Below are 461,373 nucleotides of genomic sequence, written 5' to 3'. Positions count from 1 at the left end.
GTGCCATTGTCCTGCGTACCCCCTAGTATAAAATTGCTACCAGCAGCCGGGTGAAGTGCTGTGGAATAAAACTGGGTCACATTGTAACCGTTGTTTTTGGCTGTTAAGGTAGGTACTGCTGCGGCTGCGTTAAGGCAGCGATACACACCGCCATCATTGCCGAAGACAACCTGATCAGAATTGCCAGGTCGATATACAATGGCATGGTGATCAACGTGTACCCCGGCAACTGCAGTCCAGGTGCCAGCACCATCAGCAGATTGGTACAAATTGTCGCTGCCGATCCAAACACGATTGACATTGTTGGGGTCGACGGCCATGATGAAGGCGTACCAGCAAATGTCGCCCATACCCATAGGACAAGCTCGTGGCGTCCAGTTTGATCCGGCATCTGTACTCACCAGAACATTGAGGCAGGTATCCTTGCTCGCTGCCGAAAAAGCAACATAAAGGGTGTTGGCGTTACTGGGAGCAGTAGCAATTTCTAGCCGCCCTATGTTACTGGTAGGGAAATTGCTATTTGCCAGCCGGTTCCAGGCAGTTCCCGTCCGTTTAAAAATACCACTGCCATTTACCGCTGCGTATAGGGTGCCATCGGCAGCCATTTCCAGGTCTTGCACATTGCCTGCCAGCACTGCTGCCGCTCCAGCATTAAAGGTTCCGTTGGCATCGGTGGAACGGAATAAACCATTGGACGTGGCTACAAATACAAAGCCCGCATTGTCGATCACAATTTTATTGATGGCATTAAAACTGGTATTGTTGAATGGTAATTGCTGCCAATTGTTGCCACCATCTGTACTGCGCCAGATACCCATGCCCCGGACACCTCCATTGGGTTGAATGCCTTCTTCTCCGGTGCCGAAGAAAATGAGATTGGGGTTAGATGCGCTTTGAGCAATGGTGGTAATGGCCAGATTAGAGAAATAGTCATCAATGTTGGTCCAAACCGGCGGGGCTGCATCAATGTCGTCGGTTCGCCACAGTCCCCCGGATACACTGCCGGCCCAAACCCTTTTACCGCTGGGGTCATTGGCATCGATGAGTAAACCCCGGGTACGCCCGCCTACATTGCTAGGCCCCCGCTCGTACCAATAGATGGGGATGAGGCCCGAACGCAGGTGGCTGTCTTTGCGGCGTTCCTGGGCAATACGGGCAGCATTGAGTAAGCGGTCACGCGGCACAATGCCCGTGCTGGGGTCGCGGGTCATCAGCCATTCCTGGTAAAATCGCCCTTCGATTCGTTCTTCTTTGCCTTCATCCTGCCCATAGCCAGGGATCAGCAAACCAAGGGCAAGCATCGACAATAAAGCCAGATGTTTCATGGTTGCAAGTTTATGAATGAAGACTAATTTTTGTTTTTGCTCTGAAGTGCAGTTTGCAGCGCTTCGATTTGTTTTTGTTGCTCCAGGATCAAAAGCAGGAGTTGTTCAACTTTTTCTACCAAAAGCCTTTGGGTTTCACCAAGTGCTACACCATCTTGTTCTTTGATTTGTTGGGCCGAAGGCATCCCTGGCAGGTGACCATGGGCGGTGATGAACTTTTGCCATTCTTTCAAATCAGGTAGCTTATAATTTGGGTCAAAAACGTAATCGGGCCAGTTGCCGCTTAGTTTTACCACTACTTCTTCGGCAATGATGCTACCGCCGACGTAGAGTTCATGGCCTCCAGGAGTATTCGTTGTAGCGATGGCTACCTTTCCAGTCAAGTTAGAAGTGCCGGTTACATTGAGGTTTTCACCGATGCCAACCCCGCCACCTACTACAAGTGCTCCCGTGGTAGCGTTTGTAGAACTTGTCGTGCCATTCACCTTTACCGCATTGCCTACATTGAGGTTTCCACCAACTCCCGCGCCACCAGTTACGACCAAGGCTCCAGTTGTAGCATTGGTAGAGGCAGTATTGCTGTTTACCTTTACCGTATTGCCAACGTTCAAATCCTGACCAATGCCAGCACCTCCTGCTACTATCAAGGCACCGGTTGCAGGAGTTGTTGATGCGGTGAGGTCGTTGATTTTGGTCGCACCACCGATGGTCGCTGTTTTATTGACGTTCAGGTCTTCGTCAACTTGCAGGTCTTTGCCAATTTTGGCGTCGGTTCCTACCATCAAATTGCTGCCAATACCAGCACCTCCGGTAACCACCAGTGCACCCGTAGCCGGGCTAGTTGAGGCGGTGGTATTGTGGATAGTGGCAATGCCATTGACATCCAGTGTGGTGTTAATGAGTACATCGCCCTGAACATCGAGCAATGCGGCAGGAGCCTGGGTGTTGAGACCAAACTTGCCATCTTTGGTGATGATGCCCCGTTTCAGGTCGCTGCTGATGAGTACCACGTTTTCCGGGTTTCGGGTGCCCAAAGTGTTTTTTACCGGGCCGACTACGTTGCCCCCCACATGCCAATCCTGATCGATATTGTCGATGGTGCAGCGGCGTTTTTGTTCCGAAGTAGTGTGCGAAAACACGGTAAAATAGCCGTAGGTTTTCCCCAAAATATCCAGGTCTTCCAAGGCTCCGGGCCAGGCATTCAGCGGGCAGCGGGAGAAAATTTCCGTGGTGCAAGTCGCTCCTCCGGGATCAGTAACTTTAAGGTAAATGTAGGTGTTAAAAACGCCTCCAGGGAGCGCTGATGCCTTGATTGCCAGCAGTTGTGCATTGTTGACACTGGGAAAAGAAACAACGGATTGAGTGAGTTTTTGATCAGAAAAAACTTCCACTTTTACATTGTTGGCACCAAAATAATAGACTTCAATTTCGGTGAAAAAATCCCCAATGCATTCGCAGGAATCTACATCGCAGTCGCTGGCAATGTTTTGGGTTCGTGCATAGGGCAAATAAAACAGGAAACACAAAAGGAAGGGAAATAAAGCACTTTTCATGACTTCGGTTTTTATAGGTTAACAGGTGTAAATGTCAAGATCAGGTCAGGTCTTATTTCATGAAAATGCAAAGACAGTGAAAAGGGTCAAAACCACTGTAGGGACGGGTGAGGACGCGACGTTAATGGGTTAGAATGGATATGGAACTGATTTAAACGAGATCAGCAAATTACGGTCTTTTGGCATCATTATCAAATTTTATTTGTATTCATTTGAATGTCTAGAAATCAAATGTGGTGAGTTGCAAATTGAGAATAATTTGTATTTTCGTTAGTGCTGATCACTGACCACCTAAAAAACACCAATGGAAGCCACACCATACCCTAAGATTCGTTGGACTGGCCTGCAAAAATTTACCTTTCGCTTTTCGGCCATTTATTTTGCACTCCTGATCATTCCAGGTATTATAGGAATGGCTGTGTCGACTTTTCCTGGGGATTACTGGTTCAAACTCATTCAATGGACCGGGAAACATGTCCTGCAAATTCCTTACGAAATCACTGTGCGGCCCAATGGGAGTGGAGATACTACCTACAATTATGTTGAGGTTTTTTTGAATGTTGTTTTTTCCATTTTCTTTGCCCTGATTTGGAGCATTGTTGATCGGCACCGCAGCGAATACCAAAAATTGTACTACTGGTCGCGGGTGATGGTGCGTTACTACCTCTTTTACACCATGCTGCAGTATGGCTTCTTTAAGGTAATTCAACTGCAATTTCCCTTTCCTTCGCAGGGCGAATTGCTCCAAGCTTTGGGTGATTCCTCACCGATGGGCTTAGCCTGGAATTTTATGGGTTATTCCAAAGGGTACAATTTTTTTGCGGGCTTTTTAGAAGTGCTAGGCGGCTTTCTGCTGTGTTTTCGGCGTACGGCTACCCTTGGAGCTTTGATTGTTTTTGGGGTTATGAGCAACGTGGTAGCGATGAACTTTTGCTTCGACATCCCGGTCAAGCTGTACTCCATGCATCTGGTGGCAATGGCTTTGTATGTGTTGTGGCCCGATGTCATCCGATTGATTGATTTTTTAATCCTCAACGAACCGGTTTATGCCCGGCGTTTTATTGCCGTGTTTTCGAGTGCTGGGTTAAACCTGGCCCGTACCATCTTTAAAATAGTATTCATTGGGGGGCTCCTGGTTTACTCCTTCATTCAATCCAAGCAATATCAAAAGCAGTTTGGCGAAAAAGCGCCCAAGCCAGCTTTGTACGGCATGTATGAAGTGGAAACTTTTGTACACAATGGCGACACCCTGCCACCCTTACGCACAGATACTTCCCGTTGGCACAAGTTGATCATCAGTTACAAAGATCGGGCAATGGTCAGAATGGTCAGTGACAGTGTGCGGGGTTTTGAATTTAAGGTGGATGAAAAACAGCAAAGCGTTCGAATGACGCCCTTGCGGGATACCCTGCAAAAGTTCAAACTGACTTATGAACAACCCAGCAAGGAACAACTGATTTTGCGGGGCCAATCCAAACGAGATACCTTATTGATCAAAATGCGGACGATAGACCGGAACTCATTCCTGTTGGTCAATCGTGGGTTCCATTGGATCAATGAATTTCCGTTTAATCGGTAGACCGTGACGCCCGCAAAGCCTGATCAATATCCGCAATGATATCGTCCACGTGCTCCAATCCCACGGAAATGCGTACCGTGCCAGGATTGATGCCCACTGCGGCCCGCTCGGCCTCAGTCAGCTTGCTGTGCGTAGTGGAAGCGGGGTGAGTCACAATGCTGCGTGTATCGCCCAGATTGGAAGAAAGGGAGCACATTTTCACCGCGTTCAAAAAAGCCCGGCCCTGTTCGAGTCCTCCTTTTACCTCAATGGTGACGATTCCGCCGCCCATTTTCATTTGTTTGAGCGCCAAATTATGTTGAGGGTGTGAAGGTAGGTATGGGTAAATCGTTTTGGCCACTTCGGGGTGTTGCTCCAGGAATTGGGCCAGTTTCAAGGCATTGCTGCAATGCCGCTCCATCCGCACAGCCAGGGTTTCCAAACTTTTGCTCAGCACCCAAGCATTGAAAGGTGACATAGCTGGCCCCGTGTGACGGCAAAAGAAACGAATGGGCTCAATGTATTCCGCTTTGCCCACCACGATGCCACCCAGCACACGACCTTGGCCATCCATCCATTTGGTAGCGGAGTGTACGATTAGATCTGCTCCATAATCTGTTGGCGTTTGTAGGCAAGGCGTAGCAAAACAATTGTCGATGTTGAAAATGATGCCGTGTTTTTTACACAGTGCACCAGCTTTTTCCAAATCAATCAGAGCCAGGCCAGGGTTCGATGGAGACTCTAGCACCAACATCCGGGTAGTAGGCTGAATGTGTTGCTCCCAATTGTCGATGTCTTCGGGATCAACATAGGTATAAGTGATGCCCCACTTGGGGAAAATTTGGGTCAAAATCTGGTGGGTCGAGCCAAACACGGCCCGGGAAGCCAAAACATGATCGCCAGAGCGCAACAGGGCTGCCATACTTGCAAACACCGCCGCCATCCCTGAGGCGGTAGCAAAACCCTCCTCGGCGCCTTCCAGCTGGCAAACTTTATTGATGAATTCGTCTACACTTGGGTTGTTGTAGCGGGAATAAATGATGTCGTCGTTCAAGCCGGCAAAGGTGTCGGCCATCAGCTCCGCATTGGGAAACGTGAAACTGGAGGTGAGGTACATCGCGGGGCTGTGCTCGCGGTAGTCGGTGCGGTCCATTTGCCCGCGGATAGCCAAAGTCTCTGAATGCATCTTAAAGTAGTTTTTCAGGGAAGTTGAGGAGTTGAGGCCACCGCGAGCGACCCGGTCACTGAGCGTAGCCGAAGTGTAAGGGTCGCTCGCGGTGGCCTCAACTTCTCAACTTTTCCATTCTCAAAGCACAAAGAACCCATTTTTTTGGAAAATGGGTTCCATTTTGAACTGATTTTAGGAGAATTTTAAGAAGTACTAGGCTTTGGGTTCATTGCCCGCGGCTTTGATGTTGACCAGTTTTTTTAACAAATCGAACCAGAATGGTGCGCCTAAGGATACGGCCAGAGCGGTTACGATCCAGCCCAGGATTTTGATCACCCAATCACTGGGGGTCATGCTTTTCAAATCCTCGGGGTGCCACCCCAAACCGAGTGGAGAATTGGCTTGCTGCAATTCATCCTGAATGAGGTGATTGACCTGATCCCATTGTTGTTGGACGGAGCCGCCAGTTTGGATCTCCAGTTCATTTTTATTGGCGTAGGCTTCGGCCATGGTGACAATTTCCTTAAGCTCTTCAGGGTTGGATTCCAGGCGTTGGTATACGGAAATGGTGTCTGCATTGAAAATAACCGCAACCACCAAACCAACAAAGGTGACCAAAATCTGGATGTTTCGCTTGTACCAGCCGGCTGCGCGATCCATCACATCGTTGTACCAACCTTGCATTTTTTCTTTGAAGGCATCCAATTCGTAGCCAGCATCGTTGAGCAACTGTTTGAGCACCTGTTTGAGCTCATCGTTTTGGATCTCATCAATTTTTTGCGTCAGTTTACCCGCATCCTCACCCTTCAGGATGATGTCCATAAGGATGGATTGGAAGTTTTGAGAGCTGAGGTAGGAGGGAGGCCGCAGCTTGGCGCTGTCGCGGTAATTGCACAATTGTTTGTACAAGGCATTGCCCTTAAAAGCCTGGAACAGTTCCCCTTGCTTTTGCCCATTGGCCAACATATTCAGGATGGCTTTTTCCAGGTTTTTTCCGCGCAGGGCCAGCATGGAGGAAATCAACTCCATAATGGTCGTCACCAACAGGCTCAACAAAAGAAGCAAAAAAACGAGTCCAATGACTACTTGTATCAGTCCAATCATCGTATTAGGTTTTAGATGGTGGAAAGTTAAGATTTATCCATTGGATTCGGTAGCGCGTGGGGTTTATTTTGGGATAGCCGAGTTGTTGAGGTCGCCGATTTTGATCCCGACAAATTCTACATTGCGAATACCATTCAATGGGCCGATTCGGATTGTTTCAGGCAAATAGTCCCTTAGTGGATCAGTCGGATGCTGAAAAATATGATCCACATTGATAAAACGCCAACTGCTGTTGTTGGCAAAGTTGGTGTCGATACCCAGGATTACCTTGCGCAATTGGATCAGGTCCAAAGTAGTAACAGTCCCGGAGCGATTGATGTCCGCCGCAATGTATTGGTAAGGAGAATCAAAGGTTTTGATGTTGAGGATGTGCCTTTGGATTTGGATGAGGTCGAAGGTGCTGACGCCGTTGAGTGGGTCGGTGGTTTTGCTGGGGGTGATGAGGAGGTAGGGAGGGTATTCCCAAAAGAACTCCCAAAAACCAAACAAACCGGTTGGGGCTGAAGTTGAAATTTCAATGGAGCTTTCCTCAGGTCTTTCAATTTTTACTTTTACACCAGCCATCAATGCTCCTGTGGAGGTAGTGACTTTTCCCAAAATCCTTCTGGTCGTACGACAGCCATCACTGGGGCACAACCTTTTTTCATCTTGTATCTCAGCAAATGCTATTACACTTCCCACGGCTGGGCTTGCCGTATCTTTTCGAGCCTGGATGTTCAGCAAGAGTACTCTTCCGGCATCACAACATTCAAGGTCAATACTTTGCTGAAAAGTGTCAATTGCAGAATCAAGTCGCTTCATGTTGGGGATTAAGGTTTTTCTCCCCCAAACATCTGGTATCCCATTTCCATCGTCGCAAGTATAACAAGGGCTCTTTAAAAATTCTTGAACTTTGAGGGGCTCAAGTAAAAATTCACCCTGTGTACCCCCTTTTAAGGTGAGTATTTTAGTGATGCCAAAATAGGTTTCAACAAAAAGGCTAGGGTTGAATAGTTTAAACCATTGTTGGGTGCCCACAGTGACCATCGTATCAATTCCTCGGACTTCAATGAACAAAGAATCACTAAAATCAGTGCAAAACACGAGCAGTGAATCCAAAAATGGACTCAATACAAAATCAATTTCTTGCCGCACTTCGAAACCATCCAATTCGTTCAGTTGGCCATCCTGATTTTGGTCATACCCCAACTGTAGCCAGGCAGCCAAATTCGCTTTTCGGATCGAACGGCGTACTTTAAAGTCCTTAAACTGTGCAAATGAAAAACCCCGGGACAATAAGTTTTTTGCATGAGTTGTTGGCCGAAGCTGAGCAAAGGTTTTTTGTAAAATAAGCTCCAGTGAATCATTCAACCTGATCATGGGCCTGGGGTCAGGGCAAATGCCAGTGCTATCCAGTACTTCAATTTTGGTGATACATCGACTAAAATTCCCCACCTTGTCCCAGGCAAACACACTGATGGGTATGACTGAACCAATGTGGCTACAATTCAATTCAAAGTACCGCTGAGTAGAATCAGGTGTACGTCGATAATAGTCGTTGTACCAGGGTGCTAGGCTGAATTTTTTGACCAAGGGCGCCAGTAAGGTATCCCGTGGAAGTGTCGATTGATAGCAATCATCATACACATCTCCCCGGATTAAATCTTTAGCATCTAGTGTCAAACCAGCATCCTTTTGAGGTAAATATACTTTGATAGGGGCAACGCAATCGATGCCGCGCAGCAACTGATCGCGTTGCGTCAGCAGCCTTTGCACATACACCAGCATACTATCCTTCCCCAATGCTCTCACTTCAAAATAAAAAGGCTCCTTTTCTCCACAAGGCATGGTCTCGATGTAATAATTCCAGGGGGAAAACTTTTCACCATCAACACTTTCAAAGCCATCCAATTGATTGAGCAAACCATCTTTATTGAGGTCGTAGCCTTTTTGCAGGTAAATGGCTTCATGTGCAGGATCAACCGTACGGCGAACACTGAGCTTGCTCAGGTTGGTTTGAACGAGATGTGCTACATCGAGGATGGTTTGGTAAGCATGGGCCTGGAGGACAACGTTTTCCAGGTTTTCAACAAAGCGGATGTACCCATCCTGAGCCGATCCAATCGTGCAAAAACATAATAATACCAATGCCAGAACGGCAGATGAGGAACGATTTTTCATGGGACTATGATCTAAAAGGTTGAAAATAGTAAGTATTGTAAAAGGTCGATCTTAACGATAATATGATGTTGCAAAAATAAGAGAAAGTACGAATATTAAATGTTAAATTTTTATCTGAGGGTACCAGGTTCCAAGGTTCAAGGGTTCCATCCGGTCACTGAGCGTAGTCGAAGTGCCGGATGGAACCCTGGAACTTTGGAACCTGGCACCCAATTATTTCAACGTCTCCTCAAACAACTTGAAAATCCGCTTGTACTCATCCGACCAGCTACTTGGCTCAATAAACCCGTGATCCTCCAGCGGGAAAACGGCCAAATCCCATTTGTCCTTTTTCAATTCAATCAAACGTTGAGACAAACGAACGACATCCTGGAAATGCACATTCACATCCACCATTCCGTGTAACATCAGCAGGTTGCCTTTCAGCCCCTCCGCAAAATAGATTGGCGAACTGCGGCGGTAAGCGATGCTGTCCTCCACGGGGGTGTTCAGGATGTTGGCGGTGTATCCGTGGTTGTAATGCGCCCAATCGGTCACCGAGCGCAAACCCGCTCCACTTTTGAAGGTTTCAGGGGCATTAAACAAGGCCATCAAGGTGATGAACCCACCGTAAGAGCCACCGTAAATCCCGATGTTTTGGGCATTCACTTTGTGGGTACTCACCAGATACTTGGCACCATCCACCTGATCGTCCAGATCCTTGCCACCCATGTGGCGGTAGATGCCCGTGCGCCAGTCGCGACCATACCCCGCACTACCCCGGTAATCCACATCCAAAACGGTGTAACCCCGATCTACCAGGAAATTGTGGAACATGTACTCCCGCGAGTAGCTGCTCCACCAGTTGTGTACGTTTTGCAGATAGCCCGCCCCGTGTACAAAAATAACCGCCGGGCGGCTGGGCGCAGGTTTGCTGGGTTTGTACAAGCGGGCGGGTACTTTTACCCCATCCCGAGCGGTAAACCAGACAATTTCAGGCACCCGCCAAGGGTAAGTTTTGAAAGCAGCAGTAGTAGAGCTGGTCACTTGCTGGGCGATAGCCCCGGCCTGATTGGGCATCCAGTACAATTCCCAGGGTTTGTTGCCAAAAGAATAACGAATGGCCAGGGTGCTTTCATCCGGCGACAATACTGCCTCGTTGCCTCCTTTGAGGCTGGTGATTTTTTCCAATTTACCTCCAGCTACGGGTAAGCGGTAAAAATGGCGCTCGTGCGGGCCATCGGCACTGGCGGTGACAAAAAAGAATTTGCCATCGCGAGACAGGTTGCTTTCCAGGATTTCAAAATTGCCGATGGTCAGTGCTTTTTTAACTCCGGTTTTGACGTTTACCGTGTAGATGTGTGAAAAACCAGTTTCTTCGGATTGATACCACAGGTGTTCATTGTCTGGCAACCAACCGATGCCGCCTCCGCCAAAACCGCTCACTCCCGGGCCGCCAATCCAGGCGTCGTCGTGCTGGCGATCCAGTTGTTTGAGCTGTCCGGTAAGCAGGTCAATGAGCACGATCCAGCGGTCTTTGTTGTCTTGTGCGCGTAGGGAAATGACGGCTTTACCATCATCGGAAAACGAAACATTGGTAAAAGACACTTCGCGGGGCTTGTCGTATTTGGGGTTGTAGGGTTTTTCGCCCTTGTGGTATTCCTTCAGAAAAGCAGGTTTGTCGTAAATGCCTTCCAGCTTTTTAGTGTCTACCATATAAAAGGTGTCGCGGGTACGGTCGTAAATGCCAAACTCGTAGGTATCCTGAGGGGTGCCGACTTTGGAACGGGCCGTCAGGTCGGTGGTGTAACCGGATTCAGTGACGTAGTTGGGTACGTCCGTACTTTTTGGCTCGGCGCGTTTGGTATAGCGGAAGGTGACGAAACGCAGGTCGGGACTGGCCTGTAAGCCGCTTACAAACTTGGTGCCGTAGTTGATTTCGCGGGGCCGTTTGACCTCCAGCGCTTTGTTTTGGCGCTCACGAATATCGCGTTGGCCTTTCCTCCAGCGCAATACTTCAAACATATCCATCTGGTCTTCCTTCAGCCAAGTCTCGTATTCCAGTGGTTTGGCGCTGGGTCGGGAGGGGGTATTGCGGAAATTGGTCAGTTGGGCAATGCTGCCAGTTGCGCTGTCCCAATGGTAGAGATTATTGTTGCTCACCCAGGTCAGGCCTTTGCCATCGCCCGTAAACCGGGGGCTACCTTCATTGTCAAAGGTATTGGTGATTTGCTGCTCCTTGCCAGTAGTCAAATCGAGCAAAAACACATCGCCGTTGCGGCCGAATACCTTGCGGCGATAGTCTTTGCTGTATTCGCCGTTGCCAGGCATTTTGCGTTGTTCATCCAGGCTGACTTTTTCGGGTTTCCCGTTGGGCAATACCACTTTGTACAGGCTACTCAGGGTATCCATCGTCGGGTTCCAACTGAAATAGATGGTTTTGTTGTCTTCGCCCCAAAAGACGTTTTCGGGCGAAAAGCCGGTGAAGCGATCGCCAAGCATAATTTGGTCGATGCTTAGGGCGGCGGGAGATTGGGCCTGGGCCATGAGCAGGCAAAAGACCCCACAAAATAGGGTGGTAGTGATTTTTTTCATGTCAGTTGTCAGTAAAGAATACGTGCTGACAAGATCGAAAAAAAACGGAAGATGAAAAAAGGGAACGCGGGATTGATGCCGAATGAAAGGATTGTGCAGTTAAATGACGGTTATAGCAGTAATTTTCCTCAACTCAACCACATATACGCCAACCAACTGCTCAAATACGCCAGCCCCGTCATAAACCCGAACTGAATCAGTGGCCATTTCCAAGACTTTGTTTCCCGTTTGACCACCGCAATCGTACTCATGCATTGCATGGCAAAAACGTAGAATAGCAATAACGATAGGGACGTAGCCGGACTGTAAATCAACTCCTTGGTGATTGGATCGCGCTGTTTGGCCATTTTTTCCCGGATGGAATACTCGTCATCTTGGTGGCCGATGCTATAAATGGTAGCCATAGTAGCTACAAAAACTTCCCGCGCTGCAAAAGAAGTAATCAGTGCAATGCCAATTTTCCAGTCAAAACCCAGTGGCCGGATAGCTGGCTCAATGAACTTGCCCAATTGCCCGGCAAAGGAAGCTTCCATCACCTGAGCATCGATCAAATCCTGGGTAGCCGTTTCATCCAGATTTTTTAATTGGGCACTGCGGCGGGCCACTTCTTCTGCCCGTTTGATTGCCCCCGGCGGGCCAAAAGAAGACATGAGCCAGAGTACCATACTGATGATCAGAATGATTCGTCCGGCTTCAAAGGTGAAGGTTTTTACTTTTTCCCATACGGTCAGCCATACATTGCGCATGACCGGTAAGCGGTACTCAGGCAATTCCAGCATCAAATAGCTGGTTTCGTTGGTGCGCAAAATCAATTTGAAAACCAGCGCAGCCAACAAGGCCGCAGCAATTCCCAAGAGGTAAAGCCCCATAAAGGCCAAGGCCTGCAAACTGACAAAACCGACCTTGGTAGGCGGCACCACAAATCCAATCAAAACAGTATACACTGGAATCCGCGCCGAACAACTAATGAAAGGTGTAACCAGTATGGTGATCAAACGTTCTTTCCAATTGCTAATCGTACGGGTACTCATGATCGCGGGAATGGCACATGCGCCACCCGAAATGAGTGCGACCACACTGCGGCCATTCAAACCAAAAAACTGCATGATGCGGTCAAACATAAACGCTGCACGCGCCATGTAACCTACCTCTTCCAGTAGGGATATGAGGAAAAACAAGATGGCAATTTGAGGCACAAAAACCACTACGCCACTCAAGCCTGTCACGATCCCTTCCGTCAATAAATCTGTCAGCCAATGTTTGGGCAGGTTGTTTTGAAGGAAAGTATTGAGGCTACCAAATGTGTCCTCAATGAAATTCATGGGCAGTTCAGCCCAGGTAAACAAGGCGTGAAAAATCATCAGCATCAAACCAAAAAACACCACTGGCCCCAAAAAGCGGTTGGTCAGTAAGTCGTCCAGTCTTTCGGTAAAACTCGCAGATTGAGCTGAGTCCCGATCCCGGGCTTGTTGAACAATCGGGGTGAACTGATCGTAGCGCTGCATGGTTTCATACACTTGCAATTGCAAATCCTGAAACCCGGTATTGTTGATGGCCTGCTCAATGGTTGTTTTTTGAGCGGGCGTTAAAAAAGGCAACCACTTAATATGGTGTGCCAAAAGTATCAATTGATAAGGTGTATATCCTGGAAATTCGCCTTGAATTTGGGTAATCAGTTTGGCTTCTTCTGGAGCAAGGCGGTATTGGGTGCTATCGAGTGGTGCGTTTCCGGCAGGTGCCTGAGCCAATAAATCGACCATCATCTGCTTCAATTGCCCCAGTCCTTCGCCCGTACGGCCACTGACCAGCAGGGTAGGGGCCCCCAATTTGCGGCTGAGCTTCTCCAAGTCGTATTGCAAGCCTTCCTGTTCCGCTACGTCGGCCATATTGAGGGCGAGTAGCACTGGAATGCCCAGGTCTTTGAGTTGGCTGAACAGCAGCAAGTGTTTTTCCAACTTGGTGACATCGGCGATGTACACGATGGCATCCGGGTAATTTTCGTTGCCAGGTTGTACCAAACTTTGGACAACCAGCTTTTCATCTTTGGAAGTGGGATAAAAACTATAAGCACCGGGAAGGTCGATCAGCTCGGCACGGGTACCACCAGGGAGTTCCAGGGTACCGGTTTTTTTGTCAACTGTAACACCTGGGAAGTTGCCTACCTTCTGTTGTAGGCCGGTGAGTTGATTAAAAATCGAAGTTTTGCCACTGTTGGGGTTACCAATGAGGGCAATCTTTGGTTCAAGAGCGGGCGATAGAACTGGTTTCAAACCTTTGACAGAACTAGATAACGAATGAAAAAATTAACGAACCATAATGCTACAGGCTTCCGACTTGCGCAAAGCAATCAACAGATTGTCTGCTTTGATGTAGCACCCGCCGCCAAATGGGGCTGCACGTACCACTTCAATTTGGGTGCCCGGCAAAATGCCCATCGACAATAACTTGCAAGCCATGCAATTATCGGTGAAATGGGAAACATGCCCTTTGCTGCCAACCTTTAGTTTGGCCAATTGCTTTCCGGTATTTGTAGTTGCGACCACGAGTACGCTTATTTTGATTTAATCTAAGTAACAATTCTGGTGCAAAATAGATCGTTTTTTTTCTTTTTCTACTAACAAAAATCACCGTTATGCAAAAATTACCTAGCATGAGGTAGCAACCCTTATACCTAATGTTAGGTACTGGGTGAAAGAAGCTATAGAATTATTGGTTTTTTGTTGCTTCTTTGCCAACTCTAGTCTGTGGAATACGTTTTCCAAAAAGAACATGCTTGAATTGCTGGCAACACAAAACCAAGCCTTTTGTGAAACCTCGTTGGAAACTCGACACTTACGTCACACAGCCGACTGGACTGAAGATACTTTGGCTCAAATTTTTGACGATACGCTCAAATTGTTCTATTTTACTTCCAAAGATCAGTGCTATGGGGCGATAAAAAAATAAATGTTCATTTTGCCATAGGGTTAGATAAGTAAACGATTCATTTTAAGTGTCTTATCTAATCCTTTGGCTTAAGAAAAATGAACATTTATTTTTGCCCCACTATTAAGTTGTACTGCGCAAATTTGAACTGTACGACAGGCTTTGACCGAAAATCTTAACTATGCGTAAACTTCACACCCTCCTTTGGGGCATTTTATTGGGTTGCACCACTATGTATGCCCAACAATCGGCACAGTACACTTTACACATGCTTAGCCCATATTATTGGAACCCTGGTGCGGCGGCCATTGATCAGGATTTGAGCCTCACCGCCAGCATTCGGCAACAATGGGGTGGTTTGCCGGGGGCACCGATGTCTCAGTTTGCCTTGCTACAGGTTCCTTTGCCACAATTTAGAGCCGCCTTTGGAGTGAAATTTGAAAACGATGAGCTAGGTGCTCAACGCAACAGCAATTTGATGCTCAGTTACAATTATCAAATGGAGCTGGGTGAAGCCGTTTTGGGGCTTGGTGTATCCGGCGGTTTCATGCAGTATGGCTTGGATGGATCACAGCTACGTGCGCCCGATGGCACCTACCAAGACATTTTAATCAACCACAATGACGCCATTCTATCTGCTGGAGCAATGAGTGGAATGTCACCCACTTTTGATGTTGGGGCATATTTTCAAAGTGAAAAATGGAACTTTGGCCTCGCCGTTCGCAACGTTTCTGCGGCAAGTATCAGGCTCAGCGAATTTGACCTAAAAACGACACGGAGCATTTTTTTTAATGCCCAAACCTCCTTTCCTTTGGGAACCAGTCTATTGTTTCAACCCTCTGCCATTGTACGTACGGATTTGACACAAATACAAACTGACCTAGGTTTGTTAATTCGATATAATGACAATATCTTTGGCGGCGCTTCGTTTAGAGGGTATAATTCCAATAGCATTGATGCTCTTGGTTTGATCGCAGGAGCAAAACTAAATGAGAAGTTGAGCGTGGCATATGCCTACGATTTGGTTCTCTCACCATTGCGTGAAGTAAGCAATGGATCTCACGAGTTAAGGGTGCATTACCGCATCCAACAGGGGATTGGAAAAGGGCGCAAGCCCAAAATCATCTACAATCCTCGGTTACTGTAAGCGGAATAATGGTACTCTAAACTTTTTTTGATTCACTAAAATAAGCAGTGTGGGCTTCGCGTTTGAAGTAGCGGATTGTTAAACTTAGGGCGAAACGCACCAATTAAGTTTTTTTAAATTTCTAAACGATCTATATTTACGCGGCTTTTTATCGAAGCTGTTTAAAGTCTGAAGGAAAACTCGGGTATTAACATGAAAAACGTACTCAAGCTTGCACTAGTTGCGCTGGTATTTGTAGCACTTTCTTGCGGAAAACAAGAAAGCGGAGAACTAATCGGAGTTCTCGACCGTCCAGTTTGGAAAGGAATCAATCCTTACGGTATGGTCTACGTCCCCTCTGGCACCTTGTTGGTTGGCCCCAGCGATCAGGATGTCAGCAACACCTTTGTTCAGCGTCCCAAACAAATCTCTATCCAAGGGTTTTTTATGGACGAAACTGAAATCACCAACAATGAATACCGCCAGTTCGTTTACTGGGTAAAGGATTCAATTGCTCATACGATTCTGGAGCACTTCCTCGAAAGTGACGAAGACGATGCCGACGAAGGTCGCATCGACTGGGAACAGGAAATCGATTGGGAAGACCCCGATGGTGCCCTCGCCGAAATGTACTACCAAGGCGATGACCGTTTTGCGGGCAAAAAAGAAATTGACGTTCGTAACCTGAAGTACAAATACTCCTGGTACGATTGGAAAAAAGCGGCTAACGATCGTGGCCGTTCTCCTCGCAACGAATTCATCAAAGAAAAAGAGGTAAATGTTTATCCCGATACGCTGGTATGGGTGCGCGACTTTGCCTATTCTTACAATGAGCCTCATGCTCGGAACTACTTTTGGCACCCTGCTTTTGATGAATATCCCGTAGTGGGTATCGACTGGCACACTGCCAACGCTTTCTGTTACTGGCGTACCATGTTGTGGAACAAAGCAACTTCCGACAGTAAGGATGGGCAAAACACCGAAAACTACCGACTCCCCTTCGAACACGAGTGGGAATACGCCGCACGCGGTGGTCGTGATCGGGCAATGTACCCATGGGGTGGGCCGTATATCCGCAACGCCAAAGGTTGTTTGTTGGCCAACTTCAAACCAGGTCGTGGTAACTACCCCGAAGATGGTGGTTTCTACACCGTGGCCGCCGATGCTTATTTCCCCAACGACTACGGCTTGTACAACATGGCTGGTAACGTTGCAGAATGGACCAATACAGCATACTATGAGAACGCTTATTCCTTCTTGCACGATTTGAACCCCGACATCCGTTACGATGCCGAGGACGATGATACACCAGAAAATAAGCGCAAAGTTATTCGTGGCGGTTCTTGGAAAGATATTCATCACTTCCTTCAGACGGGTGCACGTAGCTACGAATACCAAGACACCACCAAGTCTTACGTAGGTTTCCGTTGTGCACTTACCTTCTTGGGTCGTTCCATCAACGATTTCTAATCCATATCTGGATCGATAAAGCGAAAGGATACTGCACACCTGTTGTGCAGTATCCTTCCGCTTTGTGGAAAAAAGTTGAATGCTTCGGTTTCGCTCAGCATCCGCTCACTGAGCGTAGTCGAAGTACTGGGTGCCGAGTGAAACCGAAGCATTCAACTTTTTTTTCAACAAAACTGTAACCTTTTCCCAAATCTACATTATTGTGATTGTAACCTGGGTAAAAAATCCCAACGAACAACCATATTCTTTGTCTAACCATCAAAAAAATCCTGAACAATGAGCTTCCTGAAATCGAAAGGATTCAAGTACCTCAAAAACCTGATCATTGGTGTTGGTGCATCTGTAGTACTGCTTGGTGCACTCTTCAAAATTATGTCCTGGACCGGTGCGGATGAAATGCTAATCCTCGGTATGATTACAGAGGCCCTGCTTTTCCTTTTCTTGGGTGTAATCGGCCCTGATAAAGATTACTACTGGGAAAAACTGTACCCAGGTTTGGATAGTTATAATGCACCTATGCAACCAATGACTCCTGGTATTTCTACGGTAACTACACCAGTTAATACTCCAGCCCTGAACGGCGAAGTGGTAGAACAACAATTGGGTGGCATGTTGCAAGAACTGCAAGGTATGTCCAGAAGCCTGGGTTCTTTGAAGGCGCTGCAAGAGGTTGACTTTTCGGGCACCAAAGAACAACTCAAGTCAATGAACAACTTCTATACCAAGTTGAACGAAGCTATGGCTGACTTGACTGATTCTGCTGAAGAAACCAAAGTGGTAAAAGAAGGCTTGACAGAGTTGAACAAAAACATTTCCAAGCTGAACACAACTTATTCTTCGCTGAATAATGTATATGGCTCGGTGATCACGGCAATGGCCAACGTTCGCCAAGGGTAATCGGTCCCGTTTCGGAATCATTTTTCTAACCCGGAAAAAAGAAAAAACATGTCAATTCCAAAGGAGCCGCGGCAGTTAATGATCAACATCATGTACCTCGTGTTAACTGCCATGCTTGCCCTCAACGTTTCTGCGAAGATCATCAATGCCTTTTTTGTGATTAATACAGGTATAGTCAATAGTAGTAATGTATTGAAGACTACTAATGATAAAACTGTAGAGCAGTTGGGAAAGGCCGTAGAAACCGATCCAGCTAAATATAGCAGATTAGTTACTGCTGCAAAAGAAGTACAAACCTTATCCAAAGAGTTCAACGCTTATGTTGAAGGTCTGCGTGAAGAAATGGTGAAACAAACAGGTGGGTATTACCCAAAAGATGATCACCATCATCCAGGTCAGCCTAAAGGATACAAAAACAAGGAGATTACTTCTCGTTTTATGGTCAATCAAGGCAATGGCGATAAATTGTATGCTCGCATTAACGATACCCATGATAAGCTGATCAATATCTTGAATGGTTTGAAAGGTGTATCATTGATCAATGCTCAATCTATTGCAGAAAAAGAGAAAGAAATTACCCTCAAAGTAGGCGAGGGGGATTGGAAGAAGGAGCGCGGTGTAAATACCTGGGCTAAATACACCTTCAACCAACTGCCACTGGCTGCTGCTTTCCCTTTGCTGTCCAAGTATCAGCAAGACATGAAGAGTAGTGAAGCTGCTATTTTGAACTTCTTATTGAGCCAGGTCGGTGCAAAAGAATTCAAAGTAGACAACTTTATCCCGATTTCTTCTGCCAAGAAAAGCTATGTCATTGCTGGTGAAACTTTTGAATCTGAAATTTCAGTAGGTGCCAGCTCCAAGTCAATCAGTGACAACGTAGTGATTTCTGTAAACGGGCGCTCATTGCCTGTTTCGGAAGGTATTGCTAAGTTTACAGAAACGCCTACAGGTACAGGTATTCGCCCGTATAAGGTAGCAGTTACTTTGACAAACCCTTCAACTGGTGAGCGTAGTACCTATACCAAAGACTTTGAATACGAAGTTGGACGTCGTTCAGTAACTGTTTCTGCAGATAAAATGAACGTGTTCTACATGGGGGTTGACAACCCTGTATCAGTAGTAGCTGCTGGTGTTTCTACAAACTCCTTAAGGGTTTCTGGTAGTGGTGTTTCTCTTTCTGGTGGTGGCGGTAAATATACTGCACGTGTATCTGCCCCTGGAAGAGCTACTGTAACGGTATCTGGTGATGGCTTGAAAGCTACTGCGTTTGAATTCCGTGTTAAGCCGATTCCAGACCCAGTTGCGAAAATCAACAACTCTACAGGTGGTGAGATCGGAAACGGGGTATTGAAGGCTCAAGGTGGGGTAATTCCAGTTTTGGAAAACTTTGACTTCGAAGCACGCTGCGACATCTTAGGTTACAACGTGATTTACATCCCACGTCGTCAAGACCCGATTCAGGTGTCTAACCCCGGTGGAGCATTCGGAGGTCAAGCTCGTAACATCATCAATCAGGCCAAGCCTGGTGACCAGTACATTTTTGACAACATTCGTGCAAAATGCCCTGGAGACGCGGCGGGTCGTAAGATCAACCAAGTTACCTTCAAAGTGCAATAATACGGCATGTGTATACATTGGATGCTACATTTTTTTCAACGATGAAATCCATTTGATCGCTTGAGAAAATTTTTAAGAATCCGTTATACTACTGTACCCAATAAACTCGTTTATTGGGTACACTTTTTTGTCAAAGTAAAAAGCAAGAATATGAAAATGGCCGCCAAATTATTCGGTCTTCTTTTTATCCTCTGTATCGCTGTTGCCCCTCTGACTGCGCAACAGATCGATATGATCCAAACGGAATCGGGCCCCACCGATGGTTTGCCCAATCCGATCGACGATGTGGTTGAGAGCAGCATTACGGCCAAAAAACGCGTGCTTCCATACGACCAACCCCGTGAAGCAGACATTTTTTGGAAGAAGCGCATTTGGCGGATCATTGACGTACGGGAAAAAATGAACCTTCCGTTCGCTTACCCCAAACGTCCATTCGTACAAATTTTGCTGGAAGCGATCAACAACAAAGAGAAGCCTTTGCGCATCTTTGCTGATGAAGAATTCAAAACTCGCCTTGATACATCTGCTGTGAATGGCCTGCTGTACAAAATCGATACAGTGATGGTAACTGACCCCGTCACTTACGAGCAAAAACAACAGATCATCAAAAGTGATGTCAATATCACCGAAGACGTACAGCGTATCCGGGTAAAAGAAATCTGGTTCTTCGACAAGGAATCATCTTCCATGCAGGTGCGTATCCTGGGCGTTGCTCCAGTATTGCCTGTAAAAACCTCTACAGGCGACAAGGTGGGTGAAAACGTGTTGTTCTGGATCTATTACCCAGATGCCCGTGAATTGTTGGCACGTGAAAAAGTGTTCAACGACCAAAACGATGGCGCTCCAATGACCTGGGAAGACGTATTCGAGATGCGCTACTTCTCCAGCTATATCTACAAAACTTCCAACGTAAAAGACCTGCGTTTGCAAGATCAGTTTACTGGCCGCGACCTGCTGCTGGAAGCCGACAAGATCAAGCAGGAAATTTTCAACCTGGAACACGACCTTTGGACTTATTAAGCGAATAGCTAAAAGCGAAAAGTGAAAAGCAAAGGCTCCGGCATCGATGAATTCGATACGGAGCCTTTGCTTTTTGTATTATTATTTTTCACTTTTCACTTTTTCAACTCTGCATATACTCCCAAGCACTCCGATACTCACCCACCTCCTCGCAGTACGACAGGAATTCCCCATAAAATTTATTGTTCCCAATCGTAGCACTATCACCCACAATGATCAACTGTTTGCGCGCCCGGGTCATGGCTACATTCATGCGCCGATAATCAGTCAGGAAACCAATTTCTCCCTTCATATTGGAACGTACCAGCGAGATGAAAACCACGTCTTTTTCCTGCCCTTGAAAACCATCGATGGTATTGATGTCCAAATCCAGTTTGCTGAGCATCGGGTCATCTTTCAATTCCTCTTCAATGTGCATGACTTGCTCCCGGTAAGGGGAGATAATGGCAATGGATGGCGGCTCTTTTTCTAAAAACGCGTCCGCCAATTGGTACAAGTGCTCGCGTAGAATCTGGAACTCTTCCGGGTTGTACTTGCTCTGGTAAGCATGATGCACTTTTTCATCAAAACCACAACCCGCAGTATCGATAAAAATAACCGGAGCGTTGAGTTCAATGTCCAATTGCCGGTCTTTCACCTGAGGGGCAGCCATCAGTTCGTTGTTGTAAAACTGGCGATTGCTGAAACCCATAATCGCTTCATTCATCCGGTATTGGATGTTGAGCAAATTGACCTGTTGCAGTCTTTTGAGGCACTTTTCAATCATGGTGATGTTGAAGCCCTTCTTGGCTGCTTCCTGTGATTTTACGGTTGGAGGCAATTGGAAAGGGTCACCAGTGAGTACGACCTTTGATGCCTTGGTAATTGGGATCCAGGTGGCGGGTTCCAGGGCTTGTGCGGCTTCATCAACAATAACGGTGCGGAATTTGCGCTGATCGAGCACGGGGTGGGCTGCGCCAACCAGGGTGCAGGTGATGACCTGGGCATCGTCAAGGATCATATCGATCAGGCGTTGTTCCAGGGAATTGGCCCAGGCAGAAAGCTCTGCTGCCTCCTGTTCCATTTTTTTGCGCTCTTCGTAAGCCTCGTAGCCCCGTTTGCTGCGCAGGCGATTGGCCTGGCGACGGCATTCTGCGGCCTGGATTTTGACTTTTTTAACGTTTTTGCTCTCCGGGTGCTGGGATATTTGGTATTCTAGGGTATGCCTGACGATGCTCTCATCTACCCTGGAAATATTGCCAACCCGAACCACGCGCAAATCCTGCTCAGCCAGTTTTTCACTCAACAAATCCACCGCAGTATTGCTGGGCGCCGTAACCAGCACCGTTTTTTCTCTTTCCGCCAGTAATTTAATGGCTTGCACCAGGGTAGTGGTTTTGCCCGTGCCAGGAGGTCCATGAATGACCGCTACCTCTTGGGCCGCCAGAATTTGGGTTACCGCCAGGTTTTGAGAAGGATTGAGTGTGGCGATTTTGATGGGGGATTCGACCGGATTAAAATGGGCAGGTTTGTGCCCCAGAAGAACGGCACGCAATTCCTGCAAACGCCCCTTAGGCGCAGAGATGACCTTTTGCATGGCCTTCTCCATTTCAATGTAGGTGCGTTCGTCAAAAAGAATATCCACGGAAAGTTGCCCCATGCCAATCCAGTCTGGCAGATCCCGGGTATTGAGGATGATCCGCATTTTGTCTTTATCCACATAATACACCACGCCATTGCGTTCTGGGTTGTGTACATCGCTGTGTTGGGTATAAAAACGTACGGTTTTGCCCGCCCGAAATTGGTGCTCCTGACCTTTCCCCTGGGTACGCTCCACAACTACAAAAGCACGTTCGCCAATGGTATACCCTTGCTGAATGGCATTTAAAGGATACCAGGCCAGGCCTTTGGCTCGCCGCTGCTCTGGACTAAGGCTGTCCATCACTTTGCGGTGCTGTTCAAAATCTTCCTTTTTTTCGATTTTTAACAATTCGAGGATATCGATCAATTCTTGCAGCTCATTCTCCATAAAAGTAAAGGTAAGCAACATGATAAAAAAAGGAACGTATCTGCTTTAAACTTTTGTAGCCTTTTCATTGTAATGTTGAGTTATGAGTACTACATCAAAAAAAGTCAAGCTGGCCGATCAGTTTTCTGCGCTGAAAAATTTACCCGCATTTTTTGCCCTGATTTGGCAAACTGAACCACGGTTGGCGACCATCAATATCGTTTTACGCCTGGTGAAAGCCGGAGCGCCTTTGCTTACCCTTTACCTCGGCAAGTTGATTGTGGACGAAATCATTCGCCTGATCAGTGCACCTGAAAAAGACTTAAGCCAGTTGTGGACCTGGTTGGGGGCTGAATTTGCCATTGTGATTGTTTCAGATTTCCTCAACCGGGGCATTGGTCTGACCGAAAATCTATTGGGTGACCTGGTCTCCAACCGTACCTCCGTCGACATCATGCAACACGCCGCCAAGCTGGACTTGTTTCAGTTTGAAAACCCCGAATTTTACGATAAGCTGGAACGCGCTCGCCGTCAAACCACCAATCGAACGGTTTTGATGTCGCAAGTGTTGACTCAATTTCAGGACATCATAACCATCCTTTTCCTGGGAGCGGGTTTGGTGGCCTTCAACCCCTGGTTGATTCTGATCCTGGTCGTTGCGGTGATCCCTTCTTTTTTAGGCGAATCTTACTTCAACCAACAATCCTATTCCTTATCCCTGAACTGGACACCCGAACGACGGGAGTTGGACTACCTGCGCTACATCGGTGCCAGCGACGAAACCGCCAAGGAGGTCAAAATTTTCAACCTCTCCAATTTCATCATCGAGCGATTCAAAAAACTCTCCCATCAATATTTCCTGGCCAATCGCAAGATTGTGATCAAACGCTCTTTTTGGGGGCTGTTGTTGGCAGCTCTAGGTTCAGTGGCTTATTATGGTGCTTATGTGTTGATTGCGCTTCAAACCGTGGGTGGTTTGATTACGGTAGGTTCACTTACTTTTTTGACGGGTTCTTTTCAACGTTTGCATGGTTTATTGGAAGGAGTAATGACCCGTTTTTCCAAAATTGCGGAAAGCGCCTTGTACCTTAAAGATCTCTTCGATTTTTTCAACATCAAGCCAGAAATCATTTCTACCCCTGGGAGCCAGCTGTTCCCTGAGAAAATACAAAGCGGTTTTGTTTTTGAAAATGTCAGCTTTAAGTATCCCGATCAAGAGCGCTGGGCCATCCGTAATCTTTCTTTTACCCTTCATGCGGGTGAAAAGCTGGCCCTGGTCGGTGAAAATGGAGCAGGTAAAACAACCTTGGTCAAACTCCTGGCTCGTTTGTACGAACCCACCGAAGGCCGTATCCTCATCGATGGGGTAGACATTCGGGATTACAACCTCCAATCCCTGCGCCAAAACATTGGCATCATTTTCCAGGATTACATCCGTTTCCAATTGACTGCTGGGGAAAACATTGCGGTTGGCAACATCCTGCACAAAGATGAACAAGACGATGTACTCGAATCGGCTGAAAAAAGCCTGGCGAATACCGTCATCGAACAACTGCCAGAACGTTACGAGCAAATGCTGGGGCGACGTTTTAAAAACGGCGTGGAATTATCCGGGGGGCAATGGCAAAAAATTGCCCTCGGGCGTGCCTACATGCGCGACGCCCAACTCTTGATTCTAGACGAACCCACTTCAGCCCTGGATGCCCGCGCAGAACACGAGGTCTTTCAACGTTTTGCAGAATTGATCACCGGAAAATCGGCAGTGTTGATTTCACACCGTTTTTCCACCGTACGGATGGCCGATCGCATTTTGGTACTGGAAAATGGTCAATTGGTGGAAATTGGTAGCCACGAGGAGCTACTGGCAAAGAAAGGAAAATACGCCGAACTGTTCACCCTGCAAGCCAAAGGATACCTGTAGGGGCATCCCTTGCGGATGCCCGCTGGGCTGGTACAAGTCTAGAAACTTGTACCAATATTGACACGTCTCTGACGTGTGTTCATTAAATATTTTCGCGTTGCTCGTGCGTCAGAGACGCGAGAATGTGGGTACAAGTCTGGAGACTTGTACCAGCTAACACAAAACTGACCGGACCTGCCTCTATGGGTACTTCGCCCCATCAAAACGACTCACCAAAAGTCAAATAAAACCCCTGGCTCTTCACCCCAAAACCATAATCCGCCCGCAGGTTGATCTTCTGTTTTTTATCCAATTGATACCGGATACCCAGGCCTCCATTGGGCCTCCATTTGATGCTTTCTTCCGGAGTGCCAAACACTGCGCCCGTACCCAAAAACAGCACCCCGCCAAATCGGCCGAAACCTTCCTGGCGCAACTCCGCTTGAGTCAGCAACAGGTGTTTGTCCCGGTATTTGCCCTCAAAATATCCCCGTAAACGGCGAGGACCACCTAATTGAGCCAGATTAAAAAAAGGCACATCGGTACCCAAAGTAAAAGTGCCCATGGCCTGTACCGCAAGAATGGTTTTTTTGCCCAGCGTGAAAAATTTCCCCACGTCCAGACTAGCCCGTGAAAACTGGAAATTAGAACCTGTAAACTGGTCCTCCAGGTAAAATGATGTTTCCAGGTAGGATCCTTTGCCTGGGTAAAAACGATTGTCGCGGGTATCTCGCCACCATACCAGTCCAGCTCCAGCGGACCGCCCCCCGTCCCAACCTCGGATGGATTTTTGCAGCAAGAGTCCGCTTGAATCGTAGTTGACTATTTTTACATCGTCCAACGCCAGGCGTAAGCCCAGAGCGTGCCCTTTTTTCAAATTGCGCAAGAAGGTGAAACGTACCCTTGGATATTGGGCGGTGTATTTTTCCAGATAGTCGTCAGCATACTCGTTTCCGATGCCAAAAAACTGGTACTGATAGCGGTACCAACCCACTTCACCATAAGTCAGGTATTTGCCTTTTCCCAAATACAATTGATAGGGAAACCAGGCCAACAATTGTTTCCGCTGGGTATAAGCAAAACTAAATGTAACGCTGGATGCCTGAGGAGAAAGTGGGGTGCGGAAAGTGGCAATTCCTCCAGCCCCAATTCCAAACCGGGTATCAGGAGAATAAAAAAAGAGCGGCAACCCCACTACTTTGACTTTGTTGCTATCTCGCTTTTCCTGCGCATTCACCACATTCAACAAAGTCGTTAGCAGCAAAAGCTGCAAGACGTATTTTTTCATAAAGGACCTATTGGGAATCTGCGCTTTTTTAACAAGCGCTCAAATCGGGCGCAAAATTACTTCGATTTTTTGCCGGAATCGGGTTCGAAATCCAAAATAATCGAATTCATACAAAATCTTTTCCCGGTAGGCTCCGGGCCATCATCGAAAATGTGCCCGAGGTGTCCATCGCAGCGGCCACAAAGTACTTCTGTGCGAATCATTCCGTAGGAAGTGTCCGTTTCGTAGCGCACACTATTGCGGCGCAGGGCTTCATAAAAACTTGGCCAGCCACAGGAACTGGCAAATTTGGCGTCGGAACGAAACAAGGGGTTGCCACATGCCGCGCAGTAATAAGTACCCAGCCCTTCAAAATCCCAGAACCTTCCCGTGAAGGCTGGTTCGGTGGCTTTTTTTCGTGCCACGAGGTAAAGGTCTTCCGGGAGTACTTTTTTCCATTCCGCGTCAGATACGTTCAGATGGTTAGTGTCGGTACGAGAATAATAAGGGTTATGGCTGTGCATGTCAGCCTGTTTGGCGTTTGTGGCATTTTTGGACTTGGCAACCTGATTTTGGCAGGTGCCAGCGGTAATACTGATCAGGAACAACAAAAAACTCAATCGGATCATTTGCTTATTTTTATAAAAATACGTCTAATTCACCCAATTTGGTTTGTTTGCTGCGTATTTCATGGTCCAAACGTTTCTGTGGCGACAATCAATTGATCAACACTTCATCCACAAAGAGCCAACCCGGTTCCCCTTTCCCTCGATGCCAGGAAGGCAATTTGGCAATGGGTTTGCTGACGACTTTCAAATAGGCGTATTTTCCCGGTTTGACCTTGCAGTCGTAAAAGCGGTTGCCGTATTGTGGCCCCGTAGGGATGGGGAAACTTTGGGTGCCAATTTTTTCCCATTGCCCCTTGGTATTGCTGCCCCATACCTCCAAACTCACGGGCGGCGTAATGTAGGCATTGTCAATGAGCAAGGTGCCGATGCTCACTTTTTGGATTTCAGGTGGATTTTTAAAAAAGCACTCTACGTCCAAATGTGCAGTACTGTGAAAGCCAAGCCAACCATCGTTGACGGTGTGGTTGGGGCCACCTTTGGCCAGGTTAAAAATGACGGAATCTCCACCACCCATGTATTTGGGGTCGGCTGGCACTTTAAGCTCAAATCGATCGGGAACAAAGCGGGTCTTTTTGAAGGCCAATGAATCCATCACGCTGGCGTGCCAACCATCCAACTCAGCCCGGTATTTGATTTGTAGGTCGTTTTTAACCAAAATTGGCACCTTGTATACCTTGCCAATCCCCTTTTCTCCATCGGGATTGCGGCCATCGGTGGTGTAATAAATTTTAACACCCTGGAGGGGATGACTGAGTACCAGTTCGGTGGAGTTTTGAAAATAGGCGACTGGCTTTTCGGCAATGGGTTTGTTGAGTTGCAATACGGCGGTGTCGGGAGGGGTGCCCAAATCCAGTTTCATGCTACCCGCTTTTTTGCGCAATTGGGCCAATTCTTTGTCCTCCAGTGGATTGCCCCAGAGATAAAGGTGCAAGTTTTTGCTGCCCAACAGGGGTTCAATGTCTTTGGCCTTCAACTTATTGGCGTGCAGTTTGAGCACCTGCAAATGTTTCAGTTTAAGCAGGTCGCTGAGGTTTTTACCCGTAATTTTGGTTCGACCCAAACCCAATTCCCGCAAGTTTTCCAAACCCGTTATGGCATTGATTTCCTGATCCGTTACTGGCGCACCGGAAGTTTCCAGGCGGTAAATGTTCTTGCTGATTTTTTGCAATTTTTTGAACACATCGGCCTGATAGTCCTGGTGATTGAGCACCACTACTTCCAGGTAAGGGCTTCCTTGCGCCAATGGCCGAATGTTGCAAAAATTACTTTTGAGCGATTCGATGGTTTTTTCGGATGCGGCGGGAATTTGGGGCAAGGCCGCTGCTGCCGTGGGGATACTTTTTGTCCAAACATCAAGGGTGTCATTGGGCAAATAAGCGCTCACTTTTGCGCCAAAATCAGCTCCCTTTTTGATCCAGAAATGGATGATTTTCAACTCATCCGGGGTCAATTGGGGCTTTCCGGCGGGAGGCATGTGTCGGTCATCATCTTCAGGTAGATGGGCAGCCATAATCATGTGACTGGAATCGGGCTGGAAGGGGATAAAAATGGGGCCATTTTCACCCCCTTTTTTGAGCCCTTCCAACGTGGTCATCAACAGATCACCTTTGGTTTTATTGGGATTGTGGCAGTTGAAGCACTTCTTTTCCAAAATAGGGCGCACTACATCCCGAAATACTTCTGCCTTTTGTACATCCGCTACAACCGGGCTCGCCGCTACATTTGGCCGAACCGGCTCCAGTAAAAAATTGCTCCCATGGGTCAACACCCCACCCTGGTGCCCACAAATGAGGGTAAGGGCCAAAGTTGCCAAACCAAAAGGGACAAAACCCGCCCGCAATGAGCCTTTACCAAAACGCCACGCCAGGTACCCTGCTCCGAGGGTCAGGATTGCCGCTGAATATTTGTGCCAGTTTAAGGTAGCTTCGTCATAACCTCCTTCGCGGGATAAAAACAGCCCAAACAGGGCAGTCAAAGCGGTAATGGAGGCAGTGACCGACCAAAATTCCATCCTCCGAGACCAGGCAGCCAATTCGTATTTGGCAGGAAACAAGAGCCCAATACCGCCCACTGCAGCAAGGGTGATGGGGAAGTGTAAAATCAGGGGGTGCATCCGGCCCAAAACGGCCAGGAAGGCGGGCAGATGGATGTACTTTTCAAAAACCAGCAAAAAAACGAGCAGGATGCTCAGGAAAAAACGCAGGTTTTCGAGTATAGAGGCAAAGCGAGTATTCATTGTGTAAGACTGTTTAATGTCCGCCTTCGGCAAGAGTTTTTGAGCCACAAATGACACAAATTTTTACAAAAAAGCACAAACTCCGTTTGCGCACCGCCTCTAAGGTGTTCTAAGGTGCCTAAGGTGGTTCAAATAAAACATGTTCATTTTTGAACCACCTTAGACACCTTAGAACACCTTAGGAATGATGCATTTACGATGTTTGGTGTGACTTGAGAGATTGACTGGTTTGTTTACGCCATGATTCCCGGCACCACCTTCCCACTCACATCCGTCAATCGATACCGCCGCCCTTGGTGTTTAAAGATCAACTTTTCGTGGTCGATGCCCATCAGGTTCATAATGGTAGCCTGGAAATCGTGGATGTGTACCGGATCTTTGGCAATGTTGTAGCTGAAATCGTCAGTTTCGCCGTAGGTGATCCCTGGTTTGATGCCGCCGCCAGCCATCCAGATGCTGAAGCAACGTGGGTGATGGTCGCGGCCATAATTGTCGGCCTTAAACTCCCCTTGGCAGTACACGGTGCGGCCAAATTCTCCACCCCAAATCACGAGGGTATCTTCCAACAATCCCCGTTGTTTCAGATCGGTGATCAAGGCAGCAGAGGCTTGATCCACGTCTCTGGCCTGGCCACCCATTTCATTGGGCAGGTTGCCGTGTTGGTCCCAACCCTGGTGATACAATTGCACAAAACGTACGCCCCGCTCGGCCAAACGCCGCGCCAGCAAACAATTGGCAGCATAAGTGCCCGGCACCAGACAATCAGGGCCATACAATTTCACAGTATAATCCGACTCATCCTTCAGGTCCATCAACTCAGGCACCGAAGTTTGCATGCGGTAAGCCATTTCGTATTGCTGAATGCGTGCCAGGGTTTCGGGGTCCCCCATTTGCTCGTAGCTATTTTGGTTCAGCGCGGCAATTTGGTCCAACATCTGTCGCCGCTCTGCCTGGCTCATGCCTTCGGGGTCTTTGAGGTACAATACTGGGTTTTTGCCCCCGCGTAGCATTACCCCTTGGTGCACTGAGTCCAGGAAGCCACTGCCCCAAAGGTGGGCGTACAAACCTTGGCTATTGCCCTTGCCCCGACTGGTCAGCACCATAAACGCGGGCAGGTTTTCATTCTCGCTGCCCAGCCCATAACTCATCCATGCACCCATACTTGGGCGACCCGATTGTTGGTTGCCGGTTTGGAAAAAGGTGATGGCCGGGTCGTGGTTGATGGCCTCGGTATGCAGGGTACGGATGACACAAATGTCGTCAGCAACTTTGCCAATGTGTGGAAAAAAGTCGCTGATCCAGGTGCCGTTTTGCCCGTATTGTTTATAGTTGATGTAGGAGGGTGCAATGGGGAAGGAACTTTGCCCGCTAGTCATCCCGGTCAGGCGTTGGCCCTGACGGATGGAAGGTGGGAGCTCCTGGCCAAACATCTCGCGGAGTTTGGGCTTGTAATCAAAGGTTTCCAATTGGGAGGGTGCGCCCGACTGGAAGAGGTAGATGATGCGTTTGGCCTTAGGGGCAAAATGCGAGAGGCCAGGCAACATGGCTGCTACATCATCTTCATCCCCTTTCCATAAATCAGGAATCAATAGGGAACCTAGGGCCAATGAACCGATACCGATGCTCATTTTGGAGAAAAAAGCCCGTCGGTTGATATTGAGTTTGGATTCGAGAATTTCCTTTTGCATGATCAAACTACTTTGTGATGGTTTCATCCATGTTGTAAATGATTTGGACCACTTCGCTGAGGGCAGCGCATTCACTGGGGTTGACACCTTTGGCCTGGGCGACTTCGCCGACCTGGAGCATTTTTTCGGCGCGGGTTTTATCCGCTTGCAAGGTTTTGAGTCGCTTTTGGTAATAAGCCAGGAGTTGCTTCAGCTCCGAGCTTTCCGGACTGCGGGTCAGGATGCGTTCAAAAGCCTTGCCGACCGCTGTTTCCCCATTACCCGTTTTTTTGAGCAGATTGGCGGCCAACCAGCGCGCTGCTTCCAACATCTGTGGGTCATTCAGCATGTTGAGCGCTTGCAAGGGCGTGTTGGTACGGGTGCGTTTGGGGACGCAGTAGTCCCGCATTGGCGCGTCAAAGGTCAACATGAAGGGTGGGGGAGCGGTGCGTTTCCAGAAGGTGTACAAACTCCGGCGGTAGAGTTTTTCTTTTTTATCCTGTTTGTAAAACATCAGCGGCCCGCGGCCAGGGTTGGTGTCTTCCCACAAACCCTCGGGTTGGTAAGGTTTGACGCTTGGGCCTCCTACTTCGGGATTGATTAAACCGGAGGTGGCCAACCAGTTGTCGCGGATCATCTCGGCGCTCATGCGCAGGCGAGGGCCCCGGGCGAGGTAGCGGTTTTCAGGGTCTACTTCCTGTTTGCGTTTGCTGATGGCTGCAGATTGCTGGTAGGTTTCAGAGAGTACAATTTGCCGGATCAGGCGTTTGACATCCCAGCCATTGTCGCGGAAGTCGACGGCCAACCAATCCAGCAGTTCTGGATGGGTGGGCAATTCGCCCTGGTTTCCAAAGTCTTCCGAAGACTTGACGATACCTGTCCCGAAAAACTCCATCCACATCCGGTTGGTGAATACCCGGGCAGTTAGGGGATGTTTTGGGCTGAAGAGCCAGTCTGCCAGTCCTGCACGATCGGCTTTGAATTTTTTGTCAAAAGCCAATACGGATTTTGGTGTCCCCCTTTCCACAGAATCAGCATGGGCGTCGTACTGGCCGCGCTTGAGGATATAGGTGGTGCGTGGCTTGGGCATCTCCTGCATAATCATAACTACGGCAGTATCCGTCGGTTTTTTATTGATGAAAGGCAAGGTGTCGCGCACGGTGGAGTTGTGGATGTACATGCGGGGTGGATCGGCCAGTGAAACGGCGGAAATATCGCCATATAGACCCACTTCGGGCACACTATTGAAGAAGGAAAACAACTCGTAATATTCCTTCTGGGTAATTGGATCGTACTTGTGGTCGTGGCATTTGGAGCACTCCATCGTCAGGCCCATAAAGGCTTTGCTGAAGGTGTTGGTGCGGTCGGTCACGTATTCAATGCGGTACTCCTCCTGAATGACGCCCCCTTCCTGGGTGATTTTGTGGTTGCGGTTGAAACCCGTGGCGAGCAGCATTTCCTTCGTTGGATTGGGCAACAAATCGCCCGCGATTTGCCAACTGACAAAGCGGTTGAAAGGCATGTTGGTATTGAAGGCGTGGATCACCCAGTCGCGCCAGGGCCACATGGTACGTGGCCCGTCGTCCTGATAGCCGTGCGAGTCGGCGTAACGGGATACGTCAAGCCAATGGGTAGCCATCCGTTCGCCAAAAGTAGGTTGTTTCAAGAGGTAATCGACCAGGCGGCGGTAATTGGCGGGAGAATCATCTGCGCCAAATTTTTTCATCACGGCCTCAGTAGGTGGCAATCCGGTGAGGTCGAGGCAAACGCGACGGATCAGGCGTGGCCATTCTTCACGCTCGTTGGGTTCCAGGCGCAGGTCCTGCATTTTGGCAAGTACCCAGCGGTCGATGGGGCTTTCCCAGTTTTTGTTTTTGACTTTGGGCAGTTGAGCTTTTTTGGGCACTATAAAAGCCCAGTGTTTTTGGTAATTGGCCCCCTGCGCAATCCAGCGACGGATGATGGTTTTTTCCGTTTCATTCAGGCTAAGGTTGCTGTTGGGTGGTGGCATTATTTGATCGGGGTCTTCGTGGTTGAGGCGCCGCCACATTTCACTACTTTCAGGTTTGCCGGGTACAACCACAAACTGGTCTTTGTGCTTCTCCAGCGCCTGGAACAGTCCTTCTTTGGTATCCAGCCTCAAATCGGCCTCGCGCTTCTGGGCGTCGGGCCCGTGGCATTTGAAGCAACGGTCGGACAAAATGGGCTTGACGTGAAAATTAAAATCGACAACGTCGGGAAGGGCGGTCCCCAGAGCATCGGGGCCTTTGGCGCATTCCGACAGTAGCACAATACTTCCAATGGCGCCTAATCCAGCCAGCCACAGCCAATGTTTTTTGGTTTTATTGCCTCTCTGCATGATCCTTTGTAGTTTAATCTGTCACTATTGGCGAAAATAGGGAAATCCTTTTGCCCTAGGTGAAGATTAATAAAAAATTTTAAAAATATCCTTTTGTCCAATCAAAAGAATGATATGCTAAGATAGAAAAATTGTAAAAGGAATTATTTGGAAAAATATGGCTAAGACCAAGCAAAGTACTATTGGGGTAAAAGCACAGTATTGGTCCTTCATGGTGAAGCCAATACTTGATGCAGTCAATCCATGTTTCACCGCTTCAACACCTCCCGGTAACTCACCAATTTTATCCCCTTTTTTACCAAGGCCTCCTTCACTTTTTCGCTGGTAAAAATGGTGGTTACATCCTGGCGGCCTTGCGCTACATCCTCATAACCAATGTGGTGAATGGCGCGCAATTCGGCATTGTCGAGGCCGGGGTGTTCAACGTAGACGTAGGTTTTGCCCGCTTCCAACTTGTCTAACATGTCGATGAAACCCTGGATGCGTTGCTCAGTGGTTTTTTTGCCAAAATCAAAACCGGTGTAGCTGATTTGAAAATCCTGCAGGGCATCCACGTCCACCATGGGGAGCTTGTACTCGGCCGCCACCCGGCGCGCCATGGCTTTCACGGCAGGGTCGAAGCCCGTGCTGTTCATGTGGCCGGAGATATGACTCAGGTTGGGGATGTGTTTTTTTGCCATTTCAATCTGCGCCCGCAGTTCTTTTTCAATGTCCTCAATTTTCCAGGCATTGGTCATCACCGATTGCTTGGGGTAGTAGGCATTGGGATATATCATCGGGTAAAAATACCCATCGGCGTTGCGCAGACTCGGGGCATCCGTGAGGGGCCGCCACTTGATGTTGTCCCATTCGCTGGTGATGGCGAAATGCAGGCCGACGTCGGTACCCGGGTTTTGCGCCAACATTTTCACCGCTTCGGGAAACCAGGGGGAAGGCACAATCACTTCGATAGAAGTTTGGATGCCCTCGCGATAACATTTGATCAGTGCCTCGTTGCCAGAGTGGGAATAGCCCATGTCGTCGCCGCGTACAATCAGGCGGGCCGGGTTGCTCGTTTTGGGTGCCAAAACGGCCTTCGCGATGGGCCGTTGGTTGTTGTTTTGATTAAAAATACTTTGAAAATCCAGACTCAGGTAATCTCCATCCAGGCTACAAACTATTTTTTCAGTATGTGGACTTTCGATGTAGCGCAGGGTAAGCTCTATCGTTTTATCGTCCTTCCAAACATAAGCACCCGCTACTTTGTAGGGACCAATGCCGACCCGATTGGATTGTGCGCCCGCCACCAGATAGGGGCCGAGTTTGGTGGTGATTCCTTCGATCCATTGCCCAAATCCAAAGGCGATGCGGTGCAGGGCTGTGTCGGTTTGTAGGTTCAGGTAGGCGATGTTGTCGACAAAATCAAAACTGACTTGTTGCAAGTTTTTGTTGCCCGTAAAAACACCATAGTTTTTGCCATTCAAACTGGCTTGGGTACCCGAAATAGGGCTTTTGGGAGGTAAAGGCAGGTACAACCCTGCAATTTTAGCCCCCAACGCAGCCCGTACCTTGGGTTCAGCAGGCAGTTTTTTGGGCTGAAAAGCGGGCAGCAGGTGTTCCCAAATCAAGTTGATTTCCCCCTGCATATCGGGTGCTTCGGCAGTGGTGATGATCACCGCATCTTGCTCGGGCAACACGAGGATGTACTGGCCATTGGCGCCATCGCCCCGGTAGGAATTGTGCCGACTGCGCCACATCTGGTAACAATAGCCCTGGAGCCAGTCGCTGGATTTCAGTTCCTCGGCGGGTGCTGAGGGGTTTTGCATGATTTTCATGGTACTGGCCTCCTCCACCCAGGTGGCGGGTAGGATTTGTTTGCCTTGCCACATGCCTTTTTGTAAAAACAACTGGCCAAATTTGGCCATGTCTTCAGTTTTGAGCCGCAAACCCCAACCACCTACGTTGATGCCCTGCGGATTGACCTCCCAATCAATGCCCTGAATGCCCAGTGGCGTGAACAAACGGGGCTGGAGGTAGTCGATTATCTTTTGTTTGGTCACTTTTTGCACAATGGCTGAAAGCATAAAAGTGGCTACCGAATTGTAGACAAACTTGGTGCCCGGTTGATGAGGAATCGGGATTTGCAAAAAAGCCTCCACCCAGTTTTTTTCGCCCACTACTGGCCCGGTGGGGTCTTTGTCGTGGCCCACACTCATGCTGAGCAGGTCTTTGATGCGTAGTTCCGCCAGGTTGGGGCTGATGTTGGCGGGTAAATCGTCGGGGAAAAAAGAGACGACTTTATCGTTGACACTCAGGAGTTTTTCAGATACTGCGAAACCCACGGCGGTGGCCGTAAAACTTTTACTCACTGAATACATGGTGTGTTTGAGGTCTGGGCGGTAAGGATTCCACCAGCCTTCCGCGATGACTTTGCCATGGCGCAGGATCATAAAGCTGTGGAGCTCGTGTTTGCTGGCTTTTGCAGCGTCTAAAAAATTGATGATGCCCTGAGAGGATACCCCTTCGGCTTCGGGGGTGCTGCGGGGTAGGGTAGTGGGTTTTTGGGCAAAAAGATTGACGCTGAGCAATAGGAACAGTATGATAGCTCTCATGGTGTAGGTTTGATGATGCGATTGGACAAAGAAAATGCAAATACTGGACATTTTTTAGCCACAAAGACGCAAAGGCACAAAGAATGAAGCTGCTTTGTGCCTTTGTGCCTTTGCGTCTTTGTGGCTAAAAAAATTGGTAGTGGGGCAAAATGAACACTTGTTTTTTATCGCCCCCAAGTTATTTGGCAAGATGACATTTTTGTTTATTAATAGAAAAGAATGCTGCAATAAGCCTACCTTTGCGGCCAAATTACCGTAGGCTTATGACTTTTAATGATTTAAATCTCAACAAACCACTCCTGAATGCCTTGGAAGACCTGGGATTGAGTACTCCCACCACCATTCAGGCCAAGGCTTTTTCCGTCATCATGGCGGGTAAGGATGTATGTGGTTTGGCTCAAACAGGTACAGGTAAAACCTTTGCCTACCTCTTGCCCTGCCTGCGGCAATACCAATTTGCCAAGAAAAAAACGCCTCAGCTCTTGATCATTGTACCCACCCGCGAACTGGTGGTGCAAGTGATTGAACAAATCGAAAAACTGAGCAAGTACATGAGCCTCGTGGCCGTGGGTGTATACGGGGGTGTGAACCTCAAACCCCAGGCTGCCCAGGTGATGGAAGGAGCCGATGTGTTGGTGGGTACACCTGGCCGTTTGAACGACTTGCTGCTGCTTGGGGCTTTTAAAGGCTTGAGTGTCAAAAAACTGGTCATCGATGAATTTGACGAGATGTTGAACCTGGGCTTTCGGGCTCAGCTCAAAAACATCTTCGACGCCTTGCCAGAACGCCGCCAAAACCTGCTGTTTTCGGCAACCCTCACCGAGGAGGTCAGTGATTTGATCGATGATTATTTTCCGGAATTGGTGCGCATCGAAGCTGCTCCCATGGGTACGCCCCTGAGCAACATCGACCAAAGTCGCTACTCGGTGCCCAATTTTTACAGCAAAATGAATCTGCTCCGCTTGCTGTTGCTCAATAATCCTGAGATGAACAAGGTGCTGGTGTTTACCTCCACCAAAAGCCTGGCCGACCGCATCTTTGAATCTCTGGACGAGGAATGGAGCCTCAAGGTGCAGGTCATCCACTCCAATAAATCCCAACCGGCCCGCTTTGCCGCTGTCAAGGCCTTCCAGGCGGGCGAATGCCGGGTTCTGATCGCCACCGACGTGATTGCCCGCGGGCTCGACGTGTCAGAAGTGAGCCACGTGTTCAATTTTGACATGCCCGACACCGCCGAAAACTACATCCACCGCATTGGCCGTACGGGCCGGGTGGATAAAAAAGGTATATCCATCTCCTTCGTCACCCCCAAAGAAATGGAACTACTGGCTGCCACCGAGGAATTGATGAATTTCAGCATTCCCGAGTTGCCCCTGCCAGAAGATTTGGTGCTATCCGAACAACTCCTGCCCGAAGAGCAACCCCAAATCAACATGAAAACGATCGTGGTGAAAACGACCCAGAAGAAAAATGTTGGGGCGGCGTTTCATGAAAAATTGGACAAGAACAAAAAGGTGAACGTGAAGCGGGATTATCAGGCGGAAATGAAAAAGAAGTACGGGAAGCAGTGGGAGAACCGGAAGAAGAAAAATTAGACTTAATGTAAGTTGATAATCAAGCCTCCTTCCACAATTGTTGCACTCGCTCCAGATCCTGGCGCATAGCGGCATACACCTTCCGTTTGGTAGCCTCATCCAGGTCTTTATTGCCATGCTCGGCACCCCCCAGGTCGTATTCAAAATGTAGGGAAATGGGTACCTGGATGTTGTAGCGTTTGAGCAAGCCAAAATAGGTTTTAAAATCCACCATCCCGGTTCCGATGGGCACATTGGTCACTTGCCAGCCTTTGGCCGTTTTTTCCCACACAAAATCTTTGATGGCCAGGGTATTGATGCGCGAATGGATGAGGCGGAGCCCGGTTTGCCAGGATTGCCCACCTTCCACCCAGGCGTGGCGGATGTCGTATTGGCAACCCATCACGCCCGGCGCAGTATGCTCCAACAATTCCCAAACTTCCCAAATAGATGCCCCGACGTACAAGCCGGAGTGATTTTGGTAAGAGCCTTTTAGGCCTAGCTTTTTGTTCAATTTGGCCAGGGCTTGCATGTCTTTTTGCATCTTTTCCAGTGCTTCGGGGAGAGGCAACTGCTCAGGATACTGATACCAACCCAGTCGATAGTGTTGGATGCCTTGCTGGGCAGCGGTTTCCAGCACCGTTTGGTTGAGGGGATCGCGCAAATGGTTGATCGCCGTCACCATGAGGGTGGACAAAAGCCCTTTTTGGCGAATGGCTTCAACAGCCCTTGGTAATTGTTGGGTCACTGCAGTGGGTTCTACATGCCCACCAGGCCGTACGGTAAGGTCGATGCCACTGAAACCAATGTCGGCAGCCGCAGCGGCCATTTCGGCGTAATTCAAAAATTGGAGGTGTTTGGAGAAGACGTGCACTTCCAGGGGAGAGGAAGGTGCAAAGGCCATTTTGGATAAAAAGGGTGCAGCCATGCTGAGCAGGGCGGAGTGGTGGATGAAGGTGCGGCGATTGAGCATAGGTGACTAGTCTTTTTCTAAATATACAGGCAAAGTACCTTTTTTGCAAACAAAATTGTGGGAGATGCGATCTCCATCACTTCCCCTGAGCTCCCCCATACCACTCCCGAAACCCCTTTAACTCCCGCGTCCTGATGCTGTCCATCGTCCGCATGTTGCGCTTCGTCAGGACCCTGGTCAGCGGCAAGTCGGAACGATTCAAAATCATTTCATGGTAAGTTTGTTTGGGCAATACGGACTTGATTTCTTCCCGGGTACTAAAGGGGTTGTTGCTCAATACCACATTGCCGATAGCGATCAAAGGCGCCAGGGTTTCACTCGGGATGCTGTTTTCCATGGGCAGATTGGGTGAATTGGCGGAATAGGTAGGGTGCGTATTCATTAATGCGACCACATAAAAGTTACATTTGGCGGCCAGAGAATCGCCCACTTTGCTGTTTTTCCAATCCTGGCAGGCCTGGTAAATCTCGAAGGCCGTTTTAAGGCCATAATTTTCACAATAACTGGCATCGGCGTAGTTACCCAACTTGGGAATGTGCGCGCTGGCAGACATGAAGGGGAACAATTCCGACAGATTGGCGGCATGCACCAGGGCCAATTCCTGCTTGGTGCTGTCAGCTATCCTTTTGCACAAATCGATGACATTGATGAAACGTTGCTCGCCTGAAAGATTGATCACCGGGTTGATCAGCACCCTGCGCCCGGTTTGTACATGGGTGGAATTGGAGAAAAACAGTGGTAGATCGGTCCGCCAGCCTCGATTTTGGTTTTGGTAAAGTCCACTGAAAGAACCCCAGGCGAATTGATTTTTGGCGTATAGGGAAGAAAGAACGGATTCGCCGGGCTTTTTGCCCCTTTTCAACGCCCGCTCAATGGCGGCACTTTCCTCTTCGCACAAGCGGATATTGCGGTTTTTGAAGTAAAAAAAACTCAAAAACTTGCGTAGGGTTGCCCCAAATACATTACCAGCCAGACCAGAACTGATGAAATTGTGCTGGTAAATCTCGGTGCAATATTCTCTATATTCAGACCCGCTCCCATGCTCCCACCAGGCCAGCGTGGCTACTGTGCCAGGCGAACTACCCGATACCGCGCTGATGGCCAGGGTATGCTGCTTGAGGTCAAGTGCCAGCATGCTATCCAGCCCCAGCAAACAGGTCGAAGACCAATACCCCGCCCTCGAGCCGCCGCCTTCACCTGAAAAAATGAATACGGAATAACTTTTGGTGGCCGGATTTTCTAGTGTATCCCGCCTGGCCTCGGCCCATTGGTCAAGGTATTGGTGGAAACTCAGGCGTTCGGGCTGCGGTTTTTTGTCCAATAAATTGTACTGGGCGGTATAGGAGTTGGACGCAAAGAAGAGTACAAACACGATGATAACCCAAAAAACATAGGCGTATAAGTCCAATCGGTAGCGGCTAAATGCCTGGGCGGTACTGTCCCAGTTGAATTTCAGGAATAGCTTTTGGACGAGATTGGGGATTTGCTCCGACCCTTTGGGCGGATTGGCAGCATATGCCACCACCCGTCTACCCGTGTAGTACATGTAATCGACCAAAATCATTAAAAAGCCCATGCCAGTGTACACAAAAACAATGGGGGAAATGGGCTCCAGATTGGGCAAATAAACGCCCAACAAGGCCAAACCAAGGGTGGTGACAAATAAAACCCGGTAAGAGAAACGGTTGCCGTAAAAGCGGTAAGCATTCAGCCGTTCCTTCGGGTTTTTGGAAAGTTCCTTTGTTTCATCCTTGATGGTGCTCTTTAGGTTGAATTTACCATCAAATCCCGCAACAATCTTGCCAATGCGCAGCCCCAGCCAGGTCTGCATGGATTGAAATTTTTTGATGGACCGCAAAATGAATTGAGTCACTTTTCCTTTTCGCTTTTTTAGGGCAGTGTTGAGCAAACCCGGCTCGTTTTCCTGCTTTTTGCGAAAACCGGGAGCAGGTCCGGTAATGGTCCAAAAAAACAAGGCCCAAAAAACAATGACCCATTTGAACCATCCGTAATGCAGACTGGGGTTCGAAATTTCAACATAGAGGATCGAGCCAAGAAACAAGGACCAATACAAGGTCTGTGCGATGCCACTTTCGTCGATGGTAATTTCCAGGGCCCAATACACCACAAAAGCCAACAGCAGACAGGTCCAGAATATACCGCCGGGAAAATTTTCCCAGCCATGGTCGAGTGCATAAATGCTCAGTAGAAAGACCACAAAGGTGAAAAAACCCAAAAAGCGCAAAACCACCAGGTAGGCCCGTTTGCGCCGCAAGTCCCGATAGGTTGCCACATCCAGCAAATGCCAGGGAATCAACCAGATCGTCAAGGCAAAAATGAGCAACATCACACCACTCAGCCACGCAATGTACCAGGCCGGATTGTTGAGCAACAGTGCCATGATGTCGTGCCCTAAACTGGTAAATATCAAGAGGTAAGCAATGAGCATTTGGATCAGGATCAGGTACCAGGCTTGCAAGAGGGCAAAAAACACCGAAATCACCACCGGTAGCGAAGTTGGAGTCTGGTTGATCCTTATTTCTGGCTTGGTAGCACTGGATCCATGCCGCAGGTTGATAAAAATGAAATAGAGCAAAAAGGCAGTAGCAGCCAGACCTAGTAGGGATATGATGGATTCAGGCATGAAGTGAAGTGTGTTGAGTTAGTGTCAAGGGGCTGTGGGGTGAAGTTACGATAAAAAATTAAAACATGGGGGGGTGGGAGCTGTGAACCTGGGCTCCGTCTTTTTGATGCTGCGCACATTAAACATCAAACGAAAACAAAAGGAAAAAAATGAAAGTGTAATTGCATCAAAATTTTCCATTTATTTTCGCAATTGGTGAGGGTAAAATGAAATCCTGGCCTATTCAACACCGATAAAAAATCGATCATGATAACCGCAATTGGCAAAGCTTTTTTGACTGCTGTCCTGATGCTCGTACTAATCCTACCTTTTCAGATAAACCTTGCCGGACAGTCAGCTAGTAAGGAAGCCAAGCCCCGCATCATTGTCACGGCCGATCCTGAACTGGACGACAACAATTCCCTGATCCGATTTATCCTCTACAGCGCTGAACTGGACATCGAGGGTTTGATTTATGCAAGCAGCCAGTTTCACTGGAAAGGTGATGGAAAAGGAACCCGCTGGTTTGTGCCGGGCCGGGAATATGACCGCTTCAAAATGAACGAGTGCCCCTGCACTTCCTGGCGTTGGGCGGAAGGGGAACGCTTTATCCATGACATTGTGGAAGCTTATGAAAAAAGCTACCCCAATCTTAAAATCCACAACCCCGGATACCCTAGCCCGGAATACCTGAAATCAAAAATCCGGTACGGAAACATCGAATTTGACGGTGATTATTCAAAAGACACTCCTGGCTCGGAATTGATCAAGGCGGCTATTCTGGACAATGAACCCGGCAAACTGTTCATTACTGCCTGGGGCGGCGCCAGCACCATTGCCCGGGCTTTGAAATCCATTCAGAATCAATATGAAATGACCACCCAGTGGGAAGCCATCAAAAACAAAATCAATCGAAAAGTAGTCTTGTTGCCTTCCGGTGACCAGGACAATACCATTGCAACTTACATCCTGCCCAACTGGCCGGGTATAGAACAACGCTCCTTTCGCGAAAGCCCGCATTACGGCTATGGTGCTCAGATCAGGGCCACTGAGGTAAACGCTCCCTTATTGACACCAGCCTGGATGAAAGCCAACGTTTTGGACCGAGGCCCGCTCGGTAAACTCTACCGGGTTTGGGGTGATGGTAAACAAATGGTAAAAGGGGACAAAGTGGACTACTTCGGCCTTGCGGGCTACAGCACGGACGAATTGAAAAAAATGGGTTATTTCGTTTGGATGCCGCCGCAAGAGAAAGGTTCCTGGCTGGGCGAAGGCGACAACGCCACCTTCATGAACATGCTGGGCAATGGCCTCAGAGCCTGGGAAAGCGGCGAATACGGCGGCTGGGGTGGTCGCGCAAATCCAGACCAACGTGCTGCGATGGCAATGTTCTCCGGGGAAGGATCAGCCGACGATATGGCCAATGCACTAGGCTCCAGAAATACCAATTCCGCCAATGCTGATGTTCCTTTCCCCGACTTTTTCCTGCCTGCTCAACAAAGTTTTGCAACTCGGATGAAATGGGCGGTGACGCCGCTTTTCAAGGATGCCAATCACGAGCCCAAAGTGAGCATTATTAGTCCTCAAAAGATCATCGCGGTGGCTAAGCAGAAGGTAAAGTTGTACGGTTTGGCCTCTGACCCGGATGGCAATGAGGTTTCGGTAAAGTGGTGGCAGATGCCTGCTGGAACTTATCCGGGAAAAGTAGTCATCAACAACGCCAATACTCTGCAGGCGGAGCTGGAGATTCCTGAAGATGTGAAGGGGGGACAGACGATACATGTGATCTTGGAGGTGACAGATAATGGGGTGCCGGCGTTGACGGGGTATCGGCGGGTGGTGGTGGAAGTGGGGGGGCGGTGAGCTGACGAGTGCGGGTTTGTTCCATTCCCAAAATGCACCGAATTTTGGCTTTAAAATTGCGGCCTTCCTGGTGCCACTGGCCATTCAGGCCGGAAGGGGAACATTGGTGTTCTTTTTTCAGCTTAACCCGCTGTGGATACAAAGCAGATTCTCTTTTGGAATTGTAGCGGCAACATTGTTGCTAGTGCTTTCTATGGCTGAGCATTTTTGGTAATGTTTCCTTATGGACTTTCCTGGACGGTATCTGTTTTGACCTTGATGGTTATTGGCTGGTTGATTGAGGCGATGATATTGCAGGAAATCACTTTTGCCACCAAACTGGAGCTTTTCCAGAATCAACAGGCGTGGGAAAATCTGACAAAATTCTATGGTGCTATCAATAAGTTTAAATCAACGGCCACTAAGCCCAAGCCCCCAACTGAAAATTGAGGCAAAGCCAGTTAAAGGGCTTGCTAAAATAGGGCAGGGTAAGGAAGATAAAGAACCTGCTTTCTCTAATGATATTTTTTTTTAGGGTGAAGATTGACAGAAGCAACCCGATGTTGAGCCATAATTTGCGTAGGCTTAAGAATCGTTTTCAAGAACGGTATGAGGATTCTATTAAAAAGGCCGAAGCTCGAAAGAAGTTGGGCAAAGCTCCACGTCAAACGACTGAAAAATCAATTCGAGAGAATCAAGAACGGTTGAGAAGGGTTGATTTCATTTTTAACACTTTGCTTAAACAGACAGCATGATAAATCATTATTATAAATTTTCTCAAGCAATCAAGATATATACAATTACTACCCGAGTTCCAAGATGTAATACCCCAATTCTCTTGTGGATTTGGTACTTCATCATAAAAGGGATAAAACCCAGATGGAAAATTAACAATTGATCTTGCTTTTATTATATTGCAGCATATTTATTAACTGACCTAAAGCATATTTAAATTGAACATTATGGAGAAAATATTAAAAATTACTTGTTGGAACTGTGACCATGAATTTCGGGTAATAGTTACACTTATGGAAATTTCTTCCAATAAAGACACCTTTTCCGAAACTTTGACAAAACCTTGTCCAAAATGTAGGGAAGATAATACCGTATTTTTACCACAAAATATTCAATCAAGTAACAGTGAAGTTATTTTGCGTGGAGGAGAGACAAGGGAGGGATAGTCAATAGTTTGTGGAGTTTTGGTTTGCAAGCTAAAATTCAACAAAATTAATTTTAGTAGGGCATCTTAAATGTTAGTCACATTTAGGGTTAACAAAAGATAGAATGGATAGCTATACTTCCTTAATCCTCCAACTTAGTTCTGAACAAAATGCTACTTTGCTAAAAAGTTATGCAACCCTCAGCACCTTTTTAGAAAGAGCAGTCCCCATTCCTAAAAATTTTCATCACACATTGAAGCAGCAACTAAGCATTATTCTGCGAACTCAAAATAGCTGGACTGACTTATTGGAGGACTTTAACTCGCGGCATCTGCTTCACCTACAACACCCTGATAATCGAATCCTTAACCTGCCTTGGGAGTTAGCAATCGAAGATCATCCTCATGTACTGTTGAGCAAAAGTACAATTGCACTTGGAGCCACTTATTCTGCGGATAACCCATTGCCACTTAAAATTTTGGTGATGGTGGCTTCTCCTGAAAATAGCATTGTCCGCCGCCGCCTTTCGTTTGAAGAAGAAGAGCTAGAGATTTTGCGTGCTTGTGGACCTCTTTTTGAAACAGGTCAAGTACATATCGATTTCACGGATGACGGCTCACTGGCCAATCTGCGTCAAAAACTACAAGAAAACTACTACCATATCTTACACTTCAGCGGACACGGAATATACCATAATGGGCAGGGGTATCTGGAAATGGAAGACGAATATAGCCTTCAGAGTGAACTTATTAGTGCCAAAGAGTTTGCTGAAACCCTTATTGCTAGACCTGAGCACTTGCCTGGATTAGTATTACTTTCTTCGTGCCAAACTGCCCAAGGAGGGCAAGATAGCAACTTCAGTGGAGTCGCCAATGAACTATTGCGAGTCAAAGTGCCTGCTATAGTGGCAATGGGCTGGAGCATATCGGATAGCTACGCGAATTACTTCAGTGGATATTTTTATAGTGCTTTAGCTAATCGGAATGGGCTACCTTCAGCTTTTCAACACGCTATATTCAAAATCCGCCTAAAACAAAACCAGGAACTAGCTCAACTGGAAATTCCAGGCCTAGCTGCTCAATGGCTTATTCCCCAGCTCTATTGCTGTGGCCCTATGAACAATATAGTCAACTTAGAAAAAAGGGAAAAAAAACTAAGCATCACGTCTGCTAATTTTAAGATGCATACGCATTTGAAAGGTTACTACTTCGTGGGACGCCGCCGCGATAAGCGTAAGTTGTTCCCTATACTTTTTGACAAACAACCAATATGGCTACACGGCCAGGGCGGACTGGGTAAAAGTAGTTTAGCCGAGCACCTTGTACAGCGCCTGCTTGCTAAGGACAGTCAGGTATACCCATTTGTGTTGGACGAAGGCAAGGCTGACATTCTTTCTTTACAGAAGATGCTGTACGACTATTTTAAAAATGATCGCAAGCGTCTTACCATCGAGGCGGATGCTCATCGCTATTCTGACAAAGCTCCTGATCAGGTTCTATGGCTATTGGAGGAGCTTAGTAAATCATGCAAGCCTGTTATTGTATTCGATAATATTGAAAGCCTTCAGATTGATGATGGTAACCCTGAATTTGCTAAACAGCACCAGGAACTACAGGAACTAATACAATCACTGGTTAATAAACGATTGTATTATTTAATTTTTACCGGGCGTTATACTGCTCCAATTGCTTTGGCTGAACAGGTAGTATTACACCCTCTTCAAACAGTGAGCTTTGGCGATTTTTGGAAAAAAACGCAACAACTTCGTTTAGTAACATTGCGCCAATCTATATTGCAAAAGCCTCAAATTACGTCAACCAATGCCCCTCCACAACCCGCAAGTTATGAAGACCTGATTGGGTGGCTCTATCAAACCTTTGGAGGTAACTACCGAGCCCTAGAATTTTTTGACGAGTATTTTGCACAGGCCCTTGATAAAACTAATGAACTAATGTCCGACTTATATCAATTCCCCAATCTTTATGCTCATGAAGTAAAGGCTACCCTTCAACGTATGAGCTTCAACCTAGTCTTTAATCGGCTATTGGCATTATTAAGCCCTTCAGAACAAAAAACATTGGGGTACTTACGTTGTTTCCGTCGAGCAGTATTACCTCTTGCTCTGGGCATGCAAGACGATAAGTTAAACTGCATATCAGCCCTTCAACGCTTGCAGGATTTGACCTTACTTGAAGAACATTTGCTAGACAATGAAGAGGCTATGCGGGTTTATTATGTTCCACCGTTAATAAAAAATTTATTGAATGAAACAATGGTTGAAATGCCTGATTTTTCGGAATTGCAAGCTGGGGCATACTTTGAATATGTTGGCCAGGAAATTAACCAAAGAGACTATATAGACTTAGAAGAGGCTTTTGATCATTATTTAACTGCAAATGATATAAAAGGAATAAATCGCTGCGGAGTTATCTTGTGCAATGGATACTATAATGCAAATTTGTTTGCTAAAGCTTTACATTTTGCGCTTACTGCCTACAAAAGATTAGGGGAAAATACAGATTGGAAAATTACTAACCGCGCAGGGTTAACCCTAGAATTATTTGGAGATTATGAAAGTGCACTTCAGATGTATCAGCATAATTTGGAATTGACGCGAAAAATCGAAGATCGTCAAGGAGAAAGTACCACTTTAAATAATCTTAGCATAATTCATAAAGTTAAAGGAGAGTTTGACAGAGCACTCCTCTATTTGGAACAATGTTTAGTTATTAATCAAGAGACAGAAAGTTATAGCGCAGAGTGTTCTACTTTAAATAATATTGGCGAAATCCATCGATTGAAAAGTGATTATGATACCGCTCTTTACTATTTTGAACAGAGCCTGACTCTTGGCCGGAAAATTGAAGATGATCAAAGTAAAGGGATAGCCTTGAACAATATCGGCTTAATCTATTTTGCTAAGAGCGACTATGATAGTGCTCTTTACTATTTTGAACAAAGTATGGTTTTTATCCAGAAAGTAGAAGATCGCCAAGTAGAGGCAGTAAACTTGACTAATATTGCAGAAATCTATAGGATTAAGGGGGAAAATGACTTAGCCTTAGGCTATTTGGAACAGGGCCTTAAGGTTCAACAACAAATTGGAGACATACGAGGAGAGATTACAAGCTTTAATAATATTGCAGAAATCTATCGAACTAAAAGTAATTACGATATCGCTTTTTACTATTATAAAAAAAGCCTAGCAATTGCTCAGCAAACTGGAGACCGCCAGGTTGAGGGTGCTGTTTTGAATAATATTGGTTTAATCCATACTAATGGCGGGAAATATGACATCGCTTTGAGCTATTTAGAACAAAGCCTGGATATTAGACAGCAGATTGGAGAGCGTAAAGAGGAGGGTACTGTCTTAAACAATATTGCAGAATTACATCGTCTCAAAGGAGAGAATGATATTGCCTTATATTATTTAAAACAAAGCCTTGATATTGCACTTGAAATTGGAGATTTAAAAAACAAAGCAGGGTTATATAACAACATTGCTTTGAATTATTATGCCAAAGGCGACTATGCCAATGCCTTAACATATTTTGAACAAAGCATTGATATACTAGATCATATAGGAGATCGTTCCCTAATTACTTACTCCTTGCATAATGCAGCCATTATCTATCTAAATCAAAAAAATAACTTTAAAAAATATATTGAATATGAAGGACTAGCATATCAAGCAGCTCAGGAAATTGGAGATATCAAATTGATTTATACGATTGGAAAATATTTTGGTGATGAATTATGTGAAAGGGGGGCTATTGAACATGGTCTCCCGATACTTGAAAATACTTATCAAGTTGGACAAATTGCTAATTATTCGAATTTGGAAGAATTGAGAGCATTGATTCGGAGGTATACACAAGAAAAAAATAAACCTCCAAAACGAAAAAAAGGGTGGTTTGGCTAAAGGTGATTTATTTCCAAGTAAGTTATTTATATCAATAAAAATTGCCAAAAAAAATTAAAGCAATTATGTGGATATTACATTCACTAAAGCAGAAAGCTAACATCAAAAAAAATTGGCCTCAGAGCAATATGGTATAAGTACGAAATTTTATTTTGATTTTGTGCCTTTATATTAGGAACTTAACATTTTAAATTTTTCTAAAAAACTGTACCAGTCATATTTCTTAACACAACAAGAAATCAAAACATGGAAACGGAAAATCCAAACGCAGCACCCCAACCAAGTACTAAAGAGCAGGAAGTCAACCTTGTCGGTATTCAACCCAATGAGGAAGACAAAGCATGGCGTGCCTGGCTTCGCAAAAACAGGGAAGACGCTCCTCAGCGCCTAGAGGAAGCTGCCAAGTATTTATCTGGTATGGTGTCTATTTGTTTCACCATTTTTTTGAGCATACATAAACAAGTGTTTGAAGGGGTAGAAACAGCTTGGCAAGTCAATTGGGCGGTTCCGCTTTGGCTTGGTTCGGTCTTACTGACATTATTTGTATTGTTACCTCTACCTTATGGGGTAGACGCTGATAGCTCTACTTCTATCAAGCGTTCACTGAAGAGGATGGTGCGGGTAAAGTATAGTTTGTTGATTTTGGCAGTAGTACTGTTTGTTATAGCTTTAATTATGTTAGCTGGGCTGTATGTTTATGGGGTGAAAAAGGGCTAAAAAGTCTTTTATTCAACCTTTTAAAAAGTAGAAATAGTACAGTTGGATAAATCAAGTTAACAAAAGGAAAAAATGAACTTTACCTCAACTCAGGATAATCAATTTTTTTAATTTCTAACACATTTCCATGAACATTACCGCCAAAGCCAAGCTGAGCACGATTACGAAAGAGCCAGCAGTGGGTTTCAAGAGTGAAAATGCCTAAAGTTGATGAGGGCAATAGTGAGGAAATTAAACTCCAATGCCAGATGTCGGTACCACTCATGCTGAAAGATAAACCTTCTGAATTTATCTTGCCAGATAAAAGTACGTTCACATTTAAAACGTGAGCGTACAAATCTTGATCAAAGAAAGATTAAGGCCAGAGTCGATTTCTCAACTGTCAAATTCTACACTTTCTTTGATCATTTACTCAGACTTTGTTCCTCCAACAAACATCTTCAATCACTTTCTTAATTTGATCGTTAGTAAGCATCTTTTTATATTTTTTGTGGTTGCACCCATACATTTAACATCGTTTAATTTGAATGTTACTGTATGGGTGCAGCAGGTTAAGAATTTCAATGATTGATGTTCAGCCGCTAAGAAAAATAACTTTTAGCCCAGTTCCAAATATCAATTATTGCATGTCTAATTTTTCTGTAAATCCATTCAAAAGCACCTTCTAACCAATTGGTAAAAGATTCGATTGATGCAATTACAAGTTTCATTGATGCTGTAGCCATTTTGTCTAATGCGTCTACTATTGCATCTTTTTCTTCTTTTGAAAGAGCCATTGTTGAAATTTTTATTTAGAAATTAAATTTACTGTTTCAGGGTAGCCCATTCTAACCAAAAATATCATCAAGGAAATTAAAGAGGCTATTTATTGCATCTTTAATTTTAATATAGATCCAACTTAGTGTATTTTTGAGCCAGTTTGTAAAGCTATCGATGCTTCTTAGAACAAGATCACGCTCATCTTTATCTAAGCGACCAAGCATTTCTAAAACTTTCATTTTTTCGTCATCTGACATTGCCATTGCTGATGTTTTTTTTAAATTTTATGAATTAGTTTTGTTGTTTGAGCCAAATTTTAATTGATTTCAACATTTCAATATCGTCAATGTAATCGCCTTGGCTTGCATCAATAACTAGAAGCACGATGTCAGATTCAGGAATAGTTTCTTGATAAATCTCCATATATCTCTCATCTTCTTCTAAGCTTCGCCCATACCCAGGTAAATCTGTAATTATTAATTTCCCGCCCTTTTCAAGTTCAAATTCTTTTTGTTGAGCATCGTGAGTTCCAACCAATGTGGAACTAGTTTTAAATGTTGCATTAAATAAGTGATTCACGGTAGTAGTTTTGCCTGCCCCAGCTTTTCCGATTATTACGATTTTCGGTGCAATTGCTTCCTCTTCTTTCATTTTATGTTGCACTTCTTCAAACTCTTCAGTACTTAAAATTTCCTTAAATTGCAATATTAACTTTTCAAGGGCACTACCGACTGAAGGAACTGATTTCCCTTTTTGTGCCATTTGTTCTTTGATAAAATCTTTTACCTCTTCATCTTCAACAAGTTCAATAAAATGACCCGGATTTGCTGAATTTAATATCCAACCTCTTTTGCCGAATTCAACAACCTTAGATAGTAACTTTATCAAATTATAGCGTTTTTCGGCAGAATAATAAATGAAATTATCTGTTGATATGTCACATTCAATAGATAACTTTTTAATTATGTCTTTGCATTTTCTTTCAATTTGACGTTCAGCCTCGTCATTGGGAAGATTAAGTTTAGTGTTCCAGCTATTAGGTAGCATCGCATCAACTTTATTTAGTGCGACAACTAACATTAGCTTTCTTCCTTTTTTTGAACCAAAAAGATTTGATAAGAATGGCATAATCGTTTTTTTATTTTTGTTTAAAGATTTTGAACAGAAGGTTGGTAATATTCCAATTGAAATGAGACGAATAGTAACATATATTTGCCTCACTAAATGAGAATTTATTGTTAAACATTACTGAAAAAACTGAAATGATATCATTGGTTTTTTCCTTAAATACCTCGTCATCTTTATACTTTTCCAGATCATTAAATGTGACAGTTTCCAAATGAAATTCAGATTTAATGAGTTCGTCCGATTTATTGGCCCCAAAAACAAAGTTAATATTAGGCTTAAGCATGTGTGAAATTTTATTGAACATCACTTGGTCATGCTTGTAAGCACGGACGTTTGCTTGAGTAATCCATAGTAGTGTGTCAGTTCTTGGGATAACCTCTTGGTAGAAAGGCATATAAATCTCATCACTTCCATACCCTTCTCCAATTCCGGGCAGATCAACAATCTCTAATTCTTCAAAATTGCCACCAAAAGTATTTTGTATAATTTTTGATGAACTCTCAACCGTACAGGCGATAGCAGCATCTGTATCAAAATTAAGGTTAAACAATGTGTTGAGAGTTGAACTTTTGCCAACCCCTCGCTTACCGAAAACTGAAATTGTTATTTTGTTGTCTCGCATGGTTAATCTTTTTTATGTAACTACTTAGTACTTAAACTGCTTGACAATCAATGGAGTAAAAAGTATAATTTTTAAGAAAAATAAAATCAAGCCAATGATAGTTAATGACTTGTAGTTTTTAAATTTTTTTATTTTGTGATAAATGATTGATTGTCAATAAGATTGGGGTACTAAAAAGTTATTTTTTTATTATGATTCTTCCACTTCCTAAACATTGTCCGCACATTATTCGACCAGTTCCGGTACAAATATTACAAACAATCAATGAGGGTTCATTCGAATTATAAACATATGATTTTGCAGGATTTAGAACTTTCCCACCTCCATTGCAACTTTTGCACTCGATGTAGCCACGAGTATTACATAAAAGGCAAGGTGTTGTTTCCGTGTTGCTCATATTTATATTGTTTTTAATTTTTTAAGCGCTGCCAACAAGTATACTACCCTACTTCGCCTCTTACTTATTCACCTCAAGGTTCGTGTATTTCTGTTTAGTTTGTACTTTTTCAATGATCTATTGATCTAGACTAAACCTTTGGGATTAGGGTAATAGATAGTAAAATAATTTAGTCGTGAAAATAAGCAAAAACACCCAGTTTTGCAAATAAACAGGGAAATAACTTTGAAGATCATAAACCGATTACAGATTAAGCGTTGGACTTTGGGGCAATCAAGCCCCTGCTCTATCTCCGATTACTCAGAAACGGCATCCATAGCCTAATCTACTTCTTTAGCAAGCAGGTTGCCTTGCCTATGGTACTCTATCTTCTCAACATAGTTGGCAATGATTGAAGCTTGTCTGCGGGTAAACCCTTTCTCATCTTTGAATGCTTTGTAAGCAATGCCGCCAGTAATTTCAACTGCATCACCTTTTTTCAGGTCTTTGGCAAAATGGGCAGCTTGTGCGCGAAATACCAGTACATCATGCCAGATGGAGTCTTTGTCTTTCCATTTTACTTCACCTGTTTTTTCGTCTACTTCCGGGTAGCTGTCGGTTGTAGCAACCCTTAAAGCAATGAAACTTTTACCGTCTTTGCTGATTGATTTTGCATCTTGACCTAAGTATCCGTTCAGTTCGATTTTGTTGTTGATAGCCATAAATACTCCTTATAATTGATTGTTGTGTTTTAGTGAGTTTTCCGGGAAAGGAAAAGCGTTTTCTCGCTTATGTAGGCCTACACTTTCCTTTTTCGGGGTTGTTGTGGATTTTTGGATGATTGATTAAATTTAGGTTGACCTCTTTTAAGTTAGATTAAGATTTTGTTTGGCTTCGGCTGAAAGCTCGTCTTTGAAGCCTTCTTCTCCGGTCTCAAAGTCGGTATAAAAACTTTCCTGTTTATCACCATTGAGCATGGCAACTTGAAATTCTGAATTGGTCAGAAATACATAGCTGGAATGAGTATTGAACATGATGGTAACTTCCTCTTCGTAAAAATCTTCTGGCAAGCCTTGTTCTCTCCAGGCTTTGAGTAGTTCTTCGGCCATTTGTCTTTCACGGCTTCCGAATTTGGTTAAGTCTGTGGTTGTAGTCATAAATACCTCTTGGGTTTTGGGTTTAATAAGCAAATCGCTTATGAACCCTTGCCCTGTGGCGAACATTGGGTAGCAAATGTCATAGAGGTGGGGAATCACCTGGTCTGCACGGAATGGAGTCAAACGAAGTGGAGGAAGATTGGGGAAACCTCTTGATAGGCGCGTGGGCGAAGCCCTAGCAAAAAAATAAAAAGAAAAGGCCAGGCTATAGCAGAATAGCTTGGGGAATCACCCGGTGTGCACAAAGGAACTTAGCGACTGCGGAAAATTGGGGAAACAGCTTGAAGTGGTGCTGGTAATCAGCAATAGCCCTACATTATGGTAACTTAATGAATTCCGTTTTTCAGGAAATAAGGATTTCATGTTTTGAGTGTTTCAGGCTTTAAGCTTTTACTGATGAGCTGAAATAAAATTTGTGTGATTAGGGATAACAAATTTGAACAATTGGGGCGGAAGCCCGAGAAAAAAAGGGAGGTTTTACCCCCTTTTCTGCCTTATGGTTTGTTAAACTAGTTCGGCACCAAAAGCATCATATTTTCATTTTGAGTTCTTGGGGTGTGGTTATTCAAACCTTCCAGGGTAAAGCTCTAATAATAAATTTTCCTCTTAGCATTTTTTTTATTTTGTGCTCCCAAGTAGTGTTTTAGACGGTCTTTGTCATTTAAAAACGAAACCCATTTGAAATGAGAAAATAGCCATTTGGAACAAAGCTGGGAAACTAATAAGTGAAGATTGGCAAAATGAAATACTTAGCCTAGATTATAAAAAGTCATCACAAGTCGTAAAAGTCGATGGATTGTTAAAAAGTAATTTACTTACATTTTTATCACATTTCATAACAGGTTATTGTAACGGCTGTTTGCCTAAACAATTTCAGGGTTTTACGCAAAAAATCGAAACGTGTATAAACTTTGCCTGCTTTTTAAACATTTAAAAAATTCGAACATATCTGGCAATATTTTTTCCTTCAAATGTAAATAGTAGAACATTGGCGCCTTCAAATCTAAAGGGCTGATGTGTAGTAGTATACATATTTTTATTATCCATTTCAAGATTTCCGGATGCTACGTCATATCGCGTTGCTTCTTTGTTATAGAAAACAATTATATTTTTAGCCCTTTTCCAAGTAAACTGACTCCTTCTTACGACAAAGAGGTCATCATTTTTAAATCCTCTTGACTCCCAAGACCCTGTATTGTCATCAAAAAAAATATATGTGTCATTAAAATATACATAATAATTTCCAGACAGTCCAGATGTATTTTTATTCCAAATCCATTTTCCTACCAACGATTGAGCCTGAATTCCATCTATAGATAAAATGGCAAAAAAATAAAGCCACAAAAGAGAAAGAAGCTTGAAATTGATCATCTTTTTCATATCGCCTTTTAATACACAAAGATAATTTAAAGTATTGACAAAAGGTTAATAGATGCAAAATATTTGCTGAATAAGCATTCTTCTTTTGCAAAAAAATAAAATAAAACCTCTGCTAAGTTTTTATGCTAAAATAGTTTAACATAAATTTAGTTTTAAGTATTTATTTCCTTAAAAATTACCTGAACAAGGGAATTAAGGCATCGAAAAGTGTTGGACATTTTGACTCATAAGCTTCTGATTATAGTCTCCAAAACCTTCATATCTATAGTTTTGTGGCTCAACTTTACCCAAAAATGACTTTGTAAAATCTTCAGTAGCCTCTCTGCCCGTTCGGTCGTTGTCATAAAAAATCATAATTTTCTGATAACCGCCAGATTGGAGAAAAGCTTTAACCCGCTGTTGAAAAGAAAGAGAATTCAAAACCAAAATATCCTCCTTCGCCTTCACCACTCCCTCCTCCGTCAAATAAGTCAAAAAATCCATAAACCCCTCAAAAACCGAAATGACCTTTGTCCCCTCTTCCCCTTTGATCAACGTCATATCCTTCTTCCCAATTGACGATTTAAAAAACGGATTCCGAATCTCAAACCCTTCTGAAAGGTTTTTGATACCTGCCGCAAAATAGGTTTTGCCTGTATTGCGGTTTACAAATTCAATGTCATTGAGGTATGCTTTGGCAACGGCTTCATTGATGCCCCTGCCCTGCACATATGGCCATGATTTTTGCAAGGGTGAAACGTTTTTGAGTTCCAAAACAGGTTTTTCATCGCGTGGCGATTTGCCAAAAAGGCTGTTTTGATTGGGATTGACGGGGATAGGTTTAACTCCCCCCTGGTAGATTTCATCCAAAAACTGTAGTGCATCATTAACCCGGTAAAACCCTTTGTATCGCAGCACAAAATCTATCACCGTGCCACCTATGTCCCCAAAGTCTTTCCAAATCCATTTGCCGCCCAAAAACGAGGTATGAAAGCTGGCGGTCTTTTCACTTCGGAAAGGTGAAGTGTACCAATACTCATTTCCGGCTTTACTGATTTCAGTAGGTTGAAAACCAAGCTTGGCCAATAGATCGGGCAAATTGAGGTTTTTGGCCTGGGCGCTGTTCATTTCAGTATCTCCGTAAAGACTGATTTCAGTTTTTCAGTATCTCCGTATTTCATCCAATTACCTTGTTTCCAATTTTATCCAATTTTTCTGTCACTGCTTGTAGGAAAAAGGTTTTGAGGTCAAACGCTGATTTGTGGCCAAATAGTACCGTATTTTGGCTTTTGGGGGCTGATGGTACTCCTTATGGTGCCCAGGTGGTTTTGTATGATCCTGGAATGGGGAAAAGGCAAAAAAACGGCTGGATACATACAGCTTTAAAGAGCCGCCTCTCCAAAAAATGGCAAGGTTCACCAGAATGGCTAAATAGCTATGAACATGCTCCCAAAATTCCAGTGCCTTTTGGACTGCATTTATTGAAAGAAAGTTATCAAAAGCCTGTTGCTGTCGTTGAAAGTGCTAAAACTGCGGTGGTAATGACAGCTATTCAGCCGACAGCTTTTTGGCTTGCAGTAGGGGGTCTTTCAAATTTAACCGAGCAGAGATTGAGGAAGGTAAAGGACTTTGAAATAGTGCTTTATCCAGATTTGGGAGGGTCTGAACAATGGGGGATGAAGGCAAATATTTTAAAGAAAAAAGGTTTTAAAATAGTTACATCAGAACTATTGGAATTGAACTCAAAGAGTTCAGAGAACAAAGCGGGGTATGATATAGCTGATTTTTTTAATAAAATAGTTAATTATATATTTTTAATTAATTTTTTAATCATTAAAAATGAATTATTTATAAACCATCGTTGTGAAATTGCTCTGACTATATACACAGGTATATTTTTTTTTGCATTAGATGCTCTTGCAACATGTTTAGTTTCTTTACAATTTGCAACAAATTGCTATTTTATCATAAAATCCTTATTTGCACTTATGATTGAAAAAAAATCGCTTTTGAGCTTGTTAGATGCTGGAGAATATAAAAGAGTCTTAAACGAGCTTAAAACCATTAAGAGCCAAAGTGAAAATGTTTCTAAGTTACATAACGATTTAGATGCATTAAATGATAAGCATGAAAATAAGGTTATATCTAGACAAAAATACAGGTCGGAGTTGACGAAGTTAGTTCAATCAATTCGTAAAAATATCGAAGCCCTTACAGCGCAGGAGTTAAAAGAAAGTAGATGGTCCCATGCTAAACAAAAATGGAACCTTAAAAGAATTCTAGTTGGTATCAGCATTCTTGGCCCTACTTTGGTAGTAATTTTAGAGGTTGGTGGAAGCTTCTCAGAGTTCACAGGTTTCTCTTTGCGAGATATTTTCTTTAGCAAAAATGAAGTAAAAAATGACACGTTGAATCAGGTGAATGTTAAGACTTCCGGCGATAAAAGCCCTGCGATTAATGCACCTGGAGGTGAAGTTAAAATTGAGTATCAGGAGCTGCAACCCTTAAAAAATGCTACTGATAAAAAAAATAAAACTAAAAATTAAGCATACTGGATGAAAGCAAAAATAGTTCTTTTCTTTTTACTCAACTCATTAATTGGACTGGCACAAGTTAGAACAACAGGAGAGCAAAGCCCAGCTGTCATAGCTAAAAATTTTTCTGCTGTCTATGGAGTTCGCACCGATGCTATACTCGAAATCTTAAATGTTTTTGAAGAAAGTAGACTTAGTCCTATTGAACGAAAAAACCGAACAGAGGAAATCCTACGAAAATATCAGCAAATCCCAGAAAGAAAACAAGGCGGGAACTCTCTGAGTGAAGCTTCAAAAAAACAGCTTGGGATCGCTCAAAACCCTAAGATAGCTGCTGCCCTTGATTGGGATTTGTTCGCTCGAAAGAAATATTTGTCAGTTTCTACTAGTGGAATAAATAGTCCTGCTGTGAATGCTGAGGGGGAAGTTAATATTTGGTATGGTGTTTCCCCAAAAGTAATTCTGGCGTTGGCAAAAAGGTTAGAGGATAATAAAACCGCTTTAATTGATTTCGAAGATCGATTGAAAGAGCTAGTAAAAAAATACGAGACACTAAAGGCCGAATTTGAATCTTATCGCAAGACAGACCCAATTATAAAAAAAGCTGAAAGGCTTCTGGATGATGGAAATATTCTAGAGGCTGAAAAACTAATGGATTCAGATTACGGTTCCTCAAAAAAGCGACAGGCTTACAAAGGATACCTTTTAGGGAAAACCAAGGAATTGCTTTTGAAATATGATTCTGCGTCGGTTGGCTTTCGAGATGCTGTATTTCTTGAACCAGATAATTCTAAGTACCTTATAGCACTCGCTCGTCTAGAAGTAGTAATTGCTCATTATGATAATGCGCTAACACATTATGAGAAAGCGTTGGAAATAGAAAAACAGACAAATGCTAATCGTCCCGAATTGTATTCTTTTTTATACTCTGATATTGGCGATCTTAGGAGACAAAAAGGAGATTATGACCTTGCAATAAAAAATTTGAAAAAAGCAATAGCAATCGATTCAAGTATTTTGGGTAGAGAGGATGCAAACTTTGCTGTATATTATAATAATCTTGGTATGTGTTACGACTCAAAAGGAGAATATGGTAGTGCAGTAGAATACTATAATCGAGCAATTAAAATTAATCTAGCTTATTCGGGTAACGACTACTCAAAGCTGGCATATAATTATAACAATTTGGGAATTAGTTATTTGAGCAAAGGAGCGATTGATACCTCAATTAACTATTTAGAAAAAGCATTAACATATGCAATTAGTGCCTATCAAGGTAACCATTTGGTTGTAGCAAATATATACAATAGCTTAAGTTCTGCTTTGCAAAGGAAAGGTAGTTACGAGAAAGCAAAAGAATTTCTCGGAAAGTCGCTGCAAATCATTTCTCAAATTTTTGGAGATAAACACCCTGATTTGGCTGTGCAATATAACAATATAGGAACAGTTCTAGAAGAACAAGGTCAATATGATTAAGCTATTTTTTTCTATGAAAAAGCACTTGAAATTGATTCTCAAATTTTAGGGATGAAACACCACCATGTTGCTATTCGATACAATAATTTGGGGCTAGTTTGGGCTCAAAAGGCTGAATATCGGAAAGCTATTGCCTTTATTAACAAAGCACTGAGTATTGATTCTGTTGCCCTAGGTTATGAGCATCATCAACTGGCTAAATATTATGACAATCTTGGTACTATATTTGGGAATTTAGGAATCTATGATTCTGCAATTATTATGCATAAAAAAGCCTTACTTATTGATCTCGCAGCTTTTGGAGAGAATCATTCAACCGTAGGTACTAGATATAATAACCTTGGCGGAGACTTTCAACACTTAGGCCAGCTTGATAAAGCTCTTGATTTTTATGAAAAGGCCTTGTCAATCCTGGAAAATATACATACAGATCAGCATCCTGATTTAGCAGCATGTTTTAAGAATATAGGTTCTGTCTGGCAGGAAAGAGGCGATGTCAATAGAGCATTAGGTTTATTTGAAAAGTCATTAGAAATAACAGTCAATTTTTTTGGCGATAAACATCCACGTACTGCTACTGCCCTAGAAAAACTGGGCTTGATTTATAAAGATAAAGGAGATTATGATAAAGCGTTATCATATTATAATCAAGCTTTTTTAATCGATTCTGTTGCCTTGGGAATAGAGCACCCTATAATTGCTAATCTCTACTACAATGTTGGCGTAGTATGGCAATTTAAAAAATTTAGTAACTTATCAATTAAGTTCCTAGAACAGGCCTTGGCTATTAACTTGAAAGTTTTAGGAAAATCACATGTGGATGTGGCAAAGTGCTATCATGCTTTAGGTTCCGTAAGGTTTGACCTGACAGAATATGATCTAGCAATTTTTGCTTTTGAACAGTGTAAAGCAATCTTATCAAACAATGACCCTCACTTTTTAAGCACTATTCAGATGCTTGCTCAAGCAGCGAATGCAAGAGGTATGCAATTATCAGGAATAGGCCAGTATACATCTGCACTAACTTATCTGCAAAAGAGTTTAGAGAATATAGAAAAATTGAAAGACTGGCCTCTATCAGTAATTTTTTACTACAACTTAGGGTTTACTTATAAGAGCCTTAGAGATTTTGAGAATGGAATATTCTATTTAGACAAAGGACTGACAAGTGCAAGTGAAATTTCCCAACAAGCTACTGGAGAGATTGTAAATAACTCCGAATGGATTGCTCAAATCGAGCAAAACAAAAGAGTATCAAGGTTAATGAAATTTCACAAGCTCAGTTGCTTAGTTGGAATCAAAAGAAAAAAAGAGGCTAAAACTCTAAGCACTGAACTGTATTTAGAAGCAATGGAAATTAAAGATGATGACATTTTGCAAGGCTTAATAAGAGAAGGATGGATTAAAAAGCCAAGAACTTAAACTTTGTTTTAGAGTATATGGTTAGTAAATGATATGTGATTTAACACTCAAATTGATGCTTTAGGTAAACAGCAGATTTGGGCAAAACTATTTCTAATGACTTTAATTTTAGCCTGGAAGGATAAGCACAATGTTTTTGTTGTTGCCGATACAGCGGTAACTCGGAGAAATGTAAGTGATCAGTCTGTCCAAGATGCGCTCAAGAAAGGGCATCTAACACCAACTTTTGGGGAACAATTGCAGATAAGCAAAGAAAAAATGATTACCGAGGAAGTTTTAAAAATTCATAACATTAAAAATAAACTTATTATAGGATATGCTGGGACTGGAGTTATTGCAATAGATGTAATAAATTATATAAGTGAAGAAATTGATTCTGATTTTGAAGATCGTGATTTATTTGACATAATTGAAGAAGCTGTGAAAATTTATGGAAGTGACTTTACAATGGCGATAGGTGTTATGGATGATAAGGCCCCTGCGCTCTTTACTTTTAATGAGAAGAAGGACGGAAAGTTTCTCGATTACGACGAGTATGTTCCTGCAATTTTAGGTAATAAAAAAGATCATCACGTTATTCAGGATGTGTCTAACTCTGTAGTTGATATGTTCTTTCATGGTAAATTCAAAATTTCACCCCATAAGAAGCTAATAATGGCATGTAGTTTATTCCAAGGTATTTTAATTAGAGCAGGCTTTCTTAGTAGTGGAGTGGGAGGTTTAGTTACAGGAGCTTTTCTTAATCGTAATGGCTTTAATTGGCAAAAAGATGTGATGTATATTAAGTACGATTTTGATCCAGAGGAAGCCCTTAAAACGGATGATCCGCAAATCATTTTCCCTAATGGAAAAATTATTTTTCAGCTATACAGAGAAGGGGTTCTTGTTGCCTTTCCTTTTGATCTCTACAAAAGGCTTGAAGATTATAAGGTTTTATACAATTACGTAGGATCGCTAGCACAAAATACAGTAACTCAGGTTTTTTTAAGTGAATGGCGGCAAAAGTATGAATCAGAAATAATCAGTCAAATGAAAAGATTCGACTTTGATTTTTTGATCTTTTTATGTGTCGATAAAAAGGCTCTTAATAAGATGACCTTCGTTGGGAAAAAATCAATTTTGGCTGGAAAGAGGCTGAAGTGGGTAAATGGTGTGCCAACGATTATGATTTCTAAAGAACTTTCAAGAGAAATCAATCCGATGTTTGCAGAGCATTTTAATCAATTTCACTGGATACCGGATTGACACGCTGGTGTAGGCAGGATAATTGTAAACGCAACACAAAACAACACAACATAAAAATAAAAAAAGGCGTAAAAATCTGAAATTCAGATAATTACGCCTCGTGTTAGTCGGGATGACAGGATTTGAACCTGCGGCCCCACGCCCCCCAGGCGTAAAATGACTTGATTTTTATAAGTGTTTATGTATGACAGGCAGTAAGTTAAAGATTTAAAATTATTTAATTTTTATCTTTTTTCTGCACCATGTCTGCACTAAAAATTATTCTGTACAAGAACAAAAAACTTTCTAACGGCGAAAACCCAGTTCGTCTCAGGGTTTATTTTGGTAAAGAGCGCTACATTTCTCTTGGAATGAGTGCCAAACCTACCGAGTGGAATGAGAAACAGGGTAGGTTTAGTGCGAAGTGCTCCAACTACGAAGCTAAGAATGCTATTTTACGAAACCATCTTGCTCGCGCAGAACAACTTCTGTCTGAGATAATCGAATCTGGTAAGCCGTTTTCTATCCATGACTTTAAAAGCAAATTTCAGGGGAACGACAAAAAAATAACGGTTTTGGGATTCCTCGATCAGAGGGTAACGGAACTAATCCATGAAAAAAGTATTGGCAACAGCAATAAGTATAAGCAACTCAGATCAATCCTCCAGCAGTACAAGTCTGGTGAATACCTATTTTCAGACATAGATTATACCTTCTTAAAAGGCTTTGAGTCTTTTCTGCTGGCAAGGGGTAGTAAAAAGTCAAACGTCCACTTTTACATGAGAACCTTCAGAGCCTTAGTCAACGAGGCCATCCGTAGAGAATTGCTGGATGCTGAAGAATATCCTTTTGCTACCCAATTCAATAAGAACAAGTACTCCTTTGCGCACCTTAAAAATGATTACGATCCTAAGCCATTGCCAATGGATGAATTGGAAAGGCTCAAAGTTTTCCCGATTCACCAATACCCACACCTTCAGCACAGCTACGATGTTTTCATTTTCTTGCTTAGGGCAAGAGGGTTGAACTTTGTTGACTTGTGTAACTTAACCGTAGAGAATTTGGTAGCAGGTCGCTTGAACTATATCAGACAGAAAACCGGGAAACTGTACTCGATTAAAATCACGTCTGAAATGTACGAAATCATCAACAAGTACCAGGGCGAATTGTACCTGTTCCCAATCTTGGATGATGCTCCTACAAAGGCAAGCGCAAGATACTGGCATGTAAGAAAGGCATTGCGACTATTCAATAAAGACCTCAAAGAAATCTCAGCAATCATGGGCTTTAAGAAAAAAATGACCTCTTATACGGCTAGGTACTCTTACACGAATGTATTGGTACAGAACAATGTCCCAGTTCCATTGATTCAACAGGCGCTTGGTCATGCGAATATTGCTACCACTCAGCATTACATCAAGAAGTTTGCGAATGAGGAGGTGGATAAGGTGGATGCGTTTATTTAGTAATCTGTATTTTCTGATAAAATGTGGATATGATGATTGTTCTCTAACAAAAAAATCCAGCTTGAGTAAACTCAAAGCTGGAAGTGCCCGAAAGAATGGACGAGAACTATGTGTAGTGACACATATCAAGCATACTAGCTAAGTTACGCAAAAAGTCAATAAATAAGAAAGCCTCCTTATTGCTAAGGAGGCTACGCCCAAAGAATGGACGAAAATTATGTATAGTGATTCTTTTGTCGAAATGTGTTTTGTCGAAATGAAAACAGATTTAACTGAGGTTTTTCAAAATTTTAGAGCTTAAAAATAGCGAAATAGCAAATAAAATTAACAGACAAAAGTTAATATAATATTTGCAAGGGACAAATGTATGAGTTGTATTTGAGTTCTCCAAATTTTTTTAAACAAACTCTTTTAATGTCAAAAAAACGACTTTTATACTTGCACTATTCGTTTATACAATATACTTTTGTGGCACTTTACCCTTTACTTAAGGTAAAATTGTAAAGAAAAAGATAGCTTGGAGAGAATGTACGAAAATTATGTGTAGTGACTTCTTTTCTGACCATTCCCTTCCTTGCCAGTTCTGGCAAAGTTTCCCTTTTTCGTTGCAAATCAATGACAAATCAGTTTAAACAAGTTTGGCTACGTACGGTCTTGCTACCTATATGCCATTCTAAAAGCTCTGCCTATGGCTTTAAGCTAATATTTCATGGTATGCAATATTAGCAGGTAATTTCTATGCTGCAAATACAATGCTATGTGTGTTGTCCAGCGGGGCATTCCTGCCTGTCGTAAAAGGAAAGGGATACAATACTTCTCCAATTTAAACTATTTTAAAATGAGAAATTTAAAGTTAGACAAAATGGACTCACTAATTATCTTAGTGGGATTTTTAAGCGTCTTTTCTTGTCAAAAAGAAGATACCATTTCAATTAGTAAAGACGTAAAAATCGCTACTCCCAGTTTAGCTGCTATAGCTGGCACTTCCCTTGATGCACCAACTGGATGGTATCAAGAACAAACTGCAACGGGAGTACGTTTATTTTCTAAAAGCTATAAGAGGAACGGAAATACTACTAAAGATTTTGTTCAGGTGATAGATTTAAGCAAAGGAGCTAAAATTTACTCATTCTATGGTGGTGCAACTGGAGGATTATCGGCATCGGAAAGTAATCCATCGCCAGCATTTTATAAATATGATATTGATTACTACTGGTGGTCAAGTTTCAAGAATTTATTTTCAATTACAAATGCATCTTTTTTTAATTTTTCCCAATCAACTTTGTACAGTAAAGACTGTCAGTTTGCCTATCCTTTTAAATATGCAGGCACAGTAATTAGTTGTGGATATTCAAACTTAGAAATTGCTGGAAATACAGATGCATTACCCAAAAGAACGCTTAATATTTATGAAAAAGATATGTATGCCTCTATTCAGACTTATAAAGATGCGCCTGCTAAAAGCACTAAAAAAGCTTTATATGCTCATGTCGCAAGTAACTTAACTGCAACAACTGCAATTGTTGGTTTACATCCTTTAGATGCAGATAAAGACAAAACTAGTTACATACCTCGTACTTTAGTAGGGGTTAGAGACTATGATGGAAATGGTAAAGCAGAAACTATTTACATTTTCACATCTTCTTATGCCAATCAAACAAATGCTTGGGAAGTGTTGAATTCCGAGTTTAAGGCATCTCAAACCATTATGTTTGATGGCAGTGGATCAACTCAGATGAAATGTAAAAATATTAAATACATTAAATCAAATGACCCAGTTAGGCTTCCAGTATTGGCACCCGAACGTAAAATCCCAAACGTACTGTCTGTAATTAGCGGATAACTAATTAATGGGGCGGCTTTGTTATGCAGAATCGCCTCATTAATTAAAATAAATTGATTTGTTTTGTATTTTAAATAAATTAATTTTTTATTTCCTCAAAGGCAAATGCTTAAAATTTCGATAAACAGAAATGTTTATAACGCAATCCTCCTATTTTTAGGCTTTCTATTATGATCATTAGTTACGTTTTCGATTTTAGCAAAACATGTATTAGAGGTTTGTATAATCCCTTAGTTTGATCTTCTTCTTTTTCTTTAGAAAAGCCTCAATTGAATTCTAAAATAAAACATGCCTAATTCTCTCCGTTACGTCAATACAAAAACCGTCCATATCATTTTCTTACCTCCTCAACGAAAACAATTGAATTGAAAAACACCCCTAAATTCACTAAAGATAGACCTACTTAATAAAACAGGAGTAAGGCTTAATTATGGCTTTAACTGAAGGTTTGTTCATGGCTAAGGATAAATTCCACCAAAAGATGAAAGAACTCATCTATCCAGCGGGAACACCCACATTAAACGAGTACAACAGCATCGTGCTCTGAACCGCCAAGCTTAAAGATATTCCCAACTGCATAGATGACATCTACAGAATCCGATTTGTCCGCTTCATCAAACGGACAAAATGGTTTTTCTTTCTCAGAAGACTAGTCGAGCAATTGTGCAAAGACTATAGATTTATCAGTCTTACTGAATACCAGTATATTTTCAAAGATAAGGCCAGCACCAAGAACTTTATAGAACTAAAGCGTTTTTACCCAGCCTACAAACTATTCTGAATCAACAATGTAGATTCCTGGAACAGATTCATCAATAGCCACTCCAAGAACCTGGAAGGGTACTTTGAAATGATGAAGCGGAAAAACGAAAAACTTCGAGACATCTTCAATCGCGCCTACCCGGTGAGGTTGCCAGACAACAAAGGGAAGCATTGGTATGTAGTCGGTTGAACGGGGAGTGGCAAGTCGGAACTCCTGAAGCACTTGATGATCCAGGACATTGAAAAGAAAGATAAAGCAGTCATCTTGATTGAACCCAATGGTGATTTGTCAGAGCAAATTGCCAGACAACAGGCGCTAGAAAAGGATAGATTGGTGTATGTCGATTGTAGTTTGTCTACCTATTCACCCTGCATCAACCCCTTTGATTTGATCAACCTGGACAACGAACTGGATATAGAAAAGCAGAGCCAGGTCATCAGAAACGCGATGATCCAAATTTTCGACCGGATTGGACAGCCAATCACCCTGCAAATGCAGAGTCTTTTGCAGCCTTGTTTGGAGATTGTAGCCAAACAAAGGGGCACAATGATCGATCTACAAAGGTTCATGGTGGACGGCCTAAATGACGACCTACTGGAAGCAGGTATCCAAAGCCAAAAGCACGGCGAGTTCTTCAGGTACAAGTTTAACGAAAGCAACCTGCTTATTTCAAGACAAGGTATTTACCAAAAGCTGATGAACTTGCTCAACTTCAGCGTTTTTTCCGATTTCTTTTGTGGCAAAACCACCATTGATATTAAACAGGCCATTGATGAAAAGAAAGTGATCCTTTTCAACCTCAGTAAAGGTAAGTTGGGGGAGTATTCGAGTAGCTACATTGGCATGATGATGATCGCGATCATTCAAAACCTGATTTTCCATAGGGCAAACGTACCCGTAGAGCAAAGGGTACCACTCAGGATTTACATTGATGAGTTCCAAGATTTTGTTTCCGAAAGCTCTGAACAGATTTTTGTGCAGGGAAGAAAGTACCATGTTGGTCTGGCAGTTGCATCCCAAATCGTCGGCCAAAAAATGACCGCTGAAATGACCAAGATTGTCCTCTGAAACACCGACATTAAATTCATTGGTGTAAATGGCTACCAAAGCCTAAGTGTGATGAGTAGGGAAACCTACACCGAAATTGAAAAGCTGAACAAGCTATCGGTAGGAAGGTTCTTTTGTAAAATATTCAATGGTCAAAGCTTTGTACTAGAGGTGCCCAAAGATCACTTGGACACCACAACCTGCATCAGTAAACAGGAACGAGAAACCCTTTTTGAGGAACAGCAGCAGAGGTTTTACCTCAAAAGAATTTCTCTTCAGCAAAAGGCAAGCACTGCACAAATAATAACCCAAGGATTTAGAGGATTATCCATGCATGATGAGGTATTTACTCCCAAGTACTAGCGATGCTGATCATTTGACCAACCGAACAGAAGGTGCTGACTCACCTTTGAAACTACAAGTTTTTGACCGCCCAACAACTATGGAAACTGGTGGGCAATAAAAGCATCCAGGTTATTTACGAAAACCTTAGAAAGCTCTACGCCAAAAAACTAATGGGTAGTATTGTTTACGGTGGCGTTTCGAGAACTGGAACCATGCAAAAACTACATTACCTCACCCGCAAATGAGCCATTTCCCTGGCATGAATAGAGCAGCTTGATTTGGAACAGATAAAATACCCCAAGGCCACCAACACCCTGGTCAAAAATGATTTCCTACACAGAATCAGCACCCTAGATTTGATGATTGCCTATGACAAGTGGGTAGATACAGCCGGGCACCATAAATTATTCTTTGACGTGTATTTTGACACGAATGGAAGCCAAAGAGGTCAAAAGAATGGAGCCCTTAGAAGCAAAACCAGAATTGAATTGGGCAATCAGGGCTTTATTGACCCTGATGGAATTTTCGCGTTTGAGCGACAAGACATGTGCCGCATTTTTGTGATCGAAATGGCCAATGGTTTTGACACCAAAAGGATCGTGGAGCAAATCAAAAGAAACCTTATGGCCAGTTACAATGGCTTGGTTGGAGATAAGTATGGGTTGCCTCATACTGCTACACTTCTTGTAGTTGTAGAGTACGATACAATGCTGAAGAATGTGCTCCAAAGGATAAAAGAGGAAATGTTTTTGAAAAAGTTTGATGGGCTGGAGAGGTACTTTTTTTTGGGGACTCATCAGACACTGATTCGCTCCTGGACTAGTGGTTGGTTTGATGTGAATGGAAACCCAGCCTCTATTTTTTTGTAAAGTGGTCTTGTTTTAGGGGGTGATTTCGGCAAAAGTGGAGTGACAAACAAAAGGAGGTCTCCATGTCAAATTTCACAAGAAAACCTCAGAAAACTGAGGGGAGTTATTTCTTTTCTGGCAGTTTACTTAGTCGATCCTGACTTTGTCAGGGTCGACTAAGTAAACTTGGCGTTTAGCTTTGAATACTTTACGATCCGAGGTTAGACAAAGTTCGTTTATGTTGTATCTTTATCCAAATTAAAAATGAGTAGCAGATCAAAATAGTCGCAATAGGTTATAATTTCTGGACTTGCGTCGAACGCTTTGGGCATAAGAAATTAAATTTTACTGGCTAACTTGAAACTACTACTCAAAATCTTTGATTTTCCAAATCCGGTTAACTGGATCGAAGTAATACCGACCATAATTTACAAAAAGATTTTTAATTTCTGCCTTGTCTTGGATAATTATTTCTTTTGCATAATTTTTTTGAAAGGAAATAGCTTCAGGTGATAGGTCTAAAGGTGTAATAATAGCAGAATTATTAGCTGAAGTCAAATCTCTTTTATACATGAGCACATGTGAAAGGATGGTTTGTTCAATAACATTAAATGGATGCTGGTTAATTGGAGATATTAAAGTCATGAAATCTCCAAAAGTAGTTCTAGAAACTGCAAATAAATCTTTCTGGAAAGTTTTTGGGTTTATCTCAAAAAATACATCTGCTCCCATTTCTGAGTACATTTCGGCGATTAAAATTGAAAATGCATCCTTAGGGATGGTTGTAATAAGATCTGTATTATTACACAAAATATTCAAGAATCTTTTTGAAAAACTGATGATTTTTGCATCGATTTTTTCAATAATAACTTCATCAGGTAATATTAATTTTTCAAATCTCTTCTCTTTCTCCGTATTGTATAACTCAAGAAGTTCATCGTATGAAAGTGTGTACTCTTTTGGAACATTATCAATTATAGTTCTATTGAGCACACCTGAAAAAATAGTTATATTTTTTATATTCACTTCTATCTCACCTGGTGTGTTTCCAAATATACCAAAGCCATATTCTGATCCTAATTGAATAACAACTTTACTGCTATTAATTGCCCGGACAAAATATCCTTTTAAACCCATCAAAGGCCCAGAGTTTATTTCTACGTGATCTCCTTTTTTTAATTTACTGGGATCATTAATATCAATAGTAGTGTTCCAATTCAAATCTACTTCAGTTGATAATACTTTTAATACAATCATCTCCTCAAGAAGAGACTTTTCGTTATATGTATTGAATATTTTTCGAATTGAATGATCCTCAATTATTTCATTTTTTTCTTTATTAGAAAGCGAGGCGAAAAAATACCCAGGAATCAGTGGTTTAAATATTGTAGATCGCTTACCTTCTTTAAATACAACAGTTTTACGCAATGGAATGAAATATGGTATTTGGAGGGATTGAAATTGTTTGCATATAGAATAAATATGATTGTCATATACCCAGACCACACTCCATTCTCTATTCAAATGTTTTGAAAGGGCAATTCCATTGTATTTTAGGTTTCTATATATAGACATTATTTTTCCAATAGTTTAGGAGAGTCAACCCATTTTTCCATACCATTTATTAACAGCCCATTTTTTCCAAATTCATGCGAAAATCTTATATCTTTCCCAGCGCCTAAGGCTTTGAAGAATGTTGAAGAATAATTTTTCTTCGCCTCCATAGGTAGAATTTCTTGTTGGTATATAACGTAATTAATCGACCTTGAAAACAATAAAGCATCTTTGTCATCTAACTTAATATTAAATAAAACACATGCAACCTTGTCTGAAAACATGCTCAAAAGGGCCGAAAATGCACTTAATTTGACATTTTTAGATGTTAAGCGGTCATCGTGCAATAACAAACTGTTTTCAGATGAACTACCTGATACATATATAATATTTGGTAAAAAACCGAGTAACAAATCCTGTAAACTATCTGTTTTTATTGCCAACCCAATATTTATATCAAATTTATCCCTGTGCATTGATTTTAATAATTCTGATTCTAAGTCTCTAACTTCTTCATTTATTTCTTGTCTTGAAGAGTTACTTGGGTTGAATAATAAAAATAATACCTTGATTTTGCTAGATGAAGCTTCAAAGTTGATTTTTACAATTTCAGTTGGTATATAAAGTTTTGAGGATTTATTTACATTGTCAAAATTTTCATCTTCTAGATTCTCTATTAGACTAAGAGCTCTAGACATAATTTGGCTATTGCGCAATATGAAATCAGCATTTGATATAGTCTGATTAATTACTTCCCGCTTAAGTAGGCCATAGTCAGATATAATTAATATTAAACTCTTGATGTAATTCTTGTCAAGGCTAGCGCTACCTTCAATAGTCTCCATTATTTTATCAAGTGCTTCATTGACACTATTCTTGGATAAAAGTACTCTAGCCTTTTGCAAATTATTCTTCACAGTTAATAATTTACTCTAACATTTGTACTAAAAAACGGCGTTGTTGCATGAATCAGCGCTAAAAAAGTAGGTTGATCTTGCTAAATTTGCTTTTGCGAAGAACGAAACCCCACCAAAACAAGGCCATGTCAAAGGTAGTAAAAACAGAACTGGGAAACAATAAGCAAAGCAAAAAAAAATCCAGATCAAAAGCTGGTCAAGTTATAATCAGATCCTGATGAATCGCGGGAATATCACCTTATATATATCTCAAAAGAGGCCATCAAGCATTGGAAAGCAGAGTGTCCCAAACACAGGGGAGGGAAGTATGTGTACAGCGATAGGTGCATAGAATCGATCTTTATGCTCAAGACAGTGTTCAAAATGTCGTATCGGCAAGCGACTGGATTTACCCAAAGTTTGTTGTCGATCATAGGGTTGAAAGGACTAAAAGTACCTTGTTATACCCAAGTCAATCGGCGAGTGAAAGAAAAGGATCATTAATATTCTCCTTTTGGATACTAATGTTAATGCTGTTTGCTGCATGATTTGATGATTTTTGATTTACACAAGCCTCAGTACTATTTTATGGATATAGTTTTCGTTGTCAACTGAAGGAAAGGATGCAATCAAATTTGAATTCCCTTATTGGTTCTAAATCTATTTATGAGGAAGGTGAGCAGTAAGAAATGGTGTTTTTGTAAAGTACGGTACACAAAAAGGATAGTTAGCGCACCCAACCAGCTTTTATTTAGTCAATTTTGTTTTTGTAGTACCAATCCGACAACTTCTCCATAACATGATAGTAAATACCAGCCTGAATAAGCTGACAAGCTGAAGTTCCAGGAAATATGTGGCCGCAAGCTTCTGAAGCAAGCCAAAGATCACTCATGGCAACCTCCAAGACTTCATGGGTATAGATAGGCGTTCGGCTATCGGCAATCTCTGAAATCAAATCAGTGGCTTCGTCATCATCGGTTACTCCAGAACCTTCAAAGAACACAGACTGAAATTCAGCTAAAGCTCATTGCTCCAATTCATACAATGTTTTTGGCATGATGTAGTTGGTTACGAAGTAAAACGAAAAAATAGGTACCGGAGGGTACGCTACTAACCGTTGTAAAGATAAATAGAGAATGAATTAGTTGCTGTGATTTTTTGGGCTGACGGGATATAACCAAAACGATGAGCGGTAAGAAAGGGTCTTTTGTAAAGTACGATACACAAAAAGGATAGTTAGCGCACCCAGCCAGCTTTTATTTAGTCAATTTTGTTTTTGTAGTACCAATCGAACAACTGCTCCTTTAGATGCAGATAGATATTAGTTTGAATGAGTTCAATTGCTCAAATTTCAGAGAATGTCTCACTTAGAAGGAGCTTATCCTTGCATAAACGAGGGTCAAACAAAGCAACTTCAAGGACTTCATGAGGAAGGAACGGAGTTCGATAATCCGCAATCTCCCTAATTACATCTGCTGCTTCATCATCGTCAGAAGCAAGTCATGCTCCCTGGTCAAACAAACGCTTAAATTCTGACAATGCACTCATTTTAAGCCAATCCAGTCTTTGCGGTAAATAGAACATGGTGCTTTGGACAAAAAATAAAAACGAAAAAACGTGCCATAGGGTACGCTACTAACCGTTGTAAAGATATTATCTTTGATTGATTAACGCTAAAATTTGTGTTGCAAAAACCGGATTTGTGATTATCAACCAATTGATTTTATCAAATTGTTGCTATGAATAGAAGCTTTTCATTCTATGAGTTTGCGGGGATAATTGCACCGAGTGTGATTTTTCTCTTCTTTCTCAACCTCGTTATCGATAAGGCTAAAGATTTTTCGCTCTTCGATTTTTCTAAAATTGGTGAATCTGTAATTTTTATTGTTATCGCTTACGGAGTTGGGCACATCATTCAGAGCTTTGGAAATTACGCAGAAAAACCTGTGTGGTGGCTTTTGAACGGCATGCCAACTGAATGGATCACAAAACAACCAAGGCTCTGGCAAAATCTTTTTAAAGACAAGGAAAAACAACTCATACTTGAAAAGCTGCAAAAAGACTTTGGAGACAGTAATGCACTAGATTATGGCCGTTTAGCATTCACCAAAGTGCATGTGGAAGGGAAAACAGACAGAATAGAAACCTTCAATGGAAACTACTCATTGTTTAGAGGGTTGTTGATCTGTTTCTTGTTCTTAATGATCATCACAATTTATCTTGGTTACTATGATTGGTTTTGGCTCCTACTATTACTAGTCATTATGTCCACTTTACGTATGATCCATTTTGGGAAATGCTACGCTAGAGAAGTTTATAGGACTTACTTCTTTTTAAAGAATTAATCGGTAACATAAATACCAAGGGAGTCGTCACCGACAATCAACATAATGCCGGGTAAACCACGACTTTGCATGAAATCAGAAAGCCAAGAGAACAGTATTAGGTCGTCAGAGCTTTGGTTCACTGAGTATCCCTTTGGATGTGAATGCCATTCTCCCAGGTAGGTGATATAGTTGTCTGTGCAGTTTTCAATGTGCTTTAGTTGCTCTTCTAGGCCGTCAATACCTCTATAATATGCAGTTGGGTACTCTTTGCTGTCCGAAGGAGAAAAAATAGTATCGACGATGTAAATATTTTTGGATTGTGGATCAATGGAGCCAATTAGAATTCCTCCAGTTTCACTAGGAAGTTTTTCAAGTCTCTTTTCGTTCAATTGGGAGAGTAAGTTTTCCGTAATATGAATAGTCCAGAGCCCTGACTGGATAGATTCAAACTTTGAGATTGAGCCATCTACTTGAAAATGTGAAACACTCAGGTCATTATTCAATTTCCATAATCTAATAAATTCATGTGGGTGATTACTAAGTTTTTTAACAACGCCTGATGCAATTGAATTGAAAATACCGAAGTGTTCACTTGGGATAAAATTGCTTACATCCCTACAAGAAAGGCCGTAACGAATTCCTTGATGGTCATTAATGAAATGAGTATTTAATTCAGGCTCTTTATAAAGCTGTTGGTAGTAAAACGGCTCCAACTCATTCAATTTCAGTTCCCTGTTTTGATCCTCTGCTATACAAACCAGAGTATCCCCCTTGGGATTAAGAAAAAAAGAAACCCTTCTCGCACCATATGGCATTCTTGATAATGTCCTACTAACCGACAAGGAAGCAGAAGAATCTATTATCAAATCAGCATCTTGAAGCCTTTCATCTAAGCCTGCTGATACGTTTTCAGTTTTTACTTTTTCCACAAAGAAGCTGGAATATTCATTATCCTCTAGGATAGCGTTAGCAGTTTCTGAGACGGCTCTTGCCTTATATTGTCCTACTTGAGAATGCAAAAGTGAGTGTCTGTAAAGATTGTGAGGTAAGAGAACATCATCATCAACCAACGTCCAATGGTGCCCAAATCCTGAACGAGACAATATATTGAATAGCCCAGAACCAATAGCACCTAAACCAATCTGAACTATTTTTAGTTCATTTGCTGCCTTAGAGAGCGCTTTAGCAAGCTGCGTGCTATATGCATCATATGGCCTCAAAACTCCTATTTGAAGATTAGCCGCACCAGCTAAATCTATCTTTGAACCAATTAGTGGGGCGATATTCGTTCCTTCTTTTGAAAGAATAGAAGTGGCCAAACAAATCTCCGCTATGTTCTTCAGACAAAGAAATGCGTATGCATCGACTGTTTCAGCCTCACTATTTTGATCTCTTTTTTGCGGTACGAATAAAACGATGACAAGATGAAGTCCATACAGAGATGAATTATTTGAATATTCTTTGATCTTTTGGCTCAAATCTAATCCGTGGATATTAAACAACTGTATCAAATCAGCAAGATTTTGAGGCTCTTTATTGATAAAACCATGAACTACTGGTTCTGAAATAAAGACCTCTAAATAATGTTTAATTCCATTCCTAGGAGGGTTTTGAGGATCATTTATCAAAAAGTTATGCTCATGCCCATTTTGACTAACTAGGGTCAGATTAAAAACATCGCCAGCTTTCAATGTTTTCGGAAGAATAATATTGCCAATAGAATTAATAAAAAATGGTTCCAGTGGCTGATCATTTTGATGTAGGGTTCCTTTCGCAGACAAAGAAAACCAATTTCTAATTTTTTCAAGAAATGAAAAAGCAGTCCAAGTGGCCAAAATTTCCTCTATTGATTGTGCATACAAGCACAAACATTTTGGCTCCTCAAAAGTCATCAAGTTCTGATGAGGAAGTTTCGGAAAATTGTCCCTTATTGCATAAACCCAGGGAATGCTATCAGTTTCTGGAACTTCAATTAAAACTCTTTCAATATTTTTAATTGGGTTGACTGGAAACTGAGGACGTTGTACATCTACATCAGCAATTATGTACTCCACATTCATCTCCTCGCATTTCCCAACTTCTATTAAGTTACAGTAATCGTGAGAAATTATGGCTAGATAAATCTCCCTTGACCTAGTAAATGCTAATTCACTAGGATCAAAGGAGATTCTATTATGAGGGGGAAAAATATATTTTTGTTCCATTTTTTAGAATTACCCGGCTCTTGGAGGCTCTTTGGCACCAATAAAAACACTTGCACTTGCAACAGCTTTCTCTAGTTCAAAGCCACCATTTGCCAAAATATTAAAAACCATAGGTTTAGGAGTATTTTCATTGGGATGCTCCATAGTCACTTTGAATTCCCCTTCAAGCTCATCTACTACATCGGAGTAATAGTTTGCAGCTTGTTTATGAGGTGGCTGAGTATCATCATAACCTGAAGGGATAGGCTTGCTTGGAGAAACAATACATCCACCTTTTCTACCTTGTTCCTCAAACATCCATTTAATCTCTTCGTCAGGTTCTGTTTTAGTTTTTCCCTTTTCTTCAGAGAGTGCGGTATAGCTACAATGGTGCGAAATATGGAAAATGTCCCATTCTAATCTAGTTTGGTTCCCCTTATTCTTGGTAACGAGAATAATGTCCCTCCAGACATCCCAAGTAATATCAGCACCAAAAACAACTTCGGTCTTTTTACTATTATTGAAAGTAAGATGAAGTGTAATCGCAGATGCGTTTCTATCAATTTCTTTGCCATCAATATGAGACACGAAGGGGCTTTGAGCAAAAAATTCTACACCGTCCTTTGTCAGCGAAAAGGTATTAATCACTGTACCTGCATCAACAATTAAGTGACGCCTAGCTTCAAAATCAACACCATTGTTTTTACACCAATCTTTAAGCTTTTTTGGCCTTGAAAACACTTTTATCCCCTTTCCCTCTTTAAATCTATACCTCGCTTCAGCTTGAATGATTCTATCCTCTTCCTCACATTCATCCTCCAAGATAGCAGAGGCTGGAACCCACATTTCGGCTATTTTCTTTCTACCTTCTGTTTGATACTTTTTGGCATGCAAGAGATGAAAATATTCAGAGCTTCCTTTAATATGGTCATTATCCAAGTGGGTGAAACAAACCACATCGAAAGTATCCTTCTTAACACGACTGTTAAGCTCTTTTTTTAGATCGATCCTCTTGTCATTTTTGTCATTGGGGTCTCTCATATCGGCGTAATCAATCTGGATTACTTTCCCATTGCTAAGTTCTATCAGAGAACTGTCTGCATTTCCTAAAGGAAAAAATGTTATTTTAGACATAATTATTTTGTTTTAAACAATAAATATCACACAACTAATGTGCCAGAAAATAAATTGTGTCTAAATGGCAGCGTTTTGACACAGAAATGAGGCTTTTTCACATTTTTGACATTCTGTCACATTGTCGTTTTGTCATGTGTATTATAAGCCATGTATTTACTTTTAAAAAGTAGATTTTGAAGTATAAAATATTGCATTATGTGTTTAATTTAGAATTAAAATCGTATTTTTAATAGTTCGCATGTCAAGCTTTACTTATCCTTTATCTGCTTTATGTCAAGCTCTTGTTAATCTGCCTATTTCAAAACACAACTTCCCCATTCACCCTCAACCACTCCTTTGCCTCCAAATAGTTCGGCATCTGAATCCTCACCACATTCCAAAAGCGTTCAGAATGGTTCAACTCAATAAGATGAGCCAGTTCATGTACCACTACATAAGCAATCACAAACTGAGGAGCCTTGATTAACCTCCAGTTGAAGTTCAAATTCCCTTTCAAGGTGCATGAACCCCAACGGTATTTCAAGTCAGAGATCAGAATGTTATTGTACGTTAAACCCAACTGCTTTGCATATCGTTCCACCAATGGCACAATTTTCTCCTTTGCTTTTTGCTTATACCACTGCTCCAAAATGGCTTTCCCATCTTGCAAGTTTTGCTGTGAGATCAAAAACTTGCCCTGGAAGGATATTCCATCTATTGGGTCTTGTACAACGTCTAGTTTGTAATTCTTCCCCAGGTACGGTATCGCTTTACCCGATATAAATGGAGTCTCCGGTTTGGGTTCTCCAAACTTTGGGGAATAGTTGATTTTTTCAAAAAGCCAGAATTTCTTTTTGTCCACAAAAGCATCCAGTGTTTCCCGACTAGTTCCTGAAGGGGCAAGTACAACAACTGACTTATCCTTTCGACAACCAGGCCGAGGGTCTTTCTCTTTGCGGAGTATTTGGTAGTGTAGATCAAAGCTGTTTTTTCCATCAACCTATGCGTAAAGGATAATATCGTTGTTTGACTTGGCCAGTTCCATGATTCTGGATACCAAAGCCGACACTTTTTGCACCATACCCGGTAAACCACTGTTCTCAGGAGACAAAAGTAGCTTTTGAATCTCTCCTTTTAGCCTGTTTTGAGCAGTTAATCTATGTGACTCCCAGAATCCAGCCAACTGCAATTCTCTTTCGAGCAGGTTGGTCAAGTGCTGGGTCATGTTCACCAAGGTAGCAATTTGCTCTTCGCTCAGCTCTTTTGTATCGTACAATTCAGAATGAAAAATCCTGAAGAACGGTACTTGCTTCTTATTGTGCAAACCATAGGTAGGTTTGTTCTCTTCGTCCCTGATTTGCTTCAGGAACTTTTTGAGTTCTTCATAAATGGCATCCCAATTGTGCTGGTTCTCTTGCAATATCTTTTCCAGGATTTCAGCAAGTGATTTGTACAATTCCGGGTCTTCAGATATGTGCTCGTCTATGTAACTGCGGATGGCGTGTTCGATTTCGGCAGCCTTGGTTTTCGCCCTTTTTTTCTTGGATACCTCATCCAAAAACTCATCATCGAGAATGGAAAGTGGTGGTACTTTTTGGTCAATGCCCCTTGAAATCAGGTATTCATCGGTGATCGCTCTTAGTTTTGCCGATACCCCTTTCATACTCATACGCCCGTCCCTAAAATGTCTTCCTGCCTGAACATTGATTTCAGAAAGCCAGAAGTAATCTTTCAGATAGTCCAATGCTTTGGGGTTGGGCAATACCACGTCCATCGCCTTTGACACCTTTTTGTACAATTGGATGAACTGAAAACGGGTATCCTCATCGTAAAACAAGTCGTGGAAAGCATCAAAGTCATTTAGGTCTTCGATGCCGTATTTCTTGATAAAATCCATCGCCTCTTGGTGTGCATGAGCCAGATCGTTTATCTCTTCAGCTTCACTACTCAAACAGTCAATGATTCCGTCTACTTCGTCACTGTCTACCCCGGCAATTTCTTTGTCACTGTAATGGAGGATGGCTTCTTTCAGGTGATGCCCTACCCCAACGTAGTCAATGATAAACCCTTTGGTTTTGTCTGCATTGCCCACACGGTTTACCCTGGCAATAGCTTGCAAAAGGTTGTGGGCAACGATAACACGATCCAGGTACATGACCTGCTCAATGGGGGCATCAAATCCTGTCAGGAGCATATTGTTGACGATCACAATACCCAACATGCCATTACCTACGTCCTGCTTTTCGGTGGTGTACCCTAGTTTGAAACGCTCAATGATGTTCTTGTGCTTGTTCCCATCGGTATAGGGCTTCAGGTGAGGGTCATCGTTATTGCTCCCTGACATTACTACATCTGCCTCTACCTTTTCCAACAAGCCCACATCGATACGGTAAGGATTGGACACTCTGAGGGCTGTAATTTTCTTTTGTAGCGCTTCATCGATGGCCTTTTTGTACCTATAACACGCTTCTCTTGAAGTAGCTACAATTTGCGCTTTGAACCCGTTCGCAAAAATATGCTCTACGTAGTGATCCACCATATCTTCAGCCTTAGCCTGAATGGTTTCTCGTGCTTCGAGGTAGGCTTGCTTTGTGGCATGTCCTAAAATCTCCTGCTGTTGTTTGGGGTCATAATCCTGGAAAACGTCGATGAACTTTGCGTTCATTCCCTCTTTGTCCGTAATGGCTGCATTATGGGTTCTACCCTCGTACACAATTTCCAAGGTCACACCGTCCTCAATAGCTTGACGCATGGTGTACTTATCGATGTAATCACCGTAACGTTTTTCGGTTTTTGCAATGGGTGTTCCAGTGAATCCAACGTGGGTAGCGTTCGGCATGGCCTTTTGCAGATTGGCAGCTAATACCGAATATTGAGTTCTATGTGCCTCATCGGTCATTACCAGGATGCGGTCGCTGGCATTCATTTCATCCAGAATACCATAGTTGATGTCCTTTTTGTCCTGGAATTTGTGGATCATGGCCATGATGAGGTCTGCCGTCTCACCAGGGATCAGTTTATTCAATTCACGGATTCTTTCGGCCACTTTTACGGTAAATCCAATCGTTCCGCTGGTTCCACTCAACTGCTCTTCCAGGTCGGTACGATCCGTCACAAAAACGATCTTCCATTTCTGCAACTCCTCGTCCTGCTTCATTTCACGCACCAGGAACATCATGGTCAGTGATTTGCCACTGCCCTGAGTGTGCCAAATGATCCCTCCTCTTTCTTTCGGGTTTTTGCCGTTTTTCAGGCGTTCCAAAATCATTTTGACTGCTCTGAATTGCTGGTATCTACCAACTACCTTGTACATTTTGCTACCGTCTGCCTTGAATAAGGTAAACGATTGAATCAGATCGAGCAGGTTTTGTTTGCTGAACATTCCAGCCACCAAACGCTGTTGGTCATTGGGTGCAGATGAGCCTGTACTGATGTCGTTTACTGTAAGTGGATATGGATCAGTCCAGCGGTAAAAATGCTTTTCGACATGGGTAGTAATCGTACCAAATTTGGCAGTATCTCTACATGTGGCAACCAAGATTTGATTGAAGTAGAATAGCTCTTTATTGCCTTCACGGATGCTATCACTCCTCTGCTCGCTGTACCTCATCAACTGCTCGATGGCTTCCCCCATCGGGTCTTTGACTTTGGGTGATTTGGCTTCGATGAGTGCAACGGGTAAGCCGTTTAAAAACAGGGTAATGTCTGGGTAAATGTGGTTTTCTGTACCAATAATGCGCACTTTGAACTGCGAAACGGCCAGGAAACTATTGTTTGATCGATTTCTAAAATCTATGAATTTGACGGTGGGAGACTTTTGGCCAGTAAGGCGATTTTCAGCAATGCTGATATTACCCAGGAGCATCTCCAGCACGTTCTTGTTGTTCTCCAGTAGGTTCCCTGCGGTATAGGTAGTGAGTTTGCGAATGACTTCTTCAATCTGGTCGTCTTGTAACCAAGGATTAATTAACTTTAATGCCTCTACCAACTTGGGTTTAATGATGACCTGTGAGAAGTTTTCTCTCCATGACTCTTCTGGATACTGGACACCATCTGATGGTGATTTCAGGCGTAACACTTGCCAGCCTAGACCTGTAAGTTGATCGAGGAATGGGTCTTCTACGAAGGTACGTTCGTCTATGTAGTGGCGGTTGCTGCTCATACTGTTTTGAATATGTTAAATTGGTTTTAATCATTTTGGGTTCTTCATTATAATATACCTTTCTCCTTTCTCTGGGATTTCATATTCTTTTTCAACTTCTAACTTAATTTTTTTCTTCTTACCGTCAAGTAAGTAATAACTTGAGTCATTGGTACTAGGATTTTCAACAAGATTTAGATAAACACCAACTTCGGAATAATCAACTTTTGCGGATACAATGTCTGCTAACACTTTATTTTCGTGATCTCTATACAATTTATAAATTGTTTGTTCAACATCTTCGTATTCAACCCAAAACATTATTCTGAGTTCCAAATACCGAATTGGAATTTTCTCTTCTCCCCTTATAAGGTGTACCCCATCTTTTAACTGAAAAGGGGTAATATCTAAATACTTTTCTTTATCAATTTCGTGACCAGCAATTAAAGCGTTTAAAAGGCTGTTGTGTAATCGATTAGCCCAATATGGAAAGATAGATTCAATTAAATTCCGTATCACTATCTTTTCGCCTGAATCTTGATGTAAAACTTCATCTGGGCTTACTGTAAAATTTTGATAATCACCAAGAATTCTCAAATCCTCATCGTGCATCAATACTCTCCAGTTTACAATTTCTTGTCTTTTGATGGATTTTCTAACATTTACATTTTTTTTGTGCCAAGAGCTTATATCTTCTTGCTTCAAATCTTCTAATTTGTAAAGAAGAATTCCTTCTTTTTTTGCAATATTGATAGCACCGCTTTGAAAACCGTTTGTAGAAACGAAAATGGCTTTTTGAACTTGCGGAAGACTCCGAAAGGTAGAAGCAAAAGCATGCATTTGATTAATTTCAACTCCATCTCTACCTTTTTCTTTACATTCAATTATGGCTCTAAAAGTAAATCTCTCATTTTCAAAATATTCAATTAACACATCTATTTGCCGATCATTTCCTGTATCGTCTTTTAGAATAACATCATGGGAAATCTTTACCTTTTCATTTCCCTGAAGAGTATCCTCTATAATTGCTGTTATCTGCTCAATTAACTTTCCTTTGTTCATTCTATATGGTTTTTGAATTGTAAAACGTTAATTTATCTACACGTACTTTTCCAGTGAGAAGGTCTTGCATAAGACCTGTTTTTTTAACTTTTAGTTTAGCAAGATTTTGTTTCTCCATTTGAAGGCATTCTTGTTGTTTGTCAATAATTTCACCTATCTTTTTAAATTCCTTTTCACAAGGCAATGCGATTATCAGGTTACGGATTTTTTCCATACCAAAAGCAGCCTGGGAGGTTGAGTGCGCGGTATTTAATACTTGTCTTTTGACGTATTCTGACTCCAACAACCAAAACACAAAAGATGGATCAATCAACGGTTTAAGAAGAATAACATTTGCACTAATAGCGACTACCTGTTGCTCTTTCAGTCTTTTGGGAAAGCCAACTGTCCCTATTTTACCAAAAATAATATCTCCTTCCCTTATAGTAAAACTCTCCTTCTGTTTCAAGTAGGCTTCTATGATTACTTTACGACAATTATTTCCAACTGTGCCATGTTCATCAACGTCATTGATCCCAATATAGGGGATTCCATCAGGAGATTCCTTTGGTGTCCTATGATCGGGCTGTGCATCAATCGGAAATGCTATACTTTCAAATTTCACTATTTTCCACTCCTTCGGAATCTTCCCCAAAACACTATCCTTAAACTCATGCGTCTCCTCACTACGAATATTTCCCTCCTCATCAATGCCACGAGTAAGTAAGTCTTGCATCAAGCCTATTTTGATGCGCTCGTATTTTGCGATGAGTTGTTCTGTTTTTTCGATAGCTTGGTCTATTGTGATAAGGATAGTTGCAATAAGTGATTGTTCGTCTTTTGATTTCGGGAATTTTAGTTTGATACTTTTTAAGTCAGACTGATTTAACTTCGATCTTGTTCCCCCTTGAATGAAGAATAAAATATTTTTATGTACGATAGAATAGAAGATAAAATCTTGATTGAATCCATTCTTTGCTTTTAAGACATGAGCATGGTTATTAACCCAACTCTTACCCGAGATTTTATAAGCGATTGGTCTTGTAGCAAATTGATCAAAGTTTCCACCATCCTCAGCCATCAAAATTAACTCCTCATCAAAAAGAAATTTACTTATGTAGCCCTGCACCCCATTTGCACCATAATAAGGTATGTTGCCCTGAATTTTCTCTCTTTCCTCTGAATTCAATGGAACTCTGAGGTTATCCAAGATTTCACAGCAATCATTAATCGTATACGTTTTCCAATCTTCTATCATAAGTAATTGAGTTTTACTAAAAAAGTATTCAGCTTCGACAAAACTGAATTTCTGTTTTCTTCTAATGCATTCCTGCTCGTACAATACTTATTCCATAGTTTTTCAATCATTGCTAGGCAGTTACGCTTTTCACGATTTAAATAACGTTCCAATTGCTCTTGCATGAGATCGTGATGTTTTTGCAAAATGAGTTCACGAGCTTGTTCTTCCGCAATCGGTTCACCAATGGCCGCTACCAATTCAACAGCAAGCCCTTTTTTAGAACGTAGAAAATCCACCTGCTTTTGGTACTTGTCTTTTTCTTTGTCCTTGTCTGCTGCCGCTTTTTCCGCTTCACGTAAAATGATCAAGTTGTCCAAATGGGTAAGAAAACCGTCTAAACCGTATTTCTTGGCATCCACCAAGTCTTCCAAACGATTCTCCTTTTCCTTCTGTTCCTTTTTTATGGACTTGATCTGGGTATCCGTTTTTGCAATGCGTTCAGCCAATTCTAATAGTGAATATGCTTCTGCTAATGTTTTTTCAGGCACTTTGCCCGCCAGCGATTTTAGGTCTTTTGCACTGAGTTTTTTCTTCTTTTCAAAACTTACAAAATTACCTAGCAAGTCATTGGCTGCATTGGTAAGCGTATCTGTAACGTACTTTACAGTAGGGTTCTTTTCATTGCCCTCATCATCGGTTTCGGGTTCTACTTCAGCCTCTTCCATTGCCTCTTGCAAGGTGGTTTCAAGCTCTGAACCCTTACTTTCCAACTCATCAAGCTCATCCATTTCTCTCTGAAAGAAAGCTTTTTTGATGTACTCATCCGGGATGAGGTTTACACTCCAGCCATAAGAAGCAATGGTTTTGAGGTCGTAATTGATGGCTTGCCACCAATTTACAAAAATCCCTGCTACTTGGAATTTGTCAAAGAGTGCCAAAGGAACAAGCCTGTTTTGAAAGCTGTCTAAGAGTTCCGTTCTGATTTTGGGCAGGTTATTGTCCATCTCCAGTCCAATAAAATCCTCTTTTGCCTCTTGCCACCAAAGGTTGGTTTCTTGGCGAAAACGCTCCAGGGTTGCGGCCACTCCTTGATGAGCTTCGATGCGCTCTTTGATGTTTTGCTTTTCGGTCAGGTCAGACTTAAAATCAAAATATTTGGCATTTTTTTCTTGAAAGAATACCTCCTTCTCTAAGCCAAATTTGTGGTAAAAAGGTTCTTGGGTAGCTACCTCACTTTTGGGAACACCACCGATCAAGTGTGCGGTCACATCTTCTGGCTCCGGGTCAGGTGTGTTGTCTACATAGCGGCGAATGTTGAGGTTGAAATCATTGGCCTCAATCTCTTTCAAATCCACCAAACGCGAGTATTTCGGTATTTCTAGGGTCTTGGTGAAAGCAGTATCAATTTTCTCAGTGTCTTCCGGGCGAAGGAAATTTTGGGCTTTCCCTTCTCCATACTCAGCATCCGCATTTACAAAAAGGATTTTGTGGCGTAAAGCATCCGGTTTGTTTTTGTTGATCACAATCACACAAGCTGGAATACCCGTTCCGTAAAACAAAGAAGGAGGTAAGGCAATGATCGCTTCGATCAGGTTATCTTGTACAATCTTTTCACGGATCAATTTTTCAGCCCCCCCACGGAACAATACACCGTGTGGAATGATGCAGGCCATTTTACCATTGTCTTTAAGGCAAGCTATCATGTGTTGCACGAACATCAGATCACCTTTCTTACCCGTCTCAGGCGCATAGCCATAACGGAAACGTGCTGGGAACTGGATATTGTCTTTGGAATAGTTCTGTGAAAACGGCGGGTTGGCAATGATGCAATCGAATTTTCTGAGCGAACCACCTTCAGTATGTTGTGGGTCTTCGACAGTATCCCCCAAACGGATGTCAGCATCCAAAACGTTGTGCAAAATCATATTCATTTTGCAAATCGCCCAAACCGTACCGTTGTTGTCCTGCCCGGCTAAGGTCAGGTTGCGTGCATTCTGTCCCTGCTCTTCTACAAACTGAGCGGATTGGATCAGCATACCTCCAGAACCAGCGGTTGGGTCATAGATACCCATTCCTGCTTGTGGTTTTACCAGTTGCACCAACAAACGAACAACTTGTGCTGGAGTATAAAATTCCCCGCCTTTCTTTCCGGCACTATCCGCAAAGTACTTGATGAGGTATTCATACGCTGCCCCCAGCAAGTCAGGAAACTCAAAGTTATCATTGGTAAGTTTGATCTTATCAAAGTGGTCTATCAGGTCTTTGGCCTTGTTGTCAGGAATGACACGCTTGTTCCCTTTTGTTTTGTTGAAGTCGATGTTGTCCTTTAGCACCCCTCTCAATGAATCATTGGCATCCTCCAAGGCTGCCAATGCCTGGTTCAACTGCTCTCCTGCATTGTGATGAAAGTAGCGGATTTTGCTCCATCTTGCTTCTTCAGGCACAAAGAAGGTTTCGCCATAGGTAACAGGGTTGTCCAGGATGCTATCGAGTACAACATTGTCCAGGTGTTGGTAATCCTGGGTGCGCAATCTTGCTCTCCGTTGTTCAAATTGGTCACTCATCCTCTTTAGGAAGAGCATACCAAATATATACTCCTTAAATTCAGAGGCATCCATGCTCCCTCTCAAAATGTCGGCGGCTTTGAGCAGAAAAGATTCCAGTTGAGAGAGCGTAATTTTGGTAGACTGCATGAAGATTTTTTATAATTTAAAGGATTACAAAGATAGCATTTTTGCCCATTTAGTAGACGTTTTCAAACTGTTTTAAAGTTTTAAAAGGGGTGTAAAACTCACAATCTCTTGACAAGCAATTTCATTTGACTATACTGATGGCACAAACGTCCTTCGGGATTCTCTCCCTGACAAGTTCAGGGAAGAGCAAACAAAAAACTTAAAGCACCAATGCTTTAAGTTTTTCTTTTACCTGATTAAAATCGCCTTCTTCCAAAATTACCAACTTATGGGTTAGCCTTTTCTTATCAATCATTCTTATTTGAGACAGTATCACACGAGAAGGTCAATTAAAGTAAGACTCTGGCAAGGCATAATAGAACCGATTATCTTTTCCTTTGGTGGTCATCGGCGCTACAAGAAACATATTTCAGACCTTTTTAAGAATCAATACTGGCCTTTTAAAAGCTTTGCCTTTTCCATCTTCTTCATTCCCTACGTTGACCCCTAATTGTGCAAACCGAATTTCTCTGGGTTTTACAAACAAATCATCTTTAAGGCTATTCACCTTCTTTTTGAGAATGTTTCGTTCATCGAATCTCTTCATACGGAACAAAGGATAAAAATGTTTCGCTTATACTCTCAATAATGTAATTATCAAGGCTTTTTTATGCTTTAAAAGCACTTTAAAAGTTTAAAAGCAAATACCCAATTTGTTATAATAGGTTGAATTTCAGCAGAGTCAATAATTTAATCCAATTGATTTTTGGTTTCGACTGACTATGGATTTGTAGCGTACTACACAACTCAAAATCCAAGTCCATGCAAAAACAAAAATCACTACCCACACCCACTGAGGCACAATTCAATGCCCTAAACGGGGCATATAAGTACTTCAATCGGGTACTGTTCAAAAACAAGCTTCCGGGTTGTATTTTGAACTTTTCGAGGCTGAAAGGGACTCATGGTTTTATGGCTCCAGAACGATGGAAACACGTTAAGGACAAAGAATTTGGAGTCCATGAAATCAGTTTAACTCCCACTACCCTGTACAGAACACCCATTCTAATTTTTTCCACACTTGTCCATGAGATGGTACATCTCTGGCAATGGGAATTTGGAGAGCCATCACGTAGTGGCTACCACAACAAAGAATGGGCGCGAAAAATGCGGGAGATTGGCCTGATCCCCTCCCACACTGGGCAACCTGGAGGGAACGAGACTGGTCAGGCCATGACTCACTACATGGAGGAAGGGGGAAGGTATCAACAGGCATTTGAAAAAATGCCAAAAATCTACATTTTACCTTTCACCTCACTGGAGGGCGAAATGATGAAAAGACTGATCGAGGGAAGCAACGGAAAAGATGAAGACGGCGACGGCACAGAGGATGCAAAGAAAGCCAGGTTACGCAAATTACGGCCACCAAGTCAGAACAAGACGAAATACACTTGCCCTGGTTGTCAGGTCAACGTATGGGGAAGACCAGCGCTGCAAATTCAATGTGTAAACTGCGAGGAAGTTTTCGAGGAAGTAAAATGAACCATTGAGCCTAACGGTATTGACCGGAGGGCTTTTTTTGAAGAAAAAAAATCAAAAGCAACAACTCCTCTACTCGTTTTGTAGTGTTTGTATATGTTTATAACAAATGTTTAATTGTTTAGCTCCGCAAAACTTGCTCTAGCACTGGCGTTTCTCCGCACAATCATAACATCTTGGGTATTTATCATAACAAATTGGGTATTTGGACTCCCCTGCTTTATAACAAATCCGGTATTTGACCCTAACATTTTGGGTATTTCTTTACCCCCTTTTTATAACAAATTGGGTATTTAATTTTGCACTACCCTAACAAATTGGGAAACCGAAAAATCTCTTGAATTTTTGAACGACTAGTATAACATAACAGCACACAAGGTTTTGTTATTTTATTTTGAACCGCTCAAAATGGACACTACAAGGCAGATTTCGCTCTTTGAGGAAAGTGATGCAGTAATGGAAATTAAGAAGCACAGTAGCTTGGTACAAATGAACAACGTAACCACATTGCAGCAAAGAAAAGCAATCAATTCCCTGATTTGGATTGCAAAAGACCAGTTGAAACGCAACCCAGAGGAGAGGAGTTTCAGCATTGACCTAGGTATTATCAAAAAACTTTCAGGAATCAACCGCAATGACAACAATGAACTGAAGCTGGCACTTAAAGCATTGGTTTCCCTGGTGATCGAATATAACATTTTGGGAAAAGAGAAGTACGAATGGTGAGCATTTCCCTTTTTGTCCCTGGTAAAAATCGTTGGGCAGAGGAGGGGCAATACCGCCAAAGTCCATTTTGAATTCCCAACTCCGATCCTGGAGGCCATCAAAAGACCATCCATGTACGTCAAGCTGAACATGTTTATCTGGAGAGGACTGAACAGCAAGCATAGTCTTGCCCTTTATGAGATTTTGAAGGACTACCAGAATATTGGCAGAATTCGTATCGAGGTAGATAACTTCAGAAAACTGGTGGGGATAGAACCAGAACAGTACAAGATTTTCACCATGCTCAAGAAGAGGATCATTGATACCGCTGTACAGGAAATCAACGAAAAAACTGATCTGAAGGTGGTTTACGACTTAGAAAATGAAGGAAGAAGAATATCCGCTATTGTGTTCAGAGTGAGTGGTATGGCTCCTTACGAAACCGAACAAAAGACCAATGAAGAGATTCTGCACAAGTTGAACACAATGGGGATCAAGGAATCAAAGGCCAAAGAGCTGTTGGAAAAGCACGATGAGGACTACATCCTTGCCAACATTAGGGTCATAGAAGAGGAGTTGAAAAACGGCAAAGACATCCGCAATATTCCGGCCTACTTGATGAAAGCATTTGAGGTTGACTTCAGACCCCAGGAAACAGAATTCGATAAAATACAGAGCCACAAGAAACAAGGTAAGGCCATCGCCGAAAAACAAGCAGAGGAGTGGGCGCTTAAAAGAAAAGAACTGCTAAAGCAGTTTGAAAGGCAAAAAACACAAGCAGTGGCCAATGTGCTCGATAAACTAAATGATCAGGAAACCGCAACTTTGAAAGCCGAATTCCTAGCCGAAATTGAAAAAAGCCCCCTACATAAAAGGGTTTTGGAATCCAAGTGATTGGACTCAAATCTGATCCAGATACAGTGGATCAATTTTCTTGCACATAGGTATCTTGAAAAAATGGCTTACGACTTTGACGAATTTTTGAAAATTGCAGGGTACGATACAGAAGGTGGGAAAATATAAGGCGGTGATGCAGAACGTTCAAAAATGAAATTTTTTGCACGGTGAGAACTGGGTTTTCTCATCATTTTTTTATTGCTCCAAACCGAACACTGGGGGCAATACCGTCCGAGCGATAAAAATGATCAAGAGAATGAGGAAGCCCAATAAAAGAAAGTACCTTTTTTCAAAAAGGGCTTTTTCGCGGAAAAGTGATTCTACCTTTTCGTGAAACTCATTTTGAAGTGTATCGTACTTTACAATGACTTCTTTCTTTTCGGCTTTTTCTTCAGTAAGCAGTATCGCATACTTGGAGAGTTGTTCCTGAAGATTGATGTTGTATTTTTCGAGGTCATCTGATCTTTGCAATGCTAGGGTATAGTCCAATTCCATTTTTTCAAAACCTGCTTTAAAGTTTTCAACCTGTTGAATATCCGCTTTATTGCTTGGTTCTTCAATGTAGTTTTCAAAAGGTTTTAAACGGTTTTGTAAAATATTTGTAAAGTCTTCCAAATCGATAAAAGTCTTTCAATGTTCGGTTCTAGTGCGGATTTTGCTACCATGCTTGGAAAGGTAGTTGTAAACCGTTTGTAAAGAGATTGAAAACTTGTTTGATAAGTCCCTTGGAAGAACGAAAGTCATGGGTTTACAGGTTTAAAAAAGAAATTTAAAACTTTACAACCCGTCCATTTTATTGAAAATCGCAGTATATACAAGGTTTTTTAAGATATTTTTACAATACTTTTACAGTTTTAAAAAACTCTTTTAAATCCTTTAAAATCAGTAGAAAATAAGAGTTTTTTTATCAAAACCTCCTATCTTTCACATGCGGTTGGAAGTCCGCATTTTTAGTTCTTTTCCATACTACCATGAAACTTCTTACAAAGGAAATTTTAGCAAAATTTCGCAAAGTTGGCGATCAGTCGAATGAACGTGATCCGCAGATCATTTGCAAATTCTTTCATCCTGCTTCAGTCCGAACACGGTATCCGACTGAGTATGATGAGGAAAGTCAGATTTTCTTTGGTTATGTCATCGGCATCGAAAACGAGCGAGGTACCTTTAGTTTACACGAGTTGGAAAGTTTCAGGGATAGGTTTGGACTTGGAATCGAAAGAGACAAGTTCTTCCGTCCGTGTAGATTTTCAGAATTGGCGAGCATTTAGCTCGCCTTTTCTGGAGATTGGGTAAAGCTTTAGAATATCTAAAAAATATGTCCTCAGGGCATTTGAAAAATCAATATGCCTTAGTTACTAAGCTTTAGAGTTATGAAATTATTCCTTTGTTGTATTCTTTTGGCAGTAAGTTCTGTTGTTGGGAATGTTTTTGCTCAAACAGAATTAAAGCCTAAGCTGATAGACTTTTATGAAACTGCGGTAAGAGAAGACTCTATACCGATGGATTTGTTAAGGCGTGAAATGACTAAAAATAATGATAGTTGTTCTACTTTCATTAATTTCATATTTTCCATACTTGAAAAACTGGAACAAAAACAGCTGGAGTTAGCGGAAAAGCATCTAAAGAATGCCGATCGGTTTTTTAAACAACTTGATAAAAAGAATACTTGGTGTTATGATACATTAGGCGTTAAATATAAAGTTAAATTTGAAGATTTGGTACAAAATAAAGGATACTTGGAGTATTTATGGGCTGCCTATTTTTTTAAAAAGCACTTAATTGCTGAGGGCATTCAGAAGTTAAAATATGCAAAAAAAATATTTTTAATGAAAGATAAGCTCATTTTTGAAAGAAAAAATCATTTTTTGGGGGTAATAACAACATATGATATTGCAAGAGCCTTAAAGTTAAGCGGCGATTTTACAGAATCTGCCAAATATTTTGAAGAAGCTCAAGAATTATTGGAAGAGCAATATTATTTTGAACTTGCACCACCAATATACCTGAAAGATATTGCTGAATTATATCGATATATTAATGACTTCAATGCCGCTTTATTTTATCATCATCGGGAAATTAGCCGGAATGTTGGATTACAGGATGATACAAGATTAACACAAAGCTATATCGAGATCAGTAAGACATTTCAAAAAATGAATTTACATGACTCTGCATTCCTTTATCTAAATAAAGCATTAGAAATAGGCCAAGGCAAAAATAAAAACCCAAGTGCAGATGCGTATTTTGCTATGGGAATGTATCGTTTTAGCATCAACGAGTATAACCCTGCTTCTTTTTATTTGGAAAGTGCGTTGAAGCTCTATACTGATGATGATAAGCTTGAAAGGCTAAATTGCCTTATCGGACTATGCCAAATGTACCTTAAGAATGGCAACAAAGAAAAAGTAAAGAGTTTTTTTAAGGTAATTGAAAGCGATAGAAGTTTACCTTCCTCAAAATACTATTCAGACGTACTTGATTTGGAAAATTTAGGAGCATATTACTTTATTAGGAGTAAGGTAAATGACTGGAATGGTAACTCAGAAGAGGCTTATAAATATTTGGGGCTTTATACTGCTGTCAGAGATACGTTAAGTTATAGAGAAAAAAGACATTTATCTTTAATTGGTAGGCAAGTTTTTGACTCTAAATTAAATGGCGGGAGACCAATTGAACACCCTTGGGATTTTAACCCCAACAACGTAAGCACTGAAAGTTTAGTTGTTACCCCTGAAAAAAAATCTAAATCTTGGAATATTCTCTTTTGGGGCTTACCATTTGCTTTAGTAATCGGGTACTTTTTTATGAAATCATGGAATGGGTCGAGCAGAGATAAAGCTGAAGCTATGGAAGAAGACTTAATAGAAAGTGAAACACTTCTATCTGACGGTATTGACCAAGGTTCGTCTAATTTGCCAAAAGAATCTTCAGTAAACAGAAGCATTATTGAAGAGTTCTATGATCATGCCGCTAATAATGAGATTATTGTTTGTTCCAACAATGTAAAACATGAAGACATATTATACTACAAAAAAGAAGATGACTATGTCTCCTTTGTTGTCAATGAATATGAAAAGGAGACGAAACTTCTGGCTTTTGGCACATTGATTAAATATGAAAAATTATTACCTTATAGTTACTTTTTGCAAGTCCATAGGTCTTATGTAGTGAACATAATTCATGTGTTAGAGTGGACGGACGAACATGTTAGGCTTAAATGTAATAATGACTTAATAATAAAATTTACAAACAAGCATAGAGCTAGAGCTATTGAAGTTTTGAACAATTACATTCCTGATCGTAAAAAAAGAGCCTTCTAGGTAACCCTAGCGGCTCGAATTTTTCTTTTTCCTATTTTTCTTCTCTAAGCGACTAAGACGCTTATCTAAAACATTGAAATTAGATTCGTCAAAGTTTTGTTTTCTATCTGCTCTCACCGATAATTTTTGTATCTCTTTTCGAAGTTTTGTTTGTCCACGAAAGGATAGAAGTAAAAGTGAAAAGCAAAGAACGAGAAGTAGGAAAAGAATTAAGATAGTAGGTACTAAAAACTTAGTCATAGCACTGATTTTTTGTTCAATGAATGCTACATTTTTAAAACTAAATGTCAATAGATTAAAAATAAGCTACACTATTGTTTTGAAAATAGCCCACCCCCACTTAAGGAACGGGATACAACTGCATACAAGGATTTGAGCTTTTTGGCAATGCTTTTTGCACCCATTGTAAATAGCCAAAAACTCCGAAAAAACTCCGAAAAAACTCCGAGGAGTCAAGCCAACTTTGCCAAACTCTGAAAAATTTCACTGAAACTCCGAAAATATAGCAGAAGGTATTTGTTTGATAAACAAGCTTTTGCACATTTGCATTGAAGGGATCATCAAGCCTCAACTAAGATCGGAACCATCAATAATTATTCATTCACGTCCTGTGCTGAAGTGAAATATACTTCGTATGTTTTTTCGCAAGGACACAAACAATAATACCATGAAAACATGCCAATTCTGCGGCGAACAAATGAACCAGAATGCATACCTATGCACTACTTGCAACCACACACAACGCAATCGAGCAGTAGTCCTATCCAGGTACATTCACCTTCAAGCAGTACGATACTTTGCCGTCTTGATTAGCATTTTAGCGCCCCTTGTTGTAGCGCTATATCTATCAATACCAGAAGTGTATTTCTTTGCAGGGCTTTTTGAGGCACTTCAACTTGTTTATGCTTTCGGCTCACTCTACCTATTCGGTATTATCATGCTAAGGGTTACCCCTGATTCGTTTTTTCAGTGGATCAACATGAACCTGCCTGCCTACCTTGAGTCAATCAAACATGTCAAAGGAATGGCTATTTGGAATTGGATTCTTTATCCCATTCTTGGCGGTGTTGCTGTTTACGGCGTACTGAGCTTTGCTGGGGCAAAACCATCTGATGCCGAATTTCAAGCCTACGCAAAAGCAAATATTTCCAGAAGGACAGCTACTGAGCAACTCTATGATTGTTCGCTATTCACGGTATATGGCGTTGCCACGAAGCAGGATAGCACAATCTACTTATGCGCTGGAGGCCGTATTTCGCCACTTGATCCTTCTTACTTTGAACATTTATCTGACTAATCGCAAAGAATAACTAACCGACAGTGCTGGTCTTTTGTGCTTCTCTTTGGTATTCACCAAGGACTGGTACTGTCATAAAATCTTTAAAGCCATGAGCAATCAAAACAACTCAGATTCAGAAAAAGCAGCAATTGCAGTTATCCTATGGGTAGTAGCCATAATCTACTTTAAGACCTTTTTGATACTTTTAAAAGTGACATTATTGCTTGGCGTGGTTGCCCTTGTATTTTATGTCATATACCAACTCAATCGCAAGACAGGGTTCATCAACGCGCTTTTTGACCGCTTTGCGGACAAAGTATCCAACAAGGTGAAAATTATACCTAAAGAACAAGCTTTTTTGGAAGAAGCAGATACTAGTTTCCCTGATTTGAACGTGCCTGCGAGCGAAACTTTAAACTTTGAAGTGATTGAACGAATGGACAAAATGGAGTCTATTCTAACAAATGTTACTTTGGAAAATGAGCGACTTCGTGAAGAAAAGGAGCAAGCTGAACAAAACGCTATCCTCCGAGTAGAAAAGGAGAATAAATCGGCTATTCTGAATGACATTTTTGGAACTCCTGAAAGGAGTGTGCCAGTGAATAGCCAATATTCTGCCTCTGACGACTACGAAAAGCAACAGTTCCAGGACAACTTGCGCAAGCGGGAAGAAGAGCTTCAATTTCGGGAGTTTCAGCAGACCGCAAATGAAAAGTTCTTTCAGCAGGACATGAAAATACATGAAAATAAGCAGGAAATTCATGGCCTACGACAGGATATGGATGGGAAGTTCCTGTTAATTCAGCGTGATTTATTGGACTTGAAAAATGATGTCATTACGATCAGAGTTTATGTGGATCACAAGTTCAACGAGATGGAAATTTCTTTCCATAATGATATAGCCTTAGTAAAAGAGTGCTTAGTGAACTTCAAAGCTGAAGTCTCTCAGAAATTTTCCGATATAACCCTTCGATTTGGTCAAGAAATCCTACGCCTTGATCAAGCACAGCTTAAGATTATAGATCGGGTTGGCATGTTACAGCAAGCTGTAAAAATGAATGGCATTGAGATGATCCAGTTACGTAATCTTTTTGATCGAGGACAGATTCGAGCAGAAGAAATGCTAAGCAGAGCCAGCATTTTACATGAAAAAAGCCAGCTATCAATGCAGGCCATTTCAAAGGAAGTGCAACTCAACTTGCAGCAGATGGCAATCCATAAGCAGGGCTTTGCTAATGAAGTAGGTAGTGCAACATTGAAGCTTGAACGTATTTCTCAAGACCAATATTTGGCACTCAAAGATGTTGCTTATGAAAAGATGGGGGTGAATATGCTCCGACAAGAATTTGATCAAAGAGTGGCACTTGAACAAGGAAAGCTCAATAATATGCTTGCTGATAAGCGTCGCGTTGAAGAGCGGATTCAAGAGCGCATTTCACGAAATCAACAAGTGTCTGATCTAACGCATCAATTGCACATGGCTGAAGAAAAAATCGGCCACGCTTCACAGCGTATGAATTTAATGCAGCAGGAAGCTTCAATCATTCGTCGTCAATCAAATCAATAGTGTTATGGAGTTCTTCAGTAAAATCATCCGTCCTGGTGAGATTGAAGAACTCCTCTCTTTGATCAGAGAGGAGAACACGATACCCATCGGGAAATTAGTGGATATTCAACCAGAAGTACTAAGAGCCTTCACGAATGTTTGGTGCGCAAGGTTGGATAAATTGATACAGTTGGATGTAGATGTTCACGGCGCGCCAACCATGATAACCACAAAACTCAAAGCAGTACGTGGCTTTACTTTCGATGAATACAAAGCATTGTTTAACCAGCATATTGTACCTGAGGATTTTCCTTACTATCCAGTTTTTAACCAAGTTAATAGGCACCGAGGAGGAATAAATACGGAAAAGCAACGCTTGGATGTGACTATGCTGTACGATTTTTCTGATGAAGGCTATCTGCGAATTTTGAGAGATCAAGGCTATATCCAAGCTCTTGATGTATTTGTACAGGATGCGATTAAACCAATGGCAGTTATCCCGATCAAAAAACTCTTCATGCACATGTACTGTGTGGCTCCCACTGGAGAAGGAAAATCAGTTTTGCTGGAATCGCTCATGTATAGTTTACAAAGCCAGTATCAACACATCAGCTTGGTAGTTATTGACCCTCATGGAAGTTTGGCAGAGAACGTCAAAAGATTCAAACTGAATTCAGATCGAGAGCGAGTTATCTACATAGACCCATTTTTTAAAGAAGGTTATACACCAACCTTCAACCCCTTTGCGGTAACTGACCAATCATTGATGAATATAAACTTTGCAGCAGAGCAGTTTATCAAAGCGTTGGATGAAATATTGGATCGAGAAGGAGGAGAATTAAGTGAGAACATGGTGAACATGATGGAAAAATGTGTCTATTTTCTGCTAAAGCGAGAAGGCTCAACTTTTACCGATCTATTGGATTTACTCAGTGGGAATGAACAGATTTTCAAAGAAGCCAGGCTGTTTGACCCTCTCTTTGATGATTATTTTTTAAAACCGACCAATAAGACCCGTGAAGCATTGCACAATCGAATTAGTAGGATTTTAAACTCACCCGCACTTAATAACCTCGTAGGTGGTCATAGTACTTTCGACTTAGAAGCGGCCATGAATTCTGGTAAGATTATCATTTTTGATCTTTCGCGCCTTGGTGAAATGAGTCAAATCACCTTCGGAAAATTCATTGTAGCCAGTATCAAAAGCATCGTGCGCAAACGAAAGAAAAACTGCGACACTCATACCATCTGTATCATTGATGAAGCACAAAACTTTGCAACTGGTAGCTTGGAGTATATCCTAGCTCAACTTCGTGGCTTTGGCTTGCATTTGGTCTTAGCTAACCAATACCCAGAGCAGTTTGAATCTCAACTAAAAGCCGTCATAGAAAACACCGCTATCAAAATAGCTGGTGGTGGAGATGATAACATTGAAAGCATTCGTGAAATCGTAAAGCTGAAGCACGATATTTCGCTAGGGGAATATGAGTTTTTTATGAAGGTCAGGCATAAAGGCTTAGTAAAATTCAAGTCACCAAGTTTTTTGATCGAACATCCTCAGTTGTACTACATGAGTAAAGAGGAGGAAAAAGCTTTTGATGAATTCCAGATTCAAAACTATTACAAACCCTTAGAAGAACATGTAGGTCACGAGGTTGAAATGCCAGTTATAATCCCCCCGGATGATTTGAAAAAAATAACCCCACCTTTCACCCTTATAATCCCTGAAGAATGATAACGCGATTTTCACCTAAGCAAATGGGCATTCTTGAAGCATTGGCTCGTTATAAATTTCTGACCTACACCCAGATGATGAAGCTTGGTATTGAACGCCATCGTTCTAACTTGAGCTTGCTCCTAAAGGGTCTTCGTGAGAGTAAGCTTCCAATGGTTAAAAAAATACCTCATGGCATGGGCGAGGAGGTGAAGCATTACCTTTCAGAGAAAGCAGTACCAATCCTCAAAGAATTATGCGGTTTAGAAGAGCATGAAATTCATTGCCCTAAAGGAACCATTTTGACCCATACCCAAGACGAAGTTCACCGAACCAGTATCATTGATTTTCACATTGCCTTAGACCTGGCTTGTAAGGACGAAAGTGTTTCGTTGCTTTTCTGCGACCGGTATTTTGACACCATTGGCAACAATCGAGTAGAGAAAAACCTAAAATCAAAAACAGCTTTTGAGATGGAAGGAGCAGCATCTATCAAACCTGACATTACCTTTATGTTGCATAGTACGATACAAAATGAACTATTCCTGGTCGAGCTTGAACGAGGTCGTAATGCCAAAAAGTCCATCGAAAAAGCTGTCAAACATGCTGAAGCAATGCTGACTGGAGCAGTGAACAAGCGCTATGATTTTCAAAGAGGGTATCGAATACTTTGGATATTTGAGTATGAAAACGTGATCGATTCCGTCCTCAAAGAATTGAGTAGCCAATCATTGTTTGAACCCCTCACTGAATACTTTCTTTTTAAACCCCTCTCCCAAATTGGAGAAAACATTTTCCTTTCCTGGAGGAATATCGCCGGGAAAGAAAGAAGAATGTTTTACGAAGTTAGTTGAATTGGAAAAGAAAGGGTAGGGGATTGATAATCAAAAGAAAAGCTTATAAGCCGATTTATAGCCAAGATTATAGGCAAGATTAATGTAAAAGGGAAGGTTTTGGTTGGTTGAGGGTATCGGAAATCTCAGAAAAATGATGTACTTTTAGACCTGACAGGGTGGATGTACGACCGTGTATTTTTGCCCACGAATCTTTGATTTTCTGCACTATATCTGCACCGATAAAAAAAAGGGTTCTCGCAAAACCTGCGAAAACCCTTTAGAATCAATAGTCGGGATGACAGGATTTGAACCTGCGGCCCCACGCCCCCCAGGCGTGTGCGCTACCGGGCTGCGCCACATCCCGAAAATAGTGTGTGGGTGTGAGTGTGATCTTCAAACTTCGTTTGAAGAGTGTGAGTGTGTTGGGGCAACCCTAAGTGGTTGCCCAATCTCTGGATTTGAAAAAACCACCAGTTTACTCCATCGAGCGAATCATGCCCAACAGCATTCTGGAAATTTTTTCAAAGCCGGTATACAACTCATCATAGAGGCTTTTCTCTATGGCATTGGTATCGAACATTATTTGCAAGATCGCGACACATTCAAAAACGGAAGAACGTGCCGTGATGTAAAATTTCTTTTTGTCGGGGCTGGTCATGCGGCCGGTTCCTTCGGCCAGGTTGAGCAGCGCACTAAGGCTGGCGCGTTTGAATTGGTCCTGGAGGTAAGGATCGAGGTCGGCTTTTTGGGTAAACAAGTGTTTGAGCACTTTGAGGTTTACCCCCCGCATTTCCTGATACACTTCCAATTTTTCAAAATCAAACACGTCCTGTCGTTTTAGTCCATTAAATTTGGTCTGACTGGGCAAGCACCTAGGGTTGCCCCAACACACCCACACCCACACGTTCCAAACGAAGTTTGGAACTCACACGCTTCGAGCCGCAGGCAACGAAGCTCACACCCATTCTCGTGGGTAATACAGGACTCGAACCTGTGACCTCTGCTCTGTCAAAGCAGCGCTCTAAACCAACTGAGCTAATTACCCGATTTGATGAAAAACGCTACGTCTTTTTTTAGCGCTCGCAAAGATACAACAGTGTGGTGTAAAAAGCCAAGTACCAGACGGCTTTTTCTCTAAAAAAATAAGGCCGGATACGAATGGAACTGAAAACCAGCGGTTTTGGTTCCATTTGTGTCCGACCTATTGAAATGCTACCGGTTAACCGGATGAGAGTTGCTTTACTTAGGGACGGGTTTTCTTCAAGCGTTTGTTCTGGCAACAAAAAGCTAAACAAGCGCTGATTGACGCTGCAAAGATAATGGACATTTTTAAGTCCGCAAACTTTTTGTCATCTAAAATGTCAAATTGTGAGATTTGTGATTAAAAATGTCAATTTAATTAACAAATGTTGCTTTTTACGTCAAACACCCCTACTTTTGTAAAAGCTTGTTTAAAGCTCAGGCTAGCCTGAATGCTTTGAACGATTGTACATCGCTCGAGCACAACATTCCGGCAAGCTGTCAATACTGTATCAATGTTGGAGGAGAAACTAAAGAAGAACCTGGCGGAGAACCTGATCCACTTACGAATGGCACAAGGCTATACGCAGGAGGAATTGGTGATGGCTTTGAAAGAAAAGGATGTTGATATTTCCCGAACGGCCCTGGCCTCTTACGAAAATCAGCGCTCTTTCCCAAAGCTGGACGTACTATACACCTTGTCGCGCTTTTTTGATACCGATATCGAAAATCTTTTGCAAGAAAAAGAGCAATTCGGGAATGTTTCGGGCAAAAATGGGGTTAACTGTCTTGATCTGGATGCATTGTTGAAAGACTTTTCCGAAGTATTGTTGTATTTTAAGATGTACCGCGGAATGTATTTTAACCTGGCCGAAAAGGTCATGAGCACTTTTGGAACCCCCGAACGGCACGATGAAGTGATGAAAATGATCACGGGTGTGTACGCCAACGAGCAGCTCAAAATGCCCAAATTGAAAGACTTATTCAGCGAAAATCTGGACAATCGTGAAGTGTTGGTTTTTCAGGGAATCAACAACGGAATGTCCGTTCAGGAATTGGCCGAACAGCTCAACACCAGCTCAGAGGCCATTACCGCTATTTTCATTGGAGCCAAAGACAAAGTTTTTGATTTGCTATTGAACTAAAAACTCAAACAAGCTCATCAGCCTAAAAACGCTAACAACCATATGCAAAAAGTTTACCCTCATCTAAACAACAGTGCCGATAAGGACAAAAGCAAAGGGATCAAAACGACCCCTGTCCCTGTTAATGACCCAAAAAGAGCTGATAAAATTCGCGAAGCGGATAAAAAGCTTTTTGAAAAACTGAATAAAATTGGTACAGCTATGCTGATCGGCTTCTTGCTGCTCACCAGCTTGTATTATCATGATATGCCAGCGATTGGTGTGATCGGTGTTAACGCCGATCCCGCCAATACTCCGCCACTGCATCAGGATCAGGGACTGGGAGGTTCGTTCCTCCCGGTACCCGATCAGGAACATGCTTCTACTCAACAAACAATTGACTCCAAAAAAGCCACAGACGATACCCGTACAAAACGAGTCGATCTACCCACAGCAAACAATGAGCGAATCAATGTCCGACATGGCTTTATTCTGAGTAGCGACTGGACGACAAACAATGCCCGATCCCCACTTTCAGGGGTGCTCGAGAGAGTCATTCAAAATTGGGAGATGCCTTTAAATACTGAACTTCTAGATGTAAATAAATTAAATATAGAGTGGAAAAATGAGCAGGATTTTATTGAGAAAATACAACAAAAAAACCTGGCCCGGCCCCTTACTTTAGTCACTTTACATTTACAGGAATTTATGGAATCTTCGGGGAAAGACTTATACCAGCTTGTACCTCAAAACAAGGCGCGTATAAAACTAACCATGAGGGGCGTTGATCCTCAATCCAATCAATTGATATTTGAAGAAACCATTGTAAAAGAAGTAACTCAAGACAATTGGGCGCATTATGAATCGGTACATTCCGCAGAAAGTGAACGGCCGGCAGTATACGACCATTCTTTGGCCATGAAACAAGCCCTGACGGAGACTTCAAATGAAATAATTAATTTACTACATAAGTACTTTCCTTAGTTAATTACATCGACCAACTACAACCCCTTCGACCGCCAATAAGTACACCTTACTTGTTGGCGGTTTTTTATTTTATGATTGATGATTCTAACGATTATTATTAGGATTTCATCGCATTTGTACTTACCTTCCTCCAACATCCTTGCTAAGCCAAGAATGTACACCTAACTTAGTCCTATAAAAAATTGCAACGTATGGTACTCATTGTTTTTGGTATTATTGCCATTATCGTGCTCAACGTCATTTCCAATACCAGCCCTAATTTCAAAAAATTGGGCCGTATTGGTTATTTGATTGGTTTTGCATTGATTGTATTGGGTTTTATTTCCTCCTGTTTTGTACAAATCACCGCCGGTTCGGTGGGGGTACAAAGCCTCTTCGGAAAAATTCAGGGCAAGGTACTGACCGAGGGTCTGAACGTAGTCAACCCTATTATGTCGGTCATCAAGTTTGACGTCAAAACCCAAAACTACACCATGTCCGCCATTCATGACGAGGGCGACCAGGAGGGTGATGATGCCATCCGGGTGCTTTCTTCCGATGGTTTGGAAGTAGTCATTGACCTTACCGTATTGTTTCGGGTTACTGCAGACAAAGCGCCTACTATTCTGCGCACCATCGGTGAAGACTACACCAATGTAGTGGTACGACCGATTGTACGCACCAAAATTCGCGATTTGGCCGCCAATTACGAAGCCGTAGCCTTGTATTCCAGCAAAAGAGAGGAGTTTCAGCAACGTTTGTTTACGGCCATAGATAAGGAATTCACCAAGCGTGGATTTTCTTTGGAACAAGTGCTGATCCGCAACCTCAATTTGCCACAATCGGTGAAAGCAGCCATCGAGTCCAAGATCAATGCCGAGCAAGAATCGCAAAAAATGCGCTTTGTTCTGGACAAGGAACGCCAGGAAGCTGACCGCAAACGGGTAGAAGCACAAGGTATTTCCGATTACCAGCGGATTTTGACCTCTACCTTGAGCGACAAGTTGTTGCAGTACGAAAAGATCAAAGCCCAAAAGGAACTGGCTGGCTCTCCCAATGCGAAGATCATCATCATGGATGGAAAGAACACGCCGCTGATTACGACGGGGAATTGAGGTAGCCGCAGACTCATTGCTGCTTAGGCGATTCCTTAAGTGCCTTAGGTTTCTTAGGTGGTGAAAGAATACCCTGCTCCGCAGGTTTTTTCTTTTTTACCACCTAAGAAACTTCAGATTCACCCCAGACTATGCATTTTATACCCCCTACGAAGGCAGCGCCTGGAAATCCGCACAATTCAACTTGATCTCAGCCCTGCCCATTTTAGTTTGATACAGCGCACAATAGTAGCTCTTTTTGCTGCGGTGTTTGATGCTGTGCTGGCAGGATACACAAGACCGTTGCCCGCTCAAAATGCCCAACTCTTTTAACTGAACGGTCAATTGGGTCAATAGCAGGTCCAATTGAGCCTTGCGGGTTTCAGGGATCTCGTCCAACAATTTTTGGAGCGTATCAGGGAATTTGGCTACCTGTTCGGCAATAGCCTTCCCTGTTTCGGTCAAAATTAAATCAAAACTACGTAGGTCTTCAGGATCGTTGTGTTTGGTCAGCAACCCTTTTTTTTCCAAGGTTTTGACAGCATCGCTGATGGTTGGTTTGGTTAGACAAAATTCTCTGGCGAGAGAACCAATGCGGCAAAGTTGAGGAGGGTGATTCTGGCAAAAGATCAGAATCTGGCCTTGGATGGGACTAATATTAGCAGTTAAACATTCTTGCCAAAGCAGGGCACGTAGTGCAACTGCAATATTCACAAAACCCGTTGTAAGTTTGGCCTCCAAAGTGTGTTTTTGATCATCCAGATCAGTAGCTGAATGGTTCATAAGGTTCCATTTCTGAAGAGAGTAGTCAATAGAAGTTAAGTCTTTTCTCCCTCCAAATGAGTGAAAAAATGTTGTAGCATTCTCAGTACAAGTACACACAGTGCAAAAAGGGAGTTTACCAAAAGGGATGTGAATACCAGATAATTACTCAAATGTAGTAAAATTTTTACTGGATGATATTTTTTGCAAAAAAAAACTGCTTTGCCTCCTATATTTAATAAGGAAGAGACAAAGCAGTTGATGTTCAATAAGAAAATGTAGACTTTTATTAAAAAAATCAAATTTCCATTACCCCACGTAGATCTGGATTAAGGGCAATCGCTTGGGCATAATCTTCCCGTGCCTCACCAATTCGGCCCATTGCTTTTAATACAATGGCCCGGTTGATGTAGCCTTCGGCATAATCCGGGTGATTTTGAATGGCCATGCCATAATCGAGTAATGCTTCTTCTTCCCGGCCCAGATCACTCAATAAATTACCCCGATTGTTGTAGGCTTCAGCATCATGCGGATGCAGTTCTATGATGGTGGTATAGTCGGCGAGGGCTTCCTCGTATTGCTCCAGTTTTTTGTACACAATGGCCCGGTTGAAGCGGGCGTCGCTGCCTTCCGGTTTCAGGCGGATTGCTTCACCATAATCAGCTAGGGCTTCTTCATAACGCTCCAGATCGTCCAATACGTTGCCCCGCGAAATCCAGGCATTGATTTCTTTCGGGTTGATGTCCAACACCTCGTTGTAATCTTTTAATGCTTCTTCGGCATACCCCAGCCCATTCAACAAGTTGGCACGATTGAAATGGGCAATCAAAAACCTGGGCCGAATCCGAATGGCCGTACTATAATCATTCAGCGCTTCCTGATAGCGCCGCAAGTCCATGTATACATTGGCACGGGATACGTAAGAATCGGCATGATCCGGGCGCAATTTGATGGTATGCCCCAAGTCCTCCAGCGCTTCCTCCCATTCTCCTTGGCGCAAAAACACCATGGCCCGGTTGAAATAGATGGCAGGGTCCTGAAAATTTTTTTCGACCGCCGCATCGTAATCTTCCAATGCTTCTTCCAAACGTCCCATCTCCGTGAACAGGATGGCGCGGTTGTAGAAGGCATCAGGATCGTGTGGATTGAGTGCAATTGCTTGATCAAAATCCTGGATGGCCTGCTCTGGCTGGTTGAAAAAAATGTAGAGGTTGCCCCGATTGTTGTAGGCGCCCAGGTCTTCAGGATTCAGTTCAATGACCTTTGTATAATCGGCGAGGGCCTCTTCGTAGCGGCGCTCCGAGGTATGGATAATGGCTCGATTGAAATAAGCGTCGGCATAATCCGGGCGCTGTTCAATGACTTCGTTGAGTTCTTCTATTGATGCTGCCATTGCTTACTTAGCCTTTCTTTCCCACGAATAACATGTATTCCCAAACCCCCAAATACGCCGATTTCACCTGATTGACTACTGGCGTAAATTCCTGGCTGAGTAGGGGAGTCAGGTGGCTATCCATCCGCACGTGGTTGTTGGCCATGTGTTTTTTGAACCAAAGGTTGCGGGAATCATGAAAATCGGTCACTGCAATAAAGCCGCCGGGTTTCAAATCCGCTTTGGCTTGCATGATCAGGTCTTTCCAATGCGGATTGATCATGGTCAAAGAGTATGAAAAAAGGACCAGGTCGAGCTGGTCGTTCCAGGTCTTATCACCCAGCATATAAGGTTGTGGGAGTACTGTAACCCGATCAGCATAAGCCTGGGTATTTTTAATGGAAAGATCCACCATGTCGGTAGACACATCCAACCCAGTTAATTTGGCTTTGGGAAAACGTTTGGCCAGGTTGTTCAGGTTGTACCCGGTTCCACAACCTACTTCCAGGATGTTCCATTGACCATTGGCATCCAGGGGAATTTCCCGGATGATTTGATTGCGGCCAAAAAGGAAACTCCAGCGGGTTGCGTCGTAAATCTTGGATTGCAGCTTGTAGTAGCGCTGCATCGTACTGTTTTGCTCTGCTTCGGAGAGCGAATCGAATTTTTCGAAAGCCATTTTATGTTATTAGGGGTTGAGGAGTTGAGAGGTTGAGGAGTTGAGGCTACCGCAGCGACATGCACAAGATCGTGTCCAAGTTGCTGCGGCAGCCTCAACTCCTCAACTCCTCAACTCCTCAACTTATTTCACAATTGCCAAATACACACTCGCATAAGTCCCCACGCGGTCTTCACCATGGGTTTTGGCAGTAAGTTCCTGTTCAAACTCCACTGCATCCAGCACGAATTGTGGGAAGAAATCGACCTGATGCGCTGCAGAGCGCAACAAAATGCGGGTACCTGGGCGGCTGTTGGCCAAAATCAACTGCCACTCTTCCTCCAATACGGGGATGTTGTTGGCAGCCAGCCAATCCTGGTGATCGAGTAAGATGTAATGCGAGTATTTACCCGGATTGTTTTTCAAAAAAGCACTGATGGTACATGTATGGGTTTGGATTTGATCAATCCGATCTTTCAATACCTCAAAGTTTTGTTCCTCCACGTAAGAGGGGCAACAAGTCTTGGTGTATTTGCCATCCAGATACAGGCGGTAAAAGTAGTTGTCGTGGGTAGGGATTTGGGTAAAAACCTTGCGCAGACATTCTTGGATAAAGCCCATCGCCCCCCGTTCATATTTTTTGGCAAACAACAATTGTTGGCTGCGGGGAACGCCTACCATCGACATGGTCAGGTTGCGGTTTACTACAAACTCTACCAGTTTATTGGCAATTTTTGATTCAATCCGATTGTAAATCTTGGTCTGCTCTTCCAAACTGCCAACTTCAAAAATGTGTTTGATCTGGCGGTAGAGTTTCTTGCGGGTTTTCAGGTACTTATTGAAAATCCAGGCTAGTGTACCTGAAGTACTGAAGTGGTAAAAACTTTTCCGAATACCTTTACCATTAAAGTATTTCCAGTTGTCATCCCAATACTCTTTTGCAAAATCGGGTAAAGTGCTGCGCAGTTTCTCTTGATAAAAAGTGTCAAATTCTGGCATCACCCCATCCCCAAACATGGCCCAATGCTCAGCGTAGCTAGCGTTTTGGAAGCTTGATCTTTTGAGCTCAAGCAAGGCATTTTGCCGGGGGTTCATGTCAATGCAATTGATTTTTTTAGGATTGTCCAGCAAATAATCCAATGCATTGCAGCCAGCACTGGTGATCATAACCACCTCGCTGTCTTGATTCAATTGAAGCAACTGGCGGTCGCAACGAGGGTCCTCCCAGCAGGTGTTGTACACCAGGTTTTTAGTGTGTACCTGGCGGAAAACCCAATCTCTCAAATCATTAATTCCTTTCACTGTTACTAAGATTGGTTAGTTAATGGTAAATTACCAAAGGACTTGGGAAAAATTTGTCAAAATTACATAATCCTTGAAATAATCACAGATTTGTAGTGCAGTGGATTGGGATGTGGAAAGAAAAAAATGCAATGAATTGATTGGTAATTAAGTACGTAGTGCTAAATAAATTTCTTTTTGAGCACGAAGGGTGCCTTCACCGCCGGCAATCACTTTGTGGGGGTTGTTCAGTGTGGAATTGAGCAATCGGGCTTTGACATTATCTGCCCATTGGGTGTGCAAGATTTTGACCAGTTCCTGTTTGTGTTTAGGGGTATAAATTGGGAAAATAACCTCTACCCGACGATCCAGATTGCGGGTCATCCAGTCTGCCGAGGCCAGATACAGTTCCTCCTGGCCACCATTGGCAAAATAATAGATGCGGGCATGCTCCAAAAACCGATCAATGATGCTGATGGCCTCAATGTTGTCACTGAGTCCGGGTACTCCAGGCACCAAACAACAGATGCCCCGAATGATCAGTTGGATTTGCACCCCGGCCTGGCTGGCTTCATACAGTTTATCAATCATGGCGGTATCTTCCAGGCTGTTCATTTTGAGCATCATCCAGGCCGTTCGGCCCGCTTTTGCGTGTTGAATTTCGCGCTCAATACAGGCCACAAATTTGCGGCGGCTGTTCACTGGCGAGACCATCAGGTGCTGGAAACTCCCCAGAACAGGTTGTTCTTCCAAAAAACGGAAGACGTCGGCCACTTCCAAACTCAGACGCTCATCGCTGCTCAGCAAAGCATGGTCGGTGTATAAGGTGGCGGTTTTTTCATTGAAGTTACCAGTGCCCAGGTAAGCGTAATGGCGTAGCCCACCAGGCTCCTGCCGGGTGATCAGCATGATTTTGGAATGCACCTTAATGCCCGGCCGGGAATAGATGACTTTTGCCCCTGCGGCTTGTAAGGTTTCGCCCCAGTGTAGATTGGACGCTTCATCAAAACGCGCCTTGACCTCTACAAATACGGTCACCCTTTTGCCATTTTCCTGAGCCTTTAGCAAGGCCTGGGCTACCGAAGAATTTTTGGCAACCCGGTACAAGGTGATTTTGATCTCCTCCACAGCGGGGTCAGCAGCAGCCTCCTCGATCCAGCGGGGAATGTAATCGTATTTTTGATAGGGAAAATGAAGCAACTGCTCGCCTTGCTCCAGGGCCTGAAAAATGGATTCAGCTTCGTCCAATACGGGGTGGGGCAGGGGAGGCATGGGTTCGTCGTACAAATCAGCAGCATCACTAGGGGCGGGAAAAGCAAAAAAATCGCTGAAGTTATGGTATCGCCCTCCAGGGAAAAGGTCATTTTTTTTCAACTGAAAAAGCTCTTTTAATCGGCTGGTCAGTTCGATGTTCATGGCACTATCGTACAAGAGGCGGGTGGGCGCACCAATCGAACGTTCTTCCAAACTAGCCTTGATTTTTTCCCGCAAATCACCGGAATATTCATCGTCGATGTACAACTCGGCATCGCGGGAAATTTTGATGGAATAGGCAGACAGCACCCCTTCCGGGAACAATTCACCCAGGTTGGCACGCATGATCTCGTCCAAAAAGGTCACCTGGAATTCACCTTCAGACCCTGGTAGCGGTACAAAACGCGGCAAAACATCAGAAGGAATATTGACCAAACCCAGTTCGTCAGACTGGGCCAAACACACCACAAAATACAAGCTGCGGTTTTGTAAAAAAGGCACATCGTAGGTGTGGTCGATGCGCTGGTATTGTAAATGGGGCAAGATGTTTTCCTGGAAATAATTCCGGGCGAATCGTTTTTGTTCGGAATTGAAAAGATGGTGGTCATTGAGTAAAAAAACGCCCCGTTCGCGCAGGGCAGGAATGATTTTGCTGCGGAACAGGATTCCGAATTCCACTTGTTGCTGGTGCACAATCTTTTTGATTTCCCGCAGCTCTTTTTTGGGTTTTACTTCCAGGATGGACTTGCGTTCTTTTTTGTCAATCTTTTGAAATTGCCGCAAAGCAGATACCCTCACCCGGAAAAACTCATCCAGATTGGAGCTGTAAATGGCCAAAAACTTGATGCGTTCGTATAGCGGAACCCGTGGGTCCTGGGCTTCCTGGAGTACTCGGTGGTTGAAAGACAACCAACTGATGTCGCGTTTGTGATACATGCCAGCTGAAGGGTAAATGATAAATCCGCGATAAGAAAAGGATTTTCAGTTGAAATTTAGTCAGCCGATAGATTAATTTAATGTAAAGAGTATTGGACAACATCAGTGCACTGCCATCCGGGCACCGCTCGTAGAGACGCACGGCCGTGAACAGCTGAGACGCACAGCCGTGAACAGCTGAGACGCACGGCCGTGCGTCTCTACATGCCCATCGCCAGGGCCTTAGCCTTCTCCTCATTGAAATAAGGATTTGGAAAAAAAAGCTGATAAGTCCGGATTTCCCAATCCAGCACCGGAGATTTTGGACGAATGATCCGCTTGGGGCTGGTATATATGTCTCCTGGCAATGGCAAACTTCTCATATCGAAGTTCTCCAGTTTAAAAGGAGTTCTGCTCACGATGAGTTTCAGATAATATTCCTCTCCCGGCCAATGATAGGCTTTCACATAGTCTCCCGGGCCACATTGGATGTATCTGCCTTCTTCATCTTCTCTGGAATAAAAGACAGCATTTTTTTCCAAACCTTGTTGAGCCTGCATCATGATGCCTGTACTGTCAAATCCAAATTGGTAATCCATAAACGCCAAACTGCAATACAGCAATTGATCTGAACGATTCTCCAGTTCAAAACGAATGGATTTTTGCGGTTCGGCTAAAGTCAGTGGAATCAATAATTGCCCATCTTTCGGAAAAACCCGTTCTTCTGCATTCTCACTTACTTTTAAAAAAACACGCAGCTCGATTGGCCAGTCGTCCCTTAAGCGTTGAGCATTGGCAGAGGAAGAAAAATACTCCAGGTTTTTTAGATAATGCCATTTGGCCATTTGTTCAAAATCCTCAAAGACAGTAACCCATTTGTTGTCAAGCAACTGTCCATTTTCCAGGTAGCGAATGGGTATCAAAAGAGGGCGATAATCAAAGGGATATTGCGTGAACCAATGGCCATCCCGAGCATCAAGAACATAATCCGCCAGGCTTTCATCGGCTACTTCGCGAAACCAGGCCGAGGCCGTCTCTTGAGTCAGTCGGCTTAAACCCAGTCGGGCAAACTCAACTCCCTGAGCATCTCCACTCAAATAAATGTTGACGGGGGGAATACACAAACCTTCAACCTTTGCATACCAGTTTCCATTGCTTGCAGGAACTGCTTGCGGCCAACTGAGGGTGGAATGGTCAGGGTAAACTTTAATGATTTTAGCAGGGAATTCAAGTGTTGGCGTTTTGGGGTCATAAACCACAACTGAATTGCCTCGCTCCTGTTGATTGGGATTGATTCCGTGCAATGCACCTGCACCTAGTCGCCATTCATTGTCCCGGAGAGCATACTCTACCGGAAATGCACCCTTTCGTTCCTGCGGGGCGTTGGACAAAAATTGGTGATAGTGCGCTTCCGGACTGATGCCCTGAACAAAAAGCTGAGGGACTTGGCGCTGATCTCTGACTTCCTTATCCTTGTTGAAAAAAAAGCGCATCCGGTTGAGGATACGGGAATGCAATTCCTGGTAGCTGATCTGCCCTTCGTGTTTTTTTAAAACATTCACCAAGGCATCGGTAAATGCGCCCCCTACATCGGGGTATTCCCAGGCTAACTCCACTTCGCGGCAGGCCGCCAGCATCACGTGTGCCCCCAAAGGCAATAGCTCATTGAGGGGAGCACCTGCATTGAATTTAGCCACAACAGTAGGGTCTTTGTAAAAAATAAACCCTTCTTTGGTGCGACCAGGGATAGCTTTACGGACAATTTCTCGCGCAATGGCTCCTTCCTCAATGTCTTCCCCACCACGGGTATTGTCTCCAGAGTGGCAACAATCAAAAATGGTTACCACATGCGCTTTGGGTTGCCCGTTTTCGTCCTCCGCCAATTTCCGGATGAGGTACCTTAGTTCTTTATCGCTGAGGAGGGATTGCCCGGTATTTGCCTCATTGATGTTGAAGTCGTACGCAGTAATGTTGGCGATGAAACCATCAATTTCTGCTCGGCTGAAAGCCTTGATATCGGTTTTTTCCCGCACTCCGTGCCCGGAATAATAAAAAAGCACGGTATCTCCCGCTTTCGCCTGGCCAAGAAATTGAGTGAAACCCTGGACAATGTTGGATTTGCTGGGCAGATCAGCGGGATTGCTAGCGGGGCTGGTCAATCTTTGGATATGTACCGAGCTGAACAAGTCCTGAGTGTAGGATTGCGCCAGGTAATCTTCAATTTTTTCAAGGTCACCGATTGGGCCAGCGAGCTGTGCACCAGGAGTGTTGGGATAGTGGTTGACGGCGACGAGTAGGGCGTAGAGTTTAGGCATTGTCGAGGAATTTTTAACCAAGGGCTATAAAAAAATAAGTGTTTCATTTTGCTAAAGGATCAGATAAGTAAGTAGTTCACTTTAAGCGCCTTATCTGTTCCTTCGGCTCAAGAAAAATGAACACTTATTTTTGCCCACTACTAAAATACTTAAAACCTCGGACATTCCATAAACTTCGAATATACACTCTTCGACTTTCCCGAATTTTTTATCCGCCAGGAGAGGGTCAAGGCCGGAATCGAATACCAATCATTGTGCTTTCCGCCCCTGGCGTAAGAAACTTCCAGGTTTTCAGTATTGGCCGGATCCAGCAATGGATTACTGATGCGGGCCGAAAGTTCGCCCCGGTTGCTTAGCACGTCGCCGTATTTGACCCTTGCACTGCTGACATCGTCAAGATGATCCGTAAGGGTGGATCGGAGAATCAGTTCAGCGCCAATGGTCAAGCGGTCGTTGATGAGAATATTCACCCCCCCACCAAAAGGAATGTTGAATTGGGTCCTACTGTAGCGATTGGGGTAACCCGCCAAGCCCTGGCCTTCAGTAGTAAGGGCCCGCAATTCCAGGATTTGGCCATTAAAATTGATTTTGGGATTGAAGGCAAAAAGCCCCAAGCCAAAGGCAACATAAGGGGAAATGACCGTTTTGTTGCGGGCATAGCCGATGTGAAAAAGATGGATTTCTCCAAGCATTGAAAATTCAGTGATGTTGCTTTGGAAATTGAGCCCCCGTTCTACATTGTTGCTATTGTTGCGTTCATCGCCCATGATTTTGGCCAGGGTAAGTCCGGTCCGGATGCCCAAAAAACGGGAATAACGATGGCGCAAAAATACCCCGGCTGCATAGCCATAATCATTAGGGTAAATGGCGAACTCCTTGGGTGAAAGATCACCCGAATACAAACCGATGCCCCCAGTAATGCCGAAGTCAATATCTTGGCTAATGCCATAAAAAGGTAAAATCATGGCAAGGGCCAGCAACAATTTCTTCATTGGACTCATTTTTCAATTGGACGAGTATCTATCTTTGAGTAAGCTTATCCAAGCTTTTCCGGGCAACGGTAGTCTAACGTATAACAAAGGTCCTAAAGTATACCCTGCACGAGCTTAAATAGTTTACTTTTGCGCACACAAATTAATCCATCATTATGTCAATGGCTAGAAATCGCGCCGATCGTGCCGAAGGAGAACAACGCAAATTGAGCGGAGAACGATTGCGGCGATCTTTAAAGGTATTCCAATATATCCTGCCTTATAAATGGCCATTTATCTGGGGGATGTTTTTTTTGGTTGTTGGTAGTGGCCTCTTCCTGGTGATTATGAAATTGCCCGGGGAAATCCTTAATATCATCTCTGGGGAATCCAAATATGGCCTCAGCACCAATATGGCCTTTTTTGTGGTCATCGCATTGTTGGCGGTTCAAAGTATTTTTTCCTACTTGAGAGTGCAATTGTTTGCTGTGGTCAGTGAAAAAAGTATGGCGGCTTTGCGTCGGGACTTGTACCAAAAGCTGGTCACCCTGGGTATTCCCTTTTTGGAAGAAAGAAGGGTAGGGGAGCTGACCAGCCGCATCACCAGCGATGTAACCCAGGTGCAAGGGGTTGTTTCATTGACCATTGCTGAATTCATCCGCCAGATCATCGTATTTTTGGGCGGGGTGTTCATCATTGTGTTTACCATGCCCAAATTGGCCTTGATCATGTTGGCCACAGTGCCCATTGTCGTCATTTCAGCTATGTTTTTTGGGCGCTACATCCGCAAACTGATGCGGGCTCGCCAGGATCAATTGGCTGAAACGAATGTAGTGGTAGAAGAAACCATGCAGAGCATTCAAACGGTCAAAGCCTATACCAACGAGGATTTTGAGGTCAAAAGATACGGTGCCAGCCTTACCGAAATGGTCCGCATTTCGCTCAAGGCAGCACGGATGCGGGGGCTTTTTGCGGCATTCATCATTTTTGTGATGTTTGGCGCCCTGTTTTTCATCATTTGGCAAGCGGCAATCATGGTGGAAAAAGGAGAGATGTTGAAAGGGGACTTGCTCGATTTTGCAGTCTTTACGGGCATCATTGGCACGGCCATTGCCAGTCTGGGTAACTTTTACACCGAAATTGTTTCTGCCATTGGGGCCACCGAAAGGATTCTGGACATCATGGATCAGCCTTCCGAGGTGACTGTGCAAACCCTAACTGCACCCGAAGGTAAAGCACGTTTTAGTGGCCAAATCAGCTACCGCGACGTTCACTTTTCTTACCCCAGCCGCCCGGATGTACCGGTGCTCAAAGGGGTGAGTTTTGACATACCGGCAGGCAGCAAAATCGCTCTGGTTGGGGCCAGTGGTGGTGGCAAGTCTACCATCATGCAGTTGCTCTTACAGTTTTATGGATTAGGGAGTGGTGAAATTTTGGTGGACGGTCAGTCTATCTATGCCTACGAATTGAGCCTGTATCGGCAAAATATTGGCATTGTGCCCCAAGAGGTGCTGCTTTTTGGCGGCTCCATCCGCGAAAACATCGCTTACGGCCGCCCCGGCTCCAGCGATGAGGAGATCATTCAGGCAGCGCGTCAGGCCAATGCCTGGGATTTTATCCACTCTTTCCCGGAGGGATTGGATACGCTGGTGGGGGAAAGAGGGGTGAAACTCTCCGGTGGCCAACGCCAGCGCGTTGCCATTGCCCGTGCAATCTTGAAAGACCCAGCTATTTTATTACTGGATGAAGCGACTTCATCTCTGGATGCCGAGTCCGAAAAACTGGTGCAGGAAGCGTTGAACAAACTCATGGTTGGTCGTACTTCCATCATCATTGCCCACCGCCTCGCCACCGTACGGGATGTTGATTGTATTTATGTCCTCGATGGTGGGACCATCATTGAAAAAGGCACCCACGATGAACTGTCGGCCATCCCGGATGGAGCTTACAATGCTTTGGCAAAATTGCAGTTTGAACTAGCGTAAATATTTCTTCGTGCACACGACGGACGTTTTGCTCGGAGGACATCAATTGCCCCTGGCTTCAGCCTGGGGGTAAAGGAACACCCACAGATATGGGCTTTAGCCCAAGCTAAAAAATTAGAGCTTGGGCTAAAGCCCGATCAAAAAGGGAAACCCGATCCACGCGCTAAAGCACGTGGCAATTCATGTCCTCTGCCTCTAAAAAATAAAAATGTCGAGGTGTGCGTGGCTAAATTGAATAAGCATGAAAATAAATATTCCCGAAAGCACCCTGGAACGCATCGTCATCGTCGGCGGTGGTTTTGCGGGTCTGCTACTGGCCAAAAAACTCCTCAAAGCCAATTACCAGGTGGTTTTGATCGATAAAAACAACTACCACCAGTTTCAACCCTTGTTTTATCAAGTGGCTATGGCGGGTTTGGAGCCCAGTTCAATTGCTTTTCCATTGCGTAAGTTTTTTCAGGGCTATTCCAATGTTTTCATTCGGGTCACCGAAGTAACAGCCATTGAATACGACAAAAAACGCCTGCAAACGCCTCTCGGGATCGTCAACTACGATCACCTAGTGATTGCCACGGGGGCAGATACCAACTTCTTTGGCAATGCCGCTTTGGCTGCCAAAGCCCTGCCCATGAAGTCGGTCTCTGAAGCCCTTTACCTGCGCAACCGCATTTTGGACGATTATGAAAAAACCTTGTCGATCACCGATGAAACAGAGCGCCAAGGCTACATCGATATTGTGATTGTAGGCGGTGGACCAACTGGTGTAGAAGTAGCTGGTTCGCTGGCCGAAATGCGCAAATACATCCTGCCCAAGGATTACCCCGAAATGGATTGCTCCGAAATTGAGATCATCCTCATCCAAAGTGGAGATCAATTGTTGAAGGGTATGTCCGACGAGGCAGCCAAAAAAGCCCTGGAGTTTTTGCAAAAAATGGATGTCAAGGTCATTCTCAACAACCGGGTAACCGCCTATGATGGTGAAATCGTGACCATGAAAGACGGTACTCAAATCCGTTCGCGCAAGGTGATTTGGGCCGCCGGAATTGTAGGCGCCCTATTTGAAGGTTTCCCTACCGAAGCCATTGGCCCGGGCAACCGCCTCAAAGTTGATAATCATTGCCGCGTAGCAGGGATGGAAAATGTTTATGCGTTGGGTGATGTGGCCTTGATGAGTGGAGATGAAGCCTTTCCCGAAGGACACCCCCAAGTGGCCCAAGTGGCCATGCAGATGGGCCTTTATCTTGCTGAGGCATTTACAAAAAAACAAAAAGGAAAAACGACTGTCGCTTTCAAATACCGCGATTTGGGCTCAATGGCCACGGTCGGTCGCAATAAGGCAGTAGTGGATTTACCCCGCTTCAAGTTTCAGGGTTTCTTTGCCTGGTTGGTATGGCTTTTCGTGCACCTTTATCAACTCCTTGGAGTGCGCAACAAAGTAATGGTTTTTATCAACTGGGTCTGGAATTACGTGACTTATGATCAGTCATTGAGGTTGATGATTAGGCCGTTTGTGCCAAAGAAAGGTAATGATAAGTGATGAGTGTTGAATGATGAATTGCTACCGCAGTGACAATTCATCATTCATCACTCATCATTCATCACTATTTGCTCGCCACCAGGCTCACTTCCAGATCAAACTCATCGTAGATGGCCTTATCGCCCAAATCCTGGAAGAATTTGCCAGAGCGGTACTTGATATCGTAGTTGGTACGGTCAACTTTGATGGCAGAAGTACCTACAATTTTACCACCTTCGTTTTTCACTACAGCGTCAAAAGTGATTGGCTTGGTGATGCCTTTGATGGTAAGGTCTCCAGTTATACTGAAACCACCAGGTTTGCCGTTAGGAGCAATTTTGGTAGATACAAAAGTTGCAGTTTTGTGCTTTTCTACGCTGAAAAAATCGTCGCTCAACAAGTGGCCTTTCAGTCTGTCCGCCCCCTGGCCACTAATGTCTTCAACAGTCAGGGTAGTCATGTCTACTTCGAAGCTGGCTTTGCTCAATTTGGTTTTGCTCATTTCAATTGAGCCGCTTTTCAAGCTGAGTTTGCCAAAGTGTTTGCCCGTAACTTTGTAAGCAGTCCACTTCACGGTGCTACCTGCTACGTCTACTTTGTAAGCAGCAGCTTTTTCAACTGGATTGGTAAACGCAAGGCTCATCACTGCTGCGAAGGCCATAACAAAAGTCAGATGTTTCATTTTTCTGTTTTAATGGTGATTTGTACAAAAAATATAAAGCACAGGGCTGTTATCCCCGCATTTTATCCAACAATTCATTGAGTTGCCGAGATTCTTCCTCGGTCAGGTGTGCAAAATTACTGCGAATGTTGCCTTCCATGAGGGCGGCTGTTTCATCCAGCAGTTGCAAACCTTTGGGGGTGATGGTAATGTCTACCCGGCGGCGATCCATCGGGCATTCCAATCGTTCTACCAAAGCTTTTTTCTTGAGTTTTTCAACCAAACGAGAGGCATTGGAGTTATTATCCAGCATACGTTCGGTGAGCGTCTTGATCGTTGCAGGTTGATCGCCCATCCCCCGCAAAATGCGCAGGATGTTATATTGCTCCTGCGAAATGCCGAAGGGGCGCAATATGCGGGTAGCCACCTGGTTCCACCACGAAGCCGTATAAACCAGATTCACAACGGCTTTCTGGAATTCCGAGCTAAATGGTTTATTCTGTTTGATTGCTTTTTCAATTCTCATAACGCTGCAAATATATGTCTATACATTGAATGTTGCAACATTGTTTAACGGAAAAGTAATTTTTTTTGAAAATTTGTCTGCACCACCAGGATTTGTACCTTTACAGGCTCGACCAATTTTCTCAACATGCCCTGCCCAAACCCATGACTTTAGTCGTGGGCTGACCACGACCAATTTCTTTAATCATTTGAATTTGAACAAGAAATGAAAATTTTAATCATTGGGGGCGGCAATATGGGGCTCACCTACGCCCAAAGTTTCCTGCGTTCGCACATCGCCACTAAAGAAGACATGATGATTCTGGAAAAGTCACCCGAACGGGCGGCGATTCTGGCGCAAAAGGACATTGGTACGGTGTACGGCACAGCGGAAGACTGTCTTCAGCGGGCAGATTTGATCATCCTGGCCGTGAAGCCACAAGATACCAGTTTACTTTTTGATAGCTTGCGCCCTCATGTACACCCCCAACAGGTGTTTTTGTCGATTATGGCTGGGGTGAAAATTGCCACCATTGCAGAATCCCTGCAAGTGAGCAAGGTGATTCGGGCCATGCCCAACTTGCCTGCCCAAATTGGCAGGGGGATGACCGCCTTTACCTCTTCCGATGCCGTGACCCGAATTGAATTGGTGATGGTGCAAAACCTGCTCAACACTACGGGTAAAACGGTTTACGTCGAAGATGAATCCTTTATTGATGCCTCTACCGCCATTTCAGGTAGTGGCCCCGCCTACGTATGGTATTTTATGGACGCCATGATGGACGGTGCCAAACAAATGGGTTTTTCGCACTCTGAGGCGGAATTGCTGGTGAGTCAAACTTTTTTAGGTGCAGTGGAATTGTACCTGGCGACCAACCTCTCTTGTGAAGAATGGATCCAACGGGTAGCTTCCCGGGGTGGAACGACTGAGGCTGCCTTGAAATCTTTTGGCGAAAATGCCTTGAAAGGAGATATTGTGAGCGGGGCATTTGCGGCTTTGCATCGCGCAGAGGAATTGGGAAAGAACTAAATCAGTTTTAATAAATCACCAACAGGGTTTTGATTTTGTGTAAGGATTTTTTTTATCTTTACAAAATCAAAACATCCTGTATGGTAAACGGCGCTCTTGGTTTTTTGTTGATTGGCCTCTTGATCGGAGCTATACTCGCCTGGATTTGGGCGCGTTTGCGTTTACAAACCCATGCGGTACTCAAAACGGACCTGGACAAACAGTTCGTCAGGCGAGAACTGCACGAGGCCAATGAACGGCAACTCCTGGCCCTTCAACAGGAGCTCCGCCAACGTATGGAAGAGCTCCGCCAACTCTCCGGCCACTTGGCCTCCCGCGATCAAATGATCATCAACCTCGACGACAAACTACACCACCAAAAGCAGGAATTGGAACAACTCCAGACCCGCTTCCGCACTGAATTTGAAAACGTAGCCAATCGTTTATTGGAGGAAAAAAGCCAAAAATTTACGGCACAAAACCAGGAGCAAATCGCTGCCCTCCTGAACCCTCTCCGCGAACACATCCGCGATTTTGAAGATGTAGCCGAAAAACGGTTCATCGAAGAAACCCGCGACCGCATTTCGCTCAAAAAGGAAATTGAACAACTCCGCGAACTCAACACCCAACTCAGCGCGGACGCCAACAACCTGGCTACTGCCCTCAAAGGCGACAACAAAACCCAGGGCGACTGGGGGGAATTGCAATTGGAAGTGCTACTGCAAAAAGCGGGCTTGAGCCGCGATGTGCATTACCGCACCCAGGCTAGTTTTGTGGATGAAAATGGCCGGGCCAAACGTCCCGATTTTATCATCATTTTGCCAGAAAATAAACACCTCATTATCGATTCCAAGGTGTCCCTTACTGCCTATGAGCGTTACTTCCAGGCCAACGATGACCTGGGGCGGCAGGTTGCAGCCAAGGAACACCTGGACAGCCTGCGTCGCCACATCCGCGATTTGAGCGAGAAGAACTACCAGCAATTGTACCAGATCAATACGCCGGATTACCTGATGTTGTTTGTACCCATCGAACCAGCTTTTGCGCTTGCCTTGCAGCAGGATCAAAAGTTGTTTACTGACGCTTTGGAGCGCAACATCGTACTGGTGACCACTTCAACCCTACTGGCGACCATGCGCACCGTTTCCTTCATCTGGAAACAGGAACGTCAGAAAAACAATGTACTCGAAATTGCCCGCCAAAGCGGCTTGTTGTACGATAAGTTTTGTGCTTTTGTGGAAGACTTGAAATCCATTGGGACCCGTTTGGATCAAACTCAACTGGCTTATCGGGATGCGATGAATAAACTATTGGAATCTCCCAAATTTGGCGATACGCTGATTGGCCGTGCTGAGCGCATCAAGGAATTGGGGGCTAAAACCTCGAAGCAATTGCCAAAGGATTTATTGGATCAAGTGGAGGCGCTACCCTTGGATGATGGGCAAGAAAACTTCAATGAGGACGACCTGAGGTGATGCTTAGGTGCCTTAGGTGGTAAAAGAAAGTTGTAACTGCTTTTTTCACCACCTAAGAAACCTAAGGCACCAAAGAGTCACCTTAGGGATTATACTTTTAATTCAAGGATTTGACCAAACCACTTTTAGCGGAAGCTTTGGAATCGCTGACATGTTCAAAGTTGTGAAGCGGAATTTTCAACACAATCATAAAGGTTTCCTCCTCATCAAAAACCTGCAACTCGTACTGATCCTCATACAATAAATCCAGCCGTCGCGATACGTTTTTTAAGCCAATTCCTTTGGTGTATTCCGCCTCGGGTTTGTTGTCGTCTTCCGCTTTGCTGTTTTCCACCCGCAGGCTGAGTTGGTCTTCTTTCAGGGTAAGGTCAATGCTGATGAAAGCTTCTTCGACTTCTTTACTCACCCCGTGTTTAAAAGCATTTTCCACAAAAGGCAACATCAACAATGGTGGAATTTGCTGGGTACTGACGTCTCCCTTGACCGAAAAACTCACCTCCAGGCGATTGCCATATCGGTATTGTTCCAACTCAATGAGGTTTTGCATCTGTTGGATTTCCTTGCGCAAGGGAATCAATTCTACGTTGCAATCGTACAGCATATAATCCAGGAGGTGCGACAGTTTGAGCACCACTTCGGAAGACTTGGGTGAATTTTGCAGGGTTAGTGCATAAAGCGTATTCAAGGTGTTGAACAAAAAATGAGGATGGATTTGCCCCTTCAGAAATTTCAGTTCAGCATCCAGTTTTTCTTTGCCCAATTCCTGACTAAACCGCTCGGTTTGGTAGTTTCTTTTGATCAACTTAATAGCAGAGGCTGCAAAAACCACCAGGTAGACAATACTCGATCGTTGGATGGCTTTAGACAGGCTGGTCAGCGGATATTTTTCGTAATCGTAATCCGGGATGTAGATCGGAACATAAAAAGTGTGCATCAGCAAGCGATCTGCGTACCCAAACAAAATGGCCGAAAGCAAAAACATCAATATCAGGCTAGGGTATTTGCGCGCATCCAAAAAACGGGGAATCAAATAATACAAGGTAAAATACACCGCTAGCATCTTAACGGGCAGGGTTGCAATCACCTCCATGAAACCCCGCCAGTAATCATCACGGGTGGAGCCATAAAGCAACGTGGCGTACAACATGTAGATGGTCCAAAACAAACCATGCGACAAAATGCGGTAACGAGGGGAGAGAAATTTTTGGATCACTGTCATAGGATTCCCTCTTTTTAGCGTTTGAGGAGTTTAGAGCATGTCTAATTTTTTTTGTTTTGCTGCAAATAGCCCAATTTGGGGTGAATTTCGTTCCGAAAATGCTCATGTAGCGCTGCTACACTCCGCTTTTCGTGCCTCATTCACCCCAAATCGGCCTCATTTTCGCTTAAAACAAAAAAATTAGACATGCTCTTAGATTTTGGGTAAAATTAATTCAATTTTTAATCTTCCGTTGGGAATGGCGATCAATGACAGCGCTTTGAGGCTGAATGTCGACAAATGGATTACATCGGCCACTTAACGAATAGGGAAGTGTTGGCTAGAAAAACCGAATGATCGGCTAAAATGGGGGGATTATCGATAGAAAATGGAGGGTCAAACCTTATTTCAAGGGCAATCGAGCAGCTTCGCTGTATCCTGTTTTTCGTCTTGGTAACTTAAACAAGCGCTAAAATTGCAGCGAAGCTACACGATAGCAACGCAGAAAATTAACTTTCCGATTTAGGTTTTGAATAGGAAGTCGAACGCTTCATTTCAAGTGAGCTTCCTATTCAAAAGCCTCTAATAAAATCGGGAAGTAATTTTTTGCGTCATATATAGTTGGTAGGTCAACCATTTACTTTCCCTTCACCCATTTTTTTACCGCCATTTTCCCATCAGCACGCAAAACCTGCACGAGGTAAGTACCTGGTGCAGCACTCAACACGCTCATTTCCAGGATTTGTTGCGGCAAAACCCTTTCCGAGTTGCTTTGGATGATTTTTCCATCCAGACTCAGCAGGATTGTTTGCAGGATGGCTTCTTCGCCCAGATTTTCCAATTTCAACACCTCCTGACCTGGGTTGGGCGAAAGTTGGAATACTTTGTTGGCATCAATCAATGCTTCGCGTACACTCGTAAGTGCGGGTGCGTAAGCATCCAGATTGTCGAAGTAGTAGGTATGGCTCGTAAAGGTATTGGGCTTGAACAGCAGCACGTATTGATCAATTGCAGTGGAAGCAGTCCCCCCGTCGGGCCGATCGAGGTACGCCAACTCCAGGCGTTCCCATTCGTTTTGTTTGGTCGTAAAAGCCTGGTAACGGCTGTGGCGACCAGTTGGGTAATTTTGCGCCGAACGGGCAGTGTTCTCAGCCTGAAAAAGGATTTCAGTGCCTACCGGCGCATTGGTGTATACGTCAATGAAAAACTTCCGCTCCTTAGAGAGGAAGGGGCCCAAATCGCTGATGGGTTTGCCTTGGTAAACGACGACGTCGTATTGGGAACCACCATTGCGCACATACTTGCCCACCAATGGTGTGCTGTTGATGCCAGCAGTATTGGGGTTGGCAAAATTGTCGCTGAAAGTACCATTAGAAAAGGCCAACTTCAGGGGGGAACTGTCGTCAAAATTCTCCAGGGCGCTTTCTTTCGCCAGGCCGGGCTCCACTCTTACATATACACTCAAGGTCTTTTTTCCACAAGCCGTTTCCACCTCTGCTTTTAACTCCCCACTGCTGGATCCCCATTTGATGACCACATCGCTGCTGCCTTGTCCGGAACTGATTTCAGCACCAGCCGGGGCTGTCCAGGTGATCTTGGCTGTATTGTCCACACCATTGAGGGTGTAAACGGTAAAAGGGGCTTTAAAAGGGACCGAACGAGGGCCACTCAAAGACTGGGATTTGGTGTCATAAACCCGCACATAATCCACTTCCATCACTTGTGGGAAAACCGTGCTGCCATCGGGGCTCCCGGGCCAGTTACCACCTACCGCCAGATTGAGAATGAAGTGAAAACGTTGGTCAAAGGGCCAACGTTCGGGGGCCACATCGGTGGTTTTTTTGGTGGAGTACAAATAATCGTCGATGTACCAGCGGATTTCGTTGGGTTCCCATTCTACTGCGAAAAGGTGGAATTCCTTGCTGAAGTCTTCCCGATAAGCATCATAAGATCCGCCTGAAGATTTATTGTTCGGCCAGTCGGGGCCAAAGTGGATCGTTCCATATATTTTTTTTGGTTCGCGGCCAATGTATTCCATGATGTCAATTTCACCACTTTTCGGCCAGCCACCGTATTTGTCATCAGTGGGCATCATCCAAAAGGCTGGCCAGATCCCTTGGCCGTAAGGCATCTTGATGCGTGCCTCCATTCGGCCATAGGTAAAATCAGCCTTGTTGATGCTGCGGATGCGGGAGGAGGTGTAGGCATTGCCGCCGAGATTTTCGCGTTTGGCGGTGATTTTGAGCAAACCATTGCCCACCGAGGTGTTTTCTGGACGGTAATTTTGTAGTTCGTTGTTGCCCCAACCGCCGCCGCCGGTTTGGTGGGTCCATTTTTGCAGGTCAAGGCTGGTTCCATCAAATTCTTCCGCCCAAACCAGTTTTGGGCATTGGGCATGCAGGTGAGTGATATCCAGGTAGTAGCTGCCCAGTAGTAATAAAACTAATCCGAACCGTTTCATGATCATGTAGGTTGTATAATATTGAGCAAAATAGCTTTCAAATATCTTTAACTTTTGCGAATTAAAAATGTTGCCAACGGATTTGTACGAAAACCCCGTCTAACTAAAAAAACAAAAACCATGCGCAAGCTCCTATTTTTTATACTTGTTGTAACCGGATTGCAATTTTGCACAGATGAGGAAGCTGTAGCGAAACTGGAAGGTTATACTGAAAACGAGGCCATTCTACAGAATCAACTGCCAGTTGATGGTTGCGATTGGCATTTTGGGGTGGATCTTGGCGACGAATGGGGCCAATTCGTGCCCAATAAAGCCAGCCAATCCAAGGTGGATGCCCTCATCAAGCAGGCTTCAATGGAATTTGGAATCGCCCAGGTCAGGGTCAAAATGCGTTACCGGCTTACCGGAAACCAAAAAGAAGTGCAATGTGGCTGGAACACAAAGACCAAAATGGAGGAAATTGATATTGCAAGTATTGAAAAACTGTAATAAATAAGGAGTGATGAAAGATGAGTGATGAGTGATGAATTGATGGGAAATTCATCACTCATCACTCATCTTTCATCACTCCTTATCTACTTCCCGAAAATACCTCGCTGGCTGCCCCGCCCAAACTTGCCCTGCTGGTACATCCTTGATCACCAGTGCCGAAGCGCCAACTAGCGCGTAATCTCCGATTTTACAAAACTCAATCACAGTGGCATGCAGCCCGATCGTGACTGCTTTCCCTATGCTGATGCGGGATCCGACTACGCAGGTTGCCGTGATGTGGCACAATGGGCCAATAACCGTGTCGTGCCCCACCAGCGTATGGGTAGAAACGATGGTGCATTTGCCAATTTTGGCATTTTGAGAAATGGAGGCAAACTGCATCACACAAGCACCTGGTGCCAATTCCACCGTTGGCGCAATGAAAGCCCGCTTGCTGATGATGTTGGGTAGTCGGTCATCGGGTAGGTTGCAGCGCAGGAAGACCTCTTCGGTGAGGTAATTGCGATTGGTCATGTGGATGGTGAAGGCAAAGTAATAACCTTCCTCGATGAAGCGGGGAATATCAGCAATGGTACCCAAAACCGGATATCCGTGGATGATTTGCCCCATGTCGTAATCATTGCAATACCCGGCAATTTCGTATTCCAAATCGCCAAAATTGCGTCGATTGTCCTCCACGACCTGAGAAATCAAGGCACCTTTACCAGCGCCACCAATGATGATTATTTTTTTTGCCAAAGCTTCTGGAATGATAAGTGATGAACGATGGGTGATGAATTATAGCCAAATGTATAAAGAATCGTTTTCAAGTTCGTACTGTAGTTTGGCTAAACGAAGTCGAGAGCTAAAGCCGTTGACCATTCCATCTTCTAGATTGAATTCCCAGCCATGCCAGGGGCAACGGAGTACCGGGTGCTCCGAGTCCAAATTAAGGTTTTGTGCCGATTCTACCACCAATTTGGAGGTGATTCTTCCCTGACAAATGGGGGCTCCTGCGTGCGGGCAACTATTGAGGATCACAAGGGGAGCTCCCTGGAATAATGTCGCGCCCACTGAACGATTTGCTACCTCTCGAATGACAAACCGCCCTTCCTCCAGTGCGCCTAGCTCAGCGAAGTAGTGTTTGGTTTTCATAAGCCTGGCTGTTTGAAAAATTTGTACCAGGCGGCAGCATTGTTGTAAAAAATACCCTGCTCCCATTCTTGAGGGATAAAGCGCCGGATAAAATCAGGCTCATCGGCATCCCAATGGGGGTAGTCACTGCCAAAAACCAGGTTGTGTTGCAAGTCCCCGGCTTCAATTACCTTCTGCAATTTATCGGCCTCACTGGGCTCATAAATGGGTTGAATGCCAAATTTGAAATGCTGGTAAATGTACTCCGAAGGCAATTTTTTCAAGGCTGGTGCTAAACGATGTAGCGCTTTGTAATCCTTATCAAAACGCCACAACAAGTGAATGACCCAAATGAATCCACCTTCCATCAGCAGGAATTTCAAATTGGGTAATTCTTCCAATACGCCCGAAGACACCAACATCACCAATTGCGATAGGTAGGGCAAACTCACCAGCGTGTGGTAGTCCATATAATTGAAAGGCATCCCTACGGGTGTGATGTCGGGAGCACTTGGCCCGGGTTGCCGAAAGTGCAAGGCAATGACCAGGTCCATTTCGGCAGCAGCCCGTAAAATCGGACGGTAAAAAGGATGCGCCAGGGGTAGGGTAGTGGCTGTTGGGATGCTTACTTGTACTACTTTGGGATGTGCGCCCCAACGGTAAATTTCAGCAGCCGCGGCTTCAGGATTTTGAACGGCGAGGTGTAGGGAGCCTAAAAAACGTTCATCCTGTTTGAGCCAGGTTTCTACCAGCCATTGGTTGTACGCACTGGCCAAAGCGGCAGGGTATTCAGCATCAGGCATGTAGGAAAGCCCGGAAATACCTTCCCCGGTCAGGACGGCGTAATTGATGGGGAATTTATCCAACAATTGAGTTTTCAGCAGGGCATAATCCGATCCAGCTGGGCCGTTTTCAGGTTTGGCATCCAGTCTTTTTGCCTGTACGCTGCTGTAAAATGTTTCAAGCGGGTACCCAAATCCTTTCTCCTTCAAACGCGACAGCCAGGGCTCCGGCAAATAAGGATAGAGCTCAACCTGAGAGCGGTAAGTATTGTGAACGTCGCAATCAATGATGGAAAGGGTTTTAGGAAACATGATGTCTAGATGAGCGAGTAAATGAGGACAATAACCACAATCACCAGCACAATCACGGTAAGGGTTTGATAGAAGCGACTGTGTTCATACTTGATGCGATAGAGTAGTTCCATGGCATCTGGCCACTGAAGGCGCTTCCCCAATTTTTCGTTGACCATGACGAAGTATTTTTCATTCCCCAAACGCAACTGATCTCCGTGTTTTTGCAGGATGAAAAAGTTTTCATTCATAAAGGACAATTCGTACATTTCGGTACTTTCATAGTCGAGAATCATCCGATTGGGGGCATCCATCAAACGCCAACTGCCATTGCTCACATCGCCATTTTCGATGCGCATGTACTCGCCGCCATCATTGAAAAAATGGAGTACCTGATCGTGAAAGCCATCATCATCCCTGAACTCCAACCAGGATTTACCTACGTAGAAATGTTCTTCGCGCAAGTCTTCACCCCATTGCCGCACCTGCGGAATGATAATGTCCAGGTATTTTTGCATGTTTTCAGCCTCGGGCATCTCTTGGCGTGAGATACTCCGGGCTTCCTTGTAAGCATCTAATAAACGGTTGCGTGCCATGCGTTAGTGGTATACTTCACGCACAAAGATAAGCGCTATTAAATGAAAAGTGAATAGTTAAAATGGAGAGATGAAAGATGGGCAGCACATCAAGTCAGCTTCTTACTTGGTGAGCTTGCTGAATTGGTTGATACATTTTTTTACAAACTCAATAAGAAGGAACATCGCTTGAAAACGCCTTTGCAGCAAATTTTGGATGGGCAGGTTTTTGGATTTGTCTTCCATAGGGACTACATTATGACTTTTTAGAATTTCTCCTGCCAACATACTGCAAAATCCTGATGAATCCTTAGTGTTAGCAGGAGAAATCTTATTTTTCAGCTGCATTTTTCGTTTTCCACTCGCTCCGCTTGCGGAAATACTTGGGATGTACGATCAACAATCCAAAGGACTCGCCATCCTCTTTATAAGTCTTGGAATGGTGATCCCCATGTGCGCGCAGAATGGCGCGGGAGTATTTGCTGTCCAACTGACGGAACCACTTGAAACGTTGGTGGATGTACACGTCGTGGATTAAAAAGTAAATCAAACCGTAAATGGAGATGCCAATGCCCACGAACAACAACCAGCGTTGTGGAGTGGCCAAACCAATTATATAGGAAGTGGCGCTTGGAATAGCAAAAACCAGAAAGAACAAGTCGTTTTTTTCAAAAAAGCCATGTTTTTCATGGTGTGGTTTGTGGTGGTCTTCGTGCCAAATCCACAACCAGCCATGCATAAGGTATTTGTGCGCAGTCCAGGCTACGAATTCCATGCCTAGAATGGTCAAAAGGGTGATTCCAATATAGATGAGCACTTGCATGTGAAGCATATTTTTGTTCAAAAAAAGGTCAAAACTGCAAAAAAGAGCAATTGCATCAATAACAGGGCAACGGCTACTTTGTTGTGAATTTGGCCCTGCAAATAGGCAAAAAGTGAGAGCAAAGGCAGGGAAACCAGGTACCAACCAATGTAGTTTTGCAAAGGTACAACCCCGCCCGGCCATTCCCAAAAATTGTATTGAATGGCTACGGGTTCGATAAATAGGTCAAGAAAGACCATCATGGCTGAGGCCAAGGGCCCTTTTTGCCACCAACTTAGTTTGGGAAAAAACTGGTTGACCGTCACGCCGCAGCAATAACCCAACAACATCCAGTTGACTCCGATCATTAGTGGGGTGTTCCAGAGTTTCCAACCCAGTACTTCTTCATAGGCGTAGGTGCCAAACAACAAACCGGTATTGACGCCAAATACTTCGGCTAAAAAGCCAAAGAGCAACAAAGCACCCAGGGCGATCCCCGTGTTTTTGCTCCAGTGGGGGTGAAACAGTAGCACGGTTCCCAGGGAAACCAAGAGGTTGAGCGGCGTAAGTCGGATGAACTCAGGATGGATGGGCAACAAAATCCCTACGATGCCCACCGCATAGATGATGCCCAGGTAAATGATGCCCAGATTACTTTTGCTGATGCGCATGGATTCAGGGTTTATTCAGGAGATCGTCGACAATTTTTGCCGACAACAAACAAAGGGGAATACCGCCGCCGGGATGCACACTGCCGCCCACAAAATACAGATTTTTGATCTTGGTACTGAAATTGGCATGCCGCATGAAGGCCGACATGCGCTCGTTGGAACTGGTGCCGTATAAGGCTCCCAGGTGCGACCAGGTTTTGCTTTCAATACTGCGGGGCTCCAACACTTCTTCGCAGGCAATCAGGCTTTCCAGATCCACCTGCAAGATCCGATTGATTTTGGCGATGATGTTCCGCCGGGAGCGGGCGATGATGGCATCCCAATCTTGCCCAGCGTTGTAGGGCACATTGATCATCACAAACCAATTTTCACAACCCGCTGGCGCATCGCCAGGACTGTGCTTGGACGTGATGTTGATGTACACCGTGGGGTCGTCGCTCACTTGTCCCTGACTGAGCAGCTGGAATTCCTGCTGGTAATCTTCGCTGAACAAAATATTGTGCATGTTCAATTCCGGAAAATCGCGCTGGACGCCCCAGTAAAAGATCAACGCCGAAGTGGATTTTTCCTGCTGCAACACTTTTTCAGGCTGTGGCGCCTTGGGCAACAAGCGGCGGTAAGCGTGAAACACGTCCATATTGCTGATGACCCGATCGTAGCGCCGCTCTTCCCCGTTTACCCGCAGACCAATGGCTTTGTTGTTGTCCAGCAAAATTTCTTCGACCGTAGAGTTGAAAAAAAAGCGGGCACCTTTTGACTCCGCCAAATGATGGATGGCTTTGGTAATACTGTACATGCCGCCCTCCGGATAAAAGGCACCGATCTGGTGCTCGAAGTGAGGGATGATGGTCAACAGGCCGGGGACTTTGTAGGGGTTGGACCCATTGTAAGTGGCAAAGCGATTAAGTAATTGCACCAGTTTGGGGTGTTGCACCATACGTTCATTGACCCGGTTCATGGTGGTAAAGAGGTCGAACTGCGGGATTTTTAACATGGCTTTCAAGACATCCCATTGGAGCCAGGTATCCCAGCGGTGCAGGGATTTTTCCAAAAATATCCGTCCGCTGAGTTCGTATTTGCGTTGGCTATCGGCCAAGGAGGCTTGTAATTTTTCGGCTTTAACGCCCAGTTTTTCTTCCACTTCTTGGGCAAAATCCGTTGCATCGGCATAGGCGGAGAGCCGGGTTTGGTCTTCCCAAAAGTAATTGCACACTATGGGGAGCCGCTGGTAGCGGAAATGTTCGGCAGGCTCAAGCCCGGCTTCCTCGAACAAGGCATCGACATACTGTGGCATGGTGAACAGGGAAGGCCCGGCGTCGAAGCGGTAGCCCTGGAGTTCAAATTGGGAGAGTTTGCCGCCAGGATAGCTGTTGGCCTCAAAGACTTCTACCTCATGCCCCCGGATGGCCATCCGCGCTGCGGAGGCGAGGCCTGCTATTCCGGCTCCAATAATGGCGATTTTCAAAATGGATGTTTTTGGAGGGGTAACAAAAATGAGTGGAGAAGGTTTTTAGAGATCGGATACTTTTGCTATTGATTGGTTATTGACTCAGTGGCAATTCCACCCAAAACCGCGTCCCCTCATTTTCCACAGTACTAAAACCCATCTTTCCACCCGCATTTTCCACCATCGTTTTGCACATGGCCAAACCCAGGCCCATACCCGATGACTTGGTAGTGAAATTGGGCAAAAAAACCTTGTCCTGAATGCCTGCGGGAATGCCCCGCCCATTGTCTTCCACCATCAAGAGCGCAGTTTTGTCGGCAGTACAAGCGATCGTCACCTTGCCCAGCCGATCCTGTGGGATGGCTTGCAAAGCATTGATGAGCAGATTAGAAATCACCCGCGCCAATTGATCGCGGTCGGCAAAAACCCTGACTGGTTTTTCCGGCAGGCGTAAGTTGATCTCGTTTTGGCCCTGTTCCTGCTGCTGGTACAGGGTGTGGATAGAGCCCAACAGATCGCTCAGGTCAAAGTCTCGGGGAGCAGGACTAGGCATTTGAGCATAATTGGAAAAAGCGTCGGCGATGCGGGTGAGGGTGTCGATTTGTTCGAGCAGGGTTTTGCTCATGCGTTCGACCAATTCGGGGGTATCGGCTGGACTCAATTTTTGTGCCCTTTGCAAATGTTGCACACTCAGGCGCATGGGCGTGAGCGGATTTTTGATTTCGTGGGCCACCTGCCGGGCCATCTCGCGCCAGGCCATTTCTCTTTCGGTTTGTTTGAGGCGCTCTACGCTGGCATCCAGGTCGCTGAGGGCCTGGTTGTAGGCATCCACCAGGTCGCCCAGTTCATCGCGATGCTGGTAACTCAGGCGTTGATTTTGCCCCAAAATCAGTTGGCTCAAGCCCACCCGAATCTGGCTGATCGGTGCCGTAATGCTCCGCGCTACCCAAATGGATACGGCGGCGGCAATGAAGAGGAAAAAGATATAACTGGCGGTGAGGATGTTCAAAAACTCGTTGACACTGGTCTGGGTCGGTTTTTGAAAATAAAAGTAGGTGACCAAAAAGACCAGAATCAAAGCTCCGGCGACCAGCGAAAAAATGGCCAACTGGATGCGCAAACCCCAACTGATGCCCTCGCGCCGCGCCGTACTGAAAACCCAAATGGGCAAATGGGCAATGATGAGCAAAAAGAGATTTGCAAACAAGGTGAATACGAGAGGGAATTGCGCCTTCGTAACGCCCAAAGTAGCCGCACTAAATCCCGCACCCACTCCGGCCAACATCACGAGGGTAACCAATATCCAGGTCAAACTCAGCTCGTCGTCGTCGAGGTACATGTCCAGCAACAAAAAGCAGGCGAAAGTCAAAAAGGGTAAAACGATGATGGGAATACTCAATCCAAACAGCAAATGCAAACCAAAACCCAACAAAGAGCCCAGCGCCATCAAACCCAAACGCTGGTGAAAAGAAATGTTTTGCCCCCGCGCCAACTTAGCCAAACGGTACAGGCATACGAACAACGCCATCAACAACCAGCTCAAGGCCAGCATGATGCCCCAACTTTGCCAGTACAAAAAGTAAGGTTGTTCGAGGCTCCAATTCGCCCCGTATTGTTGTACAACCTCCTTGATGATCCAGGCCAAAATGCTCAAACCCAGCGACCCACTGGCGTAAATTCCGAGTGCAGTCAGTAGTTGTTTTTTCATGAAATAAACCTCGATCGAAGCGTGTTTGATGCGCTTGATGTTTTTACAGTTGTCCAGGTGGTGATGCCTGGGAGGTTGTACGAAAAAGTGGGGGGAAAGGTTGCGTCGGGAGAGGAGAAATATTGGTAAAAAGTAGATTTTGCTCACCATTGCTTCAAATAACCAAAAACCTTACCTTTGTTTGTATAGGCACAAAACACGTCACCATGAGTAACGAACAACTGAAATATTCCATCAGCAATTTATTGGACGAAATAGAGGATACTGAGCTTTTGAACAGCATCTATGTCTTGTTGAAACATACCCAGCCAGCGGAGGATATTGTAGGTTATGAAGTGGATGGAAGCGCCATCTCAGAAGAAGAACTGATCGCGTCCATTTTGGAAGATAGGCCGGGGATTGCAGCAGGGCAGGTGATTTCATTTGAGGACATGAAAAAGGAGTTGGGATTGTGATGGATGATGAATTTGAATATGATATCGCATTTTCGATCAGAGCAGGAAAAGATCTAAAAAATATTCGCCGCTATCTTTCCGAAAAAATCTCCGAATCGACGGCGAAAAAGGTGCTGAACCGAATTTTCCTGGCACTTGAAACGCTTAGAAAACACCCTGAGCGGTATCCCCTGGAACCTCTACTCAAGGACTATGGCAATTATCGAGTGATTCAAAAAGGATCGTATAAGGTGTTTTACGAATTCACTGGGCAGGAGATCATCGTGGTGCGGGTCATTCATGCGCGGCGGAATCTGGGTCGGATTTTAGGGAAGTTTAAACCCTAGATTAGAATCCCTTTACAATCACATCTACTTTTCTCCCTATCTTAGCCACAAAGTACCCGGTATGACTGAATTACCCTTTACCCACATTATTCCTGGCATGGCTAGCTCCGAACTGGTGCTGGTGGAGGGTGGGACGCTTATGATGGGCAGTTATGAAAACAAAGAGGAAAAACCTGTCCATAAGGTGACTGTATCCAGCTTTGCCATCGGGAAATACCCCGTGACACAGGAACTGTGGATCGCAGTGGCAGGCGAAAATCCATCCCGCTTTATTAATCCCCTACACCCGGTGGAGCGAGTTTCCTGGGAAGAAACACAAGTTTTTTTTCAAAAAATAAATCAGGATACGCGCCTGCCCGACAGCCATGTCTTTCGACTTCCTACAGAAGCAGAATGGGAATACGCGGCCAGAGGCGGCAATCGATCCGGTGGTTTTCGCTATGCCGGTGGCGACAAACTGGACGAAGTAGGCTGGTACAATGACAACAGCCAAGGAGAAACCAAAACAGTAGGGCTGAAACTGGCCAACGAACTAGGCTTATACGACCTAAGTGGCAATGTTTGGGAATGGTGTGCTGACCACTGGCATGGTAATTATCAAGGTGCACCAAAGGATGGAAGCGCCTGGATAGATAAAGAAAAAGATGCTGCTCGGGTGCTGCACGGCGGTAGCTGGTACGACGCTTCGCAGTATTGCCGCCCCTCTCGTCGCAACCCAGAACTTCCGGCTGATCGCGACATTATTGTGGGGTTTCGAGTGGTGTTTGGTTCCCCTACAGGCAGATGAGCCGCTCAAAGCCCATGTATTCATTCGTGGGACAGCTGTGCGCAAAGCTAAGGCAACCCATGGATTTACCTTTGGGGCCCACCCAAAGGAACAACGCACGATTTCAATCGTGGGAAGCGGAAAAGGAAGTAAGTGAGTGAAGCTTTGGCACAACCACCCCAATATTTTCAAAAAAACGAATTTATCCTTACTTTAGCCCAAAAGGATGACACAGTATCACCTTACTGCCCATTTTTTTACCCTTAAGCCCTTACAATAATGACAAAACTCGACCTGGAACTGGTAAAAAAACTTGGATTAAGCGAACTGAAATCCGTAGAAGAAGTACGTAGAAAAAACGATAGTTACTACCTCAATGCTAAGGGGAAATTGTGTGCAGTGAGTTTTTCAAATAAAGAAGAATCAGCGTTAACCTTGGAGGAGGAAGCGGCGGATTTGGAGCATTTGTACTTGGCGGAAAACCCGGCTTTAACTACGCTGGAATTTGAGGTAGCAATGCCCAAGCTCAAGTTGCTTTACCTAAACAATTGTGAGCTATCTAGCTTGAGCTTTTCTATTGGCTTCCCAGAATTGCAACAAGTTTACCTTCAAAACAACCAGCTCAAAAATCTGGACTGGACTGGCGATTTTCCAGCCCTGCAATTGATCGATGGAAGCGGGAATCAATTGAGTGGATTCAATCTAAATGGAAGTTTTCCTGAATTGGCATATTTGTTCTTTCAGAAAAACCAGCTTCAGCAATTTTATTTTGCTCAGCCCCTTTCCGCATTGGAAACTTTAGACTTGCGGGAAAACCAATTGCAAGCCTTACCCGATAATTTTTTGAGCCTGAGCAGCCTGAAAACCCTATACTTGTATAAAAACCCATTGCCCAGCCTGCCCAAAGAAATCATTTCGAACGACAATAGGGGAAATTCCTGGGAATCATTAAGGGCCTACCTCGTCGAATTGTCCAAAAAAGACAATGTCATCAACGACCGGGCCAAGCTCATCATCGTGGGCAATGGGCGCGTAGGAAAAACTTGTATTTACCGCATCTTGAAAGGCGAGCGATGCGAGCCCGAGCAAAGCTACACGCACGGGATACAAATTGGGCAATTAAACAAAACCCATTTGCCTGAAGTCAAAACCGATCAACTGCAACTCTGCGTTTGGGATTTCGGCGGCCAGGAAATATTTTATGCTACCCATCAATTTTTTCTCAGCAAGGAAGCCATCTATATTCTGGCCTGGACCAACGAAAAAAATGTGGTACCACACCGGGAGCGAGACAAAGCCATTTTGCCAATCGACGAAAAATGGCGTTCGCGTGAATATTGGCTCGAAAGTATTCGCTTGCATGGGGGTGAAAAAAGTCCAATTCTGATGGTGCAAACCCATAGCGATTGTGCCGATAACAAACTACTGATTGACCCAAGCTACGCCCAAGCACCCTACCATGCCCAATACATTGATTTTAGTGCCACCAAAGGTTATGGCTTAAATGAACTGCGGGATTTTATTCTGGACAAATTGCAAACCGAAATTCCGTTTTTTGGTCAATTGTTTCCTAGGTCTTATCAATCGCTCATTGAAACCATCGAAAGCGACCTGGAAACAACCAGTATTACCCTGGCCAGATTTGATTCCCTATGTCAGGGCGCAAGAATCAGTCCCGGTGGCGAAAAAGCAGCCCTGGAGTACCTGAACAAAACCGGAACAGTGGTTTATTTTAATAAGCCACTGCTGAACAATACCATTTTTACGAACCCGAATTGGCTGACCAAACAGGTTTATCTGCTGATCAACAATAAACTCAAACCACGCGAAGGACGAATTGATCTTGCCTATTTTCAGGAAGTGCTGCCCGATTTTAGTACAGCGGAAAGAGAAAGGTTTATTGCATTGCTGAAAAACTTTGAGCTCATTTTTGAAGAAAAAGTGCAGGAATACATTGCTCCCCAGTATTTGCCCAATACCTTGTCTGGAATGGCTAAATCCTTGTACAATTCAACTTTCAATAGTTTAAAATTGGCTTTCTCCTTTCGTTTTACCCGCTTTATGCCCGACAATGTGATGGTTAATTTTTTGAGTCGCTACGGGTCTTATTCCAATAAAGGATATTGGAAAAACGGCATTCTTTTTTCCAAAGATGGCCAGTCTTGTATCGTTGAATATGTAGAATCGGAGGACACGCTCGGGGTGTATACCGCCAAATACGCCGACAATGAAGCTTTACAACACGAAATCTGTCAGGCTTTTCTTGATCTAAGCAAAGGCAGCAGTGCCGAGCTATCCCTGGATGGACAAACTTATGTTTCCTGGCAACAGTTGCTGCAATACCAGGAGGCCTATTTGCAGAACCCGGAACAGCAGTTTTTGGCCAAGGATGGCAAAAGTTTATTGTGGGTAAAAGATTTTGCCCATTTTTTGGGTTTGGAATCTTCCCTCAGAAAAGGTGGAATAGCAAAAGTCGGAAAAACGCCTGGCAGCCTGGGCATTGAAAAAGAATTGGCTGGATTGACCGAAAATTTGGAATTGCTGATCGAAAAGAAGAATGTGCTGGAAAAAGCGTCAATTTTGGCGTATGATGAAGAGAAAAAATTTGCATTAAAGATACAGTTGGGGCAGTTGGAAAAGGACATTTCAGATTCGCGTCAGAAGATACTCAATCTGCAAAGGGATACCACAGCATTTTTGGGAAAAGAAGCACAGCCATTTCATTTTCCAGACCTATTACAAGTTGCGGATCGCCTCAATGAAGACATCAAACGTCTGGAGCAAAAACTGGAACAAGGTTTCGGCGCAGTCCTGAACCAGCTCAGTGCCCAGGATCAACAACTCATCAAGATCATTGACACATCGGAAGCCCATCAAAAGGAATTGGTCCAAATGTTTGCTCAGGCTGATCAGGCCGATGCTTCCGAAGCCCAAATGCAGGATGTCATCCAACAAATCAATACGCTGGTCGCCGAGCATTTCGCCGAGTTGCCCGATGCCATTACCCAACGCTGGAAAGCCCTCAATGCCAAGGCCGCAGATTACACAGATGTGAAAGGGAAATTTAAACTCAAAATTCCGATCATACTGGGCTTGTTGGACTACGAAAAAGAATTGAGTTGGGACTTGCGCAATGTGACCAAACAGATCTGGAACGACCTGAAAGCCGGGAAAATATTCTTCAAATAAGTAGACGTTAAGTACAAAACCATGCACGGAAGCAACAAAGAACTGGAGGGCCTCCAAGCCAATCTCGAACTTTTGATCGATAAGAAAAATCGTCTGGCTCAGGCCTTGATTATCGCCTATGATGAAGAAAAGAAATTTGCTTTGCAGCGCCAAGTGCAGGAACTGGAAGCTGACATCCAGAAAACCTGCACTCAAATAAGTGCTCTGGAACAAAGAAAACCAGACCATTTGAGCTCTGGCACGACCACGCCCCATGTTTCCAGCGGCAAAAAAATCTTCTTTTCCTACTCCCAGCACGATCGTCCGTACCTGGATCAATTGCTGCGCCATATGGCCAGTTTGCGCCGTTTGGACAAGGTGGCACCCTGGACCGACAGCGATATCCTGCCCGGAGAAGAATGGGACGACACAATCAAAACCACTTTAGCCCAGGCCGATATCATCCTGCTGCTGGTCAGTTCCGATTTTTTGGCCACCGATTACATCTGGAAAGTGGAAATCACCACCGCGATGGAGCGCCACGCAAAGGGTGAAGCCCGAGTGATCCCCATTTTCATCCGCCCTTGTGATTGGAATGGCATGCCCTTTGGCAAATTGAATGGATTGCCCTCCAAGGCCAAACCAGTGAGCTCCTATGCAGATAAAGATCAAGCTTGGGTAGAGGTTGTGGAAGGTATAAAAAGGGTGTTGTAATGGATGATCCAACGATTCTTGAGATCAAAATTACTGAGGATGTCTCCTTTCGCCTTATTTTGGTGGAAGGGGGCTCATTCAATATGGGTAGTGAAGGCGATGAAAGGGAACAGCCGATTCACTTCGTTTCCCTCCCTTCCTTTTACATTGCTGAACATCCGGTCATTCAAATCTTATGGCTAACCGTAATGGGCAGAGAAAACCCTTCCCATTTTCCAAGCCTCCAACGCCCCGTTGAAAGAGTAAGTTGGTACGCTTCTGCTGCCTTTTGTAATCAATTGAGTTTGCACTGTGATTACGCACCAGTGTACTTTAGCGATCCAGCCTTTCAAAAACCCTTAAATTTTGAAGACGCTCAAAAAATAGAATACCCCAACACCCTTTCCATTTTTTTCAATCCAGTAGTAGAGGGCTTCCGCTTGCCAACTGAAGCCGAATGGGAATACGCTGCTCGGGGGGGCAATAAATCTGGTGACTTTCGCTACGCGGGCGGCGACAAACTGGATGAGCTGGGTTGGTACGATGACAATAGCCACCGCCAAACCAAAGCCGTAGGGCTCAAACTGGCCAACGAACTGGGGCTATATGACCTGAGTGGTAATGTATGGGAATGGTGTGTTGATCAGTGGCATGAAAATTACCATGGTGCACCAAAGGATGGTTCCGCTTGGTTAGACTTAGAGGAGGGTACTTTTGGGGTGCTGCGTGGCGGTTGCTGGGACTACGACCCGTCGGATTGCCGCCCTTCTGCTCGCGGCTACTCACACCTTGCTTTTCGCCGTGACCATGTCGGTTTTCGAGTGGTGCTGGGTTCTTCCTCCAGGCAACTGAGCCGCTCAAAGCCCATTGATTCATCGGTGGGAGGCCAGTGATCAAACCCCTAGGCAACCCATGGATTTATCCGTGGGAGCCACCAAAAGAAACAACCCATGAATTTATTCGTGGGGAAGCTAGGGCGAGCCGACAGATGCTGAGAAGTCGATGCAGGAATACCCCCTGTCCACCCCCCGACAAAAAAATCCAACACTCCATTCCCTTTTTACATCTAATTCCCTTATATTTATCCCCACAATCATACCTCTTTTCCAGCCCGGTAGTTTTTTGATCATTCAACAAACTACCATTTCATGAAAACACAAAATTTACACCAAAAAATCAGCCACAGGTTTATTGCAATTGTTGTCCTTTTTAGCCTCCCTTTTAGTCTTCAAGCCTTTTCAACTTTTGCTGTGGCGGACTCCACCAAGCCGGAAATTGTCATTCCAAATCGGTTGTTCAAGTTGGCGGCGCAAAGCAATGTGTGTGGACTGGACATGCGATTCACGCCCGATGCCTTGCAACAAAACTTCGGCGTGGAACTCAAAACACCTTGCGGCTATTTGTCCAGCAAGGTGCAATTGGCTTCCTGGGGGCGCTGGGTAAAAGGCGTTTTGGTACAAAGCGAAGGCTGGGCCATCCTTTCTGAAAACGAAGCTCAATTTGAAATCCGTAACGTTGGCCGTTTTCGCCTGGTGATTAACCTGCTGGATCGCTGCCGCCAAAGAACCCAGGACACCCTTTACTTTGAGATTGAGGATCTCAGCAAGCCGACCATGCTTTGTGCCTCAGCGCTGAACCTTTCCCTGCCGGGCAGCTCCGGGTTGCGCAGCGATGTAGTCACCCTTGACCACGAGTTTTTCAACAAAGGCAGCAAAGACAATTGCCGCATCAGCCAGTATAGGGTACGGCGCGCCTTTTACCCGGCCGTAATTCCCACCATGATCGGAGCCGGTTATGATACCAATGGGGATGGAAAGCTGGATCAACAGGACGGATTCGACCTCAACAAGGATGGCGACATTACAGATCTGGGAGAATACATCGAACGCCGGGGAGCGCGCTATTGGACACCCTTACAAAGCCAGGTGGAATTTTTTCCCGTAGATACCCTGACCAGTGTCACCGTAGAATTGTGGGGAATCGATGGGGTAGGGGCCTTTAATACCTGCAAAACGGAGGTCAGTGTTTCCTCCTCCAGTAGCGCCGATCGGCCTAATCCACCCATTATTAAACTCCCGGGAGAGCCACCTTTATCCAGAGGCAAGGACATTTTACACCCCAATTTGCCCAACCCAGTAGACAAAGAGGCCCTCATCTACTACGACCTGCAACAATCCGGCAATGTGGAATTCAATGTATACGACCAGCAAGGTCGCCGGGTGCTGATCCGGCAATTGAATGGTACTACCGGGCGCAATGAAATTTTACTCCAACGCAGTGAATTGGGCCATTCGAAAGGCTTTTTCCTTTATACTTTGCGCACGCCAACTGCCGTGCTGGTGCAGAAGATGTTGGTGCTTTAAAAGCGAAAAGTGAAAAGTGAAAAGTAAATATACCATTTGGATATAACCGTTTGGTCTATTTTTTTCACTTTTCACTTTTCACTTTTCACTTTTCACTTTTCACTTTTCACTTACTCACTCTTCCTCACCGTCACTTCTCCCTTCAATCCTTCAATATTCACCCGAATCTCATTATACCCCGCTGCCGAAAAGAAAGGCAAAAGGTCGAAATAATAAGTTCGGGAAACCAGCGCTTCACAATCGTCCGATTTGCGGTAGTGCAACTTCAAGCTGGCCAGTGGAGGTAAACTTTTAGACAGGCCACCATTCCAGACCAACTCAGGCTCCTGTTCTACACAACCGCCGCTGTAGGTAACTTCCAGCACCAGGCAGTTTTCGATTTGGTAAGCCTCTTTGATGGTGAAATCACTTTCCTTATTCGCACTGTTGAACAGGCCGATGTCTTTCAAAACCGGGCGACACTGGTCTTCCAGTTTGGCGAAAATCAACTCTTGTCGACTGTTGGCATCGTTGACGAAGGTCATGTTGCTGCCTTCGATGCGGTAATCGCTGGCAGTACGAACACCTTCCATAAACCAGGTTGAAAATGGATTGTCGGCTACCCGGGTAGTCATATTGACTTCCATGCCGATTTTTTTGTCCTCTTTGGTGGTGTAGTTGCCCGCTAGGATGTTGCGTGAGCTATGCCCCCGCATCTTGCCTCCCTTCATGAGGGTGATCCAGGCAGGGCCGCGACTTTTATCGCCGTCCAAAACCAGGCCTATGTCAAGTGGCCCATTGACCAGCAGCCAGGTACCTTCCAGTTTGGGATCTACATCAACCAAAGCATCGGTGTTCTTCAGTACCAGTTCATTCTGCTCACAGCTCCAGCCCAGGAGCATAGCCAGTGCAAAAGAGAGGATATGGAATTTACGCATCATGGTATTGTCTTTTTTTAGGTAGACGGGATTTCCGGGAATTCGGTTGGGAATTTTCTGGAAAAGATTTTATCCCAGCCATGCCAATTAAATATCTACAAATTTTATAGTTTTACCCACTTTCTCTCCGAAATTCCCACTACAAAGCTAAAAAAACGGGCAATTTTACATTCCAAAAACACCTAAATTGTTGACTACTATGCCGAAAGCTACACTACAAGAAAAGTTACGTTACCGTTTTGAAAATTCACTGTCGGCTGGCCCCATTGCCATCATAGGTTGGCTGGCTCTGGTTTCCTTTGTCATTGTGGTTATTGCAGCTGCGGTGCTGCATTTCACAGGGATAGGCCCAGCACCAGATGAAAAACTGGGTTTCGCCGAAGCAGCCTGGCAGAGTTTGATGCGTGCACTCGACTCTGGTGCCGTAGGTGGCGACTCAGGCTGGATTTTCCGCGGTATTATGCTGGTGGTAACCATTGGCGGTATTTTTATTCTATCTACCCTGATCGGTTCGATTTCCAGTGGCATCGACCAAAGCATTGAGGACTTGCGCAAGGGCAAATCGATGGTTTTGGAGTCCAACCACACCTTAATTTTGGGGTATTCTTCCAAAATTTATTCCATCATCTCCGACCTGTGCATCGCCAATGAAAACCAGAAGAACCCCCGGATTGTGATTTTGGCCAATCAGGACAAGGTAGAGATGGAGGACGACATTCGCGCCAAAATCCCGGATACCAAAAACACAAAAATCATCGTGCGCAGTGGCAGTCCTCTGGAAGCATCCGATATTCAGGTAGTAAACCCCACTGAGGCCAGGTCCATCATCATCCTGAGCCCGGAGGACATTGACAACCCGGATGTACACGTGATCAAAGCGGTACTTTCACTAACCAATAGCAAACAGCGCAAGCAAGGCAAATACCACATTGTCGCGGAGATCAAAGACCCGCATAACCTGGAAGCGGCTAAACTGGTTGGAGGAGACGAGGCAGTTTATGTACTGACTGCCGACTTGATTTCCCGCCTTACCGCCCAAACTTGCCGTCAGTCGGGCTTGAGTATTGTCTACACCGAGTTGTTGCAATTTGAAGGGGATGAAATTTACTTCAGTGAAGAAAAACAGCTTTGGGGTAAAAGTTACAAAGACTGCCTTTTCGCTTTTGAAGAGTCCAGCATCATTGGGGTGTTTACAGCTCAGGGACAAGCATTGCTCAATCCCAAAATGGACTACGTGTTGCAGAATGGCGACAAATTGATCGCCATTTCCAAAGACGACGATACCATCAAACTCAGCGGCCTGAACTTGACTGCACCTGATGAAACCCTACTGACCAAAGGTGCCGGTAGCAGTGCCGGTGTAGAAAGTACGCTGATTCTAGGCTGGAACCCCAAGGCCATTCGCATTATCGAAGAATTGGACAATTATGTGTTGCCGGATTCAAAAGTTCGGATTTTGGCCGAGGTGGAAGGGATCGAAGAAGATGTTGAATTTTTAAAAGACAGGCTCAAAAATATCAAAATAGAACTGACCCAGGGAGACATCAACGATCGCAGCACCCTGGAATCTCTGGAAGTGGAAAGTTTTGACCACATCATCTTGCTGAGTTACATCCAAAACATCGAAACCCAGGAATCGGACGCCAAAACCTTGATTTGTTTGCTCCACTTGCGCGACCTCGCGGAAAAAGCAGGCAAGGACTTCTCCATTGTGTCAGAAATGCTGGACATCCGCAACCGCGAATTGGCGGAGGTTTCCAAAGCTGATGATTTCATCCTGAGTGACAAATTGTTGAGCCTGGTACTGACTCAATTGTCTGAAAATAAGGAGCTCAAAAAAGTATACGACATCTTGTTTGAAGCGGAAGGCTCAGAGGTGTACCTCAAAGAGGCGAGCCAATTTGTAAAAACGGGCCTTGAACTGGACTTCTACACGGTTCTGGAGAGCGCTGCCCGACAAGGGCAAACGGCTATCGGCTACCGAATAATGCGCTATTCCCAGGATGAAAGCAAAATGTACGGCGTGAATATCAACCCAAAGAAATCGGAAAAAATTCGATTTGAAGAAGGGGATAAGATCATCGTGCTGGGGGAGGTGTAATCAATAAGCATAAGCCATCCCAAATTTTAGTGTTCTAACGGGCTACAACTTAGTATTGGTTGTCCAACACCTTAGGTGAATCTATGGTTTCTAAAATTTCTTAGGTGGTGAAAAAGGAAAAACCTGCGGAGCAGGTGATTCTTTCACCACCTAAGAAACCTAAGACACTCAAGAAATCACTTAAGCAGCAAAGCAGTTAATCCCTTCCGTATTTGCCCTTACCTTTTGGCGGACAAGAAGACCCCCGTGATCTTTCATATCGATCCCGGTCCCGATAATCCACATAACCTCTATCGCGGTCTCTGGAAGAAGTTGACCTACCATAACGGTCATCATCATGGTGGTGGTGGCATTTGTCGCAAGAGCAGTAACGGTCGTTGTCCCGGTGCTCATATCTTCTGCGATCATCTCCCCGGGAGCCATAATAACCTCCTCCCCGACGATCATCATCCCGTGAGCCATAGCCCCCGCGGCGATCATCATCACAATCGGAGCCCCGGCGGTCTCGGTCATCGCGATCGTTTCGATAGGGATCATTGCGGCCATATCTGCTGTCGTAATTCGGTGGAGGGGTGCGGTAGTCTACTCGCGGTTGGTCATAGCGGCGGTTTGCGCTGTTGATGCTTGGTGTAGTTGTAGTTGGTTGCGAACTGGAAAAGCCAGGCGTAGAGCCTATTACTCTTACTGTTTGTGCCGAGGTAGCTGCGGCAAACATTCCAAGGAATGCTACAGTCGTGGTGATTACTAAAAATCCTTTCATGTTGCATGTTTTTGTTGCTGCAATGAACAAGGATTTTTACAAAGATCACTTATCCCGAAAAGACTTTAGTAGGAGTTTAACTGCTGTTAAAAACGTTTTTAAGATTTTGTTAATCAATGCAATAATCTGCACGTTTTTTTAACGATGCCACAACTTTAATCGGCCCAATAAGCGCAACAATTTAACGTTGAGGGTCAGACCTGCATTAAAGAAATGTCCATTGATTTCGATCCAATCCTCCTTGCGACGCAGGTCGATCAGGTTTGAAAAGAGGACAATTTGAGATTTTTGAAAAGGTGCCTTCCAGTACATCCCCCGGGCCGTAATGGCAAAACCCTCCTTGCCATTGCCCAATAAACTTTGATCAGCCACCAGCAGGATTTTTTCGTCGCGGGGCGGGAAGAGGAAAGCCTGGCTAGCGTTTTTCAACTTGTGAATGGGCATTTGTAACAAATCGGTATAAATTTTTTCAGGCTCGCGTTCGAACTGCAAAAAATCTTTGACCACCTGGAACAGGTTGATTTCACTCATCGGTACGTTTTGGTACTTAAGAATGGCTTCAGGAAGCTCTACCTCATTCAGGTCTTTGCAATAACGAATGATGTAAAAATCGAGCAGTTCCTCAAATAAATCTTCCACAAACCAGTTGAGTTGCGTCGTTTCCAACATGCCCAGAGCTTGTTGGTTGCGCAATCGATCTGCTGCTTGGGTAAAGCGTCGGGCGATCACATCACGAAACCCGGAAGGGTACATCCGTTCGGAGTAGGCCGTATATTGTTCAGGACGATGTTCCCGTTCGATGCGGTCTTTAAGGGCCAGAAAGAATTTTTCGGAAAGTTGGGGTTCAATTTCCAAATCTAGGTCAATACTGGGGACAGTGCTGCGTTGACTGGCAGTCCAATCGGGCTGGGGCGCTCCACAGTTGGAACAGAACCGGGCGTCGTCCGACAAAACCATTTGGCAGCGAATACACTTCTTCATAGTAAGTTTGCACCGCAGTGTAATTAAACACTGCATTTTAATCGTCGAAAATAAACAAAGGTATTCATCAAAACAATCCAGCTTGCTTGCTGTTTGCTACTTTGCTTCAATAAAAATGAAAATATTGGCAAAAAAACCTAAAAAAGCAGACCTTCCTCAAAAAATCTGCCCAGTTTGTAAGCGTCCGTTCAGCTGGCGGAAGAAATGGGAGAAGGTTTGGGAGGAAGTAAAGTATTGCAGTGAGCGATGCCGGAGGGCGATTTAGTGATCAGCTTTGAGTGATCAGCAATCAGCTTTTTGGGATCGCCTTTGGGCTTAAGGTCTTTGTATCCAAAATTGTACAAGATGTCTGAACAAGAACAACCACACAACGAATACGCTTATCTGGCGTTCCACCCCAAAAACATCATTTTGGTGCTTTTGCTGATGGGTTTGAGTACCATTTTTATTGCTTTGTCGCTGGCCTACGTGTACAATCGGGTGAACCAACACCTGCCACCATTGCGCTTGCCCATCCTCTTTTTGTTCAATACGCTTATTTTGTTGGGGAGTAGCACCACGATGGTCTGGGCCAAAAAATCTTACTTGGCCGATCATACCGAAAATTACCAGAGGGCCCTGTGGTTTACCTTGGGCTTGTCTTTGTTGTTCATGGTGGCCCAGGCTCTTGCCTGGTACATGTTGTTCAGCGACGGGGTTTTGATGAGTTCGGACAATTCAGCGGGGTATTTGTACGTCATTTCCGGCCTGCACTTTGCACACGTTATTGCTGGATTGCCGTTTTTGGGCTATTTCATCTACCAGGCGCGGTACCACATGAAGGAACCAGTCAGTGTACTGGTGTATTTTTCTGACCCAGAAAAGCGCCTGAATCTACGCCTACTAGGGATTTACTGGCACTTTTTGGACGTTTTGTGGATTTACCTGATCATCTTTTTTTACATCAATTATTTTATTCGTTAACGGCGCAGGACAATCTTTTCTTTCAAATTAAACCTTTGACCACGGTTCAAAAAGTAAAATGGTCGATTGGCAACCTGAGCCGATCCATTAGCCTGGTTTGCATTGCCCAGGATATTTTTGGCGTCATAAATGGCTACAAAAGAATTGCCAATTACTTCGAAGGTATCTTTTTGCACCACGATGGCGGTACTCTCATCGATGCCGATGCCCAACAATTCGGGCTTTTGGCGAATCACTTCCACCAAATCAAATTGGCGATTGCGCACCAGTAGATGCTGATCAATGGTCACGTTCTGGATAAAACCAAGCCCTTCGGTGTGGTCTCCGATCATCAGGGTATTGCCTTTGGTATCCCCACGAACCATGAAGGAGCCCTGGATAGTTGCACCTGCCGAAGTACCGGCAATGACTCCACCACGTTCGAGCAGGGCTTTAAATTCGCGGTGAGCCAGGGTGTTGAGGTAAGAGTCGGCCAGCCGCCAATGCCGCCCACCCGTAAACCAAATCCCGGTGGCCTTGCGCAAAGGTGCTACAAAATTGGGATCATCGGCTTGTTTGCGGTCGCGGGTATGTAGCACAGTGACATTTTTTACACCCAAATGTTGTAGCAATTCTTTTTCAGCGGAAGTTCCGCCACTAATGTTGACGTCTTCGTTGGCGGTAGGAATGACCACGATACTGGCGCTTTCACCACCCGCCAACTCGATGAACCGCGCCCAAATGTCGGCACCTACACTACCTCCGCCCACAATCATTAGTGAGCCCCGCGCTGGACCAAAACGGGGACTATTGTCTTGAGCATGGCCAATGGTGAAAAATCCCAGTAAAATGAGCCAAAATGAAAGCGATTTTTGAATCAGGTTCATGTGTTGATGATTTTGAAAGTCTGATACCTATTTATACACCTTGCGCTTTTTTTTTACCTGCAGCCAGGTGCCCCACATCTTGTTGTAGGCATGTACATACTCGGTGGGATGGCCTTCCAGGTTGACCAATGCCTGTTTGCGGTTGACCCACTCAAAAATGCCGCCGTACAAATTCGCCGCATGGGGGTAGCCTGCAGCCAGGAGCTTTTCAGCAATCTTTTCGCTGCGGTAACCTACCGAACAATATACAACGATTGGGCTATTTTTGTCTATTCGCTCCAGTCTGGATAGCTCAAAGTCTTTATACCCTACCCAGATGGCGCCTTTGACGTGGCTTACCGCATACTCATTCCATTCCCGGGCATCGATGAAAATGGGATAAGCCGCCAGGTTTTTGGCCACCGTTTCTACACTCAATTCTGGTACGGAGTGTTTCAATAATTTGCTGAGGACAAACTGATAGGAACGGCTTTGCACCTGGGCATTCATGCCCGTGAACAAACCCAGAAACATAATAAAAGCGAACCAGACTTTAGCCTGGAGTCGGGTGAAATTGGGTAAAATGTTGCGCATTGGCGAGACTTTACTGCAAAATACTGCTTTTCTGGGTTTTAGACTGGTCATTGTTTTGAATAGAGACAGACTACTAGACATCTTGCTCGGAGGACATCAATTGCCACGTGCTTTAGCGCGTGGATCGGGCTTCCCCCTTTGATTGGGCTTTAGCCATAGCCTTAACTTTTAAGTGTGGCTAAAGCCCAAATCCGAGGAAGGCGCAAGGTCCCCAGGCTGAAGCCTGGGGCTATTGATGTCCTCCGAGCAAAATGTTGATTAGGGTGGAACAGAGATGTTTATTCCGTCAAAAACTTACGGATATCCCCTGCCAACTTCACCATATCCGGTTCGTGCAGGTACATCATGTGCCCCGCTTCGTAATAGGTTTTGGTGACCCGTTCAGGCACAATTCCATTGCGGGCAAAGGTATATTCTGTATCAAAAAATGGGCAGATCAGGTCGTAATAGCCACTGGCTACGAGCACTTTCATGGCCGTATTGCGCCGCATGGTTTCACCCAGTTGCCGGGCTACGTTGACGGGCATGGGTTCCCAGTATTGGCCGTCGGGCACGGGGCGCCAACGCCATTTTTCACCCACCTCGTCGTTGGAAGTCAGGTAGGGACGATCCATTTCCACTTTTAATGTCGAAGCATAATAGTGATTCAATGCGGCGGTATAAGCCCCACCGATCTGGTAATCGGAAGGGTCGCCCAAATCTGGGCCTTCGGAAACTTTATCCGCTTCATCCCCCATAAACCGCCCGTCGAGACGGCCGATGGCCAGGCCCTGATCCGCCAGCAATTGTTTTTGGAAGCGGTGCATCAAAATGCTGAGGTTCGAGCGCAGGATGTAGTTTTTGTCCAAACCAATGAAATAAGCCATTTTTTCGGCAACGGCGTTTTGCTCCGCTGCGCTCAACAAACTACCTCGGTACAAGGCCGGAGCATAGTTATCATAAGTGAATTTACGGCATTCTTCCACAAAGGCTTCCAGCGTTTTGCCCTGCCCGGCTTTTTTGTGGTACCAGGCGGTAGCTGCCATGCTGGGTAAGTAGGTCAGGTTAGAGGTGATGTTGTCGTGAATGGAGGTGGATCCAGTATAGTCCAAGGCTTGGGAAATGAGCACCAAACCATTAAGATCCATCGTTTGGCCGTCCTTTTCCAGTGCATTGGCGACAGCTGCGGCTCGGGTGGTACCAAAACTTTCTCCAGCGATGTATTTAGGTGAAAACCAACGTTTGTTTTCAGTCACCCAGAGGCGCATGAACTTCGCGATTGAAGCTGCATCCTCTTTCAACCCCCAATAATCTTCATTTTTACCCTTGCCAACTACCCGGCTGTAGCCAGTACCCACGGGGTCGATAAAGACCAGGTCGGTCAAATCCAGCAGCCCCTGCTTGTTGTCAACCAAGGCATAGGGGGCAGCACCATCGTCCTTTTTGGCGTCTGAATCCACCTTGACAATCTGTGGGCCAAACATGCCCATGTGCAGCCAAATTGACGCCGAACCGGGGCCCCCGTTGAACACAAAAGTGACTGGCCTTTTGCTCAAATCCGTGAGGCCTTCCTGAGTATAGGCTACGCTCCAGATGGAGGCTACGGAATCCCCTTTATCGTTCTTCAAATAACTTTCTTTGGCAGTCGCCTTGTAACGGATGATTTTTCCACCAAATACGCCTTGGTGGTTGGTGATGAAGGATTTGGGTGGTGGAACTTTGTTGGAATCGGCTTTTTCCTGGGCACAAAGGGCGGTGGTCAACAAGGTCAAAAAGCAACAATACAGGATTTTCAGGCTGTGGCGCATCATACTAACGGTTTGGTGAAGAAGTGGTAAGGCCTCAATACAAAGTAAATCATTTTTGATCAAACTTTTTTCAGTACACCCACCCGATAACGCACGATTTTGGCAATCAATTCCAGGGGCATGGGTTGATCCAGCGGAAACTGGATCGATCCTTTTCCTTGTTTTACGAACTATTCCACCATCTTTTTTTGGAAAAATTTCGTGTAAAAATAAAAGTGCTGGGCAATGACGAAGCATTCCCAGCACAAAAGGCTTAAAAAACGTTAAATTTTAATCCAGGAATTATTTGGCTTGAGCCTTTGACGCAATCCGCTCGTTGGCGATTCTGCACCATTTTTCGGCCAGCTGGTATTCGATGGTCGGCGTTAAATTGCCTGAATTGACATTGAAGAACTCAAAGCTGGTGTTTCCTTTATTGCTGGTAAAGACCAACTCAAACTTGTCAATCACCTTGCTGCTTTGGTCTTGTCCACCCACCATTCGGCTCGTTTCATTGATCTGGCACTTTTGGACTTCTTCCAACAAGACCCATTGCGCAACTGGAGTACCGCGCAGGTTGCTGACAAAAACAATGGCTTGTTTGGCTTCATCCAGCCCGATAGCGGATTTGAACCAAAGGTCGTGTTGGGAGATAGAGAAATGATTATTGGCAGCGAAGTCCAGAAGGGCCTTCAAGTCTTGTTGTTTTTTCTTTTTGGCAATGTTGCTCAAAACGATAAATGGCACCACACAAAGCAAGGCGATGATGCTCCACAGCAGGATGTTTCCTAAATCCATCTTTAAAAGAATTTGAATGATTGGCATAAATGAACCATGTAGGCATAGCAAGGACTACACGATTTTGAAACCTTAAAAATTGAGAACTACGCGAGTCGCGCAAGATGTAAGAGCAATCACCAAAAACTGTGGAAAGGATAAATAATATCGCAGCTGAAAAAACGCAGCATTAGGTTGCGGGCAAAAAAGCGGTAATGCAAAAATGTGCTTAAAAATACCTGCTCGCTGCTGCGAATAAAGGCGATAAAATCAAAAAAAGGCAGTTTGGAAAAAGAAGGGAAAGCATGCGAAACGCCACTGATTGCGCTTTCAATAGGGTTGCAAGGGCAGAGTAAATTTTTACCGCTAAGGACGCTTTTTTGTCCCGTTTCCGCAACCTGAACTGCCTGTGAAACCACCGTAGGGTCCAATATTCTGCCCGTGTTTGAGCCGACAATACAGCCAAACAGAAGCAGTAAATGGAACAAAGTGGTAATCTTCAAAATTTTCTTCACGGGGCAAAAATATAAAATACTGGATAAATCAGCGTAAAAACCTTCAATTTCAGGAGATCGCCGAAACCGCCAGGATGACTGCCACAAAATGGCTGATGCTGGCTGCCAGTACAAACAAATGCCAAATCAGGTGGTGATAGGTGTACTTTTCCCAGAGGTAAAAAATGACTCCCAGGGAATACAATACCCCACCAACGACAATCAGCATAAGCACATCACTGGGTAAACTAACAAAAAAAGTTTTGCCCGCCGCCAGCAAAATCCAGCCCATCAGCAGGTAGATGATGGTGGACAAATAGTTGAAACGATTGATGAAGAAAATTTTAAACACCATTCCGGCCATGGCCAATCCCCACAGTACGATCAACAGGGTAATGCCTACCTGATTGAACACGAACAACAAAATGAAAGGGGTATAACTGCCTGCGATCAAAAAATAAATGCTGATGTGATCCAGAATCTGGAGCACTTTTTTGACCAGCGGCTCTTGAAACCCGTGGTACAGGGTGGAACAAGTGTATACCATCAAAAAACTGAAGGCATAAATACTGACCCCGAGCGTAGCCACTGAGTTGCCACTTTTGGCAGCCAGCGCAATAAGCAGGGGAATACAGACAATGCTGAATAAAATACCAAACCCGTGGGATACACTATTGGCAATCTCTTGTTTGAGCACTTTGTTTGGGTAGGACGAGGCGTCGGTCGACATGATGATTTTTTGAGTGTGGAAAAGCAAAGTAGCTGGGCAAAAATAAATGTTCATTTTTCCTGAGCCAGAGGATTAGATAAGATACTTAAATTGAACCGTTTACTTATCTAATCCTCTGTCAAAATGAACATTTATTTTTTATCGCCCCAAAGGAACGGAGCAAACGCTGGAGATATTGCTGTCCATCCATTTGTCTACGTTTAAACAGTCCTAAAGTTTTGAAAACACCCGTATTTCTGATAAGTTTGAAAAAAAAAAGTACATGTTATCCCAAACATCAGCTGCTGCAAAAACAACCGACGTATTGATCATTGGGGCGGGCCCTTTTGGCATTTGCCTCGCTGCCCACGTGCAACAACTTGGTCTGGAATACCTTATGGTGGGCAAACCCATGGAGTTTTGGAAAAAAAACATGCCTGAAGGAATGTACCTGCGTTCAGCTTGTGATTGGCATCTGGATGTAAGTGGGGTGTATACCATCGAGCGGTATTTGGAGGAGCAGGGGCTCAAACCCGCTGATGTTGAACCGCTTTCCCTCGATTTTTACCTTGCTTATGTCCAATGGTTTTTGGAGCAAACCCGGCTCAAAAACCTGCCGGAATATGTACAACAACTAAGCCGAGACGAGGGCGGCGATTTTATTGCAAGTCTGGAAGATGGCACCCAAATTCGCGCCAAACAGGTCGCTATGGCCATCGGTTTTAAATATTTCGTAAACCTTCCAGCCGATTTGCTGGCCTTATTGCCGGAGGGGCGGTATGCACACACCTGTGATTTTGTCGACCTCCAGCAAATGCGCGACAAAGCTTGCCTCATTTTGGGCGGCAGGCAAAGTGCCTTTGAGTGGGCAGCTTTGCTGGCTGAGGCGGGAGCCAGGGACATTCACCTGGCCTATCGGCACGATACCCCCGCATTTGTAGAAGCAGACTGGTCCTGGGTCAATAAAATCATCGACGGCATGGCAGATAATCCCGGCTGGTATCGAAACCTGAGTGAAGCAGAGAAAAAAGAAGTAGGCCATCGACTTTGGGCGGAAGGGCGCTTGAAACTGGAGCCCTGGTTGAAAAACCGCATAACCATGGATCATGTTCACCTTTGGCCCAACACCCAGGTAGCGTCCAGCGCAATTTTGCCGGATGGTACACTGGATCTGCAGTTGGACTCGGGCAAACAAATCCAGGTGGATCAAATCATTCTGGCAACGGGCTACAAAGCGGCCATCGAAAATGTTCCCTTCTTAAAAACAGGCAATCTCCTGTCTCAATTGGAGGTAGAGAATGGTTTTCCAAGGTTGGATGAAACTTTTCAAAGCAATATCCCCGGGTTGTTCATCACCAGTTTGCCTGCCGGGCAGGATTTTGGTCCCTTTTTTGGATTTACGGTGGCGGTAAGACTGTCGGCGAAATTGATTGGAGAGGGCTTGCGGATGGCTTATTCGATGTGAATGGCCAAAAGTTGGTTTAGCACCATTAAAAAGTTAAAGCCAGGCTCCAAGGATTAGTTTGAAGCTGGCCCTAACAATAGCGTATTTGTAGTTACTTTATTTTTGTCCCCAGTAAGGACAAATCAACAATATTTTACATCAAGGCAGCGCAATAAAGGGGGCTTAAAAGTTCCGAGAGAACCCGGCTTTTCAGCAAGGTTTTCTCGGACTCAACAAATAATCAGCGTTCTAGTAAATTCCTGAAATTCAGTTATTACTATGATGCAATGTATTGAGATTTGAGGTTTAAAAAAAGGACAAGTTGTGAAATTTCGACACATTAAATCAGTTGCTTTTTTGGGTTATTTTTTTTGTAAAAATTTAAAATTCAATGAGTTAGATTGATTTAAATTTCCCTTTTTTGCCCAAAAGAGATGTTTTAGAAAAATAATTATGTCATATTTGAGTCATGAAAATCGAACAACTTTACGGTTTTTACTGCAAAAACAGCACCCTTTCCCCTTTTTTCATCGGCAATCTCCAGAACGCTTCCGTTTTTTGGAGGTTCTTTTCATGGCCGGCAGGAACTTGCCAATTGCCAGGGGGCAGTTTAATTTGTAAAACCCCACCCTGCTCAGCTAGCACCTGAATCGACTGTGACCTTCCATCTTTTTGAACAGCAGAAATCAAAAACGCCCCCTCAGCCCGCAGGGACTCAAAGGAAATGTCTTCCCAACTTTTGGGCAGGGCAGGAAATACCTCAATCACACCATCGTGGCATTGCAACAACATTTCGTGGATGCCTTGCGCAAAAGCAAAATTTCCTTCCAGTGTAAAGGGATGATAAGTAAAATTGGAATACTGGCCACCTTTTTGATCCCCATTGACGTGAAAACTATTGGCTACACAAAAATTGCGGGCAAATTTTTGCAATAAATCGAGCGCTGCATCACCCCGTTTGGCTTGCGCCATCAAACAAGCTGCCCAGGCGAAGGAATAGCCTGTCCATTCCCGAGTACCTACTTTTTGTAATTGGTCGAGCGATTTTTCGATCAAATATCGGTCTGTCTCTCTTTGGTAATTGAGCACCTTGAGCGGATAAATGGCCATCAAATGGGCATGATGCCGATGGGTATGTTCAAAGGGAAGCTTGGGGGCGATGGTCAAACCATCCTGATTTTGGTCAAAATTGGGCAATTCCTGGAGGATTTGTTGCCAATATTTGGCTTTTGTACCTTTACTCACCTGGGCAGTCATGACAAAGGCATTTTTTACCAAAGCCAGATCGTGGTTGCTGAATGCCAAAAACCAGGCTTGGATGCTGTTGTTGAACACTTCCGGGCTGGAACTCAAGGGGAGTAGGCGTCCCTTGCCTTCATTTTTGGTGATTTGATCTAGGTATTGAGCTACTTCTTGCAGATAGGGGCGTGCTTTTTGTTGTAAAAAGGCGGGGTCCATGCTGTGGCGCCATTGCCAATAAAAGTGTTGAGCGAGCCATGCACTGGTAGTTGGACTCATGGAGTATTGAATCCAGCCGCCCATGGGTTTGCCACTCAAAGTGTTTACTCCCGGCACATTGAGTCCGTCGGTGCCAAAATAAGCCTGGGTCCAGCGTTTGTTTTCAGGGCGAACCTGCCACAACCAATTGGTGAAAGAAGCGGTCAAATCAAGGTGATTGGCGGTATAGCCAGGCCAGTAACTCAACTGGGTATTGAGGTCGTGGTGGTAATCTCCTTTCCAGGGGGGCAGATTGCCATTGTCGGCCGTCCAGATGGCTTGCAAGGAAATCGGTGGAGTATTGTTGCGGGCCACACTGCCAAATTTGTATAGTTCCAGATAGTACTGCTTCTCGAGTAAACTATCAGGTAGCTGCACGCTGGATTTGCTCCAGTAGTTTTGCCACCAGGCCTGATGGCTAGGCCAGGGAGTGGGTTCATCAGATTGGGGTGGGAGAGGGGGCATCACGGCGGGCTGATCCACGCTGATCGTCCATTGGCCTATCAACATGTTTGATTTGTACCACTGCCACTCTACCAACACCTCGTAATAATGCCCCTCCCAGGTAGGTTGGTGATAACGCAGGGATTGAGGGCTTTGGGTCAGACTGCCTTTGGCGTAGCCCAGGCGTTCGAGGCTTTGGCCTTCCACACTATTTCCCGTAGCCCCCCTTTGGCCAGTGTTGTAATTGGGTATGAGCAGTTCCGGCAGTAGTTCGGTATTGCTAAGGTTTTCGAAGCCGAAAAAACCACGCAATTCACTCGCATGTACATAATGGTTCATCTGGACGCCATTGTTGAATTCCACATTGGCGTAGGCGTCTTTGATGTTTAAGGTGGATCTTTTGACCCCCCCAAATGCCCGACAATCAAACTCCAGTGCGGCGCCGGGAATTTTGGTGGGGGCGGCGTATTTTTCATAGGGTGCATCCCCAAGAGCTTGTACCGTGTCATATTGGTTTTTGAGGACTTGCTCTTTTACCCAGGCAAAGCGCAATTTTTCAATTTCAGGCATGGGGCGATCATCCCATAAGTCGACTCGATCCAGGCTGAGGCGGATTTTATCGTTTTTTTGCCACAACAGGCCGCCCAGCCAGCCATTGCCCAAAGGGAGTCCTTCGTACCATTGGGTGGGCATGCCTGGGAATTGTAGGTTGTGTTGGGCTTTGGGCTGGGCCGCCAAGTTGCTGCCGAAGGCGATTAGGAAAATAAAAAGGATAAGTTCGCGAGTTGATTTTTTCATAAACAAGATCTTATGGCTTCGTCAGCCAGAATTTTGTGCACTAGATCAACCAAGATAATGATTCAACTTGTTGTCTTAATATTCTTCGAATGAAAATCTATCCGATGAAATACCGCACCTTAGGGAATACTTCCGAACAACTCTCTGCAATTGGCCTGGGCTGCATGGGAATGAACCATGGATATGGTGAAGCAAACGATGCCGAGTCGATTGCTACCCTGGAAAAAGCCATTGAAATTGGCATCAATTTTTGGGATACAGCCGACATTTATGCCAATGGCAAAAATGAGGAATTGGTAGCCAAAGTACTGAAACCCAATCGCGACAAAATATTTATAGCCACAAAATTTGGTTTCCTGCCCTATGAAAAAGGCAAGTTTGGTGGTTTTGATGGCTCTCCTGCCCGGATGCGGGTAGCCGTTGAAGCTAGTCTGCGCAGGTTACAAACCGAGGTGATTGACTTGTATTACGCCCACCGCATCGACCCCAATGTACCAGTGGAAGAAATGGTTGGTGCAATGGCGGAACTGGTGAAAGAAGGCAAGGTCCGCTATTTGGGCCTTTCGGAAGCGTCGCCCAATTCCCTGCGTAAGGCCCATCAGGTGCATCCGATCAGTGCCTTACAAAGTGAATACTCCTTGTTGACCCGGGATGTCGAAGCGGATATTTTGCCTCTTTGCCGGGAACTCAACATCTCATTGGTGCCCTTTAGTCCACTTGCTCGGGGACTGATGACCAATGCCCTGGATGTGAGCACCCTTGGAGATGGCGATTTTCGTAAAAACTTGCCGCGTTACCAGGAGGAATATGCCGAAAACAACCGGAATTTGGCCGCCGCCTTTGCTCAACTAGCTGCGGAAAAAGCCTGCACCCCCGCCCAATTGGCCATCGCCTGGGTGTTGGCGCAAGACGAAAGCATCATCCCCATTCCAGGCACCAAACGCAGGCAATACTTGTTGGACAATGCGGGAGCGGTAAACGTACAATTGTCTGCAACTGATCTGGATGCACTGGAAGCTTTGTTGAAGCAATATCCAAATGTAGGGCCGCGCTACAATGCAGAGAATGAGCAGTATTTGGATAAGAACTAAAAGCCCTATTTCTTTTAGCAGTTTTCTGACCCAAACAGTCTAAAAAGGCGAGGCCAACTCTGTTTAAAGAGCTGGCCCCTTGCAATAGCGTATATAGTGTGGTTATTGCATTACCGCAAAACACTAAATCGTTCCACTAGGATGGACTTCTCAGTATTCACCCGCAAGAAAAATAAACCAGAGCCCATGCTGGGTTGGATTTTGTGTTGATAAGCACCGGCCTTTTGCGCGCCCAGATTATGCTGTTGGATTTGTCGCCCACTCAAATCGTAAACCTGGATGAATACTTCTTTACTATCGGTATTCAAGGTGTAATTTACATTCAATTCAGCTCGGGTAGGGTTGGGGAAAAGCTGTAAATGGTCCAATTGTGGAAGGTCGGGCTCGGCCACTGAAGCCTCCATTGCCGCTGGTGTAATAAAAGTAGCAACGGGCGACCAAGCCGTGAAGGAAAACAAACAATTGACCCTTACGCTAAATTCATATTGTGTGCCTGGCGACAAACCGCTAATGGTTGTTCTGCCCACTGTGGTATTAATTGGACTGGTCCAAATCAGAGAACCTACCCTGCGGTATTGCCACCCATATGCTTGTGCCCCCGTGACGGAACAATTCAATTGAGCCGAAGTGGCAGCCAGGTTGCTGACTGAAATTTGACTAAGCGAAGGTTGGCCACAGGCCTGGGAAATCGTGGTAAAAGTACCTGAACCGGACCAAACGCTCCAGGCTCCAGCGGCAGTACATTGGACTGACACCTGAAATTCGTAAGTGGTATTGATGCTCAAGGCACTTAGACTTGCTGAGTTTGTTGCTCCCGCAGCAAGGTCGATCCAGCTACTGCTGCCAACTGTCCGATAGCGCCAATCATAGCTGACCATACCCGTCAAAGTACAATTTAAAATGGCCGAATTGGCACTGACATTGCTGGCTGAAATTTGAGCTGTCGTTGGTGCAGCACAAGCTAGGGCCAAAGTGCTGAATGATTTTGACGCCGACCATACTGTCCAGGTTCCGCCAGCGCTACATTGGACGCTTACCTGAAATTGGTAATTGCTGGCTGCACTTAAGCCGCTGATGTTTACACTAGCTGCACTGGTATTGCTCAGTTCAGTCCAAAGGCTGGTACCTGCCAAACGATACCTCCAATCATAACTGACCATACCTGCCAAACTACAACTGAGCGTAGCACTATTGGAAGTGATGCTGGTGGCCGCAATTTGAGTGGTCGTTGGCGTTGAACAAACGACAGCTGATGTTGTAAACGTTTTGGAAACAGACCATGCGCTCCACGCACCTCCAGTGGTACATTGTACTGCTACCTGAAACTCGTAATTGCTGGATGCCACCAAGCCACTCAAGCTGGTACTGCTGGTGCCAGTATTGGTCAGATCTATCCAGGTGCTACTCCCAAGCAAGCGATACCGCCAGTCATAACTTACTACACCAGTTACACTACAGTTTAGGGTAGCCGCAGCTGCGGTGACAGCGGAAGTGGATAGCTGAGCAAGACTGGGTGCATTACATGCCGCAGCCAGGGTTGTAAAAGTTTTCGAAGCGGACCAGGCTGTCCAGGCACCTCCAGCTGTACATTGTACCGCCACCTGGAATTCGTAGTTGCTCCCAGCAACCAAACTGCTCAAGTTGGTACTACTCGCCGTCGTATTGTTTAAGTCTGTCCAGATACTGCTACCGACCAAGCGATACCGCCAGTCGTAACTTACCATACCCGTTACACTACATCCAAGTGTAGCTGTATTGGCACCTAAATTACTGGCAGCGATTTGGGCTGTAGTTGGGGCAACACATGCTGGCGCTGCCAGGGTTGTAAACGTTTTTGAAGCCGACCAGGCTGTCCAGGCTCCCCCAGCTGTACACTGTACACTTACCTGGAATTGATAATTGCTAGCCAAATCCAAGCCGCTGATGTTGACACTGTTGGCACTGGTATTGGTCAGGTTGGTCCAAAGGCTGGTTGCAGCTAAACGATAGCGCCAGTCGTAACTCACTACACCTGCCACACTACAATTCAAAGTAGCGGTAGTGGACGCAATATTTGAAGCTGAGATTTGAGTAGTAGTGGGCGTGGCACAAACAGGGCCAGTGGTGGTAAACGTTTTGGAAGCGGACCAGCTTGTCCAGGCTCCACCTGCGGTACATTGCACCGAGCCCTGAAATTCATAATTGCTACTAGCGGTTAATCCTGTAAGATTGAGTGAATTGGAACTTGAAGAGGCTACATCGACCCAAGTGCTACTTCCTACCACCCGATAGCGCCAGTCATAACCAACCAATCCACTGATATTGGTGACCAAAGTAGCCGAATTGGCGGTGACATTATTGGCTAAAAGTTGAGTTGTGGTAGGTGTACTACAAACGGCTCCCCCTCCGCTTAAGCAAGTAGCGGCAGATACATTAGCTCGGATAAGATCGCCAGGTTGTTGGCCAAAGCCCAGATTCAGATCAATGCCAATAGTGCCCAAAAGGTGGCAATAACTCATGATGGTACCTTTAAATGGAGCCGTAGGTGCAGGCAAAGCAACACAAGTACCTGTTCCTGAATATCCAGCGGCAGGGCCACAACCATCCAATGGGGTGTTGTTGCCATTCCAGGCACAGTCGTGAGTATGTGGCGAGCCTAAATTATGCCCCATTTCGTGGGTGATCACATTGGCCGTCCAGGAATAGGTGGGAAAAGCCGAGTAGGTGCTGTTTACATAACTATAGGCATAACCATAACCATTGCATAATCCGGGGCGATAGGCAATCCCCCCTCCAGTTGGCTGACCCCGCGATACCAAATGGGCGATATCGCCATTGAAGGTCGGTCGGGCGCTGCGGAAAGAAACCAAAGTATTTGAGGTAGAATTGGTAGGATAAGCATCTGGTGTGGTCCAGGCAAAAATTTCAGAAATGACCACTGTAATCCCTTCGTTTTGGTACAACAAAGATACAATATTGAAAATGCCATTGATGAAATTGGCGGCTCCGGTAGCCCCACCTTTTTCGGTGACCAGATCGTACTCACATTCAAAATAGACCCTCACGGTCTTATCAACCGCAGTAACGCCCCGCAACTCAGCCAGCTTGTTTTCAGTTTGCCGGATTTCCTGGGAAACCTCACTCGACCCACAATCAAAGGACTTGTCAAAATCCAGTTCATCTTCGGGGTAAATGGTGTAAGCATCACGCAGGTTGGTACCCTCCAAGCGGCCCAAGACCCAGTTCGAGCTTTCTGCAAAGCCAATCACCCCCATTACTTCATCTTTAAAAAAGCTCAACGCAACGCTGGTTTTTGCTTCATTGCGCAGCACTCCCCGATAGTGAATGCCAGGTTCATAAGCAATCGGCCCATCAGCAGAAGTGTTGAGTTTGAAATCAGGAGTGTGTAAGTCAACCCGGATCAAGTCCATTTGAAAAACTTGCCCATTTTTGTCGCGGGGTAAGGCCAAGGACAGGGCTTCAGGACCTTGTTTATTCAGGTCAGCTAAAGCATTTGGGTCGATTTTTAGCACTATACCTTCGGGAAGGTTTGAGCGTAGAGGTAGCACATTTGCAAGCGCATCCTGATAGCTAAAAAGCGAATAAGGGCGGAAAACCACCCCCTTCTGACGTGCCGATCGAATCTGTTCCAAGACCCCGTTTTGCTGGCCCTGGAGCGGAGTGGTTAGGAAACAGGTAAAAAGTAAAAGGTACATCGTGGTAGCTGAAATCAGCCTGAGGAAACTAGTAAACTTGTGCATAGTTATTTTGATTGTTCATAAGGGAAATAAAACCGCAAAAGGGAATGGAATTCAGGCGTTTGTATATTGGTTAGATGAGAGCTAAACGAAGCTTTTTGGCTAAAAATGTAATCTGAATGGAGAATCGATAAAAGTTCAGGGGAAACCCTAAATTAAACTCAAGGATTTCCCCAAAACATTGAAATGTTTGCGTTCTAGGAAACCTGAAAAACAGGTTATCTAAGGTATCAGCAAGGTAGAGCAGTTTTTGCGCAGAAAAAAGGACAGATCACCCGGTTTTTTTATCGATTTTTATTGCACTTATTTTTGCGTTATTTAATTAAATATTTGATTGTAAGTTGTTTAGTTAGATTGAATTTAGAAAAGACAATTTAATAAAATTAATCCCTGATTAATTTCCCCGGCTTGCTTTCCGGATGCCACAAAATAATGCTTGCTTGTGCATGTCTACATTTTATTTATATTTACCCCCATTAAAGCGACAACTTGTGGTAAAGTGTTGATCAGACGCATAATACAACTATTGACCTCATTGGCATTGGTGCTGGTGATCTACGATTTTGGCTATGTTCAAAATCGTCGTGAAGAGATTTTGATTTTCAACGCCTATTTTGGTCTGACCCTCAGCTTCGCGATTTTAGAGTCCTATCGTTTGTACAAAGGCCAGATTCCCTTTAATCTATTTTATTTCATCCGTTTGGTCTTGCCGTATACCGCCTTTTCAGTGATTGCGGTGGATTTGTTGTTTTGGGGAGAAAGCCTGCGCTCGGCGGTCGCCCGCAATGAAGGCTGGTTTTTTATCAATATCCTGCTCTTGGTCTTTTACGGTATGTCAAACATTGCCAGCCTATTGTATCGGCGCAATTTTTCACCAGCCATTATTTTTGTCAGCAGCTTTATGATCGTGATTTTTTTTGGCACCATTTTTCTCAAGCTGCCAAATGCGACCAATGCCGGGATTACCTGGTTGGACGCCATTTTTACCATTACCAGCGCGGTGAGTGTGACGGGTCTGGCGGTAGTGGATACCCCGACTACCTTTACAATCATGGGCCAAACGGTCATTATGGTGTGTATTCAACTGGGCGGCCTGGGGATGCTGACCTTGACGGCCTTTTTCGCTTACTTTTTTAAAGGTAAATCCTCCTATGTAGAAGGGCTTTTTATCCGTGACTTTTTGAGTTCCGATCAGTTTGAAGGTTTGTTGGGGCTAGCGATGAAAATTGTGTTGCTCACCCTGGGTATAGAGTTTATTGGCGCTTTTTTCATGTACATCAACTTGCCCGAGCAGGAATTTGATTCCTTTTTTGATAAAGTCTTTTTTTGTGCCTTCCATTCCGTATCTGCTTTTTGCAACGCCGGATTTTCAACGCTGAGCAACAATTTTTACGAAGCGCCTTTCCGGTTCAATTACAACATCCACCTGACTACCGCTTTTTTGATCATCATTGGAGGTTTGGGCTTCAGCATCATGTTTAACCTTTTTATGCTGGTCAAATACGCCATACTCAATTGGTACAACCATTTTGTGGTACACCTCGTAGCCTATCGCAAGGCAGTGCGGATTGCTACACTCAATACCCGGGTGGTCATCTTCACCACAATCATCCTGCTCATAACCGGGACCCTTGCTTTTGGCGCATTGGAATGGAACGGGGTACTCAAAGAACATCCTACGCTTTGGGGTAAATTGGTGACTTCCTTTTTTGGCTCGGTTACACCGCGTACTGCTGGTTTTAATACGGTCAACATGACTGAATTGTCGCGGCCTATTGTGCTGGTAACCATTCTTTTGATGTGGATCGGAGCCTCCCCTGCGTCGACTGGTGGCGGGGTCAAAACCAGTACTTTTGCGGTAGCCATTATGAATATTTACGCGGTGGTGCGCAACAAACCACGCATCGATTACGCGGGTAGGGAAATTCCACAGGACTCCGTCAACCGCTCTTTTGCCATCATTGTATTGTCCTGGTTTGTGATTGGTTTAGGTTTTACCGTCATGGCCCAGGCTGAAGGCAATATTCCTTTTTTATCCATTCTCTTTGAATGTGTGTCGGCCTATGCTACGGTTGGCTTAAGTCTGGGCATCACCCCCCAACTGTCCGATATTAGCAAAATCACATTAATTGTGGTTATGTTTGTGGGAAGAGTGGGCGCAATCACTATCTTGATTGGGCTAATCAAAGATGTAGATTGCAAGAATTACCGCTACCCACGGGAATCGGTACTGATCAATTAATGTATGAAACTTAATTTGTTGCCATTGCTGTGCAGTGGCTTGCTGTGTTTGGCTGTAAACCTGTTACAGGCTCAACAAACGAGTGCCTTTGACCTTTCCATTACGGGGGCTTATCAGGAGCGCGCTTTGCCCGAGATTTTGAGCGACCTGGAGTCGCGCTATCCGGTCAAGTTTTATTACATCCCCGAAAGAATACCCTTTTATCCCATCACCATTGAATTCAAGGGGCAACCTTTTTATCAGGTGATGAAAAAGTTGCTGGAAGGCAGTTTGTTGACCTTTACCAAATGGTCACCCAATGAAATGGTGCTGGTGCCTGAAGACCAACGGAACCGCGCTTTTGTGGAAGGTATGATCAAAAAATGGAAAGAAGGGGAGTGGCAAGCGCCAGTCTTATCCAGCATTGCCGAAAAAAGTTTCACCTTCGGCTCAGCCAGTTCAGCACCTACTGGAGGAAAGTTGAGCATCAAAGGCCAGATCAAGGACGATGAAAGCAACGAACCCATCCTGGGAGCGACCGTGCTCGTGCGGGAAACGGGGCAAGGTGAAGTCAGTGATGAAAAAGGCAACTTTCAACTGAAACTGGCTCCTGGAAAATACACCCTGCAAATCACCTACATCAGCTACCAATCACAACTCAATTACGTGAGTTTGTACGCCGATGGTGACTTACCGGTACGCCTGATCAGCATGCCCCAACAATTGAATGAAGTATTGATCAAGGCCCAAGCGGTCGAAAAAGGAGCCCAGAGCACCAACATGGGCATCGAACGCCTCAGCGCCAAATCCCTCAACGAGCTGCCCACCTTGATGGGTGAGGCCGACGTCATCAAAAGCTTGCAAACCCTGCCAGGGGTCACCAATGCCGGCGAGGGCGTGGCCGGGTTTAATGTACGAGGCGGGAATATTGACCAAAACCTGATCATGCAGGACGATGCGCCCTTGTTCAATTCTGCTCACGCCTTAGGTTTTTTCTCCATTTTTAACGCCGACGCAGTGGACCAAATCAGCTTGTACAAAGGGCATATCCCTGCGCAGTACGGCGGTCGCTTGTCTTCGGTATTGGACGTTCAGCTGAAAGATGGCAATATGCGCAAATGGTCAGGCAAGGGCAGTATTGGGTTCATTGCGAGCCGGATGGTTTTTGAAGGCCCAATTAAAAAAGACAAATTATCGATTTTAATTGGCGGCAGGCAGTCTTATTTAGGCCCCGCCTTGCAACAAAGCGCCAGCATCACCATCAAGGACAGTAAAGCTGCATTCAACGATGGCCTGTTGAAACTGACCTGGCGGGTGAATGCCAAAAACACTTTCCGCTTGATGGGATTTGCCAGTGGCGATGATTTTCGTTATGCCAAAGATTTTGGCTACAACTGGCAGAATTACCAATTGGCTGCTAACTGGAACCGGGTGCATTCGGATCGGTTTTTTACCAAAATTCACCTTTCTTATGGTGCTTACCGAGCTGAGCAAATTGACCCGGAAGGCAATGATGCCTTCGCTTTGCGCAATGGCCTGAACAATGTAAAACTGAAAATTGACAATGTACTGTCGGTGGGTACTGCTCATGCCTTGCGGATTGGTGCAGAAGGTAGTCAATATTTTGCCAAACCTGAAGCCCTGCGACCGCTCAGCGATATTTCGGTATTTTTACCCGAGCAGGTTTCCAAAGACAATGGCCGGGAGTTTGCGGTGTATGCGCAGGATGAAATAACGGTCTCCAAGCGCATTTCCATTTCTCTGGGCTCGCGCTACAGTTATTACCAAAACCTGGGGCCGCGCACCGTTTGGTACTACGCAGAAGGGCAGCCCCGCGAAACCTTGAGCGTCCGGGATTCAGCGGTTTTTGGGCAAGGCGAGGTCATCACTTCCTACGGCGGTTTGGAGCCCCGGGCTTCTCTCAAGCTGGGCGTGAGCGACAATACCTCCTTCAAAATGAGTTACAATCGCCTGCGGCAATACATTCACCTGACTTCAAACACAGTGGCACCTACTCCGGTGGACGTGTGGCAGGCTTCCAATTTGTACATCCCACCTCAAATTGCCGACCAATATTCCGTCGGCTGGTTTTTGGACGCCAAAGACAAAAAATGGGAAACCTCAGTGGAATTTTACTACAAGTCGATTTTGAATGTACTGGAATACAAAGATTTGCCCGAACTAATCCTGAATCAACGCCTGGAAACCGAAATTCTGGCTGGCAAAGGAAGGGCCTATGGGGCTGAGTTTTCCATCCGCAAAACCCAGGGTAAACTCAGCGGTTGGTTCAGCTATACCTATGCACGTTCGTTTGCCAGGGTAGTGGGGCCTTCAGCAGAAGAGACGGTCAACGCCGGACGTTGGTTCCCTGCTAATTTTGACAAACCCCACCAGGTCAACCTGATCAGCCGCCTACAGCTCAATCCAACCAACAGCTTCACCTTTAATTTTACTTACAGCACGGGCCGCCCCATCTCCATTCCGGTATCGAGTTATCGTTTGGGCAATGCGGCTTTTGCCAATTTTTCGGATCGCAACCAGTTCCGCATTCCGGATTACCATCGCCTGGACATCGCCTGGACAGTGGACAATCGGCAAACGCGGCTCAAAGGAATCCGGGGTAGTTTTACTGCATCGATTTACAATGTTTACGGTCGGGCCAATCCTTTTTCCATCTTTTTCCGCCGGAATGAAGTAGGTCGCCCTTCGGCCTATCAGTTGGCAGTGGTAGGTGCGGCAATTCCGGCAGTTTCGTACAATTTTACTTTTTAAGCCTTTGGCCAACAAAAGCACAATGGTATGAAGTGGTTAACACATTCCTTTTCCCAATTGAGTGGTCTTAGTTTACTGCTGTGTTTGCTTTGTGGTGGCTGCATCAAAGAACTCAATTTCGAATTGGGCAAGCAGGAAAATTTGGTGGTCATTTTTGGGACTTTGTCTGACCAGCCCGGCAAACATCTTTTTCGGGTAACCCGCACCAATGCTTTTGAAAAACAAGTAGATAGTGAACCAATCAGCGGAGCCAAACTTTGGATAAGTGATGGCCAGGGTCAAAAGTACCAATTGGTGGAACAAGAGCCTGGCACCTATATGCTTCGAGATACTTTATTTCGGGCTAAAACGGGAGAAACTTATCAATTGGAAGCGACTTTGCCAGGTGGGGAACAGTTTCGTTCCGACCCTGAAATGATGCCCGCCCCCGTCAAAACGGTTAAAGCTTACCCAGGTGTTGAAGAAAAGGATAACGACCAAACTTTGCTGGTATATAGCGACGTAAACATTCCTGCCGACCCGCAGGGGGTTTTCCTACGTTGGGAGGTAACGCGGATCTGGCGGCGCACCTCGGTTGATTTGGCGACACTGTTTCAGGATTATTCCAGGTTCGGGCCTCCAGATGTGTGTTACATGACCGAAGACCCTGAACTCAACGCGGTGCGTATTTTTGGGTCAAAACGTCGGGATGCTTTTGCTTTGCGCCGGGAAGTGGTGGCCAGAGTTGAAACGGACTACAAGTTTTTTGAGCGCAATGCCTTTGTCGTGACCCAGTACCGCATTTCGGAGCGAGCGCACGAATATTGGCGTAAAATCAATCTTTTGGGCAACTTGAGTGGCAGCATTTTTGATGTGCCCCCAGCCACCATCCGCGGCAACATTTATCAGGTAGACAAACCTGCTGAGCATATTCTAGGCTATTTTGAAGTGGCAGCCGTAGATACAGCTTATACCTTTAGCGACGCCTGGTTGTTTCCCAACTATATTGCTGACCCTTGTCGGCGCGATTTTACCAAATTTGAATGGGCGCCGACTTATTATTTTGACCCCGAATGTGCTTATTGTATCAACATTAAAGGGTATTCTTTAGAAGTGCCCAAATTTTGGTAAATCTTAATTTTAATTGAATTCAAAAAAACGGTTAGCCGTGCATTTGCTAATAAAAGCATGATGAGGAAGCTAAAAAAATACACTTGGTTGTTATTGGCTTTGTTGTGCAGTGGCTGCATCAAAGAACTCAATTTTGAATTGGGCCAGCAGGAAGATTTGCTCGTGGTATTTGGAACCTTATCCGATCAGCCTGGTAGACACTTGTTTCGGGTGACGCGGACCAACCCCTTTGAACGGCAAGTGGACAGTGCCCCAATCAGCGGGGCAACCTTGTTTATCCAGGATTCCAAGGCCAATAAGTACCCTTTCGTGGCACTTGAAGCAGGAACTTATATGCTGAAAGACACCCTGTTTCGGGCGGTGGCAGGCGAACAATACCATTTGGATGTGACGCTTCCAGATGGTGAACAATACCGCTCGGATGTGGAAACCATGCCTGCTCCGGTGCGGGTGGACAGCGTTTACCCGGGGATAGTGGTAAAGGGATTTGACCAATCCTTACAAATTTTTGCTGATGTCAAAATTCCTGCTGATCCCAATGGCGTATACCTGCGCTGGGAAGTATCCCGGGTATGGCGGCGCACTTCCATTGATTTTGCCACCCTTTTTCAAGATTATTTCAGGTTTAAACCACCGGTAGTTTGTTACATGACCCTGGACCCGGAGCCCAATGCAGTACGGCTTTTCGGATCGAAACGGCAGGATGCCTTCTCCTTGCGTCAGCAAGAAGTAGCCCGGATTGAAGCCGACGAAAAGTTTTTTGAACGCAATGCGTTTGAAGTAACCCAATACCGCATTTCCTCCAAGACCCATGAGTACTGGAAAAACATAAACCTGGTGGGTAATCCCCAAGGAACGATTTTTGATGTGCCACCCGCTACCATTCGAGGCAATATCTACAAGGTTGACAACCCCAAAGAACGCATTTTGGGCTACTTTGAGCTAGCCTCGGTTGATTCAGCTTATACGTATACCGACCGTGGCATTTTTCGCTACACCATCAACAATCCTTGCATGGTTGATTACACTAAACCAGCCTGGGAAGCAACCTATGGCTATAACCCCGAGTGTGCATTTTGTGTAAACATCAAAGGGCATTCTACCAAAGTACCTAAATTTTGGTGAGTTAGGGATGGTTTTGATAGAAAACTGAATTTCCTCACCCTCAATGAAAAAAGATGACTAAGGCTAAAAATTGTGCTTGTTTGCTGGTATTGTTGCTGTGCAGCGCATGCATCAAGGAAATTAATTTTGAGTTGGGCCAGCAAGAAGACCAAGTGGTCATTTTTGGAACTTTGTCTGACCAGCCGGGCAAACACTTGTTTCGGGTGACCCGGACCAACCCTTTCGAACGACAAGTAGACAGTGCCCCAATCGGCGGAGCAACCTTGTTCATCCAGGATTCCAAGGCCAACAAGTACCCATTTGTAGCACTGGAAGCTGGAACCTATCTATTGAAAGACACATTGTTTCGAGCGGTAGCTGGCGAACAGTACCAATTGGATGTGACCCTCCCTGGTGGTGAGCATTATCGTTCGGATGTAGAAGTGATGCCAACTCCGGTTCAGCTGGACCGGGCTTATCCGGGGCTTGAAGTAGAGGAGCGCTCATATGATCAAACCTTCCAGGTATTTGCTGATGTAAAAATTCCTGCCAATCAGGATGGTGTTTATTTGCGTTGGGAGGTATCGCGGGTATGGCGCAGGACGTCCATTGATTTTGGCGCTTTATTTAGCAATTATTTGCTGTATCCCGATTTTCCGATCTGTTACATCACTGAAGATCCCGAGCCCAATACCATCCGGATTTTTGGCACCAAACGTAAGGATGCTTTCACCTTGCGCCAACAGGAAGTGGCCAGAGTGGAGGCGGATGTTCGGTTTTTTGAACGGAATGCTTTTGCCGTGGTGCAGTATCGGATTTCGGAGCGAGCTTATGATTATTGGAACGACATCAACCTGGTCGGGAATCCTCAAGGTACCATTTTTGACGTGCCTCCGGCGACGGTTCGGGGCAATATTTACAACGTAAACAACCCCAAAGAGCGCATCTTGGGCTATTTTGAAGTGGCTGCGGTAGATACGGCCTACACCGCCACCGAACGCAACATTTTTCGGTATTCCATCGATGATCCTTGTCGGCGTGATTTCACCAATCCGGCTTGGAGGGCTACCTTTGGTTTCCATCCTGAATGTGCTGATTGTACCAGAATCAAAGGTGCTTCGGAAAATGTGCCCAAATTCTGGTAGTTTTGTGGCTCAGTATTGGGGCGAAAATTAAGTGTTCATTTTTTGTCGCCCCGCAATTAGGAAATACATGTCACAAACCAACTCCCGGAGCAATTACCAAATGCAGCTCTGGGCCCTTATTTTGGGCATCGCCCTGATGGCCATCAAATTCATCGCCTGGTGGTTTACCAATTCCAATGCCATCCTGTCGGACGCACTGGAAAGCATCATCAACGTGGTAGCTGGAGCATTTGCCTTATACAGCCTGGTCATTGCGGCACAACCTCGCGACCACAATCATCCCTACGGGCATGGCAAAATTGAGTTTGTATCTGCCGGTTTTGAAGGGGCACTGATCTTTTTGGCGGGTATTTCCATCATTGGCAAGGCCATTTATAACCTGCAATTTCCCCAACCCATCGGCGCCCTGGACATCGGGGTAATCTTAACCGTAGTGACGGGTGGCTTCAATTATATGATGGGCATTTATCTGGAAAGGAGAGGCCGCAAGGTGGAGTCCACCATCATGGTCGCCAGCGGCAAACACCTGCAAAGCGACGCCTGGTCCTCGCTGGGGCTGATCATCGGTTTGGGCCTGGTATGGGCCACGGGCTGGTATGTATTGGATAGTGTGATTGCCATCTTGTTTGCGCTGCTGATCATCTACACGGGTTATGGCCTGGTGCGCTCGGCGATGGCGGGCATTATGGATGAAACGGATACGGCTCTGGTAGCCGAAATTGTGGAGCAACTCCAGGCGCATCGCTCGCCCCACTGGATCGACATCCACAACCTTCGCGTGATCAAATACGGGGCCCACTTACACATCGATTGCCACATGACGGTGCCCTGGTACTTCACTACCCGCGAAGCACACCACGAAGTGGATGCCTTCTCCCGACTGGCCAACGACAACCGGGAAAACCCCGTGGAGCTGTTCATCCACATTGACCCTTGTACACCCATCTCCTGCCCGCTGTGTATGAAGGAGGATTGTGCGTATCGGAAGCATGCTTTTGAGAAGCAGGTGGAGTGGAAAATGGAGAATGTGGTGGTGAATGAGAGGCATGGGGTGTAGGTATTCACTCCCCATGTGCGGTGTGAAAAAATAAATTAATCCCCGCAAATTTGCGGTAAATAACCCCTGTATTTACCGCAAAAACTTCCCACCAATGCCAAATATCTAAGAGCACCCAACTGGACCCATTTTTTCGAGAGGACAAAACATTAGTTGTGTTTTGGCAGCTTGAGCCTCGGATTAAAAGTGTGAATAATGTAACTAAAATCCGAATTTGTGTAACACCTTGGGGCATAAATACATTGACCTTGTGTAGGTACCAACCATAGTGTATAATGAACTTCATACAATCAAAAAGGCCCGGCATAAATGTGTATGCTGCCTTTACGACATTGTTTGCCATTGTAGTGTTGCAATCGTGCGATACGACCAAATATGTCTTTTCAATATCATCGATCGTTCCAGCTGCGGAAGGTTTGGTGAAGGTGAAGAAAGACAAAAACAGCAACTACAACATTGATTTAGATGTAAAGAATTTGGCAGAGTCAAAAAGGCTTAGCCCCGCAAAAGAAACCTACATTGTGTGGATGGAAACAGAACAGAACGGGAGCAAAAACATTGGACAGTTGAAAACATCGAGTAGTATGCTTTCCAAAGCGCTTACAAGTTCCCTGAAAACTGTGGCAACCTTTAAGCCCACCGGCTTTTTTATTACAGCAGAAAACGATGCAAATGTTCAGTACCCCGACGGTCAAACTGTGCTAACTACCGGAGTACGACAATAAAAACATTTGCTGCAAAGTCGCTTCCCTCAATGTCAAAACGGCCTGGGAATATTTAGGGCCTCCCTGGAGCATGAGCCATCCTGAATTTTCAAAATAAACCCAAAGCGACATTTTTTTATCACAAAGAAAGCACAAAGAAACACAAAGTACACCAAGCGAAGCGTCGTCTACGTCTAACTTTGTGTCCTTTGTGCCCTCTTTTTTTCCTTTGTGGTAAAAAAATGCCGCTTTTGTAATGCTTTAAGAAATTCAGGATGACGAATGTTTCAAGGACATCCTAAGTACACAAAATAGCTGTGGCCACTTGTATTTGAAATGAAAAAATTATGACGCCTTTTCATTTGGTTGCCAAGGTATCCGGAAAATAATGATACCCCAAATACGCAATTTTCCACTCCCCATCCACTTTCTCCAATACCCTTGTTTCTAGTGATTTGCCTAGCAATTTTCGCGTACCCTTCTCATAGGAAAACTGCTCAAAAGTATACCAGGCCATCTCCGGCGAAATCCGGAAATTTTCATTGGCTCGTTCTTCGCTTGAGCCTTTCCAAATGGTAGCATCGGCTTCGAATTGAGATTTTTTTTCGTTTTTCAGGGATTCAAAACCATTGTTGAAGGTCACTTTTTCAGGAAAACCCTCCCAGTAGCCGTATTTGCGGAACGCGGGAGATTCGAGGTAGGTGCTTTTCCAGGCTTCAAAATCCTGTTTGTAGTAGGATTCGGTTTCTTTGGCGATGACGGCTTGAATGGCGGCTTTTTCTTTTTCGAAGTCAAGTTTTGGTGCCGTTGGTTGGCAGGCCAATACGAATGTGCAGAGCAACAGGGTGCAAAAGGTGTTTTTCATTGGACTGGTTTTTACGAATTAAGAATCAATTGGGTTCACTGTTTGGTAGCTTCTTGTGTTTGTTTCCAGAGGTAATGTTCCTAAAGTAATGAAAACTTTTCAAAATTTAGCACCTCGCCTGCGGCGATGAAGAACAATAATTTTTTTGCCACAAAGACACAAAGGCTCAAAGACGCTAAATTTAAAATTAGTGGGATTAACGGCACTTTGTGTCCTTGTGTCTTTGTGTCTTTGTGGCGAAAAAAATGCTCCTCACCACTCCATCACCACATCTACCCGCCGATTTTGCGCCCGACCCGCGTCAGTCGTATTCGGCGCAATGGGCTTACTCAATCCAAAACCCTGCACCGAAATTTTTACTGATTCCGGTAAACCTCGTGCTTTCAGCGCCGTGGCCACTGCCTCCGCCCGGTTTTGGGCCAGCACTTGATTGTCTTTGGCGCTGCCCACATTGTCCGTATGTCCTTCAATGCGGCACTTGAGGTTGGGGTTATAGTTGAGGATGCGGATGACGTTGGACAGGATGGAATCGGCTTCGGGTTTGAGGGCGAATTCACCCGTTTCGAAGGAAAATTTTTCTGCAAAACGGATTTTCATCGTTTCACCCTCCATTTGCATGTATTGTTTGGCCTCGTCCTCCATGGGTTTAAAATCAAAGGGTTGGAAGGCTTTTTCTTCAGCTTTTTTGTACATCAAGACCAAACCCATGCGGTTGGGGAAGCCTTGGAAATACCAAACCTTGATTTGGTGAAAACCAGCGCTTAATTGAACTTTACCCTGCTTGATTTCCCGGAACTGCCTTAGGCCATCACGGTCAATGACCTCAGTAGAGTCGATCCAGAGGCGTGAACCATCGTCACTTTGCAGCAAAAATTCGTATAGACCGCTATGTTTTACCTCAAAACGGCCAGTGTAAATGATGGCAAACACTTCTTTCCCTTTTGGAACTCCGGGAAAAGGCATGTCCAGTAATCGTTCGGTAATGAATAATTTTTGCGCATAAACATAACCAATGGGTTGGGTTTGTTCGATTTCCGGGTTGTAGCGCATTTTTTTCGCCTCAATGAAGCCTTTTCCATCTGTGGCAACCCGGAAGTCGTAAATGCTGCCTTTAAACCCAACCAAAAAAGGAGTAGTACGGCCAAGGTCATCGGCTCGTTGAGCGGCGAGGCTGAATAAACTTGTACAAATGAGCAAAGAGGGCAGGATTAACTTGTGGGTCATGGCTGGAAATTACTTGGTGATCAGTTTGTTGTGTCACCAGTATAATCCGCTTTGCCCAAAAAGTTACAGACCAGTCAATAGTCTATAATTTGAAAAACCAATTGCAAAAGGATTGCCAAAAAGCAAATTGATGGAAATTCAGCACCGAATAATGGTAAGCCAGCAAAACCACCAAGGCCAAGGGGAAAACATTCCAGCGCCGATGCGAGCGCCAATCCCAAATGCTCAATCCCAGCAAAATCAGATCCGCCAGGGCAAAACCAAAAACGGGTGCAATCGGGTTTCCTTCAATTTGGGGAAAATAGGCCAGCAGACTGGGAAAATGAATGTGGATGATCCGATCCGTAATCGGCGTAACCATCGGGAAGGCCGTACACACCATGAATCGAGCGTGTACCGTAGTTTGTTTGCGGTAATAAATGGCCAGCCCATAAAAAAGCACAAAAGCAACCAAGGCATTGATCACCAGGGCGATAAAATGGTAATCCATGCTGTCCAATGCCGAGTTTTTGCCAATTTTGAACTTCAACAAATCGACGGTGCTGACGAGCATCAAGGGCACCAACAGATAAGAAATTTTGCCAATGCTTTTGTGCAGGCGGTTCTTTTTGGTGCGGATCAAATAAGGTTGTACGATCAGCATCAGGCACCACAGGATCAATGCCAGCCCATGCACGTGCATGCGGTAACTTTCCTGCTCAAAAATCCGGGTAAAATAGGTCAACCAAAAGCCAAAAATGGCCAATAGAAAAAACAGGACAAAATAGAGGTAACTCCTTTGCCAAAGAGCGGCTTCCAGTTTCATGCCTAAGGGTTTAACGGCCAACGACCATTTTTCGTGAAATGGTATTCAAGCCATCCGTCAAGGTAAACACATACAAGCCTGGAGCCAGGTTATTGGCTTCAAATGGAATGCGGTTGATGCCTTGGGTAATTTGTACGGGGCGGCGGGAGATGATTCTGCCCGTTAGGTCGTAAACCCGGAAATCAAATTGTCCCCGGATTTCGGCTTCCACTTCAATTTGGGTTGAACCTGTGAATGGATTGGGTACATTGCCCATGCGCAGTTTAGTGGCGGAAAGCTCCTTGGTAGATGAGGTCAAACAAGCCTTGGAACCTTGGGGCCGCACATACAGGTAGTAGTTGCCCGCAGCGAATTGATCACTGGGAAAGGTCACGGGAACGGGTAAAAAAGAATTGACCAGTCCGTCGATTTTAAGGTCATTTTGCCCCAGATTAATGGCATTGTTGGGCGTGCCAGCAATGAGGATACAACCTTTTTCCCCAGACTTGAATACACAATTGGGTGGATTGCAGGTATAGGATAAGCCACTCGGTAGATTTTTCACTGCTCCAGAGGTAGCAATGGATACACTATTTATGGAGAGGGTTAATCCACTCAGCGTAATTGATTTGGGGATGGCCAGGGTGAATACAAAATCGTAGAAAGTATTCAAACAGGCAGTGTCAGAAATGCCACCCTTAGGGTTGGTTGCGGAATAGGGTAGGGGAATGACACCCACTGCAGTATCTGGCAAAGTAGCGTCGGGCTTACAAGCAACGGTTTGTTGGGCCATGAGCGCAGTGCCCAAGCAGCACAGCGTCAGGATAGAAAGTATAAAATTTTTCATAACACCAGTTTAGGTTCAACGTGCAATTGCACTTGAACTGAAATGACCGCATGCAAAATAATCATTTCGGGTAGAATCGGCAATTTTTTCTGCAAGAATGCAAGGCAACGACCAAGTGCTTGATTTAACAAAAAAATCAAGATTTTCGACTCACTTTACTACAACTCATCAACGTCTTGATTATCTTTTCACTGAATTGAAAAATAAAAAAATGCAGGACTTCTTTCGTTATATTGGCTTTATTGCCCTGATCAGCTTTACTTTTAATCCGATTGATGCCCAAAATGCCATTTTGCGGGGCCAGGTGACCACCATCGACCATGAGCCGTTGGTCGGTGCTTCTGTTTATGTTAGTGCAGAAGTAGGTACAGCTACAGACACAGCCGGGCGTTTTGAACTCAAGCCTACCCCGGGCAACCTCACGCTTACTGTATCGTACCTGGGTTATAAAACCTACACCCAAACCCTGGGCATTGTGGCGGGGCAAACGGTAGATCTGGACATTATCCTGCAAACCGAAGCGACCATCCTGAGCACCCTCACCTTTACTACAGGCCGTTTTGAAAAACGCCTCGGCTCGGAAACCGTGTCCATCGAAGTACTCAAACCCAGCCTGATCAACAACAGCAACAAGTTCCAATTGGACGAAGCCCTGCAAAAGGTGCCCGGCTTGAGCGTCATCGATGGGCAGGCCAATATTCGCGGTGGTTCTGGTTTTTCCTATGGCGCAGGTAGCCGCGTACTCCTGTTGATGGACGATATTCCGATCCTCCAACTCGACGCGGGTTTTCCCAACTGGAACGATATTCCGGTTGAAAATGTGGGCCAAATTGAGGTAGTCAAAGGGGCCGCTTCTTCTTTATACGGCTCGGCGGCCCTGAATGGGGTGATCAACTTCCGCACGGCATACGCGCACAACGAACCCGAAACCAAACTCAGCCTCTTCACTTCCACCGTAGATGCTCCAGCCGATGCCCGTTTCAAATGGTGGGACAAGGCTCCGGTCACCTTTGGCACCAGCCTCTCGCACAAACAAAAAATAGGCAAACTCGATCTGGTTAGCAGCGTATTTTACCTCAATGAACAAAGCCACAACGACAGCACCTTCACGAAATACGGCCGGATTAACCTGAATACCCGTTTCCGTGCCAGCAAACGCCTTACGTTGGGGATGAACCTCAACCTCAACGGGGGCAACAACAGCAACTTTTTCTTCTGGCGGGCCGATTCGCTGAAATACAGCCCATTCCGAGGTACGGTTTCCAAAAACCAACCCCTGCGGTTCAACATCGATCCCTACCTGACCTATTATGATGGGGCCGGGAACCGCCACAAACTCCTCAGTCGTTACTTCCGTGTCGAAAACCGAGTGAGCAATGGGCGCTCCAATTTTTCCTCGCAGTACTACGCCGAATACCAGTTTCAGCGCAAGTTTAAAGCTCTGGATTTGAACTTCACCGCAGGAGCAGTTTACATTGGCACCAACGTGGACGCTGAGTTGTACGGCGACACCACCTTCCAATCGCGCAACCTGGCGACTTATGCCGATTTTGAAAAAAGATTTGGCAGTAAACTGACCATCAGCGCCGGATTCCGCTACGAATCCAACCGCATCAACAACCCGGGATTTACGTACCCGGTTGGGGTGGTTGCTCCTTCCGAGGAAAAGGAGGCCAAGCCCGTGTTGCGCATCGGTGCCAATTATCAGGTGGGGGAATACTCCTTCCTGCGGGCTTCCTGGGGGCAGGGTTACCGTTTTCCAACCATTGCTGAGAAGTTCATCTACACCAATTTGGGAGGCTTTAACATCACGCCCAACCCCGATTTACAGTCCGAAACGGGCTGGTCAGCGGAACTGGGCCTCAAGCAGGGTTTGAAGCTGGGGAGTTTGAAGGGCTTTTTAGACCTAGCCCTTTTTCGCACCCAATATCAGGACATGATGGAGTTCAACTTTATTGATTTTCAACGTGGCTTTAGCTCGCTCAATACGGGTGGAGTGCGCATATCGGGGCTGGACGCGAGCCTGGTGGGCGAAATGCAATTGTTCAATTGTCCGACCACTTTAATGGCAGGTTATTTGTGGATTGACCCCAAATTTTTGGAATTTGACTTGAGTCCTCAAGAGCCGGGTGTACCACCTACGCAGGGACAACGCAACGCCATTGGCAGTTCTTCCACCGAAAACGTGTTGAAATACCGCTCGCGCAACAGCTACAAATTCGACATCGAAAGCCAGATCAAACGTTTTTCCATTGGTTTTGCCGGGACTTATTTCAGCTTCCAGGAGGCGATCGACCGGACTTTTGAGTTCTTTGTACCGGGCATCAAAAGTTACCGGGAAATGAACAACCATGGGGTGACTTTGCTGGATGTACGGGTGGCCTATCGGCCAATTGACAACTTGAAGTTGAGCTTTTTGGTGAACAATGTGGGGAATGCAGAGTATGTGTCGAGGCCGGGGCTGATGGAGGCACCGAGGAATTTTGCGTTGAGGCTGGATTGGAACTGGTAGTAAGCAATTAGGTACGACCTGATCAAAAAATCCCCTCCAACTCTTGCAGATGATGGACCATGTAAGTCGATTGCACCTCTGGCACTACCTGTAAATGGTTGACAAAAACCGTATCTATCCCTGCGTTGGTAGCCCCTTGAATGTCCGCTTCCTGATTGTCTCCGATCATGATGCTTTCGTCGGGGTGAGCCTTGCTTTGCTTGAGGGCGTAATCAAAAATCGCTCGATTCGGTTTTAGGCTTTGAGCAGCTTCAGAAGTAATCACTTCCTGGAAATAGCCTTGCAGCTCAGCGCTTTGCAATTTTTGATCCTGAATTTCCTGAAAACCATTGGTGATCAGGTGCAAGGCATAGTCTTTGTTTTTGAGGTATTCCAGTATTTCGATGGTATGTGGAAACAGGTTCTTTTTGTAAGGCAAACGTTCCAGAAACTCCACCGACATTGCTTTGGAAAGCGACTCGTCTTCAACGCCGAAATCCATGAGTGCCAGCCACATCCGGCGCCAGCGCAATTCAGACTGAAGGATCAAGCCCTTGGTGTACTCGCCCCAGAGTCGCTCGTTGTGAACCGAATACGCGCTGAAAAACGCATCAAAGTCATCGACTCCACGGCCTTGTAGCTGTTTGTCGATGTACAATTCCTGAAAGCATTCCTTGGCGTTGGCTTCAAAATCCCAAAGGGTGTGGTCCAGATCAAAAAATAAATGGCGGTATTTCATAGGTTGAAAGATGAGGGATTTTAGTTTTCTGTTTTATTTTTTTGAAAAGTTTATTTAACCAAATTCCGCCACGCCAAATACTCATTTGCGGCATACCCCAAAAAAGCCATCTGTCCCATCATGGCCAAATAGTACCCCTTCCAGGCGAATACAATGATCAGCAGGCAGTGGATGATGATCCAAAATATCCAGGACTCCAGGAATTTGCGCCGCAGGAGTACTGCTGCCACAATACTACCCGTAGCCGATAGGGCATCCGGGAATACATAAGTGGCAGGTAAGGGAAACAAGCTGGGAAGAAATTGGGATATTTTAAACAACACGATCATTAGGGGCATTCCTGGCGCAATGATGGCAACAACACTGACCGGAAAACCAATCGAATCCAGTTTTTTAATGGGCAAGTCCTTTGCCAGGGGAGGTTTTAAACCCCAAGCTACATTGATGCAGGCCAGAATGACCTGAACTGCCATCAGCGCATACAAACGGATTTGATAAAAAAACAGGAAAAAACACACATTGGCAAGTATGGCCAGCACCCAGCCCAGGCGATTGTTTTGTCGCAAAAGATAAGTGGAGAGCAGACTAAAAATAACGGCTAGAAGCTCAATCAAACTCAAAGTGTAATCGCCAAATTCCAGGAGTGCAAAATCAATGCTCCAAAATGCGGTGGATGCTTCCATGAGTGGTCGGTATCAGGTGCTAAAATATCAACGAAGATAATTCAAAGCCTCAAACTCCCAATCAGGATATGGCCAAAAAAAACTAAATTCACCCCCTCAAACAAAAAACATTCAACGATGCAATACCGCCGTTTTGGACGCACAGAAATGCAAGTCAGCGAAATGGGTTACGGCATGTGGGGCCTGGCCGGATGGAAAGACTCTGACGATGACGAAACCTGGAAATCCTTGCTGCTATCCGTAGAATTGGGCTGCAATTTTTTCGACACCGCCTGGGCTTATGGCGATGGGCTGAGTGAAGAAATTTTGGGCAAATTGTTGCGGCAATTCCCCGATAAGAAGCTTTACGTTGCCACCAAAATTCCACCCAAAAACCGCAAGTGGCCTTCCAAACCCCAGTTCACGCTTGACGAGGTTTTTCCCTCCGATTACATTGAAGAATACGTCAACGACAGTCTCAAAAACCTGGGCACAGAGAGCATCGACCTGATGCAATTCCACGTCTGGGAAGACGCCTGGGCCGATCGTGACGACTGGAAAGAAACTTGCGCTCGCCTTACCCGGGAAGGCAAAGTTCAACATTGGGGCATCAGCATCAACCGCTGGGAACCCAACAATAGTTTGCGTACCCTGGAAACAGGCCAAATCAGTGCGGTTCAGGTCATTTACAATATTTTTGACCAAAACCCAGAGGACCAACTTTTCCCGCTTTGCCGCAAGCTCGACATTGGGGTCATCGCCCGGGTTCCTTTTGATGAAGGCACCCTGACCGGGACCTTGACCAAAGACACGGTTTTCCCTCCTGGCGACTGGCGGGGCACTTACTTTGTCCCCGAAAACCTGATTCCATCCGTCGAACACGCCGAGGCACTCAAACCGCTGGTTCAAGCGGGGATGACCATGGCCGAAATGGCCCTGCGGTTTATCCTCAGCAACCCGGATGTACACACCACCATCCCCGGTATGCGCCGCGAGCGGAATGTCCGCATGAACATGGCGACGAGTGATGGCAAGGGCTTGAGCCTGGATTTGTTGAATGCGCTAAAAGAACACCGCTGGGATCGGGTGCCAACAGCCTGGTCGCAGTAGCGGTTGAGGTGCACCTAAAGTGCCTTTAGTTTCTAAGGTGGTTCAAAAAAAGCCTAATTTGAACCACCTTAGAAACACCTAAGAAGGGTTAAACCGTCTCAGCCACCAAAGCATACTTCAACTCATTTTCAATGAATTGCTCCAGGGTAATTTGACCAATGTAGGCATTGCTCTGGCGATCAAATCCATTTACGTAGCCACTGGAAGCAATGGCCTGATACAGTTCACCATACCCTTCTGCGATGGTCGCTGGAATACCTGCTCCAATCATGCCTTGTACCGTTTGTTCCGTAGTGCTGGTCACAAAGGGAACCTGATTGCCACTTGCTTTGCTGATGAAGGCAGCAGCTTCTCCAAAGGAATAATCACGTGGGCCGACTACGAACTGCACGGAGTTCCCCTTGAAGTCCAGGTTGAGCAAGCGTTGGGCAGCAATTACCGCAATGTCGTTAACGTGTACTAAACTGAAGGCATGATCAGCCGGCAAAGGTTGCGCCAATACGCCCATGTGTTTGATCATGTCCAGTAAACCATATAAGTTTTGGTAAAAATAACCCGGGCGTAAGTGCAGGACGTTCAAACCGGGTACATTGTTGAGCAGGTGCTCCATGTAATACAACGCGCTCACTGGGCCTGCACCTTCAGGAAGATGTGCACCCATCGAGCTCAAATTGACTACGTAAGGTACTTTGGCACTGTGCACGGCTAAGGTAATTGAAGTGGCAATCTGGACTTGGAAAGCCCGCCAGTCCTGCACATCCCATTTTGGTGGCACCAGGCTATATACCGCCGTTGCGCCACGGAAGGTTTGGGTTAAAAAATCACTATCGTGCAAATCTCCAACCGCTACCTTGGCTCCTTTGGCTGCCAAGTCTTGCGCTTTGGCGGCATCGCGACTCACAATCGTCACGGCTTTTCCAGCGGCCAATAAGGTTTCGGCAATTTGTTTGCCCGTGTTTCCGGTTCCTCCAAGAATAACGTACATGTCTTAATGGTTTTGTGTTGAAAAATTTACAATATCATACATACTGGTTGGTATGTATTTTGACCTAAAAAAAGGCAACTTTTGTTGCCGTATTCCCGTAGAGACGCATGGCCGTGCGTCTCAATTTTGAAATAAGAGATCCACAATTGTGCGTTTTCGTTTTGACACAAGAGACGCACGGCCGTGCGTCTCTACGCTCGAAACAATTCCAGATAATTCAACAGTTGTTGAATGTTGCGGTGAAAACTGCTCAGGCTCCTCTGCACTTTTGCAACGCCATAAGCCCCTTCCATCCCGGCCACCATAAAGGAGGCTACTGCGGTACAGTCGGTACCTGCCTTGACTTGACCTTGTGCCAGACCCTGCTCCAGGGCAAGGGTCGAATAATGAATCATCCCGTCCATGACACGTTTGAGTTTCTGACGGAAATCTTCGTTCAGTGGGGACATTTCCTGTACGAGGTTGTTCAAGGGGCAACCCAGGTAAATCTCATCCTGAGTAGCCTTGTCTGCCAATTCTTGTAAGTGCTCTTTGAGCAAATCAATGGGATGCCCTTTGGTTTGTTCCAAATTGCGGAAGAAAGCCAGATACGAGGGCTCAATAATCTCTTCGATTACCGCCAGGCCAATGGCATCTTTACTCGGAAAATAGTGGTACAATGCCCCTTTGGTAATGCCCAGATCGGCAATTACCCGATCGGCGCGCAAGCCCTGGAATCCATTCTTGTGGATGTCCATGAACATTCGTCCCAAAATCCGTTCGCGAGTATCGGTTGCGTTCATGCTACAAATGTATACATACTAGTTGGTATGTGCAAGTGTTTTGACTGATTTTTTTATGCCTCCTATTAAATCGCTGCATTTAGGACGTTTTTCTACCCTTTGGGACATCTGTCTACCTAGTCTTTAAGCTGGGTTTATTCCTGAGGGCTTACTTTTGTCCCATCTAGCATAGTAAGGTCAATTACTTGGAGAAAAGCTCTGCTTTGATCTTTTTTTGACCAAACAGCTATATTTAGAGGGAGTTTATTTAGACCAGAGGGATTACACGAAACAGTGTGTCCCTCTTGTTTTTTTGCCAATCACGTTGAAGAGAAGTCCAGGTGTTCAACATAAAAGTTACATGATTTTTAGGCAACAATAGTTTTGTTGATTACTTTTGCTCCCACCTTGATGAATTTTTGATAGCCCACAATCCACATTTTAGCCTAAAAATAAGTTTATTAAAAGATTCGATTGCAACGGTTCAACCCCTTGTAGCTAACGAAGTATTCGATGCGCCTGAATTATTACATATTCCTACTCCTTGGATTTATCCTCCTGTTCAACTCCATTTGTGCCCAATCCAGGTACAACGCTGAGGTGAATCTGTACACCACCGAGCAGGGTTTGCCCAGCAACCATGTTTATCAGTGTTTTCAGGATCGGAGGGGCTTGTTGTGGTTGCTGACCGAAAGTGGATTGTGCCGTTTTGATGGGCGAAATTTTCAACTCGTTTTAAGCGAAGGATTCCATCCGGATTTCAGTAAAAATTTAATTCGCTTTGAGGATGCCGACCACGACCTCTGGATCAGCATTCATGCTGTAGGTGGCCCTACGAAATACGTACTTTTTAATACAGTAACCAGTCAAGTCCGGACTCCTGAAGAGAAGTTTGGCCCTTCGTTCCCGAATGACATTCTGGACATTGAGTTGGGTAAAAATAAATCCTACTGGATCACAGATAGTAAAGGAAATCTTTTTCAGTATCAAGTTGGTCAAAAGCTAAAGCCTAAATACCAGCTCCAGGACACTACTTTTGGAATCTATTTTGTGGATACAATCCGCAATTTGACCTGGTTGGAACTTCATTGTGATACCAGAGGAGGGTATTCTGTTTGTCGCTTGATCAATGGGCAAGGCAAAGCCGTTACTACTCAAACCATCCTGAATTATCAGAGAGCTTATTTGAGTAACCGTGGGAGCTTTATCTACCACACCCTTAGTAAATTAGGCACCATCGGTGTGAATGGTAGGTCGCGCGAAACCTTGTTTAAGCAAGACATTCCCCAATTTGACCCCCAAAAAGAACGAGCTTACTCCCTGCCATTGGGTTATGATGCCTATACTGGAAACTTTTGGTTGATGTATGCGGGTGGCTTGAGTTATTTTCACCCGGATAAAGGCCTGCTGCTCAATTTTGATCGTCAGAATACCCCAAAACTACCTCATCTGGTTTACAGCATTTTTGTAGATCTACAAGGCATTGCCTGGCTCTGTTCCATTGATGGATTGTATAAAGTAAGCCCTAATCAGATTCGTTTTAAAACCCTACTAAATAGTGATTTGGATAAAAATGAACCAATTCTGCCAACCCGAGGGATTGTAGAAAATGGCCCGAGACAGACCTTATACGTCAATGCAGGGAGGACGATGCTGGCCATAAAAAACGGCAGTGTTGAACAAATCCACCAAAGCCAAATGGATTTTTTTGGAATCGGAATGGATGATCAGATGCGAGTTTGGACGGGCGACTCTCAGCTAAATGTTTATGATCCAGTAACGAAAGCCGTTCAGACTTTTTTAACCAACCGGGATTTGTGCGTCATTTGGTCTATTTTTCCCCAAAAGAAAGGCTTGTGGCTGGGATGCAGCAATGGACTGGCTTTTTTTGATTTTGAACAAAAGAAAATCAACTTTGTCCGAAATAAAAAGGGGCAAGCTATCTTGGATAATGCCATCATCCACAGCATAAAGCAGGCCGAGGAGGGGCAACTTTGGTTGTTGACAGAGCAGGGCCTGTTGAGGTTTGACCCCCAAAAAGGAGTTGTCGCCAGGTATTGGACCGGAGGAAAAGGACAATACTTTTTACCAGTAAACAATCTGCGGCATCATTATCAGGACGCGGAGGGCAATTGGTGGATTGCAACTGCGGATGGTTTGTTGAAGTGGAATCCGAAACAGAATACCAAGCGCTTGTTTACGGAAGAGGATGGACTATCCAACCACAACATCTATAGTGTGTACGCTGATGCCTACGGTTTTTTGTGGCTGAGTAGTGATCGGGGCATCATGCAGTTTCAAAAAAGATCGGGTAGAACCAGGATTTTTTTACCGCAGGACGGCCTTTCCCACCACGAATTCAACCGGGTTTCACATTATCAGGCTAAAGACGGAACCATATATTTCGGAAGTTTAAATGGGATTACCATTTTTAATCCACGGGATTTTTACCAGGATTTTGATCGCTCCCCGAACATTCCCCTGATGCTGACTCAGGCTCAGTTGTTTTCCCAAAAGACCAAAAACCTGGAAGATGCAGAACCCCAATATCTCAAAAACAAGAAGATTGTCTTTGAAACAAGCCACCTCTACCTTACCCTGCACTTTGCCTTACTGGACTATCATAGCCCTGATCAGACATTTTATGAATACAAAATTGATCGGCTGGGAGACCGCTGGACCGCTTGTCCGGGAGGTATACTACAATTGGCCGGTTTACCTTATGGGCAGTTCAAGTTGACGATTCGGGCTAAGACGGAGAAAGGGGTATACTCCCAGCAGCGGTTGGTTATTCCCATCCAGGTGCTGCGGCCATTTTATTTCCAGATTTGGTTTTTGTTTGTATCGGGCTTTTTGATCATCGCTGCAATCGTAACCTTTTTTCGTTACCGAAATCAATGGCTTCAGCAGCGAAAGATTGAACTGGAACAAGAGGTAGCTATCCAAACCGAAAAAATCCGCCAGGACAAGGCCATCATCGAAGAACAAGCAGCGGAATTGATCAAATTGGATGCGGCAAAATCCCGCTTTTTTGCCAACGTGACCCACGAATTGCGCACCCCCATCACCCTGATTTTAGGCCCCATTCATACCTATTTGGAGCAAAATCAGCTCAGCCAGCAGGAGGCCGGTTTATTGTACCTGGCCAAAAATTATACGGAAGCTTTGCAACAAATGGTGAATGACTTGTTGGACTTGAGCCAATTGGAGGCTGGTAAATTGACGACTCATGAAGCCCCGGTTCTATTGCAACAAAAAATCCATTTTTTATTGGCTCCTTTTGAGGTGATGGCGGCCAACAAAGGTATTGAATTAACGCTCGGTTATCAGGCTGACCCGACCTTGGTGAGTCAATTGGATCAAAGGTTGTTCAAAATGATCTTCAATAATCTCTTGTCCAACGCCTTGAAATTTACCGAATCAGGTGGACACATTAGGGTATGGGTTAAAGATTTGGCTTCTAATATCCAATTGGAAGTAGAAGACAGTGGCCGGGGAATCCATCCCGACGATTTGCCTTTTGTTTTTGACCGCTATTTCCAAACCCAGTATCAGGAAAACGCCTACGAAGGAGGCACTGGTATAGGGCTGGCTTTGGCCCGGGAGTCGAGTAAAGCCATGGGTGGCACATTGGAGGTGATTAGCACTTGGGGGAAGGGAAGCACCTTTATTTTCCGTTTTCCCAAAAAGGAATTATCGGATGGAACCATAGTGCCGGAATCACTGGAAACCCACAGTTCAACTTTACCAGTAGAAAAAGCCGCTGTAGCAAAAACAATACGCTCCGTAGGAAAAGCTCAATTGCTATTGGTAGAAGACAATGCTGATTTGCGCCAATACCTGACTCAAATTTTAAGCCTGGATTATCAAATTACAGCGCTTTCCAATGGCCGGGAAGCCTGCGAATACCTCAATACCAATACCCCCGACCTGATCATATCTGACATCATGATGCCAGTGATGGATGGATTTCAGTTGCTGGAGTGGTTGAAAACGGGCGCACTGGCCCAAATCCCGGTGATCATGCTGACTGCCCGGGCCGATTTGGGGGACAAACTGCGGGCCCTGCGCATTGGCGTAGACGATTACCTGGTGAAACCTTTTGTGGAAATCGAATTGTTGACCAGGATCCAAAACCTGCTGCAACGCCAGGACCTTCGGCGCAGTTTGGCCCACTCGAACGAAAACCAAACCCCGCTTACAACTCCCGCCACGGAACCCATCACCACAGATGAACCTCTGTCAGACACTGAAAAACAATGGCTGGAATTATTGGAAAAAACGGTTTTAGCGCATCTGAACGACCTCGATTTTTCAGTGAACGACCTGGCTAAAGCGGTCTTTATGTCCCGCTCGGTTTTTACAACGAGATGGGCAGGACTTTAGGGCTCACCCCCAATGAATACATCAATGAAGTACGCTTGGTCAAAGCCATGGAGCTTTTTCAAGCCAACCCCGGAGGGTACAGCGTGAAGGAAATGGCCAGCAAAGTGGGGTATCGAGACGAGAAATATTTTTCGCGTCAGTTCAAACAACGTTTTGGGGTATTGCCTTCCCAGTTTCGTTCCCAGGCCTACTCATGATGTTTACCTCCATATCTTTTTTCCCCCGCCTGTATGGCCACGTTCAACACATTCTGTGCAGGAGGCAGTGGGCAAGTGGCAAATTCAGTAAAAGCGCAAGGTGGGTTGTAAGCTTTATTGAAATCCAAAATGACGGTATTGCTACCCGCTACTGGTTTTTTGGCGTACAAAAAGCGGCCGGATTGGTAGGTATGCTTTGCATTGGTTTTGTCACCAAACAGGATGAAAAATTGATCCCCCTCGTCAATGGGATCCAAACGGTAGGTTTTCCCTTTGAGCGTAAAGACCAAGGCGACCGAGGAGGGCTGCATACTGGTTTGGCCCAATACATCGGTAATGGCGATCTTTTTTTCTTCCGGAAATTTTTCCAATTTGGCTTCGACCCTCCATTTGGCATCGATGGAGTAAGATTCGATGCCGGTAAAATGACTCAGGTTGGGATGCTCCAGGTCGCGCAGGCGGATGCCGTATTTTTCTCCCCGCTTGATCACAAACCAACGCAGCGAGCCGTGGCGCAATACCAAGGGTGCACTGCCCGGACTGTAGATTTTTAACTTTTCTACCCGGTTTTCTCCTTGCCAAAGTTCGGCTTCGGGATTACTTTCTACCCAAACTTCACCATTTTCCAAAATCAAACGGCCCAGATTCGCGGCACTTTTGCCTTTGGGAAAAACGAGTTGGTTGCTGGCATCGGCCCCGAAACTATTGCTATCTGGCCTTAACCAGAACAAGCCTGCCAAATTCAACCAGCCATCCTCTTTTTTCAAAGATTCGATGCGCTCTTTTTGCCAGTTTTTGATTTCTTCTATATATTTTGGGTCGCTGCCATAGCTGAAGCTCAGCAAAGTTAGGCCCAGGGCCAAAAGCCCTGTATTGTACATCCTGGATTGAAACATACCATTGTTCTTTGGGGTAAAGATAAAAAATCCATCGATTAAGTAGTGTTTCAACAAAATAGCTGCTCATGAAGTTGTTCAACAAACGCCAATTTTTACAAACCATCGCCACGCTCAGCGGGGGAGCCATACTTCCAACCAAATCTATGGAATCATTTTTTCAGGAAATCGAACACATTCAGCCGCAGGAATTGGCAACGGATGATGCTTTTTGGCAAAAAATCCGTGCAGCCTATGGCGTGACCAAGGACTTTATCCACCTCGAAAATGGCTATTACTCCCTGGCGGCAAAGGAAGTATTGGACAACTACCTCGGACACATTCAACGGGTCAATGCCGTTTCCTCCTACTACATGCGCACCCGGCAAGGGGAAGATAAACTGGCTTCTCGACAAGCCTTGGCGCGTTTGTTGGGCTGCCCCATTGAAGAACTCATCATTACCCGCAATACCACCGAATCGCTGGATACCATCATCGCAGGCATCGACTGGAAACCTGGCGATGAAGCCCTGATGGCCGAACAAGACTACGGGGCCATGCTTGACATGTTCAAACTCCAAGCACGGCGCTATGGCATTGTCAATAAGATGGTGTCAGTACCCCTACATCCCGCTTCGGATGAAGAGATAGTGAGCCTTTACGAAAAAGCCATTACGCCGAAAACCCGCTTGTTGATGATCTGCCACATGATTAACATCACTGGGCACATTTTACCGGTGAGAAAAATCGCAGACATGGCCCATCGACATGGGGTAGAAGTGATGGTGGATGGAGCGCACGCCTTTGCTCATCTGGACTTTAAAATCAGTGATCTGGGTTGTGATTATTACGGCAGTAGTTTGCACAAATGGCTGGGCAACCCACTCGGAGCAGGTATTCTGTATGTGCGCAAGGAGAAAATTGCCAAAATCTGGCAACTCTTCGGCGATATGGGTTATGCTGACGACGACATTCGCAAACTCAACCATACAGGGACCCACCCCGTGGCCACCGACCTGGCTATTTTGGATGCCATCCGCTTTCACGAAATGATCGGCATCCAGCGCAAGGAAGCCCGCTTGCGTTACCTGCAACACTACTGGACGGATCAGGTGCGCAATCATCCTAAAATTCTGCTGAATACTCCTGCCGATCCCCAGCGTTCCTGTGGTATCGCCAATGTAGGCATCCAGGGCATTAAACCCGCCGATCTGGCGAAAACCTTGATGGAAAAATACAAGATTTTCACCGTGGCGATCGATTATGCGAATGTGCATGGCGTGCGGGTGACGCCGCATTTGTACGTGGGTACGAAGGAGTTGGATCTGTTTGTGGGGGCGTTGAAGGAGTTGGCGGGGTAATTCTACACCGCAATCTCCTTCCATTTCCCTTTCCTAAAAATGACAATCAAAACCACCGCCAACAAACTTTCACTGGCAGGCACGGCAATACAAATGCCCATCACCTCCAAATCCATGGTTATTGCAAGAAAATAGGCCAGCGGAATTTCAATCAGCCAAAAGCAGACGAAATTCGCAATCATCGGGGTACGGGTATCGCCAGCACCGTTGAAAGCCTGACTGATCACCATCCCGAAGGAGTACATCACGTTGCCTATACTGAGGATGCGCAGGGTCATCACGCCGATCCTGGTAACCTCGGGCAGATCGGTGAAAAAGGTCATAAAAAAGGGCGCAAAAACAATACATATCACTGAAACGCCTAGCAAAAAAATTGTATTGAAATAGCCAGCACGCCAGGCAGATGTTTCCGCTCGATCGGGTTGTTTGGCCCCTAGGTTTTGACCCACCAGCGTTGCGGCTGCATTGGCTAGTCCCCAAGATGGCAATAGCGCAAAAATGATCACCCGGATGCCAATGGTATAACCCGCTACCGACTCGCTGCCAAAACGCGAAATGATACGCATCAGGAAAATCCAACTCGCCGAAGCAATGATGAACTGAATGGCTCCCGACACCGAAACTTCCAACAAACGTTTGATGATGCCTAGGTCAATTTTCATCAGATTGCGCTTGATCTGAATGGCCCCTTTGCCCCAAAACATATTGTAGAGTTGATAAAGTACCCCAATGCTGCGGCCGGTTGTAGTCGCTATAGCTGCCCCCGTAACACCCATCGCTGGAATCGGACCCAGGCCAAATATAAAAATCGGGTCCAAAATGATGTTCAGGCCATTGGCAAGCAGCAGTGTGCGCATGGCGATGGCTGGATCGCCCGCGCCACGGAATACCCCATTGAGCAAAAAAAGCAGCAGGATCACCACATTGGAGCCAAACATGATGCGGACAAAGTTGAGCCCCGTCTTTATTACTTCCGGGCTAGCCCCCATAAAGCGCAGGATGTCTTCAGCGAAAATGAAGCCAAGGATTCCGGTAACTGTCCCGAAGGCTACACCCACGATCAAGGCTTGAAAAGCCGTGAAGGAAGCCGCTTCGGGATTTTTTTCACCAATGCGCCGTGCGACTAAGGCTGTCGCACCAGAACTGCAGCCAATGGCCACGGAATAAATCAGGGTAAGAATTGCTTCAGTGAGCCCAATGGTAGTCACCGCTTCCACACTCACCTGCGAGACAAAAAAGATGTCAACCAGCGCAAACAAAGACTCCATAAACATCTCAATGACCATGGGAATGGCCAAAATGAAGAGAGCTTGGTTTAAATTGCCAGTTGTGTAATCGCGCTCTTTGCCTTTGATCGCGTCAATGATAACAGTCAGTGTTGAATCTTGCATAGTTGAATAAGGTTAGGGTCGGTGGGGCGAGTTCTTAGTAATATTGAAACCTTGGAACTTTGGAACCCTTTACCCCCTGTTTCCGTTCCATTCGTCGCCTAAAAAATTTAGATTAGACAGAATTTTTTATTTTTCCGATTCACAAAATAACGCAGAAATATGAGTCATCCCGAAATTTTGGGATAACAAACCGCGGATGCGGTTGAATTCAGAATAGCCCCGGTCGTCCGGGGTCATTTTGGTAGCAAAGGGTTTCGCAACCGCGGATGCGGTTGAACTTTTTGCCCAATTGAGTTCAACCACTGCCGTGGTTGCCGCCAATTTGACCCAACTATTTACCCCGGACGACCGGGGCTATGATAAATTCAATCGCTCCGCGATTAGGTAAATGCCCGATTTTGACTTTTCAAAAATTCGGGATGACGAATTTTTTGCGTCATACAATGAAGCCAAATATGTCCAGACTTTTACTGTTGTTGTGCTTTTTACCGCTGGTTGTTTTTTCCCAAACACCCGCCAAAAGAATGTTGGAGCATGCCGACATCGCCAAGTGGAAAAGCATTGAATCCTCCAAAATATCTGGAGATGGCCGTTGGGTAGGCTATGTCGTTAAACCACTCGAAGGAGATGGTGAACTGCGCTTGTACGACGGGCAAAGCGACAAAACGCTGAGTGTGCCCCGGGCCGAAAACCTCAACTTCAGCCAGGACAGCCGTTACCTCGCCTTCATCATTAAACCCTTTCGTGACAGCACCATGAACATGCGGCGGCGCAAGGTCAAAAGAGATGACCTGCCCAAAGATACCCTTGGGGTTTACGACCTGCGCACCATGAAACTGAGCAAATATGCCGGGGTCAAATCCTATCAGATGCCCGAAAAATGGTCGGGTTGGTTGGTTTACTTGCGCGAACCTGCAAAAGCCTTACCGAAAGATACTTCCAAATTTGTCTGGAAAAAAGAAAATGAAGAGAATGGCAGCCGCCTGGTTTTACTCGAATTGGGCGCCAATCAAGAACGGCTGATCGGCTATGTCAAGTCGTACCAACTAGCACGCGACAAAGCGCGGATTGCCTGGTACACCACTGGTGGCGATCCCGAGCAAAAGCCCGGCGTATACGTATTTGATGGTGAAACCCGTCAAACCAAACACGTTTTGGCCCAGAAAGGCAACGTCAAACAACTCACGTTTGACCGCCCTGGCACCCAATTGGCCTTCGTGGCGGACGTGGATACCACCAAGGCTAGGGTTCGTCCTTTTGGCTTGTACCATTGGCAAAGTACGGCAGATAAAGCTCGTTTGGTGCTAGGCCAGGGCGCTAGTTTTTTACCAAAAAATTGGTTGCCCAGCGACAATGGAAACCTCTCTTTTGCCAAGGATGGCTCCAAGCTCTACTTTGGCATTGCCCCGCCGCCCATTTTGGCAGACACAACGCTGTTGGAGGAAGAGATTGTCAACGTAGAAGTATGGTCTACCACGGATGAGCGGATTTACCCCATGCAAAAAGTACAATTGGAGCAGGATCGCCGTCGCTCTTATACCTGTGTTCTGCACGTTGCGGACGGTAAATTGGTGCAATTGGGGAACCTGGATATTCCCGAAGTTCGCCTGAGCAACGAAGGCAATGGCAATCAGGTCCTGGGCATTTCCAACAAGCCCTACCGCATCCAGATGACCTGGGACACCGAACCCGTCAATGACGTTTACCTGATCGATGTACAAAGTGGTAAAAATGAAAAAATTGCCACCGCTGCACACGGCAACCCCAACCTGTCGCCCATGGGTAAATACATCTATTGGTACAGCTTGACCGATAGCGCCTGGATGGCCTGGAACATTGCCAAAAAAAGCCTGGTCAAATTGAGCAACAACGAGAAGGTGAAATTTTACGACGAACTGGCCGATAGTCCGGAAAACCCTAACTCCTATGGTTTTGCAGGTTGGACCAGTGAAGACGACTATTTCATGGCCTACGACCGCTACGACATCTGGATGCTCGACCCCACCGGCCAGCTCAAGCCTACCAACCTGACCAATATGCGGGCGGAAAAAACGGAAATGCGCTACATCCGCACTGACCCTGAAGAACGTTCGATCGAGGAGGTAAAACCCTTGTTGCTGCATTTTACCAATGACCTGAGTAAAGAGGAAGGCTACATGTGGTACGACATCCATAGCGGCAAAAAACGCCCATTGCAAAAAGGGGCCTACAATTTCTCCTCGCAGGTACAAAAGGCCAAAAACGCCGATCGTTGGATCTTCACCCGGGAAAATTTCCAAACTTTCCCGGACATCGTTTATTCCGCTGATCTGCAAAACATCAAAACCATCAGTCAGGCCAACCCCCAACAAGCTGAATTCTTCTGGGGCACCTCCGAGTTGACGGAATGGACTGCACTCGACGGCCAAAAATTACGAGGTATTCTGATCAAACCTGCTGGTTTTGATCCCAAGAAAAAATACCCGATGATCACCTACTTCTACGAACGAATGACCGACCAATTGCACCACCACTGGACGCCGGGCTACAACCGCAGCATGCTCAATTTTGCACAGTTGGCCAGTCGTGGCTTTTTGGTCTTTATCCCGGATATCCCTTACCGCATCGGTTACCCCGGGGAAAGTGCCCAAAACGCGATCATTTCCGGAGTAACTGCATTGCTCGATAAAGGCTTTGTGGACAAAGACAACCTGGGTGTGCAAGGCCACAGTTGGGGTGGTTACCAAATTGCCTACCTGGTCACCAAAACGAATATCTTCAAGTGTGCAGAATCGGGCGCACCCGTGGTAAACATGGTGTCGGCCTATGGCGGAATTCGTTGGGAAAGTGGCATGAGCCGCATGTTCCAGTACGAGCATACCCAAAGCCGGATTGGTGGGACCCTTTGGGAAAAACCACTGCGTTACCTGGAAAATTCCCCCATCTTTTTCATCGATAAGGTGAGTACTCCACTGCTGATCATGGCCAATGATAAGGACGGAGCAGTTCCCTGGTATCAGGGCATCGAATTTTACATGGGCCTGCGCCGCCTGGGCAAACCCGCCTGGTTGCTGAACTACAACGAAGAAGGCCACGGTCTGGTCAAACTACAAAACCGCAAGGACTTCCAATTGCGGATGTTGCAGTTTTTTGAGCACTATTTGAAAGGTGCGCCGAAGCCGGTGTGGATGGAAAAGGGGGTTGCGGCGATTGAGAAAGGCGTGAAATAATTGATGAATGATAAATGATGAGTGATGAATTGGTTGTTGAGTAAAATTCATCACTTATCACTCATCATTTATCATTATTCAAGCACTTTCAACACCAACTTCCCATTTTTCTCCCCCGTAAACAACCTCAAGAAAGTCTCGTAAAAGTTCTCAATCCCCTCGTAGACGTCCTCGCGGGTTTTGAGCTTGCCTTCCTGAATCCATTGGGCCATTTCGCGGGCGGCGGTGCCGTAGTTTTTGGCGTAATCGAAGACCACCATTCCTTCCATACGTGCCCGATTGACGAGCAGGGATAGGTAATTGCTGGGACCAGCTACGGGTGTGGTGTTGTTGTATTGTGAAATCGCACCACAAATCACTACCCGGGCTTTGAAGCGCAGGCGAGTAAGCGCGATGTTGAGGATTTCACCGCCGACATTGTCAAAATAAACGTCCACACCATCGGGGCATTCCCGTTTTAAACCGGCTTTTACATCTTCGTTTTTGTAGTCGATAGCCCCGTCGAAGCCCAGTTCGTCCAAAATGTAGCGGATGTTGTGGGAGCCACCAGCAATGCCTACCACTTTGCAGCCTTTGATTTTGGCAATTTGCCCCACCACACTACCTACTGCACCCGCAGCTCCGGAAACCAGCACAACGTCACCAGCTTTGGCCTGTCCCACGTCCAGCAGACCGTGATAAGCCGTTTGTCCGGGCATACCCAGGGTGCCGATGTAAGTGGGCAAAGAAGCCAGCGTGGGGTCTACTTTGAACCAGCCCTTCCCTTCTGTTACCACATATTGCTGCACCCCACCATTGCCGGATACATAATCCCCTACGGCCAGATTGGGATGTTGATTGACGGCAATCACCTGGCCGACTGAGCCTGCACGCATCACCTCGCCGATGCCTACGGGCGGAATGTAAGACTTGCTATCGTTTAGCCAACCCCGCATAGCAGGGTCGAGAGAGATGTAATACTGCTGGATCAAGGCCTGGCCTTCGGCCAATTCAGGCACAGGCTGTGCCTCTAATTTCCAGGTATCAGCTTCGGGTAATCCAACTGGTCGTTTAACCAGGATGAGTTGTTTGTTTGTCATCATGCCTTTGGTTTTGCAGCAATAGGCTGCTAAGCGGAAAAAACGATTTCCACTTCGAAAGTTAGATAAATTTAAATGAATGTAGAGATTGATCTGATTGTTCTGTTGGTAACCAAGGTATGATTTAGTGACTACGTCCAGGCCATTACGTCCTAAAGTATATTTTTTCAAAAGAGCTTTATTGTCTATCTACTGATTCCCTTCAACTATTTCCTGTACTTTTTAATCTTCAATACATGAGAAAAACTACACTTGTTGGTCTTTTACTGGTACTACCGTTTATGGTGATGGCCCAACAAACCCAAAATGCTCCCTCCCTGGCTAAAGAAACCTGGAACGCTGGTTTGTTTTTGGGGTATTCCAATGTTTTGGGTGATTTGGTTGTGCCCAAATTTACGTTCAACAACCCAAACTTTGCCTACGGCTTTTTTATAAGTCAAGATTGGACCAATCGGCTTGCCTGGAGAGCAAATTTTTACTCCGGGCGCTTGAATGCATCTGATTCAGATTACGATGAAAACCGAGTGCGGAATACCGATTTCTCTACAGCACTGATTGAGCTGGGATTTAATGGAGAATATAGCCTGATTAAAAAAATACCTGCCCCTGCTTATGGTGCACCCTTTAAACTTCGACTGGTTCCATACCTGACGAGTGGTTTGGGACTTGGGTTCATCAACCCCTCGGTTTCTTATGGTGGAGTGCTGAAAACTGAAGAAGCACAGGACAGAGCCGCGAAAAAACCAAAAACAAACCTGGTGATCCCCATGGGAATTGGAGTGAAAGCTGATTTGAGCAGGAATATTTACCTGGGGCTTGAATTTGGTTACCGCCTTACTTTTACGGACTACATTGATGGGGTAAAAGTGTCCGGTGATCCGAAAGATAAGGATGCATACAATATTGGTGGCATTTCCCTGGGGTTCCATTTGAGTGAAAAAGATACTGACCGTGATGGGGTAGTGGATACGGAAGACAAATGTCCTACCATTGCAGGAAAGGCTACATTGCAAGGTTGCCCCGATGCAGATGAAGATGGAGTGGCGGACAAAAATGATAAATGCCCCGATGTCGCCGGACTGAAACACCTTGAAGGTTGTCCTGATAAAGACGGTGATGGCATTGCTGATGCGGAAGATACCTGCCCGGATGTGGCTGGTTCAGTTCGTTTTTCTGGCTGCCCTGATACCGACGGCGATGGGATTCCTGACAAGGAAGACAAATGCCCAACTGTGGCAGGAATAAGTGCTCAACAAGGCTGCCCAGACAATGACGGCGATGGTGTAATCAATGATCAAGACCAGTGCCCTGATCAGGCTGGTCCTGCAAGTATGAATGGCTGCCCCGACCAAGATAAAGACGGTATAGCCGACAAGGACGATGAATGCCCTACTATTGCTGGCTGGAAACAATTCAATGGTTGCCCGGATTCCGACAACGATGGGGTTGAAGACCGTAAAGACAAATGCCCAAACACCTTTGGTTTGCAGTCAAACAATGGGTGTCCAGAAATTAAATCAGAGGATAAAGCAATCTTGGCCTTTGCGATGAGCAACGTCAATTTTGAAACCAATAGTGCTAAATTACTACCTTCTTCATTGGAGGTTTTGGACAAAGTTGCGGAAGTGATGCAGCGTTACCCAGAATTTAAACTGATGATCGAAGGCCATACGGATGATGTGGGCGATGCGGCTGCAAACCAACGTTTGTCTGAAAACCGTGTACAAACATGTGCACTGTATCTTCAAAGCAAAGGCATCAACGCAGCAAATCTGCGTACTCAAGGATTTGGAGAAAGTAAACCCATTGCCGATAACCGTACTCCTGCTGGGCGGAAACAAAACCGTAGAGTTGAGTTTCGGGTGGAGCAACAGTGAACGACTGGAAGTTTCAGGATAAGAAGTTAGGTGTATTAAAGCTTTGGAAGCTTTGATACCATTGAGATTTAGGCCTAACTTCTAAGGTGGCCCCTAAGGTGAACTAAGGTGTCTGAGGTGGTGAGAGGGCGTCCTGCACCGCAGGACTTTTTTCTTTTCCACCACCTCAGACACCTTAGTTCACCTTAGGGGCCACCTTAGTGTTTATGCACATTTATCGAGTCCCCCATTCCCACAAACCAAAAGAAACTTTTTTATCCAGCGGGTGCCCAGATTGTTTCAGGGTCAGGGCGATTTGCCCCCGGTGGTGGGCCTCATGGGCAATTAAATAACCAAGGAAACCAGTTGGATGGGGTTTGAAACCCTTGATTCGCCCTTCAACTACACCGATTTCAAACAACTGGGCGATGGCTTCCCCACTTTTTTGCAGTTGCTCGACCAGGAGCAATTTGCTGATGTTTTCCTTTTCAATTTTTTCAGCCAGCGCCAATAAATCGGGTTGAGCTGATTTGAGCCACATCAGGCGGACGTTGTGCAGGTGTGCAAACTGCTCGCCCACATTACGGCCTTTGGAGGCAGAAACATCCACGAAGGAGGTTTCTGCAATGGCGTCGAGCAAGTACAGGTTGATGCGGTTGTTGATGTGCCAGGTTTCGGTGAGTGGGTGCATCTTTTTTTAAACAAGTATACTAAATCTCCCTCCAGAGATTGCCGTTTTTGGTTGATAATTTTTGAAGTTTACCTTGCAAAAAAGTTTTTTCTAACTCCAGCTCGGCAGCTTGAAAATCACGCCCGGTCAATAGCGTAAACTCCTTGGTAGTCAGGCTTGGATAGTGCTGAAAAACTTCATTTGGATCAATGTTTTTTTTGCTGGCTTGAGGGTGTAATTTGAGCAAAGTTTGTTCAAATAAATCATAAGGCCGAAACCCGTAAACCGTCAAACGATTCAGCTCCGCATCCGTAAAAAAGAAGGTGGGAAAACTTCTAACTCCCATCTGGCGGGCAAAAGTTAAATCGGCCTGAAAAAGATCCTGCGCCCGACCTTCGTAATCACTTTTGAACTGGGCCACATCCAGTCCGGTTTCCAGGGCTGCTTGAGCCAAGTGCTCCCAGCGGGTGATGTTCTTTTTTTCCAAAAATACCTTTTCCCGAATGTTGCGCAGAAAGTTTATCGCCAGGGCCTCGCTTTGCAACTGGGCTGCCTTAAAAGCCACCGAAGGTGGGTAAGAAGAGGGGAGGGGGTCTTCCAACCAAACATCGCCATCGATGGGCATTTCGTAATGGGCACTCACTTCATCCCAATGCGGCGCTACGTCACTAGCCTTGCTGATGCCGCCGCTGTTGTAGATCTCCCAGGAAGGCAATAAGCCGCCCATAAAATACTCAATGTCAAAATAATCGCCGTATTCCAGATTGAGTTTACGCAGCTGGGGCTCCACTCCCCAACAAGCGGAGCAAATGGGGTCGGTAAAATAGGTGATGCGGATAGGTTTTACTTCTTTTTCAGGAATTTCACACACCCCTGTTTCCGGGTCGCAAAGCATGGCATTTGTTTTTTTAGTTTCAATATTCATGGTAGTATAACTTTTTGCAAAGGTCGCTTGTTAACCTTTGCAGCACAAGAAGTCAAAAAAATATGACTACCCACAATCAAGAAAATAGTGAAGAAGCTTGCCCAGCTGAAGGGCTTCTCAAACTTTTGGCGGGGAAGTGGAAAGCCCAGATTTTTCGCCTTGCCTTGGAACATCCTTTGCGCTTCAATGCCTTGCTGCGGCAATTGCCAGACGCGAATAAACAGTCCATTGCCTTGGCTCTAAAGGAATTGGAAGAAGCGGGATTGTTGGTTAAAACAACAATCAAGCAAAAACCATTGCACATCGAATATGTACTATCGGAAAAAGGGCTGGCTTTGGTCCCCGTATTCAGAAACCTGGAACAATTGGCCAATATTTAAATTTTCTCAATCAAAATATCCAGTTTGATTCCTGCCGGGCTAAGTTTGGCTTTGGTTTCGGTCATAGCCTCGAGGGCTTCTTGCCGACTCGGGTACAAATCCTCCAAAAACAGGATGTAGTATTTGCCGTTTGGAAAAAAACAGGGCCCCCAGATGCCATTGACGGGTACGCCCAGTCTGCGGAAGCGCCCAATCGCCCGTTTGAGCAAATCGCTGTCGTAAAACACGCCCATACGCACCATGAAGCGTTGATCTCCGACGCTGCGCAAACGGCTGCAGGGATAGTGAATAAAGCCCTTAGACGTATACACTACAATTTTTTCGCGGAGATTTCTGGCTTCTTCGGGCGTCAAACTCGATTCTGGACGATAGATATAAGGCAGACTATTTTTTACAAAAGGTTTAATATCAGTAGAGTCGAGTATAATGTCCTGAATCAAATTTTCATTGCCGTACAGGCGCTGCATGTAGGTGGTCATTTGTTGCTCATACGTGGCTTCATTGACGTAGCGAATGGGTTTCTTTTTGAATTCCCGCGCCAATATCAAGGTCATGGCTCCAATACAAGCCAAAATAACCCCGATTTGTTTGTACACTGGCCGTTCAAAACGCAGCAGGTTTTGGAGATTTTGACGCAAGGGTAAGTTGTTGAGCCAGTCTACAAATTGGGTCCACCAATCGCGGGTGCTGATGTTTTTCTCCACGAATTGGGTGAAATCATTTTTGGTAAAAAACTGCACCACCCGGCGTTTGAGTTGAAAATCCGGATCGTCAATGGAAGGTGCCATGTGGAGTTTCACCTTGAGGTCTTCCCCTACTTCAACCATCCCGAAACCATTGTGAATACACTGCCGCCGCAATTCTTTGAAGTAGGGATCTTCATAACCTGAAAACACATCGTGGGCATAGGCCACCCACTGATCATCGGCAAAATACTGGTTGAATTGGGCAATGGCGTAAATGTAGCGGTAACGAGGCAAGGAGCGCAACAGATAATACCAGGTGAGTCCAAATAAAAAAATGATAACCTGTAGTAAAATTACACCCCACAAAAAGTAATGGGGCAACAAGGCCAACCACTTTTGGACATGGGCTAAAATAAACAACAAGGCTACTGTCAAATAAGCCATAGCTGCTGCATCCCACCCAATCAACTGCTTAAGAATGGTAAAACGCAGTTCATCACGTCTATGATAGTCCGTAGCTTCAAAAGTGATGATAAAATTGCGGCCATCTTCTTCTTTGAAGGCCAGGAACCCGTCGGCTACAATCCCGCCAACTCCACGTAAATCCGAACTGACTTCAATATCACTAGCCCGCGGGCGACTCTTGTAATACCCCCGCAGAAATTTCAGTACCTCCTTCTTGATTTCATCCTCAGTTACCTGATTCATAGTGATGGTTTAGGAGTTGAGGAGTTGAGAAGTTTAGGCTTCCGCAGCGTCTTTGACAAAGACCTTGTCCAAGTCGCTGCGTAAGCCTAAACTTCTCAACTCCTCAACTTCTCAACATTAAACGTAGCCCCTCATTGCATACACCAACATTCCCACCCATTCTTTGAACAACCCTTCCCAATCGCCCAGTACGGCTGGGTCAAACTGAACCCAGGCCCAGCCCCCCAGATCGGTGCTTTTATAATCGGTACAGTAATAGTCAAACTCCAGTCCAGCCTTGCGAAAACAAGCACGCGCTCGCCGCATGTGCCAGGCCGAGGTGATCAGCAGACAGGTGGCCTGAGGGTATTTGGCCTTGATGATTTTCGTGGAGAATTGGGCGTTTTCCCAGGTATTGCGGGCTTGCGGTTCTACAATCACCACTTTGCGGTCAATCCCCATGTCTTCTACAAAGTCAACCACCTCCTGCGATTCTAACTTGCCTTTGGTAATGATGTTTGAAGAACCTCCGGTGAGCAAAATGTTCCTGATTTTGCCTTGCTGATACAACTCTAAAGTTTGCGTCAGGCGATTCACACTGGAGTTGAAATGATGCCGCCCATCCTGAGGGTAACCATTGGAATTGCTGTAACCGCCCAACAAAATACCTATATCGTAAGATTGAGTCAGTTTTTGGGGTGGCAATTCCCACATGCCGCAAACAGCCTCATACAAACCCCTATTGCTGAACAATATCAACACGACCAACAAGATCAAGGCATAACGTCGACGCCGGGCCGCTCGTTTACTGATGAATGCGAGAAACGCCAGAATCATAACCCAAAACATTGGGCGAATCAAAAACAATAAGGCTTTGGATAGGAAAAAAAACATAACACCTATTTTGGTACGGGCAACCCTGCGTGGTTGCCCCAACGATCAAAATGAAAAATAGCTCTGAAAAATGATGCTCAAAACTTCAGGTCGTGTCAATTTCAGTAGGCTGTACACAAAAACAATTCCGTATAAACCGCCCCAAAAATGCGCATTGTGGCCAATGTTGTCATTGCCGTAACGATCCATGTAAGCGGAGTAAGCCAGGTAAAGTACGCCATAAATGCCTGCTGGGATGATCCAAAATACCTTATCCCAGGGATTCATAAAGATGTAACCAAAAACCACTGCGGATACTCCTCCTGATGCCCCGACAGCCCGATAACTCGGATTGTCCCGATGCCGGAAATAATCAGGCAAGGCCGACAAAACGATCCCGCTGAAATAGAACAAGATGTATAGCGTGATGCCAACTTGTGGGCCAAAATAAGCTTTGAAATAATACTCAATGCCTACTCCAAACATCCACAGGGTGATCAGGTTGAACAACAAGTGATTGCCATCTGCATGCACCATTCCGTGGGTGAGGAAGCGGAAATAATCGTTTTGCCGCTTCATTTCGTAGGGAATAAACATGAGTTTGTTGTACATGTCGGGCCGACTAAAGGCTTGCCAGGAGATCAGGCCGGTCAGCACCAACAATGCCAAGGTAAAGTTCAATTGCTCCATTGCAGTTAACTGTTGTGATATGGTTCATTGCGCAAGATAGTCATCGCACGGTACAGTTGCTCTAAAAAAAACAAACGAATCATCTGGTGGGAAAATGTCATCGCCGACAGGGAAAGTTTATAATTCGCGCGTTGATACACCGCTTCGGAAAAACCAAAAGCACCTCCTACCTGAAAAACGAGGCGTTTGTAAGGGGCTTGAAACCACTGATCCATATTGGCTGCAAATTGCTCGGAGGTGTAGACCTTGCCCCGCTCATCCAGCAATATGAGGCAGTCGTCATTTTTCAGGCGTTGCAGAATTTGTTCTCCTTCCTTGATTTTGAGTTGTTCTGGCTCGAGTTTGCCACCGTTTTTGATGTCGGGGATCAGCACGGTTTCGTAAGACAAATAGTGCTTCAGGCGGCGTTCGTAAATGCTGCAGCCCTCTTCGAGGTATTTGTCGGCGGTTTTGCCAATGTAGGAGAAGGTGGTTTTCATTACATCTTGTTAAAACATAAATTCTTTACTCTGCTTGCGCCGTAGGCGCACAATTTCTTAGGTGAACCCCTTAGATGAACTTAGGTGCCTTAGGTGGTGAACAAGGGCCCTGCTTCGCAGGGCATTTTTTTGTTTTCACCACCTAAGGCACCTAAGTTCATCTAAGGGGTTCACCTAAGAAGTTTTTGCGTTCAGCCTAAGGGCATCTGTGCAGCTAAGCTAAGCGATTTTTGCAAAAGAGGCCTTGTTCAAGAACCTACAGCACCTTCCCAAGCACCAATTCCCCCACTTTTTCTCCTTGCTTCTGTCCATTTGTAATCGCATCAATAAAGTGAATCCCACCATATAGCCTCGAAATCCCCGCCTCAGCCGCCGCCTGTTTAAAAGAAGTAAAAGACCGTTTTTTTAAGCCAAAACGCTCTTCGACTGTATCTGTGTAAGCAAAGTTATCGCCAAAAAAATGGGTCAAAATGGTGGCTGCCGCCGAAGAAATGGTGGAGTGCCCGCTGAGGTATTCCGGGAACGGTGGTGTTTGCAGGAAGGGCTTCCACTTTGGGTCGATGTACTTGCGGATGGCCGTTTCCGGGCGGATGCGGTTGCTGCGGTATTTTTCATCCCAGCAGCAGTAAAAGCCGTCCATCAGGCCAATGGCCAGGGCGGTGTACACCTGGATGGTTTTGGCCACACTCGCCTTACTTTGTTGGCAGGCAATCCCGGCAATGCCCATCCAATGTGCGCCAGGAGAGATTTTTTTCATACCCACCATCAAGTGGCCGTTGTCTTGTAGGGCAAAGGGGTTGCAATCCCAAAAAGCGGCAATTTCCTGTTTCTCTTTGGTCAAATCCTGGGCATATACCTCTTGCATTTGAGCATAAAAGCCGGATTTTTTATCCGCTGAAAAAGGCTCTGGCGGTGCGGGTTTGAATTGCGCCGCTGAATCGAGGGTGAAGGGGCGAATGGTATTGAAATAGGGTTCTACCGGAGCAAAATAACCCGGCGGAGTGGGATACCAGGAACCTTCAGTCCCCAGTGGCGTATAGCGCGGATAATTGCTGATGCGGTTGTAGCGGTCGGCCTTAGCGTAGGCCAGGATTTGGGCGCTGATGGCCTGGGCATAAGCCAGGGCATTATCCAATTGAACAGGGTCAACGCCGGATATTTTTAATGAATCCAGCCATTTTTTTCCCAAAGTATCCAGTCTTGGGCCGGAGGGTTGGAGTTTTTTGGCGGTTTCGTACATGGCTAGGGCGGCGGCCAGTTGGTAGTCGTACTCACCAGTGGTACCGGGTTTTTCAATTTTGGGGAAATCGTTCAACCTGCCGTGCATGGAAGGGAATTCCGAGTCGTGCAGGGCGATCACTTCATAAGCGGCCAGACAGGTGTACGAAAAGAATCGGGCAGCGAGGGGTGGATTGCTCACGTCGTGGATCATCACGTCGGTCATTTGGGTGATGACTTTGGAGATGTCACTGGAGCTGATTTCGGGGCTGACTGCTGCCTTTTTCTGACAGCTGATCAAAAAAAACAGCAATAAACAACCATACAAGGATGGTCTTATATGTCGCTTAAAATCAATCATGATTAAAATTTAGTCGGTTAACTTAGTTCGAAGATGTTGCAAAGGTTAACTTTTCGAAAGTCTGAAACTTTCGAAAAGGGGCATAGAGTTGAGTGTAACCTTTAATCTAAATGCGCCTTTTCAAAAGGTTCAGCCTTTTGAAAAGTTCTTTAGCGCAATACTTTGAATAAAAACATAGTGCTAAAGAAATTAAAATTAACCTTTAAAATCAATCCCAGGTAAATGCTTTCACTGGCTGTTGGTGCACCCCAACAATCAACTTGTCCTGCACCACCAGCACACTCCTTACATCCCCAACCAGCCGCAAACCTGCCTGTTTTTGTGGAACTGCACTGAATGCCCCTTTTCCATCTCCCCGCAAGATCAGGCCATAATTCGCATCGTATTTGCCAAATTTCAAACGGGCTTTGCTGATGTTTCCCCCCAGGAACAAATCCTTTTTCCCATCCTGATCATAATCGAGGCTGCTGATGGCAAAAATGGGTGATGCCTGAACCTCCAGGGGCAGCGCTTTTTCCTGAAACTTCCCTTTGGCATCAGCTACAAACAAGGCGGTTTTGAGAAAATTGGCTTCCAAGCGGGTAGCGCCCTTCAGTTCATCAGCGGTAAACACTTCCTTCAGCGTCGCATCCGCATAACTTTTGTAATCCGGGAATCGACCCCGCATGATGCTCATTTGGTCCAACAGTTCATCACGGGTAACGTATGGATAACTGGTGCCCTGTTTGAAAAAACAAAGGATGGGATCCACCGCGCCATTGTCGTCAAAATCTTTGAAGTACAATTCTGCGGGTTCCTTATCGCTAGCTTTGAGCTGGGAGTTTTGGCCCAGGTTTCCAACCAGCAGATCCATTTTTCCATCTCCGGTTAGGTCTTCGAGTAGGAGTTTATTCCAACAGCCTGCGTATTTTTTGTCAAAATAATCCCCACTCACTTCGGCCCATTTTCCATTTTTTTGCCCCAAAACCGTAATCGGCATAAACTCACCTACAATGATCAGTTCCGGCTTTTTATCCCCGTTCAAATCATGCCATGCTGCATCGCTAACCAGGCCGATGTTCGACAGGGTAGGCGCGAGGCTGGAAGTTTGGTCTTTGAACAGCCCCTTACCATCGTTGATCAAGAGGTAGCTGCGCGGGATTTCTGGGTAACGACCTGGAACTACCCGGCCACCAACAAACAAGTCCATTTTCCTATCGCCGTTCACATCTGCTGCGCGAACACAACTTTTGCTGACCAGCATCTTCGGCAGGGCCTTGGCACTTTTGCTGAAATTGCCTTTGCCATCGTTCAGGTACAGGCGGTCTTGCAAGGCTGCATCCTCGGGCATAAAATTGGCATAACCTCCGCTGCACACGTACAAGTCTGCTGACCCATCGCCATTGGCGTCAAAGAACAGGGCATCGGCATCATCGCTGGCTTTGTCGGCTTCAAAAGCGGCCTGGTTTTTCCGCGTGAACGAGCCATTTTTATTTTGCAAAAACAAGGCCCCGGCCTGGCCACTGCCACCTCCAACGTATACATCTTCCAGGCCATCCCCGTTTGCATCGCCCTTGGTCATACAAGGCCCAACCTGGGAGAGCGGGTTACTGAGTAGGGGTTGGCGTTTAAAATCATTGAGGTTGTTACTAGCTGCGGTATAGGCAATCGGGCTGGCTACTTCTTTAAAAATAGCCGGAGTGATTGGTGCTGTTTTTGAAGCTTGAGCCCCCGCATTTTTTTCACTCAAAGTCAATTGTTGGTCGGCCTTTACCTGACGCAAAACCTCAGTTTTGCCACTCAACCAGGTTATTTTGAGGCTGTCAATTGAGCTGCTTTCGCCCAATCCAAAATGCAAAACCGGCGTAACGCTGGATTGATACCCACGGGTTGGCATTTGTTCTAGGTACTGCATTTTATTGCCCTGGAAAATGGTCACTTTGGCACCCAGGCCTAGCTTGTTTTGCCCATCACCTTCCAGTTTAACTTTTAGGTAATGGTGTTTAAATCGTTTGTCTGCTTCGTTTTGATAGATGGCCGCTGCCAGATTGATGTTGTTCACCACCAGGTCCAAATCGCCGTCATTGTCCAAGTCGGAGTAAGCGGCGCCGTTGCTATTGGAAGGTTGGGCGATGCCCCAGGCCTGGCTTTGGTTTTCAAAACTCAGGCCATCCTTGTTTTTGAAGACGTAATTGCTGAGGTTGGAAGCCGGGATTTGCTGCACCAGTTCCAAGACGTTTTGGCGCTGGATATTACCCTGGTTGTTTTGGACGTAATCGCCCATGTATTTCAGGAAGTCGAGGTTGGTGTAGTCGCGCAGGTAACCATTGGTGATGTAGAGGTCTTTCCAACCATCGTTGTCGTAATCGGCAAAAAGCGCAGCCCAACTCCAGTCGGTACTGGAAATACCCGCCAATTGCCCCATTTCGGTAAAGGTCAAAGTGCCATTGACCAGGCCCTGGTTGATCTGGAGCATGTTGCGCATGTACTGGTGACCAAAGCCTACCCGGAGGTTGAAGTCAAATTTTTCGTAGTTGTCCGGGGCCATTAGGAGTTTCTGACGGCGATTGTCTTCGGGCAACATGTCAAGGGTGAAAATATCCACCAGGCCGTCGTTGTTAACGTCAGCGGCGTCGCTGCCCATCGAGAAATGGGAAAAATGCCCGATGCTGGTATTGATTTGATTGACAAAACCTCCCCGCTGATTGTTGATGTACAAAAAGTCGGGAATGGTGTAGTCGTTGGAAATGTACATGTCGATCCAACCGTCGCCGTTGTAGTCGGCCATAGCGGCCCCCAGGCCGTAGGAAAGAGCTGAGCTGAGTAAGCCAGCTTGTTGGGTAATGTCTTTAAACAAGGGTTGCCCATCGGGGCCTTTATCCTGGCGAAACAGGCGCATGCCATTTTCTGGGTCGTCTACTTTGAGGATTTCGGCGGTGGTAGCCTCATCCAAAACTGGGAGCGAGCGCGGGTTGTGGTTCAGCAAAAACATGTCCAGATCCCCGTCCTTATCGTAGTCAAAAAAACTGGCCTGGGTGCTGGTACCAGGGCTGTTGAGGCCGTATTCAGCGGCTTTTTCAGTGAAAACGGGTTTGCCATTGGGGTCTACCCCTTGATTGATGAACAGTTGATTTGCGCGAGCTTCGGGGCTCACGCTACCCGAATAACAAACATAAATATCCAACAATCCATCGCCATTCACATCGGCCATGGTGGTACCCGTTTTCCAGGGCCCTTCCCGGCCCGTTACACCTGCGCCAATGGTGATGTCTTCAAAAACCATGTTGCCCTTGTTCAAATAAAGGCGATTGGATTGCATGTTGCTGGTGAAATACAAGTCGTCGAGACCATCGTTGTTGACATCGCCTACTGCTACGCCGCCACCGTTGTAGAAGTATTCATACATGAGGACGTTGGTATTGAGGCCTTCAGTGATGGCATTTTGGAAATCTACGCCCGTTTTAGCAGGGTCAAGCAAGGTAAACAGGGCATCAGCGGGAGCGTTCCCGGGGGTAGTACTTTTTTTGCATTGGCATAAAAACAAAAGAAGGCAAAGGAAAGCACTTACTTTCAGATAGGTATGGATGGCGCTCATTGTTGGCATTGTTTCAAAAGGTATGTGGTAGGCACAAATTTAGCACAAAGGCCCTAAAAGCAAAGCAAAGGGGCACAAAAGACCATTCGTTCTTTTGCGCCCCTTGCATTTATTTCAGTAGACTAACTCAGGATTAGTACCCTGGGTTTTGAACCAGTTTATTGTTCCGGTTCATCTCATCGCGATGGATCGGCAAGTAGTACTGTTTATCCAACCAGGCGCGGTTTTCCTTACCTGGGTCAATTTCAAAGACCTTGTAAGTATAATCGTAATTGGTCGGATCGTACTTGTACAATGTCACGTTTTTGCCCGCTTTCAAGGTACCGGTGATGTTGATACCATTGGCTTTGCGGCCCAGGGTGGTGGGCGCAATCATCCATCGGCGCGTATCGTGATAACGCTGCTCTTCCAGGTACATTTCGATGCGTTTTTCGTTGCGCATGCGTTGCTTGAGGGCATCACCGGATTCGGTCAGGGCAGGCATACCTGCGCGGAAACGAATCTTGTTGAGCCAGGTACGCGCAGTAGCGTCGTCACCCAATTCGATCAAAGCCTCAGCGTAGTTGAAGATGGCTTCAGTGTAACGCAAAGTTGGCCATGGAATTTGTTGCCAGGTGTTTTGGTCAACAATGGATGGGTTTGGATCGATGAACTTCCGTGCGTAATAGCCAGTGTAGCTGCCATTCCAGTCTTCCACGGTACTCTTACGGGTATCCAAACCGAAGTGTGGCACTTTGCTGGCACCATTCATCACTTCGTAAGTACCCGTTTGAATTTGGTTGGCTGGATCTTTTGATGCAACATCGGAAGTACGTGGCTTCCAGTTTGAACCATCATAAAGAATTGAAGCGTAGAAACGTGGATCACGATTGGTATAGGGGGCTGCAGCGTGGGTTGGATTTGTCCAATCAAATTTGCTGCCATCCATCATTTCGTAATCATCGACCATTAGCTGGATCGGCGTGTTACCCGCCCAGTTGTGGTAACCGTTAGGACCGTTGAACAGACCCTGACGACCACCGTTTTCTTGCTTGGCGTTGATGAAATAACGACCCAGAATGATTTCTTTTTCACCGCCATTGCGGGACAAAGAAGCATTCATGTAGTTGTTTACCGCGTCTGCTTGTGCAGCTGGAGCCGACAAACCAAGTTGGTAACCAAAGCCTGGCAAATCCAGTACTGCTTTGGCTGCATCACGCGCTTTTTCCCAACGTGCTTTGCGGTCTCCACTCACATAGCCAACCAATTCTGGCTTGGCGTAGCTTGCGATTACACTTGACTTCGCTTTGGCGGTTGGAATGTCGTGCAGGTCACTGGCAGCGTACAACAATACGCGAGACTTCAACGCCAGGGCAGCAGCTTTGGTGGCCCGGCCAGCCACCAGCGTTTTTCCGTCCAACAATGCAGCGGCTTCATCACAATCCTTCACGATGAAGTTCACACACTCTTCGTAGGTATTTCTCGCCGACAAAAAGTCGGTGTCACTCAATTCATAAGGCTTATCCACGATTGGAACGCCCCCGAAATAACGCAGCAATTGCTGGTAGTAGTAGGCACGCATAAACTTGGCTTCTCCCTTCAAACGATCTACCAGGGTAGGGTTGTTGAATTGTGGAGCTTCCAGGTTTTTCAATGCCAGGTTGGCAGCGCGAATCCGCAGGTACATGTTGCCCCAGCTTAAGGTGCCATTGATCCATCCTGGATCGGCTGGGTTGGAGCGTCCTTCCGTGATGGTGGTAATACCCCGTCCAGGGTGCGTGAAGATGGTCTCGTCGGTCAGCGAAGCGTTCATTTGCTCGTCGAAACCGCCATTGCCAAGTCCGGCGTAGATTTCAGAAACAAAAGCTTCAGCCAGCGAACCATCCGTCCAAACCGCCGTTTGAGCCAACTGGTCCAGGGGTTGTGTATTGACGAAGTCGTCATTACAACTGTTGATGAACAAAACTGCAATTAATCCTATGATGATGTTTCTCATCGTTTTATTGATTTTTAGGGTGTTAGAAAGTAACAGTTACACCACCGTTGATTACCCGCTGTTGTGGGTAGAACTGGCCAGTAGCACTGCTAGATTCTGGGTCAAACGCATCGAAATCAGAAATGGTAAAGAGGTTCAAACCATTGACATAAACCCGGAAGCTGGTCATCTTTGCCTTTTTGACGATGTTGTCAGGTAAGGAGTAGCCAATTTCTACGTTTTTCAAACGGATGTAGTCAGTACTTCTGAACCAATAATCGTTACCACCGGAGTAGTATTGGTCGCTACGGTTGGCAATCCGTGGGTGTACACTGCTTGGGTTTTCAACCGTCCAGCGATCAGTATACATGCTCAACAGGTAGTTACCGATGTTACCCATTTCACCTGGGCTTACATATTGCTTGGCACCTGCGGAACCCTGGAAGAGGATGTTCAGGTCAAATCCTTGATAGCTGGCAATCACATTCAAACCACCCTGGAAAGTAGGGGTGTTGTTGAAGTCGGTGCGTACACGGTCGTCAGGAGTAATTTTTCCGTCGCCGTTGAAGTCTTTGTACTTCATGTCGCCAGGACGTAGCGTATTGACGATGGCTTTGTAGTCCAATTTTTCTGCATCGATTTCTGCCTGAGTAGCGAATACCCCATCGTACTGGTAAACTTGCTCGGTAAACATTGGGCGACCAGTGGTGCGCTGCCATTCTGGAGCACCAGGTGCTTCATCCCAGAAAAGGATTTTGTTTTTGGCATAACCCCCGTTTACACTTACATTCAACTTCAGTTTGCCAATGTTGGTACGGTAGCCAATCAAGGCGTCGAAACCTTTGTTCTCCACTTCGCCAATGTTTTGAGCTGGCAAAGTCAAACCAGTGGACTGAGGCACGGATGCGTTTTTGGTCCACAAGATGTTGGTCCGCTTGTTGTTGAAGTAGTCAAATTCAAAAGTAATCTTGTCGTTCAAAATCGATCCTTCCAAACCAATGTTGGCATTGGTAGCAACTTCCCAAGTGATCAGCTCATTGGGGATACGCGCTTCAAACAAGGTTTTGGTTTCCACGTTGCCCAAGATGTAGCTTCTGAAGCCATAAGTAGACAGGTACTGATAAGTCGCGATTTGGTCGTTACCCATCTGGCCCCAGGAGCCTCTCAGTTTCAGGTAGTTGATGGCAGGAATAGCATCCATGAATTTTTCTTCAGAAAGCACCCAACCACCCATCACGCCAGGGAAGAAGCCATAGCGGGTTTCTTCAGGGAAGATGTCCGAACCATCATAACGCCACAGGAATTCCAGCAGGTATTTTTCCTTGAAGTTGTAAGCCACCCGGCCAAAGTAGTTCAAACGAGCGCGAGTAAACGCACCACCGCCATTGTTTTTTTCGAGGTCACCACCCGCAAACAATTGATCAAGCGCTGGTGAAATGAAGAAACGACGGAAAGCTTGGAAGTTGGTACCATCGATGGTTTCCCGGTTGGAGCCGGCCAGAACGGTCAGGTTATGGTCACCAAAGGTTTTTTCATAGGTCAAAACTCCACCCAACAAAACGTTCAATTGAGTACTGTTGAACAGGTCGAGGCGAGGCTCTGCTGGACCACGTTTTGCGGCAACCAGTTTGGGCGTAACCCCATCGGCTTCAAAGCCGGTGCCACGCTCGTACAAAGTCCAGGGCGTTTGCCAAAGTTTGCGGTTGGTGTTGAGTTTGTCAATCGCCGCAGTACCCGAGAATTTCAAACCTTTGATGCCAGGGATTTTGATGTCAATCTGGCCATTGGTTTGGAAATAATCGCGCTTGTCCTGGTCATAACCCGTTTGGTTGGTGGTGATCACCACTGGGTTTTCACCGTTTTCGATGTCTGGACCAGGGCGTCCGTCAGGCCAGTAAGCTGGCTGTTGTGGCTTGCCACGGATCAACATCCGGAAGATGGCGCCTGCACCCCGGGTAGGGAAGAAGCGGTATTCCTGACGACCCAACATACCCAAATTGACGTTGATAAACTCGTTGATCTTGGCATCCAGGTTGATGCGCAGGTCGTACTGCTTGTAACCTGTAGCTGAGTTGATGTACACCCCATCCTGATTCTGGTAACCCAAAGACGCAAGGTATTTGAGGTTTTCAGTACCCCCGGTCATTTGCAGGTTGTGGCGCTGTTGTGGCGACCAATTTTTGATGGTTTCGGCATACCAATCGGTATTGGGGTGTCCCCATGGGTCCGAACCATCGCGGTACTTCTGAAAATCCTCAGGTTGGAATGGTGCTTTGCGCACCTGGCCATTTGGACGAGTGTAAGTGCCAGTGGTTTTGTAAGCAGTTGTTGCTGCGGCCCACTCGCTGGCAGGCAATCCGTAAATGTCCAGGTCATTCAACATTTCAGTATACTGAGCCGCATCAGCTACAGCTGGCAGTTGCGTTGGCTGGGTATACCCCTGGTTGAAAGAATAAGACAATTCTGGCTTGCTGATTTTACCTCTTTTGGTCGTGATCAGGATAACTCCGTTGGCTGCACGAGAACCATAAATGGCTGCCGATGCGTCCTTCAATACCGAAATTTTTTCGATATCGTTGGGGTTCAAACGATCCAAGCCCCCTGCACGAGCAGGGATACCGTCGATTACGATCAAGGCATCGTTGTTGTTCAGGGTGTTGGAGCCCCGAATCCGGATACCGGAACCATCGTAACCAGGCTCACCACTGCGGTTTACAGCGACTACCCCGGCCATGCGGCCAGCAATAGAGTTGGAAACGTTGACAGCAGGAGATTTAACCAAGTCGGAACCTTTTACGCTGGAGACTGCCCCAGTAACGGTTTCCTTTTTTTGTACACCATAACCTACAACTACTACTTCGTCGAGCAGCAGGTTGTCAGTAGACATGGTAACGTCAAGATTTGTGCGACCAGCAAGGGCTATTTCTTGCGTGGCGTAGCCGGTGTAGGAAAAAACTAGTGTAGCGTTTGCATCTGGTGCATTTAAACTAAAACTGCCGTCAAGCTCCGAAACTGTACCCGTGGTCGTGTTTTTAACCAGGATACTTACGCCGATGAGCGGCCCACTATCCTTGTCAATCACCTTACCCGAGATTTTGGTTTGTGCAAAAGCACCCGGAGGGAGACACGCGCCTGCTATACATAGCAAGAGAACTAACAGACTGCGTAGATTGGTTTTTTTCATGTGTTCTGCCGTGTTTGATAGGTTATTAAAAAATCAGGGAAATACGCGATAAATGTAAAGAATACTTTTATAGATTTTGAAAATTTTTTAATAAAAAAAGAAAATTTCGTGAATTTAGTAAATTTAGGAATAAAATAGAGGATTTTACTTAAGTTAAATTGTGTTGCGAAAAAAAAAGACTGCCGAGAACAAAAAATCCCAGCAGTCTTTAGCCATTAAAAACGGAGATTAGCCCTTTATTTCATTTTTTCCAAAATCAAATCTATCGCCTTATCCAATTGAGGATCTTTTCCTTCGAGGCGATCTTTAAATGTATTCTTTACGTAAACATCTGGTTTAACACCCGTGATTTCAAGGTCTTTCCCATCCATAGAATAACAGCCCCAGGAGGGCAAGCGGTAAAAGGAACCATCCACGAGTCCCTTGCCACTGGTGAAAATGATCCAGCGGTAGGTTTCTGTACCTACTACCGTACCCAATTTAAGGCGTTTGAAGCCTTCTGTAGTCATTTCAGCATCGCTGAGGCTGGGCTCATTTACGAGGAGAACGATGGGTTTGGCACCAGGAGTGAAGTTGGGCTGGGGCGACAGTTGTCCCTCGCGGTACTTCCACTGGAGGTAGGGCTTTTGAGAAAGGAATTGCAAGACCTTGTCGTGGACATTGCCTCCGGTGTTGTAGCGCAAATCCAGGATCAGCGCATCACGCTGCCAGCCTTCACTCACCATTTGTTTGAGGAAATGATCCAGGGCACCGCCGCCCATGTCTTTCATGTGTACGTAAGCAATTTTTTTGCTGCTGCGCTCGTCTACTCGTTTTTGACAACCGGCTTCCCATTCGTCGTACAATAAGTCATTGATGATAAACGTGCTGACTGGGTGGATTTTGACGGTTCGTTCCTCCTGTCCACGCATAAAGGTCAGGCTGATTTCTTCATCCAGTGAAGGTTGAATCAGGTATTGTTCGCGGTTGTTGCGGGGCACTACAGCGGTACCATTCACCTTGATCAAACGATCACCCGGACGAATGTCTTTGTCGGTGCGGTCGGCTGGGCTACGCGCTACGACGCGCTCTACCTTATAAGGATCGTCATTGGAAAACAGGATTCCCGTTCCTGCGCTGCGCCCTTTGTAAAAAATCTCTTCCTCAGTACCATTAGAAGTGAAGGCAAGGTGAGAGGCATTCAGCTCACCCAGCATTTCATTCAACAACTGGCGCAAATCGCTGCGGGTATTGAGTTGGGGCAAAAAAGCGGCGTAACGATCCCGGATGGCCTTCCAGTTTTTACCGTGGAAAGTTTCATCGTAAAAGTTTTGCTCCAGGTTGGCCCAGGTCTCGTAAAACATTTGTGCAAACTCATCCGACAGTTTTTTGCGGAAGGTGTATTCCATATTGATGGTTTCAACCTTGTTGGCATCGATATTGAGCGTAGCAATGTTTCCTCCCGTCAACACGAAGTGCTGGTTTTTGGCGGAACTAATGCCAAAACCAAAGCCTGTAGCGCCCTGAATCATTTCCGTTTTGGGGCGCTCGAAGGGTTCGAGTACCAGTTTCCACAAATTGCCCCGGCCTTCATCGTGGTTGGAGGCGAAGAGGATGATGGTTTTTTCGCCACTTTGGATCACATAGGGTGCACCCTGGCTGCCAAAACTTGGGCCAATTTGTTCAATTCGCTCGTTGAGGAAAGCCTCGTCGATCTGGATGGGCGTTTTTTTAGCAGTGGAGTCTTTGGCGGCTGGTTTATCCGTTTTTTTCTCCTCCTCCTTGAACAGTTCCTTCACTTTGTCGGAGCGGTAAGGGGCATCATAAGCCCGCAGGGCCATGCTGTACAGATTGGGTTCCTGCAGGCCGAAAGGGTAGGAGGCTTGGGTCAAATTGGCCTGGAAATAAATGCTTTTTCCATCGGGCGCCCAACGGGGAGCGGCTTCGGTAACCCCGGTATTGGTCAGGTTCTGGATTTTTTTGGTGTTGAGGTTGTACACCAGAATGTCGCGTTCAAAATTGCGATATCCGGTGTAGAGGATGTGCTGGTCATCGGGGCCAAATTGAGGTTCATCGCTACCCAGGTCCCAGAATTCATCCTTGAGCAAGCTGCTGCTTGTCATGGTCGTCAAATCCAGTAGGCGCATTTCGTGGCGGCCTGCCAGGTATACCGCCTTGGTCTTATCGCTGTTGAAAGCCAGGTTGCGGTTGTTGTGTACATCCTGGGTGAGTTGTTTTTCTGGTACACTGCCATCGGCCGCCTGGGTAAACCAATTTTGGTAGCCCCCTGCGGTTTGGTTATACAGTAAGGTTTTGTTGTCCTTGAGCCAGTGAATTTCTAGTGCGCGACCATCGGAGCGGGTGGCCAATTGTTGAATGAATTTGCCCTTTACATCGGATACAAAGACTTGCCCCCGTGAAATAAAAGCCAGTTTTTTCCCATCATCCGATACATCAAAATTGGAGATGTTACCTTTGATGCTGAAATCCTGGAGTTTGTTCAGGGTGACGTTTTGAGGAATCCGAATGCCAACAGTTTCTGCTTTCTTTTTCTTTACATCATACACCTGAATTTGATAGTCCCGGCGGAAGGCCACCTTCTCGCCATTGGCACTCACCTGGGGATACCAGATCGAAGTGGAAAAATCGGTCAACTTGAGCTTCTTGTCCTTTTCAAAAGTGTATAGGTTGTACTCGCCATTGGCTTCATCGGAAATGAAATAAAAATTGCCTTGGCGATCAAAAGTTACCCCAAAATCCTTACCGGTCCAATTGGTGTATTGTTTGAACTCACCAGAACGGGGATTGTAGGATTGAATGTCGGGATTGTGGTCACCTTTGTACCCTTTGCGGGTCACAGCTGAGTAACTTTCCCATGACTCGTTGAAGAAAATTTCGCCTCCCCGAGGATGTTCGGCAACGTCGTTGACGGTATGGTGGTAATGGGGGAACAAACGCATCGGCGTACCGCCTTCTACGGAAACCTTGTAGCCACTGAAACGATTGTAGCGCGAAGAGGTGAAGTAAATAAAGCCACTGTCCCAGGACCAACCGTTGACTACGTCATTGGCATCGTGGTAGGTCAATTGGCGGATTTCGCCTCCATCCAGTGGCAGCAGGTACACATCGGTATTCCCGTATTGCTGGGCATTAAAGGCCAGCCATTTGCCATCAGGTGAGGGACGGGGGAAACGTTCGTCACCTTCCATGGCGGTGAGGCGGGTAGCGAGGCCGCCCGCGCTGGGCACTTTCCAGATGTCGCCAGCGTAGGTGAAATACAGGGTGCTGCCATCGGGCGAAAGGCTGGGATGGTCGCTGAAGTAGGCACCGGATTGGTTTTGGGCAAAGGCACCAAAGGCCAGCATTGAAATGAACAACATCGTAGGGGCAACCCTTGCGGTTGCCCAAAACATCATAGGAACAACCCGTGTGGTTGCCCTGACAATAAACAGCCAGGTAGATTTTTGCATGGTTAGTGAAAGGTTTGGGTGATTAAATGAGGACTAAATTAGTAGAAATTTTGAATTTATTCCAAGATGCTACTTGGCGCATAACGCGATATGAACTAGCCCTGAAAGGGCGACATCTGCTCAAGAATGGGTACAGCCCATTCTATTCCAAGATGCTGTGCCATCTGCCACAAGGTGGACTAGCCCTGAAGGGGCGACATACCTTCAAGAATGGGTACAGCCCATTCTAAGCGGGTCGAGTAATGAATGTCTTAAGCTAAGAAGCCCTGAAGGGGCGACATCAGTCGGTGGGATTATGTCGCCCCTTCAGGGCTGGTAGTGTGAATAGAGCTGGGCTGCTGGATCGAATGGGCGTCGCCCATTCTTGATGGGATATCGCCCTTTCAGGGCTAGTTCGCTGTCAACCAAACCGCCGAATATCCACTTCCCCCTCCATCGCCTTCCCCTCCAGCATCACCTCACTTAAATGCCTCGCCCAAAACGGTGCCAATGAAGCTCCTTTCGTCCCCAAACCATTGAAAATCCACAAGTTTGAAAACTCAGGATGCTGCCCCAAAAAAGGCCGTCGATCCTTCACCGTGGGCCGGATAGCCGCCCAATGATCCACTACTTTGAACGGCAGTTTCACCACCGTTTTTAAACGTTCCAGGAGTTCCTCCTGAGCCTGTTCTGTAGGCTGATCGTCCGTGAATTGCCAGGCGTAAGTGGCCCCAACCCAGTACAGGTCATTGCCGAGAGGGGCGAGGAAGGTATTGTTTTGTTTGACGATGTGCTCAAAACCCGCTCCGGGAATTTCCACAATCAACACTTCACCCTTGTCGCCACGAAAGGGGAGGTAGTTGAAAAAGGGGTTTTTGACCCCGCCGTAACCTTCACAAAAAACGACCCTTGAAGCATCAATATCTCCATAGGTGACTCCGTCTGGGTTGACAACCAGTTCATCGTACTGAAAATAATTTTTACTCAGTCGATTTTTTCCCAGCAAATGTTTTTGAAAAAAATCCAAAAAAACGCTGACGTTCAATTGCGCACTTTGTAGGGTTTGGCCATAGGCGAGGGTAGGGTAGAGGAGTGGTTCGAGTGGTGCCTTGTCGGCGTGATCACCCATGTAGGCCTGATAGCCGGGGTCACCTGCGCGGGCGAGCCAATCGTTTTCTTCTTTAGCGGAAGTGAGGGCACGCAGGATGCTGCGTTCGTGGAAAAACGGGCCGCCGAGTAATTGCTCCAACTCCCGGTAAGTTTGTCGGGCAAAAGGAATGAGTTCGTCCACCCGCCAGGATTTGACGAAGTAACGTCCCGTAACAGGATTGATCAAACCGGCAGCACGCCGGGAAGCTGAACCTGCACCATCGGGATCGATGACGTAAATGGAGGCACCAGCTTTTTCCAAAAAGTAGGCAAGAAGAGAACCAGCCAGGCCCTGGCCGACGATGAGGTAGTCAATTTTCATGGGAGTGGGTTGGGGGGGCAAACAGATTTAGGCGATATGGTCGGATTAAGTCTGGGGCTGGCGCTGGTACAAGTCTCCAGACTTGTACCAATATCAGCACGTCTCTGACGTGTAGTTGCTCAATATTTTCGCGTTGCGCGTGCGTCAGAGACGCAAAAATATTGGTACAAGTCAGAGACTTGTACCAGCGTGTCAGACACTTGTACCAGCTAGTTGGGGTTGTTTTTGCACATTTTACTGTAGTCTGAGAACCCCCGACCCCTAAAGGGAAGTACAGCTTACGTAAGTCGAAAATTCGATTTTTTATGCAGAAAGCCAAAATCTTAGGCATACGTAAAATGTACTCCCCTTTAGGGGTCGGGGGTTGGTAGATTCCAGCACAACCTTGCACTGAACCCACCGATAAAACCTTACTTATTGATGCATAAAACTCCATATCATCCTCCATTTTACCCCAAACCTTCCAATTCAACCTTCAACTTCTTCGGTAAACTCTCCACCACCAAATCATACGAATGATCGATCAGCTCCTGTAGCAGTTTATTGCTCAGACCAGCCTCACAATGCACGGTGTTCCAGTGCTTTTTGTTCATGTGGTAGCCTGGAAGTACGTCGTCGGGGTATTCTTCACGCAATTCGATGGCCCGCTCGGGGTCACATTTGAGGTTGATGGTTTGTACATCCACATCCAGGGGAACCAGTGCAAATATTTTGCCCATAACCTTTAGCACCATGGTAGTTTCACCGAAAGGAAAACTTTCTTCAACCCCTTTTTTTGCCAGGCAATAGGCGCAAACTTCTTCGACGTTCATAACGTTAGTTTGTGATTAAGAGCCTGTTTTCGTTTCCACCCAAAAAACTTAAACAAGCTCTAGAGCGGCTAAATTTATGAAAAATTCAGCCTACTTTGCACACAAAACAGGGACAAACATGCAGACCCAAAAACTCATTCAGGGGATTCACCACGTTACGGCCACCGTCAATGACGCGCAGGAGGACTACGATTTTTATACCCGCGTGCTGGGTATGCGACTTGTGAAAAAAACCGTGAATTTTGACAATGTACACGTATACCATTTTTATTATGCCGATGAGGTGGGCACTCCGGGAACTGTTTTTACCACCTTCCCTTACAAAGGCCAACCCAATGTAAAACAGGGAACCGAAGGTTCGGGTATGATCCTGACTACGGCATTATCAGTACCTACTGCTGCCTTGCCTTTTTGGGAACAACGCCTGCATGCCCACGGCGTTTTGTTGACCCACGGTGAACGCTTCGGGCAACCTTTTCTTTGGTTTCGGGACCCATCCGGCCTGCAAATTGAATTGATGGGAGATGATAGCGATACCCGTGCACCCTGGCTGAATCCTTCCGAACCGGAGATTACGGCTTACTTTGCCATTCGGGGTATTCACCACGTGATGTTGTCGGTCGCACCAGAGCATTGGCAGTCCATGATTGAGTTTTTAACTTCTGAAATGAACATGGCAGTGGCGGCAGAGGAAAACAACCGCATCCGCCTCAATGTCAACGGTGGCGGGGCTGGGCATTACCTGGAAATGCGCCGCGATGCCTATAGCCATAAGGGCCGCAACGGCATCGGCACCGTTCACCACGTGGCCTGGAAGGTAGCTGATGATGAAGCGTTGATGGCCATGCAGGCGCGGATCGCTGAACTGGGCCTGAATCCTACCGAATTCAGAGACCGCAAGTATTTTCATTCGGTGTATTTTAAACCTTCTGCGGGCATGTGGTTCGAAATGGCGACCATGCAACCCGGATTTACCGTGGATGAATCGCGGGAAGAGCTGGGTACTCATTTGCATTTGCCCGAATGGGAGGAGCCAAAGCGGGCGGAGATTGAGGCGGTATTGCCAAAATTGAGTTGAGGAATACATTAGAGAACCAACGCTTTCTAAGGTGCATCTTGAGTGCCGGAGGTTTCTTAGGTGGTGAAATAATTTTTTTACCACCTAAGAAACCTCCGGCACTTAAGCTACACCTCAGCTAATGAAGACCATGAAATCAAGATCGACTTTTCTACTTTTACTGCTCAGCGCATTTTCCATTAAAGCGCAAAACCTGAGCAAAGCCTTGCACCTCAACCAGCAGGAACATTTCCGAGGCGCACTACCTGTGATGGAAATCCAGGAAACGTACCAGAACCTGCAAAGCAAAAAACAAACCCGCACCCGTTCGCTTTACGACGCTGAACAAAAAATCATCCTTAAAGCGGTATACGAAAACGATCAACTCAGGGCCAAGGATACGATCACTTATCAAAATGCGGTAGGGGTAAAAAAGGCCACTATTTTTGAAACCTGGGCTGCAGATGGCACTTACGATCGCCGGACCGAAAACTACGTTTACGATACCCGTGGCTTTTTGGTGCGCATCCGGGAGTTCAGCAAAGATGGTTACCTGCGCTTTGAAACCCGCATTAAAAACGTGGGTCGGGGCCAACCTTACGTCATTGACAAATTTGACGACGACGACAACATGACCGGAGGAACCGAGGAGGCAGAGTACTTGCCAGAATTGAATCGCTATGTCGTTAAAAAAATGAATGTGCTGGGCAAAGAATCTTCCCGCGATACTTTTGTGCTTGATCCACAGCAGCGAGCCGCTTTTCCAGCCAAAGGCGAAACCTACAATGAAAAAGGAGACCTGATCAAATCCATCACGCCAAAAGCAGTCACTATTTACGATTATCGCTACGATGAACAGGGCAACTGGATAGAGAAAAAAGGCTTCTTGGTAGAAATGGAAAAAGGTAAGGAAAAAAAGGTTTTGTTGGAGAAATGGGAGCGGAAGATCAGTTATAAACCTAAATCCTGAAGCGATTAAAAGCTGCATGGTTCAATTTTCTCAACTCCTCAATTATCTTTGTCGCCAATATCCAAACAAAGAAAACAACACAACCGTGGCAGGAAGTATTTTTGGCAGTGCCTTTCGCATCAGTACCTTTGGAGAATCACATGGCAAGGCCATTGGAGTCATTATCGACGGTTGCCCAGCTGGACTAGACATCGATGAAGCTTTCATCCAGGCCGAACTGGATCGCCGCAAACCCGGCCAATCAGCCATCGTCACCCAACGCAAAGAGAGCGATACCGTACAAATTCTCTCCGGCATTTTTGAGGGCAAAAGTACCGGCACACCCATCGGCATGCTCATTCCCAACGACGACCAGCGTTCTCATGATTATGGCCATATTGCCGATAAATACCGCCCTTCTCACGCAGATTTCACCTATCAGGAAAAATACGGTGTTCGCGACTACCGGGGTGGCGGCCGCTCCTCAGCCCGTGAAACGGCAGCCCGGGTAGCAGCTGGCGCCATTGCCAAATTGTTTTTGGCACAAAACGGAGTGAATATTCAGGCTTATGTCAGTCAGGTCGGGCCCCTTATTTTGCAAAAAAGCGCGGATGAACTGGACCTCTCGCTGACCGAATCCAACGACGTGCGTTGCCCCGACCCGGAAATGGCTGTCCAAATGATCGACCTGATCAAAGCCGTGCGCAAGGATGGGGATACCATCGGTGGGGTGGTGAGTGCGGTGATCACGGGTTGCCCGGTAGGACTGGGCGAACCTGCCTTTGATAAACTCCACGCCGATCTGGGCAAAGCCATGCTCAGCATCAATGCCTGCAAGGGTTTTGAATATGGCTCTGGTTTCGCCGGAGTAAGTATGCGCGGCTCGGAACACAACGACGTTTTTTACCAAGAAAATGGCAAAATCAAAACCCGCACGAATCATTCTGGCGGCATTCAAGGTGGTATTTCCAACGGCATGGAAATCACTTTTCGGGTAGCCTTTAAACCCGTAGCCACCATTATCCCCGCCCAGGAATCGGTCAACACACAAGGTGAAAGTGTGGAGGTAACTGGTCGCGGTCGGCATGACCCCTGTGTGTTGCCCCGGGCAGTGCCGATTGTAGAGTCGATGGCGGCGCTGGTGTTGGCGGATCACTTGTTGCGGCAAAGAATGACGAAGAGTGAAAAGTGAAAAGTAAAAAATAATTGTATATAGAGGAGAGGCTTTATTTTTCAGGGAAAATTTTATTTTTGATAAAAAAACAGCTATGCCATCTAAAAAATATTTCAAGAACCTTATTGTAGATGCAAAAATAGGGAAAGCATTAGTCGAAATGATGAAGTTGACGGAAGATAATGGCCAAGATGACTTGTACAATGATTTACTACTGCTTTCTTCTCGCTACAAGCGCAATGAGGACCAGCTTAATCGAGGTGTCATTGATACCCGGGACTACGACTTGGCAATCAACCGCATTTCCAATACATTGAATGAATACGTTGAGCAGTTGGAAATAAAAGAGGAAGAGGAAACTGGCACGACTAAGCCTGCCACAACAGCTGTAGCGGATGCCGCTCCGGATAGATTTGTAGCTCTGCCGGCTGAAAAACCTAAAAAAATAAAGTACGTTGAAAAGGCTTTCCGAGAAATTGAGCCTTACTCAAATCAAGGACTCGCCCTAATCGTAACCGCTACTGATACAGAGACTTCAGCCTTACATCAAAAAATGACCCCACTGCCTAATGAAGAAGGGTTATTTGAAGTGAAAAAAGATAACGCTACTTATTTTTTGGGCAAACTAGGGAATTTCGTCATTGCGAATGTTGAATGCGGCAGTATGGGATCTACAGCCTCAATGGGTTCTATCATAACGGTTTCAAATGCCATCAGTGCTCTCCAACCCAAATTTGTATTGATGGTTGGCATTGCATTTGGTGTTGATGCTTTCAAGCAGAACATTGGAGATGTATTGGTTTCTGAACATATCATTCCATATGAAACACAAAGAATAGGCAATGATCAGGACGTTTGGAGAGGTACTAAACCAGAAGCCAGCAACACCTTACGTGATAATTTCAAAAACCTTCGCGATTGGGAATATACTTTGCCAAATGGGGAGGAAGCAAGCTTGGAACTATGTGACATTTTATCAGGTGAAAAATTAATTGACAATCTGAGTCTACGAGATGAAATGATTAAACAGTTTCCAACTGCTAAAGGTGGAGAAATGGAAGGAGCAGGACTCTATGCTGCTTGTCAAAGCAAAAAAGTAGACTGGATTCTGATCAAATCCATATGCGACTTTGCTGACGGCAATAAAGGAAGTGGTAAAAAAGATAAACAAGCATTGGCCATTGATACTGCGCTTCATGCCTGCTTGCATGTTTTTAACAAAAAATATGTGTTTGAAGCCCTTGGATTGAACGCACTTCAGGAAGCTTGATCTGTTTAGGCAGTAGTCCACGTGTTCGAAATGTGGACTATTGCCTAATTTGAATTTCACCAGTGGTATTTTTATCACTCATCACTTGTCACTTTTCCTCTCCCCCGCCTTTCGTTTGAAACTCCGGATAAAATCCGCAAAAGAGTCGTACTCTTTTCTGAAACTCAAGCCTGTGCCCACTTGAAACCTTCGTCCACCCACATCGGGTTGCAGCTTTTGGAAAATGCGCAATTTGAGGTTGCGGTCAGGGGTGATGGCATATTCGATGACCACGTCGGTACCCACAAAAGTATTGACCTCCGTACCCGGCACATTGTTTTGGATGTTGCCCCCCACCTGTACCGAAAGGCGGTCTTTGAGGAAGTAGGGTTTGAGGCTGAACTGAAATTCGTTGCTGCCACTGCTGGTCAGGGCCTGCCGCACATTGAAGTTGATGTCGGAAAGAACACCTTCCCCCACCAGGTCTTTCAACAATTCGGTAACCATTAAGGATACTTGATTGGAGACCAATTCACTCACCGAATTGAGCGCAAAGGCGCGGGCCTGGGTGCCCAGTGCAAAATCTGCGGGCAGAAATTGACCAAAGAGGATCAAACCCGAAACCTGTTTGTTCAATTCGTTTTGATCCTGTTTGAGGACCCGAATTTTACTTTCCACATAACTTTGCAGGTCACCCCGCAGGTTGGGAAAAAACAAGTCAAAATCTATGGTTGGTTTAAGCAAATCGCCCCGCAATTTCATCCGCAAATCGATGCTGGTATTGGTATTGGCTGCTGCTTTTAATTCATCGGAAGCAGCTACGAGGTATTCCTGAATAAAGCTATAAACCGACGCACTCAGATCACGGTACTCCGCTTCCAGGTTGATGATGGCGCCAAAAGGGTCGCCATTCCAGGTAAGGGTACCTCCTTCTTTAACTCGGAATCCTTTGTTGAACAAGTTGTAGAGCGTAAAGAGGTATTCGCCCTCGTCGATCACGATTTCGCCAAACATCTTAAAATCACCACCCCGGGGCACTGAGATTTGTACAGCCCCACGCCCTGCTCCCTTGATGACGTCCCCTGATTGTTCGTTAAAAATGATCTGCATTTCTGCGCCACGTTGCACGGTGATGTCCAGGTTAATGCCGACCCCGGTGAGTTCCCGTTCGTCCTTGGTTTTTTCGGTTTTGGGCGTTTTTTCTACAAAACGGACAAAATTCAATTGCCCCACTTTGCGCTCGTTGCTAACCGGGATGATCAAACGAGAACCTTCACCTACTGAGGCGATCACGGAAATATCGGGCCGCTGGAAGGAGCCAGAAAAATTGATTTTGCCCATCCCAATGGCCTGGCCGTAAAACTGTTCATTGTCGCCTTTTTTGGTGTCAAGCGCAAAGAAGGGTTCAAGGGTATTTAAACTGGCGTTGAAGCCAAACCTTTTGAGGTGATCGTGGCGAATACCCCCATCCAGGCGAGCGCGGTTTTTGCGCTTGTCGTACAAAACCATGCCAGACAAGTCAAAAAGAAAGTTGTCCACTTCCACGTTAGCCCGCTCAAAGGTATAATTCGTTTTGAGGTAGTCCACCGTCATTCCTCCTTTCATCAGGTACATATTGCCCGCAATGTTGGGGTTGTTAAAATCGCCGTTGACATGTATATCTGTATCAAAATAGCCGTATAGGTTTTTAAAAACATCCCCTACGAAATAGTCGGCGATGTTGAGTGGATAAGAATGGATATTGAGATTGGCATCGAAATATCTGGCTTGCTGCTCGGTACTTTCACCAAAAGTGCTGAGGTTGTAATAGCCTTCCAACAACAATTGAGCGGTATCTTTGGTGAGCGAAAAATAGGCCTCCAGCGGGTGTTGGCGGTCTTGCATTTTTACATCCAGGCGCATCAGGCCCCAATCGTCCTGATTGATAAAAAGGGTATCACTGACCAGGGATAAGCCGAGATTTTTTAAACCTAGCAAATCCTCTGCCCGGGCTTCCAGGTTACAACGACCGCTAAATTCCATCGGCTCAAAATTGAGGTAGCCATTGAGCAGACCCATATCCATGTTGTTCATGGCCAGTTTGACCCCTTTGCGGCCCAAACGATCGAGGCGAATGGACTTTTTGCCATCCTGGAGCACAAAGTCCTGGACATCAATGTAATCTTTGCCAAAAACGATGGTGTTGCGCGGGTTGATGGACCAATTGGTATTCAACAGGTGCAAATCGGAGTTGCTCAGGCGCATCAGCATGGTACTGCTGTCGCGGATGTAAAAACGCCCATCCAGGTTGACTTTGGACAAAACCTTGGAGGATTTGTCGGCATAAGTCAGTCCAAAATCAATCGTATCCCGATCGACCGAGGTTTGCAGCGTGATATTGGGTAGTTTTTGTTTGTCATTGATGTTCAGCGAGGCCGTATTGAGTGTGATAAAACCTTGACCATTACTTAAATCAATGCGCAGGCCCAAATCCGTGGCGGCCATAGATCCAAAACGAAACTCTGGAGCATCCAGTTTGGTGACCAATTTTGCCGTGAGGTTGTCAAATTCTCCCGTCAGCGTGAAGTTTTTTAAGGGACCCAACTGGGCATTGAGCAATTCGTGTAAGCCCCCGCTGTTTTTAATTTTGATGTCGTACTTGAATTGTTGAGGCCGCAACAGGGAATCAATTTTATTCAACTTAAAGCGTTGGGCAAAACCAGGGAAATTGTCATAAATAAAAAGTTGAAATGCCGCCGGGATTTTTTCAATATCAAAGCGACCATTCAGATGAGCATCCATCACATCGGAGGCAATGTCCAACTTGCGATTGCCGGTACTATCCAGGGTAGACGAGATGTCAACAATTTTGAAGTGGTAAGTTTGGTCACCTTTGTTGAGGTCAAAGTCTTTAAATTCGGCTTTGCCGACTAAATCCACCAGGTTTTTGGCCTGAATGTTCACATCTACATTCCCGGTCAATACAATGTCTTCTTTGCTGAAATTGAGTTTTTGTAGGTTGAGTTTATTGATGGAAGAGTAAAAATTGTATTCGGGTATCTCTTTGGAAAGGTCAACTTTACCCGTAAAATTCAGATCGATGTTGTCATCGGCGATAACCAGATTCCCGTCAAATTTGCGGGACTTAAGCTCCCCTTGCATTTGGGCGTTGGTGTATTTGTATCCCTTGAATTCAAAACTTTTGATGTCTGCACTAAGCTTGGCCCGGGCGTTTTTACCAGCCAAGCCATACCCGTCGCCTTCACCTACTTTGGCAAGCAGGCTGATTTTCCCAAAATTGTTGTTGTCAGTCCATTTGCCCAGGTCAAAATTGTTGAGCACCACGGTTCCCGAATAAGAGGCCCGTTCGGGGCTTTCGGTATTTTTGAGAGAAACGTTCAGGTTGGCACTCCCAATGCTGGTGGACAATTGCCCGATGGTGGTGAAGCTGTTGAAAAAGCCGATAAAGTCACCCCGGTATTCCAGCTTGCCCAGTTTGTCAAAATTGCGGGGCAAGCTAAAATTGGGCAATAAATCGCGCAAAGTGCGCATGCTGGTGCTGAGCTGATCCATGCGCAATTCGATGGACTCGTTGTCTTTCACGGCCAGATTCCGGGCATCAAAACGGCCTTGTAAAAAAGTGCCATCGGGCAGCAATAGCCTGAATTTACGCCCATTCAAGTTGTTGACCAGACCATAAATTCGGCCATCGAGCGAGAGCGTCGTTTCTTTGTTTTTGCGAAAAAAAGGATTTGTAGTCAAATCCGAAGCAAAGGCCATGATGTCGCGCATGGCAATTTGGGCGCCATTGAATCGGTTGTCCATCCGCACGAGATTGGGGAAATCGCCAAAATCGTCGAAAGAGTCAAACTTCAACTGAATGGTATCGCCGATGTTGGAATGTGGGGTGACGAGGGCAGCCCCGTTGAGGGTGATTTCCTGGGAACTAACAATGGCTTCTTTGGCGGCCAAACGGGACAACTCAAAGCCGCTTTTTTCACGGAGTGAAATGTTCCCCAGGTTGCCCGAAAAGACATTGTTGCTGATTTTGAAGTTTTGGATTTTGATGTCGATATCGCGCACTTCCATGTGGGCAAAATCGATGGTATCGCGGGCAACCTTAATTTTAGGCGATTTGCGGTAATTGTGTACGTTAAAAACGGATTCGGAAAAATCAATTTCGGCCACATCAACTTTCCAGCGGGTTGTATCTACGGCACTACTGTCCACTGGTACTTGTTCTTCAATTTCAGTCAAAGAGTCCTCATAACCAGGGCCATAATCCAGTTCGTCAATTAGCACTCTGGCCCCTTTGAATCGAATGTATTTGGCCTGAATTATTTTTTTAGGCAGGTTCATTTTATCTATGGCGATCCGACCCCGGTAGATTTTGATTTCCATCCTTTGTCCCCGATGGAGGTCATTTTTGAGAAAACTGACCTTGTCAAGGTTGAGTTTTTTAATCGCAAGTGCAAAGGGCTTTTTTTCTTTTTTAGGGGCTTCTGGTTGGGGTGGAAAAAGCCGTTGCAGCAAAATCTCCAAATTGTTCATTTCTGAAGCAGGCGCTTTTTGAATGTTGAAGCGCCCCTCAGCGATGCTCAGTACATCAAAAACCAAACCTTCACGGATTAATGTGATGGGGCTGAGTTTGATTTGAGCGCTCAGACTTTTGCAAAACAGCAAGGTATCGCCTTGGTCATCTTCGATATAGACATCATTGAGCACCACTTGATTGAAAAAACTCAGGCGGAAATGGCCCACTTCGGTGCGGGTATGGGTGGTTTTGGAAATGGCTTTGGTGACCTCATCGATGACCCATTCCTGTATGATGGGGATCTGAAAAAGCAGGAATAAAACCGTTACGCTTACTGCTGTTACAGTAAGCGTGATCCTGAGGGTGGCAGCAACCCGACGGTATATTTGCCAAAGCACCCACCGGATTTCGCGCCAATTTTGCTTCGTTTTTGGTTCCTGATTCTCCATTCTGCAATAAAAACCCAAAACTACGGCAAAATGACAGGTTTGCGCCTTACATTAACAAAAATTTAGTACGGCTTTGTACCGTACTTCGTACTATTTGATATTTTGCTCGGAGGACATAAATTGCCCCTGGCTTTAGCCTGGGGTATCGGGACACCCTCTTGATTGGACTTTAGTCCTGGCTTGAAAATTAAGACTTGGGCTAAAGCCCGATCAAGAGGGCATCCCGATCCACGCGCTAAAGCACGTGGCAATTTATTTCCTCTGCTTCCAAAAGACAAAAATGTTTGGTAATATGATCAAACCTACATCTCATTTCATATGGTAGCTGCCTACTTTGAACAATTCCGTGGCCCCATTCAGCTGGCCACTTTACCAGACCCTACACCCCGAGCAGGTGCAGTGGTCATTCGTGTACACGCCACTGGCATTTGCCGCAGTGATTGGCATGGCTGGCAAGGCCACGATTCGGATGTACACCTGCCGCATGTGCCTGGCCATGAACTGGCGGGAACCGTGGAAGCGATAGGAGCTGGGGTGAAAAAATGGAAACCAGGTGATCGAGTTACTGTGCCTTTTTGTGTTGGTTGTGGCGATTGCCCACAATGCCACCAAGGGCAGCAACAGATTTGCGACCATTATTTTCAGCCCGGGTTTACAGCTTGGGGTTCCTTTGCCGAATACGTAGCCATCGACCATGCCGATCACAATCTGGTGCGTTTACCCGATGAAATGGACTTTAGTACGGCGGCCGTTTTGGGTTGTCGCTTCATCACGGCCTGGCGCGGGGTTACTGCTCAAGGACGAGTTCGAGGCGGAGAATGGGTGGCGGTGTACGGTTGTGGCGGGGTGGGTTTGTCGGCCATCATGATTGCTGCCGCTTTTGGTGCCCAGCCCATTGCGATTGACATTGATGAAGAAAAACTGGCCCTGGCGCTTTCTCTGGGGGCGGTAGCAGCGGTCAATGTGCGCAAAACCCCGGATGTGGTGGCAGCGGTGCGCGAGATCAGCAAGGGTGGCACCCAATTGTCGGTAGATGCCCTGGGCAGCCATGAAACCTGTAAAAACTCCATCCTCAGCTTGCGCAAGCGAGGCCGCCATGTACAAATGGGCCTTTTGGCCGGCGATCAGGCCAATCCACCACTACCGATGGGGGCCGTGATTGCCAACGAATTGGAGATCATCGGGAGCCACGGTATGCAGGCGCATCAGTTTCCCAGCATGTTGGACATGATTGTTGCTGGAAAAATTCAACCACAGCGGATGTTGGGTAAGGTTGTTTCATTGGAACAGGGCATTCAGGAGTTGATGGATTTGAATTCGTTTCGAGGAAATGGGGTGACGGTGATTGGGTTTCCAGGGTGATATTACATGATGAGATACAAATAACCTCTACTCAACTTTTATTTAACATGTGTAAAGTATTTTGTTGCCCAAATGATTTACTCATGAGAATGTACCTTTTTACCATCCTGCTTCTATTGAACACAGGATTGATTTCAGCGCAAAATGTTGCACCTGAGACTAAATTTTTGGTGCAACCCTATCTCCAATTTTCCACCCAAAACGGCATGTATGTGCTCTGGGAAACCAAAGAGCCCGCCAGCACCCTTGTACAATTCGGGGAAGCCCGAGCCAAAGTAGATCAAGTTGTACTCGACCGGGAAGCTCGGCTGGATGGTACCCGCCTGATGCACGAAGTATTGCTCGACAACCTGAAACCCGAAACCAATTATTTCTGGCAGGTGACCGCCATAACCCAATCTGGTGAAAAGATTCAATCGCCTGTTTACACCTTTAAAACGGCGGTAAAAGACAGTAGTGCATACCTGTTTGGCCTGGTTGGCGACACCCAACGCAATAACCGTACGCCCTGGGCCTGGGGTAAAATTGCCGAAAAACTGTGGCAGGATCGCCCCAATTTTGTGGTTCACGCCGGGGATGTGGTGGATCAGGGTATGGATAAAAACGATTGGGTGGACAATTTTTTTCCCAATGGTCAGATCTTGATGAGCCGGGTGCCCGTATACACCGCCATTGGGAACCACGAACAAGACGCGCCTTACTACTACCAATACATGGCGGCACCCGCCCCGGAATACTACTATACTTTTAAATACGGTAATGCGCAGTTTTTTATGATCGACTCCAATCGCGACCTCAGTGAAGGCTCTGAGCAATACAACTGGTTGGAATGGGAGTTGTCCAAATCTACGGCTACCTGGAAAATCGCCGTACACCACCATCCTCCATATTCCTCCGACTCCGACGATCATGGTAACACTGCCAGAGAGTTGTCTGCGTTGGGCGGAAGCAATGCCCGCAACCTGGTACCGCTGTATGAACGTTACGGATTGGATTTTTGCCTCTTTGGCCATACCCACCTTTATGAACGTACCTGGCCCCTCAAGGAAAACCGGATCAACATGAAGGATGGTGTGGTGTACATCAATTCCGGTGGGGCAGGGGGTGGCCTGGAAGAGTTTGCGCCTACCCGGAGTTGGTTTACGACGGACTTACAAATCGTGCACCACTACTGCACTTTCGCCATATTTGAAAACAATCTGGTGTTCAAAGCCATCGACCATGAAGGCCGTTTGTTTGATGCCTTTCAAATGCAAAAAGATGCTGCCAAAGGAAAAACCGCAAGTGTAATCCAGCCGCCTGCGCCGCAAATTAATGCAAGTGCCACCTTGTTTCAGGATCAAACAAAAGTCGCTTTATCGGCTGCTTTTGAAGGATTACAAGTGCGGTATACCCTGGACGGCTCGGAACCCACCCTAAACAGTGCTTTGTACAAGCAAGAATTGGTCATCAGGCAAAGTACTGTACTCAAAACTCGTGCGTATACGCAGGATGGTCGGGCCAGTCGGGTAATGAGTATGGATTTGCGGAAAATGGCCGCACAGCCAGCACAAAAAGTCAAAAAAACGGAAAAAGGACTGAAATTCAGCTACTACGAAGGAGACTGGACTAAGCTCCCCGATTTTAAAACCTTGACGCCAGTAAAAACGGGCATCAGTAATCAGGTGGGCCTGGCAGAAATCGGCCATCGTGACAACCTGTTTGCAGTGGCCTTGGAAGGTTATATTGAGGTGGCTGAAACCGGAGCAAAAACCTTGTACCTCAGTGCTGACAATGGTGCCAAATTATACTTGAATGATCAATTGATGATTGACCAAACTGGTGATCATCCCTCCATCAAAAAAATGGCTCAAACTTTATTGGCGGCAGGAAAACACAAAATCCGGATTGAATATTTTGAGTTGAGTGGCTCTCAGTTTTTGCAGGCGGGATGGTGGGAAGATAAGGTGGGGGCGGTGCCGTTTACACCGTTTCAGTTACACCATGAATAGTTGAGGAGGTTGAGAAGGTTGAGGGAGGTTGAGGCTGCCGCAGCGACTTGGACGTAGTCCTTGTCTAAGTTGCTGCGGTAGCCTCAACATTCTCAACCTCCCTCAACCTTCTCAACCATCACAATCATCACAGTTTGACAATCAATGTCGTCGTAAACGACCTTCCATCCGAAGGCCAAACCCCCGGCCCCGGATAAATCGTAGGCCGCTTGGTGAAATACTGCGTATCTGTGAAGTTGCTCACACTGGCCCGTAGAGAGAAATGTTTGTTGAAACGGTAGGTCGCGTTGAAGTCGAACAAACCGTAGGCAGGAACAGTGCCTTTGGAGCCATTGGGACTTGGATTAACCGTGTTTTCAGGGTCAGAATAACTCATGGCTACCCAGCTGTACTGAAGTGCTGCGCTAAGTTTGTGGTAACGGCCTTGTATTCCATTTCGCGTCATCCACTCTGGCGTAGATTCGATCCGATTACCTGCAATTTCGGTGATTTTTCCTCCCGTTACCAAAGTACCTTGCACATACCGGGCATCAAAATAAGAGGTGGAGGTAAAGACGCTGATGCTGCCACTTTTGGTTTGTAGCACATTCACTTCGGTGTAAAACTCGACCCCACGAGTGATGGTATTGCCCAGGTTGGTTTTGAACACCAGTGATTGGCCATTCTCCTGAATGATGGTGCTGCCCATGCGGTTGTTGTAATGGAGGGCAAAAACGGATACGTCAAAATGTACGCGGTTGCGCCAGTTGCCCCGGATACCCAGTTCAGCATTGAATCCTTTGGCGTCCAAAAGGTTGGTGTCAATTTTTTCCAGCGCATTAGCCGGAATCACATCCGCAAAAATGACCGGGCGGTAAGCTTCGGAAATCCCCGCGTACAAACTGGCAAAGCCATTGAGTTTGTACTGTGCACTGGCTCCAAACAGTGGAAAACGGTGCATGATTTGATTGGGCACTTTAGCTGGCGCCAGATATGAAATGGTGCCCGTCATGTCGGTGGTGCCATTTTCTACCCGCATACCAGCAGACACCGACAAGCGTGGGTTCAACTGCAACAAGTGCTCGGCAAATACAGCGATGTTCCCGGTGCGGAACCACAAATCCCGGCCATAACCAGGCGTAACCAAACTCAGGTCGTAGTCAAAACCAGCCGTACCTTTGCCGATTTGTTGACGGTTCAGGTCATTGTTGATGTAGCGTACGCCAGCAATGGTGGTGTGTTTGATGCCACCCGTGTTGAACTGGTGTTTGAAACGTGCTTCGGCGGTGAAGCTGTTGAAGTTATCAATGTCTACCTGGCGATTGGAATAAACACCTGCAGCATTGGGAACGTCCAGTTTGTCGGCAAAACCTACAAACATCACACTGTTGCGGGTACCGTACAAGCCATTGGCAATAACGCTGAGTTGGGTACGGGGGCTGATTTTCCAATCCAAATTGAGGGAAGGGACCCAGATGTCAGGGGCGTAATAATTGCGGGCACGTGTGGATTGCCGTGGATTGTCATAAAACAACCCATCAGAAAGCGGCCCAGGGATGTGGTAGTTGTAGTAGGAGTGGGCGACTTCCGCTTTGAGGGTCAAATTGGGTGAAAAAGCATAAGCCATGGAAAGGAATTGGCCATTGGATTTGCTGTCGCCGTTGTCGCGGTAGCCATCCGAAGCGCGGTTGTGCGCATAGGCATAATAGCTGAATTTGCCAATTTTGCCACCAATGGCGTGGTACATGCTGCGGGTGTCGAAGGAACCGTAATTGAGCTGGCCTTCGTAAGAAATTTTGCGGGTAGTATCCGCCGTTTTGGTGACGTAATTGATCATTCCACCAAAAGTAGCACCATACTGCAAAGAGGCTGTTCCCCGGATCAGTTCTACTTTTTCCACACTCTCCATCGGGGCGCTAAAGTGACTGGCGGGGTAGCCGTACAAGTCGCTGTTGGTCATCACCCCATTGAGGCGTACGTTGTATTCCCAGGAGCGGTGTGGGTCGAGGCCACGGGTGGCGATGTTGATTTGGTTGCCCGAGCCATCCATGTCGTACACAAAAACGCCGGGGACTTTGGCAAACAATTGACGCCCCGTTTTGTCGGCCAGGTTGACATCCATATCGGCGATTGAAATCACCTCGTTTTTTTTGCCCGAGGCGATGTAGGTGCCGACTACTTCTGGCAAACGTTCAATCACGGTTTGTTGCTGGCTTAACTCCCGTACCGTGAAGGTATTGAGGTCAATACTGGTGGCGGTCAGGCTTACCTCCACGTAAAGATCGGATTTGACGGCTACTTCCTGGGGCAGGTAACCAAGCAGTGAAATGGACAAGATCTGCTGCTGCCCGGGTTGGGCAGCGATTTCAAAACGCCCTTCGGCGTTGCTTTCCACCCCGGTGTTGCTTCCTTTCCAGAGGATAGCTGCCCCTTTGAGCGGCTGGTTTTGGGCGTCGGTGATGCGTCCTTTTACCACTTGGCCTTGGACCAAAAATGGCAAAAAACACAAAAGCCCGAGTAAATACTTGGACATAGGATTACAATTTTTTCAAGAGTTAGAGTAAAAAATGTGTGTTAGAGTAAAAAAGAAAATATAAGTACCCGTAGGTTTTAGGACAAAGATATCTTGCGCCCCAAAAGCCTGAAATGACAAACGTTAGATAATCCTTTGTTAGTGAAGTTGTATGTAGATAGGAATGCTCACCTGCAATGAGTGCAAAAGTAACACAGCATAGGTAAAAATAAAAACGCAAAGTCGTTTTTTAACGCATTTTAAGCACTTTTTAATGTTGTGAGCAGAACTTGTTTGACAAGGAAGAGTGAGAACATTAACAAAAAAGGGTGCAAGCAGTCGAACTCAACTGCTTGCACCCTACTAAAATCGGGATTCATACTTAGAGCCAGTCTAATTGTTTTTTATAACTTTAACGAGGGCGTATTTGCCATTGCTTTTGACTTTGACCAATAAAACTCCCTTATAATCCAGGTTTTGGATCTGGAAGGCATGTTTGTCGGTAATATTGGATGATTTAACCACCCGTAGTACTCTGCCCAGCGCATCGATGACTTCAAGCTCAAGCGGGTTGGACTTTTCCAGCTTTACTTCGATGTTTAAAACTTCATTAAATGGATTGGGGTAAGCATAAACGACTGGCTTAATATCTTCCAGGCTGTTGGTTGATACAATTTTGCCAACAAAGGGATACAAGTTAAAGGATTGACTATCAAAATAGGCCAACCTGTTCGGAATGGTCTGGGTTATCTTGTTGAAATCCGCGGTTGAGATTTTTGAAGCCCTGTATTTGACCATCAACCAAGGCAAAAAGCTTTCAGCAATATCTTCCCTGGTAGGATTATCCCGTGCATAAGTAGAAATAAAATTCCCATCCTTACTTTGAGCGGTTTTCCAACCAGACGAAGCTGCATGCGCAAAATCCAAGGAGGTATGCGCTGCTTCATGAACTAAAGTTTCTTCAATAATCCCAGAAGCTTCATAAGCAGCTGATTGTCCTGTATGAATGAGTATAGAATTATTTCCTCCACCAAATGGTTGTACACCTTGATGTATCCAGATTTGATCCACATCTAATCTCAAGCAAAAAGGCAACTGGCCAATTAAACGGGCATATTTTTCTGCTTCAACTTTTGCTAATTCAAGCGTTCCAAATTCTGGATTAACTACGGCTTCTGAAAATACCCCATCTTTCCATACCACATCAAACAAATAGGCATTAATGTTTATCCAGTTGTTTACTCTTCTATCATAAACTTGTCGCTGACCGCGCCCGGCATAGGTCGTACTTTTAATAGAAGATGAGTCTGACGAGGTGATAATGTCAGGGTCAATGAAAATAGTTCCGGAATAGGGTGGAGTCTGAGCTTCCATTTTGAAAAAACTCAGAGCTGAAAAAACTGCGACAAAAAAAATATACAATCTCATGACAACGTGTTACACTATTTTTCAAAATCAGTTAGCAGCTTCATGTAGCGCATAGGGTTCCCAAACAGGAGCAACCCTTTGCGCTGCATTCAAATTGTAGGTTAATTTTTCAAAACCTTCACCATACCATATTTGCCGTTGCTTTTTACTTTGACAAATAAAATTCCCTTATGATCCAGGTTTTGGATCTGGAAAAAATGTTTGCCCGTAACATTGGGTGATTTAAGTACCCTTAGTACTCTGCCCAGCGCATCGATGACTTCAAGTTCAAGAGCATTAGGTTTTTCAAGGCTTACTTCGACATTTAAAACTTCATTAAAGGGGTTGGGATACGCATTGATTGAATAAATGGGTAAAATATCATGGGTGGGGGTGGTTGTAGCTGGAGAACCAGAGGGGTTGTATCCATTCAAGCGCAAATCCACCGGGGGCATCCAGGTATTGTCTCCATTGAAGATTTTTTTCATAAAATTAGCCCGCTGAGTACTGGTAATGCCAGGTGACTGAAACCATTCCACGGCTCTTGGCCCAGGGTAGGTATAAGTACTAAAACGACTATTGAACCAACTTTGCAAATCGTAACAAAAACATTCAGAGCTTCGGCCCCTTTCTGCATCACACATGTTGTTGGCGTCAATTATTGGAATCCAACCAGCCAAATCCATTAACGCATGACCAAATTCATGTACACCATGATCAAATTTTCTGAATTCCGTGTCCAGGGGACGATTCGTAATTCCGACCTTGTTGGTAAGCTCTTCAGATACCAAAATCCATTTTTTAAAGGCTCCATAACCAGATGAACCTCTCAAGCGGGCAACGCTAGAACTACTAAAACCCGTTGTGAAAAATTGATTGGGGACAGCGCTATTCAGGTCATTTTTATTGATCAAAATCAAACTTTGGCCTTTCATGGCTGCAAGTGTTTTAACCAGGTTTGGATCTACTTTAGGGTCGGAGGGTTTGGGCGCAACAACGGCATTCATCATGTTGTTGATGACAAAATAATAATTGACGATCACCCAGTCGCTGCTGGTATTGGTTGCAAAAAAGGTGACGCCATTGAGTCCTTTGAGGAATTTGTTGTAAGTTGCAGCTATAGCGCTTGCAAATATATTTAAGCTGACATTGGGGTTGTCTACATAATACAAATCAATGTTAGCCTTGGTGGGTAGAGGCAGGAAATAATCTCTAACCATTTGATTAAACTGAAATACCCAGGTCTGATTTTTATTGCCGGTAGCAGGGTTATCTGATTGTACCCCGGTACTGAAAGACAGCGCTTTTGTGGCAGTGACCCCGATCAATTGGAAGGCATTGGTGCCAAACTTGGTGACATCCGATTGCTTCACTTCCCATTCGCGCACGCCTTGACCCGTTGAAAAGGTAAGTGTACCTGAAGCAGAAAGCAAAAGTGGGAAATTTTCTCCTTTGGCCTTGTTGATCAATAGTCGTTTTCCGCCTCCAAGGTCTTTGCATCGCCAAAGGAATCGATCACAATTTCCGGTCGAAGGGATGAGTTCCATCAGCAGCTTGTCATTGCTGTCAAAGGTAAGCCCCTTTTTTTGGTCAACTTGGATTGCGGCACTCTCCAGGAGTATTTTGGATTGTATAAAAAACCAGAACCCATCATCGGTCATTTCCGGGCTTACGCCGATGTACTTTGGGGTTAAATTGGCCCAACTGGTGCCATTCCATCTTTGGTACGCTCCCTGGAGGTCAATTTTAATGAGTTGATTGTCGTTGTCTTGCAACAATTTCGCATTGCTGCCGATTAATGTTGCCTGGTTTCCAGTTCCACTGAGGGCCCAAACGCTGTTGTCTGATTGTTTAATGTAGTAGGTCTTGTTGTCTATAGTGATGATTTGCATGATGTCCAGCCAGTTGTTGGTGCCAAGGCTGCTGAAGAGTTTGATCTGGCTATCATTTTGATGTGCAACGATTTGCCCGTTTTCGCAACGCAGTAAATCACAACCGGAAAGTATTTGGTTGGCACCATCAAACACCAGGTCTCCCGATAAAGAGAGCGTTTTCTGCTGACAAAAGAGCATTTGTTTTAAATAGTCAGTATCAAAATTCTCATTGAGAAAAATTTTATGCCGGGCTTGACCAGTTTTTTTTATGGCCAAAACGTCTTGTTGTTGGCCCGCACCAGTATTGGTATTGGTTACATAGCCAAAATATTTATTAAAAGCTTCTACCCCCGTAGTGATCACCTTGGGTGTTGATCCAGTTTGTTCGTACAAGGTGTTGTCCTGGAGGTAAAAATTCCGAGTAACATTATTGATGGAGATGCTGGTAGATTGCAGCACCAGCAGGTCATAAGTACCCTTGGCCAATTGCCATCCATCTACCACAATGTAGTAAGTGCCGGGGTCTAGATACCGCTTGATCGTAGACTCTTTTAGGCCTGAATTCCCGCCGCCGGAATCAACAAAATCATTGTTGTTGCAGGACCTGAGCAGGATAAGATCCAATGCCGCCGATTTATTGCTGAGTTTGATGGATACATCGCCACCCGTCCATTCCAGTTTGTGCACAACCTCGGGGCCAGTCAATTGCCACCAGGGGTCGTTGTTGTAGGTGGATACATTGCTTTTACCGTTGGTGCTGGTATTGCCCTGGATGGTTTTTCCAATGGTGACCACGGGAGCATTAGTGCAATTCAGCTGGGCAAAAGCCTCTACGCTATTGAGGAGTAATAAACCTGCACATAACATTTTCAGGGTGTGAACGACAAACAAGCAGTACAAGTTGGATTTTTTGTTCGGGCTCAAAAGGCTAGTTAGCGGTTGCATGGTTTTTAGGTGTTTTGATTTTACCATAGTTTTTTATGCATAAAAATAGCCCCTTCCCCCACCTGCATTTGCTTTGCGTAGGGCGATGTTCTAAACGGTAGCCACTATGTTCTGAATGGTAATTTTTACTTCATTTTAATGCAGCGCACATGGTTACCAACCCGGGTATCCTGCCCTTTGATTTTGACAATGCCCAGGTTATTTACTTCGAAGGAATAAGCTTCTTTTTTGGGGGTGTTGGCTACCCGGTCAATGCTCCACCAAAATCCAATGGCATTTTGTAAACCCGAGCCATAACTGTCGATGCGGCCGTTCAGGGTTGCGTTAAAGCCGCTGTCTCCACCGGTGAGTAGTCTTTTCCCGGCCACGCCTAAGCCGCCAAGTTGTTCGATCAACTCCTCCCAATCTGCTTTAGTAGGAATCCTGAAACCTTCCGGGCAAATGGCGCAGTTTTGAATGGTTCGATAATTATAAATGATCCCTTTATTACCCAAATCTTTATTGTCGTAAAAGGCATAGTGCGGATGAAGTGTATCGTAAAAAGCAACGCCAGGGCCTCGTTCCAGGCCATCTGAAAAGATGACTTTCAGGTCATTGTTACATTCAATTTTGTTGTTCCGCAGGTCTTCAGCCATCCAGGTTTGGGTGCCAATTTTGATGGTTTTGTATTGGTTTCCGCCCTTATCGGTGCAAAAGCCTACCAGAGTATCCTTTTTCTCAGAAGTATTCCCTGATTCTTGGGTCGTAGAGGTTGAACAACTTGAGGTAAGAAGATTCCAACAGAAAATGGCAAGGTAAACGAGTGGTACAATAATTTTAGGCAATTTCATGGTGGCACAATTGAAGGAAACAAGCGATTGTTCGAGTAGCTCTGCTTGGTTCTAATCCGTAAAACTACAAAGGAATTTTTATACCTTTCAGGCAACTTCAACAAAAAGGATTAGATGTATGAGAAGGCTGTTCACTTTTACTTTCATGAGTATGATACTGCTCCTGGGAATAAAATGGGCAGCGTTGGCTCAATCATCCAAAGCACTCGTCCCGGTACAATTGCAACAAACCTTACGCAAGGCCAAACAACTCATTGACTTATCCCGGAGCGACAGTGCGATTTATCATCTCTCACCGCTCATCCAACAATTGGAAGAGCAAAATTTAACCCATACTTCTTTTTGTTTAGATGTAAACTTGAATCTGGGTATTGCGCATGCCGATGACAACCAGAATGTGCAAGCCATGCGGATACTCAACACCGTAAAAGATCAAAGTCGCATAAAAGGTCAGTGGCAGATCTATACAGAGGCTTGCCTAGGTTTGGCTCAGTTGCAGCAAAAATTACTCAGACCAAATCAGGCCAAAACCAACCTCGACGATGCTCGGAGCGTGATTGTTCTACATGGTTTAAGTGCCACATATCCTGCTTTGGCAATAACTAGCGCATCCTGGCATTACAACTTTGGCTATCCCGATAGTGTGAGGTATTATGCTTTGGATGCCATCAAAAGTGCCCAAAAATTCAATCTTCCAGTTTTGCTCGCAGATGGCTACACCTTAATGGGGCTTTATGAAGAAGAGGCTCAACCTCGGACAGCAATCACTTACCATCAACAATCAGTGGATGTTTTTCGTAAAATGCACAATTATAAGAGCTTAAGTGAAGAATACCTGCACATTGTGGGCTTATATTTAAAATTGGTGGATTACCATAAAGCCAGCTTGTATGTCGATTCTGCTATTGTAACTGCCTATCAGTCGATAGCAGTTGGAGATGAAAAAAATGCTACTTTACACGAGGCCTATTTGAATAAGGGCGGGATTTTCAAACAAGTTGGCAGGTTTGATTCTGCTTATTTTTATTCGAATCGGGGCTGGTCGCAAAAGGTTTTGTTTATGGAACTGCAAGACCACCATCGCGCGGTAGAAGTGGACGAAAAATACAAAGACGAACAGCGCACGCAGCAACTCAAAATACAAGAACAACTCCTCGTTTTGGAGCGACAACGCTTTCGTGGTGCCTTGATCATGGCCTGCATCACCCTGTTTTTGACCAGCATTTTGGTGTATTATTATTTGCGCTTGCGAAAAGCCAATCGGATTACCAGGCAACAGTCTAAAACCATTCTTGAAACGAACGATAAACTGTCTCACTCCCTTGAACAACAGATCATGCTGCAAGGCGAAATTCACCATCGGGTGAAAAACAACCTCCAGGTGATCATCAGTTTGTTGGAACTGCAAAAAGAAGACATCAAAGACGAAAACACCCGCAATGGATTGGAAGCAATGTCGTCCAGAATCTATGCGATTGCTGCGGTACATGATGTGTTGTACCATGGACAAGAAGGGCAACTGGTCGACTTTTTGAATTACACCAAAAAACTATGTTCACACCTCCAGCAAGCCATGGCCCGGGAAGACTCAACGTTTAAGCTAAAAATCCCGGAGCAGCTCTTCAATTTAGACACCCTGATTCCGCTTGGGATTATGCTGAATGAATTGATTACCAATAGTTTTAAATATGGACATCAAAAGGGCAGCCCAACGCTGATTGATATTCAGTTAAAACCCGAACAAAATGGATTCTATTTGTATTACAAAGACAATGGACCTGGCTTTGCAAGTGGCCACTTAGAGGGGCGGGAAGGCGGCCTCGGGGCCTATTTGATCAGAAGTATGGCTCGCCAATTAAGGGGGCGTGTGGAGTCGCAAAACGATGGAGGAGCCAGTTACACTATTTTTTTTCAGGAAAAAAATGCGCTTAACTTAGCTCAGGTTTAATTTAGGAGAATCCAATTCATTAAACAATGCGATCTTGAGAAAGTGGAAGATTCTAATCGTCGAAGATGAAATCTTAATTGCAGATACGCTTCAAAGGTACCTGGAACAGCAGGGGTATCAGGTGAGCGGTATTGCCATTTCTTATGAGGAAGCGGTAGAACTTTTTACAGCGGAGCAGCCCGACATGGTGCTGATTGATATTCGTTTGAGTGGGCCTAAAACCGGGATTGACCTGGCCCTCTTCCTTCAGCAGCAAACCCAACCGGTACCTTTTATATACCTGACCTCACAAACCGACAAAAAGAATATTGATCAGGCCAAACAAACCTTTCCGGCGTCTTTTTTAACCAAACCCATCCAGGCCTCAGCCCTTTATGCCAATATAGAAATTGCCCTGCACAAACAAGAGACTCAAAACCTCCATGAAACCAAACTCAGTATCTATGATGGGGCGAACATGTACCTGGTACCAGCAGAAGACATTTTGTACTTAAAGGCAGATCATGTCTACGTTGAAGTGTACACAAAACATCAAGGCATCCTGATTCAACGCAAATCTTTAACGGAAATGCTGGAAGATTTACCCCTTCCTCCTTTCCTTCAAGTTCACCGCAGTTTTGTGATCAACCTGAAAGCGATCACGGGCTGGCAACATCATTGCGTTTTTATTCATGATACTACTATTCCTATTAGCCGCTCCAGAAGAAAGGAAATTCTAAAGTATTTGGAAGAGATGGCCTGAACTATTGAAACATTTTTCTACTAGTGGACTTGTTTGACAAAAAACAGCGTATCTACTGCCATCCGAGGGAATTCCAGCGGTAAATCATCAGCGGCAACCCGATCAAAGCCATTTTTTTCATAAAACTTAACCGCTGCTTCAAGGCGGGGAACGGTACCCAACCAAATACTTTTCAGGCCATTTTTAATACACCATTCCAGGGCTATATCCATCAAGGATTGAGCCAGGCCATACGTTTTTCCCCGATACTCAGCTGCTACAAACATTTTGCGCAAGGCAGCCCGGTGTGGTGGGAATTCAATCAAAGCAATCGTGCCGATAACCCGATTTTCTGCACTGGTGGCTACCCAGAAATTGCCCCGACCTTGTTGGTAGACTTCGGGAATGGTGAACAAGTCGGGTTGATCATCAAGGGTGATGGGCACCTTGAATTCAATTTGCTGGATGGGCAAAATCAAGTCGATGATGCCTTGGCAGTGTTCGGGTTGGTAGGTTTGTATGGTGATCATTGGTCTGAACTCATGAATCGGCCAGGAGCTGGTGGTAAACCTCCAAACCCTGTGCAGTTAAATGTGGGGCCAAGGTAGCAAAAAACAGTCGAACGTAGTGCTTGCGTTTGTAATCTGAATCGCCATCCAGCATGATTTCGGCACTTGCCATCCAATAATCGCCAATCAAAGAGGCTTGCTCAATCCAGTCCTGGAATTGGGCCGGGTATCGCTCGGGTTGCACCCAGCCACCCGCTTGTAAGGCTGCAATGAGGGGAAGAAACTGGCTTTGGCGCACTTTGGCCAGTTCCCGGAAATGCTTTTTCAGGGGCTCGTGCCTGCGCATGATGTCCGCAAAATCCAGCATCAAAAATTTGTAGCGCTGGAAAATGGAGAAAGTATGCTCGATGGAATGGTAGGTAAATGGCAGGTTGATGCCCTGGGTACTGGCCAATTGCATACTTTCTGCAATCAGTGCATCCAGCTCCTCTACGAGCCGAAAATACAGGGCTTCTACGATTACATCTACATTGGCGTAATGGTAACTCAGGTTGCCAGGGCTCATGTTTAGCTGATCTCCAATGCTGCGGATGCTTACCTGAGCAACCCCCTGTTCATTGAGCAATTCCAGCGCTTTTTCGAGAATCCTTTCTTTCGTTTTTGACATTTCGGGAAAAATATTTTTAGAACACTTGACCTAATCGTGCAAAGTTAGTACATTTGTTCTAAATTTAAAAACACCTACCGACTCATGAAGATCAACATTATTGGTGCAGGCATTGGCGGACTTACCGCGGCCATAGCACTTGAAAAAAAGGGCCATCAGGTTGAATTGTTCGATGCCGCCGCGGCACTGCGCCCAATCGGGGCAGGCATCATTATGGCCTCCAACGCCATGCAGATTGCCCGCAGATTGGGGTTCGCAGATGGAATTGTCCAGGCTGGTAACGTACTCGACTACTTTGGCGTTGCAGATCACCTAGGGCGGCCTTTACAAATGATGAACATCCAGGCCATTCGGGCAAAATTTGGTGAACCCAGCGTGGCCATCCACCGGGGGCAATTGCAACAGGTTTTGCTGCAACAATTGCCCAATACTACCATTCACCTGAACAAAAGACTTCAATCGATCCAACAAGTTCCTGGGGGCAAAGTAATAGCTTTTTTTGAAGATGGCAGCCAAGGCGAATCCGATTTATTGATCGGAGCGGATGGGTTGCGCTCAGCAACTCGGAAAGCCATTTTTGGTGAAAAACCACTGCGGTACTCTAGTCACACTTGTTGGCGCGGCATCATCGAACACCAGTTCGAAGCCCACCATGAGGCCAAAGAATTGTGGGCAAAAACGGGGGGCAAAAGGGTAGCCATGATTCAAGTAGCACCCAACAAGGTTTATTTTTATTATACCGAAAAACACAAGCCAGGCTTTAAGGTATCTACAACTGATCAGCTCAGTTATTTGCAGGCGCAATTCAGGGAATTTCCGCCTATGTATACCGAAGTGATCACCAAAGCCAAGAATTCCGAAATTTTTCATGATGACTTGTACGACCTCAAGCCGCTCGCCAAATGGCATCAGGATCGGGTTATGCTGTTGGGTGACGCCGCCCACGCCACTACACCCAATATGGGACAGGGCGGTTGTCAGGCCATTGAGGATGCCTGGTATTTGGCGGAATACCTGGAGCGTTACAACAATGTCTCGGAGGCTTTTGCTGCTTACGAACAATTCCGGCGGCCCAAGGTGAATTTTGTGGTGAATACTTCCTTTATGCTTGGGAAAATAAGCAACTTGGGAGGTAGTTTGGGGCATCGTTTGCGGAATTGGGTATTGTCGGCTACGCCGAAGAAGATGGGTGAACGGCAGATGGAGGCTTTGTTTAGGTTAAGTTGAAAAGTTGAAATGTTGTCGTCTGAATCTAAGTTTTATAAAGGCGAAGCGACAAAAAGTTACATCCAAGCAATAGCGCCAAATGAGTTGACCAGCGGCAGCGCCGCCAAACGTCTGTAGGGGAAAGGGAACGAAGGTAGATTTTAAGGTGCGTAGCACCGCAACAGAAGAAAAGTTGCGGTGCTACGCACCTTAACTGCACTGCGTGTTCTAGATACTACAGACGTTTGGCGGCGCTGCCGCTGGTCGTAAACACTAAATATTGAAAATTGTACAACCGTTTACCGCAAACTCATATCCCGTAGCTTCGGCGCCTTCCACCACGTCGTCAACACCACCACCAAAGTCATACTTCCTCCAAAAATGACGGAAGGCACAAGCCCCATGAATTTCGCCGCCAGACCCGACTCAAAGGCTCCCAATTCATTCGAAGATCCAATGAACAAGGCGTTGACTGCCGAAACCCGGCCCCGCATTTCATTGGGGGTATACAACTGGACGATGGTACCTCGGATCACCATGCTGATGTTGTCAAAAAAGCCGGTACCCGCCAGCATCAGCAGGGAGAACCAAAAGGATTTAGAAACAGCAAAAAGAATGGTACAAAGGCCAAAACCAGCCACGGCACCCAGCAGTATTTTCCCCGTATTGGCCAAGGGTGGGCGATAGGCCAAAATCCAGGCCATGATGAAAGCCCCTACTGCGGGAGCTGCGCGCAGCGCGCCAAACCCTTCGGGACCCACCTCCAAAACGTCTTTGGCAAAGGCCGGTAACAAGGCTATAGCTCCCCCAAATAAAACGGCAAACATATCTAAGGCCAGGCTAGCCAGGATGATCTGGTTTTTAAATACAAAATCCAAACCCGTACGGACGCTGACCAAAAAACCTTCGCGGGGCATCTTTTTTCCCTCCGTTTGTTGAGGCGCATGTTTGCTGGGAACCAATAAAATAAAGCCCAATCCCGTCATGGCTAAGGCAGCTGCCAAGGCATAACTTGGCCAGGCACTGTGGCTCGTGGCGCACAAAAGTCCTCCAACTGCGGGGCCGCCAATCGAGGAAAGTTGCCAGGTCATGGTATTCCAGGTGGTGGCATTGGTGTACAATTGGGGGGGAACCAGTTGCGCAGCAAAAGCTGTCTGCGCTGGGCTCATAAACCCTCGGATCAGGCCGGTCAGCCCAATGATGAGGTAGATGGGTGTAGCACCGTATTCATTAAGTACCTCAGGAAATTGATGGGTAATCAGGTACAGACTAAAGGCACAAATGGTATACAGACTGATACACGTAATCATGATTTTGCGTCGATCAAAGATGTCGGCAATGTAGCCACCAATCAAGGTCACCAGCAAAAAAGGCAAAAACTCGGCCAAACCAATCAAACCCAACGCAAAGGGTTCCTGGGTTATTTCATAAATCTGCCAACCCACCGTTGGCCCCAGTACATTTACCCCGAAAGTAACCGCCACCCGGGAAAAGAGGTAGTTTCGGTAATCGGCAATTTTGAGTACCTCGTAAGCGTCCTTTGGTTGCGATTGTGCCATGTGTTTTTGTGCCTGTTGGAAAGTGGGCACAAGATACGGTTCTTGAGCATCTCTGGTAAATCCCACTTACTGCTTTTGCAAATACTGCCGGGCAAAGCCAATTTTATCCACAATTTTGACATCTATCCGCACATCTGGAACAATTCCAGTTTGATTGTACCCTTTACCCAAATGCACTGCATCGTTTAGGCTGTAAGTTGGATAGCCAAAAAAGATACCCTGGGTTTCGCAGCCCAAACTGACCATGTTGATGTTGTTGTAATCGACCACGCCACCCGTGTTTTCACCCATCGTGACGACCTTGCTGCTTACCCCTTTGGAATACAAAATGAAGGTTTCGGCGGCACTCATGTTGCCCCGGTCGGTGAGGATGACTACTTTTTTGAGTTTGGAAGGCAAGGGCTTCAGTTCAAGTGGCCCAAATGCCGGACCCTTCACCATTTTGCCCATTTCTTCCTGCATGGCTGCCACCACTGGAGCATAGGGGTCATTGCTGCGGGAGGTAGCAAATTTTTTAAAATAGTCCAGGTTATCAGCTGAAGCGATGGCAAAACCGACTTGACTCAGAGCCGGTTTTTCGTAGTACAAACCCAACAAATCGAAATAGATGCCATTGCCTCCGGTATTGCCCCGAATGTCGATGATGAGGTATTCCGTTTCGGTCAATTCCTTAAAATGCCCCATCACCACTGCATCAAACTGTTTTTTGTCAATCAGGAATGAAGGGATGGTAAGCAATATCGTTTGATCATCCAGTTTTTTGACACTCGGTAGGGTAGGGTCATACAGCGGAGCATTTTTATCCAATAATTTCCCCCAGGTAAAGCCACCCCAGATGGATAAGAGTTGATTGTCTTTGTAAGGCGTGATTTTGACGTAGCGCGGGGCATAGGCGTTGGTGTAGTAGAGGCCTTCCCATAGTCCATTGCTGAGGCTTACGCCCATCTTGACTTCACCAGCTTTGCTGCTATCGGGAGCTTCAAGCACGACTGCAACATGACTGAAGGGGATTTTTGGGTTGCTGTTTTTAAGGATGGCGAATTTGGAAGTTCCATCCGTCCAGTAGCCTTCGATACCCGTTTTATTGCCAGGATTGAGCTTTTGTAAATCGACTTTTTGAGCCTTAATCAGCGCTTTGGAAGCGCTCAATTCTGCCTCGGGTAACTTCGGAAACTCAGTTACAAAGAGGTGCCCATCTTTAAAAAAACTCAAAAAAGCCTGCATGAGTTTGGCACAGCTGTTTAAAGGAGTTTTAGCTGCCAAGGCTCGATACTGGAGTTTCCTGGCTTGATAGCTTGGGCCAATTTTGTCCTTGGTCAGGTGATAGGCGATGTAATTGGCTTCCAGTTTTTGGTACATGCGCTCAACATTTTCTGCACAGGTGCAGGGATCGGCTTGTGCAAAAAGCATACTGCTGAATGCCATCATAAGGCACAATGGGAAAAATACTTTCATGGTATAAATGGTTTTAGAAACAGCGTAGAATGACGATAGAGCAGGCGAGTATGGCGTAGACTAAAATGTTGACTTAATAGTTACAGCTAAAGACAGATTTTTTTGATCGAGGATTGCAGATAGAAATAGTATTTTCGTGCATTAACCGAATAAGACATGAAAAACCTGATCTTTTTGCTCTTCCTGAGCATCGCTTCGCTGGCTAATGCCCAAAATGCAGAAACGGCCAAACCCAAATTGTACAATCCCGCTGCGGATGCCAAAGCCGACATCGAAGCTGCGGTGAAGCAGGCGGCCAAAGAGGGCAAACACGTGTTGCTACAAATTGGTGGCAATTGGTGCGGCTGGTGCATTCTTTTTCACAACAAAGTGACTACCAATGACACCCTCAAAACGGCCTTGGAGAAAAATTTCATCCCTTACCATTTGAATTACAGTCCGGAGAATAAAAATGAAGAAATTCTGGCATCACTTGGTTACCCTGAGCGTTTTGGCTTCCCTGTATTTGTAATTCTGGATGGTAAAGGCAATCGCCTACATACCCAAAATAGCGCCTATCTGGAACAGGGCAAAGGCCACAGTACGGCTGCTGTATTGGAGTTTTTTAACCATTGGTCGCCAAAGGCGATTGATCCGAAGACGTATCAGAAGAAGGGGAAGTGAGTGGAAGCTAGACTAACAAACATTTTTATTTTTTGCCACAAAGGCTCAAAGGCTCAAAGGCACAAAGTGCAAATTTTCTGATTAACCGGACTTTGTGTCTTCGTGTCTTTGTGTCTTTGTGGTGAATAAAAGGTGTAGTCGCATGATAGAAACATTACCTTAAAGCCTTGATTTTTTGAATAGTGTATTTCTTTTTTCTATCAAAATTACCATCAAAATCCCCAAAGTATAAGCCAATATATCCTGCCACTCAAATGAGCTGCCAATGATGATGCGCGCAGCTCTGGAATGTTGTAATCCCAACACTTCAACAATGCGGAAATATTGCAACAACTCAACGGTATAGGCGAATACCAAAACGCCCAATGCCGTAGGCACCACGGGTGTATTCAAAAATGATTTGACGAAGCAATAAATCAGGATCACCACCAAAAAATCGCCGATGTAAGGGCGAATGAATTGATCGTGAACGAAGAGGGCAATGAGGACTTCGGTGACGAAAAGCAAAATGGTATAAACAAAATACCTGGGATTGAATTTCATTAATTTATGCATTAGGTGTTAAACATTCCCGATTGATCTCTCCAATTTTCCGGCACCCCGCCAAACGCATGGTCAACTCAAAATCGGACATCAAATGCCGCAACACCTGATATACGCCCTGTTGCCCACCCAAGGTAAGTCCATACACATAAGGCCGACCCAAACCAACCGCATTAGCACCCAACGCCAATGCCTTGAACACATCCGCCCCGCCGCGAATACCACTGTCAAGGATTATGGGCACTTGTTTGTTGACAGCCGCTACAATCCCTGGTAACGCCTCAATGGCGCTGATGGAACCATCTACTTGCCGACCTCCGTGATTGGACACTACGATGCCATCCATCCCATAATCCAGTGCTTTGCGGGCATCATCCGGGTGTAAGATGCCTTTAAGTAAGATGGGGAGCTTTGTGTGCTCGCGCAGGAAGGCCAGATCCTCCCAGGTGATGGCTGGATTGGAATAAGTTTGGACAAAAAGTTGCACGGCAGCCATGGGACGACCTGAACGCAATTTGCGTAAGAACCCTTTGCCGGGATATCGACTCACACTGCTGACCAAGCCCTTGATCAAGTCCAAAGAAAGGGGAGGTCTAGCTGGTGCTGCCCCCGGATTTTGCAGCTTTTCATCCAACATTTTTTGAAACACCGGATCGGAAGTATACTGGGCAATACCTTTCCCTTCCAAAAAAGGCAGATAGGCCAATTCTAAATCCATGGTGCGCCAACCGAGTAGGGTCGTATCCAGCGTAAGCACGATGCCACTGCAACCACAAGCCTCAGCTCGTTGGACAAAACTGGCCACGAGGTCCCGATTTTTGGACCAATACAATTGAAAAAAGCGGGGGCTAGAGCCCATTGCTTCAGCACAGGTTTCCATGGGTACGGAGGCCTGATTGGAAAAAACGTAGGGAATGCCCAGTTCAGCGGCGGCCCGTGCTACGGCCAGATCGGCCTCGGGATGCACCATTTCCAAAACCCCAATTGGGCAAAGCCAAAAGGGGGATGGTGTTTTTTGTCCAAATAACTCCGTTGAAGTGTCGCCTTGCTCCACATTGCGCAACATCCGGGGTACAATTTTCCATTGCCCAAAGCCGGAACGATTGCTCACTACCGTGTCCTGATTGCCAGCACCACCCACAATGTACCCAGCTGCCTGGGGGCTCATTTTTTGGATGGCCGCAGTTTCCAGTTTGTTCCAGTCGGGGTTGATGGTATCTTTTTTTCCGGCAAATCCATTGATGTAGATTTTGGATTGCCAATCGATGGCTTTGTGCATGGTAGAGCTTGGTTAAACGGTAAAGCTCTAAAGTAGAAAAACCTGGGCGTTTGGTGTGGTTTTGGAACGAACTTTTTGTGCTGACCTGCGTATATTGGAGATGATTCGGCTGTGCTACAAAATCGGTTTATGCAAAAAATATGGATGATTCCGGATTGTAGAGACGCACGGCCGTGCGTCTCTACGGTGCGTTGCCCTCGATTTTGTTGGGCCCTCAAAGGATTCTTGAAGATAGACGGTATGAAAAAATGGATTTATGTTTGTTTGCTTCTCCCTTTCCTGTGGCAGCAGGGTTTTGCCCAGGAAAGTGACCTGGATCGATTAGGTACCTGGAACGTGCTCAATGTTAAAGCTGACATCGGCGAACGCTGGACTATTTTTGTAGAGCCTCAATTGCGCAGTCTGCGCTGGTACGATCATTTCCACTACTACGAAATCAAGGGGGGAGTGACTTACGATTTGAGCAAGACCTTCAGTCTGACTACCGGCTTTGGGCGTTACGATACCTACCAGGAAGGCGGCGATTTTGTCACCCCCAAAGCCAACAACGAAATCAGGACCTGGCTGCAATTGCAGATGTACCAATACCTCAATCGGATCCGCTTTGAACACCGTTACCGCGCTGAACAACGCTGGACGAGCAATGGTTTTCGCAACCGGTTTCGTTACCGCTTCAATACCTTGATGCCGCTCAATGCCCCAAAAGTAGAGCCCGGTGTTTTTTTCCTGACTGCTTCAGATGAGTTATTCCTGACGGATCGGGCACCCTATTTTGAACGCAACCGCTTTTTTGCCGGGATAGGCTACGAATTTTCTCCCCTTTTTACCCTTCAATCGGGTTGGATGAATCAGTTCGATTACCGCATCAACGATGAAACCGGGCGCAATTTTTTTCAAATCTCTTTTCTTTTTGAACTGCAGTGGCAACAAGCAAAACGAACCACCCGACCCGATTCGATGAATTAAAAAACAAGATTACATATACAAGCTGCGCACAAAGGATTATTTTAGCCCGAAAATAAGATGCATATGGCGACGGGCACCGCAATTGTACTATCTGGAGGAATGTTGAATGAAATCAATGCTAAAACCACGCATGGACTGTTGCGGGGCAGTGAACGCTTTGAAATTTTGGCCGTAATTGACACCAATCACGCGGGCAAAGATGCAGGAGAAGTAATGGATGGCCGCCCCTGTAATATACCGGTATATGCCACAATTGACGAAGCGCTACAAAAGGTAAGTGTACTACCTGATTTTTGTATTGTTGGGGTAGCGACGATAGGTGGTGTATTGCCTCCGAGTATCCTTGACGAAATTCGCGAGGCTTTGATGCACGGCATTTCGATTGTGAATGGCTTGCATGATTTTTTGAGCGAAAGGCCAGACATTCTAAAACTTTCCCAAGCCAATGCAGCCATGCTGATCGATGTGCGCAAGCCCAAGCGCCGCGCTGAATTACATTTTTGGGAAGGAAAAATTTATCAAGTTACCGCGCCAATCGTGGCTGTAATGGGCATGGATTGTGCCACCGGCAAACGCACCACCGCCCGTTTTTTGCGCGATGCTTGCCGGGCGGTAGGCAAAAATGCCCACATGATCTACACCGGGCAAACGGGTTGGATGCAAGGTGGAGAGTACGGTTTTATTTTTGATTCTACGCTCAATGATTTTATCTCAGGGGAGCTGGAGCACGCCATCGTGTCTTGTTGGGAGGAAACCCAGGCGGACATCATTTTCCTGGAAGGGCAGTCGGCTCTGCGCAATCCAAGTGGGCCGTGTGGGCCGGAGTTTTTGATTTCCGGCAACGCCAAAAAAGTGGTGCTGGTAGTGCCGATAAAGCGGGAGTTTTATGATGATTTGCCGGAGTGGGGGAGGATTCCTTCGGTGGAGAGTGAGATTGCGTTGATCAACGCGTATGGTTCTGAGGTGGTTGCAGTGGCATTGAATACGCAGGGGGCAACGGGGGAGGAAATTGAGGCGTATCGGAAGGAGTATGAGGGGAAATTGGGGGTGCCGGTGGTAGCGCCGCTAGAAGAGGGGGTGGGGAGGATTGTGGAGATTTTATGAGCTAACTATTGTGTTTTATGAAAATTATTTGGATATTTGAAAAAATGAAAATTATTACGGTAAAATTATTTGACTACTTCACTTTTGGACCGAACTCTGTATCTAATACTGCTCTATTTAAATATACACGCTAAAACTAAAAAGTAATCTCGAATGACTCTATTTGAGTTGATTGGTGATTATTTAACCAACTAATTCCAGTGAAATGTTTAACGTGCACCTAGCTGAAGGCTATCCCTTGCCTTCGGAAACCCTGAAAGCTGTAAATGAAAAACTATCCAATGATATAGTTATTGGGGAACTTCATGACAACAGTTCACTTCAAAATCAGCTAAAAATAGAAAAGCCTATTCCACAGTTGAAAGAGAGGCTAAATGATCATTCGCTCCAACTTCGACTGTATGAAAATATGCTGCATGAGGTCATTAAAGCAGAAATACATGGCGTTCTGACAATTGCTTGCGATCCATCCATTCGAGAGCGCTTATTGGAATTATTGCATACATGTGAATTGGGGCAGACTTTTATTGATAAAAATTCTAATAATTTATTTAAGCTCTTACACGAAACCGCTTTCCGATTTAGTAGATACTTACATTCTGAGGCAGAAGAGAAATATTTTCATTGGGATATACCCGAAATGCTCAATGATATAATCCTTACCTACGAGCAAAAATACGAACTACTTTTTTTTCTAAGAGAATGTTTGAATAATATTCGAAAGCACTCAGAATTTACTTATGCTAGCATTCGAGCTATGTACACGCCGACTAATGATCGAGTAATACTTTGTGTTGAAGACAACGGGGTAGGTATACCCCATCAACTAGGCTTATCCAAAGATGTACTTAATCTTCGAAGCGATACATTTGCAACTTTTCTAGAACAGCTTGATTCCTACCGAAGATGCGGAATAGTGGAACTGTACCGTAAAACTTTAGAGATCAAAGGCCAATTGGAGATATACTCCTGTTGCAATACAGGTACCACGATAACACTTAGTTTTCCTCTAAACCCTTAGATTCTAAAAATATGGTAATCTTTTTTGAAGACAGTGATTATTTCTTCCAGTTGGAAGCCGTTTTCCAGGAATACAAAATTATCGCAAAAGGTTGGCGTAATTATGACCAATTGAGTGAACATATACGTATTTACCAACCTAAACTTGCTCTTTTGGACATAGAAATTGGGAAAAACAAAGAAGCAGGCCTGGAAGCTCTTCAACTCATCAAAGATCGTTTTCCCCGATTGCGCACTATTGTGTTGAGTGGCTACCCTGAGTACGTATTGAGGGCTTTTCGGATAGGAGCCGATGGGTACTTGCTCAAAGAAGATATTGCTCACTCCATGGAGTACATTCGTGAAGTGATTGGGGAGGTAAAAGAAGGAAAAATCTGCATGTCCAATGAGGTCCGCAGGGTTATTGTGGAGGCTCTGGCTCCCTACGAAAAGGTAGACCTCAATACACGTGAACGACAAATCCTTTGTTTGGCTGCGAGCGACAAAAGTTGCCCACAGATTGCCCAAGTTCTGAAACTGACCCCTCAAACGGTGGAAACCTACTTTAAAAACATCAAAGGTAAATTGAACTGCCATACCATCCAGGGACTTGTGGCCAAAGCACTTCGCAATAATTTGATCCTTATGGAAGAATTTATATCCTGAATCCAGGAGTGGAATTTTTCGGAATCCCGATATTGTAAATAAGTTACTTGACAATATAAAATTTCAGTTACTTCTTTGCACTAAGATTAAAATTTTGAAATTCTCCCAGTACAATGATAGACATTGCCCTCAAACTCATCAGTGCCGAAATGAATGCTGCCAATGTAGCCAGTACCCCTAATACGGTAGTTCTGGCAAATGTGGCAGATCTTGAAGATCCAGGTGCTGGTTTTGAAGGTGATGTATTGCTTACTCTAGTCAACATCGAAGAAGAAAGTACGCTCAAAAATTTGCCCGCAGCTATTAAAAACAGTAATGGCTTTGTAGAATACCGAAACCCCCCAATCTATCTGAATTTGTACCTGCTCTTTGCCTGCAATCAGCCCAACACCCATTATGATCGAGCCTTGCATCAGTTGTCAGAAGTTATTCGCTTTCTTCAAGGTAGGAGAGTATTTAAACTGAGTAGTTCTTCAGTTTTTACGCCTGATCGTAATGAAATAGACTTTGAAGACTTGGAATTGAGTCTCAACCTGTACACAATGACCTTTGAACAGATCAACCACTTGTGGGGCTCCCTAGGTGGAAGACAAATGCCATTTGTAATGTATAAGGCTCGATTAGTAGCTCTTGACTCACGCCGTCCTCTCGGCACAGGCACCTTGATTGAAGAGATCAATACATTAGAAAATGCTGACATCTCATGATTCCTGGCCTAAAACAATCAAGCACTAAACATCCAATTTATGCGAAACATTGTCTTCAGACGGCTTTTTGAACTTCGAGTCCTCCATGCTTATTTTCTCGATAACCGGAAGTGGAGTGGAAAACCGCAGGAGCGATTTTACGATCATCCTGTAGAAGACCAGGCCAGTTTGTTGACTGAAAAATACGACATTCAAAAAGATCTTTACCTGCAACCAACCCGACAAACCGCTCAACTCATCGACGCTATGCGTTTGCGCTGGCGTATGCTACCTACAGGCTTGGTCGTTGGTATTGAGGTAAATAAAATCGGGAACAGGTTTTTCCCTCGATTTCCGATTTCAACAGACAAGCTTACTTTTAGCTTCCTGATCAAGGTTCGAAATGCCTATTGGTATAATTTTACCAATCATGCACTGAACCTGCCCTGGCCTGCAAAATACCATTTTACGAACCAGATTGCCTCTGGAGAGGTGAAATCTGCACCATCCCTTTCCAATAATCCACCAGGTTTTGTGGCCAATTCACATCGAACTTGGGATATGGGAGAACTCAGGATTCAAAACAATCAACTACAATATGCCACAAAAATAAACCCAACAGACAGTGATTTTGAGCCAGTAAATGCTGGTAAACCCAATTACCGTTGGGCCAATACTTCGGATCGGCGCGTACTGCCCAAAAACTTCGAATTTGTTTTTGATGAAAAATCCAAACCTGTTGACAATGTCACTTTCAGACTTGTAAGAATGAGTGATAACGTAGAGCAAAAGGTCATAAATCAAACTTTTAGTACTCCGCCGGATACCTTTCAGGTCAACTTCAGTGATCAACCTAATGATTGGTACCAGCTCGAAACGCAGGTTAATGGAGAAGATTTTGGACCAAGCCAACGTATTCTGCTAAGCGATGAGGTGGCAGGATCTGATGTATTTGGCCTTGTTGAAATGGTTCATGACGCAGGACTACCTGATGAATTTAAACTTTTTGAAGATGATGGGGCTCTACGCATTGCAGAAGATCCACTTCAACCCAATCGTTGGCGGCCACAGGCTGTCTTTGACATTCGCCTCCTCAGCAGGCCTACTTACTGGAGATATCAAATTAAAGGCAAAGTACCTTCGGCTACACCTGTTCAGTCGTTGGGGGCAAAAACGCTGCAAACCCGCTTACCTCGCTACCTCACTCAAAGCACTCAACGGGTTGTTTTGGATGGGGGGGCCACGCCGCCTTTTTTACCGGGCCCGGATAATCTGAACCTACATTTTGATAGGAACCGAAGAGAATATTTTTCAGAAATCTTTGTCTCACTTTAAATTAAAAACAACCACTCGTCATGGCAGTATACAGAACACCAGGGGTATATATTGAAGAGATACCCAAATTTCCACCTAGTGTGGCACCAGTGCAGACCGCTATTCCCGTATTTATCGGCTACACCGAGAAGGCGCGTTTGGATGGTCGCGATGTGTTCATGGAACCACAACGTATTTCCTCTCATCTAGAGTACGTAGATATTTTTGGCCTACCACAACCTGAAGAAAATCTAGTAGTCACCATTGATAATCAACGAGATGGCGCGGGCAATATAACCAGGGAAGCCGTAACAGCTGATTTTGACTGGGCCAACAACCTCTCTCCTTCAAGGCACGTAATGTATTATAGTTTGCAAATTTATTTCGCCAATGGAGGAGGGCCTTGCTGGATCATTTCTGTTGGAGCTTATCTACCTTATGGGGAAACCCTTCCAGTAGCAGGACTTCAACAAGGACTGACTAAAGCCCGAGAACTTGACGAACCAACCTTAATCGTATTTCCAGAAGGACAAGGGATGAGTGTAGGCGAATACCATGGACTAATGCAAGAAGCCCTACTTCAGGCTGTAGACCTAAAGGATAGATTCGTCATAATGGATATTCATCAAACAGGTCGTGGATTTAGTCGCACTCAACAAACGCTTGAGGCAATTCAAGAATTTCGTGATGGTGCTGTTGGTGGCATGAGTGTTGGTGAACTCAAATATGGTGCGGTTTATTTCCCAGGTATTCGCTCAACTGCTGATTACGAAGTCAATAAAAACAGTACCATTATCCGCCGCTTTAATAATGGACAGCCAGCGTCGGAAGAAGCCTACAATGATTTGAATAACCGGGATAAATCCAAGGCAGATCTGGCGATTCGCAATATGTCCATCTATCTGCCGGCATCACCAGCTATGGCTGGCATTTATGCTCGAGTGGACAATACGAGAGGGGTTTGGAAAGCTCCTGCTAATGAAGGAGTTGTAGCCGTTGATGGCATCAATGTCAATCTCAACGATCAACAGCAAGAGACACTGAATGTCGACGATGGCAACGGCTTGTCCGTCAACGTGATCCGGAAGTTCGTTGGTCGAGGCATCAAAGTCTGGGGAGCACGTACCCTGGCTGGCAATGACAATGAATGGCGTTACATCTCGGTACGTCGTTTTTTCAATATGGTAGAGGAATCGGTGAAAAAATCCACTTATCAATTTGTTTTTGAGCCCAATGATGCGAATACATGGGTACGGCTTAAAGGAATGATTGAAAACTTCCTTTTGCTACAATGGCGGGCAGGGGCTTTGCAAGGCTCTACCCCTGAAAAAGCTTACTTTGTAAAAGTTGGACTCGGAGAAACCATGTCAGCACTGGATATTCTGGAAGGGCGTTTGATCGTGGAAATAGGTATGGCCGTTGTACGCCCTGCCGAATTCATCATCCTGCGCTTCATGCATAAGTTGCCGGAAAGCTAGACATGGAAATTGACATAAAAATCGGTTAGTCAGCATTTTACCTAACTATCATTTTAAATATTTGAAAAATGAGTGGATCAACTCAAAACGTGGCGGAAGAATTCACATGTAAAGATACCTACAAGCATGTTGGTACAATAAAGGAAGAATTCCTTGCACCGCCTTCCGAAAAAAAGCTTTGTGAACCTGAAACACCTGAAAAAGGCAAGCGCCGGAGGTTTAGTAAAGCTGCTGAAGATGAAATACTAAATGGGATTGCTGCCTCTAGTGGAAAGATACCTATCGCTTTATCCAATGAACAGGTGCAGCTCAACAATTACCACCTCAAAGTTGAAGACCAAACCAATATTGGATTGTTACTTTGTGGTGCCCTGAATACCCAAGATGCTTATGCCAACTTGAATTATTGCTTGGCTCTCACCCTAGTTTCTGAAAGTGCAGAACTTCCAAAAATCCTTTCCGAACTGACTAAGCTTGCTGCAAGTTCTGGAGGCGAATTTCCAAAAATTGCCGAGTTAATCAAAAAAACTTATGATCAGATTTGTATAACTGATAAGGCATTCAATTCCATGAAGGCTTGCATTGACAAGGTTTGCAACAAGGAAGATAAGATAACCCTTAAAGATGAATTAACTCGCCTTGATGATTTGGAAGATTGTTTAAAAAAACTCAAAACTCAGGCGGAGGAAGCTGTTATGTCAGTGATACAAAGTGCTTCAATTTTTGCCCAACACAATTTACCTAACCTTGAAAGTGTGATAGCTGAAATTAAACCTCAAGCAGAAAGGTTTAAAAAAGACGTTGACGAAAATGCAAGTGCAGCTAGTAAAAGTGCTGCCGAGTGGCAAAAGAAATATGCTGAATCTATTACTTCTATTGCTCAGGCGCACAGCGAATATGGTAAAGCTAGCTCAGCTAAAACAGGCAAAGAATCAGCCTATTGCTTTATTGATCAAAGCCGTGCTGAGATGAAAAACCAAAAAGCTGCCCTACTTGAAATATTTGACCCCACGAACAAAAATGCCACGAGCAATCCACGAGAAGGAAAATCTGGAAAAAGCAAATAACCATCCACTTTATTCACTCAAAGGCCGACTTCGTTTCGGCACCAATCCATCGCACAATGGAAAGTGAACTGACCATAACTAAATACATTAACGATCTCAAGAACGGTAGGGATACCGCTGAGCGCGTTTATCAGGTGCGCAAATCTCTTTGGGAACGTGCCATAGCAGCTTATTCTAAAGCCCAAATGGTGGAAGGTGCACTTAAAGCCGCCTGCGACCGCATAGAAACTACAGTTGATACTGCAGAGGCCATCAACAATACCCTCATTCGAGCAGCTAAAGCTGGGCATAATGTCTTTCAAAACACAAATAAAGCCCGGCAAGCAAGCGAATTGCTTAATTACGAAATGATGGATATCCTTTGCCAGGCAGAAGTTTTTGCTAAAAAAATGGACAAATTTAGAATCGATGTACTTGCTAAACTTGGAGCCGACAAACCAGTAGCCACTTGCATTGACGATCTCATTAAAACCCTTGCTGACATAAGCAAACATGCTCAAGAAGGATTGAATAAAACTTTATCAGGGGTTAGTGTGATTCATGATATCCAGGCTGCTATTGCTGATAATTGTGGTATTAATGCTCGCTTACTTAGTTTGACAGCGCAACTCAAAACTTGTGGTATGAAAGACAACCAATCACAAGAAGAGCTAGATCTAGGAAAAGAATATGTATGTACTGTTCCTGATATTGGTTCAATGGAGGATAAGGATTGTGGTAACCAGTACAAGGCTTACACTTTAGCTGTATTACCAGTTTGCAACCATGACTTTAAATCAAGCTTCAACAAGTACCGAAACGAGACCAAAAACAACTTTGATAAGGCAAAGAAAAAAAGCGAAGCTGCATTAGCTTGGTTGAATTGTACTGCAGAGCAGAAAAACCTTGCCGAGGCCAATTTTAACGCTTGCAAAGCTGCTTACGACGCTGCTGTTGCTGCTAAAAAATGTTGAATCTAATTTTTCATCTATTTCCTTCAATAACACATCATGGCTGTATACCCATTGCCAAAATTCCACTACCAGGTAGACTGGAATGGCACAATCATAAGTTTTTCAGAAGTATCTGGCCTTTCAGCTGAAACTGAGGTGATCGAATACCGCCACGGCGATAGCCCGGAGTATCACAAGATCAAAATGCCAGGCATGCAAAAATTCGGCAACGTAACCCTCAAACGGGGGATATTCAAGGATCGTAATGATTTCCACGATTGGTGGAAAGAAACCCGGATGTTTCAAGAGGGCAACAACGTGGGCTCCTTGTATCGTCGTACGGTTACCATCAGTATCCTCAATGAGGAACATAGTCCTATTGTTACCTACAAGCTTACCAATGCATTTCCGACAAAAGTGCAGCCTTCTGATCTAAAGGCAGATGGCAACGAAGTGGCCATTGAAACCCTTGAGTTGGTACACGAAAAACTGGAGATTTCGTATCAGGCTTGATTGCCCTAATCCAAAAAATTCATGAGCTACTATCCTTATAGCGGATTTTACTTTAGGGTGAGCTTTGAAGGGCTTTCAAATGGCAACAATGATGTTTCTTTCCAGTCTGTCAAGGGCCTTGAGGTACAAGTCGAAACAGAAACTTTCAAGGAAGGTGGCTTGCTTTTCAACGAACACGTTGTTCCGGTTAGGGCTAAATGTAGTCCTTTGATCTTGGAACGTGGTGTTTTTAAGCCTGAAAACTCTGCCATTATCGGCTGGTGCAAAAAGGCTTTACTGGAATTCGAGTTCCAGCCCATTACCATTACGGTTTCGTTATTTGGTGAAAACGGGAGCGCGCTGCTCACTTGGTCTTTGCGTCACGCCTGGCCTAAAAGCTGGAAAATCAAAGATTTAAATGCTCAGCAAGGAGAGGTGCTCATTGAAACCTTGGAGATCAATTACAACGCATTTAGTATTAAACCTTAATCTCAATTGAAACAATGCCCATCGAAATCAGGGAACTCAACATCAAAGTGAATATCAGCGAAGGTGGAAGTGCTTCAGCAGCACCATTAGCAGCACCTGAGGGCGGGAATGCCGGTACAGGGGCTAATGATCAACAAGATGCCCTCATTGCCATGGTTATTGAAAAGGTTTTGGAAATACTGAAACGACAAAATGAACGATAACCATGAGCCTTAGAAAGATAGTCTTAATTGCTTTTGGTGATGAAACCTTGGCCCGATCCGAATTAGGACGCTTTACCATTCCTATTAATCCGGAATCATACACCAGGAAACACCAGATTCATCTGGAAAACTCACAGAATCCAGGTAGCCAGTCTAATAATGCGCGTCATGGCAGTACTCCCGTAGAAGAACTGCGTTTGGAATTCATTTTTGACAATACCAATACCATAGAAGGCAATTTGCTCAATGGTACTGAGGTGAGCAAACAAGTAGAGGATTTTTTGAAGCTAACCTATAAGTTAAATGGGGATATTCGGAGACCCAATTTTTTAAAAATCATCTGGGCCAATGATTTTGTATTTGATTGCCAATTGGCGGAAGCTTCTGTCAACTATACTTTATTCAAACCAGATGGGACTCCGTTGCGCGCCAAAATCTCTGCGACATTTAAAGAACACAAAGCTCCATTCATCCGAGTACAAGAAGAAGGCAAGGTCAGTGAATTGGGCAATGCAGTAGCAACCGTTTCCCAAAATGGTGAACGAGTAGCTAACGTAACTCAAAAGGCCTACACTGCTGCCAATAGTTTATTGCAGGTGGCCAAGGCCAATGATTTGGTCAATTTTCGAAAAACACTCAATGAAGCGTCCCAATTAGTGCTTCCTGCAATCAATCAAGCCCAGAATGCCCTACAAGGAGGAGTGGCACAGGTACAAAATGCAGCCAATCAAGCGAGAAATGCAGCACAAAATGCAGCCAATACTGCACAAAATGCAGTGAATCAGGCAAAAATTGCTGCACAAAATGCCTCTGGAGCTGTGCAAAACACGGCAAACCAGGTCAAAAACGCTGCTCAAAATGCCGCTCAAACCGCACAAAATGCTGCCAATAGTGCTAAAAACGCAGCAGAACAAGCTAAAAATGCCGCTCAAAATGCTCGAAATACCGCCCAGAATACCGCTCAAACAGCCCGAAATGTTGCTAACCAAGTGAAAAACCTTTTTTAACAACTAAATTGGAAAGATCAAATGCCGGATCCCCAAGTCATACCCTCTAATGCAGTAGCGGGCGTCGTTTCGACCGAAATACTGATTGATGGCAACCGAATCCCTGAGGTGATTCAGGTACTTTCCATTAGTATTCATAAGCAGGTCAACCGAATTCCCAGCGCTACTTTAGTAATTCGAGATGGAAGCACTGCTGCAGAAACTTTTGAGGTTTCGGATGGTGACTTGTTTACGCCAGGTAAAAGTATAGAAATAAAAGGCGGGTATGATGGCAATAAAACTACACTTTTTAAAGGGATCTTGATTTGCCATTCGATCAAAATCCGGGAAAATGCCCAGTCTTTCCTCACTATTGAGTGCAAAGACGAAGTAGTTCGACTTAGTCTGGGGCGAAAAAATAAATACTTTACCCAGACCAAGGATAGTGATGTAATGGGTGAACTGCTGGGATCATTGGCTGGAGATATTGAGGATACCAATGAAACCCATGATGAACTGGTTCAACACCATACCAACGATTGGGATTTTTTATGTATGCGGGCTGAAGCTAACGGAAAATTGGTAATAGCCGATGATGGTGTTGTAAACATTAAAGCTCCTGTTACAGAGGCGGCGGCACTCAGCATTCGATTCGGGGCCACTATCCTCGAATTTGAAGCAGAAATGGATGCTCGCAACACCTGGCAAGCAGTAAAAGCAAGCTCTTGGAATTATACTCGTCAGGAATTGGAAACTGCCGAAACTACAGATGTAGATTTTGATGACCTGCAAGGCAATTTTTCTCCCCAAGCACTTGCAATTGCGGCAGCTCCAGAATTTTTTGAGTTAAGGCACAGCGGTCAGTTATCCTCTTCCGAAACTGAAGCCTGGGCCAAAGCAGCCATGCTCAAAAGCCGAATGGCTAAAATACGCGGAAGGGCAAAATTTACTGGTTTTCCTGGCCTTAAACCAGGAAATTGGTTGGGCCTGGAGGGAGTGGGTAGTCGATTTCAGGGCCGGGCATTTGTTTCTGCAATTCGACATGATTTTTCAGGAGGGAGCTGGTTCACCCATGCTCAATTTGGTATGGAGCCAACCTGGGCTGCAGCTCGCGCCGAGGTCGGAGATTTCCCGTCTGGTGGCCTACACAATGGTGTGACGGGACTTCAAATTGGAATTGTTGTGCAGTTGGAAAATGACCCAAATGGAGATCACCGCATTCTGGTCAAGTTGCCTACCCTAGACAATGACGCCCGTGGGATTTGGTCAAGGGTGGCCTGTTTGGATGCTGGTAATGAACGTGGCTCTTTTTTCAGGCCCGAAATTGGAGATGAGGTGGTGGTAGGTTTTATCAATGGAGACCCCCGGGAAGCAGTCGTTTTAGGGCAACTGAACAGCCAGGCAAAACCGGCACCTATCACCGCATCCGACGACAACCACATCAAGGGTTTGTACACCCGCAGTAAAATGAAACTTCAATTTGATGATGAAAAAAAAATCATAACCATCGAAACACCAGGTGGGAATAGTATCGTGATTGACGAGGACGACCAAAGCATTACCCTTAAAGACCAAAACAACAATAAAATTAAGATGGGTACGGATGGCATTGAGATGAGTAGCCCCAAGGACATCAAAATCAATGCTCAAGGAAAAATTGAACAAAAGGCAACTCAGGATATGAGTATCGAAGGGATGAATACAAACATTAAGGCCAACACCGCTTTGGGCCTCAATGGGCAAGCGAGTGCATCCCTGGAATCCTCCGGAGTTGCTAAAATCCAGGGCAACCTGGTTAAAATTAACTAAGCAATGGTTCAAAAAGACAATATCGTTCTTAGATGGAATACTGCGCTGCTCTCAGCAGTCAGGACCTCGGCAGCCAAACCACCGGCAGTGGCACGCGCCATTGCTATGCTCCATAATGCCATGTACGATGCCTGGGCCCATTTTGATGCAGTCGCACTCCCGGTGCGTACCGAACGAATGCGACGTGCACCATTGGCTATGCGAAACGATTTCAATCGGGAAAAAGCACTGAGTTATGGAGCTTTCCGTGTGTTGGTAGATTTGTTTCCGCAGCAAAGCCCCACATTTAAAGGAATCATGCAAGAGTATGGTTTTGACCCTGACTACCCAAACTATTATGATGATACTACTCCACCCAATGATGTTGACTTAAATCCAGGCATGATTGGAAATACTGCTGCAAGAGACATTTTGGAGTATTACCATCAGGATGGATCCAATCAACAGGGTAAATATGAAGACCTGAATAAGGATTACATTCCTGTTAATGAGCCTCAGTTTGCTCCCGTGAAGAACATTAACCACTGGCAAGCTCTGCGCGATCCCAAAAGTAATGAAGCACAGCAGTTTCTTTACCCCCACTGGGGTTGGGTCAAACCTTTTGTATTTAATCCCAAACGCGACTTGTCAGGCATTAAAAAGCCGATACAATATCCTCGCCCTCTACCTCTTTCGAGTGATGATGACCTGGAACAACTTACTCAGGAAGAAAAGAATGCCGCAATTGCTTTTGAAAAACAATGCCATTTGGTACTTGATTACAGTGCCAATCTGAATGATGAGACAAAAACCATTGCGGAATTCTGGGCTGGTGGTGGTGGTACAGAGACCCCACCTGGTATGTGGTGTCTAATGGCCAGGGCTGTTTCTCACCGCGACTGTCATGATTTGAACCAAGATGTAAAACTCTTTTTTGCTTTGGGAATGGCCATGTTGGACGCCAGTATTGCTTGTTGGTATCTCAAAGTAACGAGGGATTACTGCCGGCCAATTACGGCCATTCACACCCTTCTTGAAGGTCGTGAATTTTATTTTTGGGGTGGACCATTTCAAGGGAAAGTTTGTAAACCTGCTGAAACATGGTTACCCTTTCTACCTACCCCTCCCTTTGCGGAATATGTATCAGGGCATAGCACCTTCAGTGCTGCTGGTGGCACTATTCTGAATCGCTTTACTGAAAGAGACTATTTTGGCCACACTGTGCATATTCCTGCCGGGAGCTCAAAAATAGAGCCAGGGGTAACTCCTGCTCAGGATATGAAACTCCATTGGGAATATTTTTGCAACGCTGTGGAACAAGCAGGTATCTCCCGGGTAATTGGAGGGATTCATTTTATGGATGGGAACCTGCAAGGTCAAAAACTTGGTACTCAAATCGCCAAATTGGTCTGGGAAAGAGTACTGGAGTACTGCAATGGAACTTATCAGGAAATGCCTGAATATTGTTAAATTATTTCAGCTCAAATTGAAAACCTTATGCCACCAGCAGCAACCATTGGAAGTATGCATGTCTGCCCGCTTAGCAATCCCGGACCTGTTCCCCATGTAGGGGGCCCCATTATCGGACCAGGCGCCCCTAACGTTTTGATAGGTGGACAACCAGCTGCAGTACTAGGAGATATGTGTGTTTGTACAGGCCCCCCAGATAGCATCATCAAAGGATCAGGAACAGTGCTATTCGGTGGGAAGCCAGCAGCTCGTATGGGTGATTCCACTGCTCATGGTGGTACTATCGCGGTTGGAGTTCCAACGGTGATAATTGGAGGATGATAGATTTTTAATTTATTTATCATTGATAAACATTTTTTTATGGGTGATTTTCTTGGAAGAGGTTGGGCTTTCCCCCCTAGTTTCGATGCTGAAATAGGGGGGATACAACTGGTGGAAGCCCAGGAAGACATCCAGCAAAGCATAGGAATCTTACTTTCCACAGCTTTGGGTGAGCGGGTCATGCGCCCAGATTTTGGCTGCAACCTCAAGGTATTTCAGTTTGAACCCATGAATAGTGGCTTTTTGGCTTACATGCGTGATCTGGTATACAAAGCTCTGGTTTTACATGAGCCACGCATAAGGGTCGATAATATTCAAATTTCATCCGACGAACAATTGGAGGGCAAATTGCTCATCATCATTGATTATTTCATTCGGAACACCAATAGCCGCAACAACTTTGTATACGATTTTTACCTGGAAAGAAACGCTTAAAAAATCAAACTCCAAGCATGCGCGTAAACTTTGGCATCGATCATCCACTTCAGCGCGACGGCAATAGCCAGTCTCAGCGAGAAGTTCCGGCTCAAGCTCCGGAAACTGCGCCTGTTGATGGTCGTCAGGTGCCTGATTTGTTATACTTCTGGCTGAGGCTGTCCAGGGTTTTGTTGCATTGGAATTTAGACGGCCGAGTGCGGGATTGGATGGTTTTTTTTGATAAAAGTGTTCCTTTTAAACTGGCTGAAATTTATCAGGAGCAACCTGAAAAGTGGTGGGCAGGTTATCAGGAATACCGAAATCGTGCTGATCAGGGAGGTGGGGATGCGCTTGAACTATTACTTTCTTATTTGTTTAATGCCTTTTTTCAGCATCAAAACTGGCATCAAATTCTACAACATGATTCCACCGAGGTGAGCCGTACCGTTCGTAACCTCAGTGTTACTAACCTGCATTTCGTTTTAGAGACCTTTGTTGGAATTTACAATACGCTTTATCAGCGCTTTGGGGTTAAAGTAAACCCGCAAAGTAGTATTTTTTTTAACATCAATGCGCGCCAGGAAGTTTGGCAGTTTGAGAACGACGATTGGAGCTATCTGGATCCGCTTTTGAACGGAAAAATTGGTAATCGAGAAACGATTCTTCCACATGTTTTACCGCGCTTAGATAGTATCGCTGAAGTGTTGTATAAATCCAGGATTGCCATTAGGGATGCCTATGGAAATTCCGATCCTGACTGGGAAAGCCTTATTGCCACGGATGCTGAACACCAGCCTCATATTGGTTTGATGCTGGCATTCTTAAGAATATTTCGCATCGTTCAGGGTGATTTTAATGCACTAACTGAACGTCACCTTCAATTCTTTTACCGCCAGGTTTTGCAACTCACCGAGCAGGAAGCAGTACCAGATGCTGCCCATCTCAGTCTTCAGCTTGCCAAGCATGTAGATACTTATAAAATTGAGCAGGGAACTAGTTTTAAGGATGGAAAGGACCTCAACAAGGCTGAAATTGTCTTTTCTGCTACCGAAGAAACGGTTCTTAATCAAGCTTCAGTTGCAGACATACGAACCTTGTTTTTCCCAATGCCGCCTGGTCCTTTAAACGATATATGCCCACCAGAAGTGGCACCTGCCAAGCAAATCCAATTAAACATTCCTTTTTTGAAGAAAAATCTGACCAAGGATTTTTCACCTTTTGGTAATGAACATGGGGATAAAGGACGGATGGGTTTTGTTTTGGGTGGGCCCGTATTGCAAATGACGGAGGGCAATAGAATAATAAAACTTCAACTGGTTTTTGATACAGATGCTGCTAATCTGCCAAGCGAAAAGGACTTCAAAGACTTCTTAAGTTGTGAAATTACGACTGAGAAAAATTGGCTGGCCTTAAGCATAGATAGTGCTATCCCTACTCCTCAGGGTTCAAAAACTTTGGTAGAAATCAAATTTACCGTTGGACCGGATAAGGATTCTATCGCACCGCTTAAAGAGGTCAAACTCAATCCCTATGGTAGTGAATATCCGTTGTTAAGAACCCAAATAAACCTGGATGCGCCTGGATACAGTAATTTTTATGGTAAATTAAAATCAAACACGCTTAGTAAAATCAGTCTACTTACCGAAGTCACCGGGCTTTCTAAAAAAGTTATCTTGAGTAATGACGAAGGCCCTATTAATGTAACCAAAGTCTTTCAGCCATTCGGGACCCGGGCACAACATCGCTTTTATGTACAACACCCTGACCTGGAAAATAAATCAGTTTCTCTGCTCAATTTAAGATTGACGTTTGATGCTGGTTCAACCCGTGACCAGTTAGTAGAAGTTTATCGAGCGTACAGTGGACCAACTGATTTCGATCGTACCACGGTTGATCTTGATTATTGGATGGTTAATGCTGCACTTGAAGAAAAAATGCCAGCTTTGAAAACTGGGCAACTCCTTTTTTCTGGCAATGATAATGCTCAGTCAAATACACTTCAATTGCTTGCTAACCCTCTTACCTTTATTAAGGGTGACTCTATTGGGATTAAAATTGATGGGGACCCGTTTGTACACAATCATTTTCCGTTAATTCTTGCCAGACAAGCAGAAGCGGCAAGAAAATTAGGCTCTAATTCGATCACTGTCGAACCTTTGGCCTGGTATAAAAAAACTGATGGAGGAGGGTTTGAAACTGGAGAATCCCTTTCAGTTCCATTAAACGCGGTCAATTACTCTGTTCCATTCCCGGGGGTTCCTCACAACCCTACAGTCCTTGGTTTTTCTTTGGAATACCATGCCAATCAATCTATACATAAAATCATTCAACTTCTGCCCTTTGATGACAGTACTGAAACCGTTAAAATAGCGGATAAGGCCAATTCGACTAAAAGTGATATACCTTCCACAGTAACGAGTACCTTATTGCCTTTCATAAAGGATGAAGGTCACTTGTATTTGGGATTAAAAAACGCTCCAATTCAAGGGAATGTAGCTCTGCTTTTCCAGGTCAATGAATACACAGGCAATTCTGATCTCAAATTACCCGCCTTGGAATGGTCGGTACTTAAAGCTGACAACTCCTGGAGGGTGTTACAAAAAGACATCGATTTTAGTGACGATACAGAGGGTTTGGCTCAGGCAGGTATCATTCGTTTTGAACTACCACCGGAAGCTGCTCGAGCGGGTTTCAGCGTTCTACCAGAAGGCCACACCTGGTTGCGGGCAAGGGCAATGACCCACAGCGCGGCATTTGATCGGTTGCTGGGGCTTCATATTCAAGCTGTTAAGACCGTTTTTACCCCAGAGCCTAACAACGACCTGGACAGATTAAATCAAGCCTTGCCGGATGGAAGTCTGAAAAAAATAGTGGTTGATACCGCCAATATTGCCAAAATTGAACAACCCTACGCTACATTCGGAGGAAAAGCGCCAGAAAGGCCGGAAAATTTCTACCGCCGCATTGCCGAACGACTGCGCCACAAAGGCCGTGCAGTGAACATTTGGGATTACGAATACCTAGTTCTAGAGGCTTTCCCACAGATATATAAAGTAAAATGCCTGACGCATACATTGGGTCTCCCAGGAATGAAATATGACTTTGAATTCCTCAATGGCAAAGTTACCCTAGTAGTAATTCCGAATGTCAGAAACTTACCTCTATCACAACGTGAAAAACCAAAGGCAAGCCAGAATCTATTGGGTGATATTCAGCGATTTTTGAAGGATCGAATATCGCCCTTTGTATGCCTTCAGGTACTCAACCCAAGGTACGAAACCATTAATGTGAACTTTGAGGTAAAGTTCCGACCAGGAAAAGACGATGCCTACTATAAAAAAGTACTGGAAGAAGAGATCAAAACCTTTCTCTCGCCCTGGCGGGCTGATGAGCCTGCCGAAATTCAGTTTGGAGGAGAAGTCTATCGCTCCAGTCTGATCGACTTTTGTGATAGCCGTGAATACGTCGATTTTGTCCAGAATTTTCAGATGATTGGTAAGCAAGTTAACGGTTCAAAACCTGACGAATACCGTGTAGCGTCCCTTACTGCTCGTTCCGTACTGACAGCTGGAGATATTTCCATCAGAACCTTCTAATTTTTACAATTATGTCAATAACACGTTCTGCCCTTAAATCCAGATTCAATCCCAGTAACAATACTGTACCTACAGGTGCTGATTATTATTCGCTGATTTCTAGTGTTTTAAACTTAGCTGAAGATAAGTTTTACGGAGTTTGGCGATCTACTGCGGTTTATTATGCTGAGGCCATTGTAATCCATAATAAAGCTTTTTACCAATTGAATGCCAAGGCAACTATACCTTTTTGTTCCAATACAAACCCAAAAGATGATCAGGCTAATTGGAATGAATTTCAGGAAACTGCAAAAGACGAGGATTGGATATTTTCCGATGAAAAAACAAAAATCCTGCTTTATGCCAATACAAATGTGCAAAAGGTAGGCATTGGTACAACCAATCCACAGGCAAGCTTGGAAGTAGCAAAAAAAGAAACAGGTACGATAAAATTACAACCTGAGCTTCCCGAGCCTGAACTAACAATTGTTAATGAAGACCCCGACTGCAAAAAGAATAACCTGGTATTGCGGGTAACTACCTCGGCTGTAGAATTGGAAACCAATTCCCCAGAAGGCTTTCAGATACAAAAAATTCTTCCTGATGAAATCAATCAAGACGCCTTAATAATCAGTGCGGATGCTACCAATACAGCCCAACCCAGAGTGGGAATTGGTACTTCAAAAGCTGAAGCTCATTTGGAAGTCAAATTGGAAAAAGCTGGCTCAATAAAGGTGGACGGTGGGGAAAACAACGGAAAGCCTTCTTTGAAAATCCAAAAAGAAGAAGGGGCATTGCTTAAAATTTCAGCAAGCCCTGAAGCTGCCGAGGTATTCACCTGGAGTGAAAAGGGGCTTTTATTCAAAGGGGACCTGAACGATGTAGAAACAACTTTTGTGTGTATTTCTCCCGAAGGAAAACTGGGTATCGCTACGGAAAACCCTAGTGCAGACCTACACATTGCTTCTGAAGATGATCGCGATGGCCACATCAAAATTGGGTTCAACAACACCCTCCCAACACTCAACCTGATCAATCATCGGGCTACAGAGTCCGCCTACAACAATGCCTTTGCTCTAGGTACCAATATGGACGAAGCCATATTAAAAACCGACAGTAAAAATGGTTTTGCTTTTAAGACCAATGCAAAAACTCCATCGACTGAAAAAACAGTTGGAGAATTGACTGAAGGGCAAACCTTGATGCAACTTCATCCCAGCGGCCTTTTAAGCGTAGGTGTAAGGTATACTGGTCCATTTTTGTTAGATGTAAATGGTTTCGACCGAAACTACGGCCATTACACCATCGCAGAAGACGCAAAAATTGATCCACAAAACTGTGCAGAAATTGGAGATGTCACCAGGAGTTTTTGTGATTTGAAACCCTTGCGATTCAAGTGGCGGGACAAGGTTTTTGGAGACGATGAAGGCAAATGGAATTTTGGCCTTAAAGCAGAAGAAGTGGAAAATCTATTTCCCGAAGTTGTTCTCGACAATGCCGTCTCCTATGAAGCACTGGTGCCTGTATTGGTCAAGGTACTACAGGAGCAAATTTCCTATATCGGCACATTGGAAGACCGCATAAAAAAGCTGGAACTCGGCCAGAAAAAACAATCCTGACCCTTTAAACCTTAAGCAAAATGCCCCTGCAGTCACAGGCTCAGTACATAACTCAAGATAGCAACGCCTTCCCGGAATGGCTTGACTTCGAGTATCTTCGTCAACGAGGACTGGAACACCTTGGTCTGCTGTCAGGTAATCTTTGGACCGACCACAACACCCATGATCCAGGCATTACCATGCTGGAAGTATTGTGCTTTGCACTTATGGATCTGGGTTATCGCAACCAATTTGATACCTCTGCTATATTTGCTCGAAAACCTGCGGACCTGCTGGCTTCACCCAAAATAGATGACAACTTTTGGACACCTGCCGAAATACTCTCAGGAAACCCACTCACCCTTAAAGATTATGCGCGCCTCTTGTTGGACATTCCCGGTGTTCGCAATGCCTGGTTGGAAAAAGCTTCGAATCAGGAAGTCAAACTGTATCGTAACAAAAATTTAAAAAATCTGGATTATGGATCTGAAGGTAAGTTTGAAAATCCAGTGAATCTTCATATTTCCGGCCTTTATAATGTATATCTTGATTTGGAGCCATTTTTGGCAGACTCCGATAGTTTTGGAAAAAGTCTTTCACCCGAAATGGTGATGGCTACTGCCCGAGAGCGTTTACATGCCCACCGAAACCTCTGTGAAGATTTTCTCAATATTTCAATTATCCCTAAAGAGAATGTTTGGTTTTGTATGGAAATTGACCTCCGACCAGAGGTTGACCCGGAAGACGTTTTCCTGAATATTTTTGATATGGTTCAACAAATGTTGACCCCTTCACCGCATTTCCACACTTTACAGGAGATGCTTGAAAAGGGGTATGACATTGATCAACTTTTTGAGGGTCGCCCCCTTGTAAAGGGTACAAACGAGCAAGTATATAGCCATGGTTTTTTGGAATCCAATGTACTGGAAACCCTTAGCGCGAAAAAAGAACTCAATTTATCCGACGTTTATCAGCTGATCATCTCTCAGTTACCTAGAAAAGGAGTACGTGGGATCCGACGGCTCACCTTTTTTAGTGATTCCATGCCCAATGGAGCAAGCTGGAATTTGACTTTGGATCAGCTTAAAAGCCCAAGGCTCCTGCTAGAGAAATGCGAAATCCTGTACAGCAAAGGGCAACTCCCCATTCGGTACGATTCTAGTGCAGCAAAAAGAAAACTCAATCAAAGATTAGCCAATTACAACAAGGTACTTCGTGATCCTTATGAACTGGGTGATTTTATTCCTCAGGGTAAACACTATGACTTTGCAGAATATACATCCATTCAGCGGGAGTTCCCGGCCGTTTACGGCATCAATGAGAACGAACTTCCAATCATTAGTGATAAACTTCCCGAAAAAGACCGCCAGGCTAAGGAGATCAGGAAACGGCAATCCTTGCAATTGAAGGCCTACCTTGCTTTTTTTGATCAGTTGTTGGCCAATTACCTTTCCCAATTGGCTAATGTGAGACAACTTTTTGCACTCAGGCCAAAAGAATTGCCCCGCAACACCTATTTCAACACCCTCGTTGAAAACATGCCCGATGCCGGATTGATCCTTAGAGGAGAGGACTATGATCAACAACAAACCGAAAGTTATTCACTTTTTCATGGCCGGGTATTTGCTCGTTTTTTCCCTTTTATTAAAACAGGTAAGCTGCGGTATGAGGATTACCTTGGTGAATTTAACACCAAACCCCTGTTGAAAAATACAGAGAATTTATTCCGTCAGGCTTTTGAACAAAATTTGATTCAGTTAGAAATTTATGATAGATGGAATGAAGAAGGGGGAGAAAACCTGCCCGAAAACAAACTTTTTTACTTCTTATTCAAGCTTGTCGGACAGGGGGCCGTACTCATCAGCGAGCTGTTTTACAAAACACGTAATGATGCAGAAAACGCTGCAAACCTGCTGCGTTACCTGGCCTTTCTTGAGGAAAGTTATAGCTACGAGGAAACCCTTGAAGGTTACATTGGCCATTTGGTATACAAACCTATTGCTTATGCTGATTATTTGAGCCGGATAACAGAGTCACCGGAAATTTTTAACCAACGGAGGGATAAATTTCTTAATCATTTGCTGGCCCGCTTCGGTGAGCAATTCACTGAGTATACTTTGTTGTCCTTTGCATTGGAAGGTGCTCAAAAAGCCATGCCCGAAATATTAGCAGACAAGGCACGTTTTTTATCCCGCTATGATGAAACTGCCCGGAATCGGGGCAAGGGTTTTGATTATACCAAGCCCAAAGTATGGGATACCGAAAATGTTTCGGGTTTTGAGCAACGGGTAGCTGGTTTTATGGGGCTTGACAATTGGAGCCGTCGTACGCTCAGCCATCTTAAACTGGTTGGAGAGCAAACAAGTTCGTACTATCAATGGAAGATTAAAGATCTCCCCATCTTTGAAAGTCATTCTCCTCAGGTTAAGGATGAAACTTTAGCCGAAGCATTCCGCACCGGAACGATTTATCGGCATGATTGCGAAGAGCAAGGGCTTTATAGTTTTACCTTAAAAACCGCAGACAATTGTACCCAGATTAGCTATCTTCCCTTTATAACGAATGCCGAAGAAAGGGAAGAAACCATCAATTATTGGCAAAAATTCTTTGAAGGGCAGATTGTAACAGCCCAAAAAACCGATCAGCGCTTCCGTTTTGTATTGAAAAACCTGGCAGATGAAATAGTGTTGAAAAGCTCAGACTGGTTTATCAATACCTCTTCAGCAATGTTGGGTTTTTATAAGGCAGTTCAACACGCCTTGAACGACAACTTTGGAGAAATAATAGATGGCCGTAGTCAGGGGCAGGAATACGACTTTTCTTTTTACCTGAAAGATGAAAATGGTGTCAAAATTGCCGAAGCTACCCGTTTTTTTGAAACTCCAGAGCTCAAAAACCAATTCAAATCATCCTTTATAGCCGATTTAAAAAACTCTTGGCCTGAGTTCTCTGTCAATTATTCTGATGGTTTCATCGAATGGGCTGTGCGTGATCAGCAAGGAGAAACTTTGTTCCAGAGCAGTAGACGCCATAAAATTGATGATCAGGCTGGTGCCTTTGAAAGGGTATGGCAAGCACTGCTTTTAAGCCGTCAGGTAAACGGTTGGCGCATTTTACCTTGCTCCGAGCAGCTGGGATACTACTTGTCACTTGGAAAAATTGATGCAAAGGCTAGGCTTTTTCTTCCTGCAGATAAACCGGAAAATTGGCTTGAAATAGCCCGTTCACCTAAACACTTTGCTTCTGAAGGGGAAGCTTCAGTTGCATTAAAACTGCTTCAGCAAGCTTTGGAAATTCCCACTTATCTGGAGCGTGCTATTCAGCCCGAAAAAAAGGCTGGTTATCGATTCCTCTGGTTTTCAAAGGAAAGTTCAGATCCATTGTTTAGAAGCAATGTGTTTTTTAATACCCGCACTGAAGCTGCAATTGCTTTTGAAGCTTTCTTGAAAGCGGCCCAGAAAATCGAAAACTATCTTCCCATGCCCAATGGGAGGGTTCGGATTCCCTTTATTTTTAAGCGCGAAATTCCGGTTGGAGACCCTAAACAAGAAGTACCAGTCTTTGATGAAGAAACTTTTGAAGCCCTTTCTTTGATTCCGTTTCCTGAAGGGAACCGAGAGGAATATTGTAAAAAGATCAGGGCCGAAATTGAAGCGGATATCGCCCAAATGAGCACTTTTTTATTCACTGAGGGTCGATATTTTACCAGTATTACCCTAAATGGGGAAGAGGATAAAACCTACCACCTACGCGGGAAAAATGATTATCAGGATGAAATTCAGGCCTATCAGGCTTTGTACATTCAGCTCCAGGAAATGAAGAAAGGAGGGCTAAGTGTGCTCGAAGGACCATCTGATAATTACCGCCTGTTGTTGTCATCAGAAGAAAGGATAATTGCTGAAGCTGATGAAGAATTTGAAAAACTCCCGGTCTGGATTTTACCGCCTTACCTTAAATCACATCCAGAAACAATTGCTGATGCTTATGGGTATCTTATTCCGTTTTGGGATTGTGCAGGCAGTTTGAATTACTTTTACAGCACTAGCGATCAGGTTTTTGAAACTGCTGAGTTGGCGATCACCGCAGGAACCGGGGTATTGCAGCAGTTCAATGACGCTCAGAATCAAGACCAAATTCTGAAAATTGAATCATCTAAAATTGTATTAATTGAGCCCTTAAATGGGAAAGAAATTGCTGAAACGAGTCCCTTTCCAAATCCTGAACAAGCAAAAAGTGCCAAAGAATCAATTAAAGGGAGCTTACCTAAACAACTAATTTTTAAAATAAATGACAATAAGGTGGCTTGTGCCCCTGAAGTGGCTCCAGGTAAAAAGAAAGTAACAGGCTCTCCTCAAAAAGATGAAAAAGTTATTCATTGTTGTGAGCCCGAAATAATCCGTGGTGAACCGGATGCCTTTTTTGGTCCAAACAATCCGAACCTGAGCTGTGCTCCTGATTTGGAGGCAGATAGTCTCATGTCCCTTTTACCCTCTTTTCAGCCTGACTACCCCAATCCCAAATCAGAAAATGATATAGCACCCCATTTTACCCGTTTCCGATTGCGTGACGAAAATTATGTAATTGCTCGTTTTTACACCACCTTTTTGGACGCTGCCTCACGGAATGCTGCCCATCTTGCCTTTTGGCAATATTGGCAATGCGCGGATAAAAAATTCCCTGATTTGCTGGCTCCTGAAATGGTACAGGAAGTGACGCCCCGCATTATGCCCAGTAAAGATAAATGTTCACCAAAACAGGTTCTTCAACCTTATTATTTTCAATTGAGCCTGGCATGCGGAGCATCTTGCTTCACTTTGCGGAGCAACGAAGTATTTAGTGATGAGGAAGAAATCAAAGCAGCATTAAGCGACCAATTACGGGTTTCCTATGTAGCATTGTTGGCTGATTGCAATGCTTTCGTCGTACAAAAAGTAGGAAATGGCCCAAAGCGTTATGAAATCCAGGTTTTCGATTACCGAAAAGTAGCATTAACCCCAAAATTCCATTTGCTAAAGCGGTACAATACTCAGCTTGAAGCAAACAAAGCAATAAAGGAAATCAACAATTGTGCAAAACGTTATCCATTTTTTATTGACAATTCAGGTAAAATAGGAGTTCGACTATACAATGTTTCCAGCGAGGAATACGAATGGATTGGGGTAAATGCTTACAGTACCATCATTGAAGCGCGCAACGCTTTTATGGAGATGCTGCGCCTTTTGGAAGTCCCGGCTAATATTTGCCGCAGGACCAGGCCTTTTGCTTTGGACCTGGGAGAGGTAATGCTCGATTCTGTCTCCTATGAATCTTTAACCGAAGGGGAGAACCCAGGTTGCTTCAAATCGGTACGGCATGAAATAAAAGTTTGGGAAATTGGGGTGGAGAATGACTTATTGAACCAGGTTTTTAAACCAGATGGAGTGGTCGTCGCTCCTGTAGACAATGCCTGTCAATATACCTATAAAGTTGTAAATGACGGCTACCACCTGGCTTTTCACCCCTACCAATACCGCAATGCCAACATACGAGCTGAAAAAAAGAAGGAACTGATGCGTTTGTATGCGTGTGGAAACACACCACAGATAAGCAAACTTATATCCAAACAGTTTAATGACAGTATAGAAGAGAGGATCATCAAAAAAAAGGATGAAGAGTACAAAGTAACCGTTACCATTCCAGGTTATTGCACCTTTACTTTTGAAGGGCAGACTTTCAATTGGCGAAGTCCCTTAACCCATGATGGCAAATCTAAATGTCAGATCTGGTTTGAACAAATGACTCCATGGGTGGAATACCCGGAATTTTACCACATCACCCCCATTGATAAAGAAAAAGATCAGTACCAACTTGAATTGCACAATGAAGATGGTATTACCGTAGCAATTGCTTACGAAAACGACTCCTCATTATTTAGTTTCGAGGAAGCCTCAAGTAAACAAAAAGAGAGCATTTTATTTTCCCATGAATACCCTGTTAAATGGGTACGCCCAACCCGAAAAGAAACAGCACCATATTTTGTTCTCAGGATTTACAGTCGATACTGGCAAGTTTCCAATCAGGCAATCGATGAGGTAACCGGGGCTTATATCTGGGAAAGTTTTAAGCATTTTAAAACTGAAGATGAAGCCTTAAAGTATAAAGACAAATGCTTTGGGCTGCTTTTTGAAACTGAGCAAATAAAATCAGGGTTCGCCTTATTGGATACTCAAGGTGAAGATTGTAATGATTTCAGCTTTGAACTGGTAGACAATAAAAGGACAATTGCCCAATATCCAGGTCGATTCCCAAGCCGGCATTCAGCAGAAGATGGCGCAAAACGGATGTTGAAACTGCTGGATTCAGAAGGTTTTCACGTCGTAGAAAACATTCTGCTTCGGCCTTTTTTGAAGCCTGAAAAGGATGAAAATGAGCTTTTGAAACTGCCACCTGAACTCACAGCTTTATGGGATATTTCAGAAGATCAAGATCTGGAGGCTTTTCGCCCATGTATTGAGAAATACCTCCCGGGAGGAGATCCCTATTCAGCCCAGGTCACGGTTGTATTGCCTTTTTGGGCAAAACGTTTCCGCAATTCCCGTTTCCGTGATTTCTTCGAAAATACCCTCCGCCGTGAGTTGCCAGCACATTGCAAACTTGCGGTGAATTGGGTGAACCCGCGAGAAATGTTTGAATTTGAATACAGATACAAGCAATGGTTGATCCAATTGGCCAATGGTAATTTTGAAGAAGGAAAATCCAAACTTATCCGAGCCATAGAGAAAATAAAAAGCACCTACACCAAGGTATTGGATGACGCTGATGCCTTCATTGACGAAATTACTTTATTGTAAACTTTCCAATCCAAGTTTCATATGAGCACCACACAACCAAACAACCTGGTCTTATTCAAAAAAGGGGCTGTACTCCGCCACGGAGAGCTCAACGATGTGGTCAGCTTTTTTGATCAGGCCCAAAAATTCTCCAACCTATATCTAGATGGTACCGGGATTGTGAGTGGATTGGAGGTAAAATTGGAAAACGGAATAGTAACAGTTTCCCCAGGTGTTGCAGTTATGCCCAATGGCCAATTGGTTCGCCTTGAAAACCCCTGCCATTTAGTTCTAAGCGAGGAAATCACTCCCGATGAAAAGATGAAGCCATACTTCAGCCATTTGAAACTTCTCAGGGTGCGGCAGGATACTGACACTGGAAACATTCAACGAATTGCTCCAGGCGATTGTGTTCTGGTCAAACTGGAAGAACAAGGAGGCTCAAATAATGCTTCAAGTTGTTTCCGGGAAAATGATGTCAATGAAAAACGTACTTATGCGCTGGTTTTTTACATTGCCACACCTAAACCCCAAGATGCTCCTGCCGCAAAACCTTGCTTTCAACATTTGTGCCTTCCTACTTTTACAGGCGAAGACATAGAGTCCCTAAGCTCAAGGGAAGTATTTTATCAAAAATTCATCCAAAAAATCGGGCAAGGTAGTGAAGAACTTTACCAAAGCATTGAGTTGTTTTCGGGATGCTTCCCAGGGCTCTTTTGCTACGAAAAACCTGAGGATTTCAGGAAAATGCTTTTGGATGATAAGGAGAACCAAATAAAAACAAGTCCCAACTATGCTTATGATTACTTGCGGACCCTGGCAAGTGCCTATAATGAGCTAATTTCCTTGCCTTACTTTCACCACAACAAACGCCGCTGGATTCCCCAAAACTATCCAAATGTAATTGGTCTGGGCCGTATTCCAGCCCACTGTTGGGGTGAAGATGATTGCCGCCACGAATGGCAGAGCGCCATAAAACCAGTGGAAGGTAAAGAAGAAGCCCAATTTTACGCTCAACGCCTTTTGGAGCTCTGCAAAGCGGAAAACCTCAATTTCCAGGCCAGTCAAAATCTTACCTATACCCCTTCTCGTTCCGATGAAGTGCCTTTAAGCTTACGTGCCATTCCCTGGTATGCAAACCATGAAAAGATTCGCAATCAATGGAATTTTCTGGCTACTCGGCGGAGCCTTCAAGGCCAAATTCCGCCAGGTGAGCACACATTCTGTTACAACGAGGGTTGTAATTTTGTACAGGTCAGCGGGCATATTGAAAAATCTGGAAGGCTAACAAGAACTTTAAATCAGGACGACCTTTATTTAAATGCAGATCGATCACTACAAACGCTTAAAAAAGAATTGAATCTTCCATTCCAGATCAAGCTCTGTAGCTTTCCAGCATCGCAGCCAGGTGGCATAATACAACTCAGGAACTATTTTTTACAGCATCCTGGACTCCAACCCATGGGCGGGGTACCCAAAGGTGGAACCTTATTGCTACTTGTAGAGCAGGGTGAGGAGGGAGTTAGAGTTTTAGGCGATTTTGCTTTGCCCTATTACGATTGGTACCAGGAACCACCCGCAGTTAACGTGGAAAAAGTAATTGCTCAATTCATCGTGGAGAGTCCAAACAATTTTGGACAGGGTGCTGAGGATGGTATTGAATGTTATGTTTTTCCATTAAAAGAGTTATTGACCAATGGACCTGGAAAAGAACTGCTCCCTTTAGAAGTCAATTTCAAAAGCACCTCTGAAAATGCTACCGAATTTCAGTGGAGCGTTGATGGTAAAGACATTAAAGTTGGTGGAAGATCCAGCGCGTTTAAACATAAATTCGATTTTAACCAGAGAAAAGCATCTTTCATCGTAAGCCTGGATGCCAGTAACAACAATCAGGCACCCGTAAGTATTTCTAAAAAAATTCAGGGTATTTATGCTGATTTTGAACTGGATAAAGATTCTCTTAGACAATGGGAAGAAGTTATTGTTTCAATAGGTGAAACCCTCAGTTTTTACAAGAATGAGAATGTAATCAAAATTAGGCTGGTTCTTTCACCTAGAGTAATAGAAACCGAGCAGGAACTTCTTCTGAGTTGGTCCAATAAATCCCTGCCTGCTGATCAATATGTGTGGAAATGGTTTAAGGCTGGTGATCTTACTCCTGAAGATGTACGGGAAACGGATAGGCGAAATTTGGATTTTACTACCTTATTGCAAAATTTTACTGGCAAGGAACAGACGTACGTCATTGAACTCAATACCATACACCAAAGCACGGGCATTGTTGACCAGAAAAACATCCTGTTGGAAATCAGTATTGACAACAGAGATCAAGCCGTCCAAACTTCAACTTCACTCGAAACCACCCTACGTACCCGCCACAACCAATACCGTAAAGCGGCTAACCTGGCTAGTGAGGCACATCCAGAATTGGTGCAAACCCGAGCTTTCATCAGCCTTATTGGCCTTTTTAACAGCAACGATGGCCCTGAAGACCTGCTCAGGTCTTTCAAAAATGCCGTTACTCAACTCAGCTTCGACAAACGTGAAGCTTCCGTTCCGACCGAAGCTTATCAAGTTTTGTTGGAAAATGCCCTGAATTTTACCCTGGACAAATTGTTTTTCTTGTTCCCAAATGGCCTGCCAGTGGCAACCAACAAAGCATTGGATACCATTTTGAAGGGACTACCAGAAAAAACCGGTTACCAACTTGATTCAACAACATTGGGTAGTTGGAACCCCAAGGCATTAAGCAGCCCGAAGCACAAAAAAGTTAGGGATGCACTCATTAAAAAATTTAAAGCCTAAAATAGCCCTTTATGAAGCACCTGATCAACAAAGTAAGCCTGATGGTGGCCGTCGACCGACGCGCTAAAGGCTATGCCTTGAATCAGGAGCTCGGGCATTGGTTCCTCAGCGACATGGTACCTGAGTTAGAAGCGCTATTTGAACAACTTATTCCAGATAACCAACTGCTGCGTATTGATCAACTGGATCTGGAACTTCCGTTGATCAGCATGAAGGATTGGCGGGAAAAATTGCGTACGGCAATTTTGGAAGCCCTGGAAACGCAAATAAACCTTCTTCTCTCGGGTAAGGGGGCAAACACCAAACTTCTTCCAAGTACCCAGGGGCACTTTGAGGCATGGCTGTATTTTCTGAGTCAGGGTAATTTACCACCCTATTATGCAGCAGCATCTGAACAGGTTCGCCTCGAAGCAGTGCTACAGGAAGTCGCTGCACGTCGTTCGGCTTTGGAGCAATTGTTAAAAACCTTGAGGAATAACCCGCAAAGTGTTGAGCGACTGGTCAAACAACACACTCCAATTTTCCTGACCCGTTTGGCCGGTGCAGTTTGTGGAAAATCCCTTGAACCCTTGTTTGAGGCATTTCAAGCGCTTGGAAATTGGATGCTAGAGCAGGATTTTCAGCGCATGGTATTCAAACATGTCCCTGGCGCTAAATCAAAAAGTGCGGCGCATTCCTCAGATTTTTCATCGCCAGTATCCGTATTGTCTTCTCAGCCACAGCCAGGAACTCCTAAGGTAGTCAGGGCTTTGACCCAAAAATTTTGGGAAGCATTTTTTCAGCAGATTGTTGAAACTGGTGGTCTTATTCATGAAGAACCTTTTTTGAAAAAAATCCTGTGGTCGCTGTTTAAAGAAATATATGGGATTGATGTTGAGTATTTTATACAAAAACTAAATACCTCAAAAGCGACGAAACACAATACCATGGTTCAAACCAGGGTTTTGGCCCTCCATAGCCGTTTTCAGGGTTTGCCAACTTTTGCCCGCCAGGTGTCGGAAGTATTTTTACCCAAACTTTCTATGGAGGCTAGCGAACAACTGGACGATAAGCTGTCCAACAATCCAGGCTTGTCTATGGAAAAAACAGTGAAAACATCTTCCCCCACAACCGAGGCTCTGGAGCCTGAAATTAGCAAACCTACATCAGCAATAAACGATCAGCCAACACAGCATTCAGAAAGTACTTCGCCATTTGATGAAAGCACGCATTTGGGAAATCCCTCAAATTCAGACACCCTTCAGCCTGATTCCCTTCATGGAGGGGCAAACACACCTGCACCGAAAGACACCCACAATTTTGAAGAACTTCCCGATGAAACACCCCAGTTCCTGCAAAACGCTGGCCTAGTGCTGCTTCATCCCTTCCTGACACACCTGTTTGAGCATTGTGCTTATCTGGAAGGGAAAGATTTCAAAAGTGATTACGCCCGTATCCAGGCCATCCAACTGCTGCATTACATCGCTACCGGCATGCGGGAGGCACCCGAATACGAATTGTACCTGCCCAAAATCCTTTGCAGCTGGGAAATGTCGAACCCGGTTGAGCGCGAATTTTTACCGGAGCCTGAGCATGTAGCGGAAGCTGAAAGCATGATGCAGGCTGCCATTCAGCATTGGGGGGCACTTGGAAAAGTGAGCAACGATAGCCTCCGCCAGGGCTTTCTGCAACGCCCGGGCAAAATCAGCCGCCGTGAAGACCATTACCTCTTGCAAGTAGAACCTCAAACCCTCGATATCCTTTTGCAAAAACTGCCCTGGGGCATGGGCATCTTCAAACTACCCTGGATGAAGAACCTGCTCCATGTAGAATGGAATGTATGAACCGTAACTAAAAATCAACCACGTGCCTGTCATCGCTATCGCCATACAAAAAGGAGGGTCCGGAAAAACCACTACCGCCCTCAACCTTGCTGCTGCCTGGCGCGAGTTGGGGCAAAACGTGTTGCTTGTCGACCTGGACCCCCAGTGCAACCTCACCCAATCGATGGGTTTACGGGAAAATCCTCGTCCCAGTATTTTCGACATCCTTGATGCAGAAGCCTCCGGCGATGCGACCGAACTTGCCTCCATCATTCGGCAAATCAACGGCATCCCGTTTATACCCGCTTCCCTGGAACTGGCCAAAGCCGAACTGAAACTCATCAGCGTTTACGGCCGCGAAAAACTGTTGAAAGCTTTGCTTGAACCTTTGCGCAATCAATACGATCACATCATTCTCGATTGCCCGCCAGCTATTGGTATGCTTACCCTCAATGCCCTGGTGGCCAGTGATTATGTGCTCCTGCCCATGCAGGCTGAGTTTCTGCCCTTACAAGGTTTGTTGAGTTTTATGGAGCTGATAATGAAGGATATTATTGGCAAAAAACTCAATCCGGGGCTCGAAATTCTCGGTATTCTCATCACGCGTTACGATCCTCGCAACCTGATGACCCCTCGCATCCTCGAACGCTTACATCAAGACTATGAAGACAAAGTGCTGCTGACCCAGATCAGGCCCAATATCGCATTGGCTAAAGCCCAGGAACAGGGACTCGACGTATTCAAATACGCCCCCGAATCCAACGGTGCCCTCAACTACATGGCTCTGGCTTTTGAACTGAACAACCGACTGAAAAACCTGCAAAAAACCTGAATATAGCCATGCAAAACGCCGATACTAAATCCCGCAGCGCTGCCCCCCGCATCCAACGCGGCAGCGAAACCAGCTCGGCTCAGTCCGAGGCTGCGGAGGCGTTTTTTATGCCCCCCGTTCAGGCCAAACTGACCATCAATCAACCCGGCGACCCCTACGAACAGGAAGCCGACCGGGTAGCGGATCAAGTGGTGCAACGTTTGGAAAACCCATCCGGGCCTGCTGTGGACACGGTGCAACGGATGCCCATTACGCCCTTGCAGCGCAGCGCGATCCCCAGCCATACGGCCATTCAGGCCAAATGCACCGATTGTGAACAGGAGGAAAAACTGCAAAAAAAGGAAGAGGAGGAGCAGCCGATTCAGGAAAAAATTCAGCGCAAGCCGATTTTTGAAAGTGGAGCTGAGCCGCCGGATGAGGGCGGGAGCGTGCAGCGTAAAGCAGAACCCGGGTGGGGAAATGTACAAATGAAATGTGCGAGCTGTGAGTCAGAAGAACAAGTGCAGGAAAAAGAAGAGGAGGAATTGCCAATTCAGGAAAAAATTCAGCGTAAACCAATTTTTGATAGTGGGGCGGAGCCACCTGACGACGAGGGTAGTTTACAGCGCAAAGCTGAACCTGCTTTGGGAAACATTCAGATGAAATGTGCGGCTTGCGAGCAGGAGGAGAAAGTGCAACGTGAAGGAGGCGACGCTGCTCCAAATGTGCCTGACAATTTTTCTAGTCGCCTGCAATCTTCTAAAGGTGGGGGTTCACCACTATCCCCTGATGTCAGCTCCTCTATGGGCCAGGCTATGGGTGCGGATTTTTCCAGCGTACGTGTGCATACCGGGAGCGAGGCGGTAGGGATGAGTAATAGCATCCAGGCGCAGGCGTTTACGCATGGCAGTGATGTGTATTTTAATGAGGGGAAGTATGATACGGGGAGTAGAGATGGGAAAAGGTTGTTGGCGCATGAGTTGGTGCATGTGGGGCAGCAGGGGGGCTCTATTCATAAATCCCTCGATGTCATCCAAAGAGCCATTAACCCAGAAAGGCAACGGCAGCGAAATGAGTTTTTCTGGGTCAGATACAACCTGACCGAGGCCGACCCCTTATCCGGAATTACCCCTTTTTCTTCTGCCGAAACTTATGCCGAAAAAACGACGCAGGGGCAACGCATCATCCGCGAGGCGAGGATTAATTTTAGTGGCGTTCTGCTGGTCGTCGACGGGATTTTAGGCCCCAGAACGCTCATTGCGCTGCGACATGTTGCCATTATGCCCGACGGCACTCCACTCAAGGCGGATCTGATCGCACTCGGGTTCAACTTGAACAATTTGGTCCCAGGGGCTAGTATCAGGGGAGCACTGGCTGATGTATTAAGGCCCACTTTTATTGCTACCTGGCATTCGAGCACCGATATCCATGCCATCGTACGCCACAGCCGGGAAGCATATAGCGGAAGGTATAACCAGCCGTTTAGTCGAGAGTTAAACCAGTATTTATTTCAAGCGGCCAATATTCCCGAAGGCCTGACCATGGATGACCGCCTTGAAATCCTGAGCCAGTTGCACACCGGAGACCAGATTAGGAGTACCTTATCGGTGGTGAGTACAACCCGCGGATTTCTGCATTTTAACGACGTGGAATTGATGCTGGGAAGAGACAGCCGTAAGCCGACTGTGTTTCTCGCTTTTCTTTATCATTTGGCTCAAAACACCGACGTTGCCACGATAGATGCGGCTTTCAATATTTCCTATCCGACGACCGCCGCCAGAAATGCCCGGCAGCACATTTCGGAGCAACCTGGCCCGGAAACCATTTTCGGCACCATTTTGCAGGGCCTACTCGTGGCGCACTATTTGGTCCCTAAAGACCCGGATACTGTGCAGGGGCTCGTCGCAGCCTATCGAAGCGAAAAGACCCGACAGAACGAGGAAAGACGAAGGGAGATCGAAGTTGGCAACCGGGAAGCGGTGAGACAGCGGGCCGACCAGATCATCGGTATCTTGGACGGCGAAAGGCCAATAGCCTGGTGGTTGAGAATAGAAACGATCCTAAGGGAGTTTGTCGGGATGGGGGAAGTATTCGAATATTTGGTGGAAGACTTGGAAAGGCGATCGCAACGGGATTATTATAATTATCTAATCGACGAGATTATCGCAACCAACGCATTTGCCCCCTTGGATCTGATCGTGCGTTTGAGCCTTCCTACACGCTTCGCCAGTGACCCGCGCACAGTGAAAGCTATAGAACGACTGCACGCTATAATAGAGGGTTCTCGCCATCATCGCTACGTTACGGGAGAAACACAAGCCGTTTTGCTGGATGGAATGACGAGGTTGGAAATTGGCGAAATCGCAGGAGAAAAGGACGAGGCTTATATTTACGACACCGATTTTCAAAGACTCAAGCAGGATAAACTCGAAAGGCTCCGGCATGAAGCCAACAGGGCAAGCATGGAGATTTTCGGACGAATACTACGGGGGGAGGACACCACGTCTTACACCGAGGCGCAGCTCACGCAAGTGATTATTCAGGAAGCCGTCAGGCGCATGGGCGGGATTACCGAAGAAGACCTCGAAGATATCCTCTATGAAGAGAGCGTTCGACTCTTAGGAGTGACCGCTTTCACCGACGAGAGCGGCGTAGAACGATACCGCGTCGAATACGAGACGGTTTTCAGAGAGAACGGTGGATCCTGGCGGACCCAGGAAAACAGTCGGAGCGTGCATTCCGACTCGGAGTTTGAGTACAAGCTGTTTATGTACAGCTTTTCTCAAACTGGGGACATCATGCGGACGGCAGCCATGGCGGTTGCCTTCGGTTCGGTCGCCGTGACAGCCTGGGCAACCGGCGCACTGGGTATGCTGATCGCCATGGGCGGTGGCGTGGGCCCGGTCCTGACTTCGGTAGGCTTGTCCGTGCTGATCTATATGGTTACGGCGGAAAGACTGACCCCTGAAGGGTTTATTCAGGCGGTTTTGGTTGGCTATCTCGGGGCAGTAGGTTTCCGATTCTTGAGCCCCGTCGGCGCCGCTGCTGGCAGGAGGATACTGTTTGGCGGCAATATCGGGCCAGCAACTTTTCAACGGGCTTTGGCTTCCTGGGTCATCCAAAGAACCGTCACAGGTGCTCTCGTCGGCGGAACGACTGGCCTGGGGCACGTCTTTATTTCGGATATGATACAAATCCTAGCCGGCAACAGGATGGGATTTTCTTCGGTGGATACCTATCTGAGGTCGATGGGATGGGGTATGCTTTTTGGAGTGGCCTTTGAGATCGGTGCAAATGCGGTGTTAGAGCCACTGTTTCGGGTAGCTGGAAGGACAGCCTTGGCTACCGTTACTGAAGTTACTCAGTTGATCAGGGCTAACAATATTTCCCCCTCCAGGTGGACGATAGAATCCGTGGCCGCCTTGAACAATCTCAGGGTTTGGGCTACCGAAGCCTTCGGCCCCGATTTTTTCCGCCGGGTTTTCAATGGCTTCAAGACAAGGTTCGAAGAATTCGGCGCCCACCTGATGAGCGGCGCTCGCTTGAGGATATACCGCCAGGTACTCGAGATGTCGGAAATGCGCCTGTCGCGCGAAGCCATGCAAGGTTTGGAGCGGATGTCAAGTATCGCGACTTCCGCCGACGACGACTTGGTGGTGTCTATACTGGACCGGCTAAGGTCATCCACTCCCAAAACGGAAATATATCTGCGTTTTATCGCTAATCTTCAAGGTGGCAGGGTCGTTATCCCACACTTAGACGAATTGGTGGCGGCTTTTCTGCGCGCTTCGGTAGACGACGTCGCATTCCAAAAGATATTGGGATTGGTGTTGGACAACGGAATTCCCAGCATCCCGAACTTGAGCAGGGCGCTCAGGCAGCACGCCGAAGGGGGACCGGGGCTGGATACAAGCCTGAACCGTCCGGATCCCAATGAAACGGTAGCTGCTAATATTCTGGTAGGCGAAGGAAGAAGAGTGTTGTCGCTTCCCCGATCTGCGACCGCCGGGGTGCGGGTAGGAGATTTTTTAGTGGATGGGAGCTTATTGGAACTGAAAACCATCCAACCGGGAGCAGGCCGCAATACGATTCAAAACGCCATCGAAGCGTCAACCAGAGGGCAGGGGCAGGCGAGAAATATGCTGGTAAACGCTTCCAACAGCGGCCAGGAATGGGATAGCCTAGTAGTACAGTCCACCTCAGCGAGAACCAACGGTGCCCTGGATTCCGCCCGGATACTAGGACAGAGAAACGTCAACATAGTCACCAGATACCGGATGAACGCCACCCATGGTGAACACGAAGTCAGCGTCAGTATCAACGGCGCCCCTCATTTCATGAGCGATGCGAGGTCGGTCATCAGGATGATGGAAACTATGCGACAATCCGGCCAGTTCGAAGGCGTGGCCGTTCAGTCGCTCAACCTACAGGGAAGAACTTTTGAAACTGTTGTAACTTTACCATAAAAAAGTAAATTATGGCCCGAGACGTTTATATTTTTATCAAAACCGACGCTTCACCGGCAGAATTGGTCAATCAGTTGAATCAATGGATGAACTGGAAATTATCTTATACGAAAAACGATTATGTCGAGTGGCATGAGCAGATTTTTCGTGAAGACAATTTCGTGATTACCCTGCATAAAAATCATTTACTGGACGACATGGACATACCTTTCGAGCGATTCGATTATTATTTAGACGTGTTGGATGTTTCCGACCAATCCTACGAGAAATGGTTGGCATGGATAAACGAGGTGCCGAAATCAATCTTCCTGGACTTGTGTTCTTTAAAAGTTTGGGAATTGATGTTTACGATCGGGACCCAAAATTTTGTCATGATTTGCAATGGTCAAGGTCCTATTTAAAAATAACAATAATTTTTCAGATTTCTTGCAAATTATTGACCTTCAAGATAAACAAATTCTGCTTTTCACTTTCCTTAATTTCCAAAACTTGTATATTGGTATTTATACTCATTAAAAAAGCGCAATTCCTAAACTCAAACAATTTTTTCAAAACATCAAAGTATAACGACCACCACCATGAAATCCATCTTCCACTCCACCCCCCGCAGCCGCCGCGCCAAACCCCAGCCTCAGCACGAAGCCCAAGCTGAGTCACCCAGCGCATTCTTCCAACCCAAGCTCACCATCAATGCGCCCAATGACCAATACGAGCGCGAAGCCGACTTTAATTCAATACAACACCCCATTTTACCCAAAACCATAACCAATTAAACTCAGCACCTATGCAAACCCTCTTTGAATGTTGGAACGGCGGCCAGATCGCTATCCAGAACAACCAACCCTGGTTCGGGTTTCAGTTTCCCGCTCATAACCAGGAAGTACTCTCCTTTTTCCAACTCAGCGCCCGGATATGGGAGACCATGGCTGGAATAGATTGCTACCTAAGTATGGGCGGGCAAGCCTTTGATGTGCCCAATTTCCCCGTAGAGGAAGTCAATTATGTGGTGGCCAATGTACAACGGACCATGGGATATGCCCCCTACGTTATACCTCATATAGCGCCTACCAATTTCGGCAATTCAGTCCCCGTAAAAGTGGTGGTTTGGGTCAGCTTGGGAACCGGGCGAGCCGATATGTACAATCCATTTACCGGGTATGTGTACGGCCAGCAACTGATCATGCCCCAGACTCAGCAATTTCAGCCCACGTTTTACAACCAGTTCAACATGAACATACAAACCAATGGTGGAGTGCAGGGTACAGGACAAAAAAGCACTTTGGCTAAATTAGCTGGAATAATGAAAGACATGAACGCTGTTTTTGGAGAAGCGGGTAAGATGTACGACTTTTTTGACCAACGTTTTGATTTTGGCGGGGGCAATGACTATGGTGGTGATTGGTCTGGCGGCGGCGGTTGGTAGATGGGGTGAATTATGGACATTATACCCCTATACAACAAATGTTCATTAACCCTTGAAACAATCACCTCAAACCCATATATTTGTAACTATGACCACTGGAAAAATGCAACTGCTATATCAGTTGAACAACTCAAAAATACCCAAAGTATAACGACCACCACCATGAAATCCATCTTCCACTCCACCCTCCGTAGCCGCCGCGCCAAACCCCAGCCTCAGCACGAAGCCCAGGCTGAGTCCCCCAGCGCATTCTTCCAACCCAAACTCACCATCAACGCGCCCAACGACCAATACGAGCGCGAAGCCGATGCAGTAGCCGATCAGGTGGTCAACGAACAAAGCTCCAATGCCGCAGGACTCAACGGGCAAGCCACCATCCAACGCAAACCCATCAGCCAAATTCAGCGCCTGGCTACCCCCGCCGAGGAGAAAATGCCAGCTACCAATGACGCCCGCATGGCGGAAGATAAAATGATTCAGGAAAAACCTGAAATCCAACGCATGGACGCGCCTAAGGAGGAAGAAAAGCCGGTGCAAAAAATGGATGCACCCAAAGAGGAAGAAAAGCCAGTGCAAAAAATGGATGCGCCTAAGGAGGAAGAAAAACCCATTCAAAAAGCTGACGAAAAGGAAGAATTACAAGCCAAGGAGGAAAAGGAAGAACCCCTCCAAGCCAAATCACAAGGTGGTACTTCACAAGCATCGCCAAACTTCAGTTCACGCCTGTCGGCGCGTAAAGGGCAAGGCTCGGCCCTGCCAAAAAACACTCAAACCCAAATGGAGCAAGGCATCGGAGCCGACTTCAGTCAGGTGCGCATCCATACCGATTCCGAGGCAGCGAACATGAACAAAGAGATCAGCGCGCAAGCCTTTACGCATGGGCAGGATGTGTATTTCAACCAGGGAAAGTTCAGCCCAGGGAGCGCGGAGGGGCAACGCTTGTTGGCGCATGAGTTGACGCATGTGGTACAGCAAGGAGGTACAGTTCAACGGCAGGCAATCCCAGATGCCTCGTCGCCGCAAGCTGCACGTACCTTTGCATTCAGTTCAAATTCGCAAACTTTCAGCCGTTTTGACGTTACCTATACTCCGGTTGGGCCAAGCCCAGAGATGGGTAGACTGGATGTGACCATGCGCGTACATTTTACATTTAGAGGAGCTTTTAATGAAGCTGAGCGACAACGATATACAAGTGATTTTGAAAACTCCATTGAAACTGCCTGGAGCAACCAACATGAATTGGTCTTAAACGACTCCAATATGGATCCTCATCGTTGTCAGGTATACATTAATGTAGTGACAGTGGATGACCCTGCAAACGCACACTTTCGTGCAACCGTAGCTCAAAGACGATCAAATTTTCGTTCCAATGTCGATGAAGATCGGGTAGCTTTAGGTCAACATGATGCCAACGACAGCACTGAAACAAGAGTGTCTATAGCCGATTTATTTAAAAGAATTGGGGACTTTGATTTTGACAGTGCAGCTATAAATACTGATGTACAAAGTGATTTGGACGAATTGGTTGCTTTTCTAAATGGCGTCCCAGCTTCCATCAGAAGTGCCGGTGACATTTGGATTAATTACACAGGTCTTGCCAGTTCAGAAGGGAATATGAACTATAACAGGAGACTTGCTGAAAGACGTATTAACACTGTTCAAGGCCATATTCAGAGTGCATTTCCAGATTTGATAGCTATAGAATCTACTAATCCCCAAGGAGAAGCCAATACTGAAGCTGATGCCAAATACCGTAGAGTAGATGTATCGATAGACCTTCCAAATACGATTGAACCTGATACGACCAGGCAGAACACAGCCGCACATGAAGCAGGCCATATGTTTGGACTTGGAGATGAATATATTGAAGAGGGAAGAGGGAACCACCGTTTTGAAGGGGACAAACCATCACATTATAATATGGTCAGGGATAATATCGGTTTAGACGCCGCCGAAGAGCTTCGAGTTGGTAACAATGAAAGTATTATGTCTCATGGTATGAATGTACATCGTGGTCACTATATCCTTTTCATGGCAGCAATCAGACGAGTTTCAGGAAATGACCATTGGACGGTTGATTAACTTTTATCTGATATGACACCCAACCTACCCATTACTCTCAGCTTCCTTGCGGCACTTATTCGGCACTGCTTGAATTCCTATTTCCCCAAAACTGAAAGAGATGAAATAGGTTTTGAAGAACCTCCTACTGCCCAAACATACAGCAACCCCATGCCCCCAATCCCAACCCTCGAAGACGACGCCCATCCCTTCACCCGCCTAGTCCTCGACAAAAACATGACCGTAGACGAATACGTCGTCCTTTCTGTCAGCCTGGTTCACCACCTCCAGCCCGATTTTTTCGACAGCATCATCTCCGAATTCATCCAGGAAAAACAGGATTTTTTACCCTTGGGAGGAGTCAAAACCTCAAACATCCGCAGCCTGCAACCCACTGCCGAAACCGCGCTTTTTCTACTTGCTGGCCAAGACCTCGAACGACGAATCAAAGTCATGTCCCTCTTCGATCAAGACCACTTCTTTGCCAAAGAGCGTATTCTCATGCTGGAAGAAATGCGCCCTGGAGAACCCGAAAGCGCCGGAAGGTTGATCCTTGATCCCGAGTGGGTGGACCGTATTTTGTACCAAAAAGTAAAAAAGCCGCGCTTCAACAGCAATTTTCCAGCCGAGCTCATTGAAACCAAAATGGATTGGACGGACCTTGTATTGCCCGGTTCCACTCTTGAGGAAGTACAAGAATTGCTCATCTGGCTTAAACATGGCCAATCCTTGCTTGAAGATACCCGCATGGGTAAACGCCTCAAACCCGGTTACCGTGCTTTGTTCTGGGGGCCGCCCGGAACAGGCAAAACCCTCACTGCGGCCTTGCTTGGTAAAGGAACCAATCGGGATGTATACAAAATCGACCTTTCCTTGCTTGTTTCAAAGTATATTGGAGAAACGGAAAAAAACCTCTCCAATCTATTCGACAAAGCAGAAGATAAAAACTGGATTCTCTTTTTTGATGAAGCGGATGCCCTTTTCGGAAAGCGTACCAACGTCAAGGATGCCCATGATAAATACGCCAACCAGGAGGTATCATATTTGTTGCAGCGGGTCGAAAATTTTAATGGGCTGGTCATTTTGGCCTCCAATTTTAAATCCAATATAGATGATGCTTTTGTACGTCGTTTTCAAAGCATTATTCATTTTCCCATGCCCAAACCTGCTGAGCGACTGCGCCTGTGGGAACAATCCATTCCATTAAATTTCGTCAAAAAAGAAACAATTGATTTTCAAGGCATCGCTCAGAAATACGAACTGAGTGGCGCTTCTATTTTAAATGTTGTGCAATACGCTTGCCTGAAAATGGTGGGAAAAGAAAAAATGGAGCTTTCTGAAAATTTCTTGCGGGAGGGAATCATCCGGGAATTCGGAAAAGAAGGAAAAGTTGTGCAATAGAATGATTTTCAAAAAACAAAAAAAACGTAAATTGGAATATGTTTTGAATCCAAGTGGCGATAACCAAATAAATGTTCATTTTGCCCCACTACCAAGGCATTGAGATGCCACACATGTATAAACTAAAACCACCCCATATGACATTACCATCCAACTCACCATTGCTTACCATTATCTCATTTGGCCTTGGCCTCCTTCTCCTTGGCGGCTTCCTCGGTGGAGAACTAGCCAAAAAACGCCAGGACAAGGTAGAGATCAAAGAAATTCAAAAACAGCAAAATGAACTTTTGGCCAAATTGGAAGAGTCGAGAAAAATTGCACTCCAAAATGAGCAAAGGGCCCTTGCTCATATCGACTCCATCTATAAGGTTATTGATGATTTAGCGATACAAGAGCTAAACGTGCGTACGGAAATCAATCGATTGCGGGAAGGACTTGCGCGCAAGCGAAAAGCGCTCGTAACCACTACAAATAAATTAAGTCAAGAAAGCAAAAAAAGTGCTTTTACTTTTGAAAACGAATAAATTATATCAATATGAAAACTAACCTAAAACCCCAACTTGCCATTGGTATTGGGTATTTCTTGTTGTTTCTATTCAGTATCTGTACAGCTCAAGCTCAGTCTCAATCTCCCCCCAAAGGAGTATTCCCAAAGCAGTTTCACCTGAAACGGGATTCAACTACCGATACAATTGACTACCTGGAAGTACACGACGCCAATGCCTTAAAATTATTGGGGGAAAAATTACTGGCTGAAAACTATCCAATTAGCATCATCAAAAAACCGGTTTTAGACCCATTTTTTGAACTGATTCTACAATATGAATCTCAACTGGATGATTGCGAATTGTTGAGTCATCATCATTCAATTTTGGATACCATTCAACAGGAAAAAGAACTGGAGTTAAAAAAAGTAATTCGCCTTCAGGAGGAGCGTGTCAATAATTATAAAAAACTCAATGAAGACCTTAGCCAAGCTAACACGCAGCTCAATTCTCTGCTAAGCAACACCCTTGAAATTGCCAAAGATGGAACCAGGCACCGAGTGAAAAAACAATGGTTGACCGCAGTACTTGGTGCTGGTGTAGGTTTTTCAATAGCAGGGATCATTGCTTCCTTCAAGTAATATGGCTTTTTGCACTTCTGAAAAATCATGGGATTTACATTTCGATATTTTATAAAACATTTAAACCTCAAAGTATGAAAATCAACAACCATCGATTATGGCTCAATGACCAAAATCCGGCAGAATTTCGTTCCAGCCCCAATCATGCCGGGGTTTTAGATGCCCGTTATTTGGTGATTCATTTCACGGCCGGCAGAAATAAAGAAAGTTCTGTCCAATGGTTCTTAAACCCCAATGCCGACGCTTCTGCACATTTAGTCATTGGTAGAGATGGCACGATTACCCAAATGGTACCATTTGATAAAATCGCATGGCATGCTGGTGCTAGCAGATGGGAAGGTTTAGATCGATTAAATCGTTATTCAATTGGAATAGAATTGGACAATGCAGGTAAACTGACTTACCAGAATGAAAAATGGATGACCTGGTTTGGTGGCACAATTCCCAAAGAGGAAGTGTTGCTCGCTCAACACAAAGATGGTTCTTTAGAGGCAGGTTGGCACATGTATACCCCGGAACAATTGGAATCTTTGGTCCAGGTGGCAGTTTTGCTGGTAAAAAATTACAAGCTTAAGGACGTAATCGGGCACGATGATATCTCTCCGTTTCGTAAAAGCGATCCAGGTCCGGCATTCCCTATGGCTAGCTTTAACGCCAAAGTAATGGGACGCAATGAAGACGAAATGCCCGTTTTTGAAACCACTACCCGATTAAACATCCGACAAGGCCCCGGAGTTGTCTTTTTGACCTTGCCAGAAAGCCCTCTTGATAAAGGAATTCAAATGAATATCCTTCAAACAAAAAATGGCTGGCATATGGTAGACATCCTAAGCGAGGTGAATCAGGAGCATGGTTTACAAGGGTGGGTAAATGGAAATTACATCAAAAGGGTGTGAAAGAATTAAAATCAATTTGGGGGAACAGATCTGCTTCCCCCAATAATTCCCCACCACTACTATAAAAGTTACAATTTTCAGTCTACCTTTGCGCGATTATGAAATTATCGTAATCAGTTAACTGCTCCAAACAGCTAACTGATTTACATTTTAACACGCAAAAGTATCGCACACTTCTATGGAATCCTTAGTGTACTTACTACCAGGTTTTGGTATTTTGGCTTTGCTGTACATGGCTTATTTATCCGCTTGGGTAAGCAAGCAAGATGCGGGTGGAGATAAAATGCAGGAAATTTCGGCTGCAATTGCTGCTGGAGCAATGGCTTTTTTGAAGGCTGAATATAGCCGCCTGGCTATTTTTGCCGTCATCGCCAGTGTATTATTGGTGATTCAATCCCAAATGGTTGAAAACTCCCATTGGTTGATTTTTGTGGCCTTCATCTTTGGCGCAAGCTTTTCGGCGCTCGCTGGTTTCTTTGGTATGCGCATTGCGACCAAAGCCAACGTACGCACTACTCAGGCTGCGAAAACAAGTTTGGCACAAGCCCTTAAAGTTTCCTTTGCCGGAGGTACGGTAATGGGGATGGGCGTTGCAGGCTTGGCAGTATTGGGTTTGAGCGCTTTCTTTATCTTTTTCTACAACTTCTTTATGGGAGGAACCATGGGCGACAGCGTGGATACGGTGATCAGCATGGAGCGCGTCCTGGAAGTATTGGCGGGTTTTTCGCTGGGAGCGGAATCCATTGCCTTGTTTGCCCGGGTTGGTGGCGGTATTTATACCAAAGCTGCTGACGTAGGTGCCGACCTCGTAGGAAAAGTAGAAGCAGGTATTCCTGAAGACGACCCGCGTAACCCTGCCACTATTGCCGACAACGTTGGTGACAACGTAGGTGACGTAGCAGGTATGGGTGCTGACCTTTTTGGCTCTTATGTGGCAACCGTATTGGCAGCGATGGTATTGGGCAACTACCTTATTGTAGATAACCCAAGTGTATTGGCCGACGCATTTGGCGGCATCGGTCCAATTTTGTTGCCGATGTTGATTGCTGGCCTGGGCATTATTTTTTCCCTGTTAGGCAGCTTGTTGGTTCGTGTAGGTGAAGGCAATGCGTCTTCTCAAACGGTACAAAATGCACTCAACCGAGGTAACTGGGGCTCGATTATCCTGACAGCTGTGGTATGTTATCCAGTAATCACCTGGATGTTGCCTACCGATTTGAACATCAACTATTTTGGCGAAGGTGTTAGATCTGTACCTTCTATCAACGTGTTTTTTGCAGTATTGGTAGGTCTGGTCGTAGGTGGCTTGATCTCGCTGATTACTGAGTACTATACCGCCATGGGCAAGAAGCCGGTGAATGACATCATTCAACGTTCTTCCACTGGTCCTGCTACCAATATCATCGAAGGTTTGGCGCAAGGGATGCTTTCCACTGCAATGCCAGTTATCCTTTTTGCAGTAGCGATTTTTGTTACTTATTCTTTGGCTGGTTTCTACGGAGTAGCATTGGCAGCTTCCGGTATGATGGCCACTACAGCCATGCAGTTGGCTATTGACGCTTTCGGACCGATTGCCGACAACGCTGGGGGTATCGCCGAAATGAGCGAATTGCCCAAAGAAGTACGCGAGCGTACCGACATTCTGGATGCAGTAGGCAACACCACTGCGGCCATCGGTAAAGGTTTTGCAATTGCTTCAGCGGCTTTGACTGCACTTGGTTTGTTTGCCGCATATGTGACTTTTACCAAAATTGATGGGATCAACATCTTTAAAGCAGATGTACTTTCCGCCTTGTTTGTGGGTGGTATGATTCCGGTGGTATTCTCCGCCTTTGCAATGCGTGCCGTAGGTCGTGCCGCGATGTCGATGGTACAAGAAGTACGTCGCCAGTTCCGCGAAATTCCAGGCATTATGGAAGGAACGGGCAAACCAGACTATGGCCGTTGTGTAGACATTTCTACCAAAGCAGCCATCAAAGAGATGACCATTCCAGGTTTGATTACCATCGTTACCCCGATTGTGATTGGTTTCTTGTTGGGACCAGAAGCATTGGGTGGCTACATGGCTGGTGTAACCGTATCTGGTGTCATGTGGGCCATCTTCCAGTCTAACGCTGGTGGTGCCTGGGACAACGCCAAGAAGTCATTTGAAAAAGGTGTTGAAATCGACGGTCAAATGTACTACAAAGGGTCTGAGCCACACAAAGCTGCCGTTATCGGTGACACAGTGGGTGACCCTTTCAAAGATACCTCTGGTCCATCAATGAACATCCTCATCAAATTGAGCTGTCTGGTTGGTTTGGCCATTGCTCCAATCCTCGGTGAGCGTTATGCTGCCCAGCAGGAGGAACTTGGTCAAAAACAAGAGAAAAAAGAAATCAAACTGGAATCGAAGTTGGAGAAAGATGCTCCAGCGGAGGTGTTCTAGTCTGAGAAAGTATAAATGAAAAAACGCCTGTTCACATGTGTGTGAGCAGGCGTTTTTTTGTTCAAAACTCATCAAATTGGAAATAATAAAGCATCACTCCACTCTTCAAAGTATGTGGATTCGCCCAATTTATTTCTCAAATCTAAACCCTGCCTCCCGAAAGTTCCAAACTTTCGGGAGGCTCCAAGCAAAGAAAACCTGTTTGTTACCCTAATCCCAAAAAAAACTTTACTTCCAATCCCCCAACTCCCATCCATATTCCGGAGCAACCAACTCCGGCGCATGATGCGGCTTCTTCCGCGCATCCACAATCAGCGGCCCTCGGCAGCCCCAGTGCTTATGCTCCACAAAGGCATCCACTCCATGTACATCATGCGATGGATTGGCTCGAGTGAATGTAACCCACAAGAAATTATTCAAAGTAGCCGCCAAAAACTGTGGATCGTCACACAAAACAATCATTGGAAATCCTTCCAGCCCAGCCTGCCCTTTTAAAGCATCGGCCAGAACCTGAACATCCCCATATGCTTCATTATTGGTAAACGTTGGCCCACTAATCGCCAATACTCCTGGTAAAGCAACTTGCGGTCCACTAAACCCAGTCGGTAAATTAAAGGCCGAAGAGGGTAGGGTAGTGGCCAGGTCCCGGCGTTTTTTCCCCCGACAAGCCATCACCACCTTAGAACCCGCATTCCAGCCCGAACCTGAATAATCCAGGGTATCAATCGTGGTTTTTGTGTAAAAATGTAGGTCCCGCGTCCAGTCGATGCGTTCAAGTACGTGCCTGAGATATTCGGCAATGTGGTGACAATCCAAATTCGGATCGTCATCGGCCGCCGCAATGATCAGGAATTTGGCCAAACTGGTTTGCCCAGAACCCAGAATGTGATTGGCCTGGGTCAAAATCTCCTCCGGTACGCGCTCGCGGAAGGGCATGTAGCGCTCCTGCCCGATGGCCAGCAATAAGGGGTGAACCCCAGCCGCGTCCACAGCATGAATTTGTTTGATCCCTGGAAATTCCTGAGGGGTAAGCAGTTTGACAATTTTATGGATCAGGTACCCAAAACTACTGTCCTCCATCGGCGGGCGGCCCACTACACTGAAATGCCAGAGTGGATCTTTTCGGTAATACACTTTATGCACATCCATCACAGGGAAATCGTGGGTCAAGCTGTAATAGCCCAGGTGGTCACCAAATGGCCCTTCAGGTTTTTTCTCCCCCTTACGAATGGTGCCCGTGATCACAAAATCGGCATCACTGGACAAGACATAACCATCCTGCCAGGTATAACGGAAGCGCCGCCCGGCCAGCATACCCGCAAAAGTCAATTCGGATAAACCTTCCGGCAAAGGCATAATTGCCGAAAAAGCATGCGATGGTGGCCCGCCAATAAAAATGGAACACTTGAAATCTTCTTCGGTCTCATTGTATAAGGTGTGGTGCACCCCAATGCCCCGATGCAACTGATAATGCAGACCAATTTCTTTGTTGGTGACATAGTCATTGCCGTCCAGCTGGATGCGGTACATCCCCAGATTGGATTGCATGATGTTTTTGGAACCCGGAGGCAAGCTGAACACTTGGGGCATGGTTACAAAAGCTCCCCCGTCCATTGGCCAGGATTTGATCAAGGGCAATTGATCGATGGTGGTCTCGCCCCATTGTACCGGTGCCTTACCGAGGCTACGCATGGGCAAAGCACTCAAGGCCGTAAAAGGGGAGCCTAAGTACCGGGTAGGGTTTTTGAAAAAATTAGCCGGATCGGCTTTAAGCTCAATCACCCGTTTGACTTTCTCCAGGGTATGCCGAAAAATGAAGTCGGTCCTGTCGTAGGTACCATATATATTACTCACTGCCTGGAAAGGACTACCTTTTACTTTTTCAAATAAAATCGCCGGGCCACCTTCGTCAAAAACGCGGCGGTGGATTTCAGCCATTTCGAGGTTCGGATCTACCTCTTTTTTGATGCGGAGCAGTTGGCCGTTTTTTTCCAGGTCATTCACACAAGCGCGCAGGCTGGAGTAACTCATAAAAGCTTTGTTTAGGTTCTGTGCAAGCAACAAAAATAAGCAGGAAGAGTTTTTGACCAAGCTCAATTCCCAATAATTGCAGAATCAGCACAAAAGGAGTCGAACAATGGTAAAAATCCGTAATCACATTGAAAAAAATCATTGCATTGCTGCAAATTCCTGCAAAAGCATGACCGTTTTTTCATTAATCCTTTTTACCTTTCGCCGTCCAAACAAGAATAAACAAAAACACCGATATGCAGCAGTACCATACACTGCTTCAGCACATCCTGGAAAATGGAGTACGCAAGCATGACCGTACGGGCACAGGCACCATCAGTGTTTTTGGTTATCAAATGAGGTTTGACCTCAATCAGGGATTCCCACTTATCACCACGAAGAAAGTACACATCAAATCCATTATCCACGAGTTGTTGTGGTTCCTCAAAGGGGATACCAACATCCAATACCTCGTGAAAAATGGAGTAGCCATTTGGAATGAATGGCCATTTCAGTTTTGGTTGCAAAACAATCATCCTGAACTGGCAACTGAAAAATACAGCCTGGCCTGGAAAGACAAGCTGGGTGCATTCGTGGAGCGCATTAAAACCGATGATGACTTTGCGGCCCAATGGGGTAACCTAGGGCCAGTCTATGGTCAACAATGGCGCAATTTTGAAGGTGTGGATCAAATTGTACAAGTGGTAAACGACATCCGGCGCAACCCGGATTCTCGGCGTTTGTTGGTGTCGGCCTGGAATCCAAAGGATATTCCAGTGATGGTCAAATCAGGTTTACCTCCCTGTCACGCCCTGTTTCAGTTTTATGTGGCGGATGGCAAACTTTCTTGTCAGTTGTATCAACGTTCTGCCGATGTATTTCTCGGCGTTCCTTTCAATATTGCTTCCTATGCCTTGCTTACGCTGATGATGGCACAAGTTTGTGGCCTGCAAGCCGGTGAATTTATTCATTCATTTGGCGATGCCCACTTGTACCTCAATCACCTTGAACAAGCCCAACTTCAACTTTCCCGCGAACCACGACCCCTTCCTAAAATGAAATTGAACCCGGAAGTGAATGAAATCTTTGATTTTCAATACAGTGATTTTTCACTAAGCGACTACGACCCTTACCCAGCTATCAAGGCTGAAGTATCGGTGTAAATAAGGCAAGCTTATATTTATTTAGAGATAATCTAAATAACTACGTCTTTCCTTAAAAGTTTGTTAAAAAGATATAGCTAATTATATCTTTGCGCTGACTGAAAAATGACAGTTTATACAATCTTGTTATACTAGGTTATAAAACGCAAGTACGATGATATTTAAGTCTCTGACTAGCCGAGTACTGCTCATTGCATCTCTATTGTTCAGTACCATGGCAATGTACGGCCAGGGTGCGGCAAAGGGCGATGACAAGGCGGGGAAAACCCTTTTCCAGAACAATTGTGCCTCTTGTCACAACAAAAACATGAAGAGCGACCTTACGGGGCCTGCTCTAGGCGGTGTAGAAGAGCGTTGGGCTGCTTACCCACGCACCGATTTGTACAAGTGGATTCGCAATTCCCAATCCATGATCAACAGCCATCCACGGGGCAAGGAACTGTGGGCCAAATGGCAACCAACCGTGATGAACAGCTTCAACGGCTTGAGTGATCAGGATATTGAGAACATCCTTGCGTACATCCAGTGTATGTACGATGGCTCTTGTGATCCAGCTGCTGCTGCCGCTGCAGGTGGTGCAGCAGGGGGTACTACCGGAGAAACGCCAAAGAACAACACTACCTTATTTATCTTGCTTGCAGGTATCCTGGGTATTTTTGCTGTTGTATTGGCGCGTATCCTGTCCAACCTCAAGTACATGTTGGCCGTGAAAGAAGGCCAGGCTGCTGAACGCCAAAGCCTAAAACAAATTCTGCTCAGCAAAAGTGTCATTGCTTTTGCACTGTTTGCAGCAGTTGTACTGGGTGGCTATACCACTGTGAACCAGGCGATTTCACTGGGTCGCCAGCAAGGGTATCAGCCCGATCAGCCGATCAAATTCTCACACACCACTCACGCAGGTGTGCACAAGATCAATTGTAACTATTGCCACGATAGCGCACGCCGGAGCAAACACTCCTCCATTCCTGCAGCGAATACCTGTATGAATTGTCACCGCGCCATCAAAGTTGGTTCCAAGTATGGTACTGCGGAGTTGACCAAAATTTTTGCTTCGATCGGGTACGATCCTAAAGCAGACAAATACATCGAGAATTACGAGAACCTCTCCGAGGACGACATCAAGAGCACTTATACTGCATGGATTGAAGACAATGCGATCCAGGCTGGTAAGTCTCCAGATGCTGCGGTCAAAGAAGGTGGCTTGCAATGGGATGCCATCAAAGAGGCATTGACTGATGCCAAAACTGGCGATAAAAAAATCCAGGGTCCAATTGAGTGGGTACGCATCCACAACTTGCCAGACCACGTTTACTTCAACCACGCTCAACACGTATCAGTAGGTAAGGTAGAATGCCAGACCTGCCACGGTAAAGTGGAAGAAATGGATGTGTTGCAGCAACACGCGCCACTGTCGATGGGTTGGTGTATCAACTGCCACCGCCAAACGGAGGTCAAGTTTGCCGACAACGGATACTACAACGAGTACTACGCCAAGTTCCACAAAGAACTCCAGGAAGGTAAGCGGAAAAAAGTAACCGTTGAAGACATTGGCGGTTTGGAATGCCAAAAATGCCATTACTAGCCCACGACTAAAGTCATGGGTTGGAACCCACCCCACGGATTTATCCGTGGGAGGGCATGTTCCGCCTCAGCCCACGGATTTATTCGTGGGTTCGATATCGCCCGCCCAGCGGGTCTTTGGATAACCAGACGCATCTCAACTCAGATGAAAAACCAAAATAAAGAAATCTGGATCGGTACAGATCAAATTGCCAACGATCCGATTTACAACGAGATTACCAATCAGGAGTTTTACGAGCGGCCATTATCTGAGCAATTGGCTGACGAAAAAACAATGGACCTGAATGCCAATCGCCGCGACTTCCTCAAGTACCTCGGTTTTGGCCTCGGCGCAGCAACCATTGCTGCCAGCTGTGATATTCCAATCAAAAAAGCAATCCCTTACGTCGTCAAACCTGACGAAATTGTACCAGGGGTAGCTACTTATTATGCCTCTTCTTTTGTAAACGGAGGTGACTATTGCGCTATTTTGGTGAAGACCCGTGAAGGTCGCCCCATCAAAGTAGAAGGCAATAGCCTTTCCAGTGTTACGAAGGGTGGTACCAGCGCACGGGCCCAGGCCAGTGTGTTGAGCTTGTACGACTCTAACCGTTTCGATGGTCCTTACCGTGTAAAAGGAGGTAAGGTAGATCGGGCGGACGCCAGATTTGGCAAAGGCCCATCACTGTCGGAAATCGATCGCGAAATTGCAGCCAAGCTCAACAGTGGTAGCCGTATTCGCATCGTGGCGCCTACCATCCTGAGCCCAATGACCAAGCAGGCGATTGCCGATTTCCAGGCAGCCTACGCCAATACTGAGGTCGTCATCTACGACCCATCTTCCAGCTCTGCTTTGTTGCAAGCCAACGAGCAGTGTTTTGGTCAGGCGCTAGTTCCTGCTTACAGCTTCGATAAAGCTGAAGTTATTGTTGGTTTTGAGTGTGACTTTTTGGGCAGCTGGGTTTCTCCAGTTGAATTTGCTACCCAGTACATCCAAAACCGCAAAATCACCGATGTAAACCAAACCAAGATGTCGCGCCACTACCAAGTGGAAGCGCACTTGAGTTTGACTGGCTCCAACGCCGATAACCGGATTTTGGTAAAACCATCTCACCAGGGAGCTGCCGTTGTTGCATTGCACAACGAAGTGGCTGCGTTGACTGGCGGAACCAAAGTTTCTGGACCATCTCTACCTGCTGAAACGGCAGCAAAGTTCAAAGCTGTTGCAAAGGATTTGGTTGCTTCCAAAGGCAAAGCCCTGGTTGTTTCCGGTTCCAACAACACTGGCGAACAAATCCTGGTGAACTCCATCAACGCAATGTTGGACTCCTATGGCAACACCATCACTTTTGCCAATGCTTCAAATCAGCGCCAAGGACAGGACAAAAATGTTCAAAAACTGGTTAGAGACATGGCTGCTGGCCAGGTGGACGCAGTTTTCTTCTTCGATGGAGTTAACCCTGCTTATGACCTGCCTAACAGCGATAAGTTCCGCGATGCCATTGCTAAAGTGAAGCTGAAAGTTTCCTTTTCTATTGCACCCAACGAAACCGTGCTGCTTTGTGATTATGTAGTGCCTACCAATCACTACCTCGAAAGTTGGGGTGATGCTGAGCCAAAGCAAGGCCACTACAGCCTGATCCAACCCACGATCGCTCCTTTGTTCAAAACCCGTCAGGTTGAAGAAACTTTGTTGACTTGGGCGAAAAGCGACAAGTTGAACAAAGATTCCGAGCAGCCAATGTACGATTACCTGGTAGCTTTCTGGGAAGCCAACATCTTTACTAAGCAAAGCCGTTTCGCCACTTTCCAAAGCTTCTGGGACAGCACTTTGCACGATGGTATCTTTGAGGTGCCTTCTGCTGTGGTTCCTGAGTTTGGTTTCGGTGGTGATGTAGCTGCGGCAGCGGCTAAAGTGCGCAAACCTGCGGCAGATGGACTGGAATTGGCTTTCTTCGAAACAGTAAACCTGGGTGATGGTAAATACGCCAACAACCCTTGGTTGCAAGAAATGCCTGATCCAGTTGCTCGTACAGTATGGGGCAACAACCTGGCTGTTCCACTCAAGTACGAAGGTGGCATTCGCTTCAAAGCCCTGAATGACCTCAACCAACGTGAAATGTATGGCTCAGCTGACTATGTGGAAGTTGAAGCCAAAGGACAAAAAGTAACCACAACTGCTGTTCGCCAGTTCGGTCAGATGTGGGATACGGTTGGTTTGGCCATCGGTTATGGTCGCGAATGTACTGGCTATCAGGGCCGCGCTATTGGTGACAAAGTGGGTGTCAATGTTTATCCAATGATGAGCATCGACGCTGATGGCAACACCCAATACTACGCAGTAAGCGCTAAAGTATCTGAATCAGTCGGAAAAGACAAAGACTTTGCTTGTGTGCAATACCACCACGGTATGGGTATGACCGGCAAAGATAAAGATGGCAAACAGATCAAAGCCAGCGATGGCAAAGACCTGAACCTGGACGAACACACCTCTATGACTCTTGGTGCTGGTTACCAGGGCGGTATTGTGGATCGTTCGATCATCTATAAAGGCAACATCAAAGAATTGCCGGAACTAGCTGAGAAAATCAAGGAAAAACGTACCGAGGCTCAACACCTCAACGATCAAACCCTCTATCCATTTGACAAATACGTAGCGGATCGCTATAGCCAGTCACAATGGTGGGCAATGCACGTTGATCTGAGTGCCTGTATCGGTTGTGGCGCCTGCCAGGTAGCTTGTGTGGCGGAAAACAACGTACCCGTTGTAGGTAAGTTTGAAGTATCCCGCCACCACGAAATGAGCTGGTTGCGCATCGACCGTTACTTCTTTGGCGATTACGAAACGCCAAACGTGGTTTACCAACCGATGATGTGCCAGCATTGTGATAACGCTCCATGCGAAAACGTTTGTCCAGTAAACGCCACCAACCACAGTTCTGAAGGTTTGAACCAAATGTCGTACAACCGTTGTATCGGTACGCGTTACTGCGCCAACAACTGTCCGTACAAAGTACGTCGCTTCAACTGGCTGGATTACACCACTGCCGATATTTTCCCAATCAACGAGAACCACATCAACGGTGAAGAACTGCCTTACACTGCTGATAACCTGATGCGGATGGTTTTGAACCCAGACGTAACGGTACGCTCTCGTGGGGTAATTGAAAAATGTAGTTTCTGCGTACAACGCATCCAGGAAGGTAAACTGACTGCCAAGCGTGAAGGCCGCAAACTGAAGGAAAATGATGTTAAAACTGCTTGTCAAACGGCTTGTCCTACTGGTGCCATCGTATTCGGTGACCGCAACGACAAAACTGCCGAAGTGAGCAAGCGGATGCAGCATCCGTTGAACTACCTCGCCCTCGAGGAAATCAACGTACAATCTTCGGTAAACTACCAGGCAAAGGTTGTCAACCGCAACGAAGCAGTATAAAGGTTGAGAAGTTGAGAAGTTGAGGAGTTTAGTACGCTCAACCTCTCAACTCCTCAACTTCTCAACTTCTCAACTTTTACAAAAAGACACACGATTCATCGTGGAATTATAACAACACCATCATGAGTGGACACATTTCTCCAATACGGGAACCCCTGATTACAGGTGCAAAAACGTACCACCAAATCACGGAGGACATCTGTGGGCCTACTGAACGTACGCCTTCCGTTGCCTGGATGATTGCCTTCATTCTTGCCGTAACGGGTCTCGCAGTTTATGTATTTTGTGTAACCTGGACCATCTGGGTCGGTATCGGTTCCTGGAACCTGAACCGGACGATCAACTGGGGTTGGGACATTACTAACTTCGTTTGGTGGGTCGGTATCGGTCACGCGGGTACTTTGATTTCTGCCATCTTGTTGCTGTTCCGTCAGAAATGGCGGACAGGGGTAAACCGCGCAGCAGAAGCGATGACCATCTTCGCGGTAATTTGCGCCGGTCAGTTCCCGCTCATTCACATGGGCCGTCTTTGGCTGGGTTTTTTCATTTTCCCTTACCCCAACACTCGCGGACCACTTTGGGTCAACTTCAACTCTCCGCTGCTTTGGGACGTATTTGCGATCTCTACCTATTTCACGGTTTCTTTGCTGTTCTGGTACACCGGTTTGGTGCCTGACTTTGCAACTGTACGCGACCGTGCTTCTGGTTTCCGTCGCAAAATGTACAACTTCCTGGCTTTCGGCTGGACGGGTTCTGCCAAACACTGGCAGCGTTGGGAAAGTTTGTCACTGATCCTGGCGGGTTTGTCCACTCCGCTGGTACTTTCAGTACACACCATCGTATCCTTTGACTTTGCTACTTCGGTAATTCCTGGTTGGCATACCACGATCTTCCCTCCATACTTCGTAGCGGGTGCGATCTTCTCTGGTTTTGCGATGGTGCAAACGCTGATGATCATTACCCGGAAAGTATTGCATTTGCAAGACTACATCACGCTGGAGCACATCGATAGTATGAACAAGGTAATCCTCGCGACTGGAAACATTGTTGGGGTGGCTTACCTTACAGAATTGTTCATCTCCTGGTATTCTGGGTACATTTATGAGCAATTCGCTTTTTACAACCGCTTGATGGGCCCCTATTTCTGGTCTTACATCGGGATGATGGCTTGTAACGTAATTTCTCCACAGATTTTCTGGAGTAAAAAATTGCGGAAAAACATCACTGTGACCTTTGCGATGTCCATCTTCATCAACATCGGGATGTGGTTCGAGCGCTTCGTGATTATTGCCTCTACCTTGGCGCGTGACTATTTACCTTCTTCCTGGAGCTACTATTCAGCTACCTGGGTAGAGGTTGGTCTCTTCATTGGTACTTTAGGCTTGTTCTCTACCTGTTTCATGATTTTCACCCGCGTTGCACCGGTTGTAGCCATCGCTGAAGTCAAGAGTATTTTGAAAAATGCTGGTGACCAGTATGTAGGGATGAAAAACGCACTGAAGCATGGCCACAAGCATGAATCAGTGGAAGCAAACGGCGGCGACGCGCACTAATCTAAATTTCGAGACAGCAAAAACGAAGTGCAATGACAAGATCTCCAAATAAAGATGTACTCTTCGGTCTGTATGATGACGAGACCAAGATTCTCAGTGCAGTCAGCCAAGCTCGTGCTGCACACCTGGACATTTACGATGTGTTCACTCCATTCCCAGTTCACGGAATGGAAGACGCAATGGGTTTTACCGAAAGCCGCATTCACCAGGCTGGTTTTGTATATGGTTTGATTGGAACCCTGACTGCATTCCTGGGTATGACCTGGGTGTTTACCAGCGATTGGCCCATCATTTTTGGTGGTAAACCATACTGGTCAGTTCCTGCGTTCATTCCGGTCACTTTTGAGTTGACGGTACTTTTCGCCAGTATTGGTATGGTGGTTACTTTTTATACCGTCTGCGGTATGGGCCCTGGCATCCTCAACCCTACACTGCACGACCGCATTACCGACGATAAATTCTGTCTGGCCTTTGATGTAACCGATGTATCAGATGATGAAAAAGCCAAGTTCAAGGCCTTTTTGGAAACATCCGGTGCTGAAGAAATTGATCAAAAGCACATTTAAACCCGGACAGCCGGTCAATGTTTGAACCAAGGAAAATCGAGCAATGATGAAAAACTTAAAATATATTCTTTATTCGGTAGCCGCAGTCAGCCTGCTCTACTCCTGCACACCAGCAGGAGGCAATTATGCTGGCAAGGAATACATGCCGGATATGGCACACTCAGTAGGATTTGAATCACAGTCGTATGCCAACTATTCCCGCAACAACTGGGATAGCGCAAGTGTGATCAACCGCAAATTTTTGTCTCGCCCATTGAATCCTGCTGCAGGGACTATTCCTCGGGGTTATGCGGGCTTTAGTTTTGCCAGCCCAGAGGCTTATGACTCCATCATGAACATCCTCAGAGGGGGCAATCAACTCAATGCCATTGCGGTACCTGTAAACGGGAAAGTTCCTTACCACTACGGTAATACCGAAGAAGAAAGGATTCGCGCCAGCAAGGATATTGTAGGTAATCCCTTCCCGATTTCAGAAGCGGGTTTGGCAAAAGGCAAAGAACTCTACGATATTTATTGTGGCATTTGCCACGGTGAAAAAGGCGATGGTGCTGGTTATTTGGTGCGCGACGCCAACCCTGCCAAGGGCGACTTAGGCGGTGTATACCCAGCTGCTCCAGCCAATTTTATGTTGGACACATTTTACATTTCTACCAATGGACGTTTTTACCATGCAATCATGTACGGCAAAAACGTGATGGGTGGTTATGCTGAAAAATTGAGCTTTGAGGAAAGATGGCAAGTGATTCACTACATCCGCTCTTTGCAGGCAACTGCTAAAGGTTTGGCTTACAGCGCTAGCGCGAATACGCTGAACCCCAGCTTTGCTGTTCCTGCGGCACAAGTGAAAAAACTGGCTACGGCTCCTCCTCCTCCCCCTCCTGCTCCAGCTGGTGGTGAAGGTAGTGGTACCAAATCCAAGAGCGGTAAGTAATTTGATTAACCTTCTTTTGAAGAAAAATAAATAACCGACGAGCAATGAACCAATTCACCTTCGAAGCCAAGCAAAAGACTTTCCTGCTCGGGTTTATGATACTCGGTGTGTTGTGTCTGGTGTTGTCCTACTTTGTGGACTCCGAACCCATGCACGTACGCTTCTGGTCTAACTATCTCCACAATACAGTGTTCTTCACTGGTATTGCAGGTATTTCCATGTTCATTCTAGCTGCATTTACCACTGGTTGGGCCGGTTGGTATACTGGGATGAAACGGGTTTGGGAAGCTTTTTCCCTGTTTTTGTTGCCAGCTTTCTTGCTTTTCATCCCTATTATTATCGGGATGTGGGGGCACTGGCATCACCTCTATCACTGGGCGGATCACCATGCTGTTGAGGCCGATCCAATCCTTAAAGGTAAATCTGGATTTCTAAATCCTGTCTGGTATACTCTCGGTACAGCGATTATTGTACTAGGCTGGTATTACTTCGCCTTCAAAAACCGCCAATTGTCGGTTGCTGAAGACACAGATGGTCAAGGTATTGGCGATAATTTCTGGCACCACCGCAAGATCCGCATTTATGCAGCGATCTTCCTGCCTGTATTTGGCTTCACTAGTGCAGCAATGATTTGGCAGTGGGTGATGTCGGTAGATGCACACTGGTATTCAACTTTGTTTGCCTGGTACAGTGGCGCTAGCTGGTTCATTTCGGCCATGGCGGTTACCATTCTGATGCTGATGTATTTGAAAGGCAAGGGGTATTATGAAAATGTTTCAGCCAACCACTTGCACGATATTGGCAAGTTTTTGTTTGCCATCAGCATTTTCTGGACCTACATGTGGTTCTCTCAGTACATGCTGATTTGGTATGCCAACGTTGGGGAAGAAACCATTTACTTCCGCCACCGTTTGGACAACTATCGTCCTTTGTTCTTTGCCAACCTGATCATCAACTTTGTACTGCCATTCTTTATTTTGCTGCGCAACGACAACAAACGCAAATATGGTCCAATGGCCATTGCGGCTATCCTGACCTTGTTTGGTCACTGGCTGGATTTCTTCCTGATGATCAAGCCTGGTACCCGTTTAACTGCAATCGAAGCAGCAGCAGAACATGCTGGTGGACATGGAGCCGAGGCTGCCGAAGCTGGTCATAAATTCCTGAGTTTTGCCGCTGGTTTTACCATGCCAGGTTTATTGGAACTGGGTATTTTCCTCGGCTTTTTGGCTGGTTTTGTTTACTTTGTATTCAAACAACTGGAAAAAGCTGCGCTGGTGCCTGCGAACGACCCATACCTGGATGAAACCATGCACCACTCAGTTTGGCCTTATCCAGAAGATGGGCATGGAGCCCATGATGCACATCACTAATTTAGACAAAGTCTAAACAAGTGAAAAGCGTCGCAATGGTGGAACACATCATTGAATCTTTGGTTGTAAATTTGAATTCGATAAAATTTAGAGAATAATGACTGCTTTGCTCGTATTCTTAAGTCTCATCCTGATCGTTGTGATTGCCATTCAAATTGGCAAGGTAACCGAATTGGCTGCCAAAATTCGGGGCGAGGAAGAAATGCAGGAGATTGTCAATGGTAGGCAAGGGCTCTACATGTTCATTTTTATGATCGCTTTTTTGTTGCTTACGGCCTATACCGGCTCAGCATACAAAAACTATTACCTGGGTTTTGGTCCGATGCAGGCAGCATCTGCTCACGGTGGCAAGATTGACGCCATGTTTAGCATAACCCTGGTGATTTGTGGGATTGTATTTGTGATTACTCATATCCTGCTGTTTTATTATGCTTGGAAATACTCAGGCAAGCGGAATGGAAAATCCAAGTTCATTGCCCACGACAACAAGTTGGAAATGATCTGGACCGCCATCCCAGCTGTAGTGATGGCATTCTTGGTAATCCGTGGTTTGGATGCCTGGAATGAAATTATGGCCGACATCCAACCGGGTGAAGACTATATGGAAATCGAAGCAACTGGTTTCCAATTTGGTTGGGCCTTGCGCTATCCTGGTCCAGATGGAGTTTTGGGGCCTAAAAACTACAAACTCATCACAGGTGCAAACCCATTGGGCCAGGATTGGACCGATGAGCGGAACGTAGACGATTTCCATGCCGATGAATTGGTGCTTCCTAAAGGCAAAAAGATTCGGGTACGGATTACTTCTAAAGACGTTTTGCACAACTTTTACCTGCCTCATTTCCGGGTAAAAATGGACGCGATTCCAGGTATTCCTACCTACTTCGTGTTTGAGCCGCAAAAAACCAATGAGGAATTCCGCGAGCAATTGCGCAATTACCCTGAATACCAGGTACCATCCGATCCGAAAGATCCAAACTCCAAACCAAAATGGGAGGTGTTTGACTACGAATTGGCTTGTGCCGAGTTGTGTGGCAATAGCCACTTTGCGATGCGCAAGACTGTAAAAATTGTGGAGCCAGAAGCATATGAAATGTGGGCTGCTCAGCAAAAGTCTTACTACCTGAGCAATATTCGCTTTAAGGACGAAGACCCAAATAAAGACAAACTGTTCTCTTCTGAAATTGAAGCTCGGAAAGAAGAGTTTGCCGAAGCTTTGGATACTGCTTTGATTACTGGTAAAAAAACTGTACAATTCAGTTATGTAACCTTTGCAACTGGTTCAGACAAACTGACTGGTGTATCTCGTTACGAACTGGACAACCTGGCGGCAGCCATGAAGGAAAAGCCAGGCTTGAAAGTACAATTGGCTGGCCATACAGACGATACTGGTGAAGATGCTCAAAACCTGACCTTGTCGCAAAAACGTGCCGATGCGGTGCTGAAATACCTGCAAAGCAAAGGTGTAGCAGTTGCTCGCCTAAGCGCTAAAGGTTATGGTGAATCTCAACCAGTAGCTGCTAACGACAGTGACGAAAATCGCGCGAAGAACCGCCGTACGGAGTTCCGTATTGTGGCGCAATAATATAAATGTTGAATTGAACCATATGGGTTCAATTGAGTTGTTATGGAATGGCTCAATTTAGAATTTAGCATTGTAAACGTATTTAAAACATTCAGCAGATGGCTCACGTAGCAAACCATCCAATGACGCAAGAAGAAGAGCTGATTGAAAAACTGGGTTACGATGATCATTTCCACGATCATCACGAAGGTGACCGATATCAGTCCAACTTCATCAATACTTATGTGTTTAGCATGGACCACAAAATCATTGCCAAACAATTCCTCATTACGGGGATGATTTGGGCTTTGATTGGTGCAGGCATGTCTTTGATTTTCCGTCTGCAATTGGGCTTTCCTGAAGAAAGTATGGCCTGGTTGAAACCCCTTCTGGGCAAATGGATCATCATCAACGCGGAGACCGGAATGGGTACTCTTTCGCAAGATTTTTATTATGCGTTGGTGACCATGCACGGAACCATCCTGGTGTTTTTTGTACTGACCGCTGGTTTGAGTGGTACTTTCAGTAACCTGCTCATTCCTTTACAGCTGGGTGCACGAGACATGGCATCGCCCTTCTTGAACATGCTTTCATACTGGTTCTTCTTCATGTCCGGTATGATCATGCTCTTCTCCCTGTTTGTGAGTACAGGACCATTCTCTGGAGGATGGACCGCTTATCCACCTTTGAGTGCATTGCCACAAGCCTCCTCCGGCTCGGGTGCAGGTATGACCCTGTGGTTGTTGAGCTTGGTCTTCTTTGTAGTTTCTGTACTACTTGGGGGGATCAACTACATCACCACCGTATTGAACCTACGTACCAAAGGTATGACCATGTGGCGGATGCCATTGACCATTTGGGCCTTCTTCGTGACGGCAATTATCGGTCTTTTGTCTTTCCCTGTATTGGTTTCTGGTTTCTTGCTGCTGATGTTCGACCGCGGTATGGGCACGAGCTTTTACCTTAGCGAAATTTTTGTCGGTGGTCAGGCTCTGGATCACGTAGGTGGTAGCCCAATTTTGTACCAGCACTTGTTCTGGTTCCTGGGCCACCCTGAAGTATACATCATCATTTTGCCAGCGATGGGTTTGGTATCAGAAGTACTTTCCGTACATTCTCGCAAACCAATCTTTGGTTACAAGGCGATGGTTTACTCGATTTTGGCGATTGCATTCCTATCCTTCATCGTGTGGGCACACCACATGTTTATGTCGGGGGTTAACCCATTTATCTCCAACTTCTTTGTGGTGTTCACCCTGATCATTGCTGTTCCTTCGGCGGTGAAGGTGTTCAACTGGATTTCAACCTTGTATGGTGGTAATATCCGCTTCACAGCGGCAAGTATGTTTGCGATTGGTTTCGTATCGATGTTCATCTCTGGTGGTTTGACAGGTATCTTCCTGGGTAACTCTGCCATTGACATCCAACAGCACGATACCTATTTCGTGGTTGCGCACTTCCACATTGTAATGGGGGTTGCTGCATTCTTCGGGATGTTTGCAGGAATCTACAACTGGTTCCCCAAGATGTACGGTCGTTTTATGAATGAAACACTGGGTAAAATTCACTTCTGGGGTACCATGATTGGTGCTTATGCCATCTTCTGGCCGATGCACTACATTGGTATGGCTGGGGTGCCACGTCGCTACTATCGTTTCGACACCTTTGCTTCATTCTCACACTTCGATGACCTGAACAAGTTTATTACGATCGCAGCCATCGCTACTTTTGCTTTCCAGGTTTTGTTCGTGGTTAACTTCTTCTACAGCATCTGGAAGGGTAAAAAGATGACTACTCAAAACCCATGGGGTGCTTCTACCCTGGAGTGGACTACGGCGATTAACCCTGGGCACGGTAACTGGGCAGGTAAGATCCCTACGGTACACCGCTGGCCTTATGACTACGGCAAAGATGGTAAGGAGTTCATCTCCCAGATCACGCCGATGGAAGAAGGAGAAACAGCTGGTGATCATTGATGAGGTTGTGTTGAACAACAGCCAAGGCTGTTTGAGGTAAGAAAAGATCATTTTCAATAGGAGAGGAGGGTTAAATTGATTTAGCCCTCCTCCCCAATACTTCTCGATTAAAGTGGAGGTAAAAACAGCAGTACTAAAACCTTTGGCGTCTTTTTGGCAAAAGGTGGAAGACTTCAAATTACTGGTAAAATTGCGATTGACCCTCACCGTGGTTTTTTCTTCGGTGATGGCGTACCTGATTGCGGTACCTGGCCCTGTTTCAGGGTTGAGTATTGTGATACTTGCAGTAGGTGGTTTTTTGGTTACAGCAGCTGCGAATACACTCAATCAGGTGCTGGAAAAGGACTTTGACCGCTTGATGAAACGTACGGCCAATCGCCCCCTGGTAACTGGCCGGATGAAAGTTGCTGATGCGGTGCTTTGGGCTGGATTAATGAGTATGGTTGGCATCACTGCCCTTGCTTTATTCAATCCCTGGACGGCCTTTTTTGGTACCTTGGCACTGGTTTCTTATGCTTTCTTGTACACCCCGTTGAAAAGAATTTCCCCCATTGCTGTGGTAGTGGGAGCAGTTCCGGGAGCTTTACCAACCTTAATTGGTGCTGCTGCTGCGGAAGGATATATCTCTGCGCTGGGATTGACTTTGTTTACTATACAGTTCTTCTGGCAGTTTCCCCATTTTTGGTCGATTGCCTGGTTAGGACGGGAAGATTACGAAAAGGCAGGTTACAAATTGTTGCCTGGCCCTGAAGGACAGAAAGAGCAATACACCGCTTTGCAATCCTTTTTGTACGCTCTGGTGCTTATTCCGGTAGGTTTCCTACCCATGAGCCTGGGAGTCGCCGGATGGATTTCGACTACTTGTATTGTGGTATCGAGCGTCCTTTTTGCCTATTTAGGCTGGCGTTTGTACCAGAATAATGATCGCAAATCGGCATTGCACTTAATGTTCTTCTCATTTGTGTACATTCCGCTTGTTTTGCTTGTGTTATTACTGGATCAACTTTAATCTGGAAAACCATGGAAGGAAGCTTCCCTAATGCTTACGGTCGGAATAAAATACATCCTCAGACTTTCGCCTTGCTTGTTGCGTGTGCGAGTATTATGATGATGTTTGCAGCCTGGACAAGTGCCTTTATGGTGCGCCAAGCTGCCGGGAATTGGCTGGAGTTTAGCCTGCCCCAGGTGTTTACCTTAAGCACTGTTTTGATTCTGCTGAGTAGTTTTGCTTTGCACGTTTCATACCGTGCTTTTCTGAAAGGCAATGAAAAAGTATACCAATATGGTTTGGTAGCAAGTCTGGTGCTGGGTTTTTCTTTTTTGTATACCCAATATCAAGGCTGGTTGGCTCTCTCCGCAATAGGCGTAGAATTGACCACCAACCCTTCTGGATCTTTTGTGTATGTGTTTTCGTATGTGCATGCAGCGCACGTAGTTGGAGGCTTGGCCATTCTGCTTTTAGCAGCTCTGCATGCATTTTCCCTGGGCTTAAAAGTAACGCCCAAGCGAAAACATCGCTTTGAATTGAGCATGATCTACTGGCATTTTGTAGATTTGCTCTGGGTTTACATCTTTTTCTTTTTAATGACGCAAATGTAAGCCACCCCAAGGCATTTACCTTGGGAGGCCATAATACAACAACAACCCATGACTTTAGTCGTGGAAAAAAAGCTATCTAATGGCGACTACAGATACCGCACTTGAACACCACGTTCATGAACACGATCACGAAGGCGATGCCTGGGGTGGGGGAGCAGCTCCGTTCAAGGCCAGCTATGGCAAACTGATGATGTGGTACTTCCTTTTATCGGATGCCTTTACCTTTGCCGGCTTTTTGATTACTTATGGTGCGCTGCGTTTCAGCAGCCCTACCTGGCCTGTACCAGACTTTGTGTTTGCTACAGACCCCTTCGGCATTTCCGCTACTCTGGGTAAGGCGCCATTGATCTTCGTAACCTTTATGTCCTTTTTGCTGATCATCAGCTCGGTAACGATGGTTCGTGCCGTACAGGAAGGCCACCGGGAAAACAAAAACGGGGTATTGATCTGGATGATTCTGACCATTTTTGGTGGGTTGGGCTTCTTGGGCTGCCAGGCTTGGGAGTGGACCAACTTGATTGGGGGTGAAAACATGTCTTTGACCCGCAATACTTTTGGCACTCATACAGCCGATGGTTACTATCTCGATCATGAAGGCAAAAAAAGTGCAGAAACCTTCCGTGAGGGAGAAAGTTACCTGATTCACCGCCACGTGGCTGGTGCACATGGCGAAGGCCATGGAGCTGGACATGGTGCTGCTCATGAATACAAACCAGGCGATCAGGCTGGTTATATGATGGACGACCAAGGTTTCATCCACCGCAAATACGTTTATGCTGATGGACCACTGAAAGGTCAAACTCAAACCGAACAATTTGGTCCCCGAGCTTTCGGTGCACTATTCTTCTTCATCACGGGGTTCCACGGTTTTCACGTATTTTCGGGAGTGGTATTCTTGTTGATCATTGCGCTTAACGTGGCCAGTGGAGTGTACGCGGCGCGGAAGAATGGCTACGAAATGGTCGAAAAAATTGGGTTGTACTGGCACTTTGTAGACTTGGTTTGGGTCTTCGTGTTCCTGGTATTTTACCTCCTTTAACATCCAATGGTTGAACCTATTTAATGCTCTATAGATGTCACACGTATCTTACGAACAAAGTAAAAAAAACGTAGTCAAAGGTTTGATCCTTCTGGCGGTAGTCACCCTGATTGAGGTAATTATTTCTCTCTTTGGGAAAGGCCACATTTTCAAGGGGGTTCATGGCAATGTCATTGTACTGGCCATCTGCGGCTTGTTGATCACCGCATTTTCCTTGTACAAGGCCTATTTCATTGTGTATGAATTCATGCACATGAAGTACGAAGTAAAGGGCTTGGCCATGAGTGTATTGTTGCCAACCTTGTTGTTGGTCTGGGCCATTATTGCCTTCTTTCAGGAAGGAAATGCTTGGAAAAACCGCCGCGAAGATGTTCAGAAACGCAACGCGCAACCAATTACTCCGGCACAGGAAGGCAGTTTGTTGTCGCCTGATACCTATCAAATAGACTGGAAGGGTTAATCCTTTTCGAAATAGATTCAAAAGGCGGGCTACAACCCGCCTTTTGTGTTTAAGTGATTTTCTGCCTAATGTTAAGGACTTTTTCTTTTGATCAAAGTATGACCGAATGCTTGAAAACATTTACTCCTTTGGGATGTTTTGCTAGCATCATTTGTGGGGCAAAATGAACACTTACTCTTCATCGCCCCTAAAAGAAAATCGAACGGAATGAAAAAATGGCTACAAACCACGGCACTTTTTTTGATGTTGTTGGTAATGCCTGCGCTGAGTTGGTACTACCTCAAAAAAGGAGAGCGCTACCAGGTCGAAATGCGTGCCGAACTAAAAGACTACGGCAAAGTGCCGAAATTTTCCCTGCCAAAACTGTTGGACAGCGATAGCTTGTCGAGCACAGATTTACAGAACAATGTGATCATTGCGAAAGAACTGGACGCTCGTGAACTGGAGCAGGACAAGGATTTGCTTTTTGCCCTGGGGAGTCTGCATACCCAGTTCGACGATCGTTGGGACGTGCTTTTTTTGCTGCATACCACAGTGCAAGATTCGGGTAAAATAGGTGCCTTTTTGCGCAAAAACAAACTGGCTGATCCCGAACAAATTTTGATTACCAGCAGTTCACCGGAACTGATTCAATCCTATTCCTTCCCCAAAGCAGGCATGGTGGCAATCATTGACACGGTAGGTACCATTCGCCGCTACTACAATTACCGCGATGGCAATGAACTACGCCGCCTGACCGAGCATGTTACCGTACTCATGCATCGCGACAAAAATAACGACCCTTATTTGAACCGCGAAAAAGAAAAATAGGATGGAAGCTAATCTGCAATTGGAAAAGAAGTTGAACGTAGCCGCCTGGATCATCACGGTGGCAGTGTTGGGACTGGTAGGGATGATGCGCAGGGTGAAAATCACTATGCCTGAAGGAGTAGATTTGGGCTTTTTGCCACCATTCCACGCGACTTTGAACGCCTTAACGGCGGTAGTTTTGTTGGTCGCCTTTTATTACATCAAGCAGAAAAAAGTGCAGCAGCACCGCAATGCCATTTATGTGGCGATTGTGCTTTCGGTGCTTTTTTTATTGTCGTATGTGGCTTACCACTTTACAACGCCCGAAACCTTGTTTGGAGATAGCAATCACGATGGAGTTGTAAGCGAAGTGGAAAAGGCTGCTGTGAGTGGGATTCGCCCATTTTATCTGGTGTTGCTCCTCAGCCACATCGCACTTGCAGCGGGCATTTTCCCTTTCATTTTGTTTACTTTTATTAGGGCTTACACCAACCAGATTGAGCGCCATCGTAAAATGGCGCGTTGGGTTTTCCCTTTGTGGCTTTATGTGGCCATTACCGGACCAATCTGTTATTTTATGTTGAGTCCTTATTATTAATTGCTTAATTTTGAACAAAAATTGACGCTATGCGCTCGATGAAATATTTCAAGATTGGATTGATCCTCGCAGCTTTGTTCCTGTTTGCTGCACCTGCTGTGGATGCGCAATGCCCCATGTGCCGTATGGCTGTGGAAAGCAATCTAAAAGCTGGTGGCAAAGCTGGGAAAGGCCTCAATGCGGGGATTCTCTACATGTTGGCTACCCCTTATGTTTTGGTAGGTAGCTTGGCTTTTGTATGGTGGCGTAACCGCCGCAAAAATCAAGATCTGCTGGAGAAAGAAGAGAAAGGGGAATAAGCAGCCAGCAAAGAATGATTAGCTGTCAGCAATCTGCAAGAATTATATTGTTTTGCAGGACGGCACTAATCTGAATCCTACTCCCCGAAAGTTCCAAACTTTCGGGGAGTTCAAGGCAACGATGAAATGATAGACATTTGGGTCAACTGATTTTTAATCAATTTTCCCTACGCGGTCATAATGAAAAAAACTCGAATAAAACAAGGCCCCCCAACCCAACAAATAACACAAGCCTCCCAGAGGGGTAATTGGCCCTAACCACCCAACTGAAATATGGTGCAAGTCTCTTGTACTCAACGCATATAAGGAGCCAGAAAACAGCAGCACGCCAGCCGTAAAGGCCCAACCTGCAAAACGCAGTGCACCCTTGCGGCCAAAATGGCTCAAAACTGCAACTACCAAAATGGCGATTGCGTGGTAAAATTGATACCTTACCGCCGTTTCAAAAGTCTCAAAATGTTTTGGACTCAGGTGCGGCCGCAGGCCATGAGCGGCAAAAGCCCCTAAGGCTACCGCAAAAAAGCCAATCAGGCTACCAATGCGTAAAAATAAATTCCTCATAGATCGTGGCTTAAGTCTAGTCGAGTGGCAAAGATACTTCAATATCAGGTTTTGCAAAGATTCTACCCTGGGGTACTCAGTCTGTTTTTGGTCATTTCTCTACTTTCCTGTCAGCATCGCCAAAACCTGGAGCCCCTGGTGCCTGCCAATGCCTTGGCAGTGCTTACTACCTCAAAAACTAACATTGAATTGCCCTTCCCAGCCCTTAACTGGAGTAAAGTATTGATGCCATTGAGCAAAAATCAAACTGGAATTTTATACATCAGCACCACCCAAACCACGATTAAAATTTCCCAGATAAAAGGTTTAAAATGGATCACTCAGACCCAATGGCGAGGCGTGCAATTTGAACATTTTGAAGATGGCAAGGGCCAAAAATGGGTGTTGACTCAAATCAAAAAGGTCAAATATCTAGCGCATGAAGCTGTGTTGGTGGAAGAAGCTGCATTGGCGTTTAAAGCGGGAAAACGCCCTGCCTGGATCACTTCATTATCCGCCAATCAGCTCCAGTTTAACTACGCTGCCCTGAGTGATTTTTATGGGCTTAAAGGGGACGCACTGGCAGACCTTTGCAACAATGTTAGTTTGGACCTGGGAACTCAAGTAGGGCATTTCAAGGGGCAGTTGCAATTTGTGAATACTCCTGCCCTGGTTGAACAAGACTTAGCAGCTGTTTTAAACATTGCTCCAGGATCGGCGCGGAGTTTTGTCCCATATTTTGGCGCTGATAGAGCTTTGCCCCAATTAAAGCCCGAATCGGCCTTTTTACTTCATTTTGGACGGGGAAAAATCAGCCAAGCCGCCCTGATTTTGCCCTTTGCCTCGAATGCTTTGGCTCAAAATGCCTTGCAGGAACTGGCCGGAAATTATGGAGCATTAGCTGCCTTAAACTATCAAACTTATACCCTGCAACCCGTCCTGGATATCGGCTTAAATGCTTTGAATATCCGCCAGGCTACGCTTTGCGTTTTTGAGCGTTTTTTGGTCATTGGAGCTTCCGAAAACCTGATGGAGCGCTGGATCGATGCAGTTATCGTGGGCAATACCATTGCCAAACAGTTGCGCCAGCCCCCCAGTGGTTTGTGGATGCGCTTGAGTGCTGATCGAGGCCTCGGCATCTTGATGGCCCAACTCAATCAAATTTTAAACCTGCAATTGGCACTTCCCGATCCCATACAGTGGGAAGGCGAAATAAACGGTAAGAGCTGGACATTTCGGAATGCTCCCAACCTGGAATCCAATAACCAGGCTTCGGCTGAACTTTGGCAGCTGGATTTGCCGCAAGGCAAGGTCACACAACTGTGGGCCATCGAAGCCTGGGACTTGTGCCTGCTTGAAACCGACCAACAACATCTGCTCGTACTGGACCTGGAAGGGAATGTGCACTGGGATAAAAAGCTGGAATCTTCACTCGTAGGCCCTGTGACATCGGTATTACGCCCGGAATTGGGGCAGACTCTGGTTTATTTCAGCACCGAAAAATCCATTCATGCACTACAACCTGATGGTCAGGAAGCGCCAGGTTTTCCCCTGGCCCTAAGTAAGGCTACCACTTCGGGTTTGTGCGTGGGTGGACGCGAGCAGTTTTTGTTTTATTCCAGCGAAGATGGCCGGGTATACGGCATGGACCGGAATGGACAACCCCTAAGTGGCTGGAACCCGGGGCCAAAAATTGGAATGGTAAAACAAGCCTTGAGCTATTTTCAATCGGCCACCGAGGATTATTTACTTGCCCTGACTGAGGAAGGGAAATTCTACGTGTTGGATCGGTCTACCCAGATGCATTTTCCTGCCCAAACGCTTAAAGGGCCTTTTACCAGCTCTCCCCAGTGGCAATGGGACCAACTGAGCCAACGGATAGTGGTTGCGGATGGGCAAGGTAAGGCGCAGGTGTTTACTGAAAAAGGGGAGTCTTTTTCACTGGCGATCGCGGCTGGTTTGTCTGGCGCAACTCGGTTTTGTTTTGCTGATTTAATTGGGGATGGGCGAAAGGATTATTTGACGGCGAATGGGGCACAGTTGTTTTTGTACGCCTATAACCAGGATGATGGATTCCAATTGGTGTTTAAAAAATCTTTCAAGGGGCAAATTGACGGGCTTACTGCCGCAGGGCAAAAGGAAAATGCCAGGATTATTTGTAGCATTTCAAGTGAACATCAGGTATGGTGTTTTTCTGCCAAAGGGAAGGCGCTCAACAGATTCCCGGTTGCTGGGGACCATTTTTCTTTTTTCCCAGCACAAGAAATTATACTTACAACAATTGATAATCGGGTTTATGCTTATGCGTTGTAAAATGGAATGCAATTACATGGCGCCCCCATTGATTCAAAATTAATCTTAACTTAGGAAGTATAAAAACCTAAAACCATGCAAAAATACATTTTCCTTCCGACCTTCCTCTTGTTCCTCCTGGCCTGTGAGCCACAAAATGCGCTCCCCGACCCTGCAAAACTCAAACAGGAAATCGTCGACGCCGAAGCTGCTTTCGCCAAAATGGCCGACGACAAAGGTATTGCCGAGGCTTTTTATACCTTTGCTGCCGAAGACGCCGTCATCAAACGCCAAAACGATACCTTGATCATGGGGCGCGATGGCATTCGACAATACTACAGTGCGCCTTTTTACCAAAGTGCAAAAGTAGATTGGAAGCCCGACTACGTCAAAGTGTCCGCTCATGGTGATTTGGCTTATACCTACGGAAAGTTCACCTGGACCAGCCAAGACAGTACCGGCAAAGTCAACGAAATCAAGGGAATATTTCATACCGTTTGGCAACGGCAAGCTGATGGGAGCTGGAAATATGTTTGGGATTAGGGCATTTGGCATTTAAACTCAATGAAGTGAGGGGGGCAGCAAATAGCCGGAGTTACTACTTTTTCCTAAGGCACTTGTGCTGCTTGGGGCTTATCCTCTTAAACCTATTGCCCAGGGGATACACTCAGCTCCAAAAGCCAAAGCTCCACTTCAAACACATCCAAAACGAAGACGGCCTCGCCAACAGCACCATTGAAGCCATTCACCAGGATCAGCGTGGCTTCATTTGGTTAGGCACCCGCGACGGACTGAACCGTTACGACGGGCAGCAAATGACCGTGTACAGATACAGCCCAAAATATCCCTATAGCCTCAGCGACAGTTACATTACCTGCATTTATGAAGACCGCCAGCACCAGCTTTGGGTCGGTACGCTCAATGGTTTGAACCGTTATGACCCCCGACTTAACCGTTTTACCCGTTTTCAACATACCAATCAGCAGAAAAACAGCCTCAGCCACAACTATGTAACGGCCATACTGGAAGATCACCAAGGCAATTTTTGGGCGACCACCCTCGGCGGAGGCATCAATGTTATGGATCGCAAAACCGGTACTTTTCGCAGTTACCACCAAAATGATGGCCTAAGCAGTACCGAAACCTTTTGTGTTTTTGAAGACATCAATGCTAAAATATGGGTAGGAACTGCTAAAGGCCTCCACCTTTTTGACCCAATTACAAAACGATTTCGGAATATCCTCCTGCCCCAGAACCTGCGTGGTGGCGCTCAACCAGCCATCCGTAGTATCGCAGGATTAAAAAACGGGCATTTGATACTAGGCAGCAGCGACAATGGCCTGATTGACTACGATCCCCGAAGTGGAGCTTGTCTGCAGTACATTCACAGCGACGCCGACCCTTTTTCCATCAGTAGCAATTTGGTACGCAGTGTTTTGCTCAGCAAAAATGGCCAAATCTGGGTGGGCAGCATCAATGGCGGCCTGGATCGTTTTGATCTCACAACAGGCCGCTTCTACAATTACCAAAACGAACCCGACAATCCCCAAAGCCTCTCCCAGCGGACCGTATCTGCCCTTTTCGAAGACAATCAGGGCAACCTCTGGATTGGTACCCACCGCGGTGGAGTGAACCTCTACATGCCCAAAACCGAAAAATTTGAACTGTACCGCCAGGAGCCCCGCCCGAATAGTTTGAGCTACAACGATGTCAAAACCTTTGCCGAAGACCGTTTTGGCTACATCTGGATCGGCACCGATGGGGGAGGACTTAACCGTTTTGAGCGCAAAACCCGCAGCTTTAAACACTACCGCCATCAAGCTTTTGATCCACGCACCATTGGCTCCAACGAGGTACTGGATATTTTTGAAGACCGCCAGGGACAACTCTGGGTGGGTTCCTGGGGTGGGGGCCTGTGTTTGTACGAGCGCGGCGGGGAGCAATTTACCCGCTTTCAAAATCGCCCGGGGGATTCAAAAAGCATCAGTTCCAATTACATCCAAAAGATCTTTGAAGACCGGGAGGGCAATTTTTGGGTGGCCACCTATTTTGGCGGACTGAACCTGTTTGACCGTCAAAGCCAGACTTTTCGCCGCATCACCAAAAGTGAAAGTGGCAAAACCCGTTTACTGGGCAACAACATCGTATCGATCAACGAAGACCAGAGCGGAAACCTCTGGATTGGCACCGACGACGGGGGGCTCAATTGCCTCAACGCCAGTACGGGAGAGTTCAGTCACTATTTTCATCAGAACGAAAAGAAGCCAGACTTGAGGGTTTTGTTTGTGGACAAAAAAGGCCAGCTTTGGTTGGGCCAGGCCGGGTTGTATCGCTTTGACAATCAGCAAAAAAAATTCAAACTGTTCACCCAGCAAGCAGGCTTGGCAACGGAATTCATCAAGGGAATCGCCGAAGATGAGGAGGGCAACTTGTGGGTTTCCACTTCCCATGGCCTCACCAAAATTCATCCCCAAACCTTACGCTTTCGCAAATTCAATACCGCAGATGGGCTCCAGGGCCTGGAATTTGAAGCCAATGCTTATTTAAAAACCAAAGACGGGCAGCTCTTCTTTGGCGGCGTGAATGGCTTCAATACCTTTTACCCCAAAAACATCGCCACCAATGAATACCTGCCTCCGGTCTACCTCACCGATTTTCACATTTACAACGAGAAGGTCTGGCCAGGGGATAAAAGCTCACCTTTATCTCAGGACATCAGTTTGACCGACAAAATAGTACTCAACTACAAACAGGCCACTTTTTCCTTTGACTTCGCTGCGCTGAATTACACCGCCGCCGAAAACAATCAATATGCCTACATGCTGGAAAATTGGGACCAGGGCTGGAATGAAGTGGGTACCGAAAAGCGTGCTTCCTACACCAATGTCAGCCCAGGAGAATACACTTTCCGCGTCAAGGCCAGCAACAACGATGGCGTGTGGAACGAAACCTGGCGTAGTTTAAAAGTGCTGATTTTACCACCTTTTTGGGCCACCTGGTGGTTTCGAACCTTGCTAGTTCTAAGCATTGGCGCTGGTTTGTACTGGTTTTACCGCTTTCGCCGGGATTTGGAACTGCAACGTTTGGAGGAACAAAAACGCGAGGAATTGCACCAATTGCAATTGCAGTTTTTTACCAACATCACCCACGAATTTCGCACCCCTTTGTCGCTAATTTTGGGGCCGATCGAAAAGTTGCTGAAAGAAGAAACCCGCCTGAGTCAACGCAAGGATTACCAGGTGATCCAGCGGAACACCAATCGACTCCTGCATTTGGTTAACGAATTGATGGACTTCCGCAAATCCGAAGCGGGTATCCTGCGCCTGCACGTAATGGAGGGCAACGTAGCCTGGTTTTTAGAGGAGATTGCCGAAGAATTCAGCGCGCTGGCCCAGGAAAAAGGCATTGATTTTGTGGTAAATCCAAGGCGGGCAGGCACTGGTTTTTGGTTTGATCGGCAGATTTTGGAAAAAATCCTCATCAACCTGATCAGCAATGCCTTTAAATACACACCTGTTGGCGGCCAGATAGTGCTGGAAATTGTGGAGAACCTGGACAATTTTAAACCCAGTTTTGCCAGCGAACTGACCCTGAAAAGTGAGTACAAAGCCCAACGTTACCTCTATTTTCGGGTACTCGACAATGGCATTGGTATTTCCAAAGAATCGATCGGGCATTTGTTTGAACGTTACTACCGCATTTCAGATGCGCATTTGGGCTCTGGGATTGGTTTGGCTTTTGTCAAAAGTTTGACAGCACTGCACAAAGGCTTGATTTTGGTGTCCAGCGAGCGGCATCAGGGCACCGAAATTGTGATTGGAATCCCCTGTGCCCGAGAGGATTACGGCTCAAAAGAACTCTGGTTAGATGGCCAGGACAGTCCCGCAACTTTGGAAAGCCTCCAGGCGCAATACGATTATTTTATGCCTTTGGGCGAGGAAAAACCAGAGTTGAATGGCGACTTACCCATGATACCATCCTCCAGCTTTCACATTCTGGTGGTAGACGACAATGAAGAATTGCGCACATTTTTACGCGAAGTTTTGGCTAGTCGCTACCAGGTTTCAGAAGCCCAGGATGGCCAGGAGGCCTACACAAAAGCCCTTGCTGAACAGCCCGACCTCATCATCAGCGACATCATGATGCCGGTGATGGATGGTATTGAGTTTTGTAAAAAAGTGAAAGCAGATCCGCAACTCGCCCACATACCCTTTGTGTTGTTGACGGCGAAAGAGGCCCTGGAATCCAAGATTGAAGGCACCAGCTCCGGGGCCGATTATTACTTCGCCAAACCAATCAGCATCGAATTGTTGGAGTTGAACATCAAAAACATTTTTGCCCAAAAACAAAAAATGGTCGAGCGCTACGTGCAGGATCACCACGCAGAAGTGAAGGATCAGGTACATTCCGCCAAAGACAAACAATTCCTGGAAGCCCTTATCGCTCTGATCGAGGCCAACCTACTCAACTCCGAGCTGAACAGCGACTACCTCTGCACCCAAATGGGCATGAGCCGCACCAAATTGTACAACAAACTCAAAGGTATGACCAACCAGTCGATCAACGACTTTGTGCGCAGCGTACGTTTGAAAAATGCGGTAAAATTGATGGTGAATCAGGATGTTTCCCTTGCTGAGGTGATGTACAATGTGGGCATTCAAACGCAGTCGTATTTTACCAAGGCCTTTAAGGCGGAGTATGGCAAGACGCCGTCGCAGTTTTTGAAGGAATTGCAGGGGCGGGGTTGAACCTAAATTAGCGCTTCAGCACCACAATGCTTTCAACTTTCACCGAGCCAGGAATCTCACTCAAAAGATCAACTCCGTAGAACAATTTTGGGTACTTACTAATATCCATCATGTAAAAAATATCGGGATCTTCCTTGTCTTGCAAGCTTAAAAAACCATCCGGTTCCACAGGGATTCTGGAGTCAACCAAAGCCTGTATTTTTTCAAAACTGTCCCCGACTTGCACTCCTGAGGCTGTTGGGATTTGCTCATCAAAGATGCTTATTCGGGAAATTTGTTGCCGATCCTGCCAGTTGCCCTCCGCCACAAAGGCTCTTTTATTGTGTCGACTAAAAACCAAAGCATTCCAGCTGTGGGATTCATTTTCTTCGTCACTAATCAAGGTACTTTTTTGCTGAAAGCAAGAGGCCCATGGGTTATGAATCGTGGGAATATTTTTATTTAAAAGTTTGGCTTTAATCGCATTGACAGTGATGGAACATGGGGCAAGGGGAGCCCTTCCAGGGCAGATAAGCGGGCCTGCCAAAATGAATAAAAAAATAATGTTAAAAAGTTTAATAAAAACCATTTTTTGTTATAAATTTAAAACTTTTATCATTCCTTAAAACGCTGAAACCATGAAAAGAATTTCTCTAATCTATTGGATCATCACCGGGCTTTTTGCGGCCTTTATGATTTTTTCTTCCATCTCCAACGTGACCTTAGCTCCGGAAGCGGTTGCCTTGTTGAGTGACCATCTGGGGTATCCGAAGTACATCATTCCTTTTTTGGGAATTGCCAAAATTTTGGGTTCCATTGTGATTTTGATTCCTTCCTTTCGCCGCATCAAGGAATGGGCTTACGCGGGCTTGTTTTTTGACCTATTCGGTGCGTTTTTTTCCTTGCTCAAAGTAGAAGGCCCTAAGCCAGAAGTGTTTTTTATGCTGATTTTTATTGGCTTGTTGCTGGCCTCGTATTTTTTGTGGCATAAGAAGTTGGCTACTGCGGCATAGGTTAGAGACAAGCGAGAATTTTTTGATTTGGCGTCAGCCAAATCAAAAAAATTCACAAACAAAAAACGCCAACCAGGATTTCTCCCGATTGGCGTCTTTTGTTTGTAGAAGACGCACAGTCGTACATCTTCTACACCCTATTCACAACCGCGGCTTAGTAGCCAGGGTTCTGCTTCAGGATATCAGCACCGATGATGTCGATCTGATCTTGTGGGATTGGCAGCAATTCATGCTTTCCAGCAGTGAATTTAGCACCACCCAATGTACCTGCCAAGAACTTGGATTCGTAGGTGAGGTAAGCATTGATAGTAGACTCCGCAATGCCCCAACGTACGAGGTCATAGAAACGGTGACCTTCACCAGACAATTCAATCTTGCGCTCAAAACGTACTGCATTGCGTGCAACGTTTTTGTCGGTCCAAGCAGTGTTGTACAAGCCGATCACGTAGTTGGCAGCGTTAGAGCCGTCAGCACGTTTTACAAAGCCAGCAGGGTTAGCAGCACGAGCGCGAACCAGGTTCACATATTCGCGTGCTTTTTCCAAGCTACCGATTTCTACTTCACACTCAGCAGCCATCAGCAGTACATCTGCAAAACGGATGATGGTGAAGTTTTGAGCAGTATAACCAGGAGTCCAGGAGCTGTTGTCTTGCAGAGAACCACGGTCAGACTTGTAATAAGTATACTTCTTAGGAGAGTAAGGACCACCGTTAGGCTGGTTGCGAATCCAGGCCACACCGGGGTGATCTTGCCAATCCAGGAATGGAATACCACGACGGCCAACTGACCAGTCGAGGCGTGGATCCAAAGTACCTGCATCAGGAGTAAATGCATCACTGGAACCAACACCCATGTCCGTTTTTACCTGGTTTGCACCAGTGTTGTAGCTACCATCCAACAGTGGAAGACCATTGGCGTCTACACGGAAAGAGTTCACCAATTCGAAGCTAGGCTGGAAGAATCCACAGCAGTTACCAGGACCGTTAGGACCAGTGTTGTATGGATAGTTCAAGTCAAATTCAGCGTTGGCGTTGTTTACACTACCCGTGTTGGCAGCAGCCTGCCAAGCCCATACGGATTCAGCGTTGTTGTCGTTAGAACCTTTGTACAGGTCGCCATACTTGGCTTCCAGTGCATATTTCTTGCCGTTGCTGGTTACACCATTAGCGATACAAGCGTCGAATTGAGCTTTTGCTTCAGCATACTTCTTCTGATACAAGTAAGTTTTGCCGAGGTAAGCAGCAGCAGCCCACTTGTTTACGCGACCAACTGAGCTCTGAGTAGCAGGCAGGTTGTCCAGTGCATATTTGAAGTCTGCTTCAATCTTAGGCCACAGATCCTGGTTGTTTGGCACTTTTTCAATGCCACTACCATAATCTACACTTTCATCGACATAAGGCGTGTTGTTGTAGTTGCGCTTCAGCTGGAAGTAGTAGTGTGCGCGCAAGAAACGAGCTTGTGCAGCTACACTAGTCTTGGTTGCTTCAGTCACATCTGGCTGTGCATCAGCGATCAGGCGCAACACGAGGTTGGCCCGAGCGATACCTTCATACAGACCTACAAAGTTGTCGCGGATAACCCCTTGCGTTGATTGGTATTCAAAACGCTGGATTGGGTTGATGTCAGAAAAGTCACCGGGGTCGGTACCTTTGTTGGCATCACCACCACGAACACTACCCCAAACCCAGTTGATGGGGTGTACCATCCGGCGGCCACGACCACTTACTTGGGAGTACACAGAAATAAGGGCAGCTTCGATACCCTTTGAAGTAGTCAATTGGGCATTGGCCAACTGACCGGTCGGAGCAACCTCCAAAAAGCTATCCTTACAGGCAAAGCCAATCAAGGCCAGCAGGGCCAGGGCAAAACCAGTAATGAGCAATCTATTTTTCATGTTAGATCATTTATTTAGCTTAACAACTTAAGCAGTTAAGTGTTTTTAGAAACCAACGTTTACACCAAAGTTAAAGCTTCTGGTAATTGGGTAGTTACCTACGTCGATACCGAATTGAGTATCTGCGTTTCCACCTACTGATGGATCCAAACCTTCGTACTTGGTGATGGTCACCAGGTTGTTGGCAGATGCAAAAATCCGCAAACGGGTAATTTTCAACTTAGCCAGTGTGGAAGCTGGCAGGGTATAACCCAATCCCAGGTTCTGCAAACGTACATAAGCCCCATCTTCAACATAGAAAGAGTTGGCCTGGGTGTTGGTACTGAAGTTCGATGCAGTTTCGAAAATTGGAATTTTCGCATCGCGGTTGGTTGGAGACCAAGAATCCTTCACACGTTCTGCAATGGCTGCTCCCTGGAAAGATGGGAAGAAGTCGGTAAACCACTTAGAAGCATTGAAAATCTTGTTGCCGAATACACCGTTGGCGTAAGCAGTGAAGTCAAAGTTCTTGTAAGTCAAGGTCAAGCCGATACCACCCGAGAACTTAGGAACTGGGCTACCCAGATAAGTACGGTCGTTAACGTCGATTTTGTTGTCGCCATTCAGGTCTGCATAACGGAAACGGCCAATGCCTTTACCATCTTGAGCAGGTGAATTCGCAACTTCTTCAGCAGTTTGGAACAAACCAGTCACTTCATAACCAAAGAAGGCAGAAATAGACTGACCCAACTGGTTGCGGATTGGCGTAAGACCACGGTAACCTGGGTTAACGGTAGTCAGGTAAGTCAAACCTGGAGCCAATGAAGAAATTTCGTTCTTCAGTGCACCTGCAGTCACGTTCAGTTCGTACTTCAAGTCACCTACGATGTTGCCACGAGTGATCACCTGGATGTCTACCCCAGCGTTCAACATTTCAGCAATGTTTACAGCAGGAGGAGCTGCGTCAACACCGTTGGTAGCTGCAATAGGCACTTGCAACAACAAATCACGGGTTTTCTTATTCCAAATGTCCAAAATCACGTCCAATTTGCCATTGAAGAAGGTACCATCGAAACCGATGTTCTGGGTAACCGAAGTTTCCCACTTGGCATCAGGGTTACCAATACGAGTCCGGTAGAAACCAGCAACTGCACTGGAGTTGGTACCGTTGATGTCGTAAGAAGAGGCACCAATGCTACCACCAAACAAGTTGAATTGGTTGTTAGGGTTAACGTTGTTGGAGTTACCCATGATCCCGTAACCACCACGGATCTTCAAATCGTCGATCCACTTCAGGTTTTGCATGAATTTTTCGGAAGAGATCCGCCATGCAGCAGAGAAGGCTGGGAACACCCCGTAACGGTTGTTTTCGCCAAAACGAGAAGAACCGTCGCGACGTACCAGACCAGTCAGGATGTACTTGTCGTTGAAATTGTAAGCAACCCGACCGAAGTAAGAAGCGAAGTTTACCCCTTTGCCGTAGTTACTGTTTGGTGGGTTAGTCGTAGTGTTTGGCAAGGTGATGAAGTCTGGATCATTGGAGAATGGGTTCAAACCACTGCCACCGATGCTGCGGAAACGACCATCATTCAGGGCTTCCTGACCAACCAAAACGTCGATACCATGTACCCCAAACTTCTTCTTATAGTTGGCAGTATTGGTAACTACCCAAGCAAAGCTGAAACCACCACCTTCGTTATAGGTAAAGGCGGAGTTGTTTTCAGAGTTCTCGTATTGGATACCGAAGTAGCCGACGTTGTAGTTGTTTCCGTAGTTGCCACCCAAGCTGGTGCGCAGCACCAAACCTGGGATCAGGTCGTACTCGGCATAAATGTTACCAAAGAAGCTGGTGTTGAAGCCACGGTTGTCACGGCCACGGTCGCGGTTAGCAACTGGGTTACGTGGGTTGTTGAAACCTTTAGAAGCAGTACCGGCATAACCACCAAACTCGTCATAAACGGGAATGATGGAAGGCATGCGGAAGGCTTGCAGTACGTCGTTTTCGTCGTCACCAACACCCAAACCACCGTTATCACCAGTTTGACCCAGAATCTGACGGTAAGTAAACTGCAGGTTTTCACCAATGCGCAATTTGTTGGTCAGGTTGAACTCAGAGTTGGCACGGAAAGTGTGGCGTTTGAATTCGTTGTACAACAAGATACCTGATTGATTCTGTGTGCTCAAGCCGAAGTAGAAACGGCTGCCTTCACCACCACCGGAGAAACCCAATGAGTGACGAGTAATTGGTGCAGTACGTGTAACTGCATCGTACCAGTCGGTACCTGCTTTGTTCGCTTTGGTAACCTGATAGATGCCACCACGAGTTGGATCGATGTTGTATTTGGCCTTTTCTGCTTCCAGGTTTACACTACCAATTACACCTGCATTGGCACCAACGCTAAGGTAATCAGGAAGAACCGGAGCATTACCACCCAAACCGATTGTACCAAATTGAGGGTGTGCAAACTTGATACCAGAGTTGGTATAACCTTGGGCAGTCCATTTAGCAAAATCGGTAGGGTTCATCATTGCCTGGCCTTGGCCTGGATCGGTGAAACCATACAGACCATCATAAGTTACACTCAACTTACGAGCGCTTTTTGAGCCTTTTTTAGTGGTGTAAACGATTACCCCACTCGCTGCACGAGCACCATAAATAGAAGCCGCAGCTGCGTCTTTCAATACGGTAGTAGACTCGATATCACCAGGATTGAGGAAGTCAGTAGAACCAACTGGAACCCCGTCCACAATGTACAATGGCTCGTTTCCACCGAAGGAACCGAAGCCCCGTACGCGGATTTGGCTGGTTGTACCAGGCTGACCGTTGGTTACTACCGTTACCCCGGATACGCGACCAGCCAACTGCTGCTCTACGTTACCAGAAGGAACCAGTACCAGGTCTTTGGCTTTTACAGTTGATACCGCACCTGTTGCTTCCCGACGGCTGTCTACGGTGTAACCCGTTACAACCAATTCTTTCAGCGTAGATACGTCTTCTTCTAATGTGATGTTGTAAGCACTTTGTGCGTCCAATGCCACCTCTAGGGTACGGTAACCCACATAGCTGATTACCAGAGCGCCTCCGGTACTGGGCACCTCCATTGAGAAAGTACCATCCAATTCGGTAACTACACCGGTGGCAGTACCTTTTAGCAGAACGTTAACTCCAGGCAGGCCTTCCCGATTGGTGTCAGTGATCTTCCCACTGATCGTCCGTTGTCCCATTGCTGCGATGGCCGGCAAGCACAGCAGCAGGAATACGGCAAGCCTCTGAAGTAGAGCTGAATAGCTGTTTTTCATGAACTAGCAGAATTTAAGATTGGTTAAATAAGAATGTAATTCAAACCCGATTACCCAAATGTCACTAAGCGTTTTTTAAGAATTGTCCATCAAAAATAGTATTTTGGTATAAAATTTGGCGATTTGTTGAAAATAATTATTTTTCATCCAAAGAAGCCCACTTTATCCAAAAAGTTGATGGATTCTCCAAAACCCTATCAGATCAACGTTTTAGTGCAAACGATTGCGGCTTGGACATCGGAAAAAATGTAAAAAAAAATCTTTTCAGAATATTTGAGAATCTTTTTGAGCTGACTCAGAATAAAGCAAAAGCCATTTATCTTGCGGCGGTAAAAAAGGGGAGATTCCCTGTAAACAAGTTAGACCAATGAGAGCGTCGCACCTACTTCTTATTCTACCTCTTTTAATTTGGGGTTGCAAAAACAGCAAAACCAGTCTTTTTGAACAATTGTCGCCTCAAAAAACGGGGGTGAGCTTCAACAACACCATCTCCGACAACGATTCTTTCAACATCATGACCTACGAGTACATCTACAATGGTGGGGGAGTAGGTATTGCGGATTTTAACCAGGACGGCTTGCAGGATTTGTTCTTTTCCGGCAATCAGGTTGAAAACAAGCTATACCTTAATAAAGGAGATTGGAAGTTTGAAGACATTACTGCCTCCGCTGGAGTAGGAGGGAAGGAGCGTTGGAAATCCGGGGTGGCCATCACCGATCTCAACTACGATGGCCGTATGGATATCTATGTGGCCTGTATGACTTACTCCCCTGGACCTCGCCGGGCCAACTTGTTTTACGTCAATCAAGGCAACGACAAAAACGGCGTTCCTACCTTTAAAGAAATGGCTCCGGAATATGGCATCGCCGATACCGCCCATACTACTGCTTGTGCTTTTTTGGACTACGACAATGATGGGGACCAGGACCTGTATCTTGCCGTGAACCATCAACGCAAGGTTGGAAACAAAAACTTGTCAGCTAATTCATTCCATACCAGAAACCCCGATTCCATTTCTTTCAACCACGATAAATTGTACCGCAACGACTGGGATCCGGTGCGTAAACATGCGGTATTTACCGATGTCTCTTTGGCGGCAGGCATCAAAGGGGAAGGTTTTGGCTTAGCCATCAACATTACCGACCTGAACCGCGACGGCTGGAAAGACATTTATGTGAGCAATGATTACCTCACCAACGATCACCTATATATCAACAATCACGACGGCACCTTTACCGATCGATTGAGAGAATACGTCAAACATACCTCTTACTCTGCCATGGGTAACGAGGTGGTCGACTTGAACAACGACGGCTTGGTAGATATTGTAGCTGTCGACATGATGCCAGAGGACAACTATCGGCGCAAAACCATGTTGCCCGCCAACAACTACAACACTTTTCAAAATTTCGAAGAATTCAAATATGTGCACCAGTATGTGCGCAATACCCTCCAACTTAACCAAGGAAATGCTCCGGGAACCAATACTCCGGTGTTCAGTGAAATATCCATGTTTGCTGGAGTGAGTTCAACCGATTGGAGCTGGACGCCGCTTTCGGCAGATTTTGACCAGGATGGCTATCGGGATTTGATCATTACCAATGGTTTTCCCAAAGACGTAACCGACCTGGATTTTGCCGACTACAACTCCAATGCCAATACCTATGCCTCCCCAGGTTTTTTGAACGACAACATTCCTTCAGTAAAACTCAAAAACTACGCTTTTCGCAACCGTGGTGATTTGACTTTTGAAAGTATGGGCGAAAAATGGGGGATTACCGAAACCTCCTTTTCCAATGGTGCCGCATATGGTGATTTGGACAATGATGGCGATTTGGACTATGTGGTCAACAACATCAACGATCCAGCATCGATTTTTAGGAATAATGCTGTCGCGGGTGCCCCGGACGACGACCGCACGGATCGCACCAACGGGTGGTTATCCATTAAATTACACGGTGATTCCCTGAACCCCATGGGGCTGGGCGCCTGGGTTGAAATCCAATACGGCGACAAGCAAAAACAGGTTTGGGAGCACAGCATTTATCGAGGCTACCTTTCTTCCATGCAGGCTTTGGCCCATTTTGGTTTGGGTAAAAATGAAATAGTCGATAAGGTGATCATCACCTGGCCCAATCAAAAGCAACAAGTACTGAATCAGATCAAGGCCAATCAAGTGCTGGACATCAACTACCGTGATGCCAAACTCAATCAGGCACCACCGCCACCTCCGCCGATTCAAGCCTGGTTCAACAATGTAACGGCCAAGACCGGGGTGAACTACGTGCATCCCGAAACTGATTACATCGATTTCAACCTGCAGCCCCTTTTGCCTCACAAACTATCCCAGTACGGCCCTGGCATGGCAGTTGCTGATGTCAATGGAGACCAATTGGATGACTTTTTTGTCTCGGCTGGGCACTTTCGCAAAGGGCATTTCTTTATCCAGAAACCAGATGGCACGTTTCAGGAGCAGGATTTATTAGAAGGACCCGATGGCCGGGACAAACGGGGCGAAGACCTGGGCGTATTGTTCTTTGATGTAGATCAGGATGGCGACCAGGATTTGTACTCGGTTAGGGGCGGAGTGGAATACCCAGCTGATGAGCCTTCCTATCAGGATGTTTTATACCTTAATAATAATGGTAAATTCAGTCCGGCAGTGGGTGCCTTGCCTACTTTCCTCAAAAGTGGTTCTTGTGTCAGAGCAGCCGATTACGATCGGGATGGCGATTTGGATCTCTTCATTGGTGGTCGGGCCAAACACAAAGAATACCCAAAACCGCTGAGCAGTTATTTGCTGCGCAATGAAAGCAAAGCAGGTAAGCCCAAATTTGTGCTGGCAAACGATCAGGTCGCGCCTCAATTGAATGATTTGGGGATGGTTTGTGATGCCTTGTGGACGGATTATGACCAGGACGGCTGGGTAGATTTGATGCTCGCCGGAGAATGGATGCCCCTCACCTTGTTTAAAAACAATCAGGGCAAGTTGAGCAATGCAACGAAAGGTAGTGGGCTGGAAAATTATCCGGGATGGTGGAATAGCCTGATCGGCGCTGATTTTGATGCGGATGGCGACATTGATTACCTGGCTGGCAACCTGGGGCTGAACACGCTATTTAAAGCTTCTCCCAAACAGCCACTTGGCGTATACGCCGCTGACTTTGACGGCAACCAGGGCTATGACGTGATTCCCGCGGTATTTTTTCCCAACCAAAAGGGCAAACCAGAGGAATTCCCTTACCACAATCGCCTGGATATGGACAAACAGTTGATCCTGAGTAAGAGGAGTTACCTGATGCACGCTGAGTTCGCCCAAATCAACATGACCCAATATTTGAGCAACTTTCCCACCATTAAACCACTCCACCTGACCGCTACCCATTTACAAAGCAGTTTTATCCGCAACATGGGCAATGGGAAATTTGTGGTGGAGGCGCTACCCACTGCTGCTCAATTCGCCCCCATTTATGGCATGCTTGCCAGCGACTGGAATGCCGATGGGCATTTGGACGCCCTTTGTGTAGGCAACGACTACGGCATGGAAGTGACCACCGGGCATTGTGACGCCTTAAACGGCTTATTGTTACTCGGGGATGGCAAAGGGGGATTTAAAAATTGCTCCTTGCAACAATCTGGGTTTTATGTACCTGGTGATGCCAAAAGTTTGGTGCAATTGAGCAATGCCAAAGGGGAGTTGTACCTGATAGCTGGGCAAAACCGGGGCCCCTTACAAGTATTTTCTCCTTTCACCTCAAGTCCAAAATTGCTGGACTATACCCAAAATGATGCACGAGCGGAACTGAAACTCAGCAATGGAGAGACTCTTTTTTATGAACTGTATCAAGGAAGTGGGTTTTTATCCCAATCAGCTAGAAAAATCGCGCTTCCTAAAACCACTCAAGAAGTAACCCTGTATGATTTTAAGGGAAAAAAACGAGTTGTTAAAATTTAAACAAAATAAATGGAGTGCATAATAAATTAACCTTTCAACCCTTGCAAATGGCACACTGCCATTTGCAAGGCAGCATTTTGGTAGCCTCATACGTAATAATGTGTTGAATGTAGGGGAATCGCTTTGGTAATATTCCCCCTAGAAAAAAAATCAAAAAATATTTGACGGTTTTTTGATTTTGTCAAAAAAAAGTCGATCTTCGGTATTATGATAGTGTTCAATCAACACCATCTATTTTTTAGCATAAATAGTATCAACCAGTAGCAACCGCTTGACCATTGTTCTGCACGACTAAATTCTGGGTTATTTAAACTTGAGCGAGTGGTTATGGAAATTTACCCCCCTAACTCACCCAATCAACCGGATCTTCTCAATCCGGTACAAGTACTACCTTTTTGCAACATACCCAACAAGTAACACAAACAAATACACAATTTTCCCGACTGACAACAGGGTGAAGCATGCCCTGTATGGATCGTACTTGGATACAATCAATCTGGATACTTCTGGCGGAGCTTTCTTCGTCCAGAAGCCTAAATTAACAATCATTTTAACCAAACCATTACTATCATGGTTCATGCTTACCAAACCTGGCAAAAATACACTACCCTGGTAGTTGTTTTTTGCTTATTTTCCATTGCAGCGTTGGCACAACGCAGCATCGGTGGTAAGGTGGTAGATGTTGCTGGTAATCCACTTATCGGCGCATCTGTCATTGTAAAAGGTACCACCAACGGTACCTACACTGATGACAGTGGAGCATTTTCACTCACTATTGAGGGCCAGTCGCCGGCATTGATCGTTTCTTACTTGGGCTATCGCACCAAGGAAGTTGCCTTGACTGGTGCTGAGACCAATGTTTCAGTTACCCTGGAGGAAAGCGATCTGGCGCTGGAAGAAGTACTGGTGACCGGGTACTCCACCCAACAAAAGAAAGACCTTACGGGGGCGGTTTCGGTTGTAAAAACCAAAGATCTGCTTTCTGTTCCTGCTGGAAACTTCCAGCAACAACTAGCTGGCCGGGCGGCTGGTGTTGTGGTCGGGGACAACGGTGAACCTGGTTCGCCCGTTAGTATCCGTATCCGTGGGGTGGGTACTTTTGGCAACAATGACCCGCTTTATGTGATCGACGGGGTGCCTCGGGATGCCAACCGCATGGTGGACCTGAACCCCAGCGATATTGAAACCTTCCAAATCTTGAAAGATGCTTCGGCTGCTTCTATTTATGGTTCCAGAGCTGCCAATGGGGTAATCATCATTACCACCAAAAAAGGTAAAGCTGGTCAAACCAAAGTGTCTTACTCTGGCTATTACGGGGTGCAAAACCACGGCAAACTCATCGATGTGTTGAACGCACAGGAATGGGCTACCATGCGTTTTCAAGCTTTGGCAAATGCTGGTCTCAGTGTAGCTGACGCCGGCCAAAACATCCCACAATTGTATGGTACTGGATCTACTCCGGTATTGCCAGACTATATTTTTCCTGCTGGTGCCAAAGAAGGAGACCCCCGGGTGAATCCTGCCAACTACAATGCAGACATCAATTCACCGAATTTCAACCTGATTACCAAGGCGAATAAGCAAGGTACCAACTGGCAGGAGGAACTGTACCAAACTGCCCCTATTCAAGACCACAACCTGTCTTTCACTGGGGGCAATAAGGGAAGTGTTTATGCCCTTACCTTGAATTATTACAACCAGGAAGGTTTGGTCATCCATACCTACAACAAACGCTACAGTATGCGTTTGAACTCTGAATTCAAAATTGGCAAATACCTGAGCATTGGCGAAAACATGAAAATTTCGCACAATGAAGACATTCGTACTTTGGGGAACGCAACCGGGGGCTCCGCCATTACCGGTGCCATCCAAATGCAACCAATTGTACCTGTGTACGACATCAATGGCTTTTTTGGAGGTGCTAAAGGAATTGTATCCAATTCGGGGAACCCGATTGCCGACCGTTACCGCCAAAAAGACAACCGCAACTACGGGCTGAATGCCTTTGGTAGTTTGTACACCAACTTGAACCTGGGTTTTCTGGGGGGCATCTTCAATGACTTTACCTTCCGGTCTCAAATTGGCTTTGATTATGGCATGTGGAACGGTTATGCCTTTGGATACCGCAACATTGAAGCGGCGGAGGTGGTATCTTCCAACTCCTTTAATCAATATTCGGGGTATGGCTTTAGCTGGACTTTGTACAACACCCTTACCTTTGACCGCCAATTGAGTGAAAAACAAAAATTGAAGGTCTATGTAGGTACTGAAGCAGTGTTGTCTTCTGGTCGGGACATGAGTGGTACCCGGGTCAACTACTTTGTAGACTCTCAGAACTTCTGGACTTTGAATGCGGGAAGTGCACTCGGCCAACAAGTTGGTGGAGGTGCTTATTCTGGTCCGGCATTGTACTCGGTTTTTGGCCGGGTAGAATACAATCTGATGGACAAATACATCATCAATGGTACCGTACGTAGGGATGGTTCTTCCGTATTTGGGCCTGAAAACCGCTATGGGGTGTTCCCAGCCTTTGGGGTAGCTTGGCGGGTTTCAAGCGAAAGTTTTATGCAAAACGTCACCTTCTTCAACGACATGAAGTTGCGTTTTGGCTGGGGCCAAACGGGGAACCAAAAAATCAATGCCAGCAACCCGTATAGCACTTTCGGATCAGGTCCTGGTTCTTCTGCATACGACATCAATGGTACCAGTACTTCTCCAATTCTGGGTTTTGAATCCACTCGTTTGGGTAACCCTGCTTCCAAGTGGGAAACAACTACCTCTACCAACATCGGTATCGACGCGACCATGCTGGACAATAAACTGGAAGTTTCCCTTGAATGGTGGAATAGAAGAACCACTGATTTGTTGTATGTGCAGGAACTTCCAGGCACAGCTGGTGACTTGGCTGCACCTGCTATCAACATTGGCGACATGAAAAACGTTGGGGTAGATGCCCAGTTGACTTATCATGGCCAAACTGCTGGTGATAAACTGAAGTACAATGTGGGTGTTACTTTTGGTACCTATAACAATGAAATTCTTCGGGTGGGTACCAACGATGCCACCTTCTTTACCGGTGGTGGTACTCGGATTGGCAACATCAGCCGTAGTTTGAAAGGCTACCCGATTGCCTCTTTCTATGGTTACCAGGTAATTGGTTTCTTCCAGAACGATGATGAAATCAAAAATTCACCGGATCAGCCAGGTGAAGAAAAAGTGGGCCGTTACCGCCTTGCCGACATCAATGGTGATGGTGTTGTAAATGAATCTGACCAAACTTTCATTGGCAACCCACACCCTGACTTTACTTATGGTGTTAACCTGGATTTAAGCTTCAAAAACTGGGACTTCTCCGCATTCTTCCAGGGCTCTCAAGGCAATGAACTGTTTAACTTTGCCCGTTGGGAGATCGATTACGAAGTGTTTAACCTCAACCGTTCCAAAGAGGCCTTGTACGATTCCTGGACGCCAAACAACCGGGATGCAGCACTGCCACGCCTCGATTTTGGAGACCAGGTTTCCAACAGCTTCCTGCACAGCCGCTACGTAGAAGATGGATCTTATGTCGCTTTGCGGCAGGTACAGTTGGGCTATTCTTTCCAACACATTGGTAAAATGAAGGTAGATCGTTTGCGCCTTTATTTGCAGGCTACCAACCCAATCATTATCACCAAGTATCGTGGGTATAACCCTGCCATTACCACCAACGGGTTTGGGGATGGTGCAGACCGCGCAATGGGAATTGATTATGGTGCCTATCCAGTTAACAAACAATTGATTATAGGTGCAAACCTGACTTTCTAATGGCCCTGAGCTGCTAGATTCGTCAGTTTGTAAATTTATGATAAACAAAACACAACCATGAAAAAGATCTTATTTCTGGTTTTAATCACCATAACCCTTGGAGGCGCATTTTATGCCTGCCAGGAGTCTTTTCTGGATCGGCCACCGCTGGGTGGTTTGGATGAAACCACTTTGGCCAATTCAAAAGGAGTAGAAGCAGTGCTCATCGGTGCTTATTCCTTGTTGGATGGTTGGGCCCAGGGCTGGGGTAGTGGCGATGCCTGGCATGCTTCTGCTTCCAACTGGGTATTTGGTGGAATTTGTGGTGGAGACGCCCACAAAGGTTCCGACAACGGGGACCAGAACGCAGTAAACCCCATTGCTCGTTACGAGGGATTGCCAAGCAATGCCTATTTCCGGGGGAAATGGCGGGTACTGTATGATGGCGTTGCCCGGTCCAATTCTGTTTTGAAATTGTTGGCTAAAGCAACTGATATTTCTGCGGCCAGAGCCAAGCAAATTGAAGGTGAAGCTCGTTTTTTGAGAGGCCATTACCATTTTGAAGCAAAAAAATGCTTCAACAACATTCCTTATGTTGACGATAAAGCTACCGACTTTAACGTGCCCAACGATCGGGACGTTTGGCCAGACATCGTGAATGACCTGAAATTTGCATACGACAACCTGCCTGAAACCCAGGCCGAAGTGGGTCGCGTCAACAAGTGGACGGCGGGTGCCCTCCTGGCTAAAGCGTACATGTTCCAACGCAAATTTGCCGAGGCAAAGCCACTTTTGGAAGCCATTATCGCCAATGGCAAAACTTCCAAAGGGGAGAAGTATGGCTTGAACGCCAAATATGGGGATAACTTCCTCATCGCGACCAAAAACAACAAGGAGTCGGTTTTTGCAGTGCAGTCTTCCGTAAATGATGGCGAAGGGGCTGGTGAAAATGGCAACTACGGAGATGTATTGAACTTCCCATACCAAGGTGGTCCCGGCACTTGCTGCGGATTTTACCAGCCTTCACAGGAATTGGTGAATTCTTTCCGTACCGATGCCAATGGTTTGCCTTTGTTGGATGGTAGCCACAACATTGGGGCCAACCAGATCAAAAATGACCAGGGGGTCGACAGCAAAGATCCATTTACGCCGGACGCAGGTCGCATCGATCCACGCCTTGACCGTACCGTAGGTCGTAGAGGGATTCCTTACCTGGATTGGGGGCTTTATCCTGGTGAAGACTGGATCCGCGACCAATCTTATGGTGGCCCATACGCGCCAATCAAGCACGTTTACAAAAAGTCAGAACAGGGTAGTGGTTCAACTGCCTCTGGTTGGGCCTTGGGCGCTTCAGCCAACAACGTCAACCTGATCCGTTTTGCACACATCCTCCTTTGGGCAGCTGAGTGTGAAGTGGAAGTAGGGAGCTTGGAAGCAGCACGTGCTTATGTAAACCAGGTGCGGGCTAGAGCGGCCAATCCAGCTGACTTTGTACTCAACAACGGAGCTCCAGCTGCAAATTATGTAGTTGATACCTACAAAACGCCCTGGACCGATAAAACCCTGGCCAGAAAAGCCGTGCAATTTGAGCACAAAATTGAGTTTGGTATGGAAGGTCACCGTTTCTTCGACCTGGTGCGTTGGGGTATAGCAAAAGATGCTTTGACGGCTTACCTGGCTTATGAAAGTAAACTGCGGGTTGCGGCATTGGGTGGTGCATCCTTTACTGCGGGTAAGAGTGAATATTTCCCGATTCCTCAACAGGAGATTGTAGCCAGTACCGTCAATGGTCAGGCTACCCTGAAGCAGAATCCGGGGTATTAAGCAATTTTTTGCGTCATACAAATACAACTACAGTCTTTTTTCACACGGCGGGGACCACTCCCCGCATACGTCTAAGGACGGGGAGCCGTTGGGTCACCAGCGGCTCTACCCCGCCTTATTTTGGGGTCAGCGGAGAGCAGCAATATTCCTGCTTTCCGCTCATTTCTTTGGTTCTTTCCCTATTTTAGCCGTCTGAATCTTTTATTTATGCGCATCACATATTGCCTGTTGGGTTTGTTGCTGCTGTGGAGTTGTACGGCTCGCAAAAAAACTCTATTTGAATTGGTAAGTGCCGACCAAAGCGGAGTCAGTTTTGTCAATTCCATTGTTGAAGATGCCCGCTACAACATTCTTGATTTTGAGTATGTGTACAATGGAGGGGGCGTGGCTGTTGGAGATTTTAACAATGATAAACTACAAGACCTATTTTTTACCGGCAATCAAGTAGACAATGCCTTGTATCTCAATGGAGGGGATTTTAAGTTTAAAGACATCAGCAAAACAGCTGGGGTAACTTCACCTGATAAATGGTGCTCAGGTGCCGCCGTGGTAGACATCAATGGCGATGGCTGGCAAGACCTGTACGTTTGTGCCAACATGGAACTGGAAGCAGACAAACGAGCGAATCAATTCTACATCAACCAGGGACTCGACGCTAAGGGAAACCCCGTGTTTAAAGATTTTGCACCAATCATGGGCATTGCTGATACTGGTTATTCCACCCAGGCTGCCTTTTTTGATTACGATAAGGACAATGACCTCGACCTCTACGTGCTCACCAATGAAGTAGAGATTTTTTTCCCAAACCAATACCGCGATAAAATCAATGATGGTTCAGCGCGCAACAATGACCGATTGTACCGCAATGATGGACCGGGAGCGGATGGCCTGCCCCGTTTTACCCTGGTCAGCAAAGCCGCAGGGGTTACCATGGAAGGCTATGGCTTGGGGTTGGCCATTAGTGACGTCAACCAGGATGGCTGGCCGGATATTTATGTTTGCAATGATTACCTGGCCAACGACCTCTTGTGGATGAACCAAAAAAATGGCTCTTTTTACAACGCTGCGCCAAAACTCTTGAAGCACACCAGTCAGTTTGCCATGGGCAACGATGTAGCCGACATCAACAACGACGGCTGGTCCGACCTATTTGCCCTCGATATGTTGCCTTTTACCAATGAGCGCAAAAAGCTATTCCTACCCGCCAACAACTACAGCAAATACCTCAACAATGAAAAATACGGTTACCAGTACCAATATGTGCGCAATACGCTGCAACTGAGCAATGGTTTTGGCCCAATCGATACAACTGGAGCCCCTTTCAGCGAAATAGCCTGTTTTTTGGGCTTGCATGAGACGGAATGGAGTTGGTCGCCCCTGATGATTGACCCAGACAACGACGGCCTGCGAGATATCTTGATCACCAATGGGTTTCCCAAAGACGTGAGCGACCAGGACTTTGGCGTTTTTCGTGCCAATACCAATTATTTGCGCACCACAAAAGAAGAGCTGTTGGGGATGATCCCAGAGGTTAAGGTCTCCAATTTTGCCTTTCACAATCAGGGTGAACTGAGTTTTAAAAATGTGACAAAAGACTGGGGCCTGGAGCGACCTTCTTTTTCCAATGGCGCTGCCTATGCAGATTTGGATAATGATGGTGACTTGGATTACATCGTTTGCAACATTGATGAAGCGCCTTTTTTGTACCGCAATACCCTGAATGAAGGCAAAGAAAAGCCCCACTATTTGCGCCTGGCATTCAAAGGGCTAAAAGGGAATCCTCAAGGCTTTGGCGCCAAAATCTGGGCTTACCAGCAAGGGAAGCTCGTGCAATACCAGGAGCAATTTACCATTCGGGGCTATTTGGGTTCGGTGGAACCCATCCTGCATCTGGGGTTGGGGAAAGTGGCTGAACTGGATTCCTTGCGGGTGGTATGGCCAGATGATCGGGTGCAAGTGTTGAAAAATGTCAAAGCGGATCAAGTTTTGACCCTGGATCAGAACCAAGCTAAGGGAAAATACAATTACGAGAGAAAAATCACTAAACCACTTTTGCAAGAGCAAAGTACCCAATTGGCTTTAAACTACCTGCACCAGGAAGCCGAATTCATCGATTACAACATCCAGAGAACCTTGCCCCATAAATTGTCCCAATCTGGCCCCGCTCTGGCGGTAGGAGATGTAAATGGGGATGGGTTGGAAGATGTGATTGTTACAGGCTCTTACCCCAACCCGGGAGATGTATTGCTGCAACAAAAAAATGGCCATTTTCAAGCACCACAAGCACTTGATCTGGCTGGTGCCAAAGCTGGCGAAAGCACTGGCGCTGTACTCTTTGATGCGGATGGTGATGGAGACAATGATTTGTACATTGTTCGGGGCGGCTACGAGTTTGCGCCCAACTCAGCAGAGTACCAGGACTTGTTTTTTTTGAACGAAGGTGGCGGAAAATTAAGCTTGCAAAAAAATGCCATTCCTGCGGAAACCTATAGTGGTTCATGCGTTAAGGCTGCCGATTTTGATGGAGATGGTGATCAGGATTTGTTTGTAGGCGGCCGTTGTGTTCCCGGGAAGTACCCCTCGCCTGCACCGAGTATGTTGTTGCGCAATGATAGCAAAGGTTCAAAGCAGGTTAAGTTTAGTGATGTTTCTGGGGCCGTAGCGCCTGAATTGTACGATTTGGGCATGATTACCGATGCCGTTTGGGTAGACGTAGACGAGGATCAACAACTGGACCTGATGTTGGCCGGGGAATGGATGCCCCTCACCTTGTTTAAAAACCAAAAAGGAATATTGCAAAAAGTCAAAACCGATAATGGCCTGGAAAAATACGCAGGCTGGTGGAATAGCCTCCTGGCCGAGGATTTTGACCAGGATGGTGATGTTGATTTTTTGGCAGGAAACCTGGGGCTCAATTCCTTGTTTAAAGCCAGTGATTCCGAACCACTTCAGTATTTGTCTGCTGATTTTGACGACAATGGCAATTACGATTTTATCTTATTCCAATATGGCCTCGGGCTGGATGGAAAAAGGCGCCCCTATGTGTACAATACCCGTGATGATTTGATCAAACAGTTGTTGTTGATGCGGGATCGTTTTCCAAAGTACAGTAACTACGCCACTGCGACTTTTGACAATTTGCTCCAACCCGCTGAACTAAAAAAAGCTTCCTCACGATCGGTCAACTACTTACAAAGCAGCTACATAGAAAACCTCGGCAATGGTCGTTTTTCCATTCATCCACTCCCAGCAAGCGCTCAACTCGCCCCCATTTATGGCATGAGTGCCGCTGACATCGATCAGGACGGTCATTTGGATGCCATCCTGGCCACCAATGGTTTTGATGCCGATGTGTTCACCGGGCGGTATGATGCACTGAATGGTTTGGCGTTGAAAGGAAATGGAAAAGGAGCTTTTCAGGCGCTGTCCTGGCAGCGGAGTGGGGTAGTGGTAAAGGGAGATGGCAAGGCTTGTGTGCCCATAAGGGGTGCAGATGGGCAAATCCGATTTTTGATGAGTCAGAATCGGGGAACGTTGAAGGTTTTTGGGAAGTAGGGAGGTGATTGGTTTTTACCATTAAAGAGATTAGGTTATGATTTTTGAATACGCTACTGGGGCCTCAGAACCCCCGACCCCTAAAGGGGAGCACATGGTAGGTCAGTACCGAAAAATACCTTTTGATAGGAAAAGCACTTTTTTATGCTATCCGAAAATGTACTCCCCTTTAGGGGTCGGGGGTTCTGAGGCCTCTGCAGAATCTTCAAAGGCAGCCGACGCTGGTACAAGTCTCCAGACTTGTACCAATATCAGCACGTCTCGGACGTGTGGCCGCTCAATATTTTCGCATTGCGCATGCGTCAGAGACGCAAAAATGTTGGTACAAGTCTGGAGACTTGTACCAGCACGAGGGCTTGTACCAGCAAAGGGACTTGCACCCGCAAACGCACCCGCAAAACCTTCTAGGCAAAGCGCCATTTTTTTTTCCTTAATCGCCATTTTCATTTTTTTATTCACCGCCTGCACCCCCCCGGAAACACCCTACCGCCCCAGTGCCGCCAGCCACGACCCACAAACCATCCATGAACTTGGTCAGGCGCTGACCGATGTGATTGTACACGATGTGTTTTCGCCACCCGTGGCAGCACGCATCTATTCCTATTCCCATCTGGCTGCTTACGAAGCCCTGAGATGGGATGATGCCGGAGATTACCCCTCATTAACCCAACAAATGCGCGGCTTTGTGGCTATACCTGAGCCCCAGGACGATGGTGCGCCCCATTGCTTCCCTCTGGTTGCTGCACATGCCATGATTGGAGTGAGTAAAATGTTGGTGTTTTCGGATACGATGCTGGATCGTAAGGCTGCCCCCATTTTTAAAAGATTTGCAGCACTCCATTTACCTAAAGCCGTTGAAAGCCGATCCAAAGCCTATGCCGAAAAAATAGTCGCAGCTATCGCCCAGCGCATCAAAACCGACAATTACAAAGAAACCCGTGGATTTTCTCGTTATACCCCACAAAGTATCCCAGGCCATTGGGAACCTACTCCCCCTGAATACATGGATGCGATTGAGCCACACTGGCATAAGCTGTTGCCATTTGTGCTGGACAGTGCTAGCCAGTTTAAACCAATCCCACCAGCTCCGTATAGCCAATCCCCTGGAAGTCCATTTTATCGGGATATGCTCTTTGTTTACGAAACCTCAAAACAACTTAGCGAAGAACAAAAAGCCATTGCCAATTTTTGGGATTGTAACCCCTTTGTGACCCACAACGAGGGGCATTTGATGTTTGCCACTAAAAAAATCACTCCGGGCGGGCATTGGATGGGCATTACACGGATTGTTTGCCAAAAAACCAAAGCTGACCTGGTAAAAAGTGCCTGGAGTTATGCGCTGACCGCCGTTACCTTGAATGAAGCATTTATTAGTTGCTGGGATGAAAAATACCGTAGTGCGTACGTACGCCCGGAAACGGCCATTCGAGCATTAAAAGACCCCAAGTGGTTCCCATTGTTGCAAACCCCACCATTTCCGGAGTATACCAGTGGCCATAGTGTGGTCTCTTCTGCAAGTGCGGTGGTATTGACACATCTTTACGGGGATTCATTTGCATATGTGGATTCGGTTGAAGTAATTTACGGCCTGCCGCCAAGAAGCTTTCCTTCTTTTAGCGCTGCTGCTACCGAAGCATCCAGAAGCAGATTGTACGGCGGCATCCATTTTTTGCCTGCAATTGAAAACGGTGTTAAACAAGGCCAGGCGATTGGGAATTATTTGATTCAACAGTTAAATCTAAAGCGTTGACTAAGCTTAATACCTTTTCAATTGTAGTATTTGTTGGTCTTCTATTTTTGGTTTGGACAAATACAGCCTGTGATCAAAAAGAACAAGGGCAAAAACTAGCCGAATTATACTGTGGTGCCTGCCATTTGTTTCCGGAACCAGGTTTGTTGGATAAAAAAGGCTGGGAGGAAGGTGTACTGCCACAAATGGCCATTCGAATGGGGATGGCTGACCCTGACTTTAACGAATTAAACCCGGAAGAATACCAAACAATTCTGGAAAAAGGCGGCTTGCCCCTAAAACCCATGGTTAGTAAAAAAGATTGGAGTAAAATTGTGGCCTATTACCTCAAGAATGCTCCCGAAAACATACCAGCCCAGCAGGGCGCATTACCCATCCAGCTGGATACTCAACAGTTCAAGCCGCAGATTTTATGGCAATCTCCAGGGGAAAGGCCAAATTTTTCCTTGTTGAAATTTTTTCCAGGACAAAACACCTTGGTTGCTGGGCAGCGTGAGGGGAAGGTATTTTTTTTTAAGGAATTAGGGCAAAAACTTCAGGATTCTTTATTTGCCCCCTCTTCAGCCAGTGATATCAACATCACTCCCAATGGTCACGTCCAATTGTTGTTGATGGGCAAAATGGATCCCAATGATGCCTACTCCGGAGATTTACTTGAAATTGAAAAAAGAGCTGGGCGTTGGAAAGTCCTGCGTAGTTTAGTGAAAGGCTTGAATCGTCCGGTACAATTTGCGCCTTTTGATCAAGGTGAAGCCGGCGAGCAAGCCTTTGCCATCAGCGAATTTGGACATTATACGGGTGCTTTGAGTTGGCACGAAACAAGTGCGGATGGAAAAAGTAAAGTATATCAGCTTTTTAATGGCCCAGGAGCCCGGGTGGCAAATGTAGTTGATTTGGACCAAGATGGCAAACAGGACATTGTAGCGCTGCTCAGCCAGGGTGATGAAAAAATCATTTGGTTTAAAAACCTGGGCAAAGGGGTGTTTGATCCCCGGCTGCTTGCGCGTTTTTTACCCATTTATGGATCGAGTTATCTGGACATCGCAGACATGAACCAGGATGGAAAGCTCGACCTAATCCATTCTGCTGGTGACAATTACGATTACAGCTATGCCTTGAAAGGATACCATGGCATTCGAATTTTGTTGAATCAGGGGAAAGAATACTTTGTGGAGAAGAAATTTTTGCCCCTTCATGGAGCAGGGAAGGTACTGGTGGAGGACTTTGATCAGGATGGTAAACCCGATTTGGCTTGTACTTCTTATTTCCCCGATTATACCCAAAAACCTCTGGGTGGTTTTGTGGTATTCAAAAATCAGGGAAACCTGAAATTCAGTGCCCATACTTTTCCTTTGGGGGATAAAGCCAATTGGTTGTTGATGGATAAGGGTGATGTGGATCAAGATGGCGACTGCGACATCATTCTGGGGGCATGCAGCATCAATAATACAGTACCCAAACCACTGCGGCAGGATTGGAATCAACTGGGAATCGGGGTTTTACTATTCCGAAACCAGCTCCGGTAACTCAGGGTGCTTGCAAAATCGCCAGGCTTTTCCTGTTTTTTCCAAACACCTTGCGTATCTTTGGCCAATTCTTTTTAATAAACAAACAATTAACACACAAACTGCTATCAATTTAAGTTATGGCAAATAACCTTTCTCTACGGGCTGCCGACAACATTCGTATCCTGTCGGCCGCGATGGTGGAAAAAGCACAATCTGGTCACCCTGGTGGCCCAATGGGCGGTGCTGATTTTACCCATATTCTCTATTCCGAGTTTTTGGAATACGATCCAAGTGACATGTACTGGCCCTTGCGCGATCGTTTTTTTCTCGACGCAGGCCACATGTCGGCCATGCTATACGGGCAACAAGCCCTGCTGGGTAATTATACGCTGGAAGAAATTAGCAATTTTCGCCAATGGGGTAGCCCAACTCCTGGACACCCGGAAGTAGACGTTGAGCGGGGTATTGAAAACACCTCCGGTCCACTCGGTTTAGGGCATGCTTTTGGTATTGGCGCTGCCATTGCTGAGCGTTTCCTGGCCCAACGTTTTGGTGAAGAAGTAGCACACAAAACCTACATCTACATTTCTGACGGTGGGGTACAAGAGGAAATTTCGCAAGGTGCAGGCCGGATTGCCGGCTTTTTGGGCCTGGGCAATATTGTGATGTTTTACGACGCCAACGACATCCAGCTCTCTACCGAAGTGGATGCCGTAACGAGTGAAGATACTGCTAAAAAATACGAGGCTTGGCATTGGCATGTACAAACCGTAGTGGGTAACGACCACGATGCATTGCGTGCAGCCATTAAGGCCGCCATTGCCGAAACTGATCGCCCGTCCCTGATCATTGGTAAAACCATTATGGGTAAAGGGGTGAAAAAAGAGGATGGTTCAGCTTTTGAAGGTGAAGTGGAATTGCACGGTAAACCACTGGGACAATCCAAAGCTTCTTATACCAAAACCATTGAAGGATTGGGCGGCGATCCCAGCAATCCTTTCCAGATTTTCCCCGATGTAGCAGAATACTATGCGGGCATTTTGGATCAAAAACGCCAAGCTGCAGCGGCGCGTAAAGCCAAGTTTGCCAGCTGGGAACAAGCTAACCCGGCTCAAGCGGCTAAACTTGCCACCTGGTTGAGTGGTAAACTGCCAGAAATCAACTGGGGCGAAATTGCCCAAAAGGAAAACGATGCTACCCGCAACGCTTCCGGCAATGTACTGGCTTACCTGGCCGGGAAGGTAGAGAACCTGATTGTGGCTTCAGCTGACTTGAGCAACTCCGACAAAACGGATAGCTTCCTGAAAAAGACTACAGCGTTTACCAAAGGTGATTTTTCGGGCTCATTCCTGCAAGCAGGGGTAGCCGAGTTGACCATGGCCGCATTGTCGATTGGTATGTCACTACACGGAGGTGTAATTCCGGTGTGTGCAACCTTCTTTGCTTTTTCTGATTACATGAAACCCGCCATTCGGGTAGCCGCTTTGATGGAAAAGCAAGTGATTTTTGTATGGACTCACGATGCTTTCCGGGTAGGGGAGGATGGGCCTACGCACCAGCCAATTGAACAGGAAGCTCAACTGCGCTTGTTGGAACAATTGAAAAACCACTCGGGTAAAAATGGCGTATTGGCCTTACGACCTGCAGACAGCCACGAAACCACCATTTGCTGGAAATTGGCGCTGGAAAACCAGGATTCACCTTCGGGCTTGATCTTGTCCCGTCAAAACATCAATGACCTGCCAGCCGCATCCAGCCGCTTTGCAGAGGCCAGCCAGGCAGAACGGGGAGCCTATATCGTGCAAAATTGCGCGGGTACGCCAGATGTGATTTTGGTGGCCAATGGTTCTGAGGTAGCAACGTTGGTTGCAGGTGCCAAAATATTGAGTGAAGATAAAGGTTTGAAAGTACGGATTGTTTCTGCACCTTCCGAAGGGCTGTTCCGGACTCAATCGGTGGATTATCAAGAAACAGTATTGCCTTCAAATGTGCCTACTTTTGGACTTACTGCTGGGTTACCAGTTACCCTGCGTGGCTTGGTGGGTTCCCGGGGCAAGGTTTGGGGCTTGGGCCATTTTGGGTACTCTGCACCGTATAAGGTGTTGGACGAAAAATTTGGCTTTACACCAGAGAATGTGGTTAAGCAGGTGATTGAAATGTTGTAAATACGACTCATTCAATTAATACAAAAGAAAGAGGGTTCTTCACGATCATGTGAAGAACCCTCTTCTTGTTTTTAGACTAAGCTTTTCGCTTACTTAGTCTCGGTCTTTGCCCCCTGCGGCAATAGCATCTTTGATGTTCTTGATGGTAGTTTGGATGTCTGCATTAGCAGGATCCAAAGCCAACATTTTTTCAAAGTAAGTCAATGCCTTGGGCAGATCGGGAGTTTCGATGTGGTTGACATAATATTCACCCAAGTAAGCGTAAGCAGCAATGACGTTGGTTTTGGTCCGTTGGTCTGCTTTTTCGAGGGTGGGTTCGATCAACTCCAGGTATTTTTCATAGAACGGCTTGGCGAATGATTTCTTCTCAGCAGTATCCAACGCTATGTTGATCCGGGCACGAGTATACCAGCCTGCCGCATAAGTTGGGTTTAACTCGTTTACCTTGCGGTATGCAGAGTCAGCCAATGCGTAGTTCTTCATGACCATGTGGCTGTTGCCAATGAAGAAGTAATCTTGGTTGGTTGGCTTAACCTTCAATATCTTTTGGTTGTAGAAGTCTATAGCTTTGGGGTAGTCTTTGGCATCGTAGTACATCCTACCAATCATATCATAAACCTCAGTACGGCTGCTGTCCATTTCTACCACTTTCATGTAGTTCATGGCCGCAGCATCTTTTTCACCCAGTTTGGCGGCAGCTTTAGCATAGTACTCGTAGTCAGAAGTATATTTCTTACGATTGACTTCTTTCTCAAAGAACAATTTCGAAGCGTCAAAAGACTCCTTGAAACTGCCTTTTTCATAGTATGCCCAAGCCAAATAGCGGTACATTTCACCACGAGCAGGGTCTTGTTGCAATACTGTTTTTGCTTCAGTAATGGCCCGGTCGTAGTCTTTGGCCAGGGCAGTTAAGAAACGAACCAAACGCGCCCGTGCATCAATATCCGTACCCACCAGTTCTACATACTTGGACAATAGGGGCGTACCTTTTGAGTACAACTTATTGTTGAAGTAGATTTCATAAAGGTCTTTGTAGGCAGGAGAATAGTTGGGGAACTTTGCGACGATGTCCTCCAGGTTTTTTTGTGCGACATCCGCAATCCCACTTTTCAGGTAGGTCCGGGCGATCTTCATCAAGATTTCCGGATTCTGCTTGTCTTTTTCAGATGCAAAAGTATAGTTGGTTTGTGCATCGCCAATTTTGTCTGCAGCAACCAAAGCATCGCCCAACAACATGAAGTAGCGTGGATTTTTGGTGTCGTTGTCACGAGCCAAAGTAAAATTCTCCAACGCTTTATCGATGTTTGGTTTTTGGCTGGTCAGATAGGCACTACCGATCAGGGCATAAGCTTCTGCAGGTTTTTTCTTCACAAAACGCAGTGCCCGACCAAATGACTTTTCAGCATCTTGGCCCAAGCCTTTATCGAGTGCAATTTTACCAACTCCCACGTGTGGAGCTGGAGCATCTGGTGCCAAAGCTAAACCTTTGTTGTACCAGAAAGCAGCGGAATCCTGTGCTTCGTCGAAGTAAAAGGTTTCCCCTAAATAGTAGTAGCCGTCACCATTGGTAGGCTCTTTTTGAATCAGTTCTCTGGCCATTTTGCGGGCACCGGAGATGTTTTCATCAGACATCATCTTTTGGATTTCCGCTACGGTTTGCGCAAATGCTCCTTGCGAAACCAAAATGAATACAGACCACAACACAAGTTTCTTCATTGCCGATGAATTTTGAATGGTTAGCACTTACTTGTCTATTTTTCAAGTTTAAAAGGTTCCGAAGTCAGTTCGATGTTGTACTCCAGTTTGTAATAAGGAGGAATACCCGCCTTTTGAATGATGCGTTGGCCTATGTCACTCGCAATAAATGACGCAAAACCGGTACCTAACCCTGAGCGACCTTCCCGCGTGATGATGAAAATATCCCGACGAAAGGGATACAGCTTTTCAATCATGTTTGCGGCATAAGGTTTGTAGGGCTTAGAGGCATTTTCTCCTTCACAAACGGATACAGCCATCAACTTCGCCTCCGACCGTAGTTTTTTGCCTAATGGATCATCATAGTCGCTGATCCAGCTGTAGCCAATGATTCCCAAAGCTCCGGGATGTTGAGCTACATATTCTACTACGGAAGGATTATCTTTAAGGGCATAGGCATTGGCGGGAAGTTTTTTGAGTTTGATCATATCCATAACGAATTGAACCGTACTGGAATTTTGATTGTCAAACACCAGAGTGACTTTTCCGCTTCTATTATTTGGACTCAATTGATCCCAGGATGTAACATCTCCTTTCAGTACTTTAAGAATACTTTCACAAGTCAGAGATGTATCAGGGTTATTTGGGTGTACCATAAAAGCTACTGCATCAGTAGCGATTTGGGTAGTTATAGGTGTAGAATTTATTCTTTTTAAATAAGCTTTCTCTTCTGAGGTCAGTGGCCGCGCACTGATTACAGTACGGGCAGAGTCTTTAAGGAATTCGTTCATGGCCTGGATCCCAGGCAAGTACTTTATGTCAACTGAGGCACGGTTGTAAGTGTGTTCAAACATATCTTCCTCGGCAATAACCAAAGGAAAAAGGGTTTCATCGGCAAGGATGCGGATTTTACCAAAAGTAGCACCATCCTCAGGTGTACTTCCTTTATCGCTGCATCCGATGGAGACGAATAAAGCAAGGATAACAATGACGAACCAACGCATAGGTAGTGATTTCACGATAACCAAGTTGTAAAAGGCTGAAAAATCAATCATCATCTTTTTCCTCAAGTTGTTTGGACGCGAAAAATTGTCTTGCAATGCGAAAAACACCATATGCCAGGAAAAGCACACCTAGTAATGTGTTCACAGCAAAAGGACTAATAGGTTTTATTTTGAGGACAAACACGCCGGCGAGAATATAGGCTAGTCCAAACAATGATACAAAAGCAATACGAAGGAGATTCATTTTGATAAAGTTGAGCAATTGATCAATTGAGAAGTTGAATGACCAGCACCAAGTTTTCGCTCAGCGACTAATCCTCCAACTTCTCAACCTATCAATTTTACTCGAGTTTGAAGCGGATTGGCAAGTTAAACTGAACCCGAACTGGTTGTCCGCGTTGTTTACCTGGTTGCCACTTGGGCATGCCGCGCACTACGCGCAAGGCTTCTTCGTCGCAACCTGCACCAATACCTTTCACTACAGTCGCACCAGCAATAGAACCGTCCCGTTCTACCACGAATTGCACAACAACCATCCCTTCTACACCGTTTTCCTTCGCAATGGTTGGATATTCGATGTTTTGGGCAAGGTAACGGAGCAATGCGGCCTGACCATCAGGGAAAGAAGGCATCTGTTCTACCACCTTAAAAACCTCTTGAGTAACCTTTGGTTTTTCTTCCTCCTGAACTACAGGGGGAGGTGGTGCTTCTTCGATGGGCTCATCACCAAGTCCGGCAACAACACCATCGTCGCTACCTTCTTGAGTTTTGGTGCTGATCTCCACGTCCTTCAATTCTTCAACAGTAGGTGGTGGAACTTCTTCAACCACTTCTTCATCCTTTTTTACCACCGGAATGGTAAAAGCGATGGTTGGGCGTGCAGGTGGCGGCTCCACCGGAGGAGGTGGGGGTGGCGGTTCCTGCTTGGGATCGACAGATGGCGGTTCCGACAACGATACCTCGACGTTTAAGGTCTCTTCCTCAGGCAAGTTATCGCGGATGAAATTCACAATACTCGGAAGTGCAGCAGCAAAGGCCAGCAGAACTATAGCGAGAATCGTTGCACGAGTCATACGCTTGTGGTATGCTTTGCGCAGCTGATAAGCGCCGTATTCTTTATTCCGGTACTTAAAGATCAGATCATCCAGATCCGCCTTCATGATATCCCCGACTAACCCAGCATTGGATACATCGTTCGTATTCATGAGAGCATCATTTTTAATTGGTTATTTAAGCTTCAGGGAGTTGAATCCCTTAGTTGGGCGCAAACGGTTGCCAGAACCTACCGCAATCAATGAATCAATGGAATTGAAATCATCAATAATTGCGTAACGTTTTACACCCGTGATTGCCATTTCGTCAAGTACATCTACCATGTTCCGGTATTTGGATTCTGGTAGTGGTTTAATCATGACAAACAGTTCATCTTTGTTGCCCCACTGTTGTTGTACTGCTTTCTGACGATCTTTGATCATCGAGCGCAGCCCTGTGCGGGAAAACGTAACACTGTCTACATTTACACCTGTAGCATCGTCGGCACCAACATAGCAGTACACCATGTCACGTTTGCCCAATACGATGGCATAAGTTTTTGATTGCTTGATGGGTTTTTCTTCCACCTCTTGATTCTCATCTTTTGCTGGTTTGTTTACTTCCATTGCCTTAGGCTTACTGAAAGTAGTTGCCAACATAAAGAATGTAATCAGAAGGAACCCCAAGTCAACCATCGCAGTCAAATCCACCCGGGTTGACTGCTTTTTAGATCGCGATTTACCGCCTTTCCCCCCCTTATCGGGGATGTTCATTTCTGCCATGGCTGTTGCGCTTTTATGGACTTAGAATAGGGTTACCTTCGATTATTCCTTTGCCGTAGTAGCTTCACCAGAACCACGCGCAGAGGTAATCAAGTTGAATTTGTTGACTTTCTTTTGTTGAAGCTGTGCGATTACTTCATTCACGGCTTCATAGTCAGCATCTTTGTCTGCCTTGATGGCAATCCTCATAATCTCACTAGAAGGACGACCTTCACGAACGCGAATTTCCTCATTGGATTGGCGAATCAATTGCACCAAATCCATAAATTCACTTTGTTTAGGCGGAACAACTTCCAGCGATATCCCAGGTTGTTTCATCCGGGCGCGTGCATCGTTGGACAAGCTGAGCAACTGCGGCAACTGTGAAACAGGAACACCAAAGGCATCAAGCAAACGGAATGCGTTGACTTGATCTGCATTCAGTTTGAGGTTGTAACGCTCTTGAAGTTTGGTCAGCAGACTCAGGCGTGTGTTTTGATCGTCTACCCCAACATATACCTGCCCTTCCTTATTCACTTGAATGAGCAGAATATTTCTGTCTGGAACAGCTACTTGAGCTGTTGAGGCAGGGATGCTGATTTCAGCAACCTCACTGGGACGGAACTTCGTCGTCAAGATGAAGAACGTCAACAAGAGGAAAGCTACGTCGCACATCGCCGTCATGTCAATTGCCGTGCTTTTCCGAGCAACTTTAATTTTGGCCATAATACTTCTTTTTAAAAATGCTCTAACTACCTAGATGCAGGCTTGCTACAAAGTGGTGTGTGGCAGAGCAATTTTTTTTAAAAAAAATTACTTGTGCTTAGCAGCAAAAGTTTGAGCAATGCTGAAGCCGGCCTCATCGATGGCATAAGTCATACCGTCGATACGGGTTGTAAAGAAGTTGTAGAAAATAATCGCAAAGGCTGAAGTACCGATACCCAAGGCTGTGTTGATCAAGGCCTCAGAGATACCTGAAGACAGTGCAACTGCGTCTGGAGCACCAGCAGTCGCCAAAGCGGAGAAGGCCTTGATCATACCGATAACCGTACCCAACAGACCCAACAGCGTTGCGATCGAGGAGATGGTTGCCAGGATTACCAGGTTTCTTTCCAACATTGGCAATTCCAATGAAGTAGCTTCTTCGATCTCTTTGGAGATAGCCAAAACTTTTTGGTCGCGGTCCAAAGCTTCAGTTGTAGTCGCCATTTCTTGGTATTTACCCAAACCAGCTTTAACAACATTGGCTACAGAGCCTCTTTGCTTGTCACATTCAGCAATGGCACTAGCTACATTGTCACTAGAAAGGAAAGACTGTACCTTCCGTACAAAAGTAGGAATAGAGCCTTTACCGCTAGCAGCAGTGATGGTGAAAATGCGCTCGATGAACACAGCAATTACCAACAGGAAGTTGGCCATCAGAACCGGTACCAGTGTACCACCTTTGTACATCATCCCCAGGTAGTTACCTGGTTTTGGGTGACCAGCAGGGTCGCCATTCTCAAAGTTTGCCTTGGCGCCCAAAACATAGTTGAACAATAAGATGGCCACGACCAACAGGATCGGAATAATAAAATAAGCGAAAACGCGGCTGAATTGTCCAGACTCAGCTTTTTTAGCTGCACTAGCAGCTGGTTTTGTCGATTTACTCATGGCTAATCAGGATTTTAGAAAAAAATTATTTTTTAGTTAACAAATGTTTTACCAATAGGAAACGTGGGAAGGAAGTGTTCGCAGCCGTGAAGATAAACAAAAGATAATTCTTTGCAAGTATAAAATTTCCCGGAAAATATGGCTTTGCACAGCTTGTGACAATAATAAAGATGTTTAATCGTAGAGAAAAACACAACAAGTGCTATAATTTGATGGGTAAAGTTTTGATAGTGTTGAAAATACAATAAGAAAAGGGCAAAATGCCCGCATTTTGCCCTTTTCACAGTAGATTTTATTATTTGTAAAAAATACAAGATTTTTTATTTGGTAGACATTCGGGTAACATTGTACGAGCTTACCATCCGTTTAAAACGACATTGGGGAAGATACCCAAGACCAACAAAACCAAGGTACAGATCACCAAAACAGTGGAATAACCGAGTACATATGGTACGGTGACAGGGCCCTCTTCCGCACTTTGGAATGCAGTGCGCATTACTTTAAAATAGTAGAAAATCCCAATTGCCGAATTTAATGCGGCCAGTACCACCAACCAGGCATAACCATTGTGGAGTGCGTCTACAAAAACGGCGTATTTGCCGATGAACCCAGCCAAGGGAGGAATTCCGGCGAGTGAGAGCATCGCCAGCACCAGGCAAAAAGTAAGCAAGGGTTTGCTTTGGTACAAACCTTTTAGCCCATCAATGGATCCAGAACCCAAACTTTCTTTAACCGTAAGGTATACCGCAATAGCAATCACGTTGGCAATTGAATACACCAACATATAATACAGCACGGTGGAGGAGGAGTTGGCACCCAGACCAACCAGTGCCAGCATCACATAACCAGCATTGGCAATGCTGGAGAAGGCCAACAAACGTTTCAGGTTATTTTGGTTTAGGGCCATCAAGTTGCCCGTGGTCATGGTTAATGCAGACAATACGGCAAGCAATGGCGTGAAACTATCTTCAATAGGTGCTATTGCCTGAGTCAAAAAACGCAGAAACCCTCCAAATGCAGCAGTTTTTGCCACCGTAGACATAAATAGCATAATTACGGCTGGAGAACCCTGATAAACATCCGGTGCCCAAAAGTGGAAGGGGGCTGCTGAAATTTTAAAAATAAAGGCAATCATAATGAGCATGACGCCCAATTTAACCAGGGGTGCGGTTTCTGGTGTGCTGCTTAAGTAGTTACTTATGGCACCAAAATCAAAGCTACCACTCATCCCATACATCAACACCATGCCTAAAAGCAAAAAGACAGTGATGAAGGAGCCCATCAAGAAGTATTTCAACCCGGCTTCGTTGGAAAGTAAATTGTTTCGTTCGCTGGTTGCCAATATATACAATGGTATAGAGAGGATTTCCAGCCCGACAAAGAACATCACCAGATTGTAGCTGCCTACCATGATCATACCTCCAACAACTGAAAACAGGAACAAGGCATAAATATCGCCCAGGTGTTCAGTAGTGTCACGGTAATAACGACGACTCAGGATCAAAATAACCAAAGTAACGCCCATTAATACGGCTGAAAAATTGACGGCAAAGCTGTCAAACTTCAACATGCCTGAATAAGTTGGCGCGTCTTGCAGGTTCTGAGGGAGAAAATTGGCTACAAAACCAGCCAATGTTGCCAGCAAAACTGCGGGCAGGGCCAGCTTTTTTAGTTTATAAGCCCCAATGAACATGGACAAAATGCCCGCCAGTGAAAGTATAATGATCGGATACATACCTTATGTTTAATGGGTCGTTTTCAAAGTGATTGCAACAATTGATCAATGGCAGGTTGTGCAATTCGGGTAATCAATCCCGGCAGCAGACCCATCAAAATGATCGCGATGACGATAGGAACCAGAACCAGTTTTTCCCAAATGTCTAAATCTGCGAAAGCGTTGACCTTGGTTTCACCCAACATCACCCCTTGGTAAGATTTAAACATATAAACGGCGCCGAGGATAACCCCCGAACCTGCTACTAAGCTCCAAACCCAGTTTTGGTTGAACAACGAAGAAAGCAGCATAAATTCACCCGGAAAACCATTCGTCAAAGGCAGGGCTACGCTGCCTAGCAAAACAATAAAATAGGTGGTTGCAAACCAGGGGGCAAGATTCCGAATCCCCCCCAGCGAAGCAATATCATTGGTTTGGGTACGGTCCATCAAAATAGAACATACGTAAAATAAACCAATCGCATTGACACCGTGAGCAAACATTTGTAAGATGGAGCCAGTCAAACCTTCACTGCTCATGGTCAAAATACCTGCAGCAATCAAACCAACGTGAGCAATCGAAGAGTAGGCAAACAAACGTTTTAGGTCTTTTTGTTGAATGGCAATGACGCTGGCATAAGCAACGCCAACCACGATCAAACCAATCACCCAAGGCCCGTTGGCCTGAACTGCACCAGGTACCACGGGTAAAACCCAACGAATGATGCTGTACAAACCCATTTTTAGCATAATCCCTGAAAGCAACATCGTACCAGCAGTGGGTGCCTGGGTATAAGTATCTGGTTGCCAAGTATGGAAGGGGAAAATTGGAATTTTGATAGCGTAAGCCAACATGAATGCCAAAAAGACAAAATTTGCTGCTTCCGGGCTAAGGTCCACTTCGTATACCTTGGAAATATCGAAAGAGGCCGGGCTCCATTGCTGGCTCAAAAAGATGATGGCCACCAGCATCAACAAACTACCCAGCAAGGTGTAAATGAAAAACTTGATTGCGGTCTTGCGGTTTTGGCCAGTGCCCCACAACAAGACCAGGAAATAAGCAGGAATAAGCGCCAATTCCCAGAAAATATAATACAAGAATAAATCCTGGGCCACAAAAACCCCGGTCATTGCTCCTTGCATCATTAGCATCAGGCCATAAAATAGGCCCCGATGGTCCATATCTTTTTTAACAGTAGAAAGGAAGATCAAGGGAGACAGCAAGTTGGTCAGCAGAAGCATGACCATACTGATGCCATCGGCACCTACGTGGTAACTGATTCCCAAATTAGGCAACCAATTGTTCTGGGCCTCAAATTGAACACCTCCAGTTGGCACAAAATTCGCAGCCATATAAACGCTCAGAGCACCAGCGAGCACTGAAAGAAAAAGTGCTTGCCAGCGGGTGCTGTTGGTTCCCGGAATCAACGTGAGGAGAAAACCTCCCAAAATGGGTATAAAGAGTAAAAGTGTAGTCAGCATGAGCGTTTTCGTTAAAACAAGATTTGTAATGCCAACAAGAGTATAATGCCCAGGGCAAAGACGAAGAGGTACAAACCTACTGCGCCTTGTTGGATGTATTTTAATAAAGCACCTGCACCCGTGATGGATTGGCCTACACCATTGATGATCCCGTCAAAAATTTTGGGATCTACAATTCGGCCAAAGAACTCCGATAACATTTGGATCGGTTTTACAAACAGGGTATGGTACAGTTCGTCCACAAAATATTTGTGGCTGAGTACCCGACCAAGACCTTGTTCAGCTTCATCTTCGACTGGGACGGTATTTTTACCCACATATATGGAATAGGCGAAGCCAATTACCACTACCACAAGGGTAACTACAATCCCCATCAACATCCATTCGGTGCTGGCGGAAATGGCATGGTGGTGCTCATGACCTTCCTTCATACCCAACACTCCAGCAAGCGTGTGTTGCAACCAGTCACCACCACCCATCAGAGCTGGCCAGTTGAGGAAACCACCGATTACCGAAAGCACAGCGAGTATGCCCAATGGAGCAGTCATCGAGATCGGCGATTCGTGAGCATGGTGCAAAACATCGTGTTCCACTCGACTTTGGCCAAAAAAGACCAGGAAGAACATGCGGAACATATAAAATACCGTAAGCAAGGAGGCAATTACACCAGCTGCAAACAGCAATGGACTTTTTTCGTAAGCGGCCAACAGGATTTGGTCTTTGGAAACAAACCCCGCAAAAGGTGGAATACCCGCAATGGCCAGGGTACCGATCAAAAATACGATGAAGGTAACGGGTAACACCTTGCGCAAGGCACCCATTTTGCGAATGTCTTGCTCTCCGTCCAGGCCGTGGATCACACTACCTGCTCCCAGGAACAACAAGGCTTTGAAAAAAGCGTGGGTCACCAGGTGGAAAAAAGCAGCAACGTAAGCGCCCAATCCCAGGGCAAAGAACATCAAACCCAATTGTGATACGGTGGAGTAGGCGAGGACCTTCTTGATGTCGTTTTGTTTCAGACCAATTGTAGCGGCAAAAATCGAGGTAGCCAGGCCCAATACCGTCAGCACTTGCATACTAATGGGGCTTAGGTCGAATAAGACGTGGCTGCGGATGGTGAGGTAAATACCCGCAGTAACCATCGTTGCCGCGTGGATCAGGGCCGATACCGGAGTAGGACCAGCCATCGCGTCAGGCAACCAAGTATACAGTGGAATTTGAGCACTTTTACCCGCTGCGCCAACAATGAACAATAAAGTAATTGCAGTTAGGGTACTTACTGGGATCTGGCTTAAAGTTTCAGCATTGAATACACCATCGTAATTCAGGGTACCAAAGTTGACCAGAATCAGGAACAAACCCAGCAAAAAGCCGAGGTCGCCAATTCGGTTCATGACGAAGGCTTTTTTAGCCGCTTCGTTGTATTCATCTACTTTGAACCAGAAGCCAATCAACAAGTAAGAGCAGAGTCCTACACCTTCCCAACCTGCAAAAAGCAGCAGGTAGTTGTCGCTCATCACCAAAATGAGCATAAAAAACACGAATAAGTTGAGGTAGGCAAAAAAGTAGTTGTGCCGCTCATCATCGTGCATGTAACCAGTAGAATAAATATGAATCAAAGATCCTACTCCGCTGATCACCAACATCATGATCAATGAAAGCGGATCGACTAAAAAGCCAAAATCAACCGACCAGGTACCAGTTGATACCCAAGTGAACAAGTTTTGTTCTAAAGCGCCATTGCTAAAAACTGCTCCCATCAATCCAAGGGATAGAACAAAGGAGGCTAAAACACTTGCGCAACCGATCATTCCAGCCACTCCTTTGGGGAGCTGTTTTGCCCCCAAACCCAAGACGAAAAAGCCGAGGAGCGGAAGTACGGGAATGAGCCAAATTAGGTTTTCCATAAAAAAAGTTGAGGAGTTGAGCGCTTGGATACCTGGTCACTGAGCGAAGCCGAAGTGCCAGGGGGTCAAGCGCTCAACTTATTTACCATTTTAACTGCTTCAAGGCATTGATGTCTACCGATTTTACATTCCGGTAAATCATCATCAAAATCCCCAGGCCCAGTGCAACTTCAGCTGCAGCAACGACCATCACAAAAAAGACAAACACTTGTCCACTGGGATCTCCCCGGTGAGCAGAGAAAGCTACTGCCAGCAAATTCACTGCGTTGAGCATCAATTCAATGGACATGAACACTACGATCATGTTGCGGCGGCGCAGCACCCCGATCATCCCGATGCAAAAAAGAATCAGGCTAAGGATTACAAAATGTTCGAGTGGAACGGTATCGAATATACTTTTTTCCATAACTATTCTTCTTTTTTGGTCAGTACAATCACCCCAACCATGGTAGCAATAAGCAGCACGGAGGTTAGTTCAAAGGGCAATAAATACTCGTTGAAAAGCATCTTTCCAAGCACTTTGACCGTACCATTCTCAGCAGTATTGTCACCTCTGACCGGGAGAGTGGTTGCGTAGGCACCATAACCCAAAATACCGGCCATCGCAATACCTACCAAAACTGCGATCCATTTGATGTTGACATTGCTGCGTATGATGGTACTGACTGTATTCAAATTGAGCATCATCACCACAAAAAGGAAAAGTACCATGATGGCTCCCGCATAGACAATGATATGCACAACGGCTACAAATTCTGCTTTGAGCTGTAGGTAGAGACCCGACATGGCGAAGAAAGTAACCACCAAAGCCAAGACGCTATACATGGCATTGCGGGAAAAAATGGTAGCCAATGCTCCAACAATGGTAATGAGGGCTAGACCGTAAAAAATAACCTGATCCATGTGCTTTATTTGTCCTTCTTGCGTTTGCTAATGTCGATGCGGCCTTCCAGGGCTACCTTTTCTACCAAATCCTCTTTGTGGAAGATGAAATCGGAACGCTCGTAATTAGAGCCCACAATCCGATCGGTAAGGTAAATGGCATCTTTGGGGCAGGCTTCTTCGCACAAACCACAAAAGATACAGCGCAACATATTGATGTCGTACTCTACCGCATATTTTTCCTCGCGGTAGAGGTGTTCTTCTCCTTTTTGGCGCTCGCCAGCCACAATTGTGATGGCTTCGGCAGGGCAGGATACCGCACAAAGCCCACAGGCAGTGCAGTTTTCACGCCCTTCTGCATCCCGCTTGAGTACGTGCTGGCCACGGAAAATGACGCTGTGCTCACGCACTTGTTCAGGGTATTGAACAGTGGCACCTTTTTTCAACATATGCGAAAACGTCACCCGTAAGCCACCAACGATGGCTGGCAGGTACATGCGTTCGGTAAAGGTCATTTCCTTATTCGAAACTTGTTTGGAACGATTGGTCAATTGCATGTTTACCCGTTTTGCTTAGATGAAACTAAAAATTGCACCATAAACGACCACCAACAAAATAGCCAGGGGCATCAGTACCTGCCAACCCAAACGCATGAGTTGGTCGTAGCGGAAACGTGGAATCGTCCAACGAATCCACATGAAAAAGAAAATGAAAAAGACGATTTTGGCAAAAAGTACCGCCACACCTACCAGTACCGCAATACCAGCAGGCAACAAACTCATGCCCGGGAAGTGGTAGCCACCAAAAAACAGGGTTGAAATCACTGCCGAAGACGCGAACATGTTGACGTATTCTGAAAACAGGAAGAAACCCAATTTCATACTGGTGTATTCGGTGTGGTAACCACCTACCAATTCGGTTTCACATTCTGGAAGATCAAAGGGTGTCCGGTTGGTTTCGGCAAAAGCACAGATCAGGAAGATCAAAAAACCAAAGGGATATTTGAATACATTCCAAATTTCATGCTGAGATTCAACAATTGCACTCAACTGCAAAGATTCACTCCCCAGAATGATTGGGATGATGGACAATCCCATCGCCAATTCATAACTGATCATTTGAGAAGAGGCGCGTACGGCACCCAGCAGAGAATACTTGTTGTTGGAAGACCATCCTCCAATCAAAATGCCATAAACACCCAGAGAAACAATACCAAAAATGTAAAGAATCCCGACATTGATGTCTGCAATTTGCAGGGCATATTTTTGTCCCCCGATCTCGAAGTATTTTGGACTCCAGGGAATCACCGCACTGGTCATCAAGGCCGTCAACATCGCAATGCTAGGGCCAAGAATAAACAAGATGCGGTTTGAACCCGTTGGACGGTGCTCTTCCTTAAAGATCATTTTGACCCCGTCGGCAATGGGTTGCAACAATCCCAGAGGGCCAGCCCGGTTGGGGCCGATCCGGTCCTGCATAAATGCCGCAACTTTGCGCTCAAAATAAGTGCTATAAGCGGCAATGCCCAGGGTGATCACAAACAGGATCACTGCCAGAAGTAGCTTGAAGGTTATTACAGATGCTAGTATCATTGCGCTGCTTCAATTTGAGGATGAACAACATCCAATTCGTAAGGCAAATGATTTTGGGCAATGACCGAATGGGTATCGATTCGGCGTGGGCCTTCAATCACCCAGTCTGATTTTTGCTTAGTTTCAAAGCGGCAGGTGTTGCAGATGAACTCATCTACTTCACCATATTTGTCTTTCCTTCCGGTTACCCGCAATACTTCTTCACCCTGAAACCACAAGGTAACTTTGCCACTACACTTGTCGCAATGGCGATGGGCGTTCATTGGCTTGGTGAACCATACCCGGCTTTTGAAACGGAAGGTTTTATCGGTCAATGCTCCCACTGGACATACGTCAATGACGTTGCCAGAGAAATCATTGTCGATGACATTTTGGATATAAGTGCTGATTTCGGCAGCATCTCCACGATTGATGACCCCGTGACGACGTTCATTGGTCAATTGATCAGCAGTGTATACGCAGCGATAGCACAGGATGCAACGGGTCATGTGCAACTGAATATAGGGACCAATGTCAATTTTATCGAATGTTCTGCGACCAAAATCGTAGCGGGTAGTAGCAGCACCATGCTCGTAGGAAAGGTCCTGCAAATGGCATTCGCCCGCTTGGTCACAAACTGGGCAGTCCAGAGGGTGGTTGATTAACAATAATTCTACAATACCCTTCCGTGCTTCTATGACTTCGGGCGATGTGACATTTTCCACCACCATCCCATCCGCAATTTGGGTACAGCAGGAGGCTACCAGTTTAGGCATCCCTCTCGGGTTCTGCTCCGAAGATTTGGTCACTTTTACCAAACAAACCCGGCACTTACCACCACTGCCTTTCAGCTTGGAATAGTAGCACATGGCGGGTGGCACATTCTCTCCGATCATCCTGGCTGCATTCAGGATGGTGGTACCGGGTGGTACGTCGATGGTGATGTTGTCGATGGTTACCTTTGGCATTCGTTTATCGCTTTCCCACGACCAAAGTCATGGGGTGAGTTTCTCCCACGGCTAAAGCCATGGGGTGAGTTTCTCCCACGGCTAAAGCCATGGGGTGAGTTTCTCCCACGGCTAAAGCCATGGGTTGTTTTTTATGGTGCCTCCCACGGATGAATCCGTGGGTTGGCGGAGATCCCACGACTAAAGTCATGGGGTGTTTTTTATGCGGTTACCTGTTCAATCGGTTCAGCGGAGCGACCCATCCCGTAATTGCGGCGGGTTGCTTCCTGAGGCTGGAGGACGTGCCACTCAAATTCATCACGGAAGTGACGAATTGCAGCAGCTACGGGCCATGCCGAGGCATCACCAAATGGACAGATGGTGTTGCCTTCAATTTTGCGTTGTACGTCCCACAGCAAGTCGATGTCTTCCATACGTCCATGACCGTGTTCCAGGCGGTGCAGGATTTTTTCCATCCAGCCGGTACCTTCACGGCAGGGGCTACACTGGCCGCAAGATTCGTGGTGGTAAAAGCGGGAAAAATTCCAGGTATTGCGCACCACGCATTGATCTTCGTCAAAAACAATGAAGCCACCTGAACCCAGCATACTGCCAGTAGCGAAACCACCGTCAGACAAGGATTCGTAGCTCATCAGGCGAGGTTCGCCTTTGGCCGTTTTGGTGATCAGGCGATTGGGTAGAATGGGGACGGACGAACCACCTGGCACGAGTGCCTTGAGTTGTTTCCCTCCTTTGATGCCGCCACAATATTCGTCGGAGTAAATGAATTCTTCAACTGGAACACCCAATTCAATTTCGTATACGCCGGGTTTGTTGATGTTGCCACAAGCTGAAATCAACTTGGTACCGGTGCTTGCTCCGATGCCGATTTTAGCGTAGGTTTCCCCACCCTCATTGATGATGAAAGGGACTTTACAAATGGTTTCAACGTTGTTGACAATGGTTGGGCAGCCCCACAAACCTTCTACGGCGGGGAAGGGAGGCTTGATACGAGGATTGCCCCGCTTGCCTTCCAGCGATTCTATCAAAGCGGTTTCTTCACCACAGATATAGGCACCTCCACCGGGGTGGACGTGTAAATCTAGCGAATAGCCGGTACCTAGGATGTTTTCACCCAGGTAACCTTTGGCATAAGCTTCATCGATGGCCTGCTGAAGGATGTGCAGAATGTACATGTACTCCCCACGTATATAAATGTAGGCAGTACGAACACCCAATGCAAAACTGGAAGCAATCATACCCTCAACCAGCAGGTGAGGGATTTTTTCCATCAAGAGCCTATCCTTAAAAGTGCCAGGTTCGGATTCGTCGGCATTGCAGAGCAGGTAACGAGGTTTGTCGGAGCCTTTAAAAATAAAGCTCCACTTCATTCCCGTTGGAAAACCTGCACCACCACGGCCACGCAAGCCAGATTTTTTTACTTCTTCGGTGACCTCATCCGGTTGCATTTTTTTCAATGCTTTTTCCACCGCACGGTATCCGCCGTTTTTGATGTATCCTTCGATTCCGGTGATTTCCGGTTTATGGATGTGCTCGGTTAATATTTTCAACCTACTCATAGCTGTGTGGCGTTTTGTCTGAAGGCCTCCAATAGTTGGTCAATCTTCTCCTCGGTCAAAAACTCATGGTATTTTTCTCCAACTTGCATCATCGGGCCATAACCACAAGCTCCAAGGCATTCCACTGTTTTGATGGTGAACATTCCATCTGGAGTAGTTTCCCCGTCCTGAATGTTCAACTTTTGCTCCAGGTACTTGACGATGTTGTCGGAACCGACCAGCATACAAGGGCCGGTACGGCAAACCTCCAACACATTTTTGCCAACAGGCTTGACGTGGAACATGGTGTAAAAAGTAGCTACTTCGTACACCTCGATGTGCTGAATATCGAGCAACTCAGCTACATAATCCATCACTTCTACACTGATCCAACCGAAGTCTTTTTGGGCCAGGTGCAGAATGGGCAAAATGGCCGATTTCTGCTTTCCTTCAGGATACCGCTTAATCAGCGTTTGAACCTGGGTCAGACGTTCTGGTGAAAAAGTTATGTTTTTTGTCTCGATCATTGGTTAAGCATCTAATTCACCCGCAATCACATTCATGCTACTCATCGTCAGAATGGCGTCTGAAAGCATTGAACCCTTGATCATTTCGGGAAAAGCCTGGTAATAAATAAAGCAGGGGCGACGGAAGTGCAAGCGATAGGGTTGACGACCACCATCACTAATGAGGTAAAAGCCTAATTCACCATTACCACCTTCCACTGCGTGGTATACTTCACCTTTGGGGACATCAACCTCTCCCATCACAATTTTGAAGTGCCAAATCAGGGCCTCCATTTTGGTATAGACGTCCTGCTTTGGAGGCAGGTAAAACTCGGGTACATGGGCGAAATAATCACCTTTGGGCATTTGTTGCAATTTGGCGTAGGCTTGCTCAAGAATGCTCAAACTTTGCCAGATTTCTTCGTTGCGCACGCAGAAACGATCGTATACATCACCCGATTGACCAATGGGAATGATGAAGTCGAAATCTTCGTAGGAAGAGTAGGGGTTCATCACCCGCACATCGTAGTCCAAACCAGCCGCACGCAAATTGGGCCCAGTGAAACTGTAACTCAGCGCATCTTCCACGCTGATGCCACCGACACCAATGGTCCGATCCATGAAGATTCGGTTGCGGGACAACAAGCCTTCAAACTCCTTCCATACTTTGGGGAATTCGTCCAAAAACTTGCGGATGCGACGCATCACGTTATCGTCAAAGTCGCGTTCAAAACCACCGATGCGGCCCATGTTGGTAGTCAAGCGGGAGCCGCAGATTGCTTCATAAATTTCGTAAACATGCTCCCGTTGTTGGAACACGTACACGAAGCCTGTTAAAGCTCCGGTATCTACCCCGATTACACTATTACAAATCAAGTGGTCGGTGATGCGGGCCAACTCCATGATGATCACCCGCATGTAATCCACCCGTTTTGGGGTTTGCACGCCAAGCAATTTTTCTACTGTCATCTGCCAACCCAAATTGTTGATGGGGGCTGAGCAATAATTGAGTCGGTCGGTAATCGGGGTGATTTGATAAAAAGGCCGGTGTTCCGCCAATTTTTCAAAGGCACGGTGAATGTAGCCAATGGTGGCCTCACCGGATACAATGTATTCGCCATCCATTTGCAGCACGTTTTGGAATATACCGTGCGTTGCGGGGTGGGTAGGACCCAGGTTAAGCGTATTGTATTGCTTTTCCTCGTGGAGTCCGGGTGGAGTGGTTTGTAAGGTATCCATCAGCGGCCGAAATATTTGTCGTCCTTGTCGGTGCGGGTTCCATCTTCCAATGGATACTGCTTCAACATCGGATGATAATCCATGTCGTCGACATTCAAGATGCGGCGCAAATCAGGGTGCCCGGTAAACTGAATGCCAAAAAAATCAAAGGTTTCTCTTTCCATCCAGTTTGCCCCTTTAAAAACGGTAGTCGCAGTAGGCACTACTGGATCATTGGCTGGAAAAAAGGTCCGCAGGCGCAAACGAACGTTGTGCACCAAGCTATGCACATGGTAAATGACGCCCAACTCCTGCCCGCTTTGTTCAGGAAAATGTACGCCACAAAGATCGGTCAGGAAAATGAATTGGAAAGCCGCATCTTCCTTGAGCCATTTGATGATGTCGATCACATCTTCACGTGGTACATTTAAAGAGAGCAAACCAAATGGTTCATCATGGCTAAGAATTTTACCCGGGAATTGGGCTGAAAGTCTTTCCACAATTGATTCGTGGGTAATATCGGTAGCAGTCATAATGGACTTCGATTATTCAATGCCGTAAGAAGTCAACAATTGTTGGTATTCATCACTGTTGCGGCGGCGCAAAGATTCGTTTTTCACCAATTCCTGAATTTTCATTACCCCGTCGATGATGGCTTCAGGGGTAGGAGGGCAACCAGGAACATATACGTCGACCGGAATCACCTTATCGATACCCTGCAAAACGCTGTAGGTATCAAAAATTCCACCTGAAGATGCGCATGCACCAACTGCCAAGACCCAACGTGGTTCTGCCATTTGCAGGTAAACTTGTTTGAGCACAGGCCCCATTTTTTTAGCAATGGTGCCCATTACCATCAGCAAATCAGCCTGGCGAGGGGAAAAACTAAGGCGTTCAGAGCCAAAACGGGCCAAATCATAATGTGCACCCATGGTAGCCATGAACTCGATACCGCAGCAGGAGGTAGCGAAAGGAAGGGGCCAAATGGAATTGGCGCGAGCCAGACCAATGGCTTTATCTAAAGAAGTGGCAAAAAAACCTTGTCCGGTGTGACCTTCGGGACTTTCAACCAGTTTAACAGCCATTATTGATGAATTATGAATGATGAATTATGAATGATGAATCATCCACAATTCAGGATAGTTTTTAAAAATTACATCTGCCCTTTCTCCCAGTTGAGGGCTCCTTTTTTCAAAATATAAAGGTAACCTAAAAAGAGAGGGGCAATGAACAATAACATTTTCAAGTAGCCTTCACCACCCAGTTCCTTAAAATTGACTGCCCAGGGATAAAAGAAGATCACCTCCACGTCAAACAACACAAAAAGAATGGCAGTAAGGAAATACTTGATGGAAAAAGGCAGACGAGCGTTACCTACCGATTCAATGCCACATTCAAATGCTTCAGCTTTTTGAGCGGTATGGCGCTTTGGGCCTAGCATGTGGGTAGCCAGCATGGTAGTGACGACGAAACCACCGGCAACCAGCAGTTGAATCAAAATTGCGATATAATCAAATTGGATTTCCATGGTTCAAATGTATTTGAGTGATTTCCATTGCAACAATTGGCACCGACAACCCATGAATTTATTCGTGGGAGAGTGCAACTTATCCAGTCAAAATTGTGTCAATGGGAATTCAGGAGCAAAAGTATCAAAGCATTTTCAAATTATTAACAGTATTGCAAAGTAAAGGTTTGTAATAAATTTATTTGTACGAAGTCTAAATAAAAAACAAAATAAGTTGATAGTCAAATAGTTGTGTTTTCAATCGATACTGAAAATATAGTTTGATTTGGAAAAAAAACCAAAAGCAGAATATAATGTGGAGGATTGGGGAGGAGTTAGAATAAGGTTTCCTGCTTAAAAGAAAAAAAATCGCCCGGAAGTGCAAGCATCCAGGCGAAGCAAGGAATAGAAGTTTCATTCTTGCTATTTTTTACTTTTTATCTTTTGATCAGCGTAGTGCCAGTGTGAAACATAGGCAGGATCGTGGCGAATTTGTTTGATGGTTTCGATGGGGTTATGGAAGTAATTGCTGAGAAAGGGTTGTTTACTCAGGTCATAACCTTTTTCCAGGAGTGATTTTTCCAACAGCGCATAATATTGCTTGATCTGAGGCGCATTTTGATCAATCATTTGGTCAAATTCAGCGTCTGAAAAAAGTTTTTCAAATTTACTATTCGGCATTTTGTTGGCAACAACAGATGGGGGATTGGCAGAATCCTGAGTTGCCAGGTTAGGTGAGGGGGCCTTGCCTTCAAGGTAGGCCATAATCTGGGCTACCTTTTGATTGGTACGCTCTAGTTCTTGTTGAAGTGCTTCCATTTTACCGCTAAGATCCTGGTTGTTGATCCCTACAGCGACATTGACAATGTTTAGAGGCTTGGCCTCAGCGGATTCCCAGGCTACGCCAATGATGCGTTTATAGTCACCAATTTTCATGGCGGAAGGAGCAACCGCGAGGGCGAAACCGTCGTTATTGCCTGAAGGCAGGATGTAATCCCCTATATTGCCCCTGCCAATTATTCGAACAGGGACTTGTCCCATGAAGGCTACTTTTTCAAACTTACTTTCCTGGCCTTGGGTTGGCATGTTTCCAAGCACAATGGGTTTGTTGGATACTACCATGTAATGATCTGCATTTTGGGTGCTCAGGGAAATTTTCCCTCCTTTTACCCCAACAATTTCTCCGGGTTTGAGATCACGTTCACCAGGTACTTTTTCCAACCATTCAGCGTAGTCTCCGGAGCCAGATTCGTAGGTGACACCCACGTTAAGGTTTTTTTCGATGTTGTAAGCAATAAGTTCTGCTGCCAAGGCAATGCCTTCAGCCGTAATAGCGGCTGCTTGTAAGGCAATCGGCGCTGCCTCGGCAATGGTGACAATTTGAGCGGCTACTACAGCTGCCTCAGTAAATAAGGATGCTGCATCCAAAGCAAGCGCAATCGTATTGATGGTAAAAATGGTATTGGTAAAAACATAGTCAAAACTGGTGGCCAACTCTCCCGTAGTTTGGCCCTCCACACGGCCCCAAATGTCTTCATCATCTGCAAAGGTCAAAAAATTGTTGTCACCGCTGCGCGAGCCATCAATTTTGATGTACACTCCTTGCTTGCAACCTTCTGCTACGATTGAATAACTCTCAGGATCTTGATCCCCATTATCGGCGCATACGGAAAAGGTACGAATCAAACCATCTGCGGTGATGATCATTCGAGTTACATTGTTGGTTTTAAAAACCAGATCTTTGGCATCACGGGTGCCTAGGAAATGAGTGGGGGGACGAGTATTGGTATTGCCACTCGTTGTCCAGTAGATGGATTGATTTTTTTCCTGGGGCAAATTGATTTCAGTAGCCGTTTCTACCAATTGTGAGGCGGTGGCGGCATAAAAAGCGTAAGGTACCGACATCAATTCGGCACTATTCACCAGTGTAAAATTTCGCTTACCCTGAGGATCTAGTTTGATGTCTATCCAAATTTGTTCTTTGGACCAGGGAACCTCCTGCAGCACTCCCTGAATTTCTTTACCCCGACCGATGACAATGTGGAACAAACCCAGTGCATCGGTTCGTACTTCGTGGATTTCTGCATAATGCTCTTTTTGCGCTCCATTTTTCGAAGACAAAGCTATTTTGAGGGTAATGGTTTGATTGGCTAGTAATTGTCCTTCTGCGTTGCGCGCAACTGCCTGGTAATTGATCCCTTGGGCAATGGATTGGTTTGACTGAGCACTGCTCACATTTATGCCCAGAACCAGCAAATAGGAGAGGAGTAGGATTTTTTTCATAAGATATTTTGCTTTGGCACTACAAAAAGAATCGAAGTTTGGGAATGGGCTACCTTTTAGCTTGTAATTGTTGGTCAAAAAAGCCCCATTGAGATAGTAGATTAGGGTCTCGACGTAATTGTTTTAGCCCGTCTACTGGTTTTTGCAGCAACTGCTGGAACCAGGGAATCTGAGCAGGGTCGTACCCTTTTGAGTTCAATTCTTTTGCAATCCGGCTGAAAGAGTCATTCAGGATTGTAGCATTTTGTTCAATGATTTGATCAAAAGCTTCATCGCTAAATAATTTTTGTAACTCAGATTGGGTATTGGTTTTAGAGGACGATGCGGTAACTGCGCTGGAAGGGGATAGTGTAGTAGTTTTTCCCTCCAAAAACGCAATGATTTGATCGACCTTTTGATTTGTTTCCTGCAATTCAGCCGCAAATTGCTCCACTGCGGGGCTAAAACTGTTTCTATGTATACCCACCGCAGCCTTGATTACATTGATTGGGGCATCTTTGGCTGCTTCCCAGGCCACACCAATTATACGGCGGTGATCTGCAATCGGAAGTTTATCAGGAGCAATTGCGATTGCAAAACCGTCATTGTTTCCAGATGGAATGAGGTAGTCGCCAATGGCTACCTTACCGATTACCCGCACTGGAACCTGGCCAAGGAAAGCAATTTTTTCAAAATGTGTTTGCCCCTTGCCTGGGGGTTGCATATTGCCCAACACAATCGGACGGGTGGATACCACCATGAAGTGATCGGCATCTTGAGTATTTAAGGAGATTTTGCCACCTTTTACGCCGACTACTTCAGCGGGTAAAAGATTTCTGACCCCTGGTGCGCATTCCAACCATTCCGCATAGTCGCCAGCACCTGATTCGTAGGTTACTCCTACATTGGTTAATTTGTTGATGTTGTAGCCAATCCACTCAGCAATGAGGAATGCAAAACGGGCGTCAACAGCTTTGGCCTGGAGGCCAATCGGTATTGCTTCTGCGATGGTAAGGAGTTGTGCAGCAACAATAATAACTTCGCCGGCCAATCCGGTGAGGTTGGTGGCCATTGAAACGGTACGAATGCCAAAAACGGTGTTTTCAAATAAATAGTCAAAACTCGTAAATAGCTCCCCGGTAGTCTGGCCTTCAATGCGCCCCCAAGTGCCTTCATCGTCGGCGAAGGTGACAAAGTTGTTGTCTCCATCCCGGGTGCCATTCACTTTGATATAAATACCTTGTTTGCAACCTTGGGCAAGAATGGCGTAGCTCGCGGTATCCTGATCACCATTGTCGACACAGGTGCTAAATGTTTTGATTCTGCCATCGGCAGTGATGATCATGCGGGTGGTGTTGTCGGTTTTAAAAACCAGGTCTTGACTGTCGCGAGTACCCAAAAAATGGGTAGGTGGGCGGGTATTGCTGTTTCCGCCAGTGGTCCAGTAGGTGGATTGGTTCTTTTCAGTGGGGAGTTCAAGTTCAACAACATTTTCCACCAATTGGCTTGCGGTGGCTGCATGGAGGGCGTAGGGTACCGACATGAGTTCGGAGCGATTGACCAAATTAAAGGCTCTGCCTCCTTGGGGATCTAACTCAATATTCAACCAAATCTGTTCTTTGGAAAAAGGAACTTTAGCAAAGTTGCCCAGCACCTCTTTGCCTCGGCCAATGGTTAATTGGAACAAACCCTGCGCGTCGGTTTTGGTGTCATGGATTTCTGAATAATACCTATTGGGATTTATCTCGTCGGAGGAAAGGGATACTCTAAGGGCGATATTTTGCCTGGCCAAAACTTGTCCTGAAGCATCTCGGGCAACGGCTTGGTAATTGAACCCTTGCGCATCAGCGTTTTGTGCCTTAATACCCATAGCTATACAATAAGCCATTAAAAGGGGAAGGAGTAGTTTGTGCTTCATGAGAAAATGATTTGGAAACAAGCAAATAATTGTTTTGCTCGAAAAGGCGGATGGCTATTTTCGAACAAAGAAGCAGGCTTACTAGCAAAGGGGAAACAGCTAAAGGTTCACTTGACGATTGCAACGATAAAAGTAGTGTAGAATAACAAAAGCATGGTTTGTTGAGGTTGCAAAATGGTTCGCTGAGGTTGCAAATGTGAATTTCGGGCAAAAAAAAAATGCCGCCTAAAGTTTCCCTTGGGCGGCGTTAGAGTAGGGGAGAGACCCTACAAGAATAAAGATTATTTCTTCTTCTGAAACTTCTGATCAACCACACTCCATTGAGTTAAATAATTTGGATCTCTCCGCATTTCCTTAATGGTAGGAATTGGGTCATTCAAAAATGCTTCCAATTGTGGGTTGTTGTCGAAATTGCGACCTTGCCTTGCCAACTCTGCTTTGGTTTGGGCCATAATTTGTTTTATGGATTCAGCATTGTTGTCCAGGAATTGATCAAATTGCTCATCGGTCAATAGTTTAGCGGAAGGTGCGCTAGTGACATTGGCATTTCCGGGTGTAGCCATCATTTTGCCAGCGTTCAATTCACTACTTGTTTGTAGTGGAGCTTTACCTTCAAGGTAGGCAAGAATGTTGTCAACCTTATTGGAAATTTCTTCCACTTTGGGAGCCAAATCATTGTTATTCAATCCAATGCCTACCTTTACATAGTTGAGCGGAGCATCTTTGGCAGCTTGCCAGGCAACACCTACTACTTTAGCAAAGTCTGAAATCATCATTTGTGATGGTTTTACCGCAATACCAGTACCATCATTTTTGCCTGAGGGGATGATGTAATCTCCCACATCAACTTTGCCTACTACCTTTACAGGCACTTGACCCATAAACGCTACTTTTTCATAAAAAGCTTTCTTATCAGCCTGTGGGGCATTGCCCAACACAATAGGCCGTTGAGATACGATCATGTAATGTGAGCCATGAGTAGTATTCAAGGAAATTTTTCCACCATTAACGGCTACAATATCTCCATAACGCATGTCGGGTTCACCCTTGGCGCGCTCCAGCCATTCCGCATAGTCACCAGCACCTGACTCGTAGGCTACTCCAATGTTGTCCCGAAGGTCGTTTTCCCAGGTAATCCATTCTGTAGCGAGAGCTGCTGCCTCAACACCAATCACAACTGCGTTTGCGGTAAGTGCAACAGCAGCTGCGGTGAAGCCTGGAGTGGCAAAAGCCAGGATGATGGTTGCGGCGGCGGCTACAGCTGCAGCATACAAACCAGCTGCTTCAGCGGCAGTTGCTACTGCAGTAGCTGCGAGAGAAACCGCAGATAAGGTAAACAAAGCTACCTGAGTTTTATACTCTGAGGTTGCATACAATTCATCAAGGGTTTGACCTTCCACGCGCCCCCATACTCCTTCATCATCGGCGAAGGTCAGGAAGTTATTGTCATTGTCCCGAGAACCATTAACCTTGATGTAAATGCCCTGGTCACTACCTTCTACTGTAAGCGGGTAATTGCCCATGTTTTCATCATCTCCAGAAGAACCTGTTCCCTTAACCCCACTGTAAATTTGCAGTTGCCCTTCTTTAGTCAAGATGACCCTGGTAGTGTTGTTGGTTTTGACCACCAGATCCTGATTGTCACGGGTACCTAAAAAATGAGTCTCCGGACGAGTCGCAGTGTTACCTCCCGTATGCCAATAAATTGACTGGTTCTTTTCGGTTGGCAGTTCAATGGCTGTAGCGTCATTTACGAGCTGAGAAGCAGTTTGTGCATGAAAGGCGTAAGGTACCGCACGCATTTCAGAGCTTCCTAAAAGGGCAAACTCTCGCCCCCCGCTTGCATCTAAAGCAACATTGAGCCAGATTGCTTGGCTTGCCCAGGGAATATCTTTGACTGCACCAGATTGCTCTTTCCCTTCGCCAATTACAAGACTAAACATACCAAGTTCATCGGTAGTCACCTGATGAATTTCAGAGTAATATGTTTTGTTGTCAGTGGAATTGGTAGCAAAAGAAAGTTTGAGAGATATATTTTGATTAGCCAGTAGCTTACCAAAGGCATCCCGCGCAACAGCCTGGTAATTCATGCCTTGGGCAGCACTATTGGTTTGCCCCATAACAGCCTGAATCAACAAGACGTTGCATATGATCAGAATCGATAAAATCTTTTTCATACCCTTAAAATTTGATCAATAGGAAACTTGATTGGTTCAAATTTGGCCTATTTTTTTGACGACTTAATTTTTTGATCCACTAATGCCCACTGGGTAAGGTAGGTCGGATCACGGCGTACTTCTTTGATGAAGGGAAGTGGGTTGTCCAACATTTCCACCATCTTGGGATTTTTGCTCAAATCATAACCCTGTTTGATCAGGCTAAGTTTGGCTTCGGCGTACATTTGGGTGAAGAAATCAGCATTTTTATCAATCAACTGATCAAACTCTTCATCAGTATATAGCTTGTTTATTGTAGTTTGTGGCTTCATGCTTGGTACGTTTGCCAGCACAGTTCCATCACCATTAAGAGGCGCTTTCCCTTCCAGGTAAGCCATGATTTGCTCCACTTTTTGGTTCAACTCGTCTACTTTACGGGTCAAATCATTGCTGTTGATGCCCACTGCTACATTTATATAGTTCAGCGGTGCTTCTTTGGCTGCTTCCCAAGCTACCCCTACGATTCTAGCGTAGTCTCCCAGTTTCATTTCACTGGGGTTTACGGCAATACCCAAACCATCGTTATTGCCAGAAGGAAGGATGTAATCGCCAATAGCTACTTTACCAACCACTTTTACGGGCACCTGGCCCATAAAGGCTACTTTTTCAAAGTTCTCTTGTTTGGCAGGTTGGGGGGCGTTACCCAATACGATTGGGCGCATGGAAACCACCATGAAGTGATCTACCTCTTTCGTGTTCAAAGAAATTTGACCAGCTTTCACGCCTACAATTTCACCAAAATGCATATCGCGCTCGCCTTTTTTGCGCTCTAACCATTCTGCATAGTCACCGGCCCCAGATTCATAAGTTACTCCAATGTTGTCACGAAGGTCATTTTCCCAGGTGATCCATTCTGTGGCCAAAGAGGCCGCTTCTACACCCAGTGCAACCGCATTGGCTACGGCGCCAACTGCAGCAGCAGCACCCACTCCTGATGCGGCCAAACCAACAGCTTCTGCGGTATAAGCTACTACTTGAGCGGCCAGAGAAATAGTTTGTAAAGTAAATAAAGCTACCTGAGTTTTATACTCCGAGCTTGCATACAGTTCATCCAGGGTTTGTCCTTCAATTCGTCCCCAGACTCCTTCATCGTCAGCGAAAGTGACAAAGTTGTTGTCATTGTCCCGAGAGCCATTCACTTTGATGTAAATCCCTTGGTCGCTACCTTGTACTGTGACTGGATAGTTGGCCATTGCTTCATCGTCTCCAGGCATGCCATTACCTTTAACGCCGCTGAATACCTGCATTTGGCCTTCTTTGGTAAATTTTACCCGAGTTGTATTATTGGTCTTAAGCACCAAATCCTGGTTGTCCCGTGTACCAACAAAATGGGTAGCAGGTCGAGTATTGGTGTTACCTCCTGTGGTCCAATAAATGGATTGGTTTTTTTCTAAAGGCAAGTCTATGGCGCTGGCTTCATCTACAATCTGCGAGGCAGTAGCAGCATGAAATGCATAGGGCACTGAAAGCAACTTGGCAGAACTTACCAAATTGTAATTTTTGCCCGCTTTATCATCCATCGCAATGTTGAGCCAAACCTGTTCTTTAGCCCAGGGAACATCGGCTAGAACGCCAGAGGCATTTTTACCTTCTCCGATTACCAATTTGAACAGACCATTTTGATCAGTTACAACCTGGTGCGTTTCGGTATAATATTCAGTTTGTGCCCCAGTTTTGGATACTAAGGAAATTTTTAGTGAGACAGGGAGATTGGCAATGATTTGCCCCTTTGCATCCCTGGCTACAGCCTGATAATTCATACCCTGCGCAGCCGCCGTACTCTGTGCTGACAAGGCAAGACCGCCTAAGAGGTTGGCAGCAATCAAAAAGAGTAATAATTTTTTCATGCCAATAGGATTAAAAGTTGAAAAGGGCCAAGCCCAATAGAGTCAATTTATGTGGAGTCTTCCTAGTGTGTTTTAACGACTTTGAAGACTTCGATTGGTTTCCCGTTTTGTTGTGATACTTTCAGAAAATAGGTTCCTGAAGGTAGATTGCTCAGGTTAAACTCAGTATTGCCCTGGGATAAATTGGTGCGTTGAACCAACACCCGGCCCTGAATATCCACCAATTGAGCGAAAAGTGCTTTTTGTTTGGCATCACTGACCAGAACATTCAGCGTAGACTGAACAGGATTGGGCGCAATGCTCACCTTGGGGGAACTGTATTCGGGCAATAAGGTTACTTCCAGCATAGGTTGATGAAAACCTTCCGTGGTAAATCCTCCAGGGGTGTTCCAACGGGAGACGGCAGTTTCTCCCAAAGTCCAATCCAAACTAATGGTTGCAGTTTGCATTTTTCCACCAGCAGTACTGATTACCTCTGGTGACAATGATTGAGCTTTACCGAGGATGGTGGTACAAACCACAACTCCAACCAGAATTAATTGAATATAGTTCTTCATGATCTAAAAGGTTGGTGGAGCGCTACTTTACAACCTTGCCGCTATCGTGCTGAAAATTCAGCCCAAAAGCGGCAAGGGTTGTAAGGTGCATCCGTGTGATTAACGGTTCAACAGAATCATTTTTTTGGTATCGGTAAAGTCAGCGGTTTCGAGGGTGTAGTACAACACGCCGCTGGCTCTCAAATCGGCTTGCTTCAGAATGACCTTGTTTTCCCCCTTGACATAATTGCCCTCCATGCGGTAGACCAAACTTCCTTTGGTGTCGCGGATGGTCAAAGTGCCCTTGGTGGCCTTGGGCAGATAGAACCCGATGAGGGTTTCATCCTGGAAGGGGTTGGGAGTATTCTGGCGCAGTACAGCAAAATCCTGAGTGACATCAGCACCGAAGCTGAGTTTGACGCCGATGGCCTCATTTTGCTTATCGTAGGCTTCAGCTGGAGTAAGGCGACTGCTGATGTTCAACACTTCGCTCAATTTCACAGCGGCTTTGGCTCTCAATTTCAAGGTGAACAGCACCTCATTGCCAGCGGCATTGAGGGTACTGCTGAGGTTCCAGCTGGTAGTGATGGCACCTTTGTCCTTGAAGACACCAAAGTTATCGGCCTTGGCAACTCCGTATTCGATTCCTTCGAGCTCGACTGCATTCAGGTCATAGTTCAAGGTGAACTGGTAGCCCTGGATGTTTTGCAAGTCTTTAGCGCGAATGGCAATCTCGTAAGGCGAGTTGGCCTTCATGGCGATCTCGTTGGTGTTCAACAACAAGGCACGGTCGCTACGGGTTTCAGCGGCTGCTACCCCACTGATGGTTGCTGCACTACCGTTGACATCACCCATTTTGACTGCGATGAAGTCGGCTCTGACATTACCAGCCAGGTCATTGACGTTGACGATCTCAGGGTACTCAGCCGTGAATGGGTTTTGAGCATCCGGGAACTTGTAAGCAGCGTCGACGAATTTCCAGCTAGGTACATTGTTGAACTTGGTATCGATCTGCAGGATCAACTTGCGGATCTGGATCATGTCCAGGGTACTGATCGACTTAGAGTTGTTGACGTCAGCAGCAATCATGCGGTATACCCCTTCGAGCGGCTTCACGCCGAGGATGTGCTTCTGGATCAAAACAAGGTCGAAAGTAGAAACTCCATTGAGGTGATCTTTATCCAATTGAGCACTTACGCTGAAGTCACTTCCTTTGTTGAGGCTATTGAAGACAAAGGTACCTGCACCCGGAGTATTGTACTTCATCGTAGCAGCACCACTCAGGTCAACTTGAGCACCCTGGAGTGGTTCAGCTTCATCAGTAGTGATCAAACCGGAGATGCTACCCAGGGTTACATTGCCCGAACCGCCGCAAACTTTACGGTTGTCCTGAACTTCAATGTAGGTTACACAGAAGTCGTGGTTACCGGCATTGTCCCATGCATGCAATTCAACCAGGATGGTTTTGCCAGCATCGGCACAATTAAGGAGCAAGCTGGTCTGAGACTCTACCGCCGGGCTACCTACCCGATTGATGGAGTACTTGGTGACCAGTTTAGCACCCGTTGTATTGGTTTCAGGACCTTGGCCATTGCAATCGTAGATTTTGGAAGCTACGAAATCAGAAGCCCATACAGTCATCATGCCAGCACCTGCGCCATCAGGCATCAATTCGGTACTCAAACCATTGATACAGATTGGAGCCGGAGCCTTGCAATCTTCGACAGTGAATGGAATCCGGGTGGCGTCACTCAGGTTACCACACTCATCGCGTACGACCACGATCAGGTCATGTTTGCCTTGAGGCAAGTTGCTGACATTGATCTCGAACTGACCATTGCCCAATGCTTTGGTACTCCAACGAGGAGTAGCGTAAAGAATCATGCTACCTGCATCGCGAGTTTGGAACGGAGCAATCATCAAGTATTGAGTTTCGAGGGTCACTTCGTTGGTACAGTTGTCCTTACCGGTTACCACCATTTTGATGTTGGCCAGGCAATCAGCACCTTCACGGATGCAGAACTTGGCAGGATCACCAGTCACTACTGGTTTCACTTCGTCGTATACTTTGATGATCTGGGTATACATGAAGGAGTGGTAGAACTCACCTACTGGCAAACCGTAAGGATTGTCCTGGAAGGCGCTTTCGCAGTATGGTGGAATGAAGGCTTCATCGTTAGCAGTTCCGACCTTACCATCGTTCAAGGTACCTTCTTCAGGTGTCTCGTTCAAGGACAGGTAGAACTCTTCACGCTGGTCTTTGTTTTTGTCGCGAACCAGTACATAGATTGGCGTTTTGCCGTATCCATTGTAAGCGCGATCGACCACATAAACACTTCCTTCAGTCATTGGATCACCACAACGATCATCGTAAGCACACCAGTCGATGACGGTGTAGGTACGGAAGATTTTGTAGCACTCATCATCGGAAGCATCGTAGCGCTTATCGCTGACGTTGACCGCGAGGATGTCACAACCCAATTCTTTGGTGAAAGCAGTATCAATCACTGGTACTTTGCAGTCGCGTTGGTCTACGTCTTTAGGGAAGCAGATGTTGTACTCGCGTACTGGCAATACCCGGATGATTTGCTTACAGGTAGTGGTAATTGGGCCATTAGCCGTTTGTTTGGTCAATACCCAAATCCGTTCGATGGTACCAGCGCCACATTTCAGGCGTTTCACCGTACTGTAGGCAGTATCTGCCTGGATACAAACTGCACCGCTATTGATGATCACATCACCAAACACTTTAGCAGACAACACCTTATTGTCAATGATACCGATGTTTTTATCGTTGCAGTAGATGGTAACTTCCCAAGGAGCAAGGCACTGGATTGGCGTTTTGTCATCTACCTGGATGTTGTTCCAGCAGTAGTTGAGGTTGCCAAATTTGTCCATACCCCACAGTTCAACCATCAACGCACTTCCATCACAACAGAAGAACGGAACAGTATCCATCAATGGGGTCATGATAATGCCAGATCCATTGCCAGCTGCTGGTGGGTTCTTCGTGAAGTATTCGCCAATGGTGAAGTATTCTTCGATCTCGGCAACGCCGTTGCTATTGAGATCGATGTAATCATAATCGTCAGCTTTGCCGTTGCCGTTCAAGTCAAGCTTACCTTTAGATGGATCATAAGGATCAAGCTTGCCATTTTTATTGGCGTCAATTACCCGTGGGAATTTCAGCATCGTCGCAACGCAGGCATCAGCTACTGGACGGCGCACTTTCACCCACTTCAACTTACAGTTGTCCCAGCTACCTTCGTCCAGGTCTTTAGCGGCTACAAAGCCGTTGCCCTGGTTATCGAGGGTAATGTTCAACTTGTCGTCGCACTTCATTACGGGCGAAATCTTGTCTACGATCCGAACAGGGATCCAAACAACACTATCTTGATAGCATGCGTCGTAAACCCGTACTTCTACAAACCAGTCGCCTAGCGTTGGTACTCCAGATACGGTGTAACCTTTAGCACAGTCACCAGTGACTTTTACTCCCGGATCAGTTTTGAGCACGAACACACCAGTGGGGCGCTCATCCAGGTCAAGGATCGCTACACGTTCTACTACGCGGATTTCATAGCACCAGTCACTTTGCTCAGTTACATTGAAGCTGGAGCGGTTGAATACAAATCCACCTGTACAATCCATCGGACCAGTAGAGTACTCCAGTACGTCATCCGGATCGTAAGTAGCAGTAGCTGTTTTTGGATTGGCTTGAGGAGCGCCAGTATAAGCACCTACTTTACCATCCTTATCGATATCTAGTGCAGTGATGATTGGTCTTTCGCTGTCACCTACGATGATGGTTTGTTGCCAGGTATAGCGGCCACCACTCCAGGTACTTTCAGCGTAGCAATCGTTGCCAGTCGCTGGCTGGATCAAGTAGTTTGGATAGGCAGTTCCGGTTCCATAGCACCAGTCGAAGATTGACCAAGTACGGATGATCTTCTTGCCACACAAGCCTTGGCCAGTAGAGAAGGAAACTTCATCCGTGTAGTTGAAGGCAAAACCACAGTAATCTTTTCCGGTGAGGTAAATCTTCTTACCTGATCCATTGATGTAGTAGGGCACACTTTCAGCGATATTGTACTTCTTGCCGGCCAAATCAGCGGGTAGAATCAAATTATCACCTTTGGCTTTGTCGTTCGGCACCTCAATCTTGCACAAGGGCAATTTGATGACTGGACGATAGATGTTGATCAACTGGCTGCAATTGGCCTTGTTGCCCATCAAATCTATGAAACTGAAGGTACGGCGAATCTGAGCGTAGAGGTAACCCTGAGCAGCAGATGCGTTGCAATCAGCAAAGTATTCAATTTCGTCCTTAACGTTTTCCAGTCTTGGCGTACCACAAGCATCGGTTGCTGTAGCCTTTCCAGTATAGTAAGCATACAGGCTATCGTTCCATGATCTGGTCACGTTGTAGATGCTGTCCACATCCGAGCACACAAAAGTATATGTACCAACGATCTGGTTCTTGGAGTTCAACTTGCGGGAAGTATTCGGTGGACAAGTCACTACTGGAGGAATCTTGTCTACAAAGATGATTGGACCCCAAATCACATTACAGTGGTTGGAAACACTTCTTACTTTGTAAATCAAGGTGCGATCACGGTATTTCTTCACGTCAAATGGAACGCGATCTACAGAAGCCCAGAGGGTTTCCTCAGTCCATTTATCCTGAATGATCACCCGGTAGTAGCTACCCATTGGATACTTGTCAAAACCACAAGCTGCGATGAAATTGGGCACCAGTAGGTCAGCATTTACAACAGCCTCACAGTTGGCATCCAATGCAATTTGGAATTCTTTGTAACCACTGTTCCACTTAGTCTTGAACCAGCAAGAGTCATTCATTATGGCTTTGTCGTCTTCGTCTTCGTACTTATCACGACCAGTTACGTTTGGAGAAACGTAAGGCAGTTGATAATCACCTTTCAATCCGCGGTCGGCAACCATACCTTCAAAGAGGATACCGTCACCACCAGCAGGATAAGCCAGGTTAGCCATTGGCATTGGATCGTCGTACTCATCGGTTGAGTCAAATACTACGATGGACTTGCCAAAGCGTGGATGGAAGAAGCGGAAGTCGGTCAAAGGCCGCTTGTCTCCAGTTTGTTTGTTGAATCCTACCGCACGAGCTGTAACGGAGGCAGACAACATCCATGGATAAGCCGCGTCCTTGGTTGGATCAATTTCGAATTCAATTTGTACACACAAAATAGAGTCACCACGCAGCAGGAAGTGTGCATTCTCAGAAGTTGGCACCAACAGTTTGGTATCAGTAGTACCATTGTAGTTGGGGTTGACCTTCAGCAAGTCTTTTGGTTTTGCGTTAACTGCAGACTTGAAGTTGACCAAAGACGACTTTCTGATCTTCTGGTGTGGTAAATTGGTTACAAATGCGCTATCAACGATGGTTACAATTGGCTTGGAAGCCGTGTACAAGGCTGGGCCATATGCGTTCAACAGGTTGAAGAACATCTGGAAGCTATCGAGTGGCACTTCTTGTGGGTTTTTCACACACAAGTGCGTAATCACGTTGAAGTTGCCGCAAATCTGGCTGGTTGGGAAGTTCACCCCAACGATGTCCATACTTGCTTCTACGTTTGGTTCGTCTACCCAACCAATATCTACTGACTTATCCCACTGGTTGTCGGGGAAGAAGGCCGGAGTAAATGGATTGGCATTGTCGTCCGCATCCCGTTTGCCATTTTCGATGGCGTCATTGGCTCTCAATTCCGCACCAGACCCACCTTCACGTGCATCATTAATTGGATTCGGCGCGGCGAACAGTGGGCGATCATTGACACAAACTTCAGGTTGGCGGTTGTTGCCATCGGTGATTTTTACAAAAGCACCAGGGCCTCGACTTGTGCCACCTACTCCTGAGGTGCGGCCATCGCTATCCTGGCCATCGCTTACCCCAGGGTTATCCTGGAGGGTTACTACTCGGTGTTTCGGCCAGGCATTCACAAAGCTGGCACTGTCGGTTGCAAAGTATTTCATTGGCAACACGTAGTAGATACCAGGGATCAAACCGCGGAAGGAATACAAACCGCTGTCAGCTGCTGGAGAGATACCGGTTTTCACCAGAGCACCAGGAGCATAAGTGCCTACTCCCGGAGGAGCGATTGTACGGTTGTACAAAATATCGGTCACTGTGCCCAAAGAGCTAAGGCTAGTCTGGTAACCCACAGTGTCGAATACACCGGTAGTACCATTTACACCACCCCAGATCAGTACGAGGTGCAGAGAGTCAACCACATCTTCGCGGGTATCCTGATCACCGAATACATCGTGATCAAACCAGGCCAGGTTGCCAATTTTGCCTACTGGAATTGCGTAATCTTCCACTTCCCCTTGTGGGTATGGATATCTTCCGGTATTGCCAGGAGCATCAGTCCAGTTGGCTGGTGGCGCCAAGATTGGTCCTAATGGCAAGTTATTTTCGAATGACTTGACGAAAGGTGGCAAAGTCATGTGGAAAATATTGTTGTCATCACCCAAGCCATTCGGGAAGGCAGTTGGGAATTGAGTAGCATAGTTGGTCCAACCCAGGCGGAAACGCATGAAGATGGTACCAGAGTCAAATACTGCGGTAGTTGGCACCCGGAAGGCCAGGATCGTACTGTCTACACCATTAGCACCTGTAGCAGGCAAAGTAGCCGTGCGGGTAGGTGTGCCCAATGCAGGTACCAAATTGGTCGAGAATGGCGCCGTTGCAGAAACAGATTGGTGGGTAAATTCAAGCTTTTCAGCCGGAAGATCCATCACCCCGTTGCCGTTCCAGTCCATAAAGCCATCGAGGTACGCAGTTTTGTTGACGTAGCCACCATTGGTGGTATCCTGCGAAGTATAGTTGACTTTGATGTAAGCGTATTCACCAGGGAGCAGTGGAGAAAGCAGGCGAACACCTGTTTCATCATCCGCAGTCACACCTTTTTTGAAGGCACCCTGGTCATCGTCATCACCACCAGCTTTGCTACCAGCATCTGCATCTGGTTTGCCGTTCAATTCTCCATCTACACCTTTACCGAGGTAGAGGCGAGGCTGGATGGCGTGGCGTGGGCCAAATTTACCACTGAACAAAGCATCCATCGAATCGCGCAGGGTCAGGTATTTAGAACCAGGCAGGATGGCAGTGATCGGCAGATCGCCATAATCAAATCCGGTATAACCAAAGTCACGGGTTTCGTCGTATTGGTTGTCCGGGAAGTTATTCAGGGCATCGGCGGAAGGAGGGAGGTTGTTTCCTGGCACCAATCCACCTACGTCATTGCGTGGAGCATTTTCATCCAGACACAACATCATCGGATTGGTGATGGTGAAGGTGTCGGTAGTAATGCGGTTGTCGATCAACAGGTCGTCGCCATTGCTATTGTCATCAATACAAGCATCGTCAGATGGATTCGGATTGTTGAACGTAGCGGTCATTCCTGCTGGGTCAGACACGATGATCTGGTAAACTGGATTTGGAATACCAGAAGGATCAACGTTGCCAATCAAGCCACAGAAGTAGTAGCGGCCATTGGCGTCGGTGGTATCGTGATAAGTATATTCGTAAAGGTCACCTGAATTCAGGATGCCATCCAAACCTGCGAATTGCAGTTTGATTGGCACATTGGCAATACCTGGTTCAAGCAAATCCTGGAAGCCATCGTAATCGCGGTCTTCAAATACGGTGTTGCCCACTTTAGACAGCGAGATGAAATAATCTTCCACTTCACCGTAAGGAATGATGCCACCGGGAACCTGACTTGTGCCTGCTCCGGGTTGTGGGTCAGGGAAGTTGAGGTTTGGTGCCAAAATTCCGTTTGGTCCGAGGCGTGGATCAAAGCTGATGCGGAAACGAGACAAAATATTGCCATTGTTGTAAGCCACATTAGCAGGAACTTTGAAGCTCAAGCGAACAGAATCACCAGCGAACTTCAAGAAACTCATTTCCAGTTTTACCGCCTGAGTATTGGCCTCCAATACAATTGGGTTGCCATTCAGATGGGTAAAGATGATGTGTTCGTTGGCATCAATGACGCCCGCGCCATCGTCAAAGTTACCATCACCGTTCCAGTCAAACCAGGCGTGCAAGTATGCATCCGGGCCGTCCAGGTTGATTTTGGCATGGTACTTCACGGTAATTTGAGCTTCATAACCAGCAATCATTGGGGTCACAAAGCGGATACCATCTTCATCATCGCCACAAACATTGGCAGCATTGTGGAATGGCCAACGACGACCTTGTGAAGGATCGTATGGGAAGTTGGGATAGTTGCTGAAGTCGGCGATTGGATCATCACCACCTGCATCTGGAGCTGGTTTGAATTCAGCACCAGCATCCTGGTCGGGTTGTCCCAACCATTCTACATCCTGACAGTTACCCAAACGCAAGTCTGGCGTAACGATGTGTTTAGGTCCTTCAGGCTTGGTGCCGTTTTCAGTGGTCACAAAATTGGTTACTGAAGGATTGTTGCCAGATTCTGCCAAGTCACCGAGATCAAGACCAACATAACCAAAGTCAATCCGTTGTTCTACGCGATCATCTGGGAATACACCCAATGCGTTTGGATCGAGCAGTTGAGGATTGCCTTGATCAAGAATACCTTCTTCGTCCGTGCCAATCTGGTCAATCTTGAGCTTGAACATTTGGCTCTTAGATTGTCTGCGCTCCCCACTTAAATAATCCCATGGATTTTTGAGTGGTTTCCCATCGCTATCAAGGTCTTCCTCAGTTACATTTTTGATGTGGTCAAAACGAGAAGGCGTCAGACCAAAAGTATCGATTGAAATGATCTGGTAAACACCTTCAATCAAGCCAGTGAAGCAGTACAGACCTTTCGCATCGGTGTAGGTTTGCAAGACTGAATCCTGGATGAAATCTCGGGTTGTACTTCCATCGATGAGTTTCGTATTTGGGTTTTGCGCTGTATTTTGAGTAACTGAATCACAACGACCAGTTACAGGATCTACACCGCCAAAACGCAATACAACGCGAACATTCTGGATACCCAGGTTGATCTCTTCAGCATCTTGCAGGCCGTTGTTGTTGCGGTCTTCCCAAACCAGGTTGCCCAGTTTGAAGATTGGCAGGAAGTAATCTTCCACTTCACCGTCAGCAGCTGAGCCATTGGGGCTAGGTGCCGCGTTGAAAGGTACATCCGTAGTGAAACGGAAGCGGAAATATACTTTACCGCCGGCGAAAGTGGCATTGGCTGGTACGGCGAAGTTGACGATCTGAGCCGTTACGGTTGTATTGGCTGCAACAACGACATCATCAACGTATTCAAGAACACCATCGCTATTCCAATCTGCCCAAATGTGTAGGGTAGCTGGAACAGGTTCATTATTGGTACCGGTGAAAGACAGCTGTGCATTGCTACCGGGAGTCAGCGGACTCAGGAAGATAATGCCATCTTCATCATCAGGAATCAGATTATTGTCGTCGCCAGTCGCTCTTTCAGTTGGTTGGCCATCGGCTTCAGTATCAATAAATTTACCCATAAACACACGAGGAGTCACTGGCACCCCGTGACGAGGTCCATTGTATACCCGGCGAGTTTGGTAATCGTTATTGCCGGTGCCAGCGGTAGCGTCAGGTAAGTCACCATATTCCGCACCGCGCAACTCAACAATAAAGTCTTCGACTTCCCCATCTGGCGCCTGCCCGTATGCGTCGAGGATATTGCCAGAAGTCAAACGGATACGTACTCCAATAGAATCAGAAGTAGGTATATTCGGAATGCGAATACCTAAATCAACATTGCCTGTAAAGTTGGCAGCAACCGAACGCTGATAAGTCTCGGTAACTCCATTGAACTGACCGTCACCATTCCAGTCAATAAAGGCCCAGAGAGTGGCGCTTTTACCTAAATTGTTGGTTACAGGTATACGGAATACCGTACTGTCGGTAGAAATAAGTGGATAAGGCAATAAAGTAGCGGGATTCAAGAAGTTATTAGGACTCAAATCCTCGTCATCAAAGGTATTTGTATCATCACCCGTTGCTGGCTGGTTAGGCTGGCCTTCCAATTCAGGATCGGGAGGCGTAGCACCAATATACAGTGCATACAGTGTATCCAGCGCAGGGGTGGTGACGATAATTGGTACGATTTTGTGGCTTGGGCCAGGCTGGCCACCTTGCTTATCAGTAATGTAGCGAGGCTCAGGCAAGTCACCCCAGTCATAGCCCACAATGGTCACCCAGGTGTCTTCTACTTCACCAAGGATGTCGGTAGTGATCCCTTGTACAGGGCCAGTAGATAGCTGTACGGCTACACTTTCATTACTCAAACGGAAACGGGTAGCAACTCGCTCAGGCAGAGGATTCGGTAAAACCGGAACATTGAAGATTACATTGTAATAACCGCTTGCTCCTGCAGGAATGGTTATTGGGCCAGATTTTTGATTGGGCGAAGCGTCTTCAAAAGAGCCATCGTCGTTCCAATCTGCAAAACCCATCAGATAAGCATTTGCACCAGTTAAGTTGGTCACAAACACTTTAAACACTGCGGGTTTTCCACGAATAATTGAATCAGGTTGAATGACACCATCTTCGTCATCGATGCCATTGATGTCATCACCAAAGGCATTTGCCTGAGGTTGACCATCAGCTTCTGCATCGATGGTGTTGCCAATTTTTAATCTTGCATCAATTCGGTGGCGCGGCCCGCGAGAGCCGTTGATGTTAAAGATGGTTTCATAGTTTCCTGTTCCTGTACCAGCAGCGGCATCCGGGAGGTCACCATAGTCGAAACCAGCTACACCTTGCAACATATAATCTTCAACTTCACCGTCAGGTGCTGGGCCATAAGCGTCGAACACAGCGCCCGAGGTCATCCGTACGCGAACGCCGATATTGCCAGAAGCGAATATTGGAATTGCCAAGTTAAACACTACTGTATGCGTGCCAGAATCTACGGTAGTAGAATAGCGCTCAGTAACGTTTTCAAAAACGCCATTGTTATTCCAATCTACAAACACGATTACATTCGCAGTAGTGTCAAGATTGTTGGTTACAGGGAAGGTCATAGTGATGCTATTGCCAGCAATCAGAGAGTCGGCAGTAGCAGGATTGGTAAACCAGGAACGATTTACGTTTTCGTCATTTACACCATTATTATTGTCACCATCAGCCAACAAAGAAGGCTTACCATCACCTTCTGCATCAGGAGGAGTAGTACCGATGAACATCGCAGGCTGGCGGTTGGTTACTTCAGGACGTGGATCGATGTCCAAGGAATCGATTCCGTGGCTAGGTCCAACCAGACCGCCTTGCAAATCGGTAGCGAATTTTGGCTCAGGTAAGTCACCAAAATCCTTCATGGTATAAGTGATACAAAGGGTATGCTCTACTGAAGGCGCAAAAACCATCCCATGGAACTGGAATACTGGAAGATCGAAATCAGTACCAGATAAGGTTAAGCCCAAACGTAGTTTACCATCTTGTGCCAAACGATTTTGGGCATCAATTATACCCAATTGCCCCAGGTTGGTATAGGGTCCAGTTGCATTTGCTCCAATGGTAAAGTCATTGTATTTGGTATCAAACAGATCGTCAAAAATATTGGGATCGTAACCAATATAATCGTAGTAGTACTTGTCAGCAATCTGGGTAATGTCAAATTGAATGTCGCCCGTTGCACTGGTATTGACAACATCCACTTCACAGACCTGCTGGAAGCCGCCTTGTAAGGAAATAGGGCGATATTCGATTTTTTGGATGGTGGCATTTTTAGGTACATAATTTGAAATGTCAAATTCAATGTACCCGCGCATTTCTACTCTTTCATTGTTGCCACCATTGGCTACGGTTTGGCGAATCCGACCAACTGCAATGCCCCCGGCATTATCGTCGATCAGATTATCACTAGCACAAATATCTTCATATGCAGTTTGGAAATATCCACCTTTTACGCCAGGAATGTCACACACAATGGTTTTTAAACCCAAAGTGGAAACAACATCGGGTGGGGGAGGGCCCAAAAGTGGGCAAGAACCAATCACATTGGAAGGGCAACCTGAAGCGCTGGTTACTGTAATATTGGTGTAGTTGCCTACGCCCAAACCCGAGATGGTATAAGGGAACTGAGCAAAAGTCAAGGCTGGAATAGTTTGCACCATATTTGCAGGTGTAGTATACTGCAAAGTATAAGGTGGACTACCCGGGTTATTGCTCATCCCAATGGTGATCGACCCATTTGTAGCGCTGGCTGTAGTCGGCTCTACTTTGGAGTGGGTGATTTGGGGGGCAGTATTCACGGTGTACGGAACCGCGAGGATGGGGCCAAAACACAGCGTGGCATTGTTTCTTTTGCGCACATAAAGCGTCCCCGTGGCAGCAGGTGCTACTGCTGGCGAATAGGTTAGACCCGTGCTTATAGAAGGATTGGCTGGAACGGTAGCCGTATTATTGGTGTACCACCGAAATACCTCGCTGGCTTGTAAGGCTGAGGTTAAGTTGACTGTTATATTGGTACCCTGACAAACCGCAGTGACCGGAGTTGCTGTTACCGGAGAAGGAGGAGGAGGATCATTTAAGGTGATACTCACTACATTGGAAGTACACCCTGGCGTCGGCGGTCCGAGCAGACTCCTTACAAAAATATTCGTGTAATTACCCATTGCCAAAAGGCTAACCACAATTTGGCCGGCAGCATTGGTCATTACGGTATCACCTGATTTAGGCAAGCCCGGGGATGGGCCTGAAAAGTTTAGGCGATATTTGGTTTTGGGTACCAAACCAGAAATGGTAAAGGTTCCGTCAGAACCACCACATTTGGTGGGGTCTACTTTTGCCACTGAAATGGTCGGTGGAATATCACCCACGCCGACCGGGTTACTGGTCAGCATACAGGTGTTTTCGGTAACTTTTACCTGAAAACGACACCAGGAGTTCGCTGCGGTAACCGACGCTAAATTATAGGTTTGGTTTGGTCCAGTTTGTAAATCTGCAAGCGTAAAATTTGCGGAACCCACGCCGCCTAAAGAAGCTACCCAAATGCTGGCAGCAGTACTACTAGTAGATTCTGCGATGATGCCAAAAACGCTCGGGTTTTCCAAACCTACTACAAAAGTGCTAAAGTCATCACCGCCTAGGTTGGCAATGGATACCCCTTTTGAGGTAGCAATATAGATGAGATTATTTGCCACGGCGATGTCCCGAATGGGATCATCTGGCAAATTACTGTTTGAGTTGTTGAAAAATACCCAGTTTAAGCCACCATTGGTAGAAATCCCGATGCCGTTATCGGTACCAGCATAAAGGATTCCGTTGTTGAAATAAATGGTGGTGATGTTGTTGCTGGGTAAGCCATTGCCTACCGTGAATTGGGTGAAGTTTACTCCATTGTCATTGGAAACATAAACGCCCATGTTGGTGGCTACATATACATTGGTACCTTCTACAAAAATATCGGAAACGGATACTCCAGGGATAGTAGTATTAAAGGTACCTCCGTTTAACTGACGAGAAAGCCCGAGTGAAGTTGCTGCATAGGTATAATTATTCCCCCCATTGCTAGTAGCCGCTGAAGCTCGGACGCTCAGTACCGGGATACCGTTGCCAGTATCATATAAGGTAGGGAAAGTAGCACCATTGTCACCAGAAACAAATAAGCCCTGGTTGGTGGAAACAAATACAAAAGACCCTCTGACAAAAACATGGTTGATGGCTTCAGCTGGAAGTGCAACTTCGGTATAGGTCATCCCACTATTGCGTGAAATAACCAAACCTTGTGGAGTGGCTATATAGATATTGCCTCCATTTTTAGCAATCGAAGTACCAATAGGGGTAGGAAAACCTGCCGTAGTATTGGTGAATGCTGGTGCACAAACACTTTGCCAAGTATAAGCATCAAAGCCTCCAGTTGGTGTACTGAAGGTTACGTTTGCACCTAGGCATTGGAACATGTTGGTTGGATCCACCAATGCCGGACGGATACCAGGAATGGTATACAAACCGTATTCGCAACCTTCAATGAGACCATTGCTGGCGACAATCCGGATTTCAAAATTGCTACCACTGACATCATAAGGAATCACTGCCTGGATTGCACCGGATTTAGCCGTAGAGACCAATCGACCGATGGTGCGGGAGGTAGTGAAATTATTGTTACTGAGCTGAATGGTATAAATGTTGCCTGCATTGATTGGATCAGCGGCATTGAATTCGTAAAGCAGATTGAGGTACTCACCTTGGCAAAAAATCGAGCCATTGGCTTTCATTGGAGTCATATCTGCATTTTCCAGGGTACCACTGCCAATGCGGAAAGGTAAAGACTGGTTGCTGATTATACCATTGGGGTTACTGGACACAATGCGCATCCGGTACCCTGTACCAGTAGGAACATTGGGGAAAGTCCCACTGAGTGTTCCATTCCCAGTGATGCTTGCCGAAGCTCCAGGAATATTAGTAGGAGAGGCAAAGCTTCCCGATGCATTGCTCAATTGCAATGTAAAGGTATTTGGTGAAATGAAGTCACAGTCTAGTAAATAAGAGACTGAAATTGGATCCCCTACACAATAAGGCCCCAACGGGTTTGGGTAATTGGCCGTAATCTGGTCACCTGATATGGTGAATGGGGAAGTGGTTGAACTCCCGCCAGGACTGTTGGAGTTAACCCTTAATCTATAGCCAGCACTCGGGGTGACGGCTCCAAGGTTTCCAGATATGGAACCAGGGCTCGCTCCTGGACCAGCCGCAATGTTACCAATGATGGTTCCGGGAAAATTCCCACTTGCATCACTCAGTTCAAGGGTAACACTAGTACTAGTAGTCCAACCAGCAAAGTTAAACGTGACCGTTACGTTTGTGCTCGGACACACAGGAGTGCCCGTTGTGAGTGTTGCTGAACTGGGCTGTGCGAAAGCCAGACCACTCAAAAAGAGGGCTGGCATCATGACCAGAAAGGATTTGAAAAAGGGCTTTCTTAGTTTTTCACTGGAGTGAAAAAAAGAAGCAAAAATCCCTACAGGAGAATTACTCAAGAGTAAGGGTCTTTTCATGAGATACCGATTTATAAAAAATAGCGTTATTATCAAAACAGCTGACACTAAAGTCATTACAACTTTGGTGAGCAGATTCAATCTTTGAAATGGAATGATCGCGATAAAATTATTTACTGGTCGTCTCTGAACAGCAATCAATTCCCAAAAGAATAGTACAAGGTAGTCAAAAGAAATTCCTTGCGAAGATAGGCTAAACCTGCTTATGTAGTATGAGTGGATGGCTTTTTTTTTCTATCCTATGTAATCCTTATGTTGGCTTTTTTATGTCGTCTTTATTTTGTTGGATAGTTGGTGCGCTTCTTGTTGCTTTTAATAAAATAATAATATGATATTCGCTCTGCCTTATTTGTCGGGCTTTTAATCTACAATGAATTGATACCCTACGCCCTTCAAGGTGATGATTTGCACCCGTTCATCTTCCCGTAAATAGTCCCGCAAACGAGTAATGTACACGTCAAGGTTCCTTGAGTTAAAAAAAGAATCATCACCCCAAATCTGTTGCATGATCATTTTTCGTTCTACCGTAAAATTGCGATGATCGGCCAGGATTTTGAGCAGCTCTGCTTCGCGGTGGGACAATTTCCGGATTTGGGTTTGAAGCCTCAACTCGTACTTGCGCAGGTCAAATTCGTACTTACCCAAGTGGATGATTCCGTTTTGCTCGCCACCCGTTTCAATAGCGTTTTGACCACTCAGGTTGAGCAAATTGTGGATGCGGGCAATCAATTCCTCCATACTGAAAGGCTTGCGGATGTAGTCGTTTCCACCGGAAGTGAAACCTTTCAGAACATCTTCCGTTTGTGTTTTGGCAGTCAGGAAAATAATAGGAAGGGTAGGGAAGCGTTGGCGAATATCAGCACCTAATTCATAACCGTTGCGATTGGGCAACATTATATCAAGCAGGCAAATGTCGGGGAGAAAAGAATCGAAAGAAGCCATTACCCTGGCACCATCGTCGATCATTACGACTTCAAATCCCCGGCTTTCGAGGCTTTCCTGGACAATTTTGCCCAAAAACAGCTCATCTTCTACGTACAGTACTTTTGTTGCCACTATACCTTATTTATTGTGTCTGGGCAAAAATACCGTAAAACGGGTCCCATTGTCTACTTCACTATCCAAAATGATTTGCCCACCGTGCTGTTGAATGACGCCAGCTACGTAACTCAAACCCAAACCATAACCTTTGACGTTGTGCCGATCCCCATTAGGAACTCTAAAGAACTGATCAAAAACTTTACTTTGATACTCCTTGGGAATCCCAATGCCCTGGTCTTTTACACTTAGGGTGAGGGAGCCGTTGTGCTCGGACAGGTTGATGTCGATGTTGGGTTGGTCTTTGCTGTATTTTAATGCATTGTCCAAAAGATTATACACCACGTTGGTCAGGTGAATCGGATCTGCATCAATTTGAAAATCCTGGCCTTCGGTAGTAAAGTTCACCTTGGCCCGATTTTTTTCAAATTGCAGGCTGAGCGACTCCAGGATTTTTTGTACCGCATTTTTCAAATTAAAAGGCTCACGCTGGATTTGTAAAGTCTGACTTTCAAACATCGACATCTTTAATACCCGATCCACCAGCATGGCCAACCTTTGCATTTCGTGCTGAGAAATATCGATGTATTCCCGGGTGCGTTGTGGATTGTTCAGGGCGTTAAAATCCTTCAGGGCTTCAAGTGCGACGCTTACAGTCGCAATGGGTGTTTTTAACTCATGAGTAATATTGCTGATGAAGTCGTTTTTTAACTTGGTCAATTGTTGTTGCTGGCGCAAACTACGGAAGATCACCCAAAAAGTCAGCCCCGTGAACAACAAGAGGAACAAACCAAAAATCATCTGCGGGGTCATCCGTTTGAGCAAAAACCAGCGGTAATCGTCTACCACCAACCGATAAAATTGAAAAGGTGGAATACTGGCTGGCGCATAATGTACAATCCCTTCCTTGGATAATTCATCGGGTAAGGAATCGATTTTGCTCACTGAAAAAGTTAGGGGCAAATCATTTTTTTCCAACTGACTTTTGTATCGTTTGACCAATTGATCTTTGGGAATCGTGTCGTCAGATAGCTCAAACATAGCATTGGCCCCCTTAGGGATTTTGCTCAAAGCCAAACTGATTCCTCTGCGCAAGCCAAAGGTGCGACGGAAACGCTCATCCTTAGGGCTGCGTTGGCGCAAATAAAAATTGATGGGTCTTTTTTCCGGGAAAGTGTCGCGGTGGACAAAAGTGACACTGTCCATCCGAACAACTACCATGGTGGAGGGTTTGGATGGTGGAGGAGCTTTGGATTCAAACTGAAAATTGGGCGGAATAACTTGTCTGATGGAACGTTTGGGGTCTTCTTCCATAAAGACAATCTTGCGCTGGATGAGTGAGTCCTGCAAATCCCGGATTGTTTGGATAAAAACATTCTCAGATTGGTGGCGCAAAATGCTCTCTTGTTCCTGATATACCTTTTTTAGCCAGTAAATCTGGAATATCGCCAGCAGGAGCAAGCTGCCCGTCATTAAAGCCCGATATAAGGTATTGTGCCGATACAAATCATTAGTATTTAAAAATGGTAGAGATACTTTCTCCATTCTTGCACAAAGTTACAGCAAAGCAAAAGGCCGCGCACCTGCCTTTAACCATTATTAACCTTAAATCAAGGAACGTTAACTTGGGGACTACTCGATTCAGGCTTAGCTTTGTAGGATAAAAAAGGAATTACCCATGAGGAATTTATTGCTGTTATTTTTTGGGTTGTTGTCCCTGGCTGTTTCAGCCCAAAACAACGAAGGCACCGTATTGTACAAACAAACGGTATACATGCGCCGGGAATTTCAAGCCAATGCACCAGCAAATGCTGATCCGAATATGGCTCGGAACATCCCCGAATCTATGACCAACGAGTTCAACCTCAATTTCACCGCCACAACCTCACTTTACAAGGAAATTGCTTCGGCTACCGATGAAGCTGCTGGTGGTGAAGGTGGCGGGATGCGGTTTATGATGCGTCGCTTCAACCCACCTATTTATAAGGATTTGGCCAACAACCGCCAGGTTGAAGAAGTCGATTTGTTTGGCAAGCAGTTTTTGATCGATGATGCGATCCAAACCCGCGCCTGGAAAGTGACTGGCCAGCAAAAGAAAATCCTTGACTACCCATGTATCTCGGCTACTTTTACCGACAGCTTGATGGGCCGCGCCCGGGTTGTCACTGCTTGGTTTGCGCCAACCATTCCAGTTGCTCTCGGGCCACAGGGTTATGGTGGTTTGCCCGGAATGATTTTGGAAGTTGATTTCGACGGTGGTCGCAGTGTCATTACTGCTGCAGAAGTGAAATTGCAAAAACCAGCGGAAGGCAGCATCAAGGTGCCAGAAAAAGGCAAAAAAGTAACCCGTGCGGAATACAACAAAATCCGTGAGGAGAAAATGAAAGAAATGCGCGAATCCGGTATGATGCAGGGACGTCCTGGTGGCCCAGGTACACAAATCATTATTCGGAACTAGTTTTATTTCGGAATGGGGATTTTGGAGGACCAGTGAAATCCGAAATCCCCATTCCGAAATCCTAAAACCCTGATCTCGAATCGTAATTGTTCTTCTGATAAGGTATTTTGATGAAATCCAGGGTGCCTGGTTTCACTTGAATGTTCAGCACATAAGTACCCCGCTGAGGTTGCCACGCAAAGGAAAGTTGCCAGCAATGCAGGTCGCGGGTAAAGCCAATCGCCGGATAAGTCAATCCTTTGCTGACAAAGTCATATCCAATATTACCCACGGATACGCCCCAATTTTTGGTCAGCTCCACATTCCCTTGCGCATTGATTGAGTTGGTTCCCATCCGAAAGACCGTTTCGTTGCCACGTGCTTCCCAGGAAAAATCCAGGTTGTGGGAAATGCTGAAGTTCTCAAACAAGCTCAGAAAATCCTGTTCTTGTTCATCCCTCTTTTTGGGTTGATTGTTGCGCACATCCGTAACCAATTCTTCTTTTTTACCCTGAAACATTTCGCGGATTTTTTGTACCGTCAAATCGGTCACAAAGGAAAAACGCGCCGTTTCCATCCGCGGGATAATTCTGCCCTGTTGCCATACCGTGCGGTTGTAGCGCAAGCCTTGTGAATTTTCCAGATAGGGGTCCAAACTCATAAAAAAGCCCATGGTGGTCATTCCTTTGAAAAAACGGGCCGTCGTACTCATGCTGAGCTGGCTCCATTTCAAAGAGTCAGCAGCGTAGTTGTAACTACCACCAATGACCAGGTTGTCGATGAGTTTGATTTTTTTCTCCATCGAATCCTTTTTGGAATAAGCTTTGGCCTGGAAAATGTTGTTGAGGCTATACCCTATGGCCATCTGTCGTCCACTGGGCGTAGGCGTGCCGTACACCGCGATGTTGTCGAAGCGAGAGTAAATCTGTTTGATCAGTGGGTATCGTGAATCCTGTTGTACACTGTCAAAATAATTCAGAGCGGGATTCAGGTAGTTGGGAGAATAGTTGAAAGAGAGGTTGGGGCGCATTTCCCAACGCACCGCCCGTAGAGGGGTAAATTTACCCGTTTTGAGGGTGAAAAAGATCCGGGTATTCAAACTTACTCCTGCTGAAAACTGCCGGAAAGAGGCAAAACCCGATAGGGTATCGGTTCGGACCGTACCAAAAGTAGTATCGTAACGAATTAATGACTTGCTTGGGTCAAAGGGGTCATCAAGGGTATCAGCTGTGATGACATTCCGGGAGTCAAAGGATTTGGAGATCGATTTTAACTGCCAAATTTCATTAAAACTCACATTGGGGTTGACGTTGATGTATTTCAATAACTTGAAAGAGGTGTTGGCGTCGATGTTGTGCCTGGCTCCAGCAACAGCGTCATTCCACATTTTTTGGGTAAAAATCGAGGTGTCATTCGTGACAAAACTGTTGCGCGCCTCACCAGCATAGCGCAGGGCGATACTTTCGTACCACTTATCTTGAGTTACTTTTTTCTTAAAGGGGTAGAGGGTTTGGGTCTGGAATTGTACGTTCGGAAAATTGATGGTTACCTTGCGGTTGTTCAGGTTTTGGCTGTGGTTGAAAGAAGCACTGAGGCTGTAGGGTTTTCCGGGCCAGGTTTTGGAAAAATTCAGGTTGGAGTACAATTGGGAGTTCAAAACGTTGTAGGCGTCGTTGTACACCCGTTGTTGGTTGCGGTTCCCCTGGATGTTGATGTTGCCCCCAATTTTTGCGTTGGGGTGGGCTGCTGCCTCCTGGTTGAGGTTGAACTGGATGCCAAAACTTTTGGTGCGCCCAAATTTTCCGGTTTCCAAATTCTCCTGTACCTGGGAGTCAAAACGCAGGTTCAATCCCGATGCAAACTGATATCGTTTGCGGTAATCCGCCTGCAACGCTACTCCATAAGTGCCCCGGAAGTAAATGTTGCTGCGCAAAGCAAGGTTCAGGTGGTCTCCAACCGGGAAATACCAGCCAATGTCACGTAAACCAAAGCCCCAGGATTCAGAGTACTCATAATCTTTCGGAAACAACAAACCTGTGCTGCGCCCCTTTTTCAATGGAAAAAAACCAAAGGGCAACCAAATTGGAGTAGGAACGCCCATGATTTCTATCTGGGATGGCCCTACGATGGCCAATTTATCCGGGATGATTTTTTGCTTGGTACTGCGGACCCCAAAGTGCGGGTGGTCGGCCTCACAGGTGGTAAAAAGCAGCTTTTGACCAAAGAGGGTGTTTTCAGGTTTTGAGGTGTCTTTTTTCTCTCCTTGAATGAACTTCATCCTCGATCCATGCACAAAAAGGTCCGTTTGTTTGGTGCGCACATCGTAGACCATACCCTTGCGGGTTTTGAAGTTATAGCGCATTCGTTTGGCCGTAAAAGTTTGGTCGCCGTCCTGAAATTCCGGGACTCCGATCAATTGCCCGGTCACCGTATCCTCTCGCAACTCGGCGGTAACCAGATTGTTGGCCCAATCTAGCTCAATAAATGCCGCTTTTAGGTTGATGTCGGTATATTTTACCGAAGCCTGACCGTATAAATAGATTTTTTTCGCAATATTGTCCAAAACCATGGAATCCACGGCGTTGTATTCAACCGGAGCATCCAGGGAATCATTGGAAAAACGAATGGTACGAGGTGCACTGAACTGAAAAGAATCAGGGAAAACAACCGGAAGCGTGTCTGCAACGTTTAGGCTGTCAGGCAATTTGGGATAAGGATCTTGCGCCAGTAAAGGGGAAAACCCCAAGCAAAATAATAAAATTGCCCAGCTACTTGTTGCATTCCAAAAATGAATTCGGTTATTTTGCATTTTGTTCATAATCAAACCCAAATCAATATTTATTGCTTTTGAACTCAGCCTCGATTTAATCCAGACCCACGAACTATGACACAATCAATGATTTCTTTCCAAACGAAGCTCATCCTCATCTTGTCCGCTGCCATCTTAGGCTTTAACGTTTCCTTAGCAGCCTTTGGCTATGGGCCGGGCAAAGTTATACAAAGCCACCGAATCCCTACGGATAAGCTGCGAAATTATTCCTTATCAGATTCTTTGCGACAAAAGCCCAGTTCCTCCTACCAACTCAAAACCGTAGTCATTGACGCTGGTCACGGTGGCCACGACCCCGGTTGCCACGGAGCTAGTGCGCACGAAAAACACGTAACCCTGGCCATCGCCAAAAAACTGGCTGAACAGTTGCAGCAACGTTTTCCCGGGCTTAAAGTCGTCCTGACCCGCGACAAAGATGTTTTCATCCCTTTGTACGAGCGGGCCGATATCGCCAATAAACACAACGCCGATTTGTTCATTTCCATACATTGCAACGCCATGCCTGGCAACAACAGTGGAACTTACGGCACGGAAACCTACGTGATGGGTTTACACACCGCCCAATACAATCTGGAGGTGGCGAAACGTGAAAACGCTGCCATACTCCTGGAAGATAATTACCAAAAAAATTACGACTACGATCCAAATTCTCCAGAGGGGCACATCATGATCAGCATGTTTCAAAATGCATATTTGAAACAAAGTTTACAATTCGCCGAACTGGTCGAAAACAAGTTGAGCATGCAAGCCAAGCGCAAATCACGCGGCGTTAAACAGGCCGGTTTTGTAGTACTGAAAGCAACGGCCATGCCCAGCGTTTTGGTGGAAGTAGGTTTTTTGACAAACCCCACGGAAGAGCAATTTTTGAATGGCCAATACGGCCAGGATCAGGTGGCTGGAGCGATGTTGGAAGCCTTCACTTTGTACAAAAACCACGCCGAATCACCCGATTTCAACAGCGAAAGCCAGTATGAAAACTCTGGGCAAAAAGAGGCCGTAGCCAGTACCAACAACACCGGAAATCCAGTGGCCTATGCTTATGGCTCTTCCAATCAAAACCTCAACAATACCACTGCGGCCCAAAATGAAAACAAAACCACTGAACTGGCCAAACCCAAGGAGATTCCTGCACCAGAACGCGCCAATGATCCCGGAGGCAATAGCCATAATGCTACCACCAATAGCAACCCGGGCTACGTAAATACGGCCAGCCGTTATGGTCCAGTACCGCCAGGGCCCAACCTCAATCGGAACCAGCCGACGAACAATCCAATTAACCCACCAGCGGTCAGCAATAGCGCTCCAGTTAATTTCAAAATCCAGTTGGCCGCAACTCCAGCTGCCCCCAACCAGTCTGAATCAAAATGGAAAACTTTCCCCTTTCCGCTGGAAGTGGCTCAGGAAGACAATCTATACAAGGTCCGTACCCAGGCTTACACGGATTACCAACAGGCCAACCAGGTGCGTAACCGTTGCAAAGAACTGGGTTTCAACGATGCTTTTATCGTGGCATTTAAGGATGGAAAACGAATTTCTTTGCCGGAAGCTAAAAAAGCTTTGGGCATCCCGTAGAAGGTTGAGGAGTTGAGGAGTTTAGGCTACCGCAGCAATTTTGACAATATCCTTTTCCAAGTCGCTACAGTAGACTAAACTTCTAAACTTCTCAACACCTCAACTTCTCAACTCTTTTTCTATCTTTGCGCCTCCAAAATTTTGCATTTCATGTCAAACGAAGTTAAAATCGCCCTTCTGGCCGTTGTTGCAATTGCACTTTCCATTTGGGGAATCAAATTCATCAAAGGGAAAAACATCCTCACCCGCTCCAACCTCTACTACGTGGAATACGAGGATGCACTCAGCATCCAAACCTCCTCGTCGGTGGTGATCCAAGGGGTGAACGTTGGCTTTGTGGCCGATGTCAAACTGCAAAAAGGTTCGGAAAAAGTCCTGGTTACTCTGGATTTGAACAAGGACCTGGAAGTGCCCAAAGGCACCCGCGCGGAAATTTTTGCCAATGGTTTTATGGGTACCAAAAGCGTCCGCCTGCAATTCCCACCCGTGGAAGAACGCCAAGGTATGCTTGAACCGGGTTCTTACCTGATCCCTGGTGCAGTTGGTTTCCTGGGCGCCAATATCCCTCAGGAAGAACTTAAACAATACGTACAAATCATCCAGGACGGCATCAAAGGTGCACTGGATTCGCTCAATGAGGGCCTGAGCCATGGGGATCCCAACAGCCCCATCAACCGCAGCCTGAAAAACCTGGAACTGACTCTGGCCAATCTGCAATCGGCAACCTCTTCAGCTGATCGCCTACTGGCTTCTTCTTCCGGCGAAATCAAAGGTACCCTCAAAAGCCTGAACGAACTAAGTGCCAGCCTGGCCAGCAGCAAAGCCAAAATCGGCAGCATCATCAACAATGCGGATAAATTCAGCGGCCAGTTGAATGAAATGGACCTGAAAAAGACCATGACTGAAGTGGATCAGACCCTGGCCGGACTAAAAGTGACTTTGAACAAGGCCGATAAGGCTTTGGGCTCTGTGGAAGGGATGATGACCGATGTCAAAGCGGGTAAAGGCTCATTGGGTAAATTACTCAGCAATGATAGCCTGTACAACAGCATTGATCGCTTGAGTGCGAACGCTGATTCTCTGACCAAAGACATTAAAAGCCGTCCTTATAGATACATTCCGCTGAAAGGTAGAAAGCGGGTGTTGAAGTATGATAAATTGGACGCGAAGAAGCAATAAGATTTGGGAATTCGTGGTTTCGGATTTCGGTGGACTTTCAGGCTTGAAAGCCTACCGAAATCACGAAATCCGACACCCGAAATCCTACAGTTTCGGGCAGATCAACCGCGACCGACTCCGATCCGGCTTAATATACGTCAACGACATCTCAAAGGCCCCTCTCGAATAATTCGAAGCCTTCAGCCCCGAAGAAGTGATATCATAACTGAAACCCAGATTCCATTTTTCCAATTCAAAAATAGCGGCTACGATCACCGCATCCACACCAATGCCACGATCAGCGCGGTTGTTGACGTGGGTCCACAAGCCGGTACGCAAGGCCAGTTCCTTCCACTCGCGGTTGGTGTAGCGAATGTTGGCACCTACAGTGGTGCTCATCATCGGGCCTTGGTTCATGTACAAGAAGGCGGGCATGAGGCTCAACTGTTTGGTTAGCGGCAGTTCGCCACCGCCGTGGATGCTGTAGCGCCGGAATATCCGCACCTGATCATCACCCGTAAAGGAGGCCGAGGGGGTATTCAAATGGTGCATGGCTCCACCGATGTACAAACTTTTGTTGTCGTCCCAAACGGCATACCATAGCACACCGGCATTAAAATCAAAATAAGGATTACTGCTTACGCCATCAAAGGCCTCATTGGTAGGGGCATTGGGGTCGAAAAAATACCCATTGGCATCGTATTGCGCCGAAAAGGACAAATCCGACCAGTTGAGCGATTGCTGGGCAAAACCCAATTGTGCCCCCGCTACAATGTACTGTTCATTGGCGGCATAACGCCCGCCGTTTACCTGTTTGAGGTAAGCCCCACCGACGTTGAATTGGGTCAGGTGAAAATTGGCCAGGCCCGCCTGATCGCGCATAGCAGAGCCACTGATGGCAAAATAGTCCTTTTGCACCGCACGGAACCGCTGGTCCCAACTGGCTGAAACGGTTCGGAATGGTTTGTTGCCCAAAAGGCTGTAATACAAGTCGCGGTAATTCACTGCCAGTCGGGCGGACCCGCTGGTTACACCGGCCATCGCGGGATTCACATGCAGGGGGGAGGCATAAAATTGGGCGAAGCGGGGGTCTTGCGCCTGTATTTTCGCCCAAAAGGACAAAAACAGGATCGAAAATAGTACGTATTGCTTCATGTTTTGGAATTATTCAAGGCTCAAGATAAGCTTGATCAGGCTTTCTTTTCGCTAAGATACGGAGTTTAACATTTATAAACATTTTCAAAAATACAAAAAGCAGCTAAAATGGTTGCGCTGAAATAATTTCCTTAGTTTTACCACCTGTCAATTACATGTCCATGAATCGTTTTAGCATCGCCCTATTCGGTATTTTAGGTTTCTGTTCTTATTGCCTCCAGGGTCAAAATGCCTTGCTTGCTCCCATTTCCCCACGCAGCAATGCCATGGGCAAAACAGCACTGAATTTTACGGATTTGCACAGCCTTTTTGGCAACCAGGCCGGTCTGGCCAACTTGGAAACCTTCGGCGTAATGGGCATGGTGGAACAACGATATTTACTGGCTGATCTAAATCATGCCGCATTTGGAGCGGCTTTGCCCACCTTTTCGGGTGTTTTTGGCCTGACTCTGCGCAATTTTGGCACCGGAGATTATCGTGAGACAGGGGCTGGCCTGGCTTATGCCCGCAAATTGTCAGATCGCCTGCGCATTGGTGGGCAATTGAATTGGTCGCAGATCAGCATCAGCGAATACGGTAACCGATCCTTGTTTAATGTGGATTTTGGCATCCAAGCAGAGTTGTTGCCAAAACTCTGGGCAGCAGCTCAGGTGCGCAACGCCATTCGCCAACAATTGCTGGATGGAGAGTATACGCCGACCGTTTTTAGCGCAGGTTTGTCCTATGCAGTAGGGGATAAAGTGATGTTGTACACGGAATTGTACAAAGACATTGACTTCCCTGCGGATATGCGCATCGGCATCGAGTACAACCCTTCCAAGGCCATTTACCTACGCGCTGGAGTGAATACGGCCCCTGGAGGCTGGAGTTTTGGCTTCGGCCTGCCCGTTTTCCAAAACCTGGTATTTGATTGTGCTGCAGCTTATCATCCCTACCTGGGCTTCACTCCCTCCGCAGGACTAGCCTTCCGTAAAAAAAAGTGATGTGCTAAATCCTAATCTACCTTGCGCCGAAAGCTCAAAATCCCGAAGTTGCCACCCTAAGATGCCCTTAGGTGCCCTTAGGTGGTTCAAATAAAAAACTCGCCGCAGGCGAGCCCCAAATCTGAATAAACACGCTAAGTAGCAATGAAAAACCTGTTAATCGTCGCCGCAACCGAATTTGAAATAGCCCCCGTAATGCAATGGTTGGAGCAACAAAAAGCCCCCGACGCCAATCGAAAATTCATCTTTAATGAATTGGAAATTAGTATATTGTTGACAGGAGTAGGCCTGCCGCTGGCCATGTTCCAACTCACCCGGGCTCTCACCACTGCGCGTTACGATCTGGTAATCAACGCGGGTATAGCTGGTGCTTTGGATACCCGCCTTGAACTCGGCGCAGTCGTGCAAGTGATCTCGGAAACCTTCGCCGATTTAGGTGTGGAAGAAGCCGATGGCAGTTTTACGGATTTATTCAAACTCAATTTGATCCACCCAGAAGCACCACCTTTTCAGGATCGGAAGATGGTCAACACCTTTGGTTCTGCCTATGATTTTTTACCCAAAGTACATGGCATTACCGTCAACAAGGTACACGGCTCCGCTGCCAGCATCGAACAGCTCAAACGCCGCAGCAATGCCAGTGTGGAAAGTATGGAAGGGGCCGCCACTTTTTATGCTTGTTTGATGTACCAGACGCCTTTTTTGGAAATCCGCTCCATCTCCAACTTCGTTGAGCCCCGCAATCGGGATGCCTGGGAAATTCCTTTGGCCATTGAAAATTTGAATGGGGTACTCATTGATATGTTAAAAGGATTGATTGAGAATAAATTACAAGCAGACTAGTCCTGTTCTCTGGGCGCCTCCGTCACCAAAGTGGTGTCCGAAACCAAGGTAGGCACCAGATATCCTCCGGTGTCAATATTCACTTTAGGCAACATGCTTTTGAGTTCCCGCCAATCGCTGCTGCCCTTGATGGCCGTTTGATAAACGTAGACCTCGCGCAAACTTGTAACTGCCTTTAAATGAGCCAAACCCGCCTTGCTGACTTTGGTGTTGATCAGATTGAGGTAGTTCAAGTATTTGGCAGATTTCAGTGCGCTCAGCCCTGCATCACTCACTTTAGTGCCATCCAGATACAACTTGGTCAAATGGGGCAATTCAGCCAGTATTTTCAGGTCTTGATCGCCCACCGCAACCCCACTTAAACGCAGCGCCACCACTTGTTTGGCCACTGGTTTTAACAAAGCCAGGTCTTTGGCATCGGCATCTGGCACATTGATGAGATTGACCGACAAAAAGGTGTTGTTTTGCCCCAACGGAAGCACCACTGCACCCGCATTCCTCAAAGCTTGGATGGCTTGCTGGTCTGGGTCGGGCACCTTGACCTCCGGCCAAATTGAAACTTCCGAAGCTGACTCAGATTTCCCTTTTTGTAAGGCTGCCAGCAAAGGTTTGACTTCCTCGCTTTGTGGCAAATCCTTCACTTTTTTATCATAAGCAGCACCCGTTTCTATCCACCAGTGCAACAACTTAACTTCTGCCTCACTGAGTTGATTTTTCTCCTTGGGGGGCATGTGTTTTTCATCCGATTTAGGCAAGAGCAGGCGGCGCATCATTTCACTGTCGGCTACTTTCCTCACCAGGATAATTTCCCCGTTTTTTCCTCCCTTTTGAATGGAATCTGGGCTGTCTAGCCGCAGTTTGCCCTTCTGTTTGGTCGAACCATGGCAGGACACACATTTTTCTTGCAACAAAGGGGCAACTACCGCTGCGTAGACATTGGCCTCTGGCAGGTTTTTGATTTGAGCAGGGGCTAAAACGGCGGGTGGTAGCCCCAACCAGGCGCGGTAAGGCTCTGGCAAGGCCTGAGTCAAATAATCGCTGCCGTGGGTCAAAGAACCACCCAAATGCCCGGCTACACTGACCAGGGTCACTAAAACGATTTGGAGCAAAAATCCAAACCTTTGGTTGATCCCCGATTTTTGCAGCAGGAGCAATAAAGCACCCCATACGGCCACGGCAATGCCCAAGTTGCGGTGTTGGTTCAAGGCCTGCAAATCGTATTCTCCGCTCAAAGACAGCACATATCCCGTCACACAGGAAAAAATGGCAGCCAGGGTACCCATCAACAAGGCGAAAGGCACTACTGCTTTTAAATGTTGAAAGCGTTGCCAACGACCAAGCCAGGCAAAAAGCACCGCCAGGAGCAAAATGCCTATGGGCAGGTGAACGAGTAAGGGATGGAAACGACCGAGGAGATTAAGCATAAAAGTTGAGGAGTTGAGGGAAGTTGAGGAGTTGAGGCTGCCGCAGAGACTTAGACACTGGCTTTGCCAAAATCGCTCGCGGCAGCCTCAACTCCTCAACTTCTAAACTATTTTTTAACAAGGTACCGTGAACGCAGCAATTCCATCATATGCACATTGATGGCCCATTGATCTGCTAGTGGTTGCTGTGTATAGGGCACCGTAGGCAGGTACATGGGTGGGCCAAATTCGGTTAAGATGGTCATTGGCTGTTTTTGATTCACTTTCATTTCCACCACCTTATCCCACCAGGCGAGGTGAGCCTTGAGCGCATCTGCCCATTCGGGTGCACGAGGATCGGTTACCTGTGGCCCTTCCTGGTGTCCTACGCGAGAATGGATGTGATCGGTGCGGGAAAGCGCCAGGTCAACGGTTTCCTTTTGATCCGCCAACAGCGATTCGTGTACCACACACCAATGCGAAATATCGAGCGTAAGGCGCATGCCGGGGATTTTTTCCAACAAGGCCCGGGTAATGGGCGCTGAATAACAAATCCGCCCGCGATGGGTTTCGTGATATACGGGTACCCCCGCGGCTTTACCCGCGGTTATGCTCAATTCAATGATGTTTTGGGCCTGATCCTGGCTGAAATAGTCTTTGCCCGAATGGCAATTGATGTACAGCGGCTTGAGATTTGAGGCATTCTTTAAAGCCTGGATGAATTGGGTGAAATGCTCCTTAAAGTCACTGCTACCGGAACCGACTAAGAGCCCATACTCCAGGCCATTCGCCTTGGTTGCCCTCTCGAGTGCAATCCGGTCTGTATCGTTAGTCGGTGCCCAAACCTCGATGCCATCGTAGCCTGCTTTTTTGGCTTTGGCACAAAATTCATCCATAGTACCACTAAATCCCCAGTTGGTGGCCAGCATTTTTAGGGAAAAATCTGCCGGAACTTCGAAAGACAACGGCGTTTCAGCCAGAGCCGAAAATTGATCAATCATGAGCCCTGCGCCAAGACTGAGGGATTGAGCGAGGAATTTGCGTCGATTATGCATAAAAAAAGTTAAGGAGTTGAGGAGTTGAGGAGTTGAGGAGTTGAGGCTACCGCGAATGAAGTTGACAATGTCCTTGTCCAAGTCGCTCGCGGTAGCCAAACTCCTCAACTTCTCAACTCCTCAACAGTTAAACTATTGCCCTAATCACTTCTCCCTCCACATCCGTCAGCCGGAAAGGCCGACCCTGGAAAGGAAACGTGAATTGTTCGTGATCAAAACCCAACTGATTGAGAACGGTGGCCTGAACATCAAAAACGGAAACCTTGCCACTAATGGGGCTAAAGCCAATTTCATCGGTTTGGCCATGAGTCACCCCTTTTTGGATACCTCCACCGCACATCCATATGGTGAAAGCATCGGCATGGTGGTCGCGGCCCTTGAATGGCAATTCCAGTCCATTCCGGTTTTCTTGCATGGGGGTACGGCCAAATTCTGAGCCCCACACGATCAGTGTTTCATCCAATAATCCCCGTTGCTTGAGGTCGAGAATGAGGGCACTAATGGGTTTATCAATTTGGCGGCATTTGTTGACCAAACCAATGTCTACCGCACCTCCTGCATCAGTTCCATGGGTATCCCAGCCCCAATCGTATAGCTGGACAAAACGCACCCCTTTTTCAACCAGTTTACGAGCAAGCAGGACGTTGTTGGCGAAGGATTCTTTGCCGGGTTGAACCCCGTACATTTCCTTAATGTACTCCGGCTCATCGTTGATGTTCATCACCTCCGGGGCGGAAACCTGCATGCGGTAAGCCATTTCATACTGGGCGATCCGCGACATGATTTCGGGATCCTGGAATTCTTCGTAAGTTTTGCGGTTTACCTCGTTGATGGCGTCGATGGAGGCTTTGCGCAAGTCGCGGTCGATGCCGTGGGGGTCTTGCAGGTACAAAACGGGTTCACCCGCCGAGCGGCATTGCACCCCCTGATACACCGAAGGCAAAAAGCCACTGCCCCAGACTGCTTTGCCCGCATCGGGGTTTTGTCCGCCGGAAGTCAGCACCACAAAGCCGGGCAGGTTGTTGTTTTCGGAACCCAATCCATAAGTCACCCAGGAACCCATACTGGGCCGCCCCAGACGTGCACTGCCCGTTTGCATCATCAATTGGGCGGGAGCATGGTTGAACTGATCGGTATGCACTGCCTTGAGGAACGAAACCTCATCGGCCAGCTCGGCAAAATGGGGCAAAATGTCGGCCACCCAGGCCCCTGATTGTCCACGCTGCTGGAATTTAGATTGTGGACCCAGCATTTTGGGTACGCCGCGAATGAACGCAAAACGTTTGCCCTCCAGCAAGGACTCGGGGCACAATTGCCCGTCCAGTTTAGCCAAATCGGGTTTGAAGTCAAACATTTCCAATTGGGAAGGCGCCCCGGCCATGTGCAAATAAATCACCGCTTTGGCCTTACCCGGAAAATGGGGTGGGCGGGGCATCATCGGGTTATTGGGGTCGTATTGGATTGGACTAATGCCCGTGGTATTTCCACCTGGAACACAAGAGCCCAGCAATTGACTCAAGGCCATGGCACCCAGACCCATACCACATTGTTTGAGGAACAAACGCCGGGTGGATAACTCGGCTTTGCTCAGGATGGCTTCCTGGTATATGTTGATTTTTGATTGGTGCATAGGATTCCAAATTCATAATTTCTTTTACGAAAATACTCTTTTTGGAATGGTTTTGAAATAAAAAAAAGTAAAGAAGAGGCTTTGTAATAGGAATATTATTTTCCCGCATGCGAAAGTAAATTCATAAAAAGAACTTCCTCATAAAATTTGATTTTTTGAGGAAGCCCTTTTCGTTTTTATGAGAAGGCCCTTTATCACTCAGCACCTGGATTCCCAAAACGACGATACACCACTATCCCCATATTCATGTAAATGTCTTTAGCACCGGGGCTGGCTGAAAAACTAATACCGTCCAGATAATCGGTAAAACTACCCCGAATACTGCCTTCTACGGCCAAAGTAAATTTTTCCGATAAGTCAAATTTAAGCCCCAATCCTATTGGTAGACTGACACTCAATAAGGAATTTCCATATGCGCGGTCTTTCTTAATACCCGCAATAATTTGTTCATTTTTTCCCGGGTAATTTGAAAAATCGGTATTGAGCCCTCCTCCCATTAATCCGACTCCAGCAAACAAATAAGGGGAAATCAACTTATCCATGTTAATTTTTCCTTCAGCATCCGTGAAAAAGCGATTAGCTCCGAATGGCTCCCATTCGCCCACAACACCAAGTTCTACGAGATTGGTATTGAAATTAAAATCGCGGGATTCTCGACTTTCATAATGTTCATCGTCTCCTTTGAGTTTCAGATAAGTAAGCCCAACCCGAAAGCCAAAACGCTTGGATAAATTCGTTCGTGTGGTCAGGCCTATGCTAGGCGTAAAATCCTTAAACCGAGAAGTAAGTGTTGGATTTACATCCCCTGAGTAGGCCGCCAGGCCTGCAAAAACACCGACTTCCCATCCAGATTGTGCTCGAATTAAGGTCATCGAAAGGAGCAAATAGAGCAAGATTACAGGTTCTTTCATCTTAAGTTGTTTTTTCGAATAAAAAAAAATTCAATCAATTGACATTTAGCAGTGGGGCAAGAATAAGTGCTCATTTTTCTTGAGCCAGAAGATTAGATAAGGCGCTTGAAATGAAATGTTTACTTGTTTAATCCTCTGGGAAAATGAGCACTTGTTTTTTGTCGCCCCTAGTCCAATCCTAACTTTTTGTAATCACCTCATCCAAATTCAAAATCGCATTGGCAACGATGGTCAAAGCAGCATGTACAGCCGGGTCTTTGACCTTTTGTTCACCCAACAATTCCTGCGTCAACTTAGGATCAGCCTGGTATTTGGCCAGGGCTTTTTGATATAGCTGTGCCAAAATCACTCCCTTTTTGGCATCAATTTTATGCTTGAGCGCGAGGTAATACCCCCGGGCAATTTGGCGATCCACCTCCGTGCCTGCATACCGCATCCGTTTGGCCAAAGCCTGAGCTGCTTCCACATAAACGGGGTCGTTCAAGGTCACCAACGCCTGCAAAGGTGTATTGGTGCGAATCCTGCGCGCGGTGCACACATTGCGCGAAGTCCCATCAAAGGTCAGCATGGAAGGGTAGGCACTGGTGCGTTTGTGATAGGTGTATACGGCGCGGCGGTAGCGGTCTTCGCCCTGACTCAGCACCCATTTTTCGTTACCATAAGGGCTGGCCCAGATGCCTTCGGGCTGGTAAGGCATCACACCCGGGCCGTACATTTTGGTACTCAACAAACCACTCAACACCATGGCCTGGTCGCGTACTTGCTCAGCACTCAGGCGTACCCGAGGGCCTCGGGCATAGTAGCGATTGTAGGGGTCTTTTTCCCGCAATTGAGGCGAAGTTTCAGAGCGTTGCTGGTAGGTATTGCTGCTTACGATGTTTTTCAACGCGGTTTTGATGCTCCATTTTTGCTGGTGAGTAAACTGCCAGGCCAGGTAGTCCAACAATTCGGGGTGGGTAGGAGGAGTGCCTTGTGAACCCATGTCTTCAAGGGTTTCTACTAAGCCCATTCCAAAAACCTGCTCCCACAAGCGATTGACAAAAGTGCGGGCGGTCAATGGATTTTCGGCACTGGTCAACCACTGAGCAAAACCCAAGCGATTATTGGGTACATTTTTGTCCACTGTGCCCAAAATTTTAGGCACCCCGGGCTCTACTTCTTTACCTTTGACCAGCCAGTTACCCCGCTCAAAAACCTGGGTTTTGCGCTGCATAAACGATGGATTTTCCACCATAACAGGCGTAGAAGCTGGATCAGAATTGAGCAAATGCCAGAAATCTGCCTGGTATTTGGCGTAACCAGCATCGTCTTTGCCAGGAAATGGTTGGGTGAAATAAAACCAGTCAAAACTAACTCCACCTTTGGTCAGGTCCTGGATACTCGGGTTGCGGTATACCCAGTACAAATCGTGTTTTCCACTGGGGGCTTTGATGTCCAGTTCGATATTTCTCCAGCCGCCTTCAGGACTGGGCAATTTAAACTGTAGCACCAACGGACCTTTCACACTGTCCGCGTGAATTTCCCAGGTTCCTCCTTCCGCATGGGGGCGGAGGCGACAAATCAACTTACTGGCCCCATTTGTACCTACCTGTTTGAAGCGGGCCACCCCGTCTTTGCGCATCACCAAGGTTTTGGTGTCGTACAATTCACTATTGACAAATTGGTCGCCAGCAATGGAGTAAATGGAAGGTTGTAGGGTTTTGAGGAAGGTGTACATTTCCAAACTGCGTTTCGGCGTACTTACCTGAGCCACCCATTTGCAGAGGCTGTCCAGCTTGACACTGTCGGCGGTAGGGTAGTGGCGCAAGAGGGGATATTCCTCATAAGTATCTTCGTCACGAGCATTGTTGAAATAAGCCATTACCCGGTAATATTCCTCGTGTTTGATGTCTTCGTAAGGGTGGCCATGGCATTGGGTGCAGGCAAAAGTGGTGCCCAGTAGCCCTTCAAAAGTGGTATTGATGCGGTCAACCACAGCGGCTACCCGAAACTCCTCATTGTCGGTACCTCCCTCGTCATTGGTGGTGGTGTTGCGGTGAAAAGCAGTGGCCAGGTATTGTTCATCGGAAGGATTGGGCAACAGGTCGCCTGCGATTTGTTCTGTCAAAAATTGATTGTAGGGCATGTCCCGATTGAGGGCACGGATCAACCAATCGCGGTAATGCCAAATTTGTCGACCTGGGTCCCGCTCGTAGCCTTTGGTGTCGGCATAGCGGGCGATGTCCAGCCACATGGAGGCCCAACGTTCGCCAAAACGCGGGGAAGCCAGAAGGGCGTCCACGAGTTTGTCGTAAGCTGCCGGACTCTGGTCCTGGAGGTAGGCTTTGGCGATATCATCGGGTGCAGGCATGCCGATCAAATCTAGACTGACCCGCCGCAACAAGGTTGCTTTGTCGGCCTTGGGAGATGGATTTAGGCCTTGTTTTTGCATTTCGGCCAGAATAAACTTGTCAATGTCACTCTTGGCCCAAGTGCTGTTTTTTTGTGGAAACAAACCCAAAAATCCTTTCAACGAAGGTACTTTTACAGGTTGAACAGGCACATAAGCCCAGTGGGTGTCCCACACTGCACCTTCTTTGATCCATTGCCGCAGGGTAGCAATTTCTGCATTGGACAATGGGGCCGCCTCGTAGGGCATGCGCTCTTCGGGATCGTGGTGGGTAATCCGGCGCATCAACTCACTTTCGTTGGGTTTACCGGGTACGATGGCGGGTTTGCCCGATTCGTTTGGGCGCAACAACTCCTCGCGGTTCATCATGCTGAAGCCGCCATTTTTTTTCACCCCACCATGACAGGAGATGCATTTTTTGTTAAAAATAGGTTTGACCTGCGTATTGAAATGGACGGGCTCTTTGCTCAAACCTACCCAGTTGGCCAGCAAAAGTAACAACAACAACAGGCTGATGCTAAACAGGAAATAGCGGCTATTTTGGAGGACAGAGAATTTCATCTTGCGATTTCGATTGTGGCTCGGATGTAAACAAGACTCCAATTTAAACAAGCTGTGGAAAAAATGATTGCAATAGCTCTAGAAATTTACAATAAATTTGCCGCATGACTTTCCCGGAGATACTCAAAGCGCTCAAGCAAAAACAATACAAACCGCTGTACTTCCTGCACGGCGACGAGGCCTATTTCATCGATGTGATCAGCGATGCCATCGAGAATGAGGTGCTCAATGAAAGCGAAAAGGCTTTTAATCAAACCATTGTGTACGGTAAAGACGTTGACCACTTGACCATCGTTGACGTGGCGCGCCGTTACCCCATGATGTCGCAACACCAGGTAGTGATCCTCAAGGAAGCACAGGACATGAAAACCCTCAAAGACCTGCAAACCTATGTGGAAAAACCATTGGACAGCACCATCTTGGTGATTTGTTACAAAAATGGCAAGTACAATTTTAACTCCAAATTTGGCAAAGCCGTGCAGGCCAATGGAGTCGTATTCGAATCCAAACGCCTCTACGACAACCAGGTGCCCAACTGGATTCAGGATTACCTCAAAGACAAAAAACTGAATATCCGCCCCGAAGCTTCCGCCCTGATCGCCGAGTACCTCGGTACCGAACTCAACAAGGTGGCCAACGAACTGGACAAAATGGCGATCAACCTACCGCCGGGTACCGAAATCACCACCAAACACATTGAGGAACAAATCGGCATCAGCAAGGATTACAACGTGTTTGAGTTGCAAAAAGCCCTCGGCCAACGCGATATTCTCAAGGCCAATCGCATCGCTAATTACTTCGCCGCCAATCCCAAACGCAACCCGATTACTGTGATCATTTCTTCCCTCTACAGCTTTTTTAGCAAGGTGTATTTGCTCAATTTTTTCTTACAGGCTTCCGAAAAAGAACAACTGGAAGCACTGGAATTGCGCTCCGCTTTTTTCCTCAAAGACTACCGCGAAGCAACGCGTTTTTTCAACCGGGCACGGGCGGAAAAGGCGATTGAGGTGTTGAAAGAGTTTGATTTAAAATCTAAAGGGGTGAATTACAATAGCACAGGGAAGGGAGAAGAGGAATTGTTGCGGGAGATGGTGTATTTGTTGTTGCATTGAGGGGGCTATTTAAGCTTATCGCCCCCTCACCGCACACACCGAAATCCAGTCGTCCCATTCCGTTCAAAACCCGGCGCAATCCGCATCAATTTTTGCGTATAATTCAATTCCCGCGGCCCTCCTTCCACATACCACCAACTGCTGGCAGGCAAATAATAACTACCTCCCTTGAGGATCAGGTACTGGTTGGTGCCATTGCTGTACAAATCATTGGTCATTTGCCACACACAACCGACAAGATCTTCCAGGCCGTGGGGGTTCGCTCCTTTTGGATAGGAACCAACCGGGTACAATTTGCCATTGCCTGTATTGCACAAGGTGGAATCCACCTGCAATTTGGACACCGTGAGGGTTTCGGTGATCACCTGTTGTTCCCGTTTTACTTGCGCGTCTTTGCTCCAGGGCCATTCGCGCAGGTCGGAGGTTTGGGCCGCGTATTGCCATTCAATCTCGCTGGGTAGGCGTTTTTTGGCCCAACGTGCATAAGCCTGAGCGTCTTCATAACTCACATAAATCACGGGAAACTGTTCCTGCCCCTTGGGGATTTTCCCGCCATGCCAGTGCCGCAGGAAATTGGTGGTATCCTTCGGGCGGTATTTGGACTGCAACAAAAACTGGGCAAACTGGGCATTGGTTACCGGGTGTTTGTCCATCAAAAAAGCAGGGATGTTCAATTCCTCTTGAGGGTATTCACGGGGGTTGGGGATAAAATCATCGCCGTACTTCACCTTCATGCGAAACTTCCCGGCTGGAATTTGAACCATACCAGCAGGGATAGTCTGACTGGGAAAAAAGGCCGCTTTTTGGCTGATCAGTCGAGCTAATCCTGTCTCTACCTCGATTACTCTTTCATCCAACAACTCGCCCTGGTCAAAAAGCTGGATGACGAACTTTCCTTCAGGGCGTTCAAATACCTTGTGCAAGGCAATTTGTTGGGCATTGATGCCATAGATTTTGGGCGTTTGATCGTAAGCGGGATGCCCGGACCAAATGCGGATTTCCTGGCCCCGGGCCGCTGAAAAGCTCAATATATCCCCCTTGCGTTCTACTTGCAAAATACTGGGCAAAACGGCAATTGCACCCACCGCTCCCTCATTGTTCGTACCCAGCCACTTTTGGGAAAAGGCTTCCAGATCAGCTGAAACAACCCATTTTCCATTTTTTTCAATTGGCTTTAACTCCTCATGGTTCCAAAGATCGACAAGGTGATAAGCAGCTTTTACTGGCGTTTCAAACAATGGTCCAGTGTATCCAGCCGGTTGTAAACTGAACAGCGTGAACAAGGTTTTTTCCGCACCCGGCCATTGATTGATGTAAATGCTATCACGTTGACTCGGCCAAAGCGGCATATATTGTTTTTGGGAAAAAACGGCAGCATTCTCGCGCAATACCCGCAGGGTTCGGCCCCAAAATCGATAATCCTCTTCCACCCAATTGGGGTGCCCCGGACGGAACTGATTGATCTCCGTACCATAACCATTGAACATCGAAAGAGCATACTCCCGCCGAATTGGCTCCAGATAAATTTCAGCAACCCGGAAAATGGCAAAATCGGGCCGGATAAACTTGTTCAAATTGAGCAGAGGAGGGTAGTACAGGGCATTGTGGACCCGACCTGACACAATGCCGGGCATATCGCGGGGCACAGCCATACCTTCGCTGTACATGATGACCCCGGGGCGAACTTTATCGGCGGCGGCCTGGCGCTCGGGGGTGGATTTGCCTTCGGTATCGAGCACCACGCCGTCGGCAGTGATTGCCTCAATCATTTCGGCCATTCCCGTGTGGTGATCTACCCAACGGGTGCTTTCGTCCCAGGGATTGTAGCTGATGAAAAATTTCGTTTGGTACTTTTTGCGCCCCATTTCGGCCAGTTGCTTCAAACTTTTCAGGCCACCCGGCAAAGCGCGGTACATGTCCCACTGGTTGCGCTGATCCAATCCCAGCATCGGCCAATTGGGCCAAATGCCTACTACTTCATCGCCGCCATAAAGGGTCTTGGCTTTTTTTAAGAAGTCTTCATAGCGGTATTTTTGGCTTTGAGGATCGTAAAAGTCTTTGTCCCAGGCCATGATCAGGTGCATGGCATAGGTCTTGCGTATCCATTGCAAATCGGGACGTTGATAGAGGGTTTCGTCAAATTGTTTTCCCTCCAAATCAAACAAGTACTGCTCCTGAAACATCCGCCGCAAGCCTTCCTGCCATTCGCCTTGGTAAGACATGATCCAATATTGGTAAGTGGTATTACCTCCTGGCAATAAAATGGTTTCAAAACGGCGGCGCTGGATTTTTTGATTCCAGGCTGTTCGGCGTGTGAGGGCACAATAGCTTTGGCCATTGGCAGCTTTGGCATCTGCATAGCCCAGGTGCCAGGCGTTGTCAGGTACGATTACGTTTACGGGTTTTAGGCCCGGGCGAAAAAGGTGGGTACGGGAAAGGCCATGTTTGCCCAGGCCCGTCATGTAGATGCGCTCCTCATCGGCACCAAAGGGGACGACATTTTCCAGCGTAAGGGTATCTCCAGGGGTGTTGTTTTCGAACCGTAGAGCGAATTTGGCGTATTCACCTTGGGCTTTTTCAGGCCACAATGCCAAGCTGATTTTGCCCACCTGATAGTAAGTAGTGTCCTGGACTTTGCGTTGGAAAACGGCATCTTTGCTGAAAATTGTTTTTCCATTGAGGACGAAAGAGCCTAGCTCAAATTCTGCGTTTTGATGGCGCAGCTTTGGCGTGCTTTGGGCAAAAATAAATTGGGGGAGGAACAGATAAAACAGCAATAGGGTACGTGTCATTTCGCGCTGGTTTTATTGGTACTATTTGCGGGGATTTAAAAGAAATAATTTACTTTTGAATAATCTACTTTTTGCCTAAAAAATACCACCTTGAAACACTTCGCCCTATTGTTGCTCTGGCTTATTTCAGCACTTTTTGGTTGCAACAACCGCAATTCCAAAAAACTGAAGCAAGATCTTCCCTGGTTCCCGAATACCGACAATCCCGCTGTACAAGTCATGGAAATTCCGCTAGACAGTGGGTATACCGTGCAAACCTTCTTCGTTTCCCCTGAGCGGAAAGAAGTATACGTCGTGGCACACACCAAAGTTCAGCAAAGTGGCGATTACAAACTAGAGGACCGTTTTCGTACGGATTATCTGCTCTTGCACCTGGATGCCAAGGGGCAGGTTTTGCAACGCGTGGAGTTGCCTGAATCGCGATATAGTTATTCATCTTACCTTTGGCTGGAACACCAAAATCTGGTGTTTTATCTGGATGACAAGGTTCGCTTGTATGATGTCGAGAGCATGAAAATTACGGAAGAGATTCCTTGTTATGTACAACATGATTTTCCGTCCAACAAAAACCTGGTAGAATTATTCCCGGAAGAGCAATTGGAGCTGTACCTACCTGCCCGGGAAAAGGCGCTCAAAAAGAGTGTTTCAACCAGAGTGCTTAGTTTACCGAGCGGGGGAGGGGTGGTACTCCTATTAGAAATGGCGAAGCAAAAAAGAACTGTTTGGTCCATTCTGGATTCTCTTGAAGTTGATCAATTTACGCGAAAATATGGACAGATTGAGCCTCCAGCCAACCCGGGCTGGAATTACGATTCCGAAACTGGCCTTTTCCGCCTGGAGGATGGGAACATGGTTTTGGAAACCACCAAGAAGGTCTCGATGGGCACCCAACTGGATTATCCCAATTACAAGTCGCGCTCAGCAATGCAGTACGAACTTCTGATTGGAGGTAAAAAGGCCCATTTTGCGACCACAGATCGCTTTCGTTATCCGCTTTATGTGTTTTGCGCACAAAACGATTATCTGAGTGCTTCCGGGACAGAGGCCTGGATTGCTTACGATGGAAAATTGTATCGTCTGGAATAAACCTTTTTTCTACCAAATAAATAACCATGCAAAAAACACTTACTTTTTGTCTTCTCTTTTTGTTGGCCACCCATTGGTCCTCGGCCCAAAACACCAATCCGCTCTACGCGCAAACCAGCGAAATGGCGAACCAAATGGTGCAATACGATGCCGACAAAGGTAGCATCATGCGCTTTTATGCCACCAGCAACCCAATGGAATTCCGCGGCCCAGTTTCCGGCTACAACTCGCCAGAGCGACGCCAGCGTTTGCTTGGACTGATCAATGCCAACCTCAAACAACTGGAATCGATCGATTTTGACAAAATGAACATCAATGGCAAGGTCGATTATTTGTTGTTTAAACGCAATCTCGAAGACGAGCAGTACCAACTCCAGGCCGAGCAAAAAACTACGATCAGATTGTCCAACATTTGCCCTTTTCGGATCACATTTATACGCTCATCAAGTCCCGTAACCGGGGCCAAAGCGTGAATGGACAAGAGGTAGCCAAGGCCATGAACGACATCCTGAACGAGGTCAAACAAGCCAATGGCAAACTCAAAGGAGTAGAGCCATTTGACCAAAACCTCGCCAATCTGGCCTCCGAAGCAGTCAAAGGCATGCAGGCCATCTTGAAAAGTTACTACAATTTTTACAATGCTTACGATCCGCAGTTTTCCTGGTGGGTACCCAAAACCTACACGAGCCTGGATGCCGAGTTGGAAACTTACGCCAAAGGCCTGGCAGGCAAAGGCAAAAGCACCAGTACCCAAAAAGATGATGGCAGTGGCATAGTGGGCAAACCAATCGGCAGGGAGGAATTGATTCGCCAGCTCAAACTCGAATTTATTCCTTACACACCTGATGAATTGATCGACATTGCCAATAAAGAGTTTGCCTGGTGTGATGCGGAATTGCTCAAGGCCAGCAAGGAAATGGGTTTTGGTAACGACTGGAAAGCAGCGCAGGAGAAGGTCAAAAACAGCTTTGTACCTCCCGGCCAACAGCCTGAGGCGATGTTGGAATTGTACGACCAATCAGTAGCTTTTTTGAAAAAATATGACCTGGTGACCATCCCCCCAATCGCCGAAGAAACCTGGCGGGTCAACATGATGTCGGCTGAACGCCAACTGGTCAGCCCCTTTTTCCTGGGAGGAGAATCGCTGATCATTTCCTACCCAACGCCCACCATGAGCTACGATGAAAAAATGATGAGTATGCGCGGTAACAACCCACATTTTTCAAGGGCTACCGTACACCATGAGTTGATTGCCGGGCACCATTTGCAGGGTTTTATGAACAACCGGAACAAAACCTACCGCAAATTTGGAACACCCTTTTGGCACGAAGGCAACGCCCTGTATTGGGAGTTTTTGTTGTGGGATATGAAATTCCCCCGCTCGCCGGAGGATCGAATTGGCATGTTGTTTTGGCGCATGCACCGCTGTGCACGGATCATCTTTTCCCTGAAATACCACCTGGGTGAATGGACGCCACAGCAATGCATCGACTTTTTGGTGGATCGGGTTGGACACGAACGCGCCAACGCAGAAGGAGAGGTGCGCCGCTCTTTTACAGGCAATTACGGCCCGCTTTACCAATTGGCCTACATGGTAGGCGGCCTGCAATTTTATGCCCTCAAAAAAGAACTGGTCGACAGCAAAAAGATGACCATCAAACAATACCACGATGCCATTTTGCAGGAAAATGCTCTGCCTGTAGAAATGCTCCGCGCGATTTTGACCAACCAAAATTTGAAAAAAGATTTCAAAACCCAGTGGCGATTTTACGACAAAACCAAGCCCTAAATTTGTCCGATTTTGCCGAAGCACTGTCCGCATTTGAACAAAAAACTGTTCGAATGCGGACAGTGTTATTGATTGTTTTATTTCCAAAAAGCTGCAAATCAATACATTTTAAAACTGGCACTTTTTTAGCTTATTTGCATCAATAAGCAAGAACAATCCTATCCTATGTTGCAGAACTATCTGAAAATCACCTGGCGCAACCTTCGCCGCAATCGTGTATACGCCTTACTCAATGTAGTGGGATTAAGCCTGGGCATCGGCTGTGGGCTTCTGGTGTTTTGGTTTATCCGTTTTCACACCACCCACGACGCTTTTCACAAGGACATTGACCGGGTGTATCAAGTCACCACTGAGTTTCATTTTGATGGTACCAGCTACTCACGAGGTGTCCCCCCGCCAACCTGGAAAGCGGTGCGGGACGAAACTTCGGCTACTGCGGCCACAATTTGTATTGAAGGCTATGAAAAATTAATGGCATTGATTGATGCCAATGGGCGACCTGCTAAAAAATTCAAGGAAGGCCCTGGCCCCAAACTGGCTTATGTGGCTCCATCCTACTTCAAGGTATTTGACTATGAATGGCAAGTCGGTTCAGCCAAATCCCTGGCCAAGCCAAATACTTTGGTCATCAGCAAAAGAATGGCAGAGAAGTACTTTGGGGATGAAGACCCCATTGGCCGTATCATCAAGCTGGAAAACGAACTGAATCTGGAGGTGACTGGGATTGTCAATGATCCACCGGACAACACGGACTTGCCTTATGAGTTTTTTGTCTCCTTCGCTACCCTGGAGAACAACAAAGACTTCGTATACGGTGGGCCAGAACTGACTACCTGGAGTGGTGTCAATTCCAATACCTACTGTTTTGCATTATTGCCTCCTGAAGTGACTGCTGCGCGTTTTCAAAAGGAAATTGACGCCATCAGCAAAAAATACCACGGTAAGGATTATAAAGCTTACGCACACCCCATCATCAAATTCCGGGAAATCCACCATTCCGAGCGCTATTACGGGCCAGTACCATACAAGTGGATCTACATCATGGGAACCATCGGTATTTTCCTTATCGCTACAGCCTGCTTCAATTTCATCAACATGGCCACCGCTCAAGCCATGCGTCGGGCCAAAGAAGTGGGTATTCGCAAGGCCGTTGGCGGCCAAAGAGGGCAGGTCTTTTTTCAATTTATTGCTGAAACAGGTGTGATCACCGCCGTAGCCCTGGTCTTAGGGTTCGCCATGGCCACCTTTGCCTTACCTTCCCTGAACAAGTGGTTGAACCTAGGTGGCGGATGGCCCAGTCACGTAAGTTGGAATGACACCATGCTGTGGGTGTTTATCATTACACTGTTTTTGACGGTCGTATTTTTGGCGGGGTCTTACCCAGGATTAATTTTGGCCGGTTTCCGCCCAGTAGTGGCCCTCAAGGGAGGCATCAATCAACAACAGGCGGGAGGCTTGAACATCCGCCGTAGCTTGATTGTAGTGCAGTTTGTACTCATTCAATTGTTGGTGATTTGTACTTTGGTCATCAACGGTCAGGTCGACTTTATGATGAACAAACCAATCGGCTACGAAACCAAAGGTATTGTCGAGATAACCATTCCTACTCCGGAAAAAATCAATCAAACGACCTTTCGGGAGCGTTTGTTGAGCATTCCTGGGGTCAAGGACGCCTCTTTTTTCTTGTTTTCACCTACTACCAATTCCAACAATACGACCAATTTCCGCTTTGATACCCGCCAAAAGGACGAAATCTGGCAGATGAACACCAAAAATGCTGATCATCATTACATCGAAACTTATGGATTGACCTTAGTGGCTGGTAAAAACATTCCGCCCAGCGACACGGTGCAAGGGTATTTGGTCAACGAAAAAGTGGTCGAACGTTTGGGGGTGAAAAACCCGGAAGACATCATCGGTAAAAAGCTGCGGGTTTGGGGAATTGATGCCCCTATTTATGGGGTGTTGAAGAACTGGAACAATGCCTCTTTTGAGCAGGAAATTGCACCCATCGCAGTCTTTACCTACAAAGACATTCACTACAATTGTGGCTTACGGCTCAGCAGCAACAACCTGCAAAAGACCATGAAAGAGGTGGAAAAACTCTGGAACAGTTATTTCCCCGATCACCTTTATGAGCAGTCTTTTTTGGATGAAAGCATTGCCCGCAACTATGAATTTGTGCGTACCATGCTGCGTTTGGTGCAGATTTTTTCCCTCATCGCCATTTTTATAGGCTGTTTGGGGCTGTATGGCTTGGTTAAATTTATGGCCGTACAAAAGACCAAAGAAATTGGAGTGCGCAAGGTGCTGGGCGCCAATTTGGCCCAAATCCTAGGGCTTTTTGGCAAAGAAATATCCTTCCTGGTCGGCATTGCTTTTCTGGTTGCTGCACCCCTGGGCTGGTACTTGATGAATGCCTGGTTGCAAGATTACACTTACCGGATTCCAATCGGGTTTGGGACCCTGGTTTTTGCGGTGTTTATCACTTTAGGGGTAGCACTGCTTACGTCGAGTTATGAATCGATCAAGGCGGCGTTGGTTAATCCGGCGAAGTCTTTGAAGTCGGAGTAAGTGAAGAATAGTTTTAAAAAAGGTTGAGCCAAAAGAAAAGTAAGGCTATTTATCATCAAGTTTAACGGCGAAGCACAAAGCCAGAACGCCCCCTCGAAAGTTTCAGACTTTCGAGGGGTTTTGTTTGCACCATATTGAACTAGAAAGTAGATCTAAGAATTTGTTAGCCTAGATCGGTTTGGTGTTTTTTGTTCAAAATTGTGCGCGAAAGAACTTTTCAAAAGGCATACTCATTTTATACCTCGGGCTTAAAATATTGGTTTGGGTATTTTGAAAAATAAGTTGCTTTAATCAATGTTCCTCCTCCGGATTAGGCACCGTCTCCTCCTTCACCACCTTATTCTCCACCACAAACCACGACGCCACATAAGCCGTAAAGGTCCCAAACAAACCCACCCCCGCCGTCATTAAAATGGCCGCAATAATCCGACCTTCGGTAGTGACCGGGAATTTGTCTCCATAGCCAACCGTAGTAATGGTTACATAAGCCCACCAGATGGCATCCTCAGCGGTTTTGATGTTGCTATTGGGATCGGTTTCGACTTGCAAAATGGCGATGGCTGAAAAAATGACCAGCAGAATGGCGGTCAGTGAAGCAGAGGTCAGTGCCCCTTTGGCTTTGTTCTGAAAAACGTAATGAAACAGATTGTGAATCGAACGAAATGCCCGGACTACTCGCAGCAAGCGGATAAGGCGCAACAAACGCCCCGCCCGCAAGGCATCAATGGTCGGAATACTGGCGATGAGGTCAATCCAACCCCAACGCATGAATTTTAGCTTGTTTTCTGCTTTGGCAAAACGGACACAAAACTCAATAAAAAAGACGCCACAAATCGCATTGTCGAAATACTGGAGTAGGGTAGAAGTTTCCGGAGGCAATTCATAGGCGGTATCGATGATGAGCGCCCCCAGGATGTAAATGGATAGAAAAATGACGACGATGTTCAGAATGCCCAATTTGTTCTCGGCGGAGTGTGTAGCCATAACCTTCGGTTTTAGGATAAAAAACGATCAGGGCATATATACGAAGGAATGGGTTTGGGGGTTACAAACTCCAGGGTTTTAAATGGGCACGGTAGAGACGCACGGCCGTGCGTCTCTTTTGCTAGATGTATTGCCGTAGCATAGTCGAACGGCCGTGCGTTTCTACAATCTCCTGAGTCTAAAATAATATACGCCACCCCGCACATTGGCGCGCAAATTGAGCCGTTCCCAACTCAGGTTATTCACCCCGCAGAGGTAAGTCATAGCTGGGCGCCCCCGATCAAAGAAGTCCATGTCGAGGAAAAATTCGACATCATTTTCATCATCATAATTAGCTCGGTCGAGGACAAGCTCCCAATAACCGGGATACACGACGCGATCCAGACGGTCATCGTAAGAGGCACTGTAATCGCGGTAAAATTCGATGATGTCGCCTACAAATTCCGCATCGCGGTTTTCGCGGAAGAGGTCTCCATTTTCTTTAAATGAAGCACTTTCGAAAATCCAGGACCCGTAGAGGCGATCCTCCTTGCGTTCCAAACGGTATTCGTCGGTACAGGAGCTGGCCAGGATGATAAAAGCCAGGTAAGTAAAGAGCTTGAATGTAGATTTCATGAGCATTTCTTTTGGATTATTTAGAATTTGAACAAGTTGTTCGTGTCAAAACACATTTCAATGATAAACAATCTATCTGCTCCCCCCTATAGCCATAACTTACTTTAACCCTCTGCCTGGAAACTTTAACTAGCGTTAAACTGATGTTAATGGATTAGAAAGTATTCTTTTTCTCAAAATTTCCTATTTTTGGTCTAACGACGGCCTGAAAATTGAACCTAAAAGCCAAAGCTTACTATGAGATTGAAATTCTACCTAACCATTCACGGTAAGGCCGTTGTGTATTGTTTGGTGTTCTGGTGCCTAATGTTCAGCACTCCACTTCTTGCCCAACAAGTCCCCCTCAACGATTGCTCCAACCTCGGCTTCGAAAAAGGCACTTTTGAAGGTTGGCGAGGGGAATATGGTTTTGTCAAAGATCCCACCTTTGGAAATCGCCCCAAAGAAGAAGACCTAAAAGTTGGTTTGATTCCTCAGCGCCACACCATTGTGCGCAGGGACATGGGCAACGATTTTTTGGTCAGAATTGAATCCCTGCCGATGGTTTCGATTGGCAACTATGCCGCTCGCCTGGGGAATTCCCGCAATGGAAAAGAATTCGACCGCCTGATCACCTCCTTTCGGGTGACCCAGGAAAATTCCCTCTTTTTGTACAAGTTCGCCGTGGTCATGGAAGACCCCGACCACAAACCCAAACAGCAGCCCCGCTTCACCGTGGAAGTACTCAACCAGCGCAATGTGCGCACCCCTTGTGGTTTGTACGAAGTGGCAGCCGCTGAAAATATCCCTGGATTTAAAAACCAAAACTTGCTGCGCATCCGCAACTGGACGGCTGCGGCCATCGACCTGCGGGATTACATCGGGCAGGTGATCACCCTGCGTTTTACCGTGAATGACTGCACCGAAGGTTTACATTTTGGCTACGCTTACCTGGACGCTGAATGCCTAAGTGCCAAAATTTACCCTTCTTATTTTTGTCCGGGTTTGGACACCACAATCACCCTTACCGCCCCGGAAGGCTTTTCAGCCTATCGTTGGAGTACCGGACAAACAACCCGCAGCATTACGCTGAACAAACCCCAGGCGGGAAGTAAGGTTTTTTTGACCGTAAAACCTTTCAACAGTTTGGCCGAAGATTGCCAATTTACCTTTGAGTTCGAAATCCCGGAGCGTTTTACCCGGGACTTGTTGGCTCAGGATACCGTGAAGTTTTGTGGCAACAAACCCCAAATAGTCACCCCTATCGATGATAATTTTGAAACCTTCGTCTGGCGACTGGGTAAAAACGGGCCCATTGTTTCCAATGAAAAACAAGTCCAGCTCACCCAGTCGGGTACCTATTATCTCGAAGCTCGTGACCGATCTTGTGTATTCCAGGATTCGGTACAATCCCGTACTTTTCCCGAGCCGCGGGTAACTGCCCAACTCGACCCACCCAAGTGTGATGGCACTCCGAGCGGGCGCATCAGCTTGCAGGGACCTGGTGCCTTACAATATGCCTGGAGCACTGGAGACTCGGCTGCCAGCATCAGCCAACTGCCCGGCGGAAATTATTTTGTCACCGTGACCGATCCTCGGCTGGGTTGTACATTCGAGCGTAGTTTTGACCTGCCTTCCGCACCAGCTTTCCAAGCCTCAGCCTTGACCCTGGCCCAGCCCTGCGGGGAGCTGCAAGCTGGTCGGGCACAAATCAACATTCAAGGCGGGACTGCACCTTACAACGTGCGCTGGAGCACGGGAGATACCAGCCGCATCATTCAAATGAACCAGGCCGGACGTTTCAAAGTCATCGTAACCGACGCCCAGGGCTGCCAACGCCGGGACAGTGTGGAAGTGCAAAAAATGGAAATCAGCACTACCTCCATCCCTGGTAAGTGTTTTGGGGATAAAAACGGCCTGATTACCGTACGCGCCATGGGTGGAAGCCCCGAATACCAATATCAGTTGGGCAATCGCCCGATGAGTCGGGATTCGGTATTTCGAAATTTGCCCCCTGGCACCTATATGCTCCTTGCTGCCGATCAAAGTGGTTGCAAAATAGCCCGCATGATTGAATTGCCAGCGCCGGAGTTGTTTCAGGTGAGCTTGCCGAAAGATACTACAGTTGACTTGGGTGCAGCATTGTTTCTGCGGCCCGATGGCAGTGCGCCAATTGCGACCTACCGCTGGAATGGATCTTACCCTGATCTTTGTGCAGCTTGTCCCGAGCTTAACATTCCAAGGGTAACGGCCAACGGAACGGTTAGCTTGGAAGCGGTAGATGAAAATGGCTGTTTGGCTAAAACCTCCCTGCGGATTTTGGTCCAAAAGAACTACAAGGTGTACATCCCCAACGCCATTAGCCCCAACGGGGATCGCCAGAATGACTTTTTTGAAATTTTCCCGGGCACCAGCACCCTACGCGTCAAGTCATTGGAAATTTTCACTCGTTGGGGTGAAGTCGCTTTTGCTTTTGACGCGGACTCAAGTACGGATAGCCCTCGTTGGGATGGGACTTTCCGGGGCAAATCGATGGGAAATGAAGTGGTCGTTTACAAGGCAGTGATAGAGTTCATCGATGGGGTGGAGAAGATGTTTACGGGAAGTATCACCGTGTTGAAGTGAAGCAATTTTCTAGTTAGTGCACTAGCTAAATCCATAAGAAACATATGAACAAGTTGATTGCCTTTGCAATGTTATTGGTTCTCTGCGCCTGTAAGCAAGCTGAACCGCCCGTGGTAGAAATTGACGATGAAAATTTGACCCCTGAAAAAATCGACTCGATTTTGATGGAGTACAATTTTACTTATGAAGACCCGGTTTTTCTCAAAAGTAGCAAACAGGTGCTTATTCCTATTTCGACGGATTTGCTTGAAAAAAGAAAATACAGCAGGAGTGACAGCTATTATTACAGTGAAGAGGAACCACGTTACTGGAACCTTTTATTTTATAACCCGGAAACCGGGACTACCCGATTATTGACCGATAAAAAATGGAGCATCTCCAATTTTGATACCAACATGGAAGAAACGGGACCAATCCTTGCACGAAGCATTATTTACCAAATCACAACCAGAGATTACAACCATGACGGCAAATTAAATGAACTGGATGCGGAGCACCTTTTTGTCTCGGATCCAGATGGTACCAATTTGCAACAGCTTTCCCCACCTAATGAGGATTTTTCTTATTATAAGATCATTCCCGAAACTGACCAATTGATCATCAAAACCATTCGCAATACGGATGACAAACCCGAGTTCAGCAGCGACGATGAGTTCATTTGGTACAAAGCTGAGGTGAAAAACGGAGTTTGGCAAACAGTAGAAATCATCGACTCAACCCTGCGAAAATCCATCGCCAATCTATACTTTGAAAAGTGGTTGAAGAAAAAGAAAGGAAAGGATTGAATCGAATTTTCCTATTCACGAGGGTATATCGAAACATCAAGACTGGTAAAATATTGCGCAATTCTGAGCAGCAATTCCGCAGGTAAAGCATCTTGTAACATTGGTCGTTCTGTACCACTTTCGTAACCAATGTCCAAAATACGTTTTGGACATTGATACCAAAACTGGAGCAAATCAGGGGGCAGGTTCTCCACGGCAGCACAAAAATGTCGAATGGTTTCGGAGGCAGTAGGGTAGGCTTCTCCAAGTTCAAAGCGCACAAAATTGTCGCCAGCATCCTCCGGTGTAACCAAGGGAATGAGTTGTTTCCAGTGCGCGATAAGCGGCTGGAGATCAGTATGAGCGTGGATATCGAGGTCGACGTTGAGGAAGTGGGGGGTAGGCATATGGATAAGTTTTAGGTTTAGAAAGGATCAAGTCAAACCTTGTAAAATAGCCAGTTCCACCGGGCCATAATCATGGTTTGCCCTTTGAAGATTGAATTCTCCACGCATCAACAAAGGTGGCTGCGCCATAAATTTAGGTTCCTTGCCCCGATGGGCCTGGGCGGCATGTACGATAAAGGGATGGCAAAGGTATACCGTCCCGGCTTGGCCGGTAGCTAAGATTTCGGGATTTTCTTCTGTGCCGTTGAGTTGATGCGCCAATTCCATAAAGGATAAACCCGCTTCGCCAGCAGGAGCTAAAATTTTGGCTACTTTCAGGTGTGATCCTACGCGGATTCGGGTAGGTGCGTCGGTTTCACCAACATCAGAAAAAAGGAACAGCATCAGCAATGCCCGGCCTCTGGAAACCACATTGATGCGCCATTCAAAGTAATTGGCTGCGTTTTCGCCTGGGAAACTCGCATCCACATGCCAACCCGTATCATTGGGTTCTTCCTGGCTGGGGAAACGAATCGGAAAAGAGCCCAGGCTCATTCTGGGTAGCCAGTTGCCTGCTCCGGCGAGTTGGTCATAAGCAGAAAGTAGTTGCGGAGTATTGGCTGCTTGTTGAAAAGGCTCCTGAAAGTATTCACCCAGACGGATTACAGGTTGGGTCCAGGTGCTGGGGTCATTTGCATCAACGGGAAGGTCTTGCCAGAGGATTTGACGGCAGATGGCAGCAAGTTCGCTGGGAAAAGCCTGCTCCAACTTGACATAACCTTCGTGGATGAATTGCTCAATTTGGGAATCGCTGAGTGTAGGCATGATGAATACTAAAGGCTTGTGGTGATCAGTTGCCGGGTTTCGGCGTAGCTGTCATAACGCAGTTCGGGGAGGATTCGTTCCGTGAGGGCCTCGTTTTTGAGCAAGATTTCGACTATTTCTTTGCGGTGAACGCCACAGGTCATTTTGTGGTACAAGGCAAGCAAAGGGGCCTGGCAATCCTTGGTTTGATTGGCTTTGTAAATGTCGACAAAAGACCAAACCAGTGCGTGAATTTTGTGCTGTTTCTTAGCTTTTGACACCAATCCTTCCAACAATTTGCCGTCTCCTTCCTGATAGTTGCTGACGAGTAAGTTGGTGTAATTCGCAGGGTGTTTGGCTTTTGGGATGATGCTGAGGGCAAATTCGCGGATGGCTGGATCGCTAAAATACCGTAGCGCATTGACTGCATATTCAATGAGTCGGTCTTTGCGCTTGTTTTTACCCTTGGCGATCTTCAAAATCACTTGATGATCAAAAGGGAATTTAACCCGATCGAATACCCGCAGGTACTTTTCCTGGCGCAGCCGATCCGTTTCTTTTAAAAAATCATTTGCCAGTTTTTTGATGTCTGATTTTGACAGTTCTTTGGCACCCACAGGAGGAAGTGGGACAACGGCACCGCTATTGATTTTTTCGGTAACAATGCTGTAATTGTATTGGGGCCTTTCTCTTTTGTAAACTGAAAATTTATTGGCTAGGATGGTGTCAAAATAAATTTTTATGGCATGATCACTTTTTGCAGCTTGTTCAAAGGCAGCATATACGTCAATATCTGGATTGTTTTCCTGAAAATCATCCAACATAAAACTGTCATCACATTCTTCTGGATCATTTTGAATGATTTTACCCTTGACACTTGCAACATATTTTAATCCTTCCAAGCCATCCATTTCGATGATTGCCTCTTCGCCAATCAATTCGGCACCCTTAATGGTTTTTTTGTAAAACCGCCTATACATGGCTTTGCGGGCTGCTTCATCTCCTTGTTTAGCGTACAAAGCGGCCAGGTTAAACAGTTGATCCAAGGCCCCAATGTCTTTTTTTTCTCGAGCCAAGGCTTTAAAGATAGCCCTACGGATTTTGGCACGGTGCTTGGACAATTGAATGAGTTCAAAAACATAATCGGCCCTGCTACCTTCTGCTTGATTGTCGTAGGAATGGTTGTGTAGTGCAGCTTTAATAATCAACTTGGAAACATTGAGCTTTGGGTGGGCTTGCAGGATGAGATGGGCTTGGCCAGTGCCACGTTTAATGGCACTTTTGAATTGGGATTTGAGGATGGTTTTTTTCATGTTGAAAATGGTAACTTCCAACTCACGGTTTTAGTTCCAATTCCCAAATGGAGTAGGCACAAAACAAAAAAAGGAAGCCAAAAACCTAAGTTTTCAACTTCCTTTTAGAGCGGATGACGAGATTCGAACCCGCGACCTCAACCTTGGCAAGGTTGCGCTCTACCAGCTGAGCTACATCCGCAAAATGGGGTGTGGGTGTGAGGGGTGTGGTAGTGTGCGTGTGTGGTGCCTTGTGCTGAAATGTTTTTGATAACTCATTTTCGTTTCAGCGTGCGCAAAGATAATACAGCGAGAAGAGGAAAAACAAATTTTTCGGTGGATTTTTTTTGATTTTTTTACCAGAAAGGCATAAATGTTTGATTTTGAAAAGGAAAAACAATCACGTTATGGTGTAGAGACGTTGCATGCAACGTCTTTACGTCGTGCAACGTCTCTACAGATTCAATTTTCCACCATCACCTCCACCTCTTTTTCCATTTTCGGTAGCCGAATCCGCCGCAACACAGGAGGCAGTAGCGCAACCGCAACCATCAGAATGCCCGCAAAACCAAGTGAAATTGGTTGTGTAGCGGGCACCCCAATGGTACAGATCAACAGAATAAACAACGTAGAAAACGGTAAAGACAAAGCGATAAAATTCAGGGCGAGGCCAGGGTTAAAAATCCGATTAGTAGAGACGTTGCATGCAACGTCTCTACCTTTTTTTTCTGATTCAAGCCCATGAACAGCCGCAATGTGTGCAAAAGGCCAAAAACTCACCGCACTTTGAGGGAACACCACCGCCAAAATTGCTGCAGCGGGACTCATCGCCGGAGCAATGCTCAAAAAGATGCCACTGATCAGCAAGGTCAACCCTGCCCGCAGCAGCAATAGCCCACCAATCATGCGCAACTCCGCCCAGCGCGGTTGCACCGAGATGCCGATGTACAGCAGCACCAAAGGCGTCATGATGGCCCCAATTTTGAGCACTACATCCTGTACAAACGCAGGTAAATTGTCCAGGTGCCAACCCATGCTGAGGAAGAACAAGGCGAAAACCAGCACGATATTGACCGGCTCTCTGACCAGAGTCAACAACAGGTCTTTGACTTTGGCAGAGGTAGATACATTCTCGCTGGGAAAAAAGCGATAATACCAGCGCATCGCCAACAAGTACAGAATAATCAGTACAAAGACCTTATTGCCCAAATCCCCCAGCGCTGCCCAGGCCACCGCCTGATCACCCTGGTATTCCGCCAGTATGGGGAAGCAGGACAAACCCGGTGCCAGGGAAGGAATCATCATCAACAAGGTGCGGAAATCCGGCGAACCACGCTCAATCCCCATGTAGGGCAGCAAAAGGTAACATAGTCCAAATAGCAATACATTGAATACCAGCGCCAAAATGGGCAAACTAATCAACTCTATGTGCACTTCCGTTTTAAGCAGGGCAATAAATATGGTGGCGGGTAAGGCCAAACTCAGGATGATGATTTTGAGGCCATCGGCTTGTTCCTTGCTTTTGATTTTGGATTTCAAAAGTAGGCCAATGGCGATCAAAGCCAAAAGCGCAATGGCCTTTTGCAATGCGATGTTCATGTGCTTTAGTTAAAAGGACAACCAAAAAATACCAGCAATGTCTAGTAGTGTGACTTATGCCAGTACTTTTTTCAAACTATCAGTAAACAACTTGAGCTCATCCGGCAAACCGACACTCACGCGGCAATACGTCTTGGCGTCTACCTCAAAGGAGCGAACAGCTACTCCAGAATCGTACATTTTTTTCAGGAAGTCCTTGCCGTTCATCACGATGGGGAACAACACAAAACTGGTATGCGAAGGCACGTAGCTGAAACCCGCTTTTTTGAGCTCGGCACAAATGTATTCGCGACCTTCGGCAGTTAGTTTCCGGGAACGCTCCTGAAACTCCTTGTCTTCCATGCTGGCAATGGCGCCATTCACAGAGGTGATACACATGCCCATGTTGCCACGAACCATGGTTTCGATTTTTTCCAGCGTCTTGGGCAAGGCTACAATGTAACCAATGCGCAAACCAGCCATCCCGTGAATTTTGCTAAAGGTGCGGGCCACAATCACGTTTTTGCCTTTTGCGACCAAATCCACCATGCTGGAAGCCATTGGATTTTCCAAATAGTCCAGGTAAGCTTCGTCCACAAACACCGGCGCTTTATCTGCGGCTTTGTTGCAAAAAGTCCGCAACTCAGCGGCATCGGTGATGGAGCCCGTTGGGTTGTTGGGATTGCACACATACACCAATTTGGTGTTGGCGTCGATGGCCCTTTCCATGGCGGCACAATCGTGTGACCAATCCTTTTTCAGGGGTACATTTTTCCAAGTCGCTTTAAATGCTTTGGCGGTATTGATCAGCGACATGTAGGCTGGATCGGCGGAAACGATGTTGCCTCCTTCGAGGAAGTGAGTAATGGCCACCTTTTCCAACAAATCGGTCGAGCCAGGGCCCATCATGATGTACTCTTCACTCACCCCTTCTCTTTCGGCGATCATTTTCCGCAGCTTGGCAGCTTCACCATGCGCGTAACGATTGCCATTGATGGCGGTTTCGATGACGGCCAAACGGGCTTTAGGCGAAGGCCCAAAAGGGTTTTCGTTGGCATTCAAACGAGCGACGCTCGGTGGCATAATCAAAGGTAGTTTGAAGTCAATTTCTTTGAGGCGGCTTTGCTCGGCCCAGGTGCTGGCCTGATCCATCGCAAAGGTAGTACGACCCAATGCCGCAGGTGTTACCGCAGCTCCAGAAGCAATGACAAGGGAGGAACGCAACCAACTGCGTCGGCTCAGATTCGAGTTATTCATGACAAGTGTGTATTTTGATGCAATAAAATTTCCTTCCGAATTTGGTCGGTACTGGAATAGCAATCTAATCTTTGGCGAGTAATGAAAAGGACGTGATGGGACTGACTGATGGTCAAAATTGCCAAAAAAAACGGACAAAAGGAAGAGAAAAAAATGGGGGCTGAAAAAAAGATTTAATTGTAAAAAAATATGAATTAGGTGGATTTATGTTTGTTAAAAAGCAAGTGAACTAAAATATTATTTGGAAATAGACAGAGGAGTATTTGGCCCTATTTTACTCAATGTCAATGGCTATATCGGATGTTTCATGCGCGGTCGTATTGCCAGGGCAACGACACATTATTTTTCGGAACCAATAAATATCACCGGGTAGGGCGCTATCGATCAGAGGGCGAACGGAGTCATTGAATTTTCCTCCGGTATTTTGGGCCCTTTGAACGACCCCATTTTTACTGATTTTGATTAAGGAATATTCAACAATATCGCAACGAGCATCGAAGCCACAACACTCAAGAACAGGAATGACCCCTCCCTGGGCTTTAAATACGCCATTTCGCATGCTGCCTTTGTTCGAGTTATTTATTTTAGCAATGGCTTCAAGTTGGCGCACATGGAATTTTTTTTCCCAAATCCCATCCTTGGTTTTTACCTTTAAAGTCAATCGCCCATCTTGTTTCGGGTTGATCGAAAACTCCCCGTTTTTGCCACGAACCTGAGCATAAAAAACTTCATCACTATCATAAGTATCGATTTCTGCGGTAATTTGATTGGCCTGAACAGCTTGATTTTGTCGGGCGACAATGGTGACTGGGTTGTCCACACCCTGATACAGGTAGTTGCATTCTCTGGTGGATACGGCGACTTGTGGCTTTTTTATATCCAGTATACTTGTGGAAAAACAGGTGATCGTTACAAGGATGAGCAGTACATGTTGCATGAAATTGGGCTTTTATGCAGAACGGAATCGAAGCTAAAAGTTACAATAAACGGGGCTTGAGGTACCGAAACCATAGCCAGGCAAGACCCAGCAACAAGCAGATAGCCCCACCCAAACCAATGTATTTTCCCCAGGGATCGTACACCGCCTCCGTCGCCCCAATCCCAATCAATCCCGCCCAAAAATACGGGTGCACTTCATCATGCGGCCGGTTTTCCAACAAGTTCAACTTGGCGAGTTGCAGTGCCCGGTCGCGGCTAGTTCCTTTTTTCAACAGGGTAAAAAAGTCGACCATCAGCTCCGCAGTGCGCGCATCGTCGACACTCCAGAGGGTATTCACCACACTTTTGGCACCTGCGTGGATGAAGCCATGCGCCAGACTAATCACCCCTTCACCCGAGTGGTAATCGCCAATGCCCGTTTCACAGGCACTCAGCACTACCAGCTCAGTTGGCAAGCGCATGGCGTACAGATCACGGGTATACAAGTATTCGTTGCTCTTGCTGTCCTTTTGCTCCGCAAAAGCAATGGCCGAATAGTTGTCGATCTCTTTGTGGACAAAATATTTGCCATGCGTGGCCAAATGCAGGATGTCGTAATGTGGAGCCAGTTCCCTGAAAGACCGCAAAGTGGCTCGGGAGCCAGTGAGGATTTTAGCGCCCCACAAGCGACTGATTTGTTCTGCTTCGGGGATGTTGTTGTACAGCGTACCTAAGCCAAGGGAATGCTTTCGAAAATCGGGTGCCATGGCCAATAGGCTAGGTTTGAACCAATTGTGGTGGCTTTTTCGACTCAGCTCCCAGGATAAGCTCCCTGAATAACTGTATTGAATGGCAAATTGCCGCAAGAGGTAGGCATGGCTTTTAAAGCGATCCACTCTTTTGGGTTGTTGGGTTAGCAGGGCTTCGAAGGGCAAATAATTCAAAGCGCCGTCTGCTACAATGATCACACTTTGTACATCCTTTAGAACGGGCTGTAAGGGCTTAAAAATGTCCCGGTATAAACCAAGTGAAAGTTGGGCCCAATCCAGCAAATTGCTGTCCAGGGCAGCGCCATTCAGTGCTGGGTACAAGCGTAAGAGTTGGCGGAAGGCCACTACTTTTTGGAACAAGTAAGATGGTTTTGGCAAACTGTAACCGTAGAGCTGATCTTTTTTGAGCACAAATACCAACAAACTACTCTTGGCTTCAAAATATTCAACCAGAGCCTGTTGCCCTTTTAATAGTTTTCGACGCAGGTGAGTCGAACTGTAAACCGTATCTTGTTGCAGTGGAGTAATGCCCTTTTGTTTTTGCCAGCGGGCAATCACCCTATTCAGGCTATCCAAGCGCCGGATTTGCCCCAACATTTCCCGATCCAGTTGGGCGGCCCGGGTCGGACTGGTGATCCGTTCACTTTCCAGCGCGGCCAGCCTGGCGCGTAAATTTTGCTCCAGTTCACTCCATTTTTTTGGCATTTGGGATTGCGCATTCGATTGCCCCAATTGCACTGCATCCAACAATTGAGCTGCTTTGCTTTTTTCGCTCAAAATGAATGCCCGTTCCAGGAAGGCCTGATCGCCACTTTGTTGCCAAATCCGGAAGTAGAGGTCGGTTGCTTCCTGGTACATGGTGTATTCCTCTTGCAACCAAAATTGGCGGGCGTCGATGCTGTTGATTTGTCGGCGCAAAAAGGCCATTAGGCGCAAGGCTTCGAGATTGACCTCTGCTGCTTTTTTTTGCAGGAGCAATGCCTTGCTTTTGTTCGAAGTGCTAATGGCTGCGGCTTTCCAGGTTTGTCCCTGTTGCGCCAATATTTCCATTACTTCTCGGGTTACTTCATTGCCCCACAAGGTTTGACCAGTCCGGTAACCCAAGGCGTTTAACGCTTTTTGCAATATGGCGCCACTCTGGTCAATTGCCCCTTTTTGTAGCAAAATTTCTGCCTGGGTGCGCAAAATCTGGGTGTAAGCTACCCCGCGATTTTGCTTGATTTGTTGTAAGGACTCCAATGACAGTCGGCAGTGTTGCTGCGCTGAATCTAAAAAACCCTGTCGGATGTAACAAATGGCCATGCTGTTGTGCATTTGAGCCAAATCGGGATGCCCCTGTGGGAAGTTTTGATGCAAAGCAGCAGCGGCAATTGTGAAATATTGAATAGCCAGACCGTATTCAATTTTTTGCATGTAACAGTTGGCAATGTTGTTGTAAATGGCGGCAGCAAAGATTTGATCGCCATACAGGGATTCAACCAGGGGTAAAGCATCAAAATGATAATGCAAGGCCTCATCGTACTTGCCCATTCGTTGGTAGCTCAAGCCAATCTTATGCCAGGCGGGTGCACTGGAAGGGGCGCTGGGGCCACCATATAAGTGAACTGCCTGCTGCAAATAGGGAATCGCCGTCGCAAAATCTCCTTTTGCTAAAAATACTTCGCCAATGTTCTCCAGCGTAGTGGCTAAGGAGGAGTGATCCCGACCAAAGGTTTGTTGCCGAATGCTGAGCACCCGCTGGAAAAGTGCCATTGCCTGGTCCCATTGTCCCATTTCCAGCAGCACCTTACCCAGATTATTCAAAGTCGGGGTGATTTTGTTGTGGTTTGAACCAAAGGTTTTTTCCCGAATGTTTAGCGCCGCACGGTATTCCCGGGCCGCTTCCTGAAAATCGCCGTTGAAATAGGCGCAGTTGCCCAAATTATTGTGACTCACCGCAATGTCGGCATGATTGGGGGGGAGAATCGCCTGACGAATGCGCAGCGCACGTTGATGCATTTGCCAGGCAGCAGCATAATCCCCTAATTCGAGCTGGCAATTGCCAATATTGTTGTAGGAATCGGCGGTTTTTTCGTGCTTTTCGCCAAATAACACGATGCGGAGTTTGAGCGCGTTTTGATGCCATTGGATGGCACGGGTGAAGTTGTCTAATTTGAGTTCGTACTCGCCGAGATTGTTCCAGGCCTGGGCGATGAGCGGGTGACCTTTGCTTTGAAATGTTTGGAGTTGTTGAAGACTGCTCAGGAAAAAGGCTTTTGCCTTGGGGAAATTGGATTGTTCTATGGCAATGTCCCCTAATAGAAGTAGTGCTTTGGCATTTATTTCTGGATCTTTTTGCCGCTCTATCACCGCTTTGGCAATTGTCGCAGCCTCCTGATAACGAAGGGAATCAAAAAGCGTTTGAGCTTGTTGAAGCTTGCTCAGGGCTTGATTTTGCCCCCAGCTCATTCCGACCCAAAGCAGAAAACTACCCAATAAAATGCAATGCTTCCTCATTTCTCAACGTTTCTGAACGTGTTTGTCCCTTGCACATGGGCAAAATACTTATTTTCGCAAAAATAAACCCTATGGTCTGTATTCTTGTACTTAGGGTAAGGGTTCAATAACCTTCTTACGCCTTCAAAAAGAATAAATGGACGATTTATTAAAATTTATCGACAAACCTGGCACATTATTCTGCTTAAAAACACCTACTCCATGAACGCCATCACCTACACGAACGAGTCATTAGTAGCGGCGATCAAAAAAGGCGGCACCGTAAGACAAACGGCAATCCGCTGGTTGTACGACGACAAAGAATTGCAGCAGCGCGTCGTTTCATTCGTCAAAAACAATCGGGGCAACCAAGAAGATGGTACCGATATGTTTCACGAAGGAATCATCGTGCTGGACCGCAACATCCGGGAAGACAAATTCCGGGGTGAAGCACCTGTAAAAGGTTACCTGTATTCGATTTGTCGTTTTTTGTGGATGAACCAAATGCGCAAACAAGAACGTGTATCCCTGGTCGATCCCATCAAACCAGCGCAGGAAGAACCCGATCTGGAAACACCAGAAGTCAGCTTCCGCACCGAAGAACGTAAGAACTTACTCAGCCACCTGCTTGATCAACTCGGCGAACAATGCCGCAAAGTGTTGGAGATGTGGAAGTTGTCGTACTCAATGGCTGAGATTGCCGAAACCCTGCAACTCAGCAACGAGGCTAACGCCCGCAAAATTAAGTACCGCTGCCACCTGGCCTTGATGGAATTCCTGGAAAAAAACCCAGGCATGGTCAAACAACTTAAAGATGTGTTATGAAGCTTGAAAATTATTACGACCGAATCGACCAGTACCATGCTGGGGAATTGTCGACAGGAGATCGCCAGAACTTTGAACGGGAACTCGGCAGCAACGAAGAGTTGCGCCAAGCTGAAGAATTATACCGCCTGAGTTTGAGCGCACTGGATTATGGAGTAGAAGAAAGCCTGCGTAAAGACTTGAAGAAATGGGAAAAGGAAGGCAATCAGGCGGCTTCCGGTGGTCGGATCATTAACCTTCGCCGCAGTATTTTTATTATGGGTGCTGCAGCTGCTGTTTTGTTGCTGGTATTTTTTGCCCGCCCATTTCTGATGCCAGCGCCAAGCGGTGATGAGTTGTTCGCCAGCTATTACAAGGCCCCTGATGCACAAAGTATGCGCGGTGGTTCCGTTCCACAAAATGCCTTAACTGCAGCCAAGAAGGCTCTGGCTGAAGAAAGTTACGCCGATGCAATTGAAGATTTTTCCCGGATTCCTGAAGGTGACCCCTTGTACGTGGAAGCCCAATATTACCTGGGGCACGCATTGGTAGGTTTGAAAAACTACAGTGCAGCTAAAAAAGCTTTTGCGATAGCCGCGGATTCTAACGAATCCAAGTTTAATGAAAAAGGCGAGTGGAATTATATTTTGGCTTGCTTGAAGTTGGGACCAATGGATGCTGCTGTTGAATCAAAATTAAAAACCATCGCGCAGGATGAGGATAGTTCTTTCGCCAAAGATGCGCGCGAAATCTTGAAGAAGATGAAGTAAATCTTTACACTATAATATTGTTAAAAGCTGAAGGCTTGAAGAAACGGTCACCGAGCGGAGTCGAGGTGTGGTTTTTTCAAGCCTTCAGCTTTTTGATTACATGGTGTAGCTTTTTTCGAATAAATGAACCCAAAAATTTACATTTGTTGCCATGGAAACCCAACAGATTTTTGACCAAATCACCCAAGCCAGCATCCAGCTCATCCTGCATGAGCCCTTCTACGGGCATGTGTTGACTGGGCTGGTCAAAGCGCTCAATGCGGAGGTTCCAAGCCTGTCACTGGGTGTAAACGCCAACAAAACCCCCAAACTCGCCATCAATCCAACTTACTGGCAGGAGGAATTGAGCACTCCAGCCCAACGACTCGGAGCACTCAAACACGAAGTGCTTCACCTGGTATTCGGGCACCTGCTGCGGGAGCAGGAATTTGCGAACATCCACATTTTTCAATTCGCTGCCGATTTGGTAGTGAACCAATATTTAAGCCCCGAACAGCTCAACCCAGCTTCACTCACTTTGAACCTCTTCCCTGAACTGGATTTGCAGCCTTTTCGCTCCGTCGATACCTACTATGATGAACTGACCAATGCCTGGAACAAAACCTTACGTCGTGGACAAATCATCAGCCCGAAACTATCCAACTTGATGGCAACGGGTACAGGCCCACTAGCGGGACATGATTTATGGCAAAATGAGGTAGGTACCCTGAGTGCTGCTGAAAAAAAGGTGCTGGCGACTGGAATGCAACAGATTGTGCAAAATGCCCTTCAACGAGTGGGAAACAAAGGCCGAGGCAGCTTACCTGGGGTTTTACAAACAGAATTGAACCAGTTGGTCATAACCCCTGAGCCCACGCTGGATTGGCGGCGTTTCTTGCGGCTCTTTGTTGGAGCTGGCCAACGTACTTTTTTGCAAAACACCATCCGCAAACCTTCCCGGCGCTACGGCGTCAATCCTGGTTTGCGCATCCGCAACAAACACAAATTGCTCATCGCCCTGGATACTTCGGCGAGTATTGCCGATGCGGAAATACAGGCTTTTTTTCAGGAAATCCAGCAAATTTGGCGCCTGGGTACCGAAATTTTTATCCTGGAATGTGACACCCAGATCAACAATGCCTATATTTATCGGGGTACAACTCCGGCAGTAGTTGCTGGTCGTGGGGGCACCCATTTTGATGCGGCCATCATCTACGCCAATCAACAATCGGATGCAGATGCGGTGGTGTATTTCACCGATGGATTGGGCCCTGCGCCGAGTTTGCCCTGTCGTAAGCCCCTGTTGTGGATGATCAGTGGGGGAAAACGGGGCGGAGATTGGCAGAATTGGGCGCATTTGCCGGGAAGGAAATTACGCATGTAAAACTTTGATTTTGGCAATTTTTTGGAAAAACGACACGATCCTTGAATGCCTTTTCAAAAGGTTCAGCCTTTGAAAAGTTCTTTAGCGCAAGATTGTGCAGGCAAAACCCCTTCGAAAGTCTGAAACTTTCGAAGGGGGGCTCTGGTGCTGTCCTTCGCCTTCTGGATCGGAAAATAATCCTGTAATTGACTATGCACAACTACCAATACTACGGAACCAAAGTAAATGCCGGGGAGCTAAAGGCTTTCATCCAACACATCTTCCAAACCAATCAGGTGCTGGAAGGGGAGGGGAAACGCAAATCACCCATCTGCATCTGGGGTCGCCACGGCATTGGTAAAACCGAGATCGTTGAGAACCTGGCCCGGCAAAACGGCTATCAATACGCCTATATCGCCCCCGCTCAATTTGAAGAAATGGGGGATTTGGTGGGCATGCCCGCCATTGAAGGAGAACGCACCGTTTTTCGTGCACCCGCCTGGGTGCCTGATGCCCCCGGGCCTGGCATTCTGTTGATTGACGACGTCAACCGCGCCGACGAACGCATCCTGCGCGGCATCATGCAGCTGCTGCAAAACCACGAACTGATCAGTTGGCAATTGCCGCCCCAGTGGCAAATCATTCTGACTGCCAACCCTGATGGTGGAGATTATTCCGTCACCCCCATGGATGATGCGATGCTGACCCGCATGCTGCACGTTACCCTGGAATTTGACCTCAAAACCTGGGTGCAATGGGCCGAACAAAACGAGGTGGATGCCCGAGGCATCAATTTTGTACTCCTTTATCCCGAAATCATTACCGGGCAACGTACCACTCCGCGCACTTTGGTGCAGTTTTTTGAAGCCATCAAATCGATTAAAGACCTGAGCGCCAACCTGGGCCTGGTGCGCATTTTGGCCGATTCCTGCCTGGATGAACAAAGCGCCACGGCTTTTATTTCCTTTGTCAACCACAACCTGAGTGATTTGATTACCCCGGAACAAATCTGCAATGCACAGGATTTTGAAAAAGAAGTCTTTTTGCCTTTTCAAAAAATGGTGGTCAAACAGCCGATTCGGGTGGACATCATCGCGGCCTTGTGTACCCGGCTGGCGAATTATTTGCTACAAGATGCTCAATCGTTGAGTCCTGCACAACTCAACAATTTGAAAGCCTTTTTAAAAATTGATTTTATTCCGAATGATATTCGCTTTACTTTATTGAAGGATTTGACTTCGGGCGGTCAAGCGGGTTTGAAGGGATTGTTGGCGGATGTGGAATTGGGGAAGTTGTTGTTGAAGCAGATGTGATTTTTAATTTCTTTGGATAGGGAGTTCTTGTGGTAGAGGGTGGCGAAGTTGAGAGTGTTACATGAGCTTTTGTTTGAGGGAGGGAGGCTTTAGAATTTATAATTTCATCAACTTGATAATGAATAGATTGCTGCTCCTAGATGGGCAGTTCCACGACTTTCCGAAAAATACAAAATGAGAAGTACGCAGACCACCTACGAAAAACGCTATCACCATACATAATTGGCTCTAACTCTCAAAAAAATCAAGTTAAAGCCAATTATTAATCTTATTTTTGGCTTTAACTTGATTTTTACTGTACTTGAAGCCAAAAATTTGACGAACATGGAAAACATAATTGGTCGGAAAGAAGAAATAAACGTTTTTGAGCAATTAAAAGAAAGCCGCAAACCTGCGTTTGTGGCAATATATGGTCGGCGAAGGGTTGGCAAGACCTATTTGGTTAAACAGTTTTTTGGCAAATCCTTTAGTTTTTATATGACTGGCGTTGCCAATGTAGCAACGCGTCAGCACTTGAGCAATTTCCACACGGCTTTGGTTGGTCGTTATCCTCAAGCTGAGCGTTTTCGACAACCGAAAGATTGGTTTCAAGCCTTTCAGCAACTCATTTCCATCTTAGAAATAAAAGACGAATCTGAAAAAACAATCATTTTTTTGGATGAATTACCTTGGCTAGATACGCCCAAATCGGGTTTCATTCCTGCTCTTGAGCATTTTTGGAACAGTTGGGCAAGTTCGCGTAACGATGTTTTACTGATCGTGTGTGGTTCGGCGGCCTCCTGGATGATCAACAACCTCATCAACCATCGCGGTGGTTTGCACAATCGTGTGACTCATCGCCTTATTTTGGAACCCTTTACCTTGGCTGAATGCGAACAGTATTTCAGGTCGCGAGGAATGAATTATGAACGGTATCAGATCCTCCAAATTTACATGGTCACTGGGGGGATACCTTTTTACCTGGAGCAAATAGAAAAAGGTTTGACGGCGACTCAAAATATTGATCGATTGTGTTTTACAAAAAATGGAATGCTACGAACGGAGTTTGATAACCTTTATACTTCACTCTTTAAAGCTGCCGACAAACATACCTTGATCATCGAAACATTGGCAAAAAAAAACAAAGGAATGAGTCGAGAGGAGTTGGTGCAAAAAACGCCATTTTCAAACGCGGGCAGTCTGACCCGCATCTTGTCCGAATTGGAAGAAAGTGGATTTATTCGCCGATATAAATCTTTTGGATACACCACGCGCAATGTCCAATACCAGGTTGCTGACTTTTACTCATTGTTTTATCTCAAATTCATCAAGAATGCCGACCTGAACGACCAAAATTCATGGCTAGACCGCATGGACAATCCCGAAGTTCGTGCTTGGAGCGGTTATGCTTTTGAGCAAATTTGTAGAGCACACCTTGGCCAAATAAAACGGGCTTTGGGAATCGGCAGCGTGCAAACGCAATCAAGTGTATGGCAGGGCAACGACGGACTGAATGCGGCACAAGTGGACTTGGTGATTGATCGCAGAGACCAGACCATCAACCTCTGCGAGATGAAATTTTCGGTCAATCGCTTTGTTATAGAAAAGGCTTACGCCGACAGTTTACGCCAAAAAATAGGCGTTTTTAAGGCCACAACCGCTACACGCAAGTCCATTTTCCTCACCTTTATCACCACTTTTGGTTTAGTACAAAATGAGTATGCCGGGAGTCTAGTGCAAAATTCGTTGACTACGGACGCCTTGTTTGATTATTGAAAATAGGCTTGAGGCAGCGCGGAAGCAAAGAAACCTATTGCCAAGTAGGTGAATACTCATTGATTCTTCAAATTATACAACACCAACAACTGCGGAAAACTACTCACACTATGCACTGCCAACTGCGTCACCTCCGCCGCTGTATGAAAATAAGACCCCAAAATGATGTCCTGATCGCCATCCCGATCAAAATCGCCCGCCTCCATACACAGCCATTTTCCCGCCACTGCATCAGGAGTTACAGCGGCAGTAAAGTTTAGTTTTCCATCGTTGTTCAGAAATACAAAACCATGCTCGGGCTGCTCCAGATTGGTGTAAAAAGCAATGGCCGCAATATCCAAATCGCCATCCAGGTCAAAATCACGGGCCAGGGCTTTGCTGGTGCCATAGAGGGGATAAAAGAATTTTTCGCTGAATTGGTTTTTGCCATCATTCAAAAAAATACGAATACCGTGATACGGTTTTAAAATGGCGGACAGGTCCCAATTGTCCCCATTCGTAACCAACAAATCCAGGAAACCATCCTGGTTGAAGTCGGCCATTTCCAGGTAGCTCAGGCCATACACGGGAGGAAACTGCAAGACTACCTTTTCTTCAAAACGCCCTTGGTCCTGATTGTAATAAATGCTGATTGCTTCGTAAGCCTGGGCACGCAGCACGACCAGGTCATTTTTTTGATCCCCGTTCATGTCCCGAATTTCTACCTGCCGGGTTCCAGGCAAGGTGCTGAGGATGTGCTCTTTGGTAGGGTCACCCTGATCGTACCAGGCCAGCTGGCCCCGGTGATTGCCAAAACTACAAACCACCAGGTCTTCTTTCCCGTCACAATTCAAGTCCCCGGCGGCAAATTGTACGGGTCGGGCCAGAGGGCCAAGTTTGAGCCCATTCGGGTCGCCGTCCAGCGCGTGCAATTCTCCCTGTTTTTGATCAGAAGGCACAATGGAACCAATGCTCAGTAAGCGGGGGGCTTTGTTGCGGGGAAAATCCATGTCCACCGCCGGGCTTTTGATTTGGGATTGATTGACCAGTTGAAATTGGGTGTTCATCAGGTATAGGTCATTGTGGGCATCACCAATAAAAAAGTGCCCCGATCGAGCATCGTATTTGATCATGGTGGTTTGGGGAAACTGGCGATCTCCGAAACTGACGTACTGCCCCAAGAAAGAACTGAGTTGCTGAGGAGCATTTGTGGTAGGTAAGGGCAGTTGACTGGGCGCTTCGTGTTCAAAGTACTTGACGATCAGGTTCCAATCTTTGAGCGACAACAAGGGTTGCTCGGGGTAAATGTTCCATTCTTGCAGGGTTTTGGCATCCTCGGGATTGAGGGAAGCTGTATTTGGGGCGTCCTTGGTTTTGACCCCCAAGCGCAGACCCATATTGGGAAGTACGCTGCTCACCCAGGTTTTTTTATCCAAAAGGGCAGGTTCAGTAAAGAGGTGACAACGCTGACAGTGGATCAGGGCCAGTTTTTTGCCTTTGGTAATGGAATCAGCTGGAGCCGAAGCTGGATCATTAACTACCCATGCCCGCTGATTCTTTCCGGCATTGGATAAAATCAGAACCATTAAAGGGAAAACCAAAGCTAAAAACAACTGACTCCTGCTCATGATATGCGGTGTATAAAAAATAAACTGCTAACGAGCAGAACTCATTAGCAGTCTATCAAAAATAAAAAAAGCTAGTTCAAATATCTAATAAGGTATGAAACTCACTTTACATCCCAGAAAACCTTGGTAGCCAAATTGTCCTTACCACTTACGGTAGAGTAGTTGCTCGGATTGTAAATGGACTCGCTGGTTGGGTAAAACCAACGTACCGGTGGTTGTTTCTGAGTATTGGCTGGATCGTCACGGAAGCTAAGTTTGGGCAAATCCAGGCGTCTGATTTCAGCCCAAAGATCCACTGGTTGTACCACGTTGAAGTGGATCCACTTCTGAGTAGCAATCAGGTTCAACTTGTCGGTGTTGCTTCCCCAGTTCACTGCAGCACTGGTGATGTAATCATTGATCTCGGTATCATTTGTTGCAGCAGGTGCAGGCGTAGTGGCGTCATTGCTCAACTTGCGCAGGTTGTAGTAAAATTCTACCGACTGCTTGATGGCTGTTTCATAGGCCGCTTTGGCTAGTGCATCGTTGTTGGCCTTGAGGTAATATTCAGCGATGAGCAAGCTAACTTCAGCAGCATTGATGACCACACCGGGGAAGAACTGGTTGCGGCTCATGGTAGAACGGTTGTACAAAGACAAAGTACCACCAGCAACGAGTGCAGTTTGGGTAGAAGCATCTGAAAGTGGGTCCAGACCAATGTATTCACCCTTGGCATTTTGCCCTGGCTCAAACATCACGCGCAGGCGAGGGTCGCCGCTCGTTTTCATGTGGTCGATCATCTTTTTGCCCGCAACGTTGCCATCCCAATCTTCCAAACCAGAACGGAAGTTCTTGGAGTGGATATCGGTGTTCAAATCGTAGACATTGATTTGAATATTTTGCGCATTGGTAGTGACAACCGGATATTTGGCGGGATCAGCCAGGATGCTGCCGATTTCACTGTTAGCCCTTGCTTGCAGGGAAGCTACCCCGGATACCCGGGTCAACATGCGCAGGCGCAGGGAGTTGCAATAACGTTTCCAAGCAGCAACATCACCTTTGTTGAGGAAATCCTGGGTTTTGAAACCTATCTGGATTCCTGGAGAAACGGTAATTGTATTCAACTCATCCGCCAATGCTTTCAAATCATCCAGCATTTTGGCATAAATGGCTTCGGCACCATCGTATTTAGCGTAAGATTTTTCATAATCCCCACCATTTGTACTCAACAAAGCAGCAGTAGAAAATGGAATGTCACCATGCAAATCTACCACCCGTTGAGTGTGGTCATAGAGGTAAATGGTGGCGGCAATCATGTAAATGCGGCGATCTTTTTTGTCGACTTCTTCGCCTCGTCCCATGACTTTTTCCAATTCGCGGTACTGTGCCAAGAAACTGTAGTAGTTGTTCCAACGGTCACCTAAACCAGCTGAGGGTGGAATGTATTGGTTGTCGGAATTCACCCAGCCCACCGCTTGGTTCCAGCGTTGCAGAGAGGTACGCAGGACCACGAAGTAATTCCAGTAATCAGGCAAAACGTACCACTTGTTGGCATTCAAAAAGCCCGTGAATTGCTTTTCAACTGTAGTAGCCGTGATTTTAGAAGGATCGGCATAGCTCGATGCGAAGTCAGATTTTTGGCAGGCCACCGACAACACCACCAAAGCGAAAAACGCTATATAAATTTTTGATTTCATTGTTGACAAATTTTCAAGTTTACCATGAAAAACAAGGATTAGAAGCTGGCTCTGATCATCACACCCATGGTGCGAGAAGAGGGGTTGGTACCCGCGTTGTTGACGGTTTGAGTCCAGCGAGAACCCGAGGTCAACTGCTCTGCGTCAATATCCTTAATCGTCCGGTAGAAATAGAAGAGGTTGCGGCCAAATACGGACAAGTTCAGTTTGCTGAAGCCCAACTTGCTGATCATACTTTGTGGCAAGTTGTAGCCCAGTGTCAACTCCCGCATTTTGATGTAAGAGTTTTTCACGACGTACAACTCATACCGAGAAGAGCTGTACTGAGGGCCACCCCAGTTGTAAGTGTTCCAGTAGTAGAAAGCCTGCGAAATGACGTTGGTATTGGGTTCGCCATTTGCCAGTACTCCAGGGATCAACATCCCGTCGTTGAACACTTTTTCGCCATTTGGTCCTTTGTCGCTAGTAGTTTGCACCCCTTTGCCATTAGAAACATAGTAGCTCAAACCACCACTCTCTTTATCCATGTATTTGGTACTTTCCTCCAACAAACCACGGCTGATCATCCAGTTGATACCCGTTGGCATCACATGGCCGCCGAAGCGGAAGTCGGCCAAGGCGTCCAGGGTAATTCCTTTGAAAGTCAGGGTGCTGAAAAAGCCACCTACTGCCTTAGGCATGGCATTACCAACCTTTTTCCAGTTGCGGGAATCCAATTGGTACAAACCGTTGGCATTGACAATCTGCTGACCACTAGCATTGGTAGCAACGGGTGGTACATAGAAGTCACCCATAGGCTGACCAACTACGGAACGCAACTGCGCTGCGCTACCATCGTAATCGGCATGTAACAATTCAGTGGCGTTGTTTGCCAGTTTTTCAACTACGTTTTTGTTGCTGGAGTAGTTGACCCCAATTTCCCAGAAAAGATTAGTCGATTTGACAACTGTACCACGTAGGGCCAATTCAAGGCCTTTGTTGCGCAGGGTACCAATGTTGGTTAGGACGGAGGTAGCTCCAGAAGTAGATGCCACAGTCAGCGGCAAAATTTGATCTACGATCTGGGCATTGTAGTAAGATGCTTCAAACGTAATACGGTTTTTCAGGAAACGAGCTTCCAAACCAAACTCCAATTCTTTCTTTTGCTCAGGACGGATCAGGTCGTTGCCAAAAGAAGAAGAAATGTTGGTGTACAGCACTGGAGAGCCTCCAATTGCTTGAACGCCCAGGGTTCCCTGGTTGTACGCGATGTTCGCACGGTAGATGTCTGGATAGTTACCTACCACACCATAAGATCCTCTGAGTTTACCAAAGGAAATGAACTCAGGCAGTTTGAAGGCTTCGCTGAAGATGAAGCTGGTATTGACCGAAGGATAAATGAAGCTGTTGTTCTCCGGGTTCATGGTAGAAGTCCGGTCGCGGCGGATGGTACCTTCTACAAACAAGTATCCTTTGTAATCAAGGTTAATTGTTCCAATGTAGGCGTCTTTCACCAGGGCGGAACGGCTGGATCCACTATTGGCTACGTTAATTGATGCGGCAATGTCAAACAGGTTTTCTGTACTCAAACCACCATTGGTACCCCGGCTTACAAAAGTAGCAACATCTTTGGTCGCCATGTAACCACCCATTACATTCAACTCAAAGTCAGGAGATAAACGTTTGGTGTAGGTCAGCAATGCATCGCCATAAAGGATAGAGTAAAGGTTGTTTTCCAAGCCAAAATAGCCAGAGTTACCAAAGGCCAATGGTCTTTCGGTGTAGTTTCTAGTTTCAATGCGCTCGGAAGTGAAGTCTGTAGAAATTCTACCCCGGAATTTCAAATCAGGCAAAATCTGGTAGTGGTGGGTCATACTGGCGATTACCCGATTGCTGAATTCATCCAGCAGGTTTTTGTTGACCCGCCAAACGTAATCAGCGATATCCCCTTTGAATCCGTTGTATATGATGTTTTCGTTAGGTGTCAAACTCTGCCCAGTACCAGTAACGAAACGATATCCACGGCTGGTCTGGTACTTGTTCAGGTACCAATCGGCGTTGTCAAAACGGCCAATCATCCCGGTAAAGTTGTTGATCATCCGGTCGATAGAGTAGGGGCGGTTTTCGGTCTTTTGGTTGATGTAGTTGACCATCAGATCGGTTGACCATTTTCTACCCAAACGGAAGGTGCTATTGAGGTTGGCTATGTTTTTCTGGTTGCCAGCATTGAGGCTCAAGCCCGCGTTGTCCTGACGAGTCAAAGAAAAACGGATGTTGCTGTTTTCGGAGGCCTGTGAAACGGCAACGTTAACGTTTGCAGTGTGGCCTTGCTGATACAAGCCTGCATAGTTGTCTTCCTGAGCTTCGTATGGGCGAATAATACCATCCCAGCCCATGATTGGCTTGCCGTCAAATTTTGGCCCAAAGTTGATGGAATAGTTCAAAATACCACGAGTTTCTTTGGTGCCATCACCGTTGGTGTCGTAATAAATAAAACCTTCAGCATCCTGGCCACCATTGTTCACATGGATGGGCGCCCCTGCACCACGGATGTTTTGGTATCTTGGCAAATAGGCTACGTTGTCCACACCATAGCTGGCGTTGAAGTCCACGTTCATGCCTTTTTTGCCTTTTCCACTTTTGGTCGTAATCAACACTACCCCGTTTACGGCTTCGGAGCCGTACAATGCAGCTGCAGAAGCACCTTTCAGGATCGAGATGTTGTCGATGTCTTCAGGGTTGATGTCCAAAAGGCCATTACCACGGAGGCGTTGGTCACTCCAGTAGTCGTTGTTGCGCACTTCACCATCGCGGATCGGTACCCCGTCGAGTACAATCAGGGGCTGGCTGCGGCCAGTGATGGAGTTAACCCCACGGATGTTGATGTTGACCGCACTAGTGGCACCCCCGGGAGTTGCAGCAATGCGCACACCAGGAGCTTTACCGTACAGGGCAGTCGCCAGGTTGGGTGTGCCCGCATTGGTCAGGTCTTCTGCTTTGATGGTACTGCTGGCATAACCCAGGGCTTTTTGCTGTTTGCTCATGCCCAAGGCGGTAACGACGACTCCTTCCAATTGAGAAGCCGCTTCTACCATGACCACATCCACTACGTTACGGCCATTGATCGGTTCTTCCAAACTCTGAAATCCGGTAAAGGAAAAAACGAGCGTATTCGTCAATGCAGTAGTAAGTGAAAATTCCCCTTTCTCATCAGTTACTGTACCCGTTGAAGTACCTTTTACAAGTACATAAGCGCCGGGTAGTGGCTCCTTGTCGGCTCCGGTTACTTTACCAGATACCTTTTGAGCGAAAGCGCTGTAGCTCATCGTGCAAAACAACACAATAAGCAGAAGTAGGCTTTTTTTCATAGAGTGCAAAGTTTAAGATGGTAATAAGTGTAAAAACAAATTTCTTACTGCCCTTACAAGACTTGCTCGTAATTGGGGATGTCTATTTTTGTGGGTTTCAATCGCTCAATGTTTTCCATGACGAGTGCTGCAGCGCCGATCATTTCGGCTTGATGACCCAGTTCGGATACTTTGATGTCGGTATTGTGAACGAGCCGGGGAATGCAGTATTCCGTCAATGCCTGTTGAATCGGTGCTTTCCAGATTCTTCCAGCCATAGCCCCGCGGCCACTCAAAACGATCAGTTTGGGATTGAGCAAATGAATCAATATGGCCACGCCTCTTCCTACGAACAATCCAATATCTGAAAGTAGTTCTATCGCAAATTGATCACCTTCCAGGGCCGCCCGTATGATCATCTTGTTCGCCTCTTCCGGTATGTCAAAAGGCACATTTTGCAGGCAGGATATCCGACCAGCTTTTAAACCCTTTCTAGCGTTTTCGACGAGTACCAAAAGAGAGGTTTCCGTTTCAAGGCAGCCTTGTTTGCCGCAGCTACAGAGTTTGTTGTTGTTGAACAGTGGGATGTGGCTGAATTCACCGGCAAAACCAATTTCACCCCGGTAAAGTGCCCCATCCAGAATCATTCCCAGGCCTACGCCCCAACCCATATTGATTACCATGACGTTTTTTTCAGCAATGGCTGCGCCAAACCTCAGTTCTGCCAGAGCGATCAAACTGGAATCATTGTCAATAAAAACCGGAAGCTCTAAGGCTTTGGAAATGAAATGAGTAATGCTCCGGTTTGTCTTTAAAAAGGAGTAGTTGATCCCCTTTTGAGCATCTATAAATCCCGGCATAGCAATGCCTATACCAATGATTTTTTCCTTTGAAACCAGGCTGTTTTGAACAAATGCGTCAATAGCCTGGGTCAAAATAGTTAAGGCTTCGTCGTTTCCCTTCAAAGGCAGATCTACCTTCATCATCTCGCCAACGAACTCGTTGTGCATATTCAACAAGGCGATGCGGGTGATGAGCTGATCCATAGACACTGCAACGATATAGTTGACATCTTCCCGAATCGAATACATCACGGGTCTTCTTCCGCCGGTAGAAGCCGCCAGGCCACTCTCTACTATTTTGTCTTCTTCAATTAACTCATTGACTAACTTAGTGATCAAGGGTAAACTCTTGTCCATCTTGTCGCATAAATCGGCGCAAGACAACATTCGAGAGAAATAAAGCTCTCTGATTAAACCACGTTTGTTTTTGTCTTTTTTAACTGACATATCGAGAATAGGTGACAAAGAATCAAAAGAAGTTTAACAAATCTAGATAGTTTTTTAATTTTTTTATAAAAGCTCGAAAAGTTTTTTTAATTTTTTTAATAATAAGCCATGCAATGGTGATAAAAAACATTATTTGGCTAAGCCATAGTGTCGCGAAACGTAATGGGGTAACGGCACCTTCCGTAATATTCTGTGAAAACACCCCAAAGCCTATTTAATTTTATTCCAGCCTGTCAGGAGTAATTTATTTTTCACATTCTTACTTTTTTTCAAAACATTCATCCGGTTTTTTAGTTACATTTAACACAATTGTGAACCACAACCTAATATCAGAACCATGACGCCACCACTGACCAACAAGGTGCAGTCTTGTGGGTGCAAGCGGCAGGAAAAACAGCGCAAACGGCAACGCATGTCTTTCCTGCTGACGCTCCTTGTGGCTATTCTTCCCAAGTGCCCATTCTGTGCCTTTGGCTATTCCAGTGTAGTGGTGATGTGTAGTGGTGCCAAAATTCACAATTACCAGGCCAACGTACTGGGCTTCCTTTCAATTCCACTGGCTTTCGCCGTTTTAATCTCACTGTGCTGGAACTACCGGGGTAAAAGAACCGGGCTAGCGGTGGGTATTGCCACTTTAGGGATCATTCCCCTGGTGTATGCCCAACTCATTTCCGGCAACCCATTGCAATATTTCCTGGGAACAGGCTTGATCCTTTTGGCGGTCTTGCTCAATGGTCGTTGGTACCATCGGTTCTTCAAATCGCAAACAAATACGATAACCTTATAAACTTATAGACCTACATGATTCCGCAAGCATTTCATTACGAAGCGCCCGCAAACCTGGAAGGAGCCATCGCTTTGCTGCAAAAGTATGGTTCCGATGCCAAGATCATGTCTGGAGGGCACAGTCTCATCCCTATGATGAAACTGCGCCTGGCCACTCCAGAACATGTGATTGACATCAGTGGCATCCAGGGCCTGGAGTACATCCGGGAGGAGGGCGGCTACCTTAAAATTGGAGCGCTCACCAAAGAGGTGGCGCTCGAAGAATCTAGTTTGATTCACCAAAAGTACCCCCTCATCGCCGATGCGACCAAAATGATCGCCGACCCTTCGGTACGCAATCTGGCCACCGTAGGGGGTAACCTCGCCCACGGCGATGCCGCCAACGACCATCCAGCGGTAATGCTCGCACTGCGTGCCAGTGTAGTAGCCGCTGGCCCCAATGGTGATCGCGAAATCCCCATCGACGACTTTTTCCTGGGCTTCTTTACCACTGCCCTCGAAGCAGATGAAATCCTGACCGAAATCCGCATTCCAATTCCTCCAGCCCGTAGTGGTGGGGCCTATTTAAAAATGGAGCGCAAAGTGGGCGATTATGCCACCGCCGCCACCGCAGTTCAACTCAGCCTGGATGCAGACGGCAAATGTGCCCAGATCGGTATCGGCCTTACCAATGTCAGTGCGGCTCCTATGCGTGCTACTCGCTCCGAGGACTTGTTGCGCGGCCAGGTGCTTACCGAGGATTTGATCCAACAAGCAGCCAAGATGGCGGCACAGGATTGTGATCCTAACCCGGATTTGCGCGGGTCAATCGCCTACAAGCGCTCGATTGTCAAAACTTTTACGGCAAGGGCCATTCACAAAGCCCTCGAACGCGCGGGAGCCTAGTTTTTCATCCTTAACTTTTATTCTAATGGCAAATATTACTGTTCATATCAATGGTGTAGCGCATACGGTGGATGTGGAGCCACGCCTATTGCTGGTGCACCTCATTCGCGAAAACCTCAACCTGACTGGTACCCACGTTGGTTGTGATACTTCCAGCTGTGGAGCCTGCACGGTGCTCATGGATGGGCGTTCGGTTAAGTCTTGTACGGTTTATGCAGTGCAAGCCAATGGCAAGGAAATCAAAACCATCGAAGGCCTGGCTCAAGGTGGCCTCCATCCTTTGCAAGAGGGATTTAAAGAAGAACATGGTCTACAGTGCGGTTTTTGTACCCCTGGCATGATCATGCGCTGTGTTGATTTGCTGGAACGCAACCCGAATCCAACGGAAGAAGAAATCCGCTGGGGTATTTCTGGAAACTTGTGCCGCTGTACGGGGTACAACAACATTGTGAAGGCTGTACAATATGCTGCTCAAAAAATGCAAGGAGCCGAGGCTCCTGCCGCTGAAACTGTGGCTTAAGAAGCTTTTTGAGTTTTTAATCTTTTAAATTGACAATTCATGTTTTGCAATACATCCAAAGAAATCGGCGGCATGGGCCACGGCCTTAAACGTAAGGAGGATGCCCGTTTCCTACAGGGCAAAGGCCATTACGTGGACGACGTCAAGCTGCCCGGCATGTTGTACATGGACATTGTACGCAGCCCTTATGCCTACGCCAAAATCCTCAACATCGATGCGACCAAAGCCCTGGAAATTCCGGGCGTGTTGGCCGTCATTACCGGGCGTGACCTCGAGAAATACAACCTACACTGGATGCCCACCCTCATGTCGGATACTCAAATGGTGTTGCCTACTGACACCGTAATGTATTACGCCCAGGAGGTTTGTGCAGTCATCGCCACCGAGCGCTACATTGCAGCCGATGGGGTAGCGGCCGTGGAAGTGGAATACGAGCCCATGAAACCCATCATGGACCCGCACAAAGCCCTTGATCCCGGGATGCCCATTCTGCGCCCCGACAAAGGCAAAACCGACAACCACATCTGGCACTGGGAAGCTGGCGACCGCGAGGCGACCGACAAACTTTTTGCCAACGCAGACGTGGTGGTAAAGGAACAGGTGTACATCCCGCGCATCCACGTAGCCTCCATTGAGACCTGTGGTTGTGTAGCTGATTTTGATCCCGTTGAGGCCCATCTTACAATGTACATGACCACACAGGCACCGCACGCCATCCGTACGGTGATTGCCCTGGTGGCTGGCCACGTTGGACTTTCGGAAGAAAAAGTTCGGGTCATCGCTTCCGATATTGGAGGTGGTTTTGGTGGCAAAGTGCCAGTTTACCCAGGCTACGTGATCGCAATCGCTGCCTCTGTGTTGATCGGTAAACCCGTGAAGTGGATCGAAGACCGCATGGAAAACCTGCAAGCCGATTCCTTTGCCCGTGATTACGACATGACCTGCGAATTGGCGGCTACCAAGGACGGAAAAATTCAGGGTTTGCGCATCAAAACCCTGGCCGACCATGGCTATACCGACGCTGCTGCCAATCCCTCCAAATACCCGGCGGGAATGTTTTCCATCTGTACGGGGTCCTATGATTATGGCGTCGCCTTTACGGAGATGGATGCGGTATACACCAACAAACCACCCGGCGGCGTGGCCTACCGTTGCTCTTTCCGCGTAACTGAAGCCGTTCACGCCATTGAACGCATGGTAGATCGCCTGGCCTTGGAAATAGGCAAAGATTCTGCCCAATTGCGCATGGAAAACTTCATCAAAAAGGAGCAATTCCCTTACCACTCTCCATTGGGTTGGGAATACGACAGCGGTGATTATGGACCTGCCCTTCAAATGGCAATGGATATCGTGGGTTACGATGAGCTGCGCAAAGAACAAGCTGAAAAGCGCAAACGCGGCGAATTGATGGGCATTGGCATCTGTAGCTTTACCGAAGTGGTGGGGGCAGGGCCGTCCAAAGACTTCGATATTCTGGGCATCAAAATGTTTGACTCGGCCGAGATTCGGGTCCACCCAACTGGCAAGGCCATTGCCCGATTTGGTACCAAATCCCAAGGTCAGGGTCACGAAACGACCTACGCCCAAATCATCGCTCAGGAACTGGGTATTCCCGCTGAGCACATTCATATCGAAGAAGGAGATACGGATACCGCACCTTACGGCCTGGGTACTTACGCCAGCCGTAGTACACCTACTGCTGGTGCCGCCGCCGCGGTAGCTGCCCGTAAACTGAGGGACAAGGCGCGCAAAATTGCTGCCTATCTGCTCGAAGTGAGTGAAGAAGACCTGGAATGGGAAGTAGGCAAATTTTATGTAAAAGGAGCGCCTGAAAAGTCAAAAACCATTCAGGAACTCGTGTTTGCCGCCTACACCAACCACCCTCAAGGCATGGAGGCGGGCTTTGAAGCGACCCATTACTACGATCCGCCCAACCTGACCTTCCCATTCGGTTCGTACATCTGCGTGGTAGACATCGACCCGGAAACAGGTAGCATCAAAATCCGCCGCTTTGTGGCCATCGACGATTGTGGCAACATCATCAATCCAATGATTGTGCAAGGCCAGATTCATGGTGGTTTAACCCAGGGCCTGGCACCTGCCATGTTCGAGGAGTTGATCTACGATGAAGACGGCAATATGCTCAACGGTTCTTTCATGGATTACCTGGTTCCTACGGCGGTTGAGTCGCCCAGTTGGGAAACTGGTCACACCATTACGCCTTGCCCCCACCACCCAATTGGGGCCAAAGGGGTAGGGGAGTCGCCAACGGTTGGTGCGCCACCCGCTATTGCGAATGCCATCATCGACGCCTTGTCACACCTTGGAGTTACCCACATCGATATTCCAATTACGCCCCAAAAGGTGTGGAATATTTTGGTGGAAAAAGGAGTGATTGAAGCAGTGTAAATTGAAGTTGAGAGGTTGAGGAGTTTAGAAGTTGAGGCTACCGCAGGAGACTTGGACAAGGATATGTCAAAATCGCTTGCGGTAGCCTCAACTTCTCAACTTCTCAACTTCTCAACTATCCCTCAACCATTCCGAATGCATTCACCGATCCAAGACATCTCCTCCCTCATGGCTGGTTTCGACCGCCTGGGTTACGTCATTGAAGAAGAACTGGCTACTGTAGTTTATTTGTCGCTGAAATTGGGCAAACCCATCCTGGTGGAAGGCAATCCGGGGATTGGCAAAACCGAACTGGCCAACATGCTGGCGCGTTTGCTGGATACCCAATTGATTCGTTTGCAGTGCTACGAAGGTTTGGACATCAACTCGGCAGTGTACGAATGGAATTACCAAAAACAACTCCTGGGTATCAAAATCCAGGAACACAGCACGCTCAACGAAGCCGAAAAGGAAAAAAACATCTTCAGTGAGGATTATCTCCTGAAGCGGCCACTGTTGCAATCCATTTCGGCCAAGGACAAATCCCCCGTTTTGCTCATTGACGAAATTGACCGTACCGATGAGGAGTTTGAGGCGTTTTTGCTGGAGTTGTTGTCGGAGTTTCAAATCACCATTCCGGAATTGGGCACCATCAAGGCGCAGCACATTCCCTACGTCATCCTTACTTCCAATCGGACCCGTGAATTGAGCGATGCCCTCAAACGGCGCTGCTTGTACCACTGGGTGGATTATCCTTCGATGGAAAAAGAATTGGCCATTGTGTACAAACGTTTTCCAGAGATTGAGCAAAGGCTGGCGACCCAATTGGTGCATTTCATCCAAGCCTTGCGCCAAAAGAAATTGCAAAAAACACCGGGTGTTTCCGAAACCCTCGATTGGGCGCTGAGCCTGATGACCCTGGGGTATCAAACCCTGGATGTTCAGGCGGTAGCGCGTACTTATGGATGTATTTTGAAATCGACGGAGGACATTAAGATGTTGCAGGAAGAAGGGGTTGAATCTTTACTAATGGCTTAATGATTGATGAACCAAGCAACATTTACCCGATCCATCATTGGCTTTGCCCAATTTGCCCGCAGCCGAGGGCTCAACGTGGGCGTAGAGGAAACCTTCTCCGCCTTGCGCGCGATGGAACTGGGTTTGTTTGAGGAAAAAGCTACCTTTTACTACGCACTCAAGGCCCTGTTTTGTTGCAACAAAGACCAATTGGCCCTGTTTGACAAGCTTTTTGGCATCTATTGGGAAACCAAAAACGACGACCCGAAACGCCAACAGTCCCGGCAAAAAATTACCAACCCCCAACATTTGCCCAAACAGCCCAGCGTGCTGAGCGTGTGGGGTTTTGGGGATGGAGATAAAAACCAGGAAGAGGACAGCAAAACGGTAACCGGAGGCAATGCCACCGCGCGGCTGCGCAAAACCGACTTTTCAAAAGTAGCAGAAATGGACGCCAGTATTTTGGAAGAAATTGCTGAAAAACTGTGGCGCGAAATGAGCAAACGCCTCAAGCGGCGGATGAAAAGGCGGTACACCCGTGAAACCATCGACCTGCGACGGACCATACGAGCCAGTTTGCCCCACGGCGGTGAAGCCATTGAGTTGCGCTACCGGGGCAAAAAGCCGCGCAAGATGCGTTTGATCATTTTGCTCGACGTCAGTGGCTCGATGGACAAGTACAGCTTTTTCCTGCTGCGTTTTGTTTGGGCGTTGCAATCATATTTTGAACAAGTGGAATCCTTCGTGTTCAGTACCCACTTAAGGCGCATCACGGAGGTTTTGAAAACCAATGGTTTGGAAAAAACGTTGTTCCAATTGAGTACTCAGGCCGACAACTGGTCGAGTGGCACCAAAATAGGGGAATGCCTCCGCGATTTCAACGAGCGTTTTGCACCCCAGATTTTGACCCGTTCCTCTATGGTCATTGTGCTAAGTGATGGGCTTGATACGGGTGAAAAAGGAACGTTGGAATCCGAAATCCAAAAAATTCGCCGCAAAACCCGGCGTTTGATTTGGCTAAACCCCCTCAAAGGTACCCGCGATTACGAACCCAGCGCCCGCGGCATGAGCGAAGCGCTGCCGTACATCGATCATTTTCATGCTGCCCATAATCTGGAGAGTATGTTGGAATTAGAGGACTTGTTGTGCAGCATTTAACTTTAAAAAAATGAACAACGAAATTTACGAAATGGCTTCCGACCTCATCACGCAAGGTGAACCCTTCGCGACGGTGACGGTGGTGCGCAACGAAGCGCCCAGTTCCGGCAAAACTGGCGACAAAGCCCTCGTCAATAAAACTGGAGTATTGAAAGGTTGGGTAGGCGGCGGCTGTGTGTATTCCATTGTGCTCAAGGAAGTCACCGAAGCCCTGGACGATGGCAAACCCCGCCTCGTGCGGGTGAGTCCCTCGCCCCAGACTGACCCGCCCCGGGGCGTCAAAGAATACAAAATGACCTGCTACAGCGGCGGTGAGGTGGACTTGTACATCGAACCTGTGATGCCCAAGCCGCACCTGGTCATCATCGGTAAATCCATCATTGGCCGCGCCCTGATGAAGGCCGCCAAAGGCATCGACTTCCGCCTCACCGTGATCAATGAAGAAGCCAATGCTGAAGTGTTCCCCGAAGCGGATCATCACCAAAGCAACTTTGACCTCGGGGGTATTCCTTTCAATAAACACACCTTCATCGTGGTGGCAACTCAGGGCGACAACGATGAACGGGGCCTAAAAACCGCACTGAGGGTCAAATGCCGCTATGTGGGCTTCATCTCCAGTCGTAAAAAGCGTGACGCAGTTTTTGCCAACCTGCTAAACATGGGCATTGCGCAGGAGCAATTGGATGAGGTACATGCGCCAGCTGGAACCGACATCAATGCCAAAACCCCACAAGAGGTGGCCATCAGCATTTTGGCGGAAATTATTCAGGAATACCGCACCAAAGAGGTATCTTTCGAATATTTTTCGGCTCCTTTTACTGAGGCTAAAACTGAAGCAATAGAGGACCCGCAAAGGCCCCAAATCGTCACGAACCCCGTTTGTGGAATGCCCATTTCCCTGGGCATGGCCAAATACATTGTGGAACAAAACGGTACACCGATTTATTTTTGCTGCGATGGCTGCAAGATTAAATTTGATGCGGAACCGGAAAAATATTCAATGAAAGGTTGAGAAGTTGAGGGGTTTAGAAGTTGAGGCTGCCGCGAGTGGTCACTGAGCGGAGTCGAAGTGTCGCTCGTGGTAGCCTCAACTTCTAAACTCCTCAACCCCTCAACTCCAAAACTTAACTTATGACGCTCAGCGGAACCTACACCGTAAACGCTCCTGCCCAAACCATTTGGGACATGATGATGGATCCAGAAATCCTGGCGCGCATTACCCCCGCCATCACCAAACTGGAAAAAATCGATGACGAAAACTTCAAAGCCATAGCCGAAGTTAAAATCGGCCCGGTTGGCGGCTCTTTTTCGGGCAACCTCAAAATGGTGGACAAAGTGCAACCCGAATCCTTCAAACTGATCATTCAGCAAAACAGTAAAATCGGCAACGCCGCCGCGGAAGTCAACATGAACATGAAAGCCCTTTCCGATACCCAAACGGAAGTGAGCTTCACCGGAGATGTAAAACTCTCTGGCATGCTCGCCACCATGGGCGGGCGGGTGATTACCCCGGTAGCGAACATGTTGTCGAAGCAGTTTTTTGAAGCGCTGGAGAAGGAGGTGAATGGGTAAGGAGAAATCCTGATCATTATTGTAAAAACAATGGAGCGATTGAGTGCTGTGGTGTATTCAGTCGCTCCATTGTTTTACGGGAATCTTGAAGGGTATGGAGGCTCTAAAACCTGCGATCGTTGAACCTACCTTTTGTCTAAAGTGTGAACAATGCCCCTCCTTACATTTCATTTGGTTTTTCCACCAATTATCCAGTTCTTTGCACGAATGAACCTTTTTGATTCAGTCTTGTTTGCTGAAAGGTTCTAACAACATCAAGAGGGAATCCTAGGATATGAGCTTAGCAAAAAAAGTAAACCTGATCATTTATCGGTTCCGCGAGCGCGGCCTGGAAATATTTTTGGTGAATGCCCCTGATTCTGAAGAATGGGCCATTCCTCAAAATCAAACTGAGGCCGAGGCTCCCAATTCCCTCATCAGCGATGCCGATCGTTTCATCGAATTGGACCCAATCCACTCAGAAAACGGCGCCAAAGAAGAAGCCTACGCCGTAGAAGGGGAGTGGCATGACATCCCTTCGCTCAAATCCATGCTCTACGAAGATGCGGTTCAGCTCAAGGACAAGTTCCAAAACGAGATGAACCAGGGCACTTTTGTGGCCTTCAAAGAAGCCTTTAAAAAAGTAATGCCTCACCAATATGCCTTTCTCAAGGAGCTGAAAGACATTTTGACGGATCGGAATTCGGTAAAGGATTTGTAATCAGTTCCTTGCTTCAAAAGCCATACTCCGGCACCAGGCCAGGTAATCTTTCATGTACAAACAAGATTGATTGATTTTATACTCCAATTGTTTGCTCATCACCTTGGGCAAATTGCTATCCATTATTTTTTTTCCCAATTCTTCTCTCAGGTAAGTAATGCTGCTGATGTGTTGAGCGATTGCTGAATCACACTGAGCGGGAACAGGTTCGGTTAATTTCTGCCTGGCCTGTTGGTAATAGTTGGCGGCTTGATCCAGCTGTAATTGTAATTTTTCCAATTGGCTCATTTCAAAAGGTCGGTCAGGCGAGAACTGTTCCTGCAAACGCAAGCCCAGATTGTATACACAAGGGTCTTTTTGTTGGCTGAGTAGGTGATCTTGGGCGGTCTGCAAACGATTACTAAGCGCGGACACTTTATTTTTGACAGCAGGATCCAATGGCTGCTTTGTCCAATCTTGCGCCTTTGTCAATGCTGTGGCTAAAAAATCCAGTCGACTTTCAAGTGCGGTGGGATCCAGCATTTCGGCCCATTCCGGTTGTTCTTTTTCCAATTTGGCCCAATGCCGTTCAGTCTTGTGGAGCCATTTTAAGGCACTGCCATCAGGGGAGCAGGCGATCAGAATGAGCAGGCAAAGCCCACTAAGGATTAGAGGTGTGTTGGAGGATCTCATATGTCTCTTTAATAGACCGTTGGAATAGAAAATCTAGTGCATTTCCATGCGATGCCGGGCCAATAGGGCACAAATGGCTAGTTGTTCTTCGGGAGTTAAGTTGCTGTTGTCGATCACAATAGCCTCTGGTGAGCGCATCAGAGGGCTGTCAGAACGGGTAGAATCGATGTAATCGCGCTCGTAAAGGTTGTGCAGGATGTCTTCGTAATCTACGATATGCCCTTGCTCAAACAGTTGCAATTGCCTTCGTTCCACTCGCCGTTGAACGGTGGCAGTCAGGAAAATTTTGAGGGCAGCGTGAGGAAATACGACCGTACCAATGTCCCGACCATCCATCACTACGCCGTGGTTTTTGGCTAGTTCGCGTTGGCGTTGAACCATTTTGCGTCGGACCTCTGGGATGGTTGCTACCGGGCTTACTTTAGCGGCTACGTCCATCTCCCGAATGCGATCTTCCACATCGCGCCCGTTGAGTATGGTACGATTGCCGGTTTCAACCAAGGAAAAACTCACCTCAACCTGACCCAGGTGTTGCTGAATCATTGTATGGTCGTATAGATCGACCTGGTTTTCTAAAAAAAAGAGAGTAACGGCCCGGTACATGGCACCGGAATCGATATAAATGTAGCCCAACTCGCGGGCAAGGGCACGAGCCAAGGTGCTTTTTCCGCAGGAGGAATGACCGTCGATAGCTATTTGAAACATGTCAACACTCAACTTTTCAAGGCAAAACACAAAAAAGCCCCGCTGTTGGGCGGGGCCTCTATGTCGTGGTTGATGCGGGAGAACCCGAATCAATCAATACTCATCATCATTGAAGAGGAAGTCATCCTTTTTGGGATAATCGGGCCAAATGTCCTCAATGCTTTCGTACAGTTCATCCCCATCGTCCTCCATTACTTGCAAGTTCTCAATGACCTCCAATGGAGCGCCAGAGCGAATCGCATAGTCAATCAACTCATCGCGAGTAGCCGGATATGGTGCGTCTTCAAGGTGAGACGCAAGGTCTAACGTCCAGTACATATTGATTTCAAAATTTAAATGAATGCCATATTAAAGCAAATAATCCCAGAATTGCGGTAAAGTTGGGCAAAAGAACTAAAAATTTTGCAGGATTAATTGAATTGCCCCAAAATTTCGTATTCTTGGCCGATAAATTCTTCCGGCAGGCGTCCAATTTCTGCAGAATTGGCGGGTCCCGTCGGGTCACAAAAGTAATATTTTCGTCCCTGATATTCAATAGCATCCCCATCAAATTCGGGGATTGAGACCGCAATGGTCAAATGATCAGGAAATCCAATAATCAACATAGGCCAACCCAGCAGTTCTTTCACCAGGGCGTAGTACAGTGCCGAGCGGTCTTCACAATCGGAAAAAGGATAATGGAACAATTCGTCAGGAACCATTGGTTTACTCCGACCAAAATATTCCTTGTCCTCTTTATACTTGAAACAAGAACGGGTAAACACCGTCAGTAGTTCCAATGCTTCCATCCCACTTTTTCCCTTAATCAGTTGGGTCAGTTGAGGCAGCAAACTGCTACGCAAAACTTCCGACATGGGGGCCTTGAGGTATTCTCGCTCGTCAATCAGGGGGTGGCGTTCCAACATGCGCACCAAATTGCGATCGAAATTGACTTCCAGGCTGTAATTTTGCCCTTTGTAGGTAAATCCCAGCGACTTTTTTTCCACTTGAGGCTTTAGTCCCGGAAGTACACCTAAACCAAAGACAAAAGATTTTCCATTTGGTTTCGCGGCGAAGTCAAGCAAAAAAACGCCTTCTTCATCCGCTTTGGTATTGCTTGCACTCAAATTGACAAAAGTACGCCCCCGATCTTCAATCAAGGGTGCTTCGTATATCTCATTGGTGGTATACACACATACAAAGACGCGCTGCTCCCGAAAAGTCACACGGGTATCAAAACCACTTTCAGACATACAAAACCATAACAACAAATTCTTTTCGGCATTGGAACGCCCATTGAAGATTTGTTCCGTTGCGCTGCGTAGCATTTCGTAATACAACCAATCGTTGAGCGCAAGTGTATTCCGTTGATTTTTTAACTCATTCAACAGCAATTGATGTGCAGTGCGTTGCAGTAAGGTATAATAACTTTTGATGTTTTTTCCCTCGATGACCGGCTTGGGTACTTGAAGCAGGTCGGTATTGTAGCTGAGGCGAACTTTTTCACTATAAAAATTGAACTCTACGGTGCGAACCTCTGCCATAATGAAGGAATGGCTAAACAACAGGGCAAGAAGGGAGTATAGGTATAGGATAGGGCGCACAGTTCATGGGTTTTATAGATGGGGCAGATTATAGGGTTCGGATTGCACAAAATTTGCTCCGAACCCTACATACCCTTATAAAATCATCATAGAATCTCCATAACTAAAGAAGCGGTACTCTTCTTTTACTGCTTCCTCATAAGCCTGCATCACCAGTTCGTAGCCGCCAAAAGCACAAATCATAATCAACAAACTTGATTTGGGCAAATGGAAGTTGGTAATCATCGAATCCGCAATGCTAAAATCGTAAGGCGGATAGATGAATTTATTGGTCCAACCTTCGGCTGGTTTGAGCAAACCTTCAGCAGATACCGCCGATTCAATGGCCCGCATGGAAGTGGTACCTACTGCACAGATGTGGTGATTGCCTTCCTTGGCTTTGTTGACCAAATCAACCGAAGCAGCCGGAATGCGGAAATACTCAGCATCCATTTTGTGTTTGGAAAGGTCTTCCACATCAATGCTGCGGAAAGTACCCAAACCAACGTGCAAAGTCAATTCAGCAAAATCAACCCCTTTGATTTCCAGGCGTTTCATCAACTCCCGGCTAAAGTGCAAACCCGCAGTAGGCGCTGCTACCGCGCCAATTTCTTTGGCGTAAACGGTTTGGTACCGATCGCGGTCGATGTCTTCAGCAGGTCGAACGATGTATTTGGGCAAAGGCGTATTGCCCAGGGTAGCGAGTTCTTTTTGGAATTCGTCATCGGTACCCTCGTATAAAAAGCGGATGGTACGACCCCGTGAGGTGGTATTGTCCACTACTTCGGCAACCAGAATGTCGTTGTCATTGTCGTCGCTGAAATACAACTTGTTGCCTACCCGAATTTTACGGGCTGGGTCAACTAGTACGTCCCAAAGACGGGATTCGTTGTTGAGTTCACGAAGCAGAAACACTTCAATTTTGGCACCCGTTTTTTCTTTGCGCCCATACAAACGAGCAGGAAAAACCTTGGTGTTGTTGAAGACCATTACATCGCCCTCGTCAAAATAGGTCAGGATGTCTTTAAAAACCTTGTGCTCAATGGTACCAGTTTTCCGGTTGATGACCATCATGCGGGCCTCATGGCGGTTATCGGCGGGGTATTGTGCAATCAGTTTTTTGGGTAGTTCGTAAGTGAATTGAGAAAGTTTGGTCCTCATCTCTACAGTTTGGTTTTCCTTTTAGTGGTCAAAGATAAAAAGCACAAAGATAGTAACTTTGTTCGGAATAAATCAGTTTGAAAAAAAATTTACTTTATTCAAATTGAGTCAAAACGCCATACATGAAACGTTCAACCGGAAAAAATAGTTGTTGATCGATTGAAAATGGTGCATTGAAGGGCATTGACTATGTTTGTACAAATAATAAGCGCGGATTATGGGCATCGTTTTACGAATCATTTACGAGAGTGTGGTACAAGCTTTGGGGCAACTCAACGCCAATCGCCTGCGTAGTTTTTTGTCCTTGCTGGGGATTACCATCGGTATCTTCTGCATCATTGGTGTTTTTTCAGCAGTCGATTCGCTGGAAGACAATGTGCGGGGCAGTTTGTCCAAATTGGGCGACGATGTCATCTACATCCAAAAAATATCCTGGTCTGAAAATCCTGACAACTGGTTCAAATACCTCCGTCGCCCCAATGTCAATTATCAAGACTATGAGGTGGTCAAAGAAAAGGTTCGCTCGGCCCAATTGAGTACTTTTTATGTAGGCATCGGACGACGTACGGTCAAGTACCTGAAATCGAGCGCCGATCGTGCGTACATGCTGGGCGTAACCACGGAGTTTTCGGACATGTTCAAACTAAATTATGAACAAGGGCGCTTTTTTTCGCCAAACGAATACCACTATGGTGCCAACAAATGTGTTTTGGGGTTCAAAGTGGCCGAAGCCGTTTTTGGCAGTCTTGACCCCATTGGTAAATCCGTAAAAATAAATGGGCGGAAGTACGAGGTAATCGGCGTCATTGAAAAATCGGGTGAGAGCATCATCAACGTGATGAACTTCGATGAAGTGATTCTCGTCTCTTATGAATTGGCCCGTAAAATCGCCAACCTTAAGTCGAACAATTTATTTGGCGATGCGACTCTATGCATCAAAGCGGCAGAGGGTGTTTCGCTTGAACAAATGAAAGACGAGGTTACCGGAAAATTGCGCTCCCACCGCCGCTTGAAGCCCAAACAAGACGATAACTTTTCCATGAACCAATTGTCCATCATCTCCAACTTCCTGAGCGGCTTTTTTAACGTACTCAATATTCTGGGGATTTTTATTGGCGGTTTTGCCATCTTGGTGGGCATGTTTAGTGTGGCTAATATCATGTTCGTTTCCGTCAAAGAGCGCACCCGCCTGATTGGCATCAAAAAAGCCCTGGGCGCCAAACGCTACATCATCCTGCTCGAGTTTTTGATCGAGTCGGTCATCTTGTGTATCCTGGGTGGGATTGCTGGCTTGCTGTTGGTCATGGTAGCCATGTATGGTTTGTCTCAAATCTCAGACTCCTTCAAGTTGTTTCTTTCGGTAAATAACGCTGCTTTGGGAATAATCCTTTCCACGGTCATCGGGGTATTGGCGGGGATGATCCCGGCTATGCAGGCTTCGAGGATGGATCCGGTGGAGGCGATGAGAAAATAGGTTTAGAAAAAGTTGAGGAAGGTTGAGAAGGTTTAGGCTGCCGCAGCGATTTTGACAATGACCTTGTCTAAGCCGCTGCGGCAGCCTTAACCTCCCTCAACCTTCCCCAACCTCCTCAACCCCCAAAAAAGAATTTGTGTTCCTAATCTAAAAAAACTGCATCTTTGCATTGAATTTTGATTTCTATTGTCAAGTAAACAGATTAACGTTGAATTTCACTGATTTTGGCCTACATCCCGACTTGTTAGATGGCATCGATGCGATGAACTATAAGACGGCCACCCCAATCCAAGAAAAAGCAATTCCTGTCATCCTGGAGGGTAAAGACCTCATAGGAATAGCCCAGACGGGCACTGGCAAAACTGCCGCTTTCATCCTTCCTGTAATTAACGAGATCATCGAATCCGGAGTAGCCAACAGCACTCAGGCGCTCGTTATCGTGCCTACCCGTGAATTGGCGGTACAAATTGATCAGGTGATCGAGGCGTACTCGTACTTTACTGGTGTGTCCTCCATTGCCATTTATGGTGGTGGCGACGGCAAAGAATTTGCACAGGAAAAAAACGCCTTTGTCAGCGGTGTCGACATTGTGATCGCTACCCCTGGTCGTTTGATTTCCCATCTCAACATGGGGTATGTCAACTTTTCCAAACTGCGTTTCCTGATCCTCGACGAAGCTGACCGCATGCTGGACATGGGTTTCCAACCCGACCTGATGCGCATCATTGCTAAAATACCAGCCAAACGCCAGAATTTGTTGTTTTCAGCCACCATGCCCGATGGCGTGATGAAACTGGCGCGGACCTTGATGAATAGCCAACCGATCACGATCAGCATTGCCCTGTCCAAACCCGCCGAGGGAGTTACCCAACGAGCTTATGTGGTGTACGAAGAGCAAAAACTGGCCCTCGTCACCGACTTGCTCAAAGACCGCAGAGGCCAACGGATTGTGGTGTTCTGCTCTTCTAAAGCTTCGGTGAGTTCCCTGTATAGCAAGCTGCAGCGCAAAAACCTCTCCGTAGGTCAAATGAGCAGCGACGTGGAACAGGACCAGCGCGAAGAAACCATGTTGGCGTTCAAAAACAGCAAAATTGACATCATCGTTGCTACCGACGTAATCAGCCGAGGCATCGACGTGGACGGCATCGATCTGGTGGTCAACTACGATGTGCCCCGCGACCCTGAGGATTACGTACACCGCGTAGGTCGTACGGCTCGTGCCGAGCGCAAAGGTGAAGCCATCACCCTGGTATCCCCGATGGACCAGCACCGCTTCCGTCGGATTGAAAAACTGATCGATAAAGACATTGAAAAACTGACTCCCCCCAAAAGCCTGGGCGAGGGGCCAGAATATTCACCGAATGCACGCCGGGGCAAAAGCACCGGGCCTCATTCTCATCGCCCCGCTGGTGGTCATGGTCAACATGGTCGGAAAAATCCGGCAGCACCGGGGAATAGAGAAGGTGGAAATAGCGGTGGCGGTGGCCAACGCAAGAAAAAGCCAGGAGGAAATAACCGCTGGGGTAAGCCGAAACCGACAGGGGAACGGACTGAGCCAGGGAGAGATGGGGTGCAGTAGAAGAAATTACTGACCTCATTTAAATACTTAGCCCATTGAAAAGGTATTCTCAATGGGCTATTCTATTTATAAATTAAAAGGATTGGCTGACATTATCCTTTTTTACACAAATAGTGGATTTCACTACATTAAGCAAGACTCAAAACAACTCCGCCTGCACCCCGCTACTTTCCACTTCCGGCATTTCACCAGTACTAGCCTTCGGCAAAATTGTTGGCAAAATTCGCTTGATCAACCGAAGCCGTTTGCTGTAAACCTGACGGGTCTCATCATAAATGCCGTAATGGTCGATCTTGTCGATCCTTACCCCACCAAAGCAGTGAATAATCTTGCCTTCGGGCATGAGGATACCCACGTGGCTGATGCGGCCCTGGCTGTTTTCAAAAAAGGCCAGATCACCGGCTTGGGCGTTTTCGATGAAGTCGATGTTGTCGCCGATTTCGATTTGTTCGGCAGCTTCACGAGGTACTTTGTAGCCAGCCATTTGAAAAACCATTTGCACCAGGGCGGGGCTATCCATACCAAAAGGTGAACGGCCACCCCAAAGGAAAGGGGTATTCAGGTAACGTTTGGCCAATTTGATGATAAAATCGGCGCTGGGTTGGAAATCTCCGGGAGCTACTGCCTGGCCGCTGAAGGTATAAAACACTTCCCCCAGGCGGAAGCGGATGCCGTCAAACTCGGGCAAACGCGCGCCCATGGTGATGGGAATAAAATGATCGGCCCCCATGACAGGCTGTACCAGTTCAAGGCTATAGGAAAAATGGGAGTTGAACCGTTCAAATTCGGAGGGCGTAATGGCTTTGAGCTGATTGCTTTCTACCCAACCGATAAAATTGTCGCAGGAGGCGCGCACTTTACACCATTGTTTGCCTTTTTCTTCCATGACCTCTACCGTTTCCCCAAACAACAATTGGGAAATCATCTCACTGCGTTGAGAGGGGGAATGTCGCACTGGCACAACGCTTAGTGGACAAATGGCTAGATGAAGGTGGCGTTTGCTTTCCAAAGGCAATGAATATTCGTGGTCGTAGAACCAAAAATAATAAAAATTGCTGAATACCGTTGTGAATGGGTAAAGTAAAAACATAAACTAGCCCTGAATCAGAAAAAGCCGGGTTGATTCGGTACTTTTGTATGACGCAAAAAATTACTTCCCGATTTTTTTGAGGCTTTTGAATAGGAAGCTCACTTGAAATGAAGCGTTCGACTTCCTATTCAAAACCCAAATCGGGAAGTTAATTTTTCTGCGTTATGTTGCATCCAATTTCAAAGAATACTCCTATGCGAAAACAATACGCGATACTAGTTTTGACTCTATTGATGATTATCACCAAACTAGCGGGTCAAGACTCCCATTTTTCCCAGTTTTATGCTTCCCCATTGTACCTCAACCCCGGCCTGACGGGAGCTTTTGATGGCAAATACCGGATTTCCACCATATACCGCGACCAGGGTCGCAACTTGCTGGACGAACCCTACACCACCTTTTCGGCAGCAGCAGATTTCCGTTTCGATGTAGGTACCAAAGGTAAAGATGCAGTGGGCTTGGGCATGATCTTTTTAAATGACCGCAGCGCCTCGGTCAATTTTTACACCAATACCATTGGCGTTTCGGGCGCTTACCATAAAGCGCTTAACCGCTACGGGGATCAATACCTTTCGTTGGGAGTACAATTTGGTATTGGGCAACGCAACATCAACTACGAAAACCTGAGTTTTGAGGACCAGTTCAACGGCCAGGATGGGTACACCGATCCTACCGCTGAAGTCTACCCCTTCAACAATTTTGGCTACGGCGATATCGCAGTTGGACTCAACTATACCTACGCTCCAGGCGACAAACTGGCCGTTTTTGCCGGAGCAGCCATGCACCACGTGCTGGAGCCCCAGGTGAGTTTTTATGCAAAAGAAGAGGTAGAGGAACGCCGCAACGACAATCAGTTGTTT

Annotated in this window: 331 protein-coding genes and 3 tRNA genes (2 of these 334 running past the window's edge); 167 read left to right on the top strand and 167 right to left on the bottom strand. The window is 46.0% G+C overall.

Annotated features, from left to right (window positions below; all coding sequences use genetic code 11):
• Both ACO08K_RS05685 and ACO08K_RS05680 read right to left on the bottom strand, forming a co-directional pair.
• Nucleotides 1-1,325, bottom strand: the beginning of a protein-coding gene (locus tag ACO08K_RS05685) for a 3-coathanger stack domain-containing protein (RefSeq protein ID WP_421795431.1). Its footprint begins 1,372 nt before the window's first position; the window shows 1,325 of its 2,697 coding nt (coding positions 1-1,325); the start codon lies at nt 1,323-1,325; its stop codon lies beyond the left edge, outside the window.
• Nucleotides 1,326-1,348: 23 nt separating this feature from the next.
• Nucleotides 1,349-2,878, bottom strand: a complete 1,530-nt coding sequence (locus tag ACO08K_RS05680; RefSeq protein WP_421795430.1) for a hypothetical protein — start codon at nt 2,876-2,878, stop codon at nt 1,349-1,351.
• A 304-nt stretch (nt 2,879-3,182) separates the two neighbouring features.
• On the opposite strand from ACO08K_RS05680, the gene ACO08K_RS05675 reads away from it, so the two are divergent.
• Nucleotides 3,183-4,457 (top strand): hypothetical protein, encoded by a 1,275-nt coding sequence (locus ACO08K_RS05675; protein WP_421795429.1) that lies wholly within the window; start codon nt 3,183-3,185, stop codon nt 4,455-4,457.
• On the opposite strand, the gene ACO08K_RS05670 is transcribed toward ACO08K_RS05675, so the two are convergent.
• From ACO08K_RS05670 to ACO08K_RS05645, 6 genes are all read right to left on the bottom strand, one after another.
• Nucleotides 4,447-5,622 carry a trans-sulfuration enzyme family protein gene (locus ACO08K_RS05670; protein ID WP_421795428.1) on the bottom strand — a complete coding sequence of 392 codons (1,176 nt, stop codon included), beginning with the start codon at nt 5,620-5,622 and terminating at the stop codon, nt 4,447-4,449. The two genes, ACO08K_RS05675 and ACO08K_RS05670, sit on opposite strands and share 11 nt — an antisense overlap.
• 195 nt (nt 5,623-5,817) lie before the next feature.
• The gene (locus ACO08K_RS05665; protein WP_421795427.1) at nt 5,818-6,708 is read right to left on the bottom strand and encodes a hypothetical protein; all 891 of its coding nucleotides are present in this window, start codon (nt 6,706-6,708) and stop codon (nt 5,818-5,820) included.
• A gap of 63 nt (nt 6,709-6,771) precedes the next feature.
• Nucleotides 6,772-8,868, bottom strand: coding sequence for a hypothetical protein (locus ACO08K_RS05660; protein WP_421795426.1), 2,097 nt, complete (start codon nt 8,866-8,868; stop codon nt 6,772-6,774).
• A gap of 213 nt (nt 8,869-9,081) precedes the next feature.
• Nucleotides 9,082-11,442 (bottom strand): prolyl oligopeptidase family serine peptidase, encoded by a 2,361-nt coding sequence (locus tag ACO08K_RS05655; RefSeq protein WP_421795425.1) that lies wholly within the window; start codon nt 11,440-11,442, stop codon nt 9,082-9,084.
• Nucleotides 11,443-11,570: 128 nt separating this feature from the next.
• On the bottom strand, nt 11,571-13,712 hold the full coding sequence (gene feoB / locus ACO08K_RS05650; protein WP_421795424.1) for a ferrous iron transport protein B: 2,142 nt from the start codon (nt 13,710-13,712) through the stop codon (nt 11,571-11,573).
• A 33-nt stretch (nt 13,713-13,745) separates the two neighbouring features.
• Complete coding sequence (locus ACO08K_RS05645) at nt 13,746-13,985, bottom strand: FeoA family protein (RefSeq protein WP_421795423.1); 240 nt, start codon at nt 13,983-13,985, stop codon at nt 13,746-13,748.
• A 563-nt stretch (nt 13,986-14,548) separates the two neighbouring features.
• Between ACO08K_RS05645 and ACO08K_RS05640 the strand changes: the two genes are divergently transcribed.
• Nucleotides 14,549-15,514 (top strand): PorP/SprF family type IX secretion system membrane protein, encoded by a 966-nt coding sequence (locus ACO08K_RS05640; RefSeq protein ID WP_421795422.1) that lies wholly within the window; start codon nt 14,549-14,551, stop codon nt 15,512-15,514.
• A gap of 192 nt (nt 15,515-15,706) precedes the next feature.
• Entirely contained in the window at nt 15,707-16,963 is a 1,257-nt protein-coding gene (locus tag ACO08K_RS05635) for an SUMF1/EgtB/PvdO family nonheme iron enzyme (protein WP_421795421.1), read from the top strand.
• Here the strand turns inward: ACO08K_RS05635 and ACO08K_RS05630 are convergent.
• Nucleotides 16,960-17,115, bottom strand: a complete 156-nt coding sequence (locus ACO08K_RS05630; RefSeq protein WP_421795420.1) for a hypothetical protein — start codon at nt 17,113-17,115, stop codon at nt 16,960-16,962. The genes ACO08K_RS05635 and ACO08K_RS05630 overlap by 4 nt on opposite strands.
• Nucleotides 17,116-17,239: 124 nt before the next feature.
• Here ACO08K_RS05630 and gldL point away from each other — a divergent pair, with 124 nt between their 5' ends.
• From gldL to gldN, 3 genes are all read left to right on the top strand, one after another.
• Nucleotides 17,240-17,860, top strand: coding sequence for a gliding motility protein GldL (gldL, locus tag ACO08K_RS05625; protein ID WP_421795419.1), 621 nt, complete (start codon nt 17,240-17,242; stop codon nt 17,858-17,860).
• 48 nt (nt 17,861-17,908) lie between these two features.
• Complete coding sequence (gene gldM, locus ACO08K_RS05620; RefSeq protein ID WP_421795418.1) at nt 17,909-19,477, top strand: gliding motility protein GldM; 1,569 nt, start codon at nt 17,909-17,911, stop codon at nt 19,475-19,477.
• A 150-nt stretch (nt 19,478-19,627) separates the two neighbouring features.
• Nucleotides 19,628-20,497: a gliding motility protein GldN gene (gldN, locus tag ACO08K_RS05615; protein ID WP_421795417.1), complete on the top strand. Its 870-nt coding sequence runs from the start codon at nt 19,628-19,630 to the stop codon at nt 20,495-20,497.
• A gap of 103 nt (nt 20,498-20,600) precedes the next feature.
• Here gldN and ACO08K_RS05610 read toward each other — a convergent pair whose 3' ends face one another.
• Nucleotides 20,601-22,526 (bottom strand): AAA domain-containing protein, encoded by a 1,926-nt coding sequence (locus tag ACO08K_RS05610; protein ID WP_421795416.1) that lies wholly within the window; start codon nt 22,524-22,526, stop codon nt 20,601-20,603.
• A 61-nt stretch (nt 22,527-22,587) separates the two neighbouring features.
• Between ACO08K_RS05610 and ACO08K_RS05605 the strand changes: the two genes are divergently transcribed.
• A complete protein-coding gene (locus ACO08K_RS05605; protein ID WP_421795415.1) occupies nt 22,588-24,405 on the top strand; it encodes an ABC transporter ATP-binding protein in 1,818 nt (605 codons plus the stop codon).
• 199 nt (nt 24,406-24,604) lie between these two features.
• Here ACO08K_RS05605 and ACO08K_RS05600 read toward each other — a convergent pair whose 3' ends face one another.
• From ACO08K_RS05600 to ACO08K_RS05575, 6 genes are all read right to left on the bottom strand, one after another.
• Nucleotides 24,605-25,672 (bottom strand): BamA/TamA family outer membrane protein, encoded by a 1,068-nt coding sequence (locus ACO08K_RS05600; RefSeq protein WP_421795414.1) that lies wholly within the window; start codon nt 25,670-25,672, stop codon nt 24,605-24,607.
• A gap of 56 nt (nt 25,673-25,728) precedes the next feature.
• Complete coding sequence (gene msrB, locus ACO08K_RS05595; RefSeq protein WP_421795413.1) at nt 25,729-26,280, bottom strand: peptide-methionine (R)-S-oxide reductase MsrB; 552 nt, start codon at nt 26,278-26,280, stop codon at nt 25,729-25,731.
• Nucleotides 26,281-26,368: 88 nt separating this feature from the next.
• Nucleotides 26,369-28,516, bottom strand: coding sequence for a c-type cytochrome domain-containing protein (locus ACO08K_RS05590; RefSeq protein ID WP_421795412.1), 2,148 nt, complete (start codon nt 28,514-28,516; stop codon nt 26,369-26,371).
• Between the two features lie 233 nt (nt 28,517-28,749).
• Entirely contained in the window at nt 28,750-30,204 is a 1,455-nt protein-coding gene (locus ACO08K_RS05585) for a DUF1501 domain-containing protein (RefSeq protein ID WP_421798293.1), read from the bottom strand.
• Nucleotides 30,205-30,211: 7 nt separating this feature from the next.
• The gene (locus ACO08K_RS05580; protein WP_421795411.1) at nt 30,212-32,542 is read right to left on the bottom strand and encodes a DUF1553 domain-containing protein; all 2,331 of its coding nucleotides are present in this window, start codon (nt 32,540-32,542) and stop codon (nt 30,212-30,214) included.
• A 248-nt stretch (nt 32,543-32,790) separates the two neighbouring features.
• Nucleotides 32,791-35,133 carry a ChbG/HpnK family deacetylase gene (locus tag ACO08K_RS05575; RefSeq protein ID WP_421795410.1) on the bottom strand — a complete coding sequence of 781 codons (2,343 nt, stop codon included), beginning with the start codon at nt 35,131-35,133 and terminating at the stop codon, nt 32,791-32,793.
• Between the two features lie 263 nt (nt 35,134-35,396).
• Here ACO08K_RS05575 and ACO08K_RS05570 point away from each other — a divergent pair, with 263 nt between their 5' ends.
• On the top strand, nt 35,397-36,728 hold the full coding sequence (locus ACO08K_RS05570) for a DEAD/DEAH box helicase (protein ID WP_421795409.1): 1,332 nt from the start codon (nt 35,397-35,399) through the stop codon (nt 36,726-36,728).
• Nucleotides 36,729-36,747: 19 nt separating this feature from the next.
• Here the strand turns inward: ACO08K_RS05570 and ACO08K_RS05565 are convergent, their stop codons facing one another.
• Both ACO08K_RS05565 and ACO08K_RS05560 read right to left on the bottom strand, forming a co-directional pair.
• Nucleotides 36,748-37,680 (bottom strand): sugar phosphate isomerase/epimerase family protein, encoded by a 933-nt coding sequence (locus ACO08K_RS05565; protein ID WP_421795408.1) that lies wholly within the window; start codon nt 37,678-37,680, stop codon nt 36,748-36,750.
• A gap of 76 nt (nt 37,681-37,756) precedes the next feature.
• Nucleotides 37,757-40,324, bottom strand: a complete 2,568-nt coding sequence (locus ACO08K_RS05560) for a hypothetical protein (RefSeq protein WP_421795407.1) — start codon at nt 40,322-40,324, stop codon at nt 37,757-37,759.
• A gap of 246 nt (nt 40,325-40,570) precedes the next feature.
• Between ACO08K_RS05560 and ACO08K_RS05555 the strand changes: the two genes are divergently transcribed.
• The 4 genes from ACO08K_RS05555 to ACO08K_RS05540 all read left to right on the top strand — a co-directional run bounded on the left by ACO08K_RS05555 (nt 40,571) and on the right by ACO08K_RS05540 (nt 47,944).
• Entirely contained in the window at nt 40,571-42,166 is a 1,596-nt protein-coding gene (locus ACO08K_RS05555) for a nucleoside hydrolase-like domain-containing protein (protein ID WP_421795406.1), read from the top strand.
• A gap of 213 nt (nt 42,167-42,379) precedes the next feature.
• The gene (locus ACO08K_RS05550) at nt 42,380-42,595 is read left to right on the top strand and encodes a hypothetical protein (protein WP_421795405.1); all 216 of its coding nucleotides are present in this window, start codon (nt 42,380-42,382) and stop codon (nt 42,593-42,595) included.
• 834 nt (nt 42,596-43,429) lie between these two features.
• Nucleotides 43,430-47,227, top strand: a complete 3,798-nt coding sequence (locus tag ACO08K_RS05545) for a tetratricopeptide repeat protein (protein ID WP_421795404.1) — start codon at nt 43,430-43,432, stop codon at nt 47,225-47,227.
• A 246-nt stretch (nt 47,228-47,473) separates the two neighbouring features.
• Entirely contained in the window at nt 47,474-47,944 is a 471-nt protein-coding gene (locus ACO08K_RS05540; protein ID WP_421795403.1) for a hypothetical protein, read from the top strand.
• Nucleotides 47,945-48,525: 581 nt separating this feature from the next.
• Here ACO08K_RS05540 and ACO08K_RS05535 read toward each other — a convergent pair.
• The 8 genes from ACO08K_RS05535 to ACO08K_RS05500 form a co-directional block, all read right to left on the bottom strand.
• Nucleotides 48,526-48,720 (bottom strand): hypothetical protein, encoded by a 195-nt coding sequence (locus ACO08K_RS05535; RefSeq protein WP_421795402.1) that lies wholly within the window; start codon nt 48,718-48,720, stop codon nt 48,526-48,528.
• Nucleotides 48,721-48,771: 51 nt separating this feature from the next.
• The gene (locus ACO08K_RS05530) at nt 48,772-48,966 is read right to left on the bottom strand and encodes a hypothetical protein (RefSeq protein ID WP_421795401.1); all 195 of its coding nucleotides are present in this window, start codon (nt 48,964-48,966) and stop codon (nt 48,772-48,774) included.
• Nucleotides 48,967-48,994: 28 nt separating this feature from the next.
• Entirely contained in the window at nt 48,995-49,831 is an 837-nt protein-coding gene (locus tag ACO08K_RS05525; RefSeq protein ID WP_421795400.1) for a GTPase, read from the bottom strand.
• 10 nt (nt 49,832-49,841) lie between these two features.
• Nucleotides 49,842-50,453, bottom strand: coding sequence for a GTPase (locus tag ACO08K_RS05520; protein WP_421795399.1), 612 nt, complete (start codon nt 50,451-50,453; stop codon nt 49,842-49,844).
• A gap of 717 nt (nt 50,454-51,170) precedes the next feature.
• Nucleotides 51,171-51,551: a single-stranded DNA-binding protein gene (locus ACO08K_RS05515; protein WP_421795398.1), complete on the bottom strand. Its 381-nt coding sequence runs from the start codon at nt 51,549-51,551 to the stop codon at nt 51,171-51,173.
• Between the two features lie 144 nt (nt 51,552-51,695).
• A complete protein-coding gene (locus ACO08K_RS05510; protein ID WP_421795397.1) occupies nt 51,696-51,986 on the bottom strand; it encodes a hypothetical protein in 291 nt (96 codons plus the stop codon).
• A 930-nt stretch (nt 51,987-52,916) separates the two neighbouring features.
• A complete protein-coding gene (locus ACO08K_RS05505; protein ID WP_421795396.1) occupies nt 52,917-53,366 on the bottom strand; it encodes a hypothetical protein in 450 nt (149 codons plus the stop codon).
• A 192-nt stretch (nt 53,367-53,558) separates the two neighbouring features.
• Nucleotides 53,559-54,473, bottom strand: coding sequence for a toprim domain-containing protein (locus ACO08K_RS05500; protein WP_421795395.1), 915 nt, complete (start codon nt 54,471-54,473; stop codon nt 53,559-53,561).
• A gap of 62 nt (nt 54,474-54,535) precedes the next feature.
• Between ACO08K_RS05500 and ACO08K_RS05495 the strand changes: the two genes are divergently transcribed.
• From ACO08K_RS05495 to ACO08K_RS05450, 10 genes are all read left to right on the top strand, one after another.
• On the top strand, nt 54,536-55,891 hold the full coding sequence (locus ACO08K_RS05495) for a DUF6371 domain-containing protein (protein WP_421795394.1): 1,356 nt from the start codon (nt 54,536-54,538) through the stop codon (nt 55,889-55,891).
• Between the two features lie 9 nt (nt 55,892-55,900).
• Nucleotides 55,901-57,355: a tetratricopeptide repeat protein gene (locus tag ACO08K_RS05490; protein ID WP_421795393.1), complete on the top strand. Its 1,455-nt coding sequence runs from the start codon at nt 55,901-55,903 to the stop codon at nt 57,353-57,355.
• A gap of 51 nt (nt 57,356-57,406) precedes the next feature.
• On the top strand, nt 57,407-58,777 hold the full coding sequence (locus ACO08K_RS05485) for a tetratricopeptide repeat protein (RefSeq protein ID WP_421795392.1): 1,371 nt from the start codon (nt 57,407-57,409) through the stop codon (nt 58,775-58,777).
• Nucleotides 58,778-58,873: 96 nt separating this feature from the next.
• A complete protein-coding gene (locus tag ACO08K_RS05480) occupies nt 58,874-60,022 on the top strand; it encodes a hypothetical protein (RefSeq protein WP_421795391.1) in 1,149 nt (382 codons plus the stop codon).
• Between the two features lie 242 nt (nt 60,023-60,264).
• Nucleotides 60,265-61,467, top strand: coding sequence for a site-specific integrase (locus tag ACO08K_RS05475; protein WP_421795390.1), 1,203 nt, complete (start codon nt 60,265-60,267; stop codon nt 61,465-61,467).
• Nucleotides 61,468-62,305: 838 nt separating this feature from the next.
• Entirely contained in the window at nt 62,306-63,310 is a 1,005-nt protein-coding gene (locus ACO08K_RS05470) for a hypothetical protein (RefSeq protein WP_421795389.1), read from the top strand.
• Between the two features lie 988 nt (nt 63,311-64,298).
• Complete coding sequence (locus tag ACO08K_RS05465; RefSeq protein ID WP_421795388.1) at nt 64,299-65,141, top strand: hypothetical protein; 843 nt, start codon at nt 64,299-64,301, stop codon at nt 65,139-65,141.
• Nucleotides 65,142-65,192: 51 nt separating this feature from the next.
• Nucleotides 65,193-65,483 (top strand): hypothetical protein, encoded by a 291-nt coding sequence (locus tag ACO08K_RS05460; RefSeq protein ID WP_421795387.1) that lies wholly within the window; start codon nt 65,193-65,195, stop codon nt 65,481-65,483.
• Between the two features lie 62 nt (nt 65,484-65,545).
• Nucleotides 65,546-65,710 (top strand): hypothetical protein, encoded by a 165-nt coding sequence (locus ACO08K_RS05455; RefSeq protein ID WP_421795386.1) that lies wholly within the window; start codon nt 65,546-65,548, stop codon nt 65,708-65,710.
• 33 nt (nt 65,711-65,743) lie between these two features.
• Nucleotides 65,744-66,334 (top strand): hypothetical protein, encoded by a 591-nt coding sequence (locus ACO08K_RS05450; RefSeq protein WP_421795385.1) that lies wholly within the window; start codon nt 65,744-65,746, stop codon nt 66,332-66,334.
• A 345-nt stretch (nt 66,335-66,679) separates the two neighbouring features.
• Here ACO08K_RS05450 and ACO08K_RS05445 read toward each other — a convergent pair whose 3' ends face one another.
• Complete coding sequence (locus ACO08K_RS05445) at nt 66,680-67,888, bottom strand: transcription termination/antitermination NusG family protein (protein ID WP_421795384.1); 1,209 nt, start codon at nt 67,886-67,888, stop codon at nt 66,680-66,682.
• On the bottom strand, nt 67,888-68,784 hold the full coding sequence (locus ACO08K_RS05440) for a hypothetical protein (protein WP_421795383.1): 897 nt from the start codon (nt 68,782-68,784) through the stop codon (nt 67,888-67,890). The genes ACO08K_RS05445 and ACO08K_RS05440 overlap by 1 nt, the downstream gene beginning before the upstream one ends.
• Nucleotides 68,785-69,024: 240 nt before the next feature.
• Here ACO08K_RS05440 and ACO08K_RS05435 point away from each other — a divergent pair, with 240 nt between their 5' ends.
• Entirely contained in the window at nt 69,025-69,267 is a 243-nt protein-coding gene (locus tag ACO08K_RS05435; protein WP_421798292.1) for a transposase, read from the top strand.
• A 247-nt stretch (nt 69,268-69,514) separates the two neighbouring features.
• Here ACO08K_RS05435 and ACO08K_RS05430 read toward each other — a convergent pair whose 3' ends face one another.
• Nucleotides 69,515-69,766, bottom strand: coding sequence for a hypothetical protein (locus tag ACO08K_RS05430; protein ID WP_421795382.1), 252 nt, complete (start codon nt 69,764-69,766; stop codon nt 69,515-69,517).
• A gap of 736 nt (nt 69,767-70,502) precedes the next feature.
• Between ACO08K_RS05430 and ACO08K_RS05425 the strand changes: the two genes are divergently transcribed.
• On the top strand, nt 70,503-71,108 hold the full coding sequence (locus ACO08K_RS05425) for a hypothetical protein (protein ID WP_421795381.1): 606 nt from the start codon (nt 70,503-70,505) through the stop codon (nt 71,106-71,108).
• Here ACO08K_RS05425 and ACO08K_RS05420 read toward each other — a convergent pair.
• The 8 genes from ACO08K_RS05420 to ACO08K_RS05385 form a co-directional block, all read right to left on the bottom strand.
• On the bottom strand, nt 71,105-73,294 hold the full coding sequence (locus tag ACO08K_RS05420; RefSeq protein WP_421795380.1) for a ThiF family adenylyltransferase: 2,190 nt from the start codon (nt 73,292-73,294) through the stop codon (nt 71,105-71,107). The two genes, ACO08K_RS05425 and ACO08K_RS05420, sit on opposite strands and share 4 nt — an antisense overlap.
• A 9-nt stretch (nt 73,295-73,303) precedes the next feature.
• Nucleotides 73,304-74,407: a hypothetical protein gene (locus ACO08K_RS05415; protein ID WP_421795379.1), complete on the bottom strand. Its 1,104-nt coding sequence runs from the start codon at nt 74,405-74,407 to the stop codon at nt 73,304-73,306.
• Nucleotides 74,408-74,708: 301 nt separating this feature from the next.
• Nucleotides 74,709-75,263 carry a M48 family metallopeptidase gene (locus ACO08K_RS05410; RefSeq protein WP_421798291.1) on the bottom strand — a complete coding sequence of 185 codons (555 nt, stop codon included), beginning with the start codon at nt 75,261-75,263 and terminating at the stop codon, nt 74,709-74,711.
• A 126-nt stretch (nt 75,264-75,389) separates the two neighbouring features.
• On the bottom strand, nt 75,390-78,551 hold the full coding sequence (locus ACO08K_RS05405) for a type I restriction endonuclease subunit R (protein WP_421795378.1): 3,162 nt from the start codon (nt 78,549-78,551) through the stop codon (nt 75,390-75,392).
• A 30-nt stretch (nt 78,552-78,581) separates the two neighbouring features.
• Nucleotides 78,582-79,592 carry a restriction endonuclease gene (locus ACO08K_RS05400; protein ID WP_421795377.1) on the bottom strand — a complete coding sequence of 337 codons (1,011 nt, stop codon included), beginning with the start codon at nt 79,590-79,592 and terminating at the stop codon, nt 78,582-78,584.
• Between the two features lies 1 nt (nt 79,593).
• A complete protein-coding gene (locus ACO08K_RS05395) occupies nt 79,594-80,829 on the bottom strand; it encodes a restriction endonuclease subunit S (protein ID WP_421795376.1) in 1,236 nt (411 codons plus the stop codon).
• Nucleotides 80,826-83,504 (bottom strand): N-6 DNA methylase, encoded by a 2,679-nt coding sequence (locus ACO08K_RS05390; RefSeq protein WP_421795375.1) that lies wholly within the window; start codon nt 83,502-83,504, stop codon nt 80,826-80,828. Before ACO08K_RS05390 ends, ACO08K_RS05395 begins: the two co-directional genes overlap by 4 nt.
• Nucleotides 83,505-83,703: 199 nt before the next feature.
• Nucleotides 83,704-83,820, bottom strand: coding sequence for a type II toxin-antitoxin system PemK/MazF family toxin (locus ACO08K_RS05385; RefSeq protein WP_421795374.1), 117 nt, complete (start codon nt 83,818-83,820; stop codon nt 83,704-83,706).
• Between the two features lie 485 nt (nt 83,821-84,305).
• Here ACO08K_RS05385 and ACO08K_RS05380 point away from each other — a divergent pair, with 485 nt between their 5' ends.
• The 3 genes from ACO08K_RS05380 (at nt 84,306) to ACO08K_RS05370 (ending at nt 86,621) form a co-directional block, all read left to right on the top strand.
• Nucleotides 84,306-85,025 carry a SprT-like domain-containing protein gene (locus ACO08K_RS05380; protein ID WP_421795373.1) on the top strand — a complete coding sequence of 240 codons (720 nt, stop codon included), beginning with the start codon at nt 84,306-84,308 and terminating at the stop codon, nt 85,023-85,025.
• 405 nt (nt 85,026-85,430) lie between these two features.
• A complete protein-coding gene (locus ACO08K_RS05375; protein WP_421795372.1) occupies nt 85,431-85,748 on the top strand; it encodes a RepB family plasmid replication initiator protein in 318 nt (105 codons plus the stop codon).
• A gap of 111 nt (nt 85,749-85,859) precedes the next feature.
• Entirely contained in the window at nt 85,860-86,621 is a 762-nt protein-coding gene (locus tag ACO08K_RS05370) for a replication initiation protein (RefSeq protein ID WP_421795371.1), read from the top strand.
• 198 nt (nt 86,622-86,819) lie between these two features.
• Here the strand turns inward: ACO08K_RS05370 and ACO08K_RS05365 are convergent, their stop codons facing one another.
• On the bottom strand, nt 86,820-87,239 hold the full coding sequence (locus ACO08K_RS05365) for a hypothetical protein (RefSeq protein WP_421795370.1): 420 nt from the start codon (nt 87,237-87,239) through the stop codon (nt 86,820-86,822).
• A 356-nt stretch (nt 87,240-87,595) separates the two neighbouring features.
• Here ACO08K_RS05365 and ACO08K_RS05360 point away from each other — a divergent pair, with 356 nt between their 5' ends.
• The 6 genes from ACO08K_RS05360 (at nt 87,596) to ACO08K_RS05335 (ending at nt 95,337) form a co-directional block, all read left to right on the top strand.
• Nucleotides 87,596-87,892, top strand: coding sequence for a DUF2958 domain-containing protein (locus ACO08K_RS05360; protein ID WP_421795369.1), 297 nt, complete (start codon nt 87,596-87,598; stop codon nt 87,890-87,892).
• Nucleotides 87,893-87,994: 102 nt separating this feature from the next.
• Nucleotides 87,995-89,944 (top strand): LytTR family transcriptional regulator DNA-binding domain-containing protein, encoded by a 1,950-nt coding sequence (locus tag ACO08K_RS05355; RefSeq protein ID WP_421795368.1) that lies wholly within the window; start codon nt 87,995-87,997, stop codon nt 89,942-89,944.
• Between the two features lie 805 nt (nt 89,945-90,749).
• Nucleotides 90,750-91,241: a hypothetical protein gene (locus tag ACO08K_RS05350; RefSeq protein ID WP_421795367.1), complete on the top strand. Its 492-nt coding sequence runs from the start codon at nt 90,750-90,752 to the stop codon at nt 91,239-91,241.
• A gap of 91 nt (nt 91,242-91,332) precedes the next feature.
• Nucleotides 91,333-92,790, top strand: coding sequence for a hypothetical protein (locus ACO08K_RS05345; RefSeq protein WP_421795366.1), 1,458 nt, complete (start codon nt 91,333-91,335; stop codon nt 92,788-92,790).
• A 4-nt stretch (nt 92,791-92,794) separates the two neighbouring features.
• Nucleotides 92,795-94,504: a type IV secretory system conjugative DNA transfer family protein gene (locus ACO08K_RS05340; protein WP_421795365.1), complete on the top strand. Its 1,710-nt coding sequence runs from the start codon at nt 92,795-92,797 to the stop codon at nt 94,502-94,504.
• Nucleotides 94,501-95,337, top strand: coding sequence for a hypothetical protein (locus ACO08K_RS05335; RefSeq protein ID WP_421795364.1), 837 nt, complete (start codon nt 94,501-94,503; stop codon nt 95,335-95,337). Before ACO08K_RS05340 ends, ACO08K_RS05335 begins: the two co-directional genes overlap by 4 nt.
• Before the next feature lie 272 nt (nt 95,338-95,609).
• On the opposite strand, the gene ACO08K_RS05330 is transcribed toward ACO08K_RS05335, so the two are convergent.
• The 3 genes from ACO08K_RS05330 to ACO08K_RS05320 all read right to left on the bottom strand — a co-directional run bounded on the left by ACO08K_RS05330 (nt 95,610) and on the right by ACO08K_RS05320 (nt 96,364).
• Nucleotides 95,610-95,683: transfer RNA gene (locus tag ACO08K_RS05330), tRNA-Pro, on the bottom strand.
• A 111-nt stretch (nt 95,684-95,794) separates the two neighbouring features.
• Entirely contained in the window at nt 95,795-96,145 is a 351-nt protein-coding gene (locus ACO08K_RS05325; RefSeq protein WP_421795363.1) for a four helix bundle protein, read from the bottom strand.
• A gap of 144 nt (nt 96,146-96,289) precedes the next feature.
• Nucleotides 96,290-96,364 (bottom strand) — tRNA-Val (locus ACO08K_RS05320).
• A gap of 490 nt (nt 96,365-96,854) precedes the next feature.
• Here ACO08K_RS05320 and ACO08K_RS05315 point away from each other — a divergent pair.
• The 3 genes from ACO08K_RS05315 (at nt 96,855) to ACO08K_RS05305 (ending at nt 99,544) form a co-directional block, all read left to right on the top strand.
• Complete coding sequence (locus ACO08K_RS05315; RefSeq protein WP_421795362.1) at nt 96,855-97,484, top strand: helix-turn-helix domain-containing protein; 630 nt, start codon at nt 96,855-96,857, stop codon at nt 97,482-97,484.
• Between the two features lie 42 nt (nt 97,485-97,526).
• Nucleotides 97,527-98,447 carry a hypothetical protein gene (locus tag ACO08K_RS05310; protein ID WP_421795361.1) on the top strand — a complete coding sequence of 307 codons (921 nt, stop codon included), beginning with the start codon at nt 97,527-97,529 and terminating at the stop codon, nt 98,445-98,447.
• Between the two features lie 194 nt (nt 98,448-98,641).
• Nucleotides 98,642-99,544 (top strand): SPFH domain-containing protein, encoded by a 903-nt coding sequence (locus tag ACO08K_RS05305; protein WP_421795360.1) that lies wholly within the window; start codon nt 98,642-98,644, stop codon nt 99,542-99,544.
• Nucleotides 99,545-99,691: 147 nt separating this feature from the next.
• On the opposite strand, the gene ACO08K_RS05300 is transcribed toward ACO08K_RS05305, so the two are convergent.
• From ACO08K_RS05300 to ACO08K_RS05270, 7 genes are all read right to left on the bottom strand, one after another.
• Nucleotides 99,692-100,306, bottom strand: coding sequence for a MarR family winged helix-turn-helix transcriptional regulator (locus tag ACO08K_RS05300; protein WP_421795359.1), 615 nt, complete (start codon nt 100,304-100,306; stop codon nt 99,692-99,694).
• 277 nt (nt 100,307-100,583) lie between these two features.
• Nucleotides 100,584-101,678 carry a tetratricopeptide repeat protein gene (locus ACO08K_RS05295; protein ID WP_421795358.1) on the bottom strand — a complete coding sequence of 365 codons (1,095 nt, stop codon included), beginning with the start codon at nt 101,676-101,678 and terminating at the stop codon, nt 100,584-100,586.
• A 7-nt stretch (nt 101,679-101,685) separates the two neighbouring features.
• Nucleotides 101,686-102,336 (bottom strand): class I SAM-dependent methyltransferase, encoded by a 651-nt coding sequence (locus tag ACO08K_RS05290; protein ID WP_421795357.1) that lies wholly within the window; start codon nt 102,334-102,336, stop codon nt 101,686-101,688.
• A 123-nt stretch (nt 102,337-102,459) separates the two neighbouring features.
• Complete coding sequence (locus ACO08K_RS05285) at nt 102,460-103,617, bottom strand: DUF3419 family protein (protein WP_421795356.1); 1,158 nt, start codon at nt 103,615-103,617, stop codon at nt 102,460-102,462.
• Between the two features lie 147 nt (nt 103,618-103,764).
• Entirely contained in the window at nt 103,765-105,786 is a 2,022-nt protein-coding gene (gene ppk1, locus ACO08K_RS05280) for a polyphosphate kinase 1 (protein WP_421795355.1), read from the bottom strand.
• 200 nt (nt 105,787-105,986) lie between these two features.
• On the bottom strand, nt 105,987-108,080 hold the full coding sequence (locus ACO08K_RS05275) for a caspase family protein (protein WP_421795354.1): 2,094 nt from the start codon (nt 108,078-108,080) through the stop codon (nt 105,987-105,989).
• Between the two features lie 149 nt (nt 108,081-108,229).
• Nucleotides 108,230-109,072, bottom strand: coding sequence for a DUF6089 family protein (locus tag ACO08K_RS05270; protein WP_421795353.1), 843 nt, complete (start codon nt 109,070-109,072; stop codon nt 108,230-108,232).
• A 155-nt stretch (nt 109,073-109,227) separates the two neighbouring features.
• Between ACO08K_RS05270 and ACO08K_RS05265 the strand changes: the two genes are divergently transcribed.
• Together ACO08K_RS05265 and ACO08K_RS05260 are read left to right on the top strand one after the other, a co-directional pair.
• Nucleotides 109,228-111,036: an ABC transporter ATP-binding protein gene (locus tag ACO08K_RS05265; RefSeq protein ID WP_421795352.1), complete on the top strand. Its 1,809-nt coding sequence runs from the start codon at nt 109,228-109,230 to the stop codon at nt 111,034-111,036.
• 241 nt (nt 111,037-111,277) lie between these two features.
• Nucleotides 111,278-112,573 (top strand): NAD(P)/FAD-dependent oxidoreductase, encoded by a 1,296-nt coding sequence (locus ACO08K_RS05260; RefSeq protein ID WP_421795351.1) that lies wholly within the window; start codon nt 111,278-111,280, stop codon nt 112,571-112,573.
• Nucleotides 112,574-112,637: 64 nt separating this feature from the next.
• Here the strand turns inward: ACO08K_RS05260 and ACO08K_RS05255 are convergent, their stop codons facing one another.
• On the bottom strand, nt 112,638-113,234 hold the full coding sequence (locus ACO08K_RS05255; RefSeq protein WP_421795350.1) for a YceI family protein: 597 nt from the start codon (nt 113,232-113,234) through the stop codon (nt 112,638-112,640).
• 49 nt (nt 113,235-113,283) lie between these two features.
• Nucleotides 113,284-113,739 carry a MarR family winged helix-turn-helix transcriptional regulator gene (locus ACO08K_RS05250; protein WP_421795349.1) on the bottom strand — a complete coding sequence of 152 codons (456 nt, stop codon included), beginning with the start codon at nt 113,737-113,739 and terminating at the stop codon, nt 113,284-113,286.
• Nucleotides 113,740-113,943: 204 nt separating this feature from the next.
• On the opposite strand from ACO08K_RS05250, the gene proC reads away from it, so the two are divergent.
• Both proC and rmuC read left to right on the top strand, forming a co-directional pair.
• A complete protein-coding gene (gene proC, locus ACO08K_RS05245; RefSeq protein WP_421795348.1) occupies nt 113,944-114,747 on the top strand; it encodes a pyrroline-5-carboxylate reductase in 804 nt (267 codons plus the stop codon).
• 80 nt (nt 114,748-114,827) lie between these two features.
• Entirely contained in the window at nt 114,828-116,201 is a 1,374-nt protein-coding gene (gene rmuC / locus ACO08K_RS05240) for a DNA recombination protein RmuC (RefSeq protein WP_421795347.1), read from the top strand.
• A 97-nt stretch (nt 116,202-116,298) separates the two neighbouring features.
• Here the strand turns inward: rmuC and ACO08K_RS05235 are convergent, their stop codons facing one another.
• Together ACO08K_RS05235 and ACO08K_RS05230 are read right to left on the bottom strand one after the other, a co-directional pair.
• Nucleotides 116,299-117,420, bottom strand: a complete 1,122-nt coding sequence (locus tag ACO08K_RS05235; RefSeq protein ID WP_421795346.1) for a sensor histidine kinase — start codon at nt 117,418-117,420, stop codon at nt 116,299-116,301.
• A 616-nt stretch (nt 117,421-118,036) separates the two neighbouring features.
• Nucleotides 118,037-119,860: a family 16 glycosylhydrolase gene (locus tag ACO08K_RS05230; protein WP_421795345.1), complete on the bottom strand. Its 1,824-nt coding sequence runs from the start codon at nt 119,858-119,860 to the stop codon at nt 118,037-118,039.
• A gap of 120 nt (nt 119,861-119,980) precedes the next feature.
• Here ACO08K_RS05230 and ACO08K_RS05225 point away from each other — a divergent pair, with 120 nt between their 5' ends.
• Nucleotides 119,981-120,349 (top strand): hypothetical protein, encoded by a 369-nt coding sequence (locus ACO08K_RS05225; RefSeq protein WP_421795344.1) that lies wholly within the window; start codon nt 119,981-119,983, stop codon nt 120,347-120,349.
• Nucleotides 120,350-120,424: 75 nt separating this feature from the next.
• On the opposite strand, the gene ACO08K_RS05220 is transcribed toward ACO08K_RS05225, so the two are convergent.
• From ACO08K_RS05220 to ACO08K_RS05185, 8 genes are all read right to left on the bottom strand, one after another.
• Entirely contained in the window at nt 120,425-121,090 is a 666-nt protein-coding gene (locus ACO08K_RS05220) for a sugar O-acyltransferase (protein ID WP_421795343.1), read from the bottom strand.
• Between the two features lie 39 nt (nt 121,091-121,129).
• Nucleotides 121,130-121,486 (bottom strand): Rieske (2Fe-2S) protein, encoded by a 357-nt coding sequence (locus tag ACO08K_RS05215; RefSeq protein WP_421795342.1) that lies wholly within the window; start codon nt 121,484-121,486, stop codon nt 121,130-121,132.
• Nucleotides 121,483-122,559: an amidohydrolase family protein gene (locus ACO08K_RS05210; RefSeq protein ID WP_421795341.1), complete on the bottom strand. Its 1,077-nt coding sequence runs from the start codon at nt 122,557-122,559 to the stop codon at nt 121,483-121,485. The genes ACO08K_RS05215 and ACO08K_RS05210 overlap by 4 nt, the downstream gene beginning before the upstream one ends.
• Nucleotides 122,560-122,564: 5 nt before the next feature.
• On the bottom strand, nt 122,565-123,134 hold the full coding sequence (locus ACO08K_RS05205; protein WP_421795340.1) for a hypothetical protein: 570 nt from the start codon (nt 123,132-123,134) through the stop codon (nt 122,565-122,567).
• Nucleotides 123,135-123,444: 310 nt separating this feature from the next.
• Nucleotides 123,445-123,936 carry a fatty acid hydroxylase gene (locus ACO08K_RS05200; protein WP_421795339.1) on the bottom strand — a complete coding sequence of 164 codons (492 nt, stop codon included), beginning with the start codon at nt 123,934-123,936 and terminating at the stop codon, nt 123,445-123,447.
• Nucleotides 123,937-123,953: 17 nt separating this feature from the next.
• Nucleotides 123,954-124,586 carry a carotenoid biosynthesis protein gene (locus ACO08K_RS05195; protein ID WP_421795338.1) on the bottom strand — a complete coding sequence of 211 codons (633 nt, stop codon included), beginning with the start codon at nt 124,584-124,586 and terminating at the stop codon, nt 123,954-123,956.
• A 4-nt stretch (nt 124,587-124,590) separates the two neighbouring features.
• Nucleotides 124,591-126,051, bottom strand: a complete 1,461-nt coding sequence (crtD, locus tag ACO08K_RS05190; RefSeq protein WP_421795337.1) for a 1-hydroxycarotenoid 3,4-desaturase CrtD — start codon at nt 126,049-126,051, stop codon at nt 124,591-124,593.
• Nucleotides 126,052-126,127: 76 nt separating this feature from the next.
• Nucleotides 126,128-127,741, bottom strand: a complete 1,614-nt coding sequence (locus ACO08K_RS05185) for a sensor histidine kinase (protein WP_421795336.1) — start codon at nt 127,739-127,741, stop codon at nt 126,128-126,130.
• A 206-nt stretch (nt 127,742-127,947) separates the two neighbouring features.
• On the opposite strand from ACO08K_RS05185, the gene ACO08K_RS05180 reads away from it, so the two are divergent.
• The 7 genes from ACO08K_RS05180 to ACO08K_RS05150 all read left to right on the top strand — a co-directional run bounded on the left by ACO08K_RS05180 (nt 127,948) and on the right by ACO08K_RS05150 (nt 135,512).
• A complete protein-coding gene (locus ACO08K_RS05180; protein ID WP_421795335.1) occupies nt 127,948-128,196 on the top strand; it encodes a hypothetical protein in 249 nt (82 codons plus the stop codon).
• On the top strand, nt 128,196-128,522 hold the full coding sequence (locus ACO08K_RS05175) for a type II toxin-antitoxin system RelE/ParE family toxin (RefSeq protein WP_421795334.1): 327 nt from the start codon (nt 128,196-128,198) through the stop codon (nt 128,520-128,522). The genes ACO08K_RS05180 and ACO08K_RS05175 overlap by 1 nt, the downstream gene beginning before the upstream one ends.
• A gap of 61 nt (nt 128,523-128,583) precedes the next feature.
• Nucleotides 128,584-129,309 carry a formylglycine-generating enzyme family protein gene (locus ACO08K_RS05170; protein ID WP_421795333.1) on the top strand — a complete coding sequence of 242 codons (726 nt, stop codon included), beginning with the start codon at nt 128,584-128,586 and terminating at the stop codon, nt 129,307-129,309.
• Nucleotides 129,310-129,567: 258 nt separating this feature from the next.
• Nucleotides 129,568-132,477, top strand: a complete 2,910-nt coding sequence (locus tag ACO08K_RS05165) for a COR domain-containing protein (RefSeq protein ID WP_421795332.1) — start codon at nt 129,568-129,570, stop codon at nt 132,475-132,477.
• 21 nt (nt 132,478-132,498) lie between these two features.
• Entirely contained in the window at nt 132,499-133,170 is a 672-nt protein-coding gene (locus ACO08K_RS05160) for a toll/interleukin-1 receptor domain-containing protein (RefSeq protein ID WP_421795331.1), read from the top strand.
• Nucleotides 133,170-134,042, top strand: a complete 873-nt coding sequence (locus ACO08K_RS05155) for a formylglycine-generating enzyme family protein (RefSeq protein WP_421795330.1) — start codon at nt 133,170-133,172, stop codon at nt 134,040-134,042. The genes ACO08K_RS05160 and ACO08K_RS05155 overlap by 1 nt, the downstream gene beginning before the upstream one ends.
• A gap of 255 nt (nt 134,043-134,297) precedes the next feature.
• A complete protein-coding gene (locus ACO08K_RS05150; protein WP_421795329.1) occupies nt 134,298-135,512 on the top strand; it encodes a T9SS type A sorting domain-containing protein in 1,215 nt (404 codons plus the stop codon).
• Between the two features lie 110 nt (nt 135,513-135,622).
• Here ACO08K_RS05150 and ACO08K_RS05145 read toward each other — a convergent pair whose 3' ends face one another.
• On the bottom strand, nt 135,623-136,432 hold the full coding sequence (locus tag ACO08K_RS05145; protein ID WP_421795328.1) for a hypothetical protein: 810 nt from the start codon (nt 136,430-136,432) through the stop codon (nt 135,623-135,625).
• 196 nt (nt 136,433-136,628) lie between these two features.
• On the opposite strand from ACO08K_RS05145, the gene ACO08K_RS05140 reads away from it, so the two are divergent.
• A complete protein-coding gene (locus tag ACO08K_RS05140; protein WP_421795327.1) occupies nt 136,629-138,530 on the top strand; it encodes a CASTOR/POLLUX-related putative ion channel in 1,902 nt (633 codons plus the stop codon).
• 196 nt (nt 138,531-138,726) lie between these two features.
• Here the strand turns inward: ACO08K_RS05140 and ACO08K_RS05135 are convergent, their stop codons facing one another.
• Together ACO08K_RS05135 and ACO08K_RS05130 are read right to left on the bottom strand one after the other, a co-directional pair.
• Complete coding sequence (locus ACO08K_RS05135; RefSeq protein ID WP_421795326.1) at nt 138,727-139,290, bottom strand: hypothetical protein; 564 nt, start codon at nt 139,288-139,290, stop codon at nt 138,727-138,729.
• A gap of 138 nt (nt 139,291-139,428) precedes the next feature.
• Nucleotides 139,429-140,271: a zinc-ribbon domain-containing protein gene (locus ACO08K_RS05130; RefSeq protein WP_421795325.1), complete on the bottom strand. Its 843-nt coding sequence runs from the start codon at nt 140,269-140,271 to the stop codon at nt 139,429-139,431.
• Between the two features lie 115 nt (nt 140,272-140,386).
• On the opposite strand from ACO08K_RS05130, the gene ACO08K_RS05125 reads away from it, so the two are divergent.
• Nucleotides 140,387-140,536: a DUF2256 domain-containing protein gene (locus ACO08K_RS05125; protein ID WP_421798290.1), complete on the top strand. Its 150-nt coding sequence runs from the start codon at nt 140,387-140,389 to the stop codon at nt 140,534-140,536.
• A gap of 80 nt (nt 140,537-140,616) precedes the next feature.
• Nucleotides 140,617-141,234, top strand: a complete 618-nt coding sequence (locus ACO08K_RS05120) for a cytochrome c oxidase subunit 3 (protein ID WP_421795324.1) — start codon at nt 140,617-140,619, stop codon at nt 141,232-141,234.
• Here ACO08K_RS05120 and ACO08K_RS05115 read toward each other — a convergent pair.
• The 5 genes from ACO08K_RS05115 to trhA all read right to left on the bottom strand — a co-directional run bounded on the left by ACO08K_RS05115 (nt 141,231) and on the right by trhA (nt 146,440).
• Nucleotides 141,231-142,100, bottom strand: coding sequence for a cyanophycinase (locus ACO08K_RS05115; RefSeq protein WP_421795323.1), 870 nt, complete (start codon nt 142,098-142,100; stop codon nt 141,231-141,233). The two genes, ACO08K_RS05120 and ACO08K_RS05115, sit on opposite strands and share 4 nt — an antisense overlap.
• Nucleotides 142,101-142,127: 27 nt before the next feature.
• A complete protein-coding gene (locus ACO08K_RS05110; RefSeq protein WP_421795322.1) occupies nt 142,128-142,673 on the bottom strand; it encodes a rhodanese-like domain-containing protein in 546 nt (181 codons plus the stop codon).
• Between the two features lie 278 nt (nt 142,674-142,951).
• Nucleotides 142,952-144,460: a S10 family peptidase gene (locus ACO08K_RS05105; RefSeq protein ID WP_421798289.1), complete on the bottom strand. Its 1,509-nt coding sequence runs from the start codon at nt 144,458-144,460 to the stop codon at nt 142,952-142,954.
• Between the two features lie 282 nt (nt 144,461-144,742).
• The gene (locus ACO08K_RS05100; RefSeq protein ID WP_421795321.1) at nt 144,743-145,237 is read right to left on the bottom strand and encodes a hypothetical protein; all 495 of its coding nucleotides are present in this window, start codon (nt 145,235-145,237) and stop codon (nt 144,743-144,745) included.
• 543 nt (nt 145,238-145,780) lie between these two features.
• Nucleotides 145,781-146,440: a PAQR family membrane homeostasis protein TrhA gene (gene trhA, locus ACO08K_RS05095; protein WP_421795320.1), complete on the bottom strand. Its 660-nt coding sequence runs from the start codon at nt 146,438-146,440 to the stop codon at nt 145,781-145,783.
• Nucleotides 146,441-146,702: 262 nt separating this feature from the next.
• Here trhA and ACO08K_RS05090 point away from each other — a divergent pair, with 262 nt between their 5' ends.
• Nucleotides 146,703-147,884: an NAD(P)-binding domain-containing protein gene (locus ACO08K_RS05090; RefSeq protein WP_421795319.1), complete on the top strand. Its 1,182-nt coding sequence runs from the start codon at nt 146,703-146,705 to the stop codon at nt 147,882-147,884.
• Nucleotides 147,885-148,358: 474 nt separating this feature from the next.
• On the opposite strand, the gene ACO08K_RS05085 is transcribed toward ACO08K_RS05090, so the two are convergent.
• Nucleotides 148,359-150,602, bottom strand: coding sequence for a glycosyl hydrolase family 95 catalytic domain-containing protein (locus ACO08K_RS05085; protein ID WP_421795318.1), 2,244 nt, complete (start codon nt 150,600-150,602; stop codon nt 148,359-148,361).
• Nucleotides 150,603-150,706: 104 nt separating this feature from the next.
• On the opposite strand from ACO08K_RS05085, the gene ACO08K_RS05080 reads away from it, so the two are divergent.
• On the top strand, nt 150,707-151,693 hold the full coding sequence (locus ACO08K_RS05080; protein WP_421798288.1) for an aldo/keto reductase: 987 nt from the start codon (nt 150,707-150,709) through the stop codon (nt 151,691-151,693).
• Nucleotides 151,694-151,803: 110 nt separating this feature from the next.
• Here the strand turns inward: ACO08K_RS05080 and ACO08K_RS05075 are convergent, their stop codons facing one another.
• Nucleotides 151,804-155,433 carry a M12 family metallo-peptidase gene (locus ACO08K_RS05075; protein ID WP_421795317.1) on the bottom strand — a complete coding sequence of 1,210 codons (3,630 nt, stop codon included), beginning with the start codon at nt 155,431-155,433 and terminating at the stop codon, nt 151,804-151,806.
• A gap of 496 nt (nt 155,434-155,929) precedes the next feature.
• Between ACO08K_RS05075 and ACO08K_RS05070 the strand changes: the two genes are divergently transcribed.
• From ACO08K_RS05070 to ACO08K_RS05040, 7 genes are all read left to right on the top strand, one after another.
• Nucleotides 155,930-157,672, top strand: coding sequence for a TrkH family potassium uptake protein (locus ACO08K_RS05070; RefSeq protein ID WP_421795316.1), 1,743 nt, complete (start codon nt 155,930-155,932; stop codon nt 157,670-157,672).
• 3 nt (nt 157,673-157,675) lie between these two features.
• Entirely contained in the window at nt 157,676-160,423 is a 2,748-nt protein-coding gene (locus ACO08K_RS05065; protein WP_421795315.1) for a TonB-dependent receptor, read from the top strand.
• A 27-nt stretch (nt 160,424-160,450) separates the two neighbouring features.
• Nucleotides 160,451-161,533 carry a DUF4249 domain-containing protein gene (locus ACO08K_RS05060; RefSeq protein ID WP_421795314.1) on the top strand — a complete coding sequence of 361 codons (1,083 nt, stop codon included), beginning with the start codon at nt 160,451-160,453 and terminating at the stop codon, nt 161,531-161,533.
• A 57-nt stretch (nt 161,534-161,590) separates the two neighbouring features.
• On the top strand, nt 161,591-162,658 hold the full coding sequence (locus tag ACO08K_RS05055) for a DUF4249 domain-containing protein (RefSeq protein WP_421795313.1): 1,068 nt from the start codon (nt 161,591-161,593) through the stop codon (nt 162,656-162,658).
• A gap of 53 nt (nt 162,659-162,711) precedes the next feature.
• Nucleotides 162,712-163,782: a DUF4249 domain-containing protein gene (locus ACO08K_RS05050; RefSeq protein WP_421795312.1), complete on the top strand. Its 1,071-nt coding sequence runs from the start codon at nt 162,712-162,714 to the stop codon at nt 163,780-163,782.
• Nucleotides 163,783-163,849: 67 nt separating this feature from the next.
• Nucleotides 163,850-164,839, top strand: a complete 990-nt coding sequence (locus ACO08K_RS05045) for a cation diffusion facilitator family transporter (protein WP_421795311.1) — start codon at nt 163,850-163,852, stop codon at nt 164,837-164,839.
• A gap of 275 nt (nt 164,840-165,114) precedes the next feature.
• Nucleotides 165,115-165,564, top strand: coding sequence for a hypothetical protein (locus tag ACO08K_RS05040; RefSeq protein ID WP_421795310.1), 450 nt, complete (start codon nt 165,115-165,117; stop codon nt 165,562-165,564).
• A gap of 337 nt (nt 165,565-165,901) precedes the next feature.
• On the opposite strand, the gene ACO08K_RS05035 is transcribed toward ACO08K_RS05040, so the two are convergent.
• The 4 genes from ACO08K_RS05035 to ACO08K_RS05020 form a co-directional block, all read right to left on the bottom strand.
• Nucleotides 165,902-166,408, bottom strand: a complete 507-nt coding sequence (locus tag ACO08K_RS05035) for a hypothetical protein (RefSeq protein WP_421795309.1) — start codon at nt 166,406-166,408, stop codon at nt 165,902-165,904.
• Between the two features lie 252 nt (nt 166,409-166,660).
• Nucleotides 166,661-167,632 carry an OmpA family protein gene (locus ACO08K_RS05030; RefSeq protein ID WP_421795308.1) on the bottom strand — a complete coding sequence of 324 codons (972 nt, stop codon included), beginning with the start codon at nt 167,630-167,632 and terminating at the stop codon, nt 166,661-166,663.
• Between the two features lie 82 nt (nt 167,633-167,714).
• The gene (locus ACO08K_RS05025) at nt 167,715-168,437 is read right to left on the bottom strand and encodes a hypothetical protein (protein ID WP_421795307.1); all 723 of its coding nucleotides are present in this window, start codon (nt 168,435-168,437) and stop codon (nt 167,715-167,717) included.
• A 10-nt stretch (nt 168,438-168,447) separates the two neighbouring features.
• Nucleotides 168,448-169,263, bottom strand: coding sequence for a T9SS type A sorting domain-containing protein (locus tag ACO08K_RS05020; RefSeq protein WP_421795306.1), 816 nt, complete (start codon nt 169,261-169,263; stop codon nt 168,448-168,450).
• A 211-nt stretch (nt 169,264-169,474) separates the two neighbouring features.
• Here ACO08K_RS05020 and ACO08K_RS05015 point away from each other — a divergent pair, with 211 nt between their 5' ends.
• Nucleotides 169,475-171,775 (top strand): TonB-dependent receptor, encoded by a 2,301-nt coding sequence (locus tag ACO08K_RS05015; protein WP_421795305.1) that lies wholly within the window; start codon nt 169,475-169,477, stop codon nt 171,773-171,775.
• Between the two features lie 22 nt (nt 171,776-171,797).
• Here ACO08K_RS05015 and ACO08K_RS05010 read toward each other — a convergent pair whose 3' ends face one another.
• Nucleotides 171,798-172,493 (bottom strand): YjjG family noncanonical pyrimidine nucleotidase, encoded by a 696-nt coding sequence (locus ACO08K_RS05010; RefSeq protein ID WP_421795304.1) that lies wholly within the window; start codon nt 172,491-172,493, stop codon nt 171,798-171,800.
• A 50-nt stretch (nt 172,494-172,543) separates the two neighbouring features.
• Nucleotides 172,544-173,176 carry a nicotinamide riboside transporter PnuC gene (pnuC, locus tag ACO08K_RS05005; RefSeq protein WP_421795303.1) on the bottom strand — a complete coding sequence of 211 codons (633 nt, stop codon included), beginning with the start codon at nt 173,174-173,176 and terminating at the stop codon, nt 172,544-172,546.
• 117 nt (nt 173,177-173,293) lie between these two features.
• Between pnuC and ACO08K_RS05000 the strand changes: the two genes are divergently transcribed.
• Nucleotides 173,294-174,265 carry an aldo/keto reductase gene (locus ACO08K_RS05000; RefSeq protein WP_421795302.1) on the top strand — a complete coding sequence of 324 codons (972 nt, stop codon included), beginning with the start codon at nt 173,294-173,296 and terminating at the stop codon, nt 174,263-174,265.
• An 88-nt stretch (nt 174,266-174,353) separates the two neighbouring features.
• Here ACO08K_RS05000 and ACO08K_RS04995 read toward each other — a convergent pair whose 3' ends face one another.
• Nucleotides 174,354-175,250 (bottom strand): NAD(P)H-binding protein, encoded by an 897-nt coding sequence (locus tag ACO08K_RS04995; RefSeq protein WP_421795301.1) that lies wholly within the window; start codon nt 175,248-175,250, stop codon nt 174,354-174,356.
• 191 nt (nt 175,251-175,441) lie between these two features.
• On the bottom strand, nt 175,442-176,032 hold the full coding sequence (locus ACO08K_RS04990) for a TetR/AcrR family transcriptional regulator (protein ID WP_421795300.1): 591 nt from the start codon (nt 176,030-176,032) through the stop codon (nt 175,442-175,444).
• 492 nt (nt 176,033-176,524) lie between these two features.
• On the opposite strand from ACO08K_RS04990, the gene ACO08K_RS04985 reads away from it, so the two are divergent.
• Both ACO08K_RS04985 and ACO08K_RS04980 read left to right on the top strand, forming a co-directional pair.
• Nucleotides 176,525-180,397 carry a response regulator gene (locus tag ACO08K_RS04985; protein WP_421795299.1) on the top strand — a complete coding sequence of 1,291 codons (3,873 nt, stop codon included), beginning with the start codon at nt 176,525-176,527 and terminating at the stop codon, nt 180,395-180,397.
• A complete protein-coding gene (locus ACO08K_RS04980; RefSeq protein ID WP_421795298.1) occupies nt 180,382-180,594 on the top strand; it encodes a helix-turn-helix domain-containing protein in 213 nt (70 codons plus the stop codon). The genes ACO08K_RS04985 and ACO08K_RS04980 overlap by 16 nt, the downstream gene beginning before the upstream one ends.
• Here the strand turns inward: ACO08K_RS04980 and ACO08K_RS04975 are convergent.
• The gene (locus ACO08K_RS04975; protein ID WP_421795297.1) at nt 180,585-181,490 is read right to left on the bottom strand and encodes a DUF1684 domain-containing protein; all 906 of its coding nucleotides are present in this window, start codon (nt 181,488-181,490) and stop codon (nt 180,585-180,587) included. The genes ACO08K_RS04980 and ACO08K_RS04975 overlap by 10 nt on opposite strands.
• A 68-nt stretch (nt 181,491-181,558) precedes the next feature.
• Between ACO08K_RS04975 and ACO08K_RS04970 the strand changes: the two genes are divergently transcribed.
• Nucleotides 181,559-182,830 (top strand): aminotransferase class V-fold PLP-dependent enzyme, encoded by a 1,272-nt coding sequence (locus tag ACO08K_RS04970; RefSeq protein WP_421795296.1) that lies wholly within the window; start codon nt 181,559-181,561, stop codon nt 182,828-182,830.
• Between the two features lie 2 nt (nt 182,831-182,832).
• Here the strand turns inward: ACO08K_RS04970 and ACO08K_RS04965 are convergent, their stop codons facing one another.
• The gene (locus tag ACO08K_RS04965; RefSeq protein ID WP_421795295.1) at nt 182,833-184,221 is read right to left on the bottom strand and encodes an MATE family efflux transporter; all 1,389 of its coding nucleotides are present in this window, start codon (nt 184,219-184,221) and stop codon (nt 182,833-182,835) included.
• Between the two features lie 455 nt (nt 184,222-184,676).
• On the opposite strand from ACO08K_RS04965, the gene ACO08K_RS04960 reads away from it, so the two are divergent.
• Nucleotides 184,677-187,430: a prolyl oligopeptidase family serine peptidase gene (locus ACO08K_RS04960; protein WP_421795294.1), complete on the top strand. Its 2,754-nt coding sequence runs from the start codon at nt 184,677-184,679 to the stop codon at nt 187,428-187,430.
• 74 nt (nt 187,431-187,504) lie between these two features.
• Here ACO08K_RS04960 and ACO08K_RS04955 read toward each other — a convergent pair whose 3' ends face one another.
• Nucleotides 187,505-188,509 (bottom strand): NADP-dependent oxidoreductase, encoded by a 1,005-nt coding sequence (locus ACO08K_RS04955; protein WP_421798287.1) that lies wholly within the window; start codon nt 188,507-188,509, stop codon nt 187,505-187,507.
• A gap of 236 nt (nt 188,510-188,745) precedes the next feature.
• Here ACO08K_RS04955 and ACO08K_RS04950 point away from each other — a divergent pair, with 236 nt between their 5' ends.
• Nucleotides 188,746-190,386: a DUF6089 family protein gene (locus ACO08K_RS04950; protein WP_421795293.1), complete on the top strand. Its 1,641-nt coding sequence runs from the start codon at nt 188,746-188,748 to the stop codon at nt 190,384-190,386.
• A 214-nt stretch (nt 190,387-190,600) separates the two neighbouring features.
• On the opposite strand, the gene ACO08K_RS04945 is transcribed toward ACO08K_RS04950, so the two are convergent.
• Together ACO08K_RS04945 and ACO08K_RS04940 are read right to left on the bottom strand one after the other, a co-directional pair.
• Entirely contained in the window at nt 190,601-191,056 is a 456-nt protein-coding gene (locus ACO08K_RS04945) for a DinB family protein (protein ID WP_421795292.1), read from the bottom strand.
• A 19-nt stretch (nt 191,057-191,075) separates the two neighbouring features.
• On the bottom strand, nt 191,076-191,960 hold the full coding sequence (locus ACO08K_RS04940; RefSeq protein WP_421795291.1) for a ClpXP adapter SpxH family protein: 885 nt from the start codon (nt 191,958-191,960) through the stop codon (nt 191,076-191,078).
• Nucleotides 191,961-192,022: 62 nt separating this feature from the next.
• Between ACO08K_RS04940 and ACO08K_RS04935 the strand changes: the two genes are divergently transcribed.
• A complete protein-coding gene (locus tag ACO08K_RS04935) occupies nt 192,023-192,340 on the top strand; it encodes a winged helix-turn-helix transcriptional regulator (RefSeq protein WP_421795290.1) in 318 nt (105 codons plus the stop codon).
• Here the strand turns inward: ACO08K_RS04935 and ACO08K_RS04930 are convergent.
• From ACO08K_RS04930 to ACO08K_RS04880, 11 genes are all read right to left on the bottom strand, one after another.
• Complete coding sequence (locus tag ACO08K_RS04930; RefSeq protein WP_421795289.1) at nt 192,337-193,734, bottom strand: hypothetical protein; 1,398 nt, start codon at nt 193,732-193,734, stop codon at nt 192,337-192,339. The genes ACO08K_RS04935 and ACO08K_RS04930 overlap by 4 nt on opposite strands.
• 117 nt (nt 193,735-193,851) lie before the next feature.
• The gene (locus ACO08K_RS04925) at nt 193,852-194,607 is read right to left on the bottom strand and encodes a YdcF family protein (protein WP_421795288.1); all 756 of its coding nucleotides are present in this window, start codon (nt 194,605-194,607) and stop codon (nt 193,852-193,854) included.
• Between the two features lie 45 nt (nt 194,608-194,652).
• Nucleotides 194,653-195,276 (bottom strand): rhomboid family intramembrane serine protease, encoded by a 624-nt coding sequence (locus tag ACO08K_RS04920; protein ID WP_421795287.1) that lies wholly within the window; start codon nt 195,274-195,276, stop codon nt 194,653-194,655.
• A gap of 5 nt (nt 195,277-195,281) precedes the next feature.
• Entirely contained in the window at nt 195,282-195,755 is a 474-nt protein-coding gene (gene rlmH / locus ACO08K_RS04915; protein ID WP_421795286.1) for a 23S rRNA (pseudouridine(1915)-N(3))-methyltransferase RlmH, read from the bottom strand.
• A 256-nt stretch (nt 195,756-196,011) separates the two neighbouring features.
• Entirely contained in the window at nt 196,012-197,334 is a 1,323-nt protein-coding gene (locus ACO08K_RS04910; protein ID WP_421795285.1) for a vanadium-dependent haloperoxidase, read from the bottom strand.
• 208 nt (nt 197,335-197,542) lie between these two features.
• Nucleotides 197,543-200,908, bottom strand: a complete 3,366-nt coding sequence (locus ACO08K_RS04905) for a VCBS repeat-containing protein (protein WP_421795284.1) — start codon at nt 200,906-200,908, stop codon at nt 197,543-197,545.
• Between the two features lie 133 nt (nt 200,909-201,041).
• The gene (locus ACO08K_RS04900; protein ID WP_421795283.1) at nt 201,042-202,883 is read right to left on the bottom strand and encodes a RagB/SusD family nutrient uptake outer membrane protein; all 1,842 of its coding nucleotides are present in this window, start codon (nt 202,881-202,883) and stop codon (nt 201,042-201,044) included.
• Nucleotides 202,884-202,905: 22 nt separating this feature from the next.
• Nucleotides 202,906-206,046, bottom strand: a complete 3,141-nt coding sequence (locus ACO08K_RS04895; protein WP_421795282.1) for a SusC/RagA family TonB-linked outer membrane protein — start codon at nt 206,044-206,046, stop codon at nt 202,906-202,908.
• A 236-nt stretch (nt 206,047-206,282) separates the two neighbouring features.
• Entirely contained in the window at nt 206,283-209,495 is a 3,213-nt protein-coding gene (locus tag ACO08K_RS04890) for a S41 family peptidase (RefSeq protein ID WP_421795281.1), read from the bottom strand.
• 400 nt (nt 209,496-209,895) lie between these two features.
• Nucleotides 209,896-210,945, bottom strand: a complete 1,050-nt coding sequence (locus tag ACO08K_RS04885; protein ID WP_421795280.1) for an NAD(P)/FAD-dependent oxidoreductase — start codon at nt 210,943-210,945, stop codon at nt 209,896-209,898.
• 449 nt (nt 210,946-211,394) lie between these two features.
• On the bottom strand, nt 211,395-211,757 hold the full coding sequence (locus tag ACO08K_RS04880) for an MmcQ/YjbR family DNA-binding protein (RefSeq protein ID WP_421795279.1): 363 nt from the start codon (nt 211,755-211,757) through the stop codon (nt 211,395-211,397).
• 118 nt (nt 211,758-211,875) lie between these two features.
• Between ACO08K_RS04880 and ACO08K_RS04875 the strand changes: the two genes are divergently transcribed.
• The 4 genes from ACO08K_RS04875 (at nt 211,876) to ACO08K_RS04860 (ending at nt 216,207) form a co-directional block, all read left to right on the top strand.
• Nucleotides 211,876-212,835 (top strand): VOC family protein, encoded by a 960-nt coding sequence (locus ACO08K_RS04875; RefSeq protein ID WP_421795278.1) that lies wholly within the window; start codon nt 211,876-211,878, stop codon nt 212,833-212,835.
• 130 nt (nt 212,836-212,965) lie between these two features.
• Nucleotides 212,966-213,784, top strand: coding sequence for a hypothetical protein (locus tag ACO08K_RS04870; RefSeq protein ID WP_421795277.1), 819 nt, complete (start codon nt 212,966-212,968; stop codon nt 213,782-213,784).
• Nucleotides 213,785-213,869: 85 nt separating this feature from the next.
• Entirely contained in the window at nt 213,870-214,955 is a 1,086-nt protein-coding gene (gene aroC / locus ACO08K_RS04865; RefSeq protein ID WP_421798286.1) for a chorismate synthase, read from the top strand.
• Nucleotides 214,956-215,031: 76 nt separating this feature from the next.
• The gene (locus ACO08K_RS04860) at nt 215,032-216,207 is read left to right on the top strand and encodes a hypothetical protein (RefSeq protein WP_421795276.1); all 1,176 of its coding nucleotides are present in this window, start codon (nt 215,032-215,034) and stop codon (nt 216,205-216,207) included.
• A gap of 81 nt (nt 216,208-216,288) precedes the next feature.
• Here ACO08K_RS04860 and ACO08K_RS04855 read toward each other — a convergent pair whose 3' ends face one another.
• Nucleotides 216,289-221,097: a translocation/assembly module TamB domain-containing protein gene (locus tag ACO08K_RS04855; RefSeq protein ID WP_421795275.1), complete on the bottom strand. Its 4,809-nt coding sequence runs from the start codon at nt 221,095-221,097 to the stop codon at nt 216,289-216,291.
• A gap of 369 nt (nt 221,098-221,466) precedes the next feature.
• On the opposite strand from ACO08K_RS04855, the gene ACO08K_RS04850 reads away from it, so the two are divergent.
• Together ACO08K_RS04850 and ACO08K_RS04845 are read left to right on the top strand one after the other, a co-directional pair.
• On the top strand, nt 221,467-222,510 hold the full coding sequence (locus ACO08K_RS04850) for a zinc-dependent alcohol dehydrogenase family protein (protein ID WP_421795274.1): 1,044 nt from the start codon (nt 221,467-221,469) through the stop codon (nt 222,508-222,510).
• A gap of 83 nt (nt 222,511-222,593) precedes the next feature.
• Entirely contained in the window at nt 222,594-224,501 is a 1,908-nt protein-coding gene (locus ACO08K_RS04845; RefSeq protein WP_421795273.1) for a metallophosphoesterase, read from the top strand.
• A 127-nt stretch (nt 224,502-224,628) separates the two neighbouring features.
• Here the strand turns inward: ACO08K_RS04845 and ACO08K_RS04840 are convergent, their stop codons facing one another.
• From ACO08K_RS04840 to ACO08K_RS04825, 4 genes are all read right to left on the bottom strand, one after another.
• On the bottom strand, nt 224,629-227,013 hold the full coding sequence (locus tag ACO08K_RS04840; RefSeq protein WP_421795272.1) for a TonB-dependent receptor domain-containing protein: 2,385 nt from the start codon (nt 227,011-227,013) through the stop codon (nt 224,629-224,631).
• A 372-nt stretch (nt 227,014-227,385) separates the two neighbouring features.
• The gene (locus ACO08K_RS04835) at nt 227,386-228,420 is read right to left on the bottom strand and encodes a T9SS type A sorting domain-containing protein (protein ID WP_421795271.1); all 1,035 of its coding nucleotides are present in this window, start codon (nt 228,418-228,420) and stop codon (nt 227,386-227,388) included.
• A gap of 101 nt (nt 228,421-228,521) precedes the next feature.
• The gene (locus ACO08K_RS04830; RefSeq protein WP_421795270.1) at nt 228,522-231,218 is read right to left on the bottom strand and encodes a T9SS type A sorting domain-containing protein; all 2,697 of its coding nucleotides are present in this window, start codon (nt 231,216-231,218) and stop codon (nt 228,522-228,524) included.
• A gap of 125 nt (nt 231,219-231,343) precedes the next feature.
• On the bottom strand, nt 231,344-232,048 hold the full coding sequence (locus ACO08K_RS04825) for an FISUMP domain-containing protein (protein ID WP_421795269.1): 705 nt from the start codon (nt 232,046-232,048) through the stop codon (nt 231,344-231,346).
• Between the two features lie 118 nt (nt 232,049-232,166).
• On the opposite strand from ACO08K_RS04825, the gene ACO08K_RS04820 reads away from it, so the two are divergent.
• Nucleotides 232,167-233,996, top strand: coding sequence for a sensor histidine kinase (locus ACO08K_RS04820; protein WP_421795268.1), 1,830 nt, complete (start codon nt 232,167-232,169; stop codon nt 233,994-233,996).
• 34 nt (nt 233,997-234,030) lie between these two features.
• Nucleotides 234,031-234,738: a LytR/AlgR family response regulator transcription factor gene (locus tag ACO08K_RS04815; protein WP_421795267.1), complete on the top strand. Its 708-nt coding sequence runs from the start codon at nt 234,031-234,033 to the stop codon at nt 234,736-234,738.
• Nucleotides 234,739-234,758: 20 nt separating this feature from the next.
• On the opposite strand, the gene ACO08K_RS04810 is transcribed toward ACO08K_RS04815, so the two are convergent.
• Both ACO08K_RS04810 and ACO08K_RS04805 read right to left on the bottom strand, forming a co-directional pair.
• Nucleotides 234,759-235,247: a GNAT family N-acetyltransferase gene (locus ACO08K_RS04810; protein ID WP_421795266.1), complete on the bottom strand. Its 489-nt coding sequence runs from the start codon at nt 235,245-235,247 to the stop codon at nt 234,759-234,761.
• Nucleotides 235,248-235,257: 10 nt separating this feature from the next.
• Nucleotides 235,258-235,893, bottom strand: a complete 636-nt coding sequence (locus ACO08K_RS04805; RefSeq protein WP_421795265.1) for a TetR/AcrR family transcriptional regulator — start codon at nt 235,891-235,893, stop codon at nt 235,258-235,260.
• 84 nt (nt 235,894-235,977) lie between these two features.
• Between ACO08K_RS04805 and ACO08K_RS04800 the strand changes: the two genes are divergently transcribed.
• Nucleotides 235,978-237,120: an FAD-dependent monooxygenase gene (locus ACO08K_RS04800; RefSeq protein WP_421795264.1), complete on the top strand. Its 1,143-nt coding sequence runs from the start codon at nt 235,978-235,980 to the stop codon at nt 237,118-237,120.
• Nucleotides 237,121-237,398: 278 nt separating this feature from the next.
• Here ACO08K_RS04800 and ACO08K_RS04795 read toward each other — a convergent pair whose 3' ends face one another.
• Nucleotides 237,399-238,658: an MFS transporter gene (locus ACO08K_RS04795; RefSeq protein ID WP_421795263.1), complete on the bottom strand. Its 1,260-nt coding sequence runs from the start codon at nt 238,656-238,658 to the stop codon at nt 237,399-237,401.
• A gap of 66 nt (nt 238,659-238,724) precedes the next feature.
• Complete coding sequence (locus ACO08K_RS04790) at nt 238,725-240,113, bottom strand: S41 family peptidase (RefSeq protein ID WP_421795262.1); 1,389 nt, start codon at nt 240,111-240,113, stop codon at nt 238,725-238,727.
• A gap of 156 nt (nt 240,114-240,269) precedes the next feature.
• Between ACO08K_RS04790 and ACO08K_RS04785 the strand changes: the two genes are divergently transcribed.
• Nucleotides 240,270-240,776, top strand: coding sequence for a thioredoxin family protein (locus ACO08K_RS04785; RefSeq protein WP_421795261.1), 507 nt, complete (start codon nt 240,270-240,272; stop codon nt 240,774-240,776).
• A gap of 159 nt (nt 240,777-240,935) precedes the next feature.
• On the opposite strand, the gene ACO08K_RS04780 is transcribed toward ACO08K_RS04785, so the two are convergent.
• The gene (locus ACO08K_RS04780; protein ID WP_421795260.1) at nt 240,936-241,319 is read right to left on the bottom strand and encodes a DUF2809 domain-containing protein; all 384 of its coding nucleotides are present in this window, start codon (nt 241,317-241,319) and stop codon (nt 240,936-240,938) included.
• A 4-nt stretch (nt 241,320-241,323) separates the two neighbouring features.
• The gene (locus tag ACO08K_RS04775) at nt 241,324-242,598 is read right to left on the bottom strand and encodes a lactate 2-monooxygenase (protein WP_421795259.1); all 1,275 of its coding nucleotides are present in this window, start codon (nt 242,596-242,598) and stop codon (nt 241,324-241,326) included.
• Between the two features lie 240 nt (nt 242,599-242,838).
• Here ACO08K_RS04775 and ACO08K_RS04770 point away from each other — a divergent pair, with 240 nt between their 5' ends.
• From ACO08K_RS04770 to ACO08K_RS04610, 33 genes are all read left to right on the top strand, one after another.
• Nucleotides 242,839-243,564, top strand: a complete 726-nt coding sequence (locus ACO08K_RS04770) for a DUF2490 domain-containing protein (RefSeq protein WP_421795258.1) — start codon at nt 242,839-242,841, stop codon at nt 243,562-243,564.
• Between the two features lie 63 nt (nt 243,565-243,627).
• Nucleotides 243,628-244,668: a DUF1611 domain-containing protein gene (locus ACO08K_RS04765; RefSeq protein ID WP_421795257.1), complete on the top strand. Its 1,041-nt coding sequence runs from the start codon at nt 243,628-243,630 to the stop codon at nt 244,666-244,668.
• Between the two features lie 205 nt (nt 244,669-244,873).
• Complete coding sequence (locus ACO08K_RS04760) at nt 244,874-245,689, top strand: ATP-binding protein (RefSeq protein ID WP_421795256.1); 816 nt, start codon at nt 244,874-244,876, stop codon at nt 245,687-245,689.
• Nucleotides 245,690-245,700: 11 nt separating this feature from the next.
• Nucleotides 245,701-246,333: a LuxR C-terminal-related transcriptional regulator gene (locus ACO08K_RS04755; RefSeq protein WP_421795255.1), complete on the top strand. Its 633-nt coding sequence runs from the start codon at nt 245,701-245,703 to the stop codon at nt 246,331-246,333.
• Nucleotides 246,334-246,446: 113 nt separating this feature from the next.
• Complete coding sequence (locus tag ACO08K_RS04750) at nt 246,447-247,040, top strand: DUF4255 domain-containing protein (protein WP_421795254.1); 594 nt, start codon at nt 246,447-246,449, stop codon at nt 247,038-247,040.
• Between the two features lie 39 nt (nt 247,041-247,079).
• Nucleotides 247,080-248,354, top strand: coding sequence for a hypothetical protein (locus tag ACO08K_RS04745; RefSeq protein ID WP_421795253.1), 1,275 nt, complete (start codon nt 247,080-247,082; stop codon nt 248,352-248,354).
• Between the two features lie 20 nt (nt 248,355-248,374).
• Nucleotides 248,375-249,811 carry a phage tail sheath family protein gene (locus tag ACO08K_RS04740; RefSeq protein WP_421795252.1) on the top strand — a complete coding sequence of 479 codons (1,437 nt, stop codon included), beginning with the start codon at nt 248,375-248,377 and terminating at the stop codon, nt 249,809-249,811.
• Nucleotides 249,812-249,879: 68 nt separating this feature from the next.
• Nucleotides 249,880-250,878 (top strand): hypothetical protein, encoded by a 999-nt coding sequence (locus ACO08K_RS04735; RefSeq protein ID WP_421795251.1) that lies wholly within the window; start codon nt 249,880-249,882, stop codon nt 250,876-250,878.
• Between the two features lie 56 nt (nt 250,879-250,934).
• A complete protein-coding gene (locus ACO08K_RS04730; RefSeq protein ID WP_421795250.1) occupies nt 250,935-251,831 on the top strand; it encodes a hypothetical protein in 897 nt (298 codons plus the stop codon).
• Nucleotides 251,832-251,867: 36 nt separating this feature from the next.
• Nucleotides 251,868-252,323 carry a phage tail protein gene (locus ACO08K_RS04725; protein ID WP_421795249.1) on the top strand — a complete coding sequence of 152 codons (456 nt, stop codon included), beginning with the start codon at nt 251,868-251,870 and terminating at the stop codon, nt 252,321-252,323.
• Between the two features lie 21 nt (nt 252,324-252,344).
• Nucleotides 252,345-252,791, top strand: coding sequence for a phage tail protein (locus ACO08K_RS04720; protein ID WP_421795248.1), 447 nt, complete (start codon nt 252,345-252,347; stop codon nt 252,789-252,791).
• 14 nt (nt 252,792-252,805) lie between these two features.
• Nucleotides 252,806-252,994, top strand: a complete 189-nt coding sequence (locus ACO08K_RS04715) for a DUF5908 family protein (RefSeq protein WP_421795247.1) — start codon at nt 252,806-252,808, stop codon at nt 252,992-252,994.
• 2 nt (nt 252,995-252,996) lie between these two features.
• Nucleotides 252,997-254,001 carry a hypothetical protein gene (locus ACO08K_RS04710; RefSeq protein ID WP_421795246.1) on the top strand — a complete coding sequence of 335 codons (1,005 nt, stop codon included), beginning with the start codon at nt 252,997-252,999 and terminating at the stop codon, nt 253,999-254,001.
• A 21-nt stretch (nt 254,002-254,022) separates the two neighbouring features.
• Complete coding sequence (gene vgrG / locus ACO08K_RS04705) at nt 254,023-255,789, top strand: type VI secretion system tip protein VgrG (protein WP_421795245.1); 1,767 nt, start codon at nt 254,023-254,025, stop codon at nt 255,787-255,789.
• A gap of 3 nt (nt 255,790-255,792) precedes the next feature.
• Nucleotides 255,793-257,238, top strand: coding sequence for a DUF6851 domain-containing protein (locus ACO08K_RS04700; RefSeq protein ID WP_421795244.1), 1,446 nt, complete (start codon nt 255,793-255,795; stop codon nt 257,236-257,238).
• Between the two features lie 27 nt (nt 257,239-257,265).
• Nucleotides 257,266-257,559 carry a PAAR domain-containing protein gene (locus ACO08K_RS04695; RefSeq protein WP_421795243.1) on the top strand — a complete coding sequence of 98 codons (294 nt, stop codon included), beginning with the start codon at nt 257,266-257,268 and terminating at the stop codon, nt 257,557-257,559.
• Between the two features lie 39 nt (nt 257,560-257,598).
• On the top strand, nt 257,599-257,994 hold the full coding sequence (locus ACO08K_RS04690; protein ID WP_421795242.1) for a GPW/gp25 family protein: 396 nt from the start codon (nt 257,599-257,601) through the stop codon (nt 257,992-257,994).
• A 17-nt stretch (nt 257,995-258,011) separates the two neighbouring features.
• Nucleotides 258,012-261,572 carry a baseplate J/gp47 family protein gene (locus tag ACO08K_RS04685; protein ID WP_421795241.1) on the top strand — a complete coding sequence of 1,187 codons (3,561 nt, stop codon included), beginning with the start codon at nt 258,012-258,014 and terminating at the stop codon, nt 261,570-261,572.
• Between the two features lie 11 nt (nt 261,573-261,583).
• Nucleotides 261,584-263,170: a tail fiber domain-containing protein gene (locus ACO08K_RS04680; protein WP_421795240.1), complete on the top strand. Its 1,587-nt coding sequence runs from the start codon at nt 261,584-261,586 to the stop codon at nt 263,168-263,170.
• A 20-nt stretch (nt 263,171-263,190) separates the two neighbouring features.
• Nucleotides 263,191-269,979 (top strand): hypothetical protein, encoded by a 6,789-nt coding sequence (locus ACO08K_RS04675; RefSeq protein WP_421795239.1) that lies wholly within the window; start codon nt 263,191-263,193, stop codon nt 269,977-269,979.
• A 21-nt stretch (nt 269,980-270,000) separates the two neighbouring features.
• Nucleotides 270,001-272,763, top strand: coding sequence for a hypothetical protein (locus ACO08K_RS04670; RefSeq protein ID WP_421795238.1), 2,763 nt, complete (start codon nt 270,001-270,003; stop codon nt 272,761-272,763).
• An 11-nt stretch (nt 272,764-272,774) separates the two neighbouring features.
• Entirely contained in the window at nt 272,775-274,586 is a 1,812-nt protein-coding gene (locus ACO08K_RS04665; protein ID WP_421795237.1) for a contractile injection system tape measure protein, read from the top strand.
• 22 nt (nt 274,587-274,608) lie between these two features.
• On the top strand, nt 274,609-275,397 hold the full coding sequence (locus ACO08K_RS04660; protein WP_421795236.1) for a ParA family protein: 789 nt from the start codon (nt 274,609-274,611) through the stop codon (nt 275,395-275,397).
• 8 nt (nt 275,398-275,405) lie between these two features.
• Nucleotides 275,406-279,842 carry an eCIS core domain-containing protein gene (locus ACO08K_RS04655; RefSeq protein WP_421795235.1) on the top strand — a complete coding sequence of 1,479 codons (4,437 nt, stop codon included), beginning with the start codon at nt 275,406-275,408 and terminating at the stop codon, nt 279,840-279,842.
• 11 nt (nt 279,843-279,853) lie between these two features.
• Nucleotides 279,854-280,243, top strand: coding sequence for a hypothetical protein (locus ACO08K_RS04650; protein WP_421795234.1), 390 nt, complete (start codon nt 279,854-279,856; stop codon nt 280,241-280,243).
• Between the two features lie 177 nt (nt 280,244-280,420).
• On the top strand, nt 280,421-280,615 hold the full coding sequence (locus ACO08K_RS04645) for a hypothetical protein (RefSeq protein ID WP_421795233.1): 195 nt from the start codon (nt 280,421-280,423) through the stop codon (nt 280,613-280,615).
• 11 nt (nt 280,616-280,626) lie between these two features.
• The gene (locus ACO08K_RS04640) at nt 280,627-281,265 is read left to right on the top strand and encodes a hypothetical protein (protein ID WP_421795232.1); all 639 of its coding nucleotides are present in this window, start codon (nt 280,627-280,629) and stop codon (nt 281,263-281,265) included.
• A gap of 162 nt (nt 281,266-281,427) precedes the next feature.
• A complete protein-coding gene (locus ACO08K_RS04635) occupies nt 281,428-283,347 on the top strand; it encodes an eCIS core domain-containing protein (RefSeq protein WP_421795231.1) in 1,920 nt (639 codons plus the stop codon).
• Between the two features lie 12 nt (nt 283,348-283,359).
• Entirely contained in the window at nt 283,360-284,727 is a 1,368-nt protein-coding gene (locus ACO08K_RS04630; RefSeq protein ID WP_421795230.1) for an ATP-binding protein, read from the top strand.
• A 137-nt stretch (nt 284,728-284,864) separates the two neighbouring features.
• Nucleotides 284,865-285,251 (top strand): hypothetical protein, encoded by a 387-nt coding sequence (locus ACO08K_RS04625; RefSeq protein ID WP_421795229.1) that lies wholly within the window; start codon nt 284,865-284,867, stop codon nt 285,249-285,251.
• A gap of 11 nt (nt 285,252-285,262) precedes the next feature.
• On the top strand, nt 285,263-285,853 hold the full coding sequence (locus tag ACO08K_RS04620; protein ID WP_421795228.1) for a hypothetical protein: 591 nt from the start codon (nt 285,263-285,265) through the stop codon (nt 285,851-285,853).
• A 74-nt stretch (nt 285,854-285,927) separates the two neighbouring features.
• On the top strand, nt 285,928-286,749 hold the full coding sequence (locus ACO08K_RS04615; protein WP_421795227.1) for an N-acetylmuramoyl-L-alanine amidase: 822 nt from the start codon (nt 285,928-285,930) through the stop codon (nt 286,747-286,749).
• 178 nt (nt 286,750-286,927) lie between these two features.
• Complete coding sequence (locus ACO08K_RS04610; protein WP_421795226.1) at nt 286,928-289,177, top strand: sodium-translocating pyrophosphatase; 2,250 nt, start codon at nt 286,928-286,930, stop codon at nt 289,175-289,177.
• A 228-nt stretch (nt 289,178-289,405) separates the two neighbouring features.
• On the opposite strand, the gene ACO08K_RS04605 is transcribed toward ACO08K_RS04610, so the two are convergent.
• Nucleotides 289,406-291,208, bottom strand: coding sequence for a UbiD family decarboxylase (locus ACO08K_RS04605; protein WP_421795225.1), 1,803 nt, complete (start codon nt 291,206-291,208; stop codon nt 289,406-289,408).
• A gap of 236 nt (nt 291,209-291,444) precedes the next feature.
• Between ACO08K_RS04605 and thyA the strand changes: the two genes are divergently transcribed.
• From thyA to ACO08K_RS04525, 16 genes are all read left to right on the top strand, one after another.
• Nucleotides 291,445-292,350, top strand: a complete 906-nt coding sequence (gene thyA, locus ACO08K_RS04600) for a thymidylate synthase (RefSeq protein WP_421795224.1) — start codon at nt 291,445-291,447, stop codon at nt 292,348-292,350.
• 154 nt (nt 292,351-292,504) lie between these two features.
• Complete coding sequence (locus ACO08K_RS04595; protein ID WP_421795223.1) at nt 292,505-293,932, top strand: c-type cytochrome; 1,428 nt, start codon at nt 292,505-292,507, stop codon at nt 293,930-293,932.
• Between the two features lie 144 nt (nt 293,933-294,076).
• On the top strand, nt 294,077-297,346 hold the full coding sequence (locus ACO08K_RS04590; RefSeq protein WP_421795222.1) for a TAT-variant-translocated molybdopterin oxidoreductase: 3,270 nt from the start codon (nt 294,077-294,079) through the stop codon (nt 297,344-297,346).
• 122 nt (nt 297,347-297,468) lie between these two features.
• Nucleotides 297,469-298,899 carry an NrfD/PsrC family molybdoenzyme membrane anchor subunit gene (gene nrfD / locus ACO08K_RS04585; protein ID WP_421795221.1) on the top strand — a complete coding sequence of 477 codons (1,431 nt, stop codon included), beginning with the start codon at nt 297,469-297,471 and terminating at the stop codon, nt 298,897-298,899.
• A 32-nt stretch (nt 298,900-298,931) separates the two neighbouring features.
• Nucleotides 298,932-299,465, top strand: a complete 534-nt coding sequence (locus ACO08K_RS04580; protein ID WP_421795220.1) for a DUF3341 domain-containing protein — start codon at nt 298,932-298,934, stop codon at nt 299,463-299,465.
• A 46-nt stretch (nt 299,466-299,511) separates the two neighbouring features.
• Complete coding sequence (locus ACO08K_RS04575) at nt 299,512-300,396, top strand: c-type cytochrome (protein ID WP_421795219.1); 885 nt, start codon at nt 299,512-299,514, stop codon at nt 300,394-300,396.
• A 44-nt stretch (nt 300,397-300,440) separates the two neighbouring features.
• Nucleotides 300,441-301,769: a hypothetical protein gene (locus tag ACO08K_RS04570; protein ID WP_421795218.1), complete on the top strand. Its 1,329-nt coding sequence runs from the start codon at nt 300,441-300,443 to the stop codon at nt 301,767-301,769.
• Nucleotides 301,770-301,866: 97 nt separating this feature from the next.
• Entirely contained in the window at nt 301,867-303,354 is a 1,488-nt protein-coding gene (locus ACO08K_RS04565) for an OmpA family protein (RefSeq protein ID WP_421795217.1), read from the top strand.
• A 98-nt stretch (nt 303,355-303,452) separates the two neighbouring features.
• Nucleotides 303,453-305,309, top strand: coding sequence for a cytochrome c oxidase subunit I (locus ACO08K_RS04560; protein ID WP_421795216.1), 1,857 nt, complete (start codon nt 303,453-303,455; stop codon nt 305,307-305,309).
• A gap of 163 nt (nt 305,310-305,472) precedes the next feature.
• On the top strand, nt 305,473-306,318 hold the full coding sequence (gene cyoE / locus ACO08K_RS04555; RefSeq protein ID WP_421795215.1) for a heme o synthase: 846 nt from the start codon (nt 305,473-305,475) through the stop codon (nt 306,316-306,318).
• Between the two features lie 11 nt (nt 306,319-306,329).
• Entirely contained in the window at nt 306,330-306,908 is a 579-nt protein-coding gene (locus ACO08K_RS04550) for a cytochrome c oxidase subunit 3 (RefSeq protein ID WP_421795214.1), read from the top strand.
• A gap of 79 nt (nt 306,909-306,987) precedes the next feature.
• Complete coding sequence (locus ACO08K_RS04545) at nt 306,988-307,947, top strand: cytochrome c oxidase subunit 3 (protein ID WP_421795213.1); 960 nt, start codon at nt 306,988-306,990, stop codon at nt 307,945-307,947.
• A 34-nt stretch (nt 307,948-307,981) separates the two neighbouring features.
• Nucleotides 307,982-308,407 carry a cytochrome C oxidase subunit IV family protein gene (locus ACO08K_RS04540; protein WP_421795212.1) on the top strand — a complete coding sequence of 142 codons (426 nt, stop codon included), beginning with the start codon at nt 307,982-307,984 and terminating at the stop codon, nt 308,405-308,407.
• Between the two features lie 207 nt (nt 308,408-308,614).
• Nucleotides 308,615-309,217 carry a hypothetical protein gene (locus tag ACO08K_RS04535; RefSeq protein WP_421795211.1) on the top strand — a complete coding sequence of 201 codons (603 nt, stop codon included), beginning with the start codon at nt 308,615-308,617 and terminating at the stop codon, nt 309,215-309,217.
• A gap of 1 nt (nt 309,218) precedes the next feature.
• Entirely contained in the window at nt 309,219-309,794 is a 576-nt protein-coding gene (locus tag ACO08K_RS04530) for a DUF420 domain-containing protein (protein WP_421795210.1), read from the top strand.
• 29 nt (nt 309,795-309,823) lie between these two features.
• Nucleotides 309,824-310,093, top strand: a complete 270-nt coding sequence (locus tag ACO08K_RS04525) for a hypothetical protein (RefSeq protein ID WP_421795209.1) — start codon at nt 309,824-309,826, stop codon at nt 310,091-310,093.
• Between the two features lie 153 nt (nt 310,094-310,246).
• Here ACO08K_RS04525 and ACO08K_RS04520 read toward each other — a convergent pair whose 3' ends face one another.
• A complete protein-coding gene (locus ACO08K_RS04520; RefSeq protein ID WP_421795208.1) occupies nt 310,247-310,654 on the bottom strand; it encodes a DUF423 domain-containing protein in 408 nt (135 codons plus the stop codon).
• A 51-nt stretch (nt 310,655-310,705) separates the two neighbouring features.
• Between ACO08K_RS04520 and ACO08K_RS04515 the strand changes: the two genes are divergently transcribed.
• The 3 genes from ACO08K_RS04515 (at nt 310,706) to ACO08K_RS04505 (ending at nt 317,673) form a co-directional block, all read left to right on the top strand.
• On the top strand, nt 310,706-312,946 hold the full coding sequence (locus ACO08K_RS04515; RefSeq protein WP_421795207.1) for a hypothetical protein: 2,241 nt from the start codon (nt 310,706-310,708) through the stop codon (nt 312,944-312,946).
• A gap of 75 nt (nt 312,947-313,021) precedes the next feature.
• Complete coding sequence (locus tag ACO08K_RS04510) at nt 313,022-313,468, top strand: YybH family protein (RefSeq protein ID WP_421795206.1); 447 nt, start codon at nt 313,022-313,024, stop codon at nt 313,466-313,468.
• A 107-nt stretch (nt 313,469-313,575) separates the two neighbouring features.
• A complete protein-coding gene (locus tag ACO08K_RS04505) occupies nt 313,576-317,673 on the top strand; it encodes a hybrid sensor histidine kinase/response regulator transcription factor (protein ID WP_421795205.1) in 4,098 nt (1,365 codons plus the stop codon).
• A 7-nt stretch (nt 317,674-317,680) separates the two neighbouring features.
• Here the strand turns inward: ACO08K_RS04505 and ACO08K_RS04500 are convergent, their stop codons facing one another.
• The gene (locus ACO08K_RS04500) at nt 317,681-318,241 is read right to left on the bottom strand and encodes a hypothetical protein (RefSeq protein ID WP_421795204.1); all 561 of its coding nucleotides are present in this window, start codon (nt 318,239-318,241) and stop codon (nt 317,681-317,683) included.
• A 49-nt stretch (nt 318,242-318,290) separates the two neighbouring features.
• Here ACO08K_RS04500 and ACO08K_RS04495 point away from each other — a divergent pair, with 49 nt between their 5' ends.
• Entirely contained in the window at nt 318,291-318,665 is a 375-nt protein-coding gene (locus ACO08K_RS04495; RefSeq protein WP_421795203.1) for a DoxX family protein, read from the top strand.
• Between the two features lie 154 nt (nt 318,666-318,819).
• On the opposite strand, the gene ACO08K_RS04490 is transcribed toward ACO08K_RS04495, so the two are convergent.
• Nucleotides 318,820-320,559 carry a RagB/SusD family nutrient uptake outer membrane protein gene (locus ACO08K_RS04490; RefSeq protein WP_421795202.1) on the bottom strand — a complete coding sequence of 580 codons (1,740 nt, stop codon included), beginning with the start codon at nt 320,557-320,559 and terminating at the stop codon, nt 318,820-318,822.
• A 45-nt stretch (nt 320,560-320,604) separates the two neighbouring features.
• Nucleotides 320,605-323,838, bottom strand: a complete 3,234-nt coding sequence (locus tag ACO08K_RS04485; protein ID WP_421795201.1) for a SusC/RagA family TonB-linked outer membrane protein — start codon at nt 323,836-323,838, stop codon at nt 320,605-320,607.
• A gap of 367 nt (nt 323,839-324,205) precedes the next feature.
• On the opposite strand from ACO08K_RS04485, the gene ACO08K_RS04480 reads away from it, so the two are divergent.
• The 7 genes from ACO08K_RS04480 (at nt 324,206) to ACO08K_RS04450 (ending at nt 342,378) form a co-directional block, all read left to right on the top strand.
• The gene (locus tag ACO08K_RS04480; protein ID WP_421795200.1) at nt 324,206-327,793 is read left to right on the top strand and encodes a VCBS repeat-containing protein; all 3,588 of its coding nucleotides are present in this window, start codon (nt 324,206-324,208) and stop codon (nt 327,791-327,793) included.
• Between the two features lie 570 nt (nt 327,794-328,363).
• Entirely contained in the window at nt 328,364-331,597 is a 3,234-nt protein-coding gene (locus ACO08K_RS04475) for a SusC/RagA family TonB-linked outer membrane protein (protein ID WP_421795199.1), read from the top strand.
• Nucleotides 331,598-331,654: 57 nt separating this feature from the next.
• Nucleotides 331,655-333,400, top strand: coding sequence for a RagB/SusD family nutrient uptake outer membrane protein (locus ACO08K_RS04470; protein WP_421795198.1), 1,746 nt, complete (start codon nt 331,655-331,657; stop codon nt 333,398-333,400).
• Between the two features lie 207 nt (nt 333,401-333,607).
• The gene (locus ACO08K_RS04465; protein ID WP_421795197.1) at nt 333,608-336,955 is read left to right on the top strand and encodes a VCBS repeat-containing protein; all 3,348 of its coding nucleotides are present in this window, start codon (nt 333,608-333,610) and stop codon (nt 336,953-336,955) included.
• Between the two features lie 316 nt (nt 336,956-337,271).
• Nucleotides 337,272-338,705, top strand: a complete 1,434-nt coding sequence (locus tag ACO08K_RS04460; RefSeq protein WP_421795196.1) for a vanadium-dependent haloperoxidase — start codon at nt 337,272-337,274, stop codon at nt 338,703-338,705.
• Nucleotides 338,702-340,231, top strand: coding sequence for an FG-GAP repeat domain-containing protein (locus ACO08K_RS04455; protein WP_421795195.1), 1,530 nt, complete (start codon nt 338,702-338,704; stop codon nt 340,229-340,231). The genes ACO08K_RS04460 and ACO08K_RS04455 overlap by 4 nt, the downstream gene beginning before the upstream one ends.
• A 119-nt stretch (nt 340,232-340,350) precedes the next feature.
• Entirely contained in the window at nt 340,351-342,378 is a 2,028-nt protein-coding gene (locus ACO08K_RS04450; RefSeq protein ID WP_421795194.1) for a transketolase family protein, read from the top strand.
• Nucleotides 342,379-342,471: 93 nt separating this feature from the next.
• Here ACO08K_RS04450 and ACO08K_RS04445 read toward each other — a convergent pair whose 3' ends face one another.
• The 29 genes from ACO08K_RS04445 to ACO08K_RS04305 form a co-directional block, all read right to left on the bottom strand.
• The gene (locus ACO08K_RS04445; RefSeq protein WP_421795193.1) at nt 342,472-344,094 is read right to left on the bottom strand and encodes a tetratricopeptide repeat protein; all 1,623 of its coding nucleotides are present in this window, start codon (nt 344,092-344,094) and stop codon (nt 342,472-342,474) included.
• A 35-nt stretch (nt 344,095-344,129) separates the two neighbouring features.
• Nucleotides 344,130-345,092, bottom strand: coding sequence for a PstS family phosphate ABC transporter substrate-binding protein (locus tag ACO08K_RS04440; RefSeq protein WP_421795192.1), 963 nt, complete (start codon nt 345,090-345,092; stop codon nt 344,130-344,132).
• A 28-nt stretch (nt 345,093-345,120) separates the two neighbouring features.
• Nucleotides 345,121-345,321 carry a hypothetical protein gene (locus ACO08K_RS04435; protein WP_421795191.1) on the bottom strand — a complete coding sequence of 67 codons (201 nt, stop codon included), beginning with the start codon at nt 345,319-345,321 and terminating at the stop codon, nt 345,121-345,123.
• Between the two features lie 97 nt (nt 345,322-345,418).
• Nucleotides 345,419-346,282 carry an energy transducer TonB gene (locus ACO08K_RS04430; protein ID WP_421795190.1) on the bottom strand — a complete coding sequence of 288 codons (864 nt, stop codon included), beginning with the start codon at nt 346,280-346,282 and terminating at the stop codon, nt 345,419-345,421.
• Nucleotides 346,283-346,303: 21 nt separating this feature from the next.
• Nucleotides 346,304-346,891 carry an ExbD/TolR family protein gene (locus ACO08K_RS04425; protein ID WP_421795189.1) on the bottom strand — a complete coding sequence of 196 codons (588 nt, stop codon included), beginning with the start codon at nt 346,889-346,891 and terminating at the stop codon, nt 346,304-346,306.
• Nucleotides 346,892-346,933: 42 nt separating this feature from the next.
• Nucleotides 346,934-347,596 (bottom strand): biopolymer transporter ExbD, encoded by a 663-nt coding sequence (locus ACO08K_RS04420; protein ID WP_421795188.1) that lies wholly within the window; start codon nt 347,594-347,596, stop codon nt 346,934-346,936.
• 87 nt (nt 347,597-347,683) lie between these two features.
• Nucleotides 347,684-348,523, bottom strand: a complete 840-nt coding sequence (locus tag ACO08K_RS04415) for a MotA/TolQ/ExbB proton channel family protein (RefSeq protein ID WP_421795187.1) — start codon at nt 348,521-348,523, stop codon at nt 347,684-347,686.
• A gap of 355 nt (nt 348,524-348,878) precedes the next feature.
• The gene (locus ACO08K_RS04410; RefSeq protein ID WP_421795186.1) at nt 348,879-350,258 is read right to left on the bottom strand and encodes an NADH-quinone oxidoreductase subunit N; all 1,380 of its coding nucleotides are present in this window, start codon (nt 350,256-350,258) and stop codon (nt 348,879-348,881) included.
• 23 nt (nt 350,259-350,281) lie between these two features.
• The gene (locus ACO08K_RS04405) at nt 350,282-351,718 is read right to left on the bottom strand and encodes a complex I subunit 4 family protein (protein WP_421795185.1); all 1,437 of its coding nucleotides are present in this window, start codon (nt 351,716-351,718) and stop codon (nt 350,282-350,284) included.
• Nucleotides 351,719-351,729: 11 nt separating this feature from the next.
• Nucleotides 351,730-353,625 (bottom strand): NADH-quinone oxidoreductase subunit L, encoded by a 1,896-nt coding sequence (gene nuoL, locus ACO08K_RS04400; RefSeq protein WP_421795184.1) that lies wholly within the window; start codon nt 353,623-353,625, stop codon nt 351,730-351,732.
• A gap of 82 nt (nt 353,626-353,707) precedes the next feature.
• Nucleotides 353,708-354,031, bottom strand: a complete 324-nt coding sequence (nuoK, locus tag ACO08K_RS04395) for an NADH-quinone oxidoreductase subunit NuoK (RefSeq protein ID WP_421795183.1) — start codon at nt 354,029-354,031, stop codon at nt 353,708-353,710.
• A gap of 2 nt (nt 354,032-354,033) precedes the next feature.
• Nucleotides 354,034-354,528, bottom strand: a complete 495-nt coding sequence (locus ACO08K_RS04390) for an NADH-quinone oxidoreductase subunit J (RefSeq protein ID WP_421795182.1) — start codon at nt 354,526-354,528, stop codon at nt 354,034-354,036.
• Between the two features lie 5 nt (nt 354,529-354,533).
• Nucleotides 354,534-355,064, bottom strand: coding sequence for an NADH-quinone oxidoreductase subunit I (locus ACO08K_RS04385; RefSeq protein ID WP_320032067.1), 531 nt, complete (start codon nt 355,062-355,064; stop codon nt 354,534-354,536).
• A gap of 15 nt (nt 355,065-355,079) precedes the next feature.
• Nucleotides 355,080-356,099: an NADH-quinone oxidoreductase subunit NuoH gene (gene nuoH / locus ACO08K_RS04380; RefSeq protein WP_421795181.1), complete on the bottom strand. Its 1,020-nt coding sequence runs from the start codon at nt 356,097-356,099 to the stop codon at nt 355,080-355,082.
• Entirely contained in the window at nt 356,096-357,046 is a 951-nt protein-coding gene (locus ACO08K_RS04375) for a 2Fe-2S iron-sulfur cluster-binding protein (protein ID WP_421795180.1), read from the bottom strand. Before ACO08K_RS04375 ends, nuoH begins: the two co-directional genes overlap by 4 nt.
• A 200-nt stretch (nt 357,047-357,246) precedes the next feature.
• Entirely contained in the window at nt 357,247-358,605 is a 1,359-nt protein-coding gene (nuoF, locus tag ACO08K_RS04370; RefSeq protein ID WP_421795179.1) for an NADH-quinone oxidoreductase subunit NuoF, read from the bottom strand.
• Nucleotides 358,602-359,111, bottom strand: coding sequence for an NADH-quinone oxidoreductase subunit NuoE (gene nuoE / locus ACO08K_RS04365; RefSeq protein ID WP_421795178.1), 510 nt, complete (start codon nt 359,109-359,111; stop codon nt 358,602-358,604). The genes nuoF and nuoE overlap by 4 nt, the downstream gene beginning before the upstream one ends.
• Before the next feature lie 3 nt (nt 359,112-359,114).
• Nucleotides 359,115-360,329, bottom strand: a complete 1,215-nt coding sequence (locus ACO08K_RS04360; protein ID WP_421795177.1) for an NADH-quinone oxidoreductase subunit D — start codon at nt 360,327-360,329, stop codon at nt 359,115-359,117.
• Nucleotides 360,329-360,841, bottom strand: coding sequence for an NADH-quinone oxidoreductase subunit C (locus tag ACO08K_RS04355; RefSeq protein ID WP_421795176.1), 513 nt, complete (start codon nt 360,839-360,841; stop codon nt 360,329-360,331). The genes ACO08K_RS04360 and ACO08K_RS04355 overlap by 1 nt, the downstream gene beginning before the upstream one ends.
• Before the next feature lie 12 nt (nt 360,842-360,853).
• Nucleotides 360,854-361,393: an NADH-quinone oxidoreductase subunit B gene (locus tag ACO08K_RS04350; protein WP_421795175.1), complete on the bottom strand. Its 540-nt coding sequence runs from the start codon at nt 361,391-361,393 to the stop codon at nt 360,854-360,856.
• Nucleotides 361,394-361,461: 68 nt separating this feature from the next.
• On the bottom strand, nt 361,462-361,836 hold the full coding sequence (locus ACO08K_RS04345) for an NADH-quinone oxidoreductase subunit A (protein ID WP_421795174.1): 375 nt from the start codon (nt 361,834-361,836) through the stop codon (nt 361,462-361,464).
• Between the two features lie 402 nt (nt 361,837-362,238).
• Nucleotides 362,239-364,098 carry a hypothetical protein gene (locus ACO08K_RS04340; RefSeq protein ID WP_421795173.1) on the bottom strand — a complete coding sequence of 620 codons (1,860 nt, stop codon included), beginning with the start codon at nt 364,096-364,098 and terminating at the stop codon, nt 362,239-362,241.
• A gap of 49 nt (nt 364,099-364,147) precedes the next feature.
• A complete protein-coding gene (locus ACO08K_RS04335) occupies nt 364,148-365,995 on the bottom strand; it encodes a hypothetical protein (RefSeq protein WP_421795172.1) in 1,848 nt (615 codons plus the stop codon).
• A 281-nt stretch (nt 365,996-366,276) separates the two neighbouring features.
• Nucleotides 366,277-368,172: a hypothetical protein gene (locus ACO08K_RS04330; RefSeq protein ID WP_421795171.1), complete on the bottom strand. Its 1,896-nt coding sequence runs from the start codon at nt 368,170-368,172 to the stop codon at nt 366,277-366,279.
• Between the two features lie 47 nt (nt 368,173-368,219).
• The gene (locus ACO08K_RS04325) at nt 368,220-370,058 is read right to left on the bottom strand and encodes a hypothetical protein (protein ID WP_421795170.1); all 1,839 of its coding nucleotides are present in this window, start codon (nt 370,056-370,058) and stop codon (nt 368,220-368,222) included.
• A gap of 62 nt (nt 370,059-370,120) precedes the next feature.
• Nucleotides 370,121-370,615, bottom strand: a complete 495-nt coding sequence (locus ACO08K_RS04320) for a T9SS type A sorting domain-containing protein (protein ID WP_421795169.1) — start codon at nt 370,613-370,615, stop codon at nt 370,121-370,123.
• Nucleotides 370,616-370,714: 99 nt separating this feature from the next.
• Nucleotides 370,715-385,492 (bottom strand): GEVED domain-containing protein, encoded by a 14,778-nt coding sequence (locus ACO08K_RS04315; RefSeq protein WP_421795168.1) that lies wholly within the window; start codon nt 385,490-385,492, stop codon nt 370,715-370,717.
• Nucleotides 385,493-385,957: 465 nt separating this feature from the next.
• A complete protein-coding gene (locus ACO08K_RS04310) occupies nt 385,958-386,653 on the bottom strand; it encodes a response regulator transcription factor (protein WP_421795167.1) in 696 nt (231 codons plus the stop codon).
• Nucleotides 386,654-386,659: 6 nt separating this feature from the next.
• Nucleotides 386,660-388,180, bottom strand: a complete 1,521-nt coding sequence (locus ACO08K_RS04305; protein ID WP_421795166.1) for a sensor histidine kinase — start codon at nt 388,178-388,180, stop codon at nt 386,660-386,662.
• A 133-nt stretch (nt 388,181-388,313) separates the two neighbouring features.
• Here ACO08K_RS04305 and ACO08K_RS04300 point away from each other — a divergent pair, with 133 nt between their 5' ends.
• The gene (locus tag ACO08K_RS04300) at nt 388,314-389,093 is read left to right on the top strand and encodes a GLPGLI family protein (RefSeq protein WP_421795165.1); all 780 of its coding nucleotides are present in this window, start codon (nt 388,314-388,316) and stop codon (nt 389,091-389,093) included.
• Between the two features lie 61 nt (nt 389,094-389,154).
• Here ACO08K_RS04300 and ACO08K_RS04295 read toward each other — a convergent pair whose 3' ends face one another.
• Nucleotides 389,155-391,776 (bottom strand): putative LPS assembly protein LptD, encoded by a 2,622-nt coding sequence (locus ACO08K_RS04295; RefSeq protein WP_421795164.1) that lies wholly within the window; start codon nt 391,774-391,776, stop codon nt 389,155-389,157.
• A gap of 180 nt (nt 391,777-391,956) precedes the next feature.
• Here ACO08K_RS04295 and ACO08K_RS04290 point away from each other — a divergent pair, with 180 nt between their 5' ends.
• Together ACO08K_RS04290 and ACO08K_RS04285 are read left to right on the top strand one after the other, a co-directional pair.
• Nucleotides 391,957-393,474 (top strand): N-acetylmuramoyl-L-alanine amidase, encoded by a 1,518-nt coding sequence (locus tag ACO08K_RS04290; protein ID WP_421795163.1) that lies wholly within the window; start codon nt 391,957-391,959, stop codon nt 393,472-393,474.
• 150 nt (nt 393,475-393,624) lie between these two features.
• On the top strand, nt 393,625-394,653 hold the full coding sequence (locus ACO08K_RS04285; RefSeq protein ID WP_421795162.1) for an MlaD family protein: 1,029 nt from the start codon (nt 393,625-393,627) through the stop codon (nt 394,651-394,653).
• An 84-nt stretch (nt 394,654-394,737) separates the two neighbouring features.
• Here the strand turns inward: ACO08K_RS04285 and ACO08K_RS04280 are convergent, their stop codons facing one another.
• On the bottom strand, nt 394,738-395,787 hold the full coding sequence (locus tag ACO08K_RS04280) for a PorP/SprF family type IX secretion system membrane protein (RefSeq protein WP_421795161.1): 1,050 nt from the start codon (nt 395,785-395,787) through the stop codon (nt 394,738-394,740).
• Nucleotides 395,788-395,948: 161 nt separating this feature from the next.
• Between ACO08K_RS04280 and ACO08K_RS04275 the strand changes: the two genes are divergently transcribed.
• Both ACO08K_RS04275 and mqnB read left to right on the top strand, forming a co-directional pair.
• Nucleotides 395,949-396,770 (top strand): hypothetical protein, encoded by an 822-nt coding sequence (locus ACO08K_RS04275; protein ID WP_421795160.1) that lies wholly within the window; start codon nt 395,949-395,951, stop codon nt 396,768-396,770.
• Nucleotides 396,771-396,914: 144 nt separating this feature from the next.
• A complete protein-coding gene (gene mqnB, locus ACO08K_RS04270) occupies nt 396,915-397,613 on the top strand; it encodes a futalosine hydrolase (protein ID WP_421795159.1) in 699 nt (232 codons plus the stop codon).
• On the opposite strand, the gene ACO08K_RS04265 is transcribed toward mqnB, so the two are convergent.
• The 5 genes from ACO08K_RS04265 to ACO08K_RS04245 form a co-directional block, all read right to left on the bottom strand.
• Entirely contained in the window at nt 397,610-399,037 is a 1,428-nt protein-coding gene (locus ACO08K_RS04265; protein WP_421795158.1) for a c-type cytochrome domain-containing protein, read from the bottom strand. The genes mqnB and ACO08K_RS04265 overlap by 4 nt on opposite strands.
• Nucleotides 399,038-399,144: 107 nt before the next feature.
• A complete protein-coding gene (locus ACO08K_RS04260; protein WP_421795157.1) occupies nt 399,145-400,071 on the bottom strand; it encodes a sugar phosphate isomerase/epimerase family protein in 927 nt (308 codons plus the stop codon).
• Nucleotides 400,072-400,198: 127 nt separating this feature from the next.
• A complete protein-coding gene (locus ACO08K_RS04255) occupies nt 400,199-401,701 on the bottom strand; it encodes a DUF1501 domain-containing protein (protein WP_421795156.1) in 1,503 nt (500 codons plus the stop codon).
• Between the two features lie 194 nt (nt 401,702-401,895).
• Nucleotides 401,896-402,612: a DUF6089 family protein gene (locus tag ACO08K_RS04250; RefSeq protein WP_421795155.1), complete on the bottom strand. Its 717-nt coding sequence runs from the start codon at nt 402,610-402,612 to the stop codon at nt 401,896-401,898.
• Nucleotides 402,613-402,790: 178 nt separating this feature from the next.
• Nucleotides 402,791-405,562: a DUF1553 domain-containing protein gene (locus tag ACO08K_RS04245; protein ID WP_421795154.1), complete on the bottom strand. Its 2,772-nt coding sequence runs from the start codon at nt 405,560-405,562 to the stop codon at nt 402,791-402,793.
• A 104-nt stretch (nt 405,563-405,666) separates the two neighbouring features.
• Between ACO08K_RS04245 and holA the strand changes: the two genes are divergently transcribed.
• Nucleotides 405,667-406,674, top strand: coding sequence for a DNA polymerase III subunit delta (holA, locus tag ACO08K_RS04240; RefSeq protein ID WP_421795153.1), 1,008 nt, complete (start codon nt 405,667-405,669; stop codon nt 406,672-406,674).
• 26 nt (nt 406,675-406,700) lie between these two features.
• Here holA and ACO08K_RS04235 read toward each other — a convergent pair whose 3' ends face one another.
• Nucleotides 406,701-409,466, bottom strand: a complete 2,766-nt coding sequence (locus tag ACO08K_RS04235; RefSeq protein WP_421795152.1) for a formylglycine-generating enzyme family protein — start codon at nt 409,464-409,466, stop codon at nt 406,701-406,703.
• A 90-nt stretch (nt 409,467-409,556) separates the two neighbouring features.
• Between ACO08K_RS04235 and ACO08K_RS04230 the strand changes: the two genes are divergently transcribed.
• The 4 genes from ACO08K_RS04230 (at nt 409,557) to ACO08K_RS04215 (ending at nt 414,915) form a co-directional block, all read left to right on the top strand.
• Nucleotides 409,557-410,552, top strand: a complete 996-nt coding sequence (locus ACO08K_RS04230; RefSeq protein WP_421795151.1) for a hypothetical protein — start codon at nt 409,557-409,559, stop codon at nt 410,550-410,552.
• 26 nt (nt 410,553-410,578) lie between these two features.
• A complete protein-coding gene (locus ACO08K_RS04225) occupies nt 410,579-411,025 on the top strand; it encodes a hypothetical protein (protein ID WP_421795150.1) in 447 nt (148 codons plus the stop codon).
• Nucleotides 411,022-412,341, top strand: coding sequence for a DUF885 family protein (locus tag ACO08K_RS04220; RefSeq protein ID WP_421795149.1), 1,320 nt, complete (start codon nt 411,022-411,024; stop codon nt 412,339-412,341). The genes ACO08K_RS04225 and ACO08K_RS04220 overlap by 4 nt, the downstream gene beginning before the upstream one ends.
• 165 nt (nt 412,342-412,506) lie before the next feature.
• On the top strand, nt 412,507-414,915 hold the full coding sequence (locus ACO08K_RS04215; RefSeq protein ID WP_421795148.1) for an ABC transporter permease: 2,409 nt from the start codon (nt 412,507-412,509) through the stop codon (nt 414,913-414,915).
• A 291-nt stretch (nt 414,916-415,206) separates the two neighbouring features.
• Here the strand turns inward: ACO08K_RS04215 and ACO08K_RS04210 are convergent, their stop codons facing one another.
• Together ACO08K_RS04210 and ACO08K_RS04205 are read right to left on the bottom strand one after the other, a co-directional pair.
• Complete coding sequence (locus ACO08K_RS04210; RefSeq protein ID WP_421795147.1) at nt 415,207-415,899, bottom strand: potassium channel family protein; 693 nt, start codon at nt 415,897-415,899, stop codon at nt 415,207-415,209.
• 162 nt (nt 415,900-416,061) lie between these two features.
• Entirely contained in the window at nt 416,062-416,514 is a 453-nt protein-coding gene (locus tag ACO08K_RS04205) for a hypothetical protein (RefSeq protein ID WP_421795146.1), read from the bottom strand.
• Between the two features lie 237 nt (nt 416,515-416,751).
• Here ACO08K_RS04205 and ACO08K_RS04200 point away from each other — a divergent pair, with 237 nt between their 5' ends.
• On the top strand, nt 416,752-419,118 hold the full coding sequence (locus tag ACO08K_RS04200; RefSeq protein ID WP_421795145.1) for a gliding motility-associated C-terminal domain-containing protein: 2,367 nt from the start codon (nt 416,752-416,754) through the stop codon (nt 419,116-419,118).
• A 44-nt stretch (nt 419,119-419,162) separates the two neighbouring features.
• A complete protein-coding gene (locus tag ACO08K_RS04195) occupies nt 419,163-419,903 on the top strand; it encodes a hypothetical protein (RefSeq protein ID WP_421795144.1) in 741 nt (246 codons plus the stop codon).
• Between the two features lie 11 nt (nt 419,904-419,914).
• Here the strand turns inward: ACO08K_RS04195 and ACO08K_RS04190 are convergent, their stop codons facing one another.
• From ACO08K_RS04190 to ACO08K_RS04155, 8 genes are all read right to left on the bottom strand, one after another.
• Nucleotides 419,915-420,289 (bottom strand): hypothetical protein, encoded by a 375-nt coding sequence (locus ACO08K_RS04190; RefSeq protein WP_421795143.1) that lies wholly within the window; start codon nt 420,287-420,289, stop codon nt 419,915-419,917.
• A gap of 27 nt (nt 420,290-420,316) precedes the next feature.
• Nucleotides 420,317-421,093, bottom strand: coding sequence for a phytanoyl-CoA dioxygenase family protein (locus ACO08K_RS04185; RefSeq protein WP_421795142.1), 777 nt, complete (start codon nt 421,091-421,093; stop codon nt 420,317-420,319).
• A gap of 8 nt (nt 421,094-421,101) precedes the next feature.
• Complete coding sequence (locus ACO08K_RS04180) at nt 421,102-422,385, bottom strand: hypothetical protein (RefSeq protein WP_421795141.1); 1,284 nt, start codon at nt 422,383-422,385, stop codon at nt 421,102-421,104.
• A 108-nt stretch (nt 422,386-422,493) separates the two neighbouring features.
• A tRNA-Gly gene (locus ACO08K_RS04175) sits at nt 422,494-422,566 on the bottom strand.
• 260 nt (nt 422,567-422,826) lie between these two features.
• Nucleotides 422,827-423,963: a permease gene (locus tag ACO08K_RS04170; RefSeq protein WP_421795140.1), complete on the bottom strand. Its 1,137-nt coding sequence runs from the start codon at nt 423,961-423,963 to the stop codon at nt 422,827-422,829.
• Between the two features lie 54 nt (nt 423,964-424,017).
• Nucleotides 424,018-425,199 carry a pyridoxal phosphate-dependent aminotransferase gene (locus ACO08K_RS04165; RefSeq protein ID WP_421795139.1) on the bottom strand — a complete coding sequence of 394 codons (1,182 nt, stop codon included), beginning with the start codon at nt 425,197-425,199 and terminating at the stop codon, nt 424,018-424,020.
• A gap of 274 nt (nt 425,200-425,473) precedes the next feature.
• On the bottom strand, nt 425,474-426,136 hold the full coding sequence (locus ACO08K_RS04160; RefSeq protein ID WP_421795138.1) for a GldM family protein: 663 nt from the start codon (nt 426,134-426,136) through the stop codon (nt 425,474-425,476).
• Between the two features lie 40 nt (nt 426,137-426,176).
• A complete protein-coding gene (locus tag ACO08K_RS04155; RefSeq protein WP_421795137.1) occupies nt 426,177-429,383 on the bottom strand; it encodes a CHAT domain-containing protein in 3,207 nt (1,068 codons plus the stop codon).
• A gap of 201 nt (nt 429,384-429,584) precedes the next feature.
• On the opposite strand from ACO08K_RS04155, the gene ACO08K_RS04150 reads away from it, so the two are divergent.
• The 5 genes from ACO08K_RS04150 to ACO08K_RS04130 all read left to right on the top strand — a co-directional run bounded on the left by ACO08K_RS04150 (nt 429,585) and on the right by ACO08K_RS04130 (nt 435,346).
• Nucleotides 429,585-430,187, top strand: coding sequence for an RNA polymerase sigma factor (locus tag ACO08K_RS04150; protein ID WP_421795136.1), 603 nt, complete (start codon nt 429,585-429,587; stop codon nt 430,185-430,187).
• On the top strand, nt 430,184-430,936 hold the full coding sequence (locus ACO08K_RS04145) for a hypothetical protein (protein WP_421795135.1): 753 nt from the start codon (nt 430,184-430,186) through the stop codon (nt 430,934-430,936). The genes ACO08K_RS04150 and ACO08K_RS04145 overlap by 4 nt, the downstream gene beginning before the upstream one ends.
• A 151-nt stretch (nt 430,937-431,087) precedes the next feature.
• A complete protein-coding gene (locus ACO08K_RS04140) occupies nt 431,088-432,299 on the top strand; it encodes a DUF2201 family putative metallopeptidase (RefSeq protein WP_421795134.1) in 1,212 nt (403 codons plus the stop codon).
• A 191-nt stretch (nt 432,300-432,490) separates the two neighbouring features.
• Complete coding sequence (locus ACO08K_RS04135; RefSeq protein WP_421795133.1) at nt 432,491-433,591, top strand: AAA family ATPase; 1,101 nt, start codon at nt 432,491-432,493, stop codon at nt 433,589-433,591.
• 324 nt (nt 433,592-433,915) lie between these two features.
• Nucleotides 433,916-435,346 carry an AAA family ATPase gene (locus ACO08K_RS04130; RefSeq protein ID WP_421795132.1) on the top strand — a complete coding sequence of 477 codons (1,431 nt, stop codon included), beginning with the start codon at nt 433,916-433,918 and terminating at the stop codon, nt 435,344-435,346.
• A 56-nt stretch (nt 435,347-435,402) separates the two neighbouring features.
• Here the strand turns inward: ACO08K_RS04130 and ACO08K_RS04125 are convergent, their stop codons facing one another.
• The 4 genes from ACO08K_RS04125 to ACO08K_RS04110 all read right to left on the bottom strand — a co-directional run bounded on the left by ACO08K_RS04125 (nt 435,403) and on the right by ACO08K_RS04110 (nt 443,244).
• Entirely contained in the window at nt 435,403-436,953 is a 1,551-nt protein-coding gene (locus ACO08K_RS04125) for an FG-GAP repeat domain-containing protein (protein ID WP_421795131.1), read from the bottom strand.
• A 101-nt stretch (nt 436,954-437,054) separates the two neighbouring features.
• Complete coding sequence (locus ACO08K_RS04120; protein ID WP_421795130.1) at nt 437,055-438,629, bottom strand: SusD/RagB family nutrient-binding outer membrane lipoprotein; 1,575 nt, start codon at nt 438,627-438,629, stop codon at nt 437,055-437,057.
• A gap of 38 nt (nt 438,630-438,667) precedes the next feature.
• Nucleotides 438,668-441,976, bottom strand: coding sequence for a SusC/RagA family TonB-linked outer membrane protein (locus ACO08K_RS04115; RefSeq protein ID WP_421795129.1), 3,309 nt, complete (start codon nt 441,974-441,976; stop codon nt 438,668-438,670).
• A gap of 53 nt (nt 441,977-442,029) precedes the next feature.
• Entirely contained in the window at nt 442,030-443,244 is a 1,215-nt protein-coding gene (locus tag ACO08K_RS04110) for an ROK family protein (protein ID WP_421795128.1), read from the bottom strand.
• Between the two features lie 337 nt (nt 443,245-443,581).
• On the opposite strand from ACO08K_RS04110, the gene ACO08K_RS04105 reads away from it, so the two are divergent.
• The 9 genes from ACO08K_RS04105 to ACO08K_RS04065 all read left to right on the top strand — a co-directional run bounded on the left by ACO08K_RS04105 (nt 443,582) and on the right by ACO08K_RS04065 (nt 452,270).
• Nucleotides 443,582-444,031: a hypothetical protein gene (locus tag ACO08K_RS04105; protein ID WP_421795127.1), complete on the top strand. Its 450-nt coding sequence runs from the start codon at nt 443,582-443,584 to the stop codon at nt 444,029-444,031.
• A gap of 14 nt (nt 444,032-444,045) precedes the next feature.
• On the top strand, nt 444,046-444,915 hold the full coding sequence (locus ACO08K_RS04100) for an FAD binding domain-containing protein (protein WP_421795126.1): 870 nt from the start codon (nt 444,046-444,048) through the stop codon (nt 444,913-444,915).
• Nucleotides 444,916-444,940: 25 nt separating this feature from the next.
• Nucleotides 444,941-445,435: a (2Fe-2S)-binding protein gene (locus tag ACO08K_RS04095; RefSeq protein WP_421795125.1), complete on the top strand. Its 495-nt coding sequence runs from the start codon at nt 444,941-444,943 to the stop codon at nt 445,433-445,435.
• A gap of 39 nt (nt 445,436-445,474) precedes the next feature.
• A complete protein-coding gene (locus ACO08K_RS04090; RefSeq protein WP_421795124.1) occupies nt 445,475-447,844 on the top strand; it encodes an aerobic carbon-monoxide dehydrogenase large subunit in 2,370 nt (789 codons plus the stop codon).
• Between the two features lie 135 nt (nt 447,845-447,979).
• Nucleotides 447,980-448,861 carry an AAA family ATPase gene (locus tag ACO08K_RS04085; RefSeq protein WP_421795123.1) on the top strand — a complete coding sequence of 294 codons (882 nt, stop codon included), beginning with the start codon at nt 447,980-447,982 and terminating at the stop codon, nt 448,859-448,861.
• Between the two features lie 6 nt (nt 448,862-448,867).
• A complete protein-coding gene (locus ACO08K_RS04080) occupies nt 448,868-449,998 on the top strand; it encodes a vWA domain-containing protein (RefSeq protein ID WP_421795122.1) in 1,131 nt (376 codons plus the stop codon).
• A 10-nt stretch (nt 449,999-450,008) separates the two neighbouring features.
• Complete coding sequence (locus tag ACO08K_RS04075) at nt 450,009-451,010, top strand: XdhC family protein (protein ID WP_421795121.1); 1,002 nt, start codon at nt 450,009-450,011, stop codon at nt 451,008-451,010.
• A 119-nt stretch (nt 451,011-451,129) separates the two neighbouring features.
• Nucleotides 451,130-451,570 carry a CoxG family protein gene (locus tag ACO08K_RS04070; protein WP_421795120.1) on the top strand — a complete coding sequence of 147 codons (441 nt, stop codon included), beginning with the start codon at nt 451,130-451,132 and terminating at the stop codon, nt 451,568-451,570.
• 274 nt (nt 451,571-451,844) lie between these two features.
• Complete coding sequence (locus tag ACO08K_RS04065) at nt 451,845-452,270, top strand: hypothetical protein (protein WP_421795119.1); 426 nt, start codon at nt 451,845-451,847, stop codon at nt 452,268-452,270.
• Here ACO08K_RS04065 and ACO08K_RS04060 read toward each other — a convergent pair whose 3' ends face one another.
• From ACO08K_RS04060 to queA, 5 genes are all read right to left on the bottom strand, one after another.
• The gene (locus ACO08K_RS04060) at nt 452,271-452,942 is read right to left on the bottom strand and encodes a hypothetical protein (RefSeq protein ID WP_421795118.1); all 672 of its coding nucleotides are present in this window, start codon (nt 452,940-452,942) and stop codon (nt 452,271-452,273) included.
• A 33-nt stretch (nt 452,943-452,975) separates the two neighbouring features.
• Nucleotides 452,976-453,647: a (d)CMP kinase gene (gene cmk, locus ACO08K_RS04055; RefSeq protein WP_421795117.1), complete on the bottom strand. Its 672-nt coding sequence runs from the start codon at nt 453,645-453,647 to the stop codon at nt 452,976-452,978.
• A 93-nt stretch (nt 453,648-453,740) separates the two neighbouring features.
• On the bottom strand, nt 453,741-453,965 hold the full coding sequence (locus ACO08K_RS04050; RefSeq protein ID WP_373549181.1) for a DUF2795 domain-containing protein: 225 nt from the start codon (nt 453,963-453,965) through the stop codon (nt 453,741-453,743).
• Nucleotides 453,966-454,057: 92 nt separating this feature from the next.
• On the bottom strand, nt 454,058-455,230 hold the full coding sequence (locus tag ACO08K_RS04045; protein ID WP_421795116.1) for a hypothetical protein: 1,173 nt from the start codon (nt 455,228-455,230) through the stop codon (nt 454,058-454,060).
• 75 nt (nt 455,231-455,305) lie between these two features.
• Entirely contained in the window at nt 455,306-456,370 is a 1,065-nt protein-coding gene (gene queA / locus ACO08K_RS04040; RefSeq protein ID WP_421795115.1) for a tRNA preQ1(34) S-adenosylmethionine ribosyltransferase-isomerase QueA, read from the bottom strand.
• Nucleotides 456,371-456,587: 217 nt separating this feature from the next.
• Here queA and ACO08K_RS04035 point away from each other — a divergent pair, with 217 nt between their 5' ends.
• Both ACO08K_RS04035 and ACO08K_RS04030 read left to right on the top strand, forming a co-directional pair.
• The gene (locus tag ACO08K_RS04035; protein WP_421795114.1) at nt 456,588-457,844 is read left to right on the top strand and encodes an ABC transporter permease; all 1,257 of its coding nucleotides are present in this window, start codon (nt 456,588-456,590) and stop codon (nt 457,842-457,844) included.
• 208 nt (nt 457,845-458,052) lie between these two features.
• Nucleotides 458,053-459,423, top strand: a complete 1,371-nt coding sequence (locus ACO08K_RS04030; protein ID WP_421795113.1) for a DEAD/DEAH box helicase — start codon at nt 458,053-458,055, stop codon at nt 459,421-459,423.
• Nucleotides 459,424-459,562: 139 nt separating this feature from the next.
• Here the strand turns inward: ACO08K_RS04030 and ACO08K_RS04025 are convergent, their stop codons facing one another.
• Nucleotides 459,563-460,378, bottom strand: a complete 816-nt coding sequence (locus tag ACO08K_RS04025; RefSeq protein ID WP_421798285.1) for an NlpC/P60 family protein — start codon at nt 460,376-460,378, stop codon at nt 459,563-459,565.
• Nucleotides 460,379-460,707: 329 nt separating this feature from the next.
• Between ACO08K_RS04025 and ACO08K_RS04020 the strand changes: the two genes are divergently transcribed.
• A protein-coding gene (locus ACO08K_RS04020; protein WP_421795112.1) for a PorP/SprF family type IX secretion system membrane protein crosses the window boundary here: on the top strand, nt 460,708-461,373 show its 5' portion. 384 nt of this gene lie beyond the right edge of the window; only the first 666 of its 1,050 coding nucleotides appear in the window; it begins with the start codon at nt 460,708-460,710; its stop codon lies off the right edge, out of view.

The organism is Haliscomenobacter sp. (genome assembly GCF_965225875.1).
GTDB lineage: Bacteria > Bacteroidota > Bacteroidia > Chitinophagales > Saprospiraceae > Haliscomenobacter.
The sequence above is the reverse complement of the archived record's forward strand: the minus strand, read 5'-3'. Positions and strand labels throughout refer to the sequence as shown.

Coding starts and splice junctions, on each gene's coding strand:
- ACO08K_RS05080 (WP_421798288.1), top strand. CDS start 150,707: ATGAAATACCGCACCTTAGGGAATACTTCCGAACAACTCTCTGCAATT.
- ACO08K_RS04150 (WP_421795136.1), top strand. CDS start 429,585: ATGAACGCCATCACCTACACGAACGAGTCATTAGTAGCGGCGATCAAA.
- ACO08K_RS04035 (WP_421795114.1), top strand. CDS start 456,588: ATGGGCATCGTTTTACGAATCATTTACGAGAGTGTGGTACAAGCTTTG.
- ACO08K_RS04205 (WP_421795146.1), bottom strand. CDS start 416,514: ATGAAATCTACATTCAAGCTCTTTACTTACCTGGCTTTTATCATCCTG.
- ACO08K_RS04655 (WP_421795235.1), top strand. CDS start 275,406: ATGCAAAACGCCGATACTAAATCCCGCAGCGCTGCCCCCCGCATCCAA.
- ACO08K_RS04245 (WP_421795154.1), bottom strand. CDS start 405,562: ATGAAATTCTCTGTCCTCCAAAATAGCCGCTATTTCCTGTTTAGCATC.
- ACO08K_RS05125 (WP_421798290.1), top strand. CDS start 140,387: ATGAAAATATTGGCAAAAAAACCTAAAAAAGCAGACCTTCCTCAAAAA.
- ACO08K_RS04685 (WP_421795241.1), top strand. CDS start 258,012: ATGCGCGTAAACTTTGGCATCGATCATCCACTTCAGCGCGACGGCAAT.
- ACO08K_RS04200 (WP_421795145.1), top strand. CDS start 416,752: ATGAGATTGAAATTCTACCTAACCATTCACGGTAAGGCCGTTGTGTAT.
- ACO08K_RS05575 (WP_421795410.1), bottom strand. CDS start 35,133: ATGAGAGCTATCATACTGTTCCTATTGCTCAGCGTCAATCTTTTTGCC.
- ACO08K_RS05510 (WP_421795397.1), bottom strand. CDS start 51,986: ATGACTACAACCACAGACTTAACCAAATTCGGAAGCCGTGAAAGACAA.
- ACO08K_RS05345 (WP_421795366.1), top strand. CDS start 91,333: ATGAGCAATCAAAACAACTCAGATTCAGAAAAAGCAGCAATTGCAGTT.
- ACO08K_RS04355 (WP_421795176.1), bottom strand. CDS start 360,841: ATGACTGCTACCGATATTACCCACGAATCAATTGTGGAAAGACTTTCA.
- ACO08K_RS05160 (WP_421795331.1), top strand. CDS start 132,499: ATGCACGGAAGCAACAAAGAACTGGAGGGCCTCCAAGCCAATCTCGAA.
- ACO08K_RS04840 (WP_421795272.1), bottom strand. CDS start 227,013: ATGTCCAAGTATTTACTCGGGCTTTTGTGTTTTTTGCCATTTTTGGTC.
- ACO08K_RS05030 (WP_421795308.1), bottom strand. CDS start 167,632: ATGACCCACAAGTTAATCCTGCCCTCTTTGCTCATTTGTACAAGTTTA.
- ACO08K_RS05400 (WP_421795377.1), bottom strand. CDS start 79,592: ATGAACAAAGGAAAGTTAATTGAGCAGATAACAGCAATTATAGAGGAT.
- ACO08K_RS04785 (WP_421795261.1), top strand. CDS start 240,270: ATGAAAAACCTGATCTTTTTGCTCTTCCTGAGCATCGCTTCGCTGGCT.
- ACO08K_RS04725 (WP_421795249.1), top strand. CDS start 251,868: ATGGCTGTATACCCATTGCCAAAATTCCACTACCAGGTAGACTGGAAT.
- ACO08K_RS04905 (WP_421795284.1), bottom strand. CDS start 200,908: ATGAGCGCCATCCATACCTATCTGAAAGTAAGTGCTTTCCTTTGCCTT.
- ACO08K_RS04090 (WP_421795124.1), top strand. CDS start 445,475: ATGTTTTGCAATACATCCAAAGAAATCGGCGGCATGGGCCACGGCCTT.
- ACO08K_RS04805 (WP_421795265.1), bottom strand. CDS start 235,893: ATGTCAAAAACGAAAGAAAGGATTCTCGAAAAAGCGCTGGAATTGCTC.
- ACO08K_RS04925 (WP_421795288.1), bottom strand. CDS start 194,607: ATGTTTTTTTTCCTATCCAAAGCCTTATTGTTTTTGATTCGCCCAATG.
- ACO08K_RS04590 (WP_421795222.1), top strand. CDS start 294,077: ATGAAAAACCAAAATAAAGAAATCTGGATCGGTACAGATCAAATTGCC.
- ACO08K_RS04770 (WP_421795258.1), top strand. CDS start 242,839: ATGAAAAAATGGATTTATGTTTGTTTGCTTCTCCCTTTCCTGTGGCAG.
- ACO08K_RS04790 (WP_421795262.1), bottom strand. CDS start 240,113: ATGAAAGTATTTTTCCCATTGTGCCTTATGATGGCATTCAGCAGTATG.
- ACO08K_RS04565 (WP_421795217.1), top strand. CDS start 301,867: ATGACTGCTTTGCTCGTATTCTTAAGTCTCATCCTGATCGTTGTGATT.
- ACO08K_RS04340 (WP_421795173.1), bottom strand. CDS start 364,098: ATGAAAAAAATCCTACTCCTCTCCTATTTGCTGGTTCTGGGCATAAAT.
- pnuC (WP_421795303.1), bottom strand. CDS start 173,176: ATGGAAGCATCCACCGCATTTTGGAGCATTGATTTTGCACTCCTGGAA.
- ACO08K_RS05635 (WP_421795421.1), top strand. CDS start 15,707: ATGAAAAACGTACTCAAGCTTGCACTAGTTGCGCTGGTATTTGTAGCA.
- ACO08K_RS04775 (WP_421795259.1), bottom strand. CDS start 242,598: ATGCACAAAGCCATCGATTGGCAATCCAAAATCTACATCAATGGATTT.
- ACO08K_RS04710 (WP_421795246.1), top strand. CDS start 252,997: ATGAGCCTTAGAAAGATAGTCTTAATTGCTTTTGGTGATGAAACCTTG.
- ACO08K_RS04405 (WP_421795185.1), bottom strand. CDS start 351,718: ATGCTGACTACACTTTTACTCTTTATACCCATTTTGGGAGGTTTTCTC.
- ACO08K_RS04120 (WP_421795130.1), bottom strand. CDS start 438,629: ATGAAATCAAAAATTTATATAGCGTTTTTCGCTTTGGTGGTGTTGTCG.
- ACO08K_RS05540 (WP_421795403.1), top strand. CDS start 47,474: ATGGAAACGGAAAATCCAAACGCAGCACCCCAACCAAGTACTAAAGAG.
- ACO08K_RS04510 (WP_421795206.1), top strand. CDS start 313,022: ATGCAAAAATACATTTTCCTTCCGACCTTCCTCTTGTTCCTCCTGGCC.
- ACO08K_RS05270 (WP_421795353.1), bottom strand. CDS start 109,072: ATGAAGAAATTGTTGCTGGCCCTTGCCATGATTTTACCTTTTTATGGC.
- ACO08K_RS05580 (WP_421795411.1), bottom strand. CDS start 32,542: ATGCAGAGAGGCAATAAAACCAAAAAACATTGGCTGTGGCTGGCTGGA.
- ACO08K_RS04970 (WP_421795296.1), top strand. CDS start 181,559: ATGAAGTTGTTCAACAAACGCCAATTTTTACAAACCATCGCCACGCTC.
- ACO08K_RS04935 (WP_421795290.1), top strand. CDS start 192,023: ATGACTACCCACAATCAAGAAAATAGTGAAGAAGCTTGCCCAGCTGAA.
- ACO08K_RS04155 (WP_421795137.1), bottom strand. CDS start 429,383: ATGAGGAAGCATTGCATTTTATTGGGTAGTTTTCTGCTTTGGGTCGGA.
- ACO08K_RS04225 (WP_421795150.1), top strand. CDS start 410,579: ATGCAAAAAACACTTACTTTTTGTCTTCTCTTTTTGTTGGCCACCCAT.
- ACO08K_RS04765 (WP_421795257.1), top strand. CDS start 243,628: ATGGCGACGGGCACCGCAATTGTACTATCTGGAGGAATGTTGAATGAA.
- ACO08K_RS04485 (WP_421795201.1), bottom strand. CDS start 323,838: ATGAAAAACAGCTATTCAGCTCTACTTCAGAGGCTTGCCGTATTCCTG.
- ACO08K_RS04250 (WP_421795155.1), bottom strand. CDS start 402,612: ATGAAAGAACCTGTAATCTTGCTCTATTTGCTCCTTTCGATGACCTTA.
- ACO08K_RS04460 (WP_421795196.1), top strand. CDS start 337,272: ATGTTGGTACAAGTCTGGAGACTTGTACCAGCACGAGGGCTTGTACCA.
- ACO08K_RS05405 (WP_421795378.1), bottom strand. CDS start 78,551: ATGAGCAGCAACCGCCACTACATAGACGAACGTACCTTCGTAGAAGAC.
- ACO08K_RS05050 (WP_421795312.1), top strand. CDS start 162,712: ATGACTAAGGCTAAAAATTGTGCTTGTTTGCTGGTATTGTTGCTGTGC.
- ACO08K_RS04695 (WP_421795243.1), top strand. CDS start 257,266: ATGCCACCAGCAGCAACCATTGGAAGTATGCATGTCTGCCCGCTTAGC.
- nuoE (WP_421795178.1), bottom strand. CDS start 359,111: ATGATCGAGACAAAAAACATAACTTTTTCACCAGAACGTCTGACCCAG.
- ACO08K_RS04320 (WP_421795169.1), bottom strand. CDS start 370,615: ATGAAGAACTATATTCAATTAATTCTGGTTGGAGTTGTGGTTTGTACC.
- ACO08K_RS05665 (WP_421795427.1), bottom strand. CDS start 6,708: ATGATTGGACTGATACAAGTAGTCATTGGACTCGTTTTTTTGCTTCTT.
- ACO08K_RS04495 (WP_421795203.1), top strand. CDS start 318,291: ATGAAAAGAATTTCTCTAATCTATTGGATCATCACCGGGCTTTTTGCG.
- ACO08K_RS04670 (WP_421795238.1), top strand. CDS start 270,001: ATGAGCACCACACAACCAAACAACCTGGTCTTATTCAAAAAAGGGGCT.
- ACO08K_RS05535 (WP_421795402.1), bottom strand. CDS start 48,720: ATGGCTCTTTCAAAAGAAGAAAAAGATGCAATAGTAGACGCATTAGAC.
- ACO08K_RS04105 (WP_421795127.1), top strand. CDS start 443,582: ATGACGCCACCACTGACCAACAAGGTGCAGTCTTGTGGGTGCAAGCGG.
- ACO08K_RS04830 (WP_421795270.1), bottom strand. CDS start 231,218: ATGCAACCGCTAACTAGCCTTTTGAGCCCGAACAAAAAATCCAACTTG.
- ACO08K_RS04215 (WP_421795148.1), top strand. CDS start 412,507: ATGTTGCAGAACTATCTGAAAATCACCTGGCGCAACCTTCGCCGCAAT.
- ACO08K_RS04285 (WP_421795162.1), top strand. CDS start 393,625: ATGTCAAACGAAGTTAAAATCGCCCTTCTGGCCGTTGTTGCAATTGCA.
- ACO08K_RS04575 (WP_421795219.1), top strand. CDS start 299,512: ATGAAAAACTTAAAATATATTCTTTATTCGGTAGCCGCAGTCAGCCTG.
- ACO08K_RS05485 (WP_421795392.1), top strand. CDS start 57,407: ATGAAACACCACCATGTTGCTATTCGATACAATAATTTGGGGCTAGTT.
- ACO08K_RS05640 (WP_421795422.1), top strand. CDS start 14,549: ATGCGTAAACTTCACACCCTCCTTTGGGGCATTTTATTGGGTTGCACC.
- ACO08K_RS04715 (WP_421795247.1), top strand. CDS start 252,806: ATGCCCATCGAAATCAGGGAACTCAACATCAAAGTGAATATCAGCGAA.
- ACO08K_RS04265 (WP_421795158.1), bottom strand. CDS start 399,037: ATGCTTAATCTCCTCGGTCGTTTCCATCCCTTACTCGTTCACCTGCCC.
- ACO08K_RS05100 (WP_421795321.1), bottom strand. CDS start 145,237: ATGGATTTAGGAAACATCCTGCTGTGGAGCATCATCGCCTTGCTTTGT.
- ACO08K_RS05225 (WP_421795344.1), top strand. CDS start 119,981: ATGCGCAAGCTCCTATTTTTTATACTTGTTGTAACCGGATTGCAATTT.
- ACO08K_RS05175 (WP_421795334.1), top strand. CDS start 128,196: ATGGATGATGAATTTGAATATGATATCGCATTTTCGATCAGAGCAGGA.
- ACO08K_RS04260 (WP_421795157.1), bottom strand. CDS start 400,071: ATGCATAATCGACGCAAATTCCTCGCTCAATCCCTCAGTCTTGGCGCA.
- ACO08K_RS05275 (WP_421795354.1), bottom strand. CDS start 108,080: ATGCCTAAACTCTACGCCCTACTCGTCGCCGTCAACCACTATCCCAAC.
- ACO08K_RS05525 (WP_421795400.1), bottom strand. CDS start 49,831: ATGCCATTCTTATCAAATCTTTTTGGTTCAAAAAAAGGAAGAAAGCTA.
- ACO08K_RS04615 (WP_421795227.1), top strand. CDS start 285,928: ATGAAAATCAACAACCATCGATTATGGCTCAATGACCAAAATCCGGCA.
- ACO08K_RS05380 (WP_421795373.1), top strand. CDS start 84,306: ATGCAAAAACAAAAATCACTACCCACACCCACTGAGGCACAATTCAAT.
- ACO08K_RS04755 (WP_421795255.1), top strand. CDS start 245,701: ATGGTAATCTTTTTTGAAGACAGTGATTATTTCTTCCAGTTGGAAGCC.
- cmk (WP_421795117.1), bottom strand. CDS start 453,647: ATGTTTCAAATAGCTATCGACGGTCATTCCTCCTGCGGAAAAAGCACC.
- ACO08K_RS04500 (WP_421795204.1), bottom strand. CDS start 318,241: ATGGTTTTTATTAAACTTTTTAACATTATTTTTTTATTCATTTTGGCA.
- ACO08K_RS05655 (WP_421795425.1), bottom strand. CDS start 11,442: ATGAAAAAAATCACTACCACCCTATTTTGTGGGGTCTTTTGCCTGCTC.
- ACO08K_RS05550 (WP_421795405.1), top strand. CDS start 42,380: ATGTTTCCTTATGGACTTTCCTGGACGGTATCTGTTTTGACCTTGATG.
- ACO08K_RS04780 (WP_421795260.1), bottom strand. CDS start 241,319: ATGAAATTCAATCCCAGGTATTTTGTTTATACCATTTTGCTTTTCGTC.
- ACO08K_RS05470 (WP_421795389.1), top strand. CDS start 62,306: ATGAGAAATTTAAAGTTAGACAAAATGGACTCACTAATTATCTTAGTG.
- ACO08K_RS04835 (WP_421795271.1), bottom strand. CDS start 228,420: ATGAGATTGTATATTTTTTTTGTCGCAGTTTTTTCAGCTCTGAGTTTT.
- ACO08K_RS05265 (WP_421795352.1), top strand. CDS start 109,228: ATGTCAATGGCTAGAAATCGCGCCGATCGTGCCGAAGGAGAACAACGC.
- ACO08K_RS05060 (WP_421795314.1), top strand. CDS start 160,451: ATGAAGTGGTTAACACATTCCTTTTCCCAATTGAGTGGTCTTAGTTTA.
- ACO08K_RS04795 (WP_421795263.1), bottom strand. CDS start 238,658: ATGGCACAATCGCAACCAAAGGACGCTTACGAGGTACTCAAAATTGCC.
- ACO08K_RS04955 (WP_421798287.1), bottom strand. CDS start 188,509: ATGACAAACAAACAACTCATCCTGGTTAAACGACCAGTTGGATTACCC.
- ACO08K_RS05260 (WP_421795351.1), top strand. CDS start 111,278: ATGAAAATAAATATTCCCGAAAGCACCCTGGAACGCATCGTCATCGTC.
- ACO08K_RS05305 (WP_421795360.1), top strand. CDS start 98,642: ATGGTACTCATTGTTTTTGGTATTATTGCCATTATCGTGCTCAACGTC.
- ACO08K_RS04345 (WP_421795174.1), bottom strand. CDS start 361,836: ATGGAAATCCAATTTGATTATATCGCAATTTTGATTCAACTGCTGGTT.
- rlmH (WP_421795286.1), bottom strand. CDS start 195,755: ATGAAAACCACCTTCTCCTACATTGGCAAAACCGCCGACAAATACCTC.
- ACO08K_RS05140 (WP_421795327.1), top strand. CDS start 136,629: ATGCCGAAAGCTACACTACAAGAAAAGTTACGTTACCGTTTTGAAAAT.
- ACO08K_RS04255 (WP_421795156.1), bottom strand. CDS start 401,701: ATGCACCAATCAAAAATCAACATATACCAGGAAGCCATCCTGAGCAAA.
- ACO08K_RS04170 (WP_421795140.1), bottom strand. CDS start 423,963: ATGAACATCGCATTGCAAAAGGCCATTGCGCTTTTGGCTTTGATCGCC.
- ACO08K_RS04525 (WP_421795209.1), top strand. CDS start 309,824: ATGCGCTCGATGAAATATTTCAAGATTGGATTGATCCTCGCAGCTTTG.
- ACO08K_RS04605 (WP_421795225.1), bottom strand. CDS start 291,208: ATGAGTTACTCCAGCCTGCGCGCTTGTGTGAATGACCTGGAAAAAAAC.
- ACO08K_RS04895 (WP_421795282.1), bottom strand. CDS start 206,046: ATGAAAAAAACCAATCTACGCAGTCTGTTAGTTCTCTTGCTATGTATA.
- ACO08K_RS04930 (WP_421795289.1), bottom strand. CDS start 193,734: ATGAATCAGGTAACTGAGGATGAAATCAAGAAGGAGGTACTGAAATTT.
- ACO08K_RS04625 (WP_421795229.1), top strand. CDS start 284,865: ATGACATTACCATCCAACTCACCATTGCTTACCATTATCTCATTTGGC.
- ACO08K_RS05395 (WP_421795376.1), bottom strand. CDS start 80,829: ATGATAGAAGATTGGAAAACGTATACGATTAATGATTGCTGTGAAATC.
- ACO08K_RS04650 (WP_421795234.1), top strand. CDS start 279,854: ATGGCCCGAGACGTTTATATTTTTATCAAAACCGACGCTTCACCGGCA.
- ACO08K_RS04160 (WP_421795138.1), bottom strand. CDS start 426,136: ATGCAACATGTACTGCTCATCCTTGTAACGATCACCTGTTTTTCCACA.
- ACO08K_RS05630 (WP_421795420.1), bottom strand. CDS start 17,115: ATGCTTCGGTTTCACTCGGCACCCAGTACTTCGACTACGCTCAGTGAG.
- nuoF (WP_421795179.1), bottom strand. CDS start 358,605: ATGAGTAGGTTGAAAATATTAACCGAGCACATCCATAAACCGGAAATC.
- ACO08K_RS04195 (WP_421795144.1), top strand. CDS start 419,163: ATGAACAAGTTGATTGCCTTTGCAATGTTATTGGTTCTCTGCGCCTGT.
- ACO08K_RS04100 (WP_421795126.1), top strand. CDS start 444,046: ATGATTCCGCAAGCATTTCATTACGAAGCGCCCGCAAACCTGGAAGGA.
- ACO08K_RS04665 (WP_421795237.1), top strand. CDS start 272,775: ATGAAGCACCTGATCAACAAAGTAAGCCTGATGGTGGCCGTCGACCGA.
- ACO08K_RS05590 (WP_421795412.1), bottom strand. CDS start 28,516: ATGAATACTCGCTTTGCCTCTATACTCGAAAACCTGCGTTTTTTCCTG.
- ACO08K_RS05480 (WP_421795391.1), top strand. CDS start 58,874: ATGACTTTAATTTTAGCCTGGAAGGATAAGCACAATGTTTTTGTTGTT.
- ACO08K_RS05040 (WP_421795310.1), top strand. CDS start 165,115: ATGAACTTCATACAATCAAAAAGGCCCGGCATAAATGTGTATGCTGCC.
- ACO08K_RS05150 (WP_421795329.1), top strand. CDS start 134,298: ATGAAAACACAAAATTTACACCAAAAAATCAGCCACAGGTTTATTGCA.
- ACO08K_RS04560 (WP_421795216.1), top strand. CDS start 303,453: ATGGCTCACGTAGCAAACCATCCAATGACGCAAGAAGAAGAGCTGATT.
- ACO08K_RS04300 (WP_421795165.1), top strand. CDS start 388,314: ATGAGGAATTTATTGCTGTTATTTTTTGGGTTGTTGTCCCTGGCTGTT.
- ACO08K_RS04330 (WP_421795171.1), bottom strand. CDS start 368,172: ATGAAAAAGATTTTATCGATTCTGATCATATGCAACGTCTTGTTGATT.
- ACO08K_RS05085 (WP_421795318.1), bottom strand. CDS start 150,602: ATGAAAAAATCAACTCGCGAACTTATCCTTTTTATTTTCCTAATCGCC.
- ACO08K_RS04435 (WP_421795191.1), bottom strand. CDS start 345,321: ATGAATCTCCTTCGTATTGCTTTTGTATCATTGTTTGGACTAGCCTAT.
- ACO08K_RS04680 (WP_421795240.1), top strand. CDS start 261,584: ATGTCAATAACACGTTCTGCCCTTAAATCCAGATTCAATCCCAGTAAC.
- ACO08K_RS04065 (WP_421795119.1), top strand. CDS start 451,845: ATGAGCTTAGCAAAAAAAGTAAACCTGATCATTTATCGGTTCCGCGAG.
- ACO08K_RS05310 (WP_421795361.1), top strand. CDS start 97,527: ATGCAAAAAGTTTACCCTCATCTAAACAACAGTGCCGATAAGGACAAA.
- ACO08K_RS05090 (WP_421795319.1), top strand. CDS start 146,703: ATGTTATCCCAAACATCAGCTGCTGCAAAAACAACCGACGTATTGATC.
- vgrG (WP_421795245.1), top strand. CDS start 254,023: ATGCCGGATCCCCAAGTCATACCCTCTAATGCAGTAGCGGGCGTCGTT.
- mqnB (WP_421795159.1), top strand. CDS start 396,915: ATGAAAAACCTGTTAATCGTCGCCGCAACCGAATTTGAAATAGCCCCC.
- ACO08K_RS04145 (WP_421795135.1), top strand. CDS start 430,184: ATGAAGCTTGAAAATTATTACGACCGAATCGACCAGTACCATGCTGGG.
- ACO08K_RS05340 (WP_421795365.1), top strand. CDS start 92,795: ATGGAGTTCTTCAGTAAAATCATCCGTCCTGGTGAGATTGAAGAACTC.
- ACO08K_RS04480 (WP_421795200.1), top strand. CDS start 324,206: ATGAGAGCGTCGCACCTACTTCTTATTCTACCTCTTTTAATTTGGGGT.
- msrB (WP_421795413.1), bottom strand. CDS start 26,280: ATGATCCGATTGAGTTTTTTGTTGTTCCTGATCAGTATTACCGCTGGC.
- ACO08K_RS04545 (WP_421795213.1), top strand. CDS start 306,988: ATGGCGACTACAGATACCGCACTTGAACACCACGTTCATGAACACGAT.
- ACO08K_RS04185 (WP_421795142.1), bottom strand. CDS start 421,093: ATGCCTACACTCAGCGATTCCCAAATTGAGCAATTCATCCACGAAGGT.
- ACO08K_RS05025 (WP_421795307.1), bottom strand. CDS start 168,437: ATGAAACTGGAAGCCGCTCTTTGGCAAAGGAGTTACCTCTATTTTGTC.
- ACO08K_RS04180 (WP_421795141.1), bottom strand. CDS start 422,385: ATGAAAAAAACCATCCTCAAATCCCAATTCAAAAGTGCCATTAAACGT.
- ACO08K_RS05390 (WP_421795375.1), bottom strand. CDS start 83,504: ATGCAGTCTACCAAAATTACGCTCTCTCAACTGGAATCTTTTCTGCTC.
- ACO08K_RS05055 (WP_421795313.1), top strand. CDS start 161,591: ATGATGAGGAAGCTAAAAAAATACACTTGGTTGTTATTGGCTTTGTTG.
- ACO08K_RS05465 (WP_421795388.1), top strand. CDS start 64,299: ATGATCCAGGACATTGAAAAGAAAGATAAAGCAGTCATCTTGATTGAA.
- ACO08K_RS04360 (WP_421795177.1), bottom strand. CDS start 360,329: ATGGATACCTTACAAACCACTCCACCCGGACTCCACGAGGAAAAGCAA.
- ACO08K_RS04940 (WP_421795291.1), bottom strand. CDS start 191,960: ATGAATATTGAAACTAAAAAAACAAATGCCATGCTTTGCGACCCGGAA.
- ACO08K_RS05020 (WP_421795306.1), bottom strand. CDS start 169,263: ATGAAAAATTTTATACTTTCTATCCTGACGCTGTGCTGCTTGGGCACT.
- ACO08K_RS04275 (WP_421795160.1), top strand. CDS start 395,949: ATGAATCGTTTTAGCATCGCCCTATTCGGTATTTTAGGTTTCTGTTCT.
- ACO08K_RS04080 (WP_421795122.1), top strand. CDS start 448,868: ATGAACCAAGCAACATTTACCCGATCCATCATTGGCTTTGCCCAATTT.
- ACO08K_RS05165 (WP_421795332.1), top strand. CDS start 129,568: ATGACAAAACTCGACCTGGAACTGGTAAAAAAACTTGGATTAAGCGAA.
- ACO08K_RS05445 (WP_421795384.1), bottom strand. CDS start 67,888: ATGTCTATATATAGAAACCTAAAATACAATGGAATTGCCCTTTCAAAA.
- ACO08K_RS05425 (WP_421795381.1), top strand. CDS start 70,503: ATGAATAGAAGCTTTTCATTCTATGAGTTTGCGGGGATAATTGCACCG.
- ACO08K_RS04135 (WP_421795133.1), top strand. CDS start 432,491: ATGCACAACTACCAATACTACGGAACCAAAGTAAATGCCGGGGAGCTA.
- rmuC (WP_421795347.1), top strand. CDS start 114,828: ATGGTAAACGGCGCTCTTGGTTTTTTGTTGATTGGCCTCTTGATCGGA.
- ACO08K_RS04825 (WP_421795269.1), bottom strand. CDS start 232,048: ATGAAATTGCCTAAAATTATTGTACCACTCGTTTACCTTGCCATTTTC.
- ACO08K_RS05235 (WP_421795346.1), bottom strand. CDS start 117,420: ATGACAGTGATCCAAAAATTTCTCTCCCCTCGTTACCGCATTTTGTCG.
- nrfD (WP_421795221.1), top strand. CDS start 297,469: ATGAGTGGACACATTTCTCCAATACGGGAACCCCTGATTACAGGTGCA.
- ACO08K_RS04880 (WP_421795279.1), bottom strand. CDS start 211,757: ATGAACGTCGAAGAAGTTTGCGCCTATTGCCTGGCAAAAAAAGGGGTT.
- ACO08K_RS05415 (WP_421795379.1), bottom strand. CDS start 74,407: ATGTCTAAAATAACATTTTTTCCTTTAGGAAATGCAGACAGTTCTCTG.
- ACO08K_RS05185 (WP_421795336.1), bottom strand. CDS start 127,741: ATGAAAAAACAACTACTGACTGCACTCGGAATTTACGCCAGTGGGTCG.
- ACO08K_RS05460 (WP_421795387.1), top strand. CDS start 65,193: ATGAGTAGGGAAACCTACACCGAAATTGAAAAGCTGAACAAGCTATCG.
- ACO08K_RS05255 (WP_421795350.1), bottom strand. CDS start 113,234: ATGAAACATCTGACTTTTGTTATGGCCTTCGCAGCAGTGATGAGCCTT.
- ACO08K_RS04675 (WP_421795239.1), top strand. CDS start 263,191: ATGCCCCTGCAGTCACAGGCTCAGTACATAACTCAAGATAGCAACGCC.
- queA (WP_421795115.1), bottom strand. CDS start 456,370: ATGAGGACCAAACTTTCTCAATTCACTTACGAACTACCCAAAAAACTG.
- ACO08K_RS04735 (WP_421795251.1), top strand. CDS start 249,880: ATGAGTGGATCAACTCAAAACGTGGCGGAAGAATTCACATGTAAAGAT.
- ACO08K_RS05010 (WP_421795304.1), bottom strand. CDS start 172,493: ATGAAATACCGCCATTTATTTTTTGATCTGGACCACACCCTTTGGGAT.
- ACO08K_RS04190 (WP_421795143.1), bottom strand. CDS start 420,289: ATGCCTACCCCCCACTTCCTCAACGTCGACCTCGATATCCACGCTCAT.
- trhA (WP_421795320.1), bottom strand. CDS start 146,440: ATGTCGACCGACGCCTCGTCCTACCCAAACAAAGTGCTCAAACAAGAG.
- ACO08K_RS04385 (WP_320032067.1), bottom strand. CDS start 355,064: ATGCAATTGACCAATCGTTCCAAACAAGTTTCGAATAAGGAAATGACC.
- thyA (WP_421795224.1), top strand. CDS start 291,445: ATGCAGCAGTACCATACACTGCTTCAGCACATCCTGGAAAATGGAGTA.
- nuoK (WP_421795183.1), bottom strand. CDS start 354,031: ATGGAAAAAAGTATATTCGATACCGTTCCACTCGAACATTTTGTAATC.
- ACO08K_RS05560 (WP_421795407.1), bottom strand. CDS start 40,324: ATGCCTGAATCCATCATATCCCTACTAGGTCTGGCTGCTACTGCCTTT.
- ACO08K_RS04950 (WP_421795293.1), top strand. CDS start 188,746: ATGAGAAAAACTACACTTGTTGGTCTTTTACTGGTACTACCGTTTATG.
- ACO08K_RS04850 (WP_421795274.1), top strand. CDS start 221,467: ATGGTAGCTGCCTACTTTGAACAATTCCGTGGCCCCATTCAGCTGGCC.
- ACO08K_RS05120 (WP_421795324.1), top strand. CDS start 140,617: ATGTCTGAACAAGAACAACCACACAACGAATACGCTTATCTGGCGTTC.
- ACO08K_RS04425 (WP_421795189.1), bottom strand. CDS start 346,891: ATGGCAGAAATGAACATCCCCGATAAGGGGGGGAAAGGCGGTAAATCG.
- ACO08K_RS05675 (WP_421795429.1), top strand. CDS start 3,183: ATGGAAGCCACACCATACCCTAAGATTCGTTGGACTGGCCTGCAAAAA.
- ACO08K_RS05230 (WP_421795345.1), bottom strand. CDS start 119,860: ATGAAACGGTTCGGATTAGTTTTATTACTACTGGGCAGCTACTACCTG.
- ACO08K_RS04945 (WP_421795292.1), bottom strand. CDS start 191,056: ATGCACCCACTCACCGAAACCTGGCACATCAACAACCGCATCAACCTG.
- ACO08K_RS05145 (WP_421795328.1), bottom strand. CDS start 136,432: ATGATGCGTAAATTCCATATCCTCTCTTTTGCACTGGCTATGCTCCTG.
- ACO08K_RS05530 (WP_421795401.1), bottom strand. CDS start 48,966: ATGGCAATGTCAGATGACGAAAAAATGAAAGTTTTAGAAATGCTTGGT.
- proC (WP_421795348.1), top strand. CDS start 113,944: ATGAAAATTTTAATCATTGGGGGCGGCAATATGGGGCTCACCTACGCC.
- ACO08K_RS04165 (WP_421795139.1), bottom strand. CDS start 425,199: ATGAATAACTCGAATCTGAGCCGACGCAGTTGGTTGCGTTCCTCCCTT.
- ACO08K_RS04085 (WP_421795123.1), top strand. CDS start 447,980: ATGCATTCACCGATCCAAGACATCTCCTCCCTCATGGCTGGTTTCGAC.
- ACO08K_RS05170 (WP_421795333.1), top strand. CDS start 128,584: ATGACTGAATTACCCTTTACCCACATTATTCCTGGCATGGCTAGCTCC.
- ACO08K_RS05065 (WP_421795315.1), top strand. CDS start 157,676: ATGAAACTTAATTTGTTGCCATTGCTGTGCAGTGGCTTGCTGTGTTTG.
- ACO08K_RS04990 (WP_421795300.1), bottom strand. CDS start 176,032: ATGAACGCAACCGATACTCGCGAACGGATTTTGGGACGAATGTTCATG.
- nuoH (WP_421795181.1), bottom strand. CDS start 356,099: ATGATACTAGCATCTGTAATAACCTTCAAGCTACTTCTGGCAGTGATC.
- ACO08K_RS04580 (WP_421795220.1), top strand. CDS start 298,932: ATGACAAGATCTCCAAATAAAGATGTACTCTTCGGTCTGTATGATGAC.
- ACO08K_RS04475 (WP_421795199.1), top strand. CDS start 328,364: ATGGTTCATGCTTACCAAACCTGGCAAAAATACACTACCCTGGTAGTT.
- ACO08K_RS04610 (WP_421795226.1), top strand. CDS start 286,928: ATGGAATCCTTAGTGTACTTACTACCAGGTTTTGGTATTTTGGCTTTG.
- ACO08K_RS05315 (WP_421795362.1), top strand. CDS start 96,855: ATGTTGGAGGAGAAACTAAAGAAGAACCTGGCGGAGAACCTGATCCAC.
- ACO08K_RS04390 (WP_421795182.1), bottom strand. CDS start 354,528: ATGGATCAGGTTATTTTTTACGGTCTAGCCCTCATTACCATTGTTGGA.
- ACO08K_RS04960 (WP_421795294.1), top strand. CDS start 184,677: ATGTCCAGACTTTTACTGTTGTTGTGCTTTTTACCGCTGGTTGTTTTT.
- ACO08K_RS04985 (WP_421795299.1), top strand. CDS start 176,525: ATGCGCCTGAATTATTACATATTCCTACTCCTTGGATTTATCCTCCTG.
- ACO08K_RS05355 (WP_421795368.1), top strand. CDS start 87,995: ATGAAATTATTCCTTTGTTGTATTCTTTTGGCAGTAAGTTCTGTTGTT.
- ACO08K_RS04920 (WP_421795287.1), bottom strand. CDS start 195,276: ATGGAGCAATTGAACTTTACCTTGGCATTGTTGGTGCTGACCGGCCTG.
- ACO08K_RS05250 (WP_421795349.1), bottom strand. CDS start 113,739: ATGAGAATTGAAAAAGCAATCAAACAGAATAAACCATTTAGCTCGGAA.
- ACO08K_RS05195 (WP_421795338.1), bottom strand. CDS start 124,586: ATGCGCATCAGCAAAAGTAATCTGGGCATCATTTACCTGGGCATCATC.
- ACO08K_RS05565 (WP_421795408.1), bottom strand. CDS start 37,680: ATGCTCAATCGCCGCACCTTCATCCACCACTCCGCCCTGCTCAGCATG.
- ACO08K_RS05335 (WP_421795364.1), top strand. CDS start 94,501: ATGATAACGCGATTTTCACCTAAGCAAATGGGCATTCTTGAAGCATTG.
- ACO08K_RS04975 (WP_421795297.1), bottom strand. CDS start 181,490: ATGTTTCAATCCAGGATGTACAATACAGGGCTTTTGGCCCTGGGCCTA.
- ACO08K_RS05670 (WP_421795428.1), bottom strand. CDS start 5,622: ATGCATTCAGAGACTTTGGCTATCCGCGGGCAAATGGACCGCACCGAC.
- ACO08K_RS04470 (WP_421795198.1), top strand. CDS start 331,655: ATGAAAAAGATCTTATTTCTGGTTTTAATCACCATAACCCTTGGAGGC.
- ACO08K_RS05500 (WP_421795395.1), bottom strand. CDS start 54,473: ATGAACAGCGCCCAGGCCAAAAACCTCAATTTGCCCGATCTATTGGCC.
- ACO08K_RS05205 (WP_421795340.1), bottom strand. CDS start 123,134: ATGGCACGCAACCGTTTATTAGATGCTTACAAGGAAGCCCGGAGTATC.
- ACO08K_RS05680 (WP_421795430.1), bottom strand. CDS start 2,878: ATGAAAAGTGCTTTATTTCCCTTCCTTTTGTGTTTCCTGTTTTATTTG.
- ACO08K_RS04095 (WP_421795125.1), top strand. CDS start 444,941: ATGGCAAATATTACTGTTCATATCAATGGTGTAGCGCATACGGTGGAT.
- ACO08K_RS05375 (WP_421795372.1), top strand. CDS start 85,431: ATGGACACTACAAGGCAGATTTCGCTCTTTGAGGAAAGTGATGCAGTA.
- nuoL (WP_421795184.1), bottom strand. CDS start 353,625: ATGGAAAACCTAATTTGGCTCATTCCCGTACTTCCGCTCCTCGGCTTT.
- ACO08K_RS04125 (WP_421795131.1), bottom strand. CDS start 436,953: ATGAGCAGGAGTCAGTTGTTTTTAGCTTTGGTTTTCCCTTTAATGGTT.
- ACO08K_RS04070 (WP_421795120.1), top strand. CDS start 451,130: ATGACGCTCAGCGGAACCTACACCGTAAACGCTCCTGCCCAAACCATT.
- ACO08K_RS05045 (WP_421795311.1), top strand. CDS start 163,850: ATGTCACAAACCAACTCCCGGAGCAATTACCAAATGCAGCTCTGGGCC.
- ACO08K_RS04645 (WP_421795233.1), top strand. CDS start 280,421: ATGAAATCCATCTTCCACTCCACCCCCCGCAGCCGCCGCGCCAAACCC.
- ACO08K_RS04305 (WP_421795166.1), bottom strand. CDS start 388,180: ATGGAGAAAGTATCTCTACCATTTTTAAATACTAATGATTTGTATCGG.
- ACO08K_RS04910 (WP_421795285.1), bottom strand. CDS start 197,334: ATGATTGATTTTAAGCGACATATAAGACCATCCTTGTATGGTTGTTTA.
- ACO08K_RS04060 (WP_421795118.1), bottom strand. CDS start 452,942: ATGAGATCCTCCAACACACCTCTAATCCTTAGTGGGCTTTGCCTGCTC.
- ACO08K_RS04845 (WP_421795273.1), top strand. CDS start 222,594: ATGAGAATGTACCTTTTTACCATCCTGCTTCTATTGAACACAGGATTG.
- ACO08K_RS05300 (WP_421795359.1), bottom strand. CDS start 100,306: ATGAACCATTCAGCTACTGATCTGGATGATCAAAAACACACTTTGGAG.
- ACO08K_RS04375 (WP_421795180.1), bottom strand. CDS start 357,046: ATGCCAAAGGTAACCATCGACAACATCACCATCGACGTACCACCCGGT.
- ACO08K_RS04810 (WP_421795266.1), bottom strand. CDS start 235,247: ATGATCACCATACAAACCTACCAACCCGAACACTGCCAAGGCATCATC.
- gldL (WP_421795419.1), top strand. CDS start 17,240: ATGAGCTTCCTGAAATCGAAAGGATTCAAGTACCTCAAAAACCTGATC.
- ACO08K_RS05000 (WP_421795302.1), top strand. CDS start 173,294: ATGCAATACCGCCGTTTTGGACGCACAGAAATGCAAGTCAGCGAAATG.
- ACO08K_RS05110 (WP_421795322.1), bottom strand. CDS start 142,673: ATGCGCAACATTTTACCCAATTTCACCCGACTCCAGGCTAAAGTCTGG.
- ACO08K_RS05515 (WP_421795398.1), bottom strand. CDS start 51,551: ATGGCTATCAACAACAAAATCGAACTGAACGGATACTTAGGTCAAGAT.
- ACO08K_RS04140 (WP_421795134.1), top strand. CDS start 431,088: ATGGAAACCCAACAGATTTTTGACCAAATCACCCAAGCCAGCATCCAG.
- ACO08K_RS04315 (WP_421795168.1), bottom strand. CDS start 385,492: ATGATGCCAGCCCTCTTTTTGAGTGGTCTGGCTTTCGCACAGCCCAGT.
- ACO08K_RS05290 (WP_421795357.1), bottom strand. CDS start 102,336: ATGGCTTTCGAAAAATTCGATTCGCTCTCCGAAGCAGAGCAAAACAGT.
- ACO08K_RS04430 (WP_421795190.1), bottom strand. CDS start 346,282: ATGAATACGAACGATGTATCCAATGCTGGGTTAGTCGGGGATATCATG.
- ACO08K_RS05490 (WP_421795393.1), top strand. CDS start 55,901: ATGAAAGCAAAAATAGTTCTTTTCTTTTTACTCAACTCATTAATTGGA.
- ACO08K_RS04870 (WP_421795277.1), top strand. CDS start 212,966: ATGAAATCAAGATCGACTTTTCTACTTTTACTGCTCAGCGCATTTTCC.
- ACO08K_RS04210 (WP_421795147.1), bottom strand. CDS start 415,899: ATGGCTACACACTCCGCCGAGAACAAATTGGGCATTCTGAACATCGTC.
- ACO08K_RS04890 (WP_421795281.1), bottom strand. CDS start 209,495: ATGCAAAAATCTACCTGGCTGTTTATTGTCAGGGCAACCACACGGGTT.
- ACO08K_RS04595 (WP_421795223.1), top strand. CDS start 292,505: ATGATATTTAAGTCTCTGACTAGCCGAGTACTGCTCATTGCATCTCTA.
- ACO08K_RS04740 (WP_421795252.1), top strand. CDS start 248,375: ATGGCAGTATACAGAACACCAGGGGTATATATTGAAGAGATACCCAAA.
- ACO08K_RS04335 (WP_421795172.1), bottom strand. CDS start 365,995: ATGAAGCACAAACTACTCCTTCCCCTTTTAATGGCTTATTGTATAGCT.
- ACO08K_RS05545 (WP_421795404.1), top strand. CDS start 43,430: ATGGATAGCTATACTTCCTTAATCCTCCAACTTAGTTCTGAACAAAAT.
- ACO08K_RS04690 (WP_421795242.1), top strand. CDS start 257,599: ATGGGTGATTTTCTTGGAAGAGGTTGGGCTTTCCCCCCTAGTTTCGAT.
- ACO08K_RS04620 (WP_421795228.1), top strand. CDS start 285,263: ATGAAAACTAACCTAAAACCCCAACTTGCCATTGGTATTGGGTATTTC.
- ACO08K_RS05075 (WP_421795317.1), bottom strand. CDS start 155,433: ATGCACAAGTTTACTAGTTTCCTCAGGCTGATTTCAGCTACCACGATG.
- holA (WP_421795153.1), top strand. CDS start 405,667: ATGACTTTCCCGGAGATACTCAAAGCGCTCAAGCAAAAACAATACAAA.
- ACO08K_RS04130 (WP_421795132.1), top strand. CDS start 433,916: ATGGAAAACATAATTGGTCGGAAAGAAGAAATAAACGTTTTTGAGCAA.
- ACO08K_RS04745 (WP_421795253.1), top strand. CDS start 247,080: ATGCGAAACATTGTCTTCAGACGGCTTTTTGAACTTCGAGTCCTCCAT.
- ACO08K_RS04050 (WP_373549181.1), bottom strand. CDS start 453,965: ATGTACTGGACGTTAGACCTTGCGTCTCACCTTGAAGACGCACCATAT.
- ACO08K_RS05115 (WP_421795323.1), bottom strand. CDS start 142,100: ATGAACCTGATTCAAAAATCGCTTTCATTTTGGCTCATTTTACTGGGA.
- ACO08K_RS04730 (WP_421795250.1), top strand. CDS start 250,935: ATGGAAAGTGAACTGACCATAACTAAATACATTAACGATCTCAAGAAC.
- ACO08K_RS04110 (WP_421795128.1), bottom strand. CDS start 443,244: ATGTCAGTTAAAAAAGACAAAAACAAACGTGGTTTAATCAGAGAGCTT.
- ACO08K_RS04995 (WP_421795301.1), bottom strand. CDS start 175,250: ATGTACGTTATTCTTGGAGGAACCGGAAACACGGGCAAACAAATTGCC.
- ACO08K_RS05605 (WP_421795415.1), top strand. CDS start 22,588: ATGAGTACTACATCAAAAAAAGTCAAGCTGGCCGATCAGTTTTCTGCG.
- ACO08K_RS04075 (WP_421795121.1), top strand. CDS start 450,009: ATGAACAACGAAATTTACGAAATGGCTTCCGACCTCATCACGCAAGGT.
- ACO08K_RS05370 (WP_421795371.1), top strand. CDS start 85,860: ATGTACGTCAAGCTGAACATGTTTATCTGGAGAGGACTGAACAGCAAG.
- ACO08K_RS05610 (WP_421795416.1), bottom strand. CDS start 22,526: ATGTTGCTTACCTTTACTTTTATGGAGAATGAGCTGCAAGAATTGATC.
- ACO08K_RS04490 (WP_421795202.1), bottom strand. CDS start 320,559: ATGAAAAATAGATTGCTCATTACTGGTTTTGCCCTGGCCCTGCTGGCC.
- ACO08K_RS04420 (WP_421795188.1), bottom strand. CDS start 347,596: ATGGCCAAAATTAAAGTTGCTCGGAAAAGCACGGCAATTGACATGACG.
- ACO08K_RS05035 (WP_421795309.1), bottom strand. CDS start 166,408: ATGAAAAACACCTTTTGCACCCTGTTGCTCTGCACATTCGTATTGGCC.
- ACO08K_RS04860 (WP_421795276.1), top strand. CDS start 215,032: ATGCCATCTAAAAAATATTTCAAGAACCTTATTGTAGATGCAAAAATA.
- ACO08K_RS05200 (WP_421795339.1), bottom strand. CDS start 123,936: ATGCAAGTGCTCATCTATATTGGAATCACCCTTTTGACCATTCTAGGC.
- ACO08K_RS05475 (WP_421795390.1), top strand. CDS start 60,265: ATGTCTGCACTAAAAATTATTCTGTACAAGAACAAAAAACTTTCTAAC.
- ACO08K_RS04720 (WP_421795248.1), top strand. CDS start 252,345: ATGAGCTACTATCCTTATAGCGGATTTTACTTTAGGGTGAGCTTTGAA.
- ACO08K_RS05215 (WP_421795342.1), bottom strand. CDS start 121,486: ATGAAAACCAAACACTACTTCGCTGAGCTAGGCGCACTGGAGGAAGGG.
- ACO08K_RS05585 (WP_421798293.1), bottom strand. CDS start 30,204: ATGCAAAAGGAAATTCTCGAATCCAAACTCAATATCAACCGACGGGCT.
- ACO08K_RS05360 (WP_421795369.1), top strand. CDS start 87,596: ATGAAACTTCTTACAAAGGAAATTTTAGCAAAATTTCGCAAAGTTGGC.
- ACO08K_RS05135 (WP_421795326.1), bottom strand. CDS start 139,290: ATGAAAGGATTTTTAGTAATCACCACGACTGTAGCATTCCTTGGAATG.
- ACO08K_RS04965 (WP_421795295.1), bottom strand. CDS start 184,221: ATGCAAGATTCAACACTGACTGTTATCATTGACGCGATCAAAGGCAAA.
- ACO08K_RS04445 (WP_421795193.1), bottom strand. CDS start 344,094: ATGAAGAAACTTGTGTTGTGGTCTGTATTCATTTTGGTTTCGCAAGGA.
- ACO08K_RS04980 (WP_421795298.1), top strand. CDS start 180,382: ATGGGCAGGACTTTAGGGCTCACCCCCAATGAATACATCAATGAAGTA.
- ACO08K_RS05520 (WP_421795399.1), bottom strand. CDS start 50,453: ATGCGAGACAACAAAATAACAATTTCAGTTTTCGGTAAGCGAGGGGTT.
- ACO08K_RS04115 (WP_421795129.1), bottom strand. CDS start 441,976: ATGAAAAAAAGCCTACTTCTGCTTATTGTGTTGTTTTGCACGATGAGC.
- ACO08K_RS04290 (WP_421795163.1), top strand. CDS start 391,957: ATGACACAATCAATGATTTCTTTCCAAACGAAGCTCATCCTCATCTTG.
- ppk1 (WP_421795355.1), bottom strand. CDS start 105,786: ATGTATCACAAACGCGACATCAGTTGGTTGTCTTTCAACCACCGAGTA.
- ACO08K_RS04540 (WP_421795212.1), top strand. CDS start 307,982: ATGTCACACGTATCTTACGAACAAAGTAAAAAAAACGTAGTCAAAGGT.
- ACO08K_RS05660 (WP_421795426.1), bottom strand. CDS start 8,868: ATGAAAAATCGTTCCTCATCTGCCGTTCTGGCATTGGTATTATTATGT.
- ACO08K_RS04235 (WP_421795152.1), bottom strand. CDS start 409,466: ATGACACGTACCCTATTGCTGTTTTATCTGTTCCTCCCCCAATTTATT.
- ACO08K_RS05015 (WP_421795305.1), top strand. CDS start 169,475: ATGCAGGACTTCTTTCGTTATATTGGCTTTATTGCCCTGATCAGCTTT.
- ACO08K_RS05295 (WP_421795358.1), bottom strand. CDS start 101,678: ATGGCAGCATCAATAGAAGAACTCAACGAAGTCATTGAACAGCGCCCG.
- gldM (WP_421795418.1), top strand. CDS start 17,909: ATGTCAATTCCAAAGGAGCCGCGGCAGTTAATGATCAACATCATGTAC.
- ACO08K_RS04350 (WP_421795175.1), bottom strand. CDS start 361,393: ATGGCTGTTAAACTGGTTGAAAGTCCCGAAGGTCACACCGGACAAGGT.
- ACO08K_RS04875 (WP_421795278.1), top strand. CDS start 211,876: ATGCAGACCCAAAAACTCATTCAGGGGATTCACCACGTTACGGCCACC.
- ACO08K_RS04415 (WP_421795187.1), bottom strand. CDS start 348,523: ATGAGTAAATCGACAAAACCAGCTGCTAGTGCAGCTAAAAAAGCTGAG.
- ACO08K_RS04570 (WP_421795218.1), top strand. CDS start 300,441: ATGAACCAATTCACCTTCGAAGCCAAGCAAAAGACTTTCCTGCTCGGG.
- ACO08K_RS04465 (WP_421795197.1), top strand. CDS start 333,608: ATGCGCATCACATATTGCCTGTTGGGTTTGTTGCTGCTGTGGAGTTGT.
- ACO08K_RS04325 (WP_421795170.1), bottom strand. CDS start 370,058: ATGAAAAAATTATTACTCTTTTTGATTGCTGCCAACCTCTTAGGCGGT.
- ACO08K_RS04760 (WP_421795256.1), top strand. CDS start 244,874: ATGTTTAACGTGCACCTAGCTGAAGGCTATCCCTTGCCTTCGGAAACC.
- ACO08K_RS05420 (WP_421795380.1), bottom strand. CDS start 73,294: ATGGAACAAAAATATATTTTTCCCCCTCATAATAGAATCTCCTTTGAT.
- gldN (WP_421795417.1), top strand. CDS start 19,628: ATGAAAATGGCCGCCAAATTATTCGGTCTTCTTTTTATCCTCTGTATC.
- ACO08K_RS04640 (WP_421795232.1), top strand. CDS start 280,627: ATGCAAACCCTCTTTGAATGTTGGAACGGCGGCCAGATCGCTATCCAG.
- ACO08K_RS04820 (WP_421795268.1), top strand. CDS start 232,167: ATGAGAAGGCTGTTCACTTTTACTTTCATGAGTATGATACTGCTCCTG.
- ACO08K_RS04750 (WP_421795254.1), top strand. CDS start 246,447: ATGATAGACATTGCCCTCAAACTCATCAGTGCCGAAATGAATGCTGCC.
- ACO08K_RS05155 (WP_421795330.1), top strand. CDS start 133,170: ATGGATGATCCAACGATTCTTGAGATCAAAATTACTGAGGATGTCTCC.
- ACO08K_RS04885 (WP_421795280.1), bottom strand. CDS start 210,945: ATGAAAATTGACTACCTCATCGTCGGCCAGGGCCTGGCTGGTTCTCTT.
- ACO08K_RS04535 (WP_421795211.1), top strand. CDS start 308,615: ATGAAAAAATGGCTACAAACCACGGCACTTTTTTTGATGTTGTTGGTA.
- ACO08K_RS05105 (WP_421798289.1), bottom strand. CDS start 144,460: ATGCGCCACAGCCTGAAAATCCTGTATTGTTGCTTTTTGACCTTGTTG.
- ACO08K_RS05180 (WP_421795335.1), top strand. CDS start 127,948: ATGAGTAACGAACAACTGAAATATTCCATCAGCAATTTATTGGACGAA.
- ACO08K_RS04635 (WP_421795231.1), top strand. CDS start 281,428: ATGAAATCCATCTTCCACTCCACCCTCCGTAGCCGCCGCGCCAAACCC.
- ACO08K_RS05210 (WP_421795341.1), bottom strand. CDS start 122,559: ATGTTTCCTAAAACCCTTTCCATCATTGATTGCGACGTTCACAATACT.
- ACO08K_RS04900 (WP_421795283.1), bottom strand. CDS start 202,883: ATGAGAAACATCATCATAGGATTAATTGCAGTTTTGTTCATCAACAGT.
- ACO08K_RS04800 (WP_421795264.1), top strand. CDS start 235,978: ATGAAGATCAACATTATTGGTGCAGGCATTGGCGGACTTACCGCGGCC.
- ACO08K_RS04520 (WP_421795208.1), bottom strand. CDS start 310,654: ATGAGGAATTTATTTTTACGCATTGGTAGCCTGATTGGCTTTTTTGCG.
- ACO08K_RS04550 (WP_421795214.1), top strand. CDS start 306,330: ATGGAAGGAAGCTTCCCTAATGCTTACGGTCGGAATAAAATACATCCT.
- ACO08K_RS05130 (WP_421795325.1), bottom strand. CDS start 140,271: ATGAAGAAGTGTATTCGCTGCCAAATGGTTTTGTCGGACGACGCCCGG.
- ACO08K_RS04630 (WP_421795230.1), top strand. CDS start 283,360: ATGACACCCAACCTACCCATTACTCTCAGCTTCCTTGCGGCACTTATT.
- ACO08K_RS04280 (WP_421795161.1), bottom strand. CDS start 395,787: ATGAAGCAATACGTACTATTTTCGATCCTGTTTTTGTCCTTTTGGGCG.
- ACO08K_RS05555 (WP_421795406.1), top strand. CDS start 40,571: ATGATAACCGCAATTGGCAAAGCTTTTTTGACTGCTGTCCTGATGCTC.
- ACO08K_RS05505 (WP_421795396.1), bottom strand. CDS start 53,366: ATGAAAAAGATGATCAATTTCAAGCTTCTTTCTCTTTTGTGGCTTTAT.
- ACO08K_RS04410 (WP_421795186.1), bottom strand. CDS start 350,258: ATGTATCCGATCATTATACTTTCACTGGCGGGCATTTTGTCCATGTTC.
- ACO08K_RS05570 (WP_421795409.1), top strand. CDS start 35,397: ATGACTTTTAATGATTTAAATCTCAACAAACCACTCCTGAATGCCTTG.
- ACO08K_RS05600 (WP_421795414.1), bottom strand. CDS start 25,672: ATGAAAAAATACGTCTTGCAGCTTTTGCTGCTAACGACTTTGTTGAAT.
- ACO08K_RS04450 (WP_421795194.1), top strand. CDS start 340,351: ATGGCAAATAACCTTTCTCTACGGGCTGCCGACAACATTCGTATCCTG.
- ACO08K_RS04700 (WP_421795244.1), top strand. CDS start 255,793: ATGGTTCAAAAAGACAATATCGTTCTTAGATGGAATACTGCGCTGCTC.
- ACO08K_RS04530 (WP_421795210.1), top strand. CDS start 309,219: ATGGAAGCTAATCTGCAATTGGAAAAGAAGTTGAACGTAGCCGCCTGG.